The organism is Citrobacter sp. VF227 (genome assembly GCF_052950715.1).
Window position 1 is genome coordinate 57,672 of record NZ_JBRFVF010000003.1, and the last position, 413,681, is coordinate 471,352.

378 protein-coding genes, 7 tRNA genes, 13 pseudogenes, 1 riboswitch and 1 other annotated feature (1 of these 400 only partly in view) are annotated in these 413,681 nt (G+C 51.9%); of the genes and pseudogenes, 227 read left to right on the forward strand and 171 right to left on the reverse strand.

What is annotated here, in order from left to right:
* Together asd and rsgA are read right to left on the reverse strand one after the other, a co-directional pair.
* Positions 1-27: the 5' end (the start) of an archaetidylserine decarboxylase gene (gene asd, locus ACU8YC_RS12585; RefSeq protein WP_151217331.1), read on the reverse strand. Its footprint begins 942 nt before the window's first position; the window shows 27 of its 969 coding nt (coding positions 1-27); it begins with the start codon at positions 25-27; the stop codon falls past the left edge of the window.
* Positions 28-119: 92 nt separating this feature from the next.
* The gene (gene rsgA / locus ACU8YC_RS12590) at positions 120-1,172 is read right to left on the reverse strand and encodes a small ribosomal subunit biogenesis GTPase RsgA (protein ID WP_187253597.1); all 1,053 of its coding nucleotides are present in this window, start codon (positions 1,170-1,172) and stop codon (positions 120-122) included.
* Between the two features lie 105 nt (positions 1,173-1,277).
* Here rsgA and orn point away from each other — a divergent pair, with 105 nt between their 5' ends.
* From orn to ACU8YC_RS12610, 4 genes are all read left to right on the forward strand, one after another.
* Positions 1,278-1,823 carry an oligoribonuclease gene (gene orn, locus ACU8YC_RS12595; protein ID WP_151217332.1) on the forward strand — a complete coding sequence of 182 codons (546 nt, stop codon included), beginning with the start codon at positions 1,278-1,280 and terminating at the stop codon, positions 1,821-1,823.
* Between the two features lie 185 nt (positions 1,824-2,008).
* Positions 2,009-2,084: transfer RNA gene (locus tag ACU8YC_RS12600), tRNA-Gly, on the forward strand.
* A 37-nt stretch (positions 2,085-2,121) separates the two neighbouring features.
* A tRNA-Gly gene (locus tag ACU8YC_RS12605) sits at positions 2,122-2,197 on the forward strand.
* 36 nt (positions 2,198-2,233) lie between these two features.
* Positions 2,234-2,309, forward strand: a tRNA-Gly gene (locus tag ACU8YC_RS12610).
* 269 nt (positions 2,310-2,578) lie between these two features.
* Here the strand turns inward: ACU8YC_RS12610 and queG are convergent.
* A complete protein-coding gene (queG, locus tag ACU8YC_RS12615; RefSeq protein ID WP_187259223.1) occupies positions 2,579-3,718 on the reverse strand; it encodes a tRNA epoxyqueuosine(34) reductase QueG in 1,140 nt (379 codons plus the stop codon).
* On the opposite strand from queG, the gene nnr reads away from it, so the two are divergent.
* The 22 genes and pseudogenes from nnr (at position 3,717) to ACU8YC_RS12725 (ending at position 26,577) form a co-directional block, all read left to right on the forward strand.
* Positions 3,717-5,264 (forward strand): bifunctional ADP-dependent NAD(P)H-hydrate dehydratase/NAD(P)H-hydrate epimerase, encoded by a 1,548-nt coding sequence (gene nnr / locus ACU8YC_RS12620; RefSeq protein WP_446895404.1) that lies wholly within the window; start codon positions 3,717-3,719, stop codon positions 5,262-5,264. The genes queG and nnr overlap by 2 nt on opposite strands.
* Positions 5,236-5,697, forward strand: a complete 462-nt coding sequence (gene tsaE / locus ACU8YC_RS12625; RefSeq protein ID WP_446895405.1) for a tRNA (adenosine(37)-N6)-threonylcarbamoyltransferase complex ATPase subunit type 1 TsaE — start codon at positions 5,236-5,238, stop codon at positions 5,695-5,697. Before nnr ends, tsaE begins: the two co-directional genes overlap by 29 nt.
* Positions 5,698-5,713: 16 nt before the next feature.
* Positions 5,714-7,039: an N-acetylmuramoyl-L-alanine amidase AmiB gene (amiB, locus tag ACU8YC_RS12630; RefSeq protein WP_446895406.1), complete on the forward strand. Its 1,326-nt coding sequence runs from the start codon at positions 5,714-5,716 to the stop codon at positions 7,037-7,039.
* Positions 7,040-7,048: 9 nt separating this feature from the next.
* Complete coding sequence (gene mutL, locus ACU8YC_RS12635; RefSeq protein ID WP_446895407.1) at positions 7,049-8,899, forward strand: DNA mismatch repair endonuclease MutL; 1,851 nt, start codon at positions 7,049-7,051, stop codon at positions 8,897-8,899.
* Positions 8,892-9,842 (forward strand): tRNA (adenosine(37)-N6)-dimethylallyltransferase MiaA, encoded by a 951-nt coding sequence (gene miaA, locus ACU8YC_RS12640; RefSeq protein WP_151217341.1) that lies wholly within the window; start codon positions 8,892-8,894, stop codon positions 9,840-9,842. The genes mutL and miaA overlap by 8 nt, the downstream gene beginning before the upstream one ends.
* Before the next feature lie 84 nt (positions 9,843-9,926).
* Positions 9,927-10,235 carry an RNA chaperone Hfq gene (gene hfq, locus ACU8YC_RS12645; protein WP_003025584.1) on the forward strand — a complete coding sequence of 103 codons (309 nt, stop codon included), beginning with the start codon at positions 9,927-9,929 and terminating at the stop codon, positions 10,233-10,235.
* A gap of 74 nt (positions 10,236-10,309) precedes the next feature.
* Positions 10,310-11,590 carry a ribosome rescue GTPase HflX gene (gene hflX / locus ACU8YC_RS12650; protein ID WP_151217343.1) on the forward strand — a complete coding sequence of 427 codons (1,281 nt, stop codon included), beginning with the start codon at positions 10,310-10,312 and terminating at the stop codon, positions 11,588-11,590.
* 189 nt (positions 11,591-11,779) lie between these two features.
* Positions 11,780-13,033, forward strand: a complete 1,254-nt coding sequence (gene hflK / locus ACU8YC_RS12655; RefSeq protein WP_151217345.1) for an FtsH protease activity modulator HflK — start codon at positions 11,780-11,782, stop codon at positions 13,031-13,033.
* Between the two features lie 2 nt (positions 13,034-13,035).
* The gene (gene hflC / locus ACU8YC_RS12660) at positions 13,036-14,040 is read left to right on the forward strand and encodes a protease modulator HflC (RefSeq protein WP_151217347.1); all 1,005 of its coding nucleotides are present in this window, start codon (positions 13,036-13,038) and stop codon (positions 14,038-14,040) included.
* 82 nt (positions 14,041-14,122) lie between these two features.
* Positions 14,123-14,321: pseudogene (locus ACU8YC_RS12665) on the forward strand (DUF2065 domain-containing protein).
* 102 nt (positions 14,322-14,423) lie between these two features.
* Complete coding sequence (purA, locus tag ACU8YC_RS12670) at positions 14,424-15,722, forward strand: adenylosuccinate synthase (RefSeq protein WP_003025606.1); 1,299 nt, start codon at positions 14,424-14,426, stop codon at positions 15,720-15,722.
* Between the two features lie 216 nt (positions 15,723-15,938).
* Entirely contained in the window at positions 15,939-16,364 is a 426-nt protein-coding gene (nsrR, locus tag ACU8YC_RS12675; protein WP_005134424.1) for a nitric oxide-sensing transcriptional repressor NsrR, read from the forward strand.
* 38 nt (positions 16,365-16,402) lie between these two features.
* Positions 16,403-18,865, forward strand: a complete 2,463-nt coding sequence (rnr, locus tag ACU8YC_RS12680) for a ribonuclease R (RefSeq protein WP_210904351.1) — start codon at positions 16,403-16,405, stop codon at positions 18,863-18,865.
* A gap of 70 nt (positions 18,866-18,935) precedes the next feature.
* Positions 18,936-19,667 carry a 23S rRNA (guanosine(2251)-2'-O)-methyltransferase RlmB gene (rlmB, locus tag ACU8YC_RS12685; protein ID WP_003830482.1) on the forward strand — a complete coding sequence of 244 codons (732 nt, stop codon included), beginning with the start codon at positions 18,936-18,938 and terminating at the stop codon, positions 19,665-19,667.
* A gap of 123 nt (positions 19,668-19,790) precedes the next feature.
* Positions 19,791-20,195, forward strand: coding sequence for a YjfI family protein (locus ACU8YC_RS12690; RefSeq protein ID WP_151224459.1), 405 nt, complete (start codon positions 19,791-19,793; stop codon positions 20,193-20,195).
* Positions 20,196-20,210: 15 nt separating this feature from the next.
* Positions 20,211-20,909, forward strand: a complete 699-nt coding sequence (locus ACU8YC_RS12695; protein ID WP_187253603.1) for a PspA/IM30 family protein — start codon at positions 20,211-20,213, stop codon at positions 20,907-20,909.
* A complete protein-coding gene (locus ACU8YC_RS12700) occupies positions 20,909-21,976 on the forward strand; it encodes a potassium channel family protein (RefSeq protein WP_151217351.1) in 1,068 nt (355 codons plus the stop codon). The genes ACU8YC_RS12695 and ACU8YC_RS12700 overlap by 1 nt, the downstream gene beginning before the upstream one ends.
* The gene (locus tag ACU8YC_RS12705; RefSeq protein ID WP_187253605.1) at positions 21,952-22,635 is read left to right on the forward strand and encodes a YjfK family protein; all 684 of its coding nucleotides are present in this window, start codon (positions 21,952-21,954) and stop codon (positions 22,633-22,635) included. Before ACU8YC_RS12700 ends, ACU8YC_RS12705 begins: the two co-directional genes overlap by 25 nt.
* Before the next feature lie 17 nt (positions 22,636-22,652).
* Positions 22,653-23,051 (forward strand): DUF350 domain-containing protein, encoded by a 399-nt coding sequence (locus ACU8YC_RS12710; RefSeq protein WP_006686318.1) that lies wholly within the window; start codon positions 22,653-22,655, stop codon positions 23,049-23,051.
* Positions 23,052-23,060: 9 nt separating this feature from the next.
* Positions 23,061-23,702: a DUF1190 domain-containing protein gene (locus ACU8YC_RS12715; protein ID WP_187259217.1), complete on the forward strand. Its 642-nt coding sequence runs from the start codon at positions 23,061-23,063 to the stop codon at positions 23,700-23,702.
* Positions 23,703-23,704: 2 nt separating this feature from the next.
* Positions 23,705-24,870, forward strand: a pseudogene (locus ACU8YC_RS12720) (glutathionylspermidine synthase family protein).
* 84 nt (positions 24,871-24,954) lie between these two features.
* Positions 24,955-26,577 (forward strand): isovaleryl-CoA dehydrogenase, encoded by a 1,623-nt coding sequence (locus ACU8YC_RS12725; protein WP_252838494.1) that lies wholly within the window; start codon positions 24,955-24,957, stop codon positions 26,575-26,577.
* Between the two features lie 85 nt (positions 26,578-26,662).
* On the opposite strand, the gene yjfN is transcribed toward ACU8YC_RS12725, so the two are convergent.
* Complete coding sequence (gene yjfN / locus ACU8YC_RS12730) at positions 26,663-26,938, reverse strand: DUF1471 family protease activator YjfN (RefSeq protein WP_151217356.1); 276 nt, start codon at positions 26,936-26,938, stop codon at positions 26,663-26,665.
* Positions 26,939-27,085: 147 nt separating this feature from the next.
* Entirely contained in the window at positions 27,086-27,415 is a 330-nt protein-coding gene (gene bsmA, locus ACU8YC_RS12735; protein ID WP_151217358.1) for a biofilm peroxide resistance protein BsmA, read from the reverse strand.
* Positions 27,416-27,596: 181 nt separating this feature from the next.
* Between bsmA and yjfP the strand changes: the two genes are divergently transcribed.
* Positions 27,597-28,346, forward strand: coding sequence for an esterase (yjfP, locus tag ACU8YC_RS12740; protein WP_252838493.1), 750 nt, complete (start codon positions 27,597-27,599; stop codon positions 28,344-28,346).
* Here the strand turns inward: yjfP and ulaR are convergent.
* Complete coding sequence (gene ulaR / locus ACU8YC_RS12745) at positions 28,343-29,098, reverse strand: HTH-type transcriptional regulator UlaR (RefSeq protein WP_003025646.1); 756 nt, start codon at positions 29,096-29,098, stop codon at positions 28,343-28,345. The genes yjfP and ulaR overlap by 4 nt on opposite strands.
* 105 nt (positions 29,099-29,203) lie before the next feature.
* Positions 29,204-30,268 (reverse strand): L-ascorbate 6-phosphate lactonase, encoded by a 1,065-nt coding sequence (ulaG, locus tag ACU8YC_RS12750; RefSeq protein ID WP_151217362.1) that lies wholly within the window; start codon positions 30,266-30,268, stop codon positions 29,204-29,206.
* Positions 30,269-30,632: 364 nt separating this feature from the next.
* On the opposite strand from ulaG, the gene ulaA reads away from it, so the two are divergent.
* From ulaA to ACU8YC_RS12780, 6 genes are read left to right on the forward strand one after another with little or no spacing between them, the layout of a single operon-like run.
* Positions 30,633-32,030 carry a PTS ascorbate transporter subunit IIC gene (gene ulaA, locus ACU8YC_RS12755; RefSeq protein WP_252838516.1) on the forward strand — a complete coding sequence of 466 codons (1,398 nt, stop codon included), beginning with the start codon at positions 30,633-30,635 and terminating at the stop codon, positions 32,028-32,030.
* A 15-nt stretch (positions 32,031-32,045) separates the two neighbouring features.
* Positions 32,046-32,351 (forward strand): PTS ascorbate transporter subunit IIB, encoded by a 306-nt coding sequence (gene ulaB / locus ACU8YC_RS12760; RefSeq protein WP_003025655.1) that lies wholly within the window; start codon positions 32,046-32,048, stop codon positions 32,349-32,351.
* A 9-nt stretch (positions 32,352-32,360) separates the two neighbouring features.
* A complete protein-coding gene (gene ulaC / locus ACU8YC_RS12765) occupies positions 32,361-32,828 on the forward strand; it encodes a PTS ascorbate transporter subunit IIA (protein ID WP_151224463.1) in 468 nt (155 codons plus the stop codon).
* 12 nt (positions 32,829-32,840) lie between these two features.
* Positions 32,841-33,491, forward strand: a complete 651-nt coding sequence (locus ACU8YC_RS12770; RefSeq protein WP_446895408.1) for a 3-keto-L-gulonate-6-phosphate decarboxylase UlaD — start codon at positions 32,841-32,843, stop codon at positions 33,489-33,491.
* Between the two features lie 9 nt (positions 33,492-33,500).
* Entirely contained in the window at positions 33,501-34,355 is an 855-nt protein-coding gene (locus ACU8YC_RS12775) for an L-ribulose-5-phosphate 3-epimerase (protein WP_252838491.1), read from the forward strand.
* Complete coding sequence (locus ACU8YC_RS12780; RefSeq protein WP_151217371.1) at positions 34,355-35,041, forward strand: L-ribulose-5-phosphate 4-epimerase; 687 nt, start codon at positions 34,355-34,357, stop codon at positions 35,039-35,041. Before ACU8YC_RS12775 ends, ACU8YC_RS12780 begins: the two co-directional genes overlap by 1 nt.
* 132 nt (positions 35,042-35,173) lie before the next feature.
* Here ACU8YC_RS12780 and yjfY read toward each other — a convergent pair whose 3' ends face one another.
* A complete protein-coding gene (yjfY, locus tag ACU8YC_RS12785) occupies positions 35,174-35,449 on the reverse strand; it encodes a DUF1471 family protein YjfY (RefSeq protein ID WP_151224466.1) in 276 nt (91 codons plus the stop codon).
* A gap of 298 nt (positions 35,450-35,747) precedes the next feature.
* Here yjfY and ACU8YC_RS12790 point away from each other — a divergent pair, with 298 nt between their 5' ends.
* The 6 genes from ACU8YC_RS12790 (at position 35,748) to ACU8YC_RS12815 (ending at position 39,178) form a co-directional block, all read left to right on the forward strand.
* A complete protein-coding gene (locus ACU8YC_RS12790) occupies positions 35,748-36,512 on the forward strand; it encodes a TSUP family transporter (RefSeq protein ID WP_151217375.1) in 765 nt (254 codons plus the stop codon).
* A 158-nt stretch (positions 36,513-36,670) separates the two neighbouring features.
* Positions 36,671-37,066, forward strand: a complete 396-nt coding sequence (gene rpsF, locus ACU8YC_RS12795) for a 30S ribosomal protein S6 (RefSeq protein WP_003025672.1) — start codon at positions 36,671-36,673, stop codon at positions 37,064-37,066.
* A gap of 6 nt (positions 37,067-37,072) precedes the next feature.
* Complete coding sequence (gene priB / locus ACU8YC_RS12800; protein ID WP_003025674.1) at positions 37,073-37,387, forward strand: primosomal replication protein N; 315 nt, start codon at positions 37,073-37,075, stop codon at positions 37,385-37,387.
* Positions 37,388-37,391: 4 nt separating this feature from the next.
* On the forward strand, positions 37,392-37,619 hold the full coding sequence (gene rpsR / locus ACU8YC_RS12805; protein WP_000135199.1) for a 30S ribosomal protein S18: 228 nt from the start codon (positions 37,392-37,394) through the stop codon (positions 37,617-37,619).
* 41 nt (positions 37,620-37,660) lie between these two features.
* Complete coding sequence (gene rplI / locus ACU8YC_RS12810) at positions 37,661-38,110, forward strand: 50S ribosomal protein L9 (protein ID WP_003025676.1); 450 nt, start codon at positions 37,661-37,663, stop codon at positions 38,108-38,110.
* A 144-nt stretch (positions 38,111-38,254) separates the two neighbouring features.
* Entirely contained in the window at positions 38,255-39,178 is a 924-nt protein-coding gene (locus tag ACU8YC_RS12815; protein ID WP_187253612.1) for a DMT family transporter, read from the forward strand.
* A 55-nt stretch (positions 39,179-39,233) separates the two neighbouring features.
* On the opposite strand, the gene ACU8YC_RS12820 is transcribed toward ACU8YC_RS12815, so the two are convergent.
* Entirely contained in the window at positions 39,234-39,884 is a 651-nt protein-coding gene (locus ACU8YC_RS12820) for a LysM-like peptidoglycan-binding domain-containing protein (RefSeq protein ID WP_151224468.1), read from the reverse strand.
* Positions 39,885-40,103: 219 nt separating this feature from the next.
* Here ACU8YC_RS12820 and fklB point away from each other — a divergent pair, with 219 nt between their 5' ends.
* Together fklB and cycA are read left to right on the forward strand one after the other, a co-directional pair.
* A complete protein-coding gene (fklB, locus tag ACU8YC_RS12825) occupies positions 40,104-40,724 on the forward strand; it encodes an FKBP-type peptidyl-prolyl cis-trans isomerase (protein WP_003025685.1) in 621 nt (206 codons plus the stop codon).
* Positions 40,725-41,032: 308 nt separating this feature from the next.
* On the forward strand, positions 41,033-42,442 hold the full coding sequence (cycA, locus tag ACU8YC_RS12830) for a D-serine/D-alanine/glycine transporter (RefSeq protein WP_151217380.1): 1,410 nt from the start codon (positions 41,033-41,035) through the stop codon (positions 42,440-42,442).
* 82 nt (positions 42,443-42,524) lie between these two features.
* Here cycA and ytfE read toward each other — a convergent pair whose 3' ends face one another.
* Positions 42,525-43,187 carry an iron-sulfur cluster repair protein YtfE gene (ytfE, locus tag ACU8YC_RS12835; protein WP_151217382.1) on the reverse strand — a complete coding sequence of 221 codons (663 nt, stop codon included), beginning with the start codon at positions 43,185-43,187 and terminating at the stop codon, positions 42,525-42,527.
* Positions 43,188-43,431: 244 nt separating this feature from the next.
* Here ytfE and ACU8YC_RS12840 point away from each other — a divergent pair, with 244 nt between their 5' ends.
* Positions 43,432-45,003: a methyl-accepting chemotaxis protein gene (locus ACU8YC_RS12840; protein WP_187253613.1), complete on the forward strand. Its 1,572-nt coding sequence runs from the start codon at positions 43,432-43,434 to the stop codon at positions 45,001-45,003.
* A gap of 64 nt (positions 45,004-45,067) precedes the next feature.
* Here ACU8YC_RS12840 and ACU8YC_RS12845 read toward each other — a convergent pair whose 3' ends face one another.
* The 3 genes from ACU8YC_RS12845 to ACU8YC_RS12855 form a co-directional block, all read right to left on the reverse strand.
* The gene (locus ACU8YC_RS12845) at positions 45,068-46,033 is read right to left on the reverse strand and encodes a DMT family transporter (RefSeq protein WP_151217489.1); all 966 of its coding nucleotides are present in this window, start codon (positions 46,031-46,033) and stop codon (positions 45,068-45,070) included.
* 76 nt (positions 46,034-46,109) lie between these two features.
* Positions 46,110-46,934 carry an AraC family transcriptional regulator gene (locus tag ACU8YC_RS12850; RefSeq protein WP_151224470.1) on the reverse strand — a complete coding sequence of 275 codons (825 nt, stop codon included), beginning with the start codon at positions 46,932-46,934 and terminating at the stop codon, positions 46,110-46,112.
* A gap of 63 nt (positions 46,935-46,997) precedes the next feature.
* Positions 46,998-47,864, reverse strand: a complete 867-nt coding sequence (locus tag ACU8YC_RS12855; RefSeq protein WP_446895409.1) for an SDR family oxidoreductase — start codon at positions 47,862-47,864, stop codon at positions 46,998-47,000.
* A gap of 90 nt (positions 47,865-47,954) precedes the next feature.
* On the opposite strand from ACU8YC_RS12855, the gene ACU8YC_RS12860 reads away from it, so the two are divergent.
* On the forward strand, positions 47,955-48,335 hold the full coding sequence (locus ACU8YC_RS12860) for a winged helix-turn-helix transcriptional regulator (RefSeq protein WP_005134463.1): 381 nt from the start codon (positions 47,955-47,957) through the stop codon (positions 48,333-48,335).
* Between the two features lie 45 nt (positions 48,336-48,380).
* Here ACU8YC_RS12860 and cpdB read toward each other — a convergent pair whose 3' ends face one another.
* A complete protein-coding gene (cpdB, locus tag ACU8YC_RS12865; protein ID WP_370619154.1) occupies positions 48,381-50,324 on the reverse strand; it encodes a 2',3'-cyclic-nucleotide 2'-phosphodiesterase in 1,944 nt (647 codons plus the stop codon).
* A gap of 187 nt (positions 50,325-50,511) precedes the next feature.
* Between cpdB and cysQ the strand changes: the two genes are divergently transcribed.
* Positions 50,512-51,252, forward strand: a complete 741-nt coding sequence (gene cysQ, locus ACU8YC_RS12870; protein WP_187253616.1) for a 3'(2'),5'-bisphosphate nucleotidase CysQ — start codon at positions 50,512-50,514, stop codon at positions 51,250-51,252.
* A gap of 48 nt (positions 51,253-51,300) precedes the next feature.
* Here the strand turns inward: cysQ and ACU8YC_RS12875 are convergent, their stop codons facing one another.
* From ACU8YC_RS12875 to ACU8YC_RS12885, 3 genes are all read right to left on the reverse strand, one after another.
* Complete coding sequence (locus ACU8YC_RS12875) at positions 51,301-52,353, reverse strand: radical SAM/SPASM domain-containing protein (protein ID WP_087879117.1); 1,053 nt, start codon at positions 52,351-52,353, stop codon at positions 51,301-51,303.
* A gap of 6 nt (positions 52,354-52,359) precedes the next feature.
* Complete coding sequence (locus tag ACU8YC_RS12880) at positions 52,360-53,253, reverse strand: TIGR04222 domain-containing membrane protein (RefSeq protein WP_446895410.1); 894 nt, start codon at positions 53,251-53,253, stop codon at positions 52,360-52,362.
* A gap of 119 nt (positions 53,254-53,372) precedes the next feature.
* Complete coding sequence (locus ACU8YC_RS12885) at positions 53,373-53,930, reverse strand: YtfJ family protein (RefSeq protein WP_071696498.1); 558 nt, start codon at positions 53,928-53,930, stop codon at positions 53,373-53,375.
* Between ACU8YC_RS12885 and ACU8YC_RS12890 the strand changes: the two genes are divergently transcribed.
* On the forward strand, positions 53,929-54,102 hold the full coding sequence (locus ACU8YC_RS12890) for a hypothetical protein (protein ID WP_187253619.1): 174 nt from the start codon (positions 53,929-53,931) through the stop codon (positions 54,100-54,102). The two genes, ACU8YC_RS12885 and ACU8YC_RS12890, sit on opposite strands and share 2 nt — an antisense overlap.
* Before the next feature lie 153 nt (positions 54,103-54,255).
* The gene (locus tag ACU8YC_RS12895; protein ID WP_003025710.1) at positions 54,256-54,462 is read left to right on the forward strand and encodes a DUF1107 domain-containing protein; all 207 of its coding nucleotides are present in this window, start codon (positions 54,256-54,258) and stop codon (positions 54,460-54,462) included.
* 67 nt (positions 54,463-54,529) lie between these two features.
* Here the strand turns inward: ACU8YC_RS12895 and ACU8YC_RS12900 are convergent, their stop codons facing one another.
* The 7 genes from ACU8YC_RS12900 to ACU8YC_RS12930 all read right to left on the reverse strand — a co-directional run bounded on the left by ACU8YC_RS12900 (position 54,530) and on the right by ACU8YC_RS12930 (position 63,188).
* A complete protein-coding gene (locus tag ACU8YC_RS12900; protein WP_151217392.1) occupies positions 54,530-55,870 on the reverse strand; it encodes a hemolysin family protein in 1,341 nt (446 codons plus the stop codon).
* A 158-nt stretch (positions 55,871-56,028) separates the two neighbouring features.
* Complete coding sequence (locus tag ACU8YC_RS12905) at positions 56,029-57,099, reverse strand: 1,4-beta-xylanase (RefSeq protein ID WP_446895411.1); 1,071 nt, start codon at positions 57,097-57,099, stop codon at positions 56,029-56,031.
* A 10-nt stretch (positions 57,100-57,109) separates the two neighbouring features.
* Positions 57,110-58,654 (reverse strand): MFS transporter, encoded by a 1,545-nt coding sequence (locus tag ACU8YC_RS12910; protein WP_414078303.1) that lies wholly within the window; start codon positions 58,652-58,654, stop codon positions 57,110-57,112.
* An 80-nt stretch (positions 58,655-58,734) separates the two neighbouring features.
* Complete coding sequence (locus ACU8YC_RS12915) at positions 58,735-59,757, reverse strand: Gfo/Idh/MocA family protein (RefSeq protein WP_151217397.1); 1,023 nt, start codon at positions 59,755-59,757, stop codon at positions 58,735-58,737.
* Positions 59,758-59,768: 11 nt separating this feature from the next.
* Positions 59,769-60,836 carry a Gfo/Idh/MocA family protein gene (locus ACU8YC_RS12920; RefSeq protein WP_446895412.1) on the reverse strand — a complete coding sequence of 356 codons (1,068 nt, stop codon included), beginning with the start codon at positions 60,834-60,836 and terminating at the stop codon, positions 59,769-59,771.
* Entirely contained in the window at positions 60,833-62,017 is a 1,185-nt protein-coding gene (locus ACU8YC_RS12925; RefSeq protein ID WP_151224477.1) for a Gfo/Idh/MocA family protein, read from the reverse strand. Before ACU8YC_RS12925 ends, ACU8YC_RS12920 begins: the two co-directional genes overlap by 4 nt.
* Positions 62,018-62,033: 16 nt before the next feature.
* Positions 62,034-63,188: a Gfo/Idh/MocA family protein gene (locus ACU8YC_RS12930; RefSeq protein ID WP_187253623.1), complete on the reverse strand. Its 1,155-nt coding sequence runs from the start codon at positions 63,186-63,188 to the stop codon at positions 62,034-62,036.
* 190 nt (positions 63,189-63,378) lie between these two features.
* Here ACU8YC_RS12930 and ACU8YC_RS12935 point away from each other — a divergent pair, with 190 nt between their 5' ends.
* The gene (locus ACU8YC_RS12935; RefSeq protein WP_151224479.1) at positions 63,379-64,434 is read left to right on the forward strand and encodes a LacI family DNA-binding transcriptional regulator; all 1,056 of its coding nucleotides are present in this window, start codon (positions 63,379-63,381) and stop codon (positions 64,432-64,434) included.
* A gap of 7 nt (positions 64,435-64,441) precedes the next feature.
* Here the strand turns inward: ACU8YC_RS12935 and msrA are convergent, their stop codons facing one another.
* Positions 64,442-65,080, reverse strand: a complete 639-nt coding sequence (gene msrA / locus ACU8YC_RS12940) for a peptide-methionine (S)-S-oxide reductase MsrA (protein WP_187259198.1) — start codon at positions 65,078-65,080, stop codon at positions 64,442-64,444.
* A gap of 212 nt (positions 65,081-65,292) precedes the next feature.
* Here msrA and tamA point away from each other — a divergent pair, with 212 nt between their 5' ends.
* From tamA to ACU8YC_RS12955, 3 genes are read left to right on the forward strand one after another with little or no spacing between them, the layout of a single operon-like run.
* Complete coding sequence (tamA, locus tag ACU8YC_RS12945; protein WP_151217409.1) at positions 65,293-67,026, forward strand: autotransporter assembly complex protein TamA; 1,734 nt, start codon at positions 65,293-65,295, stop codon at positions 67,024-67,026.
* Positions 67,023-70,799: an autotransporter assembly complex protein TamB gene (gene tamB, locus ACU8YC_RS12950; protein WP_446895413.1), complete on the forward strand. Its 3,777-nt coding sequence runs from the start codon at positions 67,023-67,025 to the stop codon at positions 70,797-70,799. The genes tamA and tamB overlap by 4 nt, the downstream gene beginning before the upstream one ends.
* Positions 70,800-70,801: 2 nt before the next feature.
* Positions 70,802-71,146: a gamma-glutamylcyclotransferase family protein gene (locus tag ACU8YC_RS12955; protein ID WP_029139743.1), complete on the forward strand. Its 345-nt coding sequence runs from the start codon at positions 70,802-70,804 to the stop codon at positions 71,144-71,146.
* A 104-nt stretch (positions 71,147-71,250) separates the two neighbouring features.
* On the opposite strand, the gene ppa is transcribed toward ACU8YC_RS12955, so the two are convergent.
* A complete protein-coding gene (gene ppa, locus ACU8YC_RS12960; protein WP_003025726.1) occupies positions 71,251-71,778 on the reverse strand; it encodes an inorganic diphosphatase in 528 nt (175 codons plus the stop codon).
* Positions 71,779-72,086: 308 nt separating this feature from the next.
* Between ppa and ytfQ the strand changes: the two genes are divergently transcribed.
* From ytfQ to ACU8YC_RS12985, 5 genes are all read left to right on the forward strand, one after another.
* Positions 72,087-73,043 (forward strand): galactofuranose ABC transporter substrate-binding protein YtfQ, encoded by a 957-nt coding sequence (gene ytfQ, locus ACU8YC_RS12965; protein ID WP_151217411.1) that lies wholly within the window; start codon positions 72,087-72,089, stop codon positions 73,041-73,043.
* A gap of 84 nt (positions 73,044-73,127) precedes the next feature.
* Positions 73,128-74,630 (forward strand): galactofuranose ABC transporter, ATP-binding protein YtfR, encoded by a 1,503-nt coding sequence (ytfR, locus tag ACU8YC_RS12970; protein WP_187253625.1) that lies wholly within the window; start codon positions 73,128-73,130, stop codon positions 74,628-74,630.
* Positions 74,631-74,643: 13 nt separating this feature from the next.
* Positions 74,644-75,666 (forward strand): galactofuranose ABC transporter, ATP-binding protein YtfT, encoded by a 1,023-nt coding sequence (ytfT, locus tag ACU8YC_RS12975; protein ID WP_151217413.1) that lies wholly within the window; start codon positions 74,644-74,646, stop codon positions 75,664-75,666.
* Positions 75,653-76,654, forward strand: a complete 1,002-nt coding sequence (yjfF, locus tag ACU8YC_RS12980) for a galactofuranose ABC transporter, permease protein YjfF (protein ID WP_446895414.1) — start codon at positions 75,653-75,655, stop codon at positions 76,652-76,654. Before ytfT ends, yjfF begins: the two co-directional genes overlap by 14 nt.
* Positions 76,655-76,757: 103 nt before the next feature.
* The gene (locus tag ACU8YC_RS12985; protein WP_151217417.1) at positions 76,758-77,870 is read left to right on the forward strand and encodes a methyl-accepting chemotaxis protein; all 1,113 of its coding nucleotides are present in this window, start codon (positions 76,758-76,760) and stop codon (positions 77,868-77,870) included.
* A 52-nt stretch (positions 77,871-77,922) separates the two neighbouring features.
* Here ACU8YC_RS12985 and fbp read toward each other — a convergent pair whose 3' ends face one another.
* Positions 77,923-78,921, reverse strand: coding sequence for a class 1 fructose-bisphosphatase (fbp, locus tag ACU8YC_RS12990; RefSeq protein WP_003025742.1), 999 nt, complete (start codon positions 78,919-78,921; stop codon positions 77,923-77,925).
* A 175-nt stretch (positions 78,922-79,096) separates the two neighbouring features.
* Between fbp and mpl the strand changes: the two genes are divergently transcribed.
* Complete coding sequence (gene mpl, locus ACU8YC_RS12995) at positions 79,097-80,476, forward strand: UDP-N-acetylmuramate:L-alanyl-gamma-D-glutamyl-meso-diaminopimelate ligase (protein ID WP_003839563.1); 1,380 nt, start codon at positions 79,097-79,099, stop codon at positions 80,474-80,476.
* 99 nt (positions 80,477-80,575) lie between these two features.
* Here mpl and yjgA read toward each other — a convergent pair whose 3' ends face one another.
* A complete protein-coding gene (gene yjgA / locus ACU8YC_RS13000; RefSeq protein WP_008786039.1) occupies positions 80,576-81,127 on the reverse strand; it encodes a ribosome biogenesis factor YjgA in 552 nt (183 codons plus the stop codon).
* A gap of 95 nt (positions 81,128-81,222) precedes the next feature.
* Between yjgA and pmbA the strand changes: the two genes are divergently transcribed.
* The 11 genes from pmbA to ACU8YC_RS13055 all read left to right on the forward strand — a co-directional run bounded on the left by pmbA (position 81,223) and on the right by ACU8YC_RS13055 (position 90,744).
* Positions 81,223-82,575: a metalloprotease PmbA gene (pmbA, locus tag ACU8YC_RS13005; RefSeq protein WP_003830385.1), complete on the forward strand. Its 1,353-nt coding sequence runs from the start codon at positions 81,223-81,225 to the stop codon at positions 82,573-82,575.
* A 47-nt stretch (positions 82,576-82,622) separates the two neighbouring features.
* Positions 82,623-83,009 (forward strand): cytochrome b562, encoded by a 387-nt coding sequence (gene cybC, locus ACU8YC_RS13010; protein WP_151217419.1) that lies wholly within the window; start codon positions 82,623-82,625, stop codon positions 83,007-83,009.
* A gap of 330 nt (positions 83,010-83,339) precedes the next feature.
* Positions 83,340-83,648 carry a PRD domain-containing protein gene (locus ACU8YC_RS13015; protein ID WP_016151467.1) on the forward strand — a complete coding sequence of 103 codons (309 nt, stop codon included), beginning with the start codon at positions 83,340-83,342 and terminating at the stop codon, positions 83,646-83,648.
* 10 nt (positions 83,649-83,658) lie between these two features.
* Complete coding sequence (locus ACU8YC_RS13020; RefSeq protein ID WP_103675660.1) at positions 83,659-84,021, forward strand: SFCGS family glycine-rich protein; 363 nt, start codon at positions 83,659-83,661, stop codon at positions 84,019-84,021.
* A gap of 2 nt (positions 84,022-84,023) precedes the next feature.
* Positions 84,024-84,323, forward strand: coding sequence for a DUF4312 family protein (locus ACU8YC_RS13025; protein WP_038636649.1), 300 nt, complete (start codon positions 84,024-84,026; stop codon positions 84,321-84,323).
* 22 nt (positions 84,324-84,345) lie between these two features.
* Positions 84,346-85,122 (forward strand): DUF4311 domain-containing protein, encoded by a 777-nt coding sequence (locus ACU8YC_RS13030; RefSeq protein WP_151217421.1) that lies wholly within the window; start codon positions 84,346-84,348, stop codon positions 85,120-85,122.
* A gap of 11 nt (positions 85,123-85,133) precedes the next feature.
* Entirely contained in the window at positions 85,134-85,778 is a 645-nt protein-coding gene (locus tag ACU8YC_RS13035) for a DUF4310 family protein (RefSeq protein ID WP_003830379.1), read from the forward strand.
* Positions 85,779-85,836: 58 nt separating this feature from the next.
* Positions 85,837-86,970, forward strand: coding sequence for an amidohydrolase/deacetylase family metallohydrolase (locus ACU8YC_RS13040; protein ID WP_151217423.1), 1,134 nt, complete (start codon positions 85,837-85,839; stop codon positions 86,968-86,970).
* Complete coding sequence (locus ACU8YC_RS13045) at positions 86,954-88,072, forward strand: DgaE family pyridoxal phosphate-dependent ammonia lyase (RefSeq protein WP_151217425.1); 1,119 nt, start codon at positions 86,954-86,956, stop codon at positions 88,070-88,072. Before ACU8YC_RS13040 ends, ACU8YC_RS13045 begins: the two co-directional genes overlap by 17 nt.
* The gene (gene dagF / locus ACU8YC_RS13050; RefSeq protein WP_151217427.1) at positions 88,069-88,809 is read left to right on the forward strand and encodes a 2-dehydro-3-deoxy-phosphogluconate aldolase; all 741 of its coding nucleotides are present in this window, start codon (positions 88,069-88,071) and stop codon (positions 88,807-88,809) included. Before ACU8YC_RS13045 ends, dagF begins: the two co-directional genes overlap by 4 nt.
* A gap of 21 nt (positions 88,810-88,830) precedes the next feature.
* A complete protein-coding gene (locus tag ACU8YC_RS13055) occupies positions 88,831-90,744 on the forward strand; it encodes a BglG family transcription antiterminator (protein ID WP_151217429.1) in 1,914 nt (637 codons plus the stop codon).
* Between the two features lie 33 nt (positions 90,745-90,777).
* Here ACU8YC_RS13055 and nrdG read toward each other — a convergent pair whose 3' ends face one another.
* From nrdG to treR, 5 genes are all read right to left on the reverse strand, one after another.
* Complete coding sequence (gene nrdG / locus ACU8YC_RS13060; RefSeq protein ID WP_151217431.1) at positions 90,778-91,242, reverse strand: anaerobic ribonucleoside-triphosphate reductase-activating protein; 465 nt, start codon at positions 91,240-91,242, stop codon at positions 90,778-90,780.
* A 159-nt stretch (positions 91,243-91,401) separates the two neighbouring features.
* Positions 91,402-93,540 (reverse strand): anaerobic ribonucleoside-triphosphate reductase, encoded by a 2,139-nt coding sequence (gene nrdD / locus ACU8YC_RS13065; protein WP_151217433.1) that lies wholly within the window; start codon positions 93,538-93,540, stop codon positions 91,402-91,404.
* Positions 93,541-93,948: 408 nt separating this feature from the next.
* Positions 93,949-95,601 carry an alpha,alpha-phosphotrehalase gene (gene treC, locus ACU8YC_RS13070; RefSeq protein WP_446895415.1) on the reverse strand — a complete coding sequence of 551 codons (1,653 nt, stop codon included), beginning with the start codon at positions 95,599-95,601 and terminating at the stop codon, positions 93,949-93,951.
* A gap of 49 nt (positions 95,602-95,650) precedes the next feature.
* Entirely contained in the window at positions 95,651-97,069 is a 1,419-nt protein-coding gene (treB, locus tag ACU8YC_RS13075) for a PTS trehalose transporter subunit IIBC (protein WP_005134195.1), read from the reverse strand.
* Between the two features lie 110 nt (positions 97,070-97,179).
* On the reverse strand, positions 97,180-98,127 hold the full coding sequence (gene treR / locus ACU8YC_RS13080; protein ID WP_151217438.1) for a trehalose operon repressor TreR: 948 nt from the start codon (positions 98,125-98,127) through the stop codon (positions 97,180-97,182).
* 191 nt (positions 98,128-98,318) lie between these two features.
* Here treR and mgtL point away from each other — a divergent pair, with 191 nt between their 5' ends.
* The 8 genes from mgtL to ACU8YC_RS13120 all read left to right on the forward strand — a co-directional run bounded on the left by mgtL (position 98,319) and on the right by ACU8YC_RS13120 (position 106,109).
* Positions 98,319-98,372: a mgtA regulatory leader peptide MgtL gene (gene mgtL, locus ACU8YC_RS13085; RefSeq protein ID WP_353655333.1), complete on the forward strand. Its 54-nt coding sequence runs from the start codon at positions 98,319-98,321 to the stop codon at positions 98,370-98,372.
* A gap of 143 nt (positions 98,373-98,515) precedes the next feature.
* On the forward strand, positions 98,516-101,224 hold the full coding sequence (mgtA, locus tag ACU8YC_RS13090; RefSeq protein WP_151217440.1) for a magnesium-translocating P-type ATPase: 2,709 nt from the start codon (positions 98,516-98,518) through the stop codon (positions 101,222-101,224).
* 375 nt (positions 101,225-101,599) lie between these two features.
* Complete coding sequence (locus ACU8YC_RS13095) at positions 101,600-102,577, forward strand: TRAP transporter substrate-binding protein (RefSeq protein ID WP_048212839.1); 978 nt, start codon at positions 101,600-101,602, stop codon at positions 102,575-102,577.
* A 62-nt stretch (positions 102,578-102,639) separates the two neighbouring features.
* A complete protein-coding gene (locus ACU8YC_RS13100; RefSeq protein ID WP_151217442.1) occupies positions 102,640-103,149 on the forward strand; it encodes a TRAP transporter small permease in 510 nt (169 codons plus the stop codon).
* Between the two features lie 30 nt (positions 103,150-103,179).
* A complete protein-coding gene (locus tag ACU8YC_RS13105; protein ID WP_003830349.1) occupies positions 103,180-104,466 on the forward strand; it encodes a TRAP transporter large permease in 1,287 nt (428 codons plus the stop codon).
* A 191-nt stretch (positions 104,467-104,657) separates the two neighbouring features.
* Complete coding sequence (locus tag ACU8YC_RS13110; protein WP_446895416.1) at positions 104,658-105,332, forward strand: hypothetical protein; 675 nt, start codon at positions 104,658-104,660, stop codon at positions 105,330-105,332.
* The gene (locus ACU8YC_RS13115) at positions 105,325-105,744 is read left to right on the forward strand and encodes a hypothetical protein (RefSeq protein WP_210904377.1); all 420 of its coding nucleotides are present in this window, start codon (positions 105,325-105,327) and stop codon (positions 105,742-105,744) included. Before ACU8YC_RS13110 ends, ACU8YC_RS13115 begins: the two co-directional genes overlap by 8 nt.
* A complete protein-coding gene (locus ACU8YC_RS13120; protein ID WP_446895417.1) occupies positions 105,741-106,109 on the forward strand; it encodes a hypothetical protein in 369 nt (122 codons plus the stop codon). Before ACU8YC_RS13115 ends, ACU8YC_RS13120 begins: the two co-directional genes overlap by 4 nt.
* A 34-nt stretch (positions 106,110-106,143) precedes the next feature.
* On the opposite strand, the gene ridA is transcribed toward ACU8YC_RS13120, so the two are convergent.
* The 5 genes from ridA to pyrL all read right to left on the reverse strand — a co-directional run bounded on the left by ridA (position 106,144) and on the right by pyrL (position 108,155).
* Positions 106,144-106,530, reverse strand: coding sequence for a 2-iminobutanoate/2-iminopropanoate deaminase (gene ridA / locus ACU8YC_RS13125; RefSeq protein ID WP_000047544.1), 387 nt, complete (start codon positions 106,528-106,530; stop codon positions 106,144-106,146).
* Positions 106,531-106,606: 76 nt separating this feature from the next.
* The gene (gene pyrI, locus ACU8YC_RS13130; RefSeq protein WP_003025816.1) at positions 106,607-107,068 is read right to left on the reverse strand and encodes an aspartate carbamoyltransferase regulatory subunit; all 462 of its coding nucleotides are present in this window, start codon (positions 107,066-107,068) and stop codon (positions 106,607-106,609) included.
* A 13-nt stretch (positions 107,069-107,081) separates the two neighbouring features.
* Positions 107,082-108,017 (reverse strand): aspartate carbamoyltransferase, encoded by a 936-nt coding sequence (gene pyrB / locus ACU8YC_RS13135; protein ID WP_151224491.1) that lies wholly within the window; start codon positions 108,015-108,017, stop codon positions 107,082-107,084.
* Between the two features lie 2 nt (positions 108,018-108,019).
* Complete coding sequence (locus ACU8YC_RS13140; protein WP_106875647.1) at positions 108,020-108,073, reverse strand: pyrBI operon leader peptide; 54 nt, start codon at positions 108,071-108,073, stop codon at positions 108,020-108,022.
* Entirely contained in the window at positions 108,054-108,155 is a 102-nt protein-coding gene (gene pyrL / locus ACU8YC_RS13145; protein ID WP_003025819.1) for a pyr operon leader peptide, read from the reverse strand. Before pyrL ends, ACU8YC_RS13140 begins: the two co-directional genes overlap by 20 nt.
* Between pyrL and ACU8YC_RS13150 the strand changes: the two genes are divergently transcribed.
* Positions 108,135-108,257 (forward strand): hypothetical protein, encoded by a 123-nt coding sequence (locus tag ACU8YC_RS13150; protein WP_123268762.1) that lies wholly within the window; start codon positions 108,135-108,137, stop codon positions 108,255-108,257. The two genes, pyrL and ACU8YC_RS13150, sit on opposite strands and share 21 nt — an antisense overlap.
* Here the strand turns inward: ACU8YC_RS13150 and ACU8YC_RS13155 are convergent.
* The 5 genes and pseudogenes from ACU8YC_RS13155 to arcA (ACU8YC_RS13175) form a co-directional block, all read right to left on the reverse strand.
* Positions 108,254-108,733 carry an arginine repressor gene (locus ACU8YC_RS13155; protein ID WP_151217448.1) on the reverse strand — a complete coding sequence of 160 codons (480 nt, stop codon included), beginning with the start codon at positions 108,731-108,733 and terminating at the stop codon, positions 108,254-108,256. The two genes, ACU8YC_RS13150 and ACU8YC_RS13155, sit on opposite strands and share 4 nt — an antisense overlap.
* Before the next feature lie 144 nt (positions 108,734-108,877).
* Positions 108,878-110,281 carry a YfcC family protein gene (locus ACU8YC_RS13160; RefSeq protein WP_446895418.1) on the reverse strand — a complete coding sequence of 468 codons (1,404 nt, stop codon included), beginning with the start codon at positions 110,279-110,281 and terminating at the stop codon, positions 108,878-108,880.
* 55 nt (positions 110,282-110,336) lie between these two features.
* Positions 110,337-111,340, reverse strand: a pseudogene (gene argF / locus ACU8YC_RS13165) (ornithine carbamoyltransferase).
* 21 nt (positions 111,341-111,361) lie between these two features.
* The gene (gene arcC, locus ACU8YC_RS13170; RefSeq protein ID WP_210904378.1) at positions 111,362-112,288 is read right to left on the reverse strand and encodes a carbamate kinase; all 927 of its coding nucleotides are present in this window, start codon (positions 112,286-112,288) and stop codon (positions 111,362-111,364) included.
* A 9-nt stretch (positions 112,289-112,297) separates the two neighbouring features.
* Complete coding sequence (gene arcA, locus ACU8YC_RS13175) at positions 112,298-113,518, reverse strand: arginine deiminase (protein WP_446895419.1); 1,221 nt, start codon at positions 113,516-113,518, stop codon at positions 112,298-112,300.
* A 672-nt stretch (positions 113,519-114,190) separates the two neighbouring features.
* On the opposite strand from arcA (ACU8YC_RS13175), the gene ACU8YC_RS13180 reads away from it, so the two are divergent.
* Positions 114,191-114,643 carry a YhcH/YjgK/YiaL family protein gene (locus ACU8YC_RS13180; RefSeq protein ID WP_151217454.1) on the forward strand — a complete coding sequence of 151 codons (453 nt, stop codon included), beginning with the start codon at positions 114,191-114,193 and terminating at the stop codon, positions 114,641-114,643.
* Positions 114,644-114,733: 90 nt separating this feature from the next.
* Here ACU8YC_RS13180 and argF (ACU8YC_RS13185) read toward each other — a convergent pair whose 3' ends face one another.
* Both argF (ACU8YC_RS13185) and argL read right to left on the reverse strand, forming a co-directional pair.
* Positions 114,734-115,738: an ornithine carbamoyltransferase gene (argF, locus tag ACU8YC_RS13185; RefSeq protein WP_187259185.1), complete on the reverse strand. Its 1,005-nt coding sequence runs from the start codon at positions 115,736-115,738 to the stop codon at positions 114,734-114,736.
* Positions 115,708-115,803, reverse strand: a complete 96-nt coding sequence (gene argL / locus ACU8YC_RS13190; RefSeq protein ID WP_373276877.1) for a putative translational regulatory protein ArgL — start codon at positions 115,801-115,803, stop codon at positions 115,708-115,710. Before argL ends, argF (ACU8YC_RS13185) begins: the two co-directional genes overlap by 31 nt.
* A 98-nt stretch (positions 115,804-115,901) precedes the next feature.
* Here argL and rraB point away from each other — a divergent pair, with 98 nt between their 5' ends.
* The 3 genes from rraB to ACU8YC_RS13205 all read left to right on the forward strand — a co-directional run bounded on the left by rraB (position 115,902) and on the right by ACU8YC_RS13205 (position 118,133).
* Positions 115,902-116,327, forward strand: coding sequence for a ribonuclease E inhibitor RraB (rraB, locus tag ACU8YC_RS13195; RefSeq protein ID WP_003025845.1), 426 nt, complete (start codon positions 115,902-115,904; stop codon positions 116,325-116,327).
* A gap of 51 nt (positions 116,328-116,378) precedes the next feature.
* Positions 116,379-117,137, forward strand: coding sequence for a tRNA isopentenyl-2-thiomethyl-A-37 hydroxylase MiaE (gene miaE, locus ACU8YC_RS13200; protein WP_151217457.1), 759 nt, complete (start codon positions 116,379-116,381; stop codon positions 117,135-117,137).
* Positions 117,138-117,302: 165 nt separating this feature from the next.
* Positions 117,303-118,133 (forward strand): topoisomerase II, encoded by an 831-nt coding sequence (locus ACU8YC_RS13205; protein ID WP_151224496.1) that lies wholly within the window; start codon positions 117,303-117,305, stop codon positions 118,131-118,133.
* Positions 118,134-118,159: 26 nt separating this feature from the next.
* On the opposite strand, the gene ACU8YC_RS13210 is transcribed toward ACU8YC_RS13205, so the two are convergent.
* The 4 genes from ACU8YC_RS13210 to pepA form a co-directional block, all read right to left on the reverse strand.
* Positions 118,160-118,663 carry a GNAT family N-acetyltransferase gene (locus tag ACU8YC_RS13210; protein ID WP_151217460.1) on the reverse strand — a complete coding sequence of 168 codons (504 nt, stop codon included), beginning with the start codon at positions 118,661-118,663 and terminating at the stop codon, positions 118,160-118,162.
* Positions 118,664-118,823: 160 nt separating this feature from the next.
* Positions 118,824-121,679: a valine--tRNA ligase gene (locus ACU8YC_RS13215; RefSeq protein ID WP_446895420.1), complete on the reverse strand. Its 2,856-nt coding sequence runs from the start codon at positions 121,677-121,679 to the stop codon at positions 118,824-118,826.
* The gene (gene holC / locus ACU8YC_RS13220; protein WP_151217464.1) at positions 121,679-122,122 is read right to left on the reverse strand and encodes a DNA polymerase III subunit chi; all 444 of its coding nucleotides are present in this window, start codon (positions 122,120-122,122) and stop codon (positions 121,679-121,681) included. The genes ACU8YC_RS13215 and holC overlap by 1 nt, the downstream gene beginning before the upstream one ends.
* A 144-nt stretch (positions 122,123-122,266) precedes the next feature.
* Positions 122,267-123,778 carry a leucyl aminopeptidase gene (pepA, locus tag ACU8YC_RS13225; RefSeq protein ID WP_005134172.1) on the reverse strand — a complete coding sequence of 504 codons (1,512 nt, stop codon included), beginning with the start codon at positions 123,776-123,778 and terminating at the stop codon, positions 122,267-122,269.
* A gap of 153 nt (positions 123,779-123,931) precedes the next feature.
* On the opposite strand from pepA, the gene ACU8YC_RS13230 reads away from it, so the two are divergent.
* The 3 genes from ACU8YC_RS13230 to lptG all read left to right on the forward strand — a co-directional run bounded on the left by ACU8YC_RS13230 (position 123,932) and on the right by lptG (position 126,227).
* Complete coding sequence (locus ACU8YC_RS13230) at positions 123,932-123,982, forward strand: hypothetical protein (RefSeq protein ID WP_212723231.1); 51 nt, start codon at positions 123,932-123,934, stop codon at positions 123,980-123,982.
* Between the two features lie 62 nt (positions 123,983-124,044).
* Entirely contained in the window at positions 124,045-125,145 is a 1,101-nt protein-coding gene (gene lptF / locus ACU8YC_RS13235) for an LPS export ABC transporter permease LptF (RefSeq protein ID WP_151217466.1), read from the forward strand.
* Complete coding sequence (lptG, locus tag ACU8YC_RS13240; RefSeq protein ID WP_151217468.1) at positions 125,145-126,227, forward strand: LPS export ABC transporter permease LptG; 1,083 nt, start codon at positions 125,145-125,147, stop codon at positions 126,225-126,227. The genes lptF and lptG overlap by 1 nt, the downstream gene beginning before the upstream one ends.
* Positions 126,228-126,265: 38 nt before the next feature.
* Here lptG and ACU8YC_RS13245 read toward each other — a convergent pair whose 3' ends face one another.
* From ACU8YC_RS13245 to idnD, 5 genes are all read right to left on the reverse strand, one after another.
* A complete protein-coding gene (locus ACU8YC_RS13245) occupies positions 126,266-127,768 on the reverse strand; it encodes a helicase HerA-like C-terminal domain-containing protein (protein WP_210904382.1) in 1,503 nt (500 codons plus the stop codon).
* A gap of 79 nt (positions 127,769-127,847) precedes the next feature.
* The gene (idnR, locus tag ACU8YC_RS13250) at positions 127,848-128,846 is read right to left on the reverse strand and encodes a DNA-binding transcriptional regulator IdnR (RefSeq protein WP_151217472.1); all 999 of its coding nucleotides are present in this window, start codon (positions 128,844-128,846) and stop codon (positions 127,848-127,850) included.
* A 52-nt stretch (positions 128,847-128,898) separates the two neighbouring features.
* On the reverse strand, positions 128,899-130,218 hold the full coding sequence (gene idnT / locus ACU8YC_RS13255) for a gnt-II system L-idonate transporter (RefSeq protein WP_370619123.1): 1,320 nt from the start codon (positions 130,216-130,218) through the stop codon (positions 128,899-128,901).
* A gap of 76 nt (positions 130,219-130,294) precedes the next feature.
* Positions 130,295-131,059, reverse strand: a complete 765-nt coding sequence (idnO, locus tag ACU8YC_RS13260) for a gluconate 5-dehydrogenase (RefSeq protein WP_151224499.1) — start codon at positions 131,057-131,059, stop codon at positions 130,295-130,297.
* A gap of 11 nt (positions 131,060-131,070) precedes the next feature.
* The gene (gene idnD, locus ACU8YC_RS13265) at positions 131,071-132,114 is read right to left on the reverse strand and encodes an L-idonate 5-dehydrogenase (protein WP_210904383.1); all 1,044 of its coding nucleotides are present in this window, start codon (positions 132,112-132,114) and stop codon (positions 131,071-131,073) included.
* A 217-nt stretch (positions 132,115-132,331) separates the two neighbouring features.
* Here idnD and idnK point away from each other — a divergent pair, with 217 nt between their 5' ends.
* Positions 132,332-132,853, forward strand: a complete 522-nt coding sequence (gene idnK / locus ACU8YC_RS13270; protein ID WP_151217477.1) for a gluconokinase — start codon at positions 132,332-132,334, stop codon at positions 132,851-132,853.
* Between the two features lie 30 nt (positions 132,854-132,883).
* Here idnK and ahr read toward each other — a convergent pair whose 3' ends face one another.
* Positions 132,884-133,903, reverse strand: a complete 1,020-nt coding sequence (ahr, locus tag ACU8YC_RS13275) for an NADPH-dependent aldehyde reductase Ahr (protein ID WP_446895421.1) — start codon at positions 133,901-133,903, stop codon at positions 132,884-132,886.
* Positions 133,904-134,123: 220 nt separating this feature from the next.
* Here ahr and ACU8YC_RS13280 point away from each other — a divergent pair.
* The 3 genes from ACU8YC_RS13280 to ACU8YC_RS13290 all read left to right on the forward strand — a co-directional run bounded on the left by ACU8YC_RS13280 (position 134,124) and on the right by ACU8YC_RS13290 (position 136,780).
* A tRNA-Leu gene (locus ACU8YC_RS13280) sits at positions 134,124-134,208 on the forward strand.
* 199 nt (positions 134,209-134,407) lie between these two features.
* On the forward strand, positions 134,408-135,658 hold the full coding sequence (locus ACU8YC_RS13285) for a tyrosine-type recombinase/integrase (protein ID WP_446895422.1): 1,251 nt from the start codon (positions 134,408-134,410) through the stop codon (positions 135,656-135,658).
* Between the two features lie 192 nt (positions 135,659-135,850).
* Entirely contained in the window at positions 135,851-136,780 is a 930-nt protein-coding gene (locus ACU8YC_RS13290) for a DNA cytosine methyltransferase (protein ID WP_089642849.1), read from the forward strand.
* Here ACU8YC_RS13290 and ACU8YC_RS13295 read toward each other — a convergent pair.
* On the reverse strand, positions 136,761-137,708 hold the full coding sequence (locus ACU8YC_RS13295; RefSeq protein WP_181541623.1) for a hypothetical protein: 948 nt from the start codon (positions 137,706-137,708) through the stop codon (positions 136,761-136,763). The two genes, ACU8YC_RS13290 and ACU8YC_RS13295, sit on opposite strands and share 20 nt — an antisense overlap.
* 194 nt (positions 137,709-137,902) lie before the next feature.
* Between ACU8YC_RS13295 and ACU8YC_RS13300 the strand changes: the two are divergent.
* Positions 137,903-138,140: pseudogene (locus tag ACU8YC_RS13300) on the forward strand (integrase); the annotation flags it as partial.
* 112 nt (positions 138,141-138,252) lie between these two features.
* Here the strand turns inward: ACU8YC_RS13300 and ACU8YC_RS13305 are convergent.
* Positions 138,253-139,878, reverse strand: a complete 1,626-nt coding sequence (locus ACU8YC_RS13305) for a UvrD-helicase domain-containing protein (protein WP_446895423.1) — start codon at positions 139,876-139,878, stop codon at positions 138,253-138,255.
* Between the two features lies 1 nt (position 139,879).
* Positions 139,880-141,580, reverse strand: a complete 1,701-nt coding sequence (locus ACU8YC_RS13310) for an ATP-dependent nuclease (RefSeq protein ID WP_446895424.1) — start codon at positions 141,578-141,580, stop codon at positions 139,880-139,882.
* Between the two features lie 161 nt (positions 141,581-141,741).
* Between ACU8YC_RS13310 and ACU8YC_RS13315 the strand changes: the two genes are divergently transcribed.
* Complete coding sequence (locus tag ACU8YC_RS13315; RefSeq protein WP_446895474.1) at positions 141,742-142,122, forward strand: metalloregulator ArsR/SmtB family transcription factor; 381 nt, start codon at positions 141,742-141,744, stop codon at positions 142,120-142,122.
* Between the two features lie 349 nt (positions 142,123-142,471).
* Here ACU8YC_RS13315 and ACU8YC_RS13320 read toward each other — a convergent pair whose 3' ends face one another.
* The 6 genes from ACU8YC_RS13320 to ACU8YC_RS13345 form a co-directional block, all read right to left on the reverse strand.
* Entirely contained in the window at positions 142,472-143,332 is an 861-nt protein-coding gene (locus tag ACU8YC_RS13320; RefSeq protein WP_446895425.1) for a hypothetical protein, read from the reverse strand.
* A complete protein-coding gene (locus ACU8YC_RS13325; protein WP_446895426.1) occupies positions 143,325-143,819 on the reverse strand; it encodes a CaiF/GrlA family transcriptional regulator in 495 nt (164 codons plus the stop codon). The genes ACU8YC_RS13320 and ACU8YC_RS13325 overlap by 8 nt, the downstream gene beginning before the upstream one ends.
* A gap of 108 nt (positions 143,820-143,927) precedes the next feature.
* Positions 143,928-144,989, reverse strand: coding sequence for a fimbrial protein (locus ACU8YC_RS13330; RefSeq protein ID WP_446895427.1), 1,062 nt, complete (start codon positions 144,987-144,989; stop codon positions 143,928-143,930).
* The gene (locus ACU8YC_RS13335; protein ID WP_446895428.1) at positions 144,986-145,732 is read right to left on the reverse strand and encodes a fimbria/pilus periplasmic chaperone; all 747 of its coding nucleotides are present in this window, start codon (positions 145,730-145,732) and stop codon (positions 144,986-144,988) included. Before ACU8YC_RS13335 ends, ACU8YC_RS13330 begins: the two co-directional genes overlap by 4 nt.
* Positions 145,733-145,768: 36 nt before the next feature.
* A complete protein-coding gene (stdB, locus tag ACU8YC_RS13340) occupies positions 145,769-148,258 on the reverse strand; it encodes a fimbrial outer membrane usher protein StdB (RefSeq protein ID WP_446895475.1) in 2,490 nt (829 codons plus the stop codon).
* A gap of 130 nt (positions 148,259-148,388) precedes the next feature.
* Positions 148,389-148,970: a fimbrial protein gene (locus ACU8YC_RS13345; RefSeq protein WP_446895429.1), complete on the reverse strand. Its 582-nt coding sequence runs from the start codon at positions 148,968-148,970 to the stop codon at positions 148,389-148,391.
* A 735-nt stretch (positions 148,971-149,705) separates the two neighbouring features.
* Here ACU8YC_RS13345 and ACU8YC_RS13350 point away from each other — a divergent pair.
* Entirely contained in the window at positions 149,706-150,362 is a 657-nt protein-coding gene (locus ACU8YC_RS13350) for an MgtC/SapB family protein (protein ID WP_175065062.1), read from the forward strand.
* Here the strand turns inward: ACU8YC_RS13350 and ACU8YC_RS13355 are convergent.
* The 7 genes and pseudogenes from ACU8YC_RS13355 to ACU8YC_RS13385 all read right to left on the reverse strand — a co-directional run bounded on the left by ACU8YC_RS13355 (position 150,345) and on the right by ACU8YC_RS13385 (position 154,811).
* Positions 150,345-150,959 (reverse strand): hypothetical protein, encoded by a 615-nt coding sequence (locus ACU8YC_RS13355; RefSeq protein WP_446895430.1) that lies wholly within the window; start codon positions 150,957-150,959, stop codon positions 150,345-150,347. The genes ACU8YC_RS13350 and ACU8YC_RS13355 overlap by 18 nt on opposite strands.
* Positions 150,960-151,825: 866 nt before the next feature.
* Positions 151,826-152,224 (reverse strand): putative zinc ribbon protein, encoded by a 399-nt coding sequence (locus ACU8YC_RS13360; RefSeq protein ID WP_446895431.1) that lies wholly within the window; start codon positions 152,222-152,224, stop codon positions 151,826-151,828.
* A gap of 246 nt (positions 152,225-152,470) precedes the next feature.
* Positions 152,471-152,653, reverse strand: coding sequence for a hypothetical protein (locus ACU8YC_RS13365; RefSeq protein ID WP_446895432.1), 183 nt, complete (start codon positions 152,651-152,653; stop codon positions 152,471-152,473).
* Complete coding sequence (locus ACU8YC_RS13370) at positions 152,634-153,167, reverse strand: secretoglobin family protein (RefSeq protein ID WP_446895433.1); 534 nt, start codon at positions 153,165-153,167, stop codon at positions 152,634-152,636. Before ACU8YC_RS13370 ends, ACU8YC_RS13365 begins: the two co-directional genes overlap by 20 nt.
* Positions 153,168-153,290: 123 nt before the next feature.
* Positions 153,291-153,863: a hypothetical protein gene (locus ACU8YC_RS13375; RefSeq protein ID WP_286451511.1), complete on the reverse strand. Its 573-nt coding sequence runs from the start codon at positions 153,861-153,863 to the stop codon at positions 153,291-153,293.
* Between the two features lie 62 nt (positions 153,864-153,925).
* Positions 153,926-154,126: pseudogene (locus tag ACU8YC_RS13380) on the reverse strand (helix-turn-helix transcriptional regulator); the annotation flags it as partial.
* A 103-nt stretch (positions 154,127-154,229) separates the two neighbouring features.
* Entirely contained in the window at positions 154,230-154,811 is a 582-nt protein-coding gene (locus ACU8YC_RS13385) for a hypothetical protein (RefSeq protein ID WP_446895434.1), read from the reverse strand.
* A 378-nt stretch (positions 154,812-155,189) separates the two neighbouring features.
* Here ACU8YC_RS13385 and ACU8YC_RS13390 point away from each other — a divergent pair, with 378 nt between their 5' ends.
* Complete coding sequence (locus tag ACU8YC_RS13390) at positions 155,190-155,987, forward strand: hypothetical protein (protein WP_446895435.1); 798 nt, start codon at positions 155,190-155,192, stop codon at positions 155,985-155,987.
* Here the strand turns inward: ACU8YC_RS13390 and ACU8YC_RS13395 are convergent.
* The 5 genes and pseudogenes from ACU8YC_RS13395 to ACU8YC_RS13415 form a co-directional block, all read right to left on the reverse strand.
* A pseudogene (locus tag ACU8YC_RS13395) lies at positions 155,970-156,356 on the reverse strand (dihydrofolate reductase family protein); the annotation flags it as partial. The gene ACU8YC_RS13390 and the pseudogene ACU8YC_RS13395 overlap by 18 nt on opposite strands.
* Positions 156,357-156,573: 217 nt before the next feature.
* Complete coding sequence (locus ACU8YC_RS13400) at positions 156,574-160,605, reverse strand: NACHT domain-containing protein (protein WP_446895436.1); 4,032 nt, start codon at positions 160,603-160,605, stop codon at positions 156,574-156,576.
* Positions 160,606-160,895: 290 nt separating this feature from the next.
* Complete coding sequence (gene mcrC / locus ACU8YC_RS13405; RefSeq protein WP_446895437.1) at positions 160,896-162,047, reverse strand: 5-methylcytosine-specific restriction endonuclease system specificity protein McrC; 1,152 nt, start codon at positions 162,045-162,047, stop codon at positions 160,896-160,898.
* Positions 162,044-163,999: an AAA family ATPase gene (locus ACU8YC_RS13410; protein WP_446895438.1), complete on the reverse strand. Its 1,956-nt coding sequence runs from the start codon at positions 163,997-163,999 to the stop codon at positions 162,044-162,046. The genes mcrC and ACU8YC_RS13410 overlap by 4 nt, the downstream gene beginning before the upstream one ends.
* Before the next feature lie 63 nt (positions 164,000-164,062).
* Positions 164,063-164,476, reverse strand: a complete 414-nt coding sequence (locus ACU8YC_RS13415; RefSeq protein ID WP_446895439.1) for a hypothetical protein — start codon at positions 164,474-164,476, stop codon at positions 164,063-164,065.
* 278 nt (positions 164,477-164,754) lie between these two features.
* Between ACU8YC_RS13415 and ACU8YC_RS13420 the strand changes: the two are divergent.
* The 3 genes and pseudogenes from ACU8YC_RS13420 to ACU8YC_RS13430 form a co-directional block, all read left to right on the forward strand.
* A pseudogene (locus ACU8YC_RS13420) lies at positions 164,755-164,922 on the forward strand (HNH endonuclease); the annotation flags it as partial.
* Between the two features lie 234 nt (positions 164,923-165,156).
* Positions 165,157-165,897, forward strand: coding sequence for a hypothetical protein (locus tag ACU8YC_RS13425; RefSeq protein ID WP_446895477.1), 741 nt, complete (start codon positions 165,157-165,159; stop codon positions 165,895-165,897).
* A 357-nt stretch (positions 165,898-166,254) separates the two neighbouring features.
* Entirely contained in the window at positions 166,255-169,377 is a 3,123-nt protein-coding gene (locus tag ACU8YC_RS13430; RefSeq protein WP_446895440.1) for a hypothetical protein, read from the forward strand.
* 424 nt (positions 169,378-169,801) lie between these two features.
* On the opposite strand, the gene ACU8YC_RS13435 is transcribed toward ACU8YC_RS13430, so the two are convergent.
* Positions 169,802-172,699 (reverse strand): AAA family ATPase, encoded by a 2,898-nt coding sequence (locus tag ACU8YC_RS13435; RefSeq protein WP_446895441.1) that lies wholly within the window; start codon positions 172,697-172,699, stop codon positions 169,802-169,804.
* Positions 172,700-173,144: 445 nt separating this feature from the next.
* Here ACU8YC_RS13435 and ACU8YC_RS13440 point away from each other — a divergent pair, with 445 nt between their 5' ends.
* The 11 genes and pseudogenes from ACU8YC_RS13440 (at position 173,145) to ACU8YC_RS13490 (ending at position 179,334) form a co-directional block, all read left to right on the forward strand.
* Positions 173,145-174,008: a GTPase family protein gene (locus ACU8YC_RS13440; protein WP_446895442.1), complete on the forward strand. Its 864-nt coding sequence runs from the start codon at positions 173,145-173,147 to the stop codon at positions 174,006-174,008.
* 95 nt (positions 174,009-174,103) lie between these two features.
* Positions 174,104-174,931, forward strand: coding sequence for a DUF932 domain-containing protein (locus tag ACU8YC_RS13445; protein WP_446895443.1), 828 nt, complete (start codon positions 174,104-174,106; stop codon positions 174,929-174,931).
* A 226-nt stretch (positions 174,932-175,157) separates the two neighbouring features.
* On the forward strand, positions 175,158-175,853 hold the full coding sequence (locus ACU8YC_RS13450; RefSeq protein WP_302422167.1) for a transcriptional regulator: 696 nt from the start codon (positions 175,158-175,160) through the stop codon (positions 175,851-175,853).
* 37 nt (positions 175,854-175,890) lie between these two features.
* A pseudogene (locus ACU8YC_RS13455) lies at positions 175,891-176,064 on the forward strand (DUF4339 domain-containing protein); the annotation flags it as partial.
* A gap of 62 nt (positions 176,065-176,126) precedes the next feature.
* Entirely contained in the window at positions 176,127-177,035 is a 909-nt protein-coding gene (locus ACU8YC_RS13460) for an Ivy family c-type lysozyme inhibitor (RefSeq protein ID WP_079927736.1), read from the forward strand.
* 99 nt (positions 177,036-177,134) lie between these two features.
* Entirely contained in the window at positions 177,135-177,371 is a 237-nt protein-coding gene (locus tag ACU8YC_RS13465; RefSeq protein WP_302422168.1) for a DUF905 domain-containing protein, read from the forward strand.
* An 85-nt stretch (positions 177,372-177,456) separates the two neighbouring features.
* Positions 177,457-177,912: an antirestriction protein gene (locus ACU8YC_RS13470; RefSeq protein ID WP_446895444.1), complete on the forward strand. Its 456-nt coding sequence runs from the start codon at positions 177,457-177,459 to the stop codon at positions 177,910-177,912.
* Between the two features lie 8 nt (positions 177,913-177,920).
* Positions 177,921-178,403, forward strand: a complete 483-nt coding sequence (locus tag ACU8YC_RS13475) for a JAB domain-containing protein (RefSeq protein WP_446895445.1) — start codon at positions 177,921-177,923, stop codon at positions 178,401-178,403.
* Positions 178,404-178,411: 8 nt separating this feature from the next.
* Positions 178,412-178,633 carry a DUF987 domain-containing protein gene (locus ACU8YC_RS13480; RefSeq protein ID WP_064372464.1) on the forward strand — a complete coding sequence of 74 codons (222 nt, stop codon included), beginning with the start codon at positions 178,412-178,414 and terminating at the stop codon, positions 178,631-178,633.
* An 18-nt stretch (positions 178,634-178,651) separates the two neighbouring features.
* Positions 178,652-178,972, forward strand: a complete 321-nt coding sequence (locus ACU8YC_RS13485; protein ID WP_199997867.1) for a type IV toxin-antitoxin system YeeU family antitoxin — start codon at positions 178,652-178,654, stop codon at positions 178,970-178,972.
* A gap of 20 nt (positions 178,973-178,992) precedes the next feature.
* Positions 178,993-179,334, forward strand: a complete 342-nt coding sequence (locus ACU8YC_RS13490; protein ID WP_302422174.1) for a TA system toxin CbtA family protein — start codon at positions 178,993-178,995, stop codon at positions 179,332-179,334.
* 370 nt (positions 179,335-179,704) lie between these two features.
* Here the strand turns inward: ACU8YC_RS13490 and ACU8YC_RS13495 are convergent, their stop codons facing one another.
* Positions 179,705-180,577: a phosphorothioated DNA-binding restriction endonuclease gene (locus tag ACU8YC_RS13495; RefSeq protein ID WP_446895446.1), complete on the reverse strand. Its 873-nt coding sequence runs from the start codon at positions 180,575-180,577 to the stop codon at positions 179,705-179,707.
* Between the two features lie 196 nt (positions 180,578-180,773).
* On the opposite strand from ACU8YC_RS13495, the gene ACU8YC_RS13500 reads away from it, so the two are divergent.
* Positions 180,774-181,100: a DUF1493 family protein gene (locus ACU8YC_RS13500; protein ID WP_252838453.1), complete on the forward strand. Its 327-nt coding sequence runs from the start codon at positions 180,774-180,776 to the stop codon at positions 181,098-181,100.
* Between the two features lie 232 nt (positions 181,101-181,332).
* Here the strand turns inward: ACU8YC_RS13500 and ACU8YC_RS13505 are convergent.
* The 4 genes and pseudogenes from ACU8YC_RS13505 to ACU8YC_RS13520 form a co-directional block, all read right to left on the reverse strand.
* A pseudogene (locus tag ACU8YC_RS13505) lies at positions 181,333-181,677 on the reverse strand (Hcp family type VI secretion system effector); the annotation flags it as partial.
* A 2-nt stretch (positions 181,678-181,679) separates the two neighbouring features.
* Positions 181,680-182,027: a hypothetical protein gene (locus tag ACU8YC_RS13510; protein WP_151216627.1), complete on the reverse strand. Its 348-nt coding sequence runs from the start codon at positions 182,025-182,027 to the stop codon at positions 181,680-181,682.
* A 1-nt stretch (position 182,028) separates the two neighbouring features.
* Complete coding sequence (locus tag ACU8YC_RS13515) at positions 182,029-182,202, reverse strand: hypothetical protein (RefSeq protein ID WP_370619101.1); 174 nt, start codon at positions 182,200-182,202, stop codon at positions 182,029-182,031.
* 242 nt (positions 182,203-182,444) lie between these two features.
* Positions 182,445-182,670: pseudogene (locus ACU8YC_RS13520) on the reverse strand (hypothetical protein).
* Between the two features lie 778 nt (positions 182,671-183,448).
* Between ACU8YC_RS13520 and ACU8YC_RS13525 the strand changes: the two are divergent.
* The 3 genes from ACU8YC_RS13525 to ACU8YC_RS13535 all read left to right on the forward strand — a co-directional run bounded on the left by ACU8YC_RS13525 (position 183,449) and on the right by ACU8YC_RS13535 (position 186,421).
* A complete protein-coding gene (locus ACU8YC_RS13525) occupies positions 183,449-184,819 on the forward strand; it encodes a tyrosine phenol-lyase (RefSeq protein ID WP_151216629.1) in 1,371 nt (456 codons plus the stop codon).
* 189 nt (positions 184,820-185,008) lie between these two features.
* Positions 185,009-186,274, forward strand: coding sequence for an aromatic amino acid transporter (locus ACU8YC_RS13530; protein WP_252838450.1), 1,266 nt, complete (start codon positions 185,009-185,011; stop codon positions 186,272-186,274).
* A 12-nt stretch (positions 186,275-186,286) separates the two neighbouring features.
* Entirely contained in the window at positions 186,287-186,421 is a 135-nt protein-coding gene (locus ACU8YC_RS13535; RefSeq protein ID WP_256484194.1) for a hypothetical protein, read from the forward strand.
* 250 nt (positions 186,422-186,671) lie between these two features.
* On the opposite strand, the gene ACU8YC_RS13540 is transcribed toward ACU8YC_RS13535, so the two are convergent.
* Positions 186,672-188,225, reverse strand: coding sequence for an L-lactate permease (locus ACU8YC_RS13540; protein WP_252838449.1), 1,554 nt, complete (start codon positions 188,223-188,225; stop codon positions 186,672-186,674).
* Between the two features lie 556 nt (positions 188,226-188,781).
* On the opposite strand from ACU8YC_RS13540, the gene ACU8YC_RS13545 reads away from it, so the two are divergent.
* Genes ACU8YC_RS13545 through ACU8YC_RS13555 form a run of 3 tightly spaced genes read left to right on the forward strand, consistent with a single transcriptional unit; the run spans position 188,782 to position 191,624 of the window.
* Complete coding sequence (locus tag ACU8YC_RS13545; RefSeq protein WP_151216632.1) at positions 188,782-189,501, forward strand: (Fe-S)-binding protein; 720 nt, start codon at positions 188,782-188,784, stop codon at positions 189,499-189,501.
* 10 nt (positions 189,502-189,511) lie between these two features.
* On the forward strand, positions 189,512-190,939 hold the full coding sequence (locus ACU8YC_RS13550) for a LutB/LldF family L-lactate oxidation iron-sulfur protein (protein WP_187259159.1): 1,428 nt from the start codon (positions 189,512-189,514) through the stop codon (positions 190,937-190,939).
* Complete coding sequence (locus ACU8YC_RS13555) at positions 190,932-191,624, forward strand: LutC/YkgG family protein (protein ID WP_151216633.1); 693 nt, start codon at positions 190,932-190,934, stop codon at positions 191,622-191,624. The genes ACU8YC_RS13550 and ACU8YC_RS13555 overlap by 8 nt, the downstream gene beginning before the upstream one ends.
* 49 nt (positions 191,625-191,673) lie before the next feature.
* Here the strand turns inward: ACU8YC_RS13555 and ACU8YC_RS13560 are convergent.
* Positions 191,674-192,254, reverse strand: a pseudogene (locus ACU8YC_RS13560) (GntT/GntP/DsdX family permease); the annotation flags it as partial.
* A 243-nt stretch (positions 192,255-192,497) separates the two neighbouring features.
* Between ACU8YC_RS13560 and uxuA the strand changes: the two are divergent.
* From uxuA to ACU8YC_RS13580, 4 genes are all read left to right on the forward strand, one after another.
* Positions 192,498-193,682 (forward strand): mannonate dehydratase, encoded by a 1,185-nt coding sequence (gene uxuA / locus ACU8YC_RS13565; protein WP_151216634.1) that lies wholly within the window; start codon positions 192,498-192,500, stop codon positions 193,680-193,682.
* A 78-nt stretch (positions 193,683-193,760) separates the two neighbouring features.
* Positions 193,761-195,236 carry a fructuronate reductase gene (locus ACU8YC_RS13570; RefSeq protein ID WP_151216635.1) on the forward strand — a complete coding sequence of 492 codons (1,476 nt, stop codon included), beginning with the start codon at positions 193,761-193,763 and terminating at the stop codon, positions 195,234-195,236.
* A 132-nt stretch (positions 195,237-195,368) separates the two neighbouring features.
* The gene (uxuR, locus tag ACU8YC_RS13575; protein ID WP_003033268.1) at positions 195,369-196,142 is read left to right on the forward strand and encodes a Uxu operon transcriptional regulator; all 774 of its coding nucleotides are present in this window, start codon (positions 195,369-195,371) and stop codon (positions 196,140-196,142) included.
* Positions 196,143-196,790: 648 nt separating this feature from the next.
* Entirely contained in the window at positions 196,791-196,994 is a 204-nt protein-coding gene (locus ACU8YC_RS13580; protein ID WP_151216636.1) for a hypothetical protein, read from the forward strand.
* 206 nt (positions 196,995-197,200) lie between these two features.
* On the opposite strand, the gene ACU8YC_RS13585 is transcribed toward ACU8YC_RS13580, so the two are convergent.
* The 3 genes from ACU8YC_RS13585 to ACU8YC_RS13595 all read right to left on the reverse strand — a co-directional run bounded on the left by ACU8YC_RS13585 (position 197,201) and on the right by ACU8YC_RS13595 (position 200,770).
* A complete protein-coding gene (locus tag ACU8YC_RS13585; protein WP_151216637.1) occupies positions 197,201-198,388 on the reverse strand; it encodes an MFS transporter in 1,188 nt (395 codons plus the stop codon).
* A gap of 99 nt (positions 198,389-198,487) precedes the next feature.
* Positions 198,488-199,768 carry a DUF445 domain-containing protein gene (locus ACU8YC_RS13590; RefSeq protein WP_151216638.1) on the reverse strand — a complete coding sequence of 427 codons (1,281 nt, stop codon included), beginning with the start codon at positions 199,766-199,768 and terminating at the stop codon, positions 198,488-198,490.
* 75 nt (positions 199,769-199,843) lie between these two features.
* Entirely contained in the window at positions 199,844-200,770 is a 927-nt protein-coding gene (locus ACU8YC_RS13595; RefSeq protein ID WP_187253674.1) for a LysR family transcriptional regulator, read from the reverse strand.
* Positions 200,771-200,989: 219 nt separating this feature from the next.
* Between ACU8YC_RS13595 and ACU8YC_RS13600 the strand changes: the two genes are divergently transcribed.
* Together ACU8YC_RS13600 and metC are read left to right on the forward strand one after the other, a co-directional pair.
* Positions 200,990-202,222 carry a dicarboxylate/amino acid:cation symporter gene (locus ACU8YC_RS13600; protein ID WP_446895447.1) on the forward strand — a complete coding sequence of 411 codons (1,233 nt, stop codon included), beginning with the start codon at positions 200,990-200,992 and terminating at the stop codon, positions 202,220-202,222.
* A gap of 31 nt (positions 202,223-202,253) precedes the next feature.
* Entirely contained in the window at positions 202,254-203,444 is a 1,191-nt protein-coding gene (gene metC, locus ACU8YC_RS13605; RefSeq protein ID WP_151216640.1) for a cystathionine beta-lyase, read from the forward strand.
* 92 nt (positions 203,445-203,536) lie between these two features.
* Here metC and mdtM read toward each other — a convergent pair whose 3' ends face one another.
* From mdtM to ACU8YC_RS13620, 3 genes are all read right to left on the reverse strand, one after another.
* Positions 203,537-204,778, reverse strand: coding sequence for a multidrug efflux MFS transporter MdtM (gene mdtM / locus ACU8YC_RS13610; RefSeq protein WP_446895448.1), 1,242 nt, complete (start codon positions 204,776-204,778; stop codon positions 203,537-203,539).
* Between the two features lie 323 nt (positions 204,779-205,101).
* Positions 205,102-205,752 carry a LysE family translocator gene (locus tag ACU8YC_RS13615; protein ID WP_151216642.1) on the reverse strand — a complete coding sequence of 217 codons (651 nt, stop codon included), beginning with the start codon at positions 205,750-205,752 and terminating at the stop codon, positions 205,102-205,104.
* Positions 205,753-205,800: 48 nt separating this feature from the next.
* Positions 205,801-206,616 carry an AraC family transcriptional regulator gene (locus ACU8YC_RS13620; protein ID WP_446895449.1) on the reverse strand — a complete coding sequence of 272 codons (816 nt, stop codon included), beginning with the start codon at positions 206,614-206,616 and terminating at the stop codon, positions 205,801-205,803.
* Between the two features lie 231 nt (positions 206,617-206,847).
* Here ACU8YC_RS13620 and ACU8YC_RS13625 point away from each other — a divergent pair, with 231 nt between their 5' ends.
* The gene (locus ACU8YC_RS13625; protein WP_151216644.1) at positions 206,848-207,822 is read left to right on the forward strand and encodes an Rpn family recombination-promoting nuclease/putative transposase; all 975 of its coding nucleotides are present in this window, start codon (positions 206,848-206,850) and stop codon (positions 207,820-207,822) included.
* Positions 207,823-207,848: 26 nt separating this feature from the next.
* On the opposite strand, the gene ACU8YC_RS13630 is transcribed toward ACU8YC_RS13625, so the two are convergent.
* Entirely contained in the window at positions 207,849-209,261 is a 1,413-nt protein-coding gene (locus tag ACU8YC_RS13630; protein WP_446895450.1) for an aminotransferase-like domain-containing protein, read from the reverse strand.
* Positions 209,262-209,438: 177 nt separating this feature from the next.
* Here ACU8YC_RS13630 and ACU8YC_RS13635 point away from each other — a divergent pair, with 177 nt between their 5' ends.
* The 6 genes from ACU8YC_RS13635 (at position 209,439) to ACU8YC_RS13660 (ending at position 213,072) form a co-directional block, all read left to right on the forward strand.
* Positions 209,439-209,603, forward strand: coding sequence for a DUF1127 domain-containing protein (locus ACU8YC_RS13635; RefSeq protein WP_151224510.1), 165 nt, complete (start codon positions 209,439-209,441; stop codon positions 209,601-209,603).
* A 146-nt stretch (positions 209,604-209,749) separates the two neighbouring features.
* Positions 209,750-210,214, forward strand: coding sequence for a MarR family winged helix-turn-helix transcriptional regulator (locus tag ACU8YC_RS13640; protein ID WP_286542592.1), 465 nt, complete (start codon positions 209,750-209,752; stop codon positions 210,212-210,214).
* Positions 210,215-210,220: 6 nt separating this feature from the next.
* A complete protein-coding gene (locus ACU8YC_RS13645; RefSeq protein ID WP_446895451.1) occupies positions 210,221-211,288 on the forward strand; it encodes an HlyD family secretion protein in 1,068 nt (355 codons plus the stop codon).
* Positions 211,278-212,342: a DUF2955 domain-containing protein gene (locus ACU8YC_RS13650; RefSeq protein ID WP_446895452.1), complete on the forward strand. Its 1,065-nt coding sequence runs from the start codon at positions 211,278-211,280 to the stop codon at positions 212,340-212,342. Before ACU8YC_RS13645 ends, ACU8YC_RS13650 begins: the two co-directional genes overlap by 11 nt.
* 153 nt (positions 212,343-212,495) lie before the next feature.
* Entirely contained in the window at positions 212,496-212,783 is a 288-nt protein-coding gene (locus ACU8YC_RS13655) for a BrnT family toxin (protein WP_003019170.1), read from the forward strand.
* A complete protein-coding gene (locus ACU8YC_RS13660) occupies positions 212,770-213,072 on the forward strand; it encodes a BrnA antitoxin family protein (protein ID WP_446895453.1) in 303 nt (100 codons plus the stop codon). Before ACU8YC_RS13655 ends, ACU8YC_RS13660 begins: the two co-directional genes overlap by 14 nt.
* 63 nt (positions 213,073-213,135) lie before the next feature.
* Here the strand turns inward: ACU8YC_RS13660 and yjiA are convergent, their stop codons facing one another.
* The 4 genes from yjiA to ACU8YC_RS13680 form a co-directional block, all read right to left on the reverse strand.
* Positions 213,136-214,092, reverse strand: a complete 957-nt coding sequence (gene yjiA, locus ACU8YC_RS13665) for a GTPase (protein WP_057067037.1) — start codon at positions 214,090-214,092, stop codon at positions 213,136-213,138.
* Between the two features lie 12 nt (positions 214,093-214,104).
* Complete coding sequence (locus ACU8YC_RS13670) at positions 214,105-214,299, reverse strand: YbdD/YjiX family protein (RefSeq protein WP_003830038.1); 195 nt, start codon at positions 214,297-214,299, stop codon at positions 214,105-214,107.
* A gap of 50 nt (positions 214,300-214,349) precedes the next feature.
* Positions 214,350-216,500, reverse strand: a complete 2,151-nt coding sequence (gene btsT, locus ACU8YC_RS13675) for a pyruvate/proton symporter BtsT (protein ID WP_151216653.1) — start codon at positions 216,498-216,500, stop codon at positions 214,350-214,352.
* 289 nt (positions 216,501-216,789) lie between these two features.
* Positions 216,790-217,332, reverse strand: a complete 543-nt coding sequence (locus ACU8YC_RS13680) for a hypothetical protein (RefSeq protein ID WP_187253680.1) — start codon at positions 217,330-217,332, stop codon at positions 216,790-216,792.
* Between the two features lie 191 nt (positions 217,333-217,523).
* Here ACU8YC_RS13680 and tsr point away from each other — a divergent pair, with 191 nt between their 5' ends.
* A complete protein-coding gene (tsr, locus tag ACU8YC_RS13685) occupies positions 217,524-219,185 on the forward strand; it encodes a methyl-accepting chemotaxis protein (RefSeq protein ID WP_187253681.1) in 1,662 nt (553 codons plus the stop codon).
* On the opposite strand, the gene ACU8YC_RS13690 is transcribed toward tsr, so the two are convergent.
* The 3 genes from ACU8YC_RS13690 to ACU8YC_RS13700 all read right to left on the reverse strand — a co-directional run bounded on the left by ACU8YC_RS13690 (position 219,182) and on the right by ACU8YC_RS13700 (position 222,239).
* A complete protein-coding gene (locus ACU8YC_RS13690; protein ID WP_286542615.1) occupies positions 219,182-219,697 on the reverse strand; it encodes a GNAT family N-acetyltransferase in 516 nt (171 codons plus the stop codon). The genes tsr and ACU8YC_RS13690 overlap by 4 nt on opposite strands.
* A gap of 52 nt (positions 219,698-219,749) precedes the next feature.
* Positions 219,750-221,111, reverse strand: a complete 1,362-nt coding sequence (locus ACU8YC_RS13695; RefSeq protein WP_151216654.1) for an MFS transporter — start codon at positions 221,109-221,111, stop codon at positions 219,750-219,752.
* Positions 221,112-221,324: 213 nt separating this feature from the next.
* Positions 221,325-222,239: a GntR family transcriptional regulator gene (locus ACU8YC_RS13700; RefSeq protein WP_086550806.1), complete on the reverse strand. Its 915-nt coding sequence runs from the start codon at positions 222,237-222,239 to the stop codon at positions 221,325-221,327.
* 137 nt (positions 222,240-222,376) lie between these two features.
* Here ACU8YC_RS13700 and ACU8YC_RS13705 point away from each other — a divergent pair, with 137 nt between their 5' ends.
* Both ACU8YC_RS13705 and ACU8YC_RS13710 read left to right on the forward strand, forming a co-directional pair.
* Positions 222,377-223,399 carry a zinc-binding alcohol dehydrogenase family protein gene (locus tag ACU8YC_RS13705; protein ID WP_446895454.1) on the forward strand — a complete coding sequence of 341 codons (1,023 nt, stop codon included), beginning with the start codon at positions 222,377-222,379 and terminating at the stop codon, positions 223,397-223,399.
* A gap of 13 nt (positions 223,400-223,412) precedes the next feature.
* Positions 223,413-224,858, forward strand: a complete 1,446-nt coding sequence (locus tag ACU8YC_RS13710; RefSeq protein WP_151224519.1) for a tagaturonate reductase — start codon at positions 223,413-223,415, stop codon at positions 224,856-224,858.
* A gap of 43 nt (positions 224,859-224,901) precedes the next feature.
* Here ACU8YC_RS13710 and opgB read toward each other — a convergent pair whose 3' ends face one another.
* The 6 genes from opgB to ACU8YC_RS13740 all read right to left on the reverse strand — a co-directional run bounded on the left by opgB (position 224,902) and on the right by ACU8YC_RS13740 (position 230,611).
* On the reverse strand, positions 224,902-227,193 hold the full coding sequence (gene opgB, locus ACU8YC_RS13715) for a phosphatidylglycerol--membrane-oligosaccharide glycerophosphotransferase (protein WP_187253685.1): 2,292 nt from the start codon (positions 227,191-227,193) through the stop codon (positions 224,902-224,904).
* Between the two features lie 229 nt (positions 227,194-227,422).
* Entirely contained in the window at positions 227,423-227,914 is a 492-nt protein-coding gene (locus ACU8YC_RS13720) for a DUF2501 domain-containing protein (protein ID WP_210904406.1), read from the reverse strand.
* A 69-nt stretch (positions 227,915-227,983) separates the two neighbouring features.
* The gene (gene dnaC / locus ACU8YC_RS13725) at positions 227,984-228,721 is read right to left on the reverse strand and encodes a DNA replication protein DnaC (RefSeq protein WP_446895455.1); all 738 of its coding nucleotides are present in this window, start codon (positions 228,719-228,721) and stop codon (positions 227,984-227,986) included.
* Between the two features lie 2 nt (positions 228,722-228,723).
* Entirely contained in the window at positions 228,724-229,263 is a 540-nt protein-coding gene (dnaT, locus tag ACU8YC_RS13730; protein WP_151216660.1) for a primosomal protein DnaT, read from the reverse strand.
* 107 nt (positions 229,264-229,370) lie between these two features.
* Positions 229,371-229,844: a threonine/serine exporter gene (locus ACU8YC_RS13735; protein ID WP_151216661.1), complete on the reverse strand. Its 474-nt coding sequence runs from the start codon at positions 229,842-229,844 to the stop codon at positions 229,371-229,373.
* The gene (locus ACU8YC_RS13740; protein ID WP_446895456.1) at positions 229,835-230,611 is read right to left on the reverse strand and encodes a threonine/serine ThrE exporter family protein; all 777 of its coding nucleotides are present in this window, start codon (positions 230,609-230,611) and stop codon (positions 229,835-229,837) included. The genes ACU8YC_RS13735 and ACU8YC_RS13740 overlap by 10 nt, the downstream gene beginning before the upstream one ends.
* A 464-nt stretch (positions 230,612-231,075) precedes the next feature.
* On the opposite strand from ACU8YC_RS13740, the gene ACU8YC_RS13745 reads away from it, so the two are divergent.
* A complete protein-coding gene (locus ACU8YC_RS13745; protein WP_151216662.1) occupies positions 231,076-231,801 on the forward strand; it encodes a response regulator transcription factor in 726 nt (241 codons plus the stop codon).
* The gene (gene bglJ, locus ACU8YC_RS13750; protein WP_151216663.1) at positions 231,762-232,439 is read left to right on the forward strand and encodes a DNA-binding transcriptional activator BglJ; all 678 of its coding nucleotides are present in this window, start codon (positions 231,762-231,764) and stop codon (positions 232,437-232,439) included. Before ACU8YC_RS13745 ends, bglJ begins: the two co-directional genes overlap by 40 nt.
* Positions 232,440-232,483: 44 nt before the next feature.
* Here the strand turns inward: bglJ and ACU8YC_RS13755 are convergent, their stop codons facing one another.
* Positions 232,484-232,942, reverse strand: coding sequence for a YbaK/EbsC family protein (locus tag ACU8YC_RS13755; protein WP_151216664.1), 459 nt, complete (start codon positions 232,940-232,942; stop codon positions 232,484-232,486).
* 365 nt (positions 232,943-233,307) lie between these two features.
* Here ACU8YC_RS13755 and ACU8YC_RS13760 point away from each other — a divergent pair, with 365 nt between their 5' ends.
* A complete protein-coding gene (locus ACU8YC_RS13760; protein WP_151216665.1) occupies positions 233,308-234,651 on the forward strand; it encodes a PTS sugar transporter subunit IIC in 1,344 nt (447 codons plus the stop codon).
* Between the two features lie 29 nt (positions 234,652-234,680).
* Here ACU8YC_RS13760 and fhuF read toward each other — a convergent pair whose 3' ends face one another.
* Both fhuF and ACU8YC_RS13770 read right to left on the reverse strand, forming a co-directional pair.
* Positions 234,681-235,469 (reverse strand): siderophore-iron reductase FhuF, encoded by a 789-nt coding sequence (gene fhuF, locus ACU8YC_RS13765; protein WP_423390851.1) that lies wholly within the window; start codon positions 235,467-235,469, stop codon positions 234,681-234,683.
* A 108-nt stretch (positions 235,470-235,577) separates the two neighbouring features.
* Positions 235,578-236,654, reverse strand: coding sequence for a GGDEF domain-containing protein (locus tag ACU8YC_RS13770; protein WP_151216667.1), 1,077 nt, complete (start codon positions 236,652-236,654; stop codon positions 235,578-235,580).
* Between the two features lie 255 nt (positions 236,655-236,909).
* Between ACU8YC_RS13770 and ACU8YC_RS13775 the strand changes: the two genes are divergently transcribed.
* The gene (locus tag ACU8YC_RS13775; protein WP_151216668.1) at positions 236,910-237,146 is read left to right on the forward strand and encodes a DUF1435 domain-containing protein; all 237 of its coding nucleotides are present in this window, start codon (positions 236,910-236,912) and stop codon (positions 237,144-237,146) included.
* A gap of 39 nt (positions 237,147-237,185) precedes the next feature.
* Here the strand turns inward: ACU8YC_RS13775 and ACU8YC_RS13780 are convergent.
* The 4 genes from ACU8YC_RS13780 to rsmC form a co-directional block, all read right to left on the reverse strand.
* A tRNA-Leu gene (locus ACU8YC_RS13780) sits at positions 237,186-237,271 on the reverse strand.
* 31 nt (positions 237,272-237,302) lie between these two features.
* Positions 237,303-237,388, reverse strand: a tRNA-Leu gene (locus ACU8YC_RS13785).
* A 28-nt stretch (positions 237,389-237,416) separates the two neighbouring features.
* Positions 237,417-237,503, reverse strand: a tRNA-Leu gene (locus ACU8YC_RS13790).
* 139 nt (positions 237,504-237,642) lie between these two features.
* Positions 237,643-238,674: a 16S rRNA (guanine(1207)-N(2))-methyltransferase RsmC gene (rsmC, locus tag ACU8YC_RS13795; protein WP_187259134.1), complete on the reverse strand. Its 1,032-nt coding sequence runs from the start codon at positions 238,672-238,674 to the stop codon at positions 237,643-237,645.
* A 102-nt stretch (positions 238,675-238,776) separates the two neighbouring features.
* Here rsmC and holD point away from each other — a divergent pair, with 102 nt between their 5' ends.
* The 8 genes from holD to ACU8YC_RS13835 all read left to right on the forward strand — a co-directional run bounded on the left by holD (position 238,777) and on the right by ACU8YC_RS13835 (position 245,176).
* Positions 238,777-239,190: a DNA polymerase III subunit psi gene (gene holD / locus ACU8YC_RS13800; RefSeq protein WP_005123886.1), complete on the forward strand. Its 414-nt coding sequence runs from the start codon at positions 238,777-238,779 to the stop codon at positions 239,188-239,190.
* Entirely contained in the window at positions 239,159-239,605 is a 447-nt protein-coding gene (gene rimI / locus ACU8YC_RS13805) for a ribosomal protein S18-alanine N-acetyltransferase (protein ID WP_151216670.1), read from the forward strand. The genes holD and rimI overlap by 32 nt, the downstream gene beginning before the upstream one ends.
* Before the next feature lie 14 nt (positions 239,606-239,619).
* Entirely contained in the window at positions 239,620-240,300 is a 681-nt protein-coding gene (gene yjjG / locus ACU8YC_RS13810; protein WP_446895476.1) for a pyrimidine 5'-nucleotidase, read from the forward strand.
* A 92-nt stretch (positions 240,301-240,392) separates the two neighbouring features.
* Complete coding sequence (gene prfC, locus ACU8YC_RS13815; RefSeq protein ID WP_016151601.1) at positions 240,393-241,982, forward strand: peptide chain release factor 3; 1,590 nt, start codon at positions 240,393-240,395, stop codon at positions 241,980-241,982.
* A gap of 307 nt (positions 241,983-242,289) precedes the next feature.
* The gene (gene osmY, locus ACU8YC_RS13820; RefSeq protein ID WP_151216671.1) at positions 242,290-242,907 is read left to right on the forward strand and encodes a molecular chaperone OsmY; all 618 of its coding nucleotides are present in this window, start codon (positions 242,290-242,292) and stop codon (positions 242,905-242,907) included.
* 127 nt (positions 242,908-243,034) lie between these two features.
* The gene (locus ACU8YC_RS13825; RefSeq protein ID WP_003019081.1) at positions 243,035-243,196 is read left to right on the forward strand and encodes a DUF1328 domain-containing protein; all 162 of its coding nucleotides are present in this window, start codon (positions 243,035-243,037) and stop codon (positions 243,194-243,196) included.
* A gap of 133 nt (positions 243,197-243,329) precedes the next feature.
* The gene (locus ACU8YC_RS13830) at positions 243,330-244,403 is read left to right on the forward strand and encodes a patatin-like phospholipase family protein (protein WP_252838434.1); all 1,074 of its coding nucleotides are present in this window, start codon (positions 243,330-243,332) and stop codon (positions 244,401-244,403) included.
* On the forward strand, positions 244,400-245,176 hold the full coding sequence (locus ACU8YC_RS13835) for a metal-dependent hydrolase (RefSeq protein ID WP_252838433.1): 777 nt from the start codon (positions 244,400-244,402) through the stop codon (positions 245,174-245,176). The genes ACU8YC_RS13830 and ACU8YC_RS13835 overlap by 4 nt, the downstream gene beginning before the upstream one ends.
* A gap of 37 nt (positions 245,177-245,213) precedes the next feature.
* Here ACU8YC_RS13835 and ACU8YC_RS13840 read toward each other — a convergent pair whose 3' ends face one another.
* Together ACU8YC_RS13840 and ACU8YC_RS13845 are read right to left on the reverse strand one after the other, a co-directional pair.
* A complete protein-coding gene (locus tag ACU8YC_RS13840; protein ID WP_151224524.1) occupies positions 245,214-246,077 on the reverse strand; it encodes a YjjW family glycine radical enzyme activase in 864 nt (287 codons plus the stop codon).
* On the reverse strand, positions 246,049-247,599 hold the full coding sequence (locus tag ACU8YC_RS13845) for a YjjI family glycine radical enzyme (protein ID WP_252838432.1): 1,551 nt from the start codon (positions 247,597-247,599) through the stop codon (positions 246,049-246,051). The genes ACU8YC_RS13840 and ACU8YC_RS13845 overlap by 29 nt, the downstream gene beginning before the upstream one ends.
* 261 nt (positions 247,600-247,860) lie before the next feature.
* On the opposite strand from ACU8YC_RS13845, the gene deoC reads away from it, so the two are divergent.
* The 4 genes from deoC to deoD all read left to right on the forward strand — a co-directional run bounded on the left by deoC (position 247,861) and on the right by deoD (position 252,218).
* Positions 247,861-248,640, forward strand: coding sequence for a deoxyribose-phosphate aldolase (deoC, locus tag ACU8YC_RS13850; RefSeq protein WP_137376109.1), 780 nt, complete (start codon positions 247,861-247,863; stop codon positions 248,638-248,640).
* Positions 248,641-248,747: 107 nt separating this feature from the next.
* Positions 248,748-250,070, forward strand: a complete 1,323-nt coding sequence (deoA, locus tag ACU8YC_RS13855) for a thymidine phosphorylase (RefSeq protein WP_187253697.1) — start codon at positions 248,748-248,750, stop codon at positions 250,068-250,070.
* Between the two features lie 51 nt (positions 250,071-250,121).
* The gene (gene deoB / locus ACU8YC_RS13860) at positions 250,122-251,345 is read left to right on the forward strand and encodes a phosphopentomutase (RefSeq protein ID WP_003019037.1); all 1,224 of its coding nucleotides are present in this window, start codon (positions 250,122-250,124) and stop codon (positions 251,343-251,345) included.
* Between the two features lie 153 nt (positions 251,346-251,498).
* Positions 251,499-252,218 carry a purine-nucleoside phosphorylase gene (gene deoD, locus ACU8YC_RS13865; protein WP_000224864.1) on the forward strand — a complete coding sequence of 240 codons (720 nt, stop codon included), beginning with the start codon at positions 251,499-251,501 and terminating at the stop codon, positions 252,216-252,218.
* A 98-nt stretch (positions 252,219-252,316) separates the two neighbouring features.
* On the opposite strand, the gene lplA is transcribed toward deoD, so the two are convergent.
* Both lplA and ACU8YC_RS13875 read right to left on the reverse strand, forming a co-directional pair.
* Positions 252,317-253,333, reverse strand: a complete 1,017-nt coding sequence (gene lplA / locus ACU8YC_RS13870) for a lipoate--protein ligase LplA (protein WP_151216675.1) — start codon at positions 253,331-253,333, stop codon at positions 252,317-252,319.
* Between the two features lie 18 nt (positions 253,334-253,351).
* Positions 253,352-253,984: a YtjB family periplasmic protein gene (locus ACU8YC_RS13875; RefSeq protein WP_151216676.1), complete on the reverse strand. Its 633-nt coding sequence runs from the start codon at positions 253,982-253,984 to the stop codon at positions 253,352-253,354.
* Between the two features lie 115 nt (positions 253,985-254,099).
* Here ACU8YC_RS13875 and serB point away from each other — a divergent pair, with 115 nt between their 5' ends.
* The 3 genes from serB to nadR all read left to right on the forward strand — a co-directional run bounded on the left by serB (position 254,100) and on the right by nadR (position 257,757).
* The gene (serB, locus tag ACU8YC_RS13880) at positions 254,100-255,068 is read left to right on the forward strand and encodes a phosphoserine phosphatase (RefSeq protein ID WP_003019027.1); all 969 of its coding nucleotides are present in this window, start codon (positions 254,100-254,102) and stop codon (positions 255,066-255,068) included.
* Between the two features lie 11 nt (positions 255,069-255,079).
* On the forward strand, positions 255,080-256,462 hold the full coding sequence (gene radA, locus ACU8YC_RS13885) for a DNA repair protein RadA (protein ID WP_001728171.1): 1,383 nt from the start codon (positions 255,080-255,082) through the stop codon (positions 256,460-256,462).
* 65 nt (positions 256,463-256,527) lie between these two features.
* Complete coding sequence (nadR, locus tag ACU8YC_RS13890; RefSeq protein WP_126319332.1) at positions 256,528-257,757, forward strand: multifunctional transcriptional regulator/nicotinamide-nucleotide adenylyltransferase/ribosylnicotinamide kinase NadR; 1,230 nt, start codon at positions 256,528-256,530, stop codon at positions 257,755-257,757.
* A 99-nt stretch (positions 257,758-257,856) separates the two neighbouring features.
* Here the strand turns inward: nadR and ettA are convergent, their stop codons facing one another.
* Positions 257,857-259,524 carry an energy-dependent translational throttle protein EttA gene (gene ettA / locus ACU8YC_RS13895; RefSeq protein ID WP_003019019.1) on the reverse strand — a complete coding sequence of 556 codons (1,668 nt, stop codon included), beginning with the start codon at positions 259,522-259,524 and terminating at the stop codon, positions 257,857-257,859.
* Positions 259,525-259,855: 331 nt separating this feature from the next.
* Here ettA and sltY point away from each other — a divergent pair, with 331 nt between their 5' ends.
* Together sltY and trpR are read left to right on the forward strand one after the other, a co-directional pair.
* Complete coding sequence (gene sltY, locus ACU8YC_RS13900) at positions 259,856-261,793, forward strand: murein transglycosylase (RefSeq protein ID WP_286541119.1); 1,938 nt, start codon at positions 259,856-259,858, stop codon at positions 261,791-261,793.
* A gap of 89 nt (positions 261,794-261,882) precedes the next feature.
* Positions 261,883-262,209 (forward strand): trp operon repressor, encoded by a 327-nt coding sequence (trpR, locus tag ACU8YC_RS13905; RefSeq protein WP_005123945.1) that lies wholly within the window; start codon positions 261,883-261,885, stop codon positions 262,207-262,209.
* Positions 262,210-262,264: 55 nt separating this feature from the next.
* Here trpR and yjjX read toward each other — a convergent pair whose 3' ends face one another.
* Complete coding sequence (yjjX, locus tag ACU8YC_RS13910; RefSeq protein ID WP_038637026.1) at positions 262,265-262,780, reverse strand: inosine/xanthosine triphosphatase; 516 nt, start codon at positions 262,778-262,780, stop codon at positions 262,265-262,267.
* Between the two features lie 52 nt (positions 262,781-262,832).
* Here yjjX and gpmB point away from each other — a divergent pair, with 52 nt between their 5' ends.
* Positions 262,833-263,480, forward strand: coding sequence for a 2,3-diphosphoglycerate-dependent phosphoglycerate mutase GpmB (gene gpmB, locus ACU8YC_RS13915; protein ID WP_151216678.1), 648 nt, complete (start codon positions 262,833-262,835; stop codon positions 263,478-263,480).
* Here the strand turns inward: gpmB and robA are convergent.
* Positions 263,477-264,346 carry an MDR efflux pump AcrAB transcriptional activator RobA gene (gene robA / locus ACU8YC_RS13920; protein ID WP_151216679.1) on the reverse strand — a complete coding sequence of 290 codons (870 nt, stop codon included), beginning with the start codon at positions 264,344-264,346 and terminating at the stop codon, positions 263,477-263,479. The genes gpmB and robA overlap by 4 nt on opposite strands.
* A gap of 211 nt (positions 264,347-264,557) precedes the next feature.
* Here robA and creA point away from each other — a divergent pair, with 211 nt between their 5' ends.
* The 4 genes from creA to creD are packed head-to-tail and all read left to right on the forward strand — an operon-like array spanning position 264,558 to position 268,579.
* Positions 264,558-265,031, forward strand: coding sequence for a protein CreA (gene creA / locus ACU8YC_RS13925; protein WP_151216680.1), 474 nt, complete (start codon positions 264,558-264,560; stop codon positions 265,029-265,031).
* Between the two features lie 12 nt (positions 265,032-265,043).
* Positions 265,044-265,733 (forward strand): two-component system response regulator CreB, encoded by a 690-nt coding sequence (creB, locus tag ACU8YC_RS13930; RefSeq protein WP_151216681.1) that lies wholly within the window; start codon positions 265,044-265,046, stop codon positions 265,731-265,733.
* On the forward strand, positions 265,733-267,157 hold the full coding sequence (gene creC, locus ACU8YC_RS13935; protein ID WP_151216682.1) for a two-component system sensor histidine kinase CreC: 1,425 nt from the start codon (positions 265,733-265,735) through the stop codon (positions 267,155-267,157). Before creB ends, creC begins: the two co-directional genes overlap by 1 nt.
* A 57-nt stretch (positions 267,158-267,214) precedes the next feature.
* Positions 267,215-268,579 carry a cell envelope integrity protein CreD gene (creD, locus tag ACU8YC_RS13940; RefSeq protein WP_151224529.1) on the forward strand — a complete coding sequence of 455 codons (1,365 nt, stop codon included), beginning with the start codon at positions 267,215-267,217 and terminating at the stop codon, positions 268,577-268,579.
* A gap of 67 nt (positions 268,580-268,646) precedes the next feature.
* Here the strand turns inward: creD and arcA (ACU8YC_RS13945) are convergent, their stop codons facing one another.
* On the reverse strand, positions 268,647-269,363 hold the full coding sequence (arcA, locus tag ACU8YC_RS13945; RefSeq protein WP_001194359.1) for a two-component system response regulator ArcA: 717 nt from the start codon (positions 269,361-269,363) through the stop codon (positions 268,647-268,649).
* Between the two features lie 95 nt (positions 269,364-269,458).
* On the opposite strand from arcA (ACU8YC_RS13945), the gene yjjY reads away from it, so the two are divergent.
* The 6 genes from yjjY (at position 269,459) to thrC (ending at position 275,724) form a co-directional block, all read left to right on the forward strand.
* Positions 269,459-269,599 carry a YjjY family protein gene (gene yjjY / locus ACU8YC_RS13950; RefSeq protein ID WP_042998021.1) on the forward strand — a complete coding sequence of 47 codons (141 nt, stop codon included), beginning with the start codon at positions 269,459-269,461 and terminating at the stop codon, positions 269,597-269,599.
* Between the two features lie 398 nt (positions 269,600-269,997).
* Positions 269,998-270,684 carry a tRNA/rRNA methyltransferase gene (locus tag ACU8YC_RS13955; RefSeq protein WP_151224530.1) on the forward strand — a complete coding sequence of 229 codons (687 nt, stop codon included), beginning with the start codon at positions 269,998-270,000 and terminating at the stop codon, positions 270,682-270,684.
* 206 nt (positions 270,685-270,890) lie between these two features.
* Positions 270,891-271,017 (forward strand) — a sequence feature (Thr leader region).
* The gene (gene thrL / locus ACU8YC_RS13960; protein WP_032337689.1) at positions 270,896-270,961 is read left to right on the forward strand and encodes a thr operon leader peptide; all 66 of its coding nucleotides are present in this window, start codon (positions 270,896-270,898) and stop codon (positions 270,959-270,961) included. Its footprint overlaps the feature before it by 66 nt.
* Positions 271,018-271,040: 23 nt before the next feature.
* On the forward strand, positions 271,041-273,503 hold the full coding sequence (gene thrA, locus ACU8YC_RS13965; protein ID WP_187259125.1) for a bifunctional aspartate kinase/homoserine dehydrogenase I: 2,463 nt from the start codon (positions 271,041-271,043) through the stop codon (positions 273,501-273,503).
* Between the two features lies 1 nt (position 273,504).
* A complete protein-coding gene (thrB, locus tag ACU8YC_RS13970) occupies positions 273,505-274,434 on the forward strand; it encodes a homoserine kinase (protein WP_151216685.1) in 930 nt (309 codons plus the stop codon).
* A gap of 3 nt (positions 274,435-274,437) precedes the next feature.
* Positions 274,438-275,724 carry a threonine synthase gene (gene thrC, locus ACU8YC_RS13975; protein WP_446895457.1) on the forward strand — a complete coding sequence of 429 codons (1,287 nt, stop codon included), beginning with the start codon at positions 274,438-274,440 and terminating at the stop codon, positions 275,722-275,724.
* A gap of 43 nt (positions 275,725-275,767) precedes the next feature.
* Here the strand turns inward: thrC and yaaA are convergent, their stop codons facing one another.
* Both yaaA and ACU8YC_RS13985 read right to left on the reverse strand, forming a co-directional pair.
* Entirely contained in the window at positions 275,768-276,541 is a 774-nt protein-coding gene (yaaA, locus tag ACU8YC_RS13980; RefSeq protein ID WP_187253702.1) for a peroxide stress protein YaaA, read from the reverse strand.
* Positions 276,542-276,618: 77 nt separating this feature from the next.
* Positions 276,619-278,049 (reverse strand): alanine/glycine:cation symporter family protein, encoded by a 1,431-nt coding sequence (locus ACU8YC_RS13985; protein ID WP_151216686.1) that lies wholly within the window; start codon positions 278,047-278,049, stop codon positions 276,619-276,621.
* A gap of 274 nt (positions 278,050-278,323) precedes the next feature.
* Here ACU8YC_RS13985 and tal point away from each other — a divergent pair, with 274 nt between their 5' ends.
* The 3 genes from tal (at position 278,324) to ACU8YC_RS14000 (ending at position 281,407) form a co-directional block, all read left to right on the forward strand.
* Entirely contained in the window at positions 278,324-279,277 is a 954-nt protein-coding gene (gene tal / locus ACU8YC_RS13990) for a transaldolase (RefSeq protein ID WP_151216687.1), read from the forward strand.
* Between the two features lie 110 nt (positions 279,278-279,387).
* Positions 279,388-279,975: a molybdopterin adenylyltransferase gene (gene mog / locus ACU8YC_RS13995; RefSeq protein ID WP_151216688.1), complete on the forward strand. Its 588-nt coding sequence runs from the start codon at positions 279,388-279,390 to the stop codon at positions 279,973-279,975.
* Between the two features lie 124 nt (positions 279,976-280,099).
* The gene (locus ACU8YC_RS14000; RefSeq protein WP_151216689.1) at positions 280,100-281,407 is read left to right on the forward strand and encodes an MFS transporter; all 1,308 of its coding nucleotides are present in this window, start codon (positions 280,100-280,102) and stop codon (positions 281,405-281,407) included.
* Positions 281,408-281,441: 34 nt separating this feature from the next.
* Here ACU8YC_RS14000 and satP read toward each other — a convergent pair whose 3' ends face one another.
* From satP to ACU8YC_RS14015, 3 genes and pseudogenes are all read right to left on the reverse strand, one after another.
* Positions 281,442-282,008 carry an acetate uptake transporter gene (gene satP, locus ACU8YC_RS14005; protein ID WP_187253704.1) on the reverse strand — a complete coding sequence of 189 codons (567 nt, stop codon included), beginning with the start codon at positions 282,006-282,008 and terminating at the stop codon, positions 281,442-281,444.
* A 148-nt stretch (positions 282,009-282,156) separates the two neighbouring features.
* Positions 282,157-282,343: pseudogene (locus tag ACU8YC_RS14010) on the reverse strand (hypothetical protein); the annotation flags it as partial.
* Between the two features lie 72 nt (positions 282,344-282,415).
* The gene (locus tag ACU8YC_RS14015; protein ID WP_187259123.1) at positions 282,416-282,820 is read right to left on the reverse strand and encodes a DUF2541 family protein; all 405 of its coding nucleotides are present in this window, start codon (positions 282,818-282,820) and stop codon (positions 282,416-282,418) included.
* 383 nt (positions 282,821-283,203) lie between these two features.
* Here ACU8YC_RS14015 and dnaK point away from each other — a divergent pair, with 383 nt between their 5' ends.
* From dnaK to nhaR, 4 genes are all read left to right on the forward strand, one after another.
* Entirely contained in the window at positions 283,204-285,126 is a 1,923-nt protein-coding gene (gene dnaK / locus ACU8YC_RS14020; RefSeq protein ID WP_151216692.1) for a molecular chaperone DnaK, read from the forward strand.
* Positions 285,127-285,213: 87 nt separating this feature from the next.
* Positions 285,214-286,347 (forward strand): molecular chaperone DnaJ, encoded by a 1,134-nt coding sequence (gene dnaJ / locus ACU8YC_RS14025; protein ID WP_008786151.1) that lies wholly within the window; start codon positions 285,214-285,216, stop codon positions 286,345-286,347.
* Positions 286,348-286,552: 205 nt separating this feature from the next.
* Positions 286,553-287,719: a Na+/H+ antiporter NhaA gene (nhaA, locus tag ACU8YC_RS14030; protein ID WP_187253705.1), complete on the forward strand. Its 1,167-nt coding sequence runs from the start codon at positions 286,553-286,555 to the stop codon at positions 287,717-287,719.
* 36 nt (positions 287,720-287,755) lie between these two features.
* Positions 287,756-288,649 (forward strand): transcriptional activator NhaR, encoded by an 894-nt coding sequence (nhaR, locus tag ACU8YC_RS14035; RefSeq protein ID WP_151216694.1) that lies wholly within the window; start codon positions 287,756-287,758, stop codon positions 288,647-288,649.
* Between the two features lie 159 nt (positions 288,650-288,808).
* Here the strand turns inward: nhaR and rpsT are convergent, their stop codons facing one another.
* Entirely contained in the window at positions 288,809-289,072 is a 264-nt protein-coding gene (rpsT, locus tag ACU8YC_RS14040) for a 30S ribosomal protein S20 (RefSeq protein ID WP_038637070.1), read from the reverse strand.
* A gap of 328 nt (positions 289,073-289,400) precedes the next feature.
* Here rpsT and ribF point away from each other — a divergent pair, with 328 nt between their 5' ends.
* From ribF to ACU8YC_RS14080, 8 genes are all read left to right on the forward strand, one after another.
* Positions 289,401-290,339, forward strand: coding sequence for a bifunctional riboflavin kinase/FAD synthetase (ribF, locus tag ACU8YC_RS14045; RefSeq protein ID WP_151216695.1), 939 nt, complete (start codon positions 289,401-289,403; stop codon positions 290,337-290,339).
* Positions 290,340-290,376: 37 nt separating this feature from the next.
* Positions 290,377-293,193, forward strand: coding sequence for an isoleucine--tRNA ligase (gene ileS, locus ACU8YC_RS14050; RefSeq protein ID WP_446895458.1), 2,817 nt, complete (start codon positions 290,377-290,379; stop codon positions 293,191-293,193).
* Complete coding sequence (gene lspA / locus ACU8YC_RS14055; protein ID WP_003018932.1) at positions 293,193-293,690, forward strand: signal peptidase II; 498 nt, start codon at positions 293,193-293,195, stop codon at positions 293,688-293,690. Before ileS ends, lspA begins: the two co-directional genes overlap by 1 nt.
* Before the next feature lie 117 nt (positions 293,691-293,807).
* Positions 293,808-294,257 carry an FKBP-type peptidyl-prolyl cis-trans isomerase gene (gene fkpB, locus ACU8YC_RS14060; RefSeq protein WP_003018929.1) on the forward strand — a complete coding sequence of 150 codons (450 nt, stop codon included), beginning with the start codon at positions 293,808-293,810 and terminating at the stop codon, positions 294,255-294,257.
* Between the two features lies 1 nt (position 294,258).
* Positions 294,259-295,209, forward strand: coding sequence for a 4-hydroxy-3-methylbut-2-enyl diphosphate reductase (gene ispH, locus ACU8YC_RS14065; protein WP_151216696.1), 951 nt, complete (start codon positions 294,259-294,261; stop codon positions 295,207-295,209).
* A 66-nt stretch (positions 295,210-295,275) separates the two neighbouring features.
* On the forward strand, positions 295,276-296,190 hold the full coding sequence (gene rihC / locus ACU8YC_RS14070) for a ribonucleoside hydrolase RihC (protein WP_446895459.1): 915 nt from the start codon (positions 295,276-295,278) through the stop codon (positions 296,188-296,190).
* A 97-nt stretch (positions 296,191-296,287) separates the two neighbouring features.
* Positions 296,288-296,851, forward strand: a complete 564-nt coding sequence (locus tag ACU8YC_RS14075; RefSeq protein WP_187253707.1) for a glucose-6-phosphate isomerase family protein — start codon at positions 296,288-296,290, stop codon at positions 296,849-296,851.
* Positions 296,844-297,626, forward strand: a complete 783-nt coding sequence (locus ACU8YC_RS14080) for a glucose-6-phosphate isomerase family protein (RefSeq protein ID WP_151216699.1) — start codon at positions 296,844-296,846, stop codon at positions 297,624-297,626. Before ACU8YC_RS14075 ends, ACU8YC_RS14080 begins: the two co-directional genes overlap by 8 nt.
* Positions 297,627-297,666: 40 nt before the next feature.
* Here ACU8YC_RS14080 and ACU8YC_RS14085 read toward each other — a convergent pair whose 3' ends face one another.
* From ACU8YC_RS14085 to ACU8YC_RS14105, 5 genes are read right to left on the reverse strand one after another with little or no spacing between them, the layout of a single operon-like run.
* Entirely contained in the window at positions 297,667-298,485 is an 819-nt protein-coding gene (locus ACU8YC_RS14085; protein ID WP_151216700.1) for a PTS system mannose/fructose/sorbose family transporter subunit IID, read from the reverse strand.
* The gene (locus ACU8YC_RS14090; RefSeq protein ID WP_151216701.1) at positions 298,485-299,285 is read right to left on the reverse strand and encodes a PTS mannose/fructose/sorbose/N-acetylgalactosamine transporter subunit IIC; all 801 of its coding nucleotides are present in this window, start codon (positions 299,283-299,285) and stop codon (positions 298,485-298,487) included. Before ACU8YC_RS14090 ends, ACU8YC_RS14085 begins: the two co-directional genes overlap by 1 nt.
* A 10-nt stretch (positions 299,286-299,295) precedes the next feature.
* Positions 299,296-299,790, reverse strand: coding sequence for a PTS system mannose/fructose/N-acetylgalactosamine-transporter subunit IIB (locus ACU8YC_RS14095; protein WP_151216702.1), 495 nt, complete (start codon positions 299,788-299,790; stop codon positions 299,296-299,298).
* A gap of 11 nt (positions 299,791-299,801) precedes the next feature.
* A complete protein-coding gene (locus tag ACU8YC_RS14100) occupies positions 299,802-300,230 on the reverse strand; it encodes a PTS sugar transporter subunit IIA (RefSeq protein WP_151216703.1) in 429 nt (142 codons plus the stop codon).
* Between the two features lie 4 nt (positions 300,231-300,234).
* The gene (locus tag ACU8YC_RS14105) at positions 300,235-301,980 is read right to left on the reverse strand and encodes a class I mannose-6-phosphate isomerase (RefSeq protein WP_414438348.1); all 1,746 of its coding nucleotides are present in this window, start codon (positions 301,978-301,980) and stop codon (positions 300,235-300,237) included.
* A 187-nt stretch (positions 301,981-302,167) separates the two neighbouring features.
* Between ACU8YC_RS14105 and ACU8YC_RS14110 the strand changes: the two genes are divergently transcribed.
* From ACU8YC_RS14110 to caiF, 5 genes are all read left to right on the forward strand, one after another.
* Complete coding sequence (locus ACU8YC_RS14110; RefSeq protein WP_151216705.1) at positions 302,168-303,175, forward strand: LacI family DNA-binding transcriptional regulator; 1,008 nt, start codon at positions 302,168-302,170, stop codon at positions 303,173-303,175.
* 133 nt (positions 303,176-303,308) lie between these two features.
* A complete protein-coding gene (dapB, locus tag ACU8YC_RS14115; RefSeq protein ID WP_414438347.1) occupies positions 303,309-304,130 on the forward strand; it encodes a 4-hydroxy-tetrahydrodipicolinate reductase in 822 nt (273 codons plus the stop codon).
* Positions 304,131-304,585: 455 nt separating this feature from the next.
* Positions 304,586-305,734, forward strand: coding sequence for a glutamine-hydrolyzing carbamoyl-phosphate synthase small subunit (carA, locus tag ACU8YC_RS14120; RefSeq protein WP_187253708.1), 1,149 nt, complete (start codon positions 304,586-304,588; stop codon positions 305,732-305,734).
* A 17-nt stretch (positions 305,735-305,751) separates the two neighbouring features.
* Positions 305,752-308,979: a carbamoyl-phosphate synthase large subunit gene (gene carB / locus ACU8YC_RS14125; RefSeq protein ID WP_151216707.1), complete on the forward strand. Its 3,228-nt coding sequence runs from the start codon at positions 305,752-305,754 to the stop codon at positions 308,977-308,979.
* 272 nt (positions 308,980-309,251) lie between these two features.
* Entirely contained in the window at positions 309,252-309,647 is a 396-nt protein-coding gene (gene caiF / locus ACU8YC_RS14130; protein WP_151216708.1) for a carnitine metabolism transcriptional regulator CaiF, read from the forward strand.
* Between the two features lie 76 nt (positions 309,648-309,723).
* Here the strand turns inward: caiF and caiE are convergent, their stop codons facing one another.
* The 6 genes from caiE to caiT all read right to left on the reverse strand — a co-directional run bounded on the left by caiE (position 309,724) and on the right by caiT (position 316,800).
* Complete coding sequence (gene caiE / locus ACU8YC_RS14135; protein WP_151216709.1) at positions 309,724-310,320, reverse strand: carnitine operon protein CaiE; 597 nt, start codon at positions 310,318-310,320, stop codon at positions 309,724-309,726.
* A gap of 6 nt (positions 310,321-310,326) precedes the next feature.
* Positions 310,327-311,112: a crotonobetainyl-CoA hydratase gene (gene caiD, locus ACU8YC_RS14140; protein WP_116360653.1), complete on the reverse strand. Its 786-nt coding sequence runs from the start codon at positions 311,110-311,112 to the stop codon at positions 310,327-310,329.
* A 54-nt stretch (positions 311,113-311,166) separates the two neighbouring features.
* A complete protein-coding gene (gene caiC / locus ACU8YC_RS14145) occupies positions 311,167-312,720 on the reverse strand; it encodes a crotonobetaine/carnitine-CoA ligase (protein ID WP_151216710.1) in 1,554 nt (517 codons plus the stop codon).
* 62 nt (positions 312,721-312,782) lie between these two features.
* Positions 312,783-314,000 (reverse strand): L-carnitine CoA-transferase, encoded by a 1,218-nt coding sequence (caiB, locus tag ACU8YC_RS14150; RefSeq protein WP_151216711.1) that lies wholly within the window; start codon positions 313,998-314,000, stop codon positions 312,783-312,785.
* 105 nt (positions 314,001-314,105) lie between these two features.
* Positions 314,106-315,248 carry a crotonobetainyl-CoA dehydrogenase gene (caiA, locus tag ACU8YC_RS14155; RefSeq protein WP_005124373.1) on the reverse strand — a complete coding sequence of 381 codons (1,143 nt, stop codon included), beginning with the start codon at positions 315,246-315,248 and terminating at the stop codon, positions 314,106-314,108.
* Positions 315,249-315,282: 34 nt separating this feature from the next.
* Positions 315,283-316,800, reverse strand: coding sequence for an L-carnitine/gamma-butyrobetaine antiporter (gene caiT / locus ACU8YC_RS14160; protein ID WP_151216712.1), 1,518 nt, complete (start codon positions 316,798-316,800; stop codon positions 315,283-315,285).
* A 480-nt stretch (positions 316,801-317,280) separates the two neighbouring features.
* Between caiT and ACU8YC_RS14165 the strand changes: the two genes are divergently transcribed.
* From ACU8YC_RS14165 to folA, 9 genes are all read left to right on the forward strand, one after another.
* Complete coding sequence (locus tag ACU8YC_RS14165) at positions 317,281-318,051, forward strand: electron transfer flavoprotein FixA (RefSeq protein ID WP_151216713.1); 771 nt, start codon at positions 317,281-317,283, stop codon at positions 318,049-318,051.
* Between the two features lie 15 nt (positions 318,052-318,066).
* Positions 318,067-319,008, forward strand: coding sequence for an electron transfer flavoprotein subunit alpha/FixB family protein (locus ACU8YC_RS14170; RefSeq protein ID WP_151216714.1), 942 nt, complete (start codon positions 318,067-318,069; stop codon positions 319,006-319,008).
* Between the two features lie 49 nt (positions 319,009-319,057).
* On the forward strand, positions 319,058-320,344 hold the full coding sequence (locus ACU8YC_RS14175; protein WP_446895460.1) for an FAD-dependent oxidoreductase: 1,287 nt from the start codon (positions 319,058-319,060) through the stop codon (positions 320,342-320,344).
* Complete coding sequence (gene fixX, locus ACU8YC_RS14180) at positions 320,341-320,628, forward strand: ferredoxin-like protein FixX (RefSeq protein ID WP_000203736.1); 288 nt, start codon at positions 320,341-320,343, stop codon at positions 320,626-320,628. Before ACU8YC_RS14175 ends, fixX begins: the two co-directional genes overlap by 4 nt.
* A 104-nt stretch (positions 320,629-320,732) precedes the next feature.
* Complete coding sequence (locus ACU8YC_RS14185; protein ID WP_151216715.1) at positions 320,733-322,076, forward strand: MFS transporter; 1,344 nt, start codon at positions 320,733-320,735, stop codon at positions 322,074-322,076.
* 90 nt (positions 322,077-322,166) lie between these two features.
* Entirely contained in the window at positions 322,167-322,400 is a 234-nt protein-coding gene (locus tag ACU8YC_RS14190) for a YgdI/YgdR family lipoprotein (RefSeq protein WP_003018880.1), read from the forward strand.
* Positions 322,401-322,503: 103 nt separating this feature from the next.
* Positions 322,504-323,034 (forward strand): glutathione-regulated potassium-efflux system oxidoreductase KefF, encoded by a 531-nt coding sequence (gene kefF, locus ACU8YC_RS14195; RefSeq protein WP_187259113.1) that lies wholly within the window; start codon positions 322,504-322,506, stop codon positions 323,032-323,034.
* A complete protein-coding gene (gene kefC, locus ACU8YC_RS14200; protein WP_151216717.1) occupies positions 323,027-324,889 on the forward strand; it encodes a glutathione-regulated potassium-efflux system protein KefC in 1,863 nt (620 codons plus the stop codon). The genes kefF and kefC overlap by 8 nt, the downstream gene beginning before the upstream one ends.
* A gap of 198 nt (positions 324,890-325,087) precedes the next feature.
* The gene (folA, locus tag ACU8YC_RS14205) at positions 325,088-325,567 is read left to right on the forward strand and encodes a type 3 dihydrofolate reductase (protein WP_003018873.1); all 480 of its coding nucleotides are present in this window, start codon (positions 325,088-325,090) and stop codon (positions 325,565-325,567) included.
* 70 nt (positions 325,568-325,637) lie between these two features.
* Here folA and apaH read toward each other — a convergent pair whose 3' ends face one another.
* The 6 genes from apaH to lptD are packed head-to-tail and all read right to left on the reverse strand — an operon-like array spanning position 325,638 to position 332,384.
* Positions 325,638-326,486: a bis(5'-nucleosyl)-tetraphosphatase (symmetrical) ApaH gene (apaH, locus tag ACU8YC_RS14210; protein WP_151216718.1), complete on the reverse strand. Its 849-nt coding sequence runs from the start codon at positions 326,484-326,486 to the stop codon at positions 325,638-325,640.
* 10 nt (positions 326,487-326,496) lie between these two features.
* Positions 326,497-326,874, reverse strand: coding sequence for a Co2+/Mg2+ efflux protein ApaG (gene apaG / locus ACU8YC_RS14215; protein ID WP_003018867.1), 378 nt, complete (start codon positions 326,872-326,874; stop codon positions 326,497-326,499).
* 2 nt (positions 326,875-326,876) lie between these two features.
* Positions 326,877-327,698: a 16S rRNA (adenine(1518)-N(6)/adenine(1519)-N(6))-dimethyltransferase RsmA gene (rsmA, locus tag ACU8YC_RS14220; protein ID WP_446895461.1), complete on the reverse strand. Its 822-nt coding sequence runs from the start codon at positions 327,696-327,698 to the stop codon at positions 326,877-326,879.
* Complete coding sequence (gene pdxA, locus ACU8YC_RS14225; protein ID WP_151216720.1) at positions 327,691-328,683, reverse strand: 4-hydroxythreonine-4-phosphate dehydrogenase PdxA; 993 nt, start codon at positions 328,681-328,683, stop codon at positions 327,691-327,693. The genes rsmA and pdxA overlap by 8 nt, the downstream gene beginning before the upstream one ends.
* Entirely contained in the window at positions 328,683-329,969 is a 1,287-nt protein-coding gene (gene surA / locus ACU8YC_RS14230; protein WP_187253711.1) for a peptidylprolyl isomerase SurA, read from the reverse strand. The genes pdxA and surA overlap by 1 nt, the downstream gene beginning before the upstream one ends.
* 54 nt (positions 329,970-330,023) lie before the next feature.
* Complete coding sequence (gene lptD / locus ACU8YC_RS14235; protein WP_151216721.1) at positions 330,024-332,384, reverse strand: LPS assembly protein LptD; 2,361 nt, start codon at positions 332,382-332,384, stop codon at positions 330,024-330,026.
* A gap of 254 nt (positions 332,385-332,638) precedes the next feature.
* On the opposite strand from lptD, the gene djlA reads away from it, so the two are divergent.
* On the forward strand, positions 332,639-333,454 hold the full coding sequence (gene djlA / locus ACU8YC_RS14240; protein ID WP_446895462.1) for a co-chaperone DjlA: 816 nt from the start codon (positions 332,639-332,641) through the stop codon (positions 333,452-333,454).
* A 159-nt stretch (positions 333,455-333,613) separates the two neighbouring features.
* Here the strand turns inward: djlA and rluA are convergent, their stop codons facing one another.
* The 6 genes from rluA to araB all read right to left on the reverse strand — a co-directional run bounded on the left by rluA (position 333,614) and on the right by araB (position 343,781).
* Positions 333,614-334,273 carry a bifunctional tRNA pseudouridine(32) synthase/23S rRNA pseudouridine(746) synthase RluA gene (gene rluA, locus ACU8YC_RS14245; RefSeq protein ID WP_446895463.1) on the reverse strand — a complete coding sequence of 220 codons (660 nt, stop codon included), beginning with the start codon at positions 334,271-334,273 and terminating at the stop codon, positions 333,614-333,616.
* 11 nt (positions 334,274-334,284) lie between these two features.
* Positions 334,285-337,191 (reverse strand): RNA polymerase-associated protein RapA, encoded by a 2,907-nt coding sequence (gene rapA, locus ACU8YC_RS14250; protein WP_151224541.1) that lies wholly within the window; start codon positions 337,189-337,191, stop codon positions 334,285-334,287.
* A gap of 131 nt (positions 337,192-337,322) precedes the next feature.
* Positions 337,323-339,674, reverse strand: a complete 2,352-nt coding sequence (polB, locus tag ACU8YC_RS14255; RefSeq protein ID WP_446895464.1) for a DNA polymerase II — start codon at positions 339,672-339,674, stop codon at positions 337,323-337,325.
* 91 nt (positions 339,675-339,765) lie between these two features.
* A complete protein-coding gene (gene araD / locus ACU8YC_RS14260) occupies positions 339,766-340,461 on the reverse strand; it encodes an L-ribulose-5-phosphate 4-epimerase (protein ID WP_286541061.1) in 696 nt (231 codons plus the stop codon).
* Between the two features lie 97 nt (positions 340,462-340,558).
* A complete protein-coding gene (gene araA / locus ACU8YC_RS14265; RefSeq protein WP_446895465.1) occupies positions 340,559-342,061 on the reverse strand; it encodes an L-arabinose isomerase in 1,503 nt (500 codons plus the stop codon).
* 10 nt (positions 342,062-342,071) lie between these two features.
* Positions 342,072-343,781 carry a ribulokinase gene (gene araB / locus ACU8YC_RS14270; protein ID WP_414438343.1) on the reverse strand — a complete coding sequence of 570 codons (1,710 nt, stop codon included), beginning with the start codon at positions 343,779-343,781 and terminating at the stop codon, positions 342,072-342,074.
* A 340-nt stretch (positions 343,782-344,121) separates the two neighbouring features.
* On the opposite strand from araB, the gene araC reads away from it, so the two are divergent.
* A complete protein-coding gene (gene araC, locus ACU8YC_RS14275) occupies positions 344,122-344,967 on the forward strand; it encodes an arabinose operon transcriptional regulator AraC (RefSeq protein WP_151216725.1) in 846 nt (281 codons plus the stop codon).
* A 119-nt stretch (positions 344,968-345,086) separates the two neighbouring features.
* Positions 345,087-345,854, forward strand: coding sequence for a DedA family protein (locus tag ACU8YC_RS14280; protein WP_151224543.1), 768 nt, complete (start codon positions 345,087-345,089; stop codon positions 345,852-345,854).
* A gap of 57 nt (positions 345,855-345,911) precedes the next feature.
* Here ACU8YC_RS14280 and thiQ read toward each other — a convergent pair whose 3' ends face one another.
* From thiQ to sgrR, 4 genes are all read right to left on the reverse strand, one after another.
* Complete coding sequence (gene thiQ, locus ACU8YC_RS14285) at positions 345,912-346,613, reverse strand: thiamine ABC transporter ATP-binding protein ThiQ (RefSeq protein WP_151224544.1); 702 nt, start codon at positions 346,611-346,613, stop codon at positions 345,912-345,914.
* Positions 346,597-348,207: a thiamine/thiamine pyrophosphate ABC transporter permease ThiP gene (gene thiP / locus ACU8YC_RS14290; protein WP_446895466.1), complete on the reverse strand. Its 1,611-nt coding sequence runs from the start codon at positions 348,205-348,207 to the stop codon at positions 346,597-346,599. Before thiP ends, thiQ begins: the two co-directional genes overlap by 17 nt.
* Positions 348,183-349,166, reverse strand: coding sequence for a thiamine ABC transporter substrate binding subunit (gene thiB / locus ACU8YC_RS14295; RefSeq protein ID WP_187259106.1), 984 nt, complete (start codon positions 349,164-349,166; stop codon positions 348,183-348,185). Before thiB ends, thiP begins: the two co-directional genes overlap by 25 nt.
* Before the next feature lie 30 nt (positions 349,167-349,196).
* Positions 349,197-349,320, reverse strand: a riboswitch (TPP riboswitch).
* Between the two features lie 46 nt (positions 349,321-349,366).
* The gene (sgrR, locus tag ACU8YC_RS14300) at positions 349,367-351,022 is read right to left on the reverse strand and encodes an HTH-type transcriptional regulator SgrR (protein ID WP_252838419.1); all 1,656 of its coding nucleotides are present in this window, start codon (positions 351,020-351,022) and stop codon (positions 349,367-349,369) included.
* A 99-nt stretch (positions 351,023-351,121) separates the two neighbouring features.
* On the opposite strand from sgrR, the gene sgrT reads away from it, so the two are divergent.
* Entirely contained in the window at positions 351,122-351,250 is a 129-nt protein-coding gene (gene sgrT, locus ACU8YC_RS14305) for a glucose uptake inhibitor SgrT (RefSeq protein ID WP_003018817.1), read from the forward strand.
* Positions 351,251-351,358: 108 nt separating this feature from the next.
* Complete coding sequence (locus tag ACU8YC_RS14310; protein WP_252838418.1) at positions 351,359-352,537, forward strand: sugar efflux transporter; 1,179 nt, start codon at positions 351,359-351,361, stop codon at positions 352,535-352,537.
* A 42-nt stretch (positions 352,538-352,579) separates the two neighbouring features.
* Here ACU8YC_RS14310 and leuD read toward each other — a convergent pair whose 3' ends face one another.
* The 5 genes from leuD to leuL all read right to left on the reverse strand — a co-directional run bounded on the left by leuD (position 352,580) and on the right by leuL (position 357,506).
* Positions 352,580-353,185 (reverse strand): 3-isopropylmalate dehydratase small subunit, encoded by a 606-nt coding sequence (gene leuD, locus ACU8YC_RS14315; protein WP_446895467.1) that lies wholly within the window; start codon positions 353,183-353,185, stop codon positions 352,580-352,582.
* A gap of 10 nt (positions 353,186-353,195) precedes the next feature.
* A complete protein-coding gene (leuC, locus tag ACU8YC_RS14320) occupies positions 353,196-354,596 on the reverse strand; it encodes a 3-isopropylmalate dehydratase large subunit (RefSeq protein ID WP_446895468.1) in 1,401 nt (466 codons plus the stop codon).
* Between the two features lie 2 nt (positions 354,597-354,598).
* Entirely contained in the window at positions 354,599-355,690 is a 1,092-nt protein-coding gene (gene leuB, locus ACU8YC_RS14325) for a 3-isopropylmalate dehydrogenase (RefSeq protein WP_003845728.1), read from the reverse strand.
* Entirely contained in the window at positions 355,690-357,261 is a 1,572-nt protein-coding gene (gene leuA / locus ACU8YC_RS14330) for a 2-isopropylmalate synthase (protein ID WP_048212702.1), read from the reverse strand. Before leuA ends, leuB begins: the two co-directional genes overlap by 1 nt.
* Before the next feature lie 89 nt (positions 357,262-357,350).
* Complete coding sequence (gene leuL / locus ACU8YC_RS14335) at positions 357,351-357,506, reverse strand: leu operon leader peptide (RefSeq protein WP_348772783.1); 156 nt, start codon at positions 357,504-357,506, stop codon at positions 357,351-357,353.
* Between the two features lie 588 nt (positions 357,507-358,094).
* Between leuL and leuO the strand changes: the two genes are divergently transcribed.
* The 23 genes from leuO to mutT all read left to right on the forward strand — a co-directional run bounded on the left by leuO (position 358,095) and on the right by mutT (position 385,219).
* Positions 358,095-359,042: a transcriptional regulator LeuO gene (gene leuO, locus ACU8YC_RS14340; RefSeq protein WP_151216734.1), complete on the forward strand. Its 948-nt coding sequence runs from the start codon at positions 358,095-358,097 to the stop codon at positions 359,040-359,042.
* 318 nt (positions 359,043-359,360) lie between these two features.
* Entirely contained in the window at positions 359,361-361,085 is a 1,725-nt protein-coding gene (gene ilvI / locus ACU8YC_RS14345) for an acetolactate synthase 3 large subunit (RefSeq protein WP_446895469.1), read from the forward strand.
* Positions 361,086-361,087: 2 nt separating this feature from the next.
* Entirely contained in the window at positions 361,088-361,579 is a 492-nt protein-coding gene (ilvN, locus tag ACU8YC_RS14350; RefSeq protein ID WP_003829566.1) for an acetolactate synthase small subunit, read from the forward strand.
* 180 nt (positions 361,580-361,759) lie between these two features.
* Positions 361,760-362,764 carry a catabolite repressor/activator gene (gene cra / locus ACU8YC_RS14355; protein WP_446895470.1) on the forward strand — a complete coding sequence of 335 codons (1,005 nt, stop codon included), beginning with the start codon at positions 361,760-361,762 and terminating at the stop codon, positions 362,762-362,764.
* A 610-nt stretch (positions 362,765-363,374) separates the two neighbouring features.
* A complete protein-coding gene (gene mraZ, locus ACU8YC_RS14360; protein ID WP_005124560.1) occupies positions 363,375-363,833 on the forward strand; it encodes a division/cell wall cluster transcriptional repressor MraZ in 459 nt (152 codons plus the stop codon).
* A 1-nt stretch (position 363,834) separates the two neighbouring features.
* A complete protein-coding gene (gene rsmH / locus ACU8YC_RS14365) occupies positions 363,835-364,776 on the forward strand; it encodes a 16S rRNA (cytosine(1402)-N(4))-methyltransferase RsmH (protein ID WP_042312345.1) in 942 nt (313 codons plus the stop codon).
* On the forward strand, positions 364,773-365,138 hold the full coding sequence (gene ftsL / locus ACU8YC_RS14370; RefSeq protein ID WP_151216736.1) for a cell division protein FtsL: 366 nt from the start codon (positions 364,773-364,775) through the stop codon (positions 365,136-365,138). Before rsmH ends, ftsL begins: the two co-directional genes overlap by 4 nt.
* A gap of 15 nt (positions 365,139-365,153) precedes the next feature.
* Positions 365,154-366,920 (forward strand): peptidoglycan glycosyltransferase FtsI, encoded by a 1,767-nt coding sequence (ftsI, locus tag ACU8YC_RS14375; RefSeq protein WP_151224550.1) that lies wholly within the window; start codon positions 365,154-365,156, stop codon positions 366,918-366,920.
* Positions 366,907-368,394 carry a UDP-N-acetylmuramoyl-L-alanyl-D-glutamate--2,6-diaminopimelate ligase gene (murE, locus tag ACU8YC_RS14380; RefSeq protein WP_446895471.1) on the forward strand — a complete coding sequence of 496 codons (1,488 nt, stop codon included), beginning with the start codon at positions 366,907-366,909 and terminating at the stop codon, positions 368,392-368,394. The genes ftsI and murE overlap by 14 nt, the downstream gene beginning before the upstream one ends.
* Positions 368,391-369,749 (forward strand): UDP-N-acetylmuramoyl-tripeptide--D-alanyl-D-alanine ligase, encoded by a 1,359-nt coding sequence (gene murF / locus ACU8YC_RS14385; RefSeq protein WP_446895472.1) that lies wholly within the window; start codon positions 368,391-368,393, stop codon positions 369,747-369,749. The genes murE and murF overlap by 4 nt, the downstream gene beginning before the upstream one ends.
* Positions 369,743-370,825, forward strand: a complete 1,083-nt coding sequence (gene mraY / locus ACU8YC_RS14390; RefSeq protein WP_045439803.1) for a phospho-N-acetylmuramoyl-pentapeptide-transferase — start codon at positions 369,743-369,745, stop codon at positions 370,823-370,825. The genes murF and mraY overlap by 7 nt, the downstream gene beginning before the upstream one ends.
* A gap of 2 nt (positions 370,826-370,827) precedes the next feature.
* On the forward strand, positions 370,828-372,144 hold the full coding sequence (gene murD / locus ACU8YC_RS14395) for a UDP-N-acetylmuramoyl-L-alanine--D-glutamate ligase (protein WP_151216738.1): 1,317 nt from the start codon (positions 370,828-370,830) through the stop codon (positions 372,142-372,144).
* Positions 372,144-373,388, forward strand: coding sequence for a cell division protein FtsW (ftsW, locus tag ACU8YC_RS14400; protein ID WP_149691212.1), 1,245 nt, complete (start codon positions 372,144-372,146; stop codon positions 373,386-373,388). Before murD ends, ftsW begins: the two co-directional genes overlap by 1 nt.
* Positions 373,385-374,452 carry an undecaprenyldiphospho-muramoylpentapeptide beta-N-acetylglucosaminyltransferase gene (gene murG / locus ACU8YC_RS14405; RefSeq protein WP_151216740.1) on the forward strand — a complete coding sequence of 356 codons (1,068 nt, stop codon included), beginning with the start codon at positions 373,385-373,387 and terminating at the stop codon, positions 374,450-374,452. Before ftsW ends, murG begins: the two co-directional genes overlap by 4 nt.
* Before the next feature lie 51 nt (positions 374,453-374,503).
* Positions 374,504-375,979, forward strand: a complete 1,476-nt coding sequence (gene murC, locus ACU8YC_RS14410; protein ID WP_151216741.1) for a UDP-N-acetylmuramate--L-alanine ligase — start codon at positions 374,504-374,506, stop codon at positions 375,977-375,979.
* Positions 375,972-376,892, forward strand: coding sequence for a D-alanine--D-alanine ligase (locus tag ACU8YC_RS14415; protein WP_187253720.1), 921 nt, complete (start codon positions 375,972-375,974; stop codon positions 376,890-376,892). The genes murC and ACU8YC_RS14415 overlap by 8 nt, the downstream gene beginning before the upstream one ends.
* Before the next feature lies 1 nt (position 376,893).
* Positions 376,894-377,727, forward strand: coding sequence for a cell division protein FtsQ (gene ftsQ / locus ACU8YC_RS14420; protein ID WP_003018758.1), 834 nt, complete (start codon positions 376,894-376,896; stop codon positions 377,725-377,727).
* The gene (ftsA, locus tag ACU8YC_RS14425) at positions 377,724-378,986 is read left to right on the forward strand and encodes a cell division protein FtsA (protein ID WP_003018755.1); all 1,263 of its coding nucleotides are present in this window, start codon (positions 377,724-377,726) and stop codon (positions 378,984-378,986) included. The genes ftsQ and ftsA overlap by 4 nt, the downstream gene beginning before the upstream one ends.
* Positions 378,987-379,048: 62 nt before the next feature.
* Positions 379,049-380,200, forward strand: a complete 1,152-nt coding sequence (gene ftsZ / locus ACU8YC_RS14430; RefSeq protein WP_003018753.1) for a cell division protein FtsZ — start codon at positions 379,049-379,051, stop codon at positions 380,198-380,200.
* Positions 380,201-380,300: 100 nt separating this feature from the next.
* Positions 380,301-381,218, forward strand: coding sequence for a UDP-3-O-acyl-N-acetylglucosamine deacetylase (gene lpxC, locus ACU8YC_RS14435; RefSeq protein ID WP_003018750.1), 918 nt, complete (start codon positions 380,301-380,303; stop codon positions 381,216-381,218).
* Between the two features lie 282 nt (positions 381,219-381,500).
* The gene (gene secM, locus ACU8YC_RS14440; protein ID WP_414438336.1) at positions 381,501-382,007 is read left to right on the forward strand and encodes a secA translation cis-regulator SecM; all 507 of its coding nucleotides are present in this window, start codon (positions 381,501-381,503) and stop codon (positions 382,005-382,007) included.
* Positions 382,008-382,067: 60 nt separating this feature from the next.
* On the forward strand, positions 382,068-384,773 hold the full coding sequence (secA, locus tag ACU8YC_RS14445; protein WP_151216743.1) for a preprotein translocase subunit SecA: 2,706 nt from the start codon (positions 382,068-382,070) through the stop codon (positions 384,771-384,773).
* A 56-nt stretch (positions 384,774-384,829) separates the two neighbouring features.
* Entirely contained in the window at positions 384,830-385,219 is a 390-nt protein-coding gene (gene mutT / locus ACU8YC_RS14450; protein WP_151216744.1) for an 8-oxo-dGTP diphosphatase MutT, read from the forward strand.
* Positions 385,220-385,312: 93 nt separating this feature from the next.
* Here mutT and yacG read toward each other — a convergent pair whose 3' ends face one another.
* Genes yacG through coaE form a run of 3 tightly spaced genes read right to left on the reverse strand, consistent with a single transcriptional unit; the run spans position 385,313 to position 386,880 of the window.
* Entirely contained in the window at positions 385,313-385,507 is a 195-nt protein-coding gene (gene yacG / locus ACU8YC_RS14455) for a DNA gyrase inhibitor YacG (protein WP_003018740.1), read from the reverse strand.
* Positions 385,508-385,516: 9 nt separating this feature from the next.
* Positions 385,517-386,260 (reverse strand): cell division protein ZapD, encoded by a 744-nt coding sequence (zapD, locus tag ACU8YC_RS14460; protein ID WP_151216745.1) that lies wholly within the window; start codon positions 386,258-386,260, stop codon positions 385,517-385,519.
* The gene (gene coaE / locus ACU8YC_RS14465) at positions 386,260-386,880 is read right to left on the reverse strand and encodes a dephospho-CoA kinase (RefSeq protein WP_187253721.1); all 621 of its coding nucleotides are present in this window, start codon (positions 386,878-386,880) and stop codon (positions 386,260-386,262) included. Before coaE ends, zapD begins: the two co-directional genes overlap by 1 nt.
* Before the next feature lie 225 nt (positions 386,881-387,105).
* Between coaE and ACU8YC_RS14470 the strand changes: the two genes are divergently transcribed.
* The gene (locus tag ACU8YC_RS14470) at positions 387,106-388,149 is read left to right on the forward strand and encodes a GMP reductase (RefSeq protein WP_003018732.1); all 1,044 of its coding nucleotides are present in this window, start codon (positions 387,106-387,108) and stop codon (positions 388,147-388,149) included.
* A gap of 31 nt (positions 388,150-388,180) precedes the next feature.
* On the opposite strand, the gene hofC is transcribed toward ACU8YC_RS14470, so the two are convergent.
* The 4 genes from hofC to nadC form a co-directional block, all read right to left on the reverse strand.
* On the reverse strand, positions 388,181-389,383 hold the full coding sequence (gene hofC / locus ACU8YC_RS14475; protein WP_151224554.1) for a protein transport protein HofC: 1,203 nt from the start codon (positions 389,381-389,383) through the stop codon (positions 388,181-388,183).
* Positions 389,373-390,758, reverse strand: coding sequence for a type II secretion system protein GspE (gene gspE / locus ACU8YC_RS14480; protein ID WP_151216746.1), 1,386 nt, complete (start codon positions 390,756-390,758; stop codon positions 389,373-389,375). Before gspE ends, hofC begins: the two co-directional genes overlap by 11 nt.
* Positions 390,759-390,767: 9 nt before the next feature.
* Positions 390,768-391,205, reverse strand: a complete 438-nt coding sequence (gene ppdD, locus ACU8YC_RS14485; protein WP_446895473.1) for a prepilin peptidase-dependent pilin — start codon at positions 391,203-391,205, stop codon at positions 390,768-390,770.
* Positions 391,206-391,434: 229 nt separating this feature from the next.
* Positions 391,435-392,328: a carboxylating nicotinate-nucleotide diphosphorylase gene (gene nadC / locus ACU8YC_RS14490; protein WP_187253724.1), complete on the reverse strand. Its 894-nt coding sequence runs from the start codon at positions 392,326-392,328 to the stop codon at positions 391,435-391,437.
* Positions 392,329-392,415: 87 nt separating this feature from the next.
* Here nadC and ampD point away from each other — a divergent pair, with 87 nt between their 5' ends.
* On the forward strand, positions 392,416-392,979 hold the full coding sequence (ampD, locus tag ACU8YC_RS14495; RefSeq protein ID WP_151216748.1) for a 1,6-anhydro-N-acetylmuramyl-L-alanine amidase AmpD: 564 nt from the start codon (positions 392,416-392,418) through the stop codon (positions 392,977-392,979).
* Positions 392,976-393,830: a beta-lactamase regulator AmpE gene (gene ampE / locus ACU8YC_RS14500; RefSeq protein WP_151216749.1), complete on the forward strand. Its 855-nt coding sequence runs from the start codon at positions 392,976-392,978 to the stop codon at positions 393,828-393,830. The genes ampD and ampE overlap by 4 nt, the downstream gene beginning before the upstream one ends.
* Before the next feature lie 76 nt (positions 393,831-393,906).
* Here ampE and ACU8YC_RS14505 read toward each other — a convergent pair whose 3' ends face one another.
* The 3 genes from ACU8YC_RS14505 to aroP all read right to left on the reverse strand — a co-directional run bounded on the left by ACU8YC_RS14505 (position 393,907) and on the right by aroP (position 397,794).
* Positions 393,907-394,857 (reverse strand): glycoside hydrolase family 43 protein, encoded by a 951-nt coding sequence (locus ACU8YC_RS14505; protein ID WP_187253725.1) that lies wholly within the window; start codon positions 394,855-394,857, stop codon positions 393,907-393,909.
* On the reverse strand, positions 394,857-396,263 hold the full coding sequence (locus ACU8YC_RS14510; RefSeq protein WP_151216751.1) for a glycoside-pentoside-hexuronide (GPH):cation symporter: 1,407 nt from the start codon (positions 396,261-396,263) through the stop codon (positions 394,857-394,859). The genes ACU8YC_RS14505 and ACU8YC_RS14510 overlap by 1 nt, the downstream gene beginning before the upstream one ends.
* A gap of 157 nt (positions 396,264-396,420) precedes the next feature.
* The gene (gene aroP, locus ACU8YC_RS14515; protein ID WP_187253726.1) at positions 396,421-397,794 is read right to left on the reverse strand and encodes an aromatic amino acid transporter AroP; all 1,374 of its coding nucleotides are present in this window, start codon (positions 397,792-397,794) and stop codon (positions 396,421-396,423) included.
* 564 nt (positions 397,795-398,358) lie between these two features.
* On the opposite strand from aroP, the gene pdhR reads away from it, so the two are divergent.
* From pdhR to traT, 5 genes are all read left to right on the forward strand, one after another.
* A complete protein-coding gene (pdhR, locus tag ACU8YC_RS14520) occupies positions 398,359-399,123 on the forward strand; it encodes a pyruvate dehydrogenase complex transcriptional repressor PdhR (protein ID WP_151216752.1) in 765 nt (254 codons plus the stop codon).
* Between the two features lie 163 nt (positions 399,124-399,286).
* Positions 399,287-401,950, forward strand: coding sequence for a pyruvate dehydrogenase (acetyl-transferring), homodimeric type (aceE, locus tag ACU8YC_RS14525; protein WP_040229997.1), 2,664 nt, complete (start codon positions 399,287-399,289; stop codon positions 401,948-401,950).
* Between the two features lie 14 nt (positions 401,951-401,964).
* Entirely contained in the window at positions 401,965-403,857 is a 1,893-nt protein-coding gene (aceF, locus tag ACU8YC_RS14530) for a pyruvate dehydrogenase complex dihydrolipoyllysine-residue acetyltransferase (RefSeq protein ID WP_187253727.1), read from the forward strand.
* Between the two features lie 175 nt (positions 403,858-404,032).
* Positions 404,033-405,457 (forward strand): dihydrolipoyl dehydrogenase, encoded by a 1,425-nt coding sequence (gene lpdA / locus ACU8YC_RS14535; RefSeq protein ID WP_003018686.1) that lies wholly within the window; start codon positions 404,033-404,035, stop codon positions 405,455-405,457.
* A 193-nt stretch (positions 405,458-405,650) separates the two neighbouring features.
* A complete protein-coding gene (gene traT, locus ACU8YC_RS14540) occupies positions 405,651-406,382 on the forward strand; it encodes a conjugal transfer complement resistance protein TraT (protein WP_032940388.1) in 732 nt (243 codons plus the stop codon).
* Positions 406,383-406,450: 68 nt separating this feature from the next.
* On the opposite strand, the gene ACU8YC_RS14545 is transcribed toward traT, so the two are convergent.
* Together ACU8YC_RS14545 and ACU8YC_RS14550 are read right to left on the reverse strand one after the other, a co-directional pair.
* Complete coding sequence (locus tag ACU8YC_RS14545; RefSeq protein WP_187253728.1) at positions 406,451-407,245, reverse strand: DUF2950 family protein; 795 nt, start codon at positions 407,243-407,245, stop codon at positions 406,451-406,453.
* Positions 407,246-407,255: 10 nt separating this feature from the next.
* Entirely contained in the window at positions 407,256-408,842 is a 1,587-nt protein-coding gene (locus tag ACU8YC_RS14550; protein WP_151216755.1) for a DUF3300 domain-containing protein, read from the reverse strand.
* Between the two features lie 448 nt (positions 408,843-409,290).
* Here ACU8YC_RS14550 and acnB point away from each other — a divergent pair, with 448 nt between their 5' ends.
* Positions 409,291-411,888 (forward strand): bifunctional aconitate hydratase 2/2-methylisocitrate dehydratase, encoded by a 2,598-nt coding sequence (gene acnB, locus ACU8YC_RS14555; protein ID WP_151216756.1) that lies wholly within the window; start codon positions 409,291-409,293, stop codon positions 411,886-411,888.
* Positions 411,889-412,062: 174 nt separating this feature from the next.
* A complete protein-coding gene (yacL, locus tag ACU8YC_RS14560; protein ID WP_151216757.1) occupies positions 412,063-412,425 on the forward strand; it encodes a protein YacL in 363 nt (120 codons plus the stop codon).
* A 33-nt stretch (positions 412,426-412,458) separates the two neighbouring features.
* Here the strand turns inward: yacL and ACU8YC_RS14565 are convergent, their stop codons facing one another.
* Together ACU8YC_RS14565 and ACU8YC_RS14570 are read right to left on the reverse strand one after the other, a co-directional pair.
* Positions 412,459-412,806, reverse strand: a complete 348-nt coding sequence (locus ACU8YC_RS14565) for a YacC family pilotin-like protein (RefSeq protein ID WP_003018667.1) — start codon at positions 412,804-412,806, stop codon at positions 412,459-412,461.
* A 283-nt stretch (positions 412,807-413,089) separates the two neighbouring features.
* A pseudogene (locus ACU8YC_RS14570) lies at positions 413,090-413,681 on the reverse strand (DUF4942 domain-containing protein); the annotation flags it as partial.

Below are 413,681 nucleotides of genomic sequence, written 5' to 3' on the forward strand. Positions count from 1 at the left end.
TAGCGAAAGCTTAAATGAGTTTAACAAGGTAGCCTCCAGGCCATAATTTGTTCCCGATCCGGCATACGGGCCGGATCCTGAAAAAAGGGGGACGATTCTAGCGATGCTTAGCTTAGTTGTCAGTTGTCTGTATCAGAAAAGTTTTTACGCGTTTTTACCTGCGCCATGCTTTCCAGGATGCGGTGATAATTTTCAAACCGAGTTTCGGCTATGGCCCCTTTTTCTACAGCCTCACGGATAGCGCAGCCTGGATCGGTATCATGCTTGCAGTCGCGGTATTTGCAGTGGCCCAGGTAGTCATGGAATTCGACAAAGCCCTGCGTGATTTGTTCCGGCTCCAGATGCCACAACCCGAACTCACGAACGCCAGGGGAGTCGATCACGTCACCGCCATGCGGGAAATGATACAGACGAGAGGCCGTGGTGGTATGCTGTCCAAGGCCGGAGTTGTCGGAGACATCGTTGGTCAGGATCTCTTCCTGCAGCCCGAGAAGGTTATTAAGCAGGCTGGATTTCCCTACGCCCGACTGACCGGCAAAAATGCTGATGCGATCGGTTAATGCTTCTTCAAGTGGTTTCAGACCGTCTTTAGTGCGGCTTGATACCATCAACACGCGATAGCCAATGTGGCGATAGATATCCATCTGTTCGTTAACAAAGGCCATGCCTTCGCTATCCAGCAGATCGATCTTATTCAGTACGATAATTGGTTCAACGTGTAGTGTTTCACAGGCTACAAGATACCGGTCGATAATATTGAGTGACAGCTCGGGTAAAATGGCTGAGACAATAACGATCTGGTTGATGTTGGCGGCAATGGGTTTCACCCCGTCGTAAAAATCGGGACGTGTCAGTACTGAGGTACGCTCGTGTACCGCCTCAACGATGCCTTTGACATTCACACCTTCTGCTGCCGCTTTACCTGGGCGCCAGACGACGCGATCGCCGGTAACCAGCGAGCGAATTGTACGGCGGATATTGCAGCGGTGAATCTCGCCGTCAGCGGATTCCACGTCGGCATGCATGCCAAAACGGCTGATAACGATGCCTTCGGCGGTTTCGCCAAACAGGTTGTCGTCGTAGTCTGGCTTCTCCGTGGACGTTTTAAGACGACGCTGGTGATTGGCATTCACTCGGCGCTGTTGGCCTTTGGAGAGTTTATTCTTACTCAATCGGACTGGCTCCTGGTCGCCCATGATGGGCAAAACATTTATGATACACGCAATTTTAGACGAATATAGTCACACTGAATGTGACGCTGAAGGGTGGAAAATAGCATGAGTGCCAATGAAAACAACCTGATTTGGATCGATCTGGAGATGACTGGCCTGGATCCCGAGCGCGATCGCATTATTGAGATCGCCACGCTGGTGACGGATGCCGACCTGAATATTCTGGCTGAAGGACCGACAATTGCGGTGCACCAATCCGACGAACAACTGGCGTTAATGGATGACTGGAACGTACGTACACATACCGGTAGCGGGTTGGTGGATCGCGTGAAGGCAAGCACCATGGGAGATCGTGAAGCCGAATTGGCCACCCTGGCGTTTTTGAAAGAGTGGGTTCCAGAAGGAAAATCACCTATCTGCGGCAACAGCATCGGTCAGGATCGTCGTTTCCTGTTTAAATACATGCCGGAGCTGGAGGCGTATTTCCATTATCGCTATCTGGACGTCAGCACGCTCAAAGAGCTGGCGCGTCGCTGGAAGCCGGAAATTCTGGCTGGCTTCACCAAGCAGGGAACACATCAGGCTATGGACGATATTCGTGAATCGGTTGCCGAGCTTGCTTACTATCGCGAACATTTTATTAAGCTCTGATTTTGTTCTCCGGTGGCTTGCGTCACCGGGTTTTTGACGCTAAATTGTTCAGCTTGATTGTAAAGTAATCACTTGAACGGATTTTCGAAAAAAACGTATTCAGGGGGGTTGCAGCTAAACGGATTTCTCGTATAATGCGCCTCCCGTAACGACGCAGAAATGCGAATTACGACAGCAACAAATTTGCGGGAATAGCTCAGTTGGTAGAGCACGACCTTGCCAAGGTCGGGGTCGCGAGTTCGAGTCTCGTTTCCCGCTCCAAAATTTGAAAATGCTTGTAAAGCAAAGACACACCCAAGCGGGAATAGCTCAGTTGGTAGAGCACGACCTTGCCAAGGTCGGGGTCGCGAGTTCGAGTCTCGTTTCCCGCTCCAAAATTTGAAAGTGCTTATAAAGCACAGACCACCCAAGCGGGAATAGCTCAGTTGGTAGAGCACGACCTTGCCAAGGTCGGGGTCGCGAGTTCGAGTCTCGTTTCCCGCTCCAAATTCTTACCCCAATAAAAATATCCACAACGACTAATCGCGTTGGGGGCGTTTTGTTTCGTCATTGACATACTCTTGTAAACAGACTTATCCACAGGTCCGGGTATTGTTCCTCGAATACAAAAAACTTCGCTGGGTGAATAGTATCATTTTAACCATCTGAAATTATTGAATTAATTATCATTTCAAATTGTTAATGCGATCACTTGACGATTTTTTCCCTCTTGAATATCAATGTGTTTTTATTTTTATACACAAGCTGTGGATGACTTATGCGTCGCGCGGCAGACCCTTTTCAATGACCCTGACCAAACGTAGTTTCTTCGGTAACTGCACCTCAACTACGCTGGCATTCCGCTTCTCAATTTGCTGAGCAATCGCCCAGTCTATGTGTTCGTCGAGAAGTGGGTGCTCACTTCTTCGACTTTCCAGCGCGTGAATAACCGCTTCATCCCATGGGGCATTACCCAACGCAACGGCGATATTTCGCAGCCAGCGCAGGTGGCCAATACGGCGAATGGCAGAACCTTCCGTGACTTTTAAAAACCACGCTTCGCTCCAGCTAAACAGTTCAATTAACTCCGGGGCATGAAGTTGCTTGCGGGGGGAGAAGTCATCCTCTGTCGTCAACTGCGAATAGCGGTTCCACGGGCAGATGAGCTGACAATCATCGCAGCCATAAATTCGATTCCCCAGCAGAGGACGAAATTCTTCCGGGATCGCGCCTTCCAGTTCGATAGTGAGATACGAGATACAGCGGCGCGCATCTACCGTATAGGGTTCAACGATGGCCCCGGTTGGGCAGATGGTCATACAGGCAACGCACTTCCCGCAGCTTTCTTCGACTGGCTCATCGACCGGCAGGGGCACGTCGATCAGTAATTCCCCGAGGAAGAAAAATGAACCTGCTTCACGATTGAGGATAAGTGAGTGCTTACCTGTCCAGCCAAGCCCGGCTTTTTCCGCCAAAGGACGCTCAAGAATGGGCGCGGAATCGACAAAAGGTCTAAAATTCAGCGAAGCGCAGTGCTGTTGGATCTTCTCCCCCAGCTTTTTTAAGCGGTTACGCAGTAGCTTATGGTAGTCGCGTCCAAGCGCGTAACGGCTGACATAACCGAGTGAGGGATTTTTCAACGTGCCGGCAAAGGCTGCATTAGCAGGAAGATAGTTCATACGTACGCTGATGACGCGTAGAGTACCGGGTAACAATTCGTGAGGTCGGGCGCGCATCATGCCGTGACGGGCCATCCAGTCCATCTCGCCGTGGTATTGTTTATCCAGCCAGGCCTGCAGTTTGGGTTCCGCTTCGCTGAGGTCGGTATCGGCAATACCGACCTGCTGAAAGCCAAGCTCCAGCCCCCACTGCTTAATATTATGCGCTAACTGATTGAGATCGAGGGGCTCTGACATGACGGACCATACAATGAAGAAAAACCCCGCAAGTATACCACACTCCATCTGGCACGCCGATGACATCAGGCGGATGGAGCGAGAGGCAGCAGACAGTTTAGGGCTGACGTTGTATGAGCTGATGCAACGAGCAGGAGAGGCGGCGTTTCAGGTCACACGCGAACGCTATCCGAATGCCCAACACTGGCTGGTGCTCTGCGGTCATGGCAACAACGGCGGTGATGGTTACGTGGTGGCAAGGCTTGCCAAAGCGCAGGGTTTTAATGTTACGTTGCTGGCGCACGAGAGTGATAAACCGCTCCCCGAGGAAGCACAGCAGGCGCACGACGCCTGGCTTAACGCTGGTGGCGTGATTCATGCTGCTGATATTAACTGGCCAGACAGCGTGGACGTCATTATTGATGCGCTGTCAGGTACTGGCTTAAAAAACGCGCCGCGTGAACCTCTCCCGGCGTTGATCGAACGTGCCAATAGCCACCCAGCCCCTACAATTGCAATCGACATTCCATCCGGCCTGCTGGCGCAAACAGGGGCAACGCCGGGTGCGGTCATCCACGCTGCGCACACCGTTACCTTTATTGCGCTCAAGCCAGGTTTGCTCACCGGTAAAGCACGCGATGTCACCGGACGTCTGCATGTTAATGCACTTGGGCTGGACGACTGGCTGGCGGGGCAGAACGCGCCGCTGCAACGTTTTGATGCTCAACAGCTTGCGCACTGGCTAAAGCCACGTCGGCCCACCTCACACAAAGGTTCCCACGGTCGGCTGGTGATTATTGGCGGTGACCACGGTACGGCAGGCGCAATACGTATGGCCGGTGAAGCGGCGTTGCGTGCGGGAGCCGGGCTGGTCAAAGTGTTGACGCGCAGTGAGAACATTGCGCCTGTTCTGACTGCCAGACCGGAACTGATGGTCGATGCGCTGACGCCGCAGACTCTGGAAGAGAGCCTGGCATGGGCGGATGTGGTGGTGATCGGACCAGGGCTTGGTCAGCAGGAGTGGGGCAAAAAAGCGCTGCAAAAAGTAGAGAATTTTCGCAAACCGATGCTCTGGGATGCGGATGCGCTGAACCTGCTGGCAATCAATCCCGATAAACGTCACAATCGCGTGATCACGCCGCATCCTGGCGAAGCCGCGCGGCTGCTGGGCTGTTCCATTGCAGAAATTGAAGACGATCGCTTACTTTGTGCGCAACGTCTGGTAAAACGGTACGGAGGCGTGGTTGTGCTGAAAGGCGCGGGTACAGTTGTTGCTGCTGAACAGACTGAGTTAGGTATTATTGATACTGGCAATGCAGGGATGGCCAGCGGCGGAATGGGGGATGTGCTTTCCGGTATTATTGGCGCATTGCTCGGACAGAAGCTTACCCCGTATGATGCAGCATGTGCGGGATGTGTTGCGCACGGAGCGGCGGCGGATGTGCTGGCGGCGCGTTTTGGTACGCGCGGCATGCTGGCGACAGATCTCTTTACCACGCTACAGCGTATTGTTAACCCTGATGTGATTGACGTTTATCATGATGAATCGAGTAATTCCACTACCTGATGAGCAGGCGACTTTAGACCTGGGACTGCGGGTAGCCAAAGCCTGTGACGGCGTGACGGTTATATATTTGTACGGCGATCTGGGGGCGGGTAAAACCACTTTCAGCCGGGGATTCCTGCAGGCGTTAGGCCACAAAGGTAATGTAAAAAGCCCCACCTACACGCTGGTTGAACCCTATTCACTCGATAACTTGATGGTATATCACTTCGATCTGTACCGACTTGCGGACCCGGAGGAGCTGGAATTTATGGGGATCCGCGATTATTTTGCCAATGATGCCATCTGCCTGGTGGAATGGCCGCAACAAGGTAAAGGTGTGTTGCCAGACCCGGACGTCGAAATACACATTGAATATCAGGCGCAAGGTCGAGATGCGCGCGTAAGCGCAGTCTCCTCATCGGGTGAATTATTGCTGGCGCGTTTAGCCGAATAACCTTAAGGGTGGCGGGATGATTTATTGCATCAGAAACTGGCTGATGGCAACCCTGGTCCTGCTGTGCACGCAGGCAGGGGCCGCCAGCCTCTCCGATCTTCAGGTTTCCAATGGCGATCAACAGGCGCGGATCACGCTGAGCTTTATTGGCGATCCTGAATACGCCGTGAGCCAGGACGGGAAACGCACCGTCGCGCTGGATATAAAACAAACCGGAGTGATTCAGGGATTACCGCTGCTGTTTAGCGGCAATAATCTGGTGAAATCTATCCGTTCCGGCACGCCAAAAGATGAGCAGTCCTTGCGTCTGGTGGTGGATTTAACCGAGAACGGCAAGGCCGAAGCCGTTAAACGACAGAACGGCGGCAATTATACCGTTGTGTTTACCATCAAAGCAGATGCGCCGCCGCCTCCACCTCCAGTGGTTGCTAAGCGTGTTGAAACGCCGGTTGTCGCCCCTCGTCCTGCCGAGCCTGCGCGTAACCCGTTTAAAGCGGAAAACGATCGCACCACGATGGTGACCAACAGTAATACCTCCACACGACCTGCGGCGCGCGCCAGCACCAGCAGCGGTGAAAAAGTGGTTATTGCCATTGATGCAGGGCACGGTGGGCAGGATCCGGGGGCGATTGGCCCTGGCGGTACGCGTGAGAAAAACGTCACGATTGCCGTGGCGCGCAAACTGCGTAGTTTGCTCAATGATGACCCGATGTTTAAAGGCGTACTCACCCGTGATGGCGATTACTTTATCTCGGTGATGGGGCGTTCAGACGTCGCGCGTAAACAAAATGCCAATTTCCTGGTCTCTATTCATGCGGATGCCGCGCCAAACCGGGATGCCACCGGCGCTTCCGTTTGGGTTCTGTCAAACCGTCGGGCAAACAGCGAGATGGCCGGCTGGCTGGAACAGCATGAGAAGCAATCAGAGCTTTTGGGCGGCGCGGGCGATGTGCTGGCAAACAGTCAGTCCGATCCTTATCTCAGTCAGGCCGTGCTGGATCTGCAATTCGGCCATTCGCAACGTGTCGGGTATGATGTGGCGACCAACATGATCGGCCAGTTAGAACGTATTGGCTCGATGCATAAGCGTCGTCCTGAACATGCCAGTCTGGGGGTATTACGTTCGCCTGATATCCCGTCAGTGCTGGTTGAAACCGGCTTTATCAGTAACAACAGCGAAGAGCGTCTGTTGGCGAGTGATGATTATCAGCAGCAGCTGGCCGAGGCGATTTACAAAGGATTGCGTAACTATTTCCAGGCGCACCCAATGCAAACTGGGCCGCAGGGCGCACAGGCGCAAACCGCCAGTGCTGTATCGCCTGGTAACACGTTAACAAATTAAGGATTAGCCATGCCGATTCAGGTTCTACCGCCACAGCTGGCGAACCAGATTGCCGCAGGCGAGGTGGTAGAACGGCCTGCGTCAGTGGTGAAAGAGCTGGTGGAAAACAGCATTGATGCTGGTGCGACGCGCATTGATATTGATATAGAGCGCGGTGGTGCGAAGCTTATCCGTATTCGTGACAACGGCTGCGGGATTAAAAAAGACGAGTTGGCGTTAGCGCTGGCGCGCCATGCCACCAGTAAAATTGCCTCGCTTGACGATCTCGAGGCCATCGTGAGCCTCGGATTTCGCGGCGAAGCGCTGGCCAGTATCAGCTCCGTCTCTCGTTTAACCCTGACATCGCGCACACAAGAGCAGCCTGAGGCCTGGCAAGCCTATGCTGAAGGGCGCGACATGGATGTGACGGTAAAACCTGCTGCGCATCCAGTGGGAACCACACTGGAGGTGTTAGATCTGTTCTACAACACCCCGGCGCGGCGCAAGTTTATGCGTACCGAAAAAACCGAATTTAATCATATTGATGAGATTATTCGTCGCATTGCCCTGGCACGTTTTGATGTGACGATTAATTTGTCACACAACGGTAAAGTGGTACGCCAGTACCGTGCAGTGGCTGCTGATGGACAGAAAGAGCGCCGACTGGGCGCGATTTGCGGCACGCCGTTTCTGGAATATGCGCTGGCGATTGAATGGCAGCATGGCGATTTAACGTTGCGCGGCTGGGTGGCCGATCCTAACCACACAACGGCAGCGCTGGCGGAAATCCAGTACTGCTATGTGAATGGCCGGATGATGCGCGATCGGCTGATCAACCATGCTATTCGTCAGGCCTGTGAAGATAAGCTGGGAGCCGATCAGCAACCCGCTTTTGTGTTGTATCTGGAAATCGACCCGCATCAGGTGGATGTTAACGTACATCCGGCCAAACATGAGGTCCGTTTTCATCAGTCCCGCCTGGTGCACGATTTTATTTATCAGGGCGTGTTGAGTGTTCTGCAACAGCAGCTTGAAACGTCGCTGCCGTTGGCTGATGACGATGAACCCGCCCCAAGGCACATTCCTGAAAACCGCGTTGCCGCCGGACGTAACCATTTTGCCGAACCGGCTCCCGTGCGTGAACCTGCGACACCGCGTTACTCCGCGTCCGCTGGTGGTGCAGGCCGTCAGGCGGCTAGCTGGCCTCATGCCCAACCTGGATATCAAAAGCAGCAGGGTGAAATTTATCAGCAACTGCTGCAGACGCCGGCTCCGCCGCGTAAAACGCCGGTCTCTGAAACACCATCGGCACCGCTGACCGGCAGCGCTCAGGGCTTTGGACGGGTGCTAACGATTGTCGGCGCAGACTGCGCGTTACTCGAATGCGATGGTCATATTCGGTTGCTGGCATTACCGGTGGCGGAACGTTGGCTGCGTCAGGCGCAGTTAACGCCAGACCAGGGGACCGTTTGCGCCCAGCCGTTGCTGATCCCTTTACGTTTAAAAGTCACCGCCGATGAAAAAGCGGCGCTGCAAAAAGGGCAGGGCCAACTGGCTGAGCTGGGCATTGAATTTCAACTGGATGCACAGCATGTGACCATCCGGGCGGTGCCTTTACCCTTACGCCAACAAAATTTACAAATCTTGATTCCTGAACTGATAGGCTACCTGGCGCAGCAGTCCGTATTCGAACCGGGCAATATTGCACAGTGGATTGCACGTAACCTGATGAGCGAGCATCCTCAGTGGAGCATGGCTCAGGCGATTACGCTGTTAGCGGATGTTGAGCGGCTTTGCCCACAACTCGTGAAGGCGCCGCCGGGTGGTCTGTTACAACCCGTTGATTTACATTCGGTAATGAATGCCCTGAAACATGAGTGATACCCGTAAGGCGAGCCTGCCAAAGGCGATTTTTTTGATGGGGCCAACGGCCTCTGGTAAAACGGCACTGGCAATTGAATTGCGTAAAGTTTTACCCATAGAGTTGATAAGCGTTGATTCCGCCCTTATTTACAAAGGGATGGATATTGGCACAGCCAAGCCTGATGCAGATGAATTACAGGCTGCGCCGCACCGATTGCTGGATATTCGCGATCCGTCGCAAGCATATTCTGCGGCGGATTTTCGCCGCGATGCGTTAGCCGAGATGGCCGATATTACCGCTGCGGGGCGTATCCCGCTGCTGGTGGGCGGTACAATGTTATATTTTAAAGCCTTGCTTGAAGGGCTGTCGCCGTTACCGTCGGCGGACCCGGAAGTCAGGGCCAGAATTGAGCAGCAGGCTGCAGAGCTTGGGTGGGACGCGTTGCACCGACAGCTTCAGGAAATCGATCCAGTGGCAGCGGCGCGTATTCATCCAAATGATCCGCAAAGACTTTCCCGGGCACTGGAAGTTTTTTTCATTTCGGGTAAAACTTTAACGGAGCTGACGCAAACGTCAGGAGATGCTTTGCCGTATCAGGTGCATCAGTTTGCAATCGCCCCGGCGAGCCGTGAACTGCTCCATCAGCGAATTGAGCAGCGTTTTCATCAGATGTTAGCTTCAGGTTTTGAAGCAGAAGTCCGGGCGCTTTTTGCCCGAGGAGATTTGCATACGGATTTGCCTTCCATTCGTTGTGTAGGGTATCGCCAGATGTGGTCATACATTGAAGGCGAAATTTCATACGATGAAATGGTTTATAGAGGTGTTTGCGCCACGAGGCAGTTGGCGAAGCGACAGATAACCTGGTTGCGTGGTTGGGAAGGCGTGCACTGGCTTGACAGTGAAAAGCCTGACCAGGCGCGAAACGAAGTATTACAGGTTGTTGGTGCTATCGCGAACTGAATGTGTACAATTGAAACGTATCGTGCGCAATTTTTCAGAATCGAAAGGTTCAAAGTACAAATAAGCATATAAGGAAAAGAGAGAATGGCTAAGGGGCAATCTTTACAAGATCCGTTCCTGAACGCACTGCGTCGGGAACGTGTTCCAGTTTCTATTTATTTGGTGAATGGTATTAAGCTGCAAGGTCAAATCGAGTCTTTTGATCAGTTCGTGATCCTGTTGAAAAACACGGTCAGCCAGATGGTTTATAAGCACGCGATTTCTACTGTTGTCCCGTCTCGCCCGGTTTCTCATCACAGCAATAATGCCACCGGCGGCACTGGCAGCAACTACCATCACGGTAGCAACGCGCAAGGTTCATCTGCGCAACAGGACAGCGAAGAAACCGAATAAGGTTGTCTGCTGTTTTACATACGGGGAGCCAGCGATCCTGCGTTCCCCGTTGATACATATTAAGGGGTTGACGCTTGTTTGACCGTTATGATGCCGGTGAGCAGGCGGTACTGGTACACATCTATTTTTCGCAAGACAAAGATATGGAAGACCTCCAGGAGTTTGAATCTCTGGTTTCTTCCGCCGGTGTCGAAGCAATGCAGGTGATTACCGGGAGCCGTAAAGCACCGCACCCGAAGTATTTTGTTGGTGAAGGTAAGGCAATCGAAATTGCCGAAGCCGTAAAAGCGACTGGCGCTGCGGTGGTGATTTTTGATCATGCTCTAAGCCCCGCCCAGGAACGTAACCTGGAACAGTTGTGCCAGTGTCTTGTTATCGACAGGACAGGCCTTATTTTAGATATTTTTGCCCAGCGTGCGCGCACCCATGAGGGTAAGTTGCAGGTTGAGCTGGCGCAGTTGCGCCATATGGCTACGCGTCTGGTCCGTGGCTGGACCCACCTTGAAAGGCAAAAAGGCGGGATTGGTTTGCGCGGTCCGGGTGAAACCCAGCTCGAAACCGACCGTCGTTTGCTGCGTAATCGCATTTTGCAAATACAGTCGCGCCTGGAAAAAGTTGAAAAGCAACGTGAGCAGGGGCGACAGTCGCGCAAGAAAGCGGATGTCCCAACCGTATCACTGGTGGGATATACCAACGCCGGAAAATCCACCCTGTTCAACCAGATTACCGAAGCCCGGGTTTACGCAGCGGATCAGCTGTTTGCAACTCTGGACCCGACGCTGCGCCGAATAGACGTAGCGGACGTCGGTGAAACTGTGCTGGCGGATACCGTAGGGTTTATCCGTCATTTACCGCACGACCTGGTGGCGGCGTTTAAAGCCACCCTGCAGGAAACACGTCAGGCGACATTGCTGCTGCACGTTATTGATGCAGCAGATTTTCGTGTGCAGGAAAACATCGAGGCCGTCGACACGGTGCTCGAAGAGATCGATGCTCACGAGATCCCGACCCTGCTGGTGATGAATAAAATCGATATGCTGGAAGATTTTGAGCCGCGTATCGACAGAGATGAAGAGAATAAACCGATTCGCGTTTGGGTTTCAGCGCAAACGGGAATAGGTATACCACAGCTTTTTCAGGCTTTGACTGAGCGACTTTCCGGTGAGGTGGCGCAGCATACGTTGCGTTTGCCGCCGCAGGAAGGGCGTCTGAGAAGCCGGTTTTATCAACTTCAGGCAATAGAAAAAGAGTGGATGGAGGAGGACGGCAGCGTAGGTCTGCAGGTTCGTATGCCGATCGTAGACTGGCGTCGCCTCTGTAAACAAGAACCGGCACTGGAAGACTATGTTGTCTGATCTGACGGATATGGCCTGAAGATTTTTTCGCCTCTATACCTTGTGGATTTTGTGCGGCAGGAAGGCGGCAAGTCCTGAAATCTCCAGCAGCATAGTCAACTATGTGACTGGAGTTGAGGGACGTAGCCAACGCATCGGCAGCGCAAAAGACGCAGGTATAGCATCGCATAACAAATATGGAGCACAAAAATGGCGTGGAATCAGCCCGGTAATAACGGACAAGACCGCGACCCGTGGGGAAGCAGCAAACCTGGCGGCAACTCTGAGGGAAATGGAAACAAAGGTGGTCGCGATCAGGGACCTCCCGATCTGGATGATATCTTCCGCAAACTGAGCAAAAAGCTCGGTGGTCTGGGTGGCGGTAAAGGTACTGGTTCTGGCGGCGGTAGTTCATCGCAAGGCCCGCGTCCTCAATTGGGCGGTCGGGTCTTTGCTATCGCAGCGGCAGCTATCGTCATTATTTGGGCGGCCAGCGGTTTCTACACCATTAAAGAAGCGGAACGCGGCGTGGTGACACGCTTCGGTAAATTCAGCCATTTGGTTGAGCCGGGTCTGAACTGGAAACCGACCTTTATCGATGAAGTGACCCCGGTTAACGTTGAAGCCGTGCGTGAACTTGCCGCATCCGGCGTCATGCTGACCTCTGACGAAAACGTCGTACGCGTTGAAATGAACGTGCAGTATCGTGTGACCGATCCGCAGCGTTACCTGTTTAGCGTAACCAGCGCGGATGACAGCCTGCGTCAGGCAACCGACAGCGCCCTGCGTGGTGTTATCGGTAAATACACTATGGACCGTATCCTGACTGAAGGCCGTACCGTTATTCGTAGCGATACCCAGCGTGAACTGGAAGAAACCATCCGTCCGTACAACATGGGTATCACTCTGCTGGACGTCAACTTCCAGGCCGCACGTCCGCCGGAAGAAGTAAAAGCCGCGTTTGACGATGCTATCGCAGCACGTGAAAACGAACAGCAGTACATTCGTGAAGCAGAAGCGTACACCAACGAAGTGCAGCCGCGTGCAAACGGTCAGGCGCAGCGTATTCTGGAAGAAGCGCGAGCTTACAAAACGCAAACCATCCTGGAAGCACAGGGTGAAGTGGCTCGTTTCGCAAAAATTCTGCCGGAATATAAAGCCGCGCCGCAAATTACCCGCGAGCGTCTGTATATCGAGACCATGGAAAAAGTGTTGAGCAATACCCGCAAAGTCCTGGTTAACGATAAAGGCAGCAATCTGATGGTTCTACCGCTGGATCAAATGCTGAAGGGCGGCAGTGCGCCGGCAGCAAAGACTGACAGCAGTTCAAACCTGCTGCGTCTGCCGCCAGCAGCGACTTCCAGTACTGGAGCAAGCAATACTTCGTCCACCAGTCAGGGCGATATTATGGACCAACGCCGCGCGAATGCGCAGCGTAACGACTACCAGCGTCAGGGGGAATAACGATGCGTAAGTCAGTTATTGCGATTATCATCATCGTTCTGGTAGTTCTGTTCATGTCTGTCTTTGTGGTCAAAGAAGGCGAGCGCGGTATTACTCTGCGCTTTGGTAAAGTACTACGTGACGATGAAAACAAGCCGCTGGTTGTTGCACCAGGCCTGCACTTCAAGATTCCGTTTATTGAATCAGTGAAGATGCTGGATGCGCGTATTCAGACCATGGACAACCAGGCCGATCGCTTTGTCACCAAAGAGAAGAAAGACCTGATCGTTGACTCCTACATTAAGTGGCGTATCAGTGACTTTAGCCGTTACTACCTGGCAACGGGCGGTGGCGATGTTTCTCAGGCAGAAGTCCTGCTGAAACGTAAGTTCTCTGACCGTCTGCGTTCTGAAATTGGTCGTCTGGACGTGAAAGACATCGTTACCGACTCCCGCGGTCGTCTGACCCTGGAAGTGCGTGACGCGCTGAACTCCGGTTCTGCTGGCACGGAAGATGAAGTCGCGACGCCGGCGGCGGACAGCGCAATTGCCGAAGCGGCTGAGCGTGTTCAGGCTGAAACGAAAGGTAAAGTACCGGTCATCAACCCGAACAGTATGGCGGCATTGGGGATTGAAGTGGTTGACGTGCGTATTAAGCAAATCAACCTGCCTGCTGAAGTGTCCGAGGCTATCTACAACCGTATGCGCGCTGAGCGTGAAGCGGTAGCGCGTCGCCATCGTTCACAAGGTCAGGAAGAAGCGGAAAAACTGCGCGCGACGGCAGACTATGAAGTCACCAAAACGCTGGCAGAATCTGAGCGCCAGGGCCGCATAATGCGCGGTGAGGGCGATGCAGAAGCCGCTAAATTGTTTGCCGATGCGTTCAGCCAGGATCCTGACTTCTACGCCTTCATCCGTAGCCTGCGTGCGTACGAGAAGAGCTTCGAAGGTAATCAGGACGTGATGGTCATGAGCCCGGACAGCGATTTCTTCCGCTACATGAAGACGCCGAATACCGCGACACGCTAATAGCGTTCCAGCGGTTTAAAAACCAGCAAAACCACCGGCATCCCCAGGATGCGGTGGTTTTCTTTTTATAAAAGGACGATGGATGAATTCAACAATTTTGCTGGCGCTCGCACTGGTTCTGGTGCTGGAAGGCCTGGGACCGATGCTTTATCCCGGCGCGTGGAAGAAAAATGATCTCCGCAATGGCGCAGCTTCCTGAAAATACTTTACGTCGTTTTGGTGGAGGTCTTGTGGTTGCGGGCGTTGTGGTCTACTACATGTTGAGGAAAACGATTGGCTGATCAATTAGTAGCCTATTTTGCGGATTTTCGCATGCAAAAAGTGCTGTATATCTGAAAAAGCGGTGGTAGAATCCATTTTTAAGCAAACGGTGATTTTGAAAAATGGGTAACAACGTCGTCGTACTGGGCACCCAATGGGGTGACGAAGGTAAAGGGAAGATCGTCGATCTTCTGACTGAACGGGCTAAATATGTTGTGCGCTACCAGGGTGGTCACAACGCAGGCCATACTCTCGTAATCAACGGTGAAAAAACCGTCCTCCATCTTATTCCATCAGGTATTCTTCGCGAGAATGTCATCAGCATCATCGGTAACGGTGTTGTGCTGTCTCCGTCCGCGCTGATGAAAGAAATGAAAGGACTGGAAGATCGTGGTATCCCGGTTCGCGAGCGCCTGCTGTTGTCTGAAGCTTGTCCGCTGATCCTTGATTATCACGTGGCGTTAGATAACGCTCGTGAGAAAGCGCGTGGCGAGAAAGCGATCGGTACTACCGGTCGTGGTATCGGTCCTGCTTATGAAGACAAAGTGGCACGTCGCGGTCTGCGCGTTGGCGATCTGTTTGATAAAGCAACCTTCGCTGAAAAACTGAAAGAAGTGATGGAATATCACAACTTCCAGCTGGTGAATTTCTATAAAGTTGAAGCGGTTGACTACCAGAAAGTGCTGGATGATGTGATGGCGATTGCCGACATCCTGACCTCGATGGTTGTTGATGTTTCCGATCTGCTGGACCAGGCGCGTAAGCGTGGCGATTTCGTCATGTTCGAAGGCGCGCAGGGTACGCTGCTGGATATCGACCACGGTACCTATCCGTACGTAACGTCTTCCAACACTACCGCAGGTGGTGTGGCGACCGGCTCCGGCCTGGGTCCACGTTATGTGGATTACGTTCTGGGTATCATCAAAGCTTACTCTACACGTGTCGGTGCGGGTCCGTTCCCGACTGAGCTGTTTGATGACGTTGGCGAGTTCCTGTGCAAACAAGGTAACGAGTATGGCGCGACCACCGGTCGTCGTCGTCGCACCGGTTGGCTGGACTCCGTTGCTGTACGTCGCGCAGTACAGATTAACTCCCTGTCTGGCTTCTGCCTGACCAAACTGGACGTACTGGACGGTTTGAAAGAGGTGAAAATCTGTGTCGCTTACCGTATGCCAGATGGTCGTGAAGTGACCACGACTCCGCTGGCAGCTGACGACTGGAAAGGTATTGAGCCGATTTACGAAACCATGCCGGGCTGGTCTGAATCCACCTTCGGCGTGAAGGAACGTAGCGGTCTGCCGCAGGCAGCACTGAACTACATCAAGCGTATTGAAGAACTGACCGGTGTGCCGATTGATATTATCTCAACTGGCCCAGACCGTACCGAAACCATGATCCTGCGCGACCCGTTCGACGCATAATTCTGGTTATAGCGTGGCGTCGAATGGCGCTGCGCTTGCACTATCTTAGGCCGGATGGAGCGCTTTGTATTAGAATCCGGCTTAAATTCACGTAAGTTCCTCGCTTTTTTCCTTCCTGAATTGAAATAAATTAGCGACCTGGCTGGTGGCTGGTTTATCATCAATGTAATTAATACCACCAGGTTTATCCGTTTTATCCCTTTTCCTGAGGTTGATGTGCAGTTAACAAGTTTCACCGATTACGGATTACGTGCGCTAATCTACATGGCGTCACTTCCCGAAGGACGTATGACCAGTATTTCTGAGGTGACAGAAGTCTACGGCGTGTCCCGTAATCATATGGTCAAAATAATCAATCAACTTAGCCGGGCGGGCTTTGTTACTGCTATTCGTGGAAAAAATGGCGGTATCCGCTTGGGTAAACCGGCTAAAGCTATTGGTATTGGTGATGTGGTTCGCGAGCTCGAACCTCTATCGTTGGTCAATTGTAGCAGCGAGTTTTGCCATATTACCCCGGCCTGTCGACTCAAACAGGCGCTTTCTAAGGCAGTGCAAAGTTTTCTCACGGAACTGGACAACTACACACTTGCTGATTTGGTTGAAGAAAATCAACCGCTTTATAAATTATTGCTGGTGGAGTGACGAAAATCTTCATCAGAGCTGACAATGGAGGAACCTCAATGTCACAAGATCCTTTCCAGGAACGCGAAGCAGAAAAATACGCGAATCCTATCCCGAGCCGGGAATTTATCCTCGAACATTTAACTAAACGTGAAAAACCGGCCAACCGCGATGAGCTGGCCGCTGAACTCAACATTGAAGGTGAAGAGCAGCAAGAAGCGTTGCGTCGTCGCCTGCGCGCCATGGAGCGTGACGGACAACTGGTCTTCACCCGCCGCCAGTGCTATGCGCTGCCCGAACGTCTTGACCTGCTGAAAGGTACCGTTATTGGCCACCGTGATGGCTACGGCTTTCTGCGCGTTGAAGGCCGTAAAGATGACTTGTACCTGTCCAGCGAGCAGATGAAAACCTGTATTCATGGCGATCAGGTACTGGCACAACCGCTGGGCGCAGATCGTAAAGGTCGTCGCGAAGCGCGTATTGTGCGCGTCCTGGTGCCAAAAACCAGCCAGATTGTCGGTCGCTACTTTACCGACGCTGGCGTTGGGTTTGTTGTCCCTGACGATAGCCGCCTGAGCTTCGATATCCTGATCCCGCCGGAAGAGATTATGGGGGCGCGAATGGGCTTTGTGGTCGTGGTTGAACTGACCCAGCGTCCGACTCGTCGCACCAAAGCGGTGGGTAAAATTGTTGAAGTCCTGGGCGACAACATGGGAACCAGCATGGCCGTAGATATGGCTCTGCGTACTCATGAAATCCCGTATATCTGGCCGCAGGCGGTCGAAAAACAGGTCGCCGGGCTGAAAGAAGAAGTGCCGGAAGAAGCGAAAGTCGGACGTGTCGATCTGCGCTCACTGCCGCTGGTGACTATCGATGGTGAAGATGCGCGTGACTTCGACGATGCGGTTTACTGCGAAAAGAAACGTGGCGGCGGCTGGCGTTTATGGGTGGCGATTGCTGACGTAAGCTATTATGTTCGCCCGCCGACTCCGCTGGACCAGGAAGCCCGCAGCCGTGGCACATCCGTCTACTTCCCGTCGCAGGTTGTTCCGATGCTGCCGGAAGTGCTGTCTAACGGATTGTGTTCTCTCAACCCGCAGGTGGACAGGTTGTGTATGGTCTGCGAAATGACCATTTCGTCGAAAGGCCGTTTAACCGGCTTTAAATTCTACGAAGCGGTCATGAGCTCCCATGCGCGTCTGACCTACACCAAGGTCTGGCATATGCTGCAGGGGGACCAGGAACTGCGTGAGCAGTACGCGCCGTTGGTTAAACACATTGAAGAGTTGCACAACCTCTACAAAGTGCTGGATAAAGCGCGAGAAGAGCGTGGCGGTATCTCGTTTGAAAGTGAAGAAGCGAAGTTTATCTTCAATGCTGAACGCCGTATTGAGCGTATTGAGCAGACACAACGTAATGATGCGCACAAACTGATTGAAGAGTGCATGATCATGGCGAACATCTCCGCGGCGCGATTCGTTGAGAAAGCCAAAGAACCCGCGCTGTTCCGTATTCATGATAAGCCGACGACCGAAGCGATTAACTCGTTCCGTTCCGTACTGGCGGAGTTGGGGCTGGAGTTGCCAGGCGGCAACAAACCGGAGCCACGTGATTACGCTGAGCTGCTGGAGTCGATTGCTGACCGTCCTGACGCTGAAATGCTGCAAACCATGCTGCTGCGTTCGATGAAGCAGGCGATTTACGATCCGGAAAACCGCGGACACTTTGGTCTGGCGCTGCAATCTTATGCGCACTTTACCTCGCCGATCCGTCGTTACCCGGATCTCTCCTTGCACCGGGCGATTAAGTATCTGCTGGCGCAGGAGCAGGGCCATAAGGGCAACACCACGGAAACGGGTGGCTACCATTATTCGATGGAAGAGATGCTGCAACTGGGTCAGCACTGTTCGATGGCCGAGCGCCGTGCTGACGAAGCCACGCGCGATGTCTCTGACTGGTTGAAGTGCGACTTCATGCTGGATCAGGTAGGGAATGTCTTCAAAGGCGTGATCGCCAGCGTCACCGGATTTGGCTTCTTTGTCCGTCTTGATGAGTTGTTTATCGACGGTCTGGTGCATGTCTCCTCCCTGGATAACGACTACTATCGTTTCGACCAGGTTGGGCAGCGCCTGACGGGTGAATCCAGCGGTCAAATGTATCGCCTGGGCGATCGGGTGGAAGTTCGTGTAGAAGCGGTCAATATGGACGAGCGTAAAATCGACTTCAGTTTGATCTCCAGCGAACGTGCACCGCGCAATGAAGGCAAAACCGCGCGCGAAAAAGCGAAAAAAGGTGATGCAGGTAAAAATACCGGTAAACGTCGTCAGATGGGCAAAAAGGTGAATTTCGAGCCGGACAGCGCTTTCCGCGGCGAGAAGAAAGGCAGAGCCAAACCTCAGGCGGATAAGAAAACGGCTGAGAAGAAAGGCGACAAAAAAGCGAAAAAGCCATCGGCAAAAACGCTTAAAATCGCTGCCGCCACCAAAGCTAAACGTGCGTCGAAAAAGAAAGTCGCACAATAACAGCCATAAACAGTAAGTCGGGCAACTTCGCGTTGCCCGCGTTACACATAAAAAATTAACGAGTACATTCATGAGTGAAATGATTTACGGCATCCATGCGGTGCAGGCTCTGCTGGAACGTGCGCCTGAGCGCTTCCAGGACGTCTTTATTCTCAAAGGTCGTGAAGATAAACGCCTGCTGCCGCTGATCCACGCACTGGAAGCACAGGGTGTTGTCATTCAGTTGGCTAACCGCCAGTTCCTGGATGAGAAAAGTGAGGGTGCGGTACATCAGGGCATTATTGCTCGCGTGAAGCCGGGTCGTCAGTACCAGGAGAACGATCTGCCGGATCTGATTGCTACACTCGATCAGCCGTTCTTTTTGATCCTTGATGGCGTCACTGACCCGCATAATCTGGGCGCATGTCTGCGTAGCGCCGATGCTGCTGGCGTGCATGCGGTTATCGTACCGAAGGATCGTTCTGCGCAGCTGAATGCGACGGCGAAAAAAGTGGCCTGCGGCGCGGCAGAAAGCGTACCGCTGATCCGTGTAACTAATCTGGCACGCACCATGCGTATGCTGCAGGAAGAGAATATCTGGATCGTCGGAACCGCAGGTGAAGCCGACCATACTCTCTACCAGAGCAAAATGACCGGGCGTCTGGCGCTGGTGATGGGCGCAGAGGGTGAAGGTATGCGCCGTCTGACCCGTGAACACTGTGACGAACTCATCAGCATCCCGATGGCAGGTAGCGTTTCGTCGCTGAACGTTTCAGTTGCGACGGGCATCTGCCTGTTTGAAGCAGTCCGCCAGCGCGGATAAATTTAATTTTCAGACAAACCATCCAATTTAGGATGGTTTTTTTTTATCTAAAACGGGTATTATAAGCGAGTAAAAATAACATTCATTTTATTTATTCCTAAATAATCAATATATGGAAGATATATAGTGTGGACTCCACAAATGCTCGCTACTGCGCTGCAGAATATCCATGATTTAAATATTAAAACTCATAATGATGAGCAATCCTTAATAGTTAAAATGGATGATTATGGCGATCTGCAGCTTAACGTTTTATTTACTTCCCGCCAGATGATAATTGAAACTATTATTTGTTCGGTGAATGATATTCAACACCATGACGAATTCAATCTCTTTTTGTTACGTCATCAAAAACTGCTGCCGCTGTCCTCTGTGGGAATTTCTCGCGTTCAGCGAGATGAATATTACGTTGCGTTTGGCGCGCTGTCGCTTAATTCATCTCTGGACGATGTTGTCCTTGAAATGAAAACGTTAGCCGATAATGCGCTGGATCTGGCTGAAATCACTGAAGAATACACGCACGAATAACAAGGAACGTTATTAATGGGAATTTTGAAAAGTCTGTTCACCCTCGGCAAGTCAATGATTTCGCAAGCGGAAGAATCAATTGAAGAAGCACAGGGTGTGCGGATGCTGGAGCAGCATATTCGTGACGCGAAAGGTGAACTGGATAAAGCGGGAAAATCACGGGTTGATCTGTTGGCGCGTGTGAAGCTCAGCAACGACAAACTGAAAGATTTGCGCGACCGTAAATCCACGCTGGAAACGCGAGCGATGGAAGCGCTGAGTAAAAACGTTGATCCATCTTTGATAAATGAAGTTGCGGAAGAGATTGCCCGCCTTGAGAATATGATTTCAGCTGAAGAGCAAGTACTTACTAACATTGAGGCGTCGCGCGATGGCGTTGAGAAAGCGGTGAACGCAACCTCACAACGGATTGCGCAGTTCGAACAGCAGCTTGAGGTGGTAAAGGCAACAGAAGCGATGCAGCGCGCCCAACAGGCGGTGACTACATCGACAGTGGGCGCGTCTTCCAGCGTGTCTACAGCCGCAGAGTCGCTCAAGCGTTTGCAAACGCGGCAGGCAGAGCGTCAGGCTCGTCTGGATACCGCTGCGCAACTCGAAAAGGTTGCCGATGGGCGTGACCTCGACGAGAAGCTGGCCGAAGCTGGCATTGGGGCGACCAATAAAAGTTCGGCTCAGGATGTCCTGGCACGACTGCAGCGTCAGCAAGGCGAGTAATGCTGTTCACCTGGGTCATCAAAACGTGCCAACGGCACCTTTCAAGACTGACCTGGCCTGCATTACTGGGGTTATTCGCAGGGCAGTATCTGTTTTGTTACCTGGTGCTGAGGTTACTTGGTGAGGCGGTACTGGTTGGTCGTCTGAGCGACTTTATTTATTACTGCTCAGTCGTCGGCTCTACGTTGGGTTTTGGTGACATGAGTCCGCAAACTGCGGCAGGTCGGATTTTTACAGCGATCTGGCAAATTCCTGTCAGCGTTGGTTTATTTGGCGCATTAATGGGAAAGGTTATCGGCCTGGTGCAAGGGATGTTAGCGAAAGGAATGATGGGGATGGGAGATTATCAGCATTTGCGTAACCATATGCTGGTGGTCGGTTGGCGAGGCCACCAGACGGAAAAAATGATATCGCTGTTGCTGTATGACACCCGGCGCGCTTTTGAGCGGGTGCTCCTGTGTGAATCAGATGATATTCAGCATCCTTTATCAGGAAATAACTGGGTTGATTTCATTCGTATCCGTAATTTTAATGACCCGCAAGAGCATGCTCGCATGGGGTTATGCAATTGCCAGAGTGTGATCATATTTGCTCGTACAGATGAACTCACGTTTACCATCGCGCTTTCACTGGTAGATTCCATTCCTGAACAATGCCATGTTGTTGCTTATATGGAAGATGAGCGTTACGCAGGATTGCTGGAAGTTCATTGTCCGCGCATTGAAATTGTGCGCAATCTCTCCGCTGAGCAGCTTTCTCGCTCCATTCAGGACCCAGGGTCTTCGCAGTCGGTCGCATCCATCATGAATCCCATGCTGGGTGATACGGGGTTTGCCGTGCCAATACCTGAAGAGGTGGTTTCAATTCGTTATGGCGACCTCATGCGCTATATGAAGCTTCGTCACGATGCCACGGTTTTGGGGATTAGCAGCTGTAAAAATGGTCGGGGGATGGAATTAAATCCGGTCATTTCGACAGAGGTAAAAGGAGGTATGTGGCTGCATCTGATAGGTAATAGCCGCATTCTGGCGAAAGAGATTGCATGGCTGGAGATAGAGGGAAAATAATGACGAGTTTTTTCCAGCGTTTATTTGGTAAAGCTGCTGCCGATGCGCCAGTACGCGGGCCGTTGGGGTTACATCTGAATGCAGGGTTTACGCTCAATACACTGGCGTTTCGCCTGCTGGAAGAGTCTTTGCTGATCGAATTACCTGGTGAGGAGTACACCGTCGCCGCGGTTAGCCATATTGATTTGGGAGGAGGAAGCCAGATTTTCCGCTACTACACGTCTGGAGAGGAGTTTCTGCAAATCAATACCACGGGCGGCTCAGATATTGATGATATCGACGATATCAAATTTTTTGTTTATGAAGAAAGTTACGGGATTTCACAGAAAAAACACTGGCAGTCTGCCATTAGCCCGTCCGCAATAGGTACGCCGACGCTGAGCTGGCAGGAAGTATGCTGGCAGCGCTTTTTTAACGATGAAGAGCCGGGGAATATTGAACCGGTTTATATGCTGGAGAAAGTGGAAAATCATCAGCATGCCACATGGGATGTACATAATTTTACTATGGGCTACCAGCGGCAGGTTACAGATGATACGTGGGAATACCTGTTGTTAAACGGTGAAGAGTCGTTCAATGAGCAGGGAGAGCCTGAGTGGGTATTTTCGCGGGCGCTGGGTGTAGATATTTCATTAACATCGCTTGATATTATTGGTTAATTTTAGGGATGGTTACAATGCATATACTGGATTCATTACTGGCTTTTTGCGCCTATTTTTTTATTGGTGCAGCCATGGTGATAATTTTTCTTATCATCTATTCAAAGATTACACCGCACAATGAATGGCAGCTGATTAAAAATAATAATACGGCAGCATCGCTGGCCTTTAGCGGTACATTGCTGGGCTACGTTATTCCGTTATCCAGCGCGGCAATAAATGCTGTTAGCATCCCGGATTATTTTTGTTGGGGGGCAATTGCGCTGGTAATTCAACTCATTATCTACGGCGGCGTGCGTTTATACATGCCAGCACTGAGTGAGAAAATTATTAATCACAATACCGCAGCGGGAATGTTTATGGGGACTGCTGCCCTGGCGGGGGGCATTTTTAACGCCGCCTGCATGACATGGTAATGGACGATCATGGCAAGAATACGCAAATCCGGAAACAAAAACAGGACGTCAGGGCATTCCTCCATCACGCGAATCGGACGCCCGGTCGATCCTTTTGCAAAAAAACGCAGCCGCTACAGCGGAAAATATCTGACGTTGGCCATTATGGGCGGAGCGGCATTTTTTATCCTTAAAGGATGCACAGACGACGATAATACCGATAACGACGGTGACGGTACCTTTTACTCCACGGTGAACGAATGCATTGACGGTGGCAATAGCGCCACCGTTTGTGCCGATGGCTGGAATAATGCGAAATCAGAGTTTTACGCTGATCTGCCGAAGCAAATGAGCAAGGAGAGTTGTCAGACGCAGTTTGGTGACTGCTATCTCGATAGCACCGATCAAAGCTGGGTGCCGGTATTCACCGGTTTTTTACTCAGCCGCATTATTCGTAAGGATCGCGACGAGCAGTATGTCTACAGCAGCGGCGGTTCTTCTTATGCTTCACGCCCGGTCTGGCGTACGCCTTCCGGAGATTACAGTTGGCGTTCCGGTAGCGGAAAGAGTGATACCGCAACCAGCCATAGCTATACGACGAAAAAAGTCTCGACAGTTTCACGCGGCGGCTACGGACGTTCGTCCAGCGCACGCGGGCACTGGGGAGGTTAACGATGCTGCGACATGATGTCCCTGTGCGCCCCGCTCTGGACAGGATCGCCTACGATCATGGTTTCGATTTTCATATTATCGATGACGAAATCTACTGGGATGAGAGTCGGGCATACCGCTTTACGCTCAGGCAAGTGGAAGAGCAGATCGAAAAGCCTACCGCAGAATTGCACCAGATGTGTCTGGATGTCGTCGAGCGGGCAGTTAAAGACGAACAGATTATGCAGCAACTGGCGATCCCGCCCCTGTACTGGGATGTGATTGCCGAAAGCTGGCGCGATCGCGATCCTTCGCTGTATGGCCGCATGGATTTTGTCTGGTGCGGGAATAACGCCCCGGTCAAGCTGCTGGAGTACAACGCCGATACGCCAACGTCGCTCTACGAGTCCGCGTATTTCCAGTGGTTATGGCTGGAAGATGCGCGTCGTAGCGGAGTGATCCCACGCGATGCCGACCAGTACAACGCTATTCAGGAGCGGCTGATCTCTCGTTTTGCTGAGCTTTATAGTCCCGAGCCCTTCTATTTCTGCTGCTGCGAAGATACCGATGAAGATCGGACCACGGTATTGTATTTACAGGATTGCGCGCAGCAGGCTGGGCAAAAGTCACGATTTATTTATGTCGAAGAACTGGGGCTTGGCGTCGGCGGCGTGCTCACGGATCTGGACGATAACGTCGTTCGTCGCGCCTTTAAGCTCTATCCTCTGGAGTGGATGATGCGCGATGAAAATGGTCCCTTACTGCGCCATCGCCGAGAACAGTGGGTTGAGCCGTTGTGGAAGAGTGTGCTCAGCAATAAAGGGCTGATGCCTTTGCTGTGGCGATTTTTTCCCAACCATCCTAATCTGCTTCCCGCCTGGTTTGATGGTGAAACGCCACAAATTGCGGCTGGTAAAAGTTATGTGCGCAAACCGATATTTTCTCGGGAGGGGGAAACGTCACCATTTTTAATGGTCAGCAGCAGGTCGTTGAACATGCTGAGGGGGACTACGCCGAAGAGCCGATGATCTATCAGGCATTTCAGCCATTACCGCACTTTGGCGACAGCTATACGCTGATCGGCAGTTGGATCGTGGATGATGAAGCCTGTGGTATGGGGATCCGCGAGGACAATACGTTGATCACTAAAGATACTTCTCGTTTCGTCCCTCACTATATTGCGGGCTAACCGCACTTTTGTGATCTCTCTCCGTCGCGAATAATGAGGTTCTGACCATACTTAAGGCGAGGGCCATTGACGGAGGGAGACACAATGCACTGGCAAACGCATACCGTTTTTAACCAACCTGTACCGCTCAATAACAGCAATTTGTACCTGTCGGATGGGGCTCTGTGCGAAGCGGTCAATCGCGAAGGCGCGGCCTGGGACAGCGATCTTCTCGCCAGTATTGGTCAGCAGTTAGGGACTGCCGAGTCGCTCGAATTGGGTCGGTTGGCTAACGCTTATCCACCGGAACTGTTGCGCTACGACCCGCAGGGGCAGCGGTTGGATGATGTGCGTTTTCATCCAGCCTGGCATATGCTGATGCAGGGATTGTGCGCCAACCGCGTACATAATCTGGCCTGGGAAGAAGACGCGAGGCAGGGAACATTTGTTGCCCGGGCGGCCCGCTTCATGCTGCATGCACAGGTGGAAGCGGGTACGTTGTGTCCGGTGACTATGACGTTTGCCGCCACGCCGCTGTTGATCCAAATGTTACCTGCACAATTTCGCGACTGGTTGACGCCGCTGCTAAGCGACCGTTATGACTCGCATTTACTGCCCGGAGGGCAAAAGCGTGGGCTGCTAATCGGCATGGGAATGACCGAAAAGCAGGGTGGTTCAGATGTGCTGAGCAATACCACTCAGGCAGAACGTCTTACAGACGGCGCGTATCGGCTGGTCGGACATAAGTGGTTTTTCTCCGTGCCGCAAAGCGATGCCCATTTGGTGTTGGCTCAGGCAAAGGGCGGTTTATCCTGCTTTTTTGTACCGCGATTTTTACCTGATGGGAGCCGGAATGCGATTCGTTTTGAACGACTCAAAGATAAGTTAGGCAACCGATCCAACGCCAGCTGCGAGGTTGAATTCCACGATGCGATTGGTTGGCTATTGGGTGACGAAGGGGAAGGTATCCGCCATATCCTGAAAATGGGCGGGATGACGCGTTTTGACTGCGCGCTCGGCAGTCACGGCATGATGCGGCGTGCTTTTTCCGTCGCGATTTACCATGCGCATCAGCGACAGGTTTTTGGTAAGGCATTGATTGAACAACCGATGATGCGTCAGGTATTAGGTCGAATGGCACTCCAGTTAGAAGGACAGACGGCGTTATTGTTCCGACTGGCGCGGGCCTGGGACCGTCGTGCTGATGTCAAAGAAGCGCTGTGGGCCAGGTTGTTTACGCCAGCAGCGAAATTCTCCATTTGCAAGGCCGGTATGCCGTTTGTGGCAGAGGCGATGGAAGTGCTGGGCGGGATTGGCTATTGCGAGGAGAGCGAGCTGCCGCGGCTGTATCGTGAGATGCCGGTAAACAGTATTTGGGAAGGCTCCGGTAACATTATGTGCCTTGATGTATTGCGGGTACTGACAAAACAACCCGGCATCTACGATATGCTCAGCGAAGCTTTTGCGGAGGTAAAGGGGCAAGATCGGTATTACGATCGAATGGTACGTCAGCTACAGCAACGTTTACGTAAACCCAGCGAGGAGTTGGGACGGGAGATTACGCAGCAACTGTTCTTGCTCGGCTGCGGGGCACAGATGTTGCGCTATGCCTCTCCGCCAGTGGCGCAGGCCTGGTGTCAAATGATGCTCGATACGCGGGGCGGACTACGATTGTCAGAACAGGTGCTGAACGATTTGCTCCTGCGGGCAACGGGGGGATTACGGTAATAACTTGCCTGATGGCGACGCGGGCGCGTCTTATCATGCCTACGCTCAGTCCAGGTCAGATAAGTTTACGCCATCCGGCAATCTGTTACGCATAAAGTATGGCCTGTACGCGCCAGTTATCGGGCTGCTGGTCTTCGTACATTTGAATGATCCGATACCATGAGGCACCTTGTTCATCCGCTTTTAACGCGATTACACGTTCTACATCCTGCGGATTCCCAGCAATGTTACTGACAGAGATCAGGCCAATTTCGTTCAGGCCCGTAACGCAGTCAGCACTGGCGAACTCGGCAGACTGCGCCGTAGTACCTACCAGTCCGGCAGAAAGCAGCAGTGAGGATAAGGCAAGTGTTTGTTTCATCGTCAGCTCCATTATTCGTACCCCTACACACGGCAGGGCATTCCATCGCGATAATAAACCGCAAGCTTCCTGCTGTTGGTTTATTGTGCACAGGTAAACGCATAGGGGCGCAAAGCAATGTAAAGCTGACTAAATTTCAACCCAATGTTATTTACGATACAAAATTGCCTGTGAATACCATTGGCCTGTCACGATGGTTTCATCCACTAATAAAACCACGTAGTAATCAGCTTTAGCCGCGACGGCTTTGGCACGGATCTCTGCCAGCGCATCATCCGGAGAGCCTCTTACCAGCGAGCTAACCGTCCCTATTCGCTGTAACCCATTACTTTGGTCACGGCGAATCTCCTGCGGGTGGTCGGCAACGGGTGGTGCGGGTTGCGGAGTTCCCTGTAGCACGCTACAGGCGCTTAAAAACACCACCAACAATAAAGAGGCAAACCGACGCATAACTCTATCTCGTTTCCTGATATCCATAGTGTAGTGCCTTATCAATTTCCCTTTAGGGGAATGTTCCCGAATTGTTATCTCTCACGCGATTTTCGAATGAAAATGTTGTGAAAGCGTAACCCAGTTCTCAACATTATGAATCATTGCCGAACACATTCGCTTGCGTTAAGTATTGCTGCATGGCATACCAGAAAGAAAGAGGCGACAAATGATCGAAATTGAAACACGACAGTTGGCTGGTATCCCTGTCCTGCACGCCGTTCCGGCAGGCAAGTGTGAAAGTTCACTCCCATGCATTATCTTCTACCACGGATTTACATCTTCAAGTCTGGTCTACAGTTATTTTGCCGTTGCTCTGGCTCAGGCCGGATTTCGCGTCGTCATGCCAGATGCGCCCGACCATGGTGTCCGCTTTAACGGTAATGCTCAGGAGCGAATGTTCCGCTTCTGGAATATATTGCAGCAAAACATGCAGGAATTTACGACGTTACGTGCGGCGCTGGTGGCGGAAAATTGGTTATCAGATGAACGACTTGCTGTTGCGGGAGCATCCATGGGGGGAATGACGGCGTTGGGCATTATGGCTCGCCACACCGAGGTTAAATGTGTAGCCAGCCTGATGGGTTCAGGCTATTTCACCCGTCTTGCGCATACGCTTTTTCCTCCTTTGCAGGTCCAGACGCCAGAGCAGCAGGCAGAGTTCGATGCCGTTATTGATCCGCTAGCCGAATGGGATGTTACGCATCAACTGCAACGTCTGGCCGATAGACCATTGCTGCTGTGGCATGGACAAGAAGACGATGTGGTACCGGCGGTTGAAACCTACCGCTTACAGCAGGCGCTGATTCAGGCAGGGTTGGACAATAATCTGACCTGCCTGTGGGAAGCGGGCGTGCGCCATCGCATTACGCCTGAAGCGCTGGCTGCGACGGTAACATTTTTTCGCCAGCACCTTTAAACGCGCATAATGCTTACGCCCTGAGCTTCAAGCTGTTGCAGAATTTCAGGGTTCGCGTTTTTACCGGTAATGAGCATATCGATTTGATCGGCGCGGCTGAACAGCATCCCCGCGCGTTCACCGACCTTACTGCTGTCGACCAGTACCACCAGTTTGCCCACCACGTTAAGCATCTTCTGCTCGGCCATCGCAGTCAGCATATCGGTTTTATACAGTCCGTCCGCGGTCAACCCTTTACCGCTGGTAAACATCCAGTGTCCGGCATACAGGCTATTTTCACTGCCTTGCGGGCTAAGCGTGATGGATTGGCTTTTGTTGTATTGCCCGCCCATGATGATCACGCTGTCATGCTCCTGGTCGATCAGATAATTTGCCAGCGGCAGATAATTGGTGATGATCTGCACTGGCTTGCCGCACATTTCACGACCCAGCAGGAAAGCGGTCGATCCGCAGTTGATCACCACACTTTCACCCGCATTCACAAGCTGGGATGCCGCCTTGGCAATACGTACTTTTTCATCGTGGTTCTGCGCCTGGTGCAAATTCATTGGCGTCCAGCGCGGACGCTGCTGCGTAATAGCTTCTGCGCCGTTGCGGACTTTCTTGAGTTTGCCGCTTTCGTCGAGTTTGTTGATGTCCCTACGGGCCGTTGCGGGTGAAATCCCCAGACGCTCAATCACGTTCTCAACGGTAACAAAGCCCAACTGCGCCAGCATATCCAGCAATATTTGATGTCTTTGTGCTTCAGTCATGAGCTATTCCGATACAAATTGATTTGAAAAGATGATATTTGAAATAGCCTGGAAATACTAAAGTAAAAGGGAAAAATGCCGGGATGACCCGGCATTTTGTGTGGATCACAGGAAGGATTTAAACGGTAAATCTGGTTCAATGGTGAAGCAGTCATCAAAGCCGCGCGGATAGTGATATTCAAAGTTATCTTTGTCCAGCGGCCAGGTGAACTTGCCGCCTACCTGCCAGATGAATGGCTTAAAGCCATACTTCAGCCGATCCTTTTTCATCTCCCACAGGACGCGGATCTCTTGAGGGTCAGCCTGAAAGTTTGACCAGATGTCATGATGGAAGGGGATCACCACTTTCGTATTCAGCGCTTCAGCCATACGCAGCATGTCGGCGCTGGTCATTTTGTCCGTAATCCCACGCGGATTCTCACCGTAGGATCCAAGCGCGACGTCAATCTGGTGCTCGTTGCCATGTTTTGCATAATAGTTGGAGTAGTGTGAGTCTCCGCTGTGATACAGCGTCCCCCCCGGCGTTTTGAACAGGTAGTTTACCGCGCGGGCATCCATACCATCCGGCAGCACGCCTGCCGCTTTTTGATCTGCAGGCAAGGTGATTAATGCCGTACGATCAAACGCGTCGAGCGCGTGAATCTCAATATCTTTTACTTTAACAACGTCGCCCGGTTTCACTACGATGCAGCGTTCTTTTGGTACGCCCCAACCGATCCATAGATCCACGCAGGTTTGTGGTCCGATAAACGGCACGTCGTCGGCGCAGTTCTGCATGACGGCTGCCGCAACATTCACATCGATGTGATCGTTATGATCGTGCGTCGCGAGTACCGCATCGATCTGTCGAATGGCAAACGGATCAAGAACAAACGGTGTGGTGCGCAGATTCGGCTGCAGTTTTTTCACCCCTGCCATACGTTGCATTTGGTGGCCGGTTTTCATCAGCGGGTTACCGTGACTCTGTTTACCCGTACCGCACCAAAAATCGACGCAGACGTTAGTCCCGCCCTCTGACTTCAGCCAAATTCCGGTACAGCCAAGCCACCACATAGCGAAAGTGCCTGGTGCAACCTGTTCCTGTTCGATCTCTTCATTCAGCCAGCTTCCCCACTCCGGGAATGTACTCAGGATCCATGATTCACGCGTGATGCTTTTTACTTTACTCATCGCATTTACCTTCATATTTACTCAAATTGAATCAATGTGTGATTTGTTTTGATTAATCCTGACATTATTTTTTCATATTGGCAATGGGGGATTTTTGAGCTTTGCACCAATGACAGAAAAGGTAATGTAATGATTTTAGGTGGTTTTACGCTATGGGGTTTATTGTAATTTATTGATTTAATTAACATTGAGTATTTTTCGTCGCACTGCTTAATTATCCACTCTTTAAATGTGGTAATTATTTGCGTACTGCATCACATTTAATCAAATTTAATCTTGTTGTGATTACTTTTGAAAATTACAGTGAGTGGACAACATCCTGGGCATCTGGAAAGCCCGGCAACTTCGTCTACTGGAGATCGTTATGGAGATCCTCTACAACATCTTTACCGTCTTTTTTAATCAGGTTATGACCAACGCCCCGCTGTTGCTGGGTATTGTGACCTGTCTTGGCTATATCCTGTTGCGTAAAAGTGTCAGCGTTATCATTAAAGGCACGATCAAAACGATTATCGGTTTTATGCTGCTGCAGGCGGGGTCTGGCATTCTCACCAGCACGTTCAAACCGGTGGTGGCGAAGATGTCCGAGGTTTACGGTATCAACGGTGCGATTTCCGATACCTATGCTTCCATGATGGCAACCATCGAACGTATGGGGGATGCCTATAGCTGGGTAGGGTATGCCGTGCTGTTGGCGCTGGCGCTAAACATTTGTTACGTACTGCTACGGCGGATTACCGGTATTCGCACCATCATGCTGACCGGGCACATCATGTTCCAGCAGGCGGGCCTGATCGCCGTTTCTTTCTACATCTTTGGCTATTCCATGTGGACGACCATCATCTGTACAGCGGTGCTGGTGTCGCTCTACTGGGGCATTACCTCCAATATGATGTACAAGCCTACCCAGGAAGTGACCGACGGTTGCGGTTTTTCCATCGGTCACCAGCAGCAGTTTGCCTCGTGGATTGCCTACAAAGTCGCGCCTTACTTGGGTAAGAAAGAGGAGAGCGTGGAAGATCTCAAGCTGCCAGGTTGGCTGAATATCTTCCATGACAACATCGTTTCTACCGCGATTGTGATGACCATTTTCTTCGGCGCTATCCTGCTCTCTTTTGGCATTGATGTGGTTCAGGCGATGGCGGGTAAAACCCACTGGACGGTCTATATCTTGCAAACTGGTTTTTCGTTCGCCGTCGCTATTTTCATCATCACCCAGGGCGTACGCATGTTCGTTGCTGAACTTTCAGAAGCGTTCAACGGTATCTCTCAGCGTTTGATTCCCGGCGCGGTGCTGGCCATCGACTGCGCGGCGATTTATAGCTTTGCTCCTAACGCGGTGGTCTGGGGCTTTATGTGGGGCACCATTGGCCAACTGATAGCAGTGGGCATTCTTGTGGGCTGCGGCTCCTCCATCCTGATTATCCCAGGCTTTATCCCGATGTTCTTCTCGAACGCCACTATTGGCGTATTTGCTAATCACTTTGGCGGCTGGCGAGCGGCGCTCAAGATTTGCCTGGTGATGGGGATGATCGAAATCTTCGGCTGCGTCTGGGCGGTGAAGCTTACCGGTATGAGCGCCTGGATGGGCATGGCGGACTGGTCAATTCTGGCGCCGCCGATGATGCAGGGTTTCGCCTCCATCGGCATCGTGTTTATGGTCGTCATTCTTCTGATTGCACTGGCTTATATGTTTTTCGCAGGGCGCACGTTGCGCGCTGAGGAAGACACAGAAAAACAACTGGCAGAACACTCTGCTTAAAAAGGAGTTCCGATTATGACCGTACGTATTCTGGCTGTATGTGGCAATGGGCAGGGCAGTTCCATGATCATGAAAATGAAGGTGGATCAGTTTTTAACCCAGTCAAATATCGACCATACGGTAAACAGCTGTGCCGTGGGGGAATACAAAAGTGAACTGAGCGGCGCAGATATCATCATCGCCTCTACCCATATTGCCGGCGAGATTACCGTATCTGGCAATAAATATGTTGTCGGCGTGCGCAACATGCTGTCTCCCGCCGATTTTGGACCAAAACTGCTGGAAGTGATCAAAGCGCATTTCCCACAGGACGTGAAGTAAGGACACGCCATGAAATTACGTGATTCGCTGGCAGACAATAATTCAATCCTTTTACAGGCTGAGGCCAGCACCTGGCAGGAAGCGGTAAAGCTGAGCGTGGATTTGCTGGTTAAGGCTGATGTGGTTGAACCACGTTACTACCAGGCGATCCTCGACGGAGTCGAGCAGTTTGGTCCGTACTTTGTGATCGCACCCGGTCTGGCGATGCCGCACGGTCGCCCGGAAGAAGGCGTCAAAAAAACGGGCTTCGCGCTGGTAACGCTGAAAACTCCGCTGGTGTTTAACCACGAAGATAACGACCCGGTCGATATCCTGATAACGATGGCGGCAGTTGATGCCAACACGCATCAGGAAGTAGGCATCATGCAGATCGTGAATCTGTTTGACGACGAAGCCAATTTCGACCGTTTACGCGCCTGCTGCACCGCGCAGGAAGTGCTGGATTTAATTGATAACGCCACCGCGGCGGCTGTTTAAAAGGATACCAAAATGTCATTACCTATGTTGCAGGTTGCGCTGGACAACCAATCAATGTCTTCCGCGTATGAAACGACGCGTCTGATTGCCGAAGAGGTCGATATCATTGAGGTGGGTACTATTCTTTGCGTGGCAGAGGGCGTTCGTGCCGTTCGCGATCTGAAGGCGCTTTACCCGCATAAAATTGTGCTGGCGGACGCTAAAATTGCCGACGCGGGCAAAATCCTCTCCCGCATGTGTTTCGAAGCCAACGCAGACTGGGTAACCGTCATCTGCTGTGCCGATATCAACACCACCAAGGGTGCTCTGGCGGTGGCGAAAGAATTTAACGGTGACGTACAGATTGAACTGACCGGCTACTGGACCTGGGAGCAGGCGCAGGAGTGGCGTGACGCGGGTATTGGGCAAGTTGTCTATCACCGCAGTCGTGATGCGCAGGCGGCAGGCGTGGCGTGGGGAGAGGCGGATATCAGTGTGATCAAGCGTCTGGCCAATATGGGCTTTAAAGTTACCGTGACCGGCGGTCTGGCGCTGGAGGACCTGCCGTTGTTCCAGGGGATCCCGATTCACGTCTTTATCGCTGGTCGCAGCATTCGCGACGCCGCTTCTCCGGTTGAGGCCGCACGTCAGTTCAAACGTTCCATCGCCCAGCTGTGGGGATAAGGAGCGGCTATGCTGTCGAAAGAGGTCCCGCTCGGTATTTATGAAAAAGCGCTCCCTGGCGGGGAGTGCTGGCTGGAACGCTTGCAACTGGCGAAGGAACTGGGCTTTGACTTTGTCGAAATGTCGGTTGATGAAACCGACGCACGCCTGGCGCGCCTTGACTGGTGTCGCGAGCAGCGACTGGCGCTGGTGGCGGCTATCGCCGAAACCGGAATACGCGTACCGTCCATGTGCCTGAGCGCCCACCGTCGTTTCCCGCTTGGCAGCGAAGATGATCGGGTGCGCGAACAGGGGCTGGAGATTATGCGTAAAGCCATTCAGTTTGCGCAGGATATCGGTATTCGCGTTATTCAACTGGCGGGTTACGACGTCTATTACCAGCAGGCCAATAACGAAACGCGTCGTCGGTTTCGCGATGGACTAAAAGAGAGCGTGGAGATGGCGAGCCGTGCGCAGGTGACGCTGGCGATGGAAATCATGGATTATCCGCTGATGAATTCGATCAGCAAGGCGCTGGGTTATGCTCACTATCTCAACAATCCGTGGTTCCAGCTGTATCCCGATATTGGTAATTTGTCGGCGTGGGACAACGACGTGCAGATGGAGCTGCAGGTTGGGGTAGGCCATATCGTCGCGGTACACGTGAAGGATACTAAACCAGGTGTATTCAAAAATGTGCCGTTTGGTGAAGGGATCGTTGATTTCGAGCGTTGTTTTGTGACGCTCAAACAGAGTGGATACTGCGGGCCATACCTGATTGAGATGTGGAGTGAAACAGCGGACGATCCGGCACGTGAAGTCGCGAAAGCGCGCGATTGGGTGAAAGCGCGTATGGCCAGCGCAGGTCTGATGGAGGCGGTGTAATGCAAAAACTTAAACAGCAGGTTTTTGAAGCCAATATGGATCTGCCACGCTACGGGCTGGTGACATTTACCTGGGGTAACGTCAGTGCCATCGACCGTGAACGTGGGCTGGTAGCGATCAAGCCCAGTGGTGTCGCCTACGAGCACATGACTGTTGATGATATGGTGGTGGTCGATATGTCAGGGAAGGTGATAGAAGGCGGCTTTCGTCCTTCTTCCGATACCGCCACCCACCTGGCGCTCTACCAGCGTTATCCGTCGCTGGGCGGAGTCGTGCATACGCACTCTACTCATGCCACTGCCTGGGCGCAGGCAGGGCTGGCGATCCCGGCTCTGGGAACCACTCACGCGGACTACTTCTTTGGCGATATTCCCTGTACCCGGGCATTGACGGAAGAAGAAGTGCAGGGCGAGTATGAGCTGAATACTGGCAAGGTGATCATTGAAACGCTGGGCAATGTAGAACCATTACATTCGCCGGGTATTGTGGTGTATCAGCACGGTCCGTTTGCCTGGGGTAAAGATGCTCACGATGCGGTACACAACGCGGTGGTCATGGAAGAAGTGGCGAAAATGGCGTGGATTGCGCGTGGCATTAACCCGGCGCTCAGCCCCATCGACAGTTACCTGATGAATAAGCACTTCATGCGAAAGCACGGCCCAAATGCCTATTACGGCCAGAAGTAAGAAAAAAACGTTCCGGAGCCAACTCTTCATGGGGATGAGAGCGGTCTGGCTTCAGGACTTTTTTGCAAAAAAAAGCCCCCGATAAGGGGGCAAATCAAACTGTGGCAATATTCTCGTTGGTTATTTCTGGTGCTAGCGATAAATATCTGCACTGGCATGCATATTTCCGTTACTACCGGGTTCCCTGGTGAGGATCACGTGATAGTAGGTTGCGCCTTGTACATCGGTTTCTTCATTCAGGGCCTGAGTGGCTTCACTTTCAGTGGCGAAGTTATGATTTATGTAAATAACGCCTAAGCTCTGCACATCATCCATATTCCTGGCCTGATGATTGTCAATTTTGATGGCTGCCGTTGCATTTGCACTGAGCAAAAGTACAGCCAGAAGGGGCAAAATACGGGCTCGCATATGTACCTCCTCGATTGCGGTCTCTGGTTAGCTCTCTCCTGTGAGTGGATAACTTCTGATTTAATTTTAACCGCTCCCGGCGCAGTCGATAGCGACCATTTCTGATGCAGTTGTTCAAAAAATTACCGCAAAGCCATCTTTTCTTTAATTAACAATCAGCTGAAGCCTTCCGCTGCGGTTAAAAATACCTGCCTTGCGCGCATAAGCTCTTACCAAATAGTCAATTTAATCGGGTGAGTACGCCGTTTATAGTGAGCCGGATAATTAATATAACTTTATGATAATAAGGCAAAAACTTATGGATACTTCATTCATGGATTTCAGCTACTTTGTGATTATGTTTATGGTCGCGCTGGTGGCAGGCTTTATTAATGTAGTGTCGGGCGGCGGTGGTTTTCTCTCTATTGGCGCTCTCTTAATTTCTGGTTTACCCCCCGCCAATGCGCTGGCAACCAATAAAATTCAGGCGTTGGGCAGCTCGCTGACCTCCGGAATTTACTTTTTACGCCGGGGACATATTAATGTGCAGGAACACAAATATGTCTTTTTATCTGCCTTTATCGGTTCTGCGTTGGGCACGACGCTTATCCAGTTTATTGAACCAGAAGTGTTGAAGAAACTGCTGCCGATCCTGATTATTGCGGTCGCCATCTACTTTATTTCTGCGCCTAATCTTAGCGAACCGAAAAGAAAGCAGCAGGTATCCCTGTTTCTCTTCTCGTTGATCTGCGGGGGAGGAATTGGGTTTTATGATGGTTTTCTCGGTGCCGGAGCAGGCTCCTTTTATACGCTCTGCTACATCCTGCTGTGGGGATACAGCATCGATAAGGCGCAAATTCACTCGAATTTTATCAACCTGGCGTCGAACATCGCCTCGATTCTGTTCTTCATTTTCGGCGGTAAAATGATCTGGTCGCTGGGGCTGGTGATGTTTGCTGGTCAGTCCCTTGGCGCACGTCTTGGCGCGACGGTGGTACTGACGCGCGGGAAGAAAGTTATCCGGCCGATGATTGTCGTTGTCTCCATTTGTATCAGCATCAAAATGCTGCTTGATATGTATTAATTGCGGCATGGTAAATAATCGTACAATCACCTTGAGTTTAGCGGCTGACACCAGTATTATGACGCGTCATTTTTCAGCCGACCTTTAACACGTTCCTTGCCTCCATGGGCCTCGGCTGACCCAGACAGGAGGCTGAATAATCCGTAAGGAGCAATTCGATGCGTCATTACGAAATCGTTTTTATGGTCCATCCTGACCAGAGCGAACAGGTTCCGGGTATGATCGAACGCTACACTGCTGCCATCACTGGTGCAGAAGGCACGATCCACCGTCTGGAAGACTGGGGCCGCCGTCAGCTGGCTTACCCGATCAACAAACTGCACAAAGCTCACTACGTTCTGATGAACGTTGAAGCGCCGCAGGAAGTGATCGATGAGCTGGAAACTACCTTCCGCTTCAACGATGCCGTTATCCGCAGCATGGTTATGCGTACTAAACACGCTGTTACCGAAGCATCTCCGATGGTTAAAGCGAAAGACGAGCGCCGTGAGCGTCGCGATGATTTCGCTAACGAAACCGCAGATGATGCTGAAGCTGGGGATTCTGAAGAGTAATTTCTGATGACCAACCGTCTGGCGTTGTCCGGCACCGTGTGCAGGGCTCCCCTTCGAAAGGTCAGTCCATCAGGAATTCCTCATTGCCAGTTCGTGCTTGAGCATCGTTCTGTGCAGGAGGAAGCCGGGTTTCACCGGCAGGCGTGGTGCCAAATGCCCGTTATTATTAGCGGACACGAAAACCAGGCCATTACTCACAGTATAACGGTCGGTAGCGCAGTGACCGTTCAGGGGTTCATCTCTTGCCACAAGGCAAAGAACGGCCTGAGCAAAATGGTTCTGCATGCCGAGCAGATTGAATTGATAGATTCTGGAGACTAGCCATATGGCACGTTATTTCCGTCGTCGCAAGTTCTGCCGTTTCACCGCGGAAGGCGTTCAAGAGATCGACTATAAAGATATCGCTACGCTGAAAAACTACATCACCGAAAGCGGTAAGATTGTCCCAAGCCGTATCACCGGTACCCGTGCAAAATACCAGCGTCAGCTGGCTCGCGCTATCAAACGCGCTCGCTACCTGTCCCTGCTGCCGTACACTGATCGTCATCAGTAATCGGTCACGGTCCATTAATACGACTTTGAGAGGATAAGGTAATGCAAGTTATTCTGCTTGATAAAGTAGCAAACCTGGGTAGCCTGGGTGATCAGGTTAACGTTAAAGCGGGCTATGCTCGTAACTTCCTGGTACCACAGGGTAAAGCTGTTCCTGCTACCAAGAAAAACGTTGAATTTTTCGAAGCGCGCCGCGCTGAGCTGGAAGCTAAACTGGCTGACGTTCTGTCCGCTGCTGAAGCTCGTGCTGAGAAAATCAACGCACTGGAAACCGTAACCATCGCGTCTAAAGCTGGCGACGAAGGTAAACTGTTCGGTTCCATCGGTACTCGCGACATCGCTGACGCTGTAACTGCAGCTGGCGTTGAAGTTGCTAAGAGCGAAGTTCGTCTGCCGAACGGCGTTCTGCGTACCACTGGTGAGCACGAAGTGAGCTTCCAGGTTCACAGCGAAGTGTTTGCTAAGCTGACTGTAAACGTAGTTGCAGAATAAGTTTTTATTCTGATAACCGCGTAAAAGCGCCGGCCCTGTGCCGGCGTTTTGCTTTTCTGTTTCCCCCCGCTTTTCGCTCTGGCTATTCTTTATCCTTTTCGGGATAATCACAAAAATAAAACATTATTTCAAAGTGGTGATGGAATGGAACCAACGCACCAACCTCTGTTTGCGCGTAAAAATGTTGTCTACCTGAGCGCGGCGTTTTGCTGCCTGCTGTGGGGGAGCGCCTATCCGGCGATAAAAAGCGGATATGAGATCTTCCAGATTGCCACGGATGATATTCCCTCAAAAATTGTCTTTGCCGGCTATCGCTTCCTGTTTGCGGGATTATTGCTGCTACTGTTGGCGATGGCGCAGCGTAAACCGATTGGCCGGTTAAGCCCGCGTCAATACGGTCAGCTCACGCTGTTGGGATTGACGCAAACCTCGCTGCAATACATCTTCTTCTATATTGGCCTGGCGTTCACGACGGGGGTAAAAGGCTCCATCATGAATGCGACCGGGACCTTCTTCAGCGTGCTGCTGGCCCATTTTATCTACCATAATGACAAACTGAGCTACAACAAAGCTCTGGGCTGTATCCTCGGCTTTGCTGGGGTGATGGTGGTGAACTTTAGCAGCGGAATGGATTTTAGTTTCAGCCTGTTAGGTGACGGTTCAGTGGTGATGGCCGCCTTTATTCTTTCGGCCGCCACGTTATATGGTAAACGCATTTCTCAGACGGTAGATCCGACGGTAATGACGGGGTATCAACTGGGCGGTGGCGGTCTGGCGCTGGTTATCGGCGGCTACGCTTTTGGGGGCTCGCTGACCTTACATGGCGCATCTTCAGTGGCTATTCTGGGCTACCTGACGTTACTCTCTTCGGTCGCCTTTGCCTTGTGGAGTATTCTGCTCAAGCATAACCGCGTGGGGATGATTGCGCCGTTTAACTTTCTGATCCCGGTTTCGGGAGCGGTGCTGTCGGCGATATTCCTCGGCGAAAACATTCTCGAATGGAAATATGCGCTGGCGCTGGTGCTGGTTTGTTCAGGGATCTGGTGGGTGAATAAGGTGAAGCGCTGATGCTTCACCTTGATGCCTGATGGTGCAGTGCTTATCAGGCTTACATGTGTGCTGCTTAACGGGCGCGAATAAAACTGCCGTTCGGCTGGCGGGTAAACAGTACCTGCTGGCCATTACCGGTATCGATGGTTAACCCGGTCACCACGCCATTGGCATTCTGCCTGATCTGCACCATCTGACCGTCTTTCAGATTACTTAGCGGTTTTCCTGCACCTTCAACCTGCGCCATTGCATACACATCGGTTGGCGGGAGGTTATGGTCACGGAAGACCTGGGCCAGCGTTTTGCCCGAGTCGACGCGATAAGAACGCCACTGTTGCTCAATTCCGTTATCCTGTTGGAAAGGTTGCGTCTGCGGCTGAGATTGCTGAACCTGCGGCTGCGCGTCCGGTTCTCCTTCCTGGATCGGTTCCGGTGCAACCGGAGCGACCTGGCCGGGATCGTTTTGCGGGGCCACTAACTGTGCCTGAAGCTGAGCCTCGGTTGGCGGTTGCGACTGTGACTGTAAATCCAGTTGGGCAGTACGCGTCACCACAGGGGCATCAGTAGTGTCACTGGAAGGAAGCAGGAAACCGATCACCAGCACGATAGCAGCAATAATAATGCCGCGTCGGTGCATAGGCGGTAGCGGGTCCATAATGCGAAAATTGTCCGGTGCATGCCAGATTTTCGCCAGGGTTGGTTTTAATTCAAAGCGCCCGGGCATGGCTTTCCTCCTGCTCCGCGTCTCGTTCCTCGATCATAGAGTATAGATGGCTAACGCTATGATGTTCGTCATATTACCCGCTTTCGTGACGTCAACGCGGGATATTCCTATTGTTTATGTTTCCTCGCGATTTGTCATCTGTTCCCGAGACAAAGTTTTACCGGATGCGGCATGGCTGATATGCTGCCCGCTACTTTACATCCGATGAAAGGAAATATGATGGCTAACCCGACTTTTGACACTATCGAAGCGCAAGCAAGCTACGGCATTGGTTTGCAGGTAGGACAACAGCTGAGCGAATCCGGACTGGAAGGACTGTTGCCTGAAGCGCTGGTAGCGGGTATCGCTGACGCGCTGGAAGGTAAGCACCCGGCAGTGCCGGTCGATGTTGTGCATCGCGCACTGCGTGAAATCCACGAACGTGCTGATGCAGTACGTCGCGAGCGTTTCCAGGCTATGGCGGCTGATGGCGTCAAATATCTGGAAGAAAACCGTGAGAAAGAAGGTGTGAACAGCACTGAATCCGGTTTGCAGTTCCGCGTTCTGACTCAGGGCGAAGGTGCTATTCCGGCGCGTACTGACCGCGTTCGCGTTCACTATACCGGTAAACTGATCGACGGTACCGTGTTTGATAGTTCTGTCGCACGCGGTGAGCCGGCTGAATTCCCGGTTAACGGCGTTATCCCAGGCTGGATTGAAGCGCTGACCCTGATGCCGGTAGGTTCCAAATGGGAACTGACTATTCCTCAGGAACTGGCTTACGGCGAGCGTGGCGCTGGCGCGTCCATCCCTCCGTTCAGTACGCTGGTGTTCGACGTTGAGCTGCTTGAGATCCTGTAAGCAGTGAACTCTGTTCCCCCCGAGGCCGGGGGGAACAAAAAAATAGCGTGAAAAGCTATTGTTACGTCGATGTCGAGATTTTATCTTGCAAATGCCGCATCAGCGTGTATTTTTGTGAACTGTTTCGCGCTATCAGAGTGATATGACACTCACTTTAAACATTAAATTAACATTATATCTAAATCTTAGTATTCATCCCGCCAATTCTTACCTAATATCGATGAGTCCTGATAACAGGATCGTCGTATCATCGACACACTAAAGGCCGTAGAGCCTGAACAACACAGACAGGTACAGGAAGAAAAAACATGGTAGATCAGGTAAAAGTTGACGCCGCTGAAGAGGCATCGACTGAACAGTCGCTACGGCGCAATCTCACAAACCGTCATATTCAACTTATTGCCATTGGTGGTGCTATCGGCACCGGCCTGTTTATGGGCTCAGGTAAAACTATCAGCCTCGCCGGGCCGTCGATCATCTTTGTGTATATGATCATCGGTTTTATGCTGTTTTTCGTGATGCGGGCAATGGGGGAATTGCTGCTCTCGAATCTGGAGTACAAATCGTTTAGTGATTTCGCCTCCGACCTGCTCGGGCCATGGGCCGGATATTTTACCGGCTGGACCTACTGGTTCTGCTGGGTCGTTACCGGGATGGCGGACGTTGTCGCCATTACGGCGTATGCACAATTCTGGTTCCCCGAGCTGTCAGACTGGGTCGCCTCGCTGGCGGTGATCGTGCTGCTTCTGAGCCTCAACCTCGCCACCGTAAAAATGTTTGGGGAGATGGAGTTCTGGTTTGCGATGATCAAAATCGTCGCCATCATCGGCCTGATCGTCGTCGGTCTGGTGATGGTATTGACGCACTTCCAGTCGCCAACCGGCGTTCAGGCATCATTTACGCATCTGTGGAATGACGGTGGCTGGTTCCCGAAAGGTCTGAGCGGTTTCTTTGCTGGCTTCCAGATAGCTGTGTTCGCGTTTGTGGGTATTGAGTTGGTGGGAACGACCGCTGCGGAAACCAAGGATCCGGAGAAATCTCTGCCGCGCGCCATTAACTCGATTCCGATCCGTATCATCATGTTCTACGTTTTTGCGCTGATTGTGATTATGTCCGTCACGCCGTGGAGCTCGGTCGTGCCAACCAAGAGCCCATTTGTTGAATTGTTTGTGCTGGTTGGTTTGCCTGCCGCAGCGAGCCTGATCAACTTTGTGGTGCTGACTTCAGCGGCCTCTTCTGCAAACAGCGGCGTGTTCTCGACAAGCCGTATGCTGTTCGGCCTGGCACAGGAAGGCGTTGCGCCTAAAGCGTTTGCCAAGCTGTCTAAACGCGCAGTTCCGGCGAAAGGTTTAACCTTCTCCTGTATCTGTCTGTTGGGCGGCGTGGTGATGCTGTACGTGAACCCGAGCGTAATTGGCGCGTTCACCATGATCACTACCGTGTCGGCGATTCTGTTCATGTTCGTCTGGACCATCATTCTTTGCTCGTACCTTGTGTACCGTAAGCAACGTCCGCACCTGCATGAAAAATCAATCTACAAGATGCCGTTAGGCAAGCTGATGTGCTGGGTATGTATGGCGTTCTTCGTCTTCGTACTTGTGCTGTTGACGCTAGAAGATGATACCCGTCAGGCGTTGATGGTGACACCGCTGTGGTTCATCGCGCTGGGTCTGGGCTGGTTGTTTATCGGTAAGAAACGTATGGCAGGTATGCGTTAAGCGTTGCCATCTCGGGCACAAAAAAGGCCACATAAACAGTGGCCGAATGCGGACTTCAGGAAGGCGCTCTCGGGCGCCTTTTTTATTCACCTGCGAGGGCACGCGGGAACAACACATTGTTTTCCAGACTGATGTGTTCCATCAGGTCGTCGATCATTTCGTTAATGCCGTTATACATGGCTTTCCAGGTGGTGCAGGCTTCTGGCGGCGGCGTCACGTTGTGGGTGATATGTTTGATTACTTCCACCAGTTCACCCGCATCGTCATGCTCGCTTTCCATCACGCTGATTGGCCCCATCGCCTGGCTACCCATGCCCTGTTTGATCATCGGGAACAGGATCTGCTCTTCTTTCATCATGTGGCTGGACAGCTCTTCATGCAGCATGGTCAGGTTTTTCGCCAGACCGCGCGGTACGTTCGGTTTGTCTGCGTGAACGCGTTCAACTTTAGTGGCCTGCAGAATCAGTTCCGGCAGCTGTTCACGGTGTCGGTCATGATAACGCACAACGATATGGTCAATGATTTCAGCCAGCGCCACGGTACGCCAGTCTTTTTCCAGCGGCTGCTCAGCGAGTTTTGCCAGTTCGGATTCGATGGCTTCGACATCCAGCTCTTTACGCGCGGCAGCGCGTGCCAGCGTTTGCTTACCGCCGCAGCAGTAATCCATATCGTATTTACGAAACAGGGCCGAAGCGCGAGGAATAGAGAGCGCCAGTTCACCTAAAGGTTGATCGCGATAAGACATTGCCGTTACCTCATTCTCAATAATATAAGATGTATTTTAAATGCAAGTTATGGTGAAGGATATAACCCTTTCGGGGTGGTTTTTTTTGTGATGAATGTCACAAGAATTTCTTATTTCGTTAAGGTGCTGAATCTTATTGGAAAGGAGGGGGACGGCGAAAAAAGCCACGCGACAGTGTTAAATAAGCGCACGCCGCTGCCGATAGTTAGACCTCAGACAATACCTGCATAATAAAAGGCTACAGATGTTCAAACGAATTAAAGTGATAACCTTACTTATCACTGTGTTACTCGCCCTGGGCGCAATGCAGCTCATCTCCGCGGGCGTGTTTATTGGCGCGCTCAATAATGATAAGCAAAACTTTAACGTCTCGCAGCTTTCCAGCCAGAACGTGGCTGAGTTTACCGATGCGTGGATTAGCCTGAACCAGGCTCGTGTTACGCTCAACAGGGGCATGCTGCGTTTACAGGGAACGATGGCCAGCGATATCAATGGTGGTCAGTTGAAGGAACTGGTGAACACGGCAAATCGTCTGTTGGCCGAATCGAAAGAGCATTACGATACCTACTACGCCTTGCCGGAAACGCCGGGACTGGATGAGCATCTGGCCGATCGACTGGAAGAACAGTACGGTATCTATTCTGCAACGCTGGCTAAAATGAACGCACTGCTGGCTGAAGGTAAGCTGGAGGAGATGTTCAAACAGAATGCCGAGCAAAAGCAAACGGCGATGCAGGCCGTTTATCGGGAATGGCGTAGCGCGCAAACGGCGCTGGCCACTGCCGGAGTGCAGGACAATGAAAGTGATTATCAGAAGATAATCTGGTTGCTGTCCGCAGTGATGCTAATTGTTGTCGGCGTGATTATCGCCAGCTGGCTGGCGATGCAGCGAGTGTTACTCAAGCCGCTCCACGAAGTGATGGCACATATTCGCCACATTGCCGCGGGTGATTTGACGCACCGCATCAACGCCGATGGCAGTAATGAAATGGCGCTGCTGGCAGGCAACGTCCGCGAGATGCAGCAGGCGCTGGCGAATACGGTCAGCGTAGTGCGTGACGGGGCTGACACCATCTATACCGGCGCGGGTGAAATTGCCGCTGGCAGTAACGATCTCTCTTCACGTACCGAGCAGCAGGCCGCTTCTCTGGAAGAGACCGCTGCCAGCATGGAACAACTCACCGCGACTGTGAAACAGAATGCGGATAACGCGCGTCAGGCGACCAGTCTGGCAAAAAACGCCTCACAGACGGCGCAAAAAGGCGGAACAGTGGTTGATAGCGTGGTGCGTACTATGGATGAAATCGCTACCAGTTCCAGCAAAATCGCGCAAATTACCAATGTTATCGACGGCATAGCTTTCCAGACCAATATTCTGGCGCTGAACGCGGCGGTAGAAGCGGCGCGAGCGGGTGAACAGGGGCGTGGCTTTGCAGTAGTTGCAGGCGAGGTTCGCACGCTGGCGCAGCGTAGCGCTCAAGCAGCGAAAGAGATTAAGGCGCTGATTGATGACTCGGGGAATCGGGTCAATGCCGGTACAGCGCTGGTTCATGAAGCGGGTGAAACGATGGCGGAAATTGTCAGCGCCGTGACTCGCGTGACCGATATTATGGGCGAGATTGCCTCGGCCTCTGATGAACAGAGTCGGGGTATCGATCAGGTAGGCCAGGCGGTGGCTGAGATGGATCGCGTCACGCAACAAAACGCCTCGCTGGTGGAGGAGTCTGCTTCCGCTGCCGCTGCGCTCGAAGAGCAGGCTGCACGATTGAATCAGACAGTGGCGGTGTTTAAAGTGTCGCGTCGGATGACGGCGTAAACGCCTTATCCGGCCTGCAAGGTATTATTCCCCAGGCCGGATTAGCGCAGCGCCATCCGGCACATTATGATTGTGGTACCACGACAACGCTGGGTTTCTGCGGCTTGGCTCTGACGGCTATTACTACCCCAACCATCAGCAGCGCAATGCCGCTTATCGTCAGCAACGGCGGAAATTCCTGGCGCAGTATAAAGGTGTACAACAGGCCTGCCAGTGTTTCAAACACAATCAGCGGACCGAGGATCACCGTCGGCAGCTTCTGGCTGGCGACGTTCCAGCACAGTGCGCCAACCCACGAACACAAGACCGCAATGGCTATCATCAGGCCGATAAACACGCCCGGACGCGGGCCGAAGGGCAGAGCGAAGTCCGGCGTTTGCCCGTTCAGCCAGAGGCAGGCGGCAATATAACCGAACAGGGATACAGGCAGCGTCACCAGTGCCTGGGCCGTCGCCCACATCATTGGGTGCTTATCCGGATTTTCGCGTAGCCAGCGGGCATTACGCAGTGCATACCACGCCCAACACACCACCGAAATCAGCGCCAGCGCGATGCCAGAGCCATATCGCCAGCCGCTAAAGTCGGGGAGGCCCTGATTCAGCTCCGAAATATTCACGCACAGCAGACCCATGCCAATTAACACCAGCGCAGGCGACAAACGCCACCATGATAATTTGCCGTCGCGTTGGCTATAGAGCAAGTTAGCGAAGATAGGGATCACCACCGGCAAGGTACCGATTATCATGGTTGAGACCGGTGCTCCGGTGCGCTGGATGGCGCTTGCCAGACAAACGTAATAGACCAGGTTACCCATCATCGTTAGTGCCAGCGCCGTTATCCAGTCTTTACGCGTCAACTGGCGCAGGCGCACACGCCCCAGCCAGGCGATCGGCAACGCTATCAGCCCCAGCGCCAGATAACGCCCCATCGACTGTAACACCGCCGGGTATTCCGGTACGATCAGCGGCCCAACAAAAATTAATCCCCACATCAGCCCTGCCAGCAGGGCATACAACACGCCGCTAATCATTTTTGACATCCACATCGCTTAACAATAAGTCGAGTGTAGGCAGGAAAAATGCCGCGGTATTGTATGAGATTGCTGATCAACGCCGGACGACTTGTTTCTGATAACGCACCGGCGTAATGCCGTAGCGATGGGTAAACGCGCGGGTGAGATGCGACTGGTCGGTGAGGCCGGTTGCGGCGGCGACCTCTGCGGCGGGCATACCGTGAGTGAGAAAACCTTTAGCTCGCCACAGGCGGATCGCCATCAGCATCTGGTGCGGCGTGACGTGGAAATGCAATTTGAACTGGCGCTGAAAATGCCAGGGACTCAGCGATGCCACCCGCGCCAGTTCGTCGAGCGTGACCGGGTGCATATAGTTATCGTGCAGATACTCGCGGACTCGTTCAAAGCGATGCGCCCCCTCCGGCAATACCGGCGCATGGCGGGCCAGCGGTTGGAACGTGTCGATCAGATCGAGTAATAATCCTTTTTGCGCCAGCGGATCTTCCGTGTTCCACAGACCGTGGATCAATGAACAGATCTGACGCGAGCGCAGCGGATCGTGACGGGTAACGTCATGGAACCACCAGTGGCGGATCCCGGTGACCTCCTCCAGAAGATCGGGTTCAAGATAGATCATCCGATAGCGCCAGCCGTCGGCGGTTTCGGCTTCGCCGGTGTGCAGCTCATCGGGATTCATGGTGACGACGGACTGGGCGGGGGCCACGTACTGCGTGCCGCGATAGCGAAAGCGTTCGGCTCCGGCTTCTATCGCGCCAATACCAAACGCTTCATGAGTGTGCGGCTCAAAGGCGTAACGCGAGATATGCGCATGATACAACTCAACGCCGGGCACCTGCGCCAGATGGCGAAAGCGGGCGCTGTCTTTCTCATCAATAAACTGCTCAGGTACACCTTGCACGTTTTCTCTCCCCACGCATCATTCTGTCATTATCAGAGAGGATGCGCGGGGATGCCACCACAATTAACTAATTTTTAACATTTGCACGATGCCTTTGACGCTGTCAGCCAGCGATGTGGTCGGGCGACCAATCAGTTTGCTCAGCGTATGGCTGTCGTCGAAGAGGCCGCCTTTGGAGACGCCAGTGTCTGAGTCAGCCAGCATGTCCGCCAGCCCGGCAGGTAGACCAAAGCCCTTCAGCGCAGCGGCAAAGTCAGTTTCGCTCAGGTTCTGATACACCACTTTTTTACCGCTCTGTTTTGCCAGTTCGGCAGCCAGTTGGCTCAGTGTCCAGCCGTCATCGCCCGCCAGCTCATAGATTTTACCGGCGTGACCGTCTTCGCTGATGACGTGCGCGGCAGCGGCGGCGTAGTCGGCACGGGTCGCCGAGGCGATTTTGCCCTCACCTGCCGCGCCAATAAAGATGCCATGTTCCAGCGCGGCCGGGGCGCTGGCGAGATAGTTTTCGGTGTACCAGCCGTTACGCAGTAGGGCGTACGCGATACCGGATTCAGCCAGCATCTTCTCGGTTGCGACATGCTCGTCAGCCAACCCCAGCGGGGAAGTGTCGGCATGTAGCAGGCTGGTGTAGGCGATAAATTTCACGTGGGCAGCTTTTGCCGCGTTAATTACGTTGCGATGCTGTGGGGCGCGTTGTCCCACTTCGCTCGACGAGATCAGCAGTAGCTTGTCGATACCCTGTAGGGCAGTTGTAAAGGTGGCTTCATCGCTGTAATCCGCCTGACGAACGGTAATGCCCTGCTGGCTAAGCGCCGTCGCTTTCGCAGGGTTACGTACAATGGCCACAATGTGGCTGGCAGGAACGGTTTTCAGCAAAGTTTCAATAACGTGTTGGCCCAGTTGGCCGGTGGCGCCGGTAATCGCGATCATGGGGTGACTCCTTGGTATTGGTCTTGTGATTAATCACGCTAACACCTAAACTTACTTTTAGTAAGTACGCACAAAAAGGTAAGTATGGAAATGGCCACACCAACGCTTTCTCAGCAGTTACGCGATGGCAACTTGTTCGCCGAGCAGTGCCCCTCCCGCGAGGTGTTAAAACACGTTACCAGCCGCTGGGGGGTGTTGATTCTGGTGGCGCTGCGCGACGGTACGCACCGTTTTAGCGATCTGCGCCGTAAGATGGGCGGCGTCAGTGAAAAGATGCTGGCGCAATCCCTGCAGGCGCTGGAGCAGGACGGGTTTATCAACCGGGTATCGTATCCGGTCGTACCGCCGCATGTGGAGTATAGCCTGACGTCGTTGGGGGAGCAGGTGAGCGATAAAGTCGCCGCACTGGCGGACTGGATAGAACTTAATTTGCCGCAGGTGCTGGCGCAGCGGGAAGAGCGGGCGGCGTAAAGTATTGCCGGATAAGACGCAGTTGCGTCACATCCGGCACGAAAATTACTTACTCAAATCCAACTGATAAATCGCAAAACCAATGTCATCGGTCGCGACTTTTTTCAGCGGATATTGTCCTTTCTCTTTGATAAACGCGGCGGCCTTCTCGGTTGGTGATGTTTCAAAGCGAATATCCAGTTTGGTATCGCTGTGAATCGGCGCCAGACGCCAGTTGTTATCCGCTGCCGGATGTATTTCACCGGCGCGCTTCGTCTCGGCACCTATCCATGCCGCCAGCACCGATCGGTTTTCATCCGGTGATGCAAATGCGATGTGGCTGTCGCCAGTTCCGGCAAACTTACCACCGTAGGCACGGTAGTTATTCGTCGCGACGAGGAAGGTGGCATTTGGATCGACAGGTTTGCCGTTGAAGGTCAGATTTTTAATACGCTCTGCTTGCGGATTGATGGTCTGGCATTCACCGTCATAGCGGGCGGGTTGCGACACATCAATCTGGTAATTTACGCCGTCAATCACGTCGAAATTATAGGTACGGAAGCCGTCCCAGTTAATCAATGACTGTGGTTTGCTGCTGTGGATATCAATCTGATTAAACTGTCCGGCGGAACATTCCAGCCACTCTTTCACCTCTTTACCGCTGGCTTTCACCACCACCAGCGTATTGGGATAGAGATACAAATCGGCGGCGTTACGGAAGGTGAGCTGGCCTTTTTCGACTTCGACAAAGCTTGCCGGATCGTTCTTGCGTCCACCGACCTTAAACGGCGCGGCGGCGGAAAGTACCGGTAGTTTTGCCAGATCCGGATCGCCCTGAATAAAGTGTTCCACATAGGCTTTCTGCGCGTTGTTCACCACCTGTACGGTCGGGTCATCCTGTACCAGCGCCAGATAGCTGTACATATTGTCGGCGGATTTACCGATCGGTTTGCTGACAAACTCACGCGTGGCGTCGTGATCGGCTTTCAGGATCTCAACGATTTTTTTGTCTTCTGCTGCCAGTGATTTTTTCGCTGCCGCGTCATAAATCGGACGTGCTTCGGCTTTCGCCTGGGTGACCTGCCATTTACCGCTGTCGTTATTCAGCACTAAATCCACCACCCCCAGATGATCGCCCCACATGCCCGGCATCACCGCAGGAACGCCATTGAGTGTACCTTTTGTGATATCTGCGCCTTTGATGTTGGCAAAGTCTTTACCGGGGAAAACAGCGTGGGCGTGACCAAACATAATGGCATCCACGCCCGGGACTTCACTGAGGTAGTAAACGGAATTCTCTGCCATAGTCTGGTATGGGTCGGCAGAAAGCCCGGAGTGAGCAACCACCACCACCACATCGGCACCCTTGGCTCGCATTTCCGGCACGTATTTACGTGCGGTTTTGGTGATGTCATTCACCGTCACTTTGCCGCTGAGGTTGGCTTTATCCCAGGTCATGATCTGCGGCGGTACAAAACCGATATAGCCTATCTTCAGCGTCTGCTTGTTCCCTTGCTGGTCGACAACCTCAGTGTCTTTGATCAGATAAGGCGTAAATAGCGGTTTTTTGGTCTTAACGTCGATGATATTGGCGTTAACGTAAGGGAATTTCGCTCCGGCTAGTGCGTTGTGCAGATACTCAAGACCGTAGTTGAATTCATGGTTGCCGAGGTTACCCACCGCGTAATCCAGCGTGTTTAGCGCCTTATAGACCGGGTGAGTTTCGCCCGCTTTCAGCCCCTTGGCTGCCATATAATCCCCGAGTGGACTGCCCTGAATCAAATCGCCGTTATCAACCAGCACGCTGTTTTTGACTTCACCACGCGCAGCGTTGATAAGGCTAGCCGTACGCACCAGGCCAAACTTTTCAGTCGGTGTATCTTTGTAATAATCGAAATCCATCATATTGCTATGTAAATCAGTGGTTTCCATTATCCGCAGATCGACGGTCGCGGCATTCACGCTGGCTGCAATCAGCGTGGCCAGAAGCGTTGCACTAAACTTAATCATCAGGGGCATCCTTTTAAGATCTAAGCCACAAAAGAAAATGTATATAAATCTTCTTGCTTACAGAACTGTGAATCATGACATGAATATAGCGTTTAAAACCGCAGACGCTATCACAGTTGGCGGATCCCCTGGCGATCGGGTATAAGTAAAACAACGAGTTAACACCACGAAAGAAACGAGGTGGAGAATGTTAGAACATGTATGCCAGCTTGCACGGAACGCGGGCGATGCCATTATGCAGGTCTACGATGGAATCAAACCGATGGAGATTACCAGCAAGCAGGATGATTCTCCGGTCACGGCGGCGGATATCGCCGCGCATACGGTGATCCTCGAGGGATTATTGGCGCTGACGCCGGATATTCCCGTTCTGTCTGAAGAAGCACCTCCTGGCTGGGATGTCCGCCAGCACTGGCAGCGCTACTGGCTGGTAGACCCGCTGGACGGTACCAAAGAGTTTATTAAGCGTAACGGTGAATTCACCGTCAATATTGCGCTGATCGAGAACGGAAAGCCGGTACTGGGCGTGGTTTACGCCCCGGTAATGAAAGTAATGTACAGCGCGGCAGAAGGTAAAGCGTGGAAAGAAGAGTGCGGCGTGCGCAAACAAATCCAGGTTCGTGATGCGCGTCCGCCGCTGGTGGTGATTAGCCGCTCGCATACCGACAATGAGTTAAAAGAATATCTGCAACAGTTGGGTGAGCACCAGACCACCTCGATTGGTTCCTCGCTGAAGTTCTGCCTGGTGGCGGAAGGGCACGCACAGCTGTACCCGCGTTTTGGGCCCACTAACGTATGGGATACCGCCGCAGGCCACGCGGTTGCCGCCGCAGCCGGAGCGCACGTTCACGACTGGCAGGGGAAACCTCTGGACTACACCCCACGTGAATCGTTCCTCAACCCCGGCTTCCGCGTTTCTATTTACTGAGTAATTTGTGCAGCAGGGCAATCACCTGCTGCACCTCTTCCATTCTTTTCATTCTGATAGGGCAGCGAACTGGCAGCCAGGATCGGCGGTGAAAGCGTCATGATTAACTGCCCATGCCAGACATCGAAGGCCGCCACGGCATTGCGTTTTAAAAAGGCATTTACCGCAGGCTGCGGGCCAGGTGAATTCGCGCAATTGACGAAAAAGAGGCGCGTTTTGATATATCTCTGTTAGCGGTGTCTGCAGCATATTCCCTACTGCAACGGGCAAACGACGACAAGGATACACGTCGGCATTGGGCATGATGGTGATTAACCCTGCTCCTGCCTGGCAGCGATAAGGTGCGGATTCATGATGCTGAAATTGTAACGCGCGCAGCATTGAGATTTCAGTTTTGCTCTGAGGTTTTAAAAAACGATGCATAAAACTGGGACGTTCTATTTTCTTTTTAATCTGTGCCGCAAATTGAAAGAAATCCTGAGTTTCTGCTTGATCCAAAATGTCGGGTATGTTGTCGCGACAAGGGATCAGACGATCGAACCATAGACGGTCTACCGCATAGCGTCTGGCCATATTTGCAACAGTGGCAAAACTTCTGATGTTTTTTTTGTGTGCCGTAAAAGACCAGAGCACACGTCGGCCTTCAGCTTTTAACCGTTTTGTTGTCTCCAGTACGCGAGAGAAATTGCCAGTGCCGCGGATTTCGTCATGGATGCTGCTATCTCCGTCCACGCTTAACTGAATAAAAGCCAGGCGTATTGGGGCGATAAGTTTTAAACGCGTTTCGGTGAGTAGCGTCCCGTTTGTGAGGATGGCGATGTTCGGGCGCTGCAGATGCTCATCCAGAAACTGAAGTAATTTGATGAAGTCTGGATGAGCGAAGGGTTCACCGCCAGTTAGCGTGAGCAAAAAAGGTAAGGGCGAGGGCCCCGCCAGTTGCTGGTGGAAATGCAATATTTGCTCGGCTATTTCCTTGAGTTCAGCGAGCGAATTGCGTTTCCCCTCATACCCGGGTTGATAACAATGCTGACAGCGTAAATTGCAGCTATCCGTGATGTGCCACTGGACTGTTAAATGTTGGGGACGAAAATTCGCTACCATTTTTGATTAATCACCGCCGCATCCACCACATCCACTTCCTCCGCAGCTACTACCGCTACAACTACTGCCGCTACAGCTACTTCCGCCACAACCACTGCTACCGCTAGTGTCGTGAATAAAACTGTTATTATCATAATCTGAAGCTGCAACCTGTGCGGTATAAAGACCCGTGATAGCAGCGCTGCCGATAAGCACTTTACTTAACCATTCCTGCTGCAGATTTTTGTTCGTGACGTTTAATAACGTGTCATGATAAAGCCGAATGTACTCTTGTCCACAGGGGGTAAGAGTGACGGCATTCATATTTATTCTGCTGGCAAATACGACAGGGACAACAACAAATATGGTTAAGATGAGATAGCCAATATTAGCGTGTCCTGTATTCATGGCAATTATGAGTTTATATAAACCAAGTGCTATTAGTGATAATAAACATATTCTATGTCTCTTTATTATTTTATGTTTATCTTTTTTACTATAAACCAAACACATGCTCTCTGCTTTTTTAAGATGACTTTCATCTTTCCCAGTGAACACTTTGTTTATCCTGAATAAGCTCTTTGGCTTCCTGAAGTATGCAAGTATGTGTCTTTCATAGATCATGGTGTTCGTTTTTTTCTTTTTAGTTATTTGATAATGTTGATCATTTTTTCTGATAATGTAGCCTTCATCAAGCAGTGGTCCCATCACCATGTTGGTGATCCCCATTGTGGGATCTTTTAGCCATGCGATAAAAAATGGGTCTTCATTGACATTTAAGGATTGGGATTGTTTTTTATGTAAACTTTTCTTATATAAAATAAGAAAATATCGCGATGTTATGATTATTGTGTAATAGAAAAGTAAAAAGTGACCGCCACTCAGTGAAATAATTGGGTTAGCTCCCAGACTCCATGTCATGATGATTAATCCTTAGTGATTTAATGCTGTTTGTTGGTCAGGGTTATATCACGCAGTTTCTTTCTCCGCCAGTTATTGGCGGAGAAAGAGGAATAAAGGACAGTATGTATGAAATTTATTTATTGTGAGAGCAATTTGTGCAGCAGGGCAATCACCTGCTGCACCTCTTCCTGCGTTAATGCGCCATCTTTTGCCCACTGCACGCGTCCGTCCTTGTCGAGTACGACAATTGCTGAACTCTCTTCATCAAGTTGCCAGGCTTTACGCGCAATGCCATTGCTGTCGACAATGAATTGCGACCACGGGTAGAGCTTCTTATTACTCTCCAGACTGCTGCGCACAAACATTCCGGAGCCTGGGATGGCGTCATCGGTGTTGACGATCGTAGTGGTCTGGTATTTATCGTGCGGTAAATTGGCCGCTTTGATGGCCTCGATCAACGTAGCATTTTTCTCTTTGGCGGAGGTGCGCCCGGCGATGTGCTGCACAATACGGACTTTGCCGGGCAGTTGCGCGCTATTCCAGCTTTTGTAGCTAAACTTATCATTATCGAGAATCAGTTCGCCGCGATCGGCGATCCCCACCGGTGGTACGCGTTGGTCAGTCTCAAACTTATGTGCGGAGGCAATCATCGGCAGCAGCAGAAACGACAGCGCCAACAGTTTTCGTAAGGTCATGGATTTTCCTTTTTCTTTGTTTGCAGGTGATCCGACCACTTGGGTCTGGAATTTAATCATATGTGCGATTGCTGCTTTTTCCCGCAAGCGCGATGCCAGTTTGCGGACGGGCGCACAAATCCTGCGAAAAATGAAGGCTTATACTGAAGACAACGAAGCGTTGAAAAGATAATTCTGAATAATTGTAACTTGAAGGTAAATAAACTTATACACGCTGGAAACATCAACGAGATAGTCTATAGTCATAGGGCATTAAAATTTGCGCCTGAGGATTGTCGGACCGATTGTGGTACCGCTAAGGCGTAATGCTCAGCAGGAGACAACAATGAAAATTTTCCAACGATACAACCCGCTGCAGGTGGCGAAGTACGTGAAGATCCTGTTTCGTGGACGGTTATATATCAAGGATGTAGGCGCTTTTGAATTTGATAAGGGTAAGATTCTTATCCCAAAAGTGAAGGACAAACTGCATTTTTCCGTGATGTCCGAAGTTAACCGTCAGGTCTTGCGTCTGCAAACTGAGATGGCTTGATCAAATTGCTATGCGGTAGTTAAAAAAACGGCTCCTGGATGGGAGCCGTTGATGTTTTTGTCAGGCGTTAAGACGCCTTTGCCTCTTCTTTTGCATCCGGCAGCTTTGGTACCAGAACGGTAGGTTTGCTGTCCAGTCGCGTTACCAACAACTGATCGATCTTGTAGTTATCGATATCCACCACTTCAAATTTGTAGCCAGAATACTTCACCGAGTCGGTGCGTTTCGGGATTTTACGCAGCATGAACATCATAAAGCCGCCGATGGTTTCATAGTTGCCGGACTGCGGAAACTCGTCGATATCCAGTACGCGCATAACGTCATCAATCGGCGTACCGCCATCAACTAACCATGAGTTTTCATCACGCGCCACAATCTGCTCTTCCAGACCCTGGCCAACTAAATCGCCCATCAGCGTGGTCATCACGTCATTGAGCGTGATAATTCCCACCACCAGCGCGTACTCGTTCATGATGACGGCAAAATCTTCGCCTGCGGTTTTGAAGCTTTCCAGCGCTTCCGAGAGCGTCAATGTATCCGGAACAATCAACGTATTGCGAATCTGTACGCCGCTGTTCAGCGCCATGCTTTGATTCGCCAGTACGCGGTTGAGGAGATCCTTTGAATCAACATAGCCAATGATGTGGTCGATATCTTCGTTACACACCAGGAACTTGGAGTGCGGATGTTCCGCCACCTTGTTCTTCAGGCTTTGCTCATCTTCGTGGAGATCGAACCAGATAATATTCTCGCGGGAGGTCATAGAAGACGGTACGGTACGCGATTCCAGTTCGAACACGTTTTCAATCAGCTCATGTTCCTGCTTACGCAAAACACCTGCCAGCGCACCGGCTTCGACCACGGCGTAAATGTCGTCCGAAGTGATATCGTCTTTACGCACCATCGGGATCTTAAACAGGCGGAAAATGTTATTTGCCAGACCGTTGAAGAACCACACCAGCGGGCGGAAGACCAGCAGGCAGAAGCGCATCGGGTTGATGATACGCAAAGCCACAGCTTCTGGCGCAATCATACCGATGCGTTTCGGGGTTAAATCCGCGAACAGGATGAACAGGCCAGTAACCAGCGAGAACGACAGAATAAAGCTTAACTGCTCGGACAGCTCTGGGGCGAAGTATTTTGAGAACAGGCTGTGAAAAGCCGGGGAGAATGCCGCATCACCGACTATACCGCCGAGAATAGCGACCGCGTTAAGGCCGATTTGCACGACGGTAAAAAACATGCCGGGGTTTTCCTGCATCTTCAAAACACGCTGTGCGTTCACGCTGCCTTCATCGGCAAGCAGTTTAAGTTTGATTTTGCGTGATGCAGCAAGCGAGATCTCTGATATCGAGAAAAACGCACTCACGGCGATCAGGCAGAGAATGACTAAAATACTGTTTAACATATCTTATCCGACCGTTAAGGCCAGATCCTCGGAAGGGATAAATTGATAAATCCGTGTGAAATACACATTGAAAACCGGTCCGAAGGGAGTGGACCGGTAATTTCAGAAGCTAGTATAGCGTAAGGTACTGTAAAGTCGCCAGAGGAGCTTTTTTGGCCTTATCCTGCGGCGTTAAGCCTGCGCACCATCTGCATCTCTTTTTCGCTATAAGGCGAACCATCCGACTTCAGCACATCGTGGAACCATAGCTGCGCCGTCGTCTCGTTCCGCGGGATATCCGGCCACGGTAACCAGGTTTGCGTTTTCCCCTGTACCAGCCCCCAGTGAAAGCTGGAAACGCGCTGGGCGCGAAATAGCGGCAGCTGTTCTTCTATTCGGCTATCGACATGGCGTGCCAGCCACTCGGTACAAAAAAGCGGCCTGCCAAATTCGGCCAACTGTGACAGAAGAGACAGCTGGCCAGGGGTATCGACATAGGCATGGTAGCTAATCACATCGGAAAGTCGCAGAGCCGCTATATCAACAGGATGCGTAAACGCACTCCCGCACGCCGCGCGATCGTCAATATGCCAGGCTGCTACGGTCAACGGTTGAGAGGGTGACTCCTGTCGGGCCCAGTTAAACAGATGGGTCATCAGGGTTAAGGCGTAGATTTCCAGCCTGTCATCATAGCGGGCAAATTCGCCAGTATGACAAAAAATCCCGCCGTTGCCTGGCTCATTATATAAATCCCAGACGCTGATGCGCGAGTCATGGCGAAAGTAACGGATGACATCTCTCACGTAAGCTTCAATTTGCGGCCAACAGCGTCGATCCAGCACGCAGGCGCGCCCAGGGCTACCCGCCGCCTGGCTGTTGTGAATGCCGGGAACCGGCGGTTTTTGCTGACCGATAACGGGCTCATCACCAGAAAAAGCGCAGTCGTCGAGCAGCGTCAGCATCACTTTTATACCGTGGCTATGGGCAATGCTCAGGAAGAGGTCGATGCGCCCGAGAAGGCCGTCACGGTCATGCTGCCAGACGGTAAACGGTAAATTTGTTCGTAGCTGGTTATAACCATACAGGCTGGCCCAGCCGAGTTCCTGATCGATAGTGTTGCTATCGAAACTCTCTGCTTGCCACATTTCGAGCCAGTTAACCGCGGTGCGCGGTAAGTAATTAAAACCGCAGCCCCAGGGTTGCTGTTGATACCAGCTTTGCGCCCGTGCTTTGTTCCATGGGTTATACATGATGCGCTCCTTATTCTGCATCTGAGAGACTGACGCGCCCCATCGCACGTTGCGTAGCGCTGCCACCCCAAACTTCATCGTACTCGTAGCCAGTGAGTTGTTTGATCACCATCCGAGTTTCTTCATCGCAGTCGCGGTAGTTGCCACCCAGCTTGCGGCGGGCGATCTCTTTAAGCAGGACTTTGTGCGTTTCGCGGGTGAGTTTGAATTTGTAGGTGGTGTAGAAACTCACCGCCAGCAGTGCCGAGGTAGCAAAGATCATCAATCCGATTATGGCGTGAAGCGCGCTTGCTGGCTGTGCGCCGCTGCCTTTTATAAAGCCAGACTCTTCCAGCACCATGCCGATAAGCAAAATAGCGATTGCCACGGTACTTTTGCGGGTGAGTACCATAACACCTGCAAAAATCCCTTCTCGGCGCTGTTGGGTAACCATTTCGTCGATATCAGGAATAAAGCTGTAGATATTCCATGGGATATAGTAAAGACCGGAACGCGCCATACCGAGTAGAATAAATACCGCCGAGAACAGAATATTGGATACTTGGGTTTCAGTGTAATAAATAATAAATAAAAATAGTAGTACGCTAAATATACAGGTGTAAGAAAGACGTAGTGCCGCTGACGGGGTGATATTGAGTTTGTTCAGTAATAGCATAAATCCATAGGTGCCAAACACTGAAGCAATGGCGGCAATACTTAACCAGCCAGAAACGGAGGCTGCATCCTGGCTTAAACAATACACCACGTAATAGGTGAAAACCGAGCCGAATACATCCATGGCGGTAAATGAGAAAATATAAATAATGATATGCAGGCGAAATGCCCGAATGCGGAATGCCGAAAACAGATCGAGTACTAAATATTTAAGGTGATTCAGTAGACCGCTATTTCGTTGCAAGTCAGCCTGAAATGTCTCTTCCTGAACGTCTTTGGCTTCCCATGTACATCGCCAGGTTATAAACACGGCAAGACAGAACACGGCGGAAAAAATCAGCCCGGTTAGCGTATAGGTAAAGGGATTATCTTTGCCGGTGAACTGCATCAGGATGCCGGGTACCGAGACGGCAAGAAATCCGCCCAACTGCGAGCAGATCATGCGCACACCGGAGAGGCGACTGCGTTCTTCGTAGCGATTGGTCATCTCTGCGGCGAGGGTTTCCCACGGCACCAGCACCATCGCTGACAGCAGCTCAATTGACAGATAGGTTCCCAGGTAATACCAGTAACCCATGTCGGTCAGCCACAGCAGGGCATAGAGAAACATTAAAGGAGAACTAAGTAATAAAAAGAAGCGACGGCGGCCAAATCGTCGACCCAGCCACGTGTTGCCAAAGTTATCGGTGATGTAACCCATAATTGGACTGAGTACGGCATCAATTACGCGGGCAATAGCAAATATTGAGCCTGCTTCCAGCACGCTTAAACCGCAGTAGGTGGTATAAAAAAATAAAAGCCAGGTTCCGATAATGGCGAAAGCACCGCCGCCAAATAAATCAGTAATGCCATAGCCGATCGCTACACCATAACTGACTCTGCGTTCAGTTGGTTTGACCATAATATTTTCCAGTATGTAGGGTATTTGTACTCCGGTATTATCCGGCTGATGTTATTTAATTCTGTAGCGTTAGGTTAATTTTAATTATTAATGGTTATCCATTGTCGGGTTTTAGACGAATGATAAATAGCATCGACCATCGCCAGTGATTTGCGGGCGTCATTAATATTGATATATTCCGTTTGACCTCCATGAGTAATAGCATGATAAAACTGACGAATGGCCTGCTGGTGGCCCAGGCCCCAGTAACTTTTACTGTGACCGTCCGGAGAACCGTCGCAATCCAGCTTCAGGCGACGATCCGTTGTAACGCGCCAGAGGGTGTTATCCGTGAGCTGCAGCATGCCGTGTTCGCAATGAATCTCCAGCTGTAGCGGTGAATCGAGGGTGTTGCAGTTACTGGCATAAAACAGACCACGGGCGCCGTTGGCAAAGTGCAGAGTTGCCATCGCGCTGTCTTCGGCTTCGGTAACGTCTGCCAGTTCGCCGCTATCCACCACACCTTTTAAACGTGTCACACCGCCGGCGAACCACTGCATCAGATCGAGAGTGTGAATAGCCTGGTTGATCAGTAAACTGCCGCCTTCGCTGACAAAACGTCCACGCCACGGGCTTTCGCTGTAATACGCTTTAGAGCGTGACCAGGTCAAAACCGCTTTAATGCTTAACATTTTACCCAGCGTATTTTTCGCCAGTTCGTCGCGGATACGTAAGCTGGTTGGATTGAGTCGATTTTGATAACACACGCCCAGCAAGCCTTGGGCAGACGCCGCTGCGTTAGCGATGTCCGCAACTTCTGTGCAATTCAACCCCACCGGTTTTTCGCAAAACACATGTTTCCCGGCGGCAAGCGCGGCGGTAATCATGTTTTTGTGCTCGAAATGAGGTGTACAGATATGGACGACGTCGATGTCATTATCCAGCAGCATTTCACGGTAATTCTGGTAATAGCGGCAGTTATACGCCATGGCCTGTTGCAAACCGTTGGCACTATCAATATCGACCAGCGCACGCAGCGTGACCCCCGGCAAAAGCCGGAGGGCGTTAACGTGGCTGCGGTGAATCGCCCCCGCGCCGATGATGGCGGCATTGATTGTTGTCATGTCACCTCCGGTTATGTGCGGGCATTCGCCAGCATTTGCGCCTTCACGCACAGCTCTGCGGCTTTAAAGGCGTGGGCCTGAGTCATGGCGTTTTCCGTGCGATTCAGACAGTCGAGAATGAATTCACCGAAGAACGGGAAACCGACTTTTCCCGCGACCGGGAAACGAAATTCTCCTTCTTTATTCACCAGATACACCACGTCCTGTTCGCCCCGGGTGATATCCACATACTTGCGGATCTCAATGTAACCTTCGGTACCCAGTAACGTCAGGCGGCCATCCCCCCAGCTACTGAGCCCCTGCGGCGTGAACCAGTCGCAGCGGAAGTAGCCAGTTGCACCGTTGTCGCCCGCCAGCATGGCATCGCCAAAATCTTCAAACTGCGAGTACTGCGGATGATTAACGTTACGCACCTGGCTGGCGACGACGTGTGCCTCGCGGTTGCCGGTATAAAACAGGAATTGTTCGATTTGATGGCTACCGATGTCGCACAGAATGCCGCCAAAGTAGCGTTTGTCATAAAACCAGTCCGGGCGTCCGTCGCCTTCGCGATGCGGACCGGTACCCAGAGTTTGCATCACGCGCCCAATCGCCCCTTGCTGAATGAGCTGACCAGCAAAGACAGCGCTTTCAACGTGCAGACGCTCGCTGTAATAGACTGCGTATTTGTGTCCGGTTTTCGCCACCATCGCTTTGGCGTCTTCCAGTTGTGCAAGCGTGGTTAACGGAGCCTTGTCAGTGAAGTAGTCTTTCCCAGCCGCCATTACCTTTAGCCCCAGCGGACAACGCTCAGACGGAATAGCTGCCCCGGCAACCAGCCGGACCTCGCGATCGTTCAGGATAGTCTCGAGCGAATCGGCCACCTGCGCCTGGGGATAATGCTGCAAAAATTGATCGATTTTGTGCGGATCGGGATCGTAAACCCATTTCAGCGTGGCGCCTGCTTCAATCAACCCGTTGCACATGCCGTAGATATGGCCGTGGTCGAGCGTGGCGGCGGCAATGACAAACTCGCCAGGCTTCACGACCGGTTGAGGCTTCCCGATAGGGGCGTAGTTCATTCCATCTTGTTTGTTCATGGTTTAACTCCTGAATCTAAGTCTTTACCCAGAGGGATGGCGCCCACTTCCGTAAAATTGTTCACGGAGGCGGATTTCTCATAGAAATGCGGGGCGATTTCAATCAGGCCGCCGGTGCGATAAAACGCATCGGTGTGGTGGATGGGTAGCGTCACCACCGCGCGGGTGATGGCGGATTTATAGATAGCGGTGATCAGTTCCAGCGAACGTTTGCCCTGTTCGCCATCGACCAGCGGACGGGTTTGTCGTTCGATGGCGCTAAGCAGGTTGTCGATTTGCCCGGTATGCAGCGTCCATTGCAGCGCTGGCGTCGCGTGAAAAAGCGCATCCAGACGCTGTTCCAGTTCGCCGTTATTTTCCGGTTGCGGAAAGCCGTTGTCCGCCGACTGGCTGGCATGCACTTGCCACGGTGCAGAAATTCGCGCCTTTTCGCCCTGAATAACCATTTTCTGATCTTCACCGTGATGCACAACCGAGGCGGTCAACTGCGTCAGTGCCCCGTGTGGGTATTTGAAAATAGCCGCACTAAGATCCTCTACTTCGGCATTGTCGTGGGCGACGTTGGTCATCATTGCGACCACTTCGGCTGGGAAACCCAGTATCCATTGAATGGCATCAATGTGGTGCACCGCGTGATTCAGCGTGCAGCCGCCGCCTTCTTTCTGCCACGTGCCGCGCCACCACAAATCGTAATAGCAGTGTCCGCGCCACCAGAATGAATCCACCTGCGCATGGCAAATCTTGCCCGCCAGCCCGGAATCAACCACCGTTTTTAGACGCCAGAAGGCATCAGTAAAGCGATTTTGCGCGATGATCGATAAGGTCTTTCCGCTGCTCTTTTGCGCGGCGATCATGGCATCGCACTCTTCGAGCGAGGCGGCCATCGGCTTTTCGCACAGCACGTGTTTTCCGGCGTGCAGCGCATCAATGCTGATGGCTGCATGTACGTACGGCGGCGTACAGACATCGACCACATCCACCGCAATGCCCGCGTTCAGCATCGCCTGATGGCTGCGGAAGACTTGCGCTTCGCTCAGGCCATAGCGTGATTTCTTTTCCTCTGCTTTCTCCGGGTAGATATCGACCAACGCGACAATCCGACAACGATCCGCGAACTGTAAATAGCCCTGAATGTGGTTGTGGGAGATATTCCCGGTACCGACAATTGCAATGTTCAGCATGATTTTCTCCTGCGCGTTACCAGCTACCGGAAGCGTCCAGCGTGCGGCTAGCCATATTTTTTTCCACTGAAGAGGCGATACGTTCCTGTAACAGCTGGAAGTAACGTTGCTCGTCAATCGGCAGCTCTACCCAGTCATCTGTCCAGGTAGAGAGGTGCATCGCATTGGAAAGCGTCAGGCCGCGAATGCCTTCCAGACCGGGGGCGATCAGCGGCTCATCGTGTAGGATCGCGGCGGTAAAATTGCGGGTAATGACATAGTGCTCGCTGCATTCCGGTTCGGTAGGGATGGTCACTTCCCAGCATTCCGGCTCACCAAAACCGTTTTGCCAGCGGGCGTTGAAGTCGGTTTCGGATTCACGCAGTCGCCAGAAGCGCAGGCGACCTTCTTCTACCACCACCTTTCCCCTGCTGCCGACAATTTCGAGGCGGTTTGTGCCAGGCGTTTCGGCGACGGTGGTGATGAACACCCCGGTTGCGCCGTTGGCGTATTCTGCGTAGGCCGTGACGTCATCTTCGACTTCAATCTGACGATGCTTGCCAAACTGGCAAAAAGCGCGCAAGCGTACCGGCATGCCGACCAGCCATTGCCATAAATCGAGTTGGTGCGGGTCCTGATTCAGCAGCACGCCGCCGCCTTCACCTTTCCAGGTCGCGCGCCACCCGCCGGAGTTGTAATAGCTTTGTGAACGATACCAGTTGGTAATGATCCAGTTAGATCGACGCAGCTCGCCGAGTTCGCCGCTGTCGATCAGATCTTTGACTTTCTGATACAGCGGATTGGGGCGCTGGTTGTACATCATGCTGAACACCACATTGCATTCGCGCGCGCAGGCGTTCATCTCTTGTACCTGCGCGGTGTAGACCCCTGCGGGCTTCTCACATAGCGTATGAATACCAAGACGCATGGCCATCATCGATAAACCCGGATGGTCATAATGCGGCGTGGCGACGATCACGGCATCGATCAGCCCACTTTCCAGCATCTCTCGCGCATCGCTGAACAATCTCACCTCTTCGCCGACCAGCCGGCGGATCGCCGGATGTTTATCCGGATTGTTATCGCACACTGCGGCGAGCACGGCTTCTTGTACCGTTCCGGCCAGCAGGTAGCGTGCGTGGACGGTACCAATGTTGCCAACCCCAATAATGCCAAAGCGTATTTTTTTCATGTCGTGCCTTTTTCGTCAGAAATAAGGGATATGCGGAACATAAGAAACGCCTGGAATATCGACAATGTGATTTTGTGAGAACGGTTGCAGGATGAAAAAGAAGTTTGTTCAGTCATTGAAAAAGTGTTTTAGAGTCAATGAACTACGTTTGCAAAAAATTGCAAAGATTGATTGCGAGTGAGGTCACAGAATGTCTGGCAAGCTAAAAATGGACGAAATTGCTGCTCTGACGGGGTACTCGGTGAGTACGGTGTCGAGGGTGCTTAGCGGAAAGTCATACACCAGTGATAAAGCACGTGAGGCGATTGTCAGTTGCGCGCGCGGACTGGGGGTTCTGGACTCGTTGTCCAGCGGACGACTGTTGATCAACGGCATTGCTGTTTTCGCCCCGTTGCGCACCTTTACCGCTCGTGGCGATGCATTTTACCTCGAAGTGACGCGCGGTATTGCCGAGGCGATAGCGCCGCATGATGTCTACCTGAGTTACTGCGGACTGGATGAGCAGCGTGCGGACATCAAGGTCTTTCAGGAAAAGGCCAACAATAAGAATATTAATGCGATTATTCTTATCGGCATTGATGACCCAACTGTGCATAAACTGGCGCAACTGTTGGATAAACCCTGCGTGTTGATTAATTCTCAGGACAAAGAAGGGTTACTGGATGCGGTATCCCCTGATCATCGGGCGATTGGCAACCGTGCTGTGCAATATCTTTTTGATCAGGGGCACCGGCGTATTCTCCATGTCACCAGCCTGCGCCGGGAAACGATGTATTGGCGTCTGGAGGGCATCAAGGAGGTCTACCGACAGTATCAAATACCGTTTGATGCCGGGCGCGATCTGCTGGTAACGGAGGGCTTTTCTGAGGAGGAATCAGACCGGGCGATGGACAACTGGCTACGTGAGACGCCCCGTGAAGCGTGGCCGGAAGTTATTTTCTGCGCCGGGGCATCAATGTCGACGGGCATCAGGCGGGTACTGGAAAACATTGGCGTGGAGATACCCGGTGAGTTGTCGCTGATGACGACGGATGTTCAGGAACTGGACGCGCATATCGTTGCAGCAGTAACCAGTATCACTATTCCATGTCGGGCGTTGGGCGTGGAAGCGGTGCATTTGCTGCAGAACCGTCTTAATCGCCCCTCTGCGCCGGTGTTTAACCTGTTACTGAAAGGAAAAGTGACGGATCGAGGCACCGTGACCCACGCAACGCGCCATGCCGCGCGGGTGACGGTATCTCGTTAATCGAGGATTAACGTTCTGGCGGCAGGCAAACGCCTATTCCACCAATCCCACAGTATCCATGAGGGTTTTTGTACAAATACTGCTGGTGATCGTCCTCGGCATAGTAGAACGGGGTTGCGGTAGTGATTTCCGTGGTAATAGTGCGTTCATCGCCTGCGGCGGTCATTGCTGCCTGAAAACGCTCAAGGCTGGCCTGTGCCGCGGCGGTTTGCTCCGGCGTTAACGGGTAAATGGCGGAGCGATACTGCGTACCCTGGTCGTTCCCCTGACGCATGCCCTGCGCCGGATCGTGATTTTCCCAGAACACCTGCAGCAGTTGTTCGTAGCTGATAACATGCGGGTCATAGACGACGCGTACCGCTTCGGCGTGTCCGGTATCGCCGGAACAGACTTCCCGATAAGTTGGGTTTGGGGTGTAACCACCTGTGTATCCGGCTGCGGTGCTATATACGCCGGGTAATGACCAGAATAAACGTTCAACGCCCCAGAAGCATCCCATGGCGAAATAAGCTATCTCCATACCTTCGGGCACGTTGGTCATCGAATGTTGGTTAACCGCATGCAGCGTTGCCACTGGCATCGGGGTGTTGCGTCCAGGTAGGGCATCTGCTTGAGTAACAAGATGCTTTCTATCAAATAAACTCATGGCCGTTCTCCCGAAATCAGTCATTTGGGTTAAGGTTGTAACGAGACGCGTCTTTGCCCACAATAAACAGCGTGAATGCGTCTAGAGTTAAACATAAGAAATATTTGGGTTGTCGTCTGTTTTTCAACTCTTATTGTTGATTTTTTGTTAAGCCGAGGAACGGCATAGTATTTTTTTCCAGGGGTGGGAAAAAAGGATATTCAGGAGAAAATGTGCCACATATCCGTCAGTTATGTTGGGTTGGATTACTGTGCTTAAGTGGCTCCGCCGCCGCCGCGAATGTTCGCTTGCAGGTCGAAGGATTATCAGGACCGCTGGAGAAAAACGTCCGTGCGCAGCTGTCCACGATTCAAAGTGATGAAGTCACTCCAGACCGACGCTTTCGTGCGCGCGTTGATGATGCCATCCGCGAAGGGCTAAAAGCGCTGGGCTACTTTGAGCCAACCATTGATTTTGAACTGCGTCCGCCGCCGGCAAAAGGACGCCAGGTGCTGATTGCCAAAGTCACCCCTGGCGAGCCAGTGCTGATTGGCGGCACAGAAGTGATTCTACGCGGTGGCGCACGTACGGATAAAGATTACCTGGATCTGCTGAAAACACGCCCGGCAATCGGCACTGTGCTGAATCAGGGTGACTATGACAATTTCAAAAAGTCACTCACCAGCGTGGCGCTGCGCAAAGGCTATTTCGACAGTGAATTTAATAAAAGCCAGCTCGGGATAGCGCTTGAGCGCCGCCAGGCATTCTGGGATATCGATTACAACAGCGGCGAACGCTATCGCTTTGGGCATGTCACCTTTGAAGGCTCGCAAATTCGCGATGAGTATCTGCAAAATCTGGTGCCCTTTAAAGAGGGTGATGAGTATGAGTCGAAAGATCTGGGCGAACTGAACCGTCGTCTGTCGGCAACCGGATGGTTTAACTCCGTGGTCGTCGCGCCGGAATTTGATAAAGCCCGTAAAACCAAAGTGCTGCCGCTGAAAGGCGTGGTTTCGCCGCGCACCGAAAACACCATCGAAACCGGGGTTGGTTATTCAACTGACGTCGGACCCCGGTTGAAAACCTCGTGGAAAAAGCCGTGGATGAACTCCTACGGCCACAGCCTGACCACCAGCGCCAGCATCTCTGCGCCAGAGCAAGTTCTTGATTTCAGTTATAAAATGCCGCTATTAAAGAACCCTCTGGAACAGTATTACCTGGTGCAGGGGGGCTTTAAGCGTACCGATTTAAACGATACCGAGCAGGACTCCACGACGCTTGCGGTTTCCCGCTACTGGGATCTCTCCAGCGGCTGGCAACGCGCGATTAACCTGCGCTGGAGCCTCGACCACTTTACCCAGGGTAACGTCACCAACACCACCATGCTGCTTTATCCGGGCGTGATGATCAGCCGGACGCGCTCGCGTGGCGGTCTGATGCCCGTCTGGGGCGACTCCCAACGTTATTCCATCGATTACTCCAACACAGCCTGGGGCTCAGACGTTGATTTCTCCGTCTTCCAGGCGCAAAACGTGTGGATCCGTACGCTGTACGATCGTCATCGCTTTGTGATGCGCGGCAACCTCGGCTGGATTGAAACCGGTGACTTCGACAAAGTGCCGCCGGATCTGCGTTTCTTCGCTGGGGGCGATCGCAGCATTCGCGGCTACAAATACAAATCTATTTCGCCAGAAGGCAGCGACGGCAAGCTGAAAGGGGCTTCGAAGCTGGCGACCGGCTCGCTGGAATATCAATACAACGTGACCGGAAAATGGTGGGGCGCGATGTTTGTCGATAGCGGCGAAGCGGTTAGCGATATTCGCAAAAGCGATTTCAAAACCGGTGCCGGGGTCGGTGTTCGCTGGCAGTCGCCGGTCGGACCTATCAAGCTCGACTTTGCCGTCCCTGTCGGCGACAAAGATGAACATGGTTTACAGTTTTACATCGGTCTGGGGCCTGAATTATGAGTTTATGGAAGAAGATAAGCCTCGGCATACTGATTTTTATCCTGCTGCTGTCAGGCACAGTAGCGTTTCTCGTCGGCACCACCTCGGGCCTGCATTTGATCTTCAAAGCCGCGAATCGTTGGGTTCCGGGGCTTGAGATCGGTCAGGTCACCGGCGGCTGGCGGGATTTATCACTTAAAAATATCCGTTATGACCAGCCCGGCGTGGCAGTAAATGCTGGCGAAGTACATCTGGCCGTTGGGCTTAATTGCCTGTGGAATAGCAGTCTGTGCGTCAACGATCTGTCGCTGAAAAATATCAACGTAGCGATCGACAGCAAAAAAATGCCGCCATCAGCGCCGGTTGAGGAAGAAGAGAACGGTCCGCTTAACCTTTCCACGCCTTACCCAATCACGCTTTCACGCGTGGCACTTAACAACATCAATATTAAAATCGATGACACCAAGGCTTCCGTGCTGGACTTTACCTCTGGTCTGAACTGGCAGGAAAAAACGCTGACGTTGAAGCCAACGTCATTGCAGGGGCTGCTGATTGCCCTGCCTAAAGTGGCGGAAGTGGCGCAGGAAGAGGTCGTCGAACCAAAGATTCAAAACCCGCAGCCGGATGAAAAACCGCTCGGCGAAACGCTAAAAGATCTGTTCTCAAAGCCGGTGCTACCGGAAATGACCGATGTGCATCTGCCGCTCAATCTCAATATTGAAGAATTTCGCGGCGAGCAGTTGCGCGTCACCGGGGATACTGATCTCACGGTACATAACCTGTTGCTGAAAGTGAGCAGCATTGACGGCAACATGAAGCTGGATACGCTGGATATCGACTCGAATCAGGGATCGGTAAAAGCCAGCGGTACGGCGCAGCTCACCGACACATGGCCGGTCGATATTACGTTAAACAGCACGCTGAACATCGACCCGTTAAAAGGCGAAAAGGTGAAGCTGAAGGTCGGCGGCGCACTGCGTGACCAGTTGGAAGTCGGCGTAAATCTGTCTGGTCCGGTGGATATGGACCTACGGGCGCAAACGCGTCTGGCGGAAGCCGGGTTGCCGCTCAATCTGGAAGTGGTGAGTAAGCAAATATACTGGCCGTTTACCGGCGACAAGCAGTTCCAGGCTGATGACATCAAGCTCAAACTGACCGGCAAGATGACCGACTACACGTTGTCGATGCGTACCGCAGTGAAGGGGCAGGATATTCCTCCGGCTACCATCACGCTGGACGCTAAAGGTAACGAACTGCAGATCAATCTCGACAAACTCAGCGTTGCGGCGCTGGAAGGGAAAACCGAGCTGAAAGCGCTGGTGGACTGGCAGCAGGCGATCAGCTGGCGCGGGGAGTTAACGCTGGATGGCATCAACACCGCGAAAGCGATTCCAGACTGGCCGTCAAAACTGAATGGCCTGGTGAAAACGCGCGGCAGTCTGTACGGTGGAAGCTGGCAGATGGAGGTTCCGGAGCTGAAGCTGACCGGCAACGTGAAGCAGAACAAGGTCAATGTGAATGGTTCACTGAAGGGTAACAGTTACCTGCAGTGGACGATCCCGGGGCTGCATCTGGAACTGGGGCGCAACAGCGCGGATGTGAAAGGGGAACTGGGGGTCAAAGACCTCAATCTCGACGCGACGATTGATGCCCCGAGCCTGGATAACGCGCTGCCTGGACTGGGCGGTACGGCGAAAGGGCTGGTAAAAGTTCGCGGTACGGTTGAAGCGCCGCAGCTGCTGGCGGATATCACCGCTCGCGGTCTGCGCTGGCAAGAGCTTTCCGTCGCTCAGGTACGCGTCGAAGGCGATGTTAAATCGGCCGAGCAAATCGCCGGTAATCTCAATGTTCGCGTAGAGCGGATTGTACAACCTGACGTGAATATTGGCCTGGTGACGCTTAACGCCAAAGGCAGTGAAAAGCAGCATGAGCTGCAACTGCGCATTCAGGGTGAGCCGGTTTCCGGACAGCTTGATCTAGCGGGTAGCTTTGATCGTAAAGAACAGCGCTGGAAAGGGACGCTGAGCAATACGCGCTTCCAGACGCCGGTGGGTCCGTGGTCGTTGAACCGCCCTGTTGCGCTGGATTACCGTAATCAGGAACAGAAAATCAGCATTGGGCCGCACTGCTGGAACAACCCGAATGCGGAACTGTGCGTACCGCAAGCCATTGATGCCGGTGCAGAAGGGCGTGCGGTGGTGAACCTGAATCGCTTCGATCTGGCAATGCTGAAACCGTTTATGCCGGATGCAACCCAGGCCAGCGGTGTGTTCACTGGCAAAGCCGATGTGAGCTGGGACACCACCAAAGAAGGGCTGCCGCAGGGGCAAGTGACGCTGAATGGACGTAACGTGAAGGTCACGCAAAGCGTGAACGATGCATCGCTTCCGGTGGCGTTTGACACGCTGAATCTGACTGCTGACCTGCATAATAACCGTGCCGAGCTGGGCTGGCTGATTCGCCTGACCAACAACGGGCAGTTTGACGGCCAGGTACAGGTGACGGATCCGCAAGGACGCCGCAACCTGGGCGGTAACGTCAATATTCGCAACTTCAATCTGGCGATGGTGAACCCCATCTTCTCGCGCGGTGAAAAAGCGGCTGGGGTGATCAACGCCAACCTGCGACTGGGCGGTGATGTGCAAAGCCCACAACTGCTTGGACAACTGCAACTGAGCGGTCTGGATATCGACGGTAACTTTATGCCGTTCGACATGCAGCCAAGCCAGTTAGCCGTTAATTTCACCGGAACACGCTCCACGCTGGCGGGCGTGGTGCGCACGCAGCAGGGAGAAATTAACCTGAGCGGCGATGCCGATTGGAGTCAAATAGACAACTGGCGGGCGCGGGTCGCGGCTAAAGGCAGCAGGGTACGTATTACCGTGCCGCCGATGGTTCGCCTGGATGTCTCGCCGGACGTGGTCTTTGAAGCCACGCCGAGCCTGTTTACCCTGGATGGCAACGTAGATGTGCCATGGGCGCGTATCGTGGTACACGACCTGCCGGAGAGCGCGGTAGGGGTTTCCAGCGACATGGTCATGCTGAACAACAATCTGCAGCCGGAGAAACCGCAGACAGCCAGTATTCCGATTAACAGCAACCTGAACATCCACGTCGGTAACAACGTGCGTATTGACGCTTTTGGTCTGAAAGCGCGTCTGACGGGCGACCTGAAAGTGGTACAGGATAAGCAGGGGCTGGGGCTGAACGGACAAATTAATATTCCGAGCGGTCGCTTCCATGCCTATGGCCAGGATCTGATTGTGCGTAAGGGCGAGCTGTTGTTCTCCGGCCCGCCGGATCAGCCGTTGCTCAATATTGAAGCGATTCGTAACCCGGATGCCACCGAAGACGACGTGATCGCCGGTGTTCGCGTGACCGGCACTGCCGATGAACCGAAGGCGGAGATCTTCTCCGACCCGGCAATGTCGCAGCAAATGGCGCTTTCCTACCTACTTCGCGGACAAGGACTTGATAGCGAACAGAGTGACAGCGCGGCGATGACCTCAATGCTTATTGGTCTGGGGGTTGCACAAAGTGGTCAGGTTGTGGGTAAAATCGGGGAGACATTTGGCGTAAGCAATCTGGCACTGGACACGCAAGGGGTGGGCGATTCATCTCAGGTAGTTGTCAGCGGATACGTACTGCCAGGTCTGCAGGTGAAATATGGTGTGGGTATATTTGACTCCTTAGCGACACTCACGCTACGTTATCGTCTGATGCCTAAGCTATATCTGGAAGCAGTGTCTGGCGTAGATCAGGCACTTGATTTGCTCTATCAGTTCGAGTTTTAGCAATGCGAATATTTGTCTACGGCAGTTTACGAACCAAACAAGGCAACAGCCACTGGATGACCAATGCCCTGTTGCTGGGGAATTTCAGTATCGACAACTACCAGTTGTATAGCCTGGGCCACTATCCAGGCGCCGTTCCGGGAAAGGGAACAGTACACGGGGAAGTTTATCGTATTGATAACGCCACGCTGGCAGAGCTTGATGCTCTGCGTACCCGTGGCGGTGAATACGCACGCCAGTTAATTCAAACGCCGTACGGAAGTGCATGGATGTACGTGTACCAACGTCCGGTTGATGGCTTAACGCTGATTGAAAGCGGCAACTGGTTAGACAGAGACCAGTACTGATGTGAACACGCCACCTTCGGGTGGCGTTGTTTTTTGTGCCAATCGTACTCGCATCAGGGCATAAAAAAGCCCCGACATGCGGGGCTAAGCATCAAAAGTAAAACTTACTTTTTCGCGCGCTCGAAGGAAGCAACGATTTCAGCTTTAGCGGCTTCAGCGTTGTCCCAACCGTCAACTTTTACCCATTTGCCTGCTTCGAGGTCTTTGTAGTGCTCGAAGAAGTGGGTAATCTGCGCTTTCAGCAGTTCCGGCAGGTCGGTCACATCTTTGATGTGGTCGTATTCTTTGCTCAGCTTGGTGTGCGGTACCGCAACCAGTTTCGCATCTTCACCGGATTCGTCGGTCATTTTCAGTACGCCAACCGGACGGCAGCGGATCACTGAACCTGGTTCCAGCGGATACGGGGTCGGGACCAGAACGTCTACCGGGTCACCGTCCAGAGACAGGGTGTGGTTGATGTAACCGTAGTTGCACGGATAGAACATCGCGGTGGACATGAAGCGGTCAACGAACAGGGCGCCGCTCTCTTTGTCAACTTCGTATTTGATCGGATCTGCGTTGGCAGGGATCTCGATAACAACGTAGATATCTTCCGGCAGATCTTTACCGGCAGGGACGTTGAGTAAGCTCATGTCTGTTTCCTTTAAATATGCTATGGCAAACAAGTGGCGGGTATTATAGCCAACTCGCGCTGAATGTCTCCGCTTGTTTTCGCTTTATCTACGTGCATTTTCTTCTTTTTACCCCTCTCTGATGACAGAAAAATCCATATCTTCAGCCGCATTTTTCATAGCGAGATGAAAACGATTACAAAGTTGTGATTAACGTTTTATTTACTTTTTTGAAGTGTGATGTAACGCAATCTGTTACATGCTCAATTGTCTATAGTTTTTCGCGACGGTTTATTAACCAACAATAATCACCCTACGAGGACGCACTTATGTGGAAGCGCTTACTTTTAGTCACAGCAGTTTCGGCAGCCATGTCGTCTATGGCAATGGCAGCCCCTTTAACCGTAGGATTTTCACAGGTTGGCTCTGAATCCGGCTGGCGCGCCGCAGAAACCAACGTTGCGAAAAGCGAGGCCGAAAAGCGGGGTATTACGCTGAAAATCGCTGACGGCCAGCAAAAGCAGGAAAACCAGATTAAGGCAGTCCGCTCATTCGTGGCGCAGGGCGTTGATGCCATCTTTATTGCCCCGGTCGTGGCAACGGGTTGGGAGCCGGTCTTAAAAGAAGCAAAAGATGCCGACATTCCCGTCTTTTTGCTCGATCGTTCCATCGATGTAAAAGACAAATCTCTCTATATGACCACCGTCACCGCTGACAACGTGCTGGAAGGTAAATTGATTGGCGACTGGCTAATTAAAGAAGTGAACGGCAAGCCGTGTAACGTTGTTGAGCTGCAAGGGACCGTCGGGGCAAGTGTAGCGATCGATCGTAAAAAAGGTTTTGCTGAAGCCATCGCTAACGCACCTAACATCAAAATTATCCGCTCACAGTCCGGTGACTTCACCCGCAGTAAAGGGAAAGAAGTGATGGAGAGCTTTATTAAAGCGGAAAACAACGGCAAGAACATCTGCATGGTTTACGCCCACAACGATGACATGGTGATCGGTGCGATTCAGGCGATCAAAGAAGCGGGTCTGAAACCCGGTAAAGATATTCTTACCGGTTCCATCGACGGCGTACCGGATATCTACAAAGCGATGATTGATGGTGAAGCTAACGCCAGCGTCGAGCTGACGCCGAATATGGCAGGTCCGGCCTTCGATGCGCTGGATAAATTCAAAAAAGACGGCACGATGCCTGAGAAGCTGACCATCACCAAGTCGATCCTCTACCTGCCAGATACGGCGAAAGAAGAGTTAGAGAAGAAGAAAAACATGGGCTACTAGTTTTGCTGTCGGTCTTCTGTAGGTCTGATGGCGCTGCGCTTATCAGGCCTACGAAACGCCGTGATTTCGCACCGGAGGAATGCCATGACCACCGACCAACATCAGGAGATCCTCCGCACCGAAGGATTAAGTAAATTTTTTCCCGGCGTCAAAGCACTGGATAACGTGGATTTTAGTTTGCGTCGTGGCGAGATTATGGCGCTGCTGGGTGAAAACGGAGCCGGTAAATCGACGCTAATCAAAGCGCTGACCGGTGTTTACCACGCCGATCGCGGCACTATCTGGCTCGAAGGCCAGCAGATTTCCCCGAAAAATACCGCCCATGCCCAGCAACTGGGGATTGGCACCGTGTATCAGGAAGTAAACCTGCTGCCCAATATGTCGGTCGCGGATAACCTGTTTATTGGCCGTGAACCACGGCGTTTTGGCCTGCTACAGCGTAAGCAGATGGAAAAACGCGCCACGGAGCTGATGGCGTCATACGGTTTTTCCCTCGACGTACGCGAGCCGCTGAACCGCTTTTCTGTGGCGATGCAGCAGATTGTCGCGATTTGCCGCGCGATCGATCTCTCCGCGAAAGTGCTGATCCTCGATGAACCCACAGCCAGCCTCGATACCCAGGAAGTTGAAATGCTGTTCGGCCTGATGCGCCATCTTCGCGATCGGGGCGTCAGTCTGATCTTCGTCACCCATTTCCTCGATCAGGTTTATCAGGTCAGCGATCGCATCACCGTTCTGCGTAACGGCGGCTTCGTTGGCTGCCGCGAAACCCGCGAGTTGCCACAGATCGAACTGGTCAAAATGATGTTGGGCCGCGAACTGGATACCCATGCGCTACAGCGTGCGGGACGCACGTTACTGAGCGATAAGCCGGTGGCGGCCTTTAGCGGTTTTGGCAAGAAAGGCACCATCGCGCCGTTTGATCTACAGGTGCGTCCCGGTGAGATTGTTGGTCTTGCCGGATTGCTGGGATCCGGGCGCACGGAAACGGCGGAGGTGATCTTCGGTATTAAACCTGCCGATAGCGGTAGTGCGCTGATCAAAGGTAAACCGCAGATCTTACGATCCCCACATCAGGCTTCGTGCCTGGGGATCGGCTTCTGTCCGGAAGATCGTAAAACGGATGGTATTATCGCCGCCGCCTCGGTGCGGGAAAACATCATTCTGGCTTTGCAGGCGCAACGTGGCTGGCTGCGGCCTATTGCGAGGAAAGAACAAAACGAGATTGCCGAGCGTTTTATCCGTCAGCTTGGAATTCGTACCCCCAACGCCGAGCAGCCAATCGAGTTTCTCTCTGGCGGTAATCAGCAAAAAGTTTTGCTCTCGCGCTGGTTACTCACCAAACCGCAGTTCCTGATCCTCGATGAACCCACGCGGGGAATCGATGTCGGCGCACATGCCGAGATCATCCGCCTGATCGAAACACTGTGCGCGGATGGCCTGGCGCTGCTGGTGATTTCATCCGAACTGGAGGAGTTAGTGGGTTATGCCGATCGCGTCATTATTATGCGCGATCGCAAACAGGTGGCCGAGATCCCACTGGCTGAACTGTCCGTACCGGCGATCATGAATGCCATTGCGGCCTAAGGAGACTATGGTGATGCCTCAATCTCTCCCTCAATCCAACACCGCGAAACGACGGTTCCGTTGGCCAAAAGGTATGCCGCAACTGGTGGCGCTACTGCTGGTGCTGCTGGTCGACAGCCTGGTGGCCCCACACTTCTACCAGGTGATTTTGCAGGATGGACGCCTGTTCGGCAGCCCGATTGATATTCTCAACCGTGCCGCTCCCGTGGCGCTGTTGGCGATTGGTATGACGCTGGTGATCGCCACCGGCGGTATTGATCTTTCCGTTGGCGCGGTGATGGCGATTGCCGGTGCGACCACCGCGGCGATGACGGTGGCCGGGCACAGTCTGCCGGTGGTGCTGCTTGCTGCCTTAGGTTCCGGCATTCTGGCCGGGCTGTGGAACGGGATTCTGGTGGCAATCCTCAAGATCCAGCCGTTTGTTGCGACGCTCATCCTGATGGTGGCCGGGCGTGGAGTGGCGCAGCTTATCACGTCTGGCCAGATCGTCACCTTCAACTCGCCCGAGCTGTCGTGGTTTGGCAGCGGCTCGCTCTTTCTGTTCCCCACGCCGGTGATCATCGCGCTGCTGACGCTGGTCGCCTTTTGGCTGCTAACGCGTAAAACGGCGCTGGGCATGTTTATTGAAGCGGTGGGCATTAACATTCGTGCGGCGAAAAATGCCGGGGTGAATACCCGCATCATTGTGATGCTCACTTATGTACTGAGCGGCCTGTGTGCGGCTATCGCCGGTATTATCGTCACGGCGGATATCCGTGGGGCAGATGCCAATAACGCCGGATTGTGGCTGGAACTGGATGCCATCCTGGCGGTGGTCATCGGTGGTGGCTCGCTGATGGGCGGGCGATTTAACCTGCTGCTGTCGGTGATCGGCGCATTGATTATCCAGGGAATGAACACCGGGATTTTACTGTCGGGCTTCCAGCCGGAGCTGAACCAGGTGGTCAAAGCCGTGGTGGTGTTGTGTGTACTGGTCGTGCAGTCACAACGCTTTATCAGCCTGATAAAAGGAGTGCGTGGTCATGATAAAACGTAATTTACCGCTAATGATTACTCTCGGCGTGTTTGTGCTGGGGTATCTCTACTGCCTGACCCAGTTTCCGGCTTTTGCTTCAACTCGGGTAATCTGCAATATCCTGACCGATAACGCTTTTTTAGGGATTATTGCGGTGGGCATGACCTTCGTGATCCTCTCTGGCGGGATCGACCTTTCCGTTGGCTCGGTCATCGCCTTTACTGGCGTATTTCTGGCGAAGGCTATTGGTTATTGGGGTATTTCCCCGCTGCTGGCGTTTCCCCTGATTTTGCTGATGGGTTGCGCGTTTGGCGCATTTATGGGGTTACTGATTGATGCGCTGAAGATCCCTGCGTTCATTATTACGCTGGCGGGAATGTTCTTCCTGCGTGGCGTCAGCTATCTGGTCTCTGAAGAGTCGATCCCAATTAACCATCCGATCTATGACACGCTCTCAAGCCTGGCATGGAAAATTCCCGGCGGCGGTCGCCTGAGCGCGATGGGGTTGTTAATGCTGGGCGTGGTGGTGATTGGCATCTTCCTTGCGCACCGTACGCGGTTTGGTAATCAGGTTTACGCCATTGGTGGCAACGCCACCTCGGCCAACCTGATGGGGATCTCAACCCGTAGCACGACCATTCGTATCTATATGCTGTCTACCGGGCTTGCTACGCTGGCCGGCATTGTGTTTTCAATTTACACCCAGGCGGGTTATGCGTTGGGGGGCGTTGGCGTCGAGCTGGATGCGATTGCTTCGGTTGTTATCGGCGGAACGCTACTGAGCGGCGGGGTCGGTACGGTGTTAGGTACCTTGTTTGGCGTCGCTATTCAGGGATTAATTCAAACCTATATTAATTTTGACGGCACATTAAGTTCCTGGTGGACGAAGATTGCGATTGGTATTTTATTGTTTATTTTTATAGCGTTACAACGCGGTTTGACGGTGCTATGGGAAAATCGTCAAAGCTCGCCGGTAACCCGAGTGGGTACGACAGCAACACCAAAGTAACATCCTGATTTTACTAAAAACATTTAAATACCTAAACTTTTTCCGGTTGTAGTCGATAGGTTCTGTACAGGTCTGTTTTAACCCTACAACCGGAAATATAACAATGCCAAAATCCCTTTCAATTCGATCAAGTTTGTTGGTGTTATTGTCGCTGCTGACGTTCCTTCTGTTACTGACTGGAGGGATGGGGCTATATGCCTCTACTCGTATTATTACTTCATTGATTTACCACGCTATTATGAGTGGGGCAATGTTGGTTGCTATCGCGCTACTGGCCGTGATTTGGTTCATGCTGCGAAATAAGTTTCTCAAGCCGCTGGATAGTATAGTGGAGCAACTGGAACGCCTGGCGACGGGGGATTTGTCGCCGGTTTCGGCGCTGTCGGCTAGCGCTGAATTCAACCGCCTGAGCGCAGCGATGGATGAAATGCGCCATTCGCTGGGCGACTCGGTACAACGCGTACGCGATGCCAGTTCGCAAATTGATATTGGTAGCCGTGAGCTGACTGCCGGAAACCAGCATCTGGCGCAACGCACTGAATCGACCGCCACGTCGCTGGAGCAGACCGCCGCCAGCATGGAAGAACTCACGGCGACCGTGAAACAGAATGCGCAGAACGCGGAACAGGCGCATCAGTTGGCAAAATCGGTGTCGGATACCGCCGATCGCGGTAGCGAGATGGTGTGCTATGTGATCGAGAAAATGCGCGATATTTCAGGCAGTTCCAGCCGAATCGCCGACATCCTTAGCGTAATCGATGGTATTGCTTTCCAGACCAACATCCTGGCGCTTAATGCCTCCGTTGAAGCGGCGCGCGCCGGTGAGCAAGGGCGGGGCTTTGCGGTTGTCGCAGGTGAAGTCCGAAATCTGGCCAGCCGCAGTGCTGAAGCGGCAAAAGAGATCCGCACCTTAATCAGCGATTCGCACACGCACGTGGGTGAAGGCAGTGAGCTGGCGCAGCAGGCGGGTGAAACCATGGATGAGATTGCGACCGAGGTCATGCGTATGACCAAACTGATGCGTGAAATTGCCAGTGCGTCCCAGGAACAGAGTCGCGGCATTGAGCAGGTGAATATTGCGGTGATTCAGATGGATGAAACGGCGCAGCAAAATGCGGCGTTGGTACAGCAGTCGTCAGCAGCTACCCGCTCGCTGGAAGAGCAGTCACATGCGCTGCTTGAAGCAATGGCAGTGTTTAAAGTACAAACGGCGTAGCGGATAAATTTGCCGGATGATGGCGTTAACACGTCTCATCCGGCAAAACGTATTACGCGTCCGGGAACTCGCGGATAAAGCGTTCTACATCTTCAACCATATGGTCGTTACCCACGAAGAAGGAGCGGCGCTGATGCAGGCTTTCCGGGATAATATCCAGAATACGATTTTTACCGTCGCTCGCCTTGCCGCCCGCTTGCTCGGCCAGCAGGGCCATTGGGTTGCATTCGTACAGCAGACGCAGTTTCCCTTCCGGGTGGCTGGCGGTGCTTGGGTACAGGTAGATTCCGCCTTTCAGCAGATTGCGATGGAAGTCCGCAACCAGAGAGCCAATGTAGCGCGAGGTGTACGGGCGCTGGGTTGACTTATCTTCTTCCTGGCAGAATTTAATGTACTTCTTCACGCCGTTCGGGAATTTAATGTAGTTGCCTTCGTTAATGGAGTATGTGCTGCCTTTCGCCGGGAAGCGCATACGTTCCTGGCTGAGGCAGAATACGCCCAGAGAAGGATCGTAGGTGAAGGCGTGTACGCCGCAGCCGGTGGTGTACACCAGCATGGTGGAAGAACCATAAACCACGTAACCTGCCGCAACCTGCTTGTTGCCCGGCTGCAGGAAATCCTCTTCCGTGACCGGCGTGCCGACGGGGGTTACGCGGCGATAAATAGAGAAAATCGTACCGACAGAGACGTTAACATCGATGTTGGATGAGCCATCCAGCGGATCCATCAGCACAACATATTTTGCGTGTTCACAGCCTTCAAAGACGACGATTTCATCTTCTTCTTCCGAGGCAATGCCCGCCACAATGTCGCGCGCCTTCAGTGCAGCTTTCAGTTTTTCGTTCGCGAACAGATCGAGTTTTTGCTGAACCTCTCCCTGCACGTTCTCAGCACCGCTGGCACCCAGGATATCGACCAGACCGGCCTTATTGATATCGCGGTGGATGATCTTGGCGCCCAGCTTTATTGCCGACAACAAAGCAGTGAGTTCACCGGTAGCATGAGAAAACTCGTGCTGCTTTTCGACAATAAATTCACCTAACGTTTTCATAACACTTTCCCTGCAATTTATGTGGAGTAAAGCGACCGCAACAATATTAACAAATATTTCCATTGTTGCGCTTAGGTGAATCGCGCCAGCAAACTACGGAATATCCTGAAATGCGTTTCTCACTTGCCGGACATGTGCGTAAAATGGCCCCCAGATTAAAAAAGGATAGTGACGTATGCGCATTCATATTTTGGGAATTTGTGGCACTTTCATGGGCGGTCTGGCGATGCTGGCGCGCTCGCTCGGTCATGAAGTAACCGGTTCGGACGCCAATGTGTATCCGCCGATGAGTACCTTGCTTGAGAAGCAAGGTATTGATTTAATTCAGGGGTACGATGCCAGCCAGCTCGACCCGCAGCCGGACTTAGTGATCATCGGTAATGCCATGACTCGTGGTAATCCGTGCGTGGAAGCGGTGCTCGAGAAGAACATCCCGTACATGTCCGGCCCGCAGTGGTTGCATGACTTTGTGCTGCGCGATCGCTGGGTACTGGCGGTTGCGGGCACGCATGGCAAAACCACCACCGCCGGAATGGCGACCTGGATCCTCGAAGCCTGCGGCTATAAGCCTGGCTTTGTGATCGGCGGCGTACCGGGTAACTTTGAGGTTTCTGCGCGTCTGGGCGAAAGCGACTTCTTCGTGATTGAAGCAGATGAGTACGACTGCGCCTTCTTCGACAAGCGTTCCAAATTCGTGCATTACTGCCCGCGTACGCTGATCCTCAACAACCTTGAGTTCGATCACGCGGACATCTTTGACGATCTGAAAGCGATCCAGAAACAGTTCCATCACCTGGTGCGTATCGTGCCGGGCCAGGGACGCATCATCTACCCGGAAAACGACATCAATCTGAAACAGACGATGGCGATGGGCTGCTGGAGCGAACAAGAGCTGGTGGGCGAACAAGGCCACTGGCAGGCGAAAAAGCTGACCACCGATGCCTCCGAGTGGGAAGTGTGGCTGGACGGTGAAAAAGTCGGTGAGGTGAAGTGGGGCCTGGTCGGCGAGCACAACATGCATAACGGTCTGATGGCGATTGCGGCCGCGCGCCATGTGGGCGTCGTGCCTGCGGATGCAGCCAACGCGCTCGGTTCATTCATCAATGCTCGTCGTCGTCTTGAGCTGCGGGGTGAAGCCAATGGCGTGACGGTGTATGACGATTTCGCCCATCACCCAACGGCCATTCTGGCGACGCTTGCGGCGTTGCGCGGTAAAGTGGGCGGTACGGCGCGCATCATCGCAGTGCTGGAACCCCGTTCGAACACCATGAAAATGGGCCTGTGCAAAGACGATCTGGCGCCGTCGTTAGGCCGTGCGGATGAAGTGTTCCTGCTGCAACCCCCGCATATTCCGTGGCAAGTAGCAGAAGTTGCTGAAGCTTGCGTTCAGCCAGCCCACTGGAGTGGCGATGTGGATGCCCTGGCGGATATGGTGGTGAAAACCGCGCAGCCAGGCGATCACATTCTGGTGATGAGCAACGGCGGATTTGGTGGTATTCATCAAAAACTGCTGGATGGCCTGGCGAAGAAAGCTCAGGCAGAAGCGGAAGAGTAAAAAAATGCCCGGTGGCGCTACGCTTACCGGGCCTACAACGGATCATAGGCCGGATAAGGTATTTGCACCGCCATCCGGCACTTTCGGCAGATGAAGAGGTTACGCTTCGTTTTCCGCCAGTTCACGCAGATACTGGAAGATCTGGCGGGAAGATTTTGGCGGCTTGTTGCCCGCTTTTTCTTTCCTGGCGTTACGCACCAGCGAACGTAGTTGCTGACGGTCGGCGTCAGGCCACAGGTTCATCACTTCTTCGATGGCTTCATCGCTACCGTCAACCATACGGTCACGCAGTTGCTCCAGCTTATGGAAGACAACGACCTGCTGGTTGTGACGGTTTTTCAGCTTATCCAGTGCCTGACGGATAGGATCAACATCGCGCTGGCGCAACATTTTGCCAATCAGCTGCAGCTGGCGGCGGCGACCTTCCATCTTAATACGCTGGGCCAGCTCAATCGCGGCACGTAAATCCGCATCGAGCGGGATTTTATCCAGCGCGTTTTTCCCCAGTTTTACCAGTTCCACACCCAGGTGTTTTAACTCCTCGGCGTCACGTTTTATTTCACTTTTACTGACCCAGATAATTTCATCGTCTTCGTCTTCGATGTCATCACCGGGAACGTCGTCGAGCCAGTCTTCGGGCTGCTTAGTCATGTCAGGCTCCTTAAAAAAAGAGGCTAATGTTACCAGTTAAGATGCGCACTGAAAAACGGTTCTCTGTTAGACTTCAGAGAAACTCTCTCTACATTATGGCATTTGCGATGAAAGTAATCTCACAAGTTGAAGCGCAGCGTAAGATTCTGGAAGAAGCGGTCTCGACGGCACTGGAATTAGCGTCAGGTAAGTCGGATGGCGCGGAAGTCGCTGTAAGCAAGACCACGGGTATTAGCGTCAGCACCCGTTATGGTGAAGTGGAGAACGTAGAATTCAATAGCGATGGCGCGTTGGGGATTACGGTTTATCACCAGAACCGTAAGGGCAGCGCATCGTCCACCGATTTAAGTCCGCAGGCGATTGCCCGTACCGTGCAGGCTGCGCTGGATATTGCGCGTTACACCTCACCGGACCCGTGCGCGGGCGTTGCAGATAAAGAATTACTGGCCTTTGATGCGCCCGATCTGGATCTGTTCCACCCAGCGGAAGTCTCGCCTGACGAAGCTATCGAATTGGCTGCCCGCGCTGAACAGGCGGCGCTGCAGGCTGATAAGCGTATCACCAATACCGAAGGCGGCAGCTTTAACAGCCACTATGGCATCAAAGTATTTGGCAACAGCCACGGCATGCTGCAGGGCTACTGCTCCACTCGTCATTCCCTTTCCAGCTGTGTGATCGCGGAAGAAAATGGCGATATGGAACGCGATTACGCCTACACCATTGGTCGGGCGATGGGCGATCTGCAAACGCCGGAGTGGGTGGGGGCAGACTGTGCTCGCCGTACCTTATCTCGTTTGTCGCCGCGTAAGCTTTCCACCATGAAAGCGCCGGTGATTTTCGCCAACGAAGTGGCGACCGGACTGTTCGGACACCTGGTTGGCGCGATCGCCGGTGGTTCGGTGTACCGCAAATCCACCTTCCTGCTGGATTCGCTGGGCAAACAAATTCTGCCGGAATGGCTGACTATTGAAGAACATCCGCACCTGCTGAAGGGACTGGCGTCATCGCCGTTCGACAGTGAAGGGGTACGGACTGAACGCCGCGACATCATTAAAGACGGCGTGCTGACTCAATGGCTGTTGACCAACTATTCCGCACGTAAGCTGGGGCTGAAGAGCACCGGGCATGCGGGGGGGATCCACAACTGGCGAATTCCGGGACAAGGTCTAAGCTTCGAGCAGCTACTCAAAGAGATGGGTACAGGCCTTGTGGTTACCGAGCTGATGGGCCAGGGCGTAAGCGGCATTACCGGGGATTACTCGCGCGGTGCGGCGGGCTTCTGGGTCGAAAACGGCGAAATTCAGTATCCGGTGAGTGAAATTACCATCGCCGGGAACTTAAAAGAGATGTGGCGCAATATTGTGACCGTAGGGAACGATATTGAAACGCGCAGTAATATTCAGTGTGGTTCGGTATTGTTACCGGAGATGAAAATCGCCGGGCAATGATACTCGTTAAGGCGTAAATTTTTTAATAATAAAAAAGGAAGTGAGCAATGCGTAAACACCTGTTAGCGATCGTCGCGGCTTCAACGCTGGTTCTTGGTTCTTCTGCGTTTGCAGCCGATCTCGAAGATGACATGGGGATCCTCAACGACAACCTGAAGATCGTCGAAAAAACGGATAATGCGACTGAACTGAAAGATGCGTTAACCAAAATGCGCGCAGCCGCGCTGGACGCTCAAAAAGGAACACCGCCGAAGCTGGAAAGCAAATCCCCGGACAGCCCGGAGATGAAGGATTTCCGCCACGGTTTTGACACACTGATCGGTCAGATTGATGGCGCGCTTAAGCTGGCGAACGAAGGTAAAGTCAAAGAGGCGAAAGCCGTTGCGGAAGACATGAAAACCACGCGCAACGAAAACCACAAGAAGTTCCGCTAATCTACGCTATCCGGCCTGCATAACCGTGGGCCGGATAAGACGCTGCGTCACAACACCCCATAAGTAAACGCTATACCCATCACATTTTTTCATTTTTATCGTCCATTCATTGTTCGTATCGCCGTCCATTTTTCGGCTCACTCTTGCGATCTCAATCACATTCTTCCAGTGATAAATCGTGAACCCGACCCATTTTGCGGCGCAGATCACTAACGCTGACCCCCTTTCCACTTCGAAGTGGAAAACAACTCGCTACAAACTTTTAACCCCCACCGCTAATTTATCCCCAGAGCCATTAGTGGGGTAAGACGAGTGAATAACGGAGCTGTAATGAATGACATGGGGGAATCGGTGGAACTGGCCGACCGCATGCTGGCGCAGGTGTATGCCTTGCTGCGTGAACGCCACATTATTCCCAACGCTGTACAGGAACAGATGCTGACGTCGCATGTTCGCGCCATGGCGCACCGCTCGGTAACGGGTGAACCCTTACCTGAAGTCGATGCCAGCTTGTTTGATGAAATTTCTGCCGAATCAATGGCGCTTGCCCGCGACGTGGTTGCCGAGTTTGGCAACCTTCCTGAGGAAGAGGCCTGGCTGCTGTCGGTGCACTTCGAAGTCGCAAAAGACAACCTTTAAGGAGCAAAAGATGGAACAGATTACCGTAGTGATTGGCGATCGTCTGGGTAAAGGCCAGAAAGTGGCGGCAGGCGTTGAGAAAGCGGGTGGCCGTGCGGTTGTGGTACCAGGCGTTGCGGCTGACATGAAGCTGGGTGACGTAATGAAAGCGGAAAACGCCACCTTTGGTATCTCGTTTTGCGGCAGCGGTGGGGCGGGGGCAATTACCGCGCAGAACAAATACGGCTACAAGGCGAAATACGGCATGCGCTCGGTTGATGAAGGCGTCACCGCCATCAACGAAGGTTGCAACGTGCTGGGGTTCGGTTTTATGGACAAAGAAGAGCTCGGTGAACGCCTGGTTCAGGCGTGGCAAAAGAAACACGGCGCTTAAGCATGAAAGAGCAATTCACCACCACGGTGAGAGTCACTGGCAAGGGCGAGGCAAAAGCGCGCGCCTTTGCCGACGCCCTGAACCACGTTCAGGCTGCGGTGATGAAAGCGTCGCCGCATATCTTACTGCGTATTGAGCCACAGGATGTGCAGGTTGTTCAAGCGCGTGAAACGGTGCGCAAAGAGGCGTTTTTATTTCTCTTTCTGCGCCGGGAAAGACGCACCTTCAGCGTGGAGCTGGATGTGACCGTCAACGTGACTGCCATCAATCTCGACAAGGTGGATTTCGTTACGCAACGCTGATTCTTTATTAAAAGGCATAAATATGTTCCTGATAATATTAATAAAATCGCTCATCATTGGTGGCCTGGTTGGCGTCGGTGTCGGCGCTGGGGCTGCACGCATGTTTCATGCGCCTACCACTCAAGGGATGGGCGCGTTTCGTACTCTGGGAGAACTGAATTCCTGTGAAGGGGATCCGGCTTCTCACTTCTCGTTCGGCCTGGGCTTCTTCTTTAACGCCTGGGCTTCTTCCGTTGCGGCGGGAGCGTTCACGCAGGACGTTGACCATCGCATCATCCCCAACTGGGGCGCCGCCGCGCTGATGGTTAAAAACCGCAACGTCGGCGAAACGCTGCACGATCCCAAACGCATGGCGATTGCCTGTGGCGTTATCGGGATGATTGTCGTGACCTTCCTGAACCTCACCGCGTCATCCGTACCGGAAGCGCTGCAAGTTACTGCCGTCAAGGTACTGGTGCCTGCGGCTAACCTGCTGGTTAACACCGTGATGCCAGTGATTTTCTGGCTGGCGGCGATCGATGCCGGTAAGAAATCAGGTTTCTGGGCCACCGTTTTTGGCGGCGCGGCGCAACTGATTATGGGCAACGCCGTCCCGGGTCTGGTCCTTGGTATTTTGATCGGTAAAGGCGTGGAAGAAAGCGGCTGGAACCACGTTACCAAAGTCATGATGGTGGCTATTGTTGCACTGTTTGTCCTGAGCGGCTTCTTCCGCGGCTTCGATATGAAGATGATCGAATCCTTCCATCTGACTGTGCCTGGCTGGTTGGAACTTATCCATAACTCACTCAGCGGCAAATAACGGAGGCCATCATGGAACAGAATAAAGGTTTTTGGTTCGCTGACTGGTCGTTCCCGATCTTCGTTGGCCTGCTCTCCTCTGGCGTATTTGCCGGAACGCACATGTACTACCTGTACGGTATCGGCGCATTTAACGAAGTCGCTTTTGTGGCGATGCTAAAGGCGGGAATGGACACCGGCTCTTACGGAGCGGTGGCGGCATTTGGCGCAAGCTTCCTGTTTGCCCGCATCATTGAAGGTTCGCTGGTGGGGATTCTGGATATCGGCGGCGCGATTCAGACCGGAGTCGGGTTAGGTGTTCCGGCGCTGTTGCTGGGCGCGGGCATTATCTTCCCGGTCGCCAACTTCGCCGCCTCTCTGGTCACCGGCCTGGTGATTGGCCTGGCGATTGGCTACATCATCATCCTGGCGCGTAAGTTCACCATCAATCAGAGCGATTCAACCTACGGGGCGGACGTCATGATGGGGGCCGGTAACGCCTCTGGCCGCTTCCTCGGGCCATTGATTATCCTCAGCGCGATGACCGCTTCTATCCCTATCGGCATCGGTTCGCTGGCAGGTGCGCTGCTGTTTTACCTGTGGCAAAAACCGATCACCGGCGGGGCGATCCTTGGGGCAATGATCCTCGGTTCAATCTTCCCGATTGCCATTAGCTAACTGTTGATTTGTAGGCCGGATAAGGCGGTTACGCCGCCATCCGGCAAAGGAGAGAGCGATGTTTGATTTACTCCTGCGCCGTGCGCGCCTCGTTGACGATACGGTGAGCGATATTGCGCTGAAAGACGGCAAAATTGCGGCGTTGGGCAACGTTGATGGCCCAGCGCTGAAAACCATTGAGCTCGGCGGCGAGTGCTACGTCAGCGCAGGCTGGATTGATTCCCACGTTCACTGTTACCCGAAATCCCCGATTTATCACGACCAGCCGGACAGCGTCGGTATTGCGACTGGCGTCACCACGGTCGTGGATGCGGGCAGTACCGGGGCGGATGATATCGACGATTTTTACACCTTGACCCGGGAAGCGGCGACTGAAGTGTATGCGCTGCTGAACATCTCCCGTGTTGGGCTTATTGCCCAGAATGAGCTGGCTAACATGGCCAATATTGACGCCGATGCGGTGCGGCAGGCAGTGAAACGCTATCCTGATTTTATCGTCGGCCTGAAGGCACGCATGAGCAGCAGCGTGGTCGGCGAAAACGGCATCACCCCGCTGGATCGTGCCAAAGAGATGCAAAAAGAGAACGGCGATCTGCCGCTGATGGTGCACATCGGCAACAACCCGCCGAATCTCGATGAGATCGCCGAACGCCTGAGTGCGGGCGACATTATTACCCACTGCTACAACGGTAAGCCGAACCGCATTCTGACGCCGCAAGGCGAGCTGCGCGCATCTGTCACGCGGGCGCTGCAACGTGGAGTCCGTCTGGACGTTGGCCACGGCACCGCCAGCCTGAGCTTTGCGGTGGCAAAACGCGCTATCGGTCTTGGCATTTTGCCGCACACCATCAGCTCCGATATTTATTGCCGCAACCGTATCAGCGGTCCTGTGTATTCCCTGGCGAATGTGATGTCGAAATTTCTCGCCATTGGGATGTCGCTCCCGCAGGTCATCGAGTGCGTGACCGCCAATGCCGCTGACGGCCTGCGTCTGAAACAGAAAGGGCGACTGCAGGTTGGTCTGGATGCTGATTTGACCCTCTTTACGCTTAAGCGCCAGCCAACCGTGCTGGTAGATGCAGAAAACGACAGCCTGCAGGCTGAACAACTGCTGGTGCCGCTTGCCGCAATACGTGCGGGCAAGGGCTATATGACCGAACAAGGGAGCGCGGAACATGCCTTCGATTTTTGAGAAATACGATTTAAAACAGGTAATTAACACATCAGGCCGTATGACGGCACTTGGCGTCTCCACGCCGCGACCAGAAGTGGTTCAGGTCGCGATGGCGGGAATGAATCAGTACTTCGAAATGAAAGATCTGGTCAATAAAACCGGCGACTACATCGCGAAATTACTGGAAGTGGAAGGGGCGACCGTCGTTTCCTGCGCGTCGGCGGGAATCGCCCAGTCGGTGGCTGCGGTGCTGGTTAAAGATAGCGACTGGCTGCTGGAAAATCTGCACGTTACGCCCATCGAGAACAACGAAATCGTGCTGCCCAGAGGCCACAACGTCAACTTTGGCGCACCGGTAGGCACTATGGTGGCGCTCGGCGGCGGTAAGCTGGTGGAAGCGGGCTATGCCAATGAATGTTCCGCGGCACAGCTGGCGGCGGCCATTACGCCGCGCACGGCGGCGATTCTTTATATCAAATCTCACCACTGTGTACAGAAAAGTATGCTCAGCGTGGAGCAGGCCGCGGTGGTGGCGCGCACGCATAATCTGCCGCTGATTGTGGACGCAGCGGCGGAAGAAGATTTGCAGTGCTACTACCGCCTTGGTGCGGACCTGGTGATTTACAGCGGCGCAAAGGCGATTGAAGGGCCAACCAGCGGTCTGGTGATCGGCAAAACCCAGTACGTTGAGTGGGTGAAGCGCCAGACGGCGGGGATTGGCCGGGCGATGAAGGTGGGCAAAGAGGGTATTCTTGGCCTGACCTGCGCTATCGAACTGTATCTGAACGCGCAAAAAGAGAGTGGCGCGGAGATGGTCGAGAAAATGACGCCGTTCATTAATGCGCTGAATACCTTTAATGGCGTCAGTGCCCGCGTGGTGTGGGATGGCGCTGGGCGCGACATCGCCCGTACGGAAATTAAGTTTGACGAAGCGGTAACCGGTATCGCCACGGGCGAACTGGTTGAAGCCCTGAAACAAGGCGAGTACGCGATTTACTTCCGTGGTTACAAAGCCAACGAAGGCATTATCGAGGCCGATGTGCGCAGCGTCGATCGCGCGCAACTGGAAATTGTGGCCCGTCGAATTGGTGAAGTGATTTCACAGGAGAAAAACGCATGAAACTGACCCCTAACTTTTATCGCGACCGCGTCTGCCTGAACGTGCTGGCTGGCTCCAAAGAAAATGCGCGGGATATTTACGCGGCAGCGGAAGGACACGTGCTGGTCGGCGTGTTGTCAAAAAATTATCCGGATGTCGCAAGCGCGGTCGCGGATATGCGTGAATACGCAGCGCTTATCGACAATGCGCTCTCCGTGGGATTGGGGGCAGGCGACCCAAACCAGTCGGCGATGGTCAGTGAGATCTCTCGTCAGGTACAGCCGCAGCATGTTAATCAAGTCTTTACCGGTGTGGCAACCAGTCGTGCGCTGTTGGGCCAGCAGGAGACGGTAGTCAACGGTCTGGTCTCGCCAACGGGTACGCCGGGGATGGTGAAAATCTCCACCGGTCCGCTGAGCAGCCAGACATCGGACGGTATTGTACCGGTAGAAACCGCGATTGCGTTGCTCAAAGATATGGGTGGTAGCTCGATTAAATACTTCCCGATGGGCGGCCTGAAATGCCGTGATGAGTACATTGCCGTAGCGCAGGCCTGTGCCCGGCATGACTTCTGGCTGGAGCCTACCGGGGGTATCGATCTGGATAATTTCACTGAAATCCTGCAGATCGCTCTGGATGCCGGAGTGAGCAAAATCATTCCTCACATCTATAGTTCGATTATTGATAAGGTGAGTGGTAACACCCGCCCGGATGACGTGCGCCAGTTGATGGCGATGACCCGGGCTTGCGTAGGCTAACTGACAGATGAGGAGACTGACGTGCGATTCCCCAACCAACGTTTAGCGCAGCTGTTTGGCATGCTGCAAAACGAAGCGCTTCCACAGGACGAGCTGGCGCAGCGGTTGTCGGTTTCCACACGCACCGTACGAGCTGACATCACTGCGCTAAACGCGCTGCTCACCCAGTACGGCGCGCAGTTTGTCCTCAGCCGGGGCAACGGTTATCAGCTCAAAATTGACGATCCGGCAAGTTATCATACCCTGCAAACGCAGCAGCCTGATGGGTTGCTGCGCATCCCGCGAACCAGCCAGGAACGGATACACTGGCTGGTGGTTCGTTTTCTGACGTCGGCCTTCTCGCTAAAGCTTGAAGATTTGGCTGATGAATGGTTTATCAGCCGTGCGACGCTGCAAAACGATATGGCTGAGGTACGTGAACATCTGCAACGTTATCATCTCACGCTGGAAACGCGCCCCCGTCACGGCATGAAGCTGTTTGGCAGCGAGATGGCGATCCGCGCCTGTCTGACCGATCTGCTGTGGACGCTGGCGCAGCAGGATCCGCAGCACCCACTAGTGATGCAAGAGGCGCTGAATGCCGGGATCCCTGAGCAGCTACAGCCCGTTTTACAGGATATTTTTGCTCGTTTTCATATTCGCCTGACCGATGAGGGCGAGCTATTTTTGCGGTTGTACAGCGCAGTAGCGGTACGGCGGATTAGCGAAGGGTATCCATTGCCGGAGTTTGCCGCAGAAGAAACGGATCAATCGGTATGCCTTGCCGCGCGTGAGATTGCGGCGGTCCTGCACCGACTGGCAGACAAACCGCTTTCTGTTTTCGAAGAGAACTGGCTACAGGTGCACATCGCCGCCCGTCAGGTACAAGAGATCGCCCCCAGCGCCATCAATGCGGATGATGACGAAGCGCTGGTTAATTACATCCTGCGTTTTATCAACACGCAGTACAACTACAACCTGTTGAATGACAAACAGTTACATGCCGATCTGCTGACGCATATTAAGACGATGATCACCCGCGTACGTTACCAGATAATGATCCCCAATCCGCTGCTGGAAAATATTAAACAGCACTATCCTATGGCGTGGGATATGACGCTGGCCGCCGTCTCGGGATGGGGGAAATATACGCCATATGCCATCAGTGAAAATGAGATTGGCTTTCTGGTCCTGCATATTGGCGTTGGATTGGAACGTAGTTACAACATCGGTTACCAGAGACAGCCGAAAGTTCTGCTGGTATGCGATGCCGGAAACGCGATGGCGCGGATGATTGAAGCGGTGCTGGCGCGTAAGTATCCGCAGATAGAAATTGTCGATACCGTCACGCTGCGTGACTACGAACAGCGGGAAAGCATTAGCGAAGATTTTGTTATCTCTACCGCGCGGATCGGGGAAAAAGATAAGCCTGTAGCGATGATTGCGCCGTTCCCGACCGATTATCAACTGGAGCAAATTGGCAAACTGGTGCTGGTGGACAGAACTCGTCCGTGGATGCTGAATAAATTTTTCGATGCCGCCCATTTTCGTGTGATCGACGGTCCTATGGATCAACAAACGCTGTTCACCACGCTATGTCGGCAGTTGCAGAATGAAGGCTTTGTCGATGCAGAGTTTCTTGATTCGGTGGTTGAACGTGAGGCCATCGTCAGTACGATGCTGGGCGACGGCATCGCGTTGCCGCACGCCCTCGGTCTGCTGGCAAAGAAAACGGTGGTCTACACTATCCTCGCTCCGCAGGGTATTGCCTGGGGCGATGAAACGGCGCACGTGATCTTCCTCCTCGCCATCAGTAAAAGCGAGTACGAAGAAGCGATGGCGATCTACGATATTTTCGTCACCTTCCTGCGCGAGCGCGCCATGACGCGGCTCTGCGCATGTCAGAATTTCAGCGAGTTCAAAACCGTCGCCATGGAGTGCGTGAGCCGTTTTTGAGAGGTGGATAACAGAACGTTTACCGCCTGAAAATTAACGCAAACGATGTACGACCTGGTTGCTGCTGCCGCGCCAGATTAGCGCCGGGTCTTTGAGATCCAGCACGTATTTGCCATCGACCAGCACGTTGATGAGGTCGACAACCTGCATTTGCGCGGCGTTGAGTTCATCGAGCTTGTAGCCGGTCCACACCCAGATATCTTTCCCAGGGCATTCAGCGCGAATGCGCTGTACCAGTTTCAGGATATCCGGCACGTTTTGCGGATGCAGCGGATCGCCGCCTGAGAGCGAGATCCCCTGGCGCTTGATTCGCGTATCGTTCAGATCGGCAATGATCTTGTCTTCCATCTCTTTGCTAAACGGCTGGCCGGAATTGAGCCGCCAGGTGCTTTTGTTATAGCAGCCGGGGCATTCATGCACGCATCCGGAAACAAACAGCGTACAGCGGGTTCCGGGGCCGTTAACGATGTCGACGGGGTAATATTGGTGAAAGTTCATTTTCGCTTCTCAATTGACGCCATTACTGCGTTGTCTGCGCTCGCTCACCCGGGTCACTTACTTATGTAAGCTCCCCGGGATTCACTTGCTTACCGCCTTGTCCTGGCGCCAATTGCTTTGCGAAAAGCGTCGCATCGCCAGGCAATAATACTGCCGAAATTAACCTATCTGCCCATTACCTAAATGCTTAACGCGGCGCTTCACTTCTTCCTGCTTACCGGCGTTAAACGGACGGGCGTCCGGGCTGCCTAAATAACCGCAGACGCGGCGGGTGACCGACACGCGCGCGGCGTCGTGGTTACCACATTTCGGGCAGGTGAAGCCTTTGCTGGTGCATTCGAACTCACCGGTAAAGCCGCACTCGTAGCATTCATCGATTGGCGTGTTGGTGCCGTAATACGGCACGTGCTGATAGCTGTAATCCCAGACATCTTCCAGCGCTTTCAGGTTGTGCTGAATATTCGGGTATTCGCCGTAGCAAATGAAGCCTCCACTCGCCAGCGGCGGATACGGCGCTTCGAAATCGATCTTGTCGTACGGGTTAACCTTCTTCTCCACGTCGAGGTGGAAGCTGTTGGTGTAGTAACCTTTGTCGGTGACGCCCGGCACCACGCCAAACTCGGCGGTATCCAGACGGCAGAAACGATCGCACAGGTTTTCGCTCGGCGTGCTGTACAGGCTGAAGCCGTAGCCGGTCTCGTTTTTCCACTGATCAACGGCCTTACGCAGACGTTCCACAATGGCGATACCCTTGGCGCGCAGCTCCTCGCTGTCGTACAGATGTTTGTCACCAAACAGCGCGTTAATGGTTTCGTGAATACCGATGTAACCCAGCGAGATAGACGCGCGGCCATTTTTAAAGATTTCTGACACGTCATCGTCCGCTTTCAGACGCACGCCGCAGGCCCCTTCCATATACAGAATTGGCGCCACGCGAGCTTTCACGCCTTCCAGACGCGCAATGCGGGTCATCAGCGCTTTACGCGCCAGCACCAGGCGATCGTCAAGCAGTTTCCAGAAGGTGGCTTCATCACCGTGTGCTTCCAGCGCGATACGCGGCAGGTTGAGGCTGATAACGCCGAGGTTGTTACGCCCGTCGTGAATCTGTTCGCCGTTCTCATTTTCCCACACGCCGAGGAAGCTGCGACAGCCCATCGGTGTTTTGAACGAACCGGTCACTTTCACTACCTGATCGTAGTTCAGGATATCCGGATACATGCGCTTGCTTGCGCACTCCAGCGCAAGCTGTTTGATGTCGTAGTTCGGATCGCCAAACTTATGGTTCAGACCGTCACGAATCGCGAACACCAGTTTCGGGAACACCGCAGTTTTGCGATTTTTACCGAGGCCCGCAATGCGATTACGCAGAATAGATTGCTGGATCAAACGTGATTCCCAGCTGGTTCCCAGACCAAAACCAAAAGTGACGAACGGCGTCTGGCCGTTGGCGGTATGCAAGGTGTTCACTTCATACTCAAGGGACTGGAATGCGTCGTAGCACTCTTTCTCGGTACGAGAATGTGCATAGCCGTCGGCATCCGGGATCTGCCACTCTTCAGCGGTTTTACGATGCTTATTAAAGCTCTCGGTAACGAACGGCGCGAGGACTTCATCAATACGGTTAATGGTGGTGCCGCCATAAATGTGGCTGGCAACCTGCGCGATAATTTGCGCGGTCACGGCGGTCGCGGTAGAGATGGATTTTGGCGGCTCAATCTCCGCGTTACCCATCTTAAAGCCCTGCGTCAGCATGCCTTTGAGGTCGATCAGCATGCAGTTGAACATTGGGAAGAACGGCGAGTAATCGAGGTCGTGATAGTGAATATCACCACGCTCGTGCGCCTGAACCACATCGCGCGGCAGCAGGTGCTGACGTGCATAGTGTTTGGCAACGATACCGGCCAGCAGGTCGCGCTGGGTTGGGATCACTTTACTGTCTTTGTTGGCGTTTTCATTCAGCAGTGCGGAGTTGGTTTGCTCAACCAGACCACGAATTTCCTGGTTCAGACGGCCACGTTTTTCACGCTGGATATCACGGTCGTGGCGATATTCGATGTACGCGCGGGCGAGTTGTTTGTACGGGCCAGACATCAGCTGGTTTTCTACCGCTGTCTGGATCTCGTTGATATCGACCTTGCTGCGCTCATTCATCTGGCTACTAACGACTTCTGCGACGGTGGCACAGTAATCTGCGTCATCGACTCCCGCTGCTTTAGCTGCACGCAGAATGGCTTCTTTGATGCGCTCTGATTTAAACGGCACTTTACAGCCATCTCGTTTCATCACATGCGGTGTCATGATCACTCCATATTTATAAGAACAGGTTATCCACAGAGGTTGGGGAAGCGGACATGGCTTTATTCATCTCTATTGCCAATGACTTCCCGCAATCCTGACCCACTTTATCCACAATTTCTCCGTTAAACGGTGCATTGTAGTTGTAGCAATTGTAGTCGATTAATACAACATGTTGGGTCGGCGTGCATTTTAAGTTCTATATGTAGTGATTTGCATCAAGGATGTTTACGATTTATTTGATGTAGCGCAAAGTAAAAATCGGAGCGTACAGATGACGGGCAGTACAGCGATTGTAAATTGTAGGCAGAAAATTCTGATTAATTATTCAACAAAAACAGTAGGGTAAACGTAGTGTCAGCAGTGAAGCCCGGCAACACTACATGAACCGGGCCTGACGCCAATTGCAAGCTATTTTTGCAACCACCAGACGGCCTCAAAAGGACGCAGTGTCATGTCCCCAGGTTGGCTGGCGACCTCGGCATAGTTGTGCATCAGCACCTGCCAGTTTCCATCGGTCTGGGCTGGCTGCCAGCTCTGAAAGGTATCGCTCAGATTGGCAATGACCAGCAGCCGCTGCCCTTGCCACTCGCGTTGGTAACACCACAGATGCGGGCTGTCCGGTAACAGATCCTGATAGTCGCCCCAGGTAATAACTGGCTCCGCTTTGCGCAATGCGATCAGCTTCTGATAGGTGTAGAACACTGAGTCGGCATTGCTCAGCGCTGCCGCCACGTTGATCTCCACCGCGTTGTCACACAGATTGATCCATGGCTCGCCCTTGGTAAAGCCCGCGTGTTGGCTGGCATCCCACTGCATCGGCGTGCGGCTGTTATCGCGGGATTTACTGGCGAGGATCGCCAGCAATTCGTCGGCATCTCGCCCCTGACCGTTCAGTTCGGCAAACATGTTATGGCTTTCTACATCGCGATAATCGGTAATCTGGCGGAAGTGCGGGTTGGTCATGCCGATCTCTTCACCCTGATAGATATAGGGCGTGCCCTGCATGCCATGCAGCACCATCGCCAGCATTTTAGCTGCTGGGACACGGTATTTACCTTCATCGCCAAAACGCGACACGATGCGTGGCTGGTCGTGGTTACACCAGAACAATGCGTTCCACGCTTGATTATGCATGCCCTGTTGCCAGTGGCGGAACAGAGTTTTCAGCGCCACATAGTCGGGTTTGGCTAACGTCCACTTCTCACCATTGGGGTAATCCACTTTCAGGTGGTGAAAGTTAAAGGTCATCGACAGTTCACTGCCATCGAGCGCGGCGTACTGCTGGCAGTTTTCCAGTGTGGTGGAAGACATCTCGCCCACCGTCATCAGGCCGCGTGGCGTGAAGACGTCGCGGTTCATCTCGCGTAAAAACGCATGCGCGCGCGGGCCATCGGTATAAAAACGCCGCCCATCGCCGTCGGGATCATTCGGGAAGTCCTGATCTTTAGAGATAAGATTCACCACGTCGAGTCGCAAGCCGTCCACGCCGCGATCGGCCCAGAACTCACAGACTTTTTTTAGCTCGGCGCGGACCGCCGGGTTCTCCCAGTTCAGGTCTGCCTGCTCCGGAGCGAAGAGGTGCAGATAATACTGCTCGCTTGCGGCGTGCCAGCTCCAGGCGCTACCGCCAAATTTGGAGCGCCAGTTATTCGGCGGGCTGTCTGGCGTGCCGTCGCGCCAGAGATAAAACTGACGATACGGGCTGTCTTTATCCAGCGCTTCGCGAAACCAGGCGTGCTGGGTTGAGGTGTGGTTAAACACCATATCGAGAATAATACGGATGCCGCGCGCTTTCGCCTGTGCCACCAGTTCGTCAAAGTCTTCCAGCGTACCGTAGGCCGGATCGACAGACAGGTAATCCGCGACGTCGTAGCCGTTATCAACCTGCGGCGAAACATAGAACGGCGTCAGCCAGATGGCATCAACGCCCAGTTTTTGTAGATAGTCGAGACGCTGCGTCACGCCGCGTAAATCGCCGGTGCCGCTGCCGGTGGTATCCTGAAAACTCTTGGGGTAAACCTGATAGATAACGCCGTTTTGCCACCAGTGGGGAATAGTCATGGTTGTTTCCTGGAAATACGTTGGGGCGCAACTGCACCCCGAAGAAAAGTTAGATAATTTGTAATGTGCCCAGACGATATTTTCTCTGGTAAACAAATGAGGTCAGTACCATCGGGATAACAATCGCAATGGCCATCGCCATACCAAATACCTGCCAGTAAGTCGGCTGGATGGAGAGGATGCCCGGCAAACCGCCGACACCAATCCCGTTTGCCAACACACCGTTCAGGCCGCACAGCAGTCCGGCGAGACCAGAGCCGATCATCGCGCACAGCATCGGGAAACGGTATTTCAGGTTGATGCCGTACATTGCCGGTTCAGTGACCCCGAGATAAGCGGAGATGGCAGCAGGGACTGAGATTTCACGTTCATTGTGTTTGCGACTGGAGATAATGATGCCCACCACCGCAGAGGCCTGAGCGATATTCGACAGTGCGATCAGCGGCCATACCGGTGTGCCACCCATGCTCTGAATCATCTGCATGTCGATGGCTAGCGTGGTCTGATGCACGCCGGTGATCACCAACGGGGCGTACAGGAAGCCGAACAACGCCGCGCCGATCGGGGCAAAGCTGCCGGTCAGCAGATGACGGACCGCAAACGCGACACCGTCGCCGATCATGCGACCAAACGGACCGATGAAGGCATGCGCGAGAAACACTGCAAGGATCAGCGAGCACACCGGGACGATCACCAGATACAGATAATCTGGCACGATGCGTTTCATGCGCGTTTCAATAAACCCGAGCGCCAGACCGGCCAGCAACGCTGGAATAACCTGTGCCTGGTAACCCACTTTCTCAATACTGAACAGGCCGAAGTTCCACACTTCCGGCACCTGCTGACCGAGCAAATAGGCGTTCATCAGCTGCGGTGAAACCAGGGTTACGCCCAGCACAATACCGAGGATTGGCGTACCGCCCATTTTCTTCACTGCCGACCAGCAGATCCCGACTGGCAGATAGAAGAAGATTGCTTCGCCAATCAGCCACAGGAAGTCGTAAAGGGTTTTCAGCGAAGGATGCATCTGTGCCAGCGTCTGGCCGTTGCTCATGGGCAGATCGCCGATCACGTTACGAAAACCTAAGATCAAGCCGCCGCTAATCAGCGCGGGCAGCAGCGGGAAGAAGATCTCCGCAAAATGAGAAATCAGCTGTTCGTGCCATTTCATATTCTGCCGCGCCGCTTTTTTCGCCTGCTCTTTGTCGGCGCTGGCTTGTCCGGTAGTCGCCAACAGCGCTTTGTAGTAATCGCCCACCTCGGTGCCAATCACCACCTGAAACTGTCCGGCGTTGGTGAAGCAGCCTTTGACCATCGGTAACTGTTCGATCTCTTTCGGCCTGGCGTTAGCAGGCTGATTCAGCACAAAACGCAGGCGAGTAATGCAGTGACTCACCGTGGCGATATTGTCGCGCCCGCCTACCAGCTCAATCAGCCGGTCGATGTCTGCTTGTTTAATTTTGCTCATTATTAAGCCCTATTGTTGACCTGCCGCCAGAGTATATCGTCGATGAAAATTTAAAAATGGGAACGTTCCCGAAACGCAGCGAAGATCACAAATTGACGCTCAGAAAGCAATCAGGAGAGGCTGGAGGGAATAACGATTTGTCGTGGTTCGCTACGGCCGTTGATCTGCTCGATCAGCTGTGAGGCCGCTTGTCGTCCGGCTTCGGCGTATCCTGGATCGACGGTGATAATTTCCGGATGGAGGAATTTCATCAGCGGCGTGCTGCCCACGCTTGCCAATTGCAGGTTCTCAATTCGCTGCTCCTGCAGGTATTTGCTGACCCCAAGGGCGAGGGTGTCTGTCGCGCAGACTAATGCGGTGGTTTCCGGGGTGATAACACTGGCGGCCTGCTCATAACCCTGCTTCATGGCCAGACCCGGCAGCGCGGCGACGGGGTGCAATTTATGTTTCTTACAGAATGCCAGATAGGCTTCATGGCGGCGCTTCCCGGTGGTCACGTCGCTATGGGGAACGCCAAGAAAGCTGATCTGGCGATGCTCGCGATCGTACAGACGTTGCATCAGGGTAAGAATGGCGCCCTCATCGTCATAGCAGACGGAGGCAATGCCTTTGGCATCTCTTGCCAGCAGCACCAGAGAATCTTGCCAGGTGGCGAGCATGGATTCAGTAATGCCGGTAAAACCAAACAGCACCACGCCGTCAATATTACGGCGTCTGAGCATACCCAGATGTTCCTCTACCAGCTCAGGCGAGAACTGACTTTCCATCATGATCGGGTCGTAACCCTGCTCATAAAAGGCGGGCAGCATGGTTTGGACGGCGAGATTTTCCGAAAGTGAGTCCAGACGCGTGACGATAATCGCCACCACTTTGTCACTTTGTCCGCGCATGGCGCGTGCGGAGCGGGAAGGAGAGAATCCGTGCTGATTCATCACGGCTTCAACGCGTTCGCGGGTGCGTTCGCTCACGCCGCTTTCGTTGTTGAGAACGCGGGAAACGGTTGATTTTCCCACGCCGCTTAAGCGGGCGATGTCTTTAATTGTCAGCCGGTTTTGCATCCTGTTTTCCCGTGTTGCGTGCGAAGTTATGCCAAAGAGAGAATAACTTTACTCACGCGCAGTGCAATGGGCAAAGTCTGGTATACGTTTGGTTTAGTTTCCATGGTTTATCATACCGCCATAATTGCCACAAACCTTATGGTTTTCTGCGTATAATCCGCGGCGCAAATCATTCACTTACCGGAGGCTATATGGATCCCGATCCCACCCCTCTCCCTAAAAGGAGAAACAACCCTTTCCGGTAAGCCTGTCTTTCACTGTCTTACCGGAACAGTAAGACAGTGACGTTCTGACGTCCCTGTTACGATTATTAGATTGCCATCAGGCAAGGATTTGCCACGCCTGAAGGATTTACTGCCCTGTTTATACGGGGGCAGAGGGACTGCCTATGTTCAAAAATATTACTCGCCAGCTGTTTGCCCGGCTAAACCGCCATTTACCGTATCGTTTGGTGCATCGCGATCCGCTACCCAATGCGCAGACCGTTGCCAGCACGCCGATCCCGCCTTCGCTGAGCGAACATTGCCTGAAAATGGCGCTGATGGACGAAGAAGCGTTGTGGAAAACGTTCGGCACGCACCCGGAAGGGTTGAACGCTGCAGAAGTGGAAAACGCTCGCGAGTTACATGGCGAGAACCAGCTACCGGCGCAGAAGCCGTCGCCATGGTGGGTACATCTGTGGGTCTGCTACCGCAACCCGTTTAATATTCTGCTGACTATCCTCGGTGCGATTTCCTATGCCACCGAGGATCTGTTTGCTGCGGGCGTCATCGCGCTGATGGTTATCATCTCCACGCTGCTGAATTTTGTGCAGGAAGCGCGTTCCACCAAAGCGGCGGATGCGTTGAAAGCAATGGTCAGTAACACCGCGACGGTGCTACGCGTCATCAACGAGAAAGGGGAGAACGGCTGGGTTGAACTGCCGATCGACCAGCTGGTTCCTGGTGATATTATCAAACTGGCAGCAGGGGATATGATCCCAGCCGATCTGCGTGTGGTGCAGGCTCGTGATCTGTTTGTGGCACAGGCTTCGCTGACCGGCGAATCGCTGCCGGTGGAGAAAGTCGCCACCAGCCGCGACCCGCAGCAAAGCAACCCGCTGGAATGCGATACCCTGTGCTTTATGGGCACTAACGTGGTGAGCGGTACGGCGCAGGCCGTCGTGATTGCGACCGGAGCTAATACCTGGTTCGGGCAACTGGCGGGCCGCGTCAGCGAGCAAGAAAGCGAGCAGAATGCCTTCCAGAAAGGGATCAGCCGCGTCAGTATGCTGCTGATCCGCTTTATGCTGGTGATGGCGCCGATTGTGCTGATCATCAACGGTTATACCAAAGGCGATTGGTGGGAAGCGGCGCTGTTTGCGCTGTCTGTGGCGGTGGGACTGACCCCAGAGATGTTGCCGATGATCGTCACCTCAACGCTGGCACGCGGGGCGGTGAAGCTGTCAAAACAAAAGGTCATCGTCAAACACCTCGACGCCATCCAGAATTTTGGTGCGATGGATATTCTGTGTACCGATAAAACCGGCACGCTGACGCAAGATAAAATTGTGCTGGAGAATCATACCGATATCTCCGGCAAGCCCAGTGAACACGTCCTGCATTCTGCGTGGCTGAACAGCCATTACCAGACCGGGCTGAAGAATCTGCTGGATACGGCGGTGCTGGAAGGCGTGGACGAAGAATCCGCCCGCCGTCTCTCTACCCGCTGGCAAAAAATCGACGAGATCCCGTTTGATTTCGAACGCCGCCGCATGTCGGTGGTGGTCGCTGAAGAAACCGATGTACATCAACTGGTGTGTAAAGGCGCGCTGCAGGAGATCCTTAGCGTCTGCACCCAGGTACGCCACAATGGTGAGATTGTTCCGTTAGACGACAACATGCTGCGTCGGGTGAAACGCGTCACGGACACGCTGAACCGTCAGGGGCTGCGCGTAGTGGCGGTGGCAACGAAGTATCTGCCCGCGCGTGAGGGCGATTACCAGCGTATTGATGAATCCGATCTGATCCTCGAAGGCTATATCGCGTTCCTCGATCCGCCGAAAGAGACCACCGCACCGGCGCTTAAAGCGCTGAAAGCCAGCGGTATTACGGTGAAAATCCTCACCGGCGATAGCGAGCTGGTGGCGGCGAAAGTGTGTCATGAAGTGGGACTGGATGCGGGCGATGTGGTGATTGGCAGCAGCATTGAAGGGTTAAGCGATGACGAACTGGCAAAACTGGCCCAGCGCACCACGCTGTTTGCCCGCCTGACGCCAATGCACAAAGAGCGCATTGTTACGCTGCTCAAGCGTGAAGGTCATGTGGTCGGCTTTATGGGGGATGGCATTAACGACGCTCCGGCGCTGCGCGCGGCGGACATCGGTATCTCTGTTGATGGCGCGGTCGATATTGCGCGTGAAGCGGCAGATATTATCCTGCTGGAAAAGAGCCTGATGGTGCTGGAAGAAGGGGTGATCGAAGGACGCCGTACCTTTTCTAACATGTTGAAGTACATCAAAATGACCGCCAGTTCTAACTTCGGTAACGTATTTAGTGTGCTGGTGGCGAGTGCCTTTTTACCGTTCCTGCCAATGTTGCCGCTGCACTTACTGATTCAGAACCTGCTGTACGATGTATCCCAGGTGGCGATTCCGTTTGATAACGTTGACGAAGAGCAGATCAAAAAGCCACAGCGCTGGAATCCCGCCGATCTGGGCCGCTTTATGCTCTTCTTTGGGCCGATCAGCTCCATTTTCGACATTCTGACATTTTGCCTGATGTGGTTCGTCTTCCATGCGAATACGCCAGAACATCAGACGTTGTTCCAGTCGGGCTGGTTCGTGGTGGGGCTGCTGTCGCAAACGCTGATTGTGCATATGATCCGTACCCGTCGCGTGCCGTTTATCCAAAGCCGCGCCGCATGGCCGCTGATGCTGATGACGCTGGTGGTGATGGTGGTGGGTATTGCATTGCCATTCTCGCCGCTGGCCAGCTACCTGCAATTGCAGGCGCTGCCGCTGAGCTACTTCCCGTGGCTGATTGCGATTCTGGCGGGTTACATGACATTGACCCAATTAGTGAAAGGTTTTTATAGCCGCCGCTACGGCTGGCAGTAATCCTCAACATCTCTGCAGGATGGTGTTAATACCATCCTGCATTTCACTTTTTCATTCGAAAGATATTCTCCCGAAATATTGGTGTTTTATTTTTATTGAAATGCTAACGCGGGTTGTTAGTATCAAATCGCCATCCTTGCGTTGTTTATTTATCAATAAAACGATCTGCATTGCAAAAATGAAACAGTGTGCTAAAAATTTTAAGTGTCTGCGATTTTTTGTGAACGTAGTCATCGAAATAAATTGTTACACCAGTTAGTCTGCGCAGGTAACGTCGGTAAGAAAGTTTCTCGCTGCCCGTTTTTAATTCCGGCAGTCATTTGCTCTGCAAGCTATTCCTGTTAATGGATATTATGAACTTCTGGAGAAGGACAAATGAAACTGACAAAAAACCTGTTAAGTCTGTGTATTGGCGCGTCTGTATTACTGGCGAGTCATGCAACGCTGGCACAAACCTTTCGCGCCGCAGATGTGCATCCGGCTGATTACCCGAACGTTGTTGCCGTGAAACATATGGGGGAAAAACTTAGCGCTGCCACCGACGGTCGTTTGGAGATTAAAACCTTTCCCGGTGGCGTGTTAGGCGACGAAAAGCAGATGATTGAGCAGGCGCAATTAGGTGCTATCGATATTATTCGTGTCTCAATGACGCCAGTCGCCGCTATTCTCCCTGAAATTAACGTGTTTACCCTGCCATACATTTTCCGTGATGAAGACCATCTGCATAAGGTTCTCGACGGCATGATTGGTCAGGAGATTGGCGACCGCCTGACGGCCAACACCAAATCGCGGCTGGTGTTCCTCGGCTGGATGGATGCCGGAACGCGCAACCTGATCACCAAAAATCCGGTGGTGAAACCGGAAGATTTACACGGTATGAAAATCCGTGTTCAAGGGAGTCCGATAGCGCTGGATACCCTGAAAGCGATGGGCGCTAATTCCGTTGTCATGGGCGTTAGTGAAGTATTTAGCGGTATGCAGACCGGCGTTATTGATGGCACGGAAAATAACCCGCCAACGTTTGTTGCGCATAACTATTTGCCGGTCGTGAAAAACTATACCTGGAGCAAACACTTTATTATTCCTGAGCTTTTTCTGTTCTCGAAAGCCAAATGGGATAAGTTGAAAAAAGAAGACCAGGACCTCATTATTAAACTCGCCAAAGAAGCACAGGTAGAGCAACGAAAACTTTGGCAGGATTATAATGCGAAATCGCTGGAGACCATGAAAGCCAATGGCGTTCAGTTCCACGATATTGATACGGACTATTTCTATAAAGCCACGCAGTCAGTGCGGGATAATTACGGTAAAGACCACCAGGATTTGATCAAACGAATTCAGGATGTGAAGTAATTCATCAGGTGGAGGATATCAACCCTCTGCCTGAATCTTTTGATTAATTCGAGGTGATGATTATGGGTGAATGCTATTCATCGGTAATGGATTTTCTTTATCGGGTGTCAATGTGGATTGCCGGTATCGCATTATTGGTCATGGTCGCCATTATCCCCATTGGTATATTCGCGCGTTATGTTCTGAATAACGCCCTGTCATGGCCTGAACCCGTCGCTATTCTGTGTATGGTGACATTCACCTTTATTGGCGCGGCGGTGAGCTATCGTGCAGGCTCGCATATTGCGGTAAGTATGGTGATTGACCGTCTGGGTGAGGCTTCCCGCCGTTATTGCTCGGTAATCGCTGACGTTATGTTAGTGGCGATAAGCCTTTTTATCCTCTGGTACGGAACCAATCTCTGTCTTGAACTGTGGGGCCAGCCCGTGGCCGAATTCCCGCTTTTAAGCGCCGGGCAAAACTACCTTCCATTGCCGCTTGGCTCTGCCATAACGCTGCTGTTTATCGCAGAAAAGATTTTCCGTGGTCCGCAATACCAACGTCCTGTTGTCATGCTGGGATCGACCAGCTAGTTACCGCCCCCATTTCAGAAAGGAAAGCAGATGGATGCATTTATTCTCGTCTTTACGCTCGGCATTATGCTGGCAATTGGGGTACCGGTAGCGTATGCGGTTGGCATTAGCGCCATCATTGGGGCCTGGTACATAGATATTCCGCTGGAAGCGGTAATGATCCAACTGACCAGCGGGGTGAATAAGTTTTCGCTGCTGGCGATCCCATTCTTTATTCTGGCTGGGGCTATTATGGCCGAAGGGGGAATTGCGCGGCGACTGGTGAACTTTGCCTATATTTTTGTTGGCTTTATTCGCGGCGGACTGTCGCTGGTAAACATTGTGGCATCAACCTTTTTTGGCGCTATTTCTGGATCGTCTGTAGCTGATACCGCATCCATTGGTTCGGTAATGATCCCGGAAATGGATAAAAAAGGTTATCCGCGCGACTTTGCCGCGGCGGTAACGGCCAGTGGTTCGGTGCAGGCGATTCTTACGCCGCCCAGCCATAACTCGGTTATCTATTCGCTGGCTACAGGCGGCACGGTGTCGATTGCCGCACTGTTCATCGCCGGGATCCTGCCGGGCCTGCTGTTAAGCCTCAGCCTGATGGTGATGTGCGTGGCTTTTGCGCACAAGCGCGGTTATCCAAAAGGGGAACGCGTACCGTTTCGCCAGGCGCTGAAGATTTTCGTCGATACGCTGTGGGGCCTGATGACGGTTGTGATCATCATGGGCGGCATTTTGTCAGGTATCTTTACCGCGACGGAGTCTGCGGCGATTGCCTGTCTTTGGGCCTTCTTTGTCACCATGTTTATCTATCGTGACTATAAATGGTCTGAGCTGCCGAAGCTGATGTTCCGCACGGTGAAAACGGTCACCATCGTCATGATCCTGATAGGCTTTGCCGCCGCGTTTGGGGCCGTCATGACCTATATGCAGTTGCCGATGCGTATCACTGAAGCCTTCACCAGTATTTCGGACAACAAATACGTCATTCTGATGTGCATTAACATCATGCTGCTGCTGATCGGTACGCTGATGGACATGGCGCCGCTGATCCTGATCCTGACGCCGGTGCTACTACCGGTGACCAACGCGCTCGGCATTGATCCGGTCCATTTTGGCATGATCATGCTGGTGAACTTAGGGATTGGCCTGATTACGCCACCGGTAGGGTCGGTGCTGTTTGTGGCCAGTGCGGTGAGTAAGCAGAAAATAGAGCAGGTGGTAAAGGCGATGCTGCCATTCTACCTCGTGCTATTCCTGGTGCTGATGCTCGTGACATACATTCCGGCGATTTCGCTATTCCTGCCGAAACTGTTTGGTGTAATGTGATAAATGCCCGGTGGCGCTCACGCTTACCGGGCCAACCTAAATTCACTCCGGGCTTCCATGCCCGTTTTTTTGTCTTTCGCCCAATACAGCTAAATATTTTCTGAATTATGGCATTGCCAGTGTCTTCCAACAGAATACGCCAGATTATAAATGTTAATATCTTGTCATGTTAATTATTCTTAGGCGGTATTATGAACGGTTATATATTGGGGAGAGATGATCCTGAATATAGTATTGATGTTGGAAGTGGTGGATGGTGCAGTGCGGGGAATTTTTCAGATCAATTTTATTATTATAAATATTACCTGGAACAGTTGATTGATGGGAGCTTATATTTAAAGTATCGCTATCCTTTTGCTCGAGAAAATTTACTGCATTATTTGCAAAATACGGGTGAAGACATACATATTAACTTAACTGATATGATGGGAAAATCAGCCCAGTTAAAGGATAATTATGTGCAATTATTGGATGCAGCAAAGAGTTTTTGTAAAACATTATCGCCAGGCCAGCATGAGTTTACTTCTGAGCATGTTAATACTGATGATTTTATTTCTAGCGATCCAGACTTGTTTTATGCTATAGGAGGTTATCAATACTGGGGCAAAGGTCAGGTGCAAATTACCGAAGATAAGTATAAAAATACGATGAGCAATAGTAGTAGATTATGTAGTTATGATTTGACATTTCAGTTTAAGTTTTTTGACAGGTATAACTGGAATATTAGTGTCGCAAATTCTGGCGTTCGTTTAGGTAGTATCGTTCCGGTGAATGATACTTTTATGGGGAGGTTTCATCAGGAGTGTCTGGCCAGAGAGTACAATATTTTTGGTGCCATTGAGTCAGAGGTAAAATGGCATGACTGAGCATAGCACTCTATTTTACATGGAAAAAATACTTACTTTCGCTTTAGTTTGTGCCTTTTGTTATATGCTGTATATTATTTCGGTTTGCTGGTTACCCGTGCGTGAAAGTCACTATCTTCTGGTTGTACAATGGTGCCGTAACGATGATTCAAATACCCACTATGCAAAGAATTTATCCTGGCATGGTTTATATGTTTATTTGGAGAAATCGTCTGGGGATATTATTGTAAGGGAAATGAACACTCCTCTACACGATCCATTTCAGTCTTACCGGTACGTTTACCGTAAAATTGCACATGAAAATGATATATCCTTGGTCGCAGAGAAATGGGGGGTAATTAAGTGTCAGGAAAAAAATAAAGCGCTCATTGGTTCATCTGGTTATTCTTTTTTATGGAGACATGACCAATGAACACTTTTATAAGACGAGCTACTATAAAAACATTTTGTTTACTAATTATAATGTTTATCTGTTTTTTTTCTATTAATTCAGTTGAAAGATATAACAATATTGTTAGTTTTAAAATTCACAATAAGATAGTTTATACATTGGAAAAGATGAAAAATGATAATGATGATGATCTCAAAATTAATGTTTATAGTTCAAGGTTGTACTGGGTTTTAGGACAAACCTGTTTCTCAGAGAATATAGAATCACAGCAAAAAGGGGAAATGGAATTATATAATTGGGGAGTGGGGATAATCGAAAATGAAACCATCACCTTAAAGAATAATGGAAGAGAATTGATTTTTTCAGTTATAGGCTGCAATACTTAAGGAACCCTGCCAGAGCAGGGCTCTCTAATAAGATTTAGCGACGAACGGCGATCGCTTCAATCTCGATTTTCACGTCTTTCGGCAGACGGGCAACTTCCACGCAAGAACGCGCCGGGAAGGTCGCGTTGTGCTCGGTGAAGAACGCTTCGTAGGTGGCGTTGACGGTGGCGAAATCGTTCAGGTCTTTAACGAAAACGGTCGTTTTTACGATGTCGCCCACTTTCAGACCAGCTGCTTCAACGATAGCTTTTACGTTTTCCAGCGACTGACGTGCCTGAGCGGACACGTCTTCCGCTACGGCACCGGTTTTCGGATCGACCGGGATCTGACCGGAAGTGATTACCATGCTACCCAGGTCAACGCCCTGAACGTATGGGCCGATTGCTGCTGGTGCATTTTCCGTCGCGATAGTCTTGCTCATGATTTCTCCTGAATTACAGCGGTAATAGAATGTTCCCGGCCATTATAGGGAGCCGGGAAACCATTACCAACATCAATTAGTTGGCCAGCACCACATAATGCGAAAACTCTTTTTCACAGTATTTGCATTTGAGTGCGATATCATCAGCGCGTTTTTTCACTGCAAAACTGGAAGAAACCGGCTCAGCATGGCTGATGCAGTTGCTGTTCGGGCACACCAGTACGTTGTCGATGCGCTCCGGCAGGCTAGGGCGTGATTTACCCACCACGTCGTAATCATCAATGCGGTTTACCGTTGCCTGCGGAGCGTACAGGGAGAGCTGGTTGACCTGCTCGTCGGTCAGGAACGTATTTTCGATTTTAATCAGGTCTTTACGGCCCATCTCACCAGACGGCAGGTTCAGTCCGATGGTGATGCGCTGATCGGTTTCAGTCAGTTTGAACAGCGTCAGTAGCTTAAAACCAACCTGTGCGGGAATGTGGTCAATCACGGTGCCACGTTTGATGGCTTCAACCTGCAGTTTGTTATCGTGTGTCATCTCTTTTTCTCCCTTACAGTGCCAGTTCGCTATTCAGTACCAGTGCCAGTAACGCCTGGCGGGCGAAGATGCCGTTGCCAGCCTGCTGGAAATACCAGGCGTGCGGCGTCTTGTCGACGTCGGTGGTGATTTCATCGATGCGCGGCAGCGGATGCAGCACCTTCATGTTCTCTCTGGCTCCCGCCAGATCGCTGGCACGCAGAACAAACTGTGCTTTTACGTTGGCGTATTCGGATGGGTCCAGACGCTCTTTCTGCACGCGGGTCATGTAGAGAATGTCGACCTCCGCCATCACTTCTTCAATCGTGCCGTGCAGGCTCCAGGCAATACCTTTTTCATTCAGCATATCCAGAATGTACTGCGGCATCGCCAGCGCGTCCGGGGCGATGAAGTAGAAACGGTTACCTTCGAACTTCGCCAGCGCCTGCGTCAGGGAGTGGACGGTACGGCCATATTTCAGGTCACCCACCATGGCGATGTGCAGATTGTCCAGGCGGCCCTGTGTCTCCTGGATGGTAAACAGATCCAGCAGCGTTTGGGTCGGGTGTTGGTTGGAGCCGTCGCCCGCGTTCAGTACCGGCACGTTACCGGAGAACTCTGTTGCCAGACGCGCGGCACCTTCCTGTGGATGACGCATCACGATGGCGTCGACGTAGGTGCTGATGACGGAAATGGTGTCGGCCAGCGTTTCGCCTTTTTTACCCAGCGAGGTGTTGGCACTGTCAGAGAAACCCACCACGCTGGCACCCAGGCGGTGCATCGATGTTTCAAAGGATAAACGGGTGCGGGTCGACGCCTCAAAGAAACAGCTGGCGATGACCTTATGCTTTAACAGCTCCGGCTGTGGGTTCGCTTTTAATTTCGCCGCCGTTGCGAGGACCAGATTGAGGTCATCGCGGCTGAGGTCGTTTATGGAAATGATGTGTTTTTGATAGAGCGGGTTAGCCATGTTTATCTCCTGACGCCTGGGCAAAAAAAAAGCCCCTCAATTGAGGGGCTCGGAATGGGTGATCAACGGAAAGAAAAACGGCAGGCCAGCGTCCTTTTTCAGACGCGGTAAGACAAAATGTCGTACACACTGAACCATACATCCTCCCGGCAAATTGTCCGCGATTATACTCAGCTCCGTTATGGGATCAAGCGAAAAATGCACAATTTATTCATCGCAAACGGTTCTTATGAATTTTAATTCATTTTAAATAGATAATTAATCTGTTTGTGAACCAGAGCTGTTCGCTGTACAACCCGCGGTGCGACCCAGACAATACTGCTACCGGCAATGACGCCGAGAATTTCTGGCAACGCGTGATAATCGAGGATTCTGGCAACGGCACGGCCATAGCCTGCCGCCGTGTGGATGAGGATAAATTCGCTATTGTGTTCCACGCTGACCACCATTTCAGCAATCGAGCGGGCAGCATCAGGAGCGGGTCGCGATTGCGGATTTACAGAATAAATTTTTTGCCCTTTTGTATTTCTTATTTTTATCGCACCCAGCAGTTTTAGCAGACGAGATACCGTTGACTGGCTAATCCCGGTAAAACCATGCTGTTGTAGATCGCGGCGAAGCGCTTCCTGGGACAGGTAGCTTTTTTCGCTAATCAGGCGCTGACAAATCGCCAGCTGTTTCTGCTCTTTGGTCGAGTAATCATCGAGTTCCTTCATAAAAACACCCTAAATTTATCATTTGTATCAATGTGATGGCGAAATTCACCACATTTGCAGTATCAATAACGGCTCAAACGGGCGGTTGTGCAGAAAAACGAGAGCACGCACAAAAAAGCCGTCGGGATCCGACGGCCAAAACGGCTACAGCATCGCGCCGATACTCAGGACGACCATGTTCAGCACCGTCAGAACCAGCAGCAGCGGGGCGACCCATTTCAGGTAGCGCACATAAGGAACGCGAGCGATGGCCAACCCTCCCATCACGACGGCTGAAGTAGGGGTGATCAGATTCACAATGCCGGAAGCGGATTGGTACGCGGTGACGACCAAATCCCTTTGCACATGGGCGAAGTCGGCCAGTGGGGCTATAATGGGCATCGTGAGCACCGCCAGGCCAGACGAGGAAGGGACCAGGAAGGAGAGCAACACTTCCAGCCAGTAGGTCACATTGATAAAAATGGTGGTGGACAGACCGGAGACTAAATTTTCGGCGCTGTGCAGAATGGTGTGGGTAATCATACCGTTATCCATCACCACGACGATACCGCGCGCAATGCCGATAATCAGCGCCACGCCGAGCAGATCCCGCGCGCCGTCAATGAATGTGCTGGTGAAGCCCTCTTCACTCATACGGGCAATCACGCCGACGATAATCGCTGAGGCCAGAAAGACTGCGGATATTTCTGCCATCCACCATCCGAGTACCGCGACGCCATAAATCATTACCGCAAAGGCGGCGGCGAATATCAGCAGGATCCACTTACGCGTAGCCGTGAATTCAAGGTTAGCATTGCCGCGATTACCGAGAAAATGGGCGCGGTTTTCCTCCATTTTATCCGCCACAATCGACAACTCCGGGTGATTACGGACTTTGCGCGCATAACGCATGACCCACACCACGCAGATAACATAGCCGATGACCAGCAGCAGAATGCGCATCAGCATTCCCTGCGTGAAAGGGATCCCGGCGGCGTTTGCGGCGATGACCGTCGCAAAAGGGTTGATGGTCGAACCGAGCGTGCCGATGCCTGCGCCGAGTAGCACGGTTGCAGCAGCAACCAGTGGATCAAAGCGCGCGGCCATCATGACCGGAACCAGCAATGTGTAGAATGGGAGTGATTCCTCCGCCATGCCGTAAATCGTGCCTCCGGCGGCGAAAAGCCCCATCAGAATGGGGATCATCCACTCTTCTTTTCCGTTCAGCCTGACCGTCACGCGTTCGATGCCGGCATCAATGGCGCCCGTTTTGTTTACCACGCCGAGAAACCCACCGATGATCAGGACAAACAGCGCAACATCAATTGCGCCTGCGGTGTAGGTTTCGTGGTTATAAAGCCCGTCAATCGGTGCCAGCAGGACAGCGGTTATGCCTTGCGGATGCGCCTCTGTAGGGGCATAGGTACCGGCAACCGGCACTTCTTTGCCGAGGGTAGCATTCATCGCCATCTGGTATTTCCCTGCCGGGACAATCCAGGTCATAACGGCGACGAGCGCAATAAGAATAAACAGGATGGTATACGCGCTGGGAAATTTGAATTTGCCCATGATGTTCTCCGGATAGCTTGGGCATATGCCGCCAGGCGACACATGCCCGCAGGGGTTAGTCGCCGAGTGTCGCTACCATGACCGCTTTAATGGTATGCATCCGGTTTTCCGCTTCGTCGAAGACGATGGAATGTGCTGACTCAAATACCTCTTCCGTGACTTCAAGCCCTTTCAGGCCGTAAGCCGCTTCGATTTCACGGCCCACCTTGGTGTGCTCATTATGGAAAGCGGGCAGGCAGTGCATGAATTTCACGTTAGGATTGCCGGTCGCATTGATGACCTGCTGGTTAATTTGATAAGGCGTCATCAGGCTGACGCGTTCTGCCCACGCTTCTTTAGGTTCGCCCATCGAAACCCAGACATCGGTGTAGAGAAAATCTACGTCGTATACCCCTTCCGCAACATCGTCCGTGAGCGTAATGCGTGCGCCTGTTACGCTGGCGATTTCGCGGCATTCGGCAACCAGCGCCTCGTCAGGCCAAAAGGACTTCGGCGCGACCAGACGAATATCCATCCCCATTTTCGCCGCGCCGACCATCAGTGAATTGCCCATGTTGTTGCGAGCGTCACCAAGATAAGCGAAGCTCAGTTCGGGTAAGGTTTTCCCTGGAGCGTGTTCAAGCATGGTCATCAGATCGGCAAGGATCTGCGTAGGGTGGAATTCATTCGTCAGCCCGTTCCAGACCGGCACGCCAGCAAATTCACCCAATTCTTCAACGATCTCCTGGCCGTAGCCGCGGTATTCGATGCCGTCATACATGCGACCCAGCACGCGAGCGGTATCTTTCATCGACTCTTTATGACCGATCTGCGAGCCGCTTGGACCGAGGTAGGTCACCTGTGGCCCTGATCGAAAGCACCGACTTCAAAGGCGCAGCGGGTGCGCGTTGAGGTTTTTTCGAAGATCAGCGCAATATTTTTACCGACCAGCGTTTGCCTTTCGCGCCCGGCTTTTTTTGCCGTTTTTAACTCGATAGCCAGATCGATCAGGTACTGGATTTCCGTTGGGGTGTAGTCCAGCAGTTTGAGAAAATTGCGATTTTTCAGGTTAACAGTCATGAAAATATCCTTAATGTTGGGTTATGCGTTGGCGGCTTCCAGGCGAATCAAGGTGCCTTTGTCACCGGCGAGAATGGCCGGGCCGTCGGCCAGTGAGCCGATGCCTGCAATTCCGTGGCAGTGAGAGACAAATTCCGCGCAGGCGGTGACTTTAGGGCCCATTGAACCGGCGTCGAATTGCATTTCACCGAGCAGTTCCGGCGTCACCTGGGCCAGCGGGCGCTGGGTAGGTTTGCCCCAGTCGAGATATACGGCGTCGGCATCAGTGAGGATCAACAACGCATCGGCATGGAGTTGGCGGGCGAGCAGGGCGGCGGAGAGATCCTTGTCGATCACCGCTTCAATGCCGTGGAAGCCATCGGCTTTTTCCACCACCGGTACGCCGCCGCCGCCGTTGCAAATCACCAGATGATCGCGGGCGATCAGTGTGCGAATGGCGTCGCTTTCAACGATGCGTTTGGGCTGTGGAGAGGGCACAACGCGACGGAATGTTTTGCCATCGGCTTTGAAAATCCAGCCCTTTTCCGCGTGTAGCGTTTTAGCCTGTGCATCGTCGTAAATCGGTCCGATATATTTGGTCGGATTGCTGAAAGCCAGATCGTGGGCATCGACTTCAACCTGAGTCAGCAGGACGCTAATTTCACGTTGTGGCAGTTGGTTTTTCAGCGCTTGTTGCAGCATATAGCCAATCATTCCCTGACTTTCCGCGCCGAGAATGTCGAGCGGATAAGGGGTGACACGGTCATAAGCGCTGTTTTGCAACGCCAAAAGTCCAACCTGTGGGCCATTGCCGTGCACCAGAATCACACGCCATTGCTGCGTGAGTTGAGCGATAGTTCTTGCTGCCAGCTCAATGTTCTTGCGCTGGATGTCAGCTTCCAGCGGCTCTCCGCGTTTGAGCAGCGCATTGCCGCCCAACGCCACAACCAGGGTAGGTTTGTTTTCCATAACGTCTCCTTAAATACCGTCGCGTTCCAGCGGGCAACTCATGCAGCGCGCACCGCCGCGCCCGCGTCCCAGTTCGTCGCCAGGAATGGGTAAAACGGTGATACCGGCTTTGTCGTATTTCTCGTTGGTCCAGATGTTGCGCTCGTAGCCCACCACCACGCCGGGGCGCAGCGTCAGGACGTTGTTGGCGTCGTTCCACTGTTCGCGTTCAGCTTCGAAGGCGTCACCCCCGGTGGTGATAAGCGTTATTTGGTCGAGACCCAGCGCTTTTTCGAGGGCGTGTACCAGCGTACTTTCCTGGGTACGTTTCAGGCCGCCGCGCCCGTCTGGCGTCAGGGTCCAGCACTGGACATCCGGGCGCACTACTTCCGGATAGACGGAAAAGGTATCGATATCGATGTGGGTCATGACGGTATCGAGGTGCATACAAGAGCGATGTTTCGGCAATTCGACCGCGATGACGCGTTCAGCCTGGCGATGCCTGAACAGCGACTGGGCAAGGAACTCAATACCCTGCGGCGTGGTACGTTCCGACATACCGATGAGTACCGCGCCGCGACCAATGACCAGCACATCGCCACCTTCTAAAGTGGCGTGGTCATAATTAATATTTTCATCGCCGAAATATTTAATAAATTCACCATCGGCAAATTGTGGATGCCAACGGTAAATTGCTCGCAGGTTATTGGTTTCCCGCTGGCGTGCGGTTTTTGCCATCGGGTTAATGGATACACCGTTATATATCCAGCAGGAGGTATCGCGAGTAAATAAGTGGTTTGGTAATGGCTTCATAATAAAGTCATTAATATCGTGTGTATCGACCACCATATTTTTGATTGAGGCAGGAATTTCCCCGTAGGTCAGCCCACCACTTAAATGCCGGGCGAGCTCCCGGTGCTGCATATCTGCAAGCCATGCGCGAATATCAGCAGCGAAAGCGGGGCCAAGGCGATAATCAGAGATTTGTGTCTCCAGTAGCCAGCCTTTGGCATCTGGGATATCTAAGGTTTGTGTCAATAAATCAGTGAATAGCAGAACCTCAATCCCTTGCTGACGTAACGTGTTGGCGAAAATGTCATGCTCTTCTCCTGCACGTTCTACCGAAAGAACATCATCAAAAAGCAGTTCCTGGCAATTTGATGGCGTCAGCCTTTTTAAACTGAGATTAGGGCGATGTAGCATTACGCTACGTAATTGACCGATTTCAGACCCGACATAATGCTTTTCCATCATTATTCCTTTAATACGATTTTAAAAAATAAAGAGGAGGTGCCTGCAAATAATATTTATTGCAGTCATGATTTTTTAGCTGATTTCGGAGTCTATATTTAGATCTTATTTGGTAGAGAAACGTGATTTATTTCACAGTCAGGTTGTTGGTTGGCTTTTGTTGTTTAATTTATGAGATGGCTCTGAGAATTTAAAAAATAAAAATAAGAGTAACTGAATTACTACGCATGAATATGTCTTGTTATTTATTCATGTTAATTTTTTGTACTTATTTAAAAATAAAGCAATTCAATAAGGTGCTGATTTTAGTGTATTTTTTATTATGGTATACATATTTATGCGAACCTGTGATTTTATTATTTGCACGCTGGTGTTGATTACCAAATAAATATGTCACTGCACAAAGATAAAGGGAAGGGAGTGAACTGTGATGGAAGACTGGTTTTTATAAAAAAACATTTTATAACAATGTGTTAGCAAACTCTTCGAAAAAGACGAGGTGGAAGTTATGCAGTGTTTATGCATAAGCAGTTGTGGTAAGTTAACGATATTTTAACACCATCAGCGATAAACATGCGTTGACGCAAATTATCGGTAATTAGCAGTGGTATGGCAGGTCGTTTTTTCGTATAACAAGTAAAATGAAACGTTGTTTTAATTAAGGGGTTTGAGATGATTGTCGGCAATATTTACAACCTGGATGCCTGGCTGCCGGAAGAGTTGCGCCAGGCGATTGAGCATATTAAAGCGCATGTGACGGATGCGACGGAAAAGGGCAAGCATGATATCGACGGCGATCGTTTGTTTTATCTGATTGCTGAAGATATGACGGAGCCGTTCGCACAGCGCCGCGCCGAGTATCACGCCCGGTATCTGGATATTCAGATCCTGCTCAAAGGTCAGGAAGGTATGACTTTCAGCACGCAGCCTGCGGGCGCGCCGGAAACTGACTGGCTGACGGATAAAGACATCGCCTTCGTGGCGGAAGGCGTACAGGAGAAAACGGTGGTGTTGAATGAGGGTGACTTCGTGGTGTTTTATCCGGGTGAAGTGCATAAACCGCTATGCGCGGTCGGCGCTCCCGCGCTGGTACGTAAAGCCGTAGTTAAGCTGTTGGTTAAGTGACGGACGCTAGGCCTGATGAGCGTAGCGCTATCAGGCACAACGGCGCAGATTGCCGGGTGTGGCGGAGCCTTACCCGGCCTACAAACATCATTATTTTGCGAGCGTTGCAACCATCACCGCTTTGATGGTGTGCATCCGGTTTTCTGCCTGATCAAATACGATGCTGGCGGGTGATTCAAAGACCTCGTCGGTCACTTCTATACCGCCGTGCAGTCCGTACTCTTGCGCCATGTGTTTGCCAAGTGTGGTTTGATCGTCATGGAACGCCGGCAGGCAGTGCAGGAATTTCACCTGCGGATTACCAGTCAACGCCATCATTGCGCTATTAACCTGATACTTACGCAGCAGCGCAATACGTTCGGCCCATTTCTCTTTCGCTTCGCCCATTGATACCCAGACGTCGGTATAGATAAAGTCCGCACCTTTCACGCCCGCGGCGATATCTTCGGTCAGCGTAATATTGCCGCCGTTTTTCTGTGCCAGCGCTTTGCACTCCGCAACCAGGCTTTCTTCCGGCCAGCAGGCTCGCGGCGCGACCAGGCGCAGATCCAGCCCGGTTAACGCGGCGGCTTCCAGCATGGAGTTACCCATATTGTTACGTGCATCGCCTGCATAAACCAGCGTCATTTCATTGAGCGCTTTACCTGGCAGGTGTTCCTGCATCGTGAGCAAATCTGCCAGCAACTGGGTAGGGTGAAATTCGTTAGTTAATCCGTTCCATACCGGAACTCCGGCGTATTCCGCAAGCGTCTCGACAATTTCCTGGCCATGGCCCCGATACTGAATACCGTCGTACATACGACCGAGCACGCGGGCGGTGTCTTTGATCGACTCTTTATGACCAATCTGGCTGCCGCTTGGCCCGAGATACGTTACGCGCGCGCCCTGATCGTATGCGGCAACTTCGAAAGAGCAACGGGTACGGGTTGAGTCTTTTTCGAAGATGAGCGCGATGTTTTTACCGGTGAGTTTAGCGACCTCTGTGCCGTTTTTTTTATCCGCCTTGAGCTGCGCGGCGAGCTGGAGCAGTGACGTCAGTTCAGCAGAGGTGAAATCAAGCAGTTTCAAAAAATGTTTCTGATAAAAGGTAGACATAGTTCCCTCACATGGCTTAGGCCATTTATTGAATTAAAATTCAATTTATATGGATGTTTATTCATTTGCAACCTTGTTTAACAAATCTTTCCTGGAAAGGTGGAGGCAATGACAGCGGTATGTGACAATAAGAGTATCGGCAGGACATTATGAGGAACGAGCCATGGCAAACCCGGAACTACTGGAAGAACAGCGTGAAGAAACGCGCTTGATTATTGAAGAGTTACTCGAAGATGGCAGCGATCCAGACGCGCTGTACACCATCGAGCATCACCTTTCTGCGGATGACTTTGAAACCCTGGAAAAAGCGGCAGTAGAAGCTTTCAAGCTGGGCTATGAAGTGACCGAGCCGGAAGAGCTGGAAGTGGAAGAAGGTGACACGGTTATTTGCTGTGACATCCTGAGCGAATGTGCTCTGAATGCCGAGTTGATCGACGCTCAGGTTGAGCAACTGATGAACCTGGCTGAAAAATATGATGTGGAATACGACGGTTGGGGCACCTATTTCGAAGACCCAAACGGCGAAGAAGGTGAAGACGGCGACGATGAAGACCTCGTCGACGAAGATGATGACGGCGTGCGTCACTAAGTCATCTGCTGACCTACGGTGGCGTATGCTGCCGTAGGCCAAGGACAACGTATGGATTACCTGCAAATACTCTCCCCGATCCACAACTTCCTGCACTGTAAAACGCCGCAGGCCTGGCTTGATAAAGCGCGAGACCCGGCGAATCTCCCTCTGTTACTGACCGATCACCTCGTCTGCGAGCTGAAAGCGGCGCAAACGGCTATGCTGCTGGTGCGTAAGTATGTCGCAGATAAACAGGGATCGCAGGCGCTGCTGGACTGGCTGAAACCCTATGAGGCGTATGCTTTCAGGGATGGGGATGAACCGGATTTTATCGCACTGAATAAACAGATTAGCAAAAGTGTGATGCCGCAAACTGACGACCCGTGGGGACGCAAGCTTATCGACAGCATGGTTTTGCTGATCAAAGAAGAACTTCACCACTTCTGGCAGGTGCGTGAGATGATGATGAGCCGCAATATTCCCTACGTCAAAATCACCGCCAGCCGTTATGCCAAAGGCATGCTCAAAGAGGTGCGAACCCACGAGCCATTAACGCTAATCGATAAGCTGATTTGCGGGGCTTACATTGAAGCACGTTCTTGTGAACGGTTCGCCGCGCTGGCGCCGTATCTGGATGACGATTTACAGTCATTTTATCTGTCACTGCTGCGTTCTGAAGCGCGGCACTATCAGGATTATCTGGCGCTGGCGCAGCAGGTTTCTGCTGACGATATCAGTAGCCGGGTGCGGTTCTTTGGCGAAGTAGAAGCCGCGTTGATTACCTCTCCCGACGATGAATTCCGTTTTCACAGCGGGGTGCCCGCTTAGCCTCCTTCTCTGACGCGCGGCAGACATTGCCGCGCGATTTAACCCTTCCTGTTGCTGTTAACAAAATCTGGTGGCTGGCAATCGCTCACTGCTGCCGTAATAATCAAAACGCGCGAAGGGGAAATATATCCCCAGAACAGAGACGATTTGGCATAAGGATGGTTAATGAACTGGACACACGTATTGTTGGCGGGGTATATCGGGGCGGTGATTGCTATCGTCGTCGGCATGTTTCGCAAAAAAGGCTGGCTGGGCAAGCTCTCCGGCGCGGTGGTTTTTGTGGTGGCAATTGTCGCGTGGAATCTGTTTGATGTGCACTACCTGATCCCGCGGGAAAGCCCGAATTATGGGCTGACGGATGCGCAGAAATTTGAAAACGCGATGCTGTCCATGCCCGTTTATCAGGTGCTTAAGGAGCAGGAGCCTGCGCTGTGGCAGAACATCCTCACCCAGGCAACGCAGCTGAAAGAGGCGGGGAAAAGCGAGCAACAGATTATCGACGCTATTCAGCCGCAGATCCTGCAGGTACAGATGGCGCGTTTGCAGCAGGCGCCTGATGCCAATGTGATCGAGTATATGAAGATTAATCTCGAGCAGATTTCCGCGGTGGCAAAAGTGGGCAATGACGAATGTTTTCGCTTTTTGTTCCCGGCGGTGAAAGGTGGGATTAACCCAGTGCGTATTATTCCGCGTGAGATCATGGATCGTCGTATGGCGAGTGATATGAGCATGATGTATGCCTCACATGGCCCAAAAAAACATACGGTCACGGCAGAAGAAAAACAGCTGGCGCTTCAGGATCTGCAATCCATCAGCCCGGGGCTGGTACAGCGCTTTGGACCGGATATCCAAATCATGGCCGATCCGAGTAAAGGCGTGGGCAAAGAGAAAGTCGTCTGTGAAATGGTGCAAGATTTATGGTCACAGGTGCTGAAGCTGCCAACCGCGCGCGCGGCCGGCGTTATTCGGCTGATGCTCTCAGCCGAAATGCAGTAACGTAACCAGAGCCCCTCGGCGTGAGGTCAGAGGGGCTTTAACATCCGCACTTCACAATCTACATGTCCGGTACAGCCGAGCGCTTCACTGATATGCTTAAACCCTAAATGTTCATACAGGCGGATAGCCTCGGTCAGAAATGCCGTCGTTTCAAGATAACACTGCTTAAAACCCTGCTCGCGGGCATGGTCAAGCGCCATCAGCGCCAGCTTTTTCGCCAGCCCCTGACCGCGTGCGCTTGGGAGGAAGTACATCTTTTGCAGTTCGCAAATGTCCGGTTCGCTACACCCTAATGGCGCAACGCCGCCGCCGCCCACGACTTCACCATTTTGCTCAACCACCCAGTAGGCTGCGCCCGGCTGGCTGTAAACCTGAAACAGCTCGTCCAGATTGGGATCGGCAACGGTATAGCCTTTATCGGCGGTCAGGCCGTATTCGGCGGAAACCTGACGGATAACGTGGGCAATAGCGGCGTTGTCGTCGGCGGTAATGCGGCGCAGCGTCGTTGAGACAGGTGTGATAACACTCATAGCGAACTCATGACATAAAAGTGAGACATATGCAGTTAATAACACTGCGGTGAGGGGAAGTGCAAGCGAGGATAATTCAAGAAAAAGCCTCTGAGCGGGTGCGTCAGAGGCTTTTATCGTCTGCGGTGCCGGATACGCTACGCTTATCCTGCAAACAATTTTACAGCGCGGCGATAACCGCCTGCTGCTCAATTAGCTTCGCTTTGGCTTCTGCGTAACCGTCCAGCTTCTCACGTTCTTTGGCGATCACCGCTTCCGGAGCGCGAGCAACGAAACCTTCGTTGGACAGTTTGCCTTCGATACGGGCAATCTCACCTTCAATTTTCGCCACTTCTTTTGCCAGACGCGCCAGTTCATCATCTTTGTTGATGAGACCCGCCATCGGGATCAGCAGCTCGGCACCGTCGATGATTTTGGTCACGGAGACCGGACCTTTGTCATCGGCAGGTAGCACGGTGATGCTTTCCAGACGCGCCAGGTTCAGCAGGAAGCTCTTGTTGTCGTTCACACGACGCATCGCATCCGCGCTGCAACCACGCAGCAACAGCTCCAGCGGTTTACCCGGGGCAATGTTCATTTCCGCGCGGATGTTACGTACGGCAACGATCGCCTGCTTCAGCCATTCGGTATCGGCCAGCGCCGCTTCATCAACCTGTGCGGCGTTATATTCCGGGAACGGCTGCAGCATGATGGTATCTGCGGTGTTGTCACAAATTACTTTCACGCGCTGCCAGATGGTCTCGGTGATGAACGGAATAATCGGGTGCGCCAGGCGCAGCAGACCTTCCAGCACGGTGACCAGCGTATTACGGGTGCCGCGCAGTTCAGCATCAGTTCCTCCGGTCATTACCGGCTTGGTCAGCTCCAGATACCAGTCGCAGAACTGGTTCCAGGTGAATTCGTACAGGATGCCCGCGGCGATATCGAAGCGGAAGTTATCCAGCGCTTCGCGGTACGCTTTAACGGTCTGGTTGAATTCAGCCAGGATCCAGCGGTCCGCCAGCGACAGGGTCATTTCGCCGCCGTTAAAGCCGCAATCCTGATCTTCAGTGTTCATCAGCACGAAGCGGCTGGCGTTCCACAGCTTGTTACAGAAGTTACGGTAACCTTCCAGACGCTTCATATCCCAGTTGATATCGCGACCGGTGGAGGCGAGTGCGGCCAGGGTAAAGCGCAGGGCGTCGGTGCCGTGCGGCTCGATGCCGTTCGGGAACTGCTTCTCGGTACGTTTGGCAATCTTCTCAGCCAGCTGCGGCTGCATCATGTTGCCGGTACGTTTTTCCAGCAGCTCCGGCAGGGAGATACCGTCGACCATATCCAGCGGGTCAATTACGTTGCCCTTGGATTTGGACATCTTCTGGCCTTCGTCGTCACGGATCAGACCGGTCATGTAGACGGTATGGAACGGAACCTGCGGCTTGCCGTTTTCATCTTTGATGAAATGCATGGTCATCATGATCATGCGGGCAATCCAGAAGAAGATGATGTCGAAGCCGGAAACCATCACGCTGGTTGGGTGGAACTGACGCAGCGCGTCGGTATTTTCCGGCCAGCCCAGGGTAGAGAAGGTCCACAGTGCGGAGGAGAACCAGGTGTCGAGAACGTCTTCGTCCTGACGCAGCGCAACGTCGGCGCCGAGGTTGTTTTCCTGACGCACTTCGTCTTCGGTACGGCCAACGTAGACGTTACCCGCTTCGTCGTACCATGCCGGGATACGGTGACCCCACCACAGCTGACGGGAGATACACCAGTCCTGAATATCGCGCATCCAGGAGAAGTACATGTTTTCGTACTGCTTCGGTACGAACTGAATGTCGCCGTTCTCTACCGCTTCTACCGCCGGTTTCGCCAGCACATCGGCACGGACGTACCACTGGTCGGTCAGCATCGGTTCGATAACCACGCCGCCACGGTCGCCGTAAGGTACGGTCAGATCGTGAGGTTTGATCTCTTCCAGCAGGCCCAGCGCGTCGATGGTTGCAACGATCGCTTTACGTGCAGCAAAGCGTTCCAGCTTCTGGAATTCAGCCGGGATTTCACTGGAGTAAACGTCAGACTCTTCGCCTTTGGTATCGTACACTTCCGCCGTTTCGCGGATGTCGCCGTCAAAGGTCAGAATGTTGATCATCGGCAGGCCGTGACGTTTCCCGACTTCGTAGTCGTTGAAATCGTGTGCCGGGGTGATCTTCACGCAGCCGGTGCCTTTTTCCATGTCGGCGTGTTCGTCACCGACGATCGGAATGCGGCGGTTAACCAGCGGCAGGATCAGGAATTTGCCGATCAGATCTTTATAACGCGGATCTTCCGGGTTCACGGCCACGCCGGTATCGCCCAGAATGGTTTCCGGACGGGTAGTCGCCACGACCAGGTAATCTTTACCGTCTGCGGTTTTCGCGCCGTCGGCCAGTGGATAACGGATGTGCCACATCGAGCCTTTAGACTCGCGGTTTTCCACTTCCAGATCAGAGATAGCAGTGCGCAGTTTCGGATCCCAGTTAACCAGGCGCTTGCCACGGTAAATCAGGTCTTCTTTGTACAGGCGAACAAAGACTTCTTTCACGGCATTGGAAAGACCTTCGTCCATGGTGAAGCGCTCGCGCTCCCAGTCAACGGAGTTGCCGAGACGGCGCATCTGACGGGTAATGGTGCCGCCGGATTCCGCTTTCCACTGCCAGATTTTGTCGATAAAGGCATCGCGACCGTAGTCGTGACGGGTTTTACCTTCTTCAGCGGCAATCTTACGCTCAACCACCATTTGGGTGGCGATACCCGCGTGGTCGGTACCGGCCTGCCACAGAGTGTTTTTACCCTGCATGCGCTGGTAGCGAATCATGGTATCCATGATGGTTTGCTGGAAAGCATGACCCATATGCAAACTGCCGGTGACGTTCGGCGGCGGGATCATGATGCAGAAGGACTCTTTGCTTTCATCGCCGTTAGGTTTGAAATAGCCCTGCTTTTCCCAGTGCTCGTAAAGCGGCTGTTCGATATCTTGTGGGTTGTATGTCTTTTCCATTATTTCCAGGTTGCCGTATTCAGGTTAAAACCAGCCACGCGGTAAGCTTTGTAGCGATCACGTGCCGATTGTTTCAAAGAATCTTCGTAAGGGACGAAGTCTATCACTTCTGTGAAAGCGGTGGCAAAATCTGCAAAGCCAACGCGCAAACTGATGAGCAGGTCACGTGGGCTGCTGTTGCGTTTTTCTGGCCAGGCAATCTCTACCGGGGCGCCGCCTCTGGGGCCTTCACCCGCCAGATTATGCGGAACAAAGCTTTCTGCCGGTCTTGCCCACAGAGCTTCATCCAGTCGAAGAGCCTGCTTTTCGTTTTCGCAGGCGATCAGCACGCGCTTGCCAGCCCGCCAACGTTCTGCGGCAATTTCACACACCAGTTGTTCAACGGCGCTTAAGCCATCAACGGTAGTGTCATTATCCAGAAGATAGAACGTCGCATTCTTCATATATGGGGCTTCTTGTGGTGAATTTAAATACAAGGCCGGGTGACCCGGCCTTATCGCCTGATGGCGACGCTTGCGCGTCTTATCAGGCCTACAGCGTGTTGCTTTGTAGGCCGGATAAACGTAGCGCCATCCAGCATTTACACATTACTCTTCGCCGTTAAACCCGGCGCGATTGAGCAGGAACTGCGACAGCAGCGCCACCGGACGACCAGTAGCGCCTTTGGCTTTCCCGGAACGCCATGCGGTGCCGGCGATGTCCAGGTGCGCCCAGTTGTACTTACGGGTAAAGCGCGACAGGAAGCAGCCTGCGGTAATGGCTCCGCCAGGACGTCCGCCAATGTTCGCCATATCCGCAAAGTTGGACTCCAGCTGTTCCTGGAACTCATCACCCAGCGGCAGACGCCATGCGCGATCGCCAGCCTGCTCGGACGCGCCGATCAGCTCATGCGCCAGCGGGTTGTGGTTCGACATCAGGCCGGTAATGTGATGGCCCAGCGCAATCACGCACGCGCCGGTCAGGGTTGCGACGTCAATCACCGCTTCCGGCTCAAAGCGCTCGACGTAGGTTAGCACGTCGCACAGCACCAGACGGCCTTCGGCATCGGTATTGAGCACTTCAACGGTCTGCCCGGACATGGTGGTCAACACATCGCCTGGGCGATACGCGCGGCCACCCGGCATATTTTCGCAGCCCGCCAGTACGCCGACGACGTTGATGGGCAGTTGAAGCTCGGCCACCATACGCATTACGCCGTACACTGCCGCCGCGCCGCACATGTCGTACTTCATCTCATCCATGCCTTCAGCAGGTTTGATGGAGATACCGCCGGAGTCGAAGGTTAACCCTTTCCCGACCAGCACAATCGGACGCGCGTCTTCGGACGGGTTGCCTTTGTACTCGATGACCGACATCAGCGACTCGTTCTGCGAGCCGTGACCGACGGCCAGATAAGAGTGCATACCCAGCTCTTTCATCTGCTGCTCGCCGATCACACGGGTCACCACATTTTTGCTGTAACTGTCTGCCAGCTGACGCGCCTGAGAAGCCAGATAGGCAGCGTTACAAATATTTGGCGGCATGTTGCCGAGATCTTTCGCCGCTTTAATACCCGCGGCGATCGCCAGACCGTGCTGGATAGCTCGCTCACCGCTGGTCAGCTCACGGCGGGTCGGTACGTTGAAGACCATTTTACGCAGCGGACGACGCGGCTCGCTTTTGTTGGTCTTCAACTGGTCAAAGCTGTACAGCGTTTCCTGGGCCGTCTCAACGGCCTGACGTACTTTCCAGTAGTTATTGCGCCCTTTGACGTGCAGCTCAGTCAGGAAGCAGACGGCTTCCATTGAGCCAGTATCATTCAGCGTATTGATGGTTTTCTGAATGACCTGCTTGTACTGGCGCTCATCAAGTTCACGCTCTTTGCCACAACCAATAAGGAGAATTCGCTCAGACAGAACGTTAGGAACATGGTGCAGCAACAGGGTTTGACCCGGTTTGCCTTCCAGTTCGCCACGACGCAGCAGTGCGCTGATGTACCCGTCGCTGATCTTGTCGAGCTGCTCTGCAATCGGAGAGAGGCGGCGTGGTTCAAAGACACCCACGACGATGCACGCACTCCGCTGTTTCTCCGGGCTACCGCTTTTTACACTGAACTCCATGCACTACGCTCCTGAATCTTAAAGACAACAGCGGTGGCTACGGATAGAATTGCAAGCTTTCGTAACTCATACCCGCTGTTGCGGTGACTTCGTGTTAATCTTAACGTTATTACGGCATTGGCACGTCAGAACAATTTCTGAGAGGTGGATCCGTTGAGTATAATGATCTTAGCGACGATTTCGACGACTCAAGAGAATAAATGACGTTTAAGCCATGAAACAAGCTAAATTCCGGCAAAAGACGGGTTTTTACGGGCGTATTTAAAGTGATAATCATAAGATATCTGGTTCGGGAAACGCTCAAAAGCCAACTTGCGATCCTATTCATCCTGCTTTTGATCTTCTTTTGTCAAAAGTTAGTCAGGATCCTTGGTGCGGCTGTTGACGGCGACATCCCGGCGAATCTGGTGCTCTCGCTGCTGGGGCTGGGCGTGCCAGAAATGGCGCAACTTATCTTGCCCTTAAGCCTGTTCCTCGGGCTGCTGATGACGCTGGGCAAACTGTATACCGAAAGTGAAATTACGGTCATGCATGCCTGTGGGCTGAGCAAGACTGTGCTTATTAAAGCAGCGATGGTACTGGCGTTGTTTACCAGTATTATTGCGGCGGTCAACGTGATGTGGGCCGGACCGTGGTCCTCCCGGCATCAGGATGAAGTACTGGCGGAGGCGAAAGCCAACCCCGGTATGGCGGCGCTCGCTCAGGGGCAATTCCAGCAGGCGACTAACGGCGGTTCGGTACTGTTTATCGAAAGCGTCGACGGCAGTAACTTCAAAGATGTGTTCCTCGCGCAAATCCGCCCGAAAGGTAACGCCCGTCCTTCGGTGGTGGTGGCTGATTCCGGACATCTTACGCAGATGCGCGATGGCTCCCAGGTCGTAACCCTAAACCAGGGGACGCGCTTTGAAGGGACCGCGCTGCTGCGCGATTTCCGCATTACCGACTTCCAGGATTATCAGGCGATTATCGGTCATCAGGCCGTGGCGCTGGATCCAAACGATACCGAACAGATGACCATGCGTACGCTGTTGGCGACCGACACCGATCGCGCCCGCGCGGAGCTGACCTGGCGTATCACGTTAGTATTCACCGTATTTATGATGGCACTGATGGTCGTTCCGCTGAGTGTGGTAAACCCGCGTCAGGGGCGTGTACTGTCCATGCTGCCAGCCATGCTGCTCTATTTGCTGTTCTTCCTGGTGCAGACGTCGCTGAAGTCGAACGGTGGCAAAGGTAAGCTGGATCCTGTGTTCTGGATGTGGGTGGTTAACCTGGCTTATCTGGCACTGGCGATTGTGCTCAACCTCTGGGATACGGTGCCGATGCGCCGCTTACGTGCCCGTTTTATGCGTAAAGGAGCGGTATAATGCAGCCCTTTGGTGTACTTGACCGCTATATCGGTAAAACCATTTTCACCACCATCATGATGACATTGTTCATGCTGGTATCGCTCTCCGGGATCATCAAGTTTGTCGACCAGCTGAAAAAAGCCGGGCAGGGGAGCTACGATGCGATGGGTGCCGGGCTGTATACCCTGCTCAGCGCGCCGAAAGATATCCAGATCTTCTTCCCGATGGCGGCGCTGCTGGGGGCTTTGTTGGGGCTGGGCATGTTGGCCCAGCGCAGTGAACTGGTGGTGATGCAGGCTTCCGGCTTTACCCGTATGCAAGTGGCGTTATCGGTGATGAAAACCGCGATTCCGCTGGTGCTGCTGACGATGGCCATCGGCGAATGGGTTGCGCCGCAGGGTGAACAGATGGCGCGTAACTACCGTGCCCAGCAGATGTACGGCGGCTCGCTGCTCTCTACCCAGCAGGGGTTGTGGGCGAAAGACGGGGACAACTTTGTTTACATCGAGCGGGTGAAAGGTGACGCTGAGCTAGGTGGAATCAGCATCTACGCCTTTAACGACAAACGTCGTTTGCAGTCTGTTCGCTATGCTGCCAGCGCGACGTTTGACCCGGAGCAAAAGGTCTGGCGTTTGTCGCAGGTGGATGAGTCCAACCTGACCGACCCGAAACAAATCACCGGTTCGCAGACGGTGAGCGGCACCTGGAAAACCAACCTGACGCCTGACAAGCTCGGCGTCGTGGCGTTGGATCCTGACGCGTTGTCGATTAGTGGTCTGCATAATTACGTGAAGTACCTGAAGTCGAGCGGCCAGGATGCCGGACGCTACCAGCTCAATATGTGGAGCAAAGTGTTCCAGCCGCTGTCGGTGGCGGTCATGATGCTGATGGCGCTGTCGTTTATCTTCGGCCCACTGCGTAGCGTCCCGATGGGTGTGCGTGTAGTGACGGGGATTAGCTTCGGTTTTGTATTTTATGTGCTGGACCAAATCTTTGGCCCGCTGACGCTGGTGTACGGCATTCCGCCGATTATTGGCGCGCTGCTGCCAAGCGCCAGCTTCTTCCTGATAAGCCTGTGGCTGATGCTGCGTAAATCGTAATATCTACCCCTCCCGCTGTGCGGGAGGGGAGCTTCCTGTTAGCGTTTTCTCCCACCCATCAAACTGCCCAACATGCCACGGATTATCTGATTAGTGACCTGTCGCGCCGCGCTTTTCGCCACGCTCTGTACCACGCCATCGCGCTTGCCGCCGCGCGGTCCGGTACTGCCAAACAAAATATCCTTCAACCCAGCGAGAATACCGTCGTCAACCTCGACCGCTTTACCGTTGGCGGGAGGCGTATTTTGCTGCTCGGGGCTGGCTTGCACGCCTTGCTGTAAACGCTCATAGGCGGATTCGCGGTCGATCTCTTCCTCATATTTGCCGTACAGCGAGGAGTGATTGATCAGCCCGTTGCGCTCGTCGTCGGTCACCGGTCCCATGCGGGAACACGGGGCAATTACCATCGCCCGCTCCACCATCGACGGGCTGCCTTTGGCGTCCAGAAACGACACCAGTGCCTCGCCGGTGCCCAACTCCTGAATGGCTTTCTCGGTATCAAACGCCGGGTTGGCGCGCATGGTTTGCGCCGCGCTTTTCACCGCTTTCTGATCTTTTGGCGTGAACGCGCGCAGGGCGTGCTGCACGCGGTTACCCAACTGGCCGAGCACGTTGTCCGGAATATCGGCCGGGTTTTGTGAGACGAACCACACGCCGACCCCTTTCGAGCGGATCAGGCGTATGACTTGTTCGATTTTATCCAGCAGCACCTGCGGAGCGTCGTTGAACAGCAGATGCGCTTCATCAAAGAAGAACACCAGTTTGGGCTTCTCCAGATCGCCTGCTTCCGGCAGCTGTTCGTACAGTTCGGAGAGCATCCACAGCAGGCTGGCGGCGTACAGTTTGGGCATCTGATAGAGCTTCTCGGCGCTGAGGATGTTGATCATCCCTTTGCCGTTGGCGTCGGTACGCATCCAGTCTTTGATATCCAGCATCGGTTCGCCAAAGAAGTGCGCCGCACCCTGCTGCTCCAGCGACAGCAGTCCGCGCTGGATAGCCCCGACCGAAGCGCTGCTGATATTGCCGTACTGATTCTGGAAGGATTTGGCGTTATCGCCGATGTACTGAGTGATGGCCCGCAGGTCTTTGAAATCGAGAAGCAGCAGGCCCTGGTCGTCGGCAATGCGGAAGATAATATCCAGCACGCCAGACTGCACGTCGTTGAGGTTCAGCAGACGGGCCAGCAGCAACGGCCCGAGGTCAGATACCGTGGCTCGCACCGGGTGGCCTTTCTCACCGAAGATATCCCACACCGTGACCGGATTAGCATGCGGTTGCCAGTCGGTAATACCGATGTTTTTCAGGCGGGCGAGCAGCTTTTCAGAGGTTTGTCCTTCCTCGGCCACGCCGGTTAAGTCGCCTTTCACATCAGCCATAAATACCGGTACGCCAATCCCGGAGAGCGATTCGGCCAGTTTTTGTAGGGTGACGGTTTTGCCGGTCCCGGTCGCGCCGGTAATCAGCCCGTGACGGTTGGCCATGCCTGGCAGCAAAAACAGTTCTGTGTCCGGCGTGCGGGCAATTAGCAGGGGTGCGCTCATTGAGATTTCCTCCATTTATCCTGCCTGGAGTATAGGCAATGTCCATCAAAGAGAGTATGCGATGGCGAGAGAAAATGACTTAAAGCGTATTGCCGTGATAAATCTGATACCCCAGATCCACGGTGTTGTGGTTATGGTCGTTGTTCTTGATTTTGCTCAGCAACATCTGCGCCGCCATGCGGCCAATGTCAAAACGTGGGGTGATCACGCTGGCAAGGCTGGGGATCATCTGCCTGCCCATTTCCAGTCCGTGAAAACCAGCAATCGAGATCTGCTCCGGAACGGCCAGCTCACGCTCGCGGCACAGCAATAGCGCGCCCATCGCAATATCGTCGTTGGTGCAAAAGACGCCGTCTACATCCGGATGCGCGGTGAGCGCGTCCCGCATCATCTGGGTGCCGAGATGAATGGACGAAATAGAGCGCGGATTGACGCGCAGCGGCATCAGACCCCGACGCGTCATGGCATCGCAGTAGCCGCGATAGCGCTGTTCATCGCGGACGTCGTCTTTCGAACCAAGGTAGAGGATTTTGCGCCGCTGGCGTTTATCCAGCATGGTGCTGACCATATCAAACGCGGCCTGACGGTTATCGAAACCTACTTCCATGTCCAGACGATCGCCCTGAATGTCCATTAGCTCGACCACCGGAATGTTGGCAGAGCGCAGGAATTTAACCGTGCGCAGAGTGTGATATTTCTCGGACAGGATAATGCCGTCGATATTGTACGACAGCAGGTTGATCACCGACTCTTCCTCGGATTCCCGGTCATAATTGTAGTTGGCGATCAGCGTCTGATAGTTATGGTCTGAAGTGACTGACTCAATACCGGCCAGAATGTCAGCGAACAGCTGATTTTGAAACGAGGGGATCAGCACGCCGAGCGTATAGCTTTGCGCGTTCAGCAGCATCGCGGGCGCGCGGTTGGGGATGTAATTAATCTCCTCCATAATCTGCGCAATGCGTTCACCGGTTTCCTTTGCGACCTTTTTCGGCGAGCGAATGTAGCGGCTCACCGTCATTTTGGTCACGCCCGCCAGCGTGGCGATATCTTGCAAAGAAATTCTGTGGTTCCTCATTTTCTCTCCAGTGCCGGGGAGCGCTGACCTGTGCTCCCCGGTGATGACCGTCTTAATGCAGGATGGCGTTCAGCGCCAGAACACCCAGCAGACCCATAATGGAAATCAGCGTCTCCATTACCGTCCATGTGCGCAACGTTTCCCCCACGCTGAGATTAAAGTAGCCTTTAAACAGCCAGAATCCCGGATCGTTAACATGGGAGGCAATCACACTGCCCGCGCCGGTAGCCAGCACCATCAGCGCCGGGTCGGCATGAGTGACGTTGATAATCGGCAGTACCACACCTGCGGTAGTGATAGCCGCCACGGTGGCTGAACCGAGCGCGATGCGCAGCAAAGCGGCAACCGTCCAGCACATCAGCAACGGAGAAAGCGACGTGCCGGTCATCAGGTGTGAGATATATTGTCCCACGCCGCTGTCGACCAGAACCTGCTTAAATGCACCGCCCCCGGCGATGATAAACACAATCATCGCGATCGCGCCGATAGAGTCACCAATGATATCCATAATTTGCTCGGTCGTACGTCCGTTACGTCGACCAAGGGTAAAAATGGCGAGCACGATAGCAATAAATAACGCGACCGCAGGGTTACCGATAAACTCAAAGAACACCCGCACGCTGTTGGTCTTTGGCAGTGTAATTTCGCACACCGCGGCGACCGCCATCAGTATGACCGGGATTACCGCCGCAAAGATACTGTTCCAGAACGACGGCATCTCTTCTTCGGTGAACAGATGCGGGTTGAACAACCCTTCCGGCGGTGCTTTCTCAAAGCGGGTCAGCAGCTTAGAAAACAGCGGCCCGGCGACAATCACCGTCGGGATAGTAATAATAAATCCGTACAGCAGAGTGGTACCGAGATTGGCCTCGAAAATGGTGGCAATCGCGGTGGGTCCCGGATGCGGCGGCAGAAAACAGTGGGTCACGGACAGCGCGGCGACCATCGGTACGCCGACATACAGCAGCGGCAGGCCGGACGAGGCCACCACCGTAAATACCAGCGGCAGCAGCAGAACAAAGCCGACTTCGAAGAACATCGCCAGACCGACGACCAGACCGGTGATCACCAACGCCCACTGCACGCGTTTCTTACCAAACGTGCCAATCAGCGTGGTGGCGATGCGCTGAGCCGCACCGGTATCGGAAATCAGCTTACCGAGCATTGCGCCGAAGCCGAGGATCATCGCCAGCCCGCCGAGCGTGCCGCCGATCCCATTTTGTATTGAGTGCAGAACGGCCTGGGCATCCATCCCTTCGGCAAAACCAACGACCGCCGCCACCAGGACCAGAGCAATAAAGCCGTTAACTTTAAAGCCAATCATCAGGACCAGGAGCAGCGCGACGCCTGCCGCAATTATTATTAATGGCATAATCGTTTCTCTTTAAATTATTTAGAGTGGTGTGCCAAAAATGCAGCGCCTGGGCGCTGCGTGATGTTGCGTTGTATCAGACGGCGACGAGCATGCCGCCATCGACAAACAACAGGTGCCCGTTAACAAAATCGGATGCTTTAGAAGAGAGGAATACCGCCGCGCCGATCAGCTCCTGCGGATCGCCCCAGCGTGCGGCTGGCGTACGTTTGCACAGCCAGGAAGTGAAGGCTTCATCCTCGACCAGCGCTTTGGTCATTTCGGTTTTAAAGTAGCCCGGGGCGATACCGTTGACCTGGATATTGTGGCGCGCCAGCTCAACGCACATTCCGCGGGTGAGCATTTTTACCGCGCCTTTAGAGGCGGCGTACGGCGTGATGGTGTCGCGGCCCAGCTCGCTCTGCATGGAGCAGATGTTGATGACCTTCCCGGCCTGACGTTCCACCATGCGACGCGTTACCGCCTGCGAGACCAGGAATACCGCCGTCTGGTTAACGGCAATCACATCGTTCCAGTCCTGTTCCGGGAATTCGGTAAACGGATGGCGACGCTGGATACCGGCGTTATTCACCAGCACATCAATTTGGCCAATGTCTTTTTCGATATGCTCGATGGCGGCATCAATGTCCTGTTTATGCGTAACATTGAACGGCGCGGCAACGGCGCGGATCCCTTCCTGCTGCAGTTTAGTGACGGCGGCTTCCGCGCGCTCCGGTGTAATATCATTGACGATAATCTGCGCGCCATATTTACCCAGACCAGTCGCCAGTAAATAACCAATACCCTGGGCCGAACCGGTGATCAGAATGTTTTTGCCGTCCAGTGAAAAAAGATCGTTCATCATGCTATTCCTTATTTTATGTCTTCGAAAACAAGCTGGACTTTCGCTGCCTGGGTTTTGTCCCCGGCGAAGTTCAGCGCCTGTTCAAGCTCGGTAAACGGATATTCGGCGCTGAGTAACGGCAGCGGATCGATAACGTTATTCGCCAGCCACGACACCGCAGTGTTGAACTCGGTGGTAAAGCGGAACGAACCTTTGAGCGCGATCTCTTTGCCGATCAGCATCATCATCGGGAAGTCTGGCACCGTGCCGCCCATGCCGACCTGCACCATCACGCCTTTCGCGCGGGTCACTTCCAGACAGGTGGTGATTGAGGACGGATGGCCGGAGACCTCGAAGCTGACGTCGAAGTAGCCTTTCTCTTTTTTCCACTCGTCGAGCGAGTCCTGCTGCGGGTTAATCAGCGTGTCGGCTCCCATTTGTTGCGCCAGCGAGAGCGAGCGCGGGCTGATATCCGCACAGACAATCTCTGCCGCGCCGAGCGTTTTCACCGCGCTGACAATCAGACAGCCGATAGGCCCAACGCCGGAGATAAACACGCGCTTGCCCTGCAGGTCGCCCGCTTCATGTGCGGCGTGGATCGCGACCGCCAACGGTTCGGCAAAGGCCATGACTTTTTCATCCGCCTCTTGAGGGTAGGGGACGCACTGCGCAGTATCGACGGTTTTATACTGAGTAAAGCCGCCGTCGACGTGGGGAAAATACATGGCGCTGCCAAAAAAGCGCATTTCCGTACACTGGTTTTCTTCATGCTGAAGACAGTATTTACAGTGGCCGCAGGGCTTCGACGGATTAATCGCCACTGACTGATCTTCAGGTAATTCTTTTGAATCGCTGTGCACTACTTTACCAATAACTTCATGGCCTAAAATCATCGGCGCTTTAACGGTAAAATTACCGACTTTTCCTTCCTGATAATAATGTAAATCGGAACCACAAATACCGCCTCGGGTAATTTTTACCAGCGTTCCTTTATTATTCCATTCTATATTTTGGTCGGTAATGGCAACAGTTTTCTTCCCCGCGACAACGCAGGATTGGGTTTTGACTTGCATAAATGCCTCACTGGTCAGGTAGTAACCTCGGCAGCATTTAAACGGTTTTAATTGTTATTATTTGTGATGCAGGTCACGCTGAGAAATTGTTACACTACAATGTTACGCATAACGTGATGCGCCCTGTAAATCTGTTCAGTCGCGGCGAAAAAAGGTGAATTCTGCAATGTGGAAGGCGTAGTATCGCGCCATAGAATATGAATCAGGAGTTTTTTCAATGGCCGGGGAAAGTTATATTTTGATGGGTGTTTCGGGTAGCGGTAAATCTTTAATTGGTAGCAAAATTGCCGCTGTATTATCGGCTAAATTTATTGATGGTGATGATCTCCATCCGGCTAAAAATATTGATAAAATGTCTGAAGGTATTCCATTAACCGATGAAGACCGATTGCCGTGGCTAGCGCGATTAAATGACGCCTCATACAGTTTATATAAAAAGAACGAGACCGGGTTTATTGTCTGCTCGTCATTAAAAAAACAGTACCGAGATATATTGCGTCAGGGCAGCCCGAATGTGCATTTTCTGTGGCTGGACGGCGACTACGAGACTATTCTGGCGCGCATGCAGCGTCGGGCAGGGCATTTTATGCCGGTGGGATTACTCAAAAGTCAGTTCGACGCGCTGGAGTGCCCACAGGACGATGAGAAAGATATTGCCCGCATCGATGTAAACCATGACATCGAGCATGTGACGGAACAGTGCCGCCAGGCGGTGCTCGCGTTTCGTCACGGGCAATAAGCCCAGCCCCTTGCGGGACTGAGCCCTGCATCAGAAGTCTGCTTTCAGCACCACGCGATAGCGGGCCTTGCCATCACGCACGTGCTGGATAGCTTCGTTAATTTGCGACATCGGGTACAGCTCGGTGGTAGGCGACACCTTGCTGCGCCCGGCAAACTTCATCAGCTTGCGCAGCTCAGATGGCGTCCCGGTCGCCGAACCGGAGATGCTGCGATCCCCGGCAATTAAGGTAAATGCCAGCACCGGCAGCGGCTTCAGCACTGCACCGACGGTATGGAAGTTACCGCCGTAGGCCAGCGCTTCAAAATAGGGCTGCCAGTCGAGATCGACGTTAACCGTGTTAATGATGAGATCGAACTGGCCCGCCAGCACTTTTAGCGCATCCGGATCGCGGCTGTTGACCACTTTATCCGCCCCCATCGCCAGCACTTCCTGTTCTTTCGCGGGGTTGGAGCTGAATGCGGTCACTTCACAACCCATCGCGTGTAACAGCTTAATGGCGATATGTCCCAGGCCACCGATGCCGATCACCCCAACGCGGCTGGTGGCAGTGATATGGTGCATCAGCAGCGGTTTGAACACCGTGATGCCGCCACACAGCAAGGGGCCAGCTGCCGCCAGGTCGATGCTCTCCGGCAAGGGGATCACCCACTGCCAGTCGGCTCGCAGCTTCTCGGCAAAGCCTCCGCGATTGAGAATAGTGGGAACGGACCCTTCCAGGCAGTTGATCTGATTGCCGCTGATACAGGCGTCACAATGTCCGCAACTGCGCGCCGTCCAGCCAATCCCAACGCGCTGACCAACCTTCAGACCCTTATCCTGCGCCGCACTGCCGAGCGCTGCCACGCGACCAATCACCTCATGCCCGGCAACCAGCGGATACTGAGAGAATCCCCATTCGTTGTCGATCATCGACAAATCGGAATGGCAGATACCGCAGTAATCGACCTGGACTTCGACATCTTCCGGCTTGAGCTCGCCCGCATCATATTCATAGAGTTCGAGTTCGCTGCCCGCCGCTTTTGCGGCGTAGCTTTTTATCATCGACATCGTGTTTCCCTCAGTGTGGTGTTGAACTGGAAGTGTAGAGCATGGGGAAACGGGACGCTTCGCAGAAGGGGGAATTAAGAAGAGGGCAAACTGTGATGAGGGTTGCTGGTGGGAAAGGTAATGCTGAAATTTTCAACACTTAGCAGGCCAGATACACGCTGGCGCTTGCATGGTGGCGCACGACAGGTATAATCCACAACGTTTTCCGCATCCCTTCCGTGCCGGAGTGGCGAAATCGGTAGACGCAGTTGATTCAAAATCAACCGTAGAAATACGTGCCGGTTCGAGTCCGGCCTTCGGCACCATCGGAACATCAATAGACGTCAACGGACGTCTTTTTTTGTGCCTGAAATCCGTGCCACACATGGCTTTCCGCGATTTTCCTTTCAAAAGAAGTCAATCTGAGTCAACCCACATCAAGTCGCTTGTGAGTATAGAACCGAGTATATATGCTGGTTCGATAATGGTTGTATACTCACAGCGGCACATGGAAGGAGAACTTTTATGGCTCTGACAGATATCAAAGTGCGTTCTGCAAAACCGCAGGAAAAGGAGTACACCCTAGTCGATGGGGATGGCATGTTTTTGCTGATTCACCCCAACGGCTCAAAATACTGGCGGTTCCGCTTTCGCTTTGGTGGTAAGCAGCACCTAATGGCGTTTGGTGTTTATCCTGAAACATCACTAGCCGATGCGAGGCAGAAGAGAGAAGAGGCCAGAAAGCTTGTTGCTGCTGGTATCGATCCTCGCGAGCATAAGCGTGCTGTAAAGGAGGAGCTGGCGAAAGAGGCCATTACCTTTGAGTCAGTTGCCAGAGAGTGGCATGCCGCTAATAAAAAATGGTCAGAAGAACATAGCCGAAGGGTGTTAAAGAGCCTGGAAGATAATTTGTTCCCAGCAATTGGGAAGCGGAGTATTGATAGTTTTAGCACGCGCGATCTCCTTGTTCCTATTAAAGGAGTTGAGGCTACAGGGCGTTTTGAAGTGGCTTCGCGTCTTCAGCAGCGTACCAATGCGATTATGCGTTATGCAGTGCAAAGCGGTTTGATCGATTACAATCCTGCTCAGGAGATGGCTGGGGCAGTTGCTTCCAGTAACCGTGTTCATCGTCCTGCACTTGAGTTGAAACGCTTACCTGAACTACTCCACAGAATTGATAGTTACACGGGACGCCCTTTAACTCGTCTGGCTGTTGAACTCACCTTGTTAATCTTTATTCGTTCAAGTGAACTGCGTTTTGCGCGTTGGTCTGAAATAGATTTTGAAACGGCAATGTGGACAATTCCGGCTCAACGAGAAGCTATTGAAGGAGTGAAGCATTCTGAACGTGGCTCGAAAATGCGTACTCCTCATTTAGTGCCACTTTCTCGTCAGGCACTGGCAATCCTTAAACAGGTTCACAAGCTTAGTGGCGAGCGCGATTTTGTTTTCGTTGGAGATCACAATCCTTGTAAACCAATGAGTGAGAATACAGTGAACAAGGCGCTGCGCGTGATGGGATATGACACTAAGATTGAGGTTTGCGGTCATGGCTTCAGGACCATGGCATGTAGCTCGTTGATTGAATCTGGATTGTGGTCGAGAGATGCAGTTGAACGGCAGATGAGCCATATGGAGCGTAACTCTGTGCGGGCGGCTTATATTCATAAGGCGGAACATTTGGATGAGAGACGATTGATGTTGCAATGGTGGGCGGATTATCTAGATGTGAATCGGGAGAAGGGGATTAGCCCGTTTGACTATGCGAAAGCGTAGTTAAATTGGAAAACTATTCTCAAAAAAGCACACTTTTGTTGGAATTTAAAATGCACTGTATATAATTACAGTTGGTTTGTTTCATAATCAATGCCTGGATACCAAGGAACTGGCCTTAGTTAGAAAAAAAGGTGGCCATCGGGACTGGTTTCCGTTAGGATCTTCGGATCAAAAAGTGATGAAAAAGTCGATATGAAAAAGAAACCACTAAAGCAGTACAAGGTATCCTCGTTTTTCGCAGGGATTGGTGGATTCGATCTTGGTCTTGAGAAAGCAGGGATGGAAGTTGTTTTCCAATGCGAAATCAATAAGTTTTGCCAGAAAGTACTTAGAAAGAATTGGCCAAATGTACCATTACATACTGATATTACACAACTGAATGCTGATGAGATCCCAGAAAGCAGTGTTTGGTGTGGTGGTTTTCCTTGCCAGGATGTGTCGTCAGCTAACCAAGGAAAACGGAAAGGTCTAGAGGGAGCCCGAAGCGGCTTATTTTATACATATGCAAAACTCATCGAAGAAAGAAAACCTGAATGGCTTGTTATTGAAAATGTTCCCGGACTGCTCAACAGCCACAATGGACAAGACTTCAAAGTTGTCATCGATACGTTGGTCGAACTCGGGTATGGCGTTTCGTGGAGAGTATTGGATGCAAAATACTTTGGAACACCCCAGCGTAGAAGAAGAGTGTACATTGTCGCAAGTCTTGGAGACATGCGCTCCGCTCGAGTCCTTTTTGAACCCGGAGCAACTAGAATCGTTGATAAACAGGGCCAAGGAGAGAGGGCAAATGCTTCCGGAACCTCTGATACAGGCCTATCAAAAGCAGATATCTATTCTATCCAGCATGCAAGTATTGGACGAAAAGCAACCGCAGGACCTCAAGCAAAAGGATACAGGAACGACGGAGAAACCTACACCCTTGACTCAAGAGGAAGTTCAGATGCTGTATGTGCGCCGGATGCTGCCTTCCGAGTACGAGCGTCTGCAGGGATTTCCAGAGAACTGGACTCTAATCGATTCAGAGCAGTAGGGAACGCTGTCGCGGTCCCTATTGTTGAATGGATAGGAAAAAGAATTGTCCTTGTAGATCAGCAGATGCTCAACGAGGCATTATCGTAACAGTACTATTATCTAAACGTAAAAATGATCCTTCGAATAGTTCAGGGCGTGGTGCGCCCTGATCTGTTAGAAATCTTACAAATGTTGAATAGTTGGTGAATAATGTTTTTGAGTCATCAATGATCAACGGAATCGGACCTGGATGTGGTTCATCCGATGTATCTTCCTTGAAAGCTAAAATACATAATGTCCAGTTATGGGCTTTCAGATCCCTGAGATTCGCATTCCTAAAACGTCTGTGTAAATAGTCATAGAGTAAGCTACCTACAGCAAAAACGATTTTCCCACCAGTTTGATCAACAACATTCCCTTTCACAAGAAATTGTTCTTGTTGTCGTCTCCATGCGTTGGTTTCGATAGTATTTGCTGCTACTGGTCTTCTTAGAATTTCATTTGTTGGAAATTCGAGATCAGCCCAAGCGGCAATATGGCGAGTAATGGCACCTGTGCTGCTCGTTTCCCCGCCACCCTGCATTTCGAGGAGGACTTCGTCAACTCTTCCTCTACCGGAAAAGTTTCTCATCACGTAGTCTGCATGGTAGCTATTATCTGAATCTGGTAAGGGAATATTGACTTCTCTTTTTACACCAATCTCTGAATCTTGCAGTTCAGGATCCTGATAAATCAGTTTTGCTACTTTCCGTAAAATGTCTCTCTGATGTTCAACTAAGACATTGTCAACTTGTTGTGTACGCTCACCCGAGATAATTGTCTTTTTTTGGCGGGTAGAACAAAGTCTATGCTCACAAACGATCCAAATTGTGCCGTCTGGTTTACGGACAGAGCAAACAGGATGATTATTTTTACTTACTTTGTCACAGGTACGATCCATAAAAGGGCATTGCGCCAGCGTGCCTTTTGATACGGGGACAATCTGGTGCTCCACGTCTGTTCTTTGGCCTAAATATTCCGCGATACTCACTGCCATTGCTCATTCCTCATTCAGGAGCTGTGTGCGATATGATCTCAGTGAGTAGCAATTTATGTCAATGAATTCATGGTGTTTTTGTATCATAGATGTCAGTTTTCATTGGAATTCAATGAGGTTTTGGTTCGACGCCGCTCATCTCATGACTGTACTCAAGATTTTCGATGCGATAGTAAAGCACATATGCTACGTAAGGTGTGTTAGGGGGGAATGGATTGCGTCACACGATGAATACCATTTTGAATGAGCAGGGATTTAACTCGGCCTAGATTGAGATACAACATGGCTCATGTCGATAAGAACTCGAACCGTGGAACGTATAATCATGCTCAATATTTGGAAGGTCGGCGGGAGATGATGCAGTGGTATGGAAATTATCTTTACACCCTTATTGTTAATAGAGATAGTTCAATACCCTTCCCGCATCTATAAAATATAAATATATAATGTGGTTTATTATATTTATTAATGCATAAACCAATGATAATTGTTAAAACTGATGAAAAATAGTTGTGGTGCATATTTTAATATGCACCAGCCGTTCCTAACGGTAAAGGCCCTCTAGTTGCGGCAACTTGAAAAAGTAAGATGCTTCAGATCTCTTAAACGCCCCAGTCGAGTTTTGGCGAAGCTCTGCATTAATTAGGACGCAGCATTCCTCAGCTCTTGTAATACCAACATAATGAAGGTTTGTTTCTTGCAGAAGGCTGGGGTAAAGTGCTGTATTTCTATCAACTTCATTTACTAATCTATATGGAAAAGACCATTCATCCATATCCAAATGCAATACTATTTTAAACTCAAGTCCTTTTGACTTGTGAAGTGTCATTACTTGAACTTCATTTTTATCTAATGGCATAAACTGCTTTAAGAAAATATCGTTTGATACAATTTCCAAAACTGCATTATCATTAGGAATAGTACACTGAATATTTAGCATTTCAGCAATTTCATGAAACTTATTAATTAATTCTTTATCAGTTAGTTTACCTCTGAGAGTTTTAATTTTTTTTCTTAATAAAAAATGATGGTTGTCATTTATGATTAAGTCATCAAATACTTTATTAATTAACTCTTGCGCAGTACCTATAGACTTATATCTATACGCCAGAAGATCTTTATATAAATCTGAACATTCTGTGCCCAATTTATCTAATGGCGTATCAATATAAGCTCTAAAATTTGATGTCAACCCTGAGCATAGCAATAGTAATGATTGTTCTTTTCTTGTAAAAATAGCTATTTGGTTAGCTTGTTCTACACCCCATTGGCCTTCATTTAACCATTCTGAAATCCATGATGATAATGTCATCGAAACGTCTTTTAGATTCCCTGACAATCTCTTTCTGTAAACGTTGATACTTTTGCATGGCAATAATGCGAAATTTGAATCGAGTAATCGAGACGCATAATTAATTATTGACGGATGACATCTATGATTTAAATTTATCTCAAAATGTGCAAAAGCATGTTTATCTCTAACTAAGTCAAGTAACAACTCAGCATTTCCACCTCGAAACTCATAAATTGATTGCCAAACATCCCCAACAGCAATAGAGCATAACCCTAACTCATTTATTTTTAGAAACAATTGATGCTGAGATAAGGATGAATCTTGATATTCATCTATAAATATATGGCTATATCTCGCTTTGATATACCGCTTTGCTGCAGGAGATTCATTAAGTATTTTTAATGCTAAGGCAGCAAATGAACTCATCCAGAGAATTCCCTCATCGTACAGTCTCTTATATCCGGAATCTTCATTGATATTAACGACTGACGGTGTGCCGAAAAATCCTTCCTCTAAGTAATATTTATAAGGAGGCTCTAGTTTCTTTAGTACTTTACATTCTGTTGGTTTCCCTCCCCATATTCTTGGAAGAAATGGAATGATTATTTCCTTTAAGCAAAAACTATCAATGGTGCCAAAAAAACTATGCTTTGCATTGTGCCCTTCGGCCTTACATCTACGCTCCAGTTCTGAACTTGCTTTCCTTGTGAATGTAATGGCAATGACTCCTTTATGCTCAGGGAGACAGCCGGTAATATTTCTAATTTTTTCTTTTATAACTGTAGTTTTACCGCTTCCAGGGCATGCTGTTATTACCATGCTTTTAGGGTAATCAATGGCTGATTTTTGCTGAGTGGTCGGCGAAAAAGTATTCATTTCATTCACCTTTAACTATTTTTACAAGGTGTTTTAACGGTTTAACTAAATCACCCGCATTAAGTTTATGAAGGTCTTTTTTTATTTTTTTTAGAAGAGTACGCATTCTTATTGCTTTTTTCTTTTGTAAGTATTCTATTGCGCTTTGGTTATTTTTTTTATCTAATGCATCTAATATTGAAGCACCTAATTCCTCTACAAGATCTGTTTCTAAATCAACTTTTGATAAATATATCCCCGATTTATTTATTTCCTCAGAAACTGCTTGCCAATCACCGTTGGTAAGAGTATCTAGAGAAGTTATTTTTTTGTCGCTATGCTCAAATTTTTCTATGCCAGCTATATCTAAACATCGGTTTATACCTGCATAGTTCCACTTTTCTTTATCTTTTAGCTTTGATATATCGTTATCAGTTCGCATTACCCATGGGATTTCTAAAGCATCTAGTATTGCTGCATATATTTTAAATGATATTCCATCCACTGAAATTAATGAAATATTTAAATAATCTAGATCAATATTTAAACTTTTAGCTAAGGAATGGTAAAATAAAATTTCGGATGGCCCTTCGATTAAGAAAACACCATTTGAAAAAAATGATTCTGCTGGTAATATACTCATCCGATAACTCATATCTTCCCAGCCATCTGCAATACCTTTCGAGCATCCTTCACTTGCGGCTACAGTATGCCCCCCCCGGTCAAGCAATCTTATTATTGAGCCTGGCTCAAAGTTTGCCGCTATTTGGGGGGAATGGGATGAAATTATTGTTTGACCTGGAAGTTCATCTATCAAATAATCAGATAATTTTCTTTGTTGATGAGGGTGTAAGTGTGCTTCTGGTTCTTCGATAACATAGAAAATAACTTCGTTATCGATATCATGTTCCTTAATACTTTTTGCTTTCCATAATGCTAATAAAATTTGATTGTTACGTCCGTCCCCTCCAAGCATTACGTTAGAACCATTTGTATTTGCTCCAAGTTGTAGGCTATCAATAAAGTCATTTATTCCAATTGCGCCAGTATCTAGTTGCACAGAATATTCTGAGTAATGATGTGCAAGTTTTTTCAACTCATCGTTGACTTCTTTTGTAGCTCTTTCTACATATATAAGCTGAGATATCTTATTATTAATTAACTGTAAATCTAAACTTATCTCTCCTAACAAATCGTCATCTTCTTCTCTTTCATCAGAGTTCAATGATTGCTGTGCGATTTTTAAGAGTTGTCTTTTTTCTTTACGGATAAATCTCTCTAAATCTCGTTGTGATTGAATATATTTTAAATTAACGAATTTAAGATAATAACGAGAGTTAATTTCTTGTAAAGACTCTAAAGAATCGCCAATGAAAAGTTTGTAGCTGAGATCGGATTTTTGTGCAATATACTTAATAAACGATTCGCCTGAGTCACTGACATTCCCTTTCAAAATTGAAAGCACTGCATCTTCATTGATATCTTTAAAATGAATGATAATTTCAAATTCTTCACATGATTTCCCATTTTCTAAATAAAAATCAAGCTCATTTGGTTCAATTTCTGAATCTGATACACTTTTATCTAATAGCATTCTTAGCGAATGCAGCATATTACTTTTACCAACATCATTTGCTCCGATAATCAGAGTGTTCGAATTAAAATTGATGTGTGCATCTTTAAAGTTTCTAAAACCTTTAAGTTTCAGAGATGATATTTCCAACTTAAAATCCCTCTTTAAAGTAAAAAATCATTATTCATAATGAGGTTTCACGTAAAGTATGCAACCGAATTTTGCTCATTTTTTGCGGCAGATCTATTAGTTGATTTGGTGAAACGCAGGGTCTACTATAATTGTAAACATATGCTTTACCATATGTATTGATTCTTTTCTTTCAGCAACACAATTTTAAGGCCTCGTTAAATTTATTACAATTCTTCAAAAACCTCTCCGATGAAACCCGCTTGGGTATCGTGTTGCTGCTCAGAGAGATGGGAGAGCTGTGCGTGTGCGATCTCTGTACGGCGCTGGAACAGTCTCAGCCTAAGATCTCCCGCCATCTGGCGATGCTTAGGGAAAGTGTGCTATTGCTGGATCGCAAGCAGAGGAAATGGGTTTATTATCGCTTATCCCCGTATATTCCTTCCTGGGCTGCCCAGGTGATTGAGCAGGCCTGGTTAAGCCAACGGGACGACGTACAGGCCATCGCCCGTAAGCTGGCATCAGCCAACTGCTCTGGCTGCGGTAAGGCTGTTTGTATCTAAAAAACTTGTTTGTACACATATGATTTTTCGAATTTGATGTGTTAAAGATGAAAACGTTAGCCAGTGAGAAAGTGAATGTACGATATCTTCGGGTAACATAATTTTCATTCCAGAATTTGCAGACAGCCTACAGTCGTAATCGTTGCTATTATGACTGTCACTGCTAATAGCATTAATACTTCAATTAAGCTGGTGACATCGTGGCCTATCGAATGGGATGAGGTAGTAGTCACTCTGCGTTAATGCTTTCAATGGTCACCTGCATTGAGTTAACGCAACGGAGGATCTTTGCTCTGCCGGTACCCTTCGTTTATTTGATAGTCGCTTTGGCTGTTTGAGCGTAACCTCTTCATGAGGTTGCTTCGTTTGTGATAATTTTTGTGCAGTAATTTTCGGTTCCGGTTGTCAGTTGTTCCCTGGCTTCAGCCCGTAGATGCTCCGTTTCAGCTGGTGACATAAATGCTGTTCGCTGTAGAAAAAGGCAAAACCGGGTACCGTACAAAAGGTTACGTAAACGTGCATCCATCCCCAGCTGGCTTAGAAGCCGGTGTTTCTCATTCCATATTTTGCTTTTTGGGGCATCTAATTCTGCAATTAGCTCTTCGCGGGTCTGATAGCCAGACCAGATTGCCTGAAGCATTCGCATCCGGAATGGTGTGATCTTTCTGTCGAGCATCTCCCGGTATAACAGCAATGACATATAGTCCATCAGAGGTTCTTCCAAATGAAATATCTGTGGTACCTCTGATAATCCCTCCGGGAGCACCGGAGATCTCAGAAAATCTGCCAGAAGGCTTTTTTCAAGGCAGTGATCGGGAGGGACAGTAAGCAGTTCACAGAGTTGCTGACTGGTGACCATCATGGATAATTCGTCATGCATCATACAGGGAAGATCCCCCCACACCCTGAGCATGAGTTTGTCATTGAAGAAGAGCTCGTCACTGATTATCAGGGCCGGATGGTCAAATAACTCTTGTCTGAGTGCGTAGAAAAGAAAAACATGCTCCCGCGGTCTGAGGCATAAAATCAATAACGCCCTTGGATCCCGAGTGAGTTGTTTTAAAAGTGATGGCAGAGTGGTAATCGCTTTGCACTGACTGTCGGGCAGAATCGACGTTACCAGACTCTGCACGGCACTGACTACAGGCCAGCAGTCACCGTAAAGGATAATGTTTCCGCTTGCTGGAATTGTCATTTCAGGTTCAGTCATTATCCATGCCCTCCTTCACGGGGTGTGGATTTCCCTTTCTCAGATTGTTCCAGAGAAGCGTGGCCTGTGAGGTGTCTGCATTACCTATACGGCTGCGGGTCAGGTGTTTTTTTTCTCCCGGGCTTCGCTTTTTACGAGACTCAGGAGGTATTACGCGGGTGACCTGTATTTCATAGCGGTATACATTGTTAACCAGTAACACCTCCCGACTTTCAACGATTACCCGTCGGGTTTTATTGCGCACATAAGCCATCAGGTAGCTGGCGCGCTGGACAGGAATATGGAATGCTTCCGAAATCTGGCAGCGGTTCACCCAGTTCCGTTGCTGTATGCACCACAATGCCACCAGGATATACAGGGGTTCGCCATGGTACTGGCGAACGCTTTCCGGGATGAAGCAGGTATCATGGTTAGTCCGACCGGGATAATGAATATCATTTTCCGGAAAGATAAGTTGCTTCTTTGCATGTGTATTGTCAGGGTACATAAAGACTTCTCCACTAATAATATAAAATGAATGGCAGAGGAATAAAAATATTTGTATTTATGTTTCATGAGTCATTGTTCGCCATTGAAGGTAACTATTGCTTTACTCTTAAATATAGCTAACAACAACAGTCATTGCTGCAGAAAAATTACCCGTCTTAATATCATTGCCTGGTATGGGTTCAACTTTTGCTCTGTATTTTTTTATAATTCTGCCGCCGGAAGTATTATCGAGATTAATAGACCCCATATATGCATTCGTATTAAATTTAACCGGAGTTCCGGACTCATCAACTATCGACAGTCTGAAGCCATTGTATTCTCCTTGTGTATTTTTAAGTGTCACGGAACTGTCTGCATCAGCAAGCGTCAGGCCGTTAGTCTCAAATTCTACAGACAGTGCTGCAGCAAACGGTGTTTGAGTGCCGATATTCTGTTGTGCCGTGACCGTAAAGGGGATTTCTCTGGCCTCCATAGTCTCATTATACTCAGTGTAAAAACGTCCCATCCGGATCACTGACGGTGAAATAATAACACTGCCAGATTTCTCTGGAATAAACCTGAGGTTAAAGGCGGAAACGGTTAAAGGTTTGAATGAAACAGTGGGGGGGGAAACCCCCACTGGGTTATAGGGTAATATATTAATTGTGCTTGATGGTATGTTTATGTTCAAGAAAGATTTTTTAAATGCCTGGTAGACAAATATGCGTAATGTAAGTGTTCCACTCCGGTTATATATTTTTTCCGGCTCCATAGGCTGCCCAAATACTTTTGAACTGGACCAACCAGAAAAACCTGCCTTAATCTCCTCCCATGTAAATGTTACAGGCGTTCCTCCCCCTTCCTGAGCAATGATATCCATTCCAAGACCACTGTTTTTGAGAGCAGTTACTACCTCAGCCAGATTGTAAAGATTAAGAGTAGTGGAATAAGAAGGGCCGTAACTTTTCCATTTTGTATAACAGGTATAATTTATGGGAACGGTAACTCTCTGCAATTCCTGACCTGTAGCAAATTGTCCACCCTTCAGATTAATATTTTGAATACTGACATGTCCATTTGCATCACAATATGACCAGTCGATAGCTGCCTGTGAAGAATTACAGACAGTAAGGAATATTAACGACCCTGACAGAATCAATATATTTAGATTTATTAATCGGTTAATCATGAAGCAGCCTCCCCCTCCTTAAGCGCGCAGTTCAGGACTCCGCAGGTATAGCGGTTCATCTGGAGTCCACCATAGTCATCGACATAGCCCACCCACAGGCGCGCCATACCGGACGGGAATGTTGCCTGAAGCGGCAGGTTGCTGAGAGGAGGGACCATCACAGCTTCACTGAATCCGACCAGTCGGTGCTCGCGGTCGGGGCCAAGCCAGGCCACGGTAATGTAGTAGGGCGTCGGGTTAATCAGCATTATCCGGGAACCCTGATGCTCCACCACCAGTTTTATCTCCGGCATATCGTTGCTGCCCCTAGCTATGGCCGCGGGCCGGTAAAACAGCTTCAGCCGACTCTGCAGTGCAAGCTGAAGAACGTTGGTGGTATCCGGCTTCGGAGGAACCCCCCGGACGTTAAACCAGAACAGAGTTTCACGGTCCTCCGGTAGTTTTTCCAGCTCCCCGCCCTGTACCTGCGTGATGCGAACCTGCGACTTCTGACCGCCATCAATACGCTGCAGAGGTGGCAGAACCATCAGTGCGTTCGTCCGTTTACCGCTGCTGTCATCCACCCAGGACTGGGCGAGAAACGGCTTATCCCTGCTGTCGTTGTTCAACGTGACGGACACAGCTTTGTCCTTGCTGTTCATGATAATGCGGGTTCTGTCGACGTTGATGGCGGCAATTCCCGCCTGGCTCCACGCTACCGCCAGTACGAACGCCATCGCATCTGCTAATCTGCTATTTTTCACTTTCCCTCCATCAGATAGTGTTGTACTTAACTGGATCTATTCGCAGGGCAACAACAGTGGCCCCTGGCTGAGCGTAAACTTCTCAGGCAGGGTTAACCGACACTGAACCCTGCCGTCCCAGGACACGGCAATAGCCTGTCGGTCATCCCTGCTGATGCCGACCATATAAGTCAGACCATCGTCGCCAACCATACCCAGTGTCCGACCTGAACGTGATGAGACCACCTGTGCGCCGAACGGCGGTGCCTTGCCGTCAGCTAGGCGTAGGTTCCCCATGACCTGCTCACCCTGGCTGGCGTTAAGCCGTCGGTATCCGATAGCACCTTCTGTCAACGTCTGGCTTATCACCGAGTCGGTAATCTCCACATCATCCGGCAGTGCGGTAACATCAACCGCGATATCGCTGCGCTGATAGCTGCCGCCTCCGCTGACCACGGCAATGCCAAAGTGGTTGGTGACGCCGCTCCCACCCGCAACCGGGATGCTGGCCACTCCATCGGTATCTATCATCACCCGGGGTTCGTTGCCGGACATGGACTGGCTGAAGGCCACACCGTGCCGGGTGGCAGTGGCCGAGCCGTACCAGCTCAGTCCCAGGCTGCGGTATTGTCCGGGTTGCAGGGTGGCGTCGGCACCAAGCTGGCCCCAGGGCTGGCGGCTCTGAAGGCTCGCACTGAAGCTACTATTGCTGCCGCTGTCTTTATCCTTGTACGTACCAGCGCTGATGTTCCAGGTAGTGTCGGGATTATGAAAATCGCTGTAGTTCAGATTTTGCTGCATGCTGCCCAGGTTATCCCGCTGGGCGCTGTAGCTGATCTGGCGGCCTTCGCCCCAGGGGATGGAAAACGACATATACACCTGATTTTGCATATTGCCTCCAGCATACTGGTTGCGGGCGAGGGACAACGAAGCGTTAATGCCCCCGATGCCACCGAGACTGAAAGCCTTATTCAGACTGAGCATGTAGTTGTTATTTGATTCAGCATTCCAGTAGTTCAGGCGACTGAACGATAGTGCAGCACTCATAGCCGGCCCGGAAAAGTATTGGTTGTAAGTGATGGTATAGCTCTGCTTTTCGTGCCAGACATCGCCGCCGTCTGCTGCTTGTTGCAGATATTCCGGTAATGAAAGATAGTTGCGGTCCGAGAAGCGATACCCCACAAACGCCAGCGTACTGCCGGTTTTATCGAAGGTTTTTGCATAGTTAATCCGGTAGCTGTAGCCGGAAGGTTTCTTCCCGTGCGGCAGACGGGCATCTGAGCGAGTAATGTCGGCGGATACGGCGCCAAGAAACCCCATATTCTGGCCAACCCCGATCGCGACGGACTGATAGTCGCCATTGGAAGCAATGACACCGCCGTAGAGAGACGTGTTATTAAACGCCCCCCAGGTGGCCTCACCCAGCATAAACTCCGGGTTGACAGGGCGGTTGTTATGTAGCCCACCGTTCAGCGGACGACCCGCTGCCACCTTGTAACGGATCTGGCTTTTACGTGCCATAAAGGGCACGCTGGCGGTATTGATTTGCCAGGTGCGCGTGGTGCCGTCGCTTTCACGCACAGAGACATCAAGGTTGCCGCTGATATTCTGGCTAAGATCAGGCAGCACAAAGGGACCGGGGGAGACCCGGGTCTGGTAGAGAATGCGTCCGTTCTGGCTGACCGTCACCCGGGCGTTACTGTTTGCAATCCCGCTGACTTGTGGGGCGTACCCCTGAAGGGAGGGCGGTAACATTCGCTCATCGCTTGCCAGCGTCAGGCCGACAAAACGGAATGAGTCAAATATGGCGGAACTGAGATACGTTTGTCCCAGCGTCAGCCTGGACTGTATCTGTATTAACGGTCGGAACAGGTATATCTGCGGCAGATAGAAGTCTGACTGAGAGGCGTTGCTGCTGCTGTCATAGTGGCTGTACTGGTAATCGCTGCGCAGACGCCATGCACCCAGGTTGAGCCCGGCAGTGCCGTACAGGCTGTAACTGGTGGATGACTCCCCCTGTTGTGGCATGTAGCGGTTAGCCATCAGGTTATAGTCCAGGAGTCCCCCGGCCACGCCGTTGCTCCAGCGGGATGGAGGCGTCCAGTTAAGGTCCTGATACTGCATCCAGGCCTGCGGCAGGGTAAAGGTCAGCCGCTGTTCGGCGGCGTTGTACCGGATTTTACTGTCCGTGGAGTGCAGGTCCAGACAGTGGCCGCCATCGGCTCCGGGAACAGGCTTCAGTTTACGGATAATGTCATCCTTAAGCCCCAGCAGGTCTACCAGGCCCGGCGTGACACAGATGACCGAATTCTTTTTACCTGAAACTGGCACCACGTCGACTGGGTATTGCTCACGTACCGACTGGTCGTTTAGCCAGATATCAAGCAAATAGTTTCCCGGCGCAATATAGCCGTCCTGGTTGAATGCTGACAGGTCTATGTTTTTATCATTCGCCGCGTTTAACAACTGAACGTTGAACTCCGTCGCCCGTACCGGCAAAGCAGAATACGTCAGTATTATCAATATGGCAGGCCAGGTCAGTTTCATAGCATCGGGGTCGCTGTCGTCGTCCATGTAAGAAATAGTGGGGAGATACACTTTTCGCAGGCAAAACCATCCCGTCGCCCCTTCCGGGACGGTTTTGATAACCACTGCGTTTATTATTCGGCTGTAAAAATTACATGTAGGTCAGGGTGTAAGTGACTGTGGAGTCTACAGAGCCTGGGGTTACAGCACCGGTTGCGAGAAGGCGGGCAAAGAAGCGCAACTGGTTATCACCAGTCTGCAGTTGCTGAGCATCACCGTCCGGCATAGGTGCGTTTGCTTCAATAACAGTGCTGTTATCACTCTTGAGTAACTGAACGGCGACGTTCTGGGCGGTTCCTGTGCTGACGTAACCCTTATTGTCTGTTGTGCCAGTACCGCTGAAAGAAACCTTAACTTTAGACATCAGGCCAATCGGATTGGGATTAGTCGCTCCTGTGTCCGGATCGAATGCACATTGAGTCAGACGAATAACGATGGGCTGTGACGCGGTGGTGTCGTTAGCTGCACTAAGTTGCCGGTAAGAAATCTGACCAAAGGATACGATAAGCGCATCGTCCCCTGGGGCAACAGTACAGGGAGAGTTAGTAATGGTACCAGTGAAATGGATTGTCCCACTCCCGAAAGGGCCGGTTGTTGGTGGCGCGGCGGAGGCCGTCGCACCCCACATCATTGCTGCGGTAGCCAAAATGGTCAGAGAAGTTTTTTTTAACATAACTATTCCTTGGTTTTTAACGGGAATGTCCCGGATAAATATTTAGATGACATGAGGCAGGGGGACTCAGTGATCAATCATGCAGTGAATGCTGAGATTGGCAGGCAGAAGTAAAAAACGAATTGGTTAACCAGCAGCATCAACTCTGACTCATGTAAGGGTATTTATAAGAAAAGTCTTAGGTGGATTAAATGTAGTAATATCGATCGTATCGATCGAGTAAGTCGATCGTTATTTAAGAATAATTTTCAAAATTATTATTGGATGAGAGATTATAAGGGCTCTAATCTCTGTTATCATTATGTAATGTGCTATATAGCTACTGCGTAGATGAAAAATAATCCTATTGTTGATTTTTTAAATCGCTGTAAGATATTGCTTTTTATAATGCTCTGTTGGTTTGCTATATGAAATTGTTTTTAAGTTAAATATATTGTTAGATGACATTAATTATTGGTTTTTTTCTGTGCCATGTAATTTTTCTGATATTTTGAACTTCTTTACAAAACATTCGTATCCTCTTGGCACTACAATATTAATTAAGTTACTTATTTTAAAGTATGTGATCTGTGTCACTAAATCCTGGTTTTTACAGACTTACCTTGGCTGAGTAATAATTAATATCTTATATGTTTTGCTGTTTGCTATTCAGCCGTTATTAGATTTTTGTCTGGCTAACATTTGATGGTGTATGAATGACTTACAATGGTATTCAAGAAAATAATGGTCACATCAATGGTTACTGATTTATTACTCAGAATTGCACTGGCAGGGCTATTAGGTGGTTTGATTGGCCTTGAACGTCAGCTACGTGCTAAAGAAGCGGGGTTACGAACACATATCCTGGTTGGTATTGGTAGCGCCATGTTTATGATTGTTTCCAAATATGGTTTTGAAGATATTCTGCTGGAAAGCCATGTCGCTTTAGATCCAAGCCGTATCGCTGCACAGGTGGTCAGCGGTATGGGGTTCCTGGGGGCAGGGACAATTATCATTCAGAAGCAAATCGTAAAAGGGTTGACCACAGCCGCTGGTATGTGGGTCACCGCGGCCATTGGTCTGGTGATAGGTAGCGGTTTGTACGAGATTGGTATTTACGGTGCTTTTCTGACTCTTGTTGTGCTGGAAGTGTTTCGTCAATTGAGTAATCGCTTGCTCAGCAGACACTGTGGATTGCTGGTCAAACTCAGCCCGCAGAGTGTTTCGAGGGTATTTACGATGCTGCAGACGATGTCAATCCGTTTTGATTTTCGGTCACTGAAAGAAAATCCGTCTGAAGATAAAGCATGGGAATTATTTCTGGTACTGACATTACGTCCTGGAAAATCAATAAGCAATCTTTGTCCGGAGATTCTGAAGATTGAAGGGGTGAAATCAGTCGCTATCAGATAAGTTATTAGAGAAATATGGAGTTGTTGACCAACACCCGAAGTGTGAAAAAAAGACACAGGCATCTATCTCTGAATGAAGATGTCCGTGTGCCTGAAGACAGCGGGTTATCTCTGAATCCAGAACATTATCCTCGCATGTGCTCTGGTCACTGTATATCCAATAATTTTCCCCTGACATCAACAGATACCAGTTAGCCAAAACCAGCTTTTCTTTTAGCCAGTTCTGTTTTATTAACTCTAATGTGTTTTTTAACTCTTCATACCTTTTCATCATGCCCAGTCGCTGAAGCTCGTTCAGTAAAATATGACAAAGAGATGGGATGTCAGTTGTGAATGGTTCCGGTAATTCGCACGATGGCGGGAGGACATATGCTGGCCCGGTTACAGGACTCAGACACCGGACCAGAAAAACTGGTGCGATGAATGCTATTTTTTTTCCATTTGGAGAGGCTGCGTTTACCCAGGTCAGAGTATGATAACGCAACGTTTCCTCATGTGAGTCTTCCTGCTCAATATTACTATTAGTCATTTCATCCAGTCGAAACTGTATTGTCGCCAGATAATTATCTGGTGATGTAATTAATATTTGTTTACGCATTATTTAACTCCTGAAAGGAAGATGCAGCGGGGATGATGGTTGTACGGAGATGTTATTCAGCGTGGAATAAAAAAGAGGGACTCTAGGGTCCCTCAAAGCTTAATACACTTAAGTCTCATTTTGAAATCGTACCAAATCTTCATGAGGAGAACTGGTAGGAGCTTTCTTTATGATATAGGTATGTTTAACAATACTGTGATTTAGATCTGATATTTGAACATACACAACGTATAGCTGGGAGGCGTCTTTAGTTTCGTCACTCAGTCAGGGAAAGATACTGGGGCTCTGTGTAATCGCTGCAGGTCGGAACGACAGGGCATTTTCCTGTAACAATTTATGCTCAGCGTCAGAGGGGCCCACCTGGGTTCTGTCCACTCTGAAGACGGTTATTTTTGTTTCATTACTCTGATACTGTTCATTCGTTATTCGGGTTGTATTGTATGCCTGACGGAGCAGAGTTTTCATTGTCTGGAAACACTTCTCCGGAAGTGAGTCGTGTCGGGAAAGGTAAAAAGTGTCCTGGTTGAGCATCAGTAGTGTCTGATATGAGTGGGGAGAAGTTTTGCTTCCAATCCATCTGAGAATTGTTGGTGGCGATGGCCTGCCGCTCAATTGTCGGGTCGCTGCCAGTTCACTTACTTGTCGGTAGACGATATCCTGAAAACACCCTATTGTCTCAGGGCCTGGGCAGTCCAACATCAACCGAAATACAGCCAGACGTGGGTACTGGTCGATGGCCTGCTGAACCACCCGCTTTACTTGCTGCATTTCTGTCAGTTCATCGTTTAAATACTCCATAAAATTTCCTGAAATAACATGAGTGTTAAAGCAATCTTCATAATATTAAGGAAATAACCCATGCCCAATCAGTTCGCATCTGATTGCTTGTCAGTTTCTTCGATACTGTAGATGCCTGTTCCGCATGAAGTGCAATACTTTTTCCCACTGTAATGATTCCCGCACCACACGCAATGCCAGAACAGCACCATTACGGGTGCATCCAGATTGTCGATGATACTGCGTAGTTTTTGGCATCGGGCTTCGGCTTTCACTTCAGGATCGAGATGGGTACATTGCATCAGAACGTTCGTCGTCACTGTTCGCTGGTCATGTTCAAACCAGGGGGCCTCACCAGATGAACCCGCATGAAGTATCAACTGACAGCCGCAGGAAGAGCAGGTCCATACCCTGCCTGGCGACTGCATCGCGTCTTTAGCAGTCACAATGTGCCCATCATGATTATTGGCAAGGTAACATTTCAGCATGCGCATGCCAGTACCTCGACCAGGATGTTATGTTCTGTAATGTATCTATCGGTCTGGCAGACCAGACTGCACCGTTTACCGTTGTGTGCTAGGAAGAATTTGGCAAACATCTTCAGACTCCTGAGGGCAGGCGCAAGTCGTCCCGAAAAGAGAAGTCTGCGCCTTGCGATTAGATGGATTAAAGGGATTAAAAGGGATTGGTGTGGCTGTCACATAATGAAATGCTGACGTAAAAAACTGTCAGGCTCAGAAATCGATACTTCGTCGGCGCACGGTTAACTGATGGTCAGCTACCTCGTTACAGCCATACAGTAAGCGCGTATTTTTCTGCTCAATCCAGGTCGTATGCTCCGGTACATTGCGCATGCCGCTCGGTACCGGATCGCTGTTACGGACAGGTATCCGACCTTCACAGTGGCCGGGTGGCACGAATGTAATCCTCAGTCAGTGCCGATAAACCATTGAACTCTTTTTGTCGTGTATTGATCCATTTCTTCAGCGTGACCGGAAGCAGCAGATGCAGTGCGTACCATGCTTCCGGCTCAATCCCTTTCACCAGCTCACACCAGCACAGCAACATCAGTGATTCACGTATACCGGGCTGTGGATACTGGCGGAAGAGCAGCAATAACTGCTCAGCAAGGGCACTGAGTCCCAGTCGGTAACATTCACTGCGCAACATCCCCGCCAGCGCTGGCCCCTCAGCACGTTTAATGATACGTCCCGCTACTGATTCTTCTTCCACACAAGCAGCCTGCGTTACCGTCAGCAAAAACTGCGGAATAATGAGCAGTCCGGTAAGCCCGTTCGGTAACGAGCAGGACGTCACGGTCAGCCTGTGCCACTTTTTAATTTCAGGCTGGCAGAGCCCATGAGTGACCTGCAGCCGGGTGAGGTCATCAAGCCAGGCCTGACAGTGCGCGGTAAAAATGGTTGAGTTCATCTGTAAATCCTTATCGTTGAATCGCAGACAGCGCCGTTCCGCTAGTGTGAAGCGGTGCGGGAAACGGCATCTGTGGAAAGTAATGCGGGATTGGGGGAGGAGGATGTACTTTCGTCTCTGGCATCAGTTGCCGGTAAACAGCAGGTATTCATCCATCATCAGGGTTAAAACGGGATCACTATCCTGGCGGTCACCCAGCCAGAGATACAGCGCGTCGTCTGGCTGTCCGACCAGACGCTCCAGCCAGTCGCAAGGGTCATTTCCGCACATCAAATCGCGCCAGCACAGCCAGACGATTTTGTGTCGGATTTCCCGGCTGGTCAGTCGCTGTAACATCACCAGCAGTGCCCGTTGTACCGGGAACTGCTTCAGTCGGGCACATTCACTCAGCAATATGCCTTCCAGCATGGGATGGTGAAGCAGCAGCGTGGTGTCTGAATCCAGCCGGGTGGACATGTCCTCTGTCACCGTGATGACCGGAGGCTGATTACCGCAGAACAACCGGTACAAAGCATGGGGTACCACGGCAGTGACCTGCCCCGTACCCGTGAAGCGGAGCGAGCCTATGGTGAGTTGATGGCTGGCCTGGATGTTCGGGTGACACAACCCATGTCGTACAGCCAGACGCGTGAAATCGTCCAGCCAGCGCTGGTAATGCTGCAACAGGAAGTCATGACGGGAATTCGGTGTTTTCATGACAACGTCTCCACGGGAGTTACGGTAAGTTTGTGGGTCGTTGGCAGGGAGGAATTCTCCCCACGGGATGCATCAATGCGGGCCTGTAGCCAGGCTTCGACTTCACTCTGTCGCCAGCGGGAACTACGACCAAACTTGATGGGGGCCGGAAACTCACCGTCTTTGATGAGCTTGTAGAACCATTTATCGGTTAATCCGGTGAGATGAGTAATGAAAGCCATATTGACGAACTGGTCTTCAGACAGGGAAGGTTTAATGGTCATGACGAGATTCTCCGGTAGCTAAATAAGTACCGGAGTCGGGTGATGAATCACTGTACCCTTCTCCGGCATAACAACCGGAACTGACGTAAAAATGTGCGTCGTTTTATCGAAGCCCTCGCGGTCTGCCCAGTCCACTCGCGGGTGGTACCTCGCTGGCCCCGTAGTAAGTCTGCCCGTGTTTTGATTTCTCCTTGGCGAGATAGCTGATGATGTAGCGCAGGTTGTCGATGGCTGCAGCATCATCGTAATTGACGGGGCGGGTGATATCGGCTTCGTAGCATTTCTTACGATCACAGCGATTGTGGTAGCCCTCTCCCTGTGTAATCTTCTGCCAGACAGCCCCTGCCAGTTCAGCAACCGGAAAGGTGGCCTGGTTATGGTGGCCATCAAGATACATCACGATATGGGCATGGCATTTGTGTCGGGAAGTACACTCCAGCACCCAGAAGTGACCCACGATGTTGCTCTCTAACATCAGATGTTCTGTTAACTGGCGTACCTCCCTTTCTGTCTCGTACCATCCGTGATGGTTATAACGCCACGTGTCATTCTGATAGAACACATCGAGTCTGAGGGGCTGAAGGCGGGAGTAACGTTCCAGTAGCTGATCAAGATGGTGGTTCAGTAACGACAGCAGGAACCAGTTCATCGTGTATTTGCGGTTCCAGGGCCAGGGAAAGTCCATGATTTTATCCTCTGTAGTGTGTGTACAAAGGAAGGTGGTGATATGTAATTTTTATGCTGGAAAGTCACAGTATTTCTGTTTACTGAGCAGTACTGTGGGGACAGGAGATATACAGACGGGTTAAGCGGATCACTGCGGGAGGGGGGATGAAGAGGAAGTTCTTAAAACATGAAGACCTTAATTATACTAAAAACCCAAATGTTCGTTCCTGGTATCCAGGCTGTCCTGAAAGCATCATATTCAGTATTTTTACGTGAGAGCATATTACTATGAATTGATAACTAAATAGAAAGATCAAAAAAATAAACTTGTTGATAATGAAGGTGTTTGAGGCTAATTGTTATGCACTTTCACAAAAATGCTTAATAGGTGATTGGCATGTCAGAACGAATCACTTTCAATGTAACCAATTCTGAGACTCTGCGTGTTGTTGATGAATACAGCAAAAAACAGAAGATCTCACGGTCGCAGGTTATTTCCACATTGCTGGATGCCACCGTCCCGGTACTGAAAGATATTAATCGTTATTATCAGCTTGCGGACGAACTTAAGGCCCGGCTACTGTCTGGTGTCTACCAGCAGGATTTGCCTCGCCGAAGAAATGTTGTAGCTGCTGAAAAGTATTGTATGGAGATCTGGGAGAGTAAGCTTCAGGTTGGAAAAGGGTATGACTTTGACAGCGTCAATGGCAAGGTGCATGTTCGCGAACATAAGCGACACCTCCGTCGGGATAATGCAGTTGGCAGGGTCGAAAATCGACATATCAAAGAGTTCTGTCAGTCGCTCCTGGAAAGGTCAGAACAGGATGCCCGCTATGCCTGTTTTATCTATACCGAAAGGATTATTTTTGCTGATGTAGAAACCTCTGAACACTCATCATCGCCAGTAAAACTGGCGGCAGGTGACGCTGTGATTTTGCTGGCAAAAGATGTGGTTTTTAACGAGTTTTTCTTTGATATAGGTAAGGCGCTTTTTATCAATGTGGTTGATCTTATGTCATACGGTACAAGTGGTATCCCGGAGACGACAGGAGACCCACGAGTTCACTGCTGGGTGCCAATCCTGTTTAGTGGGAAAAATGCCGTGATAATACCTGTGTACCTGATTGACCCCGCTACGGCCCCGACGTTAAGAAAACCAGACAACATAACGGTGGTCTACCAGGGCAAAAAGTAACGTTGATTCTTGTTCCTGCCTGTCATCGATATAGACGCGGTGCGCGTTCGGCACCGTCAGGTCAGCAAGCATCTCCCTTGGTGTGCGGCATGAGAACTGTACTTTACCCTTCAGCTGTTCGGGCACGTAGGTATCGGTTAGTTGTCGGGAAAGCACCAGCACGGGGCGCTCATAAGGCCATTCATCAAAGGTCAGCACCTTCTTATAGCTGCCACGGCCCATAACGATCCAGTCTTTGTCCGCGATGAATGCGGCATAGCCATGGTCTTCTGTCGGGTCATCGCGCTTCAACAGCCAGTCGATATCGCCATCCTGTCGAGCGATATAATCATCAAGATTGACCGCGATAAAAAGATGAGTGGTGGTCATCAAGTGCTCCGTATTCAGGTTGCATATAGCTTGTTGAGTTTAGCGATGCTAGCAACGTCCCCTTTTTTAAGGTTAGCGTTGCATCGACCCGTTGAACGCACAGCACGAAGCTGTCAGAACTAACAGTGCTTAAGGTCTGCTGTGAACGAGAAGAGGAAGTTCTTAGGACATTTTTACATCATAATGTATTAATTCACGGAGAAAAAATGTGCTTCACCTAATTTTTAACGGATTGGCGAGATATATCTAATACAAAGATTTCTATTAGCCCATGCAACTGAGATGGAAGTCGGGCTTCGATGCTCAGCTTTAGCTGTAGTGCGTTAGAGATATTAGTATTCTTTTTACCTGCAATTAACTCGTCTTTACCAAACCATAGTACAAGATATATCCCCTGTTTTTCCGCGCTAGGATGAATGGAATACTTTTGACTAAGTTGTGATTCCGCTGCAGTATATAATTCATTGTGCCATTGCCCCTTCACTTCAGTAACGAGAAGTCTTCTTTTTCCCCCTATCATTTTGGTCGCAGTAAAATCACACCGTTTTTGAGCATGCATCTGATGCTCTGGTACTATAGATATACCTTTGGATTCAAGACGGTTATTGAGCCATTCCGCGATGATTTCAGTGGACTTATTTTCGCTTAGGTGTTGTGCACCATTATAAAAGCGATCTATCGTATTAAATTCCCCACCAAACAATGTTTGTTGGAAAGCATATAATTGCTCGATAATGAGCTCTTTTAAGCCCTCTACGGTTGCAACTGAATCTTTGTCCAGCCATTCAACGACTGCTGATGGAGAAGGGGGCTTAAAATTAAGGTGCCCAAGCTTACGGACTAATGAGGCTCTGACATTTTTTAACGAATTACTAAACCGATTCATTCGTTCATTTTTTAGAAGGATTTCAATAATTGGCAGAGCATGGCTAGGTTCTGCATGGTTTAAAGACCATATTATTTCATGTAAAATATGGTTAGCATTCTCGTACTCAGCTCTTTCGCTATGATGAGATGCCATATCGTCAATATCAGACCAATACTTAATAAACCCATTGAGTAAATACTGGGCTTTGAGGGGGGTAAGTTTAGGCCAGTAGATAATGTCATATTCGGGTAAGTTAAAATTTAAACCATGAAACAATAAAAGATTTTTCTTCTGTTTACATATCAATTCCCAGTAATCACTAAATGTTTCGTCCAGAAAATAGAAAGCTCGAATAATCCAAAACATTAGGGTTTGTTCCATTTCAGCGTTATCAATTGTGAATTGATATTGCTGCATTAACTCTCTGCACCGTTGAGCAATGAGTGTATCAATTGCATGACGATTTTTATCATTACAGGCAATATCAAAGATTTTACTCAGATTTACCAAATGAAGTGCAGGGAATGTTATCAACCATTCTAAAGCTAAATCAGAATTTAATTGGCTGAAGTGGGCATCCATCCTCAGAACATCAAGTTGCTCGGATACAGCATTGATCGCAAGTTCAGGTTCAATAAGCTCTCTGAAAAATGACTCAGCCGTCTGGGGAGAGGAGAATATTATTTTATTGACTTCCTCACATAGCGCATTGTGTTCATCATTTGACATTATACTTTGGCTCCAGAAACTGTTTGCCCTGAGCATCTTAATGAGCCCAATATCTAGGTCTGCTAGGGTACCTTTGCTTCGGAATTTTTCCAAGCAGCCAGCATAAAAAATTCTTTCTAATCCATTATATTTCAATTGAATAAGACCCCTCCTCCAATCTCTTGGATATCCTATATCCTTGCAGATCTTTGGAATGGCGTTTTGCAAACTAATACTCAGAAAAGATCTATCACCCAGCTGCTCAGGAATTTTATTCGTTGTGCTGAGTATGAGATCAGCAAATAGGGACAGGACTTTTAGATCCGTTCCTTGTTTAATCTTTTCGTGGCTCATACGTATAGCATTTAGCGCTCGTTCAGTTCGAATAACTAGATTTTTCTGAGCACGAAGCTGCCTACGGACCGCATAGCGTTGAGATTTTGCTATCTTAAACTGGTGCTTTGCACTTGAACGATCAAACGCCTTCCAAATTTTCAGTAGATGGGAATTTTCGCGGGCATGTTTACGACATAGCTGCCGCAACTCTATGAAAAACTGATCTTTTGGGAAGGATTGTCTGATATGCGCTACCAGTAATGATTCCCACAACGCTTCGTTACCTAATTCAAATGCAAGTTCAAGTAGAAAGTAATGATCTTCAACCCCAATGTGCAAGCCAGGATGGCTCCAGTTGCCCAGAAAACTTTTTTTTCTGGTCAACACTAGTTCATCGATATTGGTTAAAGATCCAAATGCCAGTGCATAAATACCGTGCCTCAATGCTTCATCTTCCCTGAGCACCTTTACAGAAATTCTGTCCTGTTTGAAGTTACTACAGGCAATATTTAGGTTTTTAAGCCACATCCACACCTGCACGGGATCATGTGGTGCTGTTGCAAGCGCCATATGGCGATCCAAGAGAGAGAAAATGATCTCGCTCAATGCCCTGCTGCATTTACAAGCATACAAATCTCTATGGCAAGTGCAGGTGAGTGTTGAGGATAATCTATCTAAAATTGTGTCAGTCACATCAAGCGTCAGTTTGTCGATTAATGAATCGATGGCCTTTTTGGACTCAGATTCTGAAAATATAAAAGCACTACGGGAGTGAATGTTTGCTGAGTCATGAAAAAGCTTAACTAACATATCCACTTCATCAAGTGAGTTTTCTCTTCTTTTGAGAAAAATAGCCGCAATATTGAGAGATAAGGGACTGCATTCAAGCAACAGGGCCTTGAGGAAATTCTCATTAAAAGCTGACTTGGCTTCCGATAATCGAAAAAATGCCAACCGACGTACAGATTCCTGCTCTTGAGGATTGAGTACTAATGCACACAATTGTTCACGTAAAATATCAATCGCATCGGAATCTTCTATTAGTTCCAGTACCAGTTTTTTCAACTGACCGTCATTTTTTTCATCTAAAATATCCTTAATTTCTTCGGCTACTGCAGAAGTGAAGAAACCATGAATACTGAATCTGCGCCATTCATCACTACGTCGAAAGAAAGGGTCATCTTGAGAAACACTGCGTAAACGGCGAATGAGCTTGATGCGAGCTTTTGGGTGCAATTCGGAAGGGACGCCACTGGCAAGCACGGTATAGGGATCCACTTCGATTATTGACTCCTGAAGGGAACGATTACCTATCGTTGCCATCCAGCCGAGCAGACCTCTTAATTCATCTCTGACAACACCATTAGGCGCAATGATACTCATGCACTGGGAAATGCTTAATGCTTTAACATTTGATTCAATACGTTCTATGAAATATTGTGCAGCACAATACTCCGCGACAATTTTATGAACAGGTTGGTGGTTTCCTTCCTTCTTTCCTGGCTTGAAAAGTCGTGTGGAGAGAATCGATCTTGGAATTTTCTTGTCGCTAAAAAGCGAGGATAAAAGCGGGTAGAGTTTATTACTTTCAGCTTGGCTTATTGTTACGCCTTCTGCTCCGGATAGTAACAGTTTCGCAAATATCTCCGCTGATAACGAGACTTTTTGCGCAGGAGATAAATCCGCATCTGAGATGATGGTATTCTCATTTGTCTCTTTAGCCAGATGCTCGACAGATAGCCTGAAAATGGAACGTTTATCATTGAAGCGACGATCGCTTTCAACATACGCATCGGAAAAAAGCTGAAGAAACTTTGGGTTGGGTAATAGTGATGTGAGATTGAAACGCTCGAGCTCCTTGGCAAATCTGTTGAAATCTTCGCTTGGTTTATAGGCTTCAAAGATGGCGCGTTGGTCCTGTTCCTCAAATGGTTTCAGTCTTACGACAAAAGGTTCATGCCCTAAGAAATCCTGATACAGTCGTGTAGAAGCTTGGTCCCATTCACTTGACCTGCTGGAGAGTACTATCTGCTTTGGCCTAGATTTACGCAATAAACCAAGAAGTTGCTTAAGCGCTGTCTGTTCATGCTTAACAAGTTCATCAATTGCGTCAATAACAACGGCATTGTTATTTCCTTCAGGACCGATTTGATTGAAAACATTAGCAGTAAAGTGCTCAGCGCCCAAAGTTACGGCTAATTTTTTTAACAACTCGGACTTCCCTGCGCCAGGTTCAGCAAGCACAATGATGTGTCTGGCTGTAGCCAGAAGCTCTTCTTGCGTATAGTTCTCATTATCTTTTATCAGAATACGTGGGATGTACACTTCGTTTTTCATATTCACTGAACGCACCGATACCTGATAAACGTTAAGTTCCCCATTTTAAGCGATAATACTACAACATTCTTTTGAATATTTAGTGTTGTTCTGGCCTGTATTGGTTGTAACTCAAGGTCATAGCTTTCTTCTCAGCAAAAGTGTCATAACTTCCGGACTCAGAGATGAGAGGCTACCAGCATTCGGTAGTGTCATTTGTCATCAGGGAGGGGGTAAAGGTCTGTTAACAACTATAGGGCAGGATCGTCTACCGGGGTAGGGTCAGTCCACTACGTGGCTGCAACAGTATATTATTTTGCAGCCACTGATTTATGAAGTAGCAAATCATCAGCCGTGACTCCCGCGCAATCATGAGCTAATTCCAGTAATTGTCTTTTAATTGATTTGGCATTTACCGCCATATCTACCGTAGCAAAATGGATCTTATGTCCCTGAGTGACAACATACTCATTGAGCATATAGCCAACTGCGGGATGAAGTAGAAGGCCAGCGGCATTGAGCGAAAGTGGGTCCTCCTTGCTCTCCTGTGTTCTAAGGTAGGTATATAACTGGTAAATATAGCTATTACGTAGCGATTGATCCCTATACCAGCCCTTTGTCAGAATCGCATTAAATTTGGTATCGATAATAATGCGTTGCTGGGCCATCTTGTGTTCAAGAATAATGTCTGACTTCATCGTCGGAAAAATCTCTGCGCTGCCCGCACTTTGATCACTCAACGCCCATTTCAGCTCTTTCCCGGCTGAGATCTGCCAGGTTGGTTTGGCTAGGTGTACACGATAAAAGCCCGCAATACCTTTTTCAAATAGCCTTCTCATCCAGTAAAGATTATCTGAGGGCGCGGGCAAAAGATGTTGCCCTTGATCTTCGGTTGGCATCAGCAGTTCAAAAGCTAATTGTGCGGCATCGACCATCGGTTTATCAGCGGCATCATGGCGTCCAAAACGCCGCACCGAGGGCAGTTCGCGGTCGTCAGGATATCCTCCGTTTATTCCCTCACGGCGAAGTGAGATGGCCATAACATGACAATCTGCTGCTAGGGACGGCTTCGCTATGATCGGGGTTAGACGTTCTAACGCGCAGCGAACATAGCGGTTACGTGGGTTGTCTAGGGTCATGTCCTGAAAATGGCAGGCGACCCGACCCCGCTCCAGCAACTGATGACTGACCGTATATAGTACATCAATGCGTCCTCTCACACGGTTCAGGACCGAATGACGGGGTTGGTATCCCATGCTTAAATTGCGACGACGTCGCAGCTCAATCTCATGTAGCAAGATTGTCGCCACCAGATCGGGTATTTCTGCTGGGTTATCTTCAACCGCAATATGACCGCGTCCCAACTGGCGAAACAGATCTGAAGCGTACAGCATCAGCAGCCAAAGATTTCGCACGGGAATGCGTGACGCTTTATGTTGCTCACTCCTGGTTATTGTCGTCATTCTGCTAATAACACTTTTCTGGCTTCGTCGACTTTGTTTGGGGCATCAAACCAATATTCGGCGAGCAAAGGGCAGATCTCTGTATCGACGACCTGTGCATACCAGGCCTGAGCTTCGTTGATTTGCTGGCCTGTGGCTGGTGTGACATAGCTGTGACCGATACAAAACTGCGGCCCTAAGGTGGTGTCTTTTGCCAGCATCTCGTTGAGCTCCGTCAGTCGAGATTCGATGATGGATAACAGGTCTAAATCAATTGCGAATTTATGATTTACCCATTTTTTCCACGCGTCATTAAACGTTGGCTTTAGCTCGATAAAAGCGAAACGGCGGCGCAGTGCCAAGTCGAGTAGTGCTAGGGAGCGGTCTGCAATATTCATCGTGCCGATGATATACAGATTCTCAGGGATATAGATTTTTTCATCAGGATTTTCACTGTAGGAGAGCGCCAACGCCTCCGTCGGTGTACGTTTATCAGCTTCCATCAAGGTGAGTGTTTCACCGAATATTTGTGCAGGATTGCCACGGTTAATCTCTTCAATAATCACAACATATTTCGCGGCAGGATTATTGATCGCAGTTTTGATTGCATTAATAAAAGGTCCATCGATTAGCGTTAATCGTCCCTCTTTCCCTGGACGCCAGCCACGAATAAAATCTTCGTAAGAGAGATTCGGGTGAAATTGCACCGCATTAATACGCTCAGGCGCTTGTTCTCCCATTAAGCAGTACGCCAGACGGCGCGCCAGCCAAGTTTTCCCGGTCCCTGGTGGTCCTTGTAGGATCAGGTTTTTCTTGTCGAGTAGGCGCTGAAGTGTGAGTTGGATCTTCGTTTTTTCCAGGAAACAGCCCTCCTGAATCAGATGGCTGATGGAGTAAGGTGCGTGAGTGAGTTTTGGTGGCGGCGCACTCTCTTCGACTGTTTCCTCAGTTATCGTCTGGGATTCGTTTTTTTCAAATTTCAGGTATTCATAATTTCCGGACTCAAGGAATTTTAACTCATCATCATTGCGTAATTTCTGCAGATAAAAATAGATTGAGCTTGTAACCGTTTTGCTCTCAGGACGTTCTGCCTTGAATGCGTCCAGGTAGTTTTCTTTCAACTCCGAAGCAGTGAAATAAGGGCTATCTTTTTTCAGGCATAATGCCTTAATTTTATTAAGTAGAGATGCTTTCCACGTTCGACTTTCCACTTCATCTTTAGACTGGCTAAGATCGGTATTCCACGCTGACAGAGAGAGTTCCGGGAAGGAATGAACCGGATAGTTGGGTTGGGTAAAGGCTTTGTTAAGCGCTTGCATAATGCTAAGGTAGCTTTGCCCACTGCAGCGACCTTTTGCCCCATTTTTAAGGATCTTGATGTTTAACACTTTCTGGATGTAATACTGTGACTGGCTATCTAAAGTAGGGTAGAACCAGGGACGGGCCCAGTACAGCCCCATGGTTAGATTCCAGCCGACATTCATCACTGCAGAAGCGATGTCATATGCGGAAGTGAAGTCTGCAGAATTGGTATTCTGGTTATCCGCAAATGTCAGTGCTTGTGAGAACATCTCCCACAAGCGTTCAATGTCATCAGGATCGCGCGACCTTTCATAACCAAAGAACCAAGATTTTTGGTTATTCAACAGCGGGATTCCGGCAAAGGAGTCAGGAACAGGTTCGTTCACGCCCAACAAATTCGCCAGCCTGGTGGCAATAATTTTGCGATTTGTGTCGGTCAGGCTGCGATTGAACAAGCCCATAGTAGTAAACGGACAAATGTCTTTTAAGGGAAAGGACTCACCCTTGGTGGGTTTATCCTGTAAATGGGACATCCCGTCGACATCTGCGGCAACCAGGTGAATGCCTTTGACTAATTCGTCTCGCCGGTCCCGCCAGGTCAGTAACGCGCTGGCAAAAGTCTCATAAAAACGAGCCCATGCAAATTTGACGTCATGTTCTGCTATGTCCACGGGAGCTCCATTATGCTTGTTGGGCATTGATTACTTATCTGAGTGAATTTTAATATATTATTATCAATATCTGGAAACTTTAACTACCCAATACAGGTATCTACATGCGGTTTTCAAGAGATCACACCCCACCAGCTCAACTTGATTCTGGTCCAGATCTGCAATCACCGCTTCATAAAACCCATCCCCGGTCATGCGCGGTGGGCTTAGCAGTGTGTTGTTCAGACGCGTCTGCTCCGCCATTCGATCCACCTCCGGCTTGTTGCCGACATTTAGGGCATTATGCGCCCAATCAACAAACTCCGGGGGTGACGGGGCCGCGTCCAGAAATACCGCAAAATATATGACACCAATCAGCATTACCACGCCGCACGGGATGGCAAAGGACGGGCCGGGGACTGGAATGGCACACGGCAGCAGCCCTTTCAGGCTGAATGCCAGCATCAATACCATGTTGAGGATGATGTCGTGGCACACTGAATTTGGCCTGACTTATTCCCCGTTGATTAACATAGACTGATTTAGCAACTTCCACTTTTGGCACATTGCTGCCTGTCGCGCAGGGCCTTATTAACCGATAACTGCCGCTCCATGTATAGAGACTGGATTCGGACGGCCTGGTCATTATGAGGGGCTACCAAGTAGGTTGCAGGCTCTGAAATTTGAACGGACTTAGTGTGATCTACGACTTGCTTACAGGTTCATGCGAACAATATGTTATTCTCAATTTATTCTAATATCAGTGAAAAGAACCTATGGGACATTGCATATATTGTCGTGAAGAAAAAGATGATAAAGAGTTCACTCTAGAACACGTTGTTCCGCAGTTTCTGGGTGGGGCACATGCTCCCGACTTTCTTAAGACACGGAACGTATGCAAAAGCTGTAACAGTAACCTTGGGTTATTTGTTGATGCGTCTTTCGAGAAGAATTGGATCGTTTCTAATTGGCTGCGACAAGCGTCCTCAGCATTTTATGATAAGGATAATCCAGTAGGGGTATCTCTCTCGTGCATGGGTACCACTGACCTTTGTCCTCCTGACCTTCCAGAGGGCCACGTCTGTGAAATGTGGTTGGGACCGCATGGCGAACAGGTATTTTGGCTTCGCCCACACGACGAGAGATTGTCTGCGTACGTGGGCGGAAATCCGCGGACCATGAAAAGTATTAAGACAAGAGCGTATTTCCTATTTTCCGAAAATACGTCCCGGGATCCGCTCAAGACATGGCTGTCGTTTGAGCAAGCACTTCACGGTCGTAGAGTCAAAAAAATTCTTTGCGGCGAGGTAGAGGGCGCTGATCCGGTCAGCATTGGATTTGCACAACCTGATGAGCTGGATAAAGCACGCACAAAATTTTTCATAGCCAATACTGAAGGTGGGCAAATGCGGACAATGCAGGTCACGGTTCACCAGAGGTTTGATCAGCGTTTCCTTTGTAAACTTGCAATAGGCGTCTCGTTTTGTCTTTTTGGACATAAAGTTCTCGATTCAGCCTACGGCAAAGAATTGCACAAAGGGCTCTGGCATCGTGAAGGCAACGATAAGCCTGAAGTTCGTGGTAGCACGTTCTTCTCCAAGAACGTTGTTCCGAACTTCAATAGCCTTGTGGGGTTCCCTAATGCAGTAACCCTTGTGTTGCTTTCAACTCCGGACGGCGTCTCACTGAATCTAAATATAAACTCACAACTAAATTGGTCTATTTTGTGTGCATCTAATGAAATTCTAACGACAGATGATGTTGCAAAGATCGACGATGGGAAGATCCTACTGCTCGTCCGCGCTCTTAAAACTGGCATCTATCTTGATCTTCCCTTTTACCTCGCCTGTAAGAGCGGAATCACATCGCACTCGGGACTGAATAACATCCTAGAGCGGTTGGAGAGAAGCAAAACATGAATGTGGTTTTAGTTGTACGCAATCCACCGCTAATCCCGAAAAATGGTCGTTCATGACCGTTTTTGGCACTCAGCGGACATTTATATGGGTAACCCGCCTGCCTTACCTATGCGCTTATCATAATAATGGGTGTCATTTCGTTCACCAAAGGTAATGATACATTTAACACAACAACCATCATTCATTATTGCACTTCCCATATCAGTGCCTCTCTTCTTATCCGCATATCCGAAAAAGGTATATCAGGAAATAACATTCCGAATGTTCATCAGTACACCAGACGTATTTTTAAGGAAATTTTCTGCAAACTGGACGTATGATAGATGATTAATTGATCCTCCACATATCAGGAACGCTATGCTTGGCATACTGCTTAATCGCCTCACAACTAAAGTGAGAGCCGAACTCAAACACAACCTCAAATGCAATAAGACATATAAGAAGCATCGCTGGAGCCTTGTTGAGAGGGCTCAGGCTTACTGCTCCACGCATTACCTGAAAGCCATGTTTTTACTCTGGGCTATGGCAGGCAGTGCTGTTCTCATAGCGATAGGCTTTCGTGCTGAATTTAGTAGCTTTGGGGCTAATCATCTGAAAAACGTTACTAAACTTCCTGAATGGATGTCGAACCTGCTTGGCAGCCAGCTGACGATAATCGGGATTGTGTTCCCGCTAGTTGTCGGACTTATCAGCGTACTTTTTCAGAAAAAATCGTCGAGGATACACATCCAGAACGCCTATCAGTTGCATTCAGGTTATATGTTTGCCGGACTCAGCGGGCTATCACTTGCTGCATTTATACTGATTAGTGGATTATTTATATCTGCAGGTGACAAATATCTTGATACGGCATTTGCAGTTACGGCCTTAATCTGGATGCTTTTCAATATTGCACTTTCGATATGGTTCTTTATCACCAGTCTAAACATTCTGGATGATAAGCAACGCGATCACCTCATGCTGAAGTATTTTCAGTCACAGATTGTTGAAGACCACATTTTGCGCTCCCTGAAATACTCATGGATACAATATCCCGGCTCACAAATAGAAAAGGATAATATTAAGGGAATTACCATTCTCCCCTACTCAGTCTCAAGCGAAGAAAGTATGGGCTCAGTTAAACTCCATATTGAGGATCATATGGAAATCAGTGATGTTAATCTTAGGCCACTAAATTTTCTGTTACACCTGCTGAAACCTGTGCAGGATAAGAATGGCTCGATTATTATCCTGCCGTCCCTGGCAAAAAAGGATAACATAATAACATTATTTTCCTCAACTGACGTGATTATCCCTTGGTGGTGGCCGTTCTTTTTCAGACAATGTTTTATAAAAGGCCCGAAACGAAACTGGAAAGAGTACAGACACATTACCCGTGATTTTTACGGTGAGGTTTATGATGCTCTGGAAGACAAAAACATAAGCACCTTTATCATCGCAACAGACCGGCTAATTGATACATACACAACATTGAAAAAAAGCTTCCGGTACGCTGATGGAAACTATATTGATGAATGTCATGGTTCAGGTATGTCACTTACGTTCAGCCAGTCATTCTATCATGATTTTTACACTTTTAGTCACGAGGTAGTAAAGTCGCTGGAAACAACGGGTGAATATTTCCGTAAAATTATTGATTTACCATTCTCTGTATATCGTGATTCAGACAGCCGTGAAATCGTCGACTTTAAGCAGTGTATAGAATCTCTTTTCTACGTTTGGCACGCGTTGAACAGTTGGAAAAGAGGGTATGCAGAAACTTTGTCGGTCAGCCAGGAGCAGCGTCACAGGGAAATTGTCAAAGATTTTATAGGAGAATGGGAAAGCTGGTACATGTGGCGACGTATTAAGGGCCGCGGCGAAAACAGGTTTGATGATGACTCTGCTGAACTGCTTTATCATCTTTATGAGACAGCCCGGATAGTCATGACAGCAGTGATGTCAGACGACCGCTATGCCTCAGATCACAGTACGGATATGCTTTTACTCTGGTTCAGCCGGAATAGGTTTGAACAGCACTTTGAACAGTACCGTTGGCACAGCTTCTTTCTGACGCCGTCATATCTTACGCAGACCTTTGAAAAACCGGTCTGGCAGGTTGTCCTGCGAGGAAATGAATATTCAGAAAAAGCTGCACAGGCAATCATTTTCTACAATGCACTGACAGATATTCGTTTGCTCACTGCCGGATATATTCTTTCGCATATACAGCAGAAAAAAAATGTACGTCTAAAAAAGGTTATAAAACGACTTCTTACTTCTGAAGTTGTCTATCCGACAGGTGCGCATGATCTCATGACGACGTCATTAACATCTTCGACTGATATTATTGACATTATTATCAGGCTGGAATGTCGTACGTGCGACAGTGAGGATTCCTGGTACAAGACGCTATCTGATCTCGTAAAGGCTTTTTCATCATTTAATGAAACTGAGAACATATCCGGGCGTATCTATATGGGAACATATGAAGATGTCCGGAATATTTACACCAGTTATGCTGATATAGCTTTTTATCTTTCCGCTAAGTCCCTGCCTGTCACCCAGCGCGTAAGGATGGCATTGAACGATAATCTGTTTACTTATCATCAGAAGGAACAGATTATTTATCAACTCCAGGGAATTAAACGCCGTGAAGACATGCCATCGGATGGATATTTAATGTCTGATAAAGCCTTTAAAGAGAAGATAGCATGTTTTAATGAAACTCTCGATGCCTATATTCAGGCTTTCAGCCGAAGCATGCATTCAGAACTTCTTAACGCTGAGATTGATACTGAGTTGCTGAAAAATACCGATCTTACTCTTACCCGTGAACTACCCTCTATGCTTGCCCAAGATGCACTGCTTTCCCGATTTTCTTACAGTACATCAAACTGCGGGGAGATAGCGTGGACAGCTAGGTCAATTAACGGAACCATGCCTAAAAATATCTTAGCCCGTGGGATCAGTACTAATTCTGGAATACTGGCATCAGTTTCTGACGTCAAACACACTCTGCTTCGTGACGTTTACCATGGACTGAGTCAACTGCAGCCCCTCCAGACAATCAACGTTCGCGACGAATATGAATTGCTGAAATGTTTACGGGAGATAACTGTCGATAACGAAGACTATACGCTGATTTTCTTCGGAACCCATCTGGGAAGCGAGCTGCGTGAACTAAGCTACCACGCAGAAAGGTTTGCGGAACTGGGGATAACTTTGGACATGAAGAGTGATCTCACAGGCCTGATGACATTCAAGATTAATAACTGTGCTATCTATCAGGTATGGGATAATGAGGGAGGATTTTACTCTCTGCTTGTCCAGGACAGTGTCTTTGGCTCCCTTCACATGCTGAGCGATCCTGACGGACAGCTTTTCAGTTCCTCGTGGCATGCAAGTGATGAAGACCCTCTGTCGGGCAGAGTGACTACCGACTGGAAACAGGAACTCGGGATCAATGGGTCCATTGTGGCACGATTTAATCACCTCTAACCATTAGTACGGCGAGCCTGAACAGGGCCGCCGTTCAATTGTTTTTTTTGATAAAAATAAGTATTATTTATACCATTAAAAGCAATAATCCCCTCAACACAACAATCCACTTTTTTGTGACTCTTCGGTAAAAATCTCTCTCTTCTGCTTCTGAGATCCGGAAAATACATAAGTAAGATCTATGGCGGTGAAATGTTAAGGGAGTTGAAGGAGGAAGGAGCTTGTAGGGATTTTCGCACAATCGGGAAATTTCTTGAGATGTCAGACAGTCCGCTTTGAGCGAGGAGCGGAAGTTCGCACATAGTTGTAATACTAACGTTGTCACGTTGGGATCCACGGGAAGTGGGTCAATTGGTCTACTATCGACTTATCCTCAATTTCACTTTTACAGTTTAATTGCACAATTTGCTCCTTAGACCCCGCGTCAAATTTCGATTTCTGGTGGTTCTTCACCGAATATTTCAATCCATTCTGACTGCCAAGTACTGCTCAGTGAAAACTTCCTGAACTTAGGATGCAAATCCGTCCTAATCAACAACCATTTCTGTTTTATTAGAGAGTTAGAACGCAGTGCGCGTGAAACATTATTTGTATATTTTTTATTGTCATCATTTACTATGTAATCGTTAATTGTTTCTGTAATCTCTGTACCAATGCTGGTCTCAAAACCAAGATAGGAACGTATCACTAGGGCGACAAAGATGAGAGGGATATACTCACTTCCGCAGGACATGACATTTTCAAGAGATAATGGCTTGAATGAAGGTGGGATGTCTATCTCTTCACCGGATATACTGTTTTTTTCAATTCCATCACCGAAATCGAAGGATAAATTACCGTGATCACTTTTCTCACGGTTAGCGTTAAACTCGTCGTTGTTACCTATGTTACGACTGAACGATGCCACCAGTCGGTTTATACTTTTTTCGGTTAAGAGTACGTCTGTTTGAGTTCTCAATAATGATAAAGTCAGTTTTTCTCTTAAATACTCTGATGACAAATATTTTGATATTATAACTGGTATCTGACTTTCTTCGACTAGATCAATAATTTCATGATTGGTGTTAATACTCTTATCATTATAAATCGCATTAATCAGTCTGGTGAGTTCTTGTTTTGCTTCGTTATAGGGCTTTTTTTCATGGAAAGGCAAATAAAGAGATGTTAAAGACAGGTAAATTGATGTATGACAGATATCGAGTATCAAACAAGTGCCTAAAGGCGATATACGAAATGTATGGACTGAGCTAACGGTGTACTCTATGTTGAAGTCACTGTCAGAGGGTAGTTCAATACATTCAATAATCCTTTCTTTAACCGAACTCTCAATTGCTTTGCTAATCCAGTCTTTTTTATACCCGTAAAGTGATGCAAACCGGATTATCCTTTCAAGGCTAATTCCTTTTGCAATTTCGCCGGGGGAAACAGCATCATTCAGAAAATAGAGTATTCTTAACTTCAGGAAGTAACACTGGTTTACGTTTTGATAGGGCAGGTAAACATTCGGTATATATGCTTTTTCCGTGTGATCGGGATGGTAGGTGAGCGTGGAGATAACATCCTTTTTACGCCATGCTGACTCGTTTCCCAATTGGTAGTGTACGTGTTTAATCAATTGATAAAAGTTTCTGATATTATGCCAAGACACGGAAGATAATATTTCTAGAATTGGCATACTCTCATTTGACAATTGAAGATTTTTCCTCAGCACATCAGCGTAGAAATTCATTTTATCTAAGAAATCTTGAAGCTGATATTTTTTTCTCCAGTCTCTAATCCTAAAGTCTTCGTTCAGACATTCTTTAATATACTTTATCCTAGTCGAAATTAGTTTGTTAAAGTCCGGTGATTTGAGATGAATGATCTTGTCTTCTGGCCTAACGTCCAGAAAGCCTTTATCTTTATTCTTAAAGAAGGTGAACTCCCTGAGTGTGATGATGACTGTTGCACCCGATGCTTGGGTTATTAAATGAGATAAGGCATAAATTTCCTCTTGAAAAGACTCAGAAGCCCGGTCGACATTATCAATCACAATAATAACGGATTTATTTTCCTTGACACGCTTTTGGAATATTTTTAATACTAGATTCTGCCGGTTGGCGCTTTCCCTCTCCAGTAGTTCAGCTTCTTTGATCATAAGCATTTCTGAATTTTTGGCAAATATATCTTTGTAGGGGCCGTTTTTTAACACTTTAATTTCATGCGCAAACGTGATGCGTAGTTCATCTAATGTAAACTCGCTTTCATACTCGTTTTTTATCTTGTCATGTAGATAATTGAATACGATATTTTTCACATCAATGCTATGTTTTGATACGTCATTTATCAAATCTATGATGATTGGGGTTGCATATATGTTCTTTTGCTGTCTTGCTTCTACTAAACATTTAGTTACCAGAGTGGTCTTTCCACATCCAACGGCACCAGTAATGATGATAACTTTACCAGTATGATGCTCTAGGATGAATTCTTTACCTTCAGAAGGTGAGAGGTCTAACGCATCATTAGGAAGAAAACTGGGTTTTGAATCTTTTAACGCTCTTTTTATTTCCCCTTTAAACTGATCTAACTTAGAGTCACTGACAAAGCAGTGCTCTAGCATTTTTCGCTGATTGTTTTCTGTTATCTGGGAAAAAAAGTTTTCATAAAAATCATCAATCCATTGATTGTCTTTGTTGCTATCCCAAATGAAATCATGGACATGATCTTTTAGCATGTAACACACTTCTGACGGTACATGGTTCAGTTCTGAGAGATAGCTGTCCAGATTATTCTTTTCTGTGCTATCCCTAGAGATGAGGTTATACATGAGATCAAATGAAAATTCATCTCCAAAGATATTCCCAAAATAAACGCCTTTCATTGAGTCAGTTGTTTTACCTGCTTTTGGCAGCATTGGGCAAACAAACCACTCTGCACCATTTGTGATCAATGCATATTGAACCGCTTTTTCGACACAGTATCTTTGTGCCTGATCGATCACCTCAGAGATTTTTTTATTGAATGCTTTTTTAAGATAGGCGACAGAGTATTCGTTTAAGGTCAAGGTGTTTTTGGGGAGTCCGAAGGTCACGCCGATTTTTTTTGCTTCAACCACAAGGCGAGGTGTTCTGTCCGTACTCAGTATATAATCGGCATACCCCGCTGTTCTGCAATACGCTTCCGGCGTAAATTCTTCTTTATTCCAACCCAGTATATTTAGGATCTCATCTATCACAAGTAAGCGGCTTTCAGCTTCATTCGCTTCAAAAAGAGTATCTTTTCGAGCAATATACCGTTCCTGAACTTCCTTGAATTTTTCGAAAGCCTTTTCTCTGCTCATACTTAGCCCCAATAAGAGTATTGAAAATTTTTGATCCGTGGTACTTGTCTCAATTCTCATGCTTTTCTGTTTGATTTATAACCTGTTATCGCATCTTTCTGAGACAACTGAAATAGGGATGACATCATTTTTTATGAGTAATCCTGCTTTCATGGCAAATTACGGCTGACATACTTCCCTTTGGTTAGTACAGACCATTTTAGAAACTTCCGCTACTGGCACAGAGCAGCCTGTCAGTTTAGGTTAAGCTCTGTACCGTAACAGTGCCGAGATCAGGTCTGAACTAACTCAATTGAATCTCAAAACGGCTCAATCACTGAATGATATTGATCAGCCAGCATGTATTCTAAGTAATTTCAGATAGATATCATCTTCCTGAACGCACCGCATTTACAGCGAATCCGCAAGGGTTCGCTGTTTTTGTTTTCTTTATCTCGGAGATGTCATGAGAAATCAGGATGGTTTGCATTCGCTGCATCGTTCACTTACCGGTTTACCGGAATGGGCCTGCGCTCGAGTCATGCAGCAGATTAGTCAGTTAACACAATACGAGCCTAGTATCGGCATTATGGGGAAAACTGGGTCGGGTAAATCATCACTCTGTAATGCGCTGTTTGCCGGAAAAATCTCTCCGGTCAGCGATGTGAGCGCCTGCACACGCGAACCTTTGCGCTTTCGCCTGCAAGTTGGCGAACGCTTTATGACCATAGTAGATCTGCCCGGTGTCGGTGAAAGCGAAAGTCGTGATGCGGAATATGCTGCGATGTATCGCCAGCAACTGACGCACCTCGATCTGGTGCTGTGGCTGATTAAGGCCGATGACCGTGCGCTGTCCGTAGATGAACATTTTTACCGGCAGGTGATTGGTGAAGAATACTGGCATAAGGTGTTGTTTGTTATCAGTCAGTCCGACAAGGCTGAACCCACCAGCGGTGGTGAAAAGCTGTCTAAAGAGCAGAAACAAAATATCAGCCGCAAAATCTGTCTATTGCATGAGTTATTCCAACCTGTAAACCCTGTCTGTGCGGTGTCGATACGTTTGCAGTGGGGGCTGCGGGTGATGGCTGAACGGATGATTCGTTGCCTGCCACGCGAGGCCAGCAGTCCGGTGGCAGTACAGCTTAGTGCTCCACTTCGTACCGATGTTGTTAATAAAAAAGCCCGTGACGATTTTGGTGAAACGGTCGGCTCGGTACTGGATACAGTAAGTTCCATGCCCCTGATACCGGCCCCGGTTCGGACAGTCATCCAGTCTGTACGCGACATTGTGGTATCGGTCGCCCGTGCAGTCTGGAACTTCTTCTTCTGAACATTAACCCTTCTAACCCGTAGTTTCCTGAGCCCTGCCGCCATTTTGCGGCAGGGCTTTTTTGCTTTTATTTATCCATCATGAGGAGTCTGCTTATGACCCGTCTGGCTTCGCGCTTTGGCGCAGCAAACCTTATTCGTCGTGATCGTCCGCTAACCCGTGAAGAGCTGTATCGCGTGGTACCCAGTGTGTTCAGTGAGGACAAACACGAGTCACGTAGTGAAAAATACACCTACATACCCACCATATCCCTGCTGGACAGTCTGCAGCGCGAAGGCTTTCAGCCCTTCTTTGCCTGCCAGACCCGAGTGCGTGACCCAGGGCGTCGTGAGCATACAAAGCATATGCTGCGCCTGCGTCGGGAGGGGAAAATTACCGGCAAACAGGTGCCGGAAATTATTCTGCTCAACTCCCATGATGGCACCAGCTCGTATCAGATGTTGCCGGGATTATTCCGTGCGGTATGTCAGAACGGCCTCGTCTGCGGTGAGTCGTTTGGCGAGGTACGGGTGCCGCACAAAGGAGATGTGGTGAGTCAGGTGATTGAGGGGGCTTATGAAGTACTGGGGATCTTTGACAGTGTGGAAGAAAAACGTGATGCCATGCAGTCGCTGGTGCTGCCCCCGCCTGCACAACAGGCTCTGGCACAGGCTGCACTGACGTACCGTTTCGGTGAGGACCACCAGCCGGTGACAGCACCTCAGATACTCTACCCACGCCGCTGGCAGGATGAGAGCAATGATCTGTGGACCACATACCAGCGTATTCAGGAGAACCTGATTAAAGGTGGGCTCAGTGGACGGAGTGCGAAAGGCGGGCGAACGCATACCCGTGCCGTGCGCAGTATCGATGGCGACGTGAAGCTTAACCGTGCGCTGTGGGTGATGGCAGAAACGATGCTCAACGGTTTCCGGCCTGCGTGAGTTCACATTTTACCTCTGGCATTGTTATTAAAATGTAAATAAATGACACACCCTGTCATTTCGGGTGCACAGAACTTGCCGGTTAAATCATCAGAAATCCGCGAAGGTCTGATAATCACTGGCTTCATGCGCTTCCCAAATTAATTCCCGTCGTGGACATATCCTGTCACCCCTCTCCTTTAGAATCTTATTTCTTTCAGTCAGTTAACAATGCGGAGGAACCTCCATGCCACTGACAGAGCGCCGCTACGACAGGCTGGGGGTCAGGCTGTCGCTGATTATCAGCCGTCTTGTGGCGGGTGAAACGTTAGAGATGCAAAAACTGGCAACTGAGTTTGATGTGTCGGTCCGTACCCTGTACCGGGATTTTCGCGAACGACTGATGTATCTGGACCTCGAGTGTCATCAGGGATGCTATCGCCTGCGGACTGGTGCAGGTCCGCAGGGTGAACTGGATGTGCTGACTTTTGCATACCGGGCCGGGCTGGCCGAGATCTTTCCGGGGCTGGACCGGCGTCTGGCGGGCGCACTGCTGGCATCGGATGGAACCCCTTGCCTGGTGTGGCAGTCACCACAGCCGATAACGACCACCAGCCCGCTGGTATTTTATCGGCTGGTCAGCGCCATCACCGGCAGTCAGCGTGTATTGTTGCTCGCGGACGGTGAACGTTGTGACGGACTTGCCCCGTACCGTCTGATATTTCTCGACGGCTGCTGGTACCTCACCGGTGAACTTAACGGGCATATAACCGTGCATCCTCTGGCGACCATCCATGCAGTGACAATCCTGAACACCACTTTTACCCCGCGAAAACGTCTCAGCCTGTTAACCACTCAGGCAGGCTTTATCCGGGCACTTCCTCACTTCAGCTGTATCCGTGAAGTTTTGTCACAGGCTGCCGATAACGGGGGATCGGGATGAGCTTTGGTTTAATGACCTCTGTTAACAAGGAAAAACAATGACCTGGCATTACGAGATAAATGGCGTACGTCACGACAATGTGACCGAAGACGACATCACCGGCCTGATTGTTCACGGTGAACTGACGGCCGCCACTCTGGCTTGGCGACAGGGAATGATGGAGTGGCAACCGGTCTCCGCCACCCCACTAGCTTCGGTGCTACTTCAGAGCGCCATACGCCAGCATACGCCCACAGTCCCTGACGCATCAGGGGCTTTATAAGGAGTCTTATAATGAAAAGAAAATCTTTCTCTGCAAATATGAAATGGAGTTGGTTGGCATTGTCTGTGGCACTGATGATCCCGACTGCAGCCCAGGCAACCGCCAAAACGGCGGTAGAAGCCAAGAACTGTCAGTCAGAAAACAATACCTGCCCATATCCTTTCGACCTGTACAAAACCGACCCAGCGTACAAAAAGTCGTTTGATGAGACCATGAATCAGAATGGTTTACCGGCGATGCTCGACGAGATGAATGGTCCAGCGGGTCCGATGGAACCAGTAAAAATTGACGGTAAAGTCTACCTGAAAGGTTTTATGTGTGAAGGCGGTAACTGTGGTAACCACAATCTGACATTCTTGTACCAGCCTGACTTCCATAACTTCGTGGGCTTCTACAGCAACGGCAAAGATGGGCAGTGGGTTAACACCCCAAGTGATGGTGAGTTGAAAGTTTTACGTGCATTAGTAAAAGGAACATCGGAACCATCACACACTCCAGCCGCTACAACCACGTCCAATGATGCACCACCAGCGAATACCATCTGGGAATTTACCGGGGGTAACGGTGATACCTTGTGGAGCATGTGTGGCGGTAAACAGAATAGCTGTGTGATTGTCGGTAATACCAAGCATGTGGCCGCTGTGTTAAATCACAAGTCTGTCAGTGGGTGCGCATTAGGTGACTTTTACATCATCGATAAGGATGCCAGAGCCTGGCAACAGCGTGATACCGGAACCTGTAGTCCAAATGCCTGGGTGCGCAAAGGCTCCATTAAAGGTGGTCAATATCTGTCTGTTGACATCGGCGTTGGCAACGAAACGGTAATACAATATCCGATTGGGTACTGGTCAGATGTGAAAGAGTTCACCGGCCCAAACCGACCATCCTGGGAAAAAGCAAAACAGGCAGCTAAGCAGTAGTTTTATTGTTACGACACGAAACATACCCTATTTTTCCTTCCTCTCTTTCAGTCCCCTGTCGCTTTTGCAACAGGGGTTTTTGCTTTTAAGGTACAACGAATGCCTGAATCTCACATGTTGCCACCGGGAGCTTTCACCCGACAGCAGGCTGAAGCTGTTACCCGCTGGTATCACGATATCGCCATTGAAGACGACCAGGGCAGTCACTTCCGTCTGGTGGTTCGCGACCCTGAAGGTCGGATGGTCTGGCGGGCGCGGAACTTTGAACCGGATGCCGGTGAAGGTCTTAACCGCTATATCCGACAGTGTGGCATCCTCAAAGCATCCTCCTCCTGACCACACCCATTCATCATCCCTGTATGTCCTTTATTTCCCATAAGCCAGCCATCGTCGCTGGCGTTTTTATTGACGGAGAATATCCATGACGACACAAACTCAATGCGAATTGATGTCCTCTAATGAACCTCAATTTGACCTCACTGCAACACCCGTACCTGACGAACAGCGCCTCGATTTCTGGCCGCTGTACTTCGGCGTTATCCCGCAATGGATAACGCTGGAACCCCGTATTTTCGCCTGGATGGAGCGCTTTTGTGATGAGTACAGCGGTGGTATCTGGTCCTTTTATACGCTCAGCAATGGCGGCGCGTTTATGGCTCCTGATGCTGAAGGCGATAAATGGCATCTGTTCAACGGCATGAACGGCAATGGTGCGGAAATGAGCGCGGAAGCCGCAGGTATCGCTGTCTGCTTGATTGAATACAGCCATCACGCCTGTCGAACCGAATGCTATGCCATGACGGAGCACTATCACCGCCTGCGTGATTACGCCCTGCAGCACCCTGAATCCAGCGCCATTCTGCGCATTATTGATTAAGGATACTTATGATGGAACAGTCACTTATCCTACTGACTCCGGCACTACCACTAACCGCACAACGCACGGTAAAACGCGCCTTAACGCTGCTTGACCGACACCTGCGCGAAACAGGCGTAGCATTCACCTCCACTCAGGCTGCCCGTGACTGGCTGAAACTGAAAATGGCGGGGCTGGAGCGTGAAGAGTTTATGGTGATGTATCTGAACCAGCAAAACCAGTTGATTGCCCATGAAACCCTGTTTGCCGGTTCTATTAGCAGTACCGAGGTACATCCCCGTGAGGTAGTCAAACGCGCCCTGTACTTCAATGCGGCAGCAGTGATACTGGCGCATAACCACCCTTCCGGCGACACCACTCCCAGCCAGGCAGATAAGACCATAACGCAGCGTCTGGTGCAGGCGCTTCAGCTTGTTGATATCCGTGTACCTGACCATCTCATCATCGGTGGCATGCAGATATTGTCGTTCGCTGAACACGGTCTGCTTTGAGGTATGACATGAAAATTATCAGTAAACGCCGGGCGATGACGATTTACCGTCAGCATCCGGCCTCACGCATTTTTCGATACTGCACCGGCAGATACCAGTGGCACGGCAGTGTCTGTCATTACACCGGTAAGGTAGTTCCTGACATTCCCGGCGTGCTGGCGGTATACGCCGAACGCCGCCAGGACCGCAGCGGACCGTATGCCTGCCTGATGAGTATTACCCTGAACTGACAATAAAGGAGAAGCCCGATGAGCAGTAATGTCACATGGGGACTGCAGCGGGATATCACGCCACGCCTGGGAGCCCGTCTGGTGCAGGAGGGCAACCGGCTGCACTATCTGGCTGACCGGGCTAGTATTACCGGTAAGTTCAGTGACGCCGATTGTCTTAAGTTGGATGTGGCATTTCCGCATTTTATCCGTCAAATGGAATCAATGCTGACCACTGGTGAACTGAATCCCCGTCATGCCCACTGCGCTACCCTGTACCACAACGGTTTTACCTGCGAAGCCGATACCCTTGGCAGTTACGGCTACGTATACATCGCCATTTACCCCACTCATAGTTAACTACTTTCACAAGAGCAAATATGAAAACTCTACCTGCAACAACTCCGCGGGCGGCGACGCTATGTCTGTCGCCCGTGGCAGTCTGGCAAATGTTACTGACACGCCTGCTGGAACAGCACTATGGTATTACGCTAAACGATACGCCGTTCAGTGATGAAACGGTTATACAGGAACATATCGATGCCGGAATTACTCTGGCTAATGCCGTTAACTTTTTGGTGGAGAAATATGAATTGGTTCGTATCGATCGCAAAGGATTTAGCTGGCAAGAGCAGTCCCCATATCTTCGGGCTGTAGATATTCTGCGGGCACGACAGGCAACTGGTTTATTGCGACGAAACCGTAATAATTCTGCATGGTGAATATTGTAAATTGTCTTCCTGACCTATACAGCCGATCTTTCTTCCTTGTTTTTTCATTACATAATGCACCTGCCGGTATTGGGGGGCTTTTATACGGAAAAAACATGCAAACTGAAGCTTTAACTGACCGAAACATTATCCCAGGAGCGTCCATTTATGCTACCTCTCGATAGTAAAACTCCATGGCTGAAATGATGCAATCGGGTATAATCACATCGCCATCTTTGAGTTGGTTTATGTGCTGCGTTAAGCGCTGATTTTTGAAAGAAAATAGTTGAGTATATAACTGAGTATATGTCATTAATGCATTAACAATTAATCATTTGTAATTCAGTTGATTAACTTTGAAATTCGAGTCCGGCCTTCGCACTCACCCTCTAAACACCTCCTTCCTGTGCCACTCCATAAACCATTCTTTTGGGTAATTCTCGCGCATCATCGGTAGCGCTATTGATTTACCGTCGAAATCCCAGAACAGTCTGCCCACTATGCTGCTGCCATTCACTGCGGGAGATACCTGAATCCGCATACGCTCATCCAGCCCAATCGAACCTTTATCAAAGGCTTTATGGTGAATTGCACACAACGCCAGTCCGTTTGAAATTTCGCACGGGCCGCCGTGCTGTTTCCATTTGATATGGGCGGCTTCCAGGGCGACTGAGGTGCTGTCGTGGCGCATATTGAAGCCACAAATGGCGCATTCATAGTTATAGGCACGCAGAACCTGCTGGCGGAACAATGGGTCCCGCTGTTTGCGGATTTGCAGGATATCAAATCCCAGTTCATCCGCGATCTCTTCCTGAATGCTTTCGGTGAAGTGCGCCTCGAGGATTTGCTGGGCCAGGGAATTAATGAGGTTTTTGTTCTTTTTCAGCAGGGAAAAATGTTGTTCATCAAAACCTCCGGCAACGTTGTGCGTTACCAGTTCCCCGGCAGGGGGCTGTTTGCTGCTGCCGGATGTTGAACAGTGCTCGGCGTTTTGTAGCTCCCAGACCCCATCTCCCTGTAAGCGCCAGAAGGGCATATCCGGGCGGTATTGCGCGCGCTGTGGCCCAAATCGCTCCAGCAGACTATGCAACGGGTCGCGAACTTCCGAACCGTAGTCAAACAGGCGACCGTGACCCTGCTGATAACCCGCCAGCACATGAAGCAGCAGCAGAGGCTTGTGCGGCGCACGCTGCTCGCCTTTACGCCAGATAGTGATGTCGGCAATTGCCTGTTGCAGGTTTTTACTGGAAGTCATTGATTTCATTATCAGGTAAATAATTGCGATGATGCTCGCAAAATATCACCTGATCAAGAAAAGACGGGTAGATGCGCTACCGACGTCACTTTTATGTTTTCTGAAAAACACATACGCCACGGCAGTTCCTGTTCCCCCATCTGGGTACGCAGGAGTACGATAAGTATGCAAATTATTGCATATCGAAGGATCTTTGATGGTGAAGGATAACGAGATATTAGAATTTTTTCGGGGAGAGTTATCTCTCGCGGTAACGTTTACTTTCAAGCCTATCCCGATTGAACTTGATACGCCGCTGCAAGGTTACGCTGAATGGGATGAATTACCGTATGCCATTGAAGATTTTGGAGAGAAATATAACGTTGATGTTTCAGTAATTGATTTTGAGGCCTATTACCCGTGGGAAAGAGAAGCGATCTATCGAAAGTGGTTTACGAAAGAACCCATCAAACAAGTGTCAAAACCGCTTACTGTGCGTATGCTCGCAGAATCAGCCAGAGCAGGTCACTGGTTATATGATTGACTGTATGCTTACAGAGGATACTGACGCAATTAGATGTTGATTGCATCGACAAAATCTGGGAAATAATTATACGAAGAATAATGGCAGTATCAGTTTACTCAAAAGTTTTGGTGGTGTATCTCGCTGTTTATTAGAGAGGAATGACCTCGTTTGTTCATAAAACGTATGCTTTCACCACCAGCACATTCTTTCTGTACTGGTGAAATACTCAATGGCAGTTACGAAATTACTCTGTGATTCCTGTCACTTTTACATTTTCTAAAATGATATTAAAATATTCACTTTCAATACCAATCTCCAGAATTTGATACATTTTTATTGTGGCTGATTTTAATGTCTGGCTTTCACTTAACGCTTTATACAAAAGGGGCATTGTTTTATTAAACTCCTTCTGTATTGCAATCGGCGCGTGCACACGCGTTCCTGTTAGTCTACCTGTATTTCCATCTACAGGGACAGACAAGTGATGAGTGACTGCTTTCAGTTCAATAGCACCAATGCGTCCAGCGACTTGTGAGCTTCCCATTACGGGGGAGCCATTTACATCGGTTAACCACAGATAGGCTGGGTTTGACATGATTAGTCCTTATCTATATTTATACGGGAAGGGAAATAAAGCATGATGAGAATCCAAACGAATGTTCCAATAATTTTTACGGGCCAGGATTTAAGAAAAGCGAAACAGGCGAGGCCTCCTGCGATTAGCAATGGACCGGATAATAGATCAAGAACTCCCCCCATCAGGTGTATCTTTGTTGGCAAGAACCTGTTGGCTATAAAGGCGATAATATAAGCGCTTCCAACGATGATAATAATGGCAAGGATTTTATCCTGCCATGAATCGAATTCGATGAGAGAAATTAAACAAAGGGTGGCAACATACCCGCAAAACAATGAGTTTATTATTAGTGTGATAAGTTTTTTCATGTTACCAGTCCTTAGACTTACCGTTTAAATGTTCTCCCACTAACTCAATTGTTTTTATAAAAAAAGGCTTGTCTTCTGTATGTCCAGTATGTATAGAATCAACAAAAGATTGTACTGTATCAGGTGGAATGATAATGTTATAGATCCTTCTTGCAATGCCTTCTGTCTCGGCCATGGCAATCCTTTAATAAAGTAAGATAGCTAGAAATGAGAGCATGTAAATAACAAAAATTGATGGTGAAATAGTTGACTTGAGTAACAGTTTCTCAAATGACATTAAGAATATCGATATGGATTATTAATTAGAGGTATTTATTCTTGAAATAAATATTCTGGTGGTAATATAAAAAATCACATGAAAATTCGTCACCAATAAAGGCGCCCGCAGGCGCCTCAATTACAATGACAATCACACACTCACCCCTTCAATGCTTTCCCCGCAATCCCCCCGATAAACTCCAGCACCTGCTTTTGCTTGCGCGCGGAGAGCTTTTCCACGGCGCGCAGGGATTTCATTAGTTCTGACTCTTCGGGTTCGGCTGTAATCAGGATAACGGCTCGCATAACCTACCTTCAGGCGACGGTTATCTGCGGTGTGGACTTCTGGATCAAATGAAACTGCAATACAATGCGTATCAGTCATGGTGACTATTCTCCTATAATAGTTACTGCGATCAGCGATGCGGAGGTGTTGGCGCACCTTCACATCGCGCTAGTAAAACCCCTGTAAATTACGCCAGTATCCTGGGGGAAGTCCAGATGTAAATAAGATGAAATAAGCGCGAATTGCACGCTTTCGGAATAAATAGAAAACCTCTCTATCCCAATAAATCCGGTATTATTCACCGTATAAATTCATTCTCATTCAATCCACCAAATACCTGCCATTTCCAGAAAACAACGCCCCTCTGTATCAGGCCAAAAATGCGATCTCACTCACTGAAGCAAATAGCAAACTCTGAAACAACACCGTTTTGTACACTTTACTTTACACTTTTGGTGATGTGAATCACAAATATAAGCCCGTGAAGTGATCCGACTCTCACAAAATGGGGTGTACTCATTCACGAATACATTATGCGCACAGCCTGGAAAGTTAAGTTTTCAGTATTTCCCCCCTCAGTGGGCGCACTACCGCGAATGGCAAATCAATACGCAAAAAAAAACTTGTTGAATATGAATGGGTAAAAAAACGACGTGTGATTTATATCACTCACATTTACAGCTTTTTAAATTATTGCCAGTGATTAATGTTGACCGGACTATTTCCATAATCAATTAAATCTTGCATAGTGCCTCCACATTATTTCTCCCCCTGGCCCAGGAGGCGAATAGTTATATTTCATCATACTTTATTGATGAACCCGATATGCTTTACGTCACATTAATACGTACATGACCACTGTTACTGGAGAAACAAAATGAATTATCCGGCAGAACCCTTCCGTATTAAAAGCGTTGAAACTGTATCTATGATCCCGCGTGATGAACGCCTGATAAAAATGCAAGAAGCGGGTTACAATACTTTCCTGTTAAATTCGAAAGATATCTATATTGATCTGCTGACAGACAGCGGCACCAACGCCATGAGCGACAAGCAGTGGGCCGGAATGATGATGGGTGATGAAGCGTACGCGGGCAGCGAAAACTTCTATCATCTGGAAAGAACCGTGCAGGAACTGTTTGGCTTTAAACATATTGTTCCGACTCACCAGGGGCGCGGCGCAGAAAACCTGTTATCGCAGCTGGCAATTAAACCCGGGCAATATGTTGCCGGGAATATGTATTTCACCACCACCCGTTATCACCAGGAAAAGAATGGTGCAGTGTTTGTCGATATCGTTCGTGACGAAGCACACGACGCCGGTCTGAATATTGCGTTTAAAGGTGATATTGATCTTAAAAAATTACAAAAGCTGATTGATGAAAAAGGCGCAGAAAATATTGCCTATATCTGCCTGGCTGTGACGGTTAACCTCGCGGGCGGCCAGCCGGTCTCGATGGCGAACATGCGTGCGGTGCGTGAACTGACACAAGCGCACGGCATTAAAGTGTTCTACGACGCCACCCGCTGCGTTGAAAACGCCTACTTTATCAAAGAGCAAGAGCAGGGCTTTGAGAACAAGAGCATCGCCGAGATCGTACATGAGATGTTCAGCTATGCCGACGGTTGTACCATGAGCGGTAAAAAAGACTGTCTGGTGAATATCGGCGGCTTCCTGTGCATGAATGATGACGAAATGTTCTCTGCCGCCAAAGAGTTAGTCGTGGTGTACGAAGGCATGCCATCCTACGGCGGCCTGGCCGGACGCGATATGGAAGCGATGGCGATTGGCCTGCGCGAAGCCATGCAGTATGAGTACATTGAGCACCGCGTGAAGCAGGTTCGCTACCTGGGTGACAAGCTGAAGGCAGCTGGTGTACCGATTGTTGAACCGGTAGGTGGTCACGCGGTATTCCTCGATGCGCGTCGCTTCTGCGAGCACCTGACGCAGGACGAGTTCCCGGCGCAAAGCCTGGCGGCGAGCATTTATGTGGAAACTGGCGTGCGCAGTATGGAACGCGGAATAATCTCTGCAGGCCGTAATAACGTGACCGGTGAACACCACAGACCGAAACTGGAAACCGTGCGTCTGACTATTCCACGCCGCGTTTATACCTACGCGCATATGGATGTCGTGGCTGACGGAATTATTAAACTTTACCAGCACAAAGAAGATATTCGCGGGCTGAAGTTTATTTACGAGCCGAAGCAGTTGCGTTTCTTTACTGCGCGCTTTGATTATATCTAAATAATCATTATGGCCCCATCTCAGGATGGGGCTTTTTTGTATTCCTTTTCTATGAACAGGAAGCCTTTGCGGTGCCCGTTACCGTGGCATAACTAAAAAAAGTAAACCCTGACTCCGACATTTTTATTATCCGCATGATGTACAAATGACAGCTGTAATTATAACGAATAGTCTACAGGAACATTTATCATGGATATTAATGCCATTGAGCGACAGAGTAGTACCCCCGGACTGATTAGCGGAACCATGTTGGTTATCGCAACCGTAGTGGGTGGCGGGATGTTTTCCCTGCCGATTGCGATGGCCGGCGTATGGTTTCCCGGTGCCTCTGTTATTCTTCTGTTTATCGCCATCATGATGTTATTAACCGGTCTGATGCTGGTTGAAGTCAATCTGCATTATGGCGCCGGTGCCAGTTTTAATACCTTTACTCAGGATTTATTAGGCCGAAAGTGGAATATCGTGGTCGGTATCGCTTTCGGCTTTGTGCTGTATATTCTGACCTATGCCTATATCTCCGGTTCGTCGGCGGTGATGGCGCAAACCGTGTTCAAATACAGTGGCGTGCGCTTTCCGGCGAATATCTCGGTGGTGATCGTCAGTATGTTAGTAGGGGCGATTGCCTGGTACAGCTCCCTGCTGGTTGGACGTATCACTACCGTGCTGATTATCGGTAAGTTTGTAGCGTTCTTTGCCACGTTCTCCGGGCTGATTGGCCATATCGAAGTGGCAAAACTTATCGACAGCGTGGCGGTGGCGTTGCCCAATTCGCAGTATTTGCCCTATATCCTGATGACGCTGCCGTTCTGCATCATCTCGTTTGGTTTTCACGGTAACGTACCGAGCCTGGTCAAGCTGTATGGCACGAGGGGGATCTCGAATATTACGCGTTCGATTATCATCGGCACGCTGTTTGCCCTGCTGTTATATATTTTCTGGCTGGGTGTGACGATGGGTAATATCAGCCGTGCCTCATTCCCGCCGATTATCGCCAAAGGCGGCAATATCGACGTGTTTGTCGAGGCTATCAGCGGGCTGTTCACCAGCCGTTATATGGATCTGATCCTGACCTTCTTCGGCAACTTCGCGGTAGCCAGCTCACTGCTGGCGGCAACGCTTGGTCTGTTCGATTATATCGCCGACCTGTTCCACTTCCCGGATGACGGTATAGGCCGTCTGAAAACCGCGCTGGTGACCTATTTCCCACCTGCGGCTGTGTGCTTCTTCTTCCCGAACGGTTTTGTGCATGCGATTGGCTATGCCGGTCTGGCCTTTACCATCTGGAGCGTGATCCTGCCGCCGTTCCTGGTGAAAGCCGCGCGGAAACGTTTTCCGACTGCCAGCTATACCGCGCCGTGTAATAACACCGTGCTCAATCTGGTAATAATCTGCGGGGCGATTGTCTATCTGACGGTTGTTCTGGATGTATTTGGTCTGCTGCCAACGTTTCGTTAGTGCGGGGGAATTATGTTTCTGACATTGCTACGATTTCAGCATCCGCTGGTTTATCGCTTTGCGTGGCTGCGCTTGCGGGTGGTGGTGTTAAGAACGTGCGGGCTGCGTAAGAAAAAAGCGGGAAATAAGACTCAGGCCTGTCGCTGACAGGCCTGCCTGGCATTACACCCGGAAGTAGCGTGGTGGGATCAACGCGGAAAAGGCGTCGAACTTCTTCACCATCTTTTTCCAGAACAACATAACAACAATCCTCGATTTGAAACATTGGCGCTATTGTAGTCAGCGCCGACAAATCGTAAAGCCAGTGACATCGTTCCGATTCCGGGGCGGTGTAAACCTTTTAGTTCACCATTGCGTCAAATACCATTGCCGCGAATTTGACGGGGTTGACAATGGGTTACGCCATAAACCAGTAATAAAAGAGACCGACTTTCAGGCCGAGGATTACGATGTAGGCACAGCAGTATTTCATGGTGCCAGACATAATCTGGTTGGCCTGGCCGTCCATTTTAGTGGCTGAAACCGCAATGGCGATACTCTGCGGCGAAATCATTTTCCCTCCTGTTGCGCCAGAGGTGTTGGCCGCCGCCAGCCAGTTGGGATCGATATGCAGTTTACTGGCGGCAATGGTTTGCAGTTTGCCGAACAGAATGTTCGAATTGGTATCGCTGCCGGTAACGAACGTACCCAGCGCACCAATCACCGGGGCGAGGAAGACGTACGAGCTGCCGGTCAGATCGACAATCGACTGGGCCAACGTGGAGATAATCCCGCTGAGATCCATCACCGTGGCCAGTGCGACGATCGCCATAATCGCCACAATGGAATTTTTAAGCTGGAAAATGGTTTTGATAAACACTTCCAGCATCCCGCGCGCGGACGCCCCCTGAATAAAACCGCCGATAATGGTCGCAAAGATGATCAGCATCCCCGGCGTGGTCACCCATTCAACCTTGAGCGCCAGCGTTTTGCCGTCAGCAAGCGTGAAATGCAGCACCGAGGCCAGTTGTGAGGCTGCGCCTTTTATCGTCGGGAATAGCGGAGAACACAACAGGATAAAGACAAATATGAACAGATAGATAGAACCCACGCGGAACAACACTTTTGCCGAACGCGGCGTGGTTTCGCGATTATGGCTGACTTCAATTCGCCACTCGGGATCGGTTTTCCCTTTGCGCAGACGGCTCACCATCGCTACGGCAAACAGGCTGACCAGACTACCGGCAAAGGCGGGTAATTCAGCACCGAGATGAATAGCGACAAAATACTGCGGAACCAGCGTGGTAATACCGCAAATCAGCGTGATTAAAAATACGCCGCGAATGGCTCTCAGGCCGCCGCCAATAATGCAGATAATCACAAATGGCAGCAGGATATTAAACAGCGCAAGCTGCAGAATAATGGTTCCGCCCAGGGTATAAACCGGCAGGTTAACCTGTTCCGCCAGAATAGAAACTGGGATCCCGACTGCGCCGAATGCGGTGGGAACGGTATTTGCCACCAGAGAGGCTATTGCCGCCTTCAGCGGGTTGAAACCCAGTGCGATAAGTATACCGATCGGAATGGCGACCGCTGTACCATAACCCGCCGCGGCTTCAAGAAATCCACCAAAGCACCATGAAATCAACAGCACCTGAATACGCTTATCTTCGCTAATGCTGGCGAGGATATCGCGCAGAATATCCAGCGCTTTGGTTGCCTGCATGACGTTATAACTGAAGATAGCGCCGAGGATCACAATCACAATCGGCCATAATCCCTTCAGCGCACCATAGCCTATCGCGGCTTTGAGATTCTGTACGGGCATCTCCCAGAACAGAGCCGATAGCGCAGCGGTGAATACTAAAGAGATCAGTACGGAATAATGGATAGGCATTTTCAATTTTAATATTAAAAATACCATCAGTAGTAAAGGAGAAAGTGCCAGGGCAAACATAAAATATTCGTTCATTGCTATTCCTGATTGGTTTATTAAACCTGATTTATATTTATGTCGGGAAGGCTATATTGCTGTATAAATAAAAGATGCAAACTGAATCGCTTCAGTGAATAAAGTAATTATGATTAATGGTTTTGTAACTATTGTAATATTTTAATTAAAATTCAATGCCAGGTAAATATACTAAAGAGCAAGTGGAATACCTATAAATAGTTATTTGATAACTCTTTTAATAATGGTAGTGACAGGAATAATTATCACCTGAAACTATTTTTAACCGACTCATAACACGGTGATTTTCAATATAAAAATGTGAGCGAGGCCGAAAGAAATAAACCAGGGTATTGCATGTACGAGTTGATTGGAGGATTATTTGATTTTGTCATACAAATGAAAATACAGGTATTTAAGATGATCCTGATATAAGAAGCGGAGAGCGGCCATCTCAGGAGCATGATCCGACAAACACCATGAACCCAGACATCGGCAAAACCAGCAAACAGAAGACTGGGCGTGATATAGCGATATCAAGCGCAATAAACAGAAATGAAGCAATGGAGTAGTTATTGTGAATGTAAATTTTTTTGTTACCTGTATTGGTGACGCCCTGAAATCACGGATGGCACGAGACTCCGTATTGCTACTGGAAAAACTGGGCTGTCACGTTAATTTCCCCGAGAAGCAAGGGTGTTGTGGTCAGCCAGCCATCAACAGCGGTTACATCAAAGAGGCGATCCCCGGAATGAAAAACCTGATCGCCGCCCTGGAAGACAACGACGATCCGATTATCTCTCCGGCAGGCTCCTGCACCTACGCGGTAAAAAGCTACCCGACGTATCTGGCGGATGAACCTGAATGGGCGCTGCGCGCCGAGAAGGTTGCCGGACGTATGCAGGATCTCACCTCTTTTATCGTCAACAAACTGGGCGTGGTGGATGTCGGTGCCAGCCTGCAGGGCCGTGCGGTATATCATCCTTCCTGTAGCCTGACCCGCAAGCTGGGGGTGAAGGAAGAGCCGCTGACGCTGCTGAAAAACGTGCGCGGGCTGGAGCTGATGACATTTGCCGATCAGGACACCTGCTGCGGCTTTGGCGGGACGTTCTCGGTTAAGATGGCCGAGATATCCGGTGAGATGGTGAAAGAGAAAGTCTTACATCTGATGGATGCGAAGCCGGAATATTTGATTGGCGCGGACGTCAGCTGCTTGCTGAATATTGGCGGTCGGCTGCAACGTGAGGGCCAGCCGGTCAAAGTGATGCATATTGCTGAAGTGCTGATGAGCCGCTGAGGGGAAAGAGATGTCGATAAAAACCAGCGATGTAGAGTTTAAACTGCGCATTCGTCAGCAGATCGAAGATCCAATCATGCGCAAAGCCGTGGCCAACGCGCAGGAGCGTATTGGTGCGAATCGGCAGAGAATGGTTGATGAGCTAGGCCACTGGGAAGACTGGCGCGATCGTGCCAGCCAGATCCGCGATCACGTTCTGAGTAACCTCGACGCTTACCTATATCAACTCTCCGAGAAAGTGACGCAAAACGGCGGCCACGTCTATTTCGCAAAGACCAAAGAAGACGCTACCCGCTACATTTTGCAGGTTGCGCAGCGTAAAAACGCGAAGAAAGTGGTGAAGTCCAAGTCGATGGTGACCGAAGAGATCGGCGTCAACCATGTGCTGCAGGATGCCGGAATTCAGGTGATCGAAACCGATCTCGGCGAATATATCCTGCAGTTGGATCAGGATCCGCCTTCGCACGTTGTGGTCCCGGCTATTCATAAAGATCGTTATCAGATCCGCCGCGTGCTGCACGAGCGTCTGGGTTACGACGGCCCGGAAACCCCGGAAGCCATGACCTTATTTATCCGTCAGAAGATCCGCGAGGATTTTCTCAGTGCTGAAATCGGTATTACCGGCTGTAACTTTGCTGTGGCGGAAACCGGCTCTGTTTGCCTGGTGACCAACGAAGGCAACGCACGGATGTGCACCACGCTGCCAAAAACACACATTGCGGTGATGGGCATGGAACGTATCGCGCCGACCTTTGCCGATGTGGATGTATTGATCACCATGCTGGCGCGTAGCGCCGTGGGCGCGCGTCTGACGGGCTACAACACCTGGCTGACCGGCCCGCGTGAGGCGGATAATGTCGACGGTCCGGAAGAGTTTCACCTGGTGATTGTCGATAATGGCCGCTCGCAGGTGCTGGGTTCGGCGTTTCGCGATGTGCTGCGCTGCATCCGCTGCGGGGCCTGTATGAACACCTGCCCGGCGTACCGTCACATTGGCGGACACGGCTATGGTTCTATCTATCCCGGCCCTATCGGCGCGGTGATCTCTCCGCTGCTCGGCGGCTATAAAGATTTTAAAGATCTGCCTTACGCCTGTTCATTATGCACGGCCTGCGACAGCGTTTGTCCGGTAAAGATTCCGCTGTCAAAACTGATCCTGCGGCATCGTCGGGTGATGGCCGAGGAGGGCATCACCCCGAAAGCCGAGCGTCGGGCGATAAAAATGTTCGCGTATGCCAATAGCCATCCGGGGCTGTGGAAAGTCGGGATGATGGCGGGCGCACATGCGGCGAGCTGGTTTATCAATGGTGGCAAAACTCCGCTTAAGGTTGGCGCGATTGGTGACTGGATGGAGGCGCGCGATCTTCCTGATGCCGACGGTGAGAGCTTCCGCAGCTGGTTTAAGAAACATCAGGCGCAGGAGAAAAAGAATGGATAACCGTACCGCGTTTTTAAACACTATCGCCCAGGCGCTGGGCCGCCCTCTACGTTTTGAGCCGCAAGCGGATGCCGCGCCGGTGAACAACTATGCCAACGAGCGCCTGACCGAGCTGAGCCCGCAACAGCGTTGCGATGCGTTTACCCAGTTTGCCAGCGAGGTGATGCTGGCCCGCTGCGAACTGACCCGCGAGGAACAGGCCGCAGAAGCCGCGCGACGCCTGTGCGAAGAGTTGGGTCAGCCGGTGGTTATCAGCGGCGACAGTCGACTGGTGGAACTGGGCATCACGGAACGTCTGCAGCAGGAATGCAACGCCGTGGTCTGGGACCCGGCGCGAGGCAGCGAAAATATTGCCGAGGCTGAGCAGGCGAAAGTGGGGGTGGTGTATGCCGAGTATGGCCTGACCGAGTCCGGCGGCGTGGTGCTGTTTTCCGCGCCGGAGCGCGGGCGTTCAATTAGCCTGCTGCCGGAGTCCTCGATTTTCGTGCTGCGCAAAAGCACTATCCTGCCGCGCGTTGCCCAACTGGCAGAGAAACTGCATCAGAAGGCGCAGGCCGGTGAGCGTATGCCGTCGTGCATTAACATTATCAGTGGACCCAGTTCGACGGCAGATATTGAGCTTATCAAGGTGGTTGGGGTGCATGGCCCGGTGAAGGCGGTATATCTGATTATTGAGGATTGTTGAGGCAGGATTCAGAACCGCTCTGGCGTGAAGAGCCAGAGCGGTATCGACGTTATGCAATCAAGCTGATGATCAATACGATAATCAGGCCAACAACGGAGTTCACCAGCACCAGTAACGCCGGGTCGATGCCAACCAGTTGACCGGTTGCCAGACGAATAAGCACGGTTATCAACCACGCCATGATGTACGGAGAGATATTGCCGTACGACATCAGCATGCCGATGGTATCGCCAATGCCGGTATCAATAATGGTCTGCTTCAGTACGCCGCCTGTGCCGATGATCAGGATCACCATGGCGATGCTTTTCACTGCGTTTTCAAAGGCATTCATCACCCACTGCATGTCGTGACCACGCGCGGTACCAGAATAGACACGCCGAAGGAGGGCAGATTGTTCTGGTCAACCAGTACGTCGGCTTTCATGAACGACGGCGTTGGGCGATCGAGGTTGCCGAGGAACTTTGGCAGGATAAGCCCGGCGCAGCTCACGCTCGGAATCATCACCAGAATGCCATAGATGTAGACCATGCCCATGTCCGCGCCGTAGGCGTTAACCAGCGCAACCGGCCCCGGCTGTGGCGGGAACAACGAGTGAGTGGTGGCGGCGGTAACGGCGGGGATCGCCAGCTTGGTTGAACTATTATGATTTTTGGTTGAGATGCTACCTATATTGGTTAACCATTGATGCGATGAATGTCATATTGCGTTACATGTTTACAGTCTTACCGAACTGAATGGCCTTAATTAGGCGATCTAATCGGCATAAACCGTGATTTGGTTAACCAATTTATCGCTTCAGGTTGACATGTCATACCAAAAGGGGGAATTTATATGCCATATCGTCGAGTCCATAACGTAAACGAGGAATAAAACATGGAACAGACATGGCGCTGGTATGGTCCTAACGATCCGGTCACCTTAGCGGATGTACGTCAGGCGGGTGCCACAGGCGTTGTCACCGCTTTGCACCATATCCCTAACGGGGAGGTGTGGACGGTTGATGAAATCCTGAAGCGCAAAACTATTGTTGAGCAGGCGGGCCTGGTCTGGTCGGTCGTCGAAAGCGTGCCGATCCACGAAGACATTAAAACCCGTTCCGGCAACTATCTGCAGTGGATCACCAACTACCAGCAAAGCCTGCGTAACCTGGCCCAGTGCGGCATTCGTACCGTGTGCTACAACTTCATGCCTGTTCTCGACTGGACCCGTACCGACCTGGAATACGTCCTGCCGGACGGCTCCAAAGCGCTGCGTTTTGACCAGATTGAATTTGCCGCCTTTGAGCTGCATATCCTCCAGCGTCCGGGCGCGGAAGCAGACTACACCGCCGAAGAGATTGCTCAGGCAAATGAACGCTTCGCCACCATGAGCGATGAAGACAAAGCGCGCCTGACCCGCAACATCATTGCCGGTCTGCCGGGGGCAGAAGAGGGCTACACGCTCGACCAGTTCCGCCAGCATCTTGCGCGCTATAAAGATATCGATAAAGCCGCGCTACGTGAGAATTTCGCCGTCTTCCTGAAGGCGATTATTCCGGTGGCGGAAGAAGCTGGCGTACGCATGGCAGTTCACCCGGACGATCCGCCGCGCCCGATCCTCGGCCTGCCGCGCATTGTTTCCACGGTGGAAGACATGCAGTGGATGGTCGATACGGTTAACAGCATGGCGAATGGTTTCACTATGTGCACCGGTTCCTACGGCGTGCGGGCGGATAACGATCTGGTCGACATGATCAAACAGTTTGGCCCACGCATTTACTTCACCCATCTGCGTTCCACGCTGCGTGAAGATAATCCGAAAACCTTTCATGAGGCGGCGCATCTTAATGGCGACGTCGACATGTACGAAGTGGTGAAAGCGATCGTTGAAGAAGAGCAACGCCGTAAAGCGGAAGGGAAGGAAGATTTGATCCCGATGCGTCCGGACCATGGCCACCAAATGCTGGACGATCTGAAAAAGAAAACCAACCCAGGCTACTCCGCGATTGGTCGCCTGAAAGGGCTGGCGGAAGTGCGCGGCGTTGAGATGGCTATCCAGCGCGCTTTCTTCAGTCGCTAAAGCGAGTTGCCGGCCACCTGTCTGGCCGGCTTTTTCTTTTCTCATCCGTTGGTCTTTCAACGGGTTCTGGAGTTCACGATGACAACGACAATTGCCAATAGCGACCTGCCGGTTGCGCGTCCTGCATGGGACAGCTCGCGCCTGCAATCCCGCATTGTTCACCTGGGATGCGGCGCTTTTCACCGCGCGCATCAGGCGCTGTACACCCATCATTTGCTGGAAACCACCGACAGCGACTGGGGGATCTGTGAAGTTAACCTGATGCCGGGTAACGACTGCGTACTGATTGAAAATCTGCGCAAGCAGCAACTGCTGTATACCGTGGCGGAAAAAGGCGCGGACAACACCGTGCTGAAAGTGATCGGATCAATGAAAGAAGCGCTGCATCCGGACCTTGACGGCTGTGACGGTATTTTACAGGCTATGGCGCGCCCGCAGACGGCAATTGTTTCGCTGACGGTCACCGAAAAAGGCTACTGCACCGATGCGGCCAGCGGTCAGTTAGATCTCAATAACCCGCTGATTAAACACGATCTGGCGAATCCTACCGCGCCGAAATCGGCGATTGGTTACATCGTACAAGCGCTGTACCTGCGTCGTGAGCAGGGGCTGGCTGCCTTCACCGTGATGTCCTGCGATAACGTGCGTGAAAATGGGCATGTGGCGAAAGTCGCGGTGCTGGGGCTGGCGCAGGCGCGCGACCCGCAGCTGGCGCAGTGGATTGAAGCTAATGCCACTTTCCCGTGCACCATGGTCGACCGCATTGTTCCGGCAGCGACGCCGGAAACGTTACAGGAGATTGCCGACCAGTTGGGCGTTTACGATCCGTGTGCTATCGCCTGCGAGCCGTTCCGTCAGTGGGTAATTGAAGACAATTTTGTCAACGGTCGTCCTGACTGGGACAAGGTTGGCGCACAGTTCGTGGCCGACGTGGTGCCGTTTGAAATGATGAAACTGCGCATGCTCAACGGCAGCCACTCTTTCCTCGCATATCTGGGCTATCTCGGCGGCTATGAAACTATCGCCGATACCATGACGAATCCGGCGTACCGCAAAGCGGCGTTTGCGCTGATGATGCAGGAGCAGGCGCCGACGCTCTCGATGCCGGAAGGCACCGATCTCAACGCTTACGCGACCCTGCTGATCGAGCGTTTTAGCAACCCGTCTCTGCGCCACCGTACCTGGCAAATTGCGATGGACGGTAGCCAGAAACTGCCGCAGCGCCTGCTTGATCCGGTGCGTCTGCACTTGCAAAACGCCAGCGACTGGCGTCACCTGGCGCTGGGCGTGGCGGGCTGGATGCGCTACACCCACTGTGTGGATGAGCAGGGGCAGGCCATTGATGTTGTCGACCCAATGCTGGCTGAATTCCAGCGCATTAACCGACAGTACCAGGGGGCCGAACGCGTGACGGCGCTGCTGGGGCTGTCCGGCATTTTTGGTCATGACCTGGCGGAAAACGCCGACTTTGTGGAGACCATTATTGCGGTGTATCAACAGTTATGTGAACACGGCGCACGTGAGTGCGTTGCGGCATTAAGCGCTGACGCATAACCTCCGAACTATGACGGGTCAATCAAAATATTGGTTTGGTTGACCCGTTTTCTGTTTTTGGCTTCCCGCAAATGCTATAGTTCGGTACTTATTCACCGTATCTGATTACACGCATCTGACGGACATAACACGATGAAATCGAACACTTCTCAGCAAAGACCCTACCAGGAAGTGGGTGCCATGATCCGCGATCTGATTGTTCAGACGCCGTACCAGCCCGGTGAACGCTTACCACCAGAGCGTGAAATTGCCGAGATGCTCAATGTCACTCGCACGGTGGTTCGCGAAGCGTTAATCATGCTGGAAATTAAAGGACTGGTGGACGTGCGGCGCGGGGCCGGGATCTACGTGCTCGATAATGCGGATGCGCAGACCATCGACAGTACGGATGCAAATCATTGCAATGATGCGGGGCCGTTTGAGCTGCTGCAGGCGCGGCAGCTGCTGGAAAGCAATATCGCTGAATTTGCCGCGCTGCAGGCTACCCGCGAAGATATCGTCAAAATGCGCCAGGCGTTGCAGCTCGAAGAGCGGGAGCTGGCGTCCAGCGAGCCAAACGGTTCTGAAAGCGGCGACATGCAGTTCCATCTCGCCATCGCCGAAGCCACGCATAACAGCATGCTGGTGGAGCTGTTTCGCCAGTCATGGCAGTGGCGTGAGAACAACCCGATGTGGATCCAGCTCCATAGCCACCTCGACGATACTCATTACCGCAAAGAATGGATGGGCGACCATAAACAGATCCTTGCGGCATTAATCAAAAAAGATGCTCGCGCGGCCAAGCTTGCCATGTGGCAGCATCTGGAAAATGTCAAACAGCGCCTGCTGGAGTTTTCAAATGTAGATGACATTGATTTTGATGGTTATCTGTTTGATTCCTGGCCGCTGGATAAAGTTAATGCCTGATTTTCCTTCCTCTCATAAGCGGGCTATTGCGGCCCGCACCGCACTTTACGTATCCTTATTCATTGTCCTACCAGGCCGATATTCACGTTTTGAATGACACGTAAAAAATTGTTTCCATCGCCTCAAATGATCATTTTTCCGCCGTCTTTGTGCGATGGAAATTGATTTATATCAATTAAAAACAACTTATTTTCGCGTGCAAAAAAATGCGTTATTTACCTTATTTTTACCTTTCCGTGCTTATTTTTAGACAAAACGGATCTGGGTAAAGTGAGAATCAACGCGATCCCTGCAGTTATCAGGATAAGGCATATCGGCATAACTACGCATAAAAACAAGCGTTTCACGTAAATGTATACATTAATGAGGGTGTGTAACTTATTGGCCATTATGATGTTTTGAGTTGTGGTATGTCTAACGTAAATTTCTCATGTTTTTTTAATCAAATGAATAAAATCGAATAAGCGTAAAGTTAACATTACATATTGTTCCATAAACATGTCATCTTTCACTTGAAACATTGTTCCATTTTTCTGCTTTTTATTAACAGTTTCATTACTATTATGACTGTATTTTGCCGTTGACATGTTTTTACACTAACTGCATATTTCATAACCATAAGCGTGTCATTACGTTCAGGAGTTGAAAATGCCATCTCGAGACTATCCCGATATTCGAAAACCCAGAGGGACCCGATCAAAAGATATGGTTCTTTTAAGTGCCCGTGTCGATACCTCTTTATGGGAATATGTGCGAACGCTGGCATTTGAAACACGAAAAAGCAAACAAGATATTATTGCTGAAGCATTAATGTTACATCGCTCTGTTAATAAGAGTGAAAGTTTAGAGTAATGACTCTCTGTCCGGGTTTTGTTTAAAACCCAAGAATGAAATATGTCTTGCTACTTCACTTTGAAAGTCAGTTTGATGGCGTAAATCGGGAAGATATTTATAGCCATTTTTCATCAAGTGTGTTTAATCTGACAAAGTTATTAGCTTACGGGATACTTTTTAAACCGTGACAGGTATTTACCTGGATATATTGTTGCTGCTTAAGATTATATTCTTTTAGCGGTGATGAATCGCTGTTTGTATAATTGTGCGGCGCTAATTAACGCGGCGAAAAGCAGCGCTGCCGCACCACACAGTGTGGCGTTGATGATGTCAACTGCGCCGCTTCCCAGCAGGCTGGTTAATAGCGGTCCGAGAATTTGTCCAATGCCGTATGTCAGGGTGACCAGACCCAGCAGATTAATATTGCGCGGCACGCTAAGTTGACGGGCGAGCGGCATCACCAGCGACGTGGTGCCCATAAACGTTGCACCAAAACCGACGCTGCTTATCACCAGCAGCAGCAAGGAATCGCTGGCGAGCGTCATGACCACGCAGGCGCTTTGTATCAGCAAATTCGCCGTCAGGCATTGCAATACTCCCCAGCGTCGGGCGGCCCACAGCCAGGCGAAACACCCCGGAATAATCGATATGCCAACCAGCGACCAGAGATGAGCCGTCAGCAGAGGCGAACCGGCGCTTTTCGCCATCAGTGGCAGGTAGGTGGCGACAATGATGTAACCAAATCCGGCCAGCCCGTACAGCAGCGCCAGCAGCCACCAGGACATCGGCTGATGCTCTGTTTTTACCGGGGGCGCGGCGGGGAGCGTATGGTCGCGAGAGGGCAGAAGCATAACCAGTAGCACAAAGAACAGAGCCGAGGCTGCCGCTGCCCCTAACCACAACGTGTGTGATGACAGCGCAAAGTGCAGACCACTGATGACATATTCATTACCCATCAAAATGCCAGCGCCAACGCCGGAGAACAACGCGGCGATCACGAAGGGATGACGGGTATGATGCAGAACGATCATCGAGCCAAAGATCATCATACCGGCACTGGCGACGCCCGCCAGAAAGCGGATCAGCATGACCAGCACAGGCTGTGTAAAGCTGGCCATCGCCAGAATCAGTCCGGCGGTGGCGAGTGCAGAAATTAACAGCATCGGGCGTAAGCGTGAGGGAAGGTGGAAGAGCCCGAAGGAGAAGAGCAGGCTTCCCGCCAGATATCCGGCGTAGTTGGCGCTGGCAATCCACGAGAGCTGGTCAAACGTAAATTGACCTTCCGACAGCAGTACCGGCAGCATTGGGGTATACAGAAAGCGCCCAATCCCCATGCCCAGCGTTAAGACCAGCATGCCAAAGAGTGCGACGCTGATGGCATGGCGATTTGAATCTGGACTTCCCTGAGACATACGCACCTTGATTTCACACAGTGAGTCGGGTGATTGTTATATTACATGTGTAAATGATAATGAAAAGTAAAAAAATAAACGACGCAAAAACCTTTCTCCTTAAAAATTCGCCAGCGTCAGCAGGGACGGAATTTGTGACAACAGATATAACACCAGCCCAATAGAACCGCCGACCAGCGTGCCGTTAACGCGGATAAACTGCAAATCTTTGCCGATGTTTAACTCAATTTGCTGTGACATATCGCGTGCATCCCAACTTTTCACTGTGTCGCTGATATGGCGTGTCAGGAAGGAGGCAAACTCCGGGGCAACTTTATGCGCGGCCTGCTCCAGATGCCCATTGAGTGAGGCACGCAAGGCGCTGTCAGCAACCAGCGTTTCGCCAAACCACTGCCCGGCGCTGGCAATGCGCTGCTTCACGCGGGAATCGTCGGCGTTAATATCTGTTTTCACCCACTGGCGCAGATCTGCCCACAGTTCGCCAAGATAACGGTTGAAGGCTTCGTCTTCCTTCAGATAGCTTTTCATGCTTTCGGCCCGCACTGCCATCTCAGGATCGTTTTTGAGCTTGTCGATGAGCTTAAACGTGGCGCGATCGAACGCGTGGCGGATCTGATGCGCTTGATCGTGGCTGATGTCATCCAACAAGGAGTTAACGGCTTCCGATACCAGCTCGGCGCTGTGTTCGCCCAGCCATTCGGTCGGCAGGATCTTTGCTTTCAGCGGATGCTCGGTCTCCAGCCAGTGCACTATCTGTCGGGCGATAAATGTCCGCGAACTGTCGCGCTGGAGCAGGGCAATAAGCTGGGCAATGAGCGTGTCGAGCAGTACCTGATGGCGATTGTTTTTGGTCATGCTTTCCAGCATCAGAGCACTGGTTCCGGAGAGATCGACCTTATCGATGGCTTTGTGCACCGCCCGCTTGATCAGCCGCTGGATGCGAGCGTCGTCGGTCAGCTCCAGAAAGCCGCTCATGATCTGCAGCAGATGTTGACCAATACGCTGGGCGTTTTCCGGCTGGCTGAACCAGTTGCCGATTAGAAGCGCCGGTTCATGGCGGCGGATCAGAGCTACCAGAGATTGGGTATCGAGGAATTTCTCTTGCACAAACTGCCCGAGATTTTCGCCGATCCGATCCTTATTGCGAGGGATAATCGCCGTATGTTGCGAAATAAACGGGATCGGCACCCGACGAAAAAGCGCCACCACAGCGAACCAGTCCGCCAGCGCGCCTACCATCGCTGCTTCAGCGATCGCCTTGGTCCCGAGAACCCAGAAATTAGGCGGCAGAAACAGCGTGATGACGAAGGTGGCGGCCGCAATCAGCAACAATGAGAGCGCCAGTCGCTTGGCGCGTTTGAGTTCAGCAATTTTATTCATAGGCTTAAGGATAGAGCCAGACGGGGGGATCGCGCAAAAAATGTGGTGCGCGTCCCATTTTCCGGCGGAGAGACCTTACTTCGGGATCCAGTTGTCCCAGGCGGGTAAGGGGCCGAGTTCTGCCACCAGAAAATCGATAAACGAACGCACTTTCGGGTTGCTGTACTTGCTGGGAAAGTACAGTGCATACAGGGTGTGAGTTTCACAGGTGATGGTGCCGTCGAGCATTAGCGGCGTGATCTCTTCTTTTTGAATATGATCGCCAATCAGATAAGTGGGCAAATACGCCACCCCCTGATCTTCTAACACCGATTTCAACAGCACCAGACTGCTGTTGGCCTGGATCGGCATATGCAGTTTTAACTGATGCAGTCGATCCTGTTCATCTGCCACCTTCAGCACCGGCGTGAGGCCCGGGTAAACCAGGCAATCATGATCTACCAGATCGCTCCGGCGCTGGGGCATGCCTTTTTTGGCAAGGTAGCCGGGTGAGGCACAGTACGCCCAGCGAACAGGTACCAGCTTGCGCATCGCATAGTTTTGCGGCGGTGCGGTGGAAATTCGCAGGGCAATGTCGAAATCCGTTTCGTTCAGATTCACAAAGTTATCGTTGAGATCGATATACAGATTCACATCCGGGAACTGGGAGCGATATTTATCCACCAGGTTCACCAGTCGGGAATAACCAAACGCAATGGAGCAGGTTATACGTAATTCACCCTGCGGGTTATGGTAATAACCGGAAGTAGTGTTCAGTGTTTCATCGAATTCTTTCAACAGCTTGTTAGCGCGATTAAAGAGATATTGCCCGGCATCGGTCAGGGTAATACTGCGGGTGGTGCGTTTAATTAATGTCGTGCCTAACGTATCTTCCATCGCCGCCAGGCTTTTGCTGACCGCAGACGGCGAGACGTTGAGCTGTGCCGCGGCTTCTGACAATCCTCCGCAGTCGACGATTTTAGTAAAAAACTCAAGATGCTTAAGTGAAATCGGCGTACTCATAATTTCCTTAAATTCACAAGTGATTTGCAAAAACGGTACGAATAGGCCGTTACATTCATCTTTTAAACATGCAACTATTGAATCACAGGAAACAACTTGCTGGCAAAATGAAAAAATAACAACTTAGGTGAGTTACGTCACAAAATAAAAGGAGGCGAAACGGAAACTCATCACATTGTGAATTTAATCTCATTAATTATTATTCTAAAGGTACCGATTATGTGGTCACGACTCGAACCCTACAGATCGTCGATTATTTTATTAGTTGCTTTGGTGATTGGCGGCTTATTAGGCATTTATGCCCCATCGTTTGCAGGTAAACTCCAGCCTATAGGTCAGATATTCCTGAACCTGTTATTTATGATTATTGTGCCGCTGGTGGGGATCAGCGTCATGTCGTCCATCGCCAGTATGACCGACCTGAAAAGGTTAGGGCGCATCATGGCGATAATCTTTATTGTTTCGATCGCGATGGCCTTTATTCCGGCGGCCGGGATCGTCGCGCTGGCGCTATGGTATAACCCGGCGCAGGGCGTCACTATCGATCTCTCGCAGTCGGTGCAGGCGGGCAGTGGCAAGATGGATTTTGTCAGCATGATCACCACCAGCGACTTTATCGGACTGTTTTCTAAGTCCAATATTCTGGCGCTGATCGTAATGGCGATCATCGCCGGAGTGGCGATTGGGCAATCAGATCAGGCCGGTAAACGCATTGCGTCGCTGCTGGAAGATGCTAATACCGTGATCATGAAGATCGTCTCGATCATTATGAAGGTGGCACCGGTTGGTCTGGGCTGTTATTTCGCGGCCACCATGGCCAGTCAGGACTCTGCACTGCTGTTAACCTTTGCCCGTGCTATCGGCCTGTTTATGGTCGCCACGTTGGTCTACTTTGTTTTTGGCTCGATTATCTATTCGTATATTGGCGGCGGTATTCCTGCAGTCAAAGCCTTCTGGCGAAACGCGATTGAACCCTCCGCGACCGCGCTGGGAACCTGCTCTTCGCTGGGGACGCTCCCGGTGACCCTGCGTGCCGGTAAGGCGATGGGGATTAACCCGGAAATCGTTGATGTTTCCATTCCGCTGCTGGTTAACCTGAACAAAGGCGGCGTGGCGATGATTGCCGCGCTGAAAATTGTCTTTATCTATTCCGTACTGGGCATGGAGTTCACTACCGAAACCTTCTTCCTGACGATGCTGATTGCGGTGCTCTCCGCCATTATCGTCGGCGGCGTGCCGGGCGGGGCGTTCCTCGGTGAAATCTTTATCGTCACCACGCTGGGTCTGCCAATGGAAGCGATCCCGATGCTGGTGGTGCTGGGCACCATTACCGATGCGCCAGCCACGTTGATTAACGTAATCCATGATTTGAATGCGGCGCAGATTGTTGAACGGTTCGCTGGAAAAAAGCAGATCAACACTGAAATAAACTCTACTGCTACGGTGGTATAGGTTTTCACACGGATTAAGAACAGGAGATGTTATGAAAGACGCAATGAAGCTTGAGACGCACCTGGTTGTTGCGGGTCGCGACAAACGTTATACCCAGGGAGCGGTGAATCCGGTGATCCAACGCGCCTCTTCGCTGGTGTTTGATACCGTGAAGGACAAGAAATTTGCCACCGCCAATCGTGCGAACGGCGAACTGTTTTACGGTCGTCGCGGCACATACACGCACTTTGCTTTCCAGAAGGCCATGAGCGAACTGGAAGGCGGCGTTGGTTGCGCGCTTTACCCGTGCGGTGCGGCGGCGGTCACTAATGCGATTCTGGCGTTTGTTCAAAGCGGCGACCATATCCTGATGACCGGCGCGGCCTATGAACCAACCCAAGATTTTTGTAATAAGATCCTGAGTAAATTCAACGTTGAAACCACCTATTACGATCCGCTGATCGGCTCGGGTATTGTCGATCTTCTGCGTCCTGAAACGAAAGTGGTATTCCTGGAATCCCCCAGTTCAATCACCATGGAAGTGCAGGACGTGCCGGGAATGGTGAAGGCGATCCGCGCGGTGAACCCGGAGATTGTCATTATGATCGACAATACCTGGGCAGCGGGTGTGCTGTTTAAAGCGTTGGATTATGGCGTGGATATTTCCATTCAGGCGGGAACGAAGTACACCATTGGTCATTCGGACGGCATGTTAGGCACGGCGGTGTCCAACGCCCGTTGCTGGGATCGCCTGCGTGAAAATTCCTATCTGATGGGACAAACGCTGGATGCCGATACGGCCTACAACGGCAGCCGTGGATTGCGCACCCTGGCGGTACGCCTGAAGCAGCATCAGGAAAGCAGCATCCATATTGCCCGCTGGTTGTCGGCCAGACCGGAAGTGGCGCGGGTGAATCATCCGGCCTTACCGGAGTGTCCGGGGCACGAGTATTTTCAGCGTGACTTTACCGGAAGCTCAGGTCTGTTCTCGTTCGTGCTGAAAAAGAGACTTACCGACGAGCAGATGGCGAATTTCCTCGATAACTTCTCGCTGTTCCATATGGCTTATTCGTGGGGCGGGTTTGAGTCGCTCATTCTGGCGAATCAGCCGGAGGAACTGAACAGCATTCGCCCGGCAGGAGAGGTGGATTTCAGCGGCACGCTGGTCAGGGTGCATATCGGCCTTGAGGATATCGACGATCTGATTGCCGATCTCGAAGCGGGATTTGCGCGTATTGCTTAAGGTGATGTGAGTTGTGTCGGATGTGGCGCAAACGTCATATCCGGCCTGCTGCAACTATGCAGGCCAGATAAGCGTAAGCGCCATCCGGCATGTTAGCTCTCTGTGGCTAACGTCGTCGCCTCATGCTGGCGCACCCGTTTGAGCAAGGCTGCCAGCGTGAACACGACAGCGATCCCCGCCACAACCGCCAGCAGATGAAACGAGATCCTGCCACCGTTAAACCACAGCCAACGCCCGATTTCGACAGAAACCGCCATCACCGTCAGGATCACCATATTCAGTGACGCGGAAACAGTGCCCTTCGGTAAGTTGTTGGAAAAAAGCGTAAAACGAAACAGCGTTGGGAAGATCATTCCAATGCCAAACGCATACAGGCTGGTTCCCAGCACCGACCACAGCCAGACGTGCGGCCACAACAAATTACCCGCGATCAGCACCGCTAACCCGCTCAGTTGAACAGGCACGGCGCGCCAGATAAAACTGGGTTGGGTTGGATCCTTCACAAAACGAACCACCACCATATTGGCGACGATCACCGCACCAAATACCGGCGCCTGCGCCCAGGCAAACTGCGATGTGGTCATGCCGCCCGCATCAATCAGGATCACGGGTGAGACTGCCACCCAGCTCATCATCGGGATATAGCTTAGCGACAGCGTGGCTGCGCCAAACAGGAATACCCGGTTGCGGAAAACGTCGCGGAAATCGCGCAGCACGCCACGCGCGCTGAACGGCACCGCGCCGCGCTGGACGGTTTCCGGCATTGCCAGTAGCAGGCCAATGAAGGCGATAAGCCCCATGGCGGCAATAATGGCAAACAGAAACTTCCAGTGGACAAAGTGCATTAGCGCAGCCCCGGAGAGTGGGCCAATAACCGGCGCAACCAGCACAATGGAGGTGATTACCGCCATCAGCTTAATGGCCTTCGTTTGCCCAAACGCCTCCTGCACCGTGACATAACCCACAGTGGCGATAAAGCAGATGCTGGTGCCCTGCACAAAACGCGCAACCAGAAATTGCGTCATTGAGGTGGTGAACAGCGTGGCCGCGCAGGCGAGCGTAAAGATTAACGCACCCGCAATCAGCACCGGTCGACGACCAATCCGGTCTGAAAGCGGGCCTAACAGCCATTGCAGCGCCATGCCGCCTGCCAGATAAAGGCTCACTGCAGCCGGTGCCAGGCTGACATCGGCGTTGAAATCGCGCACGACATTAATGATGCCGGGTTGGATCAGGTCCGTCGACAGATAGGCGGCGAAGTCGTACAGAATCAACGCGATGGGGAAAAATAGCGTCGTGGCGCGTTGGGAGAAAAACGCGAAAATCCGTTGCATAAAACAGCTCCTTGTCGGGAGAAAACCCTCAACGGGAATAGCGAAATTCAATACCGTCTTTGAGACGTCAGGCCGATGACAGAAAAATGCAGACTGCAAATGTACTGAATTTCATGTAATCAAAAACGCTGCCCGCGCAAGGCGCAAGCAGGAGAAACGTTTTCAGACTCGGGTCAGAAAACGTAACGATTACAGGTAACAATCAGCACATCGCACCTCGGGAAGAATTAGTTGAATGGATAATAGCCACCCAAAGTGTAATGCGGATTGGATATTAATTAAACGAGTTTATCCGCTTTATTTGCAGAAATTCATCTCGCTTATCAGAAAGTGATGCTCTGCAGAAAACGCAGCACGATCGCACCGCCGAAGACAATCAGTACGCCCCCGGCGATATGCTCTACCCACAATATTCCTCTGGTTAACCGTCGCTGGATCTGCGGTAAACCTATGAACATAACGATCAACAGATCCCACACCAGCACCACGCTGGTCATCCAGATCCCGCTCACGGCTTGTTGCAGCAGCGTCACCGATGGGCCGAGCAGTGCGGTCATCAGCGCCAGATAAAACAGCGCATTTTTGGGGTTGAGCAACGACGAACCTAACCCCAGCAGCAGCTGTTTGCTAAATCCCGGGCAGGTAGACGGGGCGTCTGCTCCGGACAGGGTTTGCGGGCGGCTGCGTATTAGCAGGCTGCCTATCCACAATAAATAGAGCGCGCCCACAAGCTCAATAACCGTAAACAGCAGGGGACGTTGGCGCAGGATCCCCCAACCGATAATCGCCAGCAGGATATACAGCCCATTGCCTATGGCGATACCCACACACAGCCCGGTGCTACCGCGCATCCGGTAACGGGCGGCGTAACCGACCAGTAAAAAGAAGTCCGGCCCGGGGCTTAGCAGAGCGACAAAATGTGCCAGCGCCAGTGCGGGAAAAGCCGATGGAAAAAGTACAGAAAGCAGTGACATAGCGACCTCAGAGAATGAACCTGCGATCACCCTACGCCTGGCATAACGCTATTTATTGTCTGAAATTGATCGTCCCAACGCGTACTGGCGCGGTGTTGCTGCGGTGTAGCGGACAAAGGTGCGGTGGAAATGACTCTGGTCGGCAAAACCGCTCTGATAGCCGACATCGGCAATCTCGTCCCCGGCACGAAGCCGCTGGCGGGCATAGTCAATCCGCAAGATATTCAGATAACTTGCAGGCGTGAGTCCTGTGTCCTGCTTAAAGGTACGGATCAGTGTTTCTTTACGCATGCCGCACTCTTGCGCCAGATTGTCCAGCGAGGGCGGAGCCAGCAGATTGGTCTGCAACCGTTCACGCAGATACTGGCTGGCGGTGCTTTGGTTTTCCGGTGTTACCGATTGCAATGGCAGCGAGCGCAGCAATGCTTGTGCGGCATCCGTTATCTGCGTCGTTTGTCGTTGCTGCATAAGCGCCACGAGGTTCATATAGTGCTGGAATAATTGCGGGTCGCGAATAACGGGATCGCGCGAGCAAAGCAGTTGATTGTTGTTGAGCGCAGGCAGATGGACAAGACACCACCGGACATCAAGATAAAGCATGTGATAGCTGCGAAACAGTCCGTTCACGGGATTACAGCTGTGTGGCACCAATGGCGGGATCACAATCAGATCGCCCACTTTCAGGTGATAATCTTTTCCATCGTACTGGCTGCATGTTTCCCCCTCAAGAATCGCCCCAATCGAGAGCTGAGAGTGGTTATGACGCTTATAGGCCTGCTGGCTTTGCCAGGTGCTGCGTAGTTCCAGCCACGGGAGCTGTTCGTCTCGCCAGAACGATTGTGGAATATCCCGGGTATGCGTCACATCGTGTCCTCCCTGAAAGTGATGGTTTGTTATAACACAGGACGTGCGGTCAAAAAGCGGGAATGCGCATTGAAATAGTGATTCTGCGTGATGCGTTCCAGACAATTGCAGACGTTACAACGGGACGTTTTTAACTCTGAAAACGTCTCGCAAAGAGAGAAAGTTGCAGGTGAGGGGGGCGGTTTTGCGGCGCTACAGTCACAGCATCTTATTCCCAGGTGACGGATCGCCATGAACAAAACACCGACTTCCACGCCGCATGATGCGGTCTTTAAAACGTTTTTGCATCACCCTGAAACCGCTCGGGATTTTCTCCAAATACATCTTCCCGCTTCGCTGTGTGAACTTTGTGATTTTCAGACGCTGAAACTCGAGACAGACAGTTTCATTGAAGAGGAATTACGTGCGTACTATTCCGATGTGCTGTGGTCTGTGAAAACGACGGATGGGGATGGGTATATTTATGTCGTGATTGAACACCAGAGTACACCGAATGCGCATATGGCATTCAGGTTGATGCGCTATGCGGTTGCGGCCATGCAGAAGCATTTAGATGCCGGGCATCAGCAGTTGCCGCTGGTGGTGCCGATGTTGTTTTATCACGGCGCTAAAAGCCCGTATCCCTACTCGCTGTGCTGGCTGGATGAATTTGCCAGTCCGAAATTGGCTCGTCAGTTATATGCTGCGGCATTTCCGCTGGTGGATATTACGGTTATTCCGGACGATGAGATTGTGCAACATCGGCGTATGGCGTTGCTAGAGCTAATACAAAAACATATCCGCCAGCGCGATCTTATGGGACTGGTTGAGCAAATTGTTTCTCTGTTAGTTACCGGACTGACTAATGACAGTCAGATAAAGACGCTGTTTAATTATATTTTGCGTACAGGCGATGCACCTCGATTCAGGGAGTTTATTCGTGGGGTTGCCGAACGTTCACCGCAGCATAAGGAGCATTTGATGACGATTGCGGACAGATTGCATGAGGCTGGATTTCAAAAAGGGTGGCTCGAAGGTCAGCAGGAAGGCCAGCAAAAAGGTAAACAAGAAGGTAAACAAGAAGGTAAACAAGAAGGTCTAATTGAGGGGCAGCGAGCTGAGGCGCTCCGTATTGCACGCACCATGCTGGCAGACGGTATCGATATCAACACGGTACAAAGAATTACCCGACTTTCTGCTGAGGATATCCAGGGATTAAGCCACTAGACAGAGGCGAAACCGGGCGTACCGATTTACTCCATCGCCACCTTCACTGCTTCTCCGAGTTTTTGCATCACTTCCCGATGCTTCTCATCAGGCGGCAATGCGCAGTTGATGCGCACACAGTTGCGATACTTTCCGGATGCGGAGAACAGCGATCCCGGAGCGACCTGTATTTTCAACCGACAGAGCTGCTTAGCCACGCAGACCATATCAACCTGCAATGGCAGTTCGACCCAAAGCATAAAGCCACCTTTTGGTCGTGTAACGCAGATTCCACAGGGGAAGTATTCGCGCACCCAGCAGGTGTAGATTTCCATATTACGCTGATAAATCTGGCGCATACGCCGGACATGGCGATGATAGTGGCCTTCGCGCACAAAGGTTGCCGCTGCCAGCTGCGTGGCGGGAACATTGGTGCCGATAACGGCGTATTTTTTATGCAGAAGTTTGTCATGATAGCGGCCAGGAACAACCCAACCCACGCGCAGACCCGGTGCAACGGATTTGGTAAACGAACTGCACAATAGCACCCGACCGTCGATATCCCAGGAGTGGATGGTGCGCGGGCGCGGGTATTCTGTTGCCAGTTCGCCATACACATCGTCTTCAAAAATAACAATATCGTGGCGCTGAGCGAGAGCCAGGACCGCCCGCTTACGTGCATCCGGCATAATAAATCCGAGGGGATTATTGCAGTTGGGGACCAGGATCACGCCTTTGATGGGCCACTGATCCAGCGCTAATTCCAGTGCTTCAATACTGATGCCGGTATCCGGATCGGTTGGGATCTCAATAACCTTAATCCCTAAGCCGCGCAGTAGCTGCATCGTGCCGTAATAGGCGGGCGATTCTACGGCGACGATATCTTCTGGCTGGCAGACCGACAATAGTGCCAGCGACATTCCACTCTGGCTGCCGCTGGTGATCACGATATCATCCGCAGCCACTACCGATCCGCCGTCCAGCATCAGACGGGCAATCTGATTGCGCAGTTCACGGCATCCAGCCAGTTCGTCGTAGCCCAGCACCGCACCTAAATTGTGTTGCACCACGCGACTTAACTCGCGCCAGAGCGGTTTCAGGCTGGGTTGATTGATATCAGGGACGCCGCTGCTGAAAGGGATTATCGATTTATCTGCATGACCTGCCAGCATGCTCAGCACCTGATCCCACTGGGTTATCTCCACCGGACGCTGGACCGGGCGCGACATCAGCGGCACCGGCGGCTGCGCTTTTTGCGGCGCGACAAAGTAGCCCGAACGTGGCTGCGGGGTGATCAACTGCCGCTGTTCCAGCATCTGATACGCCTGCTGCACGGTGCTGATGCTCACCCCGTGTTCCTGGCTCAGGCTGCGCACCGACGGCAGTTTCTCGCCATGGCGATACAGCCCCTGCTCAATGCGTTCGGCCAGCAGTGTGGCCAGATGTTGGTAACGCGTCATGCTGTATCCCTCGTTATTGCCATACAGATTGATAAACCAATACAGAACGGTGGAAAAAACCGTGTGCAGATACTGTTTTAATCAATCTGTATGTTAAATAAAAGTACTTTTTGAATCTGTATTGTCAGGCAGTAAATCCGAGAAGATAAAGCCTCTGACAAGGTGAGGAGGTGGGGTATGGAATTTCACGAGAACCACGCAAAACAGCCGTTTATTGGGTTGGTGCAGATCTGGCGGGCATACAAGGCATGGCGGCTGCGAGCGCAAACGCGGCGCGTATTGCAACAGATGAGCGACGAGCGGCTGCGGGACGTCGGGCTGCGACGCGATCAGGTGGAGTGATTTCTTTCATCGACAGAGGCTGGGGTTATCACCCCGGCCTCTTTTGTATTCACGGCATTTATCAATTCATGCTTCTGAATGATGTGTTTCTTGATACTTACTCTGATAAGTATTATTTTCTTCTCAGTGATGAAGGGGAAATAAGCATGACTGAAGATGAACTGTTTGCCCGCCGCCCGATGGGAATGCGCATGGCGATGGTGGTGCGGCAGTGGCGGGCTATTATTGATGCAGCTATTACTGACACAGGCCTGACGCAGTCAAGCTGGACGGTACTGATGCAGTTGTATCAACTGGGAGATAACGTCTCGGTCAGTGAACTGGCCCAGGTGCAGGGTATTGAACTGCCGCCGCTGATGCGCACTCTCTCACAGCTGGAAAAGCACGGCTATCTGCTGCGTTCCACATCGCCTTATGACAAACGCATTCGCCTGCTCACGCTGACCGCGCAAGGCCGAGCAAGGCTGGAAGAACTCAACCGGGTGATTGAGAACTACCAACATCGTGTCACGTGTACCATCCCCGAAGCGGAGCTTGCCGCCTTTAGCTCGACCTTAAATCAACTCGCCTGCAATTTGCGGACAATCCGCGAAGAAGACAATCAACACTAAAAAACTATGATGACCCCAGAACAAAAATTTGCCCGTTGGGTAAGGGTGAGTATTGCCGCTTTCCTGGTAATATTCGCCTGGTTTATCGTTGCCGATATCTGGATCCCGCTAACACCGGACTCCACGGTGATGCGCGTGGTAACGCCTGTTTCCTCACGCGTATCCGGCTACGTCTCGCAGGTGCATGTACATAACAATAGCCAGGTGAAAAAGGGCGATTTGCTGTACGAACTGGATCCGACGCCATTTATCAATAAGGTCGAGGCTGCGCAAATCGCCCTTGAGCAGGCAAAGCTGAGCAACCAACAGCTGGATGCGCAGATCGCCTCTGCGCGTGCCAATCTGCGCACCGCGCAATTTAACGCCCGGAACGACAAGACCACCTTTGACCGCTATCAGCGCCTGAGCGCCATGCAGAACGTGTCGCAAGCCGATCTCGATAAGGTGCGCACCGCCTGGCAAACCAGCGAGCAGTCGGTGTCGGCGCTCAATGCCAATATTCAGAACCTGCTGATCCAACGCGGCGAGCGCGATGAAAACCGCAACGTGACGCTGCAAAAATACCGTAATGCACTGGAAGAGGCACAACTGAACCTCGGCTGGAGCAAAGTGTATGCACAGACCGATGGCACGGTGAGCAACCTCCAGCTTAGCCCCGGACTGTACGCCACCGCCGCCACGCCGCTGCTGGCGCTGGTCAGCCACCAGACTGATATCGTGGCCGACTTTCGTGAAAAAAGCCTGCGCCACACTCGCGTGGATACCGATGCCGCCGTGGTGTTCGACGCCATGCCGGGCAAAGTTTTCTCTGCCCGCGTCACCAGCAGCGATGCCGGTATTCTGGCAGGACAGGAGCTGGTTAATGGCCAGCTGTCGCAGCCGGAACAGTCCACCCGCTGGGTGCGCGATGCCCAGCGGATGCGTATTCACGTCGCGCTGAACGAACCGCTCGACTCGCCGTTGCCGACCGGGGCGCGCGCCACGGTGCAGTTGTATAACAGCGAGGGGATGTTCGCCCGCACTTTTGCCGGGGCGCAGATCCACCTCGTTAGCTGGCTGCACTATGTCTATTAACACGCTGGCCCACGTCTTTACGCCGCACGGGAATATTGTCTACACCGCCAATGATTTTCACCAGACTCTGCGTATTGCCGTTGCCGGAACGATAGCGCTGAGTATCTCGACCTTCTACAACGTGCAGTACGGCGTGTTCTTTGTGGTTTATCCGCTGATGTTGTTATCGCTGGTGCCGGTGTTCAACCGCCATGTGGCAAAACAGTTTGTGTTCAGCGCGGCGGTGAACTGCGTTGAAATGGTGCTGATTGTCGGCTATCTCTCACAATGGCCGCTGATTATGACGCTGGTGGTATTTGGCCTGTACGTGATGCGTTTTCGTTTGATGAGTAAAGGGCCGCTGTTTCTGTTCGGCTCAATGGGCGTGGTGTGCCAGAGCACGATGCTCAATTTTATGAGCTATCCCACCGCCAACTGGCATACGCTGATGTTCTCCAATATGGAAGCCTGCGTCATGGCGGTGGCGCTGAGTGCGTTGTTGTATTATCTGATCCCGGACGTGGAGCCCCGCCAGCCGCCGCCGCGCATTGAAAAAGATGACGCCCGGGTTCGCCACGAGTCGCTGCTTTCCGGTTCGGTGGCGACAATGATTTTTGTGGTCTTTCAGATCTGTGACTTGAGTGATTCGCTGTCGGCGCTGATGGCGGGCATTTTGATCCTGTTTCCTATGCACTATCGCGGCGCGGTGTTGAGCTCTCTCTGGCGTGTGGTCGGCGTGGTGCTGGCCTGTCTGTATATTCTGCTGGTGCAACTGCTTATCTATGATTTCAGCAACCATATGCTGTTGATTATGCCGCTGATTGGCCTTGGACTGGCGTTCAGCGCCCGCCTGCACGTGATGGAAAAAGTAGGCGCTGGCGTGGGTTTTGCCAGTATCACCACCATCGGCATTATGTTCGGGCAGAACCTGCATCCGGATCAGGACCTGGTATTCAGCGATCTCTACCGCATCACTTCCGTTACCGTCGCGCTGCTGGCCACGTTAACGATGGTATTTCTGGTGCACCGGGTTTTGAACTGCTTTGCGGCGACACGATTTGTGATCACCGAGTGAGTGGGTGCCAGTGCCGGATGGCGGCTGAGCCTTATCCGGCCTACTAAAGTTCGTCCTATCAACAGCAAAATGTGATGTTATTTCCAACAATTTCGCTATAATCATAAGATAATTGTAGATACATTTTTGTATATACAATTAGGGGTGAAATACATGCCAATGGAGTTTGAATGGGATGCAAACAAGGCACAAAGTAACCTGAGAAAACACGGTGTCCGGTTTGAGGATGCGGTGCTGGTGTTTGACGATCCCCAACATCTTTCGCGGCAGGATCGGCATGAGAACGGTGAGTATCGCTGGCAGACCATCGGCCTCGTTCATGGCATTGTGGTTATTCTGGTTGCCCATAGCGTTAGGTTTGAAAGTGGCTTTGAAGTCATTCGTATCATCAGTGCCAGAAAGGCAGACAGTAAGGAGAGGAATCGTTATGAGCATGGTTAAGCATAAACGCGGCAGCGTATCCGCTCTGAGTGCTCAGCATGAGGCTGAACTGAAGGCGCTGGCGAATAAACCGGACGATGATATCGATTACAGCGACATTCCCGTGACCGAAGATAAGCAGTGGTCAGAGGCCACTCGCGGTCAGTTTTTCCGTCCGTTAAAAACGCAGGCCTCGGTGCGTATTGATGCCGATGTGATGGAGTGGCTGAAGCGCCCAGGAAAGGGGTATCAGACGCGTCTCAATGCCATTTTGCGCGAAGCGATGCTGCGCGAGCAAAATAAGAAATAGTCAGAATATACTGGGGCAGTGAGTGCCGGATGGCGGCTGCGCCTTATCCGGCCTACAAAAAATCTACTTCTTCAATCCCGCAAACGCGGCTCTGATCTCGTCTTCCGGCAGGTTAATGCCGATAAACACCAGCAGGCTGTGTGGTTGTTCGTCGCCCCATGGCCGGTCCCAGTCGGCGCTGTACAGGCGCTGGACGCCCTGGAACAGCAGGCGGTTTGGCTCGCCTTCAATCCACAGCATGCCTTTGTAGCGCAGCAGCTTCTCGGCGGATTCCAGCAGCAGGTTTTCCATCACTCGGGACACGTCGCTGATGTTTACCGGGTAATCCAGCTCGACGACGATCGAGGAGATATCGTTTTGTTTGTCGGCAATAAAGTGGAAGCGCGGTTTGGCGCTGACCACGTTCTCTTCCAGCATGAAACCGTTGGTGTCGAACAGCAGAGAGAGGTCGATATCGCCATGCGTGACGGTATACACCGGGGCGCGGGCGTTGATGCGCGCCAGGCGTTCACGCAGCTTTTCGCTTTCACCGGCTACGTCGGTTTTGGTCAGCAGGATGCGGTCGGCGTAGCCGACCTGCGACTGGGCGATGGTGAACTGGTTCATCTGCTCGTCGGCATGCACCGCGTCAACCAGCGCAATCACGCCGTCCAGCAGGTAGCGTTCGCAAATTACTTCATGGGAGAAAAAGGTCTGAATAATCGGGCCGGGATCGGCCATGCCGGTGCATTCGATCACCAGACGGTCAAAATTGATGGCGCCTTTGTCGAGGTTGTCGAGCAGATCGAGCAACGCGTCTTCCAGTTCGCTGGAACGGGTGCAACAGATACAGCCGTTGGTCAGGGTTTTGATCTGCGTAGCGCGATCGCCAATCAGCTGATCGTCCACCGAGACTTCACCGAATTCGTTTTCGATAACGGCAATCTTGTAACCGTGCTGCTCGTTGAGAATATGGCGTAGCAGGGTGGTTTTACCCGCGCCAAGAAAACCGGTGAGTAGGGTAACTGCAATCGGGGTCATTCACTTCTCCTTCTAACAGCAACTGCTTCCGCCGCTACCGTAGCGGGCTTCCTGGCGCTCGCGGAAGAATTCTTCGTAGGTCATGTACGGCTTATCGGGATGGTTGGTCTTCATGTGCTCGACGTAGTTGTCGTAGTCCGGGATACCAATCAGCATCTTCGCCGCCTGACCGAGATATTTTTTAGCTTGCCCTAAAGTACCAAACATAAACAATCCTGATAAGCGAAAAGCCCCGCCGGAGCGGGGCTGATTACATCTTAGTGGTGTGAAGAGGTCTTCACGCCGCCTTCCGGCACCGGTACATACGGTGTCTCTTTATCAGAGCGACCGTTGATGGTGCGGGCTTTCTGCCAGGTACGGAACCCGTAGAAAATGATGCTGTACACCACCACCAGGAACAGAATACTTAAGCCCGCGTTGGTGTAGTTGTTGATGACGATATGGTTCATGTTGGCAATCTGCTGAGCGGTCAGTTCGCCGCCGTTAGCAATCTTCTCTTTGTACTGATTCGCCATGAAGAAGAAGCCTTCCATCTGCGGGTTGGTGCTGAACAGTTTCAGACCCAGCGCCCAGGTGGTGCAGATCAGCAGCCATACTGCCGGAACCACGGTAACCCAGATATATTTGGTACGCTGCATTTTAACCAGCACCACGGTGCCCAGAACCAGGGCCACGGCAGCCAGCATCTGGTTAGAGATACCGAACAGCGGCCACAGGCTCTTCACGCCGCCCAGCGGGTCAACCACGCCTTGATACAGCAGGTAACCCCACAGGCCTACGCAGCCCGCAGTACCAATGATACCCGCAACCAGAGAGTCGGTTTTCTTCAGGAACGGAACGAAGTTACCCAGTAAATCCTGCAGCATAAAGCGGCCAGAACGGGTACCCGCATCCAGTGCAGTCAGGATGAACAGCGCTTCGAACAGAATACCGAAGTGGTACCAGAAGCCCATGTCAGCCATCGGCAGCACTTTGTGGAACACGTGAGCGATACCCACAGCCAGCGTCGGTGCGCCACCTGCGCGGTTCAGAACGGACGGTTCACCGATGTCTTTCGCGGTTTGCAGGATCTGCTCAGGCGAAATCACGAAGCCCCAGGAGCTGACGGTTGCCGCCGCGTGTGCGGTGACGTCTTTCAACTGCGCCATAATCAGCGGCGCGTTCTCGCCACCCATTTCATGCAGGTTCGGCATGGTGATGCCAAGACCCGCAGGCGGGGTGTTCATTGCGAAGTACAGACCCGGTTCGATAATGGACGCAGCAACCAGCGCCATAATCGCCACGAAGGATTCCATCAGCATCGCGCCGTAACCAATGAAACGCGCGTCGGTTTCACAAGCCAGCAGCTTCGGTGTAGTACCGGAGGCGATCAGCGCATGGAAGCCAGATACCGCACCACACGCGATGGTGATGAACAGGAACGGGAACAGAGCGCCTTTCCACAGCGGGCCAGTACCATCAACGTACTGGGTCATTGCCGGCATTTTCAGTTCCGGGTTGAGGATAACAATCCCCACCGCCAGACCAACGATAACGCCGATTTTCAGGAAGGTAGCCAGATAGTCGCGCGGAGCGAGGATCAGCCATACCGGCAGCAGCGCAGAGATAAACGCGTAGCCGATCAGGGTAAAGGTAATAGTGGTGTCTTTAAAGGTCAGGGCCGGGCCCCAGAATGGGTCGTGCGCAATCACGCCGCCGAAGTAGATGGAGGCAACCAGCAGCACAATACCAATCACCGACACTTCACCCACACGTCCTGGTCGCAGGAATCGCATGTAGATACCCATGAACAGTGCGATAGGTACGGTTGAGCAGACGGTGAACACACCCCACGGGCTTTCCGCCAGCGCTTTTACCACGATCAGCGCCAGTACTGCGAGGATGATGATCATGATTAAGAAGCAACCGAACAGCGCAATGGTTCCCGGCACCGGGCCCATCTCTTCTTTGATCATCTCACCCAGAGATGCGCCGTTACGGCGAGAAGAGATAAACAGCACCATGAAGTCTTGCACCGCACCGGCCAGCACGACGCCCGCCAGCAGCCACAGCGTACCAGGCAGGTAGCCCATCTGCGCAGCCAGTACCGGTCCAACCAGCGGACCGGCACCTGCGATAGCGGCAAAGTGGTGACCAAACAATACGTTACGGTTGGTTGGAACGTAGTTCAGACCATCATTATTGATGACCGCCGGCGTGGCGCGCGTCGGGTCAAGTTTCATCACCTTTTGGGCGATGTACAAACTGTAGTAACGATAAGCCACCAGATAAACAGAAACTGAGGCGACCACGATCCACAGGGCACTGATGTGCTCACCCCGACGTAATGCCACTACCGAGAGGCAGAATGCACCGATGATTCCGAGAATCACCCAGGGTATGTGCTTGAATATCTTTTTCGTATCCATAGTAAAACCTGGTATCTAATTAATAATTGGCCGAAGCCGCGTGGGTTTGATCTTGTGTTTGAGGAGGTAAATTGACTGCTATGTTGGGTGGATCTTGCCAGATAATTACGCGCGTAAAGTAAGGTAAATAAGTGAGCGGTTATATGTCAGCTTAAGCGGTCCCAAGTGTCAGCGAGCGGTAAGCTGTTGGGATTAATGGAGGGTTTTTTGTGATTGAGATCACGGCATTATAGTGTCCGCTTGCTGATATGCCATGTTTTTCCACTGACAGAGCATTTCATTGAGAGACTCAGATTACGATATAACAATAAGGCGTTTGTTCGATGTCTCTGAGCAACACATGTTTCTTACGTGATTTAGTCAGGTAATATTTTTCATCCAAATAGTAGTCAATAAGCTCATTGAGGCGCTCTTTATCTATCCGGGGCGTTACTCCCAGCGTCCAGAAGCTACGCAGCGCTAATTCCGAACGTTTGATTTTGGCGCTTTTAACCAAATCAGCAATCATATTTCTGACGCAGCTTGTCGGATCCTGGTTCTGCTTGAGTTCAAGTGCAATGTAGCTGTCCAGCGTCCAGCCTTTTTTCCGCAACAAAAAATCTGCACGTACAGACAATCGCTGTGGATTTTTTCGCAGATCGCAAGCGAGGGTTTGTTCACGCCACCATTCATGACCCGTCGAAGCCAACAGATTAGCGAATTCTATCTGCATCCAGACTTCCCAACCGGAGATGTTGTACTGATCAATGATATTGAGCTTTTGGCGAATATCTTCGCGTTCAAAAAAGTGGTGCGCGAGGGTGGATAGGTGATCAAAATCGCGATTTAACATAGAGGCATCCTTTCCTTAAAAAACGGGAATCCTACACCTAAGGCGCAACGGAACGACTAATTTTTTACGTAATTTGTCATAGGGAACGGTATTTAATGCGAAAACGATAATTCTGTGGCAATTGCTGACACCATAAAGTTTTCTCTTTCCAGGCCGAAAACCAGAGTATCTGTCTAGCGGAAAGAGAAAACATGTTAAAACGAATGAAGATTGTTACCAGCTTACTGCTGGTATTGGCGCTGTTTGGCCTTTTACAGCTCGCCTCGGGCGGCCTGTTCTTTAACTCACTTAAGAATGACAAAGAGAACTTTACCGTTCTGCAAACCATTCGCCAGCAACAGTCTGCGCTGAACGCCACCTGGGTTGAGCTGCTGCAAACGCGTAATACTTTGAACCGGGCGGGTATTCGCTACATGATGGATCAGAGCAATATTGGCAGCGGTGCGACCGTTGCTGAGCTGATGCAAGTAGCCAGCACCGCGCTGAAACTGACGGAAAAAAACTGGGCGCTTTACGAGTCGCTGCCACGCGATCCGCGCCAAAGCGAAGCTGCATTCCAGGAAATCAACCGCACTTACGACATCTATCATGGTGCGTTGGCGGAACTGATCCAGTTACTGGGTGACGGGAAGATCAACGCGTTCTTCGATCAACCGACTCAGAGCTATCAGGATGGTTTTGAGAAAGCCTATATCAACTATATGCAGCAGAACGATCGTCTGTATGACATCGCAGTGGCTGATAACAACAGTTCTTACAGCCAGGCGATGTGGGTGCTGGTCTGCGTGCTGATTACTGTACTGGCGGCAATCATTGCGGTCTGGTTTGGTATCAAACTGACCCTTATCTCCCCAATGAACCGTCTGATCGACAGCATTCGCCATATCGCCAGCGGCGACCTGGTGAAGCGCATTGACGTGGAAGGTTCCAACGAGATTGGACAGTTGGCGGAAAGCCTGCGCCATATGCAGGGTGAGCTGATGAACACCGTGGGGGATGTGCGTAATGGTGCCAACGCGATTTACAGCGGTGCCAGCGAGATTGCCATGGGCAATAATGATCTCTCCTCGCGTACCGAACAGCAGGCGGCTTCTCTTGAGGAAACCGCAGCCAGCATGGAACAGCTGACGGCAACCGTGAAGCAGAACGCCGAAAACGCGCGCCAGGCCAGCCATCTGGCGCTGAGTGCTTCGGAAACCGCGCAGAAAGGCGGCAAAGTGGTGGATAACGTCGTGCAAACTATGCGTGACATCGCTTCCAGTTCGCAGAAAATCGCCGACATTATTAGCGTCATCGACGGCATTGCTTTCCAAACTAACATTCTGGCGCTCAACGCCGCGGTAGAAGCCGCGCGTGCGGGTGAACAGGGGCGTGGTTTTGCGGTGGTTGCGGGTGAAGTTCGTAATCTGGCCCAGCGTAGTGCGCAGGCCGCGCGCGAGATCAAGAGCCTGATTGAAGACTCGGTCAGCCGCGTAGATGTCGGTTCAACGCTGGTTGAAAGCGCCGGTGAAACCATGGATGAGATTGTCAATGCAGTGACCCGCGTGACCGATATTATGGGTGAAATCGCCTCCGCTTCTGACGAGCAGAGCCGCGGGATCGACCAGGTCGGTCTGGCTGTTGCCGAGATGGATCGTGTCACGCAGCAGAACGCCTCGTTGGTGGAAGAATCCGCCGCCGCCGCCGCCGCGCTGGAAGAACAGGCCAGCCGTCTGACTCAGGCCGTTGCCGTGTTCCGTATTCAGCATGACCAGCAACGCGCACGTGACGTTGCCGCGGCTAAGCCGGTGTCAACGGTCCAGCCGCGTAAAGCTGCGGTAACGGATGCCGGGGATAACTGGGAAACGTTCTAAGTAAGCATCAGGCGCATGGCGCAGCGTGATTCATACGCCAGGCCATGCGCCGCTTCCTCTTCTCTTTTCTGGCGCAGTAATACAGGAAGCGTCTCATCAGCCAGTAGCTCAAAACCCAGTCGCGCGTACAATGGCGCATTCCACGGCACATCGCGGAAGGTGGTCAGCGTGAGCGACGTATAACCTTTCGCACACGCCTGCCCGGCAACATAGCTAAGCAATCTGCGGCCAATGCCTTTTCCCTGCCACGCCTGATGCAGCGACAGTTCCGCAATAAACAGCGATGAATCCAGTGCTTCGGCGACTAAAAAACCGACCGGATGCTCATCGGCCTGCGCCAGCCAGCTCAAGCCAGCGGCAGCAAATGCGCGATGCCGGGCAGCCGGCATAATCTGGTCGTCAGCAATCCATGCCAGTTCCGGGATGTGTAAAAAACGTTGCCCCGCCGATCGTTCGATCGCGGGAAGCGCAGCGGTGTCTGCCAGCGTGGTGGAACGTAAGATGATGTTCATTTGTCGAGCATAACATGCCCGATAAGCGCGGTGTTATCGGGCATCGTGAGGATTAATCTTTACGCGGATCGCTGATGGGCTGGCGCACCAGGAAGATGTAGGCGAGAGCGCCCACCATGGTGACGCAGCCGCAGATGATCAGCGCCAGACGGAAAGAGTTGGTGGTATCAACAATAAATCCGGTGACGATCGGTGCGAATGACGCGCAGATGAAGCTGGCGAAGTTCTGGATACTGCCCACGGAGGCGGTCATGCGTGAAGCCACCGCCACGTGGATCAGACCCCAGCAGGATGTTCCGGCGAAGTGGATACAGAACAGCGCCATGCCGATCAGTAACACCGCAGCCATTGACGTTGTGGCCTGTGGTACGACGAAGGTGAAGGCCGCAGAACAGAACATCCCGGCGATAATACAAATCTTACGGCTCTTAATCGGCGCCATACCGCCTTTCACCAGCCAGTCGGTGACAAAACCATTAATCAGCATGCCGGCTGCACCAAACAGGAACGGGATCGCCGCCATTAATCCGGTGCTTTTTAAATCCAGATTGTAGGAGGTTTGCAGGTAGCCCGGCAGCCAGGCCAGATATAACCATGCGGTGTAGTTGATGCCGCTAAAGCCCAGCATCATGCCCCACATCGTGCGATTGCGAAACAGGCTGCGCCATTCGGCAAAGCTCAGGGGATCGCGGCGGGCATTGACGCTACCGGCGTTCAGGTACGCCTGTTCGGTGGCGCTCAGTGCAATCTGCTCGCGGTTGCGATACAGCATGTACCAGCCGATGGCGAGGAAAATGCCCAGCACGCCGATGGTAATAAACATCCAGCGCCAGCCCATCACCAGCATCATGGCAGCCAGAATCGGCGGGCTAATGGCTACACCGATGGTGGAAGCGGCGTTGAATAATCCCATCGGGCGGCCGCGCTCTTTGATGTTAAACCAGTCGTTGATGACCTTTACGCCGCACGGGTTCATTGGCGCTTCGCCGATCCCCATCCCGATACGCACCAGCACAAACTGAGTGAAGCTGTGTACCATGCCGGACATCGCCTGAAACAGCGACCAGAAGAACATCCCCAGTCCGAGCATAATGCGCGGACCTTTGCGATCCAGAAGTGGGCCGCAGGGGAGCTGGGCAATACCGTAAGCGAGCGAAAATACCGACAGCAGCACGCCGATTTGCGTGGCGCTCAACCCCAGCTCTTCACGAATCGTTAAGTTAGCAACCGACAGAGAACTGCGGTCGAGATAATTAATTACCGCAGCAAAAAATAATAAAATCATTGCCGTGGTCTGAATGCGTTTTATTCGGCTACTGCGTTGCACCATGCCTTCAGACGGAACATTTATATCCGCAGATGACGACGTGCCAAACGAAGAACTCGGGTCGAGGGTAATATTATTTTTTTCCACGCCGGACTCCTGAACCTCAATAATTTATTATTCACACAGCCGGGCTGTGCAGTATTGAAAAAATACCAGTGATGAAAAAATTTACTCATCACTGCTCACAAAAGTTTTTAATGCAGTCGACTTAGCGTGAGCATAGGCAAGAGGTATTTTTCCGGCGTTTTTATTTTTATAAAATCGTGCTCCCGGTAATAGTTTGCTGTTTTTTATCGGTACTTAATGTGCGGCGCGATGACTTTGGTTGATGGAACGAATCATCGATTGTTTAGCTGAATTCAAATGGTTACATAGCGCCAGCGTGGCATCCAGGTCGCTGCGGCAAATCAGCGCGCTGAGGATGGTCATATGCTCATCGATGGCAATGATGTTGCGTTGTTTGAGGTCGCTCTCATCCCACTGATAGTGGAAGTGGAAAATCACGGAGATGATTTCAAGTGATTGATTAAAAAATATATTGTCGGCAGCGGAGAGCAGTAAAGCATGAAACTCACGGTCTAACTGCGAGAACATACGAAAGCTGCTGCCGATGCTGTCGCGCAGGATCCGGTGGCGCTCAAGCAGCGTTTTCGCCTGCAGCCAGCGTGGGTCATCGTCGGGCAGATTGAGAAAATGCTGCAGGGAATGGGTTTCCAGCATTTCTCTGAGTTCAAACAGTTGTTCCGCATAGGCCTGATCGAACTGCTTCATGCTCCACTGACCGCGTTTTTCGTTTTTAATCAGGTTGTAACGTTCGAATTTTAAAAGATATTCCCGTACCACTACCGGGCTTACCCCCGCGGCTCTGGCAAGCTGCAGTTCGGAAAAACTCTCGCCCGCGCGCAGCTGGCGCTGGTTGATCATAGTGAAAAAAGCCTGCTCAAAAATCCGGTTTTGCTCGGTCATGGAGGCGGTGGTGCAGGCAAAACCGTCATCATGGTCAGGTTTACGCACGATGACATAGTGGCTACCGACCTGGGTTAGCACCCCGCACTCGCCTAGGTGGCTCAGCATATGGCGCACGGTAGTGCGGCTGATGTTGTACATCTCCGCCAGCGCACTTTGCGAAGGAAGTGGGGAAGGGATATGACCCCGCGCCATATCATCGATTATCTGGTTAATCACATTGTGGCGTAAGTTTTGTGAACGGCTCATGGCTTCTCCTTTTTGCTTATTAAAACCCGATTTAAAACATTTTTATGCGCTGGAATTCACAGATTGTGTTTCTGTTTTCTCCGGTTTTTTTATTTTCGTTGATATCTGAGGCAACAGAAAAACAGGAGAGCAGAATCATGTCTACGATGAATACGTTGATTTGCCAGGAACCTAAAAAATTAGTCTGGAAAGAGCGCGAAATACCTATTCAGGGTGAGGGCGAAGCATTAATAAAAATTAAATCGGTAGGGATTTGTGGTACCGATATTCATGCCTGGGGCGGCAACCAACCTTTTTTCAGTTACCCACGAGTGTTAGGTCATGAAATATGTGGGGAAATTGTTGGGCTGGGAAAAAATATAAAGAATCTGAAAAATGGTCAGCAGGTGGCGGTTATTCCTTACGTGGCCTGCCAGCAGTGTCCGGCATGCCTGAGCGGGCGTACCAACTGCTGCGAGAAGATTTCAGTGATCGGCGTACATCAGGATGGTGGTTTCAGTGAATATCTGTCCGTTCCGGTGACCAACTTACTGGACGCGCAGGGGATTGACCCGCAGGCGGCGGCGCTGATTGAGCCTTACGCCATCAGCGCGCATGCGGTACGTCGGGCGGCGGTGGCGCCAGGTGAGCAGGTGCTGGTGGTTGGCGCCGGTCCGATTGGTCTGGGCGCTGCGGCGATTGCCAAAGCAGATGGCGCACAGGTGGTGGTCGCCGATACCAGTCCGGCACGCAGAGAGCATGTGGTTTCCCGCCTGGGGCTCCCGGTTATCGATCCGTCCGCTGACGATTTTGATGTGCAGCTGCGTGATCAGTTTGGCGGTTCGCTGGCGCAAAAGGTGATTGATGCCACGGGGAATCAGCATGCGATGAACAATACGGTGAATTTGATTCGCCATGGCGGCAGCATCGTTTTTGTTGGGTTGTTCAAAGGTGATTTGCAGTTCTCTGACCCTGAATTCCACAAGAAAGAAACCACCATGATGGGCAGTCGCAACGCCACACCGGAAGATTTCGCCAAAGTCGGCCGCCTGATGTCGGAAGGCAAATTGACCGCCGACATGATGCTCACGCACCGTTACGCCTTTGCCACACTGGCAGAAATCTACGAGCGGGATGTGATCAACAACCGTGAACTGATTAAAGGCGTGATTACGTTCTGAGAGGGAAAACAGGATGAATACATTGAATCGACGTGATTTTGCGGGGGCCAGCTACCCAACGCGCGTGATCCAGTTTGGAGAAGGTAACTTTCTGCGGGCGTTTGTCGACTGGCAACTGGATATTCTCAACGAATACACCGATTTGAACGCGGGCGTGACCATTGTTAGGCCAATTAATACCAATTTCCCGCCGTCGCTGAATACCCAGGACGGGCTGTATACCACGCTTATTCGCGGGCTAAACGAGCAGGGTGAGACGGTGAGCGAGGCGCGGCTTATCCGGTCGGTGAATAACGAAATCAATCCGTATGAGGACTTCGCGGCGTATCTGGCGCTGGCGCACAATGCGGATATCCGCTTTGTGTTTTCGAATACCACCGAAGCCGGAATAAGCTATCACCCGGCAGACCGCGTGGATGATGCGCCGCCGGTGAGCTTTCCGGCCAAACTGACGCGCCTGCTGCTCGAGCGCTTTAATCAGTTTGCCGGGGCGGCGGATAAGGGCTGGGTAATTATCCCGTGCGAGCTTATCGACTATAACGGTGAGGCGCTCAAATCCCTGGTGCTGCGGTATGCGCAGGAGTGGCATCTTCCTCCGGCGTTTGCCGACTGGGTGGAGACGGCAAACACGTTCTGTTCCACGCTGGTCGACCGCATTGTCACCGGCTACCCGCGAGAAGAAGCCGCCGCGCTGGAAGCTGCGCTTGGCTATCACGATGCGTTTCTCGATACCGCGGAGCATTTTTACCTGTTTGTGATCCAGGGGCCGCAGTGGCTGGCAGAGGAGCTGAAGCTGGCTCAGTGTCCGCTGAATATCCGTGTAGTGAGCGATATCAAACCGTACAAAGAGCGCAAGGTCGCCATTCTCAATGGCGCGCATACAGCGCTGGTACCTGTAGCATGGCTGTGCGGGCTGGAGACCGTTGGCGAGGCGATGCAGGATGCCGATGTCCGCCGTTTTGTTGAACAGGCGATTAGCGAGGAAATTATACCGGTATTGGATCTTCCGGCGGATGAACTGCGTGAGTTTGCCAGCGCGGTGAACGGGCGTTTTCGAAACCCCTACATTCGTCACCAGTTGCTTTCCATTGCGCTTAATGGGATGACCAAATTCCGCACCCGAATTTTGCCGCAACTGCTGGCGGGTGAGAAAAATGGGCGTTGGCCCGTGCGGTTAACGTTTGCCCTTGCTGCGCTGCTGGCGTTTTATCGCGCAGAGCGTAACGGGGAACGCTATCCGATCCAGGATGACGAGCAGTGGGTCAGTCTGTATGCCAGCCTGTGGCCGCGAGTTGGCAGTGATTTAACGCTGCGTGAGCTGGTCGATGCCGTGCTCGGAGATGCGGCGCACTGGGGAGATGATTTGACGTTGTTGCCTGGGCTTGCCGGGCAGGTAACGGCCAACCTGGAGATGATTCTGGCGCAGGGGATGCGCCAGGCAGTGAAAAGTCTGGAATAAGGTTGCCATGCAGCGCCCGGTGTAGTGTTGGGCGCTGTTTTTTTTACCCCTGAGCAGCCACTACTTTGATTTCAACCATCCCGATCCCCAGCTTTCGCGGCGAGTGGCCGAGAATATTGCCCTCGTTGGTGGCAACCGGATCGGGCGGGACAATCACCAGCGTATCGGCATCCGCCGGGTTTTCAAAATGTAAGGTGGTGGTGGTGACATCGTGGCCTAACACCAGCGTCTGTTCCTCGTTGCCAACACGCACGGGAATAGGGCGATTAGCGTTGTCGCCGAAAGCTTTCGCGGTGATGACCAGATCGAATTTCTTCGGCAGCGGGGCCTTGTATTCGATGGTTACCTCTTTGCTGAGCTGCGCATTGGACCAGCGCCCCCAGGATTCGGGTCGTGATATACCGCTAAACTGTTTCACCTCTTCCGGTGCGCCCGCCACGTTGAAGACGAAACTATCGGCTTTGTAACGGATGTCGTTATCGACAATTTTCAGCGTATCGACGTTACCTTTGTAGCGCTCTATGTCGATCACCGTGTCTTTAAATACGGTTTTACTTTTCCATTTGGCTTTGTCGACGTGCTGCACAATTTGCTGCCCACCTAACTGACCCTGTGAAACGCACCAGTCGGTAGAGAGCGCCAGCTCCGGCGCCCACAGCTGCGCCATTTTGTAGCAGCGATCGACCCAGACAAAGTTATCGCGCGGGGCAAAATCAGCCAGTTGGAAGCGCAGCGGGGCAGAGTATTCGCTTTCCGGTAGCGGCTCGACGCGTTTGTCCGATACCCGCAAAAGCAGCGGCAGGCGGAAATGGCTGCCGGAGAAAGAGATCATGTTTTTGTCCTGGTCGACGGTGAACTCTTTCATCTCTTTCGGGAAATTCCACAGGCGAATGATATCGGGTTTCCACGCCAGCATTTTTTCTTTGATGTTCATGAACACTTCCGATACGGATTCGCTCGACAGGCTGCTGCGGCCAAGGCCGATAAAGTTATCGCCGCCGAGAATATCCAGTACCGTTGCCCCGTTATCCATGGTGTTACGCTTTACCGCCAGCGTATCCTGCTGCGGCTGGTCGCCGCGCAGCACGAAGAACAGGTTGTTGCGATCCTGCTTGTTCAGGTACTTCCATGCAGTGTTGTTCATCGCCAGATGATCAGAAGACACTACGATCACGGTGTCTTTAAACCACGGAGAGGCTTTAATTTTATTGATAAATTCAGCGATATTTTCCTGACTGCAGCTGACCGCGCTGAACGACTGGTTGGCCTTCCCGTCGATGTCATAACGTTTACGGTTACAGCTACGTGAGATAAATCCATCCGGATGATGGGTATCCACAGTCAGGGTAAACAGTGAAAAGCGCTGGCCCGAGCGCGAAAGTTCTTCGAATTTTTTCCACGCTTCGCCCAACACGGTGTCGTCGTAGAAACCCCAGTCGTTACGATAGGCCGGATCCGCCACCACGCTTTTTAACTCTTCCGCGCCGTACAGATGGTCAAAGCCGTGAGATTTCAGGAACACGTCTTTGCCGGCAAAACGCAGGTTGGCACCCTGCACGAAGTAATTCTGATAGCCGGAGTTTTTCAGGATATCGCCCAGACAGATATTGTTGGGGAAGAAGCTGGAGACCGACGCCGAGGCGTTGCCTTCAAACGGCGCAAACAGCGGAATACCGCACTGGGAGGCGACCATCCCGGCGATAGTGTAATCAGTACCCGGCAGCTGCATGGTATTGCTGAAATCCAGACCTTCGTTTTGCAACGCGCCGAGTTCCGGGGTCAGATCCGGGAAGGCATCGTTGTTAAAATAGGTGCGCTCAAGACTTTCGCCGTAGATATAAACCAGGTTCAGCTTCGGATTGGGAATGGTTTTCGACGGCTCTTTATAATACGTCGCGAAATCCGGATCGCCATCGCGCGATTGCGACTTAACCAGCTCGGTTATCTGGTGAAACGCCGGGCTGGCGTCGACGGAAGCCAGTGCCAGCAGCAGGGCCAGCAGACTGTAACCCACATGATGCGGGTGATGGCGACGGCGGCGCAGGATCCAGCCGAGCGCGACAAAAACGGTCGTCAGCACCAGCGCGATGCCGACGCCCGGCAAAATATATTTTCCAATCCCCGCGCCGGTCAGGCTGTTGGTCAACGTGTACAGAACCGCGTCATTGATCCCGTCACCGGTGAAATAGTCACTGGCGTACAGCGTGATATTCAGGACAATAAAAATCCCCAGCACCGTTAACGTGGCAGCAAACCACCAGGTGTTGCGACCCGCTTTCCAGGCGTAAATCAGCACTGAAGCGAGAAACAGAGTAATGGAGATTAATTCTGACAACGGTCGATCCTCAGTAAACCAGGCACATGCCTTGCAGGCTAATCATTTGGGGAAAGCACAATGTAATAGCGATGTAACATTGCTGCAATTGTAGTGACATTAAATTACGTTGTTATTCAGAATTGGTTTAGATATGCGTATTTTTTGCGGGGAAAAACTAGTTATTTGATACGTGAATGTTTTGGCGTAAGGAATGATGCCGCGCAGGCTGTACGCGGCAATTCAGGCATCAGGAAATGAAGTTCATCCCCTGTTTTAACACCAGATCGCAGGCTTTGGTTTTTACCTGCTTCGCCAGCGAGCTGTTACCGATGGTATTCAGGTCCAACTGTTGACCATCTTTGGCGTTGAGCAGACCCTGAATACCGTCCATATAGTTGGTGTCTTGTTTTTGCTCAGGCGCGCTGAGGCCCAGTTTATCCAGCACCTGGTTTTTGACGTTTTGCGTGTCGGTGACCGAGGCCAGTTTCTGTTTTGCGCAATATTCCAGGATCCCGGCGGCATTATTCATGCTGCTGGAGGTCAGCGACTGATTGCTGCCATTCAGCAGGCTGGTCAGGGAAGAGAGCGACGAGCTGCTCCGCGAGCCTGAACTTTGTTTGCTCAGTTCGCTGGCCGCGCTGGAGAGCGAATCCTGCCAGGAGGCGGCAAAAACGCTGGTGGAGATAAGCGTGCTGGCGGCAAGCGCACAGCACAGCAGACGTTGGTGTGTTTTCATCATGATAAGCAACTCGTGTTATGCCTTTCAGCGCAGTATAGCGCTGGCTGTCTTAAGAGTGGTCCTAATACGTTAATACTCTTTACCGGTTACGCGACTACGGTAGCTTTCCCAGTTAAAGATAACCCACAGGCTGTTGCCAAGGCGCATACGGTCCATTACGCGCTCACCCAGCAGTTTGTTCATTTCATCCATATTACTGTTAGTCAACATACCGGTCGGGCGTTTTGAAGACGAGCGGCGATCGACGATCTGGTTGATGATCACTTTTTCGTAGCGGGATTCAGTTTGCATGCCGATCTCATCGATCACCAACAGATCCACGTTGCTCAGATCGTTAAGCAACTGTTCTTCGCTGGTTTCACGATTACTGAAGGTTTCTTTCATCGCCGACATAATATCGGCGACGGTAATGATCAGTACCGACTTGCCGCGCAGCAGCAGTTCGTTGCAGATGGCAGCGGCCAGATGGTTTTTGCCCGTGCCGGGCTTGCCGGAGAAAATAAAGCTGGCGATGTTGCCGTCAAACTCTTCAACGTACTGGCGGGCTTTGCTCAACGCATTCATCTGACCTTCGCACTCCACCCGATAGTTATCGAACGAACAGTTCTGATGCAACGGACGGATACCGGAACGGTTGAAAGTGCGCTGCATTTTCATGGCCCGGTTTTCACGGGCCAGCGCGGCGGCGCGAATTTCACCTTGCTCTTTTTGCCATGCCAGCAGTTCTTCGCCCGTTTTAAATGCGGGCTCGACATTAGGCGGCATCATTTTTTGCAGACGTTTCATCAGGTCGCTAACGTTTTTCATCGTTATCCTCTAAAACCCGGTGGAATATGGCTGTCAGGCTCGCTGACATTGTTCACATCGCGCTTCGGCATTCCGCCATTACTGGCCCGGCCAATCTGGATGCTGCGCGCCAGTTTTTGCTGCCACTGAATATGGTGAAAGACTTTGCCTTCGGCCTGCCAGTACGCGACGAATGAGGCCAGTTCCTCGGCGGTGACGGGTTCTCTTAGCGCCACGCCCCACAGGGCAGCCTGGCGCTGAAAGTCGGCATCGGGCTGCCAGTCAGCGTACATCGCAAATTTCCCCATTGGCACCGCAACGGGGACGGCCTGCGGCTCTTCATAAAATTGTGCATCCAGCGTCACATCGCTTCCCGGGCGTGACAGCCTCTCTTCAAGCGCCAACAACTCAGCCAGTCGTGCAGGCGTCACCGCGTAAAACGCTGGCGCGTTATTGGCAAATACGGCTACGGCGCCGCCCGTTGATTTGGCCAGCACTGCGTGGTGATCGTGTAGTAAGGCGTCAATGCTAGTGACGTCCGGCGTCAAAATTTTGCAGGGCATAATGTTTCTCAATACTGAACAACAACCGAGAAGGGAACTGCTTTTATAGTAACACAGAGAAGAGAGAGAGCAGCAGATGAGGGGGAGATTCCCCCTCTGTGGCGTGCTTAAACGCGCGGGCGTTTGCGATACAGCCATAATCCCGGTACGGACAGGCCGATGGAGAGCGCGCCGACAATCGATGAGGCTTTCAGGAAATTGGTTAACAAGGTGATCATCAACGCTTCGCTGTAGCCAAAATGGCCGATTTTTACCGCCGAGATCATCGCGGTGTAGGCGGAGATCCCTGGAAACATGGGGATCACCGCCGCGACGGTGAAGACTTTTGGATGCGCCAGATACCAACGTGACCACTGGATCCCAATGCAGCCGACCAGTAGCGAGGCCATAAAGGTCGACCATTCAATATTAAGTCCTGCGCTCATCATCACCATGCGTGAACCATGTCCGAGTGCGCCGAGTAACGCGCACCAGGGTAGCGCCCGATGCGGTACGTTAAAGACCATAGCAAAGCCAAGCGCCGGGATCGCCGCCAGGATCATGTCTTGCATTAGCGCCAAAATGAAATCGATCACGCCCATCCGCGTAGCCCCCATAAGGTCATCGACATGACCACGCCAATGCAGGTTGCCAGTGTCAGTAGGCTGGCAATAGCCCAGCGGGCGAGTCCAGTATTAATGTGTCCTTTAAACATATCCGCGACGGAGTTGATCAACGGAAACCCCGGAACCAGCAGCAGCACGCTGGCGGCCATGGCGATGTTTGGGGTGTGGTTAAACGTCGGCAACGTCAGCAGCAGACCTGAAATCGTTGTCGCCACAAAAGCCGTGATGCAGAAGTTAATTTGTGGGTGTAAATGCCGGGACGCCAGAATCTGGCGGATATACATAGCCACCATACTGGCGAAAAAGGTGATCACCGCGCCATCCCATCCGCCGTTATTGAGTTTACAAAAGCAGGCGCAGGATAAACCGACCATCAAGGCGACCAACCATCTTGGATAGCGCAGCGGCTTAATTTGGCTAAAGCGCTTCTCTACGCCTTTAACATCCAGCAGTTTGTGTTCCGCCAAAATTACGATGTGCTGCACTTCCGTGACGACGTGCATGTTAATCCCGCGATCATGATTTTTTCGCGTTGATGTCAGACACTGCCCGTCTTGAATGGTAGTCAGGACGATAGCGTTAGAAGAGATGGCGCTTTCTACACTGTCCATGCCAAGTGCCAGTCCAAGCCGGGTGGATAGCTCGTCAACCAGCGCGCTTTCTGCCCCATGCTGAAGTAAAAAAAGACCGCATTGAATACACAACCGTGTAACTGTTCGCTGTGACGACTGCTCTGTTTGCATGGCTCGCTCTGGCTGAAAAGGATCTCATGGAGTGATGAATGTTTACTTTTATCATGAAGCATGAGCTTGTTGGCTCTGCTAAGATCAATTTTTGTGTTGAAAAAAGACGCAGGCCGCGTGCCTGAGCCATTTGAACATCTCATCAGCTTATCAATAAAGAAGTCTCTCACCGAAATGTAACGTTATTCATCCAGATAGCAAATACATAAGCCAAGCTAACGATCTATTGTAGTACTTTTAATTGTACAGATAATATTTTTATAGGTAATTGTGTAATAATGGTTCGATAGATTGACGCTATTTGGATTATAGCGCCAAAGTGTCTGTTTAATTAAATCATAAAGCCAAGGATAAACAATTCACCCCGTTTATTGTTCGGAGTATTTTCCTGTGGATTAATTTTATTAATTCATCAAGGAATTTTGAATAAGTGCGATTACGGACTGGTGAGTGGTGGAGGGGATATGTTGCCAGGACGCTGCAAAAACGCAATTATTATTAGTAAATTACCTATTATACAAACTGGGTTAAAAGGTGTAATGCAGGCACAGTTTGCCGATTACGAGCTGACCTACTGCCGTTCCGTCGAAGAACTGACTTTGCTGCAGCTGCGTTGTGCCAATCTGGTTATTGCTGATTTAACCGGAGACTGTAATCATCCTCGTTCAGTCTGCGAACAATATTATTCTTTATTATCCCAATACCGTGATATCCACTGGGTATTTCTTGTATCTCGTCATTTTTATCCTCTGGCCATTGAACTGCTAATGTGCCCTGTTAGTTCGCTGTTATCTGACGCCGAACCGATTGAAAGTTTAGTAAATGTCATCCACGCGGGGAATACCCGTGCGGAGAGAATCAGCAAGGCGTTGCTCTCTCCGCCAGCTATACCACAATTAATGGATAACAACGTGCGGTCAATTGTTCTCACCCTTTCTGAAAGGAAAGTGTTGCGGCTCTTAGGGAAAGGATGGGGAATTAACCAGATTGCGACGTTGCTAAAGAAAAGCAATAAAACAATCAGCGCTCAAAAGAACAGTGCTATGCGTCGTTTGTCGATTCATAGTAATGCAGAAATGTACGCCTGGATAAACAGTTCTCAAGGATCGCGAGAACTGAATTTACCTTCAGTCTATGGAGAAACCACGGAATGGAAAGCAGAAACATCAAAAGAAACGTCGCGCTGGTAGAGAAGTGCGCAATGAGTAGTGTCGGTATTAAGAGTTTGTTTAATACCATGTCGGATGACCAATACAAACTTCATATCTTTTCGAGCCAACCTGCATTTAGTCAGGCAATGTTAAAAACGTCGTTTTCGGCGGTTATTTTTTCCCTCTCTGCAATCAGAACTGACCGCAGGGCCGGTTTAGCTTATATGATGGAACTGGCGGAAAAATTTCCGCGTATTCGCCGGGTGGTAATTGTTGATGATGACGTAGAGGCGCGATTAATCGGCTCTTTGTCGCCCTTGCCGTTAGATGGGGTAGTGAGCAAATCGTCTTCGTTAACGGTGCTGCAGGATGCGCTATTCACGGCATTGAATGCTCCCTGTCGGGGATCCGAAGGTGCAAAAAACCATTGGTATATCAATCAAAGCCGTATGCTCAGTCCAACAGAACGAGAAATACTGCGCTTTATGTCGAATGGTTATTCAATGCCGCAGATTGCCGTTCAGTTGGAACGAAATATTAAAACCATCCGGGCACATAAATTTAATGTGATGTCCAAACTGGGTGTGAGCTCAGATGCCGGACTGCTCGATGCTGCAGATATTCTGTTGTATCTGCGCGCAGGTGAGTCTGCACCATTTCTACAGACGGCTTCTTAACTCGTTACGTGCTGGGGTGAACAACCGGCACGGGCCGTATAACTTTACTGACAGACATCCACCCAGGTGGCTGAAGTTAGTTGAGCCATTCTTTCAGGCGTGATGCGAACCGCGCTGTGGATGGCCCCTGCAGCGGGCAGCACTTCTGCATAGTGTTTCAGGGAGACATCGCAGTATACCGAAATCGGCGTTTCCAGCCCGAAAGGACATACGCCGCCAACGGGATGACCTGTCGCATTCACTACTTCATCGCTACTCAGCATACGGGCTTTGGCGCCAAAGGTACTTTTAAGCTTTTTGTTATCCAGTCGGGCATCACCTTTGGCGACTACCAGAATAATGTCGTTCTTCACCTTTAGTGAAAGTGTTTTCGCAATCTGGCCTGGTTCGACGTTATGGGCTTTTGCTGCCAACTCGACGGTGGCTGTGCTCTGATCTAATTCGATAATCTCAATATCTGGCGCATGTTGCGCTAAAAATTGGCGTACTGATTGCAAACTCATTCTTCTCTCCAAATAGCCTACAGGCAGCTCCGTACAGCAAAAAACCGCATGGCGTAATTTGTCATAGGGTAAACCTCGCTGTAAATATTTAAATGTAACAATACGGCAACATTGGTAGTTTTTCGATCGTCTTCACAATCAAAGAAACCGGTTACAGTAACCGGTTGCAGAATGCTGAAATGGCGATTAATACTGATGTTGTCACTTCCTCTGTATCACATAATAAGAGCCATCTATGAAACTTAACTCAAAAAGCGGTAAGGCTGGTTTTTCTCCTGGCACGGTTGCGAATAGTAGGAATGGGTTTTACGTGGTGGTGTTGAAACCAGCACGGTTGCAGGGGTTAGCACAACGGGAGAACGGCAATGTCTACTAACCATGCGGTATTTAATGCGATTTTCCGCTTTGTTGAAAATTACGTCAGCCCCGTCGCGGGGCGTATTTCTTCACAGCGTCATGTCATGGCAATTCGTGACGGTTTTATCTCGGCGATGCCTTTTATGATTGTAGGCTCGTTTCTGTTGGTTTTCGCCTACCCGCCTTTTTCTCCGGATACCACCTGGGGATTTGCCCGTGCATGGCTGGATTTGGCTAAACAGTTTGAAGGGCAGATACTTACACCGTTTGATATGACGATGGGGATTATGTCGGTCTACATATGTGCTGCTATTGCTTATAACCTGGGCAAGCACTATGTGAAGTCACATCAGTTAGATCCGTTTATGTGCGCGATGTTGTCGATCATGGCATTTCTGTTGATTGCTGCGCCAAAAACTAAAGGCACGATGCCAGTTGATAGCCTGGGCGGTACGGGGATTTTCACCGCCATCCTGGTGGCTATTTACTGCGTTGAAATGATGCGTTTTCTGAAGGCGCATAACATCGGCATTCGTTTGCCCGATCAAGTGCCGCCGATGATCAAAAACTCCTTCGATCTGCTGATCCCGGTGCTGGTGGTGGTGCTGACGCTATACCCGCTGAGCCTGGTCATACAGTCACAGTTTGACATGTTGATCCCGCAGGCCATCATGGCCATCTTTAAACCACTGGTATCCGCCGCCGATTCTCTGCCGGCGATACTGCTGGCAGTACTGATCGGCCATCTGCTGTGGTTTGCCGGTATTCACGGCGCCGCGATTGTGTCGGGAATGCTGCAAATGTTCTGGCTCACCAATCTCGGGATGAACCAGTCGGCGCTGGCTCAGGGTACACCTTTACCACATATCTTTATGGAAGCGTTCTGGACGTTCTTTATCGTGGTTGGCGGTTCCGGCGCGACGATGGGGCTGGTAATTTGCTATCTGCGCAGTCGTTCGGCCCATCTACGCTCGATTGGGCGGTTGAGTGTGGTCCCCAGCATTTTTAATATTAATGAACCGGTGATTTTCGGTACGCCGATTGTCATGAATCCGGTGTTCTTTATTCCCTTCCTTCTGGCCCCAATGGTGAACGCCGTGCTGGCCTGGGCGGCGATGAAACTGGATTTAATTGGGCGGGTGATTTCAGTGGTTCCCTGGACCGCACCGGCACCCGTTGGCGCGGCATGGGCGTTAGGTTGGGATTATCGTGCGGCGCTCCTGGTTGTCCTGCTGGCGCTGGTGTCGGCTGTTATCTACTTCCCGTTCTTTAAGGTTTACGAAAAGCAGCTATTAGCGCAAGAAAATGAAGAAGCACAGCGTATAGAAGAGGAAAATCAGCAGGTTGCATAAAGTGTAGGTGGGGGGCTACGGCTCCTCGCTTACTTCAGCGTGCAGTCGCCGCATTGCTGAACATCGGGCAGACGATAGCGCTGGCAGCAGGTTCTGCGTACTAACAGTCCCTCGCGTAGAACAACGGTACGCCATAAAGGGTTATCCTGGCCGCAGGGGAGTTGTTTCTCAAAAAAGCAGGTCTGACGCAGCGTGTTCAGCAATTCTTCACCTAACAACGGCTTCATTTCCGTTAAGTACCAGTGAATTAAGTACCCCGTGTTGCTCCAGATAAGCTTCGCGTTGATCTCGCCTGTCGCTTCCAGTGCCTGCACAACCGGCGTTAGCGCTGAGAGAATCAGCGTTTCCATACGCTGTTGGGGAGACTGAGCCGTGGCCTGATGATCCTGATGCACGTCGATCCAGAAACAGGCTGCACGACCCGATTCGTGAAACTCTACGTGCATATGTTCTGGCGAGACGTCGATAGCCTCTTTTTGCGTCAGCAGGGCCACCATCAGTGGAGGCATCATCAGACCGATATACCACTGCGCCCAGAGAGAAATCAGCGGCTTATTTTCGCGGGGCAGCATGGGCTGATTGCGATAAATATGGTCTGAATAAACCGCGAGCAATGAACTTAGCGTCGTTGGTTGCGTCCATTCATGCAGCGTCATTGCTCCTGGCACTGGCGTTTCGTCCAGACGAATGAAATCCAGCAGGTGTTCTCGGGTTTTGGCTATCGTTGCGTGGACGGCAGCAGCCAGCGAGGGCATCTTTGCAGGGAGATGACTACGCCAGATGACATCTTCAACGATCGGAGCGGAACGATAAGCCATGTTGATATAAGGATGTTAATCTAAATGATAATGATTTCCAATCCTATAATTGACGCTGAACGATGGCAAGATCTTTGTCGCCATCCGGAGCGGTATCGCACAGATCGCTCAGGCAGAAGGGCAGTTTACCCTTAGCTCATCGCTGACCAGCGTGCTGTTGCGTCCAAGGTGCTTGGCTTCATAAAGCGCTTTATCCGCTTGAGCAATCGCGGCTTCAATATCCTGCTCAACCAGAGGCGCAATGCCGATACTGATAGTTACGTTGGTTGCCACGCTCTCATTAAACATGTGGGGAATTTTAAGGTCGTACACTTTCTGGCGAATGCGCTCGGCGGCAGCCTGAGCCTGTTGGGGATCGACCGCGGTCAGCAAAACCATAAACTCTTCGCCGCCAAAGCGCGCCACCACGTCCCGGGAACGCACGGAGTCACGAATCGCGGCCGAGACGCGGATTAGCGCCTGATCGCCCATCATATGACCGTAATGGTCGTTATAGGCTTTGAAATGGTCGATATCCAGCAGCAGGACGTAGTGCTTCGAGTTGCTCAGGGCCAATAGTGTATCGAGTCTGTGTTGCAGCCCCCGGCGATTGTACAAACCGGTTAGCGGGTCGAGCATGCTGAGACCGTTCAGGGTTTCCCGTTCTTCCAGTAGTTTGTGCATCAGTTGCTGGGCGAAGCCGTCGTAGCGCTTTTGTATCACATGCTGGATGGCGATCCCGGCCATGGGCAACGCCATAAAATAGAAAATTCGCAAACCATGCTCGCTGCCGTTCAGCCATAAACAGACGGCAACGGAAGGCAATGAGTGAAGCGTAAACGCGATGATATTATTGGCAAAAGCGATAGATCCAATAAACAAAACGCTGAGAAGCGCGATTAACAGAAAATAATAATCATTATGGCCTAGCGCGTTATATTTCAGGAAAATATGTAATGCCCAAAGCAAGCCAAAAACGATTGAAATAAAAGGAAGATTAATTCTTTTATCCGCATATTTGCCATGCCATGCCAGTAACAAAGTACTCATCACAAGTATCAGCAAAGCCGGTGCTGACAAAGCTTTGACGGCAAACAGGGGGAAAAAAAGCGTAAACAGCGCGGAGACTGCATTGAGTAACAGGAACAGTCGTAAAGAAAGTTGGTATTTTTTGGTGCGCAGAGTTCGCCAGGATTGTACTGTCATAGGTAAATATTGTTAGTTATCTGCAATGTACGAAGGTGAGTTGGTAAATAAAACAAATAACGAACGGGGTTTCATTCGCAGAGGTTTTTATTGTTTTTAGTTGAAAAGCTAACCGGCGAGCAATTTATCACCTTAAATTATTGATGTCATCAATCGTTAAGTAAAACTCATATAATTGATAGTGCCACATAGCTGACAAATGAGAAAATTTATCATATGATATTGGTTATCATTATCAGTGTGATAGGTGGTACCATGTTGCAACGTACGCTGGGCAGTGGTTGGGGTGTTCTGCTGCCAGGAATGCTTATTGCCGGGATGGCATTTAGTGACCTGTCGGTCTACGTATGGAAGGCGATGATTGTATTAGGATTACTACTGACTTCACTCATGTTATACCATGAGCGTTTACGGCACTTTGTTTTATTACCGTCATGCGCAGCACTGATCGGCGGCATTGTTCTGGTAATGATGAACTGGAATCAGGGATGAACAAAACAGGGAAGAAAATTGAGAGGGAAATAAGATAATTGGTGCGAGGGGGGGGACTCGAACCCCCACATCCTAAGGACACTAACACCTGAAGCTAGCGCGTCTACCAATTCCGCCACCTTCGCACAGTCATCTTATTTTTTGATATCGCCTCGTTGGTGCGAGGGGGGGGACTCGAACCCCCACATCCTAAGGACACTAACACCTGAAGCTAGCGCGTCTACCAATTCCGCCACCTTCGCCCAGTGCGAGCAATATCAACGTGGATTATGGTGCGAGGGGGGGGACTTGAACCCCCACGTCCGAAAGGACACTAACACCTGAAGCTAGCGCGTCTACCAATTCCGCCACCTTCGCATACCATCGACACTCAAAAAGTATCGTTACCACGGAGGCGCATTCTAGTTGTTTTCAACTTTTCGTCAATAGTTAATTGTACAGGCTGGGCCGATTGATGCAAAAACGGCCACGTGAATGGCCGTTCGCTGCGAGACAATTACGCTTTTTTCGCCTGACGCGTCATGACGGTGCGATAGACCTTAAAGCGCCCGGTCTGCGCGATAACTTCGTGGAAGCCAAACACTTCATCCAGTACTTTCGGATAAGGCAGGAAGGCGTTGGCTACAATACGCAGTTCGCCACCGCTGTTGAGGTGACGCACCGCGCCTCGAATCAGCGTTTGCGCGGCATCCAGGCTGGTCTGCATGCCGTCGTGGAACGGCGGGTTGGAGATGATCATATCAAAGCGACCCGTCACGTCAGAAAAGACGTTACTGGCGATAACGTCACCTTCAATACCGTTGGCGGCAAGCGTTGCGCGGCTGGCTTCAACAGCGGCTGCGCTAACATCGCACAGGGTTAAGCGCACTTTTGGCGAGTGGCTGGCAAGTGCGACGGAGAGAACACCCGCGCCACAACCGACATCCAAAACTTTGCCTTTAGTGTGCGGCGTCAGCGTAGAGAGTAGCAGTTGGCTGCCAACATCCAGGCCGTCACGGCTGAATACGCCCGGCAGCGTTTTAATGGTCAGATTGTCGGTCTGGTATTCGTCCCAGTATTTTTCAGCATCAAAGACCGGTTGCTTTTCCAGACGACCGTGGTACAGGCCACAGCGACGTGCGCTGTCGACTTTGTTTAGCGGTGCGTATTCGGCCAACATCTGCTCGGCGCTACGCACGCCGCTGCGGTTTTCACCAACAACAAAAATATCGCTGCCCACCGGTAACAGCGACAGAAGGTTCATCAACTGGAACTGAGCCTCAGGTTTATTCTTCGGCCAGTAGTAGATCAGCGTATCGCTATCGCCGACGTCATCGGCTTGAGCGACGAGGCTGAAGCGGACGTTGTCGCCCATCTGGCGGTGAAGCACCTGCCAGTGGTGAAGCTGCTGAGTGTGCGCACGGCTGGCGGCGCTTTCAAAATGAGCAGGCAGGTCATCCTGCAAATCACCGGCAAACAGAATACGGCTTTGTTCGAAATCATCACTGTGGCGCAGCAAGACTTCACTTGCCGGGGTAAAAGCAGACATGGAGTGCTCCTTAAATTGTACAGCGGGGGATTATAGTTGTTTGATGGCACGGATTCGACAAATTTGCTATATTTGCGCCCCTGATTACAGGAGCGTTTCGCTATGACATCCCGACGAGACTGGCAGTTACAGCAACTGGGCATTACGCAGTGGTCGTTGCGTCGTCCTGGCGCACTGCAGGGCGAAATCGCGATTTCCATTCCTGCGCATGTCCGTTTGGTGATGGTTGCTGCACAGTTACCCGCGCTAACCGAACCATTGATGAGCGATATTTTACGCGCATTAACCGTCAGCCCGGATCAGGTTTTACAACTGACGCCTGACCGTGTCGCCATGCTGCCGCAAGGCAGTCGCTGTAATAGCTGGCGGCTGGGAACCGAAGAGCCGCTGCTGCTGGAGGGCGCTCAGGTCGCGAGTCCTGCGTTTAATGAATTACGGGAAAACCCCGCGGCCCGCGCCGCGTTATGGCAACAAATATGCGCATATGAACACGATTTCTTCCCTCGAACCGACTGATTTACCTACAGCATTTCAGATTGAAAAACGCGCCCACGCTTTTCCGTGGAGTGAAAAAACATTTGCCAGCAACCAGGGCGATCGTTACCTCAATTTTCAGTTGAGGGTTGATGACGTGATGGCGGCCTTTGCGATTACGCAGGTCGTGCTGGATGAAGCTACGCTGTTCAATATTGCCGTCGATCCTGACTTTCAGCGCAGGGGGCTGGGGCGTGAGCTGCTGGAGCATCTGATCGATGAGCTGGAAAAGCGTGGCATTTTGACGCTGTGGCTTGAAGTGCGCGCCTCAAACGCAGCCGCTATCGCGCTGTATGAAAACCTGGGCTTTAACGAGGCGACGATCCGGCGCAATTACTATCCGACGGCCGATGGTCATGAAGACGCCATTATCATGGCATTGCCAATCAGCATGTAAGACAAGGTGTAATGATGAAGAAGTGGGACTGGATTTTCTTTGATGCCGACGAAACGCTGTTTACGTTTGACTCGTTTACCGGCTTACAGCGGATGTTTCTCGACTATAGCATTACCTTTACCGCTGAAGATTTTCAGGACTACCAGGCCGTGAATAAACCGCTGTGGGTGGATTATCAAAACGGCGCGATTACCTCATTACAGCTGCAGCACGCCCGTTTCCAGAGCTGGGCTGAACGCCTGAAGGTTGAACCTGGCCAGCTTAATGACGCATTTATCAATGCGATGGCGGAGATCTGCTCGCCGTTGTCAGGGGCAGTTTCACTGCTTAATGCAATTCGTGATAAAACGAAAATCGGCATTATTACCAACGGCTTCACGGCGTTGCAGCAAATCCGCCTTGAACGGACGGGACTGCGCGATTATTTCGATCTGCTGGTGATTTCTGAGCAGGTTGGCGTGGCGAAACCCGATCCCCGTATTTTTGACCATGCGCTGGAGCAGGCGGGCAATCCTGACCGTTCCCGCGTGCTGATGGTGGGCGACACCGCAGAGTCCGATATCCTTGGCGGCATTAATGCTGGGCTCTCCACCTGCTGGCTCAATACGCATCATCGCGAGCAGCCAGCGGGCATTCAGCCGACCTGGACGGTGACGTCATTAAGCGAACTGGAGCAGCTCCTGTGTAAACACTGATTGCCTCCCCCCCGTTGATGGGTAAAATAGCCGCAATTTTTCGTATTCAACTTGCACGGCCCGTTGCCGTGCTTACCTAAGAAGATTTGACTATGACGTTGTCTCCTTATTTGCAAGAGGTGGCCAAACGCCGCACTTTTGCCATTATTTCTCACCCGGATGCCGGTAAAACGACCATTACTGAAAAGGTTCTGTTATTCGGACAGGCGATTCAGACCGCTGGTACGGTAAAAGGCCGTGGCTCCAGCCAGCATGCGAAGTCTGACTGGATGGAAATGGAAAAGCAGCGTGGGATCTCCATTACCACCTCCGTGATGCAGTTCCCGTATCATGACTGCCTGGTGAACCTGCTGGATACCCCGGGGCACGAAGACTTCTCCGAAGATACCTATCGTACCCTGACGGCGGTGGACTGCTGTCTGATGGTTATTGACGCCGCGAAAGGCGTCGAGGATCGTACCCGCAAGCTGATGGAAGTTACCCGTCTGCGCGATACGCCGATCCTGACCTTTATGAACAAACTCGACCGTGACATCCGTGACCCGATGGAGCTGCTGGATGAAGTCGAGAACGAACTGAAAATCGGCTGCGCGCCGATCACCTGGCCGATTGGCTGCGGGAAGTTGTTCAAGGGTGTCTATCACCTTTATAAAGACGAAACTTATCTGTATCAGACAGGTAAAGGTCACACCATTCAGGAAGTGCGCATTGTTAAAGGTCTGAACAACCCGGAGCTCGATGCTGCCGTGGGTGAAGACCTGGCGCAGCAGCTGCGCGACGAGCTGGAACTGGTGCAGGGTGCGTCCAACGAGTTCGATCATGAGCTGTTCCTCGCGGGCGAAATCACCCCGGTCTTCTTCGGTACCGCGTTGGGTAACTTCGGCGTCGATCATATGCTGGATGGCTTAGTGGAGTGGGCGCCTGCGCCGATGCCGCGTAAAACCGATACCCGCGTCGTTGAAGCCTCTGAAGAGAAGTTCACTGGCTTCGTGTTTAAAATTCAGGCCAACATGGATCCGAAACACCGTGACCGCGTGGCGTTCATGCGCGTGGTGTCCGGCAAGTACGAGAAAGGCATGAAAATGCGCCAGGTGCGCATTGGTAAAGACGTGGTGATCTCCGATGCGCTGACCTTTATGGCCGGTGACCGTTCTCACGTCGAAGAAGCGTATCCGGGCGATATTCTTGGCCTGCACAACCACGGCACAATCCAGATTGGCGATACCTTTACCCAGGGCGAAATGATGAAGTTCACCGGTATTCCGAACTTCGCACCGGAGCTGTTCCGTCGTATTCGCCTCAAGGATCCGTTGAAGCAGAAACAGCTGCTGAAAGGACTGGTTCAGCTTTCAGAAGAAGGCGCCGTGCAGGTATTCCGTCCGATCGCCAATAACGACCTGATCGTGGGAGCTGTCGGTGTGCTGCAGTTCGACGTGGTGGTTTCTCGTCTGAAGAGCGAATACAACGTTGAAGCGATTTATGAATCGGTCAACGTGGCGACTGCGCGTTGGGTAGAGTGTTCTGACGTGAAGAAATTTGAAGAATTTAAGCGTAAAAACGAAATTCAGCTGGCGCTGGATGGCGGCGATAATCTTACTTATATTGCACCAACCATGGTTAACCTGAATCTCACCCAGGAACGTTACCCTGACGTTCAGTTCCGCAAAACGCGCGAACACTAATCGACCTTTCCGGGCACGGTATTCGTCGTGCCCGGCAACTTTTCCTGTCTTTTAAATCCCTTACGGAATGTTCTTAAATCCTCTCATTTTTTCTTTGTTTGTCTGTTTTTTAGCCGATTCGGGCTGCGATCACGAAATCGTGAACTATATTTAACAATGTGATGACATGAATGTCGGTTTTTAATGCTTCTTAAGCTGCCTGTTGCAGCCTCTATAACTGACATTTATCTCACTTACAAAATTTGTCTCTGGTTCAGGCCGTTTAATGCCAGAGCATCGCTTAAGAAAAACATACAGGAATACATCGATGACAATGACAGGACTTAAGATTTCTAAAACGCTGCTGGCCGTGATGCTGACCTCCGCTGTTGCAACGGGTTCTGCTTATGCAGAAAACGCCACGACGGATAAAGCGCAATCCGGCGTCGAAAGTGCGGGGCAGAAAGTCGATAGCTCTATGAACAAAGTCGGTAATTTCATGGATGACAGCACCATCACCGCGAAAGTGAAAGCCGCGCTGGTGGACCACGATAGCATTAAGAGCACCGATATTTCCGTCAAAACAGATCAAAAAGTAGTGACGTTAAGCGGGTTTGTTGAAAGCCAGGCACAGGCCGAAGAGGCGGTGAAAGTGGCGAAAGGCGTTGAGGGTGTGACCTCCGTTAGCGACAAACTGCACGTGCGTGATAGCAAAGACTCTTCCGTAAAAGGCTATGCAGGCGATACGGCAATCACCAGTGAGGTAAAAGCCAAGCTGCTGGCCGATGATATTGTCCCATCCCGCAAAGTGAAAGTTGAAACCACCGATGGTGTGGTACAGCTTTCAGGAACCGTTGAATCGCAGGCTCAAAGCGATCGCGCTGAGAGCATCGCCAAAGCGATTGATGGCGTGAAAAGCGTTAAAAACGATCTCAAAACTCACTAATTAGACTTAATTCGTCCTCCTGGCGTTTGTCGGGAGGCGTATTGTGCACCACACTGAAAATATCGCCGATGGGCAGCCTGAGTGCTCATATCAAGCGGTGACATTAACTATGGTAAAGGAGAAGCATATGTTTCGATGGGGCATCATATTTCTGGTTATCGCGTTAATTGCCGCTGCACTGGGTTTTGGTGGACTGGCGGGGACCGCTGCAGGCGCAGCGAAAATTGTATTTGTAGTGGGGATCATTCTGTTTTTGGTCAGCCTGTTTACCGGTCGTAAACGACCCTAGCATGTAACTGCAAAGAAAAACCGTAAAGATAACTTGCTACTCAGCCAGTCCACCGGACTGGCTTTTACGGTTTTAGCGCCAGGCAATTTGCGTTACTTTGTTGTTCTATTACAAAAACAACAGGAAGGCAGAGGTGGGGCAGAGAATACCCGTCACGCTCGGCAATATTGCGCCGTTATCGTTACGTCCGTTTCAACCAGGCAGTATGGCGCTGGTGTGTGAGGGCGGCGGACAAAGAGGCATCTTCACCGCTGGCGTGCTGGATGAGTTCATGCGCGCCCAGTTTAATCCTTTTGATCTCTTCTACGGAACGTCTGCGGGCGCGCAAAACCTATCAGCCTATCTCTGTAACCAGCCTGGTTACGGGCGAAAAGTCATCATGCGTTACACCACCCGACGTGAGTTTTTTGACCCGGTACGCTTTGTGCGAGGGGGAAACTTAATCGACCTCGACTGGCTGGTAGATTCGACCTCGTCCCAAATGCCGCTGGCAATGGATAACGCCGAGCGCCTGTTTGCCGCAGGAAAATCGTTTTATATGTGCGCCTGTCGGGGTGATGACTACACACCGGGCTATTTTTCACCGAACCGGCAAAACTGGCTCGATCTTATTCGTGCCTCCAGTGCGATTCCCGGGTTCTACCGCACAGGGGTTGCGCTGGATGGGGTTAATTACCTGGATGGGGGCGTCAGCGACGCCATTCCCGTGCAGGAAGCGGCGAAGCAGGGGGCAAAAACGCTGGTGGTTATTCGTACCGTGCCTTCGCAAATGTACTACACCCCGCAGTGGTTCAAGCGTATGGAACGTTGGCTGGGCGAAAGCAGCCTACAACCGCTGTTGAATCTGGTGCAGCACCATGAAGCCACCTATCACGCGATTCAGAGCTTTATTGAGAAACCGCCGGGCAAGCTGCGTATCTTTGAGATCTACCCGCCCAAACAGCTCCATAGTATGGCACTGGGAAGTCGTATTCCGGCGCTGCGAGAAGACTATAAAACCGGACGCCTGTGCGGTCGTTACTTCCTGGCTACCGTCGGCAAACTGCTGGGGAAAAACGTGCCGCTGCCTCGTCAGACGCCGAAGATTTTGGTGCCGGGACCGGTGGTGGTTCCTCCCGCGCCGGTGGCCAACGACGCCCACGCCCCTGTGGTGACCAATGCGCCTCAGGCTAATGACACCACGTTTGATAATGAGGATTTGGCGTGAGTTTTCGCTTTATCGATACGCATTGTCACTTTGATTTTCCGCCGTTTACTGGCGACGAGTCCGCCAGCCTGCAGCGCGCCAGTGAAGCCGGTGTGGACAGTATTATTGTCCCGGCCACCCAGGCGGCGAATTTTTCCCGCGTGCTGGCGTTGGCGGATAATCACCCCTCGCTGTTTGCCGCGCTGGGCCTGCATCCCATTGTGATTGAACACCACAGCGACGACTGTCTGGACCAACTGCAGCAGGCGCTGGATAAGCGTCCGCAAAAGCTGGTGGCAGTAGGTGAGATTGGATTGGATCTGTATCGGGACGATCCGCAATTTGACAAGCAAGAGTGGATTCTGGAGGCGCAGCTTAAGCTGGCGAAGCGTTACGAACTGCCAGTGATCCTGCATTCACGGCGCACGCATGACAAGCTGGCGATGCACCTGAAATACCATGCTTTACCGCGAACCGGCGTGGTGCATGGATTTTCCGGGAGTTTTCAGCAGGCTGAACGCTTTGTACAACTGGGCTACAAAATTGGCGTGGGTGGCACCATTACCTATCCACGCGCCAGCAAAACCCGCGAGGTAATGGCGCGATTGCCGCTGGAGTCACTGCTGCTGGAAACCGACGCGCCAGATATGCCGCTCAGCGGGTTTCAGGGACAGCCCAATCGCCCGGAGCAGGTAGTCAGAGTGTTTGACGTCTTATGCGAGCTGCGCCCGGAACCTGCGGACGTGATTGCTGACGCGCTGTATCGCAATACGACGACGTTGTTTGATTTTTGATTTCCGGATGTGACGCTTTTGCATCGCATCCGGCATTTCACAGATACAAAGCCGGGAAAATCAAATTTTCCACCCCGCGCTCGCGCAATTTTTGCGCAAGGATCTCCACATCCTCCGGCGTGGCGCTCGGCCAGTCTTTTGCTTCGCCGTATACCCCGTGCGCATGAAAGGCATTCAGTCGCACCGGCACGTCACCTGAACGTATGATAAACGCCGCCAGCGCATCGATATGCTGGAGATAATCCACCTGACCAGGAATAATCAGCAGGCGCAGTTCCGCAAGTTTTCCTTGCCCGGACAGAAAGGTAATGCTTTGTTTAATCAGCGTGTTATCGCGACCAGTCAACTGACGATGACATGCGCTATCCCAGGCTTTTAAATCGAGCATCACGCCGTCGCACACCGGTAGCAATCTTTGCCAGCCGGTTTCGCTCAGCATGCCGTTGCTGTCTACCATGCAGGTCAGGTGTTGCAACTGCGGATCGGTTTTGATCGCGCTAAACAGCGCCACAATAAACGGTAGCTGGGTCGTCGCTTCGCCGCCGCTGACCGTAATTCCCTCAATAAACAGTGCTGCCTTGCGAATAGACTGCAGCACCTCATCAATGCTCATGGTCTGCGCCATCGGCGTAGCCTGCTGTGGGCACATGTGCAGGCAGGTGTCACACTGCTGGCATACGTCGGACTGCCACCACACTTTTCCTGCACTCAGGCTGAGTGCCTCATGCGGGCAATGCAGGACACACTCCCCGCAGTCATTGCAGCGTCCCATCGTCCACGGATTGTGGCAATTTTTACAGCGCAGATTGCACCCCTGCAGAAACAGAGCCAGGCGACTGCCCGGCCCGTCGACGCAGGAGAAAGGGATAATCTTACTTACCGAAGCGCATCTGCTGTTCATGGCTAATCACGCGAGGTTGTCGTTCCAGAATGCGCGTATTGCGCGCGGCTTCTTCGCCCAGCCAGGTTGTGTTGGTGCGAGAACCTGCGGCGCGATATTTTTCCAGATCCGACAGGCGCACCATATAACCGGTGACGCGAACCAGATCGTTACCGCTCACGTTAGCGGTAAATTCACGCATCCCGGCTTTAAACGCGCCGAGGCATAATTGCACTAACGCCTGGGGATTACGCTTGATGGTTTCATCCAGCGTGAGAATGTCGCTGATACCGGCGTGATAATACGCGTGATGCGGCGCAACGGTCTGCAGGTGAGTGATCGGGTCCGGTTCATCGCCGTAGGGCAGACGTGCGCCCGGCGTGGTGCCGATGTCAGAACTGATCCCCGACTGTGCATGCAGCATCGCGCGCTGATTCCAGCCATATTTCACTGGCGTGCTTTCTACAAATTCCGCCAGTTGGGCGCTAATGCGATAGCCAAGCTGATTGGCAAACTCATCTTTCCCGTAACGCGCGCATTGCCCTGCTTTTTCACACAGCAGATTTACCGCCTCCGCCAGGCCATACATACCGAACATAGGCACAAAACGTTTGGGATCAATCAACCCTTCCTGCACCAGGAAGCTATTCTCAAAGAAATGTGATTTTTCATAGAGGAATTCACATCGTGCATCAATGATGGCGATTTGCTGCTGGCAGTAGTGCGGTAGGGTGCACGTAAAGAAGTCATCGACAGAGGTGCTGCGCTCTGCGATGGCTTTCAGATTGAGCCTGACCAGCGTACTTCCGCCGCCAGCCAGCGGCAGTGAGTTGTAACAACTGACGACGCCGTAGTGGCCTTTTGTGAAAATTTTATCATTTTCAGGGCCGTTGGAAATGTGTGGTTTACTGCATTCACAGATATTTTTCGCCACGTTAAGCAGCAGATCGTCAGGGGTGATTTGCGGATCATAAATAAAAGTAAGATTAGGTGAAACCTGCTTTAACTCTGCATCTGCGCGTAAAATTGCGCGTGTAATCGGCGTGTCGACTGGACCAATGTTGGCATGCATAAAGGCATCTGGCAGGGTGCGGTCGAGATAACGCCAAAAACGTTTTATTCGAATATCGATCTCATCTTGTGTTAGAATTCTAACATATGGTTGCAGTAGAGCATCGAGCTGACCGAGATAGACCGGCATCGACGTTACTGACGGAACGTGATGGTACAGGATGGTGAGTAAGGATAACGCGTCATCAAGATCCTTTGCTCCTTCCAGCTCCAGCCATGATGAACCGTTGGCCAGAAAATGCGCGTAGTCGGGTAAAACATAACGCGGTTTGAACGGGGCATGGCCTTCGTACATATCGCAGATCACCCCGTCATCCAGCGCCTGGCGTGCTTCAGCAGGCAGTTGCGGGTAAGGCAGTGCGTTTTCAGCCTCCAGCGCCAGAAAGTGGCGTTTCTGCTCAGGGCTGAGCACCGGACTGGTCACGATTTGTTGGCAACGCTGTTGCAGCGCGAGTTCGCTTGAAGTGGGCATCGTTGATTCCTTTTTATCCCGAAGGTGTAACGCCATTGTAGAAAGCAACGTCGCTACAACCTTTGATCCGGATGCGCTTGATGCCACCGCATTCCCTCTGGAAAGGTGATTTATTTGAAGTGGATCTCATTAGAGTAATGCAAATCTGTATGTGGTTTTCATTAACTGTGATGTATATCGAAGTGTAATCGCGAGCGGATGTTAGAATACTAACAAACTCGCAAGGTGAAATTTTATACGGCGACGCCGTTGGAGAATGTTATGACCGATTTAACAGCAAGCAGCCTGCGCGCACTGAAACTGATGGACCTGACCACCCTGAATGACGACGACACCAATGAAAAAGTGATCGCGCTGTGTCATCAGGCGAAGACCCCGGTTGGCAACACTGCCGCAATCTGCATCTATCCGCGTTTCATCCCTATTGCGCGTAAGACTCTGAAAGAGCAGGGTACGCCGGACATCCGTATTGCCACCGTCACCAACTTCCCGCACGGCAACGACGACATCGAGATTGCGCTGGCTGAAACCCGCGCGGCGATTGCCTACGGCGCGGATGAAGTTGACGTGGTGTTCCCGTACCGTGCGCTGATCGCCGGTAATGAGCAAGTTGGTTTCGATCTGGTTAAAGCGTGTAAAGACGCGTGTGCGGCGGCAAATGTGCTGCTGAAAGTGATCATCGAAACCGGTGAGCTGAAAGAAGAAGCCCTTATCCGTAAAGCGTCTGAAATCTCCATCAAAGCCGGTGCTGATTTCATCAAAACGTCTACCGGTAAAGTACCGGTCAATGCGACGCCGGAAAGCGCACGCATCATGATGGAAGTGATCCGTGATATGGGCGTTTCTAAAACCGTTGGTTTCAAACCCGCTGGCGGCGTGCGTACTGCAGAAGATGCACAGCAGTTCCTGGCGATTGCTGACGAACTGTTTGGCGCTGACTGGGCAGATTCCCGCCATTATCGTTTTGGCGCATCCAGCCTGCTGGCGAGCCTGCTCAAAGCGCTGGGTCACGGCGACGGTAAGAGCGCAAGCAGCTACTAAGTTTGAATTGCCCATCGTAGGCCGGATAAGGCGTAAGCCGCCATCCGGCATCAATACGACTAGCCGGGGAGCGCACTGCTTACCCGGCCCATAATCGGGAGGTTACCGTGTTTCTCGCACAAGAAATTATTCGTAAAAAACGTGATGGTCATGCGCTGAGCGATGAAGAGATTCGTTTCTTTATCAATGGGATCCGTGACAACACCATCTCTGAGGGGCAAATCGCCGCCCTGGCGATGACCATTTTCTTCCACGATATGACAATGCCTGAGCGTGTTTCGCTGACTATGGCAATGCGTGATTCAGGAACCGTGCTGGACTGGAAAAGCCTGCAACTGAACGGCCCGATTGTGGATAAACACTCTACCGGCGGCGTGGGTGACGTAACGTCACTGATGTTAGGCCCAATGGTCGCTGCATGCGGCGGTTATATTCCGATGATCTCCGGGCGTGGCCTGGGACATACCGGTGGCACGCTCGATAAACTGGAAGCCATTCCAGGATTTGACATTTTTCCGGACGACGCCCGTTTCCGTGAAATTATTAAAGACGTGGGTGTGGCGATTATTGGGCAAACCAGCTCGCTCGCACCGGCGGATAAACGTTTTTATGCTACTCGCGATATTACTGCGACGGTGGATTCCATCCCGCTGATTACTGGCTCCATCCTGGCGAAAAAGCTGGCGGAAGGGCTGGATGCGCTGGTGATGGATGTGAAAGTAGGCAGCGGCGCCTTTATGCCGACCTACGAGCTCTCTGAAGCCCTTGCCGAAGCGATTGTCGGCGTGGCGAATGGCGCGGGTGTACGTACCACCGCGCTGTTAACCGATATGAATCAGGTGCTGGCTTCCAGCGCGGGTAACGCGGTAGAAGTTCGCGAAGCGGTGCAGTTCCTGACAGGTGAATACCGCAATCCACGTCTGTTAGACGTCACCATGGCGCTGTGCGTGGAAATGCTGATCTCCGGCAAGCTGGCGAAAGACGATGCCGAAGCTCGTGCGAAATTGCAGGCGGTGCTGGATAACGGTAAAGCGGCAGAGATTTTTGGTCGCATGGTTGCAGCGCAGAAAGGCCCGACCGATTTCGTCGAGAATTATTCGAAGTACCTGCCAACGGCAATGCTCAGCAAAGCGGTATATGCTGATACCGAAGGTTTTGTCAGCGCGATGGATACCCGTGCGCTGGGTATGGCGGTCGTTTCCATGGGCGGCGGTCGTCGTCAGGCCTCGGACACCATTGATTACAGCGTTGGCTTCAGCGACATGGCGCGTCTGGGCGACAGCGTAGACGGACAGCGCCCGCTGGCGGTGATCCACGCCAAAGATGAAGCCAGCTGGCAGGAAGCGGCGAAAGCGGTCAAAGCGGCAATTAGCCTTGACGATAAAGCGCCAGAAATTACGCCGACAGTCTATCGTCGTATTACCGAATAACTGTATACTGATCTGATCGCTTTTTTGCGGCGCAGATGTATGGAGAACAAGATGAAACGTGCATTTATTATGGTGCTGGACTCCTTTGGTATTGGTGCGACTGAAGATGCGGATCGCTTTGGCGACGTAGGCTCAGACACTATGGGACACATTGCAGAAGCCTGTGCGAAAGGTGAAGCTGACAATGGTCGCAAAGGTCCACTGAATCTGCCTAACCTGACCCGTCTGGGCCTGGTGAAAGCTCACGAAGGCTCTACAGGTAAAATTGCTGCCGGCATGGACGGTAATGCGGAAGTGATTGGTGCTTACGCCTGGGCGCATGAACTCTCTTCCGGAAAAGACACGCCGTCCGGCCACTGGGAAATCGCCGGTGTACCGGTTCTGTTTGACTGGGGTTACTTCTCCGATCATGAAAACAGCTTCCCGCAGGAACTGCTGGATAAGCTGGTAAAACGTGCCAACCTGCCGGGCTACCTCGGTAACTGCCACTCTTCCGGTACCGTGATTCTGGATCAGCTGGGTGAAGAGCATATGAAAACCGGCAAGCCGATTTTCTATACCTCCGCTGACTCAGTGTTCCAGATTGCCTGTCACGAAGAGACTTTTGGCCTGGATAAACTCTACGAACTGTGCGAAATCGCCCGTGAAGAGCTGACCGAAGGTGGTTACAACATCGGTCGTGTTATTGCGCGTCCGTTTATTGGTGATAAAGCCGGTAATTTCCAGCGTACCGGTAACCGTCACGACCTGGCCGTTGAGCCGCCAGCACCGACCGTGCTGCAGAAACTGGTCGACGAGAAAGACGGCCACGTGGTTTCCGTTGGTAAAATCGCGGATATCTATGCGAACTGCGGCATCACCAAAAAAGTGAAAGCTACCGGTCTGGACGCGCTGTTCGACGCCACCATCAAAGAGATGAAAGAAGCGGGTGATAAGACCATCGTCTTTACTAACTTCGTTGATTTCGATTCTTCCTGGGGCCACCGTCGCGATATCGCCGGTTATGCCGCAGGTCTGGAACTGTTCGACCGCCGTCTGCCTGAGCTGATGGAGCTGGTGGGTGAAGATGACATTCTGATCCTGACTGCTGACCATGGCTGCGACCCGAGCTGGACCGGAACAGACCACACCCGTGAACACATTCCGGTACTGGTTTACGGCCCGAAAGTGAAACCCGGTTCTTTAGGTCACCGTGAAACCTTCGCGGATATCGGCCAGACGCTGGCGAGCTACTTTGGTACGTCGCCGATGGACTACGGTAAAAACATGCTGTGATACCCGTTGTCTTTCGCGCTGTAGATGCGTTGACTTTGTTCGCTCACCCCGGTCACATAGTTAATCTATGCTTCCGGGGATTCACGAATTCGTCGCCTTCCTACAACGCGAAATCCTTTGGGTATTCTTCTCAATTTTAATAAGGATAAATTGATGGCAACTCCACATATTAATGCAGAAATGGGTGATTTCGCTGACGTCGTATTGATGCCGGGCGACCCGCTGCGTGCGAAGCATATTGCTGAAACTTTCCTCGAAGATGTCCGTGAAGTGAACAACGTTCGCGGCATGTTAGGTTTCACCGGTACCTACAAAGGCCGTAAGATCTCCGTAATGGGCCACGGTATGGGTATCCCATCCTGCTCCATCTACACCAAAGAGCTGATCACCGATTTCGGCGTGAAGAAAATCATTCGCGTAGGCTCCTGTGGCGCCGTGCGTATGGACGTCAAACTGCGTGACGTGGTTATCGGTATGGGTGCCTGCACCGATTCCAAAGTTAACCGTATCCGCTTTAAAGATCATGATTTCGCTGCTATCGCTGACTTCGACATGGTGCGTAACGCTGTTGATGCAGCAAAAGCGCTGGGCGTAGACGCGCGCGTGGGTAACCTGTTCTCCGCTGACCTGTTCTACTCTCCGGACGGCGAAATGTTCGACGTCATGGAAAAATACGGCGTGCTGGGCGTGGAAATGGAAGCGGCGGGCATTTATGGCGTTGCGGCTGAATTTGGTGCGAAAGCGCTGACTATCTGCACCGTGTCCGACCATATCCGTACTCACGAGCAGACCACTGCCGCTGAACGTCAGACGACCTTCAATGACATGATCAAAATCGCGCTGGAATCCGTTCTGCTGGGCGATAAAGAGTAATGTTGTTTGTGCCCGGTGGCGCTGCGCTGACCGGGCTTAACATTGTTCTCGCAGGCCGGATAAGGCGTCGCCGCCATCCGGCATTTTCAGGCCTGCGCTTAACGCACCGCGCCGGCAATCCATGCCGACAGCTCGCGTAACTCTTTTTCTTGCTCCGGGAAATCAACCAGCAGCGCCTCGCACTCCTGTTGCAGCATATCCGCACGGTACAAGCATCCTTGCAGACGACCCGCCAGCGCTTCTAACGGCGCGGGATTGAGACTGTCGGTAAACACCTGCGTACGCGTGATATGCCCTTTTTCAACGTCGAAATGCAGTTCAACGCCGCCCCAGGTGAAACGCTCGTCCAACAGGTGCGAGAAGGCTGGCGCCTGACCAAAGTTCCACTCCCAACTGCTCTGGCGGGCAAAGGTTTCGGCAAAGTTCGGCAGATCCGGCGCTTTGTCCGGGGAGATAATCTCGGCTTCTACGCGTTCGCCGTAGTGGGCGAAAAAGGCCTCCGTGATGGCCTGACAAACCTGTTGATGAGTGATGCCCGGTAATAGCTCGGTCAAATTTGCCACGCGCGAGCGAACTGAAGTGATGCCTTTGGCGGCAAGTTTCTTTTTATCGGGATTGAGATAGTTTGCCAGGCGACTGAGATCGGCATTCAGCAATAGCGTGCCGTGGTGGAATCCACGGTCTTTCGTTTCACGATAAGCAGAACCAGAGACTTTACGATCGCCGTCCGGCGTTTTCACCACCAGATCGTTACGCCCGGAGGCTTCAGCTTCTACGCCCAGCATATTCAGCGCATTGAGGACTATCGCGGTGGAGATAGTTTTGTCGTATTCCGGTTTCCCGGCCATAAAGGTAAAGCAGGTATTACCTAAGTCATGGAACACCGCGCCGCCGCCGCTGCTGCGACGGGCAAGTCGCACGTTATCTTCCTCCATCCGGCGGGTGTTGCACTCTTTCCACGGGTTTTGCGCCCGGCCAATCACCACCGTATCGGCGTTCCGCCATAAGAACAGGACGCGCTGCGTGGCGGGCATCTGGCGAAAAATGCACTCTTCAACCGCCAGGTTAAACCATGGATCGTAAGAATCGGAGATAAGCAGGCGTAGTGTGGACATAGCGATTTCCTTTTCTGATTAATCTTTATCTTCGTCCTGCACCGGTTTGTTAGCGGTCAGCAGGAAAGGGGATTGCTGCCAGCGAGTACGCTTGCCTTGCAATAAAGTACGGGTGAGCACCACGCCAATTGCCAGTGACAGAAGCAGCATCAGGCGCAAGATGTTGGTGGTGTTATCTACCTGCTTGGCTTCAGTGGCAAGCGTATGGGTATCCAGCGTCAGGCGCAGATAGCCCAGTGGTCCATTTTTTCCCTGAATGGGTTCGACAATTTGCTGGTTAAAATAGCCCCCGGCTTTTTTACCGTCGAGCGCCAGTCGGTCACGAACGTTGACACTCTCACCGGTGCGCGTGATCAGGTCTCCCTGCTCATCGTACACGCCCGCATCCAGAATACGGCTACTCTCCGTCAACTGGGTGAGCACCGTTTTAATGCGCTTTTCATCCGGCGTTTCGGTACGCATCAGCGGGGCGACGTTTAACGCGACCTGGCGAGCCAGCGTGCGGGCCAGCTCTTCAAGCTGCGGATTACGCTGCTGCTGGTGGCTTTGACTGAACCAGGATGCGCCTTGCATCAGCGCGACGAGCAGCGCAAGGCAGGACAATACAATCACTGCACGATGAAGTCGGAATTTCAGTTTTGTGCGAGCCATATTCCACCTGCTGAAAATTTGAGACTTAATGTTGCCAGAAGCGCTGGTTACAGGGTAGCCTCATGCGTTATTTTCCCCTGATGATTCCGACCCGAACGATTTTACAGGAGCTTTAATGCCTAACATTACCTGGTGCGATCTACCTGAAGATGTCTCTCTGTGGCCAGGTCTGCCTCTCTCTTTAAGCGGTGATGAAGTCATGCCGCTGGATTACCACGCAGGCCGCAGTGGCTGGCTGCTGTACGGTCGTGGGCTGGATAAACAGCGTTTAACGCAATACCAGAGCAAACTGGGCGCGGCGATGGTGATCGTAGCGGCGTGGTGCGTTGAGGATTATCAGGTGATTCGTCTGGCGGGCTCGTTAACGCCGCGTGCGGCAAAACTGGCGCATGATGCCAAACTGGATGTTGCCCCGCTGGGCAAAATTCCGCATTTGCGCACGCCGGGTTTGCTGGTGATGGACATGGATTCAACGGCTATCCAGATCGAATGCATTGATGAAATTGCCAAACTGGCCGGGACCGGTGAAATGGTTGCCGAAGTCACCGAACGCGCGATGCGCGGCGAGCTTGATTTCACCGCCAGCCTGCGCAGCCGCGTGGCGACGCTGAAGGGGGCTGATGCCAACATTTTGCACCAGGTGCGAGAAACATTGCCGCTGATGCCTGGCCTGACTCAGCTGGTGTTAAAACTGGAAACGCTTGGCTGGAAAGTGGCTATCGCTTCCGGCGGGTTTACTTTCTTTGCCGATTATCTGCGTAACAAGCTGCGCCTGACGGCAGCTGTGGCGAATGAGCTGGAGATCATGGACGGTAAATTCACTGGCAACGTGATCGGCGATATCGTCGATGCGCAGTATAAAGCCAGTACGCTGACCCGCCTGGCGCAAGAATATGAGATCCCGATGGCGCAGACGGTGGCGATCGGCGACGGTGCCAACGATCTGCCGATGATCAAAACGGCCGGGCTGGGCATTGCGTATCATGCGAAACCCAAAGTGAATGAAAAGACGGAGATTACTATCCGTCACGCTGACCTGATGGGCGTGTTCTGCATTCTCTCTGGCAGCATGAATCAGAAATAATGAGGTAAAACGTGGCAAAAGCTCCTAAACGCGCCTTTGTTTGTAATGAATGCGGGGCCGATTACCCGCGTTGGCAGGGGCAATGCAGCGCCTGTCAGGCCTGGAACACCATAACCGAGGTGCGTCTTGCCGCGTCGCCAACGGTGGCGCGCAACGAGCGACTCAGCGGCTATGCCGGAAATGCAGGCGTCGCAAAAGTGCAGAAGCTCTCTGACATCAGCCTTGAGGAACTGCCGCGTTTTTCTACCGGATTCAAAGAGTTCGACCGCGTACTCGGCGGTGGTGTGGTGCCCGGCAGCGCCATACTGATTGGCGGTAACCCCGGCGCGGGCAAATCAACGCTGCTGCTGCAAACGCTGTGCAGGCTTGCCGAGCAGATGAAAACCCTGTACGTCACCGGCGAAGAGTCGCTGCAACAGGTGGCGATGCGCGCGCATCGACTTGGCCTGCCGACAGCGAACCTGAACATGCTGTCGGAAACCAGTATCGAACAAATTTGCCTGATCGCTGAAGAAGAACAGCCGAAGCTGATGGTGATCGACTCCATCCAGGTGATGCATATGGCGGACATTCAGTCTTCGCCGGGCAGCGTGGCGCAGGTGCGTGAAACCGCAGCTTACCTGACGCGCTTCGCCAAAACGCGCGGCGTGGCGATTGTGATGGTCGGCCACGTCACCAAAGACGGTTCTCTGGCCGGGCCGAAGGTGCTGGAGCACTGTATTGACTGCTCAGTGTTGCTCGACGGTGACGCCGATTCGCGTTTCCGCACTCTGCGTAGCCATAAAAACCGTTTTGGCGCGGTGAATGAGCTGGGCGTCTTTGCCATGACCGAACAGGGGCTGCGCGAAGTTAGCAATCCCTCTGCAATCTTTTTAAGCCGTGGCGATGAAGTCACTTCCGGTAGTTCGGTGATGGTGGTTTGGGAAGGCACGCGCCCGCTGCTGGTAGAGATTCAGGCGCTGGTCGATCACTCAATGATGGCAAACCCGCGCCGCGTGGCGGTTGGTCTGGAACAAAACCGTCTGGCGATTTTGCTGGCGGTGTTGCATCGTCATGGCGGCTTGCAGATGGCGGATCAGGACGTGTTTGTCAACGTGGTCGGCGGCGTAAAGGTTACGGAAACCAGCGCCGACCTGGCACTGCTGTTGGCAATGGTGTCCAGCCTGCGCGACAGGCCGTTGCCGCAGGATCTGGTGGTCTTTGGTGAAGTGGGTCTGGCGGGAGAAATCCGCCCTGTGCCCAGCGGTCAGGAGCGTATTTCAGAAGCGGCGAAGCACGGCTTTCGTCGGGCGATTGTTCCCGCCGCCAACGTACCGAAAAAAGTGCCGGAAGGGATGCAGGTCTTTGGCGTTAAGAAGCTTGCAGATGCGTTAAGCGTGTTTGACGACCTATAATAAAATACCCGCCGTCTTTCCGGCGGCATTGGGTATAACGTTTATTTTTTCAGCAGGAGGCTCTTGTGTCATTTGATTATCTGAAAACCGCCATTAAGCAAAAGGGCTGTACCCTGCAACAGGTGGCGGATGCCAGTGGCATGACCAAGGGATATCTAAGCCAACTGTTGAATGCCAAAATTAAAAGCCCCAGCGCGCAAAAGCTGGAGGCGTTGCACCGTTTTCTCGGGCTGGAGTTTCCACGCCAGCAGAAAAATATCGGTGTGGTATTCGGAAAGTTTTATCCGCTGCATACCGGCCATATCTATCTTATCCAGCGCGCCTGCAGTCAGGTTGATGAACTGCATATCATCATGGGCTATGACGACACGCGCGATAGAAGCTTGTTTGAAGACAGCGCCATGTCGCAACAGCCCACGGTGCCCGATCGTCTACGCTGGCTGCTACAAACCTTTAAGTATCAGAAAAATATCCGAATTCATGCCTTCAACGAAGAGGGCATGGAGCCGTATCCACACGGGTGGGATGTGTGGAGCAACGGGATAAAAACGTTTATGCAGGAGAAAGGGATCCAGCCAAACTGGATCTACACCTCTGAAGAGTCAGATGCTCCGCAGTACCTCGAACATTTGGGGATCGAAACCGTGCTGGTGGATCCCAAGCGGACGTTTATGAGCATCAGCGGCGGGCAAATCCGTGAGAACCCGTTTCGCTACTGGGAGTATATTCCCACCGAAGTGAAGCCGTTTTTCGTGCGCACCGTGGCGATCCTCGGCGGGGAGTCGAGCGGAAAATCGACGCTGGTAAACAAGCTTGCCAACATTTTTAACACCACCAGTGCGTGGGAATATGGGCGTGATTACGTTTTCTCCCATTTGGGCGGCGATGAGATGGCGTTGCAGTATTCCGACTACGATAAAATCGCTCTGGGACAAGCGCAATACATTGATTTTGCTGTTAAGTATGCCAATAAAGTGGCTTTCATCGACACCGATTTCGTGACTACTCAGGCCTTCTGCAAAAAGTACGAAGGGCGTGAACACCCGTTTGTGCAGGCGCTGATTGACGAGTATCGCTTTGACCTGGTGATCCTGCTGGAAAACAACACCCCATGGGTGGCAGATGGTTTGCGCAGCCTTGGCAGCTCGGTTGACAGAAAAGCGTTTCAGACGCTGTTGGTCGAGATGCTGCAGGAGAACAATATCAATTTTGTGCACGTTCAGGAGCCGGACTACGATGGTCGCTTCCTGCGCTGCGTGGAGTTGGTGAAAGAGTTGATGGGCGAGCAGAGATAGTTTAAATGCCGGATGGGGCCGCGCTTATCCAGCCTACAAGTCGCACTAACCTCGTAGGCCTGATAAGGCATCACGCCGCCATCCGGCGCTTAACGGTAATTACTTCGAAATACGTTTGTACTTAATACGCTTCGGCTCCAGCGCATCCGCGCCCAGCGTGCGTTTCTTGTACTCTTCGTATTCGGTAAAGTTGCCTTCGAAGAATTCCACCTTACCTTCATCCTGATAATCCAGAATATGGGTCGCGATACGGTCAAGGAACCAACGGTCGTGCGAGATAACCATTGCACAGCCCGGGAACTCCAGCAGGGCGTTTTCCAGCGCGCGCAGGGTTTCGATATCCAGGTCGTTAGTTGGTTCATCGAGCAGCAGCATGTTGCCGCCAACCTGCAGCAGCTTCGCCAGGTGCAGACGACCACGCTCACCGCCGGACAATTCGCCGACGCGTTTACCCTGATCCACACCTTTGAAGTTGAAGCGGCCCACATAGGCACGGCTTGGCATTTCGGTGTTGCCGATCTTCATGATATCCAGCCCGCCGGACACTTCTTCCCACACGGTTTTACTGTTGTCCATGGCGTCACGGAACTGGTCAACGGAGGCCAGCTTAACGGTTTCACCCAGCGTGATGGTGCCGCTGTCAGGCTGTTCCTGACCGGACATCATACGGAACAGGGTTGATTTACCCGCACCGTTCGGACCGATGATGCCGACGATAGCGCCTTTCGGTACCGAGAAGCTCAGGTCGTCAATCAACACACGATCGCCGTAGGATTTACGCAGATTGGTGACTTCAACGACTTTATCGCCCAGACGTGCTCCAGGTGGGATAAACAGCTCGTTGGTTTCGTTACGTTTCTGGTATTCAGTGTTGTTCAGCTCTTCAAAGCGTGCCAGACGGGCTTTGCCCTTAGACTGACGTCCTTTCGCGCCCTGACGAACCCACTCCAGTTCTTTCTCAATGGATTTACGGCGAGCCGCTTCCTGAGAGGCTTCCTGGGCCAGACGCTGATCTTTCTGCTCCAGCCAGGAGGAGTAGTTGCCTTCCCATGGAATACCTTCACCGCGGTCAAGTTCCAGAATCCAACCAGCTACGTTGTCGAGGAAGTAACGGTCGTGGGTAATGGCCACCACGGTGCCTTCGAAGTCGTGCAGGAAGCGTTCCAGCCACGCGACGGATTCGGCGTCCAGGTGGTTAGTCGGTTCGTCGAGCAGCAGCATGTCTGGTTTTTCCAGCAGCAGGCGGCACAGCGCGACGCGGCGGCGTTCACCACCGGAAAGATTTTCAATTTTGGCATCCCAGTCCGGCAGACGCAGAGCGTCAGCGGCACGCTCAAGCTGCACGTTCAGGTTATGACCGTCGTGCGCCTGAATAATCTCTTCAAACTTGCCCTGTTGCGCGGCCAGCTTATCGAAGTCAGCGTCCGGTTCGGCGTACTTCGCGTACACTTCATCCAGGCCTTTCAGCGCGTTAACCACTTCAGCAACCGCTTCTTCAACGGATTCGCGAACGGTATGTTCCGGGTTCAGTTTCGGTTCCTGCGGCAGGTAACCGATTTTAATGCCTGGCTGTGGGCGAGCTTCCCCTTCGATATCGGTATCAATGCCGGCCATGATGCGCAGAAGAGTAGATTTACCTGCGCCGTTCAGACCGAGTACACCGATTTTGGCGCCAGGGAAGAAGCTCAGTGAGATGTTTTTAAGAATATGACGTTTCGGCGGAACGACTTTGCCGACACGATGCATGGTATAAACGAATTGGGCCACGTTGGACTCGCCTCTATGTTTATCCCGTCATACTTCAAGCCGCAGATACGTTGGCTGTGTCGTTCATCCCAGTCACGTACTTTTGTACGCTCAGGGGATTCACTTGCTCGCCGCCTTGCTGCAACTTGAATTATTTAGGGCTAATTATTGGTAAATAGTTATCAAAGGCGAAGTGTAGCCTTTTTCATTGTCCAATCCCAGCCAGCAGATCTCACTCGCAACAAAAGTAAAAAAGTGTCCGTGACGTGGCGCATTCTGCAATGTCTGGTTAGCATGAATGAATTAAGCGGCATGATGCTGCACAGACGTAACATGAGAAGAGGAAGAGCTTGTGGACAAAGCCAAACAATTTACCTGGCGCCTGCTGGCTGCCAGCGTATGTCTGCTGACGGTCAGTCAAGTAGCGCGAGCGGATTCCCTGGATGAGCAGCGCAATCGCTATGCGCAAATTAAGCAGGCCTGGGATAACCGACAGATGGATGTCGTAGAACAGATGATGCCTGGCCTGAAGAACTATCCTCTGTATCCGTATCTGGAATATCGCCAGATCACTGACGATCTGATGAATCAGCCCACCATTACCGTCACCAATTTTGTGCGCGCCAACCCGACACTGCCGCCCGCGCGTACTCTGCAATCGCGTTTCGTGAATGAACTGGCGCGCCGCGAAGACTGGCGTGGGTTGCTGGCGTTCAGCCCAGAAAAACCGGGCACCACCGAAGCGCAATGTAACTATTACTTCGCGAAATGGAGTACCGGACAAACTGAAGAAGCCTGGCAGGGGGCGAAAGAACTGTGGCTGAGCGGAAAAAGTCAGCCGAACGCCTGTGACAAATTATTCGGCGTATGGCGTGCCTCAGGCACCCAGGATCCGCTGGCGTATCTGGAGCGTATTCGTCTGGCGATGAAAGCCGGGAATACCGGACTGGTCACGGCGTTGGCCGGACAGATGCCCGCAGAATATCAAACCATCGCTTCAGCGATCATCGCGCTGGCCAACGATCCGAATTCGGTAATGACTTTTGCTCGCACCACTGGAGCCACTGATTTTACCCGCCAGATGGCGGCGGTTGCCTTTGCAAGCGTGGCGCGTCAGGATGCGGAAAATGCCCGCCTGATGATCCCCTCGCTGGTGCAGGCGCAGCAGTTGAATGACGAGCAAACCCAGGAGCTGCGCGATATTGTTGCCTGGCGGCTGATGGGCAATGACGTTACCGACGAGCAGGCAAAATGGCGCGATGATGCCATTATGCGCTCGAATTCCACGACGCTTGTGGAGCGCCGCGTGCGCATGGCGCTGGGAACCGGCGATCGCCGTGGCCTGAATACCTGGCTGGCGCGCCTGCCAATGGAAGCCAAAGAAAAAGATGAATGGCGCTACTGGCAGGCGGATCTGTTGCTGGAGCGCGGACGTGAAGCGGAAGCCAAAGAGATCCTGCACCAGCTCATGCAGCAGCGCGGTTTCTATCCAATGGTTGCGGCACAGCGTCTGGGCGAAGAGTACGCGCTGAAAGTGGATAAAGCGCCAGACAACGTTGACTCTGCGCTAACTCAGGGACCGGAAATGGCGCGCGTACGCGAGCTGATGTACTGGAACATGGATAATACTGCACGCAGTGAATGGGCGAATCTGGTCACCAGCCGCACGAAGTCCGAGCAGGCTCAACTGGCGCGCTACGCGTTCAACAATCACTGGTGGGATCTAAGCGTACAGGCCACGATCGCCGGAAGGTTGTGGGATCATCTGGAAGAGCGTTTCCCATTGGCCTACAAGGATCTGTTTACCCGCTATACCAGCGGCAAGGATATTACGCCAAGCTATGCGATGGCGATAGCGCGTCAGGAGAGCGCCTGGAACCCGAAAGTGAAATCGCCGGTTGGCGCCAGCGGGTTGATGCAGATTATGCCGGGCACGGCGACGCATACGGTGAAAATGTTCTCGATTCCGGGTTACAGCAGCCCGAGCCAGCTACTGGATCCTGATACCAACATCAACATTGGTACCAGCTATTTACAGTATGTGTATCAGCAATTCGGCAATAACCGCATTTTTGCGTCGGCGGCTTATAACGCCGGTCCGGGGCGCGTTCGTACCTGGCTTGGCAATAGCGCGGGCCGTATCGATGCGGTCGCGTTTGTCGAGAGCATTCCATTCTCAGAAACGCGGGGCTACGTGAAGAACGTACTGGCTTATGATGCGTACTATCGCTATTTCCTCGGCGATAAACCGGAGTTGATGAGCGACGCAGAATGGCAACGTCGTTACTGATCGCGTAGGTTGTGTTATGCTATTGTACTCGTTAAAGAGTACAAAGGGGGAGGCAAGCTCGCTTCCCCCCGCAACGATGGCGATAACTTATGACTCAACAATCACCCTATTCAGCAGAGATGGCAGAACAGCGTCACCAGGAGTGGTTACGTTTTGTCGATCTGCTTAAACACGCCTATGAACAAGACTTACACCTGCCGCTGCTCAACTTGATGTTAACGCCGGATGAGCGCGAAGCGTTGGGCACGCGCGTGCGGATCATAGAAGAGTTGCTGCGCGGTGAGATGAGCCAGCGCGAGTTGAAAAATGAGCTTGGGGCGGGGATTGCCACCATTACGCGGGGTTCGAATAGCCTCAAATCCGCACCGGTGGATCTGCGTCATTGGCTGGAGCAGGTATTGCTCGGTAAAAATTGATCCGCCGGATGCAGCTTTGCTTTACCCGGCCTACGATTGAACATCCGGCACAATGCTATAAATACACCGCGTTATGAAACGGACTGAGCGCCAGAATCACCGCCTGGTGGTAGACGCTTGAGCGCGTCAGCTTGCCGGCGGTAAAGACGCCGATTGCACCCTCTTTACGGCCAATCTCGTCAATGCCCGTGTACTGCGACATTACCGGGCCGAGCGCTTCACCCTGGCGTACTCTGTCGAGAATGACAGCAGGCAATGGCAACGTGGCTGAACGGGCTTCGCCGCGCTGGACGCCGTTATCAATCACCACCCAACTGAAGGTGGCGTCATCGTCGATTCCCGCTTCAATAGCGACCCAGAAATCAGCCTGCGGGTGCAGGCGACGCGCGTTATCAACGCGATTTCGTGCGCCAGTGCGCGTTTCCTGGCTTCCGAAAGGCTGTTCCGGTACGCCACTCTCGACGGCGACGGGTTCAATATGGCAGGATCCTTCCCCGAAAATCTCTTCAAATGCCCGCAGAATTGCCTGAATTTTGGCAGGATTGGTGGTCGCAGAGATAACCTTGTGCATAATTAAGCTCAGTTTGAAAATTCATCGCATCGCAGTATAACGGAAAAAAAGCATGTTACAGGTATACCTTGTTCGCCATGGCGAAACGCAGTGGAACGCCGAGCGACGTATTCAAGGCCAGTCAGACAGCCCACTGACCGCTAAAGGTGAGCAGCAAGCCATGCAGGTGGGTGAACGCGCCCGCTCGTTTGGTATTACGCATGTCATCAGTAGCGATTTAGGTCGTACACGACGCACCGCAGAAATCATAGCCCAGGCCTGCGGCTGTGATATCGCCTATGACTCCCGCCTGCGCGAACTGAATATGGGCGTGCTGGAGCAACGTCATATCGATACGCTGACGCCGGAGGAAGAGGGTTGGCGTCGCCAGTTGGTGAACGGTACTGTTGATGGTCGTATTCCGGAGGGGGAATCGATGCAGGAACTGAGCGATCGCGTTAACGCGGCGCTGGCATCCTGTCTGGAACTGCCGCCGGGGAGTCGTCCGTTGCTGGTCAGTCACGGTATCGCGCTGGGTTGCCTGGTGAGTACGATTCTGGGATTACCGGCATGGGCTGAACGTCGCCTGCGTCTGCGCAACTGTTCTATTTCTCGTGTCGATTACCAGGAAAGTTTGTGGCTGGCGCCGGGATGGGTAGTTGAAACGGCAGGGGACATCTCTCATCTTGACGCCCCTGCTTTGGATGAACTGCAGCGTTAGCGGCGAATCGGAATCAGGAACTCGCAGCGCAGGTTGATCGGGCGATCTCCCGCTTTGGCATCTTCTGCCGGGTAGTATCGCTCGATATCCTGCCCTTTACGGCGCGTCAGGTTCAGCATCGGCATGCATGTGCCATACACCGTCAGGATAAACTCCTGCACGCCGGTCCCCAGCCCTTCATAGGTGAACATCACGTACTCGCCGCCCTGTAACAGAATAGGCTGCGCCGATGGCACATAGCCATTGGCCTGTTCCGGCGTTAGCGCAGTGGTGTAAAACACTTCCTGCTCGTCATCTTTTTCAATGCTCGGACGCGTTTCGTTTAGCCCGTACAGCACCGGAGGGATCGCAGGAGCCTGACTGAGGAAATCGCGCCAGAACTGAATACGCATTTCATGACGGAAATCCGAAATCTGTTCCAGCGAGCAGGAATAGCTTTGTGTGGTGCCAAGCAGTTGCGTATCTTCCAGCGTGACAAACTCATGCGCCGGCATAGCAAATTCACCCAGTCGCATTGGTGGGCGAATACCGAACGCGCTCCAGTCCGGCGAGCGACGATACAGCGCAGGCGTCTGGGAAAACTGTTTCTTGAACGCGCGGGTAAAGGTTTGTTGAGAGTCGAAGCGATATTGCAGGGCAATATCCAGAATCGGACGCGCAGTCAGGCGTAGCGCCACTGCGGATTTCGATAAACGACGGGCGCGGATATAGGCGCCAATAGCATGGCCCGTCACGTCCTTAAACATTCTCTGCAGGTGCCACTTGGAATAGCCTGCTTTTGCCGCCACATTGTCAAGCGACAAAGGCTGATCCAGATGACCTTCCAGCCAGATTAACAGGTCGCGAATAATGCCAGCCTGATCCATATAATATCCTCATCCTTTCAACAACGAGTACCTGACGTCAGGTATGTGGATAATAGCATTTTTTGTTGTTTTAGCATTCAGTGTTTTTTTTGCTCATAAATGCTTTTTTCGGACATACGAAAACGTAATTATTGTAATCCTGTGATCTGTATACGTTTTATCTTAGAATGTCGAATTATTACACAGTGCAACATTTAAGAATGGTAACAATATGAAATATAAGAGCTTAATCATTTCCTCAATTCTGCTGATGTTGACGCAGGCCGCCCATGCGGAGCAGATTGGATCGGTTGATACGGTATTCAAAATGTTTGGCCCGGATCATAAAATTGTGGTCGAAGCGTTTGACGATCCGGATGTGACCAATGTGACCTGCTATGTGAGTCGTGCGAAGACCGGCGGCATCAAAGGTGGATTGGGGCTGGCGGAAGATACCTCTGATGCCGCGATCTCCTGTCAGCAGGTGGGGCCGGTAGAACTGAGCGACAGAATCAAGAACGGCAAAGCGCAGGGCGAAGTGGTATTTAAAAAACGGACATCGCTGGTGTTTAAATCTTTACAGGTTGTGCGTTTTTACGACGCAAAACGTAATGCGCTGGCCTATCTGGCCTATTCAGATAAAGTGGTCGATGGATCGCCCAAAAATGCCATCAGCGCGGTACCGATTATGCCGTGGCGGCAATAACAAGGAAGCAAAATGCAACAGCCGTTGATCTGGTTGGTGGAGGATGAGCAGGGCATCGCCGATACGCTTATCTACATGCTGCAACAGGAAGGCTTTAGCGTCGAAGCGTTTGAGCGCGGGTTACCCGTGCTGGAAAAATCTCGCCAGCGATGCCCTGATGCGATCGTTCTGGATGTCGGACTGCCGGATATCAGCGGTTTTGAACTGTGCCGACGCCTGTTGGAACGCCATCCGGCGCTACCGATTCTCTTTTTGACTGCGCGCAGCGATGAAGTTGATCGCCTGCTGGGGCTGGAAATTGGTGCGGATGACTATGTTGCCAAGCCTTTTTCGCCGCGCGAAGTGTGCGCACGCGTGCGTACGCTGCTGCGGAGGGTGCAAAAATTCTCCGTGCCTTCATCGACGACGCGCTGTGGGGATTTTGAACTTAATGAGCTGGCCGCGCAGATCAGTTGGTTCGGTATGCCATTAAACCTGACGCGCTATGAATTTCTGTTGCTAAAAACCTTGCTGATGTCGCCAGGTCGCATCTACTCTCGCCAGCAGTTGATGGATTTAGTCTGGGCCGATGCGCAGGATACCTTTGACAGAACGGTTGATACCCACATCAAAACGCTGCGCGCCAAGCTGCGGGCCATCAACCCCGAGCTTTCCCCCATCAATACGCATCGCGGTATGGGATACAGCCTGAGGAGCGTCTGATGCGCATTGGTATGCGTTTGCTGCTCGGCTATTTTCTGATTGTCGCCGTCGCCGCCTGGTTCGTTTTGTCGATCTTTGTACAGGAAATTAAGCCAGGCGTTCGCCGGGCGACCGAAGGCACTTTAATTGATACCGCCACGCTGCTGGCCGCGCTGGCACGTGATGACTTACTCTCTGACTCACCTACCAACGGCAAGCTGGCGCAGGCCTTTTCACAGCTGCATAACCGCCCATTCCGCGCCAATATCAGCGGCATTAACAAAGTACGTAATGAATACCATGTCTACATGACGGACGCGCAGGGCAAGGTGGTGTTTGATTCAGCTAACCAGGCCGTCGGTCAGGACTACTCCCGCTGGAACGACGTGTGGTTAACGCTACGCGGGCAATACGGCGCTCGTAGCACGCCGCAAAATCCGGACGATCCGGAAAGCTCGGTGATGTACGTTGCCGCACCGATCGTGGACGGCGGGCGTATTATCGGGGTGCTGAGCGTAGGTAAGCCGAATGCGGCAATGGCACCGGTGATTAAACGCAGTGAACGGCGGATGCTGTGGGCCAGCGCCGTATTGCTGGGCATTGCCTTAGTGATTGGCTTTGGGATGGTGTGGTGGATAAACCGCTCCATTGCCCGACTGGCGCGCTATGCCGACTCTGTCACCGAAAATCGCCCCGTCCCGCTGCCAGATTTAGGTAGTAGTGAGCTACGTAAACTGGCGCAGGCGTTGGAAAGTATGCGTTTGAAGCTGGAGGGCAAGAATTATATTGAGCAATATGTGTATGCGTTGACGCATGAACTGAAAAGCCCGCTGGCGGCCATTCGCGGTGCGGCTGAGATTTTGCGCGAAGGCCCGCCGCCAAACGTGGTTGCGCGCTTTACTGATAATATTCTGACGCAAAATGCGCGCATGCAGGCGCTGGTTGAAACCTTGCTACGGCAGGCGCGACTGGAGAATCGACAGGACATTACGTTGACGCCAGTGGCGGTAGATGCGCTTTTTACCCAGCTTAAAGAGGCGCGTAGCGTGCAGCTGGCGGCAAAAAACATCACGTTAACCATTATGCCTTCATCTCTTAGCGTCGCTGCCGATCTTGCGTTGCTGGAGCAGGCTCTGGGGAATTTGCTCGACAACGCTATCGACTTCACGCCACAGGATGGGGTAATTACGCTGAGCGCGCATCAGCAGGAGGATCAGGTCACGTTGCGGGTCATCGACAGCGGCAGCGGCATCCCTGACTTTGCGTTACCGCGTATTTTTGAGCGCTTCTACTCGTTGCCCCGTGAGAATGGGCACAAGAGCAGCGGGTTGGGACTGGCGTTTGTCAGCGAAGTTGCGCGACTGCATGCAGGTACGGTGACATTATGCAACCGACCTGAAGGTGGCGCACAGGCCTCGTTTACACTTCACCGTCACTTCACATAACTTCAAATTCTGCGCACATAGCTGTTCTACCTTGCTGAAATTGCAAAGGAGAACGCTATGTTTAAATCACCCCTGTTTTGGAAAGTTGTCACCTTAGGTGGCGCAATATTGCTGCTGTTAATTCCACTCACGATGGTCAGGCAGATAATCGTTGAGCGATCCGATTATCGTGATGACGTTGAAGATGCAATCCGCCAGAGCACCAGCGGACCGCAAAAGATGGTCGGCCCGTTGATAGCCATTCCGGTCACAGAGCTTTATACCTCGCTGGAGGATGGCAAAGAGATCCAGCGTAAGCGAAGCTATATCCATTTCTGGCTGCCGGAGTCGTTGGTGGTTGAGGGGAATCAGAACGTTGCAGCGCGTAAAATCGGTATTTATGAGGGGCAGGTCTGGCACAATGACCTCTCGGTGAAGGCCGAGTTTAACGCCGAACGGTTGAGTGATTTAAACCATCCCAATGTCAGCGTCGGCAAACCGTTTATTGTGGTTAGCGTGGGGGATGCGCGCGGGATTGGTGTGGTAAATACGCCGCAGGTCAATGGAACGCCGCTGGCGGTTGAACCGGGGACGGGGCTGGATGGACGTGCGCAAGGGATCCACATTCCGTTACCCGACGTGAGCTGGGCGGAGAAAAATCTGAGCATGACGCTGTCGCTCAATTTGAGCGGAACAGGAAATTTCTCGGTCGTTCCGGTGGGGCGTAATAGTGAAATGACCTTAACCAGCAACTGGCCGCATCCCAGTTTTCTTGGTGACTTTCTCCCGGCTAAGCGTGAAATCAGCGAATCCGGATTCAAGGCCCAGTGGCAAAGCAGTTGGTTCGCGAATAACCTCGGTGAGCGCTTTGACGACGAAAAGATTGGCTGGCTGGGCATGCCGGCGTTTAGCGTCGCCGTCGCCACGCCTGCAGATCAGTATCAGTTAACGGACAGGGCAACAAAATATGCCATTTTACTGATTGTGCTGACCTTCATGTTTTTCTTCGTGCTTGAAAGTATGACCAGCCTGCGTTTGCACCCTATGCAGTATCTGCTGGTGGGGCTGTCGCTGGTGATGTTTTATCTGCTGCAGCTGGCGCTGTCGGAACACATTGGTTTTACCGCCGCGTGGATCACGGCAAGCCTGGTGGGTGCGTTGATGAACGGCGTGTACCTTCAGGCGATACTGGGATGGCGTAACAGTATGTTGTTCACCGTGGCGTTGCTGGCGCTGGATGGTGTGATGTGGGTGCTGCTCCGTTCACAGGACAGCTCTTTACTGCTGGGAACAGGCGTGTTGTTGCTCGCGCTGTGCGGAGTGATGTTTCTGACGCGTCATCTTGACTGGCACTCGTTGGCGCAGCCAAAACCTAGGGCAAAGTCTACAGAACTTCCGGAGCCTCAGCCTGCGAAGAGCGACGAGTTTCGCTTGTGGAAATAGGGCGCTGGGGAAACGAAAAATGAAAAACGGCGCATAAAGCGCCGTTTTTTTACCTGTGAGGATTGAATTAATCCTGCAGGTCGCCGCAGAAACGGTAGCCTTCACCGTGAATAGTGGCGATGATTTCTGGCGTATCCGGCGTTGATTCGAAATGTTTACGAATGCGGCGGATAGTCACGTCAACGGTACGGTCATGCGGCTTCAGTTCGCGACCGGTCATTTTTTTCAGCAGCTCTGCGCGAGACTGGATCTTGCCCGGATTCTCACAGAAGTGAAGCATGGCACGGAATTCGCTGCGTGGCAGTTTATACTGCTCGCCGTCAGGACCAATCAGAGAGCGGCTGTTGATGTCCAGCTCCCAGCCATTGAACTTGTAGCTTTCGACGCTACGGCGTTCTTCGCTGACAGTACCCAGGTTCATGGTACGGGACAGCAGGTTACGAGCACGGATAGTCAGCTCGCGCGGGTTAAACGGCTTAGTGATGTAATCGTCTGCGCCGATTTCGAGGCCGAGAATTTTATCGACTTCGTTATCACGGCCCGTCAGGAACATCAGCGCAACGTTAGCTTGTTCGCGGAGTTCGCGCGCTAACAGCAGGCCATTTTTCCCAGGCAGATTGATATCCATAATCACAAGGTTGATGTCATATTCAGAGAGAATCTGATGCATTTCCGCGCCATCTGTCGCTTCGAATACATCATAGCCTTCTGCTTCGAAAATGCTTTTCAACGTGTTGCGTGTTACTAACTCGTCTTCAACGATAAGAATGTGCGGGGTCTGCATGTTTGCTACCTAAATTGCCAACTAAATCGAAACAGGAAGTACAAAAGTCCCTGACCTGCCTGATGCATGCCGTAAATTAACATGATCGGCGTAACATGACTAAAGTACGTAATTGCGTTCTTGATGCACTTTCCATCAACGTCAACAACATCATTAGCTTGGTCGTGGGTAGTTTCCCTCTGGACCCGACAGTGTCAAAAACGGCTGTCATCCTAACCATTTTAACAGCAACATAACAGGCTAAGACATGCCGGACACCCAATAAAACTACGCTTCGTTGACATATATCAAGTTCAATTGTAGCACGTTAACAGTTTGATGAAATCAACGTATCCAAATGTTTGCTTTCATCACAAAATTTCAATATTACAACTAGTTGCACGCGCTAATTAATAAATGTAATGAATCCAACCAATGCGAACCATTTTAAATTAAATTATCATGGATAAACAGAAGGATATGCAACTTTTGTTAACATATAAGGCAATAGTGCAGCCTGGAAATAGTTTAGCATTTTTTACTGAACGCGAAATGCTTTTTCAGTGACTTCTGTTAAAAATATGTAAATTCGCGCTGCGTAATATGTTGATGTGCGTCACATTATTACCTGTACACAGGCCAAAAGAGTATCGAAATGCGTTTAACAATTATTCTGGTTGCCCCCGCCAGAGCGGAAAATATTGGTGCGGCTGCCCGTGCAATGAAGACCATGGGATTCACCCAGATGCGGATCGTTGACAGTGAGGCCCATCTGGAACCCGCCACGCGATGGGTTGCGCATGGTTCTGGCGATATTATTGATAATATTAATGTTTTTCCAACGTTAGCGGAGGCGCTTCACGACGTTGATTTTACCGTTGCGACCACGGCGCGTAGCCGGGCGAAGTTTCATTATTACGCCACACCGGTCGAACTGGTTCCCCTGTTGCAGGAAAAATCAACGTGGATGGATCATGCCGCACTGGTTTTTGGCCGTGAAGATTCGGGGCTGACCAACGAAGAATTGGCTCTGGCGGATGTACTCACCGGGGTACCTATGGTAGCTGACTACCCTTCACTCAATTTGGGGCAGGCGGTGATGGTGTATTGCTATCAATTAGCAGGTTTAATACAACAACCGGCCAGAAACATTGAGGTAACGGATGAGCATCAGCTACAGGCATTGCGCGAACGAGTTTTGCGTTTATTAGCCACGCTGAACGTTTCTGACGACATTAAGTTGACGGACTGGCTGCAACAGCGAATGGGTCTGTTAGAGCAGCGAGACACCGCAATGTTGCACCGTTTTTTACATGATATAGAAAAAAATCTTACAAAATAAAGTGCTGTTAATATTTTTATTTCTGGTTTTTTATTCTGGATTCAAGTGGGCGAGACATGCTGTATTGGTTGAAAGTAAAAGGGCAAGCAGTCGCTCGTGAACAAGTTTCGGAATGTGATCAATTTAAAAATTTATTGACTTAGGTCAGCAGATACTTTAACCCTAAAAGAATACAGGACAGATAATAAATAATTACAGAGCACACAACATCATGAAACGCATCAGCATCACTATTACCACAACCATCACCATTACCACAGGTAACGGTGCGGGCTGACGCGTACAGGAAACACAAGAAAAAGCCCGCACCTAAACAGTGCGGGCTTTTTTTTCGACCAAAGGCAATGAGGTAAACCATGCGAGTGTTGAAGTTCGGCGGTACATCAGTGGCAAATGCAGAGCGCTTTCTGCGGGTTGCCGATATTCTGGAAAGCAATGCCAGACAGGGGCAGGTTGCGACCGTGCTCTCTGCCCCCGCAAAAATTACCAACCATCTGGTGGCGATGATTGAGAAGACCATCGGTGGTCAGGATGCTTTAGCCAATATCAGCGACGCCGAACGTATTTTCTCTGAGCTGTTGGTGGGGTTGGCCGCAGCACAACCGGGCTTCCCGCTGGCTCCGCTCAAAGCCTTTGTTGAACAAGAATTTGCTCAGATTAAGCACGTCCTGCATGGCATCAGCCTGTTGGGACAGTGCCCGGACAGCATCAATGCCGCGCTTATCTGCCGTGGCGAAAAAATGTCGATCGCCATCATGGCAGGCCTGTTGGAAGCGCGTGGGCACAACGTGACGGTTATCGACCCGGTCGAGAAATTACTGGCGGTAGGCCATTACCTTGAATCTACCGTTGATATTGCTGAATCTACGCGTCGTATTGCCGCCAGCCGTATTCCTGCGGACCACATGATTCTGATGGCCGGATTTACCGCCGGGAATGAGAAAGGTGAGTTAGTGGTGCTGGGACGTAATGGCTCCGACTACTCTGCCGCCGTACTGGCCGCCTGTTTGCGTGCTGATTGTTGTGAAATCTGGACCGATGTTGATGGCGTATATACCTGCGATCCGCGCCAGGTTCCCGACGCCCGATTGCTGAAATCGATGTCTTATCAGGAAGCGATGGAGCTTTCTTACTTCGGCGCCAAAGTTCTGCACCCACGCACCATTACCCCTATTGCCCAGTTTCAGATCCCCTGTCTGATAAAAAATACCGGCAATCCGCAAGCGCCGGGTACGCTGATCGGCGCCAGCAGTGATGAAGACGATTTGCCGGTCAAAGGTATTTCTAACCTCAATAACATGGCGATGTTTAGCGTCTCCGGCCCAGGAATGAAAGGCATGGTAGGCATGGCGGCGCGCGTTTTTGCCGCGATGTCGCGTGCGGGCATCTCAGTGGTGCTGATCACGCAATCCTCTTCTGAATACAGTATTAGCTTCTGCGTCCCGCAGGGCGACTGCGCGCGTGCGCAACGCGCAATGCAGGATGAATTCTATCTCGAACTGAAAGAAGGCCTGCTGGAGCCGCTGGCGGTGACTGAGCGTCTGGCGATCATCTCAGTTGTGGGCGATGGTATGCGCACGTTGCGTGGCATCTCAGCGAAATTCTTTGCCGCGCTGGCTCGCGCTAACATCAATATCGTGGCTATCGCCCAGGGCTCGTCTGAGCGTTCTATTTCGGTGGTGGTGAATAACGACGATGCCACCACTGGTGTGCGCGTAACCCATCAGATGCTGTTCAACACCGACCAGGTGATTGAAGTGTTTGTGATTGGCGTAGGCGGGGTGGGTGGTGCATTGCTGGAGCAGCTTAAACGCCAGCAAACCTGGCTTAAAAAGAAGCATATCGATCTGCGCGTGTGCGGCGTGGCAAATTCGAAGGCCCTGCTGACCAACGTCCACGGTTTGAATCTGGAAAACTGGCAGGCTGAGCTGGAAAACGCGAAAGAGCCATTCAACCTTGGGCGCTTAATTCGTCTGGTGAAAGAATATCATCTGCTCAATCCGGTGATTGTCGACTGTACATCAAGCCAGGCGGTGGCGGATCAGTACGCTGATTTTCTGCGTGAAGGCTTCCATGTGGTTACGCCGAACAAAAAGGCTAACACCTCGTCGATGGATTACTACCATCAGCTGCGTTTTGCTGCGGCGAAGTCCCGGCGTAAATTCCTTTACGACACCAACGTGGGCGCGGGCTTACCAGTTATTGAAAACCTGCAAAATCTGCTTAGCGCAGGTGATGAATTGCAGCGTTTCTCCGGCATTCTTTCCGGCTCGCTGTCATTTATTTTCGGCAAGCTGGATGAGGGGATGAGCTTTTCCAGGGCCACCACTCTGGCGCGGGAACTGGGCTACACAGAGCCCGACCCACGTGACGATCTTTCCGGTACGGACGTGGCGCGTAAGCTGCTGATCCTCGCCCGTGAAACCGGTCGTGAGCTGGAGCTTTCAGACATTGTTATTGAGCCTGTCCTGCCAAAAGAGTTTGATGATTCCGGTGATGTTTCCGCATTTATGGCGAAATTACCGCAGCTGGATGACGCCTTTGCCGCGCGCGTGGCGAAAGCCCGTGATGAGGGGAAAGTATTGCGCTATGTTGGCAATATTGAAGAGGACGGCGTCTGCCGCGTGAAAATAGAGGCAGTAGACGGCAACGATCCGCTGTTCAAAGTGAAAAACGGTGAAAACGCGTTGGCGTTTTACAGCCACTATTATCAGCCGTTACCGTTAGTTCTGCGCGGATACGGTGCGGGTAACGACGTGACGGCGGCGGGCGTATTCGCCGACCTGCTACGTACCCTTTCATGGAAGTTAGGAGTCTGACATGGTGAGAGTTTATGCCCCGGCTTCCAGTGCCAATATGAGCGTCGGGTTTGATGTGCTCGGGGCGGCGGTTACCCCGATAGATGGCTCGTTGTTGGGCGATGTGGTGTCCGTTGAGGCGGCCGACCATTTCAGCCTGAACAACCTCGGGCGCTTTGCTAATAAGCTGCCGTCTGAGCCGCGAGAAAATATCGTCTACCAGTGCTGGGAGCGTTTCTGCCAGGAACTGGGTAAAAGCGTTCCGGTGGCGATGACGCTGGAAAAAAATATGCCGATTGGCTCTGGGTTAGGCTCCAGCGCCTGTTCCGTTGTGGCAGCGCTGGTCGCGATGAATGAACATTGCGGTAAGCCGCTCAACGATACGCGCCTGTTGGCAATAATGGGCGAGCTGGAAGGGCGTATCTCCGGCAGTATTCATTACGATAACGTTGCCCCGTGCTTTTTGGGCGGCATGCAGTTAATGATTGAAGAAAACGGCATTATCAGCCAGCAGGTGCCAGGCTTTGATGAGTGGCTATGGGTGCTGGCATATCCGGGGATTAAAGTATCGACGGCAGAAGCGCGGGCGATTTTACCTGCGCAGTATCGCCGACAAGACTGTATTGCCCACGGGCGGCATTTGGCTGGGTTTATCCATGCCTGCTATTCCCGTCAGCCAGCGCTTGCCGCGAAGCTGATGAAAGATGTCATTGCTGAGCCGTACCGTACCCGTTTGCTGCCAGGCTTTAGCCAGGCACGTCAGGCGGTAGCGGAAATCGGCGCGCTGGCCAGTGGTATCTCCGGGTCAGGACCGACGCTGTTCGCGTTATGCGACAAGCCGGATACGGCGCAGCGTGTCGCAGACTGGCTGGATAAAAATTACCTGCAAAATCAGGAAGGCTTTGTTCATATTTGCCGGCTGGACACGGCGGGCGCACGGGTACTGGGATAATCAATGAAACTGTATAATCTGAAAGATCACAACGAGCAGGTCAGCTTTGCGCAGGCCGTCACGCAAGGGCTTGGCAAGAATCAGGGATTGTTTTTTCCGCACGATTTGCCGGAATTCAATCTGACAGAAATCGATGAGATGCTGAACCAGGATTTCGTTAGCCGCAGCGCTAAGATCCTTTCCGCATTTATTGGTGATGAGATCCCACAGGAAGTCCTTGCAGATCGCGTACGTGCGGCGTTTGCCTTCCCTGCGCCGGTGGCTCAGGTTGCCGCGGATGTCGGCTGTCTTGAACTATTCCATGGTCCTACGCTGGCATTTAAAGATTTTGGCGGACGCTTTATGGCGCAGATGCTGACGCATATTAGCGGCGATAAACCGGTCACGATTCTGACTGCCACCTCTGGGGATACCGGGGCGGCGGTTGCACATGCCTTTTATGGCCTGAAAAACGTGCGAGTGGTGATCCTTTATCCGAATGGCAAGATCAGCCCATTACAGGAAAAATTGTTCTGTACGCTGGGCGGCAATATTAAAACTGTCGCCATCGACGGTGATTTTGATGCCTGTCAGGCGCTGGTTAAACAGGCGTTTGATGATGAAGAGCTGAAGGTGGCTTTGGGGCTGAATTCGGCTAACTCAATCAACATCAGCCGTCTGCTGGCGCAAATTTGTTACTACTTTGAGGCCGTGGCGCAACTGCCGCAAGAGGCGCGAAATCAGCTGGTTATTTCTGTTCCCAGCGGTAACTTTGGCGATTTGACCGCCGGGCTGCTGGCGAAATCACTGGGCCTGCCGGTGAAGCGTTTTATCGCCGCGACCAACGTCAACGATACGGTTCCACGCTTCCTTGCACAAGGCGAGTGGGCACCGAAAGCAACCCAGGCGACGTTGTCGAATGCGATGGATGTCAGTCAGCCGAACAACTGGCCGCGCGTGGAAGAACTGTTCCGCCGTAAAATCTGGCGTCTGAATGAGCTGGGTTACGCCGCCGTTGACGATGTCACGACACAGGAAACGATGCGCGAGCTGCATGAGTTAGGCTACACCTCTGAACCGCATGCGGCGGTGGCTTACCGTGCGCTGCGTGATCAGCTAAACCCTGGCGAGTATGGCCTGTTCCTCGGTACTGCGCATCCGGCGAAGTTTAAAGAAAGCGTTGAGGAGATTCTTGATCTGAAACTGGCTCTGCCAAAAGAGCTGGCGGAACGCGCAGACTTGCCGCTGCTTTCGCATCATCTGCCAGCTGATTTTGCGCAACTGCGTAAGCTGATGATGACCCGCGGGTAATTCTTGTGCCGGATGAGGCGTTAGCCGTCATCCGGCATGTACACTACTGCTCGTGACGCTTGAACACCAGTTCACCTTTCCCTGACGATTCTTCATCAAAGAAATAGCCTTCGCTGTTAAAAGCGGTCAACTGTTCTGGCTGCGTTAAGCGGTTTTCAATGATGTAGCGGCTCATCAGGCCGCGCGCTTTTTTGGCATAGAAGCTGATGACTTTGAACTTGCCGTTCTTCTCGTCAAGGAAGACCGGTTTGATCAGTTCTGCATTAAGCTTTTTCGGCTTCACCGATTTAAAATACTCATCCGAAGCGAGGTTAATCACCACGCTGTCGCCTTGCGCTTCAAGTGCTTCGTTAAGTTTATCGGTGATGGTATCTCCCCAGAACTGGTAGAGATCTTTACCTTTCGCATTGGCCAGACGAATGCCCATCTCCAGACGGTAAGGTTGCATCAAATCCAGCGGACGTAGCACACCGTAAAGTCCGGACAACATCCGTAAATGCTGCTGAGCGAAGTCGAAATCCGCCTCGCTGAAGGTTTCAGCCTGCAGTCCGGTATACACGTCGCCCTTAAACGCCAGAATGGCCTGGCGCGCATTTTCCGGGGTGAAGTCAGGCTGCCAGTCATGGAAACGCGTGGCATTCAAATCCGCCAGTTTGTCGCTAATCCCCATCAGCTTGCCAATCTGCGGCGCAGAAAGCTGGCGCGCCACGTGGATAAGCTGCTGGGAGTGATCCAGCAGTTCGGGTAGCGTATGGCGTGTCGTTGCCAGCGGACTTTGGTAGTCGAGCGTTTTTGCAGGTGAAATCAGAATCAGCATATCCAGTCCTTGCAGGAAATTTATTGCGACTTTAGCAAAAAAAACGACAGAATTGATCGATGGTTGTGATTGCCGCGCTATCCGCGCGGCGTTTCATCCCAGCTTTCGGGGGCAAGTTGTTGTCTGATATCAGGATAACGGTGCGGATCAAATTCCGGTCGTACGCCAAGTTTACGCTGGCGCAGATAGTCGCTGGCGATGGTATGCACAACCGGAGAAAGCAGCAGAATCGCCGTCAGGTTTGTGATGGCCATACAAGCCATAATAATATCGGCCAACTGCCAGACCAGCGGAAAGCTGACAAACGTTCCGCCGATAACGGTGCAAACGGTGGCGATGCGCAATAGCCAGATGACGCGGATATTGTCCAGTTTCAGGAAGACGAGATTGTTTTCCGCATAAATGTAGTTGGCGACGATCGAGCTAAAGGCAAACAGAATCACAATAAAAGCCACATATCCTGCTCCCCACTCCCCCGCGAGCGTTACCATTGCTTTCTGGAGTAACTGGATGCCTTCCATAGGGACATAGCTGGTGCTATTGCCTGCCAACAGAATAATCATCGCGCTGGCCGTACAGACAACGAGAGTGTCGCCTAATACCCCAATCATTTGCACAATGCCTTGTGCCGCAGGATGCGGTGGCCAGGATGCGGCCGATGCGGCTGCATTCGGCGTAGATCCCATTCCGGCTTCGTTAGAAAACATGCCGCGCTGAAAACCGTTGGCAATAGCCTGGCTTAGCGTATATCCGGCTGCACCCGCTGCGGCTTCCTGCCAGCCAAAGGCGCTTTTTATAATGGTGATGATAATGTCGGGAAGCTGCTCGATATGCCACAGACAGATGATGATGCTACCTCCGACCCACAGCAGTGCCATCATCGGAACGAACCATTGCATCAGGCGAGCTACGCCTTTGATGCCACCGACGATGACAATTAATGACGTGATTGCCAGTGCGAAACCGGAGACGAGGGGAGGAATATCAAAAGCAAAAGTCAGCGCACGCGAAACGGAATTTGCCTGAACGCTGTTAAAAATCAATCCATAGGCAATAAGTAAAAAAATGGCAAAAAGGACGCCCATCCAGCGCATGCCCAGCCCACGTGCCATATACCATGCAGGGCCACCGCGAAACTGTCCATTGCTATCGCGTTCTTTATACAGTTGGGCAAGTGAGCACTCGGCGAATGACGTTGCCATACCAATGACCGCTGAAACCCACATCCAGAAAACGGCTCCAGGGCCGCCAGCGGCGATCGCCAACGCTACGCCAGCCAGGTTCCCGCTACCGATACGCGCGGCAAGACTGGTGCACAGAGCCTGGAAGGAAGTTAAACCGCCCGGCTGCGGGCTAATGCTGTTTTTAAGACTTGTGCCAAATTGGCGAAGGTAGCGGAACTGCACGAACCCTGTACGCCAGGTGAACCAACATCCTGCGCCAAGCAGGAGGTAGATCATCACCGATCCCCAGAGTATTTCATTAATAAATGAGAAAAAATCAGGCATTAACATCCCTCTTGTTGATGCCGGTAAGCGCGAAGATTTCCGTGTAAGCGCTACCAATAATCGACCAGTATATACCTTGTCATGAGAGTGATTGCGGGAGTTTATCATAACAATCGTTATATCCCGCAATTGCGCATCACAGGCTTTGAGATGCGTAATCAGGACTGAGCGGCTGGTCGGACAATCCAGGCGGTTGCGCTGAGAGTGCGTCGTGCTATCATCAGGGAAGATCGGTTACATCCCCCTAACAAGCTGTTTAAAGAGAATCGCTATCATGACGGACAAATTGACCTCCCTTCGTCAGTTCACCACAGTAGTGGCCGACACCGGAGACATCGCGGCAATGAAGCTGTATCAGCCTCAGGATGCCACAACTAACCCTTCTCTCATTCTTAACGCAGCGCAGATCCCGGAATACCGCAAGCTGATTGATGACGCTGTCGCCTGGGCTAAGCAGCAGAGTAATGACCGCGCACAGCAGGTCGTCGACGCGACCGACAAACTGGCAGTCAATATCGGTCTGGAGATCCTGAAACTGGTCCCGGGTCGTATCTCCACTGAAGTCGATGCTCGTCTGTCCTATGACACCGAAGCATCCATCGCGAAAGCAAAACGTCTGATCAAAATGTACAACGACGCTGGCATCAGCAACGATCGCATTCTGATTAAACTGGCTTCAACCTGGCAGGGTATCCGTGCCGCTGAGCAGCTGGAAAAAGAAGGCATCAACTGTAACCTGACTCTGCTGTTCTCCTTCGCGCAGGCACGTGCATGTGCAGAAGCTGGCGTATACCTGATTTCTCCGTTCGTTGGTCGTATTCTTGACTGGTACAAAGCCAACACCGACAAGAAAGAGTATGCACCGGCGGAAGATCCGGGTGTGGTTTCCGTAACGGAAATCTACGAGTACTACAAACAGCACGGTTACGAAACCGTGGTAATGGGCGCGAGCTTCCGTAACATCGGCGAAATCATTGAGCTGGCAGGCTGCGATCGTCTGACGATTGCTCCGGCACTGCTGAAAGAGCTGGCGGAAAGCGAAGGCGCTATCGAACGTAAACTGTCCTTCTCCGGCGAAGTGAAAGCGCGTCCTGCACGCATCACCGAAGCTGAGTTCCTGTGGCAGCACAACCAGGATCCGATGGCTGTAGACAAACTGGCGGACGGTATCCGTAAGTTTGCTGTAGACCAGGGTAAACTGGAAAAAATGATTGGCGATCTGCTGTAATCATTTAAGCGTGGCCCGGATATGGGTCACGCTACCTCTTCTGAAACCTGTCTGTCCTTCCTTTCGCAGTGTATCATTCTGTTTAACGAGACTGTTTAAACGGAATAATCATGAATACTTTACGCATTGGCCTGGTGTCCATTTCTGACCGTGCTTCCAGCGGTGTTTACCAGGATAAAGGTATCCCGGCCCTGGAAGAGTGGCTGGCGTCTGCCCTTACCACCCCCTTTGAACTGCAAACGCGGTTGATCCCGGATGAACAGGCGATCATCGAACAGACCTTATGCGAGCTGGTTGATGAAATGAGCTGCCATCTGGTGCTGACAACTGGCGGGACGGGTCCGGCACGTCGCGACGTGACGCCTGATGCTACGCTTGCCGTCGCTGACCGTCAGATGCCAGGCTTTGGCGAACAGATGCGCCAGATAAGTCTGCACTTTGTGCCAACGGCGATCCTCTCCCGTCAGGTCGGCGTAATTCGTAAACAGGCGCTGATCCTGAATCTGCCTGGACAGCCGAAATCGATCAAAGAAACGCTGGAAGGCGTGAAAGAGGCTGACGGTAAGGTTGTCGTGCCCGGCATTTTTGCTAGTGTACCGTATTGTATACAGCTATTAGATGGACCGTATGTCGAAACCGCACCGGCTGTTGTAGCATCTTTTCGTCCAAAAAGTGCAATACGCGATACAAACGCCTAAAAGTAGCCCAATCGCGGCATAAGTGCCAATGACAGTGGAGTATTGAATTGTTTACGATATAGTAATTTTTGCTTTACATATATCGACAGACAGATTCAATAACTTCACTGACTGATGGTTTGCTATGTCACAACACAATCGACCGCTGAATCGCCAGGATTATAAAACCCTAACGCTTGCTGCCCTTGGCGGTGCGCTTGAGTTTTATGATTTCATTATCTTTGTCTTCTTTGCCGCTGTTGTTGGCGAACTCTTCTTTCCTGCAGATATTCCTGAATGGCTACGTCAGGTGCAAACCTTCGGCATCTTTGCCGCCGGATATCTGGCGCGTCCGCTGGGTGGCATCATCATGGCGCATTTTGGTGATCTGGTCGGGCGTAAGAAAATGTTCACGCTGAGTATTTTACTGATGGCAATACCAACGCTGGCGATTGGACTGCTGCCTGATTACGCCTCAATTGGGATCCTGGCGCCGCTGCTGTTACTGCTGATGCGCATTTTGCAGGGCGCTGCCATTGGGGGTGAAGTACCAGGTGCGTGGGTATTCGTGGCCGAACATGTACCAGAGCGTCGCATCGGCATCGCCTGCGGAACGCTGACCGCTGGGCTAACGGTGGGAATTCTGCTGGGGTCGGTGGTTGCGACGTTAGTGAACACCAGTTTTACGCAGCAAGCGGTGCATGACTATGGTTGGCGTATCCCTTTCCTGCTGGGGGGCGCGTTTGGGTTGGTGGCAATGTATCTACGGCGTTGGCTGCAGGAGACGCCCATCTTCCTCGAAATGCAGCAGCGTAAAGCGTTGGCGCAAGAGCTACCGGTGAAATCGGTGGTGAGTAAACATAAAAAAGCAGTGGTGGTGTCAATGCTACTAACCTGGCTGCTTTCTGCCGGGATTGTGGTAGTGATCCTGATGTCGCCAGTCTGGTTGCAGAAGCAATATGGCTTTGCGCCGGCGCTGACGTTACAAGCTAACAGCGTCGCCACAATTATGCTGTGCATTGGTTGTTTACTGGCGGGGTTTATTGTCGACCAGGTTGGTGCCAGCAAAACTTTTATTGTCGGTAGCCTGCTGCTGGCCTGTTCGAGCTGGTTTTTCTATCACCTGACCGGCAGTCATCCCGAATACCTGTTTGGGTTGTACGGCCTGGTAGGGTTATGCGTTGGCGTCGTGGGGGCAGTGCCTTACGTGATGGTGCGGGCGTTTCCGGCAGAAGTCCGTTTTACCGGTATTTCCTTTTCCTATAACGTCTCGTATGCCATTTTCGGTGGGCTAACACCCATCGCAGTAACGGTGTTGATGAGCGTGTCGCCAATGGCTCCGGCCTGGTATGTACTGGCGTTATCGCTGGTAGGGCTTGGTTTGGGAATTTGGCTGCGACAGGATATTTATCATCGCGATTCGAACGTACAGGCAGAGTTACAGCAGTTGTAAGAACTATCCCCCCGGAAGGGGGGATAGTATCAGATTAATGTGCTTCACCAATCGGCAGGATGGTGCGGCCAAACTGTTCGTTCAGCACTTCACCCATCGCCAGGTAAATGGCGCTTGCGCCGCACACTAAGCCAACCCATCCAGCAATGTGAATGATTGCTTCGTTACCTGCAATGTTGCCAACGGCCAGCAGGGCGAACAGCACTGTCAGGCTCAGGAACACGAACTGCAGCATGCGCGCGGCTTTCAGCGTACCGAAGAACATGAACAGAGTGAACACACCCCACAGACCCAGGTAAGCGCCCAGGAACTGACCATTGGTTGCATCCGCGAGGCCCATTTTCGGCATCAGCAGGATCGCAACCAGCGTCAGCCAGAACGAACCGTAGGAAGTAAAGGCGGTTAAACCGAAGGTGTTGCCTTTTTTATATTCCAGCAGACCGGCAAAAATTTGCGCGATACCGCCGTAGAAAATGCCCATCGCCAGAATAATAACGTCTAAAGCGAAGAAACCCGCATTATGCAGGTTAAGCAGAATGGTGGTCATGCCAAAGCCCATCAGGCCCAGCGGTGCCGGATTAGCCAACTTAGTGTTGCCCATAATTCCTCAAAATCATCATTGATTGAATGGTGAAATAGTTTCCCCGAATAACGATCACTGTCTTCGGGGCGCGGCATAATAATCAGGGGAGAGAGCACTGTCTATGATCTAACGAAGGGAAAACGAATTATTTTCCCTGTGATGGGCATCACGTTTGTGTGTGGTTGAGCATTCTGCGCAGGCAGGCGATGTGGAGTACCGCTGGGATCGTCACGCGATAGGCGCTGCCGCTTACCGCTTTAACCTCGTTTTAGGCCGCCAAGTCCGGCTCCGCGCAGTAATCCGTGCCCGATTACACCGACGGCGGCGTGGGTTCGCAGAATTTTGGTTAACTCTCTATCAGCTTTTAGCTTCATCAAATAGGTGACATTCATGTTTCTGAGGCATCTGAATAAAAGTATGGCGAATTAGTCGTCGCCGATGATTTTCAGCGTCGCCATATCAGAAGAGTTCACCGTATGACCGGAGAAGGTTATTTTTTTCACGCAGCGCTTATTGTCGTTGTCGCTATTGATGTTGATCCAATTGGTTGTTTGCCCTTCTTTGATGGAGGAAGGCACGTTCAGACTCTGGCTGGACATGCGGGCAGCCTTGAAGTAAACCGATGCACCACTGAGCTGTAAATCACCATGATCGGCCGTAAGTTGAATGCGTTTCACCACGCGGCAAACGGGTAGTTTCAGCGTTAGATCGGTGGTTTCATTACGGGGCATGGCGATCACACCGAGGACTTTATGATCGTTAGCGCGTGCGGCGCTGCTCAGCAGCAGGCCCATAAGCAGGCTGGCGGAAAGGGTTAATACGGATTTCATGGAATTTCTCTTTGACGGCTGTAAAAGTGTGTCGTTTCAGACCATCTTACCGCTGTCAGAGTCATGATTCATGCTTGTAATATTTTCTTTTTATTACAATTTTTATGTGAATGGCTGTGCTGAATTTATCTGTTTTATGAATTAGTTTTGATTTGAGACTATTCATTTTTTAATCTTTTAGCCTTTTTTCTGCGATTTTATTGCCACAAGGCTAAAAAAAATTTTCATGCCCCCCTTGATGACGTGGGTTACGACCCCATCTTGTAAGCAACCGCAGTGGTGAGTCTGAAAAAAAACGATTCAGGGTAGTTGAAACCGCACGTTTCGCCCTTATTACAGATTCACAACCACATGATGACCGAATTTTTAGTGGAGACGTTTAGATGGGTAAAATTATTGGTATCGACCTGGGTACTACCAACTCTTGTGTAGCGATTATGGATGGCACTACTGCACGTGTGCTGGAGAACGCCGAGGGCGATCGCACCACGCCTTCTATCATTGCTTATACCCAGGATGGTGAAACTCTGGTTGGTCAGCCGGCTAAACGTCAGGCAGTGACAAACCCGCAAAACACCCTGTTTGCGATTAAACGCCTGATTGGCCGCCGCTTCCAGGACGAAGAAGTACAGCGTGATGAAGCCATCATGCCGTACAAAATCATCGGTGCTGACAACGGTGATGCATGGATTGACGTTAAAGGTCAGAAACTGGCACCGCCGCAGATTTCTGCTGAAGTGCTGAAAAAAATGAAGAAAACGGCTGAAGATTACCTGGGTGAACCAGTAACTGAAGCTGTTATCACCGTACCTGCATACTTTAACGATGCTCAGCGTCAGGCAACCAAAGATGCTGGCCGTATCGCAGGTCTGGAAGTAAAACGTATCATCAACGAACCAACCGCAGCTGCGCTGGCTTACGGTCTGGATAAAGAAGTCGGCAACCGTACTATCGCGGTATATGACCTCGGTGGTGGTACTTTCGATATCTCTATTATCGAAATCGACGAAGTTGACGGCGAAAAAACCTTCGAAGTTCTGGCAACCAACGGTGATACCCACCTGGGTGGTGAAGACTTCGACAGCCGTATGATCAACTACCTGGTTGACGAGTTTAAGAAAGATCAGGGTATCGACCTGCGTAATGACCCGCTGGCGATGCAGCGTCTGAAAGAAGCCGCAGAAAAAGCGAAGATCGAGCTGTCCTCTGCGCAGCAGACCGACGTGAACCTGCCGTACATCACTGCAGACGCGACAGGTCCTAAACACATGAACATCAAAGTGACCCGTGCGAAACTGGAAAGCCTGGTTGAAGACCTGGTTAACCGTTCTATCGAGCCACTGAAAGTTGCTCTGCAGGATGCTGGCCTGTCCGTATCTGATATCAACGACGTTATCCTCGTTGGTGGTCAGACGCGTATGCCGATGGTGCAGAAGAAAGTCGCTGAGTTCTTCGGTAAAGAGCCGCGTAAAGATGTTAACCCGGACGAAGCCGTAGCAATCGGTGCAGCTGTTCAGGGTGGTGTATTGACCGGTGATGTTAAAGACGTGCTGCTGCTGGACGTTACCCCGCTGTCTCTGGGTATCGAAACCATGGGTGGCGTAATGACTCCGCTGATCGCGAAGAACACCACCATCCCGACCAAGCACAGCCAGGTGTTCTCTACCGCTGAAGACAACCAGTCTGCGGTAACCATCCATGTGCTGCAGGGTGAACGTAAACGTGCTGCTGATAACAAAGATCTGGGTCAGTTTAACCTGGATGGTATCAGTCCGGCTCCGCGCGGTATGCCGCAGATCGAAGTTACTTTTGACATCGATGCCGACGGTATTCTGCACGTTTCCGCGAAAGACAAAAACAGCGGTAAAGAGCAGAAAATCACCATCAAGGCTTCTTCTGGTCTGAACGAAGAAGAAATTCAGAAAATGGTTCGCGAAGCAGAAGCGAACGCAGAATCTGACCGTAAGTTTGAAGAGCTGGTTCAGACCCGTAACCAGGCTGATCATCTGCTGCACAGCACTCGTAAGCAGGTTGAAGAAGCAGGCGACAAACTGCCGGCTGACGACAAAACTGCCATCGAGTCTGCACTGACCGCGCTGGAAACCTCTCTGAAAGGCGAAGACAAAGCGGATATCGAAGCGAAGATGCAGGCGCTGGCACAGGTTTCCCAGAAACTGATGGAAATCGCTCAGCAGCAGCACGCACAGCAGCAGGCTGGTGCAGCAGGCGCTGATGCTTCTGCAAACAACGCGAAAGATGACGACGTTGTCGACGCTGAGTTTGAAGAAGTGAAAGACAAAAAATAATCGCCCTGATGCAGGGTAGTTAATCGGCACGGGCGTAGAGGTTTCCTCTTCGCCCGTGCTCGTATGTTAAGGGGCTTAAAAAAAACAATGGCAAAGCAAGACTATTACGAGATTTTAGGCGTTTCCAAATCAGCGGAAGAGCGTGAAATCAAGAAGGCCTACAAGCGCCTGGCCATGAAATATCACCCGGACCGCAATCAGGGTGATAAAGAGGCCGAAGCCAAGTTTAAAGAGATCAAAGAAGCGTACGAGATCCTGACCGATGCGCAAAAACGTGCGGCTTACGATCAGTACGGCCATGCAGCGTTTGAGCAAGGTGGTATGGGCGGCGGCGGCGGTTTTGGCGGCGGGGCAGACTTCAGCGATATCTTTGGTGACGTGTTTGGCGATATCTTTGGCGGCGGTCGTGGTCGTCAGCGCGCCTCACGTGGGGCTGATTTACGTTACAACATGGATCTCACTCTGGAAGAAGCCGTGCGTGGCGTCACCAAAGAGATCCGCATCCCTACGCTGGAAGAGTGTGACGTCTGCCACGGCAGTGGCGCGAAGGCGGGCACACAACCGCAGACCTGTCCAACCTGTCACGGTTCCGGTCAGGTGCAGATGCGCCAGGGTTTCTTCGCCGTACAGCAGACATGTCCACACTGTCAGGGTCGCGGTACGCTGATCAAAGACCCGTGCAACAAATGCCACGGGCATGGTCGCGTTGAGAAGAGCAAAACGCTGTCTGTTAAGATCCCTGCAGGGGTTGATACCGGCGACCGTATTCGTTTAGCGGGTGAAGGCGAAGCCGGTGAGCATGGCGCGCCAGCGGGTGATTTGTACGTGCAGGTGCAGGTAAAACAGCACCCAATTTTCGAACGTGAAGGCAATAACCTGTACTGCGAAGTGCCGATTAACTTTGCGATGGCAGCCCTGGGCGGTGAGATTGAAGTCCCGACGCTGGACGGTCGCGTGAAGTTAAAAATTCCGGGTGAAACGCAGACCGGTAAACTGTTCCGCATGCGTGGTAAAGGCGTTAAGTCTGTACGCGGCGGCGCACAGGGCGATCTGCTGTGCCGTGTGGTTGTTGAAACCCCGGTTGGCCTCAACGACAAGCAGAAACAGCTGCTGAAAGACCTGCAGGATAGCTTTGGTGGTCCTACCGGCGAGCAAAACAGCCCGCGTTCCAAAAGCTTCTTCGACGGCGTGAAGAAATTCTTTGATGATTTGACGCGTTAATTCGCCGTTTTCTCTCTGACAAAAGCCTGGAGCTGAAAAGTTTCAGGCTTTTTTATTTCTGTTTTACGTCTGGAAAATCTTCACCAACTTCGTTCTTTTAGATCGTAAAAACCGATCTATTCATCATGAATAATCTAATTTTAACGAGCTTTCTGAGGGTGTAAGATAGTAATTACGAAGTATTCACCCAATAGAGAGAATAAAAGTGAAACATCTGCACCGTTTTTTTAGTAGCGACGCCTCGGGAGGTATCATTCTGATCATCGCTGCCGCAGTCGCTATGATGATGGCAAATATCGGGGTTACCAGTGGATGGTACCACGCCTTTCTGGAAACACCTGTCCAACTGCGGGTTGGCGCGCTTGAGATCAACAAAAATATGCTGCTGTGGATCAACGACGCGTTGATGGCGGTGTTTTTCCTGCTGATTGGTCTGGAAGTGAAGCGTGAGTTAATGCAGGGTTCGCTTGCCAGCCTGCGTCAGGCGGCGTTTCCGATCATTGCCGCGATCGGGGGCATGATTGTCCCGGCGTTGCTGTATCTGGCATTCAACTATGCCGACCCTATCACTCGTGAAGGATGGGCAATTCCGGCAGCAACGGATATCGCTTTTGCATTAGGCGTGTTGGCGCTGTTGGGCAGTCGTGTTCCGCTGGCGTTGAAAATCTTCCTGATGGCGCTGGCGATTATCGATGACCTCGGCGCCATCGTGATCATCGCGTTGTTCTACACCAGCGATCTCTCTTTGTTGTCTCTGGGCGTCGCCGCGTGCGCAATTCTCGTCCTGGCAGCATTGAATCTGTGTGGTGTGAGACGTACCGGTATTTATATTCTGGTTGGCGTCGTGCTGTGGACGGCAGTGCTGAAGTCCGGCGTGCATGCCACTCTGGCAGGGGTGATCGTCGGTTTCTTTATTCCGTTGAAGGAAAAACATGGGCGTTCACCCGCGAAGCGATTGGAGCATGTCCTGCATCCGTGGGTGGCCTATCTGATCCTGCCGCTGTTTGCTTTTGCTAATGCGGGTGTTTCACTGCAGGGCGTGACGATGGACGGGTTGACCTCCATCCTGCCGCTGGGGATTATTGCCGGCCTGCTTATCGGTAAGCCACTGGGGATCAGCCTGTTCTGCTGGCTGGCATTACGGCTCAAGGTAGCGCAGCTGCCTGAAGGCACGAATTTCCAGCAAATTATGGCGGTCGGTATTCTGTGCGGCATTGGCTTTACGATGTCGATTTTCATCGCCAGCCTGGCGTTTGGTAACGTTGATCCAGAGCTGATTAACTGGGCAAAACTGGGGATCCTGATCGGCTCTCTGCTGTCGGCAGTTATCGGTTATAGCTGGCTGCGTACCCGGTTGAATACGTCAGCCTGAGCAGATAACTCTTGGTGACAATTTCAGGGAGAGAGTATGTCTCATATAAATTACAACCACCTGTATTACTTCTGGCATGTGTATAAAGAAGGATCGGTGGTAGGTGCCGCAGAAGCGCTTTATCTGACACCACAAACTATTACCGGGCAGATCAAAGCGCTTGAGGAACGCTTACAAGGGAAGTTGTTTAAGCGTAAGGGGCGCGGGCTGGAACCTAGTGAACTGGGGGAATTAGTCTTTCGGTATGCAGACAAAATGTTCACCTTAAGCCAGGAAATGCTGGATATCGTGAACTATCGCAAAGAGTCGAATTTGCTGTTTGATGTCGGTGTGGCGGATGCATTGTCCAAACAACTGGTCAGCAGCGTGCTGGATGCCGCGGTGGTTGAGAATGAGCAAATCCACCTGCGTTGTTTTGAATCAACGCACGAGATGCTGCTGGAGCAACTCAGCCAGCATAAGCTGGACATGATCATTTCCGATTGTCCGATCGACTCAACGCAGCAGGAAGGGCTGTTCTCGGTGCGGATAGGCGAATGCAGCGTGAGTTTTTGGTGTACCAAGCCGCTGCCTGAGAAACCGTTTCCGGCCTGTCTGGAAGAGCGTCGATTGCTGATCCCTGGACGTCGTTCGATGCTCGGGCGTAAGCTGTTGAACTGGATTAACTCACAAGGACTGAACGTTGAAATCCTTGGCGAGTTTGATGACGCCGCGCTGATGAAAGCGTTTGGCGCAACGCATAACGCTATTTTCGTTGCGCCTACGCTGTATTCGCATAATTTCTATGCTGATGATTCTATTGTTGAAATTGGACGCGTAGAGAATGTGATGGAGGAGTATCACGCCATATTTGCGGAGAGGATGATCCAGCATCCGGCTGTGCAGCGTATTTGTAATGCGGACTACTCGACATTATTTAAGCCGCAGTAATCAAGAAAGCCGTCATGATTCCGGCTGCGGTATGTTCCCGCAGCCGGAATCATTCTACATCTGCGGATCGCGGTTGCCTTCGAAGTTGGTTGCACAAACAACAGGCATAAAAAAACCCGCTTTCGCGGGTTTTTTCACAAAGCGACAACAGACGGGCGATTAAGCCAGTTTGTTGATCTGTGCAGTCAGGTTTGCTTTATGACGTGCAGCTTTGTTTTTGTGGATCAGACCTTTAGCAGCCTGACGGTCCACGAGTGGTTGCATTTCGTTAAATGCTTTCAGTGCAGTAGCTTTGTCGCCAGCTTCAATAGCTGCGTATACTTTCTTGATGAAAGTACGCATCATAGAGCGACGGCTAGCGTTGTGCTTGCGGGCCTTTTCAGACTGAACGGCGCGCTTCTTAGCTGATTTGATATTAGCCAAGGTCCAACTCCCAAATGTGTTCTATATGGACAATTCAAAGGCCGAGGAATATGCCCTTTTAGCCTTCTTTTGTCAATGGATTTGTGCAAATAAGCGCCGTTTAAATTCCAGCACTCGTTGCGTAGTGATGGCGCAGGATTCTACCAGCTTGCGTGGCGTGAATACAGCTTTTCCACGAGAAAAATTGCATTGGTGTGCCCGTGAAGGGCGTCAATTTGATTCATAACAATGAAAAGCATCCTCTTTCTGTTTCGTAGAAACAATCGCCGGTTAACGTTGACCGCGGTACAGGGTATACTTTCACGATTTTCACTGTTTTGAGCCAGACATGAAGCTGATACGAGGCATACATAATCTCAGTCAGGCCCCGCATGGGTGTGTGCTGACTATTGGTAATTTCGACGGCGTGCACCGGGGCCACCGTGCGTTACTGCAGGGGTTACGGGAAGAAGGGCGCAAGCGCAATTTACCGGTAATGGTGATGATTTTCGAGCCGCAGCCGCTGGAGCTGTTTGCGACAGACAAGTCGCCTGCGCGCCTTACTCGTCTGCGGGAAAAACTGCGTTATCTGGCGGAATGTGGCGTGGATTACGTACTGTGCGTGCGTTTTGACAGGCGTTTTGCCGCATTAACGGCGCAGACCTTTATCAGCGATCTGCTGGTTAATCGCCTTGGTGTACAATTTCTTGCCGTTGGTGATGATTTCCGCTTTGGCGCTAGCCGTGCGGGCGATTTCTTGTTATTACAGGAAGCGGGCGCTGAGTATGGTTTTGATATCACCAGCACCCAAACCTTCTGTGAGGGCGGTGTGCGCATCAGCAGCACCGCGGTCCGTCAGGCACTGGCAGAAGATAACCTGCAACTGGCCGAAAGTCTGCTTGGGCATCCTTTTACTATCTCAGGACGTGTAGTTCATGGTGACGAGTTAGGGCGCACGATCGGTTTTCCGACGGCAAACTTACCGCTTCGTCGCCAGGTTTCTCCAGTGAAAGGGGTTTATGCGGTTGAAGTGATGGGACTGGGTGACAAACCTTTCCCCGGCGTCGCCAACATCGGCACCCGTCCGACGGTAGCAGGCGTACGCCAACAGTTGGAAGTGCATCTGTTGGATGTTGTAATGGACCTGTATGGTCGCCATATAGATGTAGTGCTGCGTAAAAAAATACGCAGCGAACAGCGATTTGCCTCGCTGGATGAACTAAAAGCGCAGATTGCGCGTGATGAGTTGACTGCCCGCGAATTTTTTGGGCTAACAAAACCGGCTTAATGCCTATACGAGTTTTAAATACGGAACCGAGAATCTGATGAGTGACTATAAATCAACCCTGAATTTGCCGGAAACAGGGTTCCCGATGCGCGGCGATCTCGCCAAGCGTGAACCGGGAATGCTGGCGCGTTGGACTGATGATGACCTGTACGGCATCATTCGTGCGGCCAAAAAAGGCAAAAAAACCTTCATTCTGCATGATGGCCCTCCTTATGCGAATGGCAGCATTCATATTGGTCACTCGGTTAACAAGATTCTGAAAGACATTATCGTGAAGTCCAAAGGACTCACGGGTTATGACTCGCCTTACGTTCCGGGCTGGGACTGCCACGGTCTGCCTATCGAGCTCAAAGTAGAGCAGGAATATGGCAAGCCGGGCGAGAAGTTCACCGCCGCTGAGTTCCGCGCCAAGTGCCGTGAATACGCCGCTACGCAGGTTGACGGACAGCGTAAAGACTTTATCCGTCTTGGCGTGCTGGGCGACTGGTCACATCCGTACCTGACCATGGACTTCAAAACCGAAGCCAACATCATTCGCGCGCTGGGTAAGATCATCGGTAACGGTCATCTGCATAAAGGTGCGAAGCCGGTTCACTGGTGCGTTGACTGCCGTTCCGCGCTGGCGGAAGCGGAAGTTGAGTATTACGACAAAACCTCCCCGTCCATCGACGTGGCGTTCCACGCTGTCGATCAGGATGCGGTGAAAGCGAAATTTGGCGTTTCTGACGTCAACGGCCCGATCTCACTGGTTATCTGGACTACCACCCCGTGGACGTTACCAGCGAACCGCGCAATCTCCCTGGCACCTGATTTTGACTATGCGCTGGTACAGATTGACGGTCAGGCCGTGATTCTGGCGAAAGATCTGGTTGAAAGCGTCATGCAGCGTATTGGCGCGGCTGAATACACCATTCTCGGCACCGTGAAAGGCGCTGAGCTGGAACTGCTGCGCTTTACCCACCCGTTTATGGGTTTTGACGTGCCGGCGATCCTGGGCGATCACGTTACGCTGGATGCGGGTACCGGGGCGGTACATACCGCGCCTGGCCACGGCCCGGACGACTATGTCATCGGTCAAAAATACGGTCTGGAAGTGGCGAACCCGGTGGGTCCGGATGGCGCTTACCTGGCGGGAACCTACCCGACCCTGGACGGTGTGAACGTTTTTAAAGCCAACGATATTGTTGTCGCTCTGCTGAGCGAAAAAGGCGCGCTGCTGCACGTTGAAAAAATGCAGCACAGCTACCCATGCTGCTGGCGCCACAAATCGCCGATCATCTTCCGTGCAACGTCGCAGTGGTTTGTTAGCATGGATCAGAAAGGCCTGCGCGCGCAGTCGCTAAAAGAGATCAAAGGCGTGCAGTGGATCCCGGACTGGGGCCAGGCGCGTATTGAATCGATGGTTGCCAACCGTCCTGACTGGTGTATCTCCCGTCAGCGTACGTGGGGTGTGCCGATGTCTCTGTTTGTCCACAAAGACACCGAAGAACTGCATCCGCGCGCTATCGAACTGATGGAAGAAGTGGCCAAACGCGTTGAAGTTGACGGCATCCAGGCGTGGTGGGATCTTGATCCGAAAGATATTCTCGGCGACGAAGCTGACCAGTATGTCAAAGTCCCGGATACGCTGGACGTATGGTTCGATTCTGGTTCAACCCACTCATCCGTCGTAGACGTGCGTCCTGAGTTTGCAGGGCATGCGGCAGATATGTATCTGGAAGGTTCTGACCAGCATCGCGGCTGGTTCATGTCATCTCTGATGATCTCCACCGCCATGAAAGGCAAAGCGCCATACCGTCAGGTACTGACCCACGGTTTCACCGTTGATGGGCAGGGGCGCAAAATGTCCAAGTCTATCGGCAATACCGTTTCTCCGCAGGACGTGATGAACAAACTGGGCGCGGATATTCTGCGTCTATGGGTCGCTTCAACCGACTACACCGGCGAAATGGCCGTTTCTGACGAAATCCTGAAACGTGCTGCCGACAGCTATCGTCGTATCCGTAACACCGCGCGCTTCCTGCTGGCGAACCTGAACGGGTTCGATCCGGTAAAAGATATGGTGAAACCGGAAGATATGGTGGTGCTGGATCGCTGGGCGGTAGGTTGCGCGCAAGCGGCGCAGGAAGAGATCCTGAAAGCTTACGAAGCCTATGACTTCCACGAAGTGGTACAGCGCCTGATGCGCTTCTGCTCCGTAGAAATGGGTTCGTTCTACCTCGACATCATTAAAGACCGCCAGTACACCGCGAAAGCCGACAGTGTGGCGCGTCGTAGCTGCCAGACCGCGCTGTTCCATATTGCAGAAGCCCTGGTTCGCTGGATGGCGCCGATCATGTCCTTCACCGCAGATGAAATCTGGGGTTACCTGCCAGGCGAGCGTGAGAAGTACGTCTTTACCGGTGAGTGGTATGAAGGCCTGTTTGGCTTAGGCGAAACCGAAGCGATGAACGATGCCTACTGGGACGAACTGCTGAAAGTGCGTGGCGAAGTGAACAAGGTCATCGAGCAGGCGCGTGCGGATAAGAAAGTCGGCGGTTCTCTGGAAGCGGCAGTGACCCTGTACGCTGAACCTGAACTGGCGGCGAAACTGACCGCATTGGGCGAAGAGTTGCGTTTTGTACTGCTGACCTCTGGTGCGACGGTTGCGGATTTTGCAGCGGCTCCTGCTGATGCTCAGCAGAGCGAACTGCTCAAAGGTCTGAAAATCGTACTGAGCAAAGCCGAAGGTGAGAAATGTCCGCGCTGCTGGCATTACACTACCGACGTCGGCCAGGTGGCGGAACATGCAGATATCTGCGGACGCTGTGTCAGCAACATCGCCGGTGATGGCGAACAACGTAAGTTTGCCTGATGAGTAAGCCTCTTTGTTCAACAGGACTACGCTGGCTGTGGCTGGTGGTAGTCGTGCTGATTATCGATTTAGGCAGCAAATACCTGATCCTCCAGAACTTTGCTCTGGGGGATACGGTGTCGCTGTTTCCATCGCTTAATCTGCACTATGCGCGTAACTATGGCGCGGCGTTTAGCTTCTTAGCTGACAGCGGTGGCTGGCAACGTTGGTTCTTTGCCGGTATCGCTATCGGAATTTGTGTCATTCTGATGGTGATGATGTATCGCTCAAAGGCGACGCAGAAGCTAAATAACATCGCGTATGCGTTAATCATTGGCGGTGCGCTGGGCAATCTGTTTGATCGCCTGTGGCACGGTTTCGTGGTTGATATGATTGACTTTTACGTTGGTGACTGGCATTTCGCGACATTCAACCTTGCCGATACGGCGATCTGTATCGGTGCGGCATTGATTGTTCTGGAAGGCTTCTTACCGTCGAAAGAGAAAAAAGCCGCATAAAAAAATGCCGGATGGCGCTATGCTAATCCGGCCGACAATTTACTGCGATCCTTGTAGGCCCGGTAAGCGTAGCGCCACCGGGCAGACAGGCGGCAGCAATTTTAAAGAGCAACCTGCATGTCTAAATCAGTACAGAGTAACAGTGCGGTGCTGGTGCACTTCACCCTTAAGCTCGACGATGGCTCCACCGCAGAGTCAACCCGCAATAACGGCAAGCCTGCGCTGTTTCGCCTGGGCGACGGTTCTCTGTCTGAAGGGCTGGAGCAACACCTGCTGGGGCTAAAAGAAGGCGATAAAACCACTTTTGCTCTGGAGCCGGATGCCGCCTTTGGCGTGTCAAGTCCGGACTTAATTCAGTATTTCTCGCGTCGGGAATTTATGGACGCGGGTGAGCCAGAAATTGGCGCTATCATGCTCTTTACCGCAATGGACGGCAGTGAGATGCCAGGCGTGATCCGCGAAATCAATGGTGACTCGATCACGGTCGATTTCAACCATCCGCTGGCTGGGCATACCGTTCATTTTGATATTGAAGTGCTGGAAGTCGAACCGGCACTGGAGGCGTAAAATGCAGATCCTGTTGGCCAACCCGCGCGGTTTTTGCGCTGGCGTAGACCGCGCTATCAGCATTGTCGAAAACGCGTTGGCTATTTACGGCGCGCCGATTTATGTCCGTCATGAAGTGGTACATAACCGCTATGTGGTGGATAGCCTGCGCGAGCGCGGGGCCATTTTTATTGAGCAAATCAGCGAAGTGCCGGATGGCGCGATCCTGATCTTCTCTGCCCACGGCGTGTCTCAGGCGGTGCGTAACGAAGCCAAAGGCCGCGACCTCACGGTTTTTGATGCAACCTGTCCGCTGGTAACGAAAGTGCATATGGAAGTTGCCCGCGCCAGCCGTCGTGGCGAAGAGTCGATTCTGATTGGTCATGCCGGTCACCCGGAAGTCGAAGGCACGATGGGGCAGTACAGTAACCCGCAAGGGGGAATGTACCTGGTTGAATCACCGGAAGACGTGCTGAAACTGAATGTGAAAAATGAAGGCAAATTATCCTTCATGACGCAGACCACACTCTCCGTTGATGATACCTCTGACGTCATTGACGCACTGCGCCAACGTTTCCCGAAAATTGTCGGGCCGCGCAAAGATGATATCTGTTATGCCACCACCAACCGTCAGGAAGCGGTCCGTGCGCTGGCGGAACAGGCCGATGTGGTGCTGGTGGTCGGCTCGAAAAACTCCTCTAACTCCAACCGTCTGGCTGAACTGGCCCAGCGAATGGGGAAAGCGGCGTATTTGATTGACGATGCGACCGATATCCAGGAAGCATGGGTGAAAGAAGCCAGGTGCGTGGGCGTGACGGCTGGAGCCTCAGCGCCGGATATCCTGGTGCAAAACGTGATTGCTCGTCTGCAGGAGCTTGGCGGTGGGGAAGCTATTCCGCTGGAAGGCCGTGAAGAAAACATCGTTTTCGAAGTGCCGAAAGAGCTGCGTGTGGATGTTCGTGAAGTAGAGTAAGTCTTTCAGGTTACGATTATGAGAAGATGCCAGACTTAACGTCTGGCATTTTTTTATGGAGAAACCATGCGCTTACCGATCATTCTTGATACCGATCCCGGCATTGATGATGCCGCCGCTATTGCCGCTGCGCTGTTTGCCCCTGAGCTGGATCTGCAACTGATGACTACTGTCGCAGGCAATGTGTCGGTGGAAAAAACTACCCGTAATGCGTTGCAACTGCTGCACTTTTGGAATGCGGATATTCCGCTGGCGCAGGGGGCATCAATGCCGTTGGTGCGACCGCTGCGTGATGCCGCTTCCGTACACGGTGAGTCCGGTATGGAAGGGTATGATTTTGTCGAGCACGACCGCCACGCGATGGCAAAACCCGCCTTCCAGGCCATTCGCGATGTGCTGATGCACGCCTCACAGCCCATGACGCTGGTGGCAATTGGCCCCCTGACAAATATTGCGCTGCTGCTGACTCATTATCCTGAATGCGTGTTCAACATTAAGCGCCTGGTGATTATGGGCGGTTCTGCCGGGCGGGGAAACTTCACGCCAAACGCCGAGTTTAATATTGCTATCGACCCCGAGGCCGCCGCGAAAGTCTTCCAGAGCGGGCTGGTGATTGTGATGTGTGGGTTGGATGTCACTAATCAGGCCATGCTCGCCCCGGACTACCTGGCGACGTTGCCTCAGCTTAACCAGACGGGAAAAATGCTGCACGCGCTGTTCAGCCATTACCGTAGCGGCAGTATGAATACGGGGCTGCGCATGCACGATCTGTGCGCTATTGCCTGGCTGGTGCGCCCGGAACTGTTTACCCTGCAACCGTGCTTCGTGGCGGTTGAAACCCAGGGCGAATATACCTCGGGTACGACGGTGGTGGACATTGAAGGACGTTTAGGTCATCAGGCAAATGCGCAGGTCGCGCTGGGGCTGGACGTTGAGGGATTTCAGCAGTGGGTGGCAGAGGTACTGGCGCTGGCCCCGTGAGGTTGTGATCCGGTCCGCAATATGCGGGCAGAATTAGCAGGTTAATCGATTAATCTGCTAATCTGATGCTGTTGTTCTCCTCGGGCCGGAGACACATATGAACCTTTCTTTTATCCAGCCACCGCAGGTGGCGTGGGCAAGCGGCGCTTTAGCCGATGGCCCATTATTGCGTAAATCCACCCGTATTCAGGATCTTACTGACGTTTTTGCCGATGAAATCGCCCGTCAACAGTTGACCGGCGAGCAGGTTGTGTATGACGTTGAAATGCTGGATACGTCTCCCGCTGAAGGCGAACTCTATACCGGCGTTACTCATCTTTATCCTGGCCGGGTTGGCTGCGAATATTTTATGACTCGCGGGCATTTCCATGCGCGCCGCGAACAGGGGGAAGTCTATTTTGGCCTGCGTGGCAAGGGCCTGCTGTTGCTGCAGACTGAACAGGGCGACGCGCGGTTAGAAAAGGTATTCGCCGGATCTGTCCACATCATCCCCGGTTTTACCGCGCACCGGTTAATCAACACCGGGGAAGAGGTGCTGTCGGCGCTCGCCGTATGGCCAGGAATTGCGGGTCATGATTATGCGGCGCTCACTAGGGGCTTCAGAATAAGAGTCTTTGAGGAGAATAAGACGGTCCAGGCGAAGGAGGTACAGAATGGCTGACTTAGCACATTCTTACGGCCTGGATATGACGGTCCATCATCACCCACTTGGTTTTAGCTATGGGGACGACGTTACCGGACCGATGCCAGAGATTCGTCAACTCGATCACATTCGTGCCTCGCTGCGCGATCCGCACTGTGAAGGACCGCAGGAGGTGTATGCCATTGCGATGGATGTTGCGCGAATGCAGGATCGCGAAGAATTGAAAAAGCGGATGCTGCTGTTTGGCGTGGTGACCTATGCAGCGGGAAGGTTGGGGAAAGAACCGGTGCGTAGTCAGGGACATGTTCATCGTATCAGTCAGCACAGCGGCTGGTCTCCGCCGGAGCTTTACGAAATCTGGCAGGGAAAAGCGATCATTTATATGCAGGAATATGTTGAGGATGACCCTGGCCGGTGTTTTGCCGTCATTGCCGGACCGGGAGAGAAAGTGCTGGTACCGCCCGGCTGGGGACATGCGACCATCTCCGCAGACCCGGATGTACCATTAACCTTTGGCGCGTGGTGCGATCGTGAATATGGTTTTGAGTACGACGCCGTGCGTGCACATAAAGGATTGGCATGGTATCCGCTACTGCAGGGCAACAACATTATCTGGCAGCATAATCCCCGTTATATTCCCGGACGACTGCAGGCCGTAACGCCCCGGCAATATACGGAGTTCTCGATTACTTCCGCGCCTGTTTACCAGCAATTCATCGAGGATCCAGCGCGCTTTCAATTTATCTCGCGTCCGGACAAACACCCCGAGCTGTGGCAAAATTTTCATCCATAAAAAACCGGGGCATCGCCCCGGTTGTAATGTTTTCTGTGTATTAACCCGCAAACAGGCCCGTAGCGACGCCAAGAGCGGCCAGAATCAGCAGTAAAATCATCGCTTTCACTGGTGATACACCGCGCTTGGCCATCAGATACCAGGTGCCAAGTACCACAACCAGCGGCAGTAACTGCGGGAAGATACCGTCCAGCATCTGCTGAACGTGAATGTTCACCCCATCTTTAGTGATAAATTCCAGCCCGGTGCCAAGCTTCACGTAGCTTGCCGCTACGCCCCCCATGACAAATACTCCCAGCAGCGATAACGCTTCACGCAGGCGGGCAGATTTGCTACTCACCAGCATTTCCACCGAGCCAGATCCCATTTTGTAACCTTTCAGAAACAGGAACCACGAACCAGGAATGATGATGGCCAGCCAGGCAACGGTATAAAACAGCGGTCCCAGAATGTTACCGCCGGCCGCCAGGGCCATGCCGATACTGAGCAGGATAGGGATCAACATCCCAGGGATCATGGAATCGCCGATCCCGGCGATCGGGCCCATCAGGCCAACCTTCAGGGTGTTAATGGTCTCGCCATCGATCGGCTCACCGTTCGCTTTTTTCTCCTCCAGCCCCAGCACCATGCCATTTACGATTGCGCCAATCTGAGGTTCCGTATTATAGAACGAGGCGTGGCGGCGCAGCATTTCAGTACGTTGGGCTGGATCGGGATAGAGTTTTTTTGCCACCGGAAGCATGCTCAGACAAAAGCCAAAAGATTCCAGACGTTCAAAGCTCATCGATGACAAGTTGTGCATCATCCATGCACGCCAGCAGCGGCGAAGATCTTTACGCGTAAGTGTACGTTCTTCCATCAGAATTCATCCTCATCATCATCCACAACCGACTTTGCATTCGCGGTCTGCTGTGGTTCCGGTTTGTAGTTGTAATGGATCAACGCCAACAGCGAACCGACGATCACCAGCGCGACCATGTTGAGTTTTAAAAAGACGATGCAGACAAAACCCACGAGAAAGTAGATCAACATGGTGTAGTTTTTGATGATCTGTTTCAGCAAAATCGCGATCCCGACGGCGGGTAAAATGCCGCCCAGTACGTTCATCGTCGACAAGACAATTTTCGGCAAACTGTCCATAAAACCGCTGATGTATTGCGCCCCAAAGTAGACTGCAATAAAGGTCGGTACAAAACGCAGGACAAAGTTTGTTACCTGTGGCCAGATGGCGCTGTTCAGGTAAATACCGCGTTCGTCGCCTCGTTCCAGCGCCACATCTGCCCGGTGATTCCAGAAGGAATTCAGTACCATCATCGCGTTAAACAAAATGGTTCCGGCTATACCGATGGTGGCTGCCAGCGCGACCGCAACCTCGGGGCCTTTTCCTGAAAGGATACCTAAAGCAATTGCCGGGTAAGCAACAAAGTTGAGATCGGCCGGCATCGAACCGCCGGGCGTTACCATCGCGATATACACTGCCTGAACCGCGACGCCAATCATGATTCCGGTTTTAATGTCGCCGAGGATAATCCCGACCAACATTCCGGAAATCAGTGGGCGGGTGATCAGATACCAGCCGCCGGTCAGTCCCAGAAGCCAGGGGCTGCTGAGGGCGCCGAGATAGCAAAGTATGCCAATCAACGTAGCTTCGATAATCATCGTACGCTCCTTATTTCAGCTTCTGGCGTGCGTCCTGCCAGCTGTAGCTACTGGCATCAGGAACCAGGCGAAACTCAACCAGATGTCCATGCTGCGTCAGCCAGTCAAAGGCGGCAATTTCATCCCCGTTGACCGACTGATTCGGGCCGATGGTGGTAGTATCAGCACGAGCACTCATTGGACCCACATTAATCTTGCCGTTGGCATTTTTCAGGCTGATACCCGCTTCTTCAATGCGCTTGAGCGTGACGGGAGATTTGCCAATGACGAAATAACGCTTTTCGCTGGCAATGACTTTCGGCAATTTTTCAATCGCGGTAGCCGTATCAAATAACCAGACTTTAGTGTCCTGTACGGCGCCTTTCATCACCGAGGAGAGCAGAGGGTCGGCCGCGACGGCGTCGTCTATAGCGACAATCCCGTCACAGGGCAGCTCTTTGGCCCAACGTGTCACGAGCTGCCCATGAATTACGCGGTCATCGATACGTACAAAAGAAATACTCATAATGGTTTCCTTTAAAAATCGTCGGACTGAACGGATAAAACCGGGGCGGCTTTAATCAGCGTGGGTACTGTTAACGCCAACAGCTCGACGGCTGCGGCATGAACATCCGTTAAATGGCAGATCTCCTCACTTTGTAACAGCATCGGGAAATTAACGCCCGCGACGACAGCAACGGGAGGAACCGTTTGTGCAGAAAACGCATGATGGCAGGCGACATTCCACGGCGTACCGCTTTGCATGTCACACAGCACCAGAACGCCGTCAGCGTCTTTTCCCGCACTCGCGAGAACCTGGGTGAACGTCTGTTTAAACCCTTCGATACCCGCCTGTTCACTCAGCGTGACGGGGAAAACGTGCGGTAATTCTCCATAAACCATACGACCGCTGGCGAGAAGCGCTTCCGCCAGGGGACCATGGGTGGCAACAATAACGTTAATCATGCGCTTATCCTCTAACCCAGGCTTTAATCGTGGCGAGCTGTTGACCGATGCCTTTGCCAAAAGGCGAAATGCGATACTCTCCTACGGCGGCTGGGATGATAAAGGTCTCTGCATAGTTGACGACGAACGGGGGAAATGCGCCGTTCGGGCTTTCGACAACGGCCTGCGCGCCTTCGACCAGGTTCAGGACGTTGACGCCGCCATGGGTATGGTGAGTGACGGGCGCCGTAAACCAGTGGCGACGCGTTTCGATAAATTCGCGTTCGTGCATCCCGGTTCTTTCTTCCCGCCAACCGTCACCTTCAGCGATGGGTTCAATACGGTTGATCAGGTTGTCGTGCACCCATTGCGTGTCGCGCTGCCAGTCAATAACCTGCTGACCGTGATCAAGATGCACTGGGCGCGGTAAGCCGTCTAAGCCTAAACGACCCCAGTCCCACAGCTTGAAGGTGAAAATATAAGGTGTTGCGCTGATCTCCAGCACCATGGTTCCTGCTCCCGAGCAATGTACGGTGCCGGCGGGGATCAGGAAGTGATCATGTTTATGCGCGGGGATCTGATTCACGAATCGCTCATCATCAAAGATTTTTTCGCCACGTCCTGCGGCCCGGAGATCATCGAGCATATCCTGCGGTGCGATCCCAGTTTTTGTCCCGAGATACACCACGGCCCCCGGTTCGGCTTCGAGAATGTAATAGCTCTCATCCTGGGTATAGTGCATACCAAACTGCTGCTGTATGTATTCGGTGAGCGGATGAACCTGGAAGCTCAAATTCTGCCCGCCAATGGTGTCAAGGAAGTCAAAACGGATCGGGAATTCCGCGCCAAAGCGCGCGTGAACTTTTTCACCCAGCAGGGGGCGCGGATAAGTTAATACCAGGTCCTGAGAAGGGATCTCGATCCGCACGTTGCCAAAACGCAGTAACAGGCTGTTTTCCTCGGGCACGCAATCAAAACACCACGCGTAATTGGGGGCTGAGGGATCGAGATCGAAGTGTTGTTTCATCCATTGGCCGCCCCAGACGCCAGGGTCAAAGAAAGGGGCAACGCGAAACGGTTGTTCGGTTGTTTGTTGCAGGCCAGCGCGTAGCGCGTCACCGCTGACCATCGCGGGATTACCTTCTACCGTGGTATCAAGCAAATAATCGGCGCGTTTGAGTAACGGTGTTTTGTGTCTGTCGAATACCCGCCATTCAATGAAAAAAGCACGTTTGTAACGACGAAGAATATCTTCATCCTGGTTTTCTGCCCCCCAGTTTCCCAGCCCGTCATGGCGCATACGCTGTTGAATTTCCCAACGGGGAAGATCGGCATAAACCAGTATGTCACCAGAATGTGCCAGCGCAGCGCCAGAGCCGTACACCACGACAAGCCCTTCGGTAACGGCATCAATTTGTTGGCGGAGCTGGCGGAGTTTATTGCTATCAAAAAACTCATCCAGATGGTGGCAGGAGAGAACACCAAATACGCGATCGTCGGTCAGGTTGCGCGCCAGTAAATGATGCAGGGCCTGCTCATCGCGGCGGGCGGATTCAATATTCAGCACCAGTGCGGCATCTAACGTCGTAACGAGCTGTTGCTCCAGCTCATCAAGCCGCACGCCCGGATAGCAATCGACGATCAATACGGTTTTTGCTGCATCAGAAACTCTGGCGTTAAGCACTGAATGGATCGACGACCACCCCTGCCAGGCGTGGTTGTCATAGCCCTGAACGGTAACCTCAGGGAATTTATTATAAGTTGTATGCATTTTCTGTCTCCGTGTTGGCTTATTTAAGATTAATCGATTAACCTTATTTTCATAGTGTGGTTAACGCGATTAACCCGCCATAATCTGAAACCAGTGCGATGAAAAGCACGCTGGCGTGATGTGAATCACACGTAAAAAGGCATTATTTCGGTTATTCGATTAACCTTTGAAAAAAACAGGAGAAGTCATGACCACAGTCACGCTGGCGCAGGTTGCTGAACGCGCGGGAGTGTCCACGGCAACCGTTTCAATGGTGCTGCGTAACCGGGGACGCATTTCTCAGGCAACACGTGACCGGGTACTTAAAGCGCTGGACGATGCTGGCTACGTTTATAATCAAACCGCTGCTAATCTGCGTAACCGGAGCAGTAATCAGGTTGGATTGTTGTTACACGACATTACTAACCCTTTTTATGGTGAGATGACAGCAGGGCTAAGCCATGAGATGGAGCGGCATGACCTGCTGCTGTTTCTGGCAAACAGCGAAGAGTCAGGAGAACGGCAGCAAAAATTTGTCGACTCATTAATGCGCAATAATGCCTGCGGGATGGTGCTCTGCGCGGCGCGCGAAACACCGACATCCTTTTTTGAAGCACTGAAAAGGCGCAATATTCCTGCCATCATGGTGGTCCGCCCCCTCAGCGATCCTGATTTTGATTTTGTGGGAACGGATAACTTTCTTGGTACGCAAATGGCCACTACTCATTTAGTCAGAATGGGGCATAAGAATATTGCGTTTATTGGGGGGAGCCCAAGTTCAGGTAGCCGGGCACAGCGTATCGGTGGCTTCACCAGCACGTTGCTGGAGCAGGGGATATCACCGAATCCGGAATGGATAGTCGCCACGCAGGCCAGCCAAATTGACGGCGCAAAAGCGGCGGAGTCTCTTTTTCTGCGTTTCCCGCAAATTACCGCCGCCGTTTGTTATCAGGACATCGTAGCGCTTGGGGTCATGCAGGCATTACGTAAAATGGGGCGTGAACCGGGGCGCGATTTTGCGCTGGTGGGATTCGATGACATCACCGAAGCGGCGCTGGTGCAACCAGCGCTTACTACCGTCTCAGTGGCCGCAAAAGAGATTGGTCGCAAGGCTGGAGAGCTGCTTTATAGCCGCATTCAGGGAAATGACGAACCACCGAAACGCATTATTCTGCCACCTGCGCTGGTAGTCAGAGAATCATGTGGTTTTTGCTGATCGTCATGCCTTTTACTGATATCTCTGCCTGTTTATCATTAAATTCTAATTATCGACGTTTTGGGCTGGCGGCGCAGCGATGCGCTGGTTAATCTGAAAACGATTTACGTAAAATTAACAAAAGAGAATAGCTATGCATGATGCACAAATCCGCGTTGCCATCGCGGGAGCCGGAGGACGCATGGGGCGTCAGTTGATTCAGGCCACTCTCGGCATGGATGGCGTACAGCTCGGCGCGGCGCTGGAGCGTGACGGTTCTTCCTTATTAGGAAGCGATGCAGGAGAGTTGGCGGGAGCCGGGAAAACGGGCGTAACCGTACAAAGTAGCCTTGAAGCGGTGAAAGATGATTTCGATGTTTTCATCGATTTTACCCGCCCGGAAGGCACGCTGGCGCATCTGGCGTTTTGCCGCCAGCACGGTAAAGGGATGGTGATTGGCACCACCGGCTTTGATGACATAGGTAAACAGGCTATTCGCGATGCCGCGCAGGAGATTGCTATTGTTTTCGCCGCGAACTTTAGCGTGGGTGTGAATGTCATGCTGAAGCTACTGGAGAAGGCGGCGAAAGTGATGGGTGATTACACCGATATTGAGATTATCGAAGCGCACCACCGCCACAAGGTGGATGCGCCGTCAGGCACTGCGCTGGCCATGGGCGAGGCGATTGCTGGGGCGCTGGATAAAGATCTGAAAGACTGCGCAGTCTATTCCCGTGAGGGTTACACTGGCGAGCGCGTACCGGGCACGATCGGTTTTGCCACGGTACGAGCGGGGGATATCGTCGGGGAACACACCGCGATGTTCGCCGATATTGGCGAGCGTATTGAGATTACGCACAAGGCGTCCAGTCGCATGACCTTTGCTAACGGTGCGGTGAGATCGGCAATTTGGCTGAAATCAAAGTCAAATGGTCTTTTTGATATGAAAGATGTGCTTAATTTACGTAATTTATAGCTTTTACTACCCTTCGTGATGTGGTTATTGTAATCATAATTAATTGATTACATGGGGCAATATTTTATTGCCCTTTGATTTTTAGTGTTTGAGTGTTGTTTTTAATTTAAATGCGATTTTACCAGTTTTTTGTGGTGGTGTTTTGTTATCTGAATGTGAATTTTGACCAAATGGTCCACTTTTTACTATCGCACTTCCTGTTTTTACACTCTTTATCTGCCGCAAGCGTTTTCCATCCCAAGTTAGCTGATCTTTTTGCCTGTTAAATCGTGTGATTTATCCCAGTGGCGTAAAATAATAATAAAAAATGTCCTTTTGGGTAGACTTTTACGTGGGCTGTCTCTAGAATGCCGCCGTTTGCCAGAAATCCATAGGTAAGCAAATTTGCATTGATTCATGATGTGTAAATGAATTAATATGCAAATAAAGTGAGTGAATATTCTCTGGAGGGTGTTTTGATTAAGTCAGCGCTATTGGTTCTGGAAGACGGAACCCAGTTTCACGGTCGGGCCATAGGGGCAACAGGTTCGGCGGTTGGGGAAGTCGTTTTCAATACTTCAATGACCGGTTATCAAGAAATCCTCACTGATCCTTCCTATTCCCGCCAAATCGTCACTCTTACTTATCCTCATATCGGAAATGTCGGCACCAATGAAGCCGATGCTGAATCTTCTCAGGTACATGCGCAAGGCCTGGTCATCCGCGACCTGCCGCTGATTGCCAGCAACTTCCGCGATACCGAAGACCTCTCTTCCTACCTCAAGCGCCATAACATTGTGGCGATTGCTGATATTGATACCCGTAAGTTGACGCGTTTGCTGCGTGAAAAAGGCGCACAAAACGGTTGCATCATTGCGGGCGATAACCCGGATGCCGCGCTGGCGCTGGAAAAAGCGAAAGCATTCCCGGGCCTCAATGGTATGGACCTTGCGAAAGAAGTCACCACCGCGGAGCCGTATAGCTGGACGCAAGGTAGTTGGACGCTGGCCGGTGACCTGCCGGAAGCCAAATCTACCGATGAACTGCCGTTCCACGTTGTGGCGTACGATTTCGGCGCTAAACGTAACATTCTGCGTATGTTAGCGGACCGCGGCTGCCGCCTGACGGTGGTTCCAGCGAAAACCTCCGCTGAAGACGTTCTGAAGATGAATCCGGACGGTATCTTCCTGTCTAACGGCCCTGGTGACCCGGCACCGTGTGATTACGCGATCACGGCAATTCAAAAGTTCCTCGAAACCGATATTCCGGTATTTGGCATCTGCCTCGGCCATCAGTTGCTGGCGCTGGCGAGCGGTGCGAAGACCATCAAGATGAAGTTCGGCCATCACGGCGGTAACCACCCGGTAAAAGACATTGATAAAAATGTGGTGATGATTACCGCGCAGAACCACGGTTTTGCGGTTGATGAAACCACGCTGCCGGCTAACCTGCGCGTGACCCACAAGTCGCTGTTCGACGGCACCCTGCAAGGGATTCATCGCACCGACAAACCGGCGTTCAGTTTCCAGGGGCACCCGGAAGCGAGCCCGGGTCCGCACGATGCCGCACCGCTGTTCGACCACTTTATCGAGTTAATTGAGCAATACCGTCAGTCCGCGAAATAATCAGGAGTAAAAGAGCCATGCCAAAACGTACAGACATAAAAAGTATCCTGATTCTGGGCGCGGGTCCGATTGTTATCGGTCAGGCGTGTGAGTTTGACTATTCCGGCGCACAGGCGTGTAAAGCCCTGCGTGAAGAGGGTTACCGCGTTATTCTGGTGAACTCTAACCCGGCAACCATCATGACCGACCCGGAAATGGCCGATGCCACCTATATCGAGCCGATTCATTGGGAAGTGGTACGCAAAATTATTGAGAAAGAGCGCCCGGATGCGGTGCTGCCAACCATGGGCGGCCAGACAGCGCTGAACTGCGCGCTGGAGTTGGAGCGCCAGGGCGTACTGGCTGAGTTCGGTGTGACCATGATTGGCGCAACGGCGGATGCCATTGATAAAGCGGAAGACCGTCGTCGCTTCGATATCGCGATGAAGAAGATTGGTCTCGACACCGCGCGTTCAGGCATCGCTCACACCATGGAAGAAGCGCTGGCAGTTGCCGCTGACGTTGGCTTCCCGTGCATTATTCGCCCTAGCTTCACCATGGGCGGCACTGGCGGCGGTATCGCCTACAACCGTGAAGAGTTCGAAGAAATCTGTGAACGCGGTCTGGACCTTTCCCCAACCAACGAACTGCTGATTGATGAATCGCTGATTGGCTGGAAAGAGTACGAGATGGAAGTGGTTCGTGATAAAAACGACAACTGCATCATCGTCTGCTCCATCGAAAACTTCGACGCGATGGGCATCCATACCGGTGACTCCATCACTGTGGCGCCAGCCCAGACGTTAACCGACAAAGAATATCAAATCATGCGTAACGCCTCGATGGCGGTACTGCGTGAAATCGGCGTGGAAACCGGCGGCTCTAACGTCCAGTTTGCGGTAAACCCGAAAAACGGTCGTCTGATTGTTATTGAGATGAACCCGCGCGTGTCCCGCTCCTCAGCGCTGGCATCCAAAGCAACCGGCTTCCCGATTGCTAAAGTCGCTGCCAAGCTGGCGGTAGGTTACACACTCGACGAGCTGATGAACGACATCACTGGCGGCCGCACTCCGGCTTCGTTTGAGCCGTCCATCGACTACGTTGTGACGAAAATTCCCCGTTTCAACTTCGAGAAATTCGTTGGCGCTAACGACCGTCTGACCACGCAGATGAAATCTGTCGGTGAAGTGATGGCGATTGGCCGTACCCAGCAGGAATCGCTGCAGAAAGCGCTGCGTGGTCTGGAAGTGGGCGCGACCGGCTTCGACCCGAAAGTAAGCCTGGACGATCCTGAAGCGCTGACCAAAATTCGCCGCGAGCTGAAAGACGCGGGCGCAGAGCGTATCTGGTATATCGCCGATGCCTTCCGCGCGGGCCTGTCAGTCGACGGCGTGTTCAACCTGACCAACATCGACCGCTGGTTCCTGGTGCAAATTGAAGAACTGGTACGCCTGGAAGAAAAAGTAGCCGACCTTGGCATCAACGGCCTCGACGCTGACTTCCTGCGCATGCTGAAACGTAAAGGTTTCGCCGATGCGCGTCTGGCGAAACTGGCCGGCGTTCGCGAAGCGGAAATTCGCAAACTGCGTGACCAGTACAATCTGCATCCGGTCTACAAGCGCGTGGATACCTGCGCAGCAGAATTTGCCACCGACACCGCCTACATGTACTCCACTTATGAAGATGAGTGTGAAGCAAATCCGTCCGTCGACCGCGATAAAATCATGGTGCTGGGCGGCGGTCCAAACCGTATCGGTCAGGGCATCGAGTTTGACTACTGCTGCGTACACGCCTCGCTGGCACTGCGCGAAGATGGTTTTGAGACCATCATGGTCAACTGTAACCCGGAAACCGTTTCTACCGACTACGACACCTCCGACCGTCTGTACTTCGAGCCGGTAACGTTGGAAGACGTACTGGAAATCGTGCGCATCGAGAAGCCGAAAGGCGTTATTGTGCAGTACGGTGGCCAGACTCCGCTGAAGCTGGCGCGCGCGCTGGAAGCAGCAGGCGTGCCGGTAATCGGTACCAGCCCGGATGCCATTGACCGTGCGGAAGACCGTGAGCGCTTCCAGCACGCGGTTGACCGTCTGAAGCTGAAACAACCGGCGAACGCCACCGTGACGGCCATTGAACAGGCTGTTGAGAAGGCGAAAGAAATTGGTTACCCGCTGGTGGTGCGCCCATCCTACGTTCTCGGTGGTCGCGCGATGGAAATCGTCTATGACGAAGCCGACCTGCGTCGCTACTTCCAGACTGCGGTCAGCGTGTCTAACGATGCACCGGTGCTGCTGGACCGTTTCCTTGATGATGCGGTTGAAGTGGACGTGGATGCTATCTGCGACGGCGAAATGGTGCTGATTGGCGGCATCATGGAGCACATCGAACAGGCGGGCGTACACTCTGGTGACTCCGCATGTTCTCTGCCTGCGTACACGCTGAGCCAGGAAATTCAGGATGTAATGCGCCAGCAGGTGCAGAAACTGGCCTTCGAACTGCAGGTTCGCGGTCTGATGAACGTCCAGTTTGCGGTGAAGAATAACGAAGTTTACCTGATTGAAGTCAACCCGCGTGCGGCACGTACCGTTCCATTCGTCTCCAAAGCAACGGGTGTACCGTTGGCGAAAGTCGCGGCGCGCGTAATGGTCGGAAAAACGCTGGCACAGCAGGGCGTCACCAAAGAAGTTATCCCGCCATACTACTCGGTAAAAGAAGTGGTGTTGCCGTTCAACAAGTTCCCGGGCGTTGACCCGCTGTTAGGGCCTGAAATGCGCTCTACCGGGGAAGTGATGGGCGTGGGTCGTACCTTCGCAGAAGCGTTCGCCAAGGCACAGCTGGGCAGCAGCTCCACCATGAAAAAACAGGGTCGTGCACTGCTCTCCGTTCGCGAAGGCGATAAAGAGCGCGTGGTTGACCTGGCGGCGAAGCTGCTGAAGTTTGGTTTTGAGCTGGATGCAACGCACGGCACGGCAATTGTGCTGGGCGAAGCGGGTATCAACCCACGTCTGGTGAACAAGGTGCATGAAGGGCGTCCGCACATTCAGGATCGTATCAAGAATGGCGAGTACACTTACATCATCAACACCACCGAAGGTCGTCAGGCGATTGAAGACTCTAAGCTGATTCGCCGCAGCGCGCTGCAGTACAAAGTGCATTATGACACCACTTTGAACGGCGGTTTCGCGACGGCGATGGCGCTGAATGCCGATGCCACTGAGAAGGTGACCTCGGTGCAGGAAATGCACGCGCAGATCAAAAAGGCATAAGCAAAGGGGCCGGTGATAATTGCGTTAACCGGACCTGTAATATTATCTTGAAAGGGTTTCTGTAAAGAAACCCTTTTTTACCTCTCGTAAGGTCATTCCTGGCCAAATGCAGTTTCATAACCACATTTTCAATGTAATAAGCACGATATTGCTCACACTAATCAACATTCAAGTCGCATACTATCTTTTATATCCACAATTTTAATATGGCTTAGTTTTTATTAATTTGGACAGGCCGTAGCCAGATTTTTAATTTGTGAAATGGTGTGCTTATGTGTGAAAAATATGTTGAAAGACCGCTTTATTTGTTAATTGCTGACTGGATGATGGCTGAAGATCGTTGGATCACCGCAAAGGAAATTTCCCGCCATTTTGATATTGAACACTGCAAGGCAATTAATACGCTCTCTTATATTTTGTCGGAAGTGGGAGAAATTGTTTGTGAAGTTAAGATGATCCCTAATCAGATTGCAGGCCGGGGCTGCCAGTGCCAGCGTCTGGTGAAAGTCATCAGTATTGATTCCCACCTCTACAACCGATTGAGCCACAATTTGCAGGAAAAAAAGGTGAGTGTGGCGAAAACGCCGCGACTGTCTGGCGTTCCGCCAACAGAGCTCAACCGTGAGCAGAAATGGCAGATGATGCTGTCAAAAAGTATGCGTCGCTAATGATTCGCTTACCTGATGGTAGCGTTAACGGTGATTGATTCGTAGGCCGGATAAGCGTTAGCGCATCCGGCATAGATTACTGGGCTGATTTGGGTTTCACGTCCGTCGTGCCTTTCAGGCGCGGCCGGTTTTCTTCGACCTGCGTTAATGGCTGCGTTTCACGTAAACCTGCCCGGCAGCGGACCGCAAGGTCCTGATACTCTTTAGTGTTCAGTCGCTTCCAGTGCAGTTCCTGGTCAGTGACTTCACGCAGTACGCGAGCAGGTGAACCGACCAGCAGTTGCCTTGCTTCCCCCTGAAATCCGGCTTTGACAAAGCTCATGGCGGCGACAATGCTCTCTTCGCCAATCACCGCGCCGTCCATAATTACACTGTTCATGCCGATCAGCGCGTCCCTGCCCACCACGCAACCGTGCAGGATTGCACCGTGGCCGATGTGCCCATTTTCATGCACGATGGTGTCAGTGTCGCAATAACCATGCATGATGCAGCCATCCTGCAAGTTAGAACCCGCCTCCAGAATCAGGCGACCATAGTCACCGCGCAGTGAGGCGTGTGGGCCGACGTAGACGCCAGCTCCCACGATCACATCACCAATCAACACGGCGCTGGGATGAACATACGCCTCTGGATGCACTACCGGAATCAGGCCTTCAAAGGCGTAATAGCTCATCGGTTATCAGCGTCCTTTCCACACCGGATCGCGTTTTTCTGCAAATGCCTGAGGTCCTTCGAGCGCATCTTCTGAGTGCAGCACCGACGGATAGTGCTTCAGTACTCCGCTGCGGATGTAACGGTAGCCTTCTTCTACCGGCATTTCACTGGTCGCACGATAAATTTCTTTCAGTGCGGCGATAGCAAGCGGGGCGCTATTCACCAACTGCTGCGCCAGTTCGCGCGCGCTATCCATCAGCTCGCTCTGGCTGACAACGCGGTTGACGATACCCCAACGCAGCGCTTCTTCTGCGCTCATTCGTCTGCCTGTCATCACCATTTCGTTGACGATAGCCGGTGGCAGCAGTTTAGGCAGACGCAGTACGCCGCCGCTGTCAGGTACGATCCCCAGTTTGGCTTCTGGTAGCGCAAAGCTGGCATTTTCCGCACAGACGATAAAATCCGCTGCCAGCGCCAGCTCAAAACCGCCACCAAACGCATAGCCGTTAACTGCGGCGATAACCGGCTTATCGAGGTCGAAAATTTCGGTTAAACCAGCAAAACCGCCGGGGCCAAAGTCGGCATCAGGCGCTTCACCTTCGGCCGCTGCTTTTAAGTCCCAGCCCGCAGAAAAGAATTTCTCACCGCCGCCGGTGATAATCGCGACGCGTAATTCCGGGTCGTCACGAAAATGAAGAAAAGCTTCCCCCATGGCAAAACTGGTTTTTGCGTCAATAGCGTTGGCTTTAGGACGATCGAGAGTAATTTCCAGGATCGGGCCATTACGGGTCAGATGTAATGATTCACTCATAGTTCATCTCCAGATAAATAAATTTCCCGGCAGGAGGAATTCCAGCCGGAAGGGTTATTTCAGATTTTTTTTGATTATTTTTCCTGAACAATTGCGTGGCAGGTCGGTTCTGATCTCCATAAACGAGGGAACCTTGAATTTCGCCATATTGTTTTCGCAGAAGCTAAAGAACTCAGCTTCGCTTAATGTTTCACCTTCATTGAGCACGATAAATGCTTTAATGGCTTCATCACGGATCGAATCTTTTATACCGACAACCACAATGTCCTGAATTTTCGGGTGCGCAGAAATAATATTTTCCAGCTCGACGCAGGAGACATTTTCCCCGCCGCGTTTAATCATGTTGCAGCGCCTGTCGACGAAATAAAAAAATCCGTCCGCATCCTGGTAACCCGAATCTCCGGTATGTAACCAACCCTCAGGTTCCAGCGCTTTGGCGGTAGCCTCCGGCTGCGCATAGTACTCTTTGAAGATAGTTTTGCCCGGCACGCCTTTAATGCAGATTTCGCCAATTTCTCCGGCGGGCAGGGGACGGTTTTGATCGTCACGGATTTCGGCTTCATAGCTAAAACCCACGCGACCTATAGAGGGCCAACGCCGTTTGTCTCCTGGGCGATCGCCAATAATGCCAACGATGGTTTCGGTCATACCGTAGGACGTCAGCAACCTGACGCCAAAGCGTTCGGTAAAGGCGTCTTTTTCCTGCTCGGATAAATTGAGATAGAACATCACTTCGCGCAGGCGATGCTGTCTGTCCGTTGGGGCCGCGGGTTGTACCATCAGGGTTCTGATCATCATCGGAATGCATTCGGTGACCGTCGCCTGGTATCTACGTACCTGATCCCAGAACGCCCTGGCGCTGTACTTCTCCAACAGCACAAAGGTGCTGCCTGCAGAGAATGCCGCCATGGCTGCCGTACACTGACAGTCGATATGAAAAGCGGGCATCACCGTCATGTAGACGTCGTCATCACGCAGGGCGATTTGCCAGGAGGTGTAATAGCCGGCAAATCGCAGGTTGTAGTGGGTAATCACTACCCCTTTAGGTCGTGAGGTGGTGCCAGAGGTAAACAGAATTTCTGCCGTATCATCAGTGGATAACGCGGGCGTATAACACAGCGTAGTCGACTGGCGGGCTTGCAGTTGGGTAAAGTGGCTCACGCCGTCGTCAACCGGAAGTTGCTCGCCAATCAGGCAAATATGATTAAGCGGAGTCGTATTTTCCAGCCGTATCTGGCGATACATAGGATAAAACTGGGCACTGGTGACTAACAGGCTCACATGGCTGTTTTGCAGGATCCAGGCGCTTTCTTCGCCCAGTAATCGGGCATTAATCGGCACCATAATGGCGCCAATTTTTGCCAGCCCAAACCAGCAAAAGATGAATTCCGGACAGTTATCAAGATGCAACGCGACCTTGTCGCCTTTGCGGATCCCTAAGGAATGGAAAAGGTTCGCCGTGCGGTTAATCTCTTCATTGAGCGAGGCATAGCTAAACTGCCGAACGTTTCCTTCGCAGGATTCGAAAATTAACGCCGTTTTATCTTCGTACACCCCGGCCAGGTCGTCCCACATCTGACGTAAGTTTTGTCCGCCAACGATATCCATATTGCTTTATCCACTGAAATCAGGCGTGAGCGCTAACCCACTCGCGGGTCAGCGCGTCACGTTTATTCCTCAACTCTGGCCAGGCCTTTGCCGACCAGCTCATTTATGTCTGCTTCGCTATAACCAATGTTTTTCAGAATGGCGGCGGTATCCATGCCATGTGACGGCATGCCACGCCAGATTTTCCCCGGGTTGTTTTTAAATTTCGGCATGATATTCGGTCCTTTGCAGGTGCGACCATCCATCGTTTGCCACTGAGTAATAGATTCACGAGCAACGTACTGCGGGTTGCCTTCCAGTTCCGGAATGGTCAGTACCTTCGCGCAGGCGATATTCAGCTCTGCAAAGCGCGCCTGCACTTCGGCGATGGTGTGCGTTGCCAACCACGCATCCAGTTTCTCTTCCACGAGCGGGCCATAAGGGCATTCCACGCGATGGATAAGCTGGGTACCTTCCGGGACTTCTGGCGTACCAAGAATATGGGCGAGGCCGATATCTTTGAAGCATTCATTGATTTGTGTGATGCCTACCAGCTCCATGACGATATAACCATCGGCGCATTTATACAGGCCGCAGCCAGCGTAATACGGATCTTTGCCTTTGGTCATGCGTGGGCAAATTTCGCCGCCGTTAAAGTAATCCATCATGAAGTACTGACCCATACGCAGCATGACTTCGTACATGGCGATATCAATGCTTTCACCTTTGCCCGTTTCGCGTACTTTGTGCAGGGCAGCCAGCGCCGCTGTCGTTGCGGTCATTCCTGAGAAGTAATCGGCGGTGTACGGGAAAGCAGGCATCGGCTGATCAACGTCGCCGTTTTGGATCAGATAGCCGCTGAACGCCTGCGCGATAGTGTTATATGCCGGAAGATTAGTGTACTCATCGGTCCCAAACTGGCCGAAGCCGGAAAGGTGGGCGATTACCAGTTTCGGGTTATGTTCCCACAGCACTTCATCAGTAATTCCGCGACGAGCAAAGGCCGGGCCTTTACTGGCTTCAATGAAGATATCGGTGGTTTCCATTAGCTTCAGAAATGCTTCCCGACCTTCATCTTTGAAAATATTCAGCGACAGGGCGTGTAGGTTACGACGTGAGAGCTGCGGATAGTTAGGCTGTACGCGGATGGTATCGGCCCACGCAACGTTTTCAATCCAGATAACCTCAGCACCCCATTCGGCGAACATCTGTCCGGCGAACGGACCGGCAATCTCGATCCCTGAAAATACAACTCGTACCCCGGCAAGTGGGCCAAAGGTTGGCATTGGTAAGTGATCCATAATTTTGCTCCTGGCATTTTTTTGTATGCCCGGTAAGCACAGCTCCACCGGGCATATTGCCGGATGGCGGCGTTAACGCCTTATCCGACCTACGAAACGAACGAATCAACGGTATTGCTTCAATACCGCACGACCCAACGTCAGGATCTGCATTTCGTCAGAACCACCAGAAACACGGTCAACGCGCAGGTCACGCCAGAAGCGCGTGATGCGATGATTGCCCGCGATACCCACTCCGCCCAGCACCTGCATGGCGGTGTCTACCACTTCAAATGCCGCGTTGGCGCAGAAGTATTTGCACATTGCCGCGTCACCCGAGGTAATGGTGCCGTTATCCGCTTTCCAGGCAGCTTCCAGCAGCATGTTTTTCATGGAGTTCAGTTTGATCGCCATATGCGCAAACTTCTCCTGAATCAGCTGGAAACGGCCGATAGCTTCGCCAAACTGCACGCGCTGATTGGCGTAGCGCGCCGCATCTTCAAACGCGCACATTGCCGTACCGTAGTTGGTCAGTGCGACGAGGAAGCGTTCATGGTCAAACTCTTCTTTTACGCGATTGAAACCGTTACCTTCCCGACCGAACATGTCTTTCTCGTCCAGCTCAACGTCGTCAAAGGTGATTTCACAGCAGCTATCCATGCGCAGACCGAGTTTCTCCAGTTTGTTGACCTTGATGCCCGCTTTGCTCATGTCAACGAACCACTCGGTGTAAACAGGTTTATCCGGCGATGCGCCATCTCTCGCCATTACCACGATGTAAGGGGTATAGGCACTACTGGTGATAAAGCACTTACTGCCATTAAGATAAACCTTACCATTTTTACGTGTATAAGTGGTTTTCAGGCTGCCAACATCCGATCCCGCTCCCGGTTCGGTGATCGCAGAGTTCCACATCTGCTTACCGGTTCCCTGGAACGCCATAATTTTATCGATTTGTTCCTGGGTCCCTTCACGCAGGAAGGTGTTAAAACCCCCCGGTAACTGGTACAGCACATAGGTTGGCGCGCCCAGGCGGCCGAGTTCCATCCAGACGGCGGCCACGGTGACAAAACCCGCTTCCAGTCCACCGTGTTCTTCCGGAATCAACAGGCTATCGATGCCCATATCCGCCAGCGCTTTAACAAAACGCTCAGGGTAGACGCTGTCGCGATCGCACTCGGCAAAATAAGCTTCCCAGTTCTCACTGGCCATCAGTTCACGAATACCGGCGACAAACAGCTCCTGCTCGTCATTTAAGTTGAAATCCATCTTTCAGCCTCTTGATCAATTGGGTTAATAAGAATTACTTGTCTTTCCAGTGCACTTTGGCGTCTTTAATAAAGGACAGCGTCACCATGATATTGACGAAGAACAGCGGGCATCCTCCGGCGATAATCGCGGTCTGTATTGGCTTCAGCCCGCCCAGCGCCAGTAGAACGATACCGATGATGCCGACCAGCACGGACCAGCCGATACGCACTAACAGCGGTGGTTCTTCACCATCGCGGACTTCGCGACAGGTGGACATCGCCAGGGTATAAGAGCAGGCGTTAATCAGCGTGACGGTGGCAATAAAACAAAGGATGAAGAAGCCCCACATGGTGGCGGTGCTGAATGGCAAGGCGGCCCAGGTTTCGATAATGGCGCGCGCCACGCCGTGTTGTTCAATCAGCTGTGGGATGTTGAGAATGTTTTTATCCATCAGCAGCAGGGTATTGCTGCCAAGGACTGTCCACAGGATCCAGGTAGAAGCGGTCAGGCCCAGCACCATCCCAAAGCACAGTTCACGTACGGTACGACCACGAGAAATACGTGCCAGGAAGATGCTCATCTGGATGGCGTAAATGACCCACCATGCCCAGTAGAAGACGGTCCAACCCTGCGGGAAGCCGCCTTTGCCGATGGCATCGGTATAGAACAGCATGCGCGGCAGATACATCAGCAGCATGCCGACCGAGTCGGTAAAGTAGTTCATGATGAAGCTGGCGCCGCTGACGATAAACACCCAGCCCAGCATCAGGAAGCTCAGGTAGCTACGTACGTCGCTGGCGATTCTGACTCCTTTTTGCAGGCCGCAGGCTACGCAAATGGCGTTCAGAATGATCCAGCAGGTAATGATGATGGCATCTAATTGCAGTGTATGCGGAATACCGAACAGCCATTGCATACACTCGGTTACCAGCGGTGTCGCCAGACCGAGGCTGGTACCCATCGCAAAAATCAGCGCTACCAGGTAGAAGTTATCAACGATGGTGCCGAACAGCCCTTTCGCATGCTTTTCGCCCACTAATGGTACCAGCGTGGAGCTAGGACGGATGACGTCCATCTTGCGCACAAAGAAGAAATAGGCGAAGGCCACGGAAAGGAAGCTGTAGGTTGCCCATGGCAGCGGTCCCCAGTGGAACAGGCTGTAAGCCAGACCTATCTCTTTCGCACCCGTGGAATTGGGTTCCAGGGCGAACGGTGGGGTGGAGATATAGTAGTAGATCTCGATGGAGCCCCAGAACAGTACCGCTGCTGAAGTACAGGAGGCGAACATCATAAAGATCCAGCTGGCGGTACTAAACTCCGGTTTTTCGTCGCCTAATTTCTTTTTGGCATACGGGCCAAAAACCAACCAGAACCAGCCGAAGAGCATGACGACCATATACCATTCAAATGCCCAGCCCCAGACACTGGTGACATAACTGAATACCGCATTAATAACGACGTTAGCGGCATCGAGATCTCTTACTGTTAGCCAACAAAGTATTCCAACTATTATTAATGGCGGAAAAAAAACCTTCGGTTCAATTCCCGACTTTCTCTTTTCATTTTTCATAAGTGAATTCCAGTGTGAAAACGAAATTTATTTAGCGTGCCCGTGTGTGATCGTTTGTTTATTTATTATTAATGATTTGTTGATAACTTTTTAACCTCTGGGGCGCCTCAGTGAGTAACTCATAATGAGTATTCATTTCGGGTGGTTCTGTTATCTGTGTCACACTTTTTTACGCTGGTTAATTTGCTTAAATTCATGCTGTTTTTTGTTGTTAATCAGTATGTTATTTGTGATTTTTTAACTTTTTTAAGTGGCTGGCGTTCAATATTGTTGAACCCGCAGACAATATTGAAAATTTTTATATTTGTCGTAATTCTTTCAATATTGGTGAGGTGCGTAACACTATTGAAAGTTACGAATTTCAATGTGTGACATTTTCAATATTGGTGATTAAGGTTTTATTTCCGAATTAAAGAGCGTGATATCTGTATTTAACACCGCCGATATAAATACGTTTCCTTCATGATTTCTGGAGATGCAATGAAGATAATTACTTGCTACAAATGCGTACCTGATGAACAGGATATTGCGATTAATAATGCTGATGGTTCACTCGATTTCAGCAAAGCGGATAGCAAAATCAGCCAGTACGACCTGAATGCGATCGAAGCAGCTTGCCAGTTAAAACAACAGGCAGGCGAGGCCCAGGTTGTGGCCATGAGCGTCGGCGGCAAAGCGCTGACCAATGCAAAAGGGCGCAAAGATGTGCTCTCCCGTGGTCCTGATGAACTGATTGTTGTGATTGACGATCAATTTGAACAGGCGCTGCCACAACAAACGGCTACCGTGTTGGCTGCCGCCGCGCAAAAAGCCGGTTTCGATCTAATTATCTGTGGTGACGGTTCTTCCGATCTCTATGCTCAGCAGGTTGGCCTGCTGGTGGGCGAAGCACTGAACGTTCCCACGATTAACGGCGTGAGTAAAATCCTCTCTCTTACCGACAGCACGCTGACGGTAGAGCGTGAACTGGAAGATGAAGTCGAAACACTGAGCATCCCGCTTCCGGCGGTCATCGCGGTCTCAACGGATATCAACACCCCACAAATCCCTTCCATGAAAGCCATTCTTGGCGCGGCGAAAAAACCGGTTCAGGTTTGGTCGCCTGCAGACATTGGACTGAACAGCGTGCAGGCGTATTCCGCACAGCAGGTTGCTGCGCCGAAGCAGCGCGAGCGTCAGCGCGTTGTGATTGAAGGTGACGGTGAAGAACAGATTGCCGCGTTTGTCGAGAATCTTCGCAAAATCATTTAATTATCAGGGGATGTTATGAACAAATTTTCCAGTATCTGGGTATTCAGCGATACCCCTTCTCGTCTGCCGGAACTGATGAAAGGTGCGCAGGCTTTAGGTGAAAAAGTTAACACGTTTGTACTGAGCGATGCAGACAGCGCGACGGCATGTCATTTGGGGGCAGATCATGTCTGGTTGCTCAGCGGTAAACCAGAAGAGCGTATGGTCGAAGACTACGCCGATGTGATGGCCCAGACCATTCGTCAGCACAGCGAGGACGGCGCAGTACTGCTGCCCAATACGCGTCGGGGCAAGTTGCTAGCGGCAAAACTGGGCTTTCGCTTGTCAGCTGCAGTTTCAAACGATGCCAGCGCAGTCGTCGTACAGGATGGTAAAGCGGCGGTCAAACATATGGTCTACGGCGGCCTAGCGATAGGGGCGGAAACAATCGCTTCGCCGTTTGCCGTGATTACACTCAGCAGCGGGACGTTTGACGCGCAGCAACCCGATGCTACCCGCAGCGGCGAGATGCATACCGTACAGTGGCAGGCTCCGGCCGTTGCCGTGACTCGTACGGCAACTCAGGCACGTCAGAGCAACAGCGTCGACCTCGACAAGGCTCGCCTGGTGGTCAGCGTGGGACGTGGTATCGGCAGCAAAGAAAATATCTCGCTGGCCGAAGCGCTGTGCCAGACGATTGGCGCTGAGCTGGCCTGTTCCCGTCCGGTGGCGGAAAACGAGAAGTGGATGGAACACGAACGCTACGTCGGTATCTCCAACCTGATGCTCAAGCCTGAACTGTATCTGGCGGTGGGGATTTCCGGGCAGATCCAACATATGGTCGGCGCCAACGGCGCACAGACGATTTTCGCCATTAACAAAGATAAAAATGCGCCGATATTCCAGTATGCGGATTACGGCATCGTTGGCGATGCGCTGAAGATCCTGCCTGCGCTGACGGCAGCCTTAGCGCGTTAAACCATTTCGGGCAGGATGCGAAGGTGTCCTGCCGCTGACAGGAGTACGTATGTCCGAAGATATCTTTGATGCCATCATCGTGGGTGCAGGTCTGGCTGGTTCGGTTGCGGCGCTGGTGCTGGCTCGGGAAGGCGCACAGGTGCTGGTTATCGAGCGCGGCAATTCTGCTGGCGCGAAGAATGTCACCGGTGGGCGCATGTATGCGCATAGCCTGGAGCGCATCATTCCCGGTTTTGCTGAGCAGGCCCCCATTGAACGCGTCATCACCCACGAGAAACTCGCCTTTATGACCGATAAAGGGGCGATGTCCATTGATTATTGCAACGGCGAAGACGCCACATCGTCGCAGGTTTCTTATTCCGTCTTACGCAGCAAATTTGATGCCTGGCTGATGGAACAGGCCGAGGAGGCGGGCGCTCAGCTCATCACCGGTATTCGCGTGGATAACGTTGTGCAGCGCGAGGGTAAAGTCGTGGGCGTGGAAGCCGATGGCGATATTCTGGAGGCCAGGGTAGTGCTCCTTGCTGATGGCGTAAACTCTCTGTTGGCTGAAAAGTTGGGTATGGCAAAGCGCGTCGAGGCATCGCATGTTGCCGTCGGCGTAAAAGAGCTGATCGAATTGCCGAAATCAGTGATTGAAGATCGTTTCCAGTTACAGGGGAACGAAGGCGCAGCCTGTCTGTTTGCCGGATCGCCAACCGATGGATTGATGGGCGGTGGCTTTCTCTATACGAATGAAACAACCCTTTCTCTGGGACTGGTCTGCGGTCTTCATCATCTGAAAGACGCGAAAAAATCGGTCCCACAAATGCTGGAAGATTTCAAACAGCATCCGGCAGTTGCCCCGCTGATCGCCGGTGGCAAGCTGGTGGAATATGCCGCGCACGTTGTACCTGAAGCCGGTATCAACATGCAGCCAGAACTGGTGGGTGACGGCGTACTGATTGCCGGTGACGCTGCCGGAATGTGTATGAACCTCGGCTTTACTATTCGCGGTATGGATTTGGCCATCGCCGCAGGCGAAGCGGCGGCGAAAACGGTGCTTTCAGCCATGAAGCGTGACGACTTTAGCAAGCAGTCGCTGGGTGAATACCGTCAGCATCTGGACGACGGCCCGATGCGTGATATGCGTATGTATCAAAAGCTGCCCGCTTTTCTTGATAACCCGCGCATGTTTACCGCTTATCCCGAAATGGCGGTCAGTATCGCACGCGACCTGTTCACCGTAGATGGTTCCGCCCCGGTGCCAATGCGTAAAAAAATCCTGCGCCATGCGAAGAAAGTGGGCTTCATCAACCTGATGAAAGATGGCCTGAAAGGAGTGACCGTATTATGACTTCTCCCGTCAATGTGGACGTCAAACTGGGCGTCAATAAGTTCAATGTCGATGAAGACAGCCCACACATCATTCTCAAAACCGATCCTGATAAACAGGCGCTGGAGGTGCTGATTAAGGCCTGCCCGGCTGGACTGTATAAAAAGCAGGACGACGGCAGCGTACGCTTTGATTACGCCGGATGCCTCGAGTGTGGGACGTGTCGAATTCTTGGACTCGATACAGCGCTGGAAAAATGGGAATACCCGCGCGGGACGTTTGGCGTGGAGTTCCGCTATGGCTAAACCTGGTGCCGGATGGCGGCTTCGCCTTATCCGGCTTACAGGTACGGTTCATAGGCCTGATAGGCGTTATCAGGCATTAAGTTAAAATAAAACAGGATATAGCCATGCAGCAGCCCAGGAACTTTGATGACATCAAATTTACCTCTATTCACCGCCGGATAATGCTGTGGGGAAGCGGTGGGCCGTTTCTGGATGGTTATGTGCTGGTGATGATTGGCGTGGCGCTCGAACAGCTCACGCCAGCGTTGAAACTGGATGCCGAGTGGATTGGTCTGCTGGGGGCTGGTACGCTCGCCGGTTTGTTTGTCGGGACGTCGCTGTTTGGCTACATTTCCGATAAGGTCGGGCGCCGTAAAATGTTTATCATCGATATTATCGCCATTGGCGTGATATCGGCGGCAACCATGTTTGTCTCCTCGCCCGTTGAGTTGTTGGTGATGCGGGTGCTGATCGGGGTGGTGATTGGGGCTGATTACCCGATCGCAACCTCAATGATTACCGAGTTCTCCAATACCCGCCAGCGCGCTTTCTCCATCGGTTTTATCGCGGCGATGTGGTATGTCGGCGCCACCTGTGCCGATCTGGTCGGTTACTTTTTGTATGATGTTGAGGGCGGATGGCGCTGGATGTTGGGCAGCGCGGTGATCCCCTGCATTTTGATCCTGATTGGGCGTTTCGATCTTCCTGAATCGCCACGCTGGTTGCTGCGTAAAGGTCGGGTGAAAGAGTGCGAGGAGATGATGATCAAACTGTTTGGCGAACCGGTGGTATTCGACGAAGAAGCACCCCAGCAGACGCGTTTCCTTCAGTTGTTTAATCGCCGACATTTCCCGTTTGTCCTGTTTGTTGCCGCCATCTGGACCTGTCAAGTGATCCCGATGTTTGCCATTTATACCTTTGGTCCGCAGATTGTTGGGCTACTGGGGCTCGGCGCCGGGAAAAGCGCCGCGTTGGGCAATGTGGTGATCAGCCTGTGCTTTATGCTGGGGTGTATTCCTCCCATGTTCTGGCTCAATAGCGCGGGCCGTCGACCGCTGTTAATTGGCAGCTTTATTATGATGACGCTGGCGCTGGCTGTGCTGGGGCTAATCCCTGATATGGGCGCATGGCTGGTGGTGCTGGCGTTTGCCGTGTACGCGTTTTTCTCGGGGGGGCCGGGAAACCTGCAATGGCTATACCCGAACGAACTGTTTCCCACCGATATTCGTGCCTCTGCAGTCGGGGTGATTATGTCGTTAAGCCGTATCGGCACCATTGTGTCAACCTGGGCGCTGCCGGTGTTCATCACCAAATACGGGATCAGTAATGTGATGCTGATGGGCGCGGGAATTTCGCTGGTAGGCCTGCTCGTGTCCATCGCTTTCGCCCCGGAAACGCGAGGTCTGACGCTGGCGCAAACCAGCCAAATGACGATTCGTAGTAAGCCGGTGGTCAGGGCAGGCTATTAAGAGTGTTCTGTATTTTCCCTGCAACTCAGTCAGTTAGCCTACAGTTAACGGATATATCACTGAAAACGACTGAAAAGCAGGGAGAACACCATGCAGAAACATATTCTGATCACTTCCATTTTTACCGCAGCAGCACTGTTTACCGTAGCCGGTTGCTCCTCAAATCAGGCGGTGAAAACCACCGATGGTAAAACCATCGTCACCGACGGCAAACCGCAGGTTGATGATGATACCGGCCTGGTGTCGTACAAAAACGCGCAAACAGGTAAGACGGAACAAATTAACCGCGATCAGGTTAAAGATATGAGCGAACTGGATAACTAGCTCAGATTTTTCCATTTATCTGCTCAATAATATTGACTGTTAGCCTGTGGATTAACTGACTAAACTCACTGTTATTACAATAATGCAGTGATACAGGCTAATCATGATTCTCATCATTTATGCGCATCCCTATCCTCAGCATTCGCATGCGAATAAGCGGATGCTTGAACAGGCAAGGACGCTGGAGGGCGTGGAGATCCGCTCGCTCTACCAGCTCTACCCCGACTTTAATATCGATATTGCCGCTGAACAGGAAGCCCTGGCGCGCGCAGAGTTGATTATCTGGCAGCATCCTATGCAGTGGTATAGCACACCTCCGTTACTCAAGCTGTGGATGGATAAGGTCCTTGCACACGGTTGGGCATACGGTCACGACGGTACTGCGCTGCACGGTAAGCATCTCATGTGGGCTGTGACCACTGGCGGCGGTGAAAACCACTTCGATATTGGCTCCCATCCCGGATTTGATGTGCTTTCTCAGCCTTTACAGGCAACAGCGCTCTATTGCGGCCTCAAATGGCTGCCGCCATTTGCGATGCACTGTACGTTTATCTGTGATGACGAGACGCTGCAGGCGCAGGCGCGTCATTATAAACAGCGTCTGCTCGAGTGGCAGGAGGTTCATCATGGATAGTCATACGCTGATTCAGGCGCTGATTTATCTTGGATCGGCGGCGCTGATTGTCCCCATCGCCGTGCGGCTGGGGCTAGGGTCGGTGCTGGGGTATCTCATCGCCGGGTGCATTATCGGACCATGGGGTCTGAGGCTGGTGACGGACGCCGAATCAATCCTGCATTTTGCCGAGATCGGCGTGGTGCTGATGCTGTTTGTCATCGGCCTGGAGCTGGATCCGCAGCGTTTGTGGAAACTGCGGGCTTCGGTGTTCGGCGGCGGTGCGCTACAGATGGTGGTTTGCGGCGGTTTGATTGGTTTGTTCTGTATGTTCCTTGGCCTGCGCTGGCAGGTGGCGGAGCTGATCGGCATGACGCTGGCGCTTTCCTCGACGGCCATCGCGATGCAGGCGATGAATGAACGTAACCTGATGGTGTCGCAACTGGGGCGTAGCGCATTTGCCGTGCTGCTGTTCCAGGATATCGCCGCTATTCCTCTGGTGGCAATGATTCCCTTACTGGCGGCAAGCGGCGCATCGACCACGCTTGGGGCATTTGCATTGTCAGCCCTTAAGGTAGCTGGCGCGCTGGTGCTGGTGGTGCTGTTAGGGCGTTATGTCACCCGTCCTGCCTTGCGTTTTGTTGCGCGCTCAGGCCTGCGGGAAGTTTTCAGCGCCGTCGCGCTGTTCCTCGTTTTCGGTTTTGGTCTGCTGTTGGAAGAAGTTGGTCTTTCGATGGCGATGGGGGCGTTCCTGGCCGGCGTGCTGCTGGCGAGTTCTGAGTATCGCCACGCGTTGGAAAGCGATATTGAGCCGTTTAAAGGGCTGCTGCTGGGGCTGTTCTTCATCGGCGTGGGGATGTCTATCGACTTTGGTACGCTGATTGATAATCCTTTGCGCATCATCATTCTGCTGGTTGGTTTCCTGGTGATTAAAACAGTCATGCTATGGCTGATAGCGAAACCGTTACAGGTACCGAACAAGCAGCGCAGATGGTTTGCCGTATTACTTGGGCAGGGCAGTGAGTTTGCCTTCGTGGTGTTTGGCGCGGCACAAATGGCAAACGTGCTTGATCCTGACTGGGCGAAATCGCTGACGCTGGCGGTCGCGTTGTCGATGGCGGCTACGCCGATTTTGCTGGTGATTTTGACGCGTCTGGAAAAATCGGCGACTGGTGAAGCGCGGGAAGCGGATGAAATCGATGAGGAGCAACCGCGGGTGATCATCGCTGGATTTGGGCGATTTGGCCAGATAACCGGTCGTTTGCTGTTGTCGAGTGGGGTCAAAATGGTGGTTCTGGATCATGACCCGGACCATATCGAAACGCTGCGTAAATTCGGCATGAAGGTTTTCTATGGCGATGCGACCCGGATGGATCTGCTGGAGTCAGCCGGAGCGGCTAAAGCAGAGGTGATTATTAATGCCATTGACGATCCCCAAACCAGCCTGCAACTGACCGAAATGGTGAAAGAGCATTTCCCACATCTACAAATTATTGCCCGCGCGCGCGACGTGGATCATTACATCCGTCTACGTCAGGCGGGCGTGGACATGCCTGAACGTGAGACCTTTGAAGGCGCGCTGAAAACCGGACGCCTGGCGCTGGAAGGGCTCGGGCTTGGGCGCTATGAAGCGCGTGAGCGGGCCGATGTCTTCCGCCGCTTCAATACGTTAATGGTTGAGGAGATGGTGAAAGGGGAAAATGACGCAATTTCCCGCGCGGCGGTTTATAAGCGCACCAGTGCAATGCTAAGTGAAATTATTGCGGAAGATCGTCAGCACTTATCATTGATTCAACGCCATGGCTGGCAAGGCACGGATGAAGGTAAACATACGGGCGATGTCGCCGATGAACCGGAAGTGAAACCGTCAGCATAGGGTAAAAAATGTGATGTTCTGCAAACTTTACTGCTAATTGGCTGTTTTTGAACTACTGTAATGCTGGGAGTCCACTCAGAAGTCGCGGACTCGCCAGCAGAACAGAAAATTTTCATGCACATCTTCCTTTGGCTAGTCGACGAAAGATTGCGCTTTCCGTATAGTGGCGACAATTTTTTTGTATCCGGGAAATATTCAATGATCAGTCTGATTGCGGCGTTAGCGGTAGATCGCGTCATCGGTATGGAAAACGCCATGCCGTGGAACCTACCTGCCGATCTCGCCTGGTTTAAACGTAATACCTTAAACAAGCCGGTCGTCATGGGGCGCCACACTTGGGAATCCATCGGGCGACCGTTGCCGGGGCGTAAAAATATCGTCATCAGCAGCAAGCCCGGCACCGACGATCGTGTGCAGTGGGTGAAGTCTGTTGATGAAGCCATTGCGGCCTGTGGCGATGAGCCTGAAATTATGGTGATTGGCGGTGGGCGTGTGTATGAGCAGTTCCTGCCGAAAGCGCAGAAGCTGTATCTGACACACATTGATGCGGAAGTGGAGGGAGATACCCATTTCCCGGACTACGAACCGGACGACTGGGAATCTGTTTTCAGCGAATTCCACGATGCCGACGCGCAAAACTCTCACAGCTACTGCTTCGAGATTCTGGAACGTCGTTAATACTGTAAGTGCCCGATGTAGGCCTGATAAGCGTAGCGCTATCAGGCCTGAACCTCTCAGCAGACGATTATCAGGCGTTGACCGCTTCGCCGGGATCCATATTCAGATGGCGATTTGATGGCTGCACAAAGTAGCGTTTGTCTTCCCAGCGCAGACAGGTGAGATCACCTCCCCAGCAACACCCCGTATCCAACGCGTAAATACCTTCTGGCGTGCCTTTGCCCTCCAGCGATGCCCAGTGCCCGAATGCAATGCTATAGGCGTCACTAACGGGGCCTGGAATGGCAAACCACGGCTTCAGCGGAGCTGGCGCATCTTCTGGCGACTCTTTGCTGTACATATCAAGTTGACCGTTGGGGAAGCAGTAACGCATGCGGGTGAACGCGTTGGTAATAAAACGCAGGCGGGCCAGCCCCGTCAGCTCCGGGGTCCAGTTATTAGGCATGTCACCGTACATTGCATCGAGGAAAAACGGATACGAGTCGCTCGACAACACGGCTTCAACATCGCGTGCACAGTCCTTCGCCGTCTGTAGGTCCCACTGTGGGGTAATCCCTGCATGCGCCATCACCAGCTTCTTCTCTTCATCAATCTGCAACAGCGGCTGGCGACGCAGCCAGTTAAGCAGTGCATCAGCATCCGGAGCTTCAAGTAGCGGTGTGAGTCGGTCTTTCGGTTTATTACGGCTAATGCCGGCAAACACGGCCAGCAGGTGTAAATCGTGATTACCGAGAACTAACCGCACGCTATCGCCCAGCGATTTAACGTAGCGTAAAACGTCTAACGAGCCCGGCCCTCGCGCAACCAGATCGCCGGTGAGCCATAAGGTGTCTTGCTCGGGATTAAAGTCTACCTGGTGCAGCAAGGCTATCAGTTCATCGTAACAACCGTGAACGTCGCCAATGAGGTATGTTGCCATAGCTATTGTTTTAATGAATGAGTGTAGGAACGGCGAGTCTGAACACGGGAATGTCGATGGTAAAGGCGATCCCTTGTTCATCGATCATTTCGTAATGACCCTGCATGGTGCCAAGCGGCGTTTCAATCACCGCGCCGCTGGTGTATTGGTACTCTTCGCCAGGTTCGATGTGGGGCTGAACGCCAACCACACCTTCGCCCTGAACTTCGGTTTCACGGCCATGACCATTGGTGATCAACCAATAACGCCCCAATAGCTGCACAGGCGCTCGCCCCAAATTGCGGATAGTCACGGTATAAGCAAAAACGTAACGTTCATCATCAGGTGAGGATTGCGCTTCAATGTAGACGCTTTGTACCTGAATGCACACTCGGGGCGAATTGATCATGTTTAACTCTCCTTCGATGGCGCGTTTTCCGACAGATAGTTAGCCATCCGGCAGTATTGCGCGACAGAGATATTTTCCGCTCGCATCGCCGGATCAACGCCCAGCTCTGTCAGTACTTCAACGCTAAACAAATTGCCGAGGCTGTTACGTACCATTTTACGACGCTGATTAAACGCTTCAGTGGTAATACGGCTCAGCACACGAACATCTTTAACCGGATACGGCATTGTTGCGTGAGGGACCAGACGCACAACGGCAGAATCGACTTTAGGCGCTGGCGTAAATGCGGATGGCGGCACTTCAAGTACCGGGATCACATTGCAGTAATACTGCGCCATGACGCTTAATCGACCATACGCTTTACTGTTTGGCCCTGCAACCAGACGGTTTACCACCTCTTTTTGCAACATGAAATGCATGTCGGCAATGGCATCAGTATAGGTAAAAAGATGGAACATCAGCGGCGTGGAGATGTTGTACGGCAGGTTACCGAATACGCGCAGCGGTTGCCCCATTGTTTGGGCGAGTTCGCCGAAGTTCATGGTCATGGCGTCTTGCTGATAAATCGTCAGCTTCGGCCCTAAAAACGGGTGCGTTTGCAGGCGCGCGGCGAGATCGCGGTCTAACTCAATGACCGTGAGCTGGTCCAGGCGTTCGCCTACTGGCTCGGTTAGCGCAGCCAGGCCTGGGCCGATTTCGACCATAGCCTGACCCTTCTGCGGGTTGATTGCAGAGACAATACTTTCGATCACAAACTGATCGTTGAGGAAGTTTTGCCCGAAACGTTTACGGGCTAAGTGGCCCTGATGGACTCGATTATTCATTGGTATTAACAATCATTTTGATGGCGAGATTAAGCGCCGTAATAAAACTGCCGACATCTGCTTGTCCACGTCCCGCAAGTTCAAGCGCGGTACCGTGATCGACGGATGTGCGAATAAAGGGCAGGCCCAGCGTGATGTTCACACCGCGACCAAATCCCTGGTATTTTAGCACGGGGAGACCCTGATCGTGGTACATTGCCAGCACGGCATCCGCGTGGTCGAGATACTTGGGCTGAAACAGCGTATCTGCGGGCAGCGGGCCATTCAATTTCATCCCCTGCGCACGCAGTTCATCGAGAACCGGAATGATAGTTTCTATCTCTTCCGTTCCCATATGACCGCCTTCACCGGCATGCGGGTTAAGACCGCACACCAGAATATGCGGATCGGCAATGCCGAACTTAGTGCGCAAATCATGATGCAGAATACCGATCACTTCCTGAAGCAGAGCGGGCGTAATGGCATCAGCAACGGCTCTGAGCGGCAGATGCGTGGTTGCCACGGCAACGCGCAGCTCTTCGGTTGCCAGCATCATGACAACTTTCTTCGCCTGTGATCGCTCTTCAAAGAACTCGGTGTGCCCGGTAAACGGGACGCCAGCGTCATTGATTACGCCCTTATGAACCGGACCGGTAATCAATGCCGCAAACTCCCCTCGCAGACAACCATCGCAGGCGCGAGCCAGCGTATCCACCACATATTGCCCGTTCTCTACCGCCAACTGACCCGCAACTACAGGTGTTCGCAGCGCAATCGGTAACAGTGTCAGCGTGCCTGCTGATTGCGGTCGGGCTGGGGTATCTGGAGTGTAGGGGAGGAGTGAAAGCGGTAAACCGAGCATTGCTGCCCGGTCACTGAGGAGTGCTGCATCCGCACAGACAACGAGTTCTACAGGCCACTCACGCTGCGCGAGTTGAACCACCAGATCGGGGCCAATCCCGGCGGGTTCGCCGGGAGTGATAACAACGCGTTGAGTACGAGTCATTAGTTGCTCAGAACTTTAACGTAGGCGCTGGCGCGCTGTTCCTGCATCCAGGTTGCCGCTTCTTCCGAGAATTTACGGTTCATCAGCATACGATAAGCTCTGTCTTTCTGCGCGGCGTCAGTTTTATCAACGTTACGCGTGTCCAGCAGCTCGATCAGATGCCAGCCGAAAGAGGAGTGCACTGGGGTGCTCATCTGGCCTTTGTGAAGTTTGGTCAGCGCATCGCGGAAAGCCGGATCGAAAATATCCGCTGCAGCCCAGCCCAGATCGCCGCCCTGGTTAGCAGAACCCGGATCCTGAGAAAACTCTTTAGCTGCTGCCGCGAAGGTGGTTTTACCGCTCTTAATATCTGCCGCGATTTGTTCCAGTTTCAGACGCGCCTGTTGGTCGGTCATGATCGGCGACGGTTTGAGCAGAATATGGCGGGCATGAACTTCAGTCACGGAAATGCTTTGGCTCTGACCACGCATATCGTTGACTTTCAGAATATGGAAGCCGACTCCAGAGCGAATTGGACCAATGATATCGCCTTTTTTCGCGGTGCTTAACGCCTGGGCAAAGATGCCCGGCAGTTCCTGAATGCGTCCCCAACCCATCTGGCCGCCTTTCAACGCCTGCTGATCGGCGGAATAAGTGATGGCCAGTTTGCCAAAATCGCTACCGTTACGTGCTTCATCAACTACTGAACGCGCCTGGCTTTCCGCTTCGTTTACCTGATCGGAAGTTGGGTTTTCCGGCAGTGGGATCAGAATGTGGCTCAGGTTCAGTTCGGTGCTGGCATCATTTTGGTTGCCGACCTGCTTCGCCAGGGCATCCACTTCCTGTGGCAATATGGTAACGCGACGGCGAACTTCGTTGTTACGCACTTCAGAGATAGTCATCTCTTTGCGGATCTGGTTACGATAAGTGGAATAGTTTAAACCATCCTGTGCCAGACGGCTGCGCATCTGATCCAGCGTCATGTTGTTTTGCCTGGCGATATTGGCGATAGCCTGATCCAACTGCTCGTCAGAGATTTTTACACCCATCTTCTGACCCATCTGCAGGAGAATTTGATCCATGATCAAACGTTCCAGGATCTGATGACGCAGCGTGGCATCGTCCGGTAACTGTTGACCCGCCTGACCCGCATTTAGTTTTACTGACTGCATTAAGCCATCGACGTCGCTTTCCAGAACGACGCCGTTATTGACGACGGCTGCGACTTTATCGACCACCTGTGGGGCAGCGAAACTGGTATTCGCGATCATGGCGATACCGAGAAGCAGCGTTTTCCAGTTCTTCATACTTTTTCCATTATCAATTAACCGCAATGCGGATTACGTTGTAAATCAATCAGATCATAAAGAGCTTTGATACGGCAGAATGTTCGAACGCAGCATTTGGTTAGTGCCCAGACCATAGTTGGAACTCAGGCCGCGCAGTTCGATATTAAAGCCGATCGTGTTGTCATAAATCGCGTGTTTCTGGGTGTTATCCCAGCCGTTCAGCTTACGTTCGTAGCCGAAGCGAATGGCGTAACAGCAGGAGTTGTACTGCAGTCCCAGCATTGAATCTGCTTCTTTGTTCACGTTGGTATCGAAGTAGTAAGCGCCAACAATCGACCAACGGTCAGCGATTGGGAAGCTTGCCACCGCGCCTACCTGTGAGATCCCGTTTTTATACTGCTCTGCCGTAGAGTAGTAAGACGGCAGGGTAGCCTGGATATACTCCGAGCTGGCATAACGGTAGTTCAACTGCAGCATACGGTTTTCGTCGCGGCGGTATTCGATACTGCTGCTACTGGTTGCGACGCTGTCCAGACGTGTGTCGTACTGGATCCCACTGCGTAAACCCCAGCGGTCGGAGATGCGCCAGTAGGTGTCGCCAGCCCATACCAGTGAGCCCGTTTTGTCGTCATTCTCCCATTTTATGTTGTCATCGCCAGTGCGAGACTCGGTGAAATAGTAGATTTGACCCACGGAAATATTAAAACGTTCAACCGCCGCATCATCATAAACACGAGATGTGACCCCGGTCGTCACCTGGTTGGCTGAGGCGATACGGTCCAGGCCGCCATAAGTACGGTCACGGAACAGGCCGCTGTAGTCAGATTGCAGCAGGGAAGAGTCATAGTTATAGATATGACTTTGGTCACGATACGGTACGTAAAGATACTGCGCGCGCGGCTCCAGCGTTTGGGTATAGCCCGGCGCCAGCATTTGCATGTCACGCTCGAACACCAGCTTGCCGTCAACTTTAAACTGCGGCATGACGCGGTTGGCTGAATCATCGAGTTTGTTAACGTTACTCGGGTTATTGTTGTACCAATCGAGATTAGTCTGCTGATAGTGTGTTGCCAGCAGTTTTGCTTCGGTATTGATACTTCCCCAGTTGTTCGACAACGGCAGGTTGATGGTCGGTTCAAGATGAACGCGCGTGGCTTCCGGCATGTTGTCGTTAGTGTTAACGAAATGAACCGCCTGGCCATAAATACGGGTATCAAACGGCCCGACGTCATTCTGGTAATAGTTGACGTCTAACTGCGGCTGCGCAGAATAGCTGTTACTGTTTTGCGCGTCGAAGACCTGGAATTGCTTGGTCGAAACCGTCGCGTCAAAGTTTTGTACCGCGTAGCCAACGCTGAATTTTTGCGTGGCATAGCCGTCGGTACTGGAACCGTATTTATTGTCAAAATCATTAAAGTAGCTGGTATCGCTGACCTTTGTGTAATCGACGTTGAAACGCCACACCTGGTCCATCACGCCAGCGTGCTGCCAGTAGAACAGCCAGCGACGAGAATTGTCATCCTTCGGATGCTCATCCTCGTACACTTTATCTGAGTTCAGATAGTCGAACTCCATCAGGCCAGCGCCCGCCTGAGTCAGGTAGCGGAATTCGTTCTCCCACATAACACCGCCACGACGGTGCATATAATGCGGCGTAATGGTGGCGTCCATGTTGGGCGCAATGTTCCAGTAATACGGCAGGTAGAACTCAAAATAGTTCGTGGTGGAGTATTTTGCGTTCGGGATCAGGAAACCGGAACGGCGCTTATCGCCGACGGGTAACTGCAAATAAGGACTATAAAAGACCGGAACTGGACCCAGTTTAAAACGGGCGTTCCAGATCTCTGCGACCTGTTCTTCACGGTCGTGGATCACTTCGCTACCCACGACGCTCCAGGTATCGGAACCCGGCAGACAGGAGGTGAAGCTACCGTTTTCCAGAATAGTGTAACGGTTTTCGCCTCGCTGTTTCATCAGGTCGGCTTTTCCGCGCCCCTGACGACCTACCATCTGATAATCACCTTCCCAGATGTTAGTATCTTTAGTATTCAGATTAGACCAGCCTTTCGGCCCCTTCAGAATAACCTGATTGTCATCATAATGAACGTTGCCCAGCGCATCGACGGTACGTACTGGCTCAGGCTGGCCTTCAGCCTGCTTCTGATGAAGCTGCACTTCGTCGGCCTGCAGGCGGCTGTTACCCTGCGCAATATCCACGTTGCCGGTAAACACCGCATCATCCGGGTAATTCCCTTTTGCGTTGTCGGCATTGATAGTGACGGGTAATTCATTGGTCTCGCCCTGCACCAGAGGACGGTTATAGCTTGGCACGCCTAACATGCACTGTGAGGCGAGATCGGCTGCCAGACCCTGTTGGCTATAAAGGGCGCTGGCAATCATGGTGGCCAGAAGAGTGGGAATACGTTTTTTCATACGTTGTATTTATTGTTCCATCATCAGTAGCGTCGCGCGTGACAAACGGTCACAGCCTAACTTATCTCATCTTCACTGCGCTAGTGTTAATCCTGCCGATTAAGGCTCCGTGGTGTTAGGCACGGCATTGAATGACAGGTATGATAATGCAAATTATAGGCGATGTCCCACAATTGACCGCTGCCATAAATCGGTAAAAGCACCTTATATTGTGGGACATAGCCTGGCTGAGAGCAGAAAGATTTGGGGAGTCTATGCAGTATTGGGGAAAGATAATTGGCGTAGCCGTGGCTTTAATGATGGGCGGCGGCTTCTGGGGTGTGGTTCTGGGCCTGTTAGTTGGCCACATGTTCGACAAAGCCCGCATGCGCAAAATGGCGTGGTTTGCCAACCAACGTGAACGCCAGGCGCTGTTTTTTGCTACCACTTTTGAGGTGATGGGGCATCTGACCAAATCCAAAGGCCGTGTCACGGAAGCCGATATTCATATCGCCAGCCAGCTGATGGACCGGATGAATTTGCACGGCGACTCGCGTACGGCCGCACAACATGCTTTCCGGGTGGGAAAATCGGATAATTACCCATTACGTGAAAAAATGCGTCAGTTTCGCAGCGTCTGTTTTGGTCGATTCGATCTGATCCGCATGTTCCTGGAGATTCAGATTCAGGCGGCATTTGCCGATGGATCATTGCATCCTAATGAGCGTGAAGTGCTGTATGTGATTGCTGAAGAGTTGGGTATCTCACGGACCCAATTTGATCAGTTCCTGCGCATGATGCAGGGCGGCGCGCAGTTTGGCGGTGGATATCAGCAGCAGTCCGGCGGCGATGGCTGGCAGCAGGCGCAACGTGGCCCGACGCTGGAAGACGCCTGCAATGTGCTGGGGGTGAAAGCGACCGATGATGCGACTACCATTAAGCGCGCATACCGCAAGCTGATGAGCGAGCACCATCCGGACAAACTGGTTGCGAAAGGTCTGCCGCCAGAAATGATGGAAATGGCGAAGCAAAAAGCGCAGGAAATTCAAAAGGCTTACGAGCTAATCAAAGAACAGAAAGGCTTCAAGTAAATACACACGGCATCCTTCAGGCTGCCTCTTTGTTGGCTGAACTGTGAAACCCCAGTCGCATAGTTATCTGTGCTCCTGGGGATTTCTTCGTTTGCCGCCTCGATGCATCTCGAATGATTTGTATTAATAAGTAAAAACGAAATGTGTCACAGCAACGTTTTAAAAATCCGCCGGGACTTTAAACGTCATACTGTTGCCGTATTCGGGATGCGTGATGGTTAGCATTTCGGCGTGCAGCAGCAGACGGGGTGCCAACGCCAGTGCTTCGGGCGGAGCATAGAAGCGATCGCCGAGGATGGGATGCCCTAATGCCAGCATATGCACACGCAGCTGGTGGGAGCGTCCGGTAATCGGTTTCAGTACGACCCTCGCGGTGTTATCTGCTGCAAACTCCACCACCTCATACTCGGTTTGCGCCGATTTCCCGGTTTCATAACACACTTTCTGCTTTGGCCGATTTGGCCAGTCGCAAATTAGCGGTAAATCAACCTGACCTTCGGCAGGAGCAGGATGTCCCCACACGCGCGCGACATACTGTTTCTTCGGCTCACGTTCGCGAAACTGGCGTTTTAGCTCGCGCTCTGCCGCTTTCGTTAGCGCCACTACAATCACGCCGCTGGTGGCCATATCCAGACGATGGACGGATTCAGCCTGCGGATAGTCGCGCTGAATACGCGTCATCACGCTGTCTTTGTGTTCATCCAGACGACCCGGTACGGACAACAAGCCGCTCGGCTTGTTGACTACCATAATGTGTTCATCCTGATACAGGATAACCAGCCAGGGTTCCTGCGGCGGATTGTAGTTTTCCATCCCCATGTATGGCTCCGTTACTGATGCGTCACGACGATCAGACGCAGGGCATCAAGACGCCATCCCGCCTGGTCCAGGCTTTCCATCACCTGCTGACGGTTACTTTCAATTGCGCTGAGTTCGTCATCACGGATGTTCGGGTTAACGGCGCGCAGCGCTTCCAGACGGGAGAGTTCCGCCGTCAGTTTTTCGTCCGCTTCTTTACGTGCCGCGTCGATCAGCGCACGAGCCGATTTTTCCACCTGCGCCTCACCGAGTTGCAGAATGGCATGGACGTCCTGCTGCACGGCGTTGACCAGTTTACTGCCGGTATGGCGGTTAACAGCGCTGAGTTGGCGGTTAAAGGTTTCGAATTCAACTTGCGCGGCAAGGTTATTGCCGTTTTTATCAAGCAGCATACGTACCGGCGTTGGCGGCAGGAAACGGTTTAACTGCAGCTGTTTCGGCGCTTGCGCTTCAACCACATACACCAGCTCAACCAACAGGGTGCCAACCGGTAATGCTTTGTTTTTCAACAGAGATATTGTGCTGCTACCCGTGTCGCCGGAGAGGATAAGATCCAGACCATTACGGATTAACGGATGCTCCCAGGTAATAAACTGTGCGTCTTCACGCGACAGGGCGACATCACGTTCGAACGTAATGGTGCAGCCATCTTCCGGCAGTCCTGGGAAATCAGGCACCAGCATATGATCGGACGGCGTCAGCACGATTAAATTGTCACCACGATCATCCTGATTAATACCAACGATATCAAACAGGTTCATGGCGAAGGCGATCAGGCTGGTATCGTCGTCCTGCTCTTCAATACTCTCAGCCAGTGCCAGCGCTTTTTCGCCGCCGTTAGAGTGGATCTCCAACAGGCGATCTCGACCTTGTTCCAGTTGTGCTTTCAACGCGTCATGCTGTTCGCGGCAGGTTTTGATTAGATCATCAAAGCCATCGGTATTTTCTGGCTCAGCCAGGTAGCCGATCAGGTTGTTATATACCGTGTCATAGATAGTACGTCCGGTCGGGCAGGTGTGCTCGAACGCATCCAGACCTTCGTGGTACCAGCGCACCAGTACGGATTGCGCGGTTTTTTCTAAGTAAGGCACGTGAATCTGAATATCATGCGCCTGACCAATACGGTCCAGACGACCAATACGCTGTTCCAGCAGATCCGGGTTGAACGGCAGGTCAAACATCACCAGATTGCTGGCGAACTGGAAGTTACGCCCCTCGGAGCCGATCTCAGAGCACAGCATCACCTGGGCGCCGCTATCTTCTTCGCTAAACCAGGCCGCAGCGCGGTCACGTTCAATGATCGACATGCCCTCATGGAACACGGCGGCGCGGATACCTTCGCGCTCGCGCAGCACCTGCTCCAGCTGTAGCGCGGTGGTGGCTTTCGCACAAATAACGAGTACTTTTTGCGAGCGGTGGCTGGTCAGGTAGCCCATCAGCCATTCCACGCGCGGATCAAAATTCCACCAGGTGCCGGTGTCGCCTTCGAATTCCTGATAAATCTGTTCCGGATAGAGCATGTCGCGCGCCCGGTCTTCCGCACTCTTACGCGCGCCCATGATGCCGGAGACTTTAATCGCCGTCTGGTATTGGGTTGGCAAGGGTAGCTTGATGGTATGCAGCTCGCGTTTCGGGAAGCCTTTCACGCCGTTACGGGTGTTACGAAACAGCACGCGGCTGGTGCCGTGTCTGTCCATTAGCATTGAAACCAGCTCCTGACGCGCGCTCTGGGCGTCTTCGCTGTCGCTGTTTGCCGCCTGCAATAACGGTTCAATGTCCTGTTCGCCAATCATGTCACCTAACATGTTCAGCTCATTGTTGCTTAGCTGGTTGCCTGCCAGCAGCATGGCGACGGCATCGGCGACCGGACGGTAATTTTTTTGTTCTTCAACAAACTGGGCGAAATCGTGGAAGCGACTTGGGTCCAGCAGGCGCAGGCGCGCAAAGTGGCTTTCCAGGCCCAACTGTTCCGGTGTTGCGGTCAGCAGTAGGATGCCCGGTACGCGTTCTGCCAGTTGTTCAACGGCCATATATTCACGGCTGGGCGCGTCTTCGCTCCACACCAGGTGATGGGCTTCATCGACAATAAGCAGATCCCATTCGGCGTCACACAGATGCTCCAGGCGCTGTTTACTGCGACGAGCAAAGTCCAGCGAACAGATAACTAACTGTTCGGTTTCAAACGGATTGTAGGCGTCGTGCTGCGCCTCTGCATAACGCTCATCATCAAACAGCGCAAAGCGCAGGTTAAAACGACGCAGCATTTCGACCAGCCATTGGTGCTGTAACGTCTCCGGAACGATGATCAATACACGCTCTGCTGCACCTGACAGCAGCTGTTGATGCAGGATCATCCCGGCTTCAATGGTTTTACCTAAACCCACTTCGTCAGCCAGCAATACGCGAGGAGCATGACGACGACCGACGTCATGAGCAATGTTGAGCTGGTGAGGGATCAGGCTGGTACGTTGACCACGCAAACCACTCCACGGCATACGATACTGCTCGCTCTGAAATTTACGTGCGCGATAGCGCAGTGCAAAGCGGTCCATACGGTCAATCTGACCGGCAAACAGGCGATCCTGTGGTTTGCTGAAGACCAGCTTGCTGTCGAGCAGCACTTCACGCAGCGTGACACCGGTTTCTTCGGTATCAAGGCGAGTTCCGATATAGGAAAGCAGGCCGTTTTCTTCTTTTACTTCATCGACATGCAGTTGCCAGCCTTCATGGCTCGTTATCGTATCACCAGGATTGAACATCACGCGGGTCACGGGGGAATCACTGCGCGCATACAGACGGTTTTCGCCCGTCGAAGAGAAAAGTAATGTGACGGTTCGTGCATCCATGGCGACAACGGTACCAAGTCCCAATTCGCTTTCTGTATCGCTGATCCAGCGTTGACCAAGTGTAAAAGGCATATATGTTCGGCTCTATATCTTTAGTTGCAGGCAATACTCACCCTCTGCCAGAGTAAAGGGGCAGCAAGTGTATTGGGGTCCAGGAATGGAAAGGGCGCTATGGTACTGGATGGCGACGGTTTCGTCACGCGTCAAAATAACCCCAGTTGCCCTGTAAGTAGTGTAGCAAAGTTATCATCGATAAAGGGAAGTATTCCCTCGGCAACTGGCTGGATCTGCCGGGTCAAATAGTGCTCATAGTCAAGAGCAGAAAGCTGATAATCCACGGGTTCTGGACCATTTATCGTCCAGACATATTTAATGGTACCGCGATTCTGATACTGCGGCGGACGTCCCAGCTTTACATTTTGCTCATCGGCGAGGCGCGCGGCGCGCACGTGTGGCGGCACATTGCGCTGGTATTCGCTTAACGGGCGACGCAGGCGTTTGCGATACACCAGTTGGTCGTCCAGTTCACCCGCCATCAGACGGTCGATAGTCTCGCGAATAAACTCCTGATAAGGTTGGTTACGAAAAATTCGTAGGTACAGCTCTTGCTGAAACTGTTGAGCCAGCGGCGTCCAGTCAGTTCGTACCGTTTCCAGGCCCTTAAACACCATGCGTTGCTCTGCGCCTGTCTGAATCATCCCGGCGTAGCGTTTTTTGCTACCGGTATCTGCGCCGCGAATGGTCGGCATCAGAAAGCGACAAAAATGGGTTTCAAATTCCAGCTCCAGCGCGCTGGTCAGTTTTTGCTGCTTCAGCGACTGCGCCCACCAGTCATTGACGTAACTCACCAGCTCCTGACCAATCCGGGCTGCATCATCCTCTGAGTGTGCTTTTTTAAGCCAGACAAAAGTGGAGTCGGTATCGCCATAGATGACATCGTAGCCCTGAGCTTCAATCAGCGCTTTGGTCTGACGCATGATCGCGTGGCCACGCATGGTGATGGACGAAGCCAGCCTCGGGTCGAAAAAGCGGCAGGCGGTGGTTCCCAGCACGCCGTAAAACGCGTTCATGATGATTTTCAGTGCCTGTGAGAGCGGCTTATTCCCGTGGCGTTTTGCTTCATCGCGCCCGTGCCAGATCTGGGTCACGATTTCGGGTAGGCAGTGCTTTTCGCGTGAGAACCAGGCGTCAAGGAACCCTTCGGTACTGTGCTCCCGATCCGGATGCGCCATCCCTTCGATAAGCCCCACCGGATCGATCAAGAAGGTACGAATAATTGACGGGTACAGGCTTTTGTAATCCAGCACCAGCACGGAATCGTACAGACCCGGGCGTGAGTCCATCACGTAACCGCCGGGGCTGGCGTGCGCAGGGATTTCACCCAGATTCGGTGCAACGTAGCCCGCCCGGTGCATTCGCGGCAGGTAGAGATGGCCAAACGCGGCGACTGAACCGCCGTGCCTGTCGACCTGCAAGCCGTTAACCGTTGAACGCTCCAGCAGAAATGGCATGATCTCGGTTTTATGAAAAATGCGGGTGACCAGTTCACAGTCTTTGAGATTGTAGGTGGCAAGCGCGGGCTTATCGTGGGCAAACCGGCGATCGATTTCGTCCATTCTGTCCCACGGGTTATCAATCGACTTCCCCTCACCCAGCAACTCTTGCGACACTGTTTCCAGTGAGAATGATGAGAAATTCCAGAATGCGGATTTGAGCGCCTCAATGCCGTCAATAATCAGACGACCTTTAGCCTGTGCGAAGAAGACGCCATTTTTGAAGCCATGCTCGCGCCACTCCAGTTCGCTGTTATCGCGGCCAAAACGCAGGGGAATGCGGTAACGCTCGGCATGTTTTTGCAAAACGCGAAGATCGAACTGCACCACGTTCCAGCCGATGATGACATCAGGATCGTGCCGGGTAAGCCAGTCATTGAGCTTCTCCAGTAACTGCGGGCGACTCGTCACATACTCAAGCTGAAAGTCGAGCGCGGAGGCATCGCCATTCGCCGGACCGAGCATATAAACAATTCGCTGCCCGCAGCCTTCAAGGCCGATGCAGTACAGTTCACCGTGGCGGGTGGTTTCGATATCCAGAGAGACCCACTTCAGCGGAGGCCGGTAATCTGCGTGCGGCTTCAGGCGAGCATTAACGATAGCGCCATTACGCAGGTCGCCATCCACCCAAACGGGAGAGGTGATAAAGCGCTCCATCAAATACCGCTCCGGCGGACGTACATCGGCCTCGTAGACCGTTACACCATTTTCGCGCAGCAGTTTTTCCAGTCGCATAAGCTGGCGATGTGAGTGGCAATACAGGCCAGAAACGGGCTGACGATGAAAGTCTTGCAGCTGAAGCGGCGTCAGGCGATAACCTTTTTCGGTACGTAACAGTGTGGTGACGCGGGGTGTCTGGTTGGTGGGGATAAAAGCGACCGACTCCTGCGGCGCAAGCGTGACCTGCAATGGCCCGCTGTCTGTTGCCAGCCAGAATGAAACCTCTGTCCCCTGCAGGGTATCCCGCCAGTGCCGGGTTAAGATAAAGCCTGCCTGCGCCACGCTGTGTATCCATTAAAAAACCAGGCATGATTATAGCCTGGTTCTGATAGATTTGCTGTGGTTTTATACAGTTGTCCTGTGCCGGCAGAGACTACTGTCCGTAATAGGCTTTTGCGCCGTGTTTGCGCAGGTAGTGTTTATCTAACAGGGTTTGCTGCATATCCGGCAACTGCGGCGCGAGCTGGCGGCAGAAAATCCCCATGTAGGCGACTTCTTCCAGCACGATGGCGTTGTGTACGGCATCTTCGGCATTTTTTCCCCAGGCGAACGGACCGTGAGAGTGCACCAGCACGCCTGGCATCTGCGAAGCATCAATGCCTTGTTGCTCAAAAGCTTCCACGATCACGTTACCGGTTTCCCACTCATATTCGCCGTTGATTTCTTCCTCGGTCATTTTCCGTGTGCAGGGAATCGTGCCGTAGAAATAGTCCGCATGAGTGGTCCCCGTGGCGGGAATAGACTGACCCGCCTGCGCCCAGATGGTTGCATGACGGGAATGGGTGTGAACAATGCCGCCAATGGTGGGGAAAGCCTGATACAGCAGGCGGTGCGTTGGGGTATCGGAGGAGGGCTTTTTATTACCTTCCACCACTTCACCGGTTGCAATACTGACAACGACCATATCGCCGGCAGTCATTACGCTGTAATCGACACCGGAGGGTTTAATCACAAACACGCCGCGCTCGCGATCGACAGCGCTAACGTTTCCCCAGGTCAGCGTCACCAGGTTGTGCTTTGGCAGCGCCAGATTCGCTTCCAGTACCTGACGTTTAAGATCTTCTAGCATGTTAACTCCTGAATGCCGGATGGCGCTTCGCTTATCCGGCCTACGGTGATTTGTAGGCCCGGTAAATGAAATGCCACCGGGCAATCCGTTTCGACAATTAACGTTTGAACCCGTAATACACGTCGTTCCAGCGTAGCGAGTCTTTAAAGGCAGGCAGGCGGGTATCGTTGTCGATCACGGCGATCTCGATATCGTGCATTTCTGCGAACTGACGCATATCGTTCAGATCCAGCGCGTGACTGAAGACGGTGTGGTGCGCGCCGCCGGCAAGGATCCAGGCTTCAGATGCGGTCGGCAGATCGGGCTGAGCCTTCCACAATGCGTTGGCCACCGGCAGTTTCGGTAGGGAGTGCGGCGTTTGTACCGTGTCGATGCAGTTAACCAGCAGGCGAAAACGATCGCCGAGATCGATCAGGCTGGCAACCACGGCCGGGCCGGTTTTGGTGTTGAAGATCAGACGGGCAGGATCATCTTTACCGCCAATACCGAGGTGCTGAACGTCGAGGATTGGTTTCTCTTCCACCGCGATGGACGGGCACACTTCCAGCATGTGAGAACCGAGTACCAGATCGTTGCCTTTCTCGAAGTGGTAGGTGTAATCCTCCATAAATGAGGTGCCGCCCTGCAGACCGGTTGACATCACCTTCATGATGCGAAGCAGAGCGGCGGTTTTCCAGTCGCCTTCGCCCGCAAAGCCGTAGCCTTGCTGCATCAGACGCTGTACGGCCAGACCCGGGAGCTGTTTCAGGCCGTGTAAATCTTCAAATGTGGTAGTGAAGGCGTGGAATCCTCCCTGTTCCAGGAAGCGCTTCATCCCCAGTTCAATACGTGCCGCTTCCAGTACGTTCTGACGTTTTTCACCGTGGACTTGTGTGGCCGCCGTCATGGTGTAGGTGCTTTCGTACTCGTCGATCAGCGCATTGATTTCGCCGTCGCTAATTGCGTTCACGACCTGTACCAGGTCGCCTACGGCCCAGGTGTTGACCGAGAAACCGAACTTGATCTGCGCGGCAACTTTATCGCCGTCAGTGACCGCAACTTCGCGCATGTTGTCGCCAAAACGGCAGACTTTCAGATGGCGAGTATCCTGTTTGGACACGGCCTGGCGAATCCAGGAGCCGATGCGTTCGTGCGCCTGTTTGTCCTGCCAATGACCGGTGACCACGGCGTGTTGCTGACGCATACGTGCGCCGATGAAGCCGAACTCACGGCCGCCGTGTGCGGTTTGGTTCAGGTTCATAAAGTCCATGTCAATGCTGTCCCACGGCAGGGCAGCGTTGAACTGGGTGTGGAACTGAAGTAGCGGTTTGTTGAGAATCGTCAGGCCGTTGATCCACATTTTCGCTGGCGAGAAGGTGTGGAGCCACACCACCATTCCTGCGCATTTGTCGTCGTAGTTGGCGTCGCGACAGAGGTTGGTGATTTCATCCGGACGCGTGCCCAGCGGTTTTAATACCAGCTTACAGGGCAGTTTGGCTTCAGTATTCAGTGCGTTAACGACGTGCTCCGCATGTTGGGTTACCTGACGCAGGGTTTCAGGGCCATACAGATGCTGGCTACCAATCACAAACCACACTTCATAGTTATCAAAAATCGTCATTGTCGTGTCCTTAATGTGTCAGGGTTGCCAGGTCTACCGGGGCTTGTTGCGCCGGAGCGGCAGTCGGAAGGTATTGTTGTTCAGCGCTAATCGCCCACTGTTGGTAGCGGCGGTAAAGCTGTTCAAAACGTTGAGCCTGTTCTGGGTGAGGTTGCAGTGTGTTTTCCACGGCACTCGCCATTTTTTGCTGAGCGGCCGGGATATCGGCATGTACTTTCGCGGCAACGGCGGCGAAGATAGCCGCGCCGAGTGCGCAGCACTGGTCGGAGGCGACAATCTGTAGCGGACGGTTTAGCACGTCACAGCAGGCCTGCATGATGACCGGATTTTTACGGGCGATGCCGCCTAACGCCATCACGTTATTAACTGCAATGCCCTGTTCGGTGAAGCATTCCTGAATGGCACGCGCGCCAAAGGCCGTGGCGGCAATCAGCCCACCGAACAGCGCGGGTGCGTCGGTGGCCAGATTGAGATCGGTAATCACCCCTTTCAAACGCTGATTGGCATTGGGCGTACGGCGACCGTTAAACCAGTCGAGCACCACCGGCAGGTGATCCAGTGACGGATTTTTTGCCCAGGCTTCGGTGAGTGCTGGCAGCAGTTGTTTTTGGCTGGTTTTAATCTGGGTCTTAAGCTCCGGATGCTGCGCCGCAAGCTGCTCCAGCGGCCAGCTCAGCACGCGGCTAAACCAGGCATAGATATCGCCGAATGCGGACTGTCCCGCTTCGAGGCCAATAAAATCAGGCACTACGCTGCCATCAACCTGACCGCATATGCCTTTCACCGCGCGTTCGCCGACGCTGTGTTTGTCGGCAATCAGAATGTCGCAGGTCGACGTGCCGATGACTTTTACCAGCGTATTGGGCTGTGCGCCCGCGCCGACCGCCCCCATATGGCAGTCAAAAGCGCCGCCTGCAATCACCACGCTTTCCGGTAGCCCCAGACGCTGCGCCCACTCGGCGCACAAGGTGCCAACCGGCAGGTCGGCCGTGAAGGTATCGGTAAACATTGGGTATGGCAGATGGCGGTTAAGGATGGGGTCGAGCTCATCAAAGAAACTGGCTGGCGGTAGGCCGCCCCAGCTTTCATGCCACAGGGATTTGTGTCCGGCGCTGCAGCGTCCGCGGCGAATATCCTGTGGACGTACGGTATTGGAGAGCAGGGCCGGAACCCAGTCGCACAACTCAATCCACGAAACCGCGGCCTCTGCGACCGCGTCATCCTGGCGGGTCACATGCAGGATTTTGGCCCAGAACCATTCGCTGGAATAAATACCGCCGATATAGCGGGAGTAATCGATCTTGCCTGGCGTGTGGCACAGACGGGTAATCTCTTCCGCTTCTTCGACTGAGGTGTGATCTTTCCACAGGACAAACATTGCATTCGGGTTTTCAGCGAACTCCGGACGCAGCGCCAGTACGTTGCCCTCGGCATCGATAGGCGCCGGGGTTGAGCCGGTACTGTCAACGCCAATCCCGACCACTTCCGCGCGCTGTTCAACACTCAGTTCGGCCAACACGGTTTTCAGCGCCGTTTCCATTGACTCAATATAGTCGCGCGGATGATGGCGAAACTGGTTGTTCGGGCCGTCGCAATACAGACCTTCCTGCCAACGTGGGTACCATTCTACGCTGGTGGCGATTTCTTCACCGGTGGCACACTCCACTGCCAACGCGCGTACTGAATCACTACCAAAATCGAGGCCAATTGTTATCGCCATCGTCTTACTCCATCCAAAAATACGGGTATGGATAAACAGTAGTGACAAGGGATAAAAACCGTCAGGCAGGATCCGCTAATCTTATGGATTAAAATGCTGTGGCATCACAAAGTGTGACGCCGTGCAAATAATCAATGTGGACATTTCTGCCGTAGTTATAGACACTTTTGTTAGCCGGTTTTGACGTTGGCTTGGTACATATTTTTTCACAAAGTGCTTTTCACAAGCGGGGTTGATGGTCCATTACCGCAGACACAGCGGCCCGCAGGGGCGATGGTGATGATGTCTGGCGTAATATGGACAAATTGTTTCTTAGCAGAACATAGGGAGTATTGAAATTATGGCTGAAACGCAAAACGATCCCCTGCTGCCGGGCTATTCGTTTAACGCGCATTTGGTGGCTGGATTAACCCCCATTGAGGCGAACGGATACCTGGATTTTTTTATCGACAGGCCGTTGGGTATGAAGGGCTATATCCTCAATCTTACCATCCGTGGCGAAGGGGTTATCAATAATCAGGGTCAGCAGTTTGTCTGCCGTCCCGGGGATATTTTGCTGTTTCCTCCTGGAGAAATTCACCACTATGGACGACACCCCAACGCCAGTGAGTGGTATCACCAGTGGGTTTACTTTCGCCCGCGCGCCTATTGGCAGGAGTGGCTGACCTGGCCGGCCATTTTCGCCCAGACTGGCTTTTTTCGTCCGGACGAAGCGCATCAGCCGCATTTTAACGAACTGTTTGGGCAGATAATCAACGCCGGGCAGGGAGAAGGCCGCTATTCCGAGCTGCTGGCGATTAATTTACTGGAGCAGTTATTACTGCGACGTATGGAAGCCATTAATGAATCGCTGCACCCACCTATGGACAACCGCGTGCGCGATGCCTGCCAGTACATCAGCGATCACCTGGCGGACAGTAATTTTGATATTGCCAGCGTCGCACAACACGTCTGCCTGTCGCCTTCCCGTTTGTCGCATCTGTTCCGCCAACAGTTGGGCATCAGCGTATTAAGCTGGCGCGAGGATCAGCGTATCAGCCAGGCCAAGCTATTGTTAAGTACGACGCGTATGCCCATTGCTACGGTGGGTCGCAATGTTGGTTTCGACGACCAACTCTATTTCTCGCGCGTTTTCAAAAAATGTACCGGCGCCAGTCCGAGCGAGTTTCGCGCTGGATGTGAATAAAAAGTGAATGATGTGTCCTGAAAGTTGTCATAACTCGCAATCTATTCAGACAATTGATGGCTTGACGAAGTTGAGAAGGGTTAGCAGAATCCCTGCTTCGTAAATCTGACGGACACATTATGCAAGCATTGCTGGAACACTTTATTCTCCAGTCCGCCCTGTACTCTCTGATCGCCGTACTTTTGGTGGCCTTTCTGGAGTCGCTGGCGCTGGTTGGCCTGATTCTGCCCGGTACCGTGATGATGGCGGGGCTGGGGGCGCTGATTGGTAGTGGCGAACTGAACTTCTGGCATGCCTGGCTTGTGGGCATCATTGGTTGCTTATTGGGAGACTGGATCTCCTTCTGGCTGGGCTGGCGTTTTAAAAAGCCGCTGCACCGTTGGTCGTTCATGAAAAAGAACAAGGCGTTGCTGGATAAAACCGAGCACGCGCTGCATCAGCACAGCATGTTTACCATCCTGGTGGGGCGCTTTGTTGGCCCGACGCGGCCTTTGGTGCCGATGGTGGCGGGCATGCTGGATCTGCCTGTCGCGAAATTTATTGTGCCCAATATCATCGGCTGTGTGTTGTGGCCACCGTTCTATTTTCTGCCGGGTATCCTGGCGGGGGCAGCAATCGATATTCCTGCTGATATGCAGAGCGGGGATTTCAAATGGTTGCTGCTGGCGACGGCGCTGCTGCTGTGGGTAGGCGGTTGGTTTTGCTGGCGATTGTGGCGCAGCGGCAAAGCGGCTGTCGATCGCTTAACCGCGTATTTCCCCCGCAGCCGTTTGTTGTATCTGGCGCCGTTGACGCTCGGCATCGGCGTGGTTGCGTTGGTGGCGTTGCTGCGACATCCACTGATGCCGGTGTATATCGATATTCTGCGTAAAGTCGTGGGTTACTGACGAATCTTTTGCCGGATGGCGCTAATGCTTATCCGGCCTGGGAAATCTGCCAACTTGTCATCCGGTTTTAATGCCCAATAGCGCCGAGGCGCTAGCGTTGCCGCTTAACAGATCGTCCGTATCGCCCTGCCAGGCGATGCGCCCGTCGGCGACCACTATCGAACGTGTCGCAATGCGCGCCGCATCTTCTACGCTGTGGGAAACCATCAGTAACGTCAGTTGCTTCTCGCGACAGACCTCGGCCACCAGCGTTAACATCTCCTGGCGCAGCGCAGGGTCTAGTGCAGAAAAAGGTTCATCAAGCAGCAAAATGGGTTGTTCGCGTACCAGACAACGCGCCAGCGCCACGCGCTGTCGTTGCCCGCCGGAAAGCTCTCCGGGCAGTCGCTCCAGCAGTGAGTCAATTCCCATTTGCCGGGCGATGAAGTGCATTTTCTCCCGTTGCGATGCGTTCAGCTTCAATCCAGGATTAAGGCCCAGGCCGATATTTTGCTGCACGTTCAGATGACTGAACAGGTTGTTTTCCTGAAACAGCATCGAAACGGGGCGAAGAGAGGGCGGTGTGGTGGTGTGATCTTCACCTGCAATCATCATGGTGCCGCTGGCTGGCGTGAGAAAGCCGGCTATCAAATTCAGCAGCGTGCTTTTCCCGGCGCCGCTTGGCCCGAGTATCGCTACCTGCTCACCGCGCGCGATTGACAACGTAAAGCGCATTGGCAAATGGTGATAAAGCCATGTGATATCAATCAGTTTTAACATTTCGCCCCGGCAATTTCTCAATAACAGTAAACAGTGTAAAGCACAGGATCAGCAGCAATAACGCCGTCACCGCGCCATCCTGACTGCGATAAGATCCAATCTGCTGATATAAATAAAACGGCAGGGTGCGGAAATCCTCGTTGCCAAATAACGCCACTACGCCAAAATCACCAATCGACAGCACACAGGCAAATGCCATCGCCTGCGCCAGCGGGCGCTTCAGGGCGCGAAGTTCAACCATTTTCAGGCGCGACCATCCCTCGATTCCTAACGACTGGCACAACATACTGTAACGCGCGGTCACGTCACGCATTGGGTTTTCCAGCACCTTCAATGCGTAGGGGATCGCCATGAGTGCATTGGTAAAAATGACAATGCCGTCAGCGGATTCGGGGAGCCCAACAGTATTATTGAGCAGCAGAAAGAAGCCGGTTGCCAGCACGATGCCTGGCATGGCGAGGATCATCATGCCGCTCAGCTCCAGCATCTGACCTGCCAGCATCTGCTGTCGTGCACGAAGTTCACGACTGCTCCATAACAGCATCATGGTGAGTATGACGCACAACGCACCTGCCGCCAGCGCGATGCGCAGTGAGGTTCCCAGGGCCTGCCACAGTACGGGTTGCCTAAGAACGTCCAGCACATGGCGGTTAAGACCATCGACAATCACTGCCAGTAGCGGCGGTAGCAACAGCAGCAGGGCCAGAATAATCAGCAGCGAGTCGGCCAGACGGCTGTGCAAACGATCGTCTGGATCGCGCCAGCCCTGAACCAGTGTGGTGCCCGGCGCAATAGCACGGCTCAGGCGTTGGCTGAGTAGCACCAGCGCTAAACAACACAGCATCTGGATCAACGCCAGCATGGCGGCGCGGGCGGGATCGTAATCAAAGTTCAGCGCCTGATAAATAGCCAGTTCGATGGTGGTGGCTTGCGGCCCGCCGCCCAGCGACAGAACAGTGGCGAAGCTGGCGAAACAGAGCATAAAGATGAGCGCTGCGACGGGAAGGATTTGCCGACGAAGCCACGGCCATTCAACAAAACGGAAGAAATGCCAGCCGCGCATCCCGAGTTGAGCGGCTAACTGTCGCTGTTCGCCGGGAATATTCTCCAGCGACTGCAACAGCAGACGGCTGGCCATTGGCAGATTGAAAAAGACGTGCGCCAGCAGAATGCCCTGCAAACCGTACGGCGAAAAAGTCCATTCCAGCCCTAAGGCATGCCAGAGTGAGGCCAACCAGCCCTGACGACCATAGACGCTAAGAATACCGAATACCGCGACCAGCACCGGCAGGATTAACGTCATGGCGCACAGGCGCAGCAGCGCCAGACGTCCTGGAAAACGGCGACGATAGAGCGCCCGGGCAAGGAAAATCGCCGGGACAACCGACAGCACAGCGGATAGAAAAGCCTGCCAGAAAGAAAAGCGCACCACATGCCACAGGTAGTCATCTTGCCACAGCGAGAACCACTCTCCCTGCGGGGCGTTAAACCACAGCGCCAGAAATGCGGCCAGGGCCACGGTCACCATCAGCGTGGCGGCGGTAAGCCCTGGAACCAGCCAGCCGGGAATTAACGGCTGACGGCGCGTTGCCATTCGCTAATCCATGCCTGACGTTGAGCCGCAACCTGCTGCGGGGTAAATTCGAGCGCAGTGGCTGGTTTTTCCAATTGCTCAAATCCTGACGGTAGGGCGACCTGCGTCACCGGATACATCCAGTTGCCGGTTGGAATCGCATTCTGGAATGCCGGAGACACCATAAACTTGAGGAACTTCTCGGCCAGTTCCGGCTGCTTGCTGGCCGCAGTACGCGCGGCGACTTCCACCTGCAAATAATGGCCTTCGCTAAAGTTAGCGGCGGCGTAGTTGTCTTTTTTCTCGGCGATGATGTGATAAGCCGGAGAGGTGGTATAGCTGAGTACCAGATCGCTTTCACCTTTCAGGAACAGGCCGTAGGCTTCACTCCAGCCCTTGGTGACGGTGACGGTTTTTGCCGCCAGTTTCTGCCAGGCCTCTGGCGCTTTATCGCCATAGACTTTCTGCATCCATAGCAGCAGACCCAGCCCCGGCGTACTGGTACGCGGATCTTGATAAATGACGCGCCATTTTTGGTCGCTTTCAACCAGTTCCTTCAGGCTTTTAGGCGGATTCGTCAGCTTGTTTTTATCATAAACGAAGGCGAAATAACCGTAGTCAAACGGAACGAAGGTATCGTTTTTCCAGCCACCGGGCACGTTAACGGCGTCACTTGCTACGCCACTTTTGGCGAACAGGTTAGTTTGTGTAGCGGCTTCCAGAAGATTGTTATCCAGGCCCAGCACAACGTCGGCTTTGCTGTTTTTTCCTTCCATGCGCAGGCGGTTAAGCAGCGAGACGCCATCTTCCAGCGCGACCAGTTTCAATTCACAGTTGCAGTCAGCTTCAAACGCTTTTTTGATTGTCGGACCCGGCCCCCAGTCAGCAGCGAACGAGTCGTAGGTATAGACGGTCAGTACAGGTTTGGCGAAGACAGGCGCTGCGCACAGCAGTAAAAGCGGAAGACATTTTTTAAACACTTTGCACCTCAAGAGTTGGGTGGCAAAGGACTTGAGATAAGCCTCAAATCCCTTCGCCGGCATTATCCGGATCAGGTTCGACGGGTATCTCTCAGCCCATACGCAGATCGAATGATTTTGTGTATGTTTTTATTTAGCACCCCGTTGAGAACGGCGTTAGTGTAATGATTTTGTTGCTATGCGGCAATTAAGAGCCGGATCTACGGATCCGGTGGCGCAAACCACGCCGATTTAAAATCAAACCAGCCGAGAGTATTCATACGCAGTCCGCGCATACTGCGCTGCCCCTGAATGATCAGCCAGTGGTGGATTAACGGCACAATGGCCTTTGTGGCGAGCAGCTGTTGGCACCATGCAGCCAGGCTCATTTCGCCCGTTCGCCAGCGGGCCGCATCGTTTTCCCAGTCACGCGAGATACAGTTTTGCAGTAACGGGACTTCGCACAAATGGGCGAACAGTGAGAAGTCGAGCGGTAGGGTAAAGTTGGCGCTGTTAAGCCAGATATCGCTGACGATTTCTCCTGCATGCCATTGATCGTAGTCGATCTCCTGAATAGTCAACTGCACCTGATGCTGCGCCAGCAACGTCTTCATGATCTGCGCAATAATCCGATGTTCGATGTGATCGCGATAGTAGGTGATCGTCAGCGTTTCCAGCCCGGCGGGTTTTTCACCATGGCCGGGTTTTGCGTGATGCCAGCGGGGGAGTAAACCATACGCGGGAAACCACAGTCGCTGGTACTGTTCGTCGGCGTGGCAGATTAAATTGGTCGGCGAGAGAATGCGGCTTACCCATTCGCGGACCTCCTGGTTAGCTCCACGGTGGCTACGCGAATCAAACAGCAGGTAGTAGCAACCTTCTTCGAGGCGGCTTTCGATCGCCTTTTCATCCTCTGTGGGACCTTGTAGCGTCAAACCGCCGCCTGGCTCTTCGCCGATGTCAGGTAATACCCAAACGTTAACTTCGTCGATCAGGGCCCGGTAGCCAAAGTAATCATCAAATGCATGAATTTTCAGTTGGTTATTGGTGTTTCGTATTACCGCATACGGACCGGTACCAATCGGGTGACTGGAGAAGTTGTTTAGCGTTTCCCATTCTCGCGGCAGGATCATGGCGGGGACCTGCCCCAATAGCCAGGGAAGCCAGCGGTCTGGCTGGGCCAGATGGATATCCAGCGTCCAGGCCGTGGGAGAGACGATCTGCGTGATGTGTGAGTACAGCGGCAGGCTGTTAATGCGCATCAGTGAGGCGATAACATCTGCCATTTCCAGTTCGCGGCCATGATGAAAATGGATCCCCGGACGCAGGAAGAATCGCCAGTGTAAAGGTGAAATTTGCTGCCAGTGATGGGCAATGTCCGCTTCCAGTTCCCCATTTTCCTCATTTACCCGAATTAAGGCGCTGAAGATTTGCCGGGCGATATGGGTTTCGGAGCGGCGTAATGCCGTGCCGGGCAGCAGGTTGTGCATGGGGCGATAATAGAGAACGCGCATGATATGCCGACCCTGGCGAAAGCTGCGACCCAGATGGGAGACCAGCATTTGCCGTACGGCCGTTTTGTCACCGACCAGTTGCACCAGTTGATCGATGCGATCCTGTTCCAGTAGGTCTTCCGCGCGCTGCTGCTGGAGCGCCAGCCCGGTATAGAGGAATGTCAGTCGCGAGCGTTTACCTCGTCCAACTTCAGCTTCCCACGTTAACCAGCCGCGATCTTGCATGGTATTAAGCAGCGTACGCATATGGCGGCGCGAGCAGCTTAGCAGTTCCGCCAGCTCGTTCAGCGTCGTGTCTTGCGTTTTGCCGTCACAGCATTGCCACAGACGGATGAACTGTTGTTGCAAACGACCAGAAGACATAAAAGGGGAACTCCTGCGGAAAACTCAGCAATTTTATAATCCCTATATTAAGCCAATAATAGATTCCGATGAAGCGATGAGACAACGAAGGGGTCATCTATGCGTCAGTTCTGGTTGAAGTACTTTACCACGACAGAAAAATCGTCCTGGTTGGCTTGCCTGAGCGCACCGCAGCGCTTAAAGATGCTCGAAGAGCTGATGCAGTGGGAGATGACATCTGACTCCTGAATTGGAAATTGCAGACATCATGTGTGACTGAGTATTGGTGTTAATCGCCGCGCCAGCAGGTATTATCTGCTGGCTTTTTTCGTTTCAGCTGCGCTTAAAAGGAAAGATATGCTCTGGATTATGACCATGGGACGGCGCCTCAACGGCGTTTACGCGGCATTTATGCTGGTCGCTTTTATGATGGGCGTGGCGGGGGCATTGCAGGCACCCACTCTGAGTCTGTTCCTGAGCCGTGAAGTCGGAGTGCAGCCATTTTGGGTCGGGCTGTTTTATACCGTCAATGCGATTGTCGGGATCGTCGTCAGCCTTGGCCTCGCGAAACGATCCGACAGCCAGGGCGATCGGCGTAAGCTGATCATGTTCTGCTGCCTGATGGCGATTGGCAACGCGCTGCTGTTTGCCTTCAATCGCCATTATCTCACGTTGATCACCTGTGGTGTGCTGTTGGCCTCGCTGGCGAATACAGCCATGCCGCAGTTGTTTGCGTTGGCGAGGGAATATGCGGATAACTCCGCGCGTGAAGTAGTGATGTTTAGTTCGGTGATGCGTGCGCAGCTTTCGCTGGCCTGGGTGATCGGACCGCCGCTGGCCTTCATGCTGGCGCTGAATTACGGCTTCACGGCAATGTTTTCTATTGCCGCAGGGATTTTTGCCATTAGCCTGGTGCTGATTGCGCTGATTCTGCCGTCTGTCGCTCGGGTGGAGCAGCCCGTTGACGTGCCGTTGGAACAGACCGGCGGTTGGCAGGACAAAAATGTGCGTATGCTATTTGTTGCCTCCACGCTGATGTGGACCTGCAACACCATGTACATCATCGATATGCCGCTGTGGATAAGCCTTGAGCTGGGTTTGCCGGACAAGCTGGCCGGGATCCTGATGGGGACGGCGGCCGGGCTGGAAATTCCGGCGATGATTCTGGCGGGCTACTACGTGAAGCGCTTTGGTAAACGACGAATGATGATCGCCGCCGTCGCGGCAGGTGTGCTGTTTTACCTTGGGCTGATCTTCTTTCATAGCCGGACGGCACTGCTGGTGCTGCAACTGTTTAACGCGATCTTCATCGGCATTATTGCCGGGATAGGCATGCTGTGGTTTCAGGATCTAATGCCCGGACGTGCGGGTTCAGCGACCACATTATTTACCAACAGTATTTCGACCGGCGTCATCCTCGCGGGGGTGATTCAGGGTGCTGTTGCGCAAAGTTACGGGCATTTTGCCGTTTATTGGGTGATTGCGGCGATTTCTATGGTCACGCTGATGATGACCGGGCGGGTGAAGGACGTGTAATGACGTTGCCGGATGCAATATGCGCATCCGGCATAACAAGGTCTAGCGCATAAACGCCGGCTGCTTGTCTTCGTACTCAGTGATGGCCGCTTCATGCTGCAGCGTCAGCCCGATGCTGTCGAGACCATTCAGCATGCAATGACGGCGGAAGTCGTCGATTTTAAAGCGATAGGACTTCTCGCCCGCTTTCACTTCCTGCGTCTGGAGATCCACTTCAAATTTAATCCCCGGATTGGCTTTTACCAGATCGAACAGTTCATCAATCTGCGCATCGCTCAGGGTGACCGGCAGCAGTTGGTTATTGAAGCTGTTGCCGTAGAAGATGTCGGCGAAGCTTGGGGCGATCACCACTTTAAAGCCATAATCAGTCAGCGCCCACGGCGCATGTTCGCGAGATGAGCCGCAGCCAAAGTTTTCCCGCGCGAGCAGAATTGACGCACCTTTATATTCCGGGAAGTTCAGCACGAAGTCAGGATTAGGTTGTTGGCCTTTTTCGTCCAGAAAACGCCAGTCGTTGAACAGATGAGCGCCAAAACCGGTGCGAGTAACCTTCTGCAAAAACTGTTTGGGAATAATAGCGTCGGTATCAACGTTGGCGGCATCCAGTGGGACAACCAGGCCGGTATGCTGGGTAAATTTCTCTGCCATGGTAGTTTCCTTATTTGATGCTGCGAATGTCGGCAAAATGACCAGTAACGGCGGCAGCGGCGGCCATGGCCGGGCTGACTAAGTGTGTGCGACCACCGCGGCCCTGACGGCCTTCAAAGTTGCGGTTGCTGGTGGAGGCACAGCGCTCGCTTGGGTTCAGGCGGTCATTGTTCATCGCCAGACACATCGAGCAGCCCGGTAAACGCCATTCAAACCCAGCTTCGATGAAGATCTTGTCCAGACCCTCCGCTTCCGCCTGCGCTTTCACCGGACCAGAACCCGGCACTACCAGCGCCTGTACGCCCGGCGCGACTTTGCGCCCTTTGGCGATTTCTGCCGCTGCGCGTAAATCTTCAATACGCGAGTTGGTGCAGGAACCGATGAACACTTTATCAATAGCGACTTCTGTTAAGGGAATGCCCGGTTTTAATCCCATGTAAGCCAACGCTTTCTCAGCCGATGCGCGCTCTACCGGATCGGCAAATGACGCCGGGTCGGGAATATTATCGTTCACTGAGATGACCTGACCCGGATTCGTTCCCCAGGTAACCTGCGGCGCAATCTCTTCTGCCTGCAGGGTGACGACGGTATCAAAGGTTGCGTTGTCGTCGGTTTTCAGTGTGTTCCAGTACTCAACCGCGTGGGTAAAATCTTCGCCCTTCGGAGCGTGTAAACGCCCTTGCACATAGTTAAAGGTGGTTTCATCCGGTGCGACCAGACCCGCTTTGGCACCCATTTCAATGGCCATGTTACACAGGGTCATTCGGCCTTCCATACTCAACGCGCGGATGGCTTCGCCACAAAACTCAACCACGTGTCCAGTACCGCCTGCGCTACCGGTTTTACCGATAATCGCCAGCACGATATCTTTGGCAGTAATGCCTGGGGCTGCTTTGCCATTGACTTCAATCTTCATGGTTTTAGCGCGCCCTTGTTTCAGGGTTTGCGTCGCCAGCACGTGTTCAACTTCAGAGGTGCCAATACCAAAGGCCAACGCGCCAAACGCGCCGTGTGTAGCGGTGTGGGAATCGCCGCAGACGATGGTCATTCCCGGCAACGTCACGCCTTGTTCAGGCCCCATTACATGGACGATCCCCTGATACGGATGGTTCAGATCGTACAATTCGACACCAAATTCATTGCAGTTTTTGATCAATTCCTGCATCTGAATACGCGCCATTTCGCCGGAGGCGTTAATGTCTTTGGTCTGTGTGGAGACGTTGTGGTCCATGGTGGCAAAGGTTTTACCTGGCTGGCGAACTTGACGTCCATGCGCGCGCAGCCCATCAAATGCCTGCGGAGAGGTCACTTCATGCACCAGATGTCTGTCGATATACAACAGCGGGGTTTCGTTTTGCGCCTCATAGACGACGTGCGCATCAAACAATTTTTCGTATAACGTTTTGGCCATGATTACACCCCTTCTGCGACATAACGGGCAATAATGTCACCCATTTCATCGGTACCGACTGCGGCAGCGCCACGGGCTAAGTCACCGGTGCGAATACCTTCTTCTAATGCGCGGTTGATGGCGCTCTCAATTGCGGTTGCCGCATCATTGGCGTCCAGGCTGTAGCGCAGCAGCAGCGCCAGCGACAGGATTTGCGCGATCGGGTTGGCAATGTTTTTTCCGGCGATGTCCGGGGCGGAGCCGCCAGCGGGCTCGTACAGGCCAAAACCCTGATCATTCAGGCTGGCGGACGGTAACATGCCCATTGAACCGGTGATCATGGCGCACTCGTCAGACAGAATATCGCCAAACAGGTTGGAACACAGCAGCACGTCGAACTGCGAGGGATCTTTGATCAACTGCATTGTCGCGTTGTCGATGTACATATGCGCCAGTTCAACGTCCGGATATTCATTCGCAATTTCATTGACGATTTCGCGCCACAGAATCGATGTTTGCAGTACGTTTGCTTTATCAATCGACGTGACTTTACGGCGACGCTGGCGAGCGGATTCAAACGCGATACGCGCAATACGTTCGATCTCGAAACGGTGATAAACCTCGGTATCAAACGCTTTTTCATGCTGTCCGCTGCCTTCGCGGCCTTTTGGCTGACCGAAGTAGATCCCGCCGGTCAGTTCGCGCACGCACAGGATGTCGAAACCGTTGGCGGCAATATCTGCACGCAGAGGGCAAAATGCTTCCAGTCCCTGGTACAGCTTAGCCGGACGCAGGTTGCTGAATAATTTAAAGTGCTTACGCAATGGCAGCAGCGCGCCGCGTTCAGGTTGCTGGTTTGGCGGCAGGTTTTCCCATTTCGGGCCGCCAACGGAGCCAAACAAAATGGCGTCAGCTTGCTCACAGCCTTCAACCGTCGCAGGCGGCAACGGCTGGCCGTGGTTATCAATGGCCGCACCACCCACGTCGTAGTGGCTGGTGGTAATGCGCATGTTAAAACGGTTGCGGATTGCGTCCAGTACCTTCAAGGCTTGCGCCATCACTTCCGGGCCAATACCGTCACCCGGCAAAACAGCAATATGATAATTCTTCGACATCACACGGTTTCCTTGTTGTTCTCGTTGTTCTGAGCTTTGCGTTGCAATTCTTTTTCGACTTCTTCAGCGCGCCAGATGTTGTTCAGCACATGAACCATCGCTTTTGCGGAAGATTCGACGATATCCGTTGCCAGACCGACGCCATGGAAGCGACGACCGTTATAGTTGGCAACGATATCCACCTGACCCAGCGCATCTTTACCGTGCCCTTTGGCGGTCAGACTGTATTTCACCAGTTCGATGTTATATTCGGTGACACGGTTGATGGCCTGATAGATGGCATCGACTGGACCGTTACCGTTCGCCGCTTCGGCTTTAACTTCTTCACCGCAGGCCAGTTTGACGGAGGCGGTGGCGATGTCATTTGAGCCGGACTGCACGCTGAAGTAATCCAGACGGAAATGCTCTGGCTCTTCTTGCTGTTTGTTAATAAAGGCCAGCGCTTCCAGGTCGTAATCAAATACCTGACCTTTTTTATCCGCCAGTTTCAGGAAAGCGTCGTACAGGTTGTCCAGGTTGTATTCATTTTCTTTATATCCCATCTCGTCCATACGGTGTTTTACCGCAGCGCGTCCGGAACGAGAGGTCAGGTTCAACTGTACCTGGTTCAGGCCGATGGATTCAGGGGTCATGATTTCGTAGTTTTCACGATTTTTCAGCACACCATCCTGATGGATACCAGAAGAGTGGGCAAACGCGCCGCTACCAACAATCGCTTTGTTGGCCGGGATAGGCATGTTGCAGATTTGGCTGACTAACTGACTGGTACGCCAGATTTCCTGGTGATTAATGCGGGTCTGTACGTTCAAAATATCTTTGCGTACTTTGATTGCCATGATCACCTCTTCCAGTGAGCAGTTACCGGCGCGTTCGCCGATACCGTTCATTGCGCCTTCCACCTGGCGAGCACCTGCGTGAACGGCTGCCAGTGCGTTGCCAACGCCAAGACCTAAATCATCATGGGTGTGCACGGAGATAATGGCTTTATCGATATTCGGTACGCGCTCATACAGGCCGGAAATAATTCCGCCAAACTCAAATGGCATGGTGTAACCGACGGTATCGGGGATATTGATGGTTTTTGCACCTGCGTTAATCGCGGCTTCTACCACGCGGGCCAGATCGGCGATAGGAGTACGTCCCGCATCTTCACATGAGAACTCCACGTCATCCGTATAATTACGCGCACGCTTAACCATGTAGATTGCTCGTTCGATCACTTCATCCAATGTGCTGCGTAATTTCGTCGCGATATGCATCGGTGAGGTGGCGATAAACGTATGAATACGAAAAGCTTCTGCGACCTTCAGCGATTCCGCGGCAACGTCGATATCTTTTTCTACGCAGCGGGCTAAGGCGCACACGCGGCTGTTCTTAACCTGACGAGCGATGGTTTGTACGGATTCAAAGTCACCTGGAGAAGAAACCGGGAAACCCACTTCCATCACGTCAACGCCCATACGCTCGAGGGCCAGCGCAATCTGCAGTTTTTCTTTTACACTCAGGCTCGCCTGTAACGCCTGTTCACCGTCGCGTAAGGTGGTATCGAAAATAATGACTTGCTGGCTCATGGTTTTGGTCCTTGGTCTTTAGGGCGCCTTGCTTCGAGCATAAAAAAACCCGCGCAACGGCGCGGGTTTTTGTCTTAACTGGAGCTGACTTAATGCTGAATGTCGTCCACCAGTCTACCGCGCAATGAAGATGCGTTTAGTAGTAGTAGACCGTTAAAACGAGCAATGTAAGTCATCAATCTGGCTCCAGGCGAATGCGATATGCTTTTAGTGGTACTGGATATGAGGTCTGATGTCAACCCCATGCCTCGTAAATGCCCTGCTTAAGGGATAAAGTTTCAACAAAACTTAAGCGAATTGTGCTGAATTTTTCTGGGTATATAAAATTAATTCACTGAGGGCTGAACACAGTTTTCACGGTTTGACATATTTGAGAATACTTATTTGCATTTATTGTAACGATGAACTAGAGATATCATCCCGATTGGGATTTTATATCTTTATGATTTATCTATTTTTATAGTAACTATGAATGGGTATGACCAGTGTACCACCCCAAAATTGATAAATTAATGTTAACTTTTAATGTATTAATAATATAAACATTTAATTAAAACTTAAATACGTATTCATGAAGCGTATGATTGTTTATTCGCCATGCTTATGGTTATATTGCTTTTGAAATTTAAACATATGAATCATCGCGCAATGACTTCTTCCGCGCGGCGTTTGTAGTGTTTTTTTGCACATTCAGATTTGTGCCTTTATGTTTTCCTAATTTTAATGTTTTCTCTTTTTCTCATTTTATATGCATGGTAAATCATATTAACGGAGGTTATTTCTTCACTCCGTCTGGGATTAAAAGGGAGTTTAGAGTGACAGTGGAGTTAAATATGCCAGAAGTAAAAATAATAGATAAACCAAATCTTATAGAGATGGGGAAGCCACAGCTTCGCATGGTTGATCTAAATTTATTAACCGTCTTTGATGCGGTGATGCAGGAACAAAACATTACTCGTGCTGCCCATTCGTTGGGGATGTCGCAACCTGCAGTCAGTAATGCGGTTGCGCGCCTGAAGGTCATGTTCAACGATGAACTTTTTGTGCGTTATGGTCGCGGGATCCAGCCGACTGCCAGGGCCTTCCAGCTATTTGGTTCCGTTCGCCAGGCGTTGCAATTAGTACAGAACGAACTGCCAGGTTCGGGCTTTGAACCTGGCAGCAGCGAGCGTGTATTCAATCTTTGCGTATGCAGTCCGTTAGATAATATCCTTACTTCGATGATTTATAATCGGGTTGAACAAGTCGCGCCAAACATTAATGTCGTATTTAAATCTTCGCTCAACCAGAATACAGAACATCAATTACGTTATCAGGAAACTGAGTTTGTTATTAGCTATGAAGACTTCCGTCGTCCGGAATTCACCAGTATTCCGTTATTCAATGACGAAATGGTGTTAGTGGCGAGCAAAAAGCATCCGCGCATTAGTGGTCCGCTGCTGGAAAGCGATCTCTATAATGAACAGCATGCCGTGGTTTCGCTCGATCGCTTCGCTTCATTCAGTCAACCGTGGTACGACACCCCGGATAAACAATCCTGCGTGGCCTATCAGGGCATGGCATTAATTAGCGTTCTTAATATTGTATCGCAAACGCATCTGGTCTCTATAGCGCCACGTTGGTTGGCAGAGGAATTTGCCGATTCTTTAGAGCTGCAGGTATTGCCTTTACCTTTAAAATTGAACAGCCGCACATGTTATCTTTCCTGGCATGAAGCTGCGGGGCGCGATAAAGGGCATCAATGGATGGAAGAACTGTTAGTCTCTGTCTGTAAACAGTAGCCACTGGCAGAATAAACTGGATAGCTCATCTGGTTTATTCTGCTTTTCGATTTATATCTGAAATTTTATGCTGAACTCTGGTTTTTACGCTTACCTGAAAGTGTAAAAAAATAGACTAATTGCTGTAAGTCCCCCTTTTTAAGCGATTATTTATCATATCAATTGCTTATGCTGGTTTAATTCTCCATATATTCGATTCTTTGCTCCATTTTATTCTTATTTACTCCGGTGTCACCCCTTCGGAGTCAATTGCCATGCGTCATCGTCAGCGGTTAATGTGTTGTTAAACCGTTATTCATTATAAGAGTGAGGCAAGCCATGGAGATGTTGTCTGGAGCCGAGATGGTCGTCCGATCGCTCATCGATCAGGGTGTGAAGCAGGTATTCGGTTATCCCGGGGGGGCCGTCCTCGATATTTATGATGCGTTGCATACAGTCGGCGGTATTGATCATGTGCTGGTTCGTCATGAGCAAGCCGCAGTACATATGGCTGATGGTTTGGCGCGTGCCACGGGAGAGGTGGGCGTCGTTTTAGTCACTTCCGGACCGGGGGCAACCAATGCGATCACCGGTATTGCAACAGCCTATATGGATTCCATTCCGTTGGTGATCCTCTCCGGGCAGGTCGCTACTTCACTGATTGGTTACGATGCCTTTCAGGAGTGTGACATGGTGGGCATATCCCGTCCGGTGGTAAAGCACAGCTTTCTGGTTAAACAAACGGAAGACATCCCGCAGGTGCTAAAAAAAGCCTTCTGGCTGGCGGCAAGCGGTCGTCCGGGACCTGTGGTGGTGGATTTACCGAAAGATATTCTGAATCCCGCGAAGAAACTGCCTTACAGCTGGCCAGAGTCAGTGAGTATGCGTTCGTATAATCCGACGACGACCGGGCACAAAGGACAGATAAAACGGGCTTTGCAGACGCTGGTCGCAGCGAAGAAACCGGTTGTGTATGTGGGAGGCGGGGCGGTGAATGCTGCCTGCCACGAACAGCTGAGGCAGATGGCTGAAGCACTTAATCTGCCAGTTGTCTCCTCGCTAATGGGCTTAGGTGCGTTCCCGGAAACGCATCGCCAGGCGCTGGGCATGTTGGGTATGCATGGTACTTACGAAGCCAATATGACCATGCATCATTCCGATGTGATCTTTGCCGTCGGCGTTCGCTTCGATGATCGCACGACCAATAACCTGGCAAAATATTGCCCGAATGCGACCGTGCTGCATATCGACATCGATCCGACCTCTATTTCAAAAACTGTCACGGCAGATATTCCGATTGTGGGCGATGCTCGCCTGGTGTTGGATCAGATGCTTGAACTGCTGGAGCAGGAGAAGTCGCTGCAGCCGCTGGATGATAACCGTGACTGGTGGCAACACATCGAGCACTGGCGTGCCCGTCAATGCCTGAAATACGACACGCAAAGCGAAAGTATTAAACCGCAGGCGGTGATCGAAACCATCTGGCGCCTGACGAAAGGGGATGCGTATGTGACCTCTGACGTTGGCCAGCATCAGATGTTTGCCGCACTATACTATCCGTTTGATAAACCGCGGCGCTGGATCAACTCAGGCGGCCTCGGCACCATGGGATTTGGTTTGCCCGCGGCGTTAGGCGTGAAAATGGCGCTGCCGGATGAAACGGTGGTCTGCGTCACCGGAGATGGCAGCATTCAGATGAACATTCAGGAGCTGTCGACGGCGCTGCAATATGAGCTGCCTGTGCTGGTACTCAACCTTAACAACCGTTATCTCGGCATGGTCAAACAGTGGCAGGACATGATCTATTCTGGACGTCATTCCCAATCTTACATGCAGTCGCTACCCGATTTTGTGCGCCTGGCTGAGGCTTATGGGCATATCGGTATCCAGATTAATCGGCCTGATGAACTGGAGAGCAAGCTGGGCGAAGCGCTGGAACATGTGCGTAACCACCGTCTGGTGTTTGTCGATGTTACCGTCGACGGTAGTGAACATGTCTACCCGATGCAGATTCGTGGAGGCGGGATGGATGAAATGTGGTTAAGCAAAACGGAGAGGACGTGATTATGCGCCGGATATTATCAGTATTGCTGGAAAACGAGTCGGGTGCATTATCGCGTGTTATTGGCCTCTTCGCCCAGCGTGGATACAACATTGAAAGCCTGACCGTCGCGCCGACTGACGATCCGACCTTATCGCGGATGACGATCCAGACGGTTGGAGATGAGAAAGTCCTGGAGCAGATCGAAAAGCAGCTTCACAAACTGGTGGACGTTTTGCGCGTCAGCGAACTGGGGCAGGGTGCTCACGTTGAACGAGAAATTATGCTGGTGAAAATTCAGGCCAGCGGTTATGGCCGGGAAGAGGTGAAACGCAACACGGAGATTTTCCGCGGGCAAATTATCGACGTTACGCCGTCTATCTACACCGTACAACTGGCGGGCACCAGCGATAAGCTGGATGCGTTTCTGGCAACGCTGCGTGAAGTCGCTAAAATTGTGGAAGTCGCTCGTTCCGGCGTGGTGGGGCTTTCCCGCGGCGATAAAATCATGCGCTAATCATGATCGGGTTCTTAATTCGCAAGCCCAACGACTCAGGTTGGGCTTTTTTTTGCGAAATCAGCGGTAACCAGAGACAAAAGCGGTTGCCGGAGTCATTATTCTGCGCTTAGATGTTAATAAATTTAACCCATGCCATCTCAAAGGTTATGGTTTGTACATTTTACGCAAGGGGCAATTGTGAAACTGGATGAAATCGCTCGGTTGGCCGGCGTTTCGCGAACGACTGCAAGCTACGTTATTAACGGTAAAGCAAAGCAATATCGCGTAAGCGACAAAACGGTTGAAAAAGTCATGGCGGTGGTGCGCGAGCATAATTACCACCCTAATGCCGTGGCGGCCGGGCTGCGTGCTGGACGCACACGTTCTATTGGGCTTGTGATCCCGGATCTCGAGAACACGAGCTATACCCGGATCGCAAACTATCTGGAGCGTCAGGCGCGTCAGCGCGGATATCAATTGCTGATTGCCTGCTCTGAAGATCAGCCGGATAACGAAATGCGCTGTATTGAGCATCTTTTACAACGCCAGGTTGATGCCATTATCGTGTCGACCTCCTTGCCGCCTGAACATCCGTTCTATCAGCGTTGGGCGAACAGTTCATTCCCAATTGTGGCGCTGGACCGCGCGCTGGATCGCGAACACTTTACCAGCATCGTGGGCGCAGACCAGGATGATGCGGAAATGTTGGCGGAGGAACTGCGTAAATTCCCTGCTGAAACCGTGCTCTATCTGGGGGCGCTCCCTGAATTATCCGTCAGTTTCCTGCGCGAACAGGGTTTCCGTACCGCGTGGAAGGACGATCCGCGTGAAGTGCATTTCCTGTATGCCAACAGCTACGAGCGGGAAGCGGCCGCGCAATTGTTTGATAAATGGCTGGAAACGCATCCCATGCCTCAGGCGCTGTTTACCACGTCGTTTGCCCTGCTGCAGGGAGTGATGGATGTGACCCTGCGTCGCGATGGTCAATTACCGTCTGATTTAGCGATTGCGACGTTTGGCGATCACGAACTGCTCGACTTCCTGCAGTGCCCGGTACTGGCGGTGGCGCAGCGCCATCGTGATGTTGCAGAACGCGTGCTGGAGATTGTATTGGCAAGCCTTGACGAGCCACGTAAACCAAAACCAGGTTTAACGCGTATACGGCGTAATCTGTACCGTCGCGGTATTCTCAGCCGTAACTAAGTCCTCTCTATTGATGACGTCGGCAGGATATCTCTGGCGTCATCAAATTTTCCATTATCAGAAATAACCGCATTATAATTAAGAATATTCTTTAGAATTATCTTAATTTCATCTTAAATAATGGCGAATTAAAAAAGCAACTAACCATTTTCGGGTTATTGATACGTAACTGCGCGTTACGGTTGTATTATTTTGTTACATGCTTGTATGGAATTGACGAATTAACAAACACTTCGCTGCCGTACTGCGACAATCTCGCCCCTGCCTCACTCCTGTGCGGTGTACAGACTGATTAACTGGTACTGTTATCTCGCTGCATATTGTCCTAAAATGCCGCTCGCGTCGCAAACTGACACTTTATATTTTCTTCTGATGATATTCAGTTGTTTTAAACAATGATGAGTTGTTGGATTTTTTTCTTACAAATATTCATGACGTTAATTTGCTTCGTTTGCTGTACGGAATTTGCTCAACGCAGATATTAGCCGTAAACAATGGGTTTTTTGCTCCGCTAAGCGCCGTGACTTGCTTGACAAGGTTTTCCTCCGCTCCGTAAACTCCTTTAAGTGGGAATTTGTGGGATAAAGTGGTAATCGGGGGTGAGACTGGCATGTTCCGGGGAGCAACGTTAGTTAATCTCGACAGTAAAGGGCGCTTATCGGTGCCTACCCGTTATCGGGATCAACTGCTCGAGAGCGCTACCGGTCAAATGGTTTGTACCATTGACATCCATCACCCGTGCCTGCTGCTGTACCCCCTGCCTGAATGGGAAATTATCGAGCAGAAGTTATCGCGTCTGTCGAGCATGAATCCAGTTGAGCGTCGCGTACAGCGCTTATTGCTGGGTCATGCCAGCGAATGTCAGATGGATAGCGCTGGTCGATTATTGATAGCGCCCATTCTGCGGCAACACGCAGGGCTAACGAAAGAAGTGATGCTGGTTGGGCAGTTCAATAAGTTTGAGCTGTGGGATGAAACGACCTGGTATCAACAGGTCAAGGAAGATATCGACGCTGAGCAGTCTGTTACCGGCGCGCTGTCGGAACGATTGCAGGATTTGTCTCTATAAAATGATGGAAAACTATAAACATACAACGGTGTTGTTGGATGAAGCCGTAAACGGCCTGAATATTCGTCCAGACGGCATCTACATTGACGGGACATTTGGTCGCGGCGGTCACTCACGTCTGATCCTCTCACAGCTTGGCGAAGAAGGACGTTTACTGGCTATCGATCGCGATCCACAGGCGATTGCCGTTGCACAGACGATTACCGATCCCCGTTTTTCCATCGTACATGGACCTTTTTCTGCGCTGGCTGACTATGTCGCCGAACGCGGACTGACCGGTAAGATCGACGGGATTCTTCTCGATCTTGGGGTTTCTTCTCCGCAGCTTGATGACGCGGAACGCGGATTCTCATTTATGCGTGACGGTCCATTAGATATGCGTATGGACCCAACACGTGGTCAGTCAGCAGCTGAATGGCTGCAAACCGCCGATGAAGCAGACATTGCCTGGGTGATTAAAACCTTTGGCGAAGAGCGCTTCGGCAAACGCATTGCTCGCGCCATCGTAGAGCGCAATCGCATCGAACCGATGACCCGCACCAAAGAGCTGGCGGAAGTGATTGCGGCGGCAATGCCGGTGAAAGACAAATTCAAACATCCCGCGACCCGTACCTTCCAGGCGGTGCGCATTTGGGTGAACAGTGAACTGGAGGAGATAGAGCAGGCGCTAAAAAGCTCGCTCAGCGTGCTGGCACCAGGTGGTCGCCTTTCGATAATCAGTTTCCATTCGCTTGAAGATCGCATTGTGAAACGCTTTATGCGTGAACAAAGCCGTGGTCCTCAGGTTCCGGCTGGAATACCGATGACCGAAGCGCAGATCAAAAAGCTGGGCGGCCGTGAGTTAAGAGCACTAGGCAAGATGATGCCGGGCGAAGAAGAGGTTGCTGAAAATCCTCGTGCCCGTAGTTCAGTTCTGCGTATTGCAGAGAGGACGAACGCATGATCGGCAGAGTGACAGAAGCCCTCAGCAAAGTTAAGGGATCGATAGGAAGCAACGAGCGCCATGCCTTGCCTGGCGTGATCGGTGACGATCTTTTGCGGTATGGGAAGCTGCCACTCTGCCTGTTCATTTGCATTATTTTGACGGCGGTTACCGTCGTGACCACAGCACACCATACGCGGTTACTGACCGCGCAGCGTGAGCAACTGGTTCTGGAGCGAGATGCGTTAGATATCGAATGGCGCAACTTGATCCTTGAGGAGAATGCGCTCGGTGATCATAGCCGTGTTGAACGGATCGCAACGGAAAAGCTGCAAATGCAGCATGTTGATCCCTCACAAGAAAACATCGTAGTACAAAAATAAGGATAAACGCGACGCATGAAAGCAGCGGCAAAAACGCACAAACCAAAACGCCAGGAAGAACAAGCCAACTTTATCAGTTGGCGTTTTGCGTTACTGTGCGGCTGTATTTTGCTGGCACTGGGTTTTCTGCTGGGGCGCGTTGCCTGGCTGCAAATCATCGCGCCGGACATGCTGGTACGTCAGGGCGATATGCGCTCTCTGCGCGTCCAGGAAGTGTCCACCTCGCGCGGAATGATTACCGACCGTTCAGGACGTCCGCTGGCGGTGAGCGTACCGGTGAAGGCGATTTGGGCCGATCCGAAAGAGGTGCATGATGCAGGCGGCGTGAGCGTTGGCGAGCGCTGGCGAGCGCTGTCGACGGCCCTGAATATCCCGCTTGATCAACTGGCTTCCCGCATTAACGCCAACCCGAAAGGACGCTTTATCTATCTGGCACGTCAGGTAAACCCTGACATGGCTGACTACATCAAAAAACTCAAGCTGCCAGGGATTCACCTGCGTGAAGAGTCCCGCCGTTACTATCCTTCTGGAGAAGTGACCGCTCACCTCATCGGTTTTACTAACGTCGACAGTCAGGGGATTGAAGGCGTTGAGAAAAGCTTCGACAAATGGCTCACCGGACAACCGGGTGAGCGTATTGTACGTAAAGACCGTTATGGCCGCGTCATTGAGGATATTTCCTCTACCGACAGCCAGGCGGCGCATAACCTTGCGCTGAGTATTGATGAGCGTTTACAGGCGCTGGTCTACCGTGAACTGAATAACGCTGTGGCCTTTAACAAGGCGGAATCAGGCAGCGCGGTGCTGGTGGATGTAAATACTGGTGAAGTGCTGGCGATGGCGAACAGCCCGTCTTACAACCCAAACAATCTCACCGGTACGCCAAAAGACGCTATGCGCAACCGTACCATTACCGACGTGTTTGAACCGGGTTCTACCGTTAAGCCGATGGTGGTGATGACGGCGCTGCAGCGTGGCGTTGTACGCGAAAACACCGTGCTCAACACTATCCCTTACCGAATTAATGGCCACGAAATCAAAGACGTGGCGCGTTATAGCGAATTGACCCTCACCGGGGTTTTGCAGAAGTCGAGTAACGTCGGTGTTTCCAAGCTGGCGTTAGCGATGCCGTCCTCAGCGTTAGTAGACACTTACTCACGTTTTGGGCTGGGAAAAGCGACCAATTTGGGGTTGGTCGGAGAACGCAGTGGCTTATATCCTCAAAAACAACGGTGGTCTGACATAGAGAGGGCCACCTTCTCTTTCGGCTACGGGCTGATGGTAACGCCGTTACAGTTAGCGCGAGTCTACGCAACGATCGGCAGCTATGGCGTTTATCGCCCGCTGTCGATTACCAAAGTTGATCCTCCCGTTCCGGGCGAGCGTATCTTCCCGGAAGCGACCGTACGCACCGTGGTGCACATGATGGAAAGCGTGGCGCTGCCCGGTGGCGGCGGCGTGAAGGCGGCGATTAAAGGCTATCGTATCGCCATTAAAACCGGTACGGCGAAAAAAGTGGGGCCGGATGGCCGCTACATCAACAAATACATTGCTTATACCGCAGGCGTTGCGCCTGCGAGTCAGCCGCGCTTCGCGCTGGTTGTTGTTATCAACGATCCGCAGGCGGGTAAATACTACGGTGGCGCCGTTTCCGCGCCGGTCTTTGGTGCCATCATGGGCGGCGTTCTGCGCACCATGAACATCGAGCCGGATGCGCTGACAACGGGCGATAAAAATGAATTTGTGAATAATCAAGGCGAGGCAACAGGTGGCAGATCGTAATTTGCGCGACCTTCTTGCTCCATGGGTGCCGGGTGCACCGGAGCGAGCACTGCGGGAGATGACGCTCGACAGCCGTGTGGCTGCATCAGGCGATCTCTTTGTCGCAGTATTGGGTCATCAGGCGGACGGGCGTCGGTATATCCCGCAGGCGATAGCGCAAGGTGTGGCTGCCATTATTGCAGAAGCAAAAGATGAAGCTGCTGACGGTGAAATCCGCGAAATGCACGGTGTACCGGTTATCTATCTGAGCCAGCTTAACGAACGCTTATCTGCACTGGCAGGCCGTTTTTACCACGAGCCTTCTGAGAAAATGCGTCTGGTCGGCGTGACCGGGACGAACGGTAAAACCACCACCACCCAATTGCTGGCACAGTGGAGCCAACTGCTTGGTGAAACCAGCGCGGTAATGGGCACGGTAGGCAATGGCCTGTTGGGTAAAGTGATCCCAACGGAAAACACCACCGGTTCAGCCGTTGATGTCCAGCATGTGCTGGCAGGGCTGGTTGCGCAGGGTGCCACGGTGGGCGCGATGGAAGTCTCCTCGCACGGTCTGGTGCAACATCGTGTGGCGGCGCTGAAGTTTGCCGCCTCGGTATTCACCAACCTGAGCCGCGATCATCTGGATTACCACGGCGATATGGAGCACTACGAAGCCGCGAAATGGCTGCTGTATTCCACGCACCATTGCGGTCAGGCTATTGTCAATGCGGATGATGAAGTCGGTCGTCGCTGGCTGGCAAAATTGCCGGATGCGGTTGCTGTGTCGATGGAAGGCCATATCAACCCGAACTGTCACGGTCGTTGGTTAAAAGCGATTGACGTGGATTATCACGACAGCGGCGCGACGATTCGATTTTCCTCCTCATGGGGCGACGGCGAAATTGAAAGCCGCCTGATGGGGGCGTTTAACGTCAGCAATCTGCTGCTGGCGCTGGCAACGCTGCTGGCGCTGGGGTATCCGTTAGCTGATTTACTGAAAACGGCGACACAATTACAGCCGGTTTGCGGGCGTATGGAAGTGTTCAGCGCACCGGGTAAAACCACCGTGGTGGTTGATTACGCCCATACGCCAGATGCGCTGGAAAAAGCGCTGCAGGCAGCGCGTTTGCACTGCACTGGCAAACTGTGGTGCGTCTTTGGCTGCGGCGGGGATCGCGATAAAGGCAAACGTCCGTTGATGGGCGCAATTGCCGAGCAGTTTGCAGATGTTGTTGTGGTGACCGATGACAACCCGCGTACCGAAGAGCCGCGCGCCATTATTAACGATATTCTGGCGGGGATGCTGGATGCCGGGCAGGCGAAGGTGATGGAAGGTCGCGCAGAAGCGGTGACAAACGCCATTATGCAGGCGAAGGAAAACGACGTGGTGCTGGTGGCCGGGAAAGGTCACGAAGACTACCAGATCGTCGGCGCACAGCGCCTTGACTATTCTGACCGCGTAACGGCAGCGCGCCTGCTGGGGGTAATCGCATGATTAGCGTAACGCTCAGCCAACTGGCTGAGATCCTCCGTGGCGAACTGAAAGGGGCCGATCTGACCCTTGATGCGGTGACAACCGATACGCGTAAAGTGACACCAGGCTGCCTGTTTGTGGCACTGAAAGGCGAACGTTTTGACGCTCATGATTTTGCCGACAAGGCACAAGAGAGCGGGGCGGGCGCACTGTTGGTCAGCCGTCCTCTGGACACCGATCTGCCGCAGTTGATTGTTAACGATACGCGTCTGGCGTTTGGTGAACTGGCAGCGTGGGTACGCGCCCAGGTTCCGGCGCGTGTTGTCGCGTTGACCGGCTCTTCTGGTAAAACGTCAGTCAAAGAGATGACGGCCTCCATTTTGAGTAAGTGTGGCAACACGTTATATACCGCGGGAAACCTGAATAACGACATCGGCGTTCCGATGACGCTGCTGCGCTTAAACAACGATTACGACTATGCCGTGATTGAGCTCGGCGCCAATCATCAGGGTGAAATCGCCTGGACCGTTGGCCTGACTCGCCCGGAAGCCGCGCTGGTGAACAACCTTGCCGCCGCGCATCTGGAAGGTTTCGGTTCTCTGGCGGGTGTAGCGAAGGCAAAAGGTGAGATTTTTACCGGCCTGTCAGCGAACGGTATCGCCATTATGAATGCCGACAACAACGACTGGCTGAACTGGCAGCACATTATCGGCAATCGCAAAGTCTGGCGTTTTTCGCCGAATGCGGCTAACAGCGACTTTTCGGCGGCCAACGTACATGTGACCTCACACGGCACGGAATTTACGCTGCAAACGCCAACCGGAAGCATTGATGTTCTGCTACCGCTGCCGGGTCGCCATAACATTGCTAACGCCCTGGCGGCGGCGGCGCTCGCTATGGCGGTAGGCGCGACACACGATGCGATCAAAGCGGGTCTGAAGGATTTGCAAGCGGTACCGGGGCGTCTGTTCCCGATTCAACTGGCAGAAAACCAACTGCTGCTGGACGACTCCTATAACGCTAACGTCGGATCCATGACCGCAGCGGTACAGGTGCTGTCTGAAATGCCAGGCTATCGCGTGCTGGTGGTTGGCGATATGGCAGAGCTTGGCGCGGAAAGCGAAGCATGTCACGTGCAGGTGGGTATCGCTGCGAAGGCGGCGGGTATCGACCGTGTGCTGAGTACAGGGAAACTGAGTCAGGCAATTAGCCATGCCAGCGGCGTTGGTGAGCATTTTGCGGATAAAACCGCGCTGACCGCGCATCTTAAAGCATTGATTGCAGAACATCAGGTCATGACGATTTTAGTGAAGGGTTCACGTAGTGCCGCCATGGAAGAGGTAGTACGCGCATTACAGGAGAATGGGACATGTTAGTTTGGCTGGCCGAACATTTGGTCAAATATTATTCCGGCTTTAACGTCTTTTCCTATCTGACGTTTCGCGCCATCGTCAGCCTGCTGACCGCGCTGTTCATCTCTTTGTGGATGGGCCCGCGCATGATCGCCCGCTTGCAAAAAATGTCCTTCGGACAGGTCGTGCGTAACGACGGTCCGGAATCGCACTTCAGTAAACGCGGTACGCCTACCATGGGCGGGATTATGATCCTCACCGCAATTGTTATCTCTGTTCTGTTGTGGGCATACCCGTCGAACCCGTACGTCTGGTGCGTGCTGGTGGTTCTGATCGGTTACGGCATTATCGGTTTTGTCGATGACTACCGCAAAGTGGTACGCAAAGACACCAAAGGCCTGATTGCGCGCTGGAAATATTTCTGGATGTCGGTGATTGCGCTGGGCGTGGCCTTTGCGCTGTATCTGGCCGGTAAAGATACTCCGGCGACCGAGTTGGTGGTGCCGTTCTTTAAAGACGTGATGCCGCAACTGGGTCTGTTCTATGTTCTGCTGGCGTACTTCGTGATTGTGGGGACCGGCAACGCGGTCAATCTCACCGACGGTCTGGATGGCCTTGCCATTATGCCGACTGTGTTCGTCGCAGCAGGCTTTGCGCTGGTGGCGTGGGCGACCGGTAACATGAACTTCGCCAGCTATCTGCACATTCCCTATTTACGTCATGCGGGTGAGCTGGTGATCGTCTGTACGGCGATTGTCGGCGCGGGCCTGGGCTTCCTGTGGTTTAACACCTATCCGGCGCAGGTCTTTATGGGCGACGTCGGATCGCTGGCGCTGGGCGGCGCGCTGGGCATTATTGCCGTGCTGCTGCGTCAGGAGTTCCTGCTGGTGATCATGGGCGGCGTATTTGTTGTAGAAACGCTGTCGGTCATTCTGCAGGTTGGCTCATTTAAGCTGCGCGGACAGCGCATCTTCCGTATGGCGCCGATTCACCACCACTATGAACTGAAGGGCTGGCCGGAACCGCGCGTCATTGTGCGCTTCTGGATTATTTCGCTGATGCTGGTGCTGATTGGCCTGGCAACGCTGAAGGTACGTTAATCATGGCTGATTACCAGGGTAAAAAAGTCGTCATTATCGGTCTGGGGTTGACCGGACTGTCCTGCGTGGATTTCTTCCTGGCGCGTGGCGTGACGCCGCGCGTGATGGATACCCGTGCGACGCCGCCTGGTCTGGATAAATTACCGGAAGCGGTTGAGCGTCATGTTGGTAGCCTGAATGATGACTGGCTGCTGGCTGCCGATCTCATCGTCGCCAGCCCTGGTATTGCCCTGGCGCACCCTTCGTTGAGCGCTGCTGCTGATGCCGGGATTGAAATTGTTGGCGACATTGAGCTGTTTTGTCGCGAAGCTCAGGCGCCGATCGTCGCGATCACCGGGTCCAACGGGAAAAGTACCGTCACTACGCTGGTCGGCGAGATGGCGAAAGCTGCCGGTGTGAATGTGGGGGTTGGCGGTAATATTGGCCTGCCTGCGCTGATGCTGCTGGATGACGAACGCGAGCTGTATGTTCTCGAGCTGTCGAGCTTCCAACTGGAAACAACCTCCAGTTTACAGGCCGTGGCGGCCACCATTTTGAACGTCACCGAAGATCATATGGACAGGTATCCGTTTGGCCTGCAGCAGTACCGTGCGGCCAAACTGCGCGTCTATGAGAACGCGAAAGTATGTGTGGTCAACGCCGATGATGCGCTGACCATGCCGATTCGCGGGGCGGATGAGCGCTGCGTGAGCTTTGGCGTCAATATGGGGGACTATCACCTGAATCGTCAGCAGGGCGAAACCTGGCTGCGGGTGAAAGGGGAAAAAGTCCTCAACGTGAAAGAGATGACGCTTTCAGGTCAGCATAACTATACCAACGCCCTGGCTGCGCTGGCGCTGGCGGATGCCGCAGGTTTACCACGGGCGTCGAGTCTGAAAGCGCTGACCACCTTTACCGGTCTGGCGCACCGTTTTCAGTTGGTGCTGAACCATAACGGCGTACGCTGGATTAACGATTCTAAAGCCACCAACGTCGGCAGCACTGAAGCCGCACTGAATGGCCTGCACGTTGACGGCACGCTGCACCTGCTGCTGGGCGGCGACGGGAAATCCGCTGACTTTATGCCGCTGCAGCGTTACCTGACCGGCAATAACATTCGTCTGTACTGCTTTGGCCGCGATGGCGCGCAACTCGCCGCTCTGCGACCTGAGATTGCGGAACAAACTGAAACTATGGAGCAGGCTATGCGTCTGCTTGCGCCGCGCGTGAAGTCGGGCGATATGGTGCTGCTGTCGCCAGCCTGCGCCAGCCTCGATCAGTTCAAGAACTTTGAGCAACGCGGTGATGTCTTTGCCCGTCTGGCGAAGGAGTTGGGTTGATGCGCTTATCTCTCCCTCGTCTGAGACTGCCGCGCTTACCAGGACTGGGTGTCCTGGCGTGGATCTTCGCGGCGCTTAAAGGCTGGGTGATGGCTTCGCGTGATAAAGACGCCGACAGCCTGATCATGTATGACCGCATGCTGCTGTGGCTAACCTTTGGTTTGGCGGCTATCGGCTTCGTGATGGTGACATCGGCATCGATGCCCGTAGGGCAACGCCTGGCGGGTGATCCTTTCCTGTTTGCTAAGCGTGACGCGTTGTACATCTTCCTCGCGTTTTGTCTGGCGATGGTGACGCTGCGTCTGCCGATGGAGTTCTGGCAAAAGTACAGTACGACGATGCTGATAGCCTCAATCATCATGCTGCTGATCGTGCTGGTGGTGGGTAGCTCCGTTAACGGGGCGTCGCGCTGGATTGCGTTGGGTCCGCTGCGTATTCAGCCAGCAGAATTTACCAAGCTGTCGCTGTTCTGTTATCTCGCCAATTACCTGGTGCGTAAAGTGGATGAGGTGCGTAACAACCTGCGCGGCTTCTTAAAACCGATGGGCGTGATCCTGGTGCTGGCTATTTTACTGCTGGCGCAGCCTGACCTTGGTACGGTGGTGGTGCTGTTTGTTACTACTTTGGCGATGCTGTTTCTCGCCGGCGCGAAACTGTGGCAGTTCATCGCCATCATCGGCATGGGGATTTCGGCGGTCGTACTGCTGATCCTTGCCGAGCCGTATCGTATTCGCCGCGTAACTTCTTTCTGGAACCCGTGGGAAGATCCGTTTGGCAGCGGTTACCAGCTGACACAATCTCTGATGGCTTTTGGTCGCGGTGAGGTTTGGGGACAAGGCTTAGGTAATTCAGTACAAAAACTGGAGTATTTACCGGAAGCGCACACCGACTTCATCTTCGCCATCATTGGGGAGGAGCTGGGTTATATCGGTGTGGTATTGGCACTTTTAATGGTATTCTTCGTCGCTTTTCGCGCGATGTCGATTGGTCGTAAAGCGCTGGAAATTGATCACCGTTTTTCGGGCTTTTTAGCCTGCTCCATCGGGATCTGGTTTAGCTTTCAGGCGCTGGTAAATGTCGGTGCGGCGGCAGGTATGCTGCCAACCAAAGGTCTGACGTTGCCGCTGATCAGTTATGGTGGTTCCAGTTTGTTGATTATGTCGACGGCCATCATGTTTTTGTTACGTATTGATTATGAAACGCGTCTGGAAAAAGCCCAGGCGTTTACACGAGGTGCACGATGAGTGGTCAACCGAAGCGGTTAATGGTGATGGCGGGCGGTACCGGCGGGCATGTGTTCCCGGGGCTGGCGGTCGCGCACCATTTAATGGCGCAGGGCTGGCAGGTTCGTTGGCTGGGCACCGCCGATCGTATGGAAGCGGACTTAGTGCCGAAACATGGCATTGAAATTGACTTTATTCGCATCTCCGGTTTGCGTGGCAAAGGCGTTAACGCACTGCTTGCCGCGCCCGTGCGTATTTTTAATGCCTGGCGTCAGGCGCGCGCCATCATGAAGCAGTTTAAGCCTGATGTGGTGCTGGGTATGGGCGGCTACGTGTCTGGCCCTGGCGGTCTGGCGGCCTGGTCATTAGGCATTCCGGTGGTTCTGCATGAGCAGAACGGCATTGCTGGATTAACCAACAAATGGCTGGCGAAGATTGCAACGAAGGTGATGCAAGCCTTTCCTGGCGCATTCCCAAATGCGGATGTGGTGGGCAACCCGGTACGTACTGACGTGCTGGCGCTGCCATTACCTGAAGCGCGTCTGGCTGGACGTGAAGGTCCGGTTCGCGTGCTGGTCGTCGGTGGTTCTCAGGGCGCACGCGTGCTTAACCAGACGATGCCGCAGGTTGCCGCCAGGCTTGGTGATGCGGTGACTATCTGGCACCAGAGCGGTAAAGGTGCGCAGCAAACCGTTGAGCAGGCTTATGTCGACGCGGGACAGCCGCAACACAAGGTCACTGAGTTTATTGATGATATGGCGGCAGCTTACGCGTGGGCGGATGTCGTGGTCTGTCGCTCAGGTGCGCTGACGGTGAGCGAAATTGCCGCCGCAGGTTTGCCTGCGCTGTTTGTACCGTTCCAGCACAAAGACAGACAGCAATACTGGAATGCGCTGCCGCTGGAGAAAGCGGGCGCGGCCAAAATTCTTGAGCAGCCGCAGTTTACTGTGGATGCCGTCGCCAGCACCCTTGCCGGGTGGTCGCGAGAAACCTTATTAACCATGGCAGAACGTGCGCGCGCCGCATCCATACCGGATGCCACAGAGCGTGTTGCAAACGAAGTGAGCCGGGCTGCCCGGGCGTAATTGTGGTGATGCCTTTTGCATCGCATGAACTAAGAAGTTAATGGCTAAAGAATGAATACACAACAACTGGCAAAACTGCGTTCCATCGTGCCCGAAATGCGTCGCGTTCGGCACATTCACTTTGTCGGCATCGGTGGTGCTGGTATGGGCGGTATTGCCGAAGTTTTGGCCAATGAAGGTTATCAGATCAGCGGTTCTGACTTAGCGCCGAATCCGGTGACGCAGCAGTTGACGAATCTGGGCGCCACGATTTTCTTTAATCACCGCCCGGAAAACGTGCGTGATGCGAGCGTGGTGGTGGTATCCAGCGCTATTTCTGCAGATAACCCGGAAATTGTTGCGGCGCATGAAGCGCGCATTCCGGTGATCCGTCGTGCTGAAATGCTGGCGGAGTTAATGCGTTTTCGTCACGGTATCGCCATTGCCGGGACGCACGGTAAAACCACGACCACGGCGATGGTCTCCAGCATCTATGCGGAAGCGGGTCTGGATCCGACTTTCGTCAACGGTGGTCTGGTGAAAGCAGCAGGCGTCCATGCGCGTCTGGGTCATAGCCGTTATTTGATTGCCGAAGCGGATGAGAGCGACGCATCATTCCTGCATTTGCAGCCGATGGTGGCGATTGTCACCAATATCGAAGCTGACCATATGGATACCTACCATGGCGACTTCGAAAATTTAAAGCAGACGTTTATAAATTTCCTGCATAACTTGCCGTTTTATGGTCGTGCGGTGATGTGTGTTGACGATCCGGTGATCCGCGAACTGTTACCGCGAGTCGGCCGTCAAACCACAACCTATGGTTTTAGCGACGATGCCGATGTGCGCGTTGAAGATTACCAGCAGATCGGCCCACAAGGGCACTTTACGCTGCTGCGCCAGGGGATGGCTGATTTACGCGTTACGTTAAACGCGCCGGGTCGCCACAATGCCCTGAATGCGGCGGCGGCGGTGGCGGTCGCGACAGAAGAAGGTATTGAAGACGAGGCTATTTTACGTGCGCTGGAAAGTTTCCAGGGGACCGGGCGTCGTTTTGACTTCCTCGGTGAATTCCCGCTTGAGCCGGTGAACGGTAAAACCGGGACTGCGATGCTGGTTGATGATTATGGTCATCACCCAACGGAAGTTGACGCCACGATCAAAGCTGCGCGCGCGGGCTGGCCGGACAAAAATTTGGTGATGCTGTTCCAGCCGCACCGGTTCACACGTACGCGCGATTTATACGACGACTTTGCCAACGTGCTGACCCAGGTCGATGCGCTGTTGATGCTGGATGTGTATGCCGCAGGCGAAGCCGCGATTCCGGGTGCTGACAGCCGCTCGCTGTGCCGTACGATTCGCAGTCGCGGTAAGATCGATCCGATTCTGGTCTCCGATCCGGCCCTGGCGGCTGAAATGTTGGCCCCCGTATTAACCGGCAACGATCTGATTTTGGTGCAAGGCGCTGGAAATATCGGCAAAATCGCGCGTTCCTTAGCTGAAATCAAACTGAAGCCGCAAAACCCGGAGGAAGGACAACATGGCTGATAAAATCGCGGTCCTGTTAGGGGGAACCTCCGCAGAGCGTGAAGTATCGCTCAATTCCGGCGCGGCCGTGCTGGCTGGGTTACGTGAAGGTGGTGTGGATGCCCATCCGATTGACCCAAAAGAGGTTGATGTCACTCTTCTGAAATCAATGGGTTTTCAGAAGGCGTTTATTGCGCTGCATGGTCGTGGTGGTGAAGATGGCACGTTGCAGGGCATGCTGGAGCTGATTGGCCTGCCGTATACCGGCAGCGGCGTCATGGCTTCCGCGATTTCGATGGACAAACTGCGCAGCAAGTTGCTGTGGCAGGGCGCAGGTTTACCCGTCGCACCTTGGGTTGCGCTGACCCGCGCTGAGTTCGAAAAAGGTCTTAGCGATGAAGTGGTTACAAAAATTTCTGCGTTAGGCCTGCCGCTAATTGTGAAGCCAAGCCGTGAAGGCTCTAGCGTAGGGATGTCAAAAGTTGAAGAAGAAAATGCTTTGCATGGTGCATTAGCATTGGCTTTTCAGCATGATGAAGAAGTACTGATTGAAAAATGGCTCAGTGGCCCGGAATTTACAGTTGCGATGCTCGGCGAAGAAATTTTACCGTCAATACGTATCCAACCCGCGGGAACCTTCTATGATTATGAGGCGAAGTATCTCTCTGATGAGACACAATATTTCTGCCCAGCAGGTCTGGAAGTCGAACAAGAGGCCCGTTTGCAGGAATTAGTCCTGAAAGCATGGACCGCATTGGGCTGTAAAGGTTGGGGCCGTATTGACGTCATGCTGGACAGCGATGACCAGTTTTATCTGCTGGAAGCCAATACCTCTCCGGGTATGACCAGCCACAGCCTGGTGCCGATGGCGGCGCGTCAGGCGGGTTTGAGCTTCTCGCAGTTGGTGGTACGAATTCTGGAGTTGGCGGACTGATATGTCGCAGGCTGCGCTGAACACACGAAACGGTGATGAAGAAGAAGTAAACTCCTCACGCCGCAATAATGGAACGCGTCTTGCAGGAATACTGTTTCTGTTGACAGTGCTGTGCACCGTGTTTGTCAGCGGCTGGGTAGTATTGGGATGGATGGAAGATGCGCAGCGTTTGCCATTGTCAAAACTGGTGTTAACCGGTGAACGGCATTACACGCGCAATGACGATATCCGTCAGTCCATCCTGGCGCTGGGCGCTCCGGGAACCTTTATGACTCAGGATGTGAACATCATCCAGAGCCAGATTGAACGTCTCCCTTGGATCAAACAGGCGAGCGTCAGAAAGCAATGGCCTGATGAATTGAAGATTCATCTGGTTGAATATGTGCCAATAGCGCGTTGGAATGACCAACATATGGTGGATGCCGAAGGAAATACGTTCAGCGTCCCAACCGGTCGGGCCAATAAGCAGGTATTACCCATGTTGTACGGGCCGGAAGGCAGCGCGAGTGAAGTGTTGCAAGGGTTCCGTGACATGGGGCAGGTGCTGGCTAAGGATAGATTCACCCTGAAGGAAGCGGCAATGACCGCTCGTCGTTCCTGGCAGTTGACGCTGAATAACGATATTAAGCTGAATCTGGGCAGGGGCGATACGATAAAACGTTTGGCTCGCTTTGTGGAACTCTACCCGGTTTTACAGCAGCAGGCGCAAACCGATGGCAAACGGATTAGCTACGTTGATTTGCGTTATGACTCAGGAGCGGCAGTAGGCTGGGTTCCCTTGCCTCCTGAGGAATCTAATCAGCAACAGAATCAGGCACAGGCAGAACAACAATGATCAAGGCGACGGACAGAAAACTGGTAGTTGGACTGGAGATTGGCACCGCGAAGGTAGCCGCTTTAGTAGGGGAAGTTCTGCCCGACGGTATGGTCAATATCATTGGCGTGGGCAGTTGCCCATCGCGAGGTATGGATAAAGGCGGGGTGAACGACCTTGAGTCTGTGGTGAAGTGCGTACAGCGCGCCATTGACCAGGCTGAGCTGATGGCAGATTGCCAGATCTCCTCTGTGTATCTGGCGCTTTCCGGTAAACACATTAGCTGTCAGAATGAAATTGGTATGGTGCCCATTTCCGAAGAGGAAGTGACGCAGGAAGATGTGGAAAACGTGGTTCATACGGCAAAGTCCGTACGTGTTCGCGATGAACATCGCGTTCTGCACGTTATTCCGCAGGAATACGCCATTGACTACCAGGAAGGTATCAAAAATCCGGTCGGTCTTTCCGGCGTGCGTATGCAGGCAAAAGTCCACCTTATAACCTGCCACAACGACATGGCGAAGAACATCGTCAAAGCTGTTGAACGTTGTGGTCTGAAAGTTGACCAACTGATTTTTGCCGGGTTGGCAGCCAGTTATTCCGTCTTGACGGAAGATGAACGTGAGCTGGGTGTCTGCGTGGTCGATATTGGTGGTGGTACAATGGACATCGCCGTTTATACTGGCGGGGCGTTGCGCCACACTAAAGTTATCCCTTATGCAGGGAATGTCGTGACCAGCGATATCGCGTATGCCTTTGGTACGCCGCCAAGCGATGCCGAAGCCATCAAAGTGCGTCATGGTTGCGCACTGGGTTCCATCGTGGGTAAAGACGAGAGCGTTGAAGTGCCAAGCGTGGGGGGGCGTCCACCGCGTAGCCTGCAACGTCAGACTCTGGCAGAGGTCATTGAGCCGCGTTATACCGAGCTGCTCAACCTGGTCAACGAAGAAATTTTGCAATTACAAGAACAGCTTCGTCAGCAGGGTGTGAAACATCATCTGGCGGCGGGGATTGTGTTAACCGGCGGTGCTGCGCAAATTGAAGGCCTTGCGGCCTGCGCACAGCGTGTGTTCCATACGCAAGTGCGTATTGGCGCACCGCTGAATATTACTGGTCTGACGGATTATGCTCAGGAGCCGTATTATTCAACGGCGGTGGGGCTGCTTCACTACGGGAAAGAATCCCATTTGAGTGGTGAGGCTGAAGTAGAAAAACGCGTAACGGCATCAGTTGGCTCGTGGATCAAACGACTCAATAGCTGGCTGAGAAAAGAGTTTTAATTTTTAAAGAGACCGACGCACATTAACGGTCTCAGGCGACAGGCACAACGGAGAGAGAAACTATGTTTGAACCTATGGAACTTACCAATGACGCGGTGATTAAAGTCATCGGCGTCGGCGGCGGTGGCGGTAATGCCGTTGAACACATGGTGCGCGAGCGCATCGAAGGTGTTGAATTCTTCGCGGTGAATACCGACGCGCAGGCGTTGCGTAAGACGGCGGTAGGACAGACCATTCAGATTGGTAGCGGCATCACCAAAGGTCTGGGCGCGGGTGCAAACCCGGAAGTCGGTCGCAATGCGGCAGATGAAGATCGTGAAGCTCTGCGTGCAGCGCTTGACGGTGCAGACATGGTGTTTATCGCCGCTGGCATGGGCGGCGGTACCGGTACTGGTGCAGCGCCAGTAGTGGCTGAAGTGGCAAAAGATTTAGGTATCCTGACCGTTGCTGTCGTGACCAAGCCTTTCAACTTTGAAGGCAAGAAGCGTATGGCATTCGCGGAGCAGGGTATCACTGAGCTGTCCAAACACGTGGACTCTCTGATCACTATCCCGAATGACAAACTGTTGAAAGTGCTGGGTCGCGGGATCTCCCTGCTGGATGCGTTTGGCGCAGCGAATGACGTGCTGAAAGGCGCAGTACAGGGTATCGCTGAACTGATTACCCGTCCGGGTCTGATGAACGTCGACTTTGCAGATGTGCGTACCGTGATGTCTGAAATGGGCTACGCAATGATGGGTTCTGGCGTGGCGAGCGGTGAAGATCGTGCAGAAGAAGCGGCTGAAATGGCAATTTCTTCTCCGCTGTTGGAAGACATCGATCTGTCCGGCGCACGTGGCGTGCTGGTCAACATTACTGCGGGCTTCGACCTGCGTCTGGATGAATTCGAAACCGTGGGTAACACCATCCGTGCCTTTGCATCGGATAACGCGACCGTGGTAATCGGTACCTCTCTGGACCCGGATATGAACGACGAACTGCGCGTAACCGTTGTTGCGACTGGAATTGGTATGGACAAGCGTCCTGAAATCACTCTGGTAACCAACAAGCAGGTACAACAGCCGGTAATGGATCGTTACCAGCAACACGGCATGGCACCGTTGACGCAAGAGCAAAAACCGGTAGCGAAAGTGGTGAACGACAATACGCCGCAAACCACTAAAGAGCCGGATTATCTGGATATCCCAGCATTCCTGCGTAAGCAAGCTGATTAAGAATTAGCTGGAATTTGGGAATCTGCGCTCTTTGTGCTAAACTGGCCTGCCGAATGTATAGTACACTTCGGTTGGATAGTTAATTTGGCGAGATTATACGATGATCAAACAAAGGACACTTAAACGTATCGTTCAGGCGACTGGCGTCGGTTTACATACCGGCAAAAAAGTCACGCTGACGCTACGCCCTGCGCCGGCCAACACCGGGGTCATCTATCGTCGCACCGACTTGAATCCTCCGGTAGATTTCCCGGCCGATGCCAAATCTGTGCGTGATACCATGCTCTGTACGTGTCTGGTCAATGAGCATGATGTGCGGATTTCAACCGTAGAGCACCTTAACGCTGCTCTGGCAGGCTTAGGTATCGATAACATTGTTATTGAAGTTAACGCCCCGGAAATCCCGATCATGGATGGTAGTGCTGCTCCATTCGTATACCTGCTGCTCGATGCGGGTATTGAAGAACTGAACAGCGCTAAGAAATTTGTTCGCATCAAAGAGACCGTTCGTGTCGAAGATGGCGATAAGTGGGCTGAATTCAAACCGTTTAATGGTTTCTCGTTGGATTTTACCATCGACTTTAACCATCCGGCGATTGATGCCAGCACGCAGCGCTATGCGATGAACTTCTCTGCAGATGCGTTCATGCGCCAGATCAGCCGTGCGCGTACTTTCGGCTTCATGCGTGATATCGAATATCTGCAGTCCCGTGGCCTGGCCTTGGGCGGCAGCTTCGATTGTGCCATCGTTGTTGACGATTATCGCGTATTGAACGAAGACGGTCTGCGTTTTGAAGACGAATTCGTTCGTCACAAAATGCTCGACGCGATTGGTGACTTGTTCATGTGTGGTCACAACATTATTGGTGCATTCACCGCGTATAAATCCGGTCATGCATTGAATAACAAACTGTTGCAGGCAGTCCTGGCAAAACAGGAAGCCTGGGAATATGTGACCTTCCAGGACGATGCAGAACTGCCTCTGGCGTTCAAAGCACCTTCGACCGTACTGGCATAACGACATACGCTGTCGTATAAATTCGACTGGTAAATCTGGCACTCTCTCCGGCCAGGTGAGCCAGTCGTTTTTTTATGTACTCATTAACGCAGTCTTTTCCAACGCAAATTTTTCCCTGCCACTAGGTTAAAATAGTGTGCGATCGCTGCTTTCTTGAGCATATTTACCCATGGCTGGTTGTCATTACTGCTGTGGAGCGTACGCTTTAATGATAAGATTCGTGCGCAAAAAAATGTTTTGCATTCGTAACCCCAAACGCAGGGTATATCAGGTGGCAAAAACGTGAGTGGAATACTGACGCGTTGGCGACAGTTAGGCAGACGGTACTTCTGGCCGCATCTCCTGTTGGGGATGGTCGCGGCGAGTTTTGGCCTGCCCGCGCTCAGTAATGCTGCTGAACCCAATACCCCTGCGAAGGCAACCGCCAGCAATCACGATCAATCCGGTAAAGTGAACTTTAGCCAGCTTGCTTTGCTGGAAGCGACCAATCGTCGCCCTAATTTTACCGTCGATTACTGGCATCAGCATGCCATTCGTACGGTTATTCGCCATCTTTCTTTTGCTATGGCTCCTCAGGCGTTGCCTGTTGCCGAAGAGCCGTTGCCAATCCAGGCGCACCATCTTGCGTTGCTGAATACGCTCAGCGCGATGCTGACGCAAGAAGGCAGATCGCCCGCGACCGTGAGTCGCGTGACATATACCCATTTTACCTCTCAGGCCGCGTTTAGCGTTCCGGTCTGGATCAGCCAGTTGCAGGGTATCCGCGCTGGTCCTCAACGCCTCAGCTAAAAAAGAACCTTTCAACTTATAATTTTTGACTCCGCACCGCGGGGCGTTTGAGATTTCATTATGCTAATCAAATTATTAACAAAAGTATTCGGTAGTCGTAACGAGCGTACGCTGCGTCGTATGCGTAAAGTGGTCAATGTTATCAACGCAATGGAACCGGAGATGGAAAAACTCTCCGATGATGAACTGAAAGCGAAGACCGCTGAATTCCGCGCCCGTCTGGAAAAAGGCGCCAGCGTTGAGAGCCTAATCCCGGAAGCGTTCGCGGTGGTCCGTGAAGCGAGTAAGCGCGTATTCGGCATGCGTCACTTCGACGTCCAGCTGCTCGGCGGCATGGTGCTTAACGATCGCTGTATCGCGGAAATGCGTACCGGTGAAGGTAAAACCTTGACCGCGACGTTGCCTGCCTACCTGAACGCATTGAGCGGGAAGGGTGTACACGTGGTGACCGTGAACGACTATCTGGCTCAGCGTGACGCCGAAAATAACCGCCCGCTGTTTGAATTCCTCGGCATGACCGTAGGGATCAACATGTCTGGCCTGCCAGCGCCAGCCAAGCGTGAGGCCTACAATGCCGATATTACTTACGGTACTAACAACGAATACGGTTTTGACTACCTGCGCGACAACATGGCGTTTAGCCCGGAAGAGCGTGTTCAGCGTAAACTGCATTACGCGCTGGTCGATGAAGTCGACTCCATCCTGATCGATGAAGCACGTACGCCGCTGATCATTTCCGGTCCGGCTGAAGACAGCTCGGAAATGTATAAAAAAGTGAACAAAATCATCCCACACCTGATTCGTCAGGAGAAGGAAGATTCCGACACGTTCCAGGGGGAAGGCCACTTCTCTGTTGATGAGAAAGCGCGCCAGGTTAACCTGACCGAACGTGGTCTGGTACTGATTGAAGAGCTGCTGGTTAACGAAGGCATTATGGATGAAGGCGAGTCTCTGTACTCTCCTGGCAACATTATGCTGATGCACCACGTGACTGCCGCACTGCGCGCGCATGTGCTGTTTACCCGCGATGTCGACTACATCGTAAAAGACGGCGAAGTTATCATCGTCGACGAACACACCGGCCGTACTATGCAGGGCCGTCGCTGGTCTGATGGTCTGCACCAGGCCGTTGAAGCCAAAGAAGGTGTTGATATCCAGAACGAGAACCAGACGCTGGCATCCATTACCTTCCAGAACTACTTCCGTTTGTATGAAAAACTGGCCGGTATGACCGGTACCGCTGATACTGAAGCCTTTGAATTCAGCTCCATCTACAAATTGGATACCGTGGTTGTGCCGACCAACCGTCCGATGATTCGTAAGGATTTACCGGATCTGGTGTACATGACTGAAGCGGAAAAAATTCAGGCGATCATTGAAGATATTAAAGAACGTACCGCAAATGGCCAGCCGGTGCTGGTGGGTACTATCTCTATTGAAAAATCTGAAGTGGTCTCTAACGAACTGACCAAAGCTGGTATCAAACATAACGTTTTGAACGCCAAGTTCCACGCCAGCGAAGCGGATATCGTCGCGCAGGCGGGTTACCCGTCGGCCGTGACAATCGCCACTAACATGGCGGGTCGTGGTACCGATATCGTGCTGGGCGGTAGCTGGCAGGCGGAAGTTGCCGAGCTGGAAAACCCGACTCCGGAACAAATCGCGCAGATCAAAGCCGCCTGGCAGGTTCGCCATGACGCAGTGTTAGCTGCCGGTGGTTTACATATTATTGGTACTGAGCGTCATGAATCTCGCCGTATCGATAACCAGCTGCGTGGTCGTTCTGGTCGTCAGGGGGATGCGGGTTCTTCTCGTTTCTATCTGTCGATGGAAGATGCGCTGATGCGTATTTTTGCCTCTGACCGCGTGTCCGGCATGATGCGTAAACTGGGTATGAAGCCAGGTGAAGCGATTGAACACCCGTGGGTCACCAAAGCGATTGCTAACGCGCAGCGTAAAGTGGAAAGTCGCAACTTCGACATTCGTAAGCAATTGCTGGAATATGATGATGTCGCCAACGACCAGCGTCGCGCAATCTACACCCAGCGTAACGAACTGCTGGACGTATCTGACGTTAGCGAAACCATCAACAGCATCCGTGAAGATGTCTTCAAAGCAACGATTGATGCCTATATTCCGCCACAATCTCTGGAAGAAATGTGGGATATCCCAGGTCTGCAGGAACGTCTGAAAAACGACTTCGATCTGGATATGCCGATTTCAGAGTGGCTGGATAAGGAGCCTGAGCTGCACGAAGAAACGCTGCGCGAACGAATTCTGGCAAACGCCGTAGAAGTTTATCAGCGTAAAGAAGAAGTTGTGGGCGCGGAGATGATGCGTCACTTTGAAAAAGGCGTGATGCTGCAAACTCTCGACTCCCTGTGGAAAGAGCACCTTGCGGCGATGGACTATCTGCGTCAGGGTATCCACCTGCGTGGTTATGCGCAAAAAGATCCGAAACAGGAATACAAGCGTGAATCCTTCTCTATGTTTGCATCAATGCTGGAATCACTGAAGTACGAAGTGATCAGCACCCTGAGCAAAGTTCAGGTGCGTATGCCTGAAGAAGTAGAAGCGATGGAGCAGCAGCGTCGCGAAGAAGCTGAACGTTTAGCGCAGATGCAGCAACTGAGCCATAAAGGTGATGATTCTGCTGCGGCAGAAGAGCTGGCGGCACAAACCGGCGATCGTAAAGTGGGTCGTAACGATCCGTGTCCTTGCGGTTCCGGCAAAAAATACAAACAGTGCCATGGCCGTCTGAGCTAAGTAAATAACTTACTGAAAAGGCGCAGAATTCTGCGCCTTTTTTATGGATAATAAAGATGAAAATACTGCAGATCGCCGTCGGAATTATTCGTAATCCGCAACATGAAATTTTTATAACCCAGCGTGCGGCGGATGCCCACATGGCAAATAAGCTGGAGTTCCCCGGCGGAAAAATTGAAGCGGGCGAAACGCCGGAACAGGCGCTGGTTCGCGAGCTACAGGAAGAAGTTGGTATTACGCCGACTCAAAGCTCGTTGTTCGAAAAGCTGGAGTATCAGTTTCCGGACAGACATATCACGCTGTGGTTCTGGCTGGTTGAAAGCTGGGAAGGCGAGCCATGGGGAAAAGAGGGGCAGCCAGCGCAGTGGATTGGGCAACATGCTTTGAATGCGGAAGATTTCCCGCCTGCGAATGCACCGGTCATTGAAAAGCTGATTGCTGGTTAATGGTGTTCGTCGCGCGTAAGCCGGATAAGGTAACGCCGTATCCGGCAAATTAGGGCGGGGCTGTACGCTTGCTCGCCCTCCGTTTTAGTTGAATTACTTCTGTTCTTCACTCCAGTCGTCGCTTTCCGACAAGTCGCCTGAGCTTGGGATACGTTTCTCTTCTGCAGCCCACTCACCGAGATCGATTAACTGGCAGCGCTTGCTGCAGAATGGGCGAAACGGACTGACTTCAGCCCACACGACGGGTTTGCCGCAGGTTGGGCAGTTGACGATGGTTTGTTCAGACATGTTGACTCCTTAACAGCACGCCAGATCAAAATCTAGACGCTCAGGCACCTGGCCATTCTCGCTATCCAGCGGCATAAAACGAATGGCAAAACGGCTCTTATGACCAGAGATTTGCGGATAAAGCTGCGAATCAAGCGGCAGCTGCAAGCGAAGAAGATCCGCATCTTCGCCGTTGTCCTGGTAAAAACCATTCAGGCTGGTTTGCTTACGAAACGGCGCAGAGTTGCGAATTAAATCCAGCACCAGCGACAGCGCCTGATTGAGCGGATTCAGGCTGGCAAGCCAGGTTTCAACCTGCGCGTCGCGATGTGATTGCGGTAAATGTAACCAGATATGCAGGGTTGGCAGATCGAAACTGCAGCACCCGCCAGGAATGCTTAAACGTTGACGCACGAGGCCAATCAGACGATCTTCGCGCAGCGTTTGTCCAATCCGCGGGGCCGAAATCAGAATGCTGCCTGCGCTTTTTAACTGCTGGCGCAAAGCGTCGATCCTGCTTTGATCGACGCCGGGAACTTCAACCCAGGCCTGGAGTTTACGCTGTTGTCTTTCCAGCTCTTTGAGGAGTTCGGTACGGACTTCACCGCGTTCAAATACATCCAGTAAATCTCCGATATTACGGAAAAAATGCAGTGCACCTGCATGGTCCGCAATGGGTAAATTAACGGAGAGCTGTTGGATTAAAAACTCAATGCGCAGCCATGTACGCATCTTCTCATTGAGAGGGTGTTCAAAAAGGACCTGGGTGTGCATTACGGTTTTTCCTGTGAGACAAACTGCAACGCGCATTGCAAATAGAGCGCGTGCAGGCGGGCGACATCCGAAGCGATGGCTTCCGGTGCGCCATTATTATCAATAACATCGTCTGCCACGGCCAAACGCGCTTCACGCGTTGCCTGAGCAGCAAGAATTTGTTCCACATGCTCACGCGTGACGTCATCACGCCGCATAGTGCGTCTGAGCTGTGTTTCGGGGGTAACATCTACCACCAGTACGCGGTTGGCTTTTTTATACAGCGAATTTTCCACCAGCAAAGGTACAACCCACAACAGATAAGGGGACGTCGCTTGCTGAAACTGGCGCTGCGTTTCCTGCTGAATAAGCGGATGGAGCAGGGCATTCAGCCATTTTTTCTCCTCTGGGGCGGAAAAAATGCGTTCGCGTAAAATGCGTCGCTGCAACGAGCCGTCTGCGGCGATCACCTCGGAACCAAAATGTTCTTCAATCGCCTTAAGGGCGGGTGTGCCGGGTTCAACCACCTGGCGCGCAATAATATCTGCATCAATGACGTTTATTCCGAGGTCAGCGAACGCATTTGCAACGGTGCTTTTACCACTGCCAATGCCGCCGGTTAAGGCTACCGTATACCTCATAGATGCAGATCCCGGAGTTTAAGTTTGATTATCAAACAGTTAAAAGTTAAGCGTGCGAAGGCGAGGCTGCTGCAGGATTAACCTGCTATTCGCCAGGTAAATTTATGGGATTGTAGCGTAAAAAAAGAGAATTTCGCAGTCTTGCGCGGCATTGATTAGTGCGTATGATAGCGTCACTGGAGTTGTGAGTTTCGATTTTTCGCCATTAACCCCAGGAATCCGCACATGCGTATCGAAGAAGATCTGAAGTTAGGTTTCAAAGACGTTCTTATCCGCCCTAAGCGTTCTACTCTCAAAAGCCGTTCCGATGTTGAGCTGGAACGTCAATTTACCTTTAAGCATTCAGGTCAGACCTGGTCCGGCGTTCCCATTATTGCCGCGAACATGGACACTGTCGGTACGTTTGCCATGGCAACGGCGCTGGCATCCTTCGACATCCTGACCGCTGTGCACAAACACTATTCTGTTGAAGACTGGGCCGCATTCATCGCAGAGACTTCTGCCGATGTACTCAAACACGTAATGGTTTCAACCGGCACGTCTGACGCAGACTTCGAAAAAACCAAACAGATTCTGGCGCTCAACCCAGCGCTGAACTTTATCTGCATTGATGTGGCAAATGGCTACTCAGAGCATTTTGTTCAGTTTGTGTCGAAAGCACGTGAAGCATGGCCGACAAAAACGATTTGTGCGGGTAATGTGGTCACCGGAGAAATGTGCGAAGAGCTGGTACTTTCCGGCGCGGACATTGTTAAAGTCGGCATTGGCCCGGGTTCTGTATGTACCACGCGTGTAAAAACCGGTGTTGGCTATCCGCAACTTTCGGCGGTTATTGAATGTGCCGATGCTGCTCACGGTCTGGGGGGCATGATTGTCAGCGACGGTGGTTGCACGATGCCTGGCGACGTGGCAAAAGCGTTTGGCGGCGGTGCAGACTTCGTTATGCTCGGCGGTATGTTAGCTGGTCATGAAGAAAGCGGCGGCAAAATTGTTGAAGAAAACGGCGAGAAATTCATGCTGTTCTACGGTATGAGCTCTGAATCTGCCATGACGCGTCACGTTGGTGGCGTTGCGCAGTACCGCGCAGCGGAAGGTAAAACCGTTAAGCTGCCTCTGCGCGGCCCGGTTGATAATACCGCTCGCGATATCCTCGGCGGCCTGCGCTCTGCTTGTACCTATGTCGGTGCTTCCCGTCTGAAAGAGCTGACCAAACGTACAACGTTTATTCGTGTACAGGAACAAGAAAACCGCGTTTTCAATAGCCTGTAATATGATAGCTGGCGCGTTCTTCGCGCCAGCGTCATCCCACCCCGCTCATCGCATCTCCCAAATGAAAAATCGGTAAATACATCGCGACGACCAACGTACCGATAATCACCCCCGTAACGATCAGCAGCGCAGGCTCAAGTAGCGCAGCCAGATTCTCCGCCTGAGACAAGGTTTTATCGCCGTGGTGATGGGCCAGATTACGCAGCATGGCATCCAGCGAGCCGGATGCTTCACCTGTTCTGACCAGTTGTATACACAATGGGCTGAATTCACCACAATTTTTAAGCGCTAACCAGATGGGTTTTCCGGCGCTGATGTTGTGATGTACTTGTATTAATCGTTGCGACCAGAAAGGGTTGTCCAGCGTTTCAGCTACGCTCTCAAGGCCTTGCAGAAAAGGAATACCTGCATTTTGCGTTAATGCCAGAACAGTGAAGATTTGCGTGAGTTTTTGCCCTCTCACCATTGGCCCAATGACCGGAAGACCGAGCAGAAATTTCTGGCGCAGAATAAGCCAGTAGGGTTGTTGTTTTATCAGGTGATATACCGCAATCGCAACCATGCTGAATACTACTGCCAGCCATCCCCATTGGCTGCTAAAGTGCGCGATGGCAATAATCCACTGAGTAAGTACCGGTAGCGGAGTGTTGAACGTCCGGTAGATGGCGGCAAACTCAGGGAGTACAAACTGCAACATCGCAAATACGACCATCATTGCCATCGTGATGATGATAATCGGATAGCGTAGGGCTTTTTTCACTTTATCAGCGAGCTGCTGTTGATTCTTTTGCTGGTGCGCGAGTTCAAAACAGCAGTCGTCCAGCTTACCCGTAAGCTCTCCGGTGCGGATCATTGCCTGATAAAGCGGCGGAAAAACGTGTTGCCATTGCGATAGCGAGGTGGAGAGCGAAATCCCCTGCTCCATATCGTGAGCCAGCGTGCGCAGTAGCGCCTGCCACTGGCTGCTCGGGTGCTGTTCAGCCAGCAGAGTTAAGCTTGCCGAGAGCGTTAGTCCTGCTTTCAGTAATGTTGCCAGTTGATGTACGGTTTCGGCGCTTCTGTCGCGACTCCAGTGTGAAGTTTTGATGTGCATACGGTTAATGCGCAGTGGCGTAATATGCAGTTGTTCGAGAGCAAGTATCAATGAGGGGCGGGTATCAGCCCACAGTACGCCTTCCTGTGGATGACCTTCGTTGCTAATACCTTGCCAGCGCCAAAGCTGTTTAGCTGACATGGGGCATGCCCAGTACGCGGATCAGCTCTTCAAATGTTGTTAGCCCTTGTTCGACGGCCTGACAGCCATTTTCAAACAGCGTACTCATCCCCAATTGCTGCGCAGCCGATTCTACTGCGTCTACTGACGTCCCGTTGGCGATGCTTTGGCGCAATGCGGGCGTAACGGGAAGCACTTCAAACAATGCGGTACGGCCATAAAATCCGTGATAGCAGTGTTCGCAGCCAGCGGCTTGCCAACGTGGCAGTGGCGTAGGCCAGGCAGCTTCGGGGAGCGTGATGGGTTTTTCCAGACGTTGTCGGCAGTGGGGACACAGTTTTCTTACCAACCGCTGGGCAATAACGAGCGTCAGCGCGGAGGCGATCATCCAGCGAGCAACCCCCATTTGCTGCAGGCGTACCAGCGTTTCAGTGGTGGAATTGGTATGCAGTGTTGATAGCACCAGATGACCGGTTTGTGCGGCTTTAAGGGCTATTTCAGCCGTTTCGCCATCGCGGATTTCACCCACCATGATAATGTCGGGATCCTGGCGCAGCAGAGCGCGCAATACGCCCTGAAAAGTGAGACCGGCGCGGGGATGAATTTGAGTCTGGTTAAGCCCGGCGATCGGGATCTCTACCGGATCTTCCACGCTGCAAAGATTCACCTGCGGGGTGTTTCGGGTTTGCAGCGCACTGTACAGCGTGACCGTTTTACCGCTTCCTGTGGGGCCGGTGACCAGAATCAGCCCTTGAGGCTGCTGCAACGCTTGTGAAAATGCTGCTAACTGCGCGTCCTGCATTCCCAGCGCAGTGAGTTCCAGCGTTTGATTGACCTGATGAAGTAGCCGCAGCACTACTTTTTCGCCGAAGCGACAGGGCAGGGTGGCGATGCGAAAAGAGACCGATTCTCCTGAAATCTCAACGGTAAATTGTCCGTCTTGCGCAAGTCGATGCTCGGCAATATCCAGACTGCCTAAAACTTTTAACCTTGCGGTAATAGCGATACCCATCTCGATTGTGACTTCCGGTAAAACATGCAGTACGCCATCCACACGTAATCTGATCCGATAGTGACTTTCCGCTGGCTCAAAATGAATATCAGAAGCCCGTTGCACCAGAGCGGATTGGAACGTCTGATTCAGCAAGTCTGCGGCGCTGGCACTGCTTTTAGTGACGACCGTCGGGAGCATTTTGCGTGGCGTATGCGTGTGGCCTTCCATTTGCTGACGCGTCCAGCAAACAATGTCGATGCGTCGGGTAGTCGCAAAATGCAGTGCGTCCAGTAGCTCGTGGGATGGGGCCTCCACGACGGCGATGTGCACCACTTCATTATCTGCATCCAGTAATGTGGCCTGATAACGTTGGCACAGCGCTGTAAGTTGGGTGGTATTCATCTCTTTTCCTTAGTTGATATCGAAACGAAAAACGTCTTCGCAGGCCTGTTGCAATGCGCTGTCATTCTGGATGAAGCAGTTACGACTCCAGCCAGTAATGCCGTTTGCATCGTCCCAACCCGGCGCCATGGTGATGCTTAGCCCGTTCAGGCTTTCCTGCCCGCTGAGGCTGACAATGCCTTTTTCCACGCTCATGGCGGAGACATATCGGGTGGTGGTTGGAGAAGGGATGCCATTGGTTCCGGCATCGCAGGTTTCTGTCCCGCCATGCTCCAGCGCACAAAGCTCAACTGCCGTGCGATAGGGAACAAAGGTTTGCAGCATGTCGGTCAGCGCGGCTTTGCGCAGATAGTTTTGATAAGCCGGAATGCCGATGGCGCTAAGAATGGCAATAATGCCAATGACCACCATAAGTTCGATAAGCGTGAATCCTCGTTGCTTGTCCATCGTTCGCTCCTTGAGTTAGCTGGCGCTACTTTGGCAAACGCTCTGGGCCACGGCGAGAGGCAAATAACTGAATGGGAAGGCGGGTTCCGAGGATTTTTACGAGATTACAGAATCAAACAACGTATTTGCGAAGAGGCTCGAAGAAACTGCCGGATAACGGCGAAAACGCCTTCTCCGGCATGCAGAATGGCCCGATAAGCAAAGCGCCATCGGGCAATACAAACAGCAATTAGCGAAAACGCATGGAGAGATCGAGCGCGCGAACGTGCTTGGTCAACGCGCCAACAGAGATGAAATCCACGCCGGTTTCGGCAAATTCGCGCAGCGTTTCGTGGGTGACGTTACCCGACACTTCCAGACGCGCCTGGCCGTTGGTGCGTTTTACTGCTTCACGCATTTGGTCAGTTTCGAAGTTATCAAGCATTATGATGTCAGCCCCGGCTTTCAGCGCGTCGTCCAGTTCATCCAGGCTTTCGACTTCGACTTCAACCGGCACATCCGGGTGCAGCCAGAAAGCTTTTTCCACGGCCTGACGTACCGAGCCAGACGCAATAATGTGGTTTTCCTTGATCAGGAAAGCGTCAGAAAGCCCCAGACGATGATTTGCGCCGCCGCCGCACAATACGGCGTATTTCAGCGCGGTACGCAGACCCGGCAGGGTTTTACGCGTATCCAGAAGCTGGGTTTTTGTCCCCGCCAGCAGGTCGACGTATTTACGTACTTCGCTCGCCACACCGGAAAGCGTCTGCACAAAATTAAGCGCGGTACGTTCGCCGGTCAGCAGTACGCGGGAAGGGCCGTCCAGTTCAAACAGTGGCTGATTAGCCTTAATGCTGTCGCCATCTTTGACATGCCAGGTGATGTTGACATCATCGCCCGCCAGTTGAATAAAGACCTCTTCCACCCAACGTTTCCCACAAAAAACGCCATCTTCGCGGGTAATGACGGTAGCGTGGGAGCGCATGTCTTCGGGTAAAAGCTGTGCGGTGATATCGTTATTGGCATCAACTTCTCCGCCTAAATCTTCACGCAGCGCCTGAGCTACAGCGGCAGGGATATCGAGATTTATGCGTTCCAACAGCGCGTCACGTCGGTAGTCAGGGTTATAGCGGCGAGGCGGCATGATAAAACTCCAAATTGCTAACGAATCATAAGGTGGAAACATGCTACCCTGAACCTGATATGAGCACCACCAATAAGGAGATTCTGCATGTTGTTAGACGAGGGCTGGCTGGCAGAGGCGCGACGCGTTCCCTCTCCTCATTATGATTGCCGCCCGGATGACGAAACCCCTTCTCTGCTGGTGGTGCATAATATCAGCCTGCCGCCCGGTGAGTTTGGCGGCCCGTGGATCGACGCGCTGTTTACGGGCACGATTGATCCCAATGCCCATCCTTATTTTGCCGGAATCGCCCATTTGCGCGTTTCTGCCCATTGTTTGATTCGCCGTGACGGTGAAATCGTGCAGTATGTCCCCTTTAATAAACGCGCCTGGCATGCTGGCGTCTCGAGCTATCAGGGTCGTGAACGCTGTAATGATTTCTCAATTGGTATTGAGCTGGAAGGGACGGATACGCTGGCCTATACCGATGCGCAGTACCGGCAACTGGCCGCCGTGACGAACGCCCTGATTACGCGTTATCCGGCCATTGCCAACAATATGACAGGACATTGCAATATTGCGCCCGAGCGTAAGACCGATCCCGGGCCCTCATTTGACTGGGCAAGGTTTCGCGCCCTGGTCACCCCCTCGTCGGACAAGGAGATGACATGACGCTGTTTACAACATTACTGGTGTTGATTGTTGAACGCCTTTTTAAGCTGGGTGAGCACTGGCAGCTTGATCACCGGGTTGAAGTTCTTTTCCGCCGGGTTAAGCATTTCTCGATGATGCGTACGGTAGGCATGGCCCTGATTGCGATGGGGGTGACGTTCCTGCTGCTACGTGCACTCCATGGGCTACTGTTTAACGTGCCCTTACTGGTGGCATGGATCGTAATTGGCTTGCTGTGCATCGGCGCTGGCAAGACGCGTCTTCATTATCATGCATATTTGAACGCGGCTGCCCGCGCTGACGCTCACGCTCGTGAGGCGATGGCCAGCGAGCTGACACTTATTCATGGGGTTCCGCCGGACTGCGATGAGCGTGAGTTTTTGCGTGAACTGCAGAATGCGCTGTTATGGAACAACTTTCGCTTTTACCTGGCGCCGTTATTCTGGCTGATTGTCGGTGGTCCGTGGGGACCAGTGACGCTGGTGGGTTATGCTTTTTTACGTGCCTGGCAGTCCTGGCTGGCGCGCTATCAGACGCCGCACCAGCGTCTGCAATCGGGTATCGATGCGATCCTGCATGTGCTGGACTGGATCCCGGTGCGTCTGGCGGGCGTGGTCTATGCGCTGTTAGGACACGGCGAGAAAGCGCTGCCTGCCTGGTTTGCATCGCTTGCTGATCTCCATACTTCGCAATACCAGGTGCTTACTCGTTTGGCGCAGTTTTCTCTGGCGCGCGAACCCCATACCGATAAAGTCGAAACGCCAAAAGCCGCTGTTTCAATGGCGAAGAAAACCTCGTTTGTGGTGGTGGTGGTCATTGCGCTGCTGACAATTTATGGCACGCTGATCTAGCGATTGTAGCCGGGATTGCGACGTAACCGCGTTATCCGGTCTGGCGCATATGTAGACCGGATAACGGTGCAATGACTCAATACGTATCCGCTGGCGGGATGCCAAAATCAGGCATTCCGTTTTTGTCCCAGCGCACGAGCTTCAGACGCGTATGGCGGTTTGGGTCGTACAGCGGATCGCCCTCGATTTCGGTGTAATTTCTGGCGTGGTACACCAGCACATCTTCACCTTCCGGCGTTTGCGTAAAACTGTTGTGCCCAGGGCCGAACTGGCGGTTTTCGTAGCTGGTGGTAAAGACCGGGCGTGGTGATTTGTGCCAGTGCTGTGGGTTGAGCGGATCGGCATTGAGGTCAATCCACAATAATCCCATACAGTAATTCTCATCGGTGGCGCTGGCAGAATAACTGATAAACAGCTTGTCGCCGTGAACCATGACCGCCGGACCTTCGTTGACCCAAAAACCCCGACATTCCCAGTCATATTCTGGATGGCTGAGCATCACCGGCTCACCTTTAATCGTCCATGGGTTTTCCATCTCAGCAAGATAGATATTGGAGTTCCCGGCAATATCGGGCGATTTCTGCGCCCACAGATACCACTGTTTTCCCTGATGGTTAAAGGTGGTGGCATCAAGTGCGAAGGTATCAAACTGCGTTTTGATCTGGCCTTTTTCTGTCCAAATACCTGCCAGCGGATCGCTGTCCGCGCATTCGAGCGCAAACATACGGTGCTGAAACATTCCCTGCTTGTCGAGCGTCTGTGTGTGGCTGGCGGCAAAATAGATGTACCACTTACCAGCCAGATGATGGATTTCAGGCGCCCAGATGAGTTGGCTCATGGGACCACTTTCTGGTTTGCGCCAGACGACAACCGGGAAGGCGGTGCGCAGCCCTTCCAGCGAGTCAGCCCGGCGGATCTCCAGTCGATCGTATTCGGGCACTGAAGCAATGAAATAATAGTGGCTACCGTCACGTAAAATAAACGGATCGGCACGTTGTTCAATAAAGGGATTAGGCCACTGATTCATCAGGCTTTCCTTACGGTTTCTGTTGTTTTTATCTCGTGGTATTCATTCAGTTCACGATAGTTGGCGCGGCGCTTTTCTAAATCTGTCTGGATTTGCTGCATAAACTCGCGGTCAACTTTCAGCAGACGAACCACGCCTGCGGTAATCAGGTAGCCTACGCCAGGTATGATGGTAAACAGCAGCATAATGCCGTTAATAGCGGAGTCGCTTTGCGCTTTCGCCCCTGCGTCGTAGCCGTACCAGGAAAGCAGGAAGCCAACCATCGCTCCGGCAATCGCCAGGCCCAGTTTCAGGAAGAACAGGTTGCCGGAGAAGCTGATTCCAGTGATGCGTTTACCGGTTTTCCACTCGCCGTAGTCATCGACATCCGCCATCAGCGACCAGTGCAGCGGGGATGGGATCTGATGCAGGATGTTGAGCAGGAAGTAGAGCAGCATAATCATCATGGTGGCTTTCGGATCGAAGAAGTAAAACGCTGCGGAGAAAATCGCCAGGATGATGTTGGTCCAGAAGAAGACTTTCAGTTTGCACCAGCGATCGGTTAACACCTTCGCCAACATGCTGCCGATCATCATGCCTATAACGCCAAGGCTGATAAACAATGTCGCAAATTGCGTACTCTGCTGCATAACCCAGGTCACGTAGTACATGGTGGCGGCCATGCGAATAAAGCCCGGACAGACGTTGCACAGGGTTAACAGCAGAATTTTTACCCATTGATCGTTCTTCCATACGTCTTTCAGATCGGCTTTTAAATCGTCGTTAGTCGGGACGGCAGGACGTACACGCTCACGGACGGTTGCAAAGCAAAACAGGAACATACACATGCCGATGAAGGCCAGTACCGCCATCGCCATTTGATACCCTTTGGCTTTGTCTTCTCCACCGAACCAGTCCGCCATTGGCAGCAGAGTGAGGGAGAGCAGCAGAGTTGCAATTCCTACCAATACAAAGCGATATGACTGGCAGGCGACGCGTTCTTGCGGATCGTTGGTGATGACGCTGCCGAGAGAGCAATAGGGGATATTGATCGCTGTGTAGGTAATTGAGAGCAGGAAGTAGGTGACAAAGGCATAGATAACTTTGCTGTTATATGTCCACTCCGGGGTGGTAAACATCAGTACGCTGAATAATGCGTACGGGAAAGCCATCCACAATAACCATGGACGAAATCGACCATATTTGCTGCGCGTACGGTCGGCCATTGCGCCCATAATGGGATCGGTAACGGCATCAATAACGCGTACTGAGAGCAGTAATACGCCGACCAGGGCAGGCGCCAGACCAAAAATATCTGTATAAAAATAGTTAACAAACAACATGATGGCGCCAAAAATGATGTTGCATCCGGCGTCGCCCATTCCATAGCCGATCTTTTCTTTCACCGTGAGCTTACTGGTTTCCATCAACTGCACTCCATGAATGAGATATGGAGAGAATTATTGTCTGGTACCGGTGTTTTTGCGTTGCAGGATAACGCCGCTGATATGGACTAAACAGTCATGAGTGGGAAAGTGTGAGGCAGGTAACAACCCCCACCTGGTGCAGGTGGGGGAGGGAAAATTAATGTGCTTTAACTGTGCCGGCGGTTTTCTGCTTGAACAGGTAACCAATGCCAAGAACAGCAATCCATACCGGGATTAAGTACACTGAGATCGCCATGCCCGGCGTCATCAGCATAATCACCAGTACTGCGGCCATGAAAATCAGGCATACCCAGTTACCCAGCGGATAGAGCAGAGCCGGGAAGCGGGTGGTAACCCCCTGCTGCTGTTTGGCTTTGCGGAACTTCATGTGCGCCAGGCTGATCATTGCCCAGTTGATCACCAGCGCGGAAACCACCAGCGCCATCAGCAGACCAAAGGCTGATTCTGGCGCCAGATAGTTGATCAGCACACACAGAGCCGTAACCAGCGCGGAAACCAGAATGGTGTTCACCGGTACGCCGCGTTTGTCGACATTCATCAGCGCTTTTGGCGCGTTGCCCTGCTGTGCAAGACCGAACAGCATGCGGCTGTTGCAGTAAACGCAGCTGTTATAGACAGAAAGAGCGGCGGTCAGCACCACGATGTTCAGCGCATTGGCAACAAACGTATCGCCCAGTTCGTGGAAAATGAGGACAAACGGGCTGGTATCAGCCGTGACGCGCGTCCATGGCATCAGGGAAAGCAGAACAGCCAACGAGCCCACATAGAAAATCAGGATACGGTAGATAACCTGGTTGGTGGCTTTGGGAATACTTTGCTCCGGGTTATCGGCTTCTGCTGCGGTGATCCCGACCAGCTCCAGCCCACCGAAAGAGAACATAATAATCGCCATCATCATCACCAGACCGGTGAAGCCGTGCGGCAGGAAGCCACCCTGGTTCCACAGGTTACTGACGCTGGCCTGCGGCCCGCCGTTGCCGCTGAATAACAGCCAGCCGCCGAAGATAATCATCGCGACTACGGCAATGACTTTAATAATGGCAAACCAGAACTCCATCTCACCAAACACTTTTACGTTGGTCAGGTTGATGGCGTTGATAATCACGAAGAAAGCTGCCGCAGAGGCCCAGGTTGGGATCTCCGGGTACCAGAACTGGATATATTTACCGACAGCCGTCAGCTCAGCCATGGCAACCAGAACGTACAGCACCCAGTAGTTCCAGCCAGAGGCGAAACCCGCAAAACTCCCCCAGTATTTATAAGCAAAGTGACTAAAGGAGCCTGCTACCGGCTCTTCAACCACCATTTCACCAAGCTGGCGCATAATCAAAAAGGCGATAAAGCCGGCAATAGCGTAACCCAGAATAATCCCCGGTCCTGCAGACTGGATAACGGATGCGCTACCGAGGAATAACCCGGTACCAATCGCGCCACCCAGTGCGATTAGCTGTATATGGCGGTTCTTAAGACCGCGCTTGAGCTGATCGCCATGCTGTTGACTTTCCATCATTAAACCTCGTGTGTGGTTTTACTCTTCATCTTTCGAGTACTTATTTTTTGAACTACGCAGCAATGCGTGTGTAAGTTTGCAATTCCGTTTGTTGTATTAATTTGTTTACAGATGCTTTTGATAAAATGTTGCCTTAATACTTTTGTCTTGATCAGAATAATGATATGCGAGCGCGAATGCACCTGCTTTATGCGGGGAAGCTATCGAGTTGAATAAAAAGAAACCATTTGTAAATGCGAGTTTATCTACCTCAAAATTTCCATTTTGAATTTCTATTCATTATTTGTAATTGAAATATCGATAAATAAGCTGGTGAATCGGTTCAGATAAGATAACTTTTCGTTTCAATTCCGTTAAAACTACCTCGGGGTGGGTAAATTTAACATTTGTGCATAGTTACATGTTTGAAACGTTATATCTGTAATGTTGTTAAAATATGCCCCCTTTACTGATTTCAATCAAAACCTGTATGGACAGAAGGTGAATACTTTGTTACTTTAGCGTCAAGAACATGAAATTGGTAAGACCAATTGACTCCGGGCAAATGGCTTAAGACAGGAAATCATGGCCTACAGCAAAATCCGCCAACCAAAACTCTCCGATGTGATTGAGCAGCAGCTGGAGTTTTTAATTCTTGAGGGGACACTTCGCCCCGGAGAAAAACTCCCACCGGAACGCGAGCTGGCAAAGCAGTTCGACGTCTCCCGCCCCTCCTTACGCGAGGCGATCCAACGCCTTGAAGCGAAGGGGTTACTGCTTCGTCGTCAGGGCGGTGGCACTTTTGTTCAGAGCAGCCTGTGGCAAAGCTTTAGCGACCCACTGGTAGAGCTGCTCTCCGACCATCCTGAATCCCAGTTTGACCTGCTTGAGACGCGCCATGCGCTGGAAGGTATTGCAGCCTATTACGCTGCACTGCGCAGCACGGATGAAGACAAAACGCGAATCCGTGAACTCCACCATGCGATCGAGCTGGCTCAACAGTCCGGCGATCTTGACGGCGAATCTGATGCGGTACTGCAGTATCAAATTGCTGTCACCGAAGCGGCGCATAATGTGGTGCTGCTCCATTTGCTAAGGTGTATGGAGCCAATGCTGGCCCAGAACGTTCGGCAAAACTTCGAATTGCTGTATGCGCGTCGCGAGATGTTGCCGCTGGTAAGCAGTCACCGTACCCGTATCTTTGAAGCAATTATCGCTGGGAAGCCTATTGATGCGCGTGAAGCGTCTCACCGTCACCTGGCCTTTATCGAAGAGATTCTGCTGGACAGAAGTCGTGAGGAAAGTCGTCGTGAACGCGCCTTACGCCGCCTGGAGCAACGAAAGAATTAGTGATTTTTCTGGTAGAACGTTAACCAGAAGATGTTGTAAATCAAGCGCCAATTAAAGTGCGCGGCAACTAAACGCAGAACCTGTCTTATTGCGTTCTCTGGCGAGAACGCAATGGGACAGGTTCCAGATAACTCAACGTATTAGATAGATAAGGAATACCCCCATGTCAGAACGTTTCCCAAATGACGTGGATCCGATCGAAACTCGCGACTGGCTACAGGCGATCGAATCGGTCATCCGTGAAGAAGGTGTTGAGCGTGCTCAGTATCTGATCGACCAACTGCTTTCAGAAGCTCGCAAAGGCGGCGTGAAAGTAGCGGCAGGTGCAGGGGCAAGCAATTATGTAAACACTATTGCCGTTGAAGATGAACCGGAATACCCGGGCAATCTGGAGCTGGAACGTCGTATTCGTTCTGCAATTCGCTGGAACGCCATCATGACCGTACTGCGTGCGTCTAAAAAGGACCTCGAGCTGGGTGGTCACATGGCATCCTTCCAGTCCTCCGCTACGGTATATGATGTTTGCTTCAACCACTTCTTCCGTGCACGCAACGAGCAGGATGGCGGCGACCTGATTTACTTCCAGGGCCACATCTCTCCGGGCATCTACGCACGCGCATTCCTGGAAGGTCGTCTGACTGAAGAGCAGATGAACAACTTCCGTCAGGAAGTTCATGGCAAAGGCCTGTCTTCCTACCCGCACCCGAAACTGATGCCTGAATTCTGGCAGTTCCCGACCGTATCTATGGGTCTGGGTCCAATCGGTGCTATCTACCAGGCTAAATTCCTGAAATATCTGGAACACCGTGGCCTGAAAGATACCTCTAAACAAACCGTTTACGCCTTCCTGGGCGACGGTGAGATGGACGAGCCAGAATCTAAAGGTGCGATCACCATCGCGACCCGTGAAAAACTGGACAACCTGGTCTTTGTAATCAACTGTAACCTGCAGCGTCTTGACGGCCCGGTCACCGGTAACGGCAAGATTGTTAACGAACTGGAAGGCATCTTCGCAGGTGCTGGCTGGAACGTTATCAAAGTCATGTGGGGCGGTCGTTGGGATGAGCTGCTGCGTAAAGACACCAGCGGTAAACTGATCCAACTGATGAACGAAACTGTTGATGGCGACTACCAGACCTTCAAATCCAAAGACGGCGCATACGTTCGTGAGCACTTCTTCGGTAAATACCCGGAAACCGCAGCACTGGTTGCTGACTGGACTGACGAGCAGATTTGGGCTCTGAACCGCGGTGGTCACGATCCGAAGAAAGTCTACGCTGCGCTGAAAAAAGCACAGGAAACCAAAGGCAAAGCAACTGTAATCCTCGCCCATACCATCAAAGGTTACGGCATGGGTGACACCGCCGAAGGTAAAAACATCGCTCACCAGGTTAAGAAAATGAACATGGACGGCGTGCGTTACATCCGCGACCGTTTCAACGTTCCTGTGACCGATGAGCAGGTTGAAAACCTGTCTTACATCACCTTCCCGGAAGGTTCTGAAGAGCACACTTATCTGCACGCTCAGCGTCAGAAGCTGCACGGCTACCTGCCTGCTCGTCAGCCGAATTTCACCGAGAAGCTGGAACTGCCAGCTCTGGAAGACTTCGGCGCGCTGCTGGAAGAGCAGAACAAAGAAATCTCCACCACTATCGCTTTCGTTCGTGCACTGAACGTGATGCTGAAGAACAAGTCGATCAAAGATCGTCTGGTGCCGATCATCGCTGACGAAGCACGTACTTTCGGTATGGAAGGCCTGTTCCGCCAGATCGGTATTTACAGCCCGAACGGCCAGCAGTACACCCCGCAGGACCGTGAGCAGGTTGCTTACTACAAAGAAGACGAGAAAGGTCAGATCCTGCAGGAAGGCATCAACGAGCTGGGTGCTGGCGCATCCTGGTTGGCTGCTGCGACCTCTTACAGCACCAACGATCTGCCGATGATCCCGTTCTACATCTACTACTCCATGTTCGGGTTCCAGCGTATCGGTGATCTGTGCTGGCAGGCTGGTGACCAACAGGCTCGTGGCTTCCTGATCGGTGGTACTTCCGGTCGTACGACGCTGAACGGCGAAGGTCTGCAGCACGAAGATGGTCACAGCCATATTCAGTCTCTGACTATCCCGAACTGTATCTCTTACGATCCGTCTTACGCGTACGAAGTTGCGGTCATCATGCACGATGGTCTGGAGCGTATGTACGGTGAGAAACAAGAGAACGTTTACTACTACATCACCACGCTGAACGAAAACTACCACATGCCGGCCATGCCAGCAGGTGCCGAGGAAGGTATCCGTAAAGGTATCTACAAACTTGAAACCCTCGAAGGTAAGAAAGGTAAAGTTCAGCTGCTGGGCTCCGGTTCTATCCTGCGTCACGTCCGTGAAGCTGCGCAGATCCTGGCGAACGACTACGGCGTAGGCTCTGACGTGTATAGCGTCACTTCCTTCACTGAACTGGCGCGTGATGGCCAGGATTGTGAGCGCTGGAACATGCTGCACCCGATGGAAACGCCTCGCGTTCCGTACATCGCTCAGGTGATGAACGACGCGCCGGCAGTGGCATCTACTGACTATATGAAACTGTTTGCCGAACAGGTTCGTACTTATGTACCGGCTGATGACTATCGCGTACTGGGTACTGACGGTTTCGGTCGCTCTGACAGCCGTGAAAACTTGCGTCACCACTTCGAAGTTGATGCTTCCTATGTGGTTGTAGCGGCCCTGGGCGAATTGGCTAAACGTGGCGAAATCGATAAGAAAGTGGTTGCTGACGCAATCATCAAATTCAACATCGATGCAGATAAAGTTAACCCGCGTCTGGCGTAAGAGGTAAAAGAATAATGGCTATCGAAATCAATGTACCGGACATCGGGGCTGATGAAGTTGAAATCACCGAGATCCTGGTCAAAGTGGGCGACAAAGTTGAAGCTGAACAGTCGCTGATCACCGTAGAAGGCGACAAGGCCTCTATGGAAGTTCCGTCTCCTCAGGCTGGTATCGTTAAAGAGATCAAAGTCTCTGTTGGCGACAAAACTGAGACCGGCAAACTGATCATGATTTTCGATTCCGCCGACGGTGCAGCAGCTGCTGCACCTGCTCCGGCAGAAGAGAAGAAAGAAGCTGCGAGTGCGCCTGCAGCACCTGCTGCGGCAGCGGCGAAAGAAGTCCACGTACCGGACATCGGTGGTGACGAAGTTGAAGTTACCGAAGTCATGGTTAAAGTGGGCGACACCGTTGCGGCTGAACAGTCTCTGATCACCGTTGAAGGTGACAAGGCTTCCATGGAAGTTCCGGCGCCGTTCGCGGGTACCGTTAAAGAGATCAAAATCAACACCGGCGACAAAGTGTCTACCGGTTCCCTGATTATGGTCTTCGAAGTGGCGGGCGCAGCGCCTGCTGCCGCACCGGCTCAGGCTGCCGCTCCGGCAGCTGCAGCGGCTCCAGCGGCTTCTGGTTCGAAAGACGTTAACGTACCGGACATCGGCGGTGACGAAGTTGAAGTCACTGAAGTGATGGTGAAAGTGGGCGATAAAATTGCCGCTGAGCAGTCACTGATCACCGTAGAAGGCGACAAAGCCTCTATGGAAGTTCCGGCACCGTTCGCCGGTACCGTAAAAGAAATCAAAATCAGCACCGGCGACAAAGTGAAAACCGGTTCTCTGATTATGGTCTTCGAAGTAGAAGGCGCAGCACCGGCAGCCGCTCCTGCGCAAGCTGCGGCTCCGGCTCCGGCCGCTGCACCTGCACAAGCAGCAGCACCTGCTGCGGCAGCGAAAGCAGAAAGCAAATCTGAATTTGCTGAGAACGACGCTTATGTCCACGCTACGCCGCTGATTCGTCGCCTGGCGCGCGAATTTGGTGTTAACCTGGCGAAAGTGAAAGGGTCTGGCCGCAAAGGTCGTATCCTGCGTGAAGACGTTCAGGCTTACGTGAAAGATGCAATCAAGCGTGCTGAAGCGGCTCCGACTGCAGCAGCAGGCGGTGGTATCCCGGGTATGCTGCCTTGGCCGAAAGTGGACTTCAGCAAGTTCGGCGAAATCGAAGAAGTGGAACTGGGCCGTATCCAGAAAATCTCTGGTGCTAACCTGAGCCGTAACTGGGTGATGATCCCGCACGTTACGCACTTCGATAAGACCGATATCACCGATCTGGAAGCGTTCCGTAAACAACAGAACGCCGAAGCTGAGAAACGTAAACTGGACGTGAAATTCACCCCAGTGGTCTTCATCATGAAAGCCGTTGCAGCTGCTCTGGAACAGATGCCACGCTTCAACAGCTCTCTGTCTGAAGACGGTCAGCGCCTGACTCTGAAAAAATACATCAACATCGGTGTGGCGGTAGATACGCCGAATGGTCTGGTGGTTCCGGTCTTCAAAGACGTGAACAAGAAGAGCATTACCGAGCTGTCTCGTGAACTGACCGTGATCTCCAAGAAAGCGCGTGATGGCAAGCTGACCGCTGGCGAAATGCAGGGCGGTTGCTTCACTATCTCCAGCATCGGCGGCCTGGGTACTACCCACTTCGCGCCGATTGTGAACGCGCCGGAAGTGGCTATCCTCGGTGTCTCCAAGTCCTCTATGGAGCCAGTGTGGAACGGTAAAGAGTTTATGCCGCGTCTGATGATGCCGATTTCGCTCTCCTTCGACCACCGCGTAATCGACGGTGCGGATGGTGCGCGCTTTATTACCATCATCAACAACATGCTGTCTGACATTCGCCGCCTGGTGATGTAAGCGAAAAAGCCGGCCCGACGGCCGGCTTTTTTCTGGTAATCTCATGAAGTCAGTGAGGTTATTGTGCGAAAGACAAATCGGTTGCCGTTTGTTGTTTCAAAATTGTTAACAATTTTGTAAAATACGGGCGGATAGAACGACCCGGTGGACGACGGGTATAAATTAAGAGGTCATGATGAGCACTGAAATCAAAACTCAGGTCGTGGTACTTGGGGCAGGCCCTGCAGGTTACTCTGCTGCCTTCCGTTGCGCAGATTTAGGTCTGGAGACCGTCATCGTAGAACGTTACAGCACCCTCGGTGGTGTTTGTCTGAACGTCGGCTGTATCCCTTCTAAAGCGCTGCTGCACGTAGCAAAAGTTATCGAAGAAGCCAAAGCGCTGGCTGAACACGGTATCGTTTTTGGCGAGCCGAAAACCGATATCGACAAGATTCGTACCTGGAAAGAAAAAGTTATCACTCAGCTGACCGGCGGTCTGGCTGGTATGGCTAAAGGCCGTAAAGTGAAAGTGGTTAACGGTCTGGGTAAATTCACCGGGGCGAACACCCTGGAAGTTGAAGGCGAAAACGGCAAAACCGTGATCAACTTCGACAACGCGATCATCGCGGCGGGTTCCCGTCCGATCGAACTGCCATTCATTCCGCATGAAGATCCGCGCGTGTGGGATTCCACTGATGCGCTGGAACTGAAAACCGTTCCTAAACGCCTGCTGGTTATGGGCGGCGGTATCATTGGTCTGGAAATGGGTACCGTGTACCATGCGCTGGGTTCAGAGATCGACGTGGTTGAAATGTTCGACCAGGTTATCCCGGCTGCCGATAAAGACGTGGTTAAAGTCTTCACTAAACGCATCAGCAAGAAATTCAACCTGATGCTGGAAACTAAAGTGACCGCCGTTGAAGCGAAAGAAGACGGCATCTACGTTTCCATGGAAGGCAAAAAAGCGCCTGCTGAAGCACAGCGTTACGACGCCGTACTGGTGGCAATCGGTCGTGTACCGAACGGCAAAAACCTCGACGCGGGCAAAGCGGGCGTGGAAGTTGATGACCGTGGCTTCATCCGCGTTGACAAACAGCTGCGCACCAATGTGCCGCACATCTTTGCTATCGGCGATATCGTCGGTCAGCCGATGCTGGCGCACAAAGGTGTTCACGAAGGTCACGTTGCCGCTGAAGTTATCGCCGGTAAGAAACACTACTTCGATCCGAAAGTTATCCCATCCATCGCCTACACTGAACCAGAAGTGGCATGGGTTGGCCTGACCGAGAAAGAAGCAAAAGAAAAAGGCATCAGCTACGAAACCGCCACCTTCCCGTGGGCTGCTTCTGGCCGTGCTATCGCCTCCGACTGCGCGGACGGTATGACCAAACTGATTTTCGACAAAGAGTCTCACCGTGTTATCGGTGGTGCGATTGTCGGTACTAACGGCGGCGAGCTGCTGGGCGAAATCGGTCTGGCGATCGAAATGGGTTGTGACGCTGAAGACATCGCGCTGACCATCCACGCGCACCCGACTCTGCATGAGTCTGTGGGTCTGGCGGCAGAAGTGTTCGAAGGTAGCATCACCGACCTGCCAAACCCGAAAGCGAAGAAGAAGTAATCTTCCCGCTTTGTGAAAACGCCTCTTCTGAGGCGTTTTTTTTGACCTAAAGCTACCTGTTCTGGTAGTCATCTTATTGATATTTTCGCTAAAAAAAATTGCGCAACTGCCGATACTTTTTTCGCCATTGTGTGGCTACTGGTCGCACGGAGAAGAGGCTCTGGACTCTTATTACACGAAAAAAGGAAAAAACATGTCTTTAAAAAAAATCGCGGTTGTTGGCATGGTTGTCGCGACAATGACGCTGACCGGGTGTGGTGCCATGACTACTGCCGTTAAAAAACGTAATCTTGAAGTGAAAACGCAGATGAGCGAAACCATCTGGCTGGAGCCTTCCAGCGAGAAGACCGTCTACATTCAGGTAAAAAACACTTCTGATAAAGACATGAGCAACCTGCAAACTCTGCTGGCAAATGATCTCTCAGCAAAGGGCTATAAGGTGACCAGTTCACCGGACAGCGCATACTACTGGGTACAGGCGAACGTTCTGAAAGCGGACAAAATGGATCTGCGTGAAGCTCAGGGATTCCTGAAGACCGGCTATGAAGGGGCGGCGATGGGGGCGGCTCTGGGCGCGGGGATTACTGCTTATAACAGCAACTCCTCCGGCGCGGCGCTGGGTGTTGGCCTGGCGGCGGGACTGATCGGTATGGCCGCGGATGCCATGGTAGAAGATGTGAATTACACCATGGTTACTGACCTGCAGATCTCCGAGCGTAGCAAAGCGAAAGTGACGACGGATAACGTTGCCGCACTGCGTCAGGGCACATCCGGTATCAAGCTGCAAACCAGCAGCGCACAGGGCGATCGCGCAAAATACCAAACCCGCGTCGTGTCTAATGCCAACAAGGTGAACCTGAAATTCGAAGAAGCGAAGCCGGTTCTGGAAGCGCAACTGGCGAAATCCGTCGCTAATATCCTGTAATTTAAATTGAGTAGCCGGGTGGCTACTTCGCCTTACCCGGCTTATAAAATGTGGTCCGTTGACGTTACTCAGGGGGCGACGGGCTGCCAGCTTTTATCTGGGCTATAGGTGGACAGCGCCCGAGCTTTCTGATCAGAATCACTGCCGAGATCGGACTGGTACACCTTGTCGTCCTGGTTTATCACAAAGCTCATGACGCCCGTCTGACCATAGCTAACAGGCCAGGCAACCATAGCAAATCCGCTGCTTTTGTCGGGAAGGATACGAAAACGATAGCCGTGATAGCCCGTACCAGGCTCCTGTGGACTGAAGGCTGGGCCAAGCGGGCTTGGTGCTTCGCCGGGCGAAACTGGCCAGTACAGACCATCCTTTTTCCCATCAGAACTGACAATCTTTTGCGCGTATTTTTGGTTCATCGCAAAATAGCTCTGCTGAGCATCTACATAGGCGTGTAATGCCTCAATGGCGGCGAGTTCGTTGCGGCCAATTTCGCGGGTCTGGATCTCTTCGGCAGCTTCAAGCATGTCAAATCGCCAGCCGGAAGTGGTTTTGACAACAGGGATCGGCAGTTGCCAGTTGCTGTCTCCGACAACCAGATGCGCCGTATCACCGTCAATGACGGTGCTATGATGAACCTTCCAGTCGCGCAGGAAACGATCGACAGCATTCGGATCAACGCCTTCCGGCGGCAGAAAATCGCGCCAGTTATCGCCAAGCAGGCTGCTCATCGCGCTCTCATTTTGCTCACTAATGGCTTTGGCAAGTGCATCGGTTGCCTGGTCAGGTGTGCTAAAGGATTGCTGCGCCATCACCGAGGCCGAAAGCATGAACAACACCATTCCACTAAGTAGTTTATTTTTCATGTCGGCTCCCTTAACGATGACGAAATTCACGGTGTTCAGCGCGTCCACCAGACGCCTGACGTGGCTGCTGGCGGGCAGCGAGTTGTCTGCTTTGTGCGCCGCGCTGCTGCTGTGCCTGCCAGTTCGCGGAGCGGCTATCGTTGCCGCTCAGCGCATTGGCCCGTGGCTGAGTGCTTCGCTGCTGGGGAGGACGTTGCTGTGCGGGCTGTGATGCGCGTTTCTCTTGTCTTTGCGAGGTGGTCTGGCGATTTTCTCGCTGCTGCGTGGTGCTCCGCTTCGTCGTCTGCGGTTTGGTGTCGTAGCCACGGTAGTTATTACGCTGGGAAATTTGCTTCAGCTGTTGGCTGGATGCCTGACGCTGGGCGTCTTTCGTGCCCGTACGCGCCGTCTGCGGGAATGTTTTCCCCGTCGATTTTTCCATCTGGCTCAGGGCTGCCTGACGCTGGCTATCGCGGTTAACCGGTTTTTGCTGTGTTGAACTGAGCCCGGTAGCTGTGTTGGTGGCGTGAAAGCGGTTATTGAGTTGGCTATTAGGGTATGGCACGCCCTCGCGATAGGCCGGGTTGTGCTGCCAGGTTCGGTTGGCGTCCGTCAGCCGTTGTCCACTGATTTTATTGAAATTATCAACGTTGATATTGATGTTGTTATCACCGTTACGGTTATAACCGCCATGGTTATCCCAGTCATCATTATGATGATGATCCCAGTCATCATCGTCATCCCAGTCGATATTGCTGAAGATGGCATAAGTTGTGGCAACGCCGAGGCTGAAGCCTAAACCGTTAACGAAGCTGTTGCCAAACTGCTCACCTGGCGTTGGTGGCAGATAGGTTGGCGGATAAGCTGTATTTGGCCAGGTACCGTAAACCGTATTCGGGTTATAGGTGGGAACGTACACCACCTGCGGATCGGCGGATTCAATCTTAATTACCGTTGGGCTTGCTGTGGCCGTTGTGGCTGATGTGCTCGCTGAACGGGTTGTCGACTCGCTGGCTACGGTTTTAGACGGTGCTGCTTTGGTCACGGTGGTGACTGTCTGCTGCGGTGTCGATTGTAACGCCCCGGTCTGTTGCGCCAGCGCACGCAGGCGTTGCACGGAATCCATAACATCTTTTGGTTGTGCAAGGAAAGCATCTCCCAGGCTCTGTACCCACGGCGGATTTTCACCCATCAGCGACATTAACTGCGGAAAAGCCACCAGCGATTTCACGCTGGGATCCCAGGGTTGACTGGCAACGGCCTGAATAGCGGCGTCACCCTGCATTTTGGGGTTGTCTTTAGACCACTGCGCGGCCTGGATGACGTTGGCCGGGTAGGTTGAAGCCATCAAAATTTGCGACAGTAGTGAGTCCGGATAGAGTGCGATAGGCGCAACCCACTGATCGATTTGTGCCGCCGTGTACGTAGGTATTGCAGCAGGCGCTGGTTGGTCGACCGGGGTAGGGGCCGCTACGGGAGCTGGAGCCGGTACTGACGGTTGCTGTGTCACCGGGGCAGGCTCCGTGGTGCGACTTTTAACGAACATCACGCCAGAGGCGGCAAACAGCCCGGCACTGCACAGAAGGACAAGCAAGTGTGGCTTAAAGGGCAACTTCATAAAATGACTCCAACGAGACAAGCGCTGTGCCGTGAGGCGTTCCTGTTGCCGCGAGTATTATTCACCCGTGTTAGACAGTTTTGACTTTTATTGGGGATTCAGCCGGGAGGTCCGGAAAAAGAGTGTGAAGATTTATTACACAATTATATCTGATGGCTGAGAAATCGCTGGAATATTCAGCAGGTCGCGCTTGAAAATCAATCGTTTCAGGGCGCCTTCAGGCAGCCTTAATTGCCTCTCGCCTTGTCGCTATACCATTCTTAACGATTCAGCCAATTTTTTATGTTGCTTTTTTGTAAACAGATTAACACTTAATGAAAATCCTGTTATTGTGCCTTATGCGGTACCGGGCATTTACCCTACTAACTACTGTCTCACAGGAGCGTGAAGAGAATCGCCCATCTACAAAAGCGCCGCATTATGACAATGAGAGCGAGGAGATATCGTCGTGCTAGAAGAATACCGTAAGCACGTAGCTGAGCGTGCTGCCCAGGGGATTGTGCCAAAACCTTTAGACGCAACCCAAATGGCCGCACTTGTCGAGCTGCTGAAGACCCCGCCTGTGGGCGAAGAAGAATTCCTGTTAGACCTGTTGATCAACCGTGTTCCTCCTGGCGTAGATGAAGCCGCTTATGTTAAAGCCGGTTTTCTCGCTGCCGTCGCGAAAGGCGACACCACCTCCCCGCTGGTAACACCAGAAAAAGCCATTGAACTGCTGGGCACCATGCAGGGTGGTTACAACATTCATCCGCTGATCGACGCGCTGGACGATGCCAAACTGGCGCCGATTGCCGCCAAAGCGCTCTCTTCAACGCTGCTGATGTTCGATAACTTCTACGATGTGGAAGAAAAAGCCAAAGCGGGCAACGAATATGCGAAGCAGGTAATGCAGTCCTGGGCTGATGCCGAATGGTTCCTGAACCGTCCTGCTCTGGCTGAAAAAATCACCGTTACCGTCTTTAAAGTGACCGGTGAAACCAACACCGATGACCTCTCTCCGGCACCGGACGCATGGTCTCGCCCGGATATCCCGCTGCACGCGCTGGCGATGCTGAAAAACGCCCGTGAAGGCATTAACCCGGATCAGCCGGGCGTGGTAGGCCCGATCAAACAGATCGAAGAATTGCAGAAAAAAGGCTACCCGCTGGCTTATGTGGGTGACGTTGTCGGTACCGGCTCTTCGCGTAAATCCGCCACCAACTCCGTGCTGTGGTTCATGGGCGATGATATCCCGCATGTGCCGAACAAGCGCGGTGGCGGTCTGTGCCTCGGCGGCAAAATTGCGCCGATCTTCTTCAACACCATGGAAGATGCGGGTGCGCTGCCAATTGAAGTCGACGTTTCAAACATGAACATGGGGGACGTGATTGACGTTTACCCGTTCAAAGGCGAGGTGCGTAACCACGAAACCGGCGAACTGCTGGCCAGCTTTGAGCTGAAAACCGACGTGCTGATCGACGAAGTGCGTGCCGGTGGCCGTATTCCGCTGATCATCGGTCGTGGCCTGACCACCAAAGCGCGCGAAGCGCTGGGTCTGCCGCACTCAGACGTCTTCCGTCAGGCGAAAGACGTGGCGGAAAGCAGCCGCGGCTTCTCGTTGGCACAGAAAATGGTTGGCCGCGCCTGCGGCGTGAAAGGTATTCGTCCGGGCGCGTACTGCGAACCGAAGATGACCTCCGTGGGTTCTCAGGATACTACCGGCCCGATGACCCGTGATGAACTGAAAGACCTGGCGTGCCTGGGCTTCTCAGCTGATCTGGTGATGCAGTCCTTCTGTCATACCGCCGCGTATCCGAAGCCGGTTGACGTAACCACGCACCACACGCTGCCAGATTTCATCATGAACCGTGGCGGGGTGTCGTTGCGTCCTGGCGATGGCGTCATCCACTCCTGGCTGAACCGCATGCTGCTGCCGGATACTGTCGGCACCGGCGGTGACTCCCATACCCGTTTCCCGATTGGCATCTCCTTCCCGGCAGGTTCGGGTCTGGTCGCGTTTGCCGCGGCGACCGGCGTGATGCCGCTGGATATGCCGGAATCCGTTCTGGTTCGTTTTAAAGGTAAAATGCAGCCGGGCATCACCCTGCGCGATCTGGTACACGCCATTCCGCTGTATGCGATCAAACAGGGGCTGCTGACCGTTGAGAAGAAAGGCAAGAAAAACATCTTCTCTGGCCGCATCCTGGAAATCGAAGGTCTGCCGGATCTGAAAGTGGAGCAGGCGTTCGAACTGACCGATGCCTCCGCTGAACGTTCCGCTGCCGGTTGTACCATCAAGTTGAACAAAGAGCCGATCGTTGAGTATCTGAACTCTAACATCGTACTGCTGAAGTGGATGATCGCAGAAGGTTACGGCGATCGCCGTACGCTGGAACGTCGTGTGCAGGGGATGGAAAAATGGCTGGCGGATCCGCAGTTGCTGGAAGCCGATGCTGACGCAGAATACGCGGCGGTGATCGACATCGATCTGGCGGATATTAAAGAGCCAATCCTGTGTGCGCCGAACGATCCGGACGATGCGCGTCTGCTGTCTGACGTGCAGGGCGAGAAGATTGACGAAGTGTTTATCGGTTCCTGTATGACCAACATCGGCCACTTCCGTGCGGCCGGTAAGCTGCTGGATGCGCACAAAGGCCAGCTGCCGACGCGTCTGTGGGTGGCGCCGCCAACCCGTATGGACGCCGCGCAGCTGACCGAAGAAGGTTACTACAGCGTGTTTGGCAAGAGCGGGGCGCGTATTGAGATCCCGGGTTGTTCACTGTGCATGGGTAACCAGGCGCGCGTGGCGGACAACTCAACCGTGGTGTCGACCTCTACCCGTAACTTCCCGAACCGTTTAGGGACCGGGGCGAACGTCTACCTGGCTTCTGCGGAGCTGGCGGCGGTCGCGGCACTGATCGGCAAACTGCCGACGCCGGACGAGTATCAAACCTATGTGGCGCAGGTGGATAAAACCGCTGTCGACACCTACCGTTATCTGAACTTCGACCAGCTGTCTCAGTACACTGAGAAAGCCGACGGCGTGATTTTCCAGACCGCGGTGTAATGCGCTAACGCGTTTTGTGTAAAAACGCATCAATGCCCGGAGAAGTCGGCTTCTCCGGGCATTTTTATTTCTATTCCTTATACCCGCTACGCTTTTTTTCTGCGGCGCTGCTGCGATAATTACAGCAAGGCGCAATGCGGTATTGGCGCATTGCCGGGAGCAGAGGAAGACATTATGGATTACGAATTTCTGCGCGATATTACCGGAGTGGTAAAAGTGCGTATGTCCATGGGCCACGAAGTGGTGGGGCACTGGTTTAACGAAGAAGTGAAAGAAAACCTGGCCTTACTTGATGAAGTGGAACAGGCGGCGCGTGCGGTGAAGGGCAGTGAGCGCTCCTGGCAGCGGGCAGGACATGAATACACGCTCTGGCTGGATGGCGAAGAGGTGATGGTACGCGCCAATCAACTGGAGTTCTCCGGAGATGAAATAGAAGAGGGGATGAGCTACTACGACGAAGAGAGCTTTTCACTTTGCGGCGTAGAGGATTTTCTTCAGGTAGTGGCGGCATACCGCGAATTTGTGCAACAGCGTTAATTTATGCGGAGCCTGTAGGCTCCGCAAAACTATCTATTTAACGTAAGCCAACAGGCTCAGGGAGTCACGCGCGAGCGCTTTGCATTTCTTTGCTGTAGGAATGCCGATACCGCTGAGATCGCGATAGCTGTCTTCACCCAGCGCTTTCATATTGAAGGTGTCGTAATTACTTAGGTCCCACTGGTTTTGCTGGGCAAAAAAGACCAGTGCGCGACGAATCTGCCCATTAGGTAAATTCTGGTATCCACAGTCATTTTTCAGAAAAACAAAAACTGCCGTTAAATCGGCCATATCTTCGGCTTCGGACTCACTCAGCGCATAGCTGTTTGCGCATACGGCCATCAGGCTGCCGAACAAAACTGTTCTGAAAAACGTCTTCATTGCTTCTACCACTGCATCACGGAATTTAAACGTTAGCACACTGCGAGCGAAGCGACGACCTTTATTATTTGCCATTCACTTGACCTTCCCGTAAGGGGAGGGTTTGATTGCGTTATATTCCTTGATATTGCTGCATTCATTATTTATTTAATAAGAAAAGGCCCCTGGCGGGGCCCCTAGATGTAGGGTGTTAAATTTGCACATCTGATGGTTTTTTACGTCGATTTGAGAGTTTGGCATCAGTACAACATTATTACGGTTCTGGAAGTTGTTTGTACCCAGTCTATCCAGTGTTAAAAATAATAGCACAAACTGGATCTTTACAACCGGTAGACAGCACCTCAGGATTGAGCTTGGCGATGATATCGTTCAGCCTGTCCATCAGCTCCGGTCGTTTGAACGTAATATGGACAGTTCCTTTTTGAAAGTATTTGATTTTAAACATCCCGTCCTCGTAACTGTTACTCCCTCTGTTCTCGTGAATGTGATAGCCCAAACGTCGGTCACATCGGCACGATTATCAGGAATGGGATTCCTGTCCAGCAGCATCAGCATGCGCTCCAGGTCAGCAAGCCGGTCACGCTGCCAGCCCCAGTTCAGACTGTAGCCCCATCGGTCATGTCTCACCAGTCCGCTCACGATGATCTTGTTCCCGAACTTACACGGGTTGTTACTTTTTAAAGCCCCAGCTCAGCCCTTTAAACACGTTTATCACCCCGCGCTCAAACACCTCACCATTACTTTGATACAGTTGCTCAAAAGTATTCAGAAGGTTGGCTTCGCTGACTGCAGGAATGTCATCCTTTTCCAGACAGTTGTACTATTGGTCACGCGCCTGAGTGCCCATGATGGTAAACATCCCAGAATTTTTCATT

Excerpts from the sequence above, each read along its gene's own strand:
- ACU8YC_RS14170 (WP_151216714.1), top strand. The coding sequence starts at position 318,067 with ATGAACAAATTTTCCAGTATCTGGGTATTCAGCGATACCCCTTCTCGT.
- caiA (WP_005124373.1), bottom strand. The coding sequence starts at position 315,248 with ATGGATTTCAACTTAAATGACGAGCAGGAGCTGTTTGTCGCCGGTATT.
- ACU8YC_RS12695 (WP_187253603.1), top strand. The coding sequence starts at position 20,211 with ATGGGAATTTTGAAAAGTCTGTTCACCCTCGGCAAGTCAATGATTTCG.
- ACU8YC_RS13630 (WP_446895450.1), bottom strand. The coding sequence starts at position 209,261 with ATGACGCGTTACCAACATCTGGCCACACTGCTGGCCGAACGCATTGAG.
- ACU8YC_RS13670 (WP_003830038.1), bottom strand. The coding sequence starts at position 214,299 with ATGTTTGGTACTTTAGGGCAAGCTAAAAAATATCTCGGTCAGGCGGCG.
- cpdB (WP_370619154.1), bottom strand. The coding sequence starts at position 50,324 with ATGATTAAGTTTAGTGCAACGCTTCTGGCCACGCTGATTGCAGCCAGC.
- ftsW (WP_149691212.1), top strand. The coding sequence starts at position 372,144 with ATGCGCTTATCTCTCCCTCGTCTGAGACTGCCGCGCTTACCAGGACTG.
- pyrB (WP_151224491.1), bottom strand. The coding sequence starts at position 108,017 with ATGGCTAACCCGCTCTATCAAAAACACATCATTTCCATAAACGACCTC.
- ACU8YC_RS13635 (WP_151224510.1), top strand. The coding sequence starts at position 209,439 with ATGGAATTTCACGAGAACCACGCAAAACAGCCGTTTATTGGGTTGGTG.
- hflC (WP_151217347.1), top strand. The coding sequence starts at position 13,036 with ATGCGTAAGTCAGTTATTGCGATTATCATCATCGTTCTGGTAGTTCTG.
- deoB (WP_003019037.1), top strand. The coding sequence starts at position 250,122 with ATGAAACGTGCATTTATTATGGTGCTGGACTCCTTTGGTATTGGTGCG.
- mraY (WP_045439803.1), top strand. The coding sequence starts at position 369,743 with ATGTTAGTTTGGCTGGCCGAACATTTGGTCAAATATTATTCCGGCTTT.
- yjfN (WP_151217356.1), bottom strand. The coding sequence starts at position 26,938 with ATGAAACAAACACTTGCCTTATCCTCACTGCTGCTTTCTGCCGGACTG.
- dnaC (WP_446895455.1), bottom strand. The coding sequence starts at position 228,721 with ATGAAAAACGTTAGCGACCTGATGAAACGTCTGCAAAAAATGATGCCG.
- ACU8YC_RS13500 (WP_252838453.1), top strand. The coding sequence starts at position 180,774 with ATGGTGAAGGATAACGAGATATTAGAATTTTTTCGGGGAGAGTTATCT.
- ACU8YC_RS13330 (WP_446895427.1), bottom strand. The coding sequence starts at position 144,989 with ATGATTAACCGATTAATAAATCTAAATATATTGATTCTGTCAGGGTCG.
- ACU8YC_RS13205 (WP_151224496.1), top strand. The coding sequence starts at position 117,303 with ATGAACTGGACACACGTATTGTTGGCGGGGTATATCGGGGCGGTGATT.
- gpmB (WP_151216678.1), top strand. The coding sequence starts at position 262,833 with ATGTTACAGGTATACCTTGTTCGCCATGGCGAAACGCAGTGGAACGCC.
- ulaC (WP_151224463.1), top strand. The coding sequence starts at position 32,361 with ATGAAATTACGTGATTCGCTGGCAGACAATAATTCAATCCTTTTACAG.
- ACU8YC_RS12885 (WP_071696498.1), bottom strand. The coding sequence starts at position 53,930 with ATGACCTTACGAAAACTGTTGGCGCTGTCGTTTCTGCTGCTGCCGATG.
- ACU8YC_RS13655 (WP_003019170.1), top strand. The coding sequence starts at position 212,496 with ATGCCAATGGAGTTTGAATGGGATGCAAACAAGGCACAAAGTAACCTG.
- bsmA (WP_151217358.1), bottom strand. The coding sequence starts at position 27,415 with ATGGATATCAGGAAACGAGATAGAGTTATGCGTCGGTTTGCCTCTTTA.
- pdxA (WP_151216720.1), bottom strand. The coding sequence starts at position 328,683 with ATGACTCGTACTCAACGCGTTGTTATCACTCCCGGCGAACCCGCCGGG.
- araD (WP_286541061.1), bottom strand. The coding sequence starts at position 340,461 with ATGCTAGAAGATCTTAAACGTCAGGTACTGGAAGCGAATCTGGCGCTG.
- arcA (WP_001194359.1), bottom strand. The coding sequence starts at position 269,363 with ATGCAGACCCCGCACATTCTTATCGTTGAAGACGAGTTAGTAACACGC.
- ACU8YC_RS13115 (WP_210904377.1), top strand. The coding sequence starts at position 105,325 with ATGACTGAGCATAGCACTCTATTTTACATGGAAAAAATACTTACTTTC.
- ACU8YC_RS13045 (WP_151217425.1), top strand. The coding sequence starts at position 86,954 with ATGCCTTCGATTTTTGAGAAATACGATTTAAAACAGGTAATTAACACA.
- ACU8YC_RS13495 (WP_446895446.1), bottom strand. The coding sequence starts at position 180,577 with ATGACTTCCAGTAAAAACCTGCAACAGGCAATTGCCGACATCACTATC.
- nhaR (WP_151216694.1), top strand. The coding sequence starts at position 287,756 with ATGTCTCATATAAATTACAACCACCTGTATTACTTCTGGCATGTGTAT.
- ACU8YC_RS13430 (WP_446895440.1), top strand. The coding sequence starts at position 166,255 with ATGCTTGGCATACTGCTTAATCGCCTCACAACTAAAGTGAGAGCCGAA.
- rnr (WP_210904351.1), top strand. The coding sequence starts at position 16,403 with ATGTCACAAGATCCTTTCCAGGAACGCGAAGCAGAAAAATACGCGAAT.
- idnR (WP_151217472.1), bottom strand. The coding sequence starts at position 128,846 with ATGAGGAACCACAGAATTTCTTTGCAAGATATCGCCACGCTGGCGGGC.
- ilvI (WP_446895469.1), top strand. The coding sequence starts at position 359,361 with ATGGAGATGTTGTCTGGAGCCGAGATGGTCGTCCGATCGCTCATCGAT.
- ACU8YC_RS14550 (WP_151216755.1), bottom strand. The coding sequence starts at position 408,842 with ATGAAGTTGCCCTTTAAGCCACACTTGCTTGTCCTTCTGTGCAGTGCC.
- nnr (WP_446895404.1), top strand. The coding sequence starts at position 3,717 with ATGACGGACCATACAATGAAGAAAAACCCCGCAAGTATACCACACTCC.
- ftsZ (WP_003018753.1), top strand. The coding sequence starts at position 379,049 with ATGTTTGAACCTATGGAACTTACCAATGACGCGGTGATTAAAGTCATC.
- ulaB (WP_003025655.1), top strand. The coding sequence starts at position 32,046 with ATGACCGTACGTATTCTGGCTGTATGTGGCAATGGGCAGGGCAGTTCC.
- lpxC (WP_003018750.1), top strand. The coding sequence starts at position 380,301 with ATGATCAAACAAAGGACACTTAAACGTATCGTTCAGGCGACTGGCGTC.
- ACU8YC_RS12715 (WP_187259217.1), top strand. The coding sequence starts at position 23,061 with ATGGCAAGAATACGCAAATCCGGAAACAAAAACAGGACGTCAGGGCAT.
- tal (WP_151216687.1), top strand. The coding sequence starts at position 278,324 with ATGACGGACAAATTGACCTCCCTTCGTCAGTTCACCACAGTAGTGGCC.
- ACU8YC_RS12780 (WP_151217371.1), top strand. The coding sequence starts at position 34,355 with ATGCAAAAACTTAAACAGCAGGTTTTTGAAGCCAATATGGATCTGCCA.
- caiT (WP_151216712.1), bottom strand. The coding sequence starts at position 316,800 with ATGAAAAATGAAAAGAGAAAGTCGGGAATTGAACCGAAGGTTTTTTTT.
- pyrI (WP_003025816.1), bottom strand. The coding sequence starts at position 107,068 with ATGACACACGATAACAAACTGCAGGTTGAAGCCATCAAACGTGGCACC.
- uxuR (WP_003033268.1), top strand. The coding sequence starts at position 195,369 with ATGAAATCGAACACTTCTCAGCAAAGACCCTACCAGGAAGTGGGTGCC.
- hofC (WP_151224554.1), bottom strand. The coding sequence starts at position 389,383 with ATGTCAGCTAAACAGCTTTGGCGCTGGCAAGGTATTAGCAACGAAGGT.
- ACU8YC_RS13350 (WP_175065062.1), top strand. The coding sequence starts at position 149,706 with ATGGTTACTGATTTATTACTCAGAATTGCACTGGCAGGGCTATTAGGT.
- ACU8YC_RS14545 (WP_187253728.1), bottom strand. The coding sequence starts at position 407,245 with ATGAAAAATAAACTACTTAGTGGAATGGTGTTGTTCATGCTTTCGGCC.
- osmY (WP_151216671.1), top strand. The coding sequence starts at position 242,290 with ATGACAATGACAGGACTTAAGATTTCTAAAACGCTGCTGGCCGTGATG.
- ACU8YC_RS13305 (WP_446895423.1), bottom strand. The coding sequence starts at position 139,878 with ATGAATACTTTTTCGCCGACCACTCAGCAAAAATCAGCCATTGATTAC.
- queG (WP_187259223.1), bottom strand. The coding sequence starts at position 3,718 with ATGTCAGAGCCCCTCGATCTCAATCAGTTAGCGCATAATATTAAGCAG.
- ppa (WP_003025726.1), bottom strand. The coding sequence starts at position 71,778 with ATGAGCTTACTCAACGTCCCTGCCGGTAAAGATCTGCCGGAAGATATC.
- ACU8YC_RS13470 (WP_446895444.1), top strand. The coding sequence starts at position 177,457 with ATGACGACACAAACTCAATGCGAATTGATGTCCTCTAATGAACCTCAA.
- uxuA (WP_151216634.1), top strand. The coding sequence starts at position 192,498 with ATGGAACAGACATGGCGCTGGTATGGTCCTAACGATCCGGTCACCTTA.
- ACU8YC_RS14470 (WP_003018732.1), top strand. The coding sequence starts at position 387,106 with ATGCGTATCGAAGAAGATCTGAAGTTAGGTTTCAAAGACGTTCTTATC.
- ACU8YC_RS13875 (WP_151216676.1), bottom strand. The coding sequence starts at position 253,984 with ATGGCTCGCACAAAACTGAAATTCCGACTTCATCGTGCAGTGATTGTA.
- yjfP (WP_252838493.1), top strand. The coding sequence starts at position 27,597 with ATGATCGAAATTGAAACACGACAGTTGGCTGGTATCCCTGTCCTGCAC.
- ACU8YC_RS13120 (WP_446895417.1), top strand. The coding sequence starts at position 105,741 with ATGAACACTTTTATAAGACGAGCTACTATAAAAACATTTTGTTTACTA.
- mutT (WP_151216744.1), top strand. The coding sequence starts at position 384,830 with ATGAAAATACTGCAGATCGCCGTCGGAATTATTCGTAATCCGCAACAT.
- ACU8YC_RS13180 (WP_151217454.1), top strand. The coding sequence starts at position 114,191 with ATGATTGTCGGCAATATTTACAACCTGGATGCCTGGCTGCCGGAAGAG.
- metC (WP_151216640.1), top strand. The coding sequence starts at position 202,254 with ATGAAAGACGCAATGAAGCTTGAGACGCACCTGGTTGTTGCGGGTCGC.
- thrA (WP_187259125.1), top strand. The coding sequence starts at position 271,041 with ATGCGAGTGTTGAAGTTCGGCGGTACATCAGTGGCAAATGCAGAGCGC.
- rimI (WP_151216670.1), top strand. The coding sequence starts at position 239,159 with ATGAACACGATTTCTTCCCTCGAACCGACTGATTTACCTACAGCATTT.
- ACU8YC_RS12860 (WP_005134463.1), top strand. The coding sequence starts at position 47,955 with ATGGCCACACCAACGCTTTCTCAGCAGTTACGCGATGGCAACTTGTTC.
- ACU8YC_RS13095 (WP_048212839.1), top strand. The coding sequence starts at position 101,600 with ATGAAACTGACAAAAAACCTGTTAAGTCTGTGTATTGGCGCGTCTGTA.
- fkpB (WP_003018929.1), top strand. The coding sequence starts at position 293,808 with ATGTCTAAATCAGTACAGAGTAACAGTGCGGTGCTGGTGCACTTCACC.
- ahr (WP_446895421.1), bottom strand. The coding sequence starts at position 133,903 with ATGTCGATGATAAAAAGCTACGCCGCAAAAGCGGCGGGCAGCGAACTC.
- pdhR (WP_151216752.1), top strand. The coding sequence starts at position 398,359 with ATGGCCTACAGCAAAATCCGCCAACCAAAACTCTCCGATGTGATTGAG.
- yjfF (WP_446895414.1), top strand. The coding sequence starts at position 75,653 with ATGATAAAACGTAATTTACCGCTAATGATTACTCTCGGCGTGTTTGTG.
- ACU8YC_RS13530 (WP_252838450.1), top strand. The coding sequence starts at position 185,009 with ATGGATATTAATGCCATTGAGCGACAGAGTAGTACCCCCGGACTGATT.
- miaE (WP_151217457.1), top strand. The coding sequence starts at position 116,379 with ATGGATTACCTGCAAATACTCTCCCCGATCCACAACTTCCTGCACTGT.
- rapA (WP_151224541.1), bottom strand. The coding sequence starts at position 337,191 with ATGCCTTTTACACTTGGTCAACGCTGGATCAGCGATACAGAAAGCGAA.
- serB (WP_003019027.1), top strand. The coding sequence starts at position 254,100 with ATGCCTAACATTACCTGGTGCGATCTACCTGAAGATGTCTCTCTGTGG.
- msrA (WP_187259198.1), bottom strand. The coding sequence starts at position 65,080 with ATGAGTTTATTTGATAGAAAGCATCTTGTTACTCAAGCAGATGCCCTA.
- bglJ (WP_151216663.1), top strand. The coding sequence starts at position 231,762 with ATGGAAAGCAGAAACATCAAAAGAAACGTCGCGCTGGTAGAGAAGTGC.
- ACU8YC_RS13290 (WP_089642849.1), top strand. The coding sequence starts at position 135,851 with ATGAAAAAGAAACCACTAAAGCAGTACAAGGTATCCTCGTTTTTCGCA.
- ACU8YC_RS12875 (WP_087879117.1), bottom strand. The coding sequence starts at position 52,353 with ATGGTAGCGAATTTTCGTCCCCAACATTTAACAGTCCAGTGGCACATC.
- secA (WP_151216743.1), top strand. The coding sequence starts at position 382,068 with ATGCTAATCAAATTATTAACAAAAGTATTCGGTAGTCGTAACGAGCGT.
- hflK (WP_151217345.1), top strand. The coding sequence starts at position 11,780 with ATGGCGTGGAATCAGCCCGGTAATAACGGACAAGACCGCGACCCGTGG.
- apaG (WP_003018867.1), bottom strand. The coding sequence starts at position 326,874 with ATGATCAATTCGCCCCGAGTGTGCATTCAGGTACAAAGCGTCTACATT.
- yjfY (WP_151224466.1), bottom strand. The coding sequence starts at position 35,449 with ATGCGAGCCCGTATTTTGCCCCTTCTGGCTGTACTTTTGCTCAGTGCA.
- deoC (WP_137376109.1), top strand. The coding sequence starts at position 247,861 with ATGACCGATTTAACAGCAAGCAGCCTGCGCGCACTGAAACTGATGGAC.
- treR (WP_151217438.1), bottom strand. The coding sequence starts at position 98,127 with ATGCAAAACCGGCTGACAATTAAAGACATCGCCCGCTTAAGCGGCGTG.
- ACU8YC_RS13580 (WP_151216636.1), top strand. The coding sequence starts at position 196,791 with ATGCCATCTCGAGACTATCCCGATATTCGAAAACCCAGAGGGACCCGA.
- ACU8YC_RS13490 (WP_302422174.1), top strand. The coding sequence starts at position 178,993 with ATGAAAACTCTACCTGCAACAACTCCGCGGGCGGCGACGCTATGTCTG.
- ACU8YC_RS12895 (WP_003025710.1), top strand. The coding sequence starts at position 54,256 with ATGAAAATTTTCCAACGATACAACCCGCTGCAGGTGGCGAAGTACGTG.
- ACU8YC_RS14190 (WP_003018880.1), top strand. The coding sequence starts at position 322,167 with ATGCAGAAACATATTCTGATCACTTCCATTTTTACCGCAGCAGCACTG.
- thrB (WP_151216685.1), top strand. The coding sequence starts at position 273,505 with ATGGTGAGAGTTTATGCCCCGGCTTCCAGTGCCAATATGAGCGTCGGG.
- ACU8YC_RS14175 (WP_446895460.1), top strand. The coding sequence starts at position 319,058 with ATGTCCGAAGATATCTTTGATGCCATCATCGTGGGTGCAGGTCTGGCT.
- ACU8YC_RS13375 (WP_286451511.1), bottom strand. The coding sequence starts at position 153,863 with ATGAAAACACCGAATTCCCGTCATGACTTCCTGTTGCAGCATTACCAG.
- ftsQ (WP_003018758.1), top strand. The coding sequence starts at position 376,894 with ATGTCGCAGGCTGCGCTGAACACACGAAACGGTGATGAAGAAGAAGTA.
- ACU8YC_RS14090 (WP_151216701.1), bottom strand. The coding sequence starts at position 299,285 with ATGATTATCGAAGCTACGTTGATTGGCATACTTTGCTATCTCGGCGCC.
- cycA (WP_151217380.1), top strand. The coding sequence starts at position 41,033 with ATGGTAGATCAGGTAAAAGTTGACGCCGCTGAAGAGGCATCGACTGAA.
- rihC (WP_446895459.1), top strand. The coding sequence starts at position 295,276 with ATGCGCTTACCGATCATTCTTGATACCGATCCCGGCATTGATGATGCC.
- amiB (WP_446895406.1), top strand. The coding sequence starts at position 5,714 with ATGATTTATTGCATCAGAAACTGGCTGATGGCAACCCTGGTCCTGCTG.
- araC (WP_151216725.1), top strand. The coding sequence starts at position 344,122 with ATGGCTGAAACGCAAAACGATCCCCTGCTGCCGGGCTATTCGTTTAAC.
- ACU8YC_RS13460 (WP_079927736.1), top strand. The coding sequence starts at position 176,127 with ATGAAAAGAAAATCTTTCTCTGCAAATATGAAATGGAGTTGGTTGGCA.
- ACU8YC_RS12820 (WP_151224468.1), bottom strand. The coding sequence starts at position 39,884 with ATGCCCGGGCGCTTTGAATTAAAACCAACCCTGGCGAAAATCTGGCAT.
- priB (WP_003025674.1), top strand. The coding sequence starts at position 37,073 with ATGACCAACCGTCTGGCGTTGTCCGGCACCGTGTGCAGGGCTCCCCTT.
- mcrC (WP_446895437.1), bottom strand. The coding sequence starts at position 162,047 with ATGACGACAATAACCAGGAGTGAGCAACATAAAGCGTCACGCATTCCC.
- dapB (WP_414438347.1), top strand. The coding sequence starts at position 303,309 with ATGCATGATGCACAAATCCGCGTTGCCATCGCGGGAGCCGGAGGACGC.
- robA (WP_151216679.1), bottom strand. The coding sequence starts at position 264,346 with ATGGATCAGGCTGGCATTATTCGCGACCTGTTAATCTGGCTGGAAGGT.
- ACU8YC_RS12725 (WP_252838494.1), top strand. The coding sequence starts at position 24,955 with ATGCACTGGCAAACGCATACCGTTTTTAACCAACCTGTACCGCTCAAT.
- murF (WP_446895472.1), top strand. The coding sequence starts at position 368,391 with ATGATTAGCGTAACGCTCAGCCAACTGGCTGAGATCCTCCGTGGCGAA.
- ACU8YC_RS13385 (WP_446895434.1), bottom strand. The coding sequence starts at position 154,811 with ATGGACTTTCCCTGGCCCTGGAACCGCAAATACACGATGAACTGGTTC.
- ACU8YC_RS12915 (WP_151217397.1), bottom strand. The coding sequence starts at position 59,757 with ATGACAACAATCAATGCCGCCATCATCGGCGCGGGGGCGATTCACCGC.
- ACU8YC_RS13535 (WP_256484194.1), top strand. The coding sequence starts at position 186,287 with ATGTTTCTGACATTGCTACGATTTCAGCATCCGCTGGTTTATCGCTTT.
- yacG (WP_003018740.1), bottom strand. The coding sequence starts at position 385,507 with ATGTCTGAACAAACCATCGTCAACTGCCCAACCTGCGGCAAACCCGTC.
- leuO (WP_151216734.1), top strand. The coding sequence starts at position 358,095 with ATGCCAGAAGTAAAAATAATAGATAAACCAAATCTTATAGAGATGGGG.
- rsmH (WP_042312345.1), top strand. The coding sequence starts at position 363,835 with ATGATGGAAAACTATAAACATACAACGGTGTTGTTGGATGAAGCCGTA.
- rpsR (WP_000135199.1), top strand. The coding sequence starts at position 37,392 with ATGGCACGTTATTTCCGTCGTCGCAAGTTCTGCCGTTTCACCGCGGAA.
- aceE (WP_040229997.1), top strand. The coding sequence starts at position 399,287 with ATGTCAGAACGTTTCCCAAATGACGTGGATCCGATCGAAACTCGCGAC.
- idnT (WP_370619123.1), bottom strand. The coding sequence starts at position 130,218 with ATGCCATTAATAATAATTGCGGCAGGCGTCGCGCTGCTCCTGGTCCTG.
- ACU8YC_RS13690 (WP_286542615.1), bottom strand. The coding sequence starts at position 219,697 with ATGAACATCATCTTACGTTCCACCACGCTGGCAGACACCGCTGCGCTT.
- ACU8YC_RS14000 (WP_151216689.1), top strand. The coding sequence starts at position 280,100 with ATGTCACAACACAATCGACCGCTGAATCGCCAGGATTATAAAACCCTA.
- ACU8YC_RS14080 (WP_151216699.1), top strand. The coding sequence starts at position 296,844 with ATGGCTGACTTAGCACATTCTTACGGCCTGGATATGACGGTCCATCAT.
- nadC (WP_187253724.1), bottom strand. The coding sequence starts at position 392,328 with ATGCCGCCTCGCCGCTATAACCCTGACTACCGACGTGACGCGCTGTTG.
- rlmB (WP_003830482.1), top strand. The coding sequence starts at position 18,936 with ATGAGTGAAATGATTTACGGCATCCATGCGGTGCAGGCTCTGCTGGAA.
- ACU8YC_RS13840 (WP_151224524.1), bottom strand. The coding sequence starts at position 246,077 with ATGAACAGCAGATGCGCTTCGGTAAGTAAGATTATCCCTTTCTCCTGC.
- stdB (WP_446895475.1), bottom strand. The coding sequence starts at position 148,258 with ATGAAACTGACCTGGCCTGCCATATTGATAATACTGACGTATTCTGCT.
- ytfT (WP_151217413.1), top strand. The coding sequence starts at position 74,644 with ATGCCTCAATCTCTCCCTCAATCCAACACCGCGAAACGACGGTTCCGT.
- ACU8YC_RS13710 (WP_151224519.1), top strand. The coding sequence starts at position 223,413 with ATGAATACATTGAATCGACGTGATTTTGCGGGGGCCAGCTACCCAACG.
- ACU8YC_RS13510 (WP_151216627.1), bottom strand. The coding sequence starts at position 182,027 with ATGAAAAAACTTATCACACTAATAATAAACTCATTGTTTTGCGGGTAT.
- ACU8YC_RS13645 (WP_446895451.1), top strand. The coding sequence starts at position 210,221 with ATGATGACCCCAGAACAAAAATTTGCCCGTTGGGTAAGGGTGAGTATT.
- deoD (WP_000224864.1), top strand. The coding sequence starts at position 251,499 with ATGGCAACTCCACATATTAATGCAGAAATGGGTGATTTCGCTGACGTC.
- ribF (WP_151216695.1), top strand. The coding sequence starts at position 289,401 with ATGAAGCTGATACGAGGCATACATAATCTCAGTCAGGCCCCGCATGGG.
- ulaG (WP_151217362.1), bottom strand. The coding sequence starts at position 30,268 with ATGAGTAAAGTAAAAAGCATCACGCGTGAATCATGGATCCTGAGTACA.
- ilvN (WP_003829566.1), top strand. The coding sequence starts at position 361,088 with ATGCGCCGGATATTATCAGTATTGCTGGAAAACGAGTCGGGTGCATTA.
- tamB (WP_446895413.1), top strand. The coding sequence starts at position 67,023 with ATGAGTTTATGGAAGAAGATAAGCCTCGGCATACTGATTTTTATCCTG.
- ampD (WP_151216748.1), top strand. The coding sequence starts at position 392,416 with ATGTTGTTAGACGAGGGCTGGCTGGCAGAGGCGCGACGCGTTCCCTCT.
- ACU8YC_RS12840 (WP_187253613.1), top strand. The coding sequence starts at position 43,432 with ATGTTCAAACGAATTAAAGTGATAACCTTACTTATCACTGTGTTACTC.
- ACU8YC_RS13465 (WP_302422168.1), top strand. The coding sequence starts at position 177,135 with ATGCCTGAATCTCACATGTTGCCACCGGGAGCTTTCACCCGACAGCAG.
- ACU8YC_RS13320 (WP_446895425.1), bottom strand. The coding sequence starts at position 143,332 with ATGACTGAACCTGAAATGACAATTCCAGCAAGCGGAAACATTATCCTT.
- aroP (WP_187253726.1), bottom strand. The coding sequence starts at position 397,794 with ATGATGGAAAGTCAACAGCATGGCGATCAGCTCAAGCGCGGTCTTAAG.
- ACU8YC_RS13100 (WP_151217442.1), top strand. The coding sequence starts at position 102,640 with ATGGGTGAATGCTATTCATCGGTAATGGATTTTCTTTATCGGGTGTCA.
- ACU8YC_RS13760 (WP_151216665.1), top strand. The coding sequence starts at position 233,308 with ATGTCTACTAACCATGCGGTATTTAATGCGATTTTCCGCTTTGTTGAA.
- mgtA (WP_151217440.1), top strand. The coding sequence starts at position 98,516 with ATGTTCAAAAATATTACTCGCCAGCTGTTTGCCCGGCTAAACCGCCAT.
- creD (WP_151224529.1), top strand. The coding sequence starts at position 267,215 with ATGTTTAAATCACCCCTGTTTTGGAAAGTTGTCACCTTAGGTGGCGCA.
- ileS (WP_446895458.1), top strand. The coding sequence starts at position 290,377 with ATGAGTGACTATAAATCAACCCTGAATTTGCCGGAAACAGGGTTCCCG.
- yjiA (WP_057067037.1), bottom strand. The coding sequence starts at position 214,092 with ATGACCCCGATTGCAGTTACCCTACTCACCGGTTTTCTTGGCGCGGGT.
- ACU8YC_RS12935 (WP_151224479.1), top strand. The coding sequence starts at position 63,379 with ATGTCTGGCAAGCTAAAAATGGACGAAATTGCTGCTCTGACGGGGTAC.
- leuL (WP_348772783.1), bottom strand. The coding sequence starts at position 357,506 with ATGGGGTTGACATCAGACCTCATATCCAGTACCACTAAAAGCATATCG.
- ACU8YC_RS13245 (WP_210904382.1), bottom strand. The coding sequence starts at position 127,768 with ATGAGCGCACCCCTGCTAATTGCCCGCACGCCGGACACAGAACTGTTT.
- ACU8YC_RS13825 (WP_003019081.1), top strand. The coding sequence starts at position 243,035 with ATGTTTCGATGGGGCATCATATTTCTGGTTATCGCGTTAATTGCCGCT.
- thiP (WP_446895466.1), bottom strand. The coding sequence starts at position 348,207 with ATGGCAACGCGCCGTCAGCCGTTAATTCCCGGCTGGCTGGTTCCAGGG.
- ACU8YC_RS13540 (WP_252838449.1), bottom strand. The coding sequence starts at position 188,225 with ATGAACGAATATTTTATGTTTGCCCTGGCACTTTCTCCTTTACTACTG.
- pyrL (WP_003025819.1), bottom strand. The coding sequence starts at position 108,155 with ATGGTTCAGTGTGTACGACATTTTGTCTTACCGCGTCTGAAAAAGGAC.
- ridA (WP_000047544.1), bottom strand. The coding sequence starts at position 106,530 with ATGAGCAAGACTATCGCGACGGAAAATGCACCAGCAGCAATCGGCCCA.
- ytfE (WP_151217382.1), bottom strand. The coding sequence starts at position 43,187 with ATGTCTTATCGCGATCAACCTTTAGGTGAACTGGCGCTCTCTATTCCT.
- lpdA (WP_003018686.1), top strand. The coding sequence starts at position 404,033 with ATGAGCACTGAAATCAAAACTCAGGTCGTGGTACTTGGGGCAGGCCCT.
- ACU8YC_RS12930 (WP_187253623.1), bottom strand. The coding sequence starts at position 63,188 with ATGAAAAAAATACGCTTTGGCATTATTGGGGTTGGCAACATTGGTACC.
- argF (WP_187259185.1), bottom strand. The coding sequence starts at position 115,738 with ATGTCTACCTTTTATCAGAAACATTTTTTGAAACTGCTTGATTTCACC.
- yjjY (WP_042998021.1), top strand. The coding sequence starts at position 269,459 with ATGACTAAAGTACGTAATTGCGTTCTTGATGCACTTTCCATCAACGTC.
- ACU8YC_RS14165 (WP_151216713.1), top strand. The coding sequence starts at position 317,281 with ATGAAGATAATTACTTGCTACAAATGCGTACCTGATGAACAGGATATT.
- prfC (WP_016151601.1), top strand. The coding sequence starts at position 240,393 with ATGACGTTGTCTCCTTATTTGCAAGAGGTGGCCAAACGCCGCACTTTT.
- ACU8YC_RS12770 (WP_446895408.1), top strand. The coding sequence starts at position 32,841 with ATGTCATTACCTATGTTGCAGGTTGCGCTGGACAACCAATCAATGTCT.
- ACU8YC_RS13515 (WP_370619101.1), bottom strand. The coding sequence starts at position 182,202 with ATGGCCGAGACAGAAGGCATTGCAAGAAGGATCTATAACATTATCATT.
- ACU8YC_RS12710 (WP_006686318.1), top strand. The coding sequence starts at position 22,653 with ATGCATATACTGGATTCATTACTGGCTTTTTGCGCCTATTTTTTTATT.
- murC (WP_151216741.1), top strand. The coding sequence starts at position 374,504 with ATGAATACACAACAACTGGCAAAACTGCGTTCCATCGTGCCCGAAATG.
- ACU8YC_RS13955 (WP_151224530.1), top strand. The coding sequence starts at position 269,998 with ATGCGTTTAACAATTATTCTGGTTGCCCCCGCCAGAGCGGAAAATATT.
- traT (WP_032940388.1), top strand. The coding sequence starts at position 405,651 with ATGTCTTTAAAAAAAATCGCGGTTGTTGGCATGGTTGTCGCGACAATG.
- ispH (WP_151216696.1), top strand. The coding sequence starts at position 294,259 with ATGCAGATCCTGTTGGCCAACCCGCGCGGTTTTTGCGCTGGCGTAGAC.
- ACU8YC_RS13035 (WP_003830379.1), top strand. The coding sequence starts at position 85,134 with ATGGAACAGAATAAAGGTTTTTGGTTCGCTGACTGGTCGTTCCCGATC.
- cybC (WP_151217419.1), top strand. The coding sequence starts at position 82,623 with ATGCGTAAACACCTGTTAGCGATCGTCGCGGCTTCAACGCTGGTTCTT.
- araB (WP_414438343.1), bottom strand. The coding sequence starts at position 343,781 with ATGGCGATAACAATTGGCCTCGATTTTGGTAGTGATTCAGTACGCGCG.
- ACU8YC_RS13650 (WP_446895452.1), top strand. The coding sequence starts at position 211,278 with ATGTCTATTAACACGCTGGCCCACGTCTTTACGCCGCACGGGAATATT.
- ACU8YC_RS14085 (WP_151216700.1), bottom strand. The coding sequence starts at position 298,485 with ATGGAAGAACGTACACTTACGCGTAAAGATCTTCGCCGCTGCTGGCGT.
- dnaT (WP_151216660.1), bottom strand. The coding sequence starts at position 229,263 with ATGCCCTGCAAAATTTTGACGCCGGACGTCACTAGCATTGACGCCTTA.
- aceF (WP_187253727.1), top strand. The coding sequence starts at position 401,965 with ATGGCTATCGAAATCAATGTACCGGACATCGGGGCTGATGAAGTTGAA.
- apaH (WP_151216718.1), bottom strand. The coding sequence starts at position 326,486 with ATGGCAACATACCTCATTGGCGACGTTCACGGTTGTTACGATGAACTG.
- holD (WP_005123886.1), top strand. The coding sequence starts at position 238,777 with ATGACATCCCGACGAGACTGGCAGTTACAGCAACTGGGCATTACGCAG.
- rpsF (WP_003025672.1), top strand. The coding sequence starts at position 36,671 with ATGCGTCATTACGAAATCGTTTTTATGGTCCATCCTGACCAGAGCGAA.
- ACU8YC_RS13525 (WP_151216629.1), top strand. The coding sequence starts at position 183,449 with ATGAATTATCCGGCAGAACCCTTCCGTATTAAAAGCGTTGAAACTGTA.
- hfq (WP_003025584.1), top strand. The coding sequence starts at position 9,927 with ATGGCTAAGGGGCAATCTTTACAAGATCCGTTCCTGAACGCACTGCGT.
- kefC (WP_151216717.1), top strand. The coding sequence starts at position 323,027 with ATGGATAGTCATACGCTGATTCAGGCGCTGATTTATCTTGGATCGGCG.
- ACU8YC_RS12890 (WP_187253619.1), top strand. The coding sequence starts at position 53,929 with ATGGATTTTCCTTTTTCTTTGTTTGCAGGTGATCCGACCACTTGGGTC.
- ACU8YC_RS14185 (WP_151216715.1), top strand. The coding sequence starts at position 320,733 with ATGCAGCAGCCCAGGAACTTTGATGACATCAAATTTACCTCTATTCAC.
- ACU8YC_RS13025 (WP_038636649.1), top strand. The coding sequence starts at position 84,024 with ATGAAAGAGCAATTCACCACCACGGTGAGAGTCACTGGCAAGGGCGAG.
- ACU8YC_RS13295 (WP_181541623.1), bottom strand. The coding sequence starts at position 137,708 with ATGGCAGTGAGTATCGCGGAATATTTAGGCCAAAGAACAGACGTGGAG.
- ACU8YC_RS13160 (WP_446895418.1), bottom strand. The coding sequence starts at position 110,281 with ATGGGCAAATTCAAATTTCCCAGCGCGTATACCATCCTGTTTATTCTT.
- yacL (WP_151216757.1), top strand. The coding sequence starts at position 412,063 with ATGGATTACGAATTTCTGCGCGATATTACCGGAGTGGTAAAAGTGCGT.
- ACU8YC_RS12920 (WP_446895412.1), bottom strand. The coding sequence starts at position 60,836 with ATGAACAAACAAGATGGAATGAACTACGCCCCTATCGGGAAGCCTCAA.
- ACU8YC_RS13440 (WP_446895442.1), top strand. The coding sequence starts at position 173,145 with ATGAGAAATCAGGATGGTTTGCATTCGCTGCATCGTTCACTTACCGGT.
- ACU8YC_RS13585 (WP_151216637.1), bottom strand. The coding sequence starts at position 198,388 with ATGTCTCAGGGAAGTCCAGATTCAAATCGCCATGCCATCAGCGTCGCA.
- ACU8YC_RS13015 (WP_016151467.1), top strand. The coding sequence starts at position 83,340 with ATGAATGACATGGGGGAATCGGTGGAACTGGCCGACCGCATGCTGGCG.
- leuD (WP_446895467.1), bottom strand. The coding sequence starts at position 353,185 with ATGGCAGAGAAATTTACCCAGCATACCGGCCTGGTTGTCCCACTGGAT.
- ACU8YC_RS13550 (WP_187259159.1), top strand. The coding sequence starts at position 189,512 with ATGTCGATAAAAACCAGCGATGTAGAGTTTAAACTGCGCATTCGTCAG.
- rluA (WP_446895463.1), bottom strand. The coding sequence starts at position 334,273 with ATGGGGATGGAAAACTACAATCCGCCGCAGGAACCCTGGCTGGTTATC.
- treC (WP_446895415.1), bottom strand. The coding sequence starts at position 95,601 with ATGACTATTCCCCACTGGTGGCAAAACGGCGTTATCTATCAGGTTTAC.
- ppdD (WP_446895473.1), bottom strand. The coding sequence starts at position 391,205 with ATGGACAAGCAACGAGGATTCACGCTTATCGAACTTATGGTGGTCATT.
- ACU8YC_RS14110 (WP_151216705.1), top strand. The coding sequence starts at position 302,168 with ATGACCACAGTCACGCTGGCGCAGGTTGCTGAACGCGCGGGAGTGTCC.
- dnaJ (WP_008786151.1), top strand. The coding sequence starts at position 285,214 with ATGGCAAAGCAAGACTATTACGAGATTTTAGGCGTTTCCAAATCAGCG.
- ACU8YC_RS13845 (WP_252838432.1), bottom strand. The coding sequence starts at position 247,599 with ATGCCCACTTCAAGCGAACTCGCGCTGCAACAGCGTTGCCAACAAATC.
- ACU8YC_RS13445 (WP_446895443.1), top strand. The coding sequence starts at position 174,104 with ATGACCCGTCTGGCTTCGCGCTTTGGCGCAGCAAACCTTATTCGTCGT.
- ACU8YC_RS14095 (WP_151216702.1), bottom strand. The coding sequence starts at position 299,790 with ATGAGTATTTCTTTTGTACGTATCGATGACCGCGTAATTCATGGGCAG.
- mpl (WP_003839563.1), top strand. The coding sequence starts at position 79,097 with ATGCGCATTCATATTTTGGGAATTTGTGGCACTTTCATGGGCGGTCTG.
- ACU8YC_RS12705 (WP_187253605.1), top strand. The coding sequence starts at position 21,952 with ATGGCTGGAGATAGAGGGAAAATAATGACGAGTTTTTTCCAGCGTTTA.
- ACU8YC_RS13595 (WP_187253674.1), bottom strand. The coding sequence starts at position 200,770 with ATGAGTACGCCGATTTCACTTAAGCATCTTGAGTTTTTTACTAAAATC.
- ACU8YC_RS13660 (WP_446895453.1), top strand. The coding sequence starts at position 212,770 with ATGAGCATGGTTAAGCATAAACGCGGCAGCGTATCCGCTCTGAGTGCT.
- yaaA (WP_187253702.1), bottom strand. The coding sequence starts at position 276,541 with ATGCTGATTCTGATTTCACCTGCAAAAACGCTCGACTACCAAAGTCCG.
- creC (WP_151216682.1), top strand. The coding sequence starts at position 265,733 with ATGCGCATTGGTATGCGTTTGCTGCTCGGCTATTTTCTGATTGTCGCC.
- thiQ (WP_151224544.1), bottom strand. The coding sequence starts at position 346,613 with ATGTTAAAACTGATTGATATCACATGGCTTTATCACCATTTGCCAATG.
- idnK (WP_151217477.1), top strand. The coding sequence starts at position 132,332 with ATGGCCGGGGAAAGTTATATTTTGATGGGTGTTTCGGGTAGCGGTAAA.
- ACU8YC_RS14510 (WP_151216751.1), bottom strand. The coding sequence starts at position 396,263 with ATGGAAACCAGTAAGCTCACGGTGAAAGAAAAGATCGGCTATGGAATG.
- ACU8YC_RS13215 (WP_446895420.1), bottom strand. The coding sequence starts at position 121,679 with ATGGAAAAGACATACAACCCACAAGATATCGAACAGCCGCTTTACGAG.
- ACU8YC_RS13720 (WP_210904406.1), bottom strand. The coding sequence starts at position 227,914 with ATGATGAAAACACACCAACGTCTGCTGTGCTGTGCGCTTGCCGCCAGC.
- ACU8YC_RS13285 (WP_446895422.1), top strand. The coding sequence starts at position 134,408 with ATGGCTCTGACAGATATCAAAGTGCGTTCTGCAAAACCGCAGGAAAAG.
- ACU8YC_RS14105 (WP_414438348.1), bottom strand. The coding sequence starts at position 301,980 with ATGCATACAACTTATAATAAATTCCCTGAGGTTACCGTTCAGGGCTAT.
- ACU8YC_RS12910 (WP_414078303.1), bottom strand. The coding sequence starts at position 58,654 with ATGGTCAAACCAACTGAACGCAGAGTCAGTTATGGTGTAGCGATCGGC.
- ACU8YC_RS13705 (WP_446895454.1), top strand. The coding sequence starts at position 222,377 with ATGTCTACGATGAATACGTTGATTTGCCAGGAACCTAAAAAATTAGTC.
- fixX (WP_000203736.1), top strand. The coding sequence starts at position 320,341 with ATGACTTCTCCCGTCAATGTGGACGTCAAACTGGGCGTCAATAAGTTC.
- ACU8YC_RS13600 (WP_446895447.1), top strand. The coding sequence starts at position 200,990 with ATGTGGTCACGACTCGAACCCTACAGATCGTCGATTATTTTATTAGTT.
- tsr (WP_187253681.1), top strand. The coding sequence starts at position 217,524 with ATGTTAAAACGAATGAAGATTGTTACCAGCTTACTGCTGGTATTGGCG.
- ACU8YC_RS14100 (WP_151216703.1), bottom strand. The coding sequence starts at position 300,230 with ATGATTAACGTTATTGTTGCCACCCATGGTCCCCTGGCGGAAGCGCTT.
- ACU8YC_RS13390 (WP_446895435.1), top strand. The coding sequence starts at position 155,190 with ATGTCAGAACGAATCACTTTCAATGTAACCAATTCTGAGACTCTGCGT.
- ACU8YC_RS12815 (WP_187253612.1), top strand. The coding sequence starts at position 38,255 with ATGGAACCAACGCACCAACCTCTGTTTGCGCGTAAAAATGTTGTCTAC.
- ACU8YC_RS14565 (WP_003018667.1), bottom strand. The coding sequence starts at position 412,806 with ATGAAGACGTTTTTCAGAACAGTTTTGTTCGGCAGCCTGATGGCCGTA.
- coaE (WP_187253721.1), bottom strand. The coding sequence starts at position 386,880 with ATGAGGTATACGGTAGCCTTAACCGGCGGCATTGGCAGTGGTAAAAGC.
- cysQ (WP_187253616.1), top strand. The coding sequence starts at position 50,512 with ATGTTAGAACATGTATGCCAGCTTGCACGGAACGCGGGCGATGCCATT.
- ACU8YC_RS13150 (WP_123268762.1), top strand. The coding sequence starts at position 108,135 with ATGTCGTACACACTGAACCATACATCCTCCCGGCAAATTGTCCGCGAT.
- ACU8YC_RS13735 (WP_151216661.1), bottom strand. The coding sequence starts at position 229,844 with ATGGGCGTGATCGATTTCATTTTGGCGCTAATGCAAGACATGATCCTG.
- leuA (WP_048212702.1), bottom strand. The coding sequence starts at position 357,261 with ATGAGCCAGCAAGTCATTATTTTCGATACCACCTTACGCGACGGTGAA.
- pmbA (WP_003830385.1), top strand. The coding sequence starts at position 81,223 with ATGGCATTTGCGATGAAAGTAATCTCACAAGTTGAAGCGCAGCGTAAG.
- creA (WP_151216680.1), top strand. The coding sequence starts at position 264,558 with ATGAAATATAAGAGCTTAATCATTTCCTCAATTCTGCTGATGTTGACG.
- ACU8YC_RS12985 (WP_151217417.1), top strand. The coding sequence starts at position 76,758 with ATGCCAAAATCCCTTTCAATTCGATCAAGTTTGTTGGTGTTATTGTCG.
- ACU8YC_RS13640 (WP_286542592.1), top strand. The coding sequence starts at position 209,750 with ATGACTGAAGATGAACTGTTTGCCCGCCGCCCGATGGGAATGCGCATG.
- ACU8YC_RS13485 (WP_199997867.1), top strand. The coding sequence starts at position 178,652 with ATGAGCAGTAATGTCACATGGGGACTGCAGCGGGATATCACGCCACGC.
- ACU8YC_RS14015 (WP_187259123.1), bottom strand. The coding sequence starts at position 282,820 with ATGAAATCCGTATTAACCCTTTCCGCCAGCCTGCTTATGGGCCTGCTG.
- zapD (WP_151216745.1), bottom strand. The coding sequence starts at position 386,260 with ATGCACACCCAGGTCCTTTTTGAACACCCTCTCAATGAGAAGATGCGT.
- ftsL (WP_151216736.1), top strand. The coding sequence starts at position 364,773 with ATGATCGGCAGAGTGACAGAAGCCCTCAGCAAAGTTAAGGGATCGATA.
- ACU8YC_RS13590 (WP_151216638.1), bottom strand. The coding sequence starts at position 199,768 with ATGAATAAAATTGCTGAACTCAAACGCGCCAAGCGACTGGCGCTCTCA.
- dagF (WP_151217427.1), top strand. The coding sequence starts at position 88,069 with ATGAAACTGACCCCTAACTTTTATCGCGACCGCGTCTGCCTGAACGTG.
- mdtM (WP_446895448.1), bottom strand. The coding sequence starts at position 204,778 with ATGCAACGGATTTTCGCGTTTTTCTCCCAACGCGCCACGACGCTATTT.
- ACU8YC_RS13625 (WP_151216644.1), top strand. The coding sequence starts at position 206,848 with ATGAACAAAACACCGACTTCCACGCCGCATGATGCGGTCTTTAAAACG.
- lptD (WP_151216721.1), bottom strand. The coding sequence starts at position 332,384 with ATGAAAAAACGTATTCCCACTCTTCTGGCCACCATGATTGCCAGCGCC.
- ACU8YC_RS13700 (WP_086550806.1), bottom strand. The coding sequence starts at position 222,239 with ATGAGCCGTTCACAAAACTTACGCCACAATGTGATTAACCAGATAATC.
- ACU8YC_RS14310 (WP_252838418.1), top strand. The coding sequence starts at position 351,359 with ATGCTCTGGATTATGACCATGGGACGGCGCCTCAACGGCGTTTACGCG.
- surA (WP_187253711.1), bottom strand. The coding sequence starts at position 329,969 with ATGAAGAACTGGAAAACGCTGCTTCTCGGTATCGCCATGATCGCGAAT.
- ACU8YC_RS14280 (WP_151224543.1), top strand. The coding sequence starts at position 345,087 with ATGCAAGCATTGCTGGAACACTTTATTCTCCAGTCCGCCCTGTACTCT.
- ACU8YC_RS13555 (WP_151216633.1), top strand. The coding sequence starts at position 190,932 with ATGGATAACCGTACCGCGTTTTTAAACACTATCGCCCAGGCGCTGGGC.
- carB (WP_151216707.1), top strand. The coding sequence starts at position 305,752 with ATGCCAAAACGTACAGACATAAAAAGTATCCTGATTCTGGGCGCGGGT.
- ACU8YC_RS12955 (WP_029139743.1), top strand. The coding sequence starts at position 70,802 with ATGCGAATATTTGTCTACGGCAGTTTACGAACCAAACAAGGCAACAGC.
- rsmC (WP_187259134.1), bottom strand. The coding sequence starts at position 238,674 with ATGTCTGCTTTTACCCCGGCAAGTGAAGTCTTGCTGCGCCACAGTGAT.
- fklB (WP_003025685.1), top strand. The coding sequence starts at position 40,104 with ATGGCTAACCCGACTTTTGACACTATCGAAGCGCAAGCAAGCTACGGC.
- sgrR (WP_252838419.1), bottom strand. The coding sequence starts at position 351,022 with ATGTCTTCTGGTCGTTTGCAACAACAGTTCATCCGTCTGTGGCAATGC.
- ACU8YC_RS13020 (WP_103675660.1), top strand. The coding sequence starts at position 83,659 with ATGGAACAGATTACCGTAGTGATTGGCGATCGTCTGGGTAAAGGCCAG.
- araA (WP_446895465.1), bottom strand. The coding sequence starts at position 342,061 with ATGACGATTTTTGATAACTATGAAGTGTGGTTTGTGATTGGTAGCCAG.
- ACU8YC_RS13355 (WP_446895430.1), bottom strand. The coding sequence starts at position 150,959 with ATGCGTAAACAAATATTAATTACATCACCAGATAATTATCTGGCGACA.
- ACU8YC_RS13360 (WP_446895431.1), bottom strand. The coding sequence starts at position 152,224 with ATGCTGAAATGTTACCTTGCCAATAATCATGATGGGCACATTGTGACT.
- argL (WP_373276877.1), bottom strand. The coding sequence starts at position 115,803 with ATGAATAAACATCCATATAAATTGAATTTTAATTCAATAAATGGCCTA.
- ftsI (WP_151224550.1), top strand. The coding sequence starts at position 365,154 with ATGAAAGCAGCGGCAAAAACGCACAAACCAAAACGCCAGGAAGAACAA.
- arcA (WP_446895419.1), bottom strand. The coding sequence starts at position 113,518 with ATGGAAAAGCATTATGTCGGGTCTGAAATCGGTCAATTACGTAGCGTA.
- ACU8YC_RS12880 (WP_446895410.1), bottom strand. The coding sequence starts at position 53,253 with ATGACATGGAGTCTGGGAGCTAACCCAATTATTTCACTGAGTGGCGGT.
- ACU8YC_RS13400 (WP_446895436.1), bottom strand. The coding sequence starts at position 160,605 with ATGAAAAACGAAGTGTACATCCCACGTATTCTGATAAAAGATAATGAG.
- miaA (WP_151217341.1), top strand. The coding sequence starts at position 8,892 with ATGAGTGATACCCGTAAGGCGAGCCTGCCAAAGGCGATTTTTTTGATG.
- arcC (WP_210904378.1), bottom strand. The coding sequence starts at position 112,288 with ATGGAAAACAAACCTACCCTGGTTGTGGCGTTGGGCGGCAATGCGCTG.
- orn (WP_151217332.1), top strand. The coding sequence starts at position 1,278 with ATGAGTGCCAATGAAAACAACCTGATTTGGATCGATCTGGAGATGACT.
- rsmA (WP_446895461.1), bottom strand. The coding sequence starts at position 327,698 with ATGAATAATCGAGTCCATCAGGGCCACTTAGCCCGTAAACGTTTCGGG.
- ACU8YC_RS13770 (WP_151216667.1), bottom strand. The coding sequence starts at position 236,654 with ATGACAGTACAATCCTGGCGAACTCTGCGCACCAAAAAATACCAACTT.
- yjjX (WP_038637026.1), bottom strand. The coding sequence starts at position 262,780 with ATGCACAAGGTTATCTCTGCGACCACCAATCCTGCCAAAATTCAGGCA.
- ACU8YC_RS13775 (WP_151216668.1), top strand. The coding sequence starts at position 236,910 with ATGTTGCAACGTACGCTGGGCAGTGGTTGGGGTGTTCTGCTGCCAGGA.
- ACU8YC_RS13745 (WP_151216662.1), top strand. The coding sequence starts at position 231,076 with ATGTTGCCAGGACGCTGCAAAAACGCAATTATTATTAGTAAATTACCT.
- thrC (WP_446895457.1), top strand. The coding sequence starts at position 274,438 with ATGAAACTGTATAATCTGAAAGATCACAACGAGCAGGTCAGCTTTGCG.
- ACU8YC_RS13345 (WP_446895429.1), bottom strand. The coding sequence starts at position 148,970 with ATGTTAAAAAAAACTTCTCTGACCATTTTGGCTACCGCAGCAATGATG.
- rplI (WP_003025676.1), top strand. The coding sequence starts at position 37,661 with ATGCAAGTTATTCTGCTTGATAAAGTAGCAAACCTGGGTAGCCTGGGT.
- leuC (WP_446895468.1), bottom strand. The coding sequence starts at position 354,596 with ATGGCCAAAACGTTATACGAAAAATTGTTTGATGCGCACGTCGTCTAT.
- lplA (WP_151216675.1), bottom strand. The coding sequence starts at position 253,333 with ATGTCCACACTACGCCTGCTTATCTCCGATTCTTACGATCCATGGTTT.
- rraB (WP_003025845.1), top strand. The coding sequence starts at position 115,902 with ATGGCAAACCCGGAACTACTGGAAGAACAGCGTGAAGAAACGCGCTTG.
- ACU8YC_RS12855 (WP_446895409.1), bottom strand. The coding sequence starts at position 47,864 with ATGATCGCGATTACCGGCGCCACCGGCCAACTGGGCCAACACGTTATT.
- mutL (WP_446895407.1), top strand. The coding sequence starts at position 7,049 with ATGCCGATTCAGGTTCTACCGCCACAGCTGGCGAACCAGATTGCCGCA.
- mraZ (WP_005124560.1), top strand. The coding sequence starts at position 363,375 with ATGTTCCGGGGAGCAACGTTAGTTAATCTCGACAGTAAAGGGCGCTTA.
- ACU8YC_RS13210 (WP_151217460.1), bottom strand. The coding sequence starts at position 118,663 with ATGAGTGTTATCACACCTGTCTCAACGACGCTGCGCCGCATTACCGCC.
- ACU8YC_RS13450 (WP_302422167.1), top strand. The coding sequence starts at position 175,158 with ATGCCACTGACAGAGCGCCGCTACGACAGGCTGGGGGTCAGGCTGTCG.
- caiB (WP_151216711.1), bottom strand. The coding sequence starts at position 314,000 with ATGGATCACTTACCAATGCCAACCTTTGGCCCACTTGCCGGGGTACGA.
- ACU8YC_RS13615 (WP_151216642.1), bottom strand. The coding sequence starts at position 205,752 with ATGTCACTGCTTTCTGTACTTTTTCCATCGGCTTTTCCCGCACTGGCG.
- murG (WP_151216740.1), top strand. The coding sequence starts at position 373,385 with ATGAGTGGTCAACCGAAGCGGTTAATGGTGATGGCGGGCGGTACCGGC.
- ACU8YC_RS13475 (WP_446895445.1), top strand. The coding sequence starts at position 177,921 with ATGATGGAACAGTCACTTATCCTACTGACTCCGGCACTACCACTAACC.
- gspE (WP_151216746.1), bottom strand. The coding sequence starts at position 390,758 with ATGAATACCACCCAACTTACAGCGCTGTGCCAACGTTATCAGGCCACA.
- mog (WP_151216688.1), top strand. The coding sequence starts at position 279,388 with ATGAATACTTTACGCATTGGCCTGGTGTCCATTTCTGACCGTGCTTCC.
- tsaE (WP_446895405.1), top strand. The coding sequence starts at position 5,236 with ATGATGAATCGAGTAATTCCACTACCTGATGAGCAGGCGACTTTAGAC.
- ACU8YC_RS13570 (WP_151216635.1), top strand. The coding sequence starts at position 193,761 with ATGACAACGACAATTGCCAATAGCGACCTGCCGGTTGCGCGTCCTGCA.
- ACU8YC_RS13435 (WP_446895441.1), bottom strand. The coding sequence starts at position 172,699 with ATGAGCAGAGAAAAGGCTTTCGAAAAATTCAAGGAAGTTCAGGAACGG.
- nrdD (WP_151217433.1), bottom strand. The coding sequence starts at position 93,540 with ATGACACCGCATGTGATGAAACGAGATGGCTGTAAAGTGCCGTTTAAA.
- ytfR (WP_187253625.1), top strand. The coding sequence starts at position 73,128 with ATGACCACCGACCAACATCAGGAGATCCTCCGCACCGAAGGATTAAGT.
- idnD (WP_210904383.1), bottom strand. The coding sequence starts at position 132,114 with ATGCAAGTCAAAACCCAATCCTGCGTTGTCGCGGGGAAGAAAACTGTT.
- purA (WP_003025606.1), top strand. The coding sequence starts at position 14,424 with ATGGGTAACAACGTCGTCGTACTGGGCACCCAATGGGGTGACGAAGGT.
- lptG (WP_151217468.1), top strand. The coding sequence starts at position 125,145 with ATGCAGCCCTTTGGTGTACTTGACCGCTATATCGGTAAAACCATTTTC.
- ACU8YC_RS12905 (WP_446895411.1), bottom strand. The coding sequence starts at position 57,099 with ATGTATAACCCATGGAACAAAGCACGGGCGCAAAGCTGGTATCAACAG.
- ulaA (WP_252838516.1), top strand. The coding sequence starts at position 30,633 with ATGGAGATCCTCTACAACATCTTTACCGTCTTTTTTAATCAGGTTATG.
- murD (WP_151216738.1), top strand. The coding sequence starts at position 370,828 with ATGGCTGATTACCAGGGTAAAAAAGTCGTCATTATCGGTCTGGGGTTG.
- yjjG (WP_446895476.1), top strand. The coding sequence starts at position 239,620 with ATGAAGAAGTGGGACTGGATTTTCTTTGATGCCGACGAAACGCTGTTT.
- ACU8YC_RS13680 (WP_187253680.1), bottom strand. The coding sequence starts at position 217,332 with ATGTTAAATCGCGATTTTGATCACCTATCCACCCTCGCGCACCACTTT.
- trpR (WP_005123945.1), top strand. The coding sequence starts at position 261,883 with ATGACTCAACAATCACCCTATTCAGCAGAGATGGCAGAACAGCGTCAC.
- pepA (WP_005134172.1), bottom strand. The coding sequence starts at position 123,778 with ATGGAGTTCAGTGTAAAAAGCGGTAGCCCGGAGAAACAGCGGAGTGCG.
- nrdG (WP_151217431.1), bottom strand. The coding sequence starts at position 91,242 with ATGAACTTTCACCAATATTACCCCGTCGACATCGTTAACGGCCCCGGA.
- ACU8YC_RS12790 (WP_151217375.1), top strand. The coding sequence starts at position 35,748 with ATGGATACTTCATTCATGGATTTCAGCTACTTTGTGATTATGTTTATG.
- ACU8YC_RS14075 (WP_187253707.1), top strand. The coding sequence starts at position 296,288 with ATGAACCTTTCTTTTATCCAGCCACCGCAGGTGGCGTGGGCAAGCGGC.
- ACU8YC_RS13480 (WP_064372464.1), top strand. The coding sequence starts at position 178,412 with ATGAAAATTATCAGTAAACGCCGGGCGATGACGATTTACCGTCAGCAT.
- ytfQ (WP_151217411.1), top strand. The coding sequence starts at position 72,087 with ATGTGGAAGCGCTTACTTTTAGTCACAGCAGTTTCGGCAGCCATGTCG.
- fbp (WP_003025742.1), bottom strand. The coding sequence starts at position 78,921 with ATGAAAACGTTAGGTGAATTTATTGTCGAAAAGCAGCACGAGTTTTCT.
- ACU8YC_RS13740 (WP_446895456.1), bottom strand. The coding sequence starts at position 230,611 with ATGCAAACAGAGCAGTCGTCACAGCGAACAGTTACACGGTTGTGTATT.
- satP (WP_187253704.1), bottom strand. The coding sequence starts at position 282,008 with ATGGGCAACACTAAGTTGGCTAATCCGGCACCGCTGGGCCTGATGGGC.
- treB (WP_005134195.1), bottom strand. The coding sequence starts at position 97,069 with ATGAGCAAAATTAAACAAGCAGACATCGACCGGCTGATTGAGCTGGTA.
- folA (WP_003018873.1), top strand. The coding sequence starts at position 325,088 with ATGATCAGTCTGATTGCGGCGTTAGCGGTAGATCGCGTCATCGGTATG.
- fhuF (WP_423390851.1), bottom strand. The coding sequence starts at position 235,469 with ATGGCTTATCGTTCCGCTCCGATCGTTGAAGATGTCATCTGGCGTAGT.
- ACU8YC_RS13985 (WP_151216686.1), bottom strand. The coding sequence starts at position 278,049 with ATGCCTGATTTTTTCTCATTTATTAATGAAATACTCTGGGGATCGGTG.
- creB (WP_151216681.1), top strand. The coding sequence starts at position 265,044 with ATGCAACAGCCGTTGATCTGGTTGGTGGAGGATGAGCAGGGCATCGCC.
- idnO (WP_151224499.1), bottom strand. The coding sequence starts at position 131,059 with ATGAACGATCTTTTTTCACTGGACGGCAAAAACATTCTGATCACCGGT.
- ACU8YC_RS14415 (WP_187253720.1), top strand. The coding sequence starts at position 375,972 with ATGGCTGATAAAATCGCGGTCCTGTTAGGGGGAACCTCCGCAGAGCGT.
- kefF (WP_187259113.1), top strand. The coding sequence starts at position 322,504 with ATGATTCTCATCATTTATGCGCATCCCTATCCTCAGCATTCGCATGCG.
- sgrT (WP_003018817.1), top strand. The coding sequence starts at position 351,122 with ATGCGTCAGTTCTGGTTGAAGTACTTTACCACGACAGAAAAATCGTCC.
- btsT (WP_151216653.1), bottom strand. The coding sequence starts at position 216,500 with ATGGATACGAAAAAGATATTCAAGCACATACCCTGGGTGATTCTCGGA.
- caiF (WP_151216708.1), top strand. The coding sequence starts at position 309,252 with ATGTGTGAAAAATATGTTGAAAGACCGCTTTATTTGTTAATTGCTGAC.
- ACU8YC_RS12900 (WP_151217392.1), bottom strand. The coding sequence starts at position 55,870 with ATGTTAAACAGTATTTTAGTCATTCTCTGCCTGATCGCCGTGAGTGCG.
- ampE (WP_151216749.1), top strand. The coding sequence starts at position 392,976 with ATGACGCTGTTTACAACATTACTGGTGTTGATTGTTGAACGCCTTTTT.
- ACU8YC_RS13110 (WP_446895416.1), top strand. The coding sequence starts at position 104,658 with ATGAACGGTTATATATTGGGGAGAGATGATCCTGAATATAGTATTGAT.
- ACU8YC_RS12845 (WP_151217489.1), bottom strand. The coding sequence starts at position 46,033 with ATGATTAGCGGCGTGTTGTATGCCCTGCTGGCAGGGCTGATGTGGGGA.
- caiE (WP_151216709.1), bottom strand. The coding sequence starts at position 310,320 with ATGAGCTATTACGCCTTTGAAGGCCTGATTCCGGTAGTGCATCCAGAG.
- ACU8YC_RS13425 (WP_446895477.1), top strand. The coding sequence starts at position 165,157 with ATGAAAAGTATTAAGACAAGAGCGTATTTCCTATTTTCCGAAAATACG.
- holC (WP_151217464.1), bottom strand. The coding sequence starts at position 122,122 with ATGAAGAATGCGACGTTCTATCTTCTGGATAATGACACTACCGTTGAT.
- caiC (WP_151216710.1), bottom strand. The coding sequence starts at position 312,720 with ATGGATATCGTTGGCGGACAAAACTTACGTCAGATGTGGGACGACCTG.
- lspA (WP_003018932.1), top strand. The coding sequence starts at position 293,193 with ATGAGTAAGCCTCTTTGTTCAACAGGACTACGCTGGCTGTGGCTGGTG.
- caiD (WP_116360653.1), bottom strand. The coding sequence starts at position 311,112 with ATGAGTGAATCATTACATCTGACCCGTAATGGCCCGATCCTGGAAATT.
- ACU8YC_RS13030 (WP_151217421.1), top strand. The coding sequence starts at position 84,346 with ATGTTCCTGATAATATTAATAAAATCGCTCATCATTGGTGGCCTGGTT.
- ACU8YC_RS12775 (WP_252838491.1), top strand. The coding sequence starts at position 33,501 with ATGCTGTCGAAAGAGGTCCCGCTCGGTATTTATGAAAAAGCGCTCCCT.
- ACU8YC_RS13755 (WP_151216664.1), bottom strand. The coding sequence starts at position 232,942 with ATGAGTTTGCAATCAGTACGCCAATTTTTAGCGCAACATGCGCCAGAT.
- ACU8YC_RS13325 (WP_446895426.1), bottom strand. The coding sequence starts at position 143,819 with ATGTACCCTGACAATACACATGCAAAGAAGCAACTTATCTTTCCGGAA.
- ACU8YC_RS14505 (WP_187253725.1), bottom strand. The coding sequence starts at position 394,857 with ATGAATCAGTGGCCTAATCCCTTTATTGAACAACGTGCCGATCCGTTT.
- ACU8YC_RS12925 (WP_151224477.1), bottom strand. The coding sequence starts at position 62,017 with ATGCTGAACATTGCAATTGTCGGTACCGGGAATATCTCCCACAACCAC.
- ACU8YC_RS13370 (WP_446895433.1), bottom strand. The coding sequence starts at position 153,167 with ATGAACTCAACCATTTTTACCGCGCACTGTCAGGCCTGGCTTGATGAC.
- leuB (WP_003845728.1), bottom strand. The coding sequence starts at position 355,690 with ATGTCGAAGAATTATCATATTGCTGTTTTGCCGGGTGACGGTATTGGC.
- djlA (WP_446895462.1), top strand. The coding sequence starts at position 332,639 with ATGCAGTATTGGGGAAAGATAATTGGCGTAGCCGTGGCTTTAATGATG.
- yjgA (WP_008786039.1), bottom strand. The coding sequence starts at position 81,127 with ATGACTAAGCAGCCCGAAGACTGGCTCGACGACGTTCCCGGTGATGAC.
- ulaR (WP_003025646.1), bottom strand. The coding sequence starts at position 29,098 with ATGACTGAAGCACAAAGACATCAAATATTGCTGGATATGCTGGCGCAG.
- dnaK (WP_151216692.1), top strand. The coding sequence starts at position 283,204 with ATGGGTAAAATTATTGGTATCGACCTGGGTACTACCAACTCTTGTGTA.
- ACU8YC_RS13155 (WP_151217448.1), bottom strand. The coding sequence starts at position 108,733 with ATGAAGGAACTCGATGATTACTCGACCAAAGAGCAGAAACAGCTGGCG.
- ACU8YC_RS12700 (WP_151217351.1), top strand. The coding sequence starts at position 20,909 with ATGCTGTTCACCTGGGTCATCAAAACGTGCCAACGGCACCTTTCAAGA.
- ACU8YC_RS13040 (WP_151217423.1), top strand. The coding sequence starts at position 85,837 with ATGTTTGATTTACTCCTGCGCCGTGCGCGCCTCGTTGACGATACGGTG.
- ftsA (WP_003018755.1), top strand. The coding sequence starts at position 377,724 with ATGATCAAGGCGACGGACAGAAAACTGGTAGTTGGACTGGAGATTGGC.
- ACU8YC_RS13105 (WP_003830349.1), top strand. The coding sequence starts at position 103,180 with ATGGATGCATTTATTCTCGTCTTTACGCTCGGCATTATGCTGGCAATT.